This is a genomic window from Salinivibrio sp. ES.052 (assembly GCF_900141775.1).
Classification (GTDB): Bacteria; Pseudomonadota; Gammaproteobacteria; order Enterobacterales; family Vibrionaceae; genus Salinivibrio.
Window position 1 is genome coordinate 288,357 of record NZ_FSRI01000003.1, and the last position, 389,764, is coordinate 678,120.

343 protein-coding genes, 1 tRNA gene, 4 pseudogenes and 1 riboswitch (1 of these 349 running past the window's edge) are annotated in these 389,764 nt (G+C 48.5%); of the genes and pseudogenes, 189 read left to right on the plus strand and 159 right to left on the minus strand.

The window, feature by feature from the left end; all coding sequences use genetic code 11:
- From BUQ98_RS14225 to BUQ98_RS14245, 5 genes are all read left to right on the plus strand, one after another.
- Positions 1-308, plus strand: partial view of a GNAT family N-acetyltransferase gene (locus tag BUQ98_RS14225; protein WP_074214459.1) — the end only. It extends 322 nt beyond the left edge of the window; the window shows 308 of its 630 coding nt (coding positions 323-630); its start codon lies off the left edge, out of view; it ends in the stop codon at positions 306-308.
- Positions 309-662: 354 nt separating this feature from the next.
- A complete protein-coding gene (locus BUQ98_RS14230; RefSeq protein ID WP_083605308.1) occupies positions 663-1,445 on the plus strand; it encodes an HAD-IA family hydrolase in 783 nt (260 codons plus the stop codon).
- A gap of 18 nt (positions 1,446-1,463) precedes the next feature.
- Complete coding sequence (locus BUQ98_RS14235) at positions 1,464-1,727, plus strand: DUF3081 domain-containing protein (RefSeq protein WP_074214461.1); 264 nt, start codon at positions 1,464-1,466, stop codon at positions 1,725-1,727.
- 75 nt (positions 1,728-1,802) lie between these two features.
- Entirely contained in the window at positions 1,803-3,692 is a 1,890-nt protein-coding gene (locus BUQ98_RS14240; RefSeq protein WP_175566330.1) for a sensor histidine kinase, read from the plus strand.
- Positions 3,689-5,449 (plus strand): putative bifunctional diguanylate cyclase/phosphodiesterase, encoded by a 1,761-nt coding sequence (locus tag BUQ98_RS14245; protein WP_074214463.1) that lies wholly within the window; start codon positions 3,689-3,691, stop codon positions 5,447-5,449. The genes BUQ98_RS14240 and BUQ98_RS14245 overlap by 4 nt, the downstream gene beginning before the upstream one ends.
- Positions 5,450-5,467: 18 nt before the next feature.
- Here BUQ98_RS14245 and BUQ98_RS14250 read toward each other — a convergent pair whose 3' ends face one another.
- Complete coding sequence (locus BUQ98_RS14250; RefSeq protein ID WP_074214464.1) at positions 5,468-5,989, minus strand: NADPH-dependent FMN reductase; 522 nt, start codon at positions 5,987-5,989, stop codon at positions 5,468-5,470.
- Between the two features lie 175 nt (positions 5,990-6,164).
- Positions 6,165-6,265, plus strand: a riboswitch (TPP riboswitch).
- A 62-nt stretch (positions 6,266-6,327) separates the two neighbouring features.
- Here BUQ98_RS14250 and thiD point away from each other — a divergent pair.
- Positions 6,328-7,179: a bifunctional hydroxymethylpyrimidine kinase/phosphomethylpyrimidine kinase gene (thiD, locus tag BUQ98_RS14255; RefSeq protein WP_074214465.1), complete on the plus strand. Its 852-nt coding sequence runs from the start codon at positions 6,328-6,330 to the stop codon at positions 7,177-7,179.
- Between the two features lie 109 nt (positions 7,180-7,288).
- On the opposite strand, the gene BUQ98_RS14260 is transcribed toward thiD, so the two are convergent.
- A complete protein-coding gene (locus BUQ98_RS14260) occupies positions 7,289-8,314 on the minus strand; it encodes an ion channel (protein ID WP_074214466.1) in 1,026 nt (341 codons plus the stop codon).
- Positions 8,315-8,613: 299 nt separating this feature from the next.
- Between BUQ98_RS14260 and BUQ98_RS17280 the strand changes: the two are divergent.
- From BUQ98_RS17280 to BUQ98_RS14270, 3 genes and pseudogenes are all read left to right on the plus strand, one after another.
- A pseudogene (locus BUQ98_RS17280) lies at positions 8,614-9,144 on the plus strand (methyl-accepting chemotaxis protein); the annotation flags it as partial.
- A gap of 18 nt (positions 9,145-9,162) precedes the next feature.
- Positions 9,163-9,582, plus strand: a complete 420-nt coding sequence (locus tag BUQ98_RS17285) for a CZB domain-containing protein (protein ID WP_371515126.1) — start codon at positions 9,163-9,165, stop codon at positions 9,580-9,582.
- An 80-nt stretch (positions 9,583-9,662) separates the two neighbouring features.
- Positions 9,663-10,565: a homocysteine S-methyltransferase family protein gene (locus tag BUQ98_RS14270; RefSeq protein ID WP_074214468.1), complete on the plus strand. Its 903-nt coding sequence runs from the start codon at positions 9,663-9,665 to the stop codon at positions 10,563-10,565.
- A gap of 386 nt (positions 10,566-10,951) precedes the next feature.
- Here BUQ98_RS14270 and BUQ98_RS16850 read toward each other — a convergent pair whose 3' ends face one another.
- Entirely contained in the window at positions 10,952-11,398 is a 447-nt protein-coding gene (locus BUQ98_RS16850; protein ID WP_175566331.1) for an alpha/beta fold hydrolase, read from the minus strand.
- A gap of 222 nt (positions 11,399-11,620) precedes the next feature.
- Here BUQ98_RS16850 and BUQ98_RS14280 point away from each other — a divergent pair, with 222 nt between their 5' ends.
- From BUQ98_RS14280 to BUQ98_RS14310, 7 genes are all read left to right on the plus strand, one after another.
- A complete protein-coding gene (locus BUQ98_RS14280; RefSeq protein ID WP_217693648.1) occupies positions 11,621-12,982 on the plus strand; it encodes a metal-dependent hydrolase family protein in 1,362 nt (453 codons plus the stop codon).
- Positions 12,983-13,270: 288 nt separating this feature from the next.
- Positions 13,271-14,047 carry a DUF3450 domain-containing protein gene (locus BUQ98_RS14285; protein ID WP_371515123.1) on the plus strand — a complete coding sequence of 259 codons (777 nt, stop codon included), beginning with the start codon at positions 13,271-13,273 and terminating at the stop codon, positions 14,045-14,047.
- Entirely contained in the window at positions 14,044-15,393 is a 1,350-nt protein-coding gene (locus tag BUQ98_RS14290; protein WP_074214469.1) for a MotA/TolQ/ExbB proton channel family protein, read from the plus strand. The genes BUQ98_RS14285 and BUQ98_RS14290 overlap by 4 nt, the downstream gene beginning before the upstream one ends.
- Positions 15,394-15,431: 38 nt before the next feature.
- Positions 15,432-15,938 (plus strand): MotA/TolQ/ExbB proton channel family protein, encoded by a 507-nt coding sequence (locus BUQ98_RS14295; RefSeq protein ID WP_074214769.1) that lies wholly within the window; start codon positions 15,432-15,434, stop codon positions 15,936-15,938.
- Complete coding sequence (locus tag BUQ98_RS14300; RefSeq protein ID WP_074214470.1) at positions 15,938-16,342, plus strand: ExbD/TolR family protein; 405 nt, start codon at positions 15,938-15,940, stop codon at positions 16,340-16,342. Before BUQ98_RS14295 ends, BUQ98_RS14300 begins: the two co-directional genes overlap by 1 nt.
- The gene (locus BUQ98_RS14305) at positions 16,342-16,974 is read left to right on the plus strand and encodes an energy transducer TonB (protein ID WP_074214471.1); all 633 of its coding nucleotides are present in this window, start codon (positions 16,342-16,344) and stop codon (positions 16,972-16,974) included. The genes BUQ98_RS14300 and BUQ98_RS14305 overlap by 1 nt, the downstream gene beginning before the upstream one ends.
- 26 nt (positions 16,975-17,000) lie before the next feature.
- Positions 17,001-18,146 (plus strand): tetratricopeptide repeat protein, encoded by a 1,146-nt coding sequence (locus tag BUQ98_RS14310; protein WP_175566332.1) that lies wholly within the window; start codon positions 17,001-17,003, stop codon positions 18,144-18,146.
- 211 nt (positions 18,147-18,357) lie between these two features.
- Here BUQ98_RS14310 and BUQ98_RS14315 read toward each other — a convergent pair whose 3' ends face one another.
- From BUQ98_RS14315 to soxR, 4 genes are all read right to left on the minus strand, one after another.
- A complete protein-coding gene (locus BUQ98_RS14315) occupies positions 18,358-18,570 on the minus strand; it encodes a transcription antiterminator/RNA stability regulator CspE (RefSeq protein WP_021023787.1) in 213 nt (70 codons plus the stop codon).
- A gap of 337 nt (positions 18,571-18,907) precedes the next feature.
- The gene (locus tag BUQ98_RS14320) at positions 18,908-19,120 is read right to left on the minus strand and encodes a transcription antiterminator/RNA stability regulator CspE (RefSeq protein ID WP_074214473.1); all 213 of its coding nucleotides are present in this window, start codon (positions 19,118-19,120) and stop codon (positions 18,908-18,910) included.
- 249 nt (positions 19,121-19,369) lie between these two features.
- A complete protein-coding gene (locus BUQ98_RS14325; RefSeq protein ID WP_074214474.1) occupies positions 19,370-20,329 on the minus strand; it encodes a LysR family transcriptional regulator in 960 nt (319 codons plus the stop codon).
- A gap of 328 nt (positions 20,330-20,657) precedes the next feature.
- Positions 20,658-21,131, minus strand: a complete 474-nt coding sequence (gene soxR, locus BUQ98_RS14330; RefSeq protein WP_074214475.1) for a redox-sensitive transcriptional activator SoxR — start codon at positions 21,129-21,131, stop codon at positions 20,658-20,660.
- Between the two features lie 98 nt (positions 21,132-21,229).
- Here soxR and BUQ98_RS14335 point away from each other — a divergent pair, with 98 nt between their 5' ends.
- Positions 21,230-21,427 (plus strand): hypothetical protein, encoded by a 198-nt coding sequence (locus tag BUQ98_RS14335; protein WP_074214476.1) that lies wholly within the window; start codon positions 21,230-21,232, stop codon positions 21,425-21,427.
- A gap of 117 nt (positions 21,428-21,544) precedes the next feature.
- Here the strand turns inward: BUQ98_RS14335 and tkt are convergent, their stop codons facing one another.
- The 3 genes from tkt to BUQ98_RS14350 all read right to left on the minus strand — a co-directional run bounded on the left by tkt (position 21,545) and on the right by BUQ98_RS14350 (position 25,779).
- Positions 21,545-23,539, minus strand: a complete 1,995-nt coding sequence (gene tkt / locus BUQ98_RS14340) for a transketolase (protein WP_074214477.1) — start codon at positions 23,537-23,539, stop codon at positions 21,545-21,547.
- 98 nt (positions 23,540-23,637) lie between these two features.
- Complete coding sequence (tal, locus tag BUQ98_RS14345) at positions 23,638-24,588, minus strand: transaldolase (protein WP_074214478.1); 951 nt, start codon at positions 24,586-24,588, stop codon at positions 23,638-23,640.
- A 180-nt stretch (positions 24,589-24,768) separates the two neighbouring features.
- Positions 24,769-25,779: a sugar-binding transcriptional regulator gene (locus BUQ98_RS14350; RefSeq protein WP_139294770.1), complete on the minus strand. Its 1,011-nt coding sequence runs from the start codon at positions 25,777-25,779 to the stop codon at positions 24,769-24,771.
- A gap of 324 nt (positions 25,780-26,103) precedes the next feature.
- Between BUQ98_RS14350 and BUQ98_RS14355 the strand changes: the two genes are divergently transcribed.
- Together BUQ98_RS14355 and BUQ98_RS14360 are read left to right on the plus strand one after the other, a co-directional pair.
- Entirely contained in the window at positions 26,104-28,677 is a 2,574-nt protein-coding gene (locus BUQ98_RS14355) for an EAL domain-containing protein (RefSeq protein WP_074214480.1), read from the plus strand.
- Positions 28,678-28,722: 45 nt separating this feature from the next.
- Positions 28,723-29,805 carry a GGDEF domain-containing protein gene (locus BUQ98_RS14360; RefSeq protein ID WP_074214481.1) on the plus strand — a complete coding sequence of 361 codons (1,083 nt, stop codon included), beginning with the start codon at positions 28,723-28,725 and terminating at the stop codon, positions 29,803-29,805.
- Between the two features lie 13 nt (positions 29,806-29,818).
- Here the strand turns inward: BUQ98_RS14360 and murQ are convergent, their stop codons facing one another.
- Both murQ and BUQ98_RS14370 read right to left on the minus strand, forming a co-directional pair.
- Entirely contained in the window at positions 29,819-30,748 is a 930-nt protein-coding gene (gene murQ / locus BUQ98_RS14365) for an N-acetylmuramic acid 6-phosphate etherase (protein WP_074214482.1), read from the minus strand.
- A gap of 9 nt (positions 30,749-30,757) precedes the next feature.
- Positions 30,758-31,870, minus strand: coding sequence for an anhydro-N-acetylmuramic acid kinase (locus BUQ98_RS14370; RefSeq protein ID WP_074214483.1), 1,113 nt, complete (start codon positions 31,868-31,870; stop codon positions 30,758-30,760).
- Between the two features lie 196 nt (positions 31,871-32,066).
- Here BUQ98_RS14370 and nagZ point away from each other — a divergent pair, with 196 nt between their 5' ends.
- On the plus strand, positions 32,067-33,071 hold the full coding sequence (gene nagZ / locus BUQ98_RS14375) for a beta-N-acetylhexosaminidase (RefSeq protein WP_074214484.1): 1,005 nt from the start codon (positions 32,067-32,069) through the stop codon (positions 33,069-33,071).
- Between the two features lie 411 nt (positions 33,072-33,482).
- Here nagZ and hdfR read toward each other — a convergent pair whose 3' ends face one another.
- The 4 genes from hdfR to BUQ98_RS14395 form a co-directional block, all read right to left on the minus strand.
- Positions 33,483-34,328, minus strand: a complete 846-nt coding sequence (gene hdfR / locus BUQ98_RS14380) for an HTH-type transcriptional regulator HdfR (protein ID WP_074214485.1) — start codon at positions 34,326-34,328, stop codon at positions 33,483-33,485.
- A 90-nt stretch (positions 34,329-34,418) separates the two neighbouring features.
- Positions 34,419-35,885, minus strand: coding sequence for a lactate dehydrogenase (locus BUQ98_RS14385; protein ID WP_074214486.1), 1,467 nt, complete (start codon positions 35,883-35,885; stop codon positions 34,419-34,421).
- Between the two features lie 18 nt (positions 35,886-35,903).
- Positions 35,904-36,614, minus strand: coding sequence for a purine-nucleoside phosphorylase (gene deoD / locus BUQ98_RS14390; protein ID WP_074214487.1), 711 nt, complete (start codon positions 36,612-36,614; stop codon positions 35,904-35,906).
- Positions 36,615-36,636: 22 nt separating this feature from the next.
- Complete coding sequence (locus BUQ98_RS14395; RefSeq protein WP_074214488.1) at positions 36,637-36,807, minus strand: XapX domain-containing protein; 171 nt, start codon at positions 36,805-36,807, stop codon at positions 36,637-36,639.
- 522 nt (positions 36,808-37,329) lie between these two features.
- Here BUQ98_RS14395 and BUQ98_RS14400 point away from each other — a divergent pair.
- From BUQ98_RS14400 to BUQ98_RS14415, 4 genes are all read left to right on the plus strand, one after another.
- On the plus strand, positions 37,330-38,244 hold the full coding sequence (locus tag BUQ98_RS14400) for a siderophore ABC transporter substrate-binding protein (protein ID WP_083605311.1): 915 nt from the start codon (positions 37,330-37,332) through the stop codon (positions 38,242-38,244).
- Between the two features lie 75 nt (positions 38,245-38,319).
- Entirely contained in the window at positions 38,320-39,267 is a 948-nt protein-coding gene (locus BUQ98_RS14405; RefSeq protein WP_217693649.1) for an ABC transporter permease, read from the plus strand.
- Positions 39,260-40,207: an iron chelate uptake ABC transporter family permease subunit gene (locus tag BUQ98_RS14410; RefSeq protein WP_074214489.1), complete on the plus strand. Its 948-nt coding sequence runs from the start codon at positions 39,260-39,262 to the stop codon at positions 40,205-40,207. Before BUQ98_RS14405 ends, BUQ98_RS14410 begins: the two co-directional genes overlap by 8 nt.
- A gap of 5 nt (positions 40,208-40,212) precedes the next feature.
- Positions 40,213-40,998 (plus strand): iron ABC transporter ATP-binding protein, encoded by a 786-nt coding sequence (locus BUQ98_RS14415; RefSeq protein ID WP_074214490.1) that lies wholly within the window; start codon positions 40,213-40,215, stop codon positions 40,996-40,998.
- Between the two features lie 68 nt (positions 40,999-41,066).
- Here BUQ98_RS14415 and yddG read toward each other — a convergent pair whose 3' ends face one another.
- Together yddG and BUQ98_RS14425 are read right to left on the minus strand one after the other, a co-directional pair.
- The gene (gene yddG / locus BUQ98_RS14420; RefSeq protein WP_074214491.1) at positions 41,067-41,978 is read right to left on the minus strand and encodes an aromatic amino acid DMT transporter YddG; all 912 of its coding nucleotides are present in this window, start codon (positions 41,976-41,978) and stop codon (positions 41,067-41,069) included.
- A gap of 71 nt (positions 41,979-42,049) precedes the next feature.
- The gene (locus tag BUQ98_RS14425; protein ID WP_074214492.1) at positions 42,050-45,808 is read right to left on the minus strand and encodes an EAL domain-containing protein; all 3,759 of its coding nucleotides are present in this window, start codon (positions 45,806-45,808) and stop codon (positions 42,050-42,052) included.
- Between the two features lie 811 nt (positions 45,809-46,619).
- Between BUQ98_RS14425 and BUQ98_RS14430 the strand changes: the two genes are divergently transcribed.
- The 6 genes from BUQ98_RS14430 (at position 46,620) to BUQ98_RS14455 (ending at position 51,637) form a co-directional block, all read left to right on the plus strand.
- On the plus strand, positions 46,620-47,729 hold the full coding sequence (locus tag BUQ98_RS14430) for a methyl-accepting chemotaxis protein (protein WP_371515127.1): 1,110 nt from the start codon (positions 46,620-46,622) through the stop codon (positions 47,727-47,729).
- A 16-nt stretch (positions 47,730-47,745) separates the two neighbouring features.
- On the plus strand, positions 47,746-48,492 hold the full coding sequence (locus BUQ98_RS14435; RefSeq protein WP_074214494.1) for an SDR family oxidoreductase: 747 nt from the start codon (positions 47,746-47,748) through the stop codon (positions 48,490-48,492).
- Between the two features lie 70 nt (positions 48,493-48,562).
- Complete coding sequence (locus BUQ98_RS14440) at positions 48,563-49,150, plus strand: DedA family protein (RefSeq protein WP_074214495.1); 588 nt, start codon at positions 48,563-48,565, stop codon at positions 49,148-49,150.
- On the plus strand, positions 49,147-50,259 hold the full coding sequence (locus BUQ98_RS14445; RefSeq protein WP_074214496.1) for a hypothetical protein: 1,113 nt from the start codon (positions 49,147-49,149) through the stop codon (positions 50,257-50,259). Before BUQ98_RS14440 ends, BUQ98_RS14445 begins: the two co-directional genes overlap by 4 nt.
- Before the next feature lie 71 nt (positions 50,260-50,330).
- Positions 50,331-50,879 carry a hypothetical protein gene (locus BUQ98_RS14450; protein ID WP_074214497.1) on the plus strand — a complete coding sequence of 183 codons (549 nt, stop codon included), beginning with the start codon at positions 50,331-50,333 and terminating at the stop codon, positions 50,877-50,879.
- Positions 50,867-51,637: an NRDE family protein gene (locus BUQ98_RS14455; RefSeq protein ID WP_074214498.1), complete on the plus strand. Its 771-nt coding sequence runs from the start codon at positions 50,867-50,869 to the stop codon at positions 51,635-51,637. The genes BUQ98_RS14450 and BUQ98_RS14455 overlap by 13 nt, the downstream gene beginning before the upstream one ends.
- Here the strand turns inward: BUQ98_RS14455 and BUQ98_RS14460 are convergent.
- A complete protein-coding gene (locus tag BUQ98_RS14460) occupies positions 51,605-52,114 on the minus strand; it encodes an outer membrane beta-barrel protein (protein WP_074214499.1) in 510 nt (169 codons plus the stop codon). The genes BUQ98_RS14455 and BUQ98_RS14460 overlap by 33 nt on opposite strands.
- 221 nt (positions 52,115-52,335) lie before the next feature.
- Here BUQ98_RS14460 and BUQ98_RS14465 point away from each other — a divergent pair, with 221 nt between their 5' ends.
- From BUQ98_RS14465 to BUQ98_RS14485, 5 genes are all read left to right on the plus strand, one after another.
- A complete protein-coding gene (locus BUQ98_RS14465; protein WP_074214500.1) occupies positions 52,336-52,923 on the plus strand; it encodes a nucleoside triphosphate pyrophosphohydrolase family protein in 588 nt (195 codons plus the stop codon).
- Positions 52,924-53,246: 323 nt separating this feature from the next.
- Positions 53,247-54,020: an enoyl-ACP reductase FabI gene (fabI, locus tag BUQ98_RS14470; protein ID WP_074214501.1), complete on the plus strand. Its 774-nt coding sequence runs from the start codon at positions 53,247-53,249 to the stop codon at positions 54,018-54,020.
- 43 nt (positions 54,021-54,063) lie between these two features.
- Positions 54,064-55,482: a bifunctional enoyl-CoA hydratase/phosphate acetyltransferase gene (locus BUQ98_RS14475; protein WP_074214502.1), complete on the plus strand. Its 1,419-nt coding sequence runs from the start codon at positions 54,064-54,066 to the stop codon at positions 55,480-55,482.
- Between the two features lie 6 nt (positions 55,483-55,488).
- On the plus strand, positions 55,489-56,685 hold the full coding sequence (locus BUQ98_RS14480; protein ID WP_074214503.1) for an acetate/propionate family kinase: 1,197 nt from the start codon (positions 55,489-55,491) through the stop codon (positions 56,683-56,685).
- A 135-nt stretch (positions 56,686-56,820) separates the two neighbouring features.
- A complete protein-coding gene (locus BUQ98_RS14485; RefSeq protein WP_074214504.1) occupies positions 56,821-57,510 on the plus strand; it encodes a hypothetical protein in 690 nt (229 codons plus the stop codon).
- 31 nt (positions 57,511-57,541) lie between these two features.
- Here BUQ98_RS14485 and BUQ98_RS14490 read toward each other — a convergent pair whose 3' ends face one another.
- Positions 57,542-58,249 carry an SDR family oxidoreductase gene (locus BUQ98_RS14490; protein WP_074214505.1) on the minus strand — a complete coding sequence of 236 codons (708 nt, stop codon included), beginning with the start codon at positions 58,247-58,249 and terminating at the stop codon, positions 57,542-57,544.
- Between the two features lie 33 nt (positions 58,250-58,282).
- Positions 58,283-59,014, minus strand: a complete 732-nt coding sequence (gene fabG, locus BUQ98_RS14495) for a 3-oxoacyl-ACP reductase FabG (protein ID WP_074214506.1) — start codon at positions 59,012-59,014, stop codon at positions 58,283-58,285.
- Positions 59,015-59,222: 208 nt separating this feature from the next.
- Here fabG and BUQ98_RS14500 point away from each other — a divergent pair, with 208 nt between their 5' ends.
- The 7 genes from BUQ98_RS14500 (at position 59,223) to BUQ98_RS14535 (ending at position 69,025) form a co-directional block, all read left to right on the plus strand.
- The gene (locus tag BUQ98_RS14500) at positions 59,223-59,567 is read left to right on the plus strand and encodes a hypothetical protein (protein WP_074214507.1); all 345 of its coding nucleotides are present in this window, start codon (positions 59,223-59,225) and stop codon (positions 59,565-59,567) included.
- Between the two features lie 309 nt (positions 59,568-59,876).
- A complete protein-coding gene (gene hppD, locus BUQ98_RS14510; RefSeq protein WP_074214509.1) occupies positions 59,877-60,962 on the plus strand; it encodes a 4-hydroxyphenylpyruvate dioxygenase in 1,086 nt (361 codons plus the stop codon).
- A gap of 231 nt (positions 60,963-61,193) precedes the next feature.
- Positions 61,194-63,443, plus strand: a complete 2,250-nt coding sequence (locus BUQ98_RS14515) for a response regulator (RefSeq protein ID WP_254813941.1) — start codon at positions 61,194-61,196, stop codon at positions 63,441-63,443.
- Between the two features lie 147 nt (positions 63,444-63,590).
- A complete protein-coding gene (locus tag BUQ98_RS14520; RefSeq protein WP_074214510.1) occupies positions 63,591-64,598 on the plus strand; it encodes a sphingomyelin phosphodiesterase in 1,008 nt (335 codons plus the stop codon).
- Positions 64,599-64,858: 260 nt separating this feature from the next.
- On the plus strand, positions 64,859-66,001 hold the full coding sequence (locus BUQ98_RS14525) for an HDOD domain-containing protein (protein ID WP_074214511.1): 1,143 nt from the start codon (positions 64,859-64,861) through the stop codon (positions 65,999-66,001).
- Between the two features lie 76 nt (positions 66,002-66,077).
- Positions 66,078-67,343 carry a sensor histidine kinase gene (locus BUQ98_RS14530; protein ID WP_074214512.1) on the plus strand — a complete coding sequence of 422 codons (1,266 nt, stop codon included), beginning with the start codon at positions 66,078-66,080 and terminating at the stop codon, positions 67,341-67,343.
- A 62-nt stretch (positions 67,344-67,405) separates the two neighbouring features.
- Complete coding sequence (locus BUQ98_RS14535; RefSeq protein ID WP_074214513.1) at positions 67,406-69,025, plus strand: EAL domain-containing protein; 1,620 nt, start codon at positions 67,406-67,408, stop codon at positions 69,023-69,025.
- A gap of 32 nt (positions 69,026-69,057) precedes the next feature.
- Here the strand turns inward: BUQ98_RS14535 and BUQ98_RS14540 are convergent, their stop codons facing one another.
- The 6 genes from BUQ98_RS14540 to BUQ98_RS14565 all read right to left on the minus strand — a co-directional run bounded on the left by BUQ98_RS14540 (position 69,058) and on the right by BUQ98_RS14565 (position 79,256).
- Positions 69,058-70,692 (minus strand): HAMP domain-containing sensor histidine kinase, encoded by a 1,635-nt coding sequence (locus tag BUQ98_RS14540; RefSeq protein ID WP_074214514.1) that lies wholly within the window; start codon positions 70,690-70,692, stop codon positions 69,058-69,060.
- Positions 70,693-70,695: 3 nt separating this feature from the next.
- On the minus strand, positions 70,696-71,514 hold the full coding sequence (locus BUQ98_RS14545; protein WP_083605313.1) for a phosphate/phosphite/phosphonate ABC transporter substrate-binding protein: 819 nt from the start codon (positions 71,512-71,514) through the stop codon (positions 70,696-70,698).
- A gap of 244 nt (positions 71,515-71,758) precedes the next feature.
- Positions 71,759-72,964: an MFS transporter gene (locus tag BUQ98_RS14550; RefSeq protein WP_074214515.1), complete on the minus strand. Its 1,206-nt coding sequence runs from the start codon at positions 72,962-72,964 to the stop codon at positions 71,759-71,761.
- A complete protein-coding gene (locus BUQ98_RS14555; protein WP_254813942.1) occupies positions 72,964-74,277 on the minus strand; it encodes a lysine N(6)-hydroxylase/L-ornithine N(5)-oxygenase family protein in 1,314 nt (437 codons plus the stop codon). The genes BUQ98_RS14550 and BUQ98_RS14555 overlap by 1 nt, the downstream gene beginning before the upstream one ends.
- Before the next feature lie 10 nt (positions 74,278-74,287).
- Positions 74,288-76,960 (minus strand): GNAT family N-acetyltransferase, encoded by a 2,673-nt coding sequence (locus tag BUQ98_RS14560; RefSeq protein WP_074214517.1) that lies wholly within the window; start codon positions 76,958-76,960, stop codon positions 74,288-74,290.
- A 112-nt stretch (positions 76,961-77,072) separates the two neighbouring features.
- Positions 77,073-79,256, minus strand: a complete 2,184-nt coding sequence (locus BUQ98_RS14565) for a TonB-dependent receptor (RefSeq protein WP_074214518.1) — start codon at positions 79,254-79,256, stop codon at positions 77,073-77,075.
- A gap of 204 nt (positions 79,257-79,460) precedes the next feature.
- Here BUQ98_RS14565 and BUQ98_RS14570 point away from each other — a divergent pair, with 204 nt between their 5' ends.
- The gene (locus tag BUQ98_RS14570; protein WP_074214519.1) at positions 79,461-81,179 is read left to right on the plus strand and encodes an IucA/IucC family protein; all 1,719 of its coding nucleotides are present in this window, start codon (positions 79,461-79,463) and stop codon (positions 81,177-81,179) included.
- A 47-nt stretch (positions 81,180-81,226) separates the two neighbouring features.
- Here the strand turns inward: BUQ98_RS14570 and BUQ98_RS14575 are convergent, their stop codons facing one another.
- On the minus strand, positions 81,227-81,532 hold the full coding sequence (locus BUQ98_RS14575; RefSeq protein ID WP_025744875.1) for a DUF496 family protein: 306 nt from the start codon (positions 81,530-81,532) through the stop codon (positions 81,227-81,229).
- 281 nt (positions 81,533-81,813) lie between these two features.
- Positions 81,814-82,743 carry a chemotaxis protein gene (locus BUQ98_RS14580; RefSeq protein WP_074214520.1) on the minus strand — a complete coding sequence of 310 codons (930 nt, stop codon included), beginning with the start codon at positions 82,741-82,743 and terminating at the stop codon, positions 81,814-81,816.
- 411 nt (positions 82,744-83,154) lie between these two features.
- Here BUQ98_RS14580 and BUQ98_RS14585 point away from each other — a divergent pair, with 411 nt between their 5' ends.
- The 3 genes from BUQ98_RS14585 to BUQ98_RS14595 all read left to right on the plus strand — a co-directional run bounded on the left by BUQ98_RS14585 (position 83,155) and on the right by BUQ98_RS14595 (position 86,349).
- Positions 83,155-84,099, plus strand: coding sequence for a chemotaxis protein CheV (locus BUQ98_RS14585; protein ID WP_074214521.1), 945 nt, complete (start codon positions 83,155-83,157; stop codon positions 84,097-84,099).
- A gap of 73 nt (positions 84,100-84,172) precedes the next feature.
- Positions 84,173-84,664 carry a SixA phosphatase family protein gene (locus tag BUQ98_RS14590; protein ID WP_074214522.1) on the plus strand — a complete coding sequence of 164 codons (492 nt, stop codon included), beginning with the start codon at positions 84,173-84,175 and terminating at the stop codon, positions 84,662-84,664.
- Between the two features lie 326 nt (positions 84,665-84,990).
- Positions 84,991-86,349 carry a hypothetical protein gene (locus BUQ98_RS14595; protein ID WP_074214523.1) on the plus strand — a complete coding sequence of 453 codons (1,359 nt, stop codon included), beginning with the start codon at positions 84,991-84,993 and terminating at the stop codon, positions 86,347-86,349.
- Here the strand turns inward: BUQ98_RS14595 and BUQ98_RS14600 are convergent.
- Positions 86,346-88,268: a putative bifunctional diguanylate cyclase/phosphodiesterase gene (locus BUQ98_RS14600; RefSeq protein WP_083605314.1), complete on the minus strand. Its 1,923-nt coding sequence runs from the start codon at positions 88,266-88,268 to the stop codon at positions 86,346-86,348. The genes BUQ98_RS14595 and BUQ98_RS14600 overlap by 4 nt on opposite strands.
- A gap of 51 nt (positions 88,269-88,319) precedes the next feature.
- Complete coding sequence (locus tag BUQ98_RS14605; protein WP_074214524.1) at positions 88,320-88,832, minus strand: putative pterin-binding protein; 513 nt, start codon at positions 88,830-88,832, stop codon at positions 88,320-88,322.
- A gap of 226 nt (positions 88,833-89,058) precedes the next feature.
- Between BUQ98_RS14605 and BUQ98_RS14610 the strand changes: the two genes are divergently transcribed.
- Together BUQ98_RS14610 and BUQ98_RS14615 are read left to right on the plus strand one after the other, a co-directional pair.
- Positions 89,059-90,219: a trans-sulfuration enzyme family protein gene (locus BUQ98_RS14610; RefSeq protein WP_074214525.1), complete on the plus strand. Its 1,161-nt coding sequence runs from the start codon at positions 89,059-89,061 to the stop codon at positions 90,217-90,219.
- Positions 90,216-91,631 (plus strand): Na+/H+ antiporter NhaC family protein, encoded by a 1,416-nt coding sequence (locus tag BUQ98_RS14615; protein ID WP_074214526.1) that lies wholly within the window; start codon positions 90,216-90,218, stop codon positions 91,629-91,631. The genes BUQ98_RS14610 and BUQ98_RS14615 overlap by 4 nt, the downstream gene beginning before the upstream one ends.
- Positions 91,632-91,769: 138 nt before the next feature.
- Here BUQ98_RS14615 and BUQ98_RS14620 read toward each other — a convergent pair whose 3' ends face one another.
- Entirely contained in the window at positions 91,770-92,147 is a 378-nt protein-coding gene (locus tag BUQ98_RS14620) for a glutaredoxin family protein (protein ID WP_074214527.1), read from the minus strand.
- 212 nt (positions 92,148-92,359) lie between these two features.
- Between BUQ98_RS14620 and BUQ98_RS14625 the strand changes: the two genes are divergently transcribed.
- Positions 92,360-93,199, plus strand: coding sequence for a 2OG-Fe(II) oxygenase family protein (locus BUQ98_RS14625; RefSeq protein WP_074214528.1), 840 nt, complete (start codon positions 92,360-92,362; stop codon positions 93,197-93,199).
- A 66-nt stretch (positions 93,200-93,265) separates the two neighbouring features.
- On the opposite strand, the gene BUQ98_RS14630 is transcribed toward BUQ98_RS14625, so the two are convergent.
- Complete coding sequence (locus BUQ98_RS14630; RefSeq protein WP_371515124.1) at positions 93,266-94,285, minus strand: ABC transporter substrate-binding protein; 1,020 nt, start codon at positions 94,283-94,285, stop codon at positions 93,266-93,268.
- 187 nt (positions 94,286-94,472) lie between these two features.
- Here BUQ98_RS14630 and BUQ98_RS14635 point away from each other — a divergent pair, with 187 nt between their 5' ends.
- Complete coding sequence (locus BUQ98_RS14635) at positions 94,473-95,225, plus strand: PilZ domain-containing protein (protein ID WP_074214529.1); 753 nt, start codon at positions 94,473-94,475, stop codon at positions 95,223-95,225.
- Positions 95,226-95,240: 15 nt separating this feature from the next.
- On the opposite strand, the gene BUQ98_RS14640 is transcribed toward BUQ98_RS14635, so the two are convergent.
- The 3 genes from BUQ98_RS14640 to BUQ98_RS14650 form a co-directional block, all read right to left on the minus strand.
- A complete protein-coding gene (locus BUQ98_RS14640) occupies positions 95,241-96,362 on the minus strand; it encodes a PQQ-dependent sugar dehydrogenase (RefSeq protein WP_074214530.1) in 1,122 nt (373 codons plus the stop codon).
- A gap of 13 nt (positions 96,363-96,375) precedes the next feature.
- Positions 96,376-96,615, minus strand: a complete 240-nt coding sequence (locus BUQ98_RS14645) for a YdcH family protein (protein WP_074214531.1) — start codon at positions 96,613-96,615, stop codon at positions 96,376-96,378.
- Positions 96,616-96,678: 63 nt separating this feature from the next.
- Entirely contained in the window at positions 96,679-98,598 is a 1,920-nt protein-coding gene (locus tag BUQ98_RS14650) for a metallophosphoesterase family protein (RefSeq protein ID WP_074214776.1), read from the minus strand.
- Positions 98,599-98,841: 243 nt separating this feature from the next.
- Between BUQ98_RS14650 and BUQ98_RS14655 the strand changes: the two genes are divergently transcribed.
- Positions 98,842-98,917, plus strand: a tRNA-Asn gene (locus tag BUQ98_RS14655).
- 565 nt (positions 98,918-99,482) lie between these two features.
- Here the strand turns inward: BUQ98_RS14655 and BUQ98_RS14660 are convergent.
- Positions 99,483-101,090, minus strand: coding sequence for a peptide ABC transporter substrate-binding protein (locus BUQ98_RS14660; protein WP_074214532.1), 1,608 nt, complete (start codon positions 101,088-101,090; stop codon positions 99,483-99,485).
- A 324-nt stretch (positions 101,091-101,414) separates the two neighbouring features.
- On the opposite strand from BUQ98_RS14660, the gene BUQ98_RS14665 reads away from it, so the two are divergent.
- On the plus strand, positions 101,415-102,038 hold the full coding sequence (locus tag BUQ98_RS14665) for a glutathione S-transferase family protein (protein ID WP_074214533.1): 624 nt from the start codon (positions 101,415-101,417) through the stop codon (positions 102,036-102,038).
- Positions 102,039-102,059: 21 nt separating this feature from the next.
- Here BUQ98_RS14665 and BUQ98_RS14670 read toward each other — a convergent pair whose 3' ends face one another.
- Complete coding sequence (locus BUQ98_RS14670) at positions 102,060-102,722, minus strand: glutathione S-transferase (RefSeq protein WP_074214534.1); 663 nt, start codon at positions 102,720-102,722, stop codon at positions 102,060-102,062.
- An 88-nt stretch (positions 102,723-102,810) separates the two neighbouring features.
- Positions 102,811-103,341 carry a hypothetical protein gene (locus BUQ98_RS14675; protein ID WP_083605316.1) on the minus strand — a complete coding sequence of 177 codons (531 nt, stop codon included), beginning with the start codon at positions 103,339-103,341 and terminating at the stop codon, positions 102,811-102,813.
- Positions 103,342-103,535: 194 nt separating this feature from the next.
- Between BUQ98_RS14675 and BUQ98_RS14680 the strand changes: the two genes are divergently transcribed.
- Positions 103,536-105,092 carry a cryptochrome/photolyase family protein gene (locus BUQ98_RS14680; protein WP_074214536.1) on the plus strand — a complete coding sequence of 519 codons (1,557 nt, stop codon included), beginning with the start codon at positions 103,536-103,538 and terminating at the stop codon, positions 105,090-105,092.
- Between the two features lie 53 nt (positions 105,093-105,145).
- Here BUQ98_RS14680 and BUQ98_RS14685 read toward each other — a convergent pair whose 3' ends face one another.
- Positions 105,146-105,778: a YiaD family glycine zipper/OmpA-like lipoprotein gene (locus tag BUQ98_RS14685; protein WP_074214777.1), complete on the minus strand. Its 633-nt coding sequence runs from the start codon at positions 105,776-105,778 to the stop codon at positions 105,146-105,148.
- Positions 105,779-106,064: 286 nt separating this feature from the next.
- Between BUQ98_RS14685 and yiaY the strand changes: the two genes are divergently transcribed.
- A complete protein-coding gene (gene yiaY, locus BUQ98_RS14690) occupies positions 106,065-107,213 on the plus strand; it encodes an L-threonine dehydrogenase (protein WP_074214537.1) in 1,149 nt (382 codons plus the stop codon).
- Positions 107,214-107,299: 86 nt separating this feature from the next.
- On the opposite strand, the gene BUQ98_RS14695 is transcribed toward yiaY, so the two are convergent.
- Together BUQ98_RS14695 and BUQ98_RS14700 are read right to left on the minus strand one after the other, a co-directional pair.
- Positions 107,300-108,313 (minus strand): 2-hydroxyacid dehydrogenase, encoded by a 1,014-nt coding sequence (locus tag BUQ98_RS14695; RefSeq protein ID WP_074214538.1) that lies wholly within the window; start codon positions 108,311-108,313, stop codon positions 107,300-107,302.
- Between the two features lie 167 nt (positions 108,314-108,480).
- Positions 108,481-110,655 (minus strand): TonB-dependent receptor domain-containing protein, encoded by a 2,175-nt coding sequence (locus BUQ98_RS14700; RefSeq protein ID WP_074214539.1) that lies wholly within the window; start codon positions 110,653-110,655, stop codon positions 108,481-108,483.
- A 154-nt stretch (positions 110,656-110,809) separates the two neighbouring features.
- On the opposite strand from BUQ98_RS14700, the gene BUQ98_RS14705 reads away from it, so the two are divergent.
- From BUQ98_RS14705 to glpD, 4 genes are all read left to right on the plus strand, one after another.
- The gene (locus tag BUQ98_RS14705; protein WP_074214778.1) at positions 110,810-111,502 is read left to right on the plus strand and encodes a riboflavin synthase subunit alpha; all 693 of its coding nucleotides are present in this window, start codon (positions 110,810-110,812) and stop codon (positions 111,500-111,502) included.
- 290 nt (positions 111,503-111,792) lie between these two features.
- The gene (locus BUQ98_RS14710; protein ID WP_074214540.1) at positions 111,793-112,656 is read left to right on the plus strand and encodes an MIP/aquaporin family protein; all 864 of its coding nucleotides are present in this window, start codon (positions 111,793-111,795) and stop codon (positions 112,654-112,656) included.
- Between the two features lie 62 nt (positions 112,657-112,718).
- Entirely contained in the window at positions 112,719-114,242 is a 1,524-nt protein-coding gene (glpK, locus tag BUQ98_RS14715) for a glycerol kinase GlpK (RefSeq protein WP_074214541.1), read from the plus strand.
- 296 nt (positions 114,243-114,538) lie between these two features.
- Positions 114,539-116,080 (plus strand): glycerol-3-phosphate dehydrogenase, encoded by a 1,542-nt coding sequence (gene glpD, locus BUQ98_RS14720; protein ID WP_074214542.1) that lies wholly within the window; start codon positions 114,539-114,541, stop codon positions 116,078-116,080.
- 46 nt (positions 116,081-116,126) lie between these two features.
- Here the strand turns inward: glpD and BUQ98_RS14725 are convergent, their stop codons facing one another.
- The 3 genes from BUQ98_RS14725 to BUQ98_RS14735 all read right to left on the minus strand — a co-directional run bounded on the left by BUQ98_RS14725 (position 116,127) and on the right by BUQ98_RS14735 (position 118,019).
- Complete coding sequence (locus tag BUQ98_RS14725) at positions 116,127-116,990, minus strand: EamA family transporter (protein ID WP_074214543.1); 864 nt, start codon at positions 116,988-116,990, stop codon at positions 116,127-116,129.
- A gap of 136 nt (positions 116,991-117,126) precedes the next feature.
- The gene (locus tag BUQ98_RS14730; RefSeq protein WP_074214544.1) at positions 117,127-117,408 is read right to left on the minus strand and encodes a sll1863 family stress response protein; all 282 of its coding nucleotides are present in this window, start codon (positions 117,406-117,408) and stop codon (positions 117,127-117,129) included.
- Between the two features lie 32 nt (positions 117,409-117,440).
- Positions 117,441-118,019, minus strand: a complete 579-nt coding sequence (locus tag BUQ98_RS14735) for a BON domain-containing protein (RefSeq protein WP_074214545.1) — start codon at positions 118,017-118,019, stop codon at positions 117,441-117,443.
- 232 nt (positions 118,020-118,251) lie between these two features.
- On the opposite strand from BUQ98_RS14735, the gene BUQ98_RS14740 reads away from it, so the two are divergent.
- Positions 118,252-119,697, plus strand: coding sequence for a sigma-54 interaction domain-containing protein (locus BUQ98_RS14740; RefSeq protein WP_074214546.1), 1,446 nt, complete (start codon positions 118,252-118,254; stop codon positions 119,695-119,697).
- Here BUQ98_RS14740 and BUQ98_RS14745 read toward each other — a convergent pair.
- Together BUQ98_RS14745 and BUQ98_RS14750 are read right to left on the minus strand one after the other, a co-directional pair.
- A complete protein-coding gene (locus tag BUQ98_RS14745; protein ID WP_074214547.1) occupies positions 119,634-121,286 on the minus strand; it encodes a diacylglycerol kinase family protein in 1,653 nt (550 codons plus the stop codon). The genes BUQ98_RS14740 and BUQ98_RS14745 overlap by 64 nt on opposite strands.
- Positions 121,287-121,417: 131 nt before the next feature.
- Positions 121,418-122,404, minus strand: a complete 987-nt coding sequence (locus BUQ98_RS14750) for an oxygen-dependent tRNA uridine(34) hydroxylase TrhO (protein WP_074214548.1) — start codon at positions 122,402-122,404, stop codon at positions 121,418-121,420.
- Positions 122,405-122,797: 393 nt separating this feature from the next.
- Here BUQ98_RS14750 and BUQ98_RS14755 point away from each other — a divergent pair, with 393 nt between their 5' ends.
- Complete coding sequence (locus BUQ98_RS14755) at positions 122,798-124,186, plus strand: alanine/glycine:cation symporter family protein (protein WP_074214549.1); 1,389 nt, start codon at positions 122,798-122,800, stop codon at positions 124,184-124,186.
- A gap of 105 nt (positions 124,187-124,291) precedes the next feature.
- Here BUQ98_RS14755 and BUQ98_RS14760 read toward each other — a convergent pair whose 3' ends face one another.
- The 4 genes from BUQ98_RS14760 to BUQ98_RS14775 form a co-directional block, all read right to left on the minus strand.
- A complete protein-coding gene (locus BUQ98_RS14760) occupies positions 124,292-125,287 on the minus strand; it encodes a chemotaxis protein CheV (RefSeq protein WP_074214550.1) in 996 nt (331 codons plus the stop codon).
- A 266-nt stretch (positions 125,288-125,553) separates the two neighbouring features.
- Entirely contained in the window at positions 125,554-126,810 is a 1,257-nt protein-coding gene (locus BUQ98_RS14765) for an NAD(P)/FAD-dependent oxidoreductase (protein WP_074214551.1), read from the minus strand.
- Positions 126,807-128,186 carry an FAD/NAD(P)-dependent oxidoreductase gene (locus tag BUQ98_RS14770; protein WP_074214552.1) on the minus strand — a complete coding sequence of 460 codons (1,380 nt, stop codon included), beginning with the start codon at positions 128,184-128,186 and terminating at the stop codon, positions 126,807-126,809. Before BUQ98_RS14770 ends, BUQ98_RS14765 begins: the two co-directional genes overlap by 4 nt.
- A complete protein-coding gene (locus BUQ98_RS14775) occupies positions 128,179-128,565 on the minus strand; it encodes a (2Fe-2S)-binding protein (protein ID WP_074214553.1) in 387 nt (128 codons plus the stop codon). Before BUQ98_RS14775 ends, BUQ98_RS14770 begins: the two co-directional genes overlap by 8 nt.
- 328 nt (positions 128,566-128,893) lie before the next feature.
- Between BUQ98_RS14775 and BUQ98_RS14780 the strand changes: the two genes are divergently transcribed.
- From BUQ98_RS14780 to BUQ98_RS14810, 7 genes are all read left to right on the plus strand, one after another.
- Positions 128,894-130,330 (plus strand): coniferyl aldehyde dehydrogenase, encoded by a 1,437-nt coding sequence (locus tag BUQ98_RS14780; protein WP_074214554.1) that lies wholly within the window; start codon positions 128,894-128,896, stop codon positions 130,328-130,330.
- Positions 130,331-130,482: 152 nt separating this feature from the next.
- On the plus strand, positions 130,483-130,986 hold the full coding sequence (locus tag BUQ98_RS14785; protein WP_074214555.1) for a hypothetical protein: 504 nt from the start codon (positions 130,483-130,485) through the stop codon (positions 130,984-130,986).
- 373 nt (positions 130,987-131,359) lie between these two features.
- Positions 131,360-132,943, plus strand: coding sequence for a S8 family peptidase (locus BUQ98_RS14790; protein ID WP_074214556.1), 1,584 nt, complete (start codon positions 131,360-131,362; stop codon positions 132,941-132,943).
- Positions 132,944-133,460: 517 nt separating this feature from the next.
- Positions 133,461-134,708: an aromatic amino acid transport family protein gene (locus tag BUQ98_RS14795; protein ID WP_074214557.1), complete on the plus strand. Its 1,248-nt coding sequence runs from the start codon at positions 133,461-133,463 to the stop codon at positions 134,706-134,708.
- A gap of 319 nt (positions 134,709-135,027) precedes the next feature.
- Entirely contained in the window at positions 135,028-135,765 is a 738-nt protein-coding gene (locus BUQ98_RS14800; RefSeq protein WP_074214558.1) for a nucleoside recognition domain-containing protein, read from the plus strand.
- On the plus strand, positions 135,762-136,229 hold the full coding sequence (locus BUQ98_RS14805) for a YjiG family protein (protein ID WP_074214559.1): 468 nt from the start codon (positions 135,762-135,764) through the stop codon (positions 136,227-136,229). Before BUQ98_RS14800 ends, BUQ98_RS14805 begins: the two co-directional genes overlap by 4 nt.
- Positions 136,230-136,237: 8 nt before the next feature.
- A complete protein-coding gene (locus tag BUQ98_RS14810) occupies positions 136,238-137,374 on the plus strand; it encodes a M20 family metallopeptidase (RefSeq protein ID WP_074214560.1) in 1,137 nt (378 codons plus the stop codon).
- Between the two features lie 41 nt (positions 137,375-137,415).
- On the opposite strand, the gene BUQ98_RS14815 is transcribed toward BUQ98_RS14810, so the two are convergent.
- The 4 genes from BUQ98_RS14815 to BUQ98_RS14830 all read right to left on the minus strand — a co-directional run bounded on the left by BUQ98_RS14815 (position 137,416) and on the right by BUQ98_RS14830 (position 143,107).
- On the minus strand, positions 137,416-138,843 hold the full coding sequence (locus BUQ98_RS14815) for a transporter substrate-binding domain-containing diguanylate cyclase (RefSeq protein ID WP_074214561.1): 1,428 nt from the start codon (positions 138,841-138,843) through the stop codon (positions 137,416-137,418).
- A gap of 197 nt (positions 138,844-139,040) precedes the next feature.
- The gene (locus BUQ98_RS14820; protein ID WP_074214562.1) at positions 139,041-140,966 is read right to left on the minus strand and encodes a RecQ family ATP-dependent DNA helicase; all 1,926 of its coding nucleotides are present in this window, start codon (positions 140,964-140,966) and stop codon (positions 139,041-139,043) included.
- Between the two features lie 143 nt (positions 140,967-141,109).
- Entirely contained in the window at positions 141,110-141,718 is a 609-nt protein-coding gene (locus tag BUQ98_RS14825) for a bifunctional 4-hydroxy-2-oxoglutarate aldolase/2-dehydro-3-deoxy-phosphogluconate aldolase (protein ID WP_074214563.1), read from the minus strand.
- Between the two features lie 9 nt (positions 141,719-141,727).
- On the minus strand, positions 141,728-143,107 hold the full coding sequence (locus tag BUQ98_RS14830; protein WP_074214564.1) for a GntP family permease: 1,380 nt from the start codon (positions 143,105-143,107) through the stop codon (positions 141,728-141,730).
- A 152-nt stretch (positions 143,108-143,259) separates the two neighbouring features.
- Between BUQ98_RS14830 and BUQ98_RS14835 the strand changes: the two genes are divergently transcribed.
- Both BUQ98_RS14835 and edd read left to right on the plus strand, forming a co-directional pair.
- Positions 143,260-143,778: a gluconokinase gene (locus BUQ98_RS14835; protein ID WP_074214565.1), complete on the plus strand. Its 519-nt coding sequence runs from the start codon at positions 143,260-143,262 to the stop codon at positions 143,776-143,778.
- A complete protein-coding gene (gene edd / locus BUQ98_RS14840; protein WP_074214566.1) occupies positions 143,778-145,589 on the plus strand; it encodes a phosphogluconate dehydratase in 1,812 nt (603 codons plus the stop codon). The genes BUQ98_RS14835 and edd overlap by 1 nt, the downstream gene beginning before the upstream one ends.
- Positions 145,590-145,662: 73 nt before the next feature.
- Here edd and arfB read toward each other — a convergent pair whose 3' ends face one another.
- From arfB to hmpA, 5 genes are all read right to left on the minus strand, one after another.
- On the minus strand, positions 145,663-146,076 hold the full coding sequence (gene arfB / locus BUQ98_RS14845; RefSeq protein WP_074214567.1) for an alternative ribosome rescue aminoacyl-tRNA hydrolase ArfB: 414 nt from the start codon (positions 146,074-146,076) through the stop codon (positions 145,663-145,665).
- Positions 146,077-146,171: 95 nt separating this feature from the next.
- A complete protein-coding gene (locus BUQ98_RS14850; RefSeq protein ID WP_074214568.1) occupies positions 146,172-147,797 on the minus strand; it encodes a HAMP domain-containing methyl-accepting chemotaxis protein in 1,626 nt (541 codons plus the stop codon).
- 257 nt (positions 147,798-148,054) lie between these two features.
- Positions 148,055-149,923 carry an Lnb N-terminal periplasmic domain-containing protein gene (locus tag BUQ98_RS14855; RefSeq protein WP_074214779.1) on the minus strand — a complete coding sequence of 623 codons (1,869 nt, stop codon included), beginning with the start codon at positions 149,921-149,923 and terminating at the stop codon, positions 148,055-148,057.
- 104 nt (positions 149,924-150,027) lie between these two features.
- The gene (locus tag BUQ98_RS14860) at positions 150,028-150,510 is read right to left on the minus strand and encodes a DUF3015 domain-containing protein (RefSeq protein ID WP_074214569.1); all 483 of its coding nucleotides are present in this window, start codon (positions 150,508-150,510) and stop codon (positions 150,028-150,030) included.
- Between the two features lie 184 nt (positions 150,511-150,694).
- On the minus strand, positions 150,695-151,879 hold the full coding sequence (gene hmpA, locus BUQ98_RS14865; RefSeq protein WP_074214570.1) for an NO-inducible flavohemoprotein: 1,185 nt from the start codon (positions 151,877-151,879) through the stop codon (positions 150,695-150,697).
- 108 nt (positions 151,880-151,987) lie between these two features.
- Here hmpA and nsrR point away from each other — a divergent pair, with 108 nt between their 5' ends.
- On the plus strand, positions 151,988-152,413 hold the full coding sequence (gene nsrR / locus BUQ98_RS14870) for a nitric oxide-sensing transcriptional repressor NsrR (RefSeq protein WP_069360987.1): 426 nt from the start codon (positions 151,988-151,990) through the stop codon (positions 152,411-152,413).
- 29 nt (positions 152,414-152,442) lie between these two features.
- Entirely contained in the window at positions 152,443-154,254 is a 1,812-nt protein-coding gene (locus tag BUQ98_RS14875; RefSeq protein ID WP_074214571.1) for an ABC transporter transmembrane domain-containing protein, read from the plus strand.
- Here the strand turns inward: BUQ98_RS14875 and BUQ98_RS16965 are convergent.
- From BUQ98_RS16965 to BUQ98_RS14905, 7 genes are all read right to left on the minus strand, one after another.
- Positions 154,251-154,424: a DUF6435 family protein gene (locus tag BUQ98_RS16965; RefSeq protein ID WP_106406577.1), complete on the minus strand. Its 174-nt coding sequence runs from the start codon at positions 154,422-154,424 to the stop codon at positions 154,251-154,253. The two genes, BUQ98_RS14875 and BUQ98_RS16965, sit on opposite strands and share 4 nt — an antisense overlap.
- A 120-nt stretch (positions 154,425-154,544) precedes the next feature.
- On the minus strand, positions 154,545-154,952 hold the full coding sequence (locus tag BUQ98_RS14880; protein WP_074214572.1) for a hypothetical protein: 408 nt from the start codon (positions 154,950-154,952) through the stop codon (positions 154,545-154,547).
- A gap of 111 nt (positions 154,953-155,063) precedes the next feature.
- Positions 155,064-156,029 (minus strand): substrate-binding periplasmic protein, encoded by a 966-nt coding sequence (locus tag BUQ98_RS14885; RefSeq protein ID WP_083605320.1) that lies wholly within the window; start codon positions 156,027-156,029, stop codon positions 155,064-155,066.
- A gap of 24 nt (positions 156,030-156,053) precedes the next feature.
- Positions 156,054-158,918 (minus strand): aminomethyl-transferring glycine dehydrogenase, encoded by a 2,865-nt coding sequence (gcvP, locus tag BUQ98_RS14890; protein WP_074214573.1) that lies wholly within the window; start codon positions 158,916-158,918, stop codon positions 156,054-156,056.
- A gap of 15 nt (positions 158,919-158,933) precedes the next feature.
- On the minus strand, positions 158,934-159,311 hold the full coding sequence (gene gcvH, locus BUQ98_RS14895; RefSeq protein ID WP_074214574.1) for a glycine cleavage system protein GcvH: 378 nt from the start codon (positions 159,309-159,311) through the stop codon (positions 158,934-158,936).
- 160 nt (positions 159,312-159,471) lie between these two features.
- The gene (locus tag BUQ98_RS14900; RefSeq protein WP_074214575.1) at positions 159,472-160,773 is read right to left on the minus strand and encodes a serine hydroxymethyltransferase; all 1,302 of its coding nucleotides are present in this window, start codon (positions 160,771-160,773) and stop codon (positions 159,472-159,474) included.
- A gap of 26 nt (positions 160,774-160,799) precedes the next feature.
- On the minus strand, positions 160,800-162,200 hold the full coding sequence (locus tag BUQ98_RS14905; protein WP_074214576.1) for an L-serine ammonia-lyase: 1,401 nt from the start codon (positions 162,198-162,200) through the stop codon (positions 160,800-160,802).
- Between the two features lie 579 nt (positions 162,201-162,779).
- Here BUQ98_RS14905 and BUQ98_RS14910 point away from each other — a divergent pair.
- Both BUQ98_RS14910 and gcvT read left to right on the plus strand, forming a co-directional pair.
- Positions 162,780-163,382 (plus strand): helix-turn-helix domain-containing protein, encoded by a 603-nt coding sequence (locus tag BUQ98_RS14910; protein WP_074214577.1) that lies wholly within the window; start codon positions 162,780-162,782, stop codon positions 163,380-163,382.
- Between the two features lie 64 nt (positions 163,383-163,446).
- Entirely contained in the window at positions 163,447-164,562 is a 1,116-nt protein-coding gene (gcvT, locus tag BUQ98_RS14915) for a glycine cleavage system aminomethyltransferase GcvT (RefSeq protein WP_074214578.1), read from the plus strand.
- Between the two features lie 94 nt (positions 164,563-164,656).
- Here the strand turns inward: gcvT and BUQ98_RS14920 are convergent, their stop codons facing one another.
- Positions 164,657-165,004, minus strand: a complete 348-nt coding sequence (locus tag BUQ98_RS14920) for a carboxymuconolactone decarboxylase family protein (RefSeq protein WP_046075710.1) — start codon at positions 165,002-165,004, stop codon at positions 164,657-164,659.
- A 239-nt stretch (positions 165,005-165,243) separates the two neighbouring features.
- Between BUQ98_RS14920 and BUQ98_RS14925 the strand changes: the two genes are divergently transcribed.
- The gene (locus tag BUQ98_RS14925) at positions 165,244-167,199 is read left to right on the plus strand and encodes a methyl-accepting chemotaxis protein (protein WP_074214579.1); all 1,956 of its coding nucleotides are present in this window, start codon (positions 165,244-165,246) and stop codon (positions 167,197-167,199) included.
- Positions 167,200-167,278: 79 nt separating this feature from the next.
- Here BUQ98_RS14925 and BUQ98_RS14930 read toward each other — a convergent pair whose 3' ends face one another.
- A complete protein-coding gene (locus tag BUQ98_RS14930; protein ID WP_074214580.1) occupies positions 167,279-168,679 on the minus strand; it encodes a multicopper oxidase family protein in 1,401 nt (466 codons plus the stop codon).
- Positions 168,680-168,806: 127 nt separating this feature from the next.
- Positions 168,807-169,580: an EAL domain-containing protein gene (locus BUQ98_RS14935; RefSeq protein ID WP_074214581.1), complete on the minus strand. Its 774-nt coding sequence runs from the start codon at positions 169,578-169,580 to the stop codon at positions 168,807-168,809.
- A gap of 395 nt (positions 169,581-169,975) precedes the next feature.
- Here BUQ98_RS14935 and BUQ98_RS14940 point away from each other — a divergent pair, with 395 nt between their 5' ends.
- Positions 169,976-170,590, plus strand: coding sequence for a DNA-J related domain-containing protein (locus tag BUQ98_RS14940; protein WP_074214582.1), 615 nt, complete (start codon positions 169,976-169,978; stop codon positions 170,588-170,590).
- A 108-nt stretch (positions 170,591-170,698) separates the two neighbouring features.
- On the opposite strand, the gene BUQ98_RS14945 is transcribed toward BUQ98_RS14940, so the two are convergent.
- Complete coding sequence (locus BUQ98_RS14945) at positions 170,699-170,995, minus strand: DUF406 family protein (protein WP_074214583.1); 297 nt, start codon at positions 170,993-170,995, stop codon at positions 170,699-170,701.
- A gap of 275 nt (positions 170,996-171,270) precedes the next feature.
- Complete coding sequence (locus tag BUQ98_RS14950; protein ID WP_074214584.1) at positions 171,271-172,926, minus strand: AMP-binding protein; 1,656 nt, start codon at positions 172,924-172,926, stop codon at positions 171,271-171,273.
- Positions 172,927-173,234: 308 nt separating this feature from the next.
- On the opposite strand from BUQ98_RS14950, the gene BUQ98_RS14955 reads away from it, so the two are divergent.
- The 3 genes from BUQ98_RS14955 (at position 173,235) to BUQ98_RS14965 (ending at position 175,816) form a co-directional block, all read left to right on the plus strand.
- Positions 173,235-173,786 carry a TetR/AcrR family transcriptional regulator gene (locus BUQ98_RS14955; RefSeq protein WP_083605321.1) on the plus strand — a complete coding sequence of 184 codons (552 nt, stop codon included), beginning with the start codon at positions 173,235-173,237 and terminating at the stop codon, positions 173,784-173,786.
- 312 nt (positions 173,787-174,098) lie between these two features.
- Complete coding sequence (locus BUQ98_RS14960) at positions 174,099-174,482, plus strand: hypothetical protein (RefSeq protein ID WP_074214585.1); 384 nt, start codon at positions 174,099-174,101, stop codon at positions 174,480-174,482.
- 146 nt (positions 174,483-174,628) lie between these two features.
- Complete coding sequence (locus tag BUQ98_RS14965) at positions 174,629-175,816, plus strand: acetate kinase (RefSeq protein WP_069586940.1); 1,188 nt, start codon at positions 174,629-174,631, stop codon at positions 175,814-175,816.
- 174 nt (positions 175,817-175,990) lie between these two features.
- On the opposite strand, the gene BUQ98_RS14970 is transcribed toward BUQ98_RS14965, so the two are convergent.
- Entirely contained in the window at positions 175,991-176,500 is a 510-nt protein-coding gene (locus BUQ98_RS14970) for a cytochrome b/b6 domain-containing protein (protein WP_074214586.1), read from the minus strand.
- A gap of 208 nt (positions 176,501-176,708) precedes the next feature.
- Between BUQ98_RS14970 and BUQ98_RS14975 the strand changes: the two genes are divergently transcribed.
- The 8 genes and pseudogenes from BUQ98_RS14975 to BUQ98_RS15005 all read left to right on the plus strand — a co-directional run bounded on the left by BUQ98_RS14975 (position 176,709) and on the right by BUQ98_RS15005 (position 183,054).
- Positions 176,709-177,326: a thermostable hemolysin gene (locus BUQ98_RS14975; RefSeq protein WP_074214587.1), complete on the plus strand. Its 618-nt coding sequence runs from the start codon at positions 176,709-176,711 to the stop codon at positions 177,324-177,326.
- Positions 177,310-178,815: an AMP-binding protein gene (locus BUQ98_RS14980; protein ID WP_074214588.1), complete on the plus strand. Its 1,506-nt coding sequence runs from the start codon at positions 177,310-177,312 to the stop codon at positions 178,813-178,815. The genes BUQ98_RS14975 and BUQ98_RS14980 overlap by 17 nt, the downstream gene beginning before the upstream one ends.
- 8 nt (positions 178,816-178,823) lie before the next feature.
- The gene (locus BUQ98_RS14985) at positions 178,824-179,516 is read left to right on the plus strand and encodes a TenA family transcriptional regulator (RefSeq protein WP_074214589.1); all 693 of its coding nucleotides are present in this window, start codon (positions 178,824-178,826) and stop codon (positions 179,514-179,516) included.
- A 9-nt stretch (positions 179,517-179,525) separates the two neighbouring features.
- Complete coding sequence (locus BUQ98_RS14990) at positions 179,526-180,362, plus strand: SDR family oxidoreductase (protein ID WP_074214590.1); 837 nt, start codon at positions 179,526-179,528, stop codon at positions 180,360-180,362.
- Positions 180,349-180,993 carry a tetratricopeptide repeat protein gene (locus BUQ98_RS14995; protein WP_321166654.1) on the plus strand — a complete coding sequence of 215 codons (645 nt, stop codon included), beginning with the start codon at positions 180,349-180,351 and terminating at the stop codon, positions 180,991-180,993. Before BUQ98_RS14990 ends, BUQ98_RS14995 begins: the two co-directional genes overlap by 14 nt.
- Positions 180,990-181,359 (plus strand): annotated as a pseudogene (locus BUQ98_RS17290) (response regulator); the annotation flags it as partial. The gene BUQ98_RS14995 and the pseudogene BUQ98_RS17290, both read left to right, overlap by 4 nt.
- A 56-nt stretch (positions 181,360-181,415) precedes the next feature.
- Positions 181,416-181,646: a winged helix-turn-helix domain-containing protein gene (locus BUQ98_RS17295; RefSeq protein WP_371515128.1), complete on the plus strand. Its 231-nt coding sequence runs from the start codon at positions 181,416-181,418 to the stop codon at positions 181,644-181,646.
- 64 nt (positions 181,647-181,710) lie between these two features.
- Positions 181,711-183,054, plus strand: coding sequence for a sensor histidine kinase (locus tag BUQ98_RS15005; RefSeq protein WP_254813943.1), 1,344 nt, complete (start codon positions 181,711-181,713; stop codon positions 183,052-183,054).
- 20 nt (positions 183,055-183,074) lie between these two features.
- Here the strand turns inward: BUQ98_RS15005 and BUQ98_RS15010 are convergent, their stop codons facing one another.
- Positions 183,075-183,959, minus strand: a complete 885-nt coding sequence (locus BUQ98_RS15010; RefSeq protein WP_074214783.1) for a LysR family transcriptional regulator — start codon at positions 183,957-183,959, stop codon at positions 183,075-183,077.
- A gap of 118 nt (positions 183,960-184,077) precedes the next feature.
- Here BUQ98_RS15010 and BUQ98_RS15015 point away from each other — a divergent pair, with 118 nt between their 5' ends.
- Positions 184,078-185,184, plus strand: a complete 1,107-nt coding sequence (locus BUQ98_RS15015; RefSeq protein ID WP_074214593.1) for an alkene reductase — start codon at positions 184,078-184,080, stop codon at positions 185,182-185,184.
- Between the two features lie 37 nt (positions 185,185-185,221).
- The gene (locus BUQ98_RS15020; RefSeq protein WP_074214784.1) at positions 185,222-186,229 is read left to right on the plus strand and encodes a zinc-binding alcohol dehydrogenase family protein; all 1,008 of its coding nucleotides are present in this window, start codon (positions 185,222-185,224) and stop codon (positions 186,227-186,229) included.
- A 236-nt stretch (positions 186,230-186,465) separates the two neighbouring features.
- On the opposite strand, the gene BUQ98_RS15025 is transcribed toward BUQ98_RS15020, so the two are convergent.
- The 4 genes from BUQ98_RS15025 to BUQ98_RS15040 form a co-directional block, all read right to left on the minus strand.
- Positions 186,466-186,996, minus strand: a complete 531-nt coding sequence (locus BUQ98_RS15025) for an MltR family transcriptional regulator (protein WP_046075720.1) — start codon at positions 186,994-186,996, stop codon at positions 186,466-186,468.
- Positions 186,997-187,057: 61 nt separating this feature from the next.
- Positions 187,058-188,206: a mannitol-1-phosphate 5-dehydrogenase gene (locus BUQ98_RS15030; RefSeq protein WP_074214594.1), complete on the minus strand. Its 1,149-nt coding sequence runs from the start codon at positions 188,204-188,206 to the stop codon at positions 187,058-187,060.
- A gap of 67 nt (positions 188,207-188,273) precedes the next feature.
- The gene (locus BUQ98_RS15035) at positions 188,274-190,244 is read right to left on the minus strand and encodes a PTS mannitol transporter subunit IICBA (RefSeq protein ID WP_074214595.1); all 1,971 of its coding nucleotides are present in this window, start codon (positions 190,242-190,244) and stop codon (positions 188,274-188,276) included.
- Between the two features lie 507 nt (positions 190,245-190,751).
- The gene (locus BUQ98_RS15040) at positions 190,752-191,252 is read right to left on the minus strand and encodes a lactoylglutathione lyase family protein (RefSeq protein ID WP_074214596.1); all 501 of its coding nucleotides are present in this window, start codon (positions 191,250-191,252) and stop codon (positions 190,752-190,754) included.
- A gap of 102 nt (positions 191,253-191,354) precedes the next feature.
- Between BUQ98_RS15040 and BUQ98_RS15045 the strand changes: the two genes are divergently transcribed.
- Positions 191,355-192,239 carry a LysR family transcriptional regulator gene (locus tag BUQ98_RS15045; protein WP_074214597.1) on the plus strand — a complete coding sequence of 295 codons (885 nt, stop codon included), beginning with the start codon at positions 191,355-191,357 and terminating at the stop codon, positions 192,237-192,239.
- 71 nt (positions 192,240-192,310) lie between these two features.
- Here BUQ98_RS15045 and BUQ98_RS15050 read toward each other — a convergent pair whose 3' ends face one another.
- Positions 192,311-192,832, minus strand: coding sequence for an HPP family protein (locus BUQ98_RS15050; protein WP_074214598.1), 522 nt, complete (start codon positions 192,830-192,832; stop codon positions 192,311-192,313).
- A gap of 108 nt (positions 192,833-192,940) precedes the next feature.
- Between BUQ98_RS15050 and BUQ98_RS15055 the strand changes: the two genes are divergently transcribed.
- Both BUQ98_RS15055 and BUQ98_RS15060 read left to right on the plus strand, forming a co-directional pair.
- The gene (locus BUQ98_RS15055; protein WP_074214599.1) at positions 192,941-193,465 is read left to right on the plus strand and encodes a TetR/AcrR family transcriptional regulator; all 525 of its coding nucleotides are present in this window, start codon (positions 192,941-192,943) and stop codon (positions 193,463-193,465) included.
- A 97-nt stretch (positions 193,466-193,562) separates the two neighbouring features.
- Complete coding sequence (locus BUQ98_RS15060) at positions 193,563-194,249, plus strand: substrate-binding periplasmic protein (RefSeq protein WP_139294778.1); 687 nt, start codon at positions 193,563-193,565, stop codon at positions 194,247-194,249.
- Here the strand turns inward: BUQ98_RS15060 and clcA are convergent.
- Positions 194,243-195,637, minus strand: coding sequence for a H(+)/Cl(-) exchange transporter ClcA (gene clcA, locus BUQ98_RS15065; protein WP_074214601.1), 1,395 nt, complete (start codon positions 195,635-195,637; stop codon positions 194,243-194,245). The two genes, BUQ98_RS15060 and clcA, sit on opposite strands and share 7 nt — an antisense overlap.
- Before the next feature lie 415 nt (positions 195,638-196,052).
- On the minus strand, positions 196,053-197,345 hold the full coding sequence (locus BUQ98_RS15070; protein WP_074214602.1) for an alpha/beta fold hydrolase: 1,293 nt from the start codon (positions 197,343-197,345) through the stop codon (positions 196,053-196,055).
- A gap of 203 nt (positions 197,346-197,548) precedes the next feature.
- Here BUQ98_RS15070 and BUQ98_RS15075 point away from each other — a divergent pair, with 203 nt between their 5' ends.
- The 4 genes from BUQ98_RS15075 (at position 197,549) to BUQ98_RS15090 (ending at position 201,927) form a co-directional block, all read left to right on the plus strand.
- Positions 197,549-198,025 carry a MarR family winged helix-turn-helix transcriptional regulator gene (locus BUQ98_RS15075; RefSeq protein WP_046075728.1) on the plus strand — a complete coding sequence of 159 codons (477 nt, stop codon included), beginning with the start codon at positions 197,549-197,551 and terminating at the stop codon, positions 198,023-198,025.
- A 22-nt stretch (positions 198,026-198,047) separates the two neighbouring features.
- Positions 198,048-199,106, plus strand: coding sequence for an HlyD family secretion protein (locus BUQ98_RS15080; RefSeq protein WP_074214603.1), 1,059 nt, complete (start codon positions 198,048-198,050; stop codon positions 199,104-199,106).
- Positions 199,107-199,118: 12 nt separating this feature from the next.
- Entirely contained in the window at positions 199,119-200,156 is a 1,038-nt protein-coding gene (locus BUQ98_RS15085; RefSeq protein ID WP_074214604.1) for a DUF2955 domain-containing protein, read from the plus strand.
- Between the two features lie 166 nt (positions 200,157-200,322).
- A complete protein-coding gene (locus BUQ98_RS15090) occupies positions 200,323-201,927 on the plus strand; it encodes a methyl-accepting chemotaxis protein (RefSeq protein WP_074214605.1) in 1,605 nt (534 codons plus the stop codon).
- A gap of 92 nt (positions 201,928-202,019) precedes the next feature.
- Here BUQ98_RS15090 and BUQ98_RS15095 read toward each other — a convergent pair whose 3' ends face one another.
- On the minus strand, positions 202,020-202,916 hold the full coding sequence (locus tag BUQ98_RS15095) for a LysR family transcriptional regulator (protein ID WP_074214606.1): 897 nt from the start codon (positions 202,914-202,916) through the stop codon (positions 202,020-202,022).
- A gap of 142 nt (positions 202,917-203,058) precedes the next feature.
- Here BUQ98_RS15095 and BUQ98_RS15100 point away from each other — a divergent pair, with 142 nt between their 5' ends.
- From BUQ98_RS15100 to BUQ98_RS15125, 6 genes are all read left to right on the plus strand, one after another.
- A complete protein-coding gene (locus BUQ98_RS15100; RefSeq protein WP_074214607.1) occupies positions 203,059-204,207 on the plus strand; it encodes an S-(hydroxymethyl)glutathione dehydrogenase/class III alcohol dehydrogenase in 1,149 nt (382 codons plus the stop codon).
- A gap of 38 nt (positions 204,208-204,245) precedes the next feature.
- A complete protein-coding gene (gene fghA / locus BUQ98_RS15105) occupies positions 204,246-205,082 on the plus strand; it encodes an S-formylglutathione hydrolase (RefSeq protein WP_074214608.1) in 837 nt (278 codons plus the stop codon).
- A gap of 307 nt (positions 205,083-205,389) precedes the next feature.
- Positions 205,390-207,066 carry an AIPR family protein gene (locus BUQ98_RS15110; protein WP_074214609.1) on the plus strand — a complete coding sequence of 559 codons (1,677 nt, stop codon included), beginning with the start codon at positions 205,390-205,392 and terminating at the stop codon, positions 207,064-207,066.
- Positions 207,067-207,372: 306 nt separating this feature from the next.
- Positions 207,373-207,855 carry a hypothetical protein gene (locus BUQ98_RS15115; RefSeq protein ID WP_074214610.1) on the plus strand — a complete coding sequence of 161 codons (483 nt, stop codon included), beginning with the start codon at positions 207,373-207,375 and terminating at the stop codon, positions 207,853-207,855.
- A gap of 155 nt (positions 207,856-208,010) precedes the next feature.
- Positions 208,011-208,379 (plus strand): hypothetical protein, encoded by a 369-nt coding sequence (locus BUQ98_RS15120; RefSeq protein WP_074214611.1) that lies wholly within the window; start codon positions 208,011-208,013, stop codon positions 208,377-208,379.
- A gap of 86 nt (positions 208,380-208,465) precedes the next feature.
- On the plus strand, positions 208,466-208,918 hold the full coding sequence (locus tag BUQ98_RS15125) for a hypothetical protein (protein ID WP_074214612.1): 453 nt from the start codon (positions 208,466-208,468) through the stop codon (positions 208,916-208,918).
- A 98-nt stretch (positions 208,919-209,016) separates the two neighbouring features.
- On the opposite strand, the gene BUQ98_RS16970 is transcribed toward BUQ98_RS15125, so the two are convergent.
- Positions 209,017-209,208, minus strand: coding sequence for a hypothetical protein (locus BUQ98_RS16970; RefSeq protein WP_074214613.1), 192 nt, complete (start codon positions 209,206-209,208; stop codon positions 209,017-209,019).
- On the opposite strand from BUQ98_RS16970, the gene BUQ98_RS15135 reads away from it, so the two are divergent.
- Positions 209,207-211,174 (plus strand): methyl-accepting chemotaxis protein, encoded by a 1,968-nt coding sequence (locus BUQ98_RS15135; protein ID WP_074214614.1) that lies wholly within the window; start codon positions 209,207-209,209, stop codon positions 211,172-211,174. The two genes, BUQ98_RS16970 and BUQ98_RS15135, sit on opposite strands and share 2 nt — an antisense overlap.
- A gap of 97 nt (positions 211,175-211,271) precedes the next feature.
- Positions 211,272-211,487: a TIGR02450 family Trp-rich protein gene (locus BUQ98_RS15140; RefSeq protein ID WP_074214615.1), complete on the plus strand. Its 216-nt coding sequence runs from the start codon at positions 211,272-211,274 to the stop codon at positions 211,485-211,487.
- A 98-nt stretch (positions 211,488-211,585) separates the two neighbouring features.
- Here the strand turns inward: BUQ98_RS15140 and BUQ98_RS15145 are convergent, their stop codons facing one another.
- Complete coding sequence (locus tag BUQ98_RS15145) at positions 211,586-211,993, minus strand: nuclear transport factor 2 family protein (RefSeq protein ID WP_074214616.1); 408 nt, start codon at positions 211,991-211,993, stop codon at positions 211,586-211,588.
- Between the two features lie 19 nt (positions 211,994-212,012).
- A complete protein-coding gene (locus BUQ98_RS15150; protein ID WP_074214617.1) occupies positions 212,013-212,768 on the minus strand; it encodes an SDR family oxidoreductase in 756 nt (251 codons plus the stop codon).
- Positions 212,769-212,912: 144 nt separating this feature from the next.
- On the opposite strand from BUQ98_RS15150, the gene BUQ98_RS15155 reads away from it, so the two are divergent.
- The gene (locus BUQ98_RS15155) at positions 212,913-213,785 is read left to right on the plus strand and encodes a LysR family transcriptional regulator (protein WP_074214618.1); all 873 of its coding nucleotides are present in this window, start codon (positions 212,913-212,915) and stop codon (positions 213,783-213,785) included.
- Between the two features lie 147 nt (positions 213,786-213,932).
- On the opposite strand, the gene BUQ98_RS15160 is transcribed toward BUQ98_RS15155, so the two are convergent.
- On the minus strand, positions 213,933-214,667 hold the full coding sequence (locus BUQ98_RS15160; RefSeq protein WP_074214619.1) for a substrate-binding periplasmic protein: 735 nt from the start codon (positions 214,665-214,667) through the stop codon (positions 213,933-213,935).
- A 669-nt stretch (positions 214,668-215,336) separates the two neighbouring features.
- Between BUQ98_RS15160 and BUQ98_RS17060 the strand changes: the two genes are divergently transcribed.
- Entirely contained in the window at positions 215,337-215,504 is a 168-nt protein-coding gene (locus tag BUQ98_RS17060; RefSeq protein WP_175566333.1) for a hypothetical protein, read from the plus strand.
- Between the two features lie 145 nt (positions 215,505-215,649).
- A complete protein-coding gene (locus BUQ98_RS15170; protein ID WP_074214621.1) occupies positions 215,650-216,903 on the plus strand; it encodes a DEAD/DEAH box helicase in 1,254 nt (417 codons plus the stop codon).
- Between the two features lie 14 nt (positions 216,904-216,917).
- Here the strand turns inward: BUQ98_RS15170 and BUQ98_RS15175 are convergent, their stop codons facing one another.
- The 3 genes from BUQ98_RS15175 to BUQ98_RS15185 form a co-directional block, all read right to left on the minus strand.
- Positions 216,918-217,613, minus strand: coding sequence for a VC0807 family protein (locus BUQ98_RS15175; RefSeq protein ID WP_074214622.1), 696 nt, complete (start codon positions 217,611-217,613; stop codon positions 216,918-216,920).
- Between the two features lie 223 nt (positions 217,614-217,836).
- On the minus strand, positions 217,837-219,534 hold the full coding sequence (locus tag BUQ98_RS15180) for a glycoside hydrolase family 32 protein (protein ID WP_074214623.1): 1,698 nt from the start codon (positions 219,532-219,534) through the stop codon (positions 217,837-217,839).
- Positions 219,535-219,635: 101 nt separating this feature from the next.
- A complete protein-coding gene (locus BUQ98_RS15185) occupies positions 219,636-220,628 on the minus strand; it encodes a LacI family DNA-binding transcriptional regulator (protein ID WP_074214624.1) in 993 nt (330 codons plus the stop codon).
- Between the two features lie 283 nt (positions 220,629-220,911).
- Between BUQ98_RS15185 and BUQ98_RS15190 the strand changes: the two genes are divergently transcribed.
- Together BUQ98_RS15190 and BUQ98_RS15195 are read left to right on the plus strand one after the other, a co-directional pair.
- The gene (locus tag BUQ98_RS15190; RefSeq protein ID WP_074214625.1) at positions 220,912-222,345 is read left to right on the plus strand and encodes a sucrose-specific PTS transporter subunit IIBC; all 1,434 of its coding nucleotides are present in this window, start codon (positions 220,912-220,914) and stop codon (positions 222,343-222,345) included.
- Positions 222,346-222,372: 27 nt separating this feature from the next.
- A complete protein-coding gene (locus BUQ98_RS15195) occupies positions 222,373-223,323 on the plus strand; it encodes an aminoimidazole riboside kinase (RefSeq protein ID WP_074214626.1) in 951 nt (316 codons plus the stop codon).
- A 32-nt stretch (positions 223,324-223,355) separates the two neighbouring features.
- Here the strand turns inward: BUQ98_RS15195 and BUQ98_RS15200 are convergent, their stop codons facing one another.
- The 4 genes from BUQ98_RS15200 to BUQ98_RS15215 form a co-directional block, all read right to left on the minus strand.
- Positions 223,356-225,323, minus strand: a complete 1,968-nt coding sequence (locus BUQ98_RS15200; protein WP_074214627.1) for a sensor histidine kinase — start codon at positions 225,321-225,323, stop codon at positions 223,356-223,358.
- A gap of 245 nt (positions 225,324-225,568) precedes the next feature.
- Complete coding sequence (locus BUQ98_RS15205) at positions 225,569-226,591, minus strand: NADP-dependent oxidoreductase (RefSeq protein ID WP_074214628.1); 1,023 nt, start codon at positions 226,589-226,591, stop codon at positions 225,569-225,571.
- 76 nt (positions 226,592-226,667) lie between these two features.
- Positions 226,668-227,825, minus strand: a complete 1,158-nt coding sequence (locus tag BUQ98_RS15210; RefSeq protein ID WP_074214629.1) for an iron-containing alcohol dehydrogenase — start codon at positions 227,823-227,825, stop codon at positions 226,668-226,670.
- A gap of 202 nt (positions 227,826-228,027) precedes the next feature.
- Positions 228,028-228,633, minus strand: a complete 606-nt coding sequence (locus BUQ98_RS15215; protein WP_074214630.1) for a TetR/AcrR family transcriptional regulator — start codon at positions 228,631-228,633, stop codon at positions 228,028-228,030.
- Between the two features lie 627 nt (positions 228,634-229,260).
- Here BUQ98_RS15215 and BUQ98_RS15220 point away from each other — a divergent pair.
- The 3 genes from BUQ98_RS15220 (at position 229,261) to BUQ98_RS15230 (ending at position 231,888) form a co-directional block, all read left to right on the plus strand.
- Positions 229,261-229,563, plus strand: a complete 303-nt coding sequence (locus tag BUQ98_RS15220; protein WP_139294782.1) for a DUF6916 family protein — start codon at positions 229,261-229,263, stop codon at positions 229,561-229,563.
- Positions 229,564-229,725: 162 nt separating this feature from the next.
- Positions 229,726-230,157 carry a hypothetical protein gene (locus BUQ98_RS15225; RefSeq protein WP_074214632.1) on the plus strand — a complete coding sequence of 144 codons (432 nt, stop codon included), beginning with the start codon at positions 229,726-229,728 and terminating at the stop codon, positions 230,155-230,157.
- A 186-nt stretch (positions 230,158-230,343) separates the two neighbouring features.
- On the plus strand, positions 230,344-231,888 hold the full coding sequence (locus BUQ98_RS15230) for a BCCT family transporter (RefSeq protein ID WP_074214633.1): 1,545 nt from the start codon (positions 230,344-230,346) through the stop codon (positions 231,886-231,888).
- Positions 231,889-231,934: 46 nt separating this feature from the next.
- On the opposite strand, the gene BUQ98_RS16855 is transcribed toward BUQ98_RS15230, so the two are convergent.
- The 11 genes from BUQ98_RS16855 to BUQ98_RS15310 form a co-directional block, all read right to left on the minus strand.
- Positions 231,935-233,163, minus strand: a protein-coding gene (locus BUQ98_RS16855; RefSeq protein WP_139294740.1) for an IS3 family transposase whose coding sequence is annotated in 2 segments (ribosomal slippage) — positions 231,935-232,812 and positions 232,812-233,163 — 1,230 coding nt in all. Because the reading frame shifts where the segments join, the coding sequence is not laid out codon by codon here.
- A gap of 105 nt (positions 233,164-233,268) precedes the next feature.
- A complete protein-coding gene (locus tag BUQ98_RS15245; RefSeq protein WP_074214634.1) occupies positions 233,269-234,672 on the minus strand; it encodes an aspartate aminotransferase family protein in 1,404 nt (467 codons plus the stop codon).
- A gap of 32 nt (positions 234,673-234,704) precedes the next feature.
- The gene (locus BUQ98_RS15250; RefSeq protein ID WP_074214635.1) at positions 234,705-236,264 is read right to left on the minus strand and encodes an NAD-dependent succinate-semialdehyde dehydrogenase; all 1,560 of its coding nucleotides are present in this window, start codon (positions 236,262-236,264) and stop codon (positions 234,705-234,707) included.
- Between the two features lie 258 nt (positions 236,265-236,522).
- Positions 236,523-238,292 carry a PKD domain-containing protein gene (locus tag BUQ98_RS15255; protein ID WP_074214636.1) on the minus strand — a complete coding sequence of 590 codons (1,770 nt, stop codon included), beginning with the start codon at positions 238,290-238,292 and terminating at the stop codon, positions 236,523-236,525.
- Positions 238,293-238,491: 199 nt separating this feature from the next.
- Positions 238,492-238,980 carry an Lrp/AsnC family transcriptional regulator gene (locus BUQ98_RS15260; RefSeq protein ID WP_074214637.1) on the minus strand — a complete coding sequence of 163 codons (489 nt, stop codon included), beginning with the start codon at positions 238,978-238,980 and terminating at the stop codon, positions 238,492-238,494.
- A 10-nt stretch (positions 238,981-238,990) separates the two neighbouring features.
- Positions 238,991-239,986 (minus strand): N(2)-acetyl-L-2,4-diaminobutanoate deacetylase DoeB, encoded by a 996-nt coding sequence (gene doeB / locus BUQ98_RS15265; protein ID WP_074214638.1) that lies wholly within the window; start codon positions 239,984-239,986, stop codon positions 238,991-238,993.
- A gap of 157 nt (positions 239,987-240,143) precedes the next feature.
- Complete coding sequence (locus tag BUQ98_RS15270; RefSeq protein WP_074214639.1) at positions 240,144-241,331, minus strand: M24 family metallopeptidase; 1,188 nt, start codon at positions 241,329-241,331, stop codon at positions 240,144-240,146.
- Between the two features lie 411 nt (positions 241,332-241,742).
- Positions 241,743-242,069, minus strand: coding sequence for a hypothetical protein (locus BUQ98_RS15275; RefSeq protein WP_074214640.1), 327 nt, complete (start codon positions 242,067-242,069; stop codon positions 241,743-241,745).
- A 2,757-nt stretch (positions 242,070-244,826) separates the two neighbouring features.
- The gene (locus BUQ98_RS15300) at positions 244,827-245,528 is read right to left on the minus strand and encodes a DUF4225 domain-containing protein (RefSeq protein WP_254813944.1); all 702 of its coding nucleotides are present in this window, start codon (positions 245,526-245,528) and stop codon (positions 244,827-244,829) included.
- 59 nt (positions 245,529-245,587) lie between these two features.
- Positions 245,588-246,064: a type VI secretion system tube protein TssD gene (gene tssD, locus BUQ98_RS15305; protein WP_074214645.1), complete on the minus strand. Its 477-nt coding sequence runs from the start codon at positions 246,062-246,064 to the stop codon at positions 245,588-245,590.
- A gap of 282 nt (positions 246,065-246,346) precedes the next feature.
- The gene (locus tag BUQ98_RS15310; RefSeq protein ID WP_074214646.1) at positions 246,347-246,889 is read right to left on the minus strand and encodes a copper resistance protein NlpE; all 543 of its coding nucleotides are present in this window, start codon (positions 246,887-246,889) and stop codon (positions 246,347-246,349) included.
- A 275-nt stretch (positions 246,890-247,164) separates the two neighbouring features.
- On the opposite strand from BUQ98_RS15310, the gene BUQ98_RS15315 reads away from it, so the two are divergent.
- The 6 genes from BUQ98_RS15315 (at position 247,165) to BUQ98_RS15340 (ending at position 252,467) form a co-directional block, all read left to right on the plus strand.
- A complete protein-coding gene (locus BUQ98_RS15315) occupies positions 247,165-247,851 on the plus strand; it encodes a type 1 glutamine amidotransferase domain-containing protein (RefSeq protein WP_074214647.1) in 687 nt (228 codons plus the stop codon).
- 128 nt (positions 247,852-247,979) lie between these two features.
- The gene (locus tag BUQ98_RS15320; protein WP_074214648.1) at positions 247,980-248,654 is read left to right on the plus strand and encodes a response regulator transcription factor; all 675 of its coding nucleotides are present in this window, start codon (positions 247,980-247,982) and stop codon (positions 248,652-248,654) included.
- Positions 248,651-249,940, plus strand: coding sequence for a sensor histidine kinase (locus tag BUQ98_RS15325; protein ID WP_074214649.1), 1,290 nt, complete (start codon positions 248,651-248,653; stop codon positions 249,938-249,940). Before BUQ98_RS15320 ends, BUQ98_RS15325 begins: the two co-directional genes overlap by 4 nt.
- A gap of 75 nt (positions 249,941-250,015) precedes the next feature.
- Positions 250,016-250,774, plus strand: coding sequence for a MipA/OmpV family protein (locus BUQ98_RS15330; protein WP_074214650.1), 759 nt, complete (start codon positions 250,016-250,018; stop codon positions 250,772-250,774).
- A 27-nt stretch (positions 250,775-250,801) separates the two neighbouring features.
- Entirely contained in the window at positions 250,802-251,923 is a 1,122-nt protein-coding gene (locus BUQ98_RS15335; RefSeq protein ID WP_074214651.1) for an alpha/beta hydrolase family protein, read from the plus strand.
- A gap of 64 nt (positions 251,924-251,987) precedes the next feature.
- Positions 251,988-252,467, plus strand: coding sequence for a YaiI/YqxD family protein (locus BUQ98_RS15340; RefSeq protein WP_069587832.1), 480 nt, complete (start codon positions 251,988-251,990; stop codon positions 252,465-252,467).
- A 42-nt stretch (positions 252,468-252,509) separates the two neighbouring features.
- Here the strand turns inward: BUQ98_RS15340 and BUQ98_RS15345 are convergent, their stop codons facing one another.
- Complete coding sequence (locus BUQ98_RS15345) at positions 252,510-253,412, minus strand: LysR family transcriptional regulator (protein ID WP_074214652.1); 903 nt, start codon at positions 253,410-253,412, stop codon at positions 252,510-252,512.
- Between the two features lie 168 nt (positions 253,413-253,580).
- Here BUQ98_RS15345 and BUQ98_RS15350 point away from each other — a divergent pair, with 168 nt between their 5' ends.
- Positions 253,581-254,450, plus strand: a complete 870-nt coding sequence (locus BUQ98_RS15350; protein ID WP_074214653.1) for an MBL fold metallo-hydrolase — start codon at positions 253,581-253,583, stop codon at positions 254,448-254,450.
- Positions 254,444-255,070: a DsbA family protein gene (locus BUQ98_RS15355; RefSeq protein WP_074214654.1), complete on the plus strand. Its 627-nt coding sequence runs from the start codon at positions 254,444-254,446 to the stop codon at positions 255,068-255,070. Before BUQ98_RS15350 ends, BUQ98_RS15355 begins: the two co-directional genes overlap by 7 nt.
- Before the next feature lie 63 nt (positions 255,071-255,133).
- Here the strand turns inward: BUQ98_RS15355 and BUQ98_RS15360 are convergent, their stop codons facing one another.
- Positions 255,134-256,297 carry a DEAD/DEAH box helicase gene (locus BUQ98_RS15360; protein WP_074214655.1) on the minus strand — a complete coding sequence of 388 codons (1,164 nt, stop codon included), beginning with the start codon at positions 256,295-256,297 and terminating at the stop codon, positions 255,134-255,136.
- Between the two features lie 350 nt (positions 256,298-256,647).
- Between BUQ98_RS15360 and BUQ98_RS15365 the strand changes: the two genes are divergently transcribed.
- From BUQ98_RS15365 to BUQ98_RS15375, 3 genes are all read left to right on the plus strand, one after another.
- Positions 256,648-257,310 carry a Qnr family pentapeptide repeat protein gene (locus BUQ98_RS15365; RefSeq protein ID WP_074214656.1) on the plus strand — a complete coding sequence of 221 codons (663 nt, stop codon included), beginning with the start codon at positions 256,648-256,650 and terminating at the stop codon, positions 257,308-257,310.
- 205 nt (positions 257,311-257,515) lie between these two features.
- Positions 257,516-258,703, plus strand: a complete 1,188-nt coding sequence (locus tag BUQ98_RS15370; RefSeq protein WP_175566334.1) for an NnrS family protein — start codon at positions 257,516-257,518, stop codon at positions 258,701-258,703.
- Positions 258,704-259,007: 304 nt separating this feature from the next.
- Positions 259,008-260,489, plus strand: coding sequence for a putative bifunctional diguanylate cyclase/phosphodiesterase (locus BUQ98_RS15375; protein ID WP_074214657.1), 1,482 nt, complete (start codon positions 259,008-259,010; stop codon positions 260,487-260,489).
- A 56-nt stretch (positions 260,490-260,545) separates the two neighbouring features.
- On the opposite strand, the gene BUQ98_RS15380 is transcribed toward BUQ98_RS15375, so the two are convergent.
- Genes BUQ98_RS15380 through cysP form a run of 4 tightly spaced genes read right to left on the minus strand, consistent with a single transcriptional unit; the run spans position 260,546 to position 264,489 of the window.
- Positions 260,546-261,673, minus strand: a complete 1,128-nt coding sequence (locus BUQ98_RS15380) for a sulfate/molybdate ABC transporter ATP-binding protein (RefSeq protein WP_074214658.1) — start codon at positions 261,671-261,673, stop codon at positions 260,546-260,548.
- Positions 261,674-261,676: 3 nt separating this feature from the next.
- Positions 261,677-262,585, minus strand: coding sequence for a sulfate ABC transporter permease subunit CysW (gene cysW / locus BUQ98_RS15385; RefSeq protein WP_074214659.1), 909 nt, complete (start codon positions 262,583-262,585; stop codon positions 261,677-261,679).
- Positions 262,586-262,594: 9 nt separating this feature from the next.
- A complete protein-coding gene (gene cysT / locus BUQ98_RS15390) occupies positions 262,595-263,461 on the minus strand; it encodes a sulfate ABC transporter permease subunit CysT (protein ID WP_074214660.1) in 867 nt (288 codons plus the stop codon).
- 23 nt (positions 263,462-263,484) lie between these two features.
- Positions 263,485-264,489, minus strand: a complete 1,005-nt coding sequence (cysP, locus tag BUQ98_RS15395) for a thiosulfate ABC transporter substrate-binding protein CysP (protein WP_074214661.1) — start codon at positions 264,487-264,489, stop codon at positions 263,485-263,487.
- 244 nt (positions 264,490-264,733) lie between these two features.
- Here cysP and cysM point away from each other — a divergent pair, with 244 nt between their 5' ends.
- On the plus strand, positions 264,734-265,624 hold the full coding sequence (gene cysM / locus BUQ98_RS15400; protein WP_074214786.1) for a cysteine synthase CysM: 891 nt from the start codon (positions 264,734-264,736) through the stop codon (positions 265,622-265,624).
- Between the two features lie 72 nt (positions 265,625-265,696).
- On the opposite strand, the gene BUQ98_RS15405 is transcribed toward cysM, so the two are convergent.
- Both BUQ98_RS15405 and BUQ98_RS15410 read right to left on the minus strand, forming a co-directional pair.
- The gene (locus tag BUQ98_RS15405; protein WP_074214662.1) at positions 265,697-267,397 is read right to left on the minus strand and encodes an FAD-dependent oxidoreductase; all 1,701 of its coding nucleotides are present in this window, start codon (positions 267,395-267,397) and stop codon (positions 265,697-265,699) included.
- Between the two features lie 10 nt (positions 267,398-267,407).
- Positions 267,408-267,599, minus strand: a complete 192-nt coding sequence (locus BUQ98_RS15410; RefSeq protein ID WP_046075776.1) for a YgaP family membrane protein — start codon at positions 267,597-267,599, stop codon at positions 267,408-267,410.
- A gap of 242 nt (positions 267,600-267,841) precedes the next feature.
- Here BUQ98_RS15410 and BUQ98_RS15415 point away from each other — a divergent pair, with 242 nt between their 5' ends.
- The 4 genes from BUQ98_RS15415 to BUQ98_RS15430 all read left to right on the plus strand — a co-directional run bounded on the left by BUQ98_RS15415 (position 267,842) and on the right by BUQ98_RS15430 (position 273,450).
- On the plus strand, positions 267,842-268,135 hold the full coding sequence (locus BUQ98_RS15415; protein ID WP_069586674.1) for an ArsR/SmtB family transcription factor: 294 nt from the start codon (positions 267,842-267,844) through the stop codon (positions 268,133-268,135).
- Positions 268,136-268,256: 121 nt separating this feature from the next.
- Positions 268,257-271,565 (plus strand): efflux RND transporter permease subunit, encoded by a 3,309-nt coding sequence (locus BUQ98_RS15420; RefSeq protein ID WP_074214663.1) that lies wholly within the window; start codon positions 268,257-268,259, stop codon positions 271,563-271,565.
- Positions 271,562-272,605, plus strand: coding sequence for an efflux RND transporter periplasmic adaptor subunit (locus BUQ98_RS15425; RefSeq protein WP_074214664.1), 1,044 nt, complete (start codon positions 271,562-271,564; stop codon positions 272,603-272,605). Before BUQ98_RS15420 ends, BUQ98_RS15425 begins: the two co-directional genes overlap by 4 nt.
- A 77-nt stretch (positions 272,606-272,682) precedes the next feature.
- Complete coding sequence (locus BUQ98_RS15430) at positions 272,683-273,450, plus strand: substrate-binding periplasmic protein (protein WP_074214665.1); 768 nt, start codon at positions 272,683-272,685, stop codon at positions 273,448-273,450.
- 72 nt (positions 273,451-273,522) lie between these two features.
- On the opposite strand, the gene BUQ98_RS15435 is transcribed toward BUQ98_RS15430, so the two are convergent.
- The 7 genes from BUQ98_RS15435 to BUQ98_RS15465 all read right to left on the minus strand — a co-directional run bounded on the left by BUQ98_RS15435 (position 273,523) and on the right by BUQ98_RS15465 (position 283,862).
- On the minus strand, positions 273,523-274,878 hold the full coding sequence (locus BUQ98_RS15435) for a diguanylate cyclase domain-containing protein (RefSeq protein WP_074214666.1): 1,356 nt from the start codon (positions 274,876-274,878) through the stop codon (positions 273,523-273,525).
- 73 nt (positions 274,879-274,951) lie between these two features.
- Positions 274,952-275,683 carry a substrate-binding periplasmic protein gene (locus BUQ98_RS15440; protein WP_074214667.1) on the minus strand — a complete coding sequence of 244 codons (732 nt, stop codon included), beginning with the start codon at positions 275,681-275,683 and terminating at the stop codon, positions 274,952-274,954.
- A 28-nt stretch (positions 275,684-275,711) separates the two neighbouring features.
- Entirely contained in the window at positions 275,712-277,262 is a 1,551-nt protein-coding gene (locus tag BUQ98_RS15445) for a methyl-accepting chemotaxis protein (RefSeq protein ID WP_074214668.1), read from the minus strand.
- A 65-nt stretch (positions 277,263-277,327) separates the two neighbouring features.
- Positions 277,328-278,065: a substrate-binding periplasmic protein gene (locus BUQ98_RS15450; RefSeq protein ID WP_074214669.1), complete on the minus strand. Its 738-nt coding sequence runs from the start codon at positions 278,063-278,065 to the stop codon at positions 277,328-277,330.
- Between the two features lie 270 nt (positions 278,066-278,335).
- Positions 278,336-280,168, minus strand: a complete 1,833-nt coding sequence (locus BUQ98_RS15455) for a M4 family metallopeptidase (protein ID WP_074214670.1) — start codon at positions 280,166-280,168, stop codon at positions 278,336-278,338.
- 389 nt (positions 280,169-280,557) lie between these two features.
- Positions 280,558-281,667, minus strand: a complete 1,110-nt coding sequence (locus tag BUQ98_RS17255) for a M23 family metallopeptidase (RefSeq protein WP_074214671.1) — start codon at positions 281,665-281,667, stop codon at positions 280,558-280,560.
- 191 nt (positions 281,668-281,858) lie between these two features.
- The gene (locus tag BUQ98_RS15465; RefSeq protein ID WP_074214672.1) at positions 281,859-283,862 is read right to left on the minus strand and encodes a hypothetical protein; all 2,004 of its coding nucleotides are present in this window, start codon (positions 283,860-283,862) and stop codon (positions 281,859-281,861) included.
- Positions 283,863-284,052: 190 nt separating this feature from the next.
- Here BUQ98_RS15465 and aqpZ point away from each other — a divergent pair, with 190 nt between their 5' ends.
- Positions 284,053-284,745, plus strand: coding sequence for an aquaporin Z (aqpZ, locus tag BUQ98_RS15470; protein WP_074214673.1), 693 nt, complete (start codon positions 284,053-284,055; stop codon positions 284,743-284,745).
- Positions 284,746-284,844: 99 nt separating this feature from the next.
- Here aqpZ and BUQ98_RS15475 read toward each other — a convergent pair whose 3' ends face one another.
- The 3 genes from BUQ98_RS15475 to BUQ98_RS15485 all read right to left on the minus strand — a co-directional run bounded on the left by BUQ98_RS15475 (position 284,845) and on the right by BUQ98_RS15485 (position 287,668).
- Positions 284,845-286,161: an LVIVD repeat-containing protein gene (locus BUQ98_RS15475; protein ID WP_254813945.1), complete on the minus strand. Its 1,317-nt coding sequence runs from the start codon at positions 286,159-286,161 to the stop codon at positions 284,845-284,847.
- A gap of 127 nt (positions 286,162-286,288) precedes the next feature.
- Entirely contained in the window at positions 286,289-287,206 is a 918-nt protein-coding gene (locus BUQ98_RS15480) for an IS5 family transposase (RefSeq protein ID WP_074214787.1), read from the minus strand.
- Positions 287,207-287,260: 54 nt separating this feature from the next.
- Positions 287,261-287,668, minus strand: a complete 408-nt coding sequence (locus BUQ98_RS15485) for a hypothetical protein (RefSeq protein WP_074214674.1) — start codon at positions 287,666-287,668, stop codon at positions 287,261-287,263.
- Positions 287,669-287,915: 247 nt separating this feature from the next.
- Between BUQ98_RS15485 and BUQ98_RS15490 the strand changes: the two genes are divergently transcribed.
- Both BUQ98_RS15490 and BUQ98_RS15495 read left to right on the plus strand, forming a co-directional pair.
- Entirely contained in the window at positions 287,916-288,338 is a 423-nt protein-coding gene (locus tag BUQ98_RS15490; protein WP_074214675.1) for a GNAT family N-acetyltransferase, read from the plus strand.
- A 120-nt stretch (positions 288,339-288,458) separates the two neighbouring features.
- On the plus strand, positions 288,459-288,965 hold the full coding sequence (locus tag BUQ98_RS15495) for a GNAT family N-acetyltransferase (RefSeq protein ID WP_074214676.1): 507 nt from the start codon (positions 288,459-288,461) through the stop codon (positions 288,963-288,965).
- A 302-nt stretch (positions 288,966-289,267) separates the two neighbouring features.
- Here the strand turns inward: BUQ98_RS15495 and BUQ98_RS15505 are convergent, their stop codons facing one another.
- Positions 289,268-290,500 carry an ISL3 family transposase gene (locus tag BUQ98_RS15505; RefSeq protein WP_074212231.1) on the minus strand — a complete coding sequence of 411 codons (1,233 nt, stop codon included), beginning with the start codon at positions 290,498-290,500 and terminating at the stop codon, positions 289,268-289,270.
- A gap of 415 nt (positions 290,501-290,915) precedes the next feature.
- Here BUQ98_RS15505 and BUQ98_RS15510 point away from each other — a divergent pair, with 415 nt between their 5' ends.
- The 7 genes from BUQ98_RS15510 to BUQ98_RS15540 all read left to right on the plus strand — a co-directional run bounded on the left by BUQ98_RS15510 (position 290,916) and on the right by BUQ98_RS15540 (position 295,699).
- Positions 290,916-291,332 carry a VOC family protein gene (locus BUQ98_RS15510; RefSeq protein WP_017045395.1) on the plus strand — a complete coding sequence of 139 codons (417 nt, stop codon included), beginning with the start codon at positions 290,916-290,918 and terminating at the stop codon, positions 291,330-291,332.
- A gap of 145 nt (positions 291,333-291,477) precedes the next feature.
- Entirely contained in the window at positions 291,478-292,371 is an 894-nt protein-coding gene (locus BUQ98_RS15515) for a restriction endonuclease (RefSeq protein ID WP_074214678.1), read from the plus strand.
- Between the two features lie 31 nt (positions 292,372-292,402).
- Positions 292,403-293,368: a restriction endonuclease gene (locus BUQ98_RS15520; RefSeq protein WP_074214679.1), complete on the plus strand. Its 966-nt coding sequence runs from the start codon at positions 292,403-292,405 to the stop codon at positions 293,366-293,368.
- Positions 293,369-293,459: 91 nt separating this feature from the next.
- Positions 293,460-293,924 carry a hypothetical protein gene (locus tag BUQ98_RS15525; protein WP_074214680.1) on the plus strand — a complete coding sequence of 155 codons (465 nt, stop codon included), beginning with the start codon at positions 293,460-293,462 and terminating at the stop codon, positions 293,922-293,924.
- A gap of 102 nt (positions 293,925-294,026) precedes the next feature.
- The gene (locus tag BUQ98_RS15530; protein WP_074214681.1) at positions 294,027-294,443 is read left to right on the plus strand and encodes a hypothetical protein; all 417 of its coding nucleotides are present in this window, start codon (positions 294,027-294,029) and stop codon (positions 294,441-294,443) included.
- 249 nt (positions 294,444-294,692) lie between these two features.
- Positions 294,693-295,067, plus strand: a complete 375-nt coding sequence (locus BUQ98_RS15535; protein ID WP_074214682.1) for a hypothetical protein — start codon at positions 294,693-294,695, stop codon at positions 295,065-295,067.
- 98 nt (positions 295,068-295,165) lie between these two features.
- Positions 295,166-295,699, plus strand: coding sequence for a hypothetical protein (locus tag BUQ98_RS15540; protein WP_074214683.1), 534 nt, complete (start codon positions 295,166-295,168; stop codon positions 295,697-295,699).
- 228 nt (positions 295,700-295,927) lie between these two features.
- Here the strand turns inward: BUQ98_RS15540 and BUQ98_RS17300 are convergent.
- Positions 295,928-296,035 (minus strand): annotated as a pseudogene (locus tag BUQ98_RS17300) (IS110 family transposase); the annotation flags it as partial.
- A gap of 89 nt (positions 296,036-296,124) precedes the next feature.
- Between BUQ98_RS17300 and BUQ98_RS15550 the strand changes: the two are divergent.
- Positions 296,125-296,646, plus strand: coding sequence for a GrpB family protein (locus BUQ98_RS15550; protein ID WP_074214685.1), 522 nt, complete (start codon positions 296,125-296,127; stop codon positions 296,644-296,646).
- Between the two features lie 107 nt (positions 296,647-296,753).
- Here the strand turns inward: BUQ98_RS15550 and BUQ98_RS15555 are convergent, their stop codons facing one another.
- Complete coding sequence (locus BUQ98_RS15555; RefSeq protein ID WP_074214686.1) at positions 296,754-297,032, minus strand: type II toxin-antitoxin system RelE/ParE family toxin; 279 nt, start codon at positions 297,030-297,032, stop codon at positions 296,754-296,756.
- The gene (locus BUQ98_RS15560) at positions 297,032-297,313 is read right to left on the minus strand and encodes a type II toxin-antitoxin system TacA family antitoxin (RefSeq protein WP_069586513.1); all 282 of its coding nucleotides are present in this window, start codon (positions 297,311-297,313) and stop codon (positions 297,032-297,034) included. Before BUQ98_RS15560 ends, BUQ98_RS15555 begins: the two co-directional genes overlap by 1 nt.
- A gap of 521 nt (positions 297,314-297,834) precedes the next feature.
- Here BUQ98_RS15560 and BUQ98_RS15565 point away from each other — a divergent pair.
- Both BUQ98_RS15565 and BUQ98_RS15570 read left to right on the plus strand, forming a co-directional pair.
- The gene (locus BUQ98_RS15565; RefSeq protein ID WP_074214687.1) at positions 297,835-298,071 is read left to right on the plus strand and encodes a hypothetical protein; all 237 of its coding nucleotides are present in this window, start codon (positions 297,835-297,837) and stop codon (positions 298,069-298,071) included.
- Positions 298,072-298,425: 354 nt separating this feature from the next.
- Positions 298,426-298,947: a GNAT family N-acetyltransferase gene (locus BUQ98_RS15570; RefSeq protein WP_074214688.1), complete on the plus strand. Its 522-nt coding sequence runs from the start codon at positions 298,426-298,428 to the stop codon at positions 298,945-298,947.
- A 39-nt stretch (positions 298,948-298,986) separates the two neighbouring features.
- Here BUQ98_RS15570 and BUQ98_RS15575 read toward each other — a convergent pair whose 3' ends face one another.
- Positions 298,987-300,420, minus strand: coding sequence for a diguanylate cyclase (locus tag BUQ98_RS15575; protein WP_074214689.1), 1,434 nt, complete (start codon positions 300,418-300,420; stop codon positions 298,987-298,989).
- A gap of 212 nt (positions 300,421-300,632) precedes the next feature.
- Positions 300,633-302,264: a glycoside hydrolase family 13 protein gene (locus tag BUQ98_RS15580; RefSeq protein WP_074214690.1), complete on the minus strand. Its 1,632-nt coding sequence runs from the start codon at positions 302,262-302,264 to the stop codon at positions 300,633-300,635.
- A gap of 217 nt (positions 302,265-302,481) precedes the next feature.
- Between BUQ98_RS15580 and BUQ98_RS15585 the strand changes: the two genes are divergently transcribed.
- The 7 genes from BUQ98_RS15585 to BUQ98_RS15615 all read left to right on the plus strand — a co-directional run bounded on the left by BUQ98_RS15585 (position 302,482) and on the right by BUQ98_RS15615 (position 308,995).
- Entirely contained in the window at positions 302,482-303,402 is a 921-nt protein-coding gene (locus BUQ98_RS15585) for a LysR family transcriptional regulator (RefSeq protein ID WP_074214788.1), read from the plus strand.
- Positions 303,403-303,640: 238 nt separating this feature from the next.
- Positions 303,641-305,143 (plus strand): glucose-6-phosphate dehydrogenase, encoded by a 1,503-nt coding sequence (gene zwf / locus BUQ98_RS15590; protein ID WP_074214691.1) that lies wholly within the window; start codon positions 303,641-303,643, stop codon positions 305,141-305,143.
- The gene (gene pgl / locus BUQ98_RS15595) at positions 305,140-305,865 is read left to right on the plus strand and encodes a 6-phosphogluconolactonase (protein ID WP_074214692.1); all 726 of its coding nucleotides are present in this window, start codon (positions 305,140-305,142) and stop codon (positions 305,863-305,865) included. The genes zwf and pgl overlap by 4 nt, the downstream gene beginning before the upstream one ends.
- 11 nt (positions 305,866-305,876) lie before the next feature.
- Positions 305,877-307,325, plus strand: coding sequence for a decarboxylating NADP(+)-dependent phosphogluconate dehydrogenase (gnd, locus tag BUQ98_RS15600; protein WP_074214693.1), 1,449 nt, complete (start codon positions 305,877-305,879; stop codon positions 307,323-307,325).
- A 127-nt stretch (positions 307,326-307,452) separates the two neighbouring features.
- Positions 307,453-307,740, plus strand: coding sequence for a DUF134 domain-containing protein (locus tag BUQ98_RS15605; protein WP_074214694.1), 288 nt, complete (start codon positions 307,453-307,455; stop codon positions 307,738-307,740).
- Positions 307,741-308,073: 333 nt separating this feature from the next.
- Positions 308,074-308,583, plus strand: a complete 510-nt coding sequence (locus BUQ98_RS15610) for a NifB/NifX family molybdenum-iron cluster-binding protein (RefSeq protein WP_074214695.1) — start codon at positions 308,074-308,076, stop codon at positions 308,581-308,583.
- Positions 308,576-308,995, plus strand: a complete 420-nt coding sequence (locus BUQ98_RS15615) for a PaaI family thioesterase (RefSeq protein WP_074214696.1) — start codon at positions 308,576-308,578, stop codon at positions 308,993-308,995. Before BUQ98_RS15610 ends, BUQ98_RS15615 begins: the two co-directional genes overlap by 8 nt.
- On the opposite strand, the gene BUQ98_RS15620 is transcribed toward BUQ98_RS15615, so the two are convergent.
- The 3 genes from BUQ98_RS15620 to BUQ98_RS15630 are packed head-to-tail and all read right to left on the minus strand — an operon-like array spanning position 308,988 to position 313,782.
- On the minus strand, positions 308,988-309,959 hold the full coding sequence (locus BUQ98_RS15620) for an L-threonylcarbamoyladenylate synthase (protein WP_074214697.1): 972 nt from the start codon (positions 309,957-309,959) through the stop codon (positions 308,988-308,990). The two genes, BUQ98_RS15615 and BUQ98_RS15620, sit on opposite strands and share 8 nt — an antisense overlap.
- Before the next feature lie 8 nt (positions 309,960-309,967).
- Entirely contained in the window at positions 309,968-312,415 is a 2,448-nt protein-coding gene (locus tag BUQ98_RS15625; protein ID WP_083605328.1) for a DUF2309 domain-containing protein, read from the minus strand.
- Complete coding sequence (locus tag BUQ98_RS15630) at positions 312,415-313,782, minus strand: NADH-quinone oxidoreductase subunit L (RefSeq protein WP_074214698.1); 1,368 nt, start codon at positions 313,780-313,782, stop codon at positions 312,415-312,417. Before BUQ98_RS15630 ends, BUQ98_RS15625 begins: the two co-directional genes overlap by 1 nt.
- A 99-nt stretch (positions 313,783-313,881) precedes the next feature.
- On the opposite strand from BUQ98_RS15630, the gene BUQ98_RS15635 reads away from it, so the two are divergent.
- Positions 313,882-314,814, plus strand: coding sequence for a LysR family transcriptional regulator (locus BUQ98_RS15635; protein WP_074214699.1), 933 nt, complete (start codon positions 313,882-313,884; stop codon positions 314,812-314,814).
- Here BUQ98_RS15635 and BUQ98_RS15640 read toward each other — a convergent pair.
- Both BUQ98_RS15640 and BUQ98_RS15645 read right to left on the minus strand, forming a co-directional pair.
- Positions 314,750-314,911: a DUF2256 domain-containing protein gene (locus BUQ98_RS15640; RefSeq protein WP_074214700.1), complete on the minus strand. Its 162-nt coding sequence runs from the start codon at positions 314,909-314,911 to the stop codon at positions 314,750-314,752. The genes BUQ98_RS15635 and BUQ98_RS15640 overlap by 65 nt on opposite strands.
- A complete protein-coding gene (locus BUQ98_RS15645) occupies positions 314,901-316,475 on the minus strand; it encodes an FAD-binding domain-containing protein (RefSeq protein ID WP_074214701.1) in 1,575 nt (524 codons plus the stop codon). Before BUQ98_RS15645 ends, BUQ98_RS15640 begins: the two co-directional genes overlap by 11 nt.
- A 240-nt stretch (positions 316,476-316,715) precedes the next feature.
- Between BUQ98_RS15645 and BUQ98_RS15650 the strand changes: the two genes are divergently transcribed.
- The 4 genes from BUQ98_RS15650 to BUQ98_RS15665 all read left to right on the plus strand — a co-directional run bounded on the left by BUQ98_RS15650 (position 316,716) and on the right by BUQ98_RS15665 (position 321,141).
- Positions 316,716-317,495 (plus strand): ABC transporter ATP-binding protein, encoded by a 780-nt coding sequence (locus BUQ98_RS15650; RefSeq protein WP_074214702.1) that lies wholly within the window; start codon positions 316,716-316,718, stop codon positions 317,493-317,495.
- Positions 317,492-318,355 (plus strand): iron-siderophore ABC transporter substrate-binding protein, encoded by an 864-nt coding sequence (locus tag BUQ98_RS15655; protein ID WP_083605329.1) that lies wholly within the window; start codon positions 317,492-317,494, stop codon positions 318,353-318,355. The genes BUQ98_RS15650 and BUQ98_RS15655 overlap by 4 nt, the downstream gene beginning before the upstream one ends.
- Positions 318,352-320,319: a Fe(3+)-hydroxamate ABC transporter permease FhuB gene (fhuB, locus tag BUQ98_RS15660; protein ID WP_074214704.1), complete on the plus strand. Its 1,968-nt coding sequence runs from the start codon at positions 318,352-318,354 to the stop codon at positions 320,317-320,319. The genes BUQ98_RS15655 and fhuB overlap by 4 nt, the downstream gene beginning before the upstream one ends.
- A gap of 87 nt (positions 320,320-320,406) precedes the next feature.
- Positions 320,407-321,141: an SDR family NAD(P)-dependent oxidoreductase gene (locus BUQ98_RS15665; RefSeq protein ID WP_074214705.1), complete on the plus strand. Its 735-nt coding sequence runs from the start codon at positions 320,407-320,409 to the stop codon at positions 321,139-321,141.
- Between the two features lie 17 nt (positions 321,142-321,158).
- Here BUQ98_RS15665 and BUQ98_RS15670 read toward each other — a convergent pair whose 3' ends face one another.
- Positions 321,159-321,464 (minus strand): DUF6482 family protein, encoded by a 306-nt coding sequence (locus BUQ98_RS15670; protein WP_074214706.1) that lies wholly within the window; start codon positions 321,462-321,464, stop codon positions 321,159-321,161.
- Positions 321,465-321,665: 201 nt separating this feature from the next.
- Between BUQ98_RS15670 and phhA the strand changes: the two genes are divergently transcribed.
- Both phhA and BUQ98_RS15680 read left to right on the plus strand, forming a co-directional pair.
- On the plus strand, positions 321,666-322,559 hold the full coding sequence (gene phhA / locus BUQ98_RS15675) for a phenylalanine 4-monooxygenase (protein ID WP_083605330.1): 894 nt from the start codon (positions 321,666-321,668) through the stop codon (positions 322,557-322,559).
- Positions 322,552-322,893, plus strand: coding sequence for a 4a-hydroxytetrahydrobiopterin dehydratase (locus BUQ98_RS15680; protein ID WP_074214707.1), 342 nt, complete (start codon positions 322,552-322,554; stop codon positions 322,891-322,893). The genes phhA and BUQ98_RS15680 overlap by 8 nt, the downstream gene beginning before the upstream one ends.
- A 180-nt stretch (positions 322,894-323,073) precedes the next feature.
- Here BUQ98_RS15680 and BUQ98_RS15685 read toward each other — a convergent pair whose 3' ends face one another.
- Entirely contained in the window at positions 323,074-323,265 is a 192-nt protein-coding gene (locus tag BUQ98_RS15685) for a restriction endonuclease subunit S domain-containing protein (RefSeq protein WP_074214708.1), read from the minus strand.
- 182 nt (positions 323,266-323,447) lie between these two features.
- Here BUQ98_RS15685 and BUQ98_RS15690 point away from each other — a divergent pair, with 182 nt between their 5' ends.
- The 5 genes from BUQ98_RS15690 to BUQ98_RS15710 all read left to right on the plus strand — a co-directional run bounded on the left by BUQ98_RS15690 (position 323,448) and on the right by BUQ98_RS15710 (position 333,377).
- Positions 323,448-324,656, plus strand: a complete 1,209-nt coding sequence (locus BUQ98_RS15690; RefSeq protein WP_074214791.1) for an EAL and HDOD domain-containing protein — start codon at positions 323,448-323,450, stop codon at positions 324,654-324,656.
- Between the two features lie 2 nt (positions 324,657-324,658).
- On the plus strand, positions 324,659-328,060 hold the full coding sequence (locus tag BUQ98_RS15695; protein ID WP_254813947.1) for an ATP-binding protein: 3,402 nt from the start codon (positions 324,659-324,661) through the stop codon (positions 328,058-328,060).
- 123 nt (positions 328,061-328,183) lie between these two features.
- Positions 328,184-329,221, plus strand: coding sequence for an efflux RND transporter periplasmic adaptor subunit (locus BUQ98_RS15700; protein ID WP_074214709.1), 1,038 nt, complete (start codon positions 328,184-328,186; stop codon positions 329,219-329,221).
- On the plus strand, positions 329,218-330,315 hold the full coding sequence (locus tag BUQ98_RS15705; RefSeq protein WP_074214710.1) for an efflux RND transporter periplasmic adaptor subunit: 1,098 nt from the start codon (positions 329,218-329,220) through the stop codon (positions 330,313-330,315). The genes BUQ98_RS15700 and BUQ98_RS15705 overlap by 4 nt, the downstream gene beginning before the upstream one ends.
- Complete coding sequence (locus BUQ98_RS15710) at positions 330,312-333,377, plus strand: efflux RND transporter permease subunit (protein WP_074214711.1); 3,066 nt, start codon at positions 330,312-330,314, stop codon at positions 333,375-333,377. Before BUQ98_RS15705 ends, BUQ98_RS15710 begins: the two co-directional genes overlap by 4 nt.
- A gap of 327 nt (positions 333,378-333,704) precedes the next feature.
- On the opposite strand, the gene BUQ98_RS15715 is transcribed toward BUQ98_RS15710, so the two are convergent.
- Positions 333,705-334,184 carry a PaaI family thioesterase gene (locus BUQ98_RS15715; protein ID WP_074214712.1) on the minus strand — a complete coding sequence of 160 codons (480 nt, stop codon included), beginning with the start codon at positions 334,182-334,184 and terminating at the stop codon, positions 333,705-333,707.
- A 246-nt stretch (positions 334,185-334,430) separates the two neighbouring features.
- On the opposite strand from BUQ98_RS15715, the gene BUQ98_RS15720 reads away from it, so the two are divergent.
- The gene (locus BUQ98_RS15720; RefSeq protein WP_074214793.1) at positions 334,431-335,750 is read left to right on the plus strand and encodes a DEAD/DEAH box helicase; all 1,320 of its coding nucleotides are present in this window, start codon (positions 334,431-334,433) and stop codon (positions 335,748-335,750) included.
- A gap of 660 nt (positions 335,751-336,410) precedes the next feature.
- On the opposite strand, the gene BUQ98_RS15725 is transcribed toward BUQ98_RS15720, so the two are convergent.
- A complete protein-coding gene (locus tag BUQ98_RS15725) occupies positions 336,411-336,608 on the minus strand; it encodes a hypothetical protein (RefSeq protein ID WP_139294784.1) in 198 nt (65 codons plus the stop codon).
- A 163-nt stretch (positions 336,609-336,771) separates the two neighbouring features.
- Positions 336,772-337,311 carry a hypothetical protein gene (locus tag BUQ98_RS15730; RefSeq protein WP_083605331.1) on the minus strand — a complete coding sequence of 180 codons (540 nt, stop codon included), beginning with the start codon at positions 337,309-337,311 and terminating at the stop codon, positions 336,772-336,774.
- A 272-nt stretch (positions 337,312-337,583) separates the two neighbouring features.
- Here BUQ98_RS15730 and aroG point away from each other — a divergent pair, with 272 nt between their 5' ends.
- Positions 337,584-338,666: a 3-deoxy-7-phosphoheptulonate synthase AroG gene (aroG, locus tag BUQ98_RS15735; RefSeq protein ID WP_074214715.1), complete on the plus strand. Its 1,083-nt coding sequence runs from the start codon at positions 337,584-337,586 to the stop codon at positions 338,664-338,666.
- A 77-nt stretch (positions 338,667-338,743) separates the two neighbouring features.
- On the opposite strand, the gene BUQ98_RS15740 is transcribed toward aroG, so the two are convergent.
- Together BUQ98_RS15740 and BUQ98_RS15745 are read right to left on the minus strand one after the other, a co-directional pair.
- Positions 338,744-339,169 carry a DUF3069 domain-containing protein gene (locus tag BUQ98_RS15740; RefSeq protein WP_074214716.1) on the minus strand — a complete coding sequence of 142 codons (426 nt, stop codon included), beginning with the start codon at positions 339,167-339,169 and terminating at the stop codon, positions 338,744-338,746.
- Between the two features lie 13 nt (positions 339,170-339,182).
- Entirely contained in the window at positions 339,183-339,623 is a 441-nt protein-coding gene (locus BUQ98_RS15745; RefSeq protein WP_074214717.1) for a bactofilin family protein, read from the minus strand.
- A 221-nt stretch (positions 339,624-339,844) separates the two neighbouring features.
- On the opposite strand from BUQ98_RS15745, the gene BUQ98_RS15750 reads away from it, so the two are divergent.
- Positions 339,845-340,492: a YceH family protein gene (locus BUQ98_RS15750; protein ID WP_074214718.1), complete on the plus strand. Its 648-nt coding sequence runs from the start codon at positions 339,845-339,847 to the stop codon at positions 340,490-340,492.
- Positions 340,493-340,498: 6 nt separating this feature from the next.
- A complete protein-coding gene (locus BUQ98_RS15755) occupies positions 340,499-340,756 on the plus strand; it encodes a GIY-YIG nuclease family protein (protein ID WP_074214719.1) in 258 nt (85 codons plus the stop codon).
- On the opposite strand, the pseudogene BUQ98_RS15760 reads toward BUQ98_RS15755, so the two are convergent.
- A pseudogene (locus BUQ98_RS15760) lies at positions 340,746-342,994 on the minus strand (putative bifunctional diguanylate cyclase/phosphodiesterase). The gene BUQ98_RS15755 and the pseudogene BUQ98_RS15760 sit on opposite strands and share 11 nt — an antisense overlap.
- A gap of 273 nt (positions 342,995-343,267) precedes the next feature.
- Here BUQ98_RS15760 and BUQ98_RS15765 point away from each other — a divergent pair.
- The 11 genes from BUQ98_RS15765 to BUQ98_RS15815 are packed head-to-tail and all read left to right on the plus strand — an operon-like array spanning position 343,268 to position 352,484.
- The gene (locus tag BUQ98_RS15765; RefSeq protein ID WP_074214720.1) at positions 343,268-344,221 is read left to right on the plus strand and encodes a YbgA family protein; all 954 of its coding nucleotides are present in this window, start codon (positions 343,268-343,270) and stop codon (positions 344,219-344,221) included.
- Positions 344,211-345,041, plus strand: coding sequence for a MerR family transcriptional regulator (locus BUQ98_RS15770; protein ID WP_074214721.1), 831 nt, complete (start codon positions 344,211-344,213; stop codon positions 345,039-345,041). The genes BUQ98_RS15765 and BUQ98_RS15770 overlap by 11 nt, the downstream gene beginning before the upstream one ends.
- Positions 345,032-346,474, plus strand: coding sequence for a deoxyribodipyrimidine photo-lyase (gene phrB, locus BUQ98_RS15775; RefSeq protein ID WP_074214722.1), 1,443 nt, complete (start codon positions 345,032-345,034; stop codon positions 346,472-346,474). Before BUQ98_RS15770 ends, phrB begins: the two co-directional genes overlap by 10 nt.
- A complete protein-coding gene (locus tag BUQ98_RS15780) occupies positions 346,471-346,911 on the plus strand; it encodes a nuclear transport factor 2 family protein (RefSeq protein ID WP_074214723.1) in 441 nt (146 codons plus the stop codon). Before phrB ends, BUQ98_RS15780 begins: the two co-directional genes overlap by 4 nt.
- The gene (locus BUQ98_RS15785; RefSeq protein ID WP_074214724.1) at positions 346,908-347,633 is read left to right on the plus strand and encodes an SDR family NAD(P)-dependent oxidoreductase; all 726 of its coding nucleotides are present in this window, start codon (positions 346,908-346,910) and stop codon (positions 347,631-347,633) included. Before BUQ98_RS15780 ends, BUQ98_RS15785 begins: the two co-directional genes overlap by 4 nt.
- A gap of 3 nt (positions 347,634-347,636) precedes the next feature.
- Positions 347,637-348,899 carry an NAD(P)/FAD-dependent oxidoreductase gene (locus tag BUQ98_RS15790; protein ID WP_074214725.1) on the plus strand — a complete coding sequence of 421 codons (1,263 nt, stop codon included), beginning with the start codon at positions 347,637-347,639 and terminating at the stop codon, positions 348,897-348,899.
- Entirely contained in the window at positions 348,892-349,638 is a 747-nt protein-coding gene (locus BUQ98_RS15795; protein ID WP_074214726.1) for a DUF1365 domain-containing protein, read from the plus strand. Before BUQ98_RS15790 ends, BUQ98_RS15795 begins: the two co-directional genes overlap by 8 nt.
- Before the next feature lie 2 nt (positions 349,639-349,640).
- Positions 349,641-350,882, plus strand: a complete 1,242-nt coding sequence (locus tag BUQ98_RS15800) for an SAM-dependent methyltransferase (protein WP_074214727.1) — start codon at positions 349,641-349,643, stop codon at positions 350,880-350,882.
- A 2-nt stretch (positions 350,883-350,884) separates the two neighbouring features.
- A complete protein-coding gene (locus tag BUQ98_RS15805; protein ID WP_074214728.1) occupies positions 350,885-351,403 on the plus strand; it encodes a DUF2878 domain-containing protein in 519 nt (172 codons plus the stop codon).
- The gene (locus tag BUQ98_RS15810) at positions 351,400-351,939 is read left to right on the plus strand and encodes a chalcone isomerase family protein (RefSeq protein ID WP_074214729.1); all 540 of its coding nucleotides are present in this window, start codon (positions 351,400-351,402) and stop codon (positions 351,937-351,939) included. Before BUQ98_RS15805 ends, BUQ98_RS15810 begins: the two co-directional genes overlap by 4 nt.
- Positions 351,936-352,484 carry a DUF3833 domain-containing protein gene (locus BUQ98_RS15815; protein ID WP_254813948.1) on the plus strand — a complete coding sequence of 183 codons (549 nt, stop codon included), beginning with the start codon at positions 351,936-351,938 and terminating at the stop codon, positions 352,482-352,484. Before BUQ98_RS15810 ends, BUQ98_RS15815 begins: the two co-directional genes overlap by 4 nt.
- Before the next feature lie 7 nt (positions 352,485-352,491).
- On the opposite strand, the gene BUQ98_RS15820 is transcribed toward BUQ98_RS15815, so the two are convergent.
- Entirely contained in the window at positions 352,492-354,123 is a 1,632-nt protein-coding gene (locus BUQ98_RS15820; RefSeq protein WP_074214730.1) for a DUF2813 domain-containing protein, read from the minus strand.
- Positions 354,124-354,338: 215 nt separating this feature from the next.
- Between BUQ98_RS15820 and BUQ98_RS15825 the strand changes: the two genes are divergently transcribed.
- Positions 354,339-355,250 (plus strand): LysR family transcriptional regulator, encoded by a 912-nt coding sequence (locus BUQ98_RS15825; RefSeq protein WP_074214731.1) that lies wholly within the window; start codon positions 354,339-354,341, stop codon positions 355,248-355,250.
- Between the two features lie 24 nt (positions 355,251-355,274).
- On the opposite strand, the gene BUQ98_RS15830 is transcribed toward BUQ98_RS15825, so the two are convergent.
- Positions 355,275-357,956 carry a bifunctional acetate--CoA ligase family protein/GNAT family N-acetyltransferase gene (locus BUQ98_RS15830; protein ID WP_074214732.1) on the minus strand — a complete coding sequence of 894 codons (2,682 nt, stop codon included), beginning with the start codon at positions 357,954-357,956 and terminating at the stop codon, positions 355,275-355,277.
- Positions 357,957-358,242: 286 nt separating this feature from the next.
- Here BUQ98_RS15830 and BUQ98_RS15835 point away from each other — a divergent pair, with 286 nt between their 5' ends.
- Together BUQ98_RS15835 and BUQ98_RS15840 are read left to right on the plus strand one after the other, a co-directional pair.
- A complete protein-coding gene (locus BUQ98_RS15835; RefSeq protein WP_074214733.1) occupies positions 358,243-358,737 on the plus strand; it encodes an SPOR domain-containing protein in 495 nt (164 codons plus the stop codon).
- Positions 358,738-358,970: 233 nt separating this feature from the next.
- A complete protein-coding gene (locus BUQ98_RS15840) occupies positions 358,971-359,975 on the plus strand; it encodes a D-alanine--D-alanine ligase (protein ID WP_074214734.1) in 1,005 nt (334 codons plus the stop codon).
- Here the strand turns inward: BUQ98_RS15840 and BUQ98_RS15845 are convergent, their stop codons facing one another.
- Positions 359,976-360,929, minus strand: a complete 954-nt coding sequence (locus BUQ98_RS15845) for a tyrosine-type recombinase/integrase (protein WP_074214735.1) — start codon at positions 360,927-360,929, stop codon at positions 359,976-359,978.
- A gap of 207 nt (positions 360,930-361,136) precedes the next feature.
- Here BUQ98_RS15845 and BUQ98_RS15850 point away from each other — a divergent pair, with 207 nt between their 5' ends.
- Positions 361,137-361,499 carry a DUF3319 domain-containing protein gene (locus BUQ98_RS15850; protein WP_074214736.1) on the plus strand — a complete coding sequence of 121 codons (363 nt, stop codon included), beginning with the start codon at positions 361,137-361,139 and terminating at the stop codon, positions 361,497-361,499.
- Between the two features lie 84 nt (positions 361,500-361,583).
- Positions 361,584-361,907 carry a stress response translation initiation inhibitor YciH gene (gene yciH / locus BUQ98_RS15855; protein ID WP_074214737.1) on the plus strand — a complete coding sequence of 108 codons (324 nt, stop codon included), beginning with the start codon at positions 361,584-361,586 and terminating at the stop codon, positions 361,905-361,907.
- 67 nt (positions 361,908-361,974) lie between these two features.
- On the opposite strand, the gene BUQ98_RS15860 is transcribed toward yciH, so the two are convergent.
- Positions 361,975-362,865, minus strand: coding sequence for a TPR end-of-group domain-containing protein (locus BUQ98_RS15860; RefSeq protein WP_254813949.1), 891 nt, complete (start codon positions 362,863-362,865; stop codon positions 361,975-361,977).
- A 232-nt stretch (positions 362,866-363,097) separates the two neighbouring features.
- Here BUQ98_RS15860 and BUQ98_RS15865 point away from each other — a divergent pair, with 232 nt between their 5' ends.
- The 7 genes from BUQ98_RS15865 (at position 363,098) to BUQ98_RS15895 (ending at position 377,629) form a co-directional block, all read left to right on the plus strand.
- Complete coding sequence (locus BUQ98_RS15865) at positions 363,098-363,460, plus strand: hypothetical protein (RefSeq protein WP_046075841.1); 363 nt, start codon at positions 363,098-363,100, stop codon at positions 363,458-363,460.
- The gene (locus BUQ98_RS15870; protein ID WP_074214738.1) at positions 363,453-363,992 is read left to right on the plus strand and encodes an RES family NAD+ phosphorylase; all 540 of its coding nucleotides are present in this window, start codon (positions 363,453-363,455) and stop codon (positions 363,990-363,992) included. The genes BUQ98_RS15865 and BUQ98_RS15870 overlap by 8 nt, the downstream gene beginning before the upstream one ends.
- A 152-nt stretch (positions 363,993-364,144) precedes the next feature.
- Positions 364,145-365,629 (plus strand): sigma-54 interaction domain-containing protein, encoded by a 1,485-nt coding sequence (locus tag BUQ98_RS15875; protein WP_074214739.1) that lies wholly within the window; start codon positions 364,145-364,147, stop codon positions 365,627-365,629.
- Positions 365,630-365,962: 333 nt separating this feature from the next.
- Entirely contained in the window at positions 365,963-369,271 is a 3,309-nt protein-coding gene (locus tag BUQ98_RS15880; RefSeq protein WP_139294786.1) for an STY4851/ECs_5259 family protein, read from the plus strand.
- Positions 369,272-375,622: a DEAD/DEAH box helicase gene (locus tag BUQ98_RS15885; protein WP_074214741.1), complete on the plus strand. Its 6,351-nt coding sequence runs from the start codon at positions 369,272-369,274 to the stop codon at positions 375,620-375,622.
- Between the two features lie 286 nt (positions 375,623-375,908).
- Positions 375,909-377,000 (plus strand): ComEC/Rec2 family competence protein, encoded by a 1,092-nt coding sequence (locus BUQ98_RS15890; protein ID WP_074214742.1) that lies wholly within the window; start codon positions 375,909-375,911, stop codon positions 376,998-377,000.
- Entirely contained in the window at positions 377,000-377,629 is a 630-nt protein-coding gene (locus BUQ98_RS15895; protein ID WP_074214743.1) for a hypothetical protein, read from the plus strand. Before BUQ98_RS15890 ends, BUQ98_RS15895 begins: the two co-directional genes overlap by 1 nt.
- A 281-nt stretch (positions 377,630-377,910) precedes the next feature.
- On the opposite strand, the gene BUQ98_RS15900 is transcribed toward BUQ98_RS15895, so the two are convergent.
- The 4 genes from BUQ98_RS15900 to BUQ98_RS15915 all read right to left on the minus strand — a co-directional run bounded on the left by BUQ98_RS15900 (position 377,911) and on the right by BUQ98_RS15915 (position 380,455).
- Entirely contained in the window at positions 377,911-378,150 is a 240-nt protein-coding gene (locus BUQ98_RS15900) for a hypothetical protein (protein ID WP_074214237.1), read from the minus strand.
- Positions 378,151-378,323: 173 nt separating this feature from the next.
- Positions 378,324-378,980, minus strand: coding sequence for a helix-turn-helix domain-containing protein (locus BUQ98_RS15905; protein WP_074214238.1), 657 nt, complete (start codon positions 378,978-378,980; stop codon positions 378,324-378,326).
- 69 nt (positions 378,981-379,049) lie between these two features.
- Entirely contained in the window at positions 379,050-379,325 is a 276-nt protein-coding gene (locus BUQ98_RS15910; protein WP_074214235.1) for a single-stranded DNA-binding protein, read from the minus strand.
- 8 nt (positions 379,326-379,333) lie between these two features.
- A complete protein-coding gene (locus tag BUQ98_RS15915; protein ID WP_074214745.1) occupies positions 379,334-380,455 on the minus strand; it encodes a phage/plasmid replication protein, II/X family in 1,122 nt (373 codons plus the stop codon).
- Positions 380,456-380,573: 118 nt separating this feature from the next.
- On the opposite strand from BUQ98_RS15915, the gene BUQ98_RS15920 reads away from it, so the two are divergent.
- The gene (locus tag BUQ98_RS15920) at positions 380,574-381,005 is read left to right on the plus strand and encodes a helix-turn-helix transcriptional regulator (RefSeq protein ID WP_077641507.1); all 432 of its coding nucleotides are present in this window, start codon (positions 380,574-380,576) and stop codon (positions 381,003-381,005) included.
- Between the two features lie 554 nt (positions 381,006-381,559).
- On the opposite strand, the gene BUQ98_RS15925 is transcribed toward BUQ98_RS15920, so the two are convergent.
- From BUQ98_RS15925 to BUQ98_RS15940, 4 genes are all read right to left on the minus strand, one after another.
- Positions 381,560-381,799 carry a hypothetical protein gene (locus BUQ98_RS15925; protein ID WP_074214237.1) on the minus strand — a complete coding sequence of 80 codons (240 nt, stop codon included), beginning with the start codon at positions 381,797-381,799 and terminating at the stop codon, positions 381,560-381,562.
- A gap of 173 nt (positions 381,800-381,972) precedes the next feature.
- Positions 381,973-382,629 carry a helix-turn-helix domain-containing protein gene (locus tag BUQ98_RS15930; RefSeq protein WP_074214238.1) on the minus strand — a complete coding sequence of 219 codons (657 nt, stop codon included), beginning with the start codon at positions 382,627-382,629 and terminating at the stop codon, positions 381,973-381,975.
- A gap of 69 nt (positions 382,630-382,698) precedes the next feature.
- Positions 382,699-382,974, minus strand: a complete 276-nt coding sequence (locus BUQ98_RS15935) for a single-stranded DNA-binding protein (RefSeq protein WP_074214235.1) — start codon at positions 382,972-382,974, stop codon at positions 382,699-382,701.
- A gap of 8 nt (positions 382,975-382,982) precedes the next feature.
- Positions 382,983-384,104 carry a phage/plasmid replication protein, II/X family gene (locus BUQ98_RS15940; protein ID WP_074214745.1) on the minus strand — a complete coding sequence of 374 codons (1,122 nt, stop codon included), beginning with the start codon at positions 384,102-384,104 and terminating at the stop codon, positions 382,983-382,985.
- Positions 384,105-384,222: 118 nt separating this feature from the next.
- On the opposite strand from BUQ98_RS15940, the gene BUQ98_RS15945 reads away from it, so the two are divergent.
- Positions 384,223-384,654, plus strand: coding sequence for a helix-turn-helix transcriptional regulator (locus BUQ98_RS15945; protein WP_077641507.1), 432 nt, complete (start codon positions 384,223-384,225; stop codon positions 384,652-384,654).
- A 554-nt stretch (positions 384,655-385,208) separates the two neighbouring features.
- Here BUQ98_RS15945 and BUQ98_RS15950 read toward each other — a convergent pair.
- The 4 genes from BUQ98_RS15950 to BUQ98_RS15965 form a co-directional block, all read right to left on the minus strand.
- Positions 385,209-385,448, minus strand: coding sequence for a hypothetical protein (locus tag BUQ98_RS15950; protein ID WP_074214237.1), 240 nt, complete (start codon positions 385,446-385,448; stop codon positions 385,209-385,211).
- A 173-nt stretch (positions 385,449-385,621) separates the two neighbouring features.
- Entirely contained in the window at positions 385,622-386,278 is a 657-nt protein-coding gene (locus BUQ98_RS15955; RefSeq protein ID WP_074214238.1) for a helix-turn-helix domain-containing protein, read from the minus strand.
- A gap of 69 nt (positions 386,279-386,347) precedes the next feature.
- Positions 386,348-386,623 carry a single-stranded DNA-binding protein gene (locus tag BUQ98_RS15960; RefSeq protein WP_074214235.1) on the minus strand — a complete coding sequence of 92 codons (276 nt, stop codon included), beginning with the start codon at positions 386,621-386,623 and terminating at the stop codon, positions 386,348-386,350.
- 8 nt (positions 386,624-386,631) lie between these two features.
- Positions 386,632-387,753: a phage/plasmid replication protein, II/X family gene (locus tag BUQ98_RS15965; protein WP_074214745.1), complete on the minus strand. Its 1,122-nt coding sequence runs from the start codon at positions 387,751-387,753 to the stop codon at positions 386,632-386,634.
- Positions 387,754-387,871: 118 nt separating this feature from the next.
- On the opposite strand from BUQ98_RS15965, the gene BUQ98_RS15970 reads away from it, so the two are divergent.
- Positions 387,872-388,303: a helix-turn-helix transcriptional regulator gene (locus tag BUQ98_RS15970; RefSeq protein WP_077641507.1), complete on the plus strand. Its 432-nt coding sequence runs from the start codon at positions 387,872-387,874 to the stop codon at positions 388,301-388,303.
- A gap of 554 nt (positions 388,304-388,857) precedes the next feature.
- On the opposite strand, the gene BUQ98_RS15975 is transcribed toward BUQ98_RS15970, so the two are convergent.
- Both BUQ98_RS15975 and BUQ98_RS15980 read right to left on the minus strand, forming a co-directional pair.
- Entirely contained in the window at positions 388,858-389,097 is a 240-nt protein-coding gene (locus tag BUQ98_RS15975) for a hypothetical protein (RefSeq protein WP_074214237.1), read from the minus strand.
- Positions 389,098-389,383: 286 nt separating this feature from the next.
- Positions 389,384-389,671 (minus strand): hypothetical protein, encoded by a 288-nt coding sequence (locus tag BUQ98_RS15980; RefSeq protein ID WP_074214744.1) that lies wholly within the window; start codon positions 389,669-389,671, stop codon positions 389,384-389,386.
- Between the last annotated feature and the right edge of the window lie 93 nt (positions 389,672-389,764).

Consider the following 389,764-nt stretch of genomic DNA (forward strand, 5'->3'; position numbering starts at 1 on the left):
GTCGACGCGCACTGACGCAGTGGATTGACCAATTATTTATGCGCCACCAGATAAACCGAATCGGCTTGACGACCTGGTCGGGGAACGCGGGGATGATGCGCTGTGCCAAAGCGCTGGGAATGCGCGAAGAAGGCCGTTTACGCGCTGTGCGTTATTATCAAGGCGAGTACTATGACTCGCTTCGATATGGGGTGTTGCGAGATGAATGGCTGCAGCAAGCCGCACCGGTGAACCCTACAGCCGCTTTGACCTCCACGCCCATGACGGCTGTGGCCTCAACCATGCATCAAGACCATTCGTTGGTTTAAATGAGTAAACCTGTCATTTTTGTGGCTACTTGTCTGCTCACCTCGATATACCCATGGTTTTTAATGTCAAAAAAATGACAGTCTTTTTATACAGATCCAGGGTCGGTATCAACAAATATAAAGATAGAAAATGTGATTTTAATCACTCAAAGGTTAGTGGCTTGATTCAACACTGAAGTTTGTGCTTAATCGGTCGATTATGCATTTTCGCCCCGATGATTCGATATATTCTTCCTGGTATTTTCGTAGGAGAACGCTCGGTTCTCTGCTAACTTTCATTAGTCGATGGATTCGCATTTCTATCCAACGTCACCTTTCCTTTATCTATATAACGTACTGATTTTGGGGGATTAAATGAAGAAGTTGGAGAGTGTTTCTGCGATATGCTTTGACTTGGACGGCACGCTCGCAGACCCTTTTGATGACACTTATGACGCTGTCTTAGGCATGTTGAGAGGGTTGAACTTACCTGATGAAGATCCCAGTGCAATACGAGATTGGATTGGTGATGGCGCTGATTTACTGATCCACCGGGTGCTCACTCGTCATATCGATGGGCGTGTTTCAACAACGGTATTGAATCAAGCGCGCGCGCTTTTTTTGTCATCTTACTTAGGCAGAAAACCGCCAAAAACTCGACTCTATCCAGGCGTGCTTGCTTGCCTTGAGGGACTGTCGCAGCGTCAATTCCCAATGATATGTACCACGGACATGCAAACGGCCCATGCGAACAGTTTGCTAAAAGCGCTCGGGGTGGGGCACTTTTTTACCCGTATCTTGGGAACGGATGCGATCGCAGCTGGAAAGCCTGATCCCGATAGCATTTACGAAGCGGCGGCGATTCTCGCGGTTTCACCGCTTGAATTGCTAGTGATCGGTGATGCGGTTAACGATATACACGCCGCACGTGCAGCCGGGTCTCCGGTCATTTGTGTCGACTACGGCTATAATTACGGCACCGCGATCCAAAAAGCGCGTCCAGACACTACCCTTGATACATTGGCAAAATTGCCCAATATTATTGCTAAGCCAAATCGGTTCAGAGTGTCAGCACAAGGTGTCAACACGCCACCGGTATTGGTGGGCTCACTTCGTGGTCGTGCTATGCGGCCGGGAGGGGGAGCACAATTTCGATGATATCGCCAGGAGGGAAGCGTGAAAAACGAACTCAATCCGACCCACCTACTTCGCGCCTTTGAGATAGTGACTGAGTATGGTGAAGAAATTGAAGATGGGCACCGCCTAGATGGCATCGACGCTTTCTCAGATTATGACGGCTATACCATTTATTTAGCAGGCAATGGGGTACAGTTACGCGTGGGGTTTCACAATACCTATGATCTCGACTATGAGCACGAAAACCTAAAAGAGCAGTTCCTGAAAAAGGTTGATGCTTTGGTCAAAAACTACAAAAAGTAACCACGATAAAACCTCATTAGGTACGTGGTAAGACGCCCCTAAATGGGGCGTTTTTTGTTAGAGGCGGGAAAACAAATGAATGAGCAATCAACCATGGATGGTAGGTGCATACGCGGCTCGCAGGCTCATTATAAAGCACTGGTGGAGAGTGCTGCGGCAGCAATTTTAGTGATTGACGAGCAAGGGATTATTCTTGACGCCAATCCTTTCACCCACACTTTGCTTGGCTACGCGCAAAAACAATTAGTTGGTCAGGATATTGAGTGCTTAATGCCCCCTGAGCATCAAGGCAAACATGGCCAGTACCTAAGAAAGTACCTGTCCACCGGCGAACCTAATGTGATTGGTACAGGTCGGCGTGTGACAGCAAGGCACCGTGAGGGACATTTAGTGCCCGTCCATTTGGCGGTAAGTGAAGTGTGGATGGGTGAGCGACGTGAATTTATCGGCGTGATGTCGGATTTACGTGCCCTCACCCAAGCGCAGACGAGTGTACAGCATGAAAGGAACCGGCTAAAAACCATCATCGATGCCATCGGCAACCCCGTTTTTGTCCGAGAGCTGGGCGGGCACTATGCGCTAGCGAATCGGGCGTGTTTACAAGCGGTGAAGGCCGACCATGTTAGCCAACTGGCCGAGGCGTTTGGTCTGGCGCTTCCTGATGGCATGCGTGATACCCTCAACGCCCTCGAACACCAATTAACTGTCGACGGTGAGCCTGTGCATGTTGATGTGACATTGCGCGATGGCCGAACGTTTAAACTGGCAAAAACGCTGATCCACCATCTTGCCGGTGAGCCTTACGCGATTGTGACGGTGGCGTATGATGCCACACCACTCCTACAAGCCATGCAAAAGGCTGAGCACGCCAATCAAGCAAAAAGTGATTTCTTGTCGGCGATGAGCCATGAGCTGCGCACGCCTTTAAACAGTGTTTTGGGCTATGCACAATTATTGCTTAAATCACCCGCCCCAACTCTGGCAGAGAGTCAGCGCCAGTATGTTGAACAAATCCACCAGAGTGGCCGCCACTTACTTGCCCTGATTAACGACGTACTCGATTTAGCGAAAATTGAGGCGGGCAAAATCACCCTTAACCCTATTTGGTACCCAATGCATGCCGTGGTCAATGATGCGATTCAAACGCTGTCGCCGCTGGCTGAGCGACAAAAAGTTAGCTTGCAAAATTGTTTGCCCACGGAGCTAGAGGGAGAGCTTTATGTCGATCCGACGCGGTTTAAGCAAGTCTTGATTAATTTACTCAGCAATGCAGTGAAATATAACCATCCACAAGGCAGAGTCTGGATTGATGCTTATGAGCATGACGGCAATCTGACGATGTCGGTGAATGATACGGGGATTGGCATTGCAGACGACCAGCTCGACGGCCTGTTCGAGCCCTTTAACCGTTTAGTGGCAGAAGACTCGCTGATCGAAGGCGCGGGGGTAGGGTTGGCCGTCACCTATCAACTGGTGTCCCAGATGCAAGGTGAGATCAGGGTCGCGAGTCAAATGGGCAAGGGCAGTGCCTTCTCGGTGACGTTCCCCTATCGAGCTGAGCCACAGCACTTTGAGACCGCGGTTACGGAACCCTCTGACACGAGTATACGCCTAACCCAACCGCACCGCGTACTTTATATCGACCAAGACAGTCACCAGCAACGGTTGGTATCTGATTGTTTTGAGGACTGGCCTCTATTGACTTTGCACCATGCGCACGATTTTTCGTTGGCCGAGGTGATGGCATACTCGCTCGCCCCGTCACTTTTCATCATCAATGGCAATGAGTTAGTGCGAATGCCCGCACACTGGACGTGTCTGGTTGAGAATAAACCGCTGATCATACTTGAGGCTGAAGGGCGCGAGTATCACATCGTATCCACACAACTCAAGCGACTTCAGCAGCCGGTATCGTCATCCGCTCTCGCCGCGGCCATCCAATCGTTATTAGAGGACAAGGAATGATAAAGTCACCCTCACAAGCGACTATTTTGATCATTGACGATCGGTCGGAAAACATTGACTTGCTTTCCGCGATGTTAGATCAAGCTGGCTATCAGAATGTGATTGGGTTAATCGATCCCTACCTTGTGGACGATCATCTTTCACCGGTGCCCGATCTTATCTTGCTTGATATGCGTATGCCGCGGCGCTCGGGACTCATGGTGCTAGATGATTTGAACCAAGCATTAGGGGAACATTGCCCGCCGGTTATGGTGCTCACTGCGGATAATGATGTGGGGTTACGTAACCAAGCGCTATGTCGAGGGGCGATTGACTATATCAGCAAGCCTTTTGATTATGACGAAGTGCTTCAGCGTATTCACAACCTACTGCAGCTACAGCTTAAAACATTGAAAGAGCGTGACCAGGCTGCGCGTTTGCAAATGTTGGTGAATAAACAAACCGCCGCGTTGCGCGCCCTTTCTTTGACCCACCCCCTGACAGGGCTCCCTAATCGCCGGGCTTTGTTGGATGCGGCGGAACGACAATTGATGCGAGGGCCGGTGACTGTGTTGATGATTGCACTCGATGGTATGGAAGCGGTGACTCAGCATCAAGGGCATTTAATGACCGAAGCCCTGTATAAGCACATCGCTGAGTTGCTGGCAAATAGTACGGTAGCTCGTCCATATCGAATTGGAGTGTGGGACAGTTCTCGGCTAGTGATGCTGATGGAAGAGGATGGTGAGGAGGCGTCGCAAAAAGCGGCCAGAATTAACCGACTGATCAGTGGGCACCATACCCTAGAAGGGCGACTGATGTTCTTGCATTGTCACATCGGGATCAGCCGAGCCTATTCGGAAAGCGATGATGTGGCTCAGCTATTTCGCCAAGCCATTTTAGCCATCCCCACCAATGGGCAGCCTATTGGCGAGTATCAACCTGAGCTAGATAGCAAAGCCCAACGGGAACACGTGATCCGCACTGATCTTGGACCTGCGTTGCAAAGCAACCACTTATCCTTGGTCTATCAACCTAAATGGCAGCTTGATGGGGGTCAGCTGGTGGGCGCGGAAGCATTACTTCGCTGGCAACATCCGACGTTAGGGGCGATCAGTCCTGCCGAATTTATTCCTATTGCGGAACGCAGTGCCGACATGATCCAGCTTGGCGATAAAGTGTTGATGATGGCTCTTGAGGCGGTAGCGCAGTGGCGCATGCGGGGCTTGATTGATGATGGTTTTCATCTGTCAGTCAATGTCTCTGCGCAGCAGCTGCGTCACGGATTTGCGGAAACGGTGCTCGCGCGATGCCATGCGACCGCCACACCGCCTTCTACTCTCCAGTTGGAAGTGACCGAGTCGGCACTGATCCAACAGATCTCAGTCGCATTGAATGAGCTACAACAATTGCGTGATGCCGGAATGCATATTGCCTTGGACGATTTTGGCACGGGGTACAGCTCGTTAAGTTATCTTAAGCAATTGCCGGTTGACTGGGTCAAACTCGATCGCAGCTTTATCCAGGATTTGGCTACCAACGCCAGTGATAAACACCTCGTAGGTAGTGTGATTGCGTTGGCCCACGGATTTGGTCATGGCGTGGTCGCCGAAGGGGTAGAAAAAGTCAGCCAACAACATGTGCTACAGACGATTGGCTGCGACCAAGTGCAGGGGTTTTTGTATGCCAAACCACTGGTATCTGAGCGCTTCGACCAACTCCTGCAAACAGAGGGTGAGTGTCGAGCGACGGCTATCAGTCCTCCTGCCTCAGGGTAGCACCGTCGCGCAACGTCGTTAGAGTGTGGAGATAATCGCATCAAGGCGCTGATTAAAATCGGCGGCGGTCACCAAGCCCGCGTCAGGGTCAAAATGCTGATGGAAACGAGGCAGTGATAATGTACCTTTGACGTCAGCAGCAAAATACGGTGCAGAGTGCTGGGCGCTGGCGAGAACGCTTTGTGCGCCGCCAGGACCGGGTGACGTGGCGAGCATGATCATTGGCGTGTGTTGGAATACTTTTCCATCAATGCGAGAGGCCCAATCAAACAGGTTTTTATACGCCGCCGTGTAGCTGCCGTTATGCTCAGCAAACGCGACGACGATCATGTCGGCATCACCGATTGCTTGGTAAAACGCGATTGCCTGTGCCGGGACCCCCTGAACCTTCTCACGATCTTCGCTATAAATCGGCATTTCAAAATCGTTCAGATCGAGAAGCGAGATATCCGCATTCGGGATTTGCTTGGCGACGTAGTGAGCCAGTTGTTTATTGATCGAGTGACGACTGTTTGTTGCACCAAAAGCCAGTACTTTCATCTGTTATCCTTTTTGTTTGAGGTGGCGCGATGGCCACTGAGCAATCATCTGAGAAATGACACTCTAAAACCTCAATATTAGTTGAGGTCAATGCCTAGCGATTATCGACACGAATGAGTAAAGGAATGACGTGCACATGACGCTTGCGCTTTATCAGCAGGATGAATATGCTGGACGGAGTTAGTCGGGGAGCAATGTATTGCTGAGACTGCGTAAGCAGGACCCGTAGAACCTGATCCAGTTAGCACTGGCGGAGGGAACTGACATGCTCAGCATACAAAGTGGCGCGGTGCGGCCTCGCTTTGTCTCCTTCCGCCCCTGATGATTAAGGGGCCAATATGAATCTATCTCCACCTGTTATTCTCACCATCGCCGGCTCAGACAGCGGTGGCGGCGCGGGCATTCAAGCCGATATCAAAGCGATTTCTGCCACTGGCGGTTATGCCTGTTCGGTGATCACTGCATTAACCGCACAAAATACCTGCGGTGTTGAGGCCGTCTCGGCGGTTGATCCCGGTTTTGTACGTGCCCAGTTAGATGCGGTGTTGTACGATATGCCGGTGCGTGCGATTAAAATCGGGATGCTTGCTAACCAAGCGATCATCCGCGAAGTGGCCGCCGTGCTGGCGCGTTCGCCACACTTACCCGTGATTTTAGATCCTGTGATGATCGCCACCAGCGGTGATCCTTTGTTGGACGAACACGCACTGGAGGCATTGATTGAAGACCTGATCCCGCGAGCAACCGTGCTCACGCCTAACCTGCCCGAAGCGGCACGCTTAACCGGTCAGCCTGTTCCTACCTCCATTGAGCAGATGCATGCGTTAGTGCCGGCTCTGCGCCGGCTCGGTTGCCCTTACGTGATGTTCAAGGGCGGCCATTTACATCACGCTCCTGAAAGCGTGGATGTGTGGATTAGCCGAGACACCTGTCAAACCCTGAACGCACGTCGTGTTGAAACCCCCAATACGCACGGCACAGGCTGTTCATTATCTGCGGCCATTGCCTCTTATTACGCGCAAGGCATGACACCCATCGAAGCTGGGCGCGCGGCTAAGCATTATCTCACCGACGCCTTAGCGCATAGTCAGCAGTTAAAGGTGGGAAGAGGCGCGGGACCCGTGCATCATTTTTACGCCTACCCGGTCGAAGTGCGTCATCATGATACACAAGAAGCCTCGGTCGAATAGGCCGTTTTTTCGCGAATAGGGCACGTGAAGCTAGTCCGCCGCCTCCAAGGTAGCGGACTGCTCAGGAAGGGCTAACAGCAAGTGTCGCTTGTGATGAATGGTATCCGAATCACGCCGCTGACCAATGCGACAAACGTTCGGCGGCGATATAGAACACGCGATCGCCCGGTGCGACCTCAGTCTCAAGGCGGGGGTTAAGTGTTATACCTTCGCCCTTATCGATACCAATCAAGGTCGCATCGTGTTCATGCTTTAATTGATTAAACAAGTTGCCGACATCTGTCGCGCTCGCATTGATGGGGTAGCGTGCACAATATTGCGTCATCCCTTGTGCAGTGCTTAATAGCTCGTGATGCAACTGGCTTGAACCCGGGTCAACGGCGGCTTTCGCCAACATTTCCACGGAAACCGACGGTACACATTCTGCGTGTGGATAGTGCTGTTTCAAAATCTGGCTCAGCGCGTCGTCTTGAAAATATGCCAACAGGTGTGCTGACGGATTTTTATGCGCGCAGAACAGGGCGGCAGAGAGGGTAATATCGTCTTCTGGGTTATCGATAATAATACTGGCGGCACTGTCGATGCCGGCGCGAGCAATACCCTCAGCATCGGTAAAGCTTGCCACGCGGACAAACTCGACTTCACCAGGGAGTGGGTTTTCCATTTCGGGGCGTACACAAAGTACAATCGGGCGATCGCCATGGACACCGCTTTGTAATAAACGAATGAGCTGGATGGTGCGTTGACCATTCCAGCCCAACACCAGAATATGATTTTTCACTGTAAGACTCCGTTTTCCTTGTAATCCACGCCGCCAGTAATCGACCAATGCACTGGTTACATGCCCAATCACTACCGCAAATAAACCCAGCCCGCCGGGAATAATCCAAAAGGCGGTGACCCACTGCCCTACCTCGGTAATGGGCGAATAATCGCCATACCCGACGGTGGAAGCGGTGACGACTAAGTAATAGACATAGCGACTGAGTGACTGGGTCATCTCGGTTTCGCCGGCCCAATACAAAAGTAGCCAGCCAATCACACCGTACGCCAATACCACTAAGCCGAGAATACGGCCGTTCAAATGGGCGAAGTGGCTGATAATCCAACGCTTAAAAAGTAACCAGAAGGTCATAATATTTCGCTCATATGCTGCAGAGCCGCCAGTATGAAGTGATTGGTGTCAGGTTTACAGTGTAAATCAAACGATTGACGTTGAGAGGATCACAATTTAGTCGGTCCCAAGCACATATTGGCCGATAAAGCGTACAATAACCGTAAAAATAGTATGGAGGTTATTACGTGCTTGTATCCCGTCGTCAACTTGAGCTAGAACAACAAAAACGTACTGCATTGCAAGGAAAGCTTGAGCAAGTCAACGCACAGATTGACGCACTACATAGCGAAAAAACGGCGTTAGAATCCGAGTTGGCCATGGTGCAGAAAAAACGCCAAACCGGTAAAGCGATTGATGCCAACTTATGCCATTTCGGTGATTCGATTACCGCCACTCAATCCTCACTGGGGACTCTGGCTGATACCATCAATGGTGAAAAAGAGCGGGTGACCGAAGTGAGTCATCAAGCAGCGTCGTGTGCCGAGCAAGTGAATGATCTTGCTCGGCACGTGCAATCACTCTCCGCCCAATGTCAGCAATCGTCTGAAGCGATTCGTTCGCTTGATCAGCACGCCCAAGAGGTGAGTGGTATTGTGAATTTGATTCGCGATGTCGCCGATCAAACCAACCTCTTGGCCTTAAACGCGGCTATCGAAGCGGCCCGTGCCGGCGAGCAAGGTCGAGGGTTTGCGGTGGTCGCCGATGAAGTGCGTAACCTTGCTGAGCGTACTTCTACGGCCACTCAAGATATCACCCAGTTGGTGGAAAAAATTCGTGCTGGTAGCAGCCATGCCTGCACACTGACCGACAACCTTGCCGGTGAAGCGATTGAATACAGCGAGCTAGGCCAACAAGTTGCGGATGCCATGGCCACTCAAAGTGAGCAAGCGCAGCATAGCCGCACCACCATTAAAGCCTCTGCACTGCGCGCTTTTTGTGAACTGGCGAAACTCGACCATATTAGCTTTAAATTTGCGATTTACCGCGTGGTACTGGGCGAAGACAGCATGATGGCGGAAGATGTCACCGATCATACCCAGTGTCGCTTGGGACAATGGTATGACCGAGGAGAGGGGCAGCAATATTTTGCGCAGTTACAAACCTTTAAAGCCATTGCGGTGCCTCATGAGCAAGTGCATACCCACGCGAAAGCTGCTGTGGCGGCTTTTCATGCCCAGCAACCCGAGCAAATGGTGATAGCACTGAAAGAGATGGAAAACGCCAGCATGACGGTCATCGATAAGCTTGAGCATTTGGCCATTGAAGGCAGTGAAGACGTGGCGTAACAATGGGGTGTTAAATCGACGAGCACATGGTAATCTCAAGCTAAACTAAGGACAAATCGCCGAAGGAGGCTGAAGTTACCATGACATCGATTGCGTTACTCGATGGCGGCCTAGGGCAAGAAATATATCAACGTGGGCCGGATGTGAGCTCGAAGCTTTGGTCTGTCGCGGTGATGTTAAAACATGCCAACATTGTGAAAGACGTGCACAAAGATTTTATCCTTGCCGGTGCGAAAACACATACCCTAAATACCTATCCCGCGACACCCACACGTCTCGCCAAAGCGGGCTTGAGCGATAAAATAGATACCATTTATCAAAAAGCCTTCGCAGCCTTACAACAAGCGGTGGATGAGACAGGCGCAGATGTTGACATTGCCGGCTGCTTGCCACCGCTGGTGGGCAGTTATCTGGATCAGCCACAGCGCAGTTTTGACGACATGAAAGCGGAATTTGCGCACATCGCCCGCTTACAGCCTCACGTGGATGTGTTTTTAATCGAAACCATGACCAACACCTTAGAAGCGCGCGCGGCGTGTGCCGCGGCACGTGAGCAAGGTAAACCCTATGGTGTGGCGTTTCGGTTAGAGCCTAATGGCGCACTCCGCTCTGGTGAGTCGCTAGAACAAGTCATACACGCGGTCACTGAATACGCGCCGACAGCAGTGATGCTCAATTGCTGCGACCCAGAAGTACTTACCACGGCGATGCCAAAGATGGCGACCCAATCTGCCATTGTTGGCGGCTATGCGAACGCGTTTAAATCGGTAGAAGACATGGCCAAAGGCAGCAAAGCCGATGCCCTGGAAGCGCGTGAAGACCTCTCACCCTTAGTCCACACCGAACGCGTGCAACAATGGATTGCCGACGGTGCCCTCGTCGTCGGCGGCTGCTGCGAAATCACCCCCGCGCACATCCAACACCTCGTGCACACCCTTGAACACTCTCACGAGATCATCAAGTTTTCGCAGTTGGGGAGTTAAGGCATTAACTCGTTCCCACGCAGGAGCGTGGGAACGAAAAAAGAGTAACCTCCACGCATTGGTCTAATCTTGCAAAAATGTGTTCATGCGATTTGCCCACGGGTAAGGACTTTCGAGTTGCACAGCATGACCGCCCGGTATTTCATCGTACTCACTGTTAGATATTGCCGCTTGTACCTCTTGGGCTCGGTAAGGAGGAACAAGGGTGTCGCAGGTCATCGCTAAGACAAGCGTAGGGGCTTGAATCTTCGATAAATGCTGGCGGATGTCTATGTCTTTGCCGAGTGCGATTCTTCGGTAAGTATCAGTTAATCCTTTTGTAGCGCATATACGGGCTATCAGTTCTGGGTCCATTTTGGCCAGAAAGGTTGGACTTAATACATGGCTCAGTCCGAACGCAGTTGCTTGTTGAGGTGCGGTTTCCTCGAGTGTTTGCCAGGTATTAAACACCAGTTGATGGCGCGGGTCATCATTAACACTAACCGGTTAATAAAATCAGGATACTGTGCGGCAACGTAAGCGGCGACGGTTGCCCCGAGTGAATGACCAACCAGATCAACATGCTCGCACCCTCTGTCTTGGATGATGGCAATTACCTGATCGGCCAGAGCGGAAACTGTCAGCTCATGCTCGGGTAAGCTTGAATCTCCACACCCTGCATAGTCTGGAACGATGATTTCGCGATGTCCAAATGCGTCGAGAAACGCGCCATAACTGGCTAACCCATCACTATTGGTGCCATGTAACAGCATAAGAGGGCGATCAGACTGATTAGTCTGATAAATATGATAGCTGCAATGAGAATGATTGGTTGATACTAGAACTTTATTCATGGCTGTTCCGATTACATATTCAATGGGCCGTAGAGCGTGCCACAGCAATACTGACAACATTGCGATAACTCTCTAAAAATTTGGGCTTTTTGGCCTGATTAACTAACTTAATAGACAGTGCGGTTAGAACCTTTTTGTCCTGTGATTTCCCAAGTGAGCATGAAGTAGCCGCTATGGACGAGGTTTGAGTCGCTTTTTGTTAACGAATACAAGGAGTGTGGGATGGCGAGGTTGATGCGATGGATGGCGATAGTTGCGGGCGGCTTGTTGTTGGTGTCCTCTGTTAAGGCGCAGTCAGCGTCACAAGAACAGAGTGTGTTGTTTGAAAATGTGCGTATTTTCGATGGTAAATCTGCGCAGCTTTCTGCCCCCAAACATGTCTTGGTTGAGGGAAATAAGATCACACGGATCTCGACTCAGCCGATTGGCGTCGTGCCGTCATTGGCCTCCACGGTGATCCAAGGAGAGGGGCGTACCTTGATGCCGGGGCTGATTGATGCACATTGGCATGCGATATTGGCCACCGTTTCGGTCCCACAGCTGCTTACCGCTGACGTTGGCTATATTAATCTTCGAGCTGGGCAAGAAGCTGAGCGCACGTTAATGCGTGGCTTCACCAGTGTACGTGATCTTAGCGGGCCGGTATTTGGCCTGAAACAAGCCATTGATGAGGGGATTGTGGCAGGGCCGCGCATTTGGCCTTCCGGTGCGATGATTTCGCAAACGGGCGGACATGGTGATTTTAGGATGCGTTATGAAGTGCCTGCCGCGAACAATGCCGGTTTGAGCCGTGGTGAAGCGCTCAATGGTGGTGTGATAGCGGATGGCGTGGCGGAAGTAAGAAAGCGTGTCCGCGAGCAGCTGATGTTAGGTGCATCGCAAATTAAACTTGCAGCAGGGGGCGGTGTTTCCTCTACGTATGATCCCATTGATGTGGCGCAATACTCGGAAGAAGAATTTCGTGCCGCGGTGGATGCGGCGGATAATTGGGGCACCTATGTGACGGTGCATGCCTACACGCCTAAAGCGATTCAAACCGCGATCAAAGCGGGTGTGAAAGTGATTGAGCATGGACAGTTAATGGACGAGGCAACCGCGAAATTAATGGCGGAAAAAGGCGTATGGTTGAGCGGCCAAGCTTTTCTTGCTAACGAGTACTCGAACCCCACGCAAGGAGAAGCGAAAATAAAGCAACAACAGGTTGCCCAAGGCACGGACAACGCTTTTAAGCTTGCCAAGCAATATGGTCTCAAGGTGGCTTGGGGCACAGATATTTTATTTAATCCGGCGATGACCAAAAACCAAGGTGCAATCTTAACCACGATGACAAAGTGGTACACACCGGCTGACGTGCTGTCTATGGCAACGGCGGATAATGCTGAACTACTGGCTTTATCGGGAAACCGCAGCCCATATAAAGGCAAACTAGGTGTGATTGAGCAAGACGCCGTGGCCGATATCCTCCTCGTGGATGGCAACCCGATTAAGAATCTCGATCTGATTGCCAATCCAGAAGCGCATTTCGTGGTGATCATGAAAGGCGGTAAAATCTATAAAAACACCTTGGGGAAGACGGTTGAGTGATGATCGAACGGTGCGCTTTGTTGTGGTAGCAATGAGGCGCGTTGCCCCGAGAGGGCCTTATCTGCCCTCTCATGTGGTTAAGATACGATGGTGAGGCGCTATCTACCTGATGTGTTATTAGTTTTATTGTCATTCCTTCTTTACTGATAAACCGCAATATTCTCCTACCTCCTTTACTGCTAGGCTAGATCTTTACCGCCAAACTCGGTACATTACACGCAAATAGAAACTATTCTCACTTTTGTTTGGGCGTAAGCCCTATCATTAAGCATGTTTGCAGATATCACCATGATAAAATCGTCTTCTTTCCGCCTTGCTTTGGGTGTGGCCTCTTGTTTGGCTCTTACTCCGATCGCTGGTGCGGATCAGCTCGAAAAGGCGCAAGCCATCGAGGGTAAAACCACCCAAGAAGCGGCCCAGTCGCAATCCCGTATTAATCGCCGAGCGGATAATAGCCTAGCGATACGCCAAGAAATTGAGCAAATTCAGACTCAGATTAGCAACTTAGAAATCTATCGCGACCACCTGCAAAACTTGGTGGGTAGCCAACAGATAGAGGCACAAAGCCTGCGTGATCAAATTACCGAGATCAAAGATACCCGCCAAGGCATCGTGCCCTTAATGTATCGTATGTTGAGTGGGCTTGAGCAATGGCTCGCCAACGATATTCCGCTAAAAGCGGACCAGCGCCAGGCACGTTTTGAAAAGCTTAAGGCGATGATGGGCCGCGCTGATGTGGCCGACTCAGAGAAGTTTCGTCGTATTCTCGAGGCGTATCAAATTGAGCGTGACTACGGCAGTAAGCTCGATGCTTATCAAGATACCATTGCGCTGAACGGCCGCGATATTCAAGTGGATGTATTGCACCTTGGACGTGTGTCGCTGGTGGCGCGTCGTCTCGATGGTCAGCAGTATTGGGTATGGAGCGCACGTGATAGTCAGTGGGTCGAACTGGATGCCAGCGCCGGTGAAGCGGTGGATCAGGCCTTTTCGGTCGCACAAAAACAAGTGGCACCGTCGTTGTTATCTCTGCCATTAAGTGCCAATCAAGGGGTGAAATCATGAGCTGGAAAACCCTACTCGCCACGATGTGTCTTGTCGCGGTTGCCCCTTTGACACACGCCGATGATCTCGTCGGCCAAACGCAGCAAGCCCAGCAGCAGGCACGTGAACATAACCAAACGCGTGAAGCGGAATTCACAATGACTGAGCGAGAGCTACGCGCCAAGCTCAATCAGCTTCAATCGACCCGGAATGCGTTAGAAGCGGAAACGGAAAAACTGAGTGACACCTTTAGTGACAACGAGCAGCAACTGGCCTCTTTGGAAGACAAGCTTCGCTTAGAGTCCGGGAGCTTGGGTGAGTTGTTTGGGGTGGTTCGCCAAGCGAGCAAAACCATTCAAACCGATGGCGTCTCGAGTTATGTCGGGATCACCCAGCCTGGCTTTAATCAAACCGTGTCAGATATTGTCGCAGCCGATACCCTGCCATCGCTCACGCAATTCAATACCCTGTGGCAAGGCATGCTGACGCAAATGCAGACCAGCGGCGAGCTGTCTACTTTGTCTTTGCCTGTGGTCAATGATCAAGGTGTGGCATCGGAGCAAGCGGTGGTGCGCGTGGGTAACATCGGCCTAGTCAACGAGCAAGGTTACTTAAATTGGCAAACCGATCGCCAAATCGCGGTGCCGTATCGGGCGCAACCGGATAATACGTTAACCACTTCAACCCTCGAGCAAGCTGTGTCTTCAGTGGGTGAGACTGTGTTGGTCGATCCGGCACGTGGCACCTTGTTAGGCCAGCTAGAAAATGCGCCCAGTTTAAGCGATCGCTTCGCACAAGGCGGCTTTGTGGCCAAAGTGATTGCGACGTTGTTGGCGGCCGGGCTGTTAATTGCCTTATACCGTGGGGCGGTTTTACTGTCGATTCATGCCAAAATGCATCGCCAATTGAAGCACCCAGACACACCTGAAGATAACCCGCTTGGCCGTGTCCTCAAGGTCTATCATGATGCGCCGCAGCGTGATGTGGAATCTTTGGAGTTACGCTTACTCGAAGCGGTGGTCGATGAGCAGCAAGGCTGTGAAAAAGGCCTGTCGATGCTTAAACTCTTGGCAGCCCTTGCCCCGATGCTGGGCCTACTGGGCACGGTGACCGGGATGATCGAAACCTTCCAGGTGATCACTCAATTTGGTAATGGCGATCCGAAAGTGATGGCGGATGGCATCTCGATGGCCTTGGTCACTACAGTGCTGGGTTTGATTGCTGCGATCCCCTTGCTGTTGGCGCATAATATTCTCAGTGGCCAGGCGGACCATATTCGCGGCATGCTGGAGAAACAGAGCATTAGCTTGGTGGCCGAGCAAGCAGAAACCACAGACAATCAGGCGGCAACCGGACAAGCGGCATGATAGACGTCGAGTTATTCTCACAACTGAATCAGCAGGATATGGGCCATATCTTGCGCCACTTTATGGCGCAAGGTGGACCGGTATTATGGTGGCTTGGTGCGGTGGTGTTTGTGTGTTGGCTGCTGGTGATTGAACGGCTGTTGTATCTGTTCTCTCGCTTTCCCGCGCAACGTGATGCTTGGGTGTGTGCTTGGCAGGCGCGCGCCGATCAGCGCTCTTGGTATGCGCGTGCCATTCGCCAGGGAGTCTTGTTTCAAGCCCAGCACGAGTTGGGACGTTATTTAGGGTTTATCAAAGCCTTGGTGGCGATCTGCCCGATGCTCGGATTGCTTGGTACGGTGACCGGTATGATCTCTGTGTTTGATGTGATGGCCAGTCAAGGGACCAGCGATCCACGTTTGATGGCATCGGGGATCTCAATGGCAACCTTACCCACCATGGCGGGAATGGTTGCGGCCTTAGCTGGGATGTTTGCCCATGCTCGTTTAGTTAAAGCCTGTCAGCGCCGCGAAATAGCGCTAGAGCAGGCGCTTCGGAGTCAGTAATGCGATTGATTCGAGCCCAAAAACAGCGCGAAGAAGCGCAGGTTGATTTAACTTCTATGCTGGACATAGTGTTCATCATGTTGATCTTTTTTATCGTCACCAGTTCGTTTGTGCGTGAATCTGGCGTTGAAGTGAACCGCCCAGAAGCGAGTCACGCCACAAGCCAGAAAGAAGCCGGCATATTTATCGCGGTCAACGCATCGAACGAGATTTATATTGATAAACGTTTGGTGGATGTTGAGCGTGTCGAAGCGACACTAGAGCACCTGTTGCTGGATAAACCGGATGCGTCCCTGGTGATTCAGGCCGATAAACTGGCTTACAATGGTACAGTGGTGAAAGTGATGGATGCCGCGAAAGGCGCCGGAATTGGCGGTATTGCCTTGGCGACGGAGTCGCCGTAATGAAGCGATGGTTGATTTCAATGCCGGTGGCGTTAGTGTTTACTTTGGGCCTTTTTATGCTGATGGCATTAATGGTGGGACATGGCTCCCAGCGTCCGCAAGAAAAATCGACCTCGATGAGCATCGACATTTTCATGCAAGAGCCGGATACCGAGGTTCAGCGCCGCCAACGAAGTGTGCCTAAGCGGCCCAAACCGCCAGAGGTGCCAGATACGCCCACGCCAGTAACACAGACGCAATCTCAATCTACCTCATCACCGCAGCCTGATATGCCCAACTTAGATCTGCAAAGTGGGATACAAGGGGTGATGGTACAAGCGCCATCATTGGGCGATTTGGATCTCAATACCGGCCCAAATAATCAACAGGCGATGCCTTTGTTTCGGGTGGAGCCGAATTATCCGCCACGTGCCATGCGCCGAAATTTAGAAGGCTATGTAGTGGTGAGTTTTACCATTAGCCCATCGGGACGGCCGCAAGATTTAACAGTTGTCGATGCCAATCCACCACGTGTGTTTGAGCGTGAGGCATTACGTGCGCTGCGGAAGTGGAAATATGAACCCAAAGTGGTGGGCGGTGAGGCCGTCGCGCAGCCGGGACAACAAATCAAATTGGAGTTTAACTTACGCTGATGTGGAAAAGATGGATCGTTAGCTTTGTGCTATTAGTGTCAGTGCCTGCCATGGCGCAACTCTCTCCGTCAGTGGCACGCTCGATTGAGAAAGCGCAAACGCTTGAGCAAGATGCGAAACTAGGAGAAGCGATTGCACTGCTCGAGACGTTGAGCGTTAATCGTGCGTTTGATAAAGCGTTCGTGGATCGTACGCTTGGGGTGTTTTATTGGCAATACGGCAATAATGACAAAGCCATTGTGCATATTCAACGTGCTGTGGATAGTGAGCAGTTACAAGATGCGCAAGCGTGGCAAACCAAGCGGATGTTAGCCGATTTATTGCTGATCGATGGGCAATATGCGTCGGCGCTTCAGTATTACTACCCATTAGCGCGCACAATACCCAAAGAAAAAACGGATCAAAGCGAGGATGTGTGGCTGCGTATTATGCAAGCACACTACCAACGTGAGCAATGGCAGAAAGTGCTTGCAGCTTACCCAGACTATGAACGTACCATGAATAATATCGAGAGTGTGTCTGCGTTATCGCTCAAGTTAGGGGCTCAATTGCAATTAGAGCAATGGCGCGGGGCAACACCAACCCTAAAAGCGTTGATCGCGCTAGAGCCCGAGAATAAACAATGGTGGCGCCAACTGGCTGCGAATTATGTGCGTTTAGAAAAGCCTAAAGAGGCGCTCAGCACCTATTTATTAGCACAGCGAAAGGGTATTACGCTTGATCCTAGTGAGCGGCGCACTGTGGCACAGCTCTATGCCAATATGCGCGTACCAGAGCGTGCGGCGAAGTGGTTAAGGCGCTTGCCTGATAATGAGCAAGATGCGCAAACACTCGCTCAGCAGGCCAGTCTGTGGCAGCAGGCGCGGGAGTGGCCACAAGCGATTTCAGCTTGGAAGCTGGCGGCAAAAAAAGACAGCCAATATCACTGGCAACTTGCATTAATGCAAATCCAGCAAGGTGAGTATCAGCAAGCGCTTACTTCGCTTGAACATGCCGATAAGGGTGCCTCTGATAAAGATATTGCGTTGGCAAAAGTTCGAATCCACTACAAGCTTAAGCAGTATGAAAAAGCACTGAAACAAGCGCGTCTCGCCAAACAGATTGAGCCGGATGATGCGGTAGAAAGCTGGCTGACCTTTTTGAAAAAACGTCAACAAATGCAGCGGAGCTAAGCGGTGAAACGATAACGAGCGAAGCGGCAATAACACTAAATGAAAAAGCAAGGCTAACAAAAACTAACTAACAAAAAGCCCCAGCCAGGCAGTGTGCCAAATGGCTGGGGCTTTTTGGTTTTGTATCGATATACGGGTTTATTCCCGAATGATGAATGATAGACACAAAAAAAGGACGCCTAAGCGCCCTTTATCAATCAGACTCGGTTTCTTATGCTACAGAAACGTCAGACGCCTGTGGGCCTTTTTGGCCTTGCTCAACGGTGAAGTTCACACGTTGGCCTTCAGTTAGGGTTTTGAAACCGTCACCAACGATAGCACGGAAGTGTACAAACACGTCCTTTTCACCGTTGTCACGAGTAATGAAACCGAAACCTTTCTCTTCGTTAAACCACTTTACGATACCAGTTGCTTGATTAGACATAATCATTCTCTCTTAAATTACTAAAAATAGGATAGCTTTGAACGGAGTCGATGACATGTCTAGAAGCGAAAGTGGGTAACGTTAGAAACTCTATAATATTGATAATAGCGTAGCTTATGTTGACTTTTACTTGATGAATCATTGACGCTCCGTGTTCCAGAGCTGACACCACAATACAGCAATCCACCCACATGTAAAGCCTTTATGGTATTTAATTTTCAGACTCTCTATGTTTGAGGGGAAGAGATAGCGATTTTTACTTGTGGATTGGTAAAATAGCCAAATTGAGACGAAAAAAAGGACGCCTAAGCGCCCTTTATCAATCAGGTCTGGTTTCTTATGCGACAGAAACTTCAGAAGCCTGTGGGCCTTTTTGGCCTTGTTCAACGGTGAAGTTAACGTGTTGACCTTCAGTCAGGGTCTTAAAGCCTTCACCAACGATAGCGCGGAAGTGGACAAACACGTCCTTTTCGCCATTTTCGCGGGTAATAAAGCCAAAGCCTTTTTCTTCGTTAAACCATTTGACGATACCAGTTGCTTGATTAGACATAATCATTCTCTCTTAAATTACAAAAATTAGGATAGCTTTGAACGGAGTCGATGACATGTCTAGAAGCGAAAGCGGGTAACGTTAGAAACTCTATAATACAGATAATAGTGCAGCTTATGTTGCCTTTTACTTGATGAATCATTGACGCTCCGTGTTCCAGAGCTGTGTCCACCGTACAGCAATCTGCTCACATGTAAAGCTCTTATACTTTTTTTTGAAAATTTGTAAGCCCGTACTGTGTTGAGTGTATTAGTGCTTTCTTTGCGTTACGGCGTGAGTATCGTTGTACAGGGTGATCTCGCGTGGCCAAGTTGCCTTAAACTCATCCGCTTGCTGCTTTATCCAGCAACAAAATTGGTCGACTTTATCGCGTTTAAAGTAGCCAGCAGGGGCACACAAGAAGTAACCATTGGTAGGTTTTACCGCTGCTCGACCGATACGTACTAGGGTGTCGTCAGCAATATATCGCTGCACCAAACTATGACGAGCCAGCACTATCCCTTGCAACGATAATGCGCCTTCAATGGCATAATTAGAGCCGTTGTAAGTGATGGTTGAGGAGCCCCCTGCGATGCCGACGGTATTGAGCCATCGGGTCCAGTCCATATCTCGCCACATATCACTGATTAAATGACCCTTGGGTAAGTCTTCGAGGGTATAAATGCCTTCTTGCTGCTGATAGAGAGGGTGGCAAACAGGGTAGAGGATATCGCCCATCAGCCATTCACTGTGCAAGCCGTCGTAGTGGCCGCCTCCATACCGGATACATAGATCAATCGAGGATTGTTCGAAGGTATTCAACGTGGTGGTGGATTCCAGCATGATCGATAAATCTGGATAAGACGCTCTGAATTTTGCAAGCCGTGGGACCAGCCAGTTTTGGGAGAATGATGGGACGGTTGACAGTGACAACTGATGAGGGGCAGGATCATTATTGAGCAGCCACACACCGTTGAGAATACTTCTAAAGCCTTGTTGGGCATGTGAAAAAAGAATCTCGCCTTCCGGTGTTAGCGTCACTTTGCGATGCTGACGATAAAAGAGAGGGGTATCGAGCCACTCCTCGAGTAGCCTTATCTGTTGGCTGATGGCGGCCGCCGTAACAAACAACTCATTGGCAGCGGCTTTAAAGCTGCCTAGGTGAGCAGCTTGGTAAAAGTAATATAAACCTTGGAGCGGCGGCATGCGTGTGATGCTGGCGTTTGACATAAGCTCACCTTAACTGAATGTCAGTGTTTATCGTTTGAGCATAATCGTTGGTTGAACAAAAATAAACCATAAGAGTTGTTCACAAAGGCGATATACCATGATGACGATGTATGACCCAGTATTCCCGACCATGAAACAAGTTGTCACTTCAGTTAAGAAAGCATTAACTGTGTGGCGTGCAAGACGCGCAAAAGTCAAGCGAGCGGTGCATGTCTCAGCGCTTCCTCAACACCTACGTGACGACCTCGATTTAGAGGTACCTCACAGAGCGCGGCCTAACGCGAGTGACTATTTGTTTCGCCGATGATCTGACCGATTGAGGGAAGGTTTAACCCCTTCCCCAATCTTTTAACAGTTGGGTTACTCCCATTTTCGGATGATTCAACACGTTGTCGTCTTGAGTGACTTCACCAACCACATCATTGGGGTTATAGAGCGAGCAGGTTTTCATTGATAGGCAGCCACAGCCAATGCAGCCACTTAAATTGGCCTGTAACTGCTGTAAGCGTGCGATTTGCTCATTGAGGGTGGCATCCCAGCGCTGTGCCATATCACGCCATTGCTCTTTGGTGGGAGCGCGGTGAGAGGGCAGTTCACTTAATGCTTCGCCTATCTCTTCAAGTGAGAGCCCCACATGTTGTGCAGCTTTAATCACCGCAAGACGACGCAGAACAGCGCGGTCGTAACGGCGTTGATTGCCCGCATTACGCCAACTGGTGATCAAGCCTTTTTGCTCGTAAAAATGCAGGGTAGACACCTTTACCCCCGCGCGTTTTGCCACTTGCCCAACGCTCATTTCCATCGTTTTTCGCCTTTTTCTGCTATTCCTTGTTTACCTCAATATAACTTGAGGTTTTATCCTGACTAGCATATTCACAACACAATGAGAGGGGAATCACGATGAAAGAAATGAAAGCGGGCGTTACCTCAATGTTATTGGCGATTATCCAAGGTGTTCAAGGGCGAGTTGGTACGAGCCGTAAACCGAAAGCAGTGGCAATCGCATCGATGCCAGCCCACCTTCAAAATGACATAGGGGTGGATACTCTGGATACTCTGGATGCTAATGTGCGTCCCTCGGCGAGTCGCTTTCTATAAGCGCGCTGCATCTGTCGCTGTTACAGCATGGGTTGCAGGATGCGAGAAGCGAGGGTAGAAAAAAGGCCAGTCATTGCTGACTGGCCTTCGCAGAATTAACGTGCCGTAGAGATGCGATTAAGCGAGCAACTCTTCAGCGGTGTTAACCACGTTTTCAACGGTAAAGCCGAACATCTTGAACAGCTCGTCAGCGGGCGCTGATTCACCGAAGGTGGTCATTCCGATGATGCGGCCGTCTAAGCCTACGTACTTGTACCAGTAGTCAGCAATACCCGCTTCAATCGCAATGCGTGCAGTGACGTCTGATGGCAATACCGACTCGCGATAAGCGGCATCTTGCTTATCGAATAAATCAGTGCTTGGCATGGATACCACACGTACCTGTTTGCCTGCGTCGCTCAGTTTCGCCGCTGACTCCCTGGCCAGTTCGACTTCAGAGCCGGTCGCAATCAAGATCAGATCAGGCTTGCCTGCACAATCTTTGAGGATGTAACCGCCTTTGGCAATGTTCGCCAATTGGGTCTCATCACGCTCTTGCTGGGCGAGACCTTGACGCGAAAATACCAGCGCACTTGGGCCGTCTTTACGCTCAACCGCAGCTTTCCACGCGACCGCGGATTCAACTTGGTCACACGGGCGCCACATGCTCATGTTGGGTGTTTGGCGCAAGGTGGCCATTTGCTCAACCGGCTGGTGAGTCGGGCCATCTTCACCCAAGCCGATTGAATCGTGCGTGTAAACCTGAATGTTTTGCGTCTTCATCAGGGCTGCCATGCGCATCGCATTACGGGCATACTCCATGAAGATTAGGAAGGTTGCGCCGTAAGGCACAAAGCCACCGTGCAGGGCAATGCCGTTGATGATAGCCGTCATACCAAATTCACGCACACCGTAGTGCAGGTAGTTACCGCTCGCATCGTCGGCACTGATCGCTTTAGAGCCTGACCACATGGTCAAGTTAGACGGGGCTAAGTCGGCTGAACCACCCAGAAGCTCTGGCAGCAGTTTACCAAATGCTTCTAACACGTTTTGCGACGCTTTACGTGATGCAATCTTCGCTGGGTTCGCTTGTAGATCTGCGATCAATTTTTGGGTTTCGCTGTCCCAGTTGCTTGGCAGTTCACCGTTCATGCGACGGGTAAATTCTGCGGCAAGCTCTGGATACTGTGCTTGGTACGCCGCAAACTGCTTGTTCCAAGCTGCTTCTTTAGCCGCACCGGCTTCTTTAGCGTCCCACTGAGCATAAATGTCTTGTGGGATGTCGAAAGGCGCGTGCTCCCAACCTAAGAACTCACGTGCCGCTTGTACTTCGTCATCACCCAGCGGAGCACCGTGACAATCGTGGCTGCCCGATTTATTTGGCGAGCCATAACCGATGGTGGTTTTGGTGCAGATCAGCGTCGGTTTACCGGTTTCGGCTTTCGCGGCGCTCAATGCGGCTTGAATCGCATTCGCATCGTGGCCATCGACAGCCGGGATCACATGCCAGCCGTATGACTCAAAACGCTTGGCGGTATCGTCAGAGAACCAACCCTCAACGTGACCGTCGATTGAGATGCCGTTGTCATCCCAGAAGGCGATCAATTTACCTAGGCCTAGTGTCCCCGCCAGTGAGCATGATTCGTGAGAGATGCCTTCCATCAAGCAGCCGTCACCCAAGAACGCGTAGGTGTGGTGATCAACAATGTCGTGACCATCACGGTTAAATTGTGCGGCTAGAGCTTTCTCTGCCACAGCCATACCGACCGCATTGGTAATGCCTTGGCCAAGTGGGCCTGTGGTGGTTTCAATACCTGGTGCATAGCCATATTCAGGGTGCCCTGGGGTATTCGAGTGCAACTGACGGAACTGTTTGAGATCGTCGATAGACAGATCGTAGCCGGTCAGGTGTAGCAATGAATAGATCAGCATTGAGCCGTGGCCGTTTGATAGCACAAAGCGATCACGGTTGGCCCAATCTGGGTTTTGTGGGTTGTGGTTCATGTGGTCGCGCCACAGTACTTCAGCGATATCTGCCATGCCCATTGGGGCGCCTGGGTGACCAGATTTGGCTTTTTGAACGCCGTCCATCGCAAGGGCGCGGATGGCGTTGGCTAGCATTTTGCGTTCCATGTGTTTACCTACAGGTTGAACAGGTGAAATAGAGTCAAACAGTATCATAAAAGCGGCCGAAACCGCTTTTATTGTGTTAAATCACGCTTTGTGTCGGATCACAGTTGTTCGCGAATCATGTCTTCCAATTTACCTTGGTCGACTGCGAAGTTACGGATGCCTTCAGCAAGTTTCTCGATGGCCATCGGATCTTGGTTATGTTCCCACAAGAATTCCGCATGGGTCATACGTGCTGGGCGTTGTTCGGTCGCGCCTGTGTCTTTTAGTTTCACAGGAATGTCGCCTTCAGCGTCGCTCAACTCTTGCAACAGTTGAGGGCTAATGGTGAGACGATCACAGCCTGCTAATTCCATGATTTCGCCAGCATTACGGAAGCTGGCACCCATGACAACCGTGTCGTAGCCGTGGGCTTTGTAATAATTGTAAATGGTGGTGACAGATTTCACGCCTGGATCGTCCGCAGGTTCAAAGTCGCGACCTTCTTTGGCTTTGTACCAATCCATAATACGGCCAACAAACGGTGAAATCAGGTAAGCGCCGGCTTCGGCACACGCACGTGCTTGGGCAAACGAGAATAAGAGTGTCAGGTTGCAGTTGATCCCTTCTTTTTCCAGGATCTCCGCAGCGCGGATGCCTTCCCATGTTGAAGCCAGTTTGATCAGAATTCGTTCGTTGCTGATCCCCGCCTCGTTGTACATGCTGATAAGCTTACGTGCTTTGGTAACGCTTGCTTCAGTGTCATAGGATAAACGTGCGTCTACCTCGGTGGAGATGCGACCTGGGATCACATTGAGGATTTCTTTACCAATATTTACCGCTAGACGGTCACAGGTATCTGCGACTTGCTGGTCTGCGTTGCTGCTGTGAGATTTCGCATACGCAATCGCTTCATCGATCAACGGCGCATATTCTTTGATTTGCGCAGCTTTCAGGATTAGAGAAGGGTTAGTTGTCGCGTCTTGCGGTTGGTATTTTTTAATCGCTTCGATGTCGCCTGTATCAGCGACCACAGTGGTTAGGGCTCGGAGTTGGTCCAGTTTGTTGCTCATCTTCACACACCTTCTTTACGTGATAGGCCCAGACGCCGAACTTACGTGTTAACGCTTGCTCTGAATTGAACAGATGCAATGCGTCTGAGCAAATGATGTAACGATCTTTGAGTTTTTTACGTCACTTGTCAATTGTATTGCGACATAAAGAGAGTTAAGTCTCACTCTTTCGTCAGTAATTTACTCATCCTGTTGAAATATAAACTGTGTTTCATCAGGCGTGGGTTCAGACATATTAAGCAGCGCCATGGCACAGCTGGCACTGGTTGCCAACACATCAATCACGCCAGTGCGCAGAGCGCCAAGAATCGACAAGGCTTTACGACTTTCACTGGCCATGGCTATCACACTTGGTATACGCGCCAAGTCCGGCATCGCGAGCCCGACCACTCGGCCTCGCATCAAATTATCGGCTGGCTGCCCATCCAATCGAAAAAAATCAAATCCACCAATATCTCCGACAATACCATGGTTCACACGTGCTTCAACAAACTCGCGTGCGGTAAAGCAACCCAATTTGACCATATGACTATTTTCATCCATATCGCCAATGCCGACCAGCGCAAATTCAGCTTTTCTGGCCTGGTTCAAGGTTTCACTGATGTTTGGGTGGGAGACGAACACTTGTTGGATTGACTCGTTGTCCACGTAAGCAGGGGAATAGAGTGTTTCACTGCTTCCTCCAAATTTTTTCGCTAGACGTCGACAGATATGATCAGCATTAAACGCATCACCACTGCGGTGTGTGCCGCCAATTGCGCAAACAAAACGAGCTTGGCGGTGAGATACAACGCCTGGATGATCAGCGACGGCTGCAACGTTTTGGCCTTGACCAACAGCAACCACCATACCGTCATTGAGATTGCCATCAAGATAAGATGACACCAACGTGGCAACCTGAGTGCGTTGCTCCTCTGCACTGGGCTGGTCGAGAGAAATTAAGGCACGTTTGAGATTGAATCTCGCCATCAGTCGCTGTTCAAGCTGAGCACTGTGCACGGGATGAAATTTCACAGTGATCTCCACAATGCCTTCTTCCCGTGCTTTGCGCAGTAGGCGGCTCACTTTGGGGCGACTAATTTTATACTTGCGCGCGATTTCTTCCTGTGTCGCGCTTTGTTGGTAGTACAAAATGGCGATCTCGGTAAGAAGATCCGTATCTTCGTGAAAACTGTCGGGCGGCGTTGGCATGCTCATGTTCTATTGTCTCGCGGCTAAACGGTATCTCAGGTACAACATTGAGACACTGTGAATGCAATGGTTATCAGTATATCTTTGTTATTCGCAATGAACAAACGTTCTCAATAAATACGAATGTTCACTCTGAGAGGAGAGGTATTGCAGTAAAAAGCGCTAACGGGAGAGATGGCTTGGGGGAGCGAGAAAAATCATGTTTGAAAAAATAGCCATTACTATCTAGTTTTATTATGTCCCCGTTAATATGTTCTATCGGTAATTGATAACTACAAGAAGTAAGATGACGGGCCCGTCTTTGGTTTAGGGGAGTGTGTTTTTATGCACGCACTGCAATCACGACAGTCCCTTATCTGGGTTGCCATCTTGCTCGCTCTGTTTGCAATGGTGGCTATCGGGATTTGGATGATGAACTTGAATCGCAGTTCAGAACCTGCGCAACCGCTCCTTGACACCCATTATAGTTATTTTATTGATGAAACAAACGAGCTGTCGCTTGGTTATGTCATGGGTCATGCGCCTTTCACGTCCGTTACCGATTCGAGTGATATTCCTTGGAAGCTCGCCTATCAAACATATTGGATAAAGATTGATTTTGATTATGATGGGCTCAGAGAACGCTCGGTTTATGTGATCACTGACAATACGTCGATCGATTATCTGGATGCCTACCATATCCTTGATGAGGAAAAAGTGCGCTCGCAGATAAAAGCAGGTGACATGACGTTGGATCGGCTGAATCAACTTCCTCTGCCTGCAGCGGTACCTGTGACACTACTGCCTAATGAAGCCAACCAATTACTCATCAAAGTTACGTCGAGCGATATGGCGACCATGCCATTAAACGTGATCCCTTATAAAGAATACGGACATCTCGCCAAATCATTGCATCTGATTTGGGGGGGCTTTATTACATTTACTTTTCTTGTCGCATTGTATAGCGCGGGAGTCTATGTATATAGCCGTGAGCGTGTGTATTGGATATTTGTACTAGCAACCGTGATGAGCACATTGGTGGTCAGTGTGAATCATGGATTTAGTCGATATTTCTTACCGAGTACTGTCCAAATGTTTGTCAGTAATCATTTGATCGCTATAACGGTATGCTTGCTAGCCGTAGGTTTGTGGTTTACTTACTATTTTTTGGACTTTGAACGAAGCCCTGTTCATCAGCGGGCGCATTCACTGTTTTTATTCACCACCGGTGGATTGATTGGGCTCGCATTACTCAGTTTTATTACACCCACCTATATTTCTCTCTCTTTTGTTTTCATTGCTCAGCTCCCTGTTTATGGTTTGGTTTTATATTACGTGTGGCAGCAATGGCAACCGAAAAAAGCTTGGCTTCTTCTATTTTTACTCTGCTGGTTACCCGTGATGGTGGGTGGCTTTACTTTCTACGCTCTGATGCTTAACTACATTGAATACAGCCTAGTGTCACGTTATGCGTTAATGATGTCGCTTGGCCTCACCATGATTTTTTTCTCCTTAGCATTAGCCGAGCGTTTCCGTTTCCAGCGGATGCAGGCCATGCAAGCATTAACGCATGATACCTTAAGCTGTCTTCCCAACAATAATGTGTTGCATATGGTGATCAACGACATGATCAGTCGAAATTTCAGCTTTTATATTTGCTGCTTGTCAGTTGATAACTATAAGAATTTGTTACCTTATTTGGACGAAGTCGCGCGTGATGAATATATCAATGCGGTGGCGCACCGCATTAATGAGACGTTAATCGTGCAGCCAGTCCAAGAAATTAAAACCGATACGGATATGCCCAGTTATCGTTTAGGGTGTTTAAAAGAGGGTGTCTTTACCTTTTTGATTGGAGATGTGGACCAAGCTACATGCGATAATGTGCTTGATTCTGTCGTAAAAGGTTTAAATGGTGAATTGTGCGTTGGCTCTTTTGTTACCCAAGTCAATGCGCGCATTGGTGTTTGTCATTATCCGACGGATGGCGATCATCCTAGTTTATTGATTAGTCGTGCAATGAATGCGATTGATCAGCACCGATCGGTGCCTAGCAGTTATGTCCACTTTAGTTCTTATGAATTTCGTCACCGTCAATTACATGTTTCATTGGTAACCGATTTAAGAGATGCAATTGAAAACGATGGCCTCGAGCTTTATCACCAACCTCAAATTGATTTACGTACAGGCTCGGTGCATGGGTCAGAGGTTCTCGCTCGTTGGACTCACCCAGAGTATGGCCAGATATCGCCTGATGTGTTTGTACGAATGGCCGAGGACGTCGGAATCATTAATCATTTGACCCTATGGGTCATTCGCCGGGCTTTTGAGCAACAAGCTCAGCTGATCAGTCACGGGCACTGTCGTCGGCTATCGATTAATATCAGCGCGTCAGATATCTATATCCCTAACCTAGCCAGCCGGGTGGTTGAGCTAGCAAAACAATATGAGATACCCACCAACCTTGTGTCGCTTGAGCTAACCGAGTCAGTCATGGTTGAAGATTATAATTGGTTAAAAAAGCTAATTTCTGACCTATCGATGAGCGGTATTGAAGTGTCAATTGATGACTATGGAACGGGCTATTCATCATTGTACTTTCTTTCTCAGCTTCCATTCACTGAGCTTAAAATTGATCGTAGTTTTGTTCGAGATCTCGCCAAAAATGGCCGCCACCAAAGTATTGTTCGTGCCACAACTGATATGGCGCGTTCACTCGGTGTGATGGTGGTGGCTGAGGGGGTTGAAAGTGAAGATGCGGAGACGTTACTGCGACGGTATGGGGTCGATGTTTCCCAAGGGTATTACTATTCTCGTCCGATCCCCTTTAGCCAATATTTGGCCTACGTAAAACGTATCGATAGTGTGCAACCACATTCCGTTTTGCGTGACGAAAACCGGCGTTCTTCATCGGGATAAGATGCATCGGTATGGTCAGGGGCAGCCCATGCACTGAGGGTTAATATGAAAAGAATAGAGCAAACGCTTCTTGAACAGATGCAAATTACTGATTTAGAAATAGAGTATCGCAAGACGCTGTTCGATTTTTCAAGCTCAGACGCTCAGCATCTTCGATCGTGTAGATCAATGATTGAAAAGAACATTGAAGCGATTGTCTCTGAGTTTTACATGCATCAAACAAGCATTCCCGAAATTGCACTTCTGATAGGCGATGCAGATACCTTAACGCGACTTCGAGGCGCTCAACATCATTATATTCTCGACTTGTTCAGTGGTTTATATGATCGTGAATATGTGAATAATCGCCTACGTATTGGTCTTGTACACAAACGTATCGGTGTTGACCCCAAGTTATATCTCTGCGCTGTGCATACCTTGCAGACATTATTACATCGTGCCATTGAGCAAAATAGCACAAACCCAATGAATGCTAAGTTGACCATGATGGCGTTAGATAAGTTATTGATGTTTGATGTGTCACTGATTTTTGAAACGTACGTTGGCAGCCTGGTGAGTGAAATCGAAACTGCCCAAGCGAAGTCAGAGCAGTATGCGCGGAGTCTGGAAGCTAAGGTTAAAGAACGGACACGTGAGCTTGAAGAGCTGTCCCGTACGGATGCTTTGACCGGCTTATTAAATATGAGACATTTGAACGATATTCTTACCACGATGTTACGTGCTGCACAGAGGCGTCATGAGCCTGTTTCTGTGATATATATTGACATCAATGAGTTTAAACAGATAAACGATACGTATGGGCATCAATATGGTGATGAAGTCCTCTGTGTTGTCGCGGGGATCATCTCGGAGGAGACGCGAGCAGAGGACAAGTGTTTTCGCTATGGAGGCGACGAATTTTGTATTGTCATGACAAATAGCGGTGAGGCTGACGCGAACAAGTTGCTAGTCAAACGTATCAACAAACGAATTGAAGAAGTATTGGGAGACGTCACATTAAGTATTGGTGTCGCGCAAACGGGCCCCGTGGAATATGTAGACGCAACGACGATCATACAAATGGCGGACGAAAAAATGTTTGCTGCGAAGTATGAGCACCATAATATCACTCATATTTCCAATACCTAATCTCGCGCAGAGCTTAGCGCCGTTCGTCATTGACCCTCTTAAGTGCATCGCGTAAACGCCCCTGGGTTGTCTTGAGGTGTTGTTTTGCTGTTTTTGCATCCTGTGCTGCTATGATCATAAAAATAGCCACTTTGACTTCACCCTCGGCATCAGTGAGTGTGCGTGTTGCGGTTTGTTCATCACAGCCAGTGGCTTCCATCACGATAAGCCGAGAGCGTGTGACCAATTTTTCATTGGTGGCCTTCACATCGACCATTAAGTTTTGGTAGCACTTGCCAACTTTAACCATGGCCGCCGTGGTTAACGTATTCAATACCAATTTTTGTGCGGTGCCAGACTTCATCCGTGTTGAGCCGGTTAGCGCTTCGGGACCAACTTCCGGTGTAATAGCGACCTTTGCATGCTCGTTGATGGCCGCATTGGGGTTACATGATAGGGCGATAGTAACGGCTCCTTGCTGCTTTGCATGGGCAAGGGCCCCGATCACATAGGGTGTTCGGCCGCTTGCGGCGATCCCGACAACAACATCGTTCGGTGTGACATGGTGGGCTGAGAGGTCGGTCTTCCCTGCGTCGGGGTCGTCTTCTGCCCCCTCTTGAGCGACAAACATTGCTGGCTCTCCCCCCGCTATAATGCCGATCACTTGTGCCGGGTTGACGCCAAAAGTCGGTGGGCACTCAACCGCATCCAGCACGCCTAGGCGGCCACTGGTGCCGGCACCCATGTAAATGAGCCGACCTCCCGCATTAAATGCTGCTGCAATGTGCTCCACTGCCTCAGCCATAGCGGGAAGTTGCGACTTTACTGCCTGTGCGACATGCTGATCTTCCTCGTTAATCATAGAGACAATACCGAGAGTGTCTTGCTCATCGAGTCCATAGGTGTTGGGGTTTCGGGTTTCTGATAATAATTTTTTTAGCTGGTCGACGCTGGGGGCTGTCATTGACGCTCCTTAATAGGGTAAGTAGATGGCACCTAGGCAACAGGCTTGGCTGGCTCCCGTTACGGCGGGTACATTGCCAGGTTGATGATTGATCGTTTGTTTGGCAAGCCAGGCAAACGCAATGGCCTCCATATCATCGCAACTTATCCCAATTTCATCTGTTTGTGCGATAGCCCAGTTAGGCAAAGCCTGCTGAAGTGCTTGCATCAAGGTTGTGTTATGTGCCCCGCCGCCACAAACAAAGACCCGCCCGCGTTCTAACGGACGAATAGCTAACGCGATGCTTTGCGCTGTGAGTGCCAAGAGTGTTGCTTGTACTTGATCGGGTGACAGAGAAAAGGCCAGTAACTGGCGATCGAGCCAATCGAGATTAAAATATTCACGGCCAGTGCTTTTGGGGGCAGGGCGGGCAAAATAAGCATCGGAGAGCAACCGGCTCAGTAGAGGTTGATACAGTGAGCCGCTTGCTGCCCACTTTCCGTCTTTGTCATAGGCCTGGTTGTGATGTCGCTGTGTCCAGGCATCCATCAGCATATTACCTGGGCCCGTATCGTAGCCATAGAGCGGACGATCGGGGCAAATCATCGACACGTTGGCAATGCCGCCGATATTCACAATGGCGGTGGGTTGTGTACTATCGGCACAATAATCATTATGAAAAGCTGGGACGAGAGGCGCTCCTTGGCCACCGTATGCCATATCTTTGCGTCTAAAATCCGCCACTGTGGTGATGCCTGTACGAGCAGCAATGATATTGGCATCGCCGAGTTGCATCGTAAAAGGGTATTGACCACTCGGCTGGTGATAAACGGTTTGCCCGTGGCAGCCGACCGCCGCAACATGTATGGGTTGTAAGGCGGCTTGGCTAAGCAAGGTGTTAATAGCAGAGGCATAACATTCCCCTAATTGGCGGTCGAGCTCACCCAGTGTGGTTACTGATACAGGGTGGCCGCGACTTAGGCGGATCACAGTGGTTTTGATATCTTGAGGAAGCGGATCACTGTGTCGAGCGATCGACTCAATCTGACCTGCCTGTGTAAATCGTACGGCGACGACATCGATGTTATCTAAACTGGTTCCTGACATCACACCAATATAGATATCTGCTCCGGGCTGTGACATGTAGCTATTCCTTGCGTTGTGGCAACGGTACGATGGTAATAATAAGGCGCGCGATGAGTATAAACAGATTGCGATACGTGGCAAAGTGCTTGATTATCCGTCTGTGATACAGACTTATTCTCACCGTCTGGGTCTGCATCATCCAGGATAATCGCTATGTTTGTCAGTTGATTGACAGCAGGATGAAGGAGAAATCATGGGACCCGTTTGGCTCGATATGCACGCAGAGCAGATCGATAATGAAGAAAAAGAAATCCTTGCTCACCCCAGTGTCGGTGGGGTGATTTTGTTTGCCCGTAATTATCATGACTCAGCACAGCTTCGCGCGCTCACTCAGTCTATTCGTGTAGCGGCGGGGCGTGAGATATTGATTGGTGTGGATCAAGAAGGTGGACGTGTACAACGCTTTCGTGACGCGTTCACACCCATACCGGCTGCGCAATCTTACCATGCGTTGGGCGCGAGTCCGGACATTGCCCAGCAAGCAGGCTGGTTGATGGCCGCCGAATTGATATCACATGGCATTGATCTGAGCTTTGCGCCTGTACTGGATCTTGGGTTTGGATGTGCGGCGATTAAAGATCGTGCCTTTGGCGCGGAAAAAGAGGCTGTTACTCAATATGCTCGCGCTTTCTCATTGGGTATGCGTCGTGCCGGTATGGCAACCACAGGAAAGCACTTTCCAGGTCACGGTGCGGTGCAAGAGGATTCTCATTTGGTTACGCCACAGGATACGCGCGATATTTTACAGTCGTCTGACTTCGCGATTTTTAAAGCATTTATTGAGCAAGGTCTGCTTGATGCAGTGATGCCTGCACATGTGATATACCCTCAGCATGACACACTTCCAGCCAGCGGCTCTCCGTACTGGTTGACTCGTATTTTGCGACATCAGCTAGGGTTTGAAGGGATCATTTTCTCTGATGATTTAAGTATGGGAGGCGCGCATGTATTCGGCGATGCCCCGTCTCGCGCAAAAGCGGCATTGGATGCTGGGTGTGATATGGCGTTGATATGCAACGATCGTCCAAGTGCAGTCTCGGTACTTGATGCCTTGCCGATTGAATCTGTGCCGGTTGCAGACACTCTCCGGGTCCGTCAGTCCATTGACTGGCAAGCGTTAAAGCGAGATGCAGGTTGGAAAGCGGCGCACCACGCTTTAGTGGAGCATGATAAGGTGTGGCGGGACAAACAAGGCTAGTGTCACTGATAAATAGTCAGTAAAAAACAAAAGGCAACGGACTCGCGTTGCCTTTTTCATTTTGATGACGAAAGCGTCGTCCCATTAATGGTCGTCGCCGAAATAATTATCATCGTGCTGAGAACGTTGAGGGCGCTTGCTATGGTGCTTCCTCCCTCTTTTTCCGCGTGGCGTCTCATCATCAAAATCGTCGTGGTGCCGGGACTTAAACTTCTCTTTCTGTTGAGAGCCGTGTTTTAACCATTGATCCCACTGTGCCATGGTGGTGCTTTCCTAACGCTTGTTAATTTGCATAGCTATATGTAGCCGAGGAATTAGACAATCTTGGATTACCTAACCATCTTAAGATAGCCGAAAAATGCATTGTCGACTAGCGAAACACGTCGAAATTTGTGGTTTTTTTAAACAGCATTAAATTTGACCAGTTGATCTGATTAACTCATTGATTAATAAGGTTTTATCATTGCTCTTTAGCCACAAAAGATAAAGAGGATGAGTCATAACGTGCCCATGATCAACCAGGTACAATTGCGCGCTATCCACGTAAGGTTGGATCGCCAAAGAGGGGAGAAATGCGACGCCACCATGAGTCAGAAGATAATTTAAAGCTAAATGGCATGACTGGGTGTGTAAAACCGGTGGGCGCTGGAGTGGCGCAATTTGGCTATGGGCTACTGCAAAGCGTGTCCCCCAATCAAGGTATACCAGTGACAGCTGGCTGATATCGCCTAAGGTGAGATCAGGCAAATGACTCACTAACTGAAGTTGGTAATCGCCAAGATGGTGGGATTGTAAACCTTCTAGCTTGGGCTGCTCGGATGTTAGGCCTGCATCGATACGCTTTTCTATTAAGTGGCGAGCGAGTAATTCCCTGGGGGTGGACTCGGCGCGAAGTAGCCAATCAGTATGATCAGCACAGAGACGGTTCATCCATCCACTGACCCCGTCAAGCTCCCACAACATAGGGGATGCACCGAGCGTCAGTTGTTCGTTGGCCACTTGCATGGCACTGACATCTTGCTGGGCACGTTGCCAGGTCTGGATCATCGTTTCGGCATACGGAAGTAAACGCTCACCGGCATCGGTTAAGCGCACATTATTGCGTTGGCGAATAAAAAGCGCAGTGTTTAGTTGTGTTTCGAGTTGTCGAATGCGAAAGCTGACTGCAGATTGGGTCAGGTACAAGTTGTCCGCCGCATGTCCAAAATGCCGTGTTTTACTGACTTCGATGAAAGTACGCAGCAGTTGAATATCCAATGATCTCGTCCTTATGGGAAACGCTATCTTATTGAGACAAAAAGACTCGGCTATCGTCAAGTCGCCTAGGGTATGCGCCAAATCTCAAATTTAGAGCATTAAATCGGCCAACGTCAGCGGGCGCTCTGTCAGCCCCAGCCGTTGGGCAGGCGTTAGGTGTGCTTTATCTTGCCAGCATAGGTTGTGCCAAGCGCGATAGATATCAAGTAATGGTAATAAACCACCTGGGCGTAACCGGCGTCGTGGCTCATTTACCAATAACGAAAATTGCTGATGAAATTGTTGTTGATATTTTTTCAGGGCATCGCAACTGGCATGCGTTAACCAATAGGCTTCTTTACCTTTATTTTGTCCGTGATCGCAAATGGCTTTAGTGCCATCGCCACTACGGGTAAAAGCCCAACGATCACGCCACCAACTGAGTAACACAATATCGATCTTTTCCGGCTCAGCGCCGGGTTGCCAATGACTATCTTGCTCAACATAGACATGGCTCACGCGTTTGTCACGAATATCGGCTTCGAACACAGATAAACATGCAGATCGCAGTAAAGGTTCCTGGGGGGAAAACACCACGATTTGTTGCCAATGATCAATCAATGGCTTGAGGTTCAAGTAGTGCGCATACGTCGTGTATTGGGGCCGAATGAGGGTTCCACGGTTTGGATAGATAAAGTGCAGTGGATATGTATAAGGGTCTTCAACGTTTGAGCGCGCAAACACCTCACGGTATTTAGCATCAACACGACCTAGTAGTCCTTCAGGGCGAGGCGATCGATCTTCATGCTGGCCGGCATGAGTGGTTGCCATAAAGCGACAATCTTCTTGATAGGGATCGTGATGATCGCTTAAGTGACTATGAGCATAAGGATGATAGTTGACGTCTTGTAGCAGCACATAACCGCTGTGTGCTTCGCCCGTCGCAAGCCACTGTACACCATTCTCGCTCTTAGGCTGCAAAGCAGTATGAACACTGGCAAGATGGCCAGTGGAGGTGTCGGCGAGAAAGCGTGTGTCGTAAGCCGCGAGCTTTTGTCGGCAGCGTGCAGCGATTTGATTGAGGTGGTCATAAAAAGTTTTTGGGTTGAGAGAAAGGCGGCGGCAGATATCTCTTACCGTATGCCCAGTAAAGAGGAAAGCGAGCAACTTTTGCTGTAATTCGCTCTTTTTATTGATGCCAGACCAACGATCAACAAAGGTACTCTGGCATCCTTTACAACGATAGCGTTGTCGATCACCGCTATAGCCAAAGGCATGGTAACAATGGCGGTATGTGAGGACCGGTTTCCCCAAATGCTCGCAATCAGGGTTGGTGCAGGCACATAACCCATCAGCATGGAGCTGGCGCTGTGCGATAAGCTCAGCATGGACTTGATGATTGTTAAGCAGAGGAGGAAACGCCCCACATTCGCGGCAGACTAATGTCGGACGCGCCGGGTTAGTGTGCTGAACGAGGTAATCCTGCTCATCTATTGACCCAAAGTTTGGGCAGGTGAGCGTTTTACAAAAGTTCAGCTGCAGTTCGCCCGTAGCGGGTGGCAGTTTACCGCTTGACACGTTTCCTCCAACCAACGTTTACAGGTTGATCGCAGTTTCGAGCGAGACCGTCATCATTTCATTGAATGACTTTTGGCGCTCGTCTGAGCTTAACGCTTCGCCACGAATGATATGGTCAGACACGGTCAGAATGGTGAGCGCGCGCGCGCCTAATTCTGCTGCAACGCCGTAGATGCCTGCCGCTTCCATATCCACCGCGAGAATGCCGAGGTTATCCATTTTGTTGAACAAGTCGGCTTCAGGGCTATAAAACAGGTCAGCAGAGAACACATTACCAACACGTACTGATACGTTTTGCTTGCGGGCTTCGCCAACAGCGGTTTCGAGCAGGTGGTAATCAGAGATAGCAGCAAAGTCGTGGCCGGCAAAACGGGTGCGGTTTACTTTGGCATCGGTTGATGCGCCTTGCGCGACGATAATGTCCATAAGCTTCACATCATCTTTAACGGCGCCACAGCTACCCACGCGGATGATGTTTTTCACGCCGTAATCTTTGATCAGCTCGTGCACGTAAATTGAGCAAGATGGAATCCCCATACCATGGCCCATTACTGACACTTTTTTGCCTTTATAGGTACCGGTATATCCGAACATATTACGTACATCAGTTACGCGTTCGGCGTTTTCTAGGAAATTCTCGGCAATGTATTGTGCGCGAAGTGGGTCACCTGGCATGAGGACCGTTTCAGCAAACGCGCCGTCTACGGCATTAATATGTGGGGTAGCCATAATGTGCTCCAATTATCTTAAGTTAAGAGAAAAAGCGTTCGATCACAGCTTGATAAGCCATGCCGCCAATGTAAATACCAACGATGCCCATGATCCCAGAAAGCACTGGGGGAGCGGGCAAGGGTAATTTGATCGCGCTGAAGAAAAAGCCAACGATGGCACCAGCAACGACCGCGAGTAAAATTTCGTTCATTATAACCCTCAAACAACTAGTTAGATGCAGTTCAGCTCAAATCGGTACCGAATTTGCGACAGTCATAGCTGCTTTTATTATCTTTTCGGTGGTACCGCATGAGATGAGCTCAGTGTATGTAACTACCGCGCATTTACGCGCGATCTTGATCACAACTATCTCTATATTACCGCGTAAAGCTTCTAATGGTTACCATATATGTTGATAATGTCGGTGCAATCGCTTTCGTTTTATTCAAACCCCACTAAGGATTGCGATGAAAACGTATAAAATGAAGTGATTTAAACGAATAACTCTGACCTATCTGGCGCTATTTTGCGCAAGATCAAAACAGTTTTAGTAAGTGACAGGCAATGACTATGGAGTGCTTTTATTAATAGGTAGATTCGGTATCACGTCATGGTGGTTATTCCATGTGATATATCAACAAAACTATAAATATTAATAATTCTCACTTCTATTCGTGACTTAGTGATTTGACTGCGTTAGCATGCTGCCATCGATTTTTGCGAGGAAAGAGCCATGCAAGCTTTTCGTTCATTTTTTCAATTTATTCTTTTTACCGTTTCTCTTGTATTGAGTGGCCATGCCGCGGCAAAAACTATCGACCACGCGATGGGTACGATTGAGATTGAGGGTGTCCCTCAACGGGTTGTGGTTCTTGGTCAAGGTAGCTTAGATGTGCTTAACCGCCTCGGTGTTGAGCCTGTCGGAGTAGTAAAATCACTGATGCCTGATTACTTAGCAAAAACCTATCAAGATGATAAATATGTGGCGGTTGGGACGGTTAAAGAGCCTGACTACGAAGCTATTTTTACTGCGAAACCGGATTTGATTATCGCGGAGGCGCGGATGGCATCATTGATGGGTGATCTAGAAGAAATTGCTCCGACGATTATGTTCCAGGCGGATTATGAAAACTACTGGCAGAGTGTTCAGAAAAGCTGGCGTATGCTAGGTAATGTATTTAATAAACAACAAAAAGTTGAAGAAATCATTGACGAAATGAGCACCAAGATTGCTCAGACGCGTGAAAAAGCCATTACCGATAACTTTAATGCTCTGATGGTGATGAGTAACGGCAGTAAAGTGGCAATGTTCGGTGAGAAAAGTCGCTTCGGTATGGTGTTTGACGAGCTCGGTTTAAAACCGGCAAGAAGTGATAAGGTCGAAGTGGCAGGTTCTCACGGTAATTTGATTTCCTTTGAGTACATTGCTGATGCTAATCCAGATGTGTTGTTAGTGCTTGATCGCGAGCAAGCGATTGGTGAGGGCGAAGGAAAAGCGAAGGCGCGTTTCGATAACCCATTGGTGAATAAAACACCCGCGCACAAAAACCAACGTATCAGCTACTTAGATCCAACGGCTTGGTATATCACCATGGCTGGCATGACCGCGATGGATAAAATGATCGACGATGTGAATCGCGTGCTTTAATCATCATTCATGATACGGAAAGACCCGGGCTAGCTCCGGGTCTTTGTGGTTATAGACCTCACCGGTAGTTGTGTTGTGAAGTATCTCTCTATTCCTGTTTTAATCGTGCTAGCGCTGTTGTCGATATCTATCGGCGTTGCGCACGTCTCTTTGGATAGTTTATGGGCAGGCGATCCCGAAGCCTGGACCATTTTTACCACCAGTCGTATTCCGCGCCTGTTGGCGATTTGCCTTGCCGGGGCTGGGCTGAGTGTTGCTGGCCTTATCATGCAGCAGATCTGTCAAAACCGCTTTGCGTCGCCAGATACCACGGGCACCATCGATTGTGCCTTACTCGGGTATGTCATTACCTTGGTGGTGTTTAGCGGCGTAAGCCAGTGGCTTGACTTAGCGATTATTGTGGGGACGGCCATGGTTGGTACCTGGCTGTTTGTCCGTTTTCTACAACGCCTTAAATTTAAAAATACCGTATTAGTGCCGTTGATAGGGATTATGTACGGCAATGTTGTCTCCTCGCTAACCCAATTTCTCGCCTATAAATACGATTTGATTCAAACCTTGCAAGCTTGGACCGTGGCGAATTTTTCTTCGGTGTTGGCCGGGAACTACGAAATTTTGTTTGTGGCCATGCCAGTTTGTGCCATTGCCTATGCCTACGCGAGTCAGTTTAGTGCCGCCAGTATTGGAGAGAGCTTCGCCAAAAATATTGGCTTGGATTATCAAAAAGTCGTGCTGTTTGGTGTCATGGTGGTTGCCTTGTTGTCATCGGCGGTGGTGATGATTGTCGGTGTGATCCCTTTTCTTGGTCTGATTGTGCCGAATGTGGTCTCACTTTTCATGGGCGATAACATTAAGCGCAATTTACCTTGGACGGCGTTCTGGGGCGTGGTGTTGGTTCTAAGTTGCGATATTTTGGGTCGTGTGATTATTTTCCCTTACGAAGTGCCTATTGCCATGATTATTTCAGTTTTGGGTGGCGTGGTGTTTATCTACTTAGTGATGAGGGATAAAGCCAATGCGTGATGGACTCAAACTTTCCCTGGTTGCGGCCGGTGTCTTGCTGGTGGCCGGTTATTTCTTGGGGCATGGCCTAACGGCGGATAATTATGCTTACTTTCTCTCTCGGCGTACCCCGAAAGTCCTTGCGATTGCACTGGCCGCGGTCGCGATATCAGCTTCCTCGCTCGTATTTCAAACCATCACCAATAATCGCATACTCACCCCGTCGATTTTAGGGTTTGATAGCTTGTATGTCTTATTGCAAACCCTGCTACTGGTGATCTTCGGTTCAACCAGCCTGTATTTGGTCAATGCCTATTTAAACTTTGCGGTGAGTGTGGCACTGATGACGGTAACCGCGAGTGTGCTGTTCACTCTCTATTTTCGTCGACATCGTGCCAATATTTATACCTTGTTATTAATTGGTATTGTGCTCGGTAGTGTGTTTGGCAGTATCAGTCAGTTCTTCACGCTCCTCGTTGATCCTAGCGAGTTTGCGGTGCTTCAAGATGCCATGTTCGCGAGCTTTAATAATGCGAATCGCGATTTGGTGTATATCAGCGTGCCGGTACTGATATTGTGTTTGTTAGCGCTTTATCGCTATGCCAACCAGCTGGATGTCTGCTTGCTTGGCGAAGACAATGCCACCAGTTTAGGTGTCGATATGCGCGGACTCACCCTGAAGGTGATGATGATTATCGCCGTCATGATTTCGGTCTCGACGGCTTTGGTCGGGCCCGTGCTCTTCTTTGGCTTGATTGTGGTCAGCCTTGCGCGCCAGATGTTTACTCGCTACCAACATCGCTTTTTGATCCTTGCGACCAGTGTATTGGCAGTTTTTTTATTGTTAACGGGTCAGTATGTTGTCGAGCAGTGGTTCGGGTTTGAAACCACGGTCAGCGTGATTATCAACTTTGTTGGCGGAAGCTACTTCTTGTACCTGCTAACGAAAAACAAGTTTTAACCATTATGATTGAATTAATTGGATTATCAAAAGCCTACGGGCAGACTCAAGTGGTGAATCAAGCCAGTGCGTTGTTCCCGCCGGGTAAAGTGACCGCGATTATTGGTCCAAATGGCGCGGGGAAGAGCACGTTACTCTCGATGGCGAGTCGACTCACCGATAGTGATGCAGGTGAAGTCCTGATTGGTGATAAACCTCTCAGTGAATGGAGTAATGAGGCGTTAGCCAAAAGACTAGCGGTATTGCGCCAGGCGAATAACGTCAATATGCGCTTTCGGGTGCGTGAGCTCGTGGCATTTGGCCGTTTCCCCCATTCTAAAGGCCGACTCTCGGCAGATGATGATGCGGTGATTGATGAGGCGTTAGCTCAGTTAGGGTTAACGGAGTTGCAAGACCGCTTCATTGATCAATTGAGTGGGGGTCAACGGCAGATGGCATTCATTGCGATGGTGGTGGCACAGAACACCGACTATATCTTTCTCGATGAACCGCTTAATAATCTCGATATTCGTCACTCGGTGGCGATCATGAAAACGGTCAGAGACTTGGCACATCGATACAACAAGGCGGTCGTGGTCGTCATGCACGATATTAACTTTAGCGCTTGTTATGCAGACAACATGGTCGCGATGAAAGACGGCGAAGTGGTGTCCAGCGGTCGGGTTGATGAGGTGGTGACCAAGCCAGTGATGGAGCGTATTTACGAGATTGAATTTGAAGTTGAACAAATCAATGGTCAGCGTATTTGCCTTTACTACGGGGCAGCTGCTTCATCAATGGCGACGGTTTAGTCGCGCTGAACGCTCGTCTATGACAGAGAACATCTCGGATAAACAGCCGCCTCGTGCGGCTGTTTACATTAGTGAGTACTTGCTGTTTTAGGGGCTTTCTCTGGCAATGGCGTTCTGGTCAGCCACCAGCTGGCGAGCGATCCCAGCGTGACCATAACCACACCTTGCCAAAAGGCGAGGGTGAGCGGCGTTGACAGTAAAATCGCCGACAAAAAAGTAGAAAGGATGGGAATGAAATACGATAGGGTGGCCAAAAAAACCAGGTTACCTTTTAGGATCCCCATGTTCCAAAGGCCGTACCCCCCACCCATTGCCAGTCCGGCAAAGAGCACATAAGGGCTATTTGCCCAAGATAAGGTTAGCGGTGGCGCATCAGAGAAGGCATACCCAACCCAAAGCGTGGCGGCCGTTGCACAGAAAAACCATGTGATCCCGTTCTTACCTTGAGCATGCATTTTGGTGATATTGCAATAAATCGCCCAGATGATCGCGCCACTGAAAGCAAGAAAATAGCTTAACGGGTTGGTCTGTATATTCGCGACAAGGTGCGGCCAAGAAACGCCATTTTCACCTCCAACTGTCCAGACGACGCCCATAAACGCGACGGTGAGCGCAGGATAAAGCCAGAGGCTGACTTTTTGCCGCATCAGGATGACAGACAACAGGACCGTTAGGCAGGGCCATAGATAATTAATCACGCCCATCTCAATGGCTTGGGTTCGGGTATTGGCCCACGCAAGAGAGAGGGCGAGGCAGAGTTCATAAACCACAAACAGAACACCACCACCCACCAGGTAGCGGCGAGGAAAATCGCTGAGCTTGGGAGCACCCACAAACAAGATTAAAAAGACAGAGGCAAGGGTATAAATAGCTGCTGCACCGCCAAGTGGCCCCAGTTGCTCAGTGACGTGACGGATGAGCGCCACATTACTGCTCCAAAGCACAATGGCACCGCATCCAGCGAGCGTATATTGGTTCATGGTTGGCAGTCCGAGTAAAAAGGGTTAAATTGCCTGCTTTTTAAGTATTCTGCAACCTCATTATCACGCTCTTAATGCGCTGACGATTTTAGGGTGTTAGCCGCGAGTAGCGTATCAAGTGGTGTCGGGTAATCGATTAAAAATCCCTGCACGTAGTTAATCCCGATTTCTTGCACCCGAGCGAGCTTGTCTTCATCTGACACCCATTCCGCGACCGTTTTGTATCCCATGGTGTCGCAAATACTCACGATAGATTCTAGGATGACACGATCAATCTCGTTGTCGTTGTCTGTTAAGTTGGCAACAAATTGCCCGTCGACTTTTACCACGTCGACGTTAAATAATTTAAGGTAGTGGAAAGAGCACAAGCCTGCGCCAAAATCATCCAGTGCCACGTGGGCGCCATAGGCGCGTAATTCATCTACAAATGAGACGGCGGCATTTAAGTGGCTAATCAGTGCCGACTCTGTGATCTCAAAACATAAACGATCGGCGGGAAACACTGAGGTGGTCAGTAATTGCTTTAAGTGGACTTGAAACTTGGGATCACTGATTGAGTGGGCCGACAGATTCAAATTAAACCTCAGCCCAGAGTCGGCCAGCTCACGCGCGCGCGTATTGAGCACATAATTGGCCACCCATGCATCAATGTCTCGAATATAACCAAACGCCTCCGCGGCAGGAATAAATTGCCCTGGATTTATAATACTGCCATCGGTCTCCACCATACGTACTAATAGCTCATACCAGTGCTCAATAGTGGGGCCTTTAGCCGGAGCAACTTGTTGTCCATAAAGCGTAAATCGGTCTTCGGCTAACGCGCGGGTGATGTTTCCTACCATTTGTATGTCGCTATGACGACCTTGTGCCGTGCCAGAAATATCATCGTAATCGACAATTTGTCCACGCCCCGCGGATTTGGCTTCGTACATGGCGACATCCGCGCGGCTCATCAGATCAGAGAGGGTTAAGGTGTTATCATTAACATTCACGACACCAACGCTGGCACTGATAGAAAAAATGCGTTCACCATAGGAAAAAGAAAGCCCCTCGAGTCGCTTGATCAAATCGGCAATCGTGCGCTTGGCGTCTCGCATATTGCAGTGAGTGAGTAGTAGCGCAAATTCATCTCCCCCTAGCCGTGCCACGGTATCATCACTGCGAATGTTATCAGCCAGTGCTTGAGAAACCTGACACAGCACATCGTCACCGGCGTGATGGCCGACAGAGTCATTAATGATTTTGAAAAGATCCAAATCGACGAACGCGAGCACTAATGGGGTATCCTCATTGCGATACAGAGAAAGGTGCGTTTCCATGATGGTTTCAAAGGCTCGGCGGTTGGGTAATAGTGTGAGCGGATCATGATTCGCGTTGTAGTCTAATTGTGCCATCAGCGCGTGTTCTTCGGAGACATCGCGTAGAACAAAGACATAGCCGTGATGGGATCCTTGATCTTTGTTACTGGTGAGTGGCGAAACGGCAACTGAGACATACACCCGTTCGCCACTGGCGAGAACCAGCTGATAGGCATCTTGTATTTGGGTGGCAAAGAAAGTGTTTGTTTGTTGGTCGCTAAAGTGTGAAAGCAGCACGCGTTCCTGTTTATTGTAAAGATGAAAAATCGAGTCTACTGGTTGACCCAGCGGCAAGCTATCGTTGTTAGCGGTAAGCCATTGAGCGGTATTATTAAGATAAGCCAAATTGCCTTGTTCATCGACGGTAATCACAGCATCGTTGATGGAGTTCATTACCACGTCGAGCTGTTCGCGCTCTTGGGCGAGAGTTTGGTTGAGTTCGTTGATTTCCGTGTTGTCCCAGTTCGCCCCGATCATGCGTACGGTTTGGCCGTTATCATCGAGCTGGAGGCTGGCTAGTGCACGAATGTAACGAACGCGACCTTGGCTATCGATAATACGAAACTGCGTATCGAGTCGTTCATGATGGTGAAGCGCTTGATTAAAGGTGTGGTTAATCGGATCCGCGTCGTCGGGATGAAGGCGGCGTTGCCAAGTCGCTAGCGTTTCATGGCCATCCGATATGGGTATGTCGTAAAGGGTGTACATTTGTGGATCCCACTCAAGCCTATCCTCTTTGGCGTGGTACTCCCAGATACCGATATTCGCGGCTTTGGTGGCGGCTTCAAGGCGACGTCGTAAAGTATCCGTTTGGGTATTGGCCAAATATTGCTCGGTGATGTCAATCACGGTACTTAACACTGTTTCAGTCTCTTCGCCGGTTTGTCGCGCGGACGCTTGGCGGAGATAACGGTATCTACCCTGATCATTTTTAAAGCGAAAGACTTCGATCATACGATTGGTATGTTTATCCATCAGAAGACGCATGGCTTGTTCCCAGCCTGCGCGATCATCTGGATGAATACGCGTGACCCAAGCCTGATAGGTTTGAATACTTTTTGGATTAATTCCCAGTAATGGCGCAGACCAACCCGAAAACAGCAGAACCCCAGTATGAATATTCAGCTCGAAAACCGCGAGTTTGTTTATGTCTAGTGCAAAGCGCCAGCGCTCAAGCCAGCGTTTTTGCTCTCGTTGTGCGGCTTTTAGCGCGTTAATGTCTTCTATTTGACTGATTAGGTGGGTCACATGTCCCGCATGTTTATCGCGCACAGCGGTGACTGAAAGTCGCCCCCACACGTGCTCTCCATCGGCCCGTAAAAACTGTTTTTCTAGCCGTTTGTTGTCGGCATGGCCCATGATGAGATCATTAAAATAATCCTTTAGAGCGGATTGGTCTTGCTCTCGCGTAAACAGGGATACATGCGAACCCAGTAAAACATCACGGTCACAACCAAAGAAGTGAGCAAGGCTGGTATTAGCATCTTGAACGATGCCACGAGGATCGAGTATGGCCATACCAATGAGTGAGTTATGCATCGCTTGCGTCAACAGTGAATGTTGCTCAAGGTGATGTTTTTGATGACGACGATAACTGTATGCCAGTTGCGTCATTCCCACCCCGATCAGCATCGCGGTTGCGGCTGTAATCAGGCGCGATAAAGAGGCTTTCTGTTCGATATCAATATGAAATGTAAATACCCCAACAGCGGATAGCACATCAAAACTAACGACTGATAAAGCGATAGTGGCAAGTCCCACTAAGCGGCTCTGTAGTGTTGCAGCAAGGAAGAACAACCCCGTTAGCGCAAGAAAGGGGAAAGGAAAAGCGTACAAAAGTAGGCTGATGAGTAAGAAAAGTGCGATACATACTAAAACGATTTTTAAAGGAGAGGGTAATGGCTGATAAATCGTCTCTTGGAATTGAGCTTGGCGTCGCTCTTGAAAGGCCAATAAAAGAGGGAAAAGCGCGATAAACCCGATCAATTCACTGAAAAACCAGCGGATAATATAGTAGTTGTACCCGTTTTCAGTGTTGACCGACAAGATACTGGCTCCAATCAGAGCACCGATAAGCGGGCTGATGATAATCACGGGGGTCAGTCCACGTATAAAAGGCCAGATGCTCCGAAGCGGATTGCCATAGCGCCTTTTCATAAAAAGGTATAGCGAACTTCCCACGACTGCGGTCAAGGTATTTACGAGCGCAAGCTGGATGCTGAGTTCCGCGGAGAGCCCCATTTGATAATCGGCGATAAAGACACCGACGCAAAGGCCCAGTGTTGCAAATGGCCACGTACCACGAGATAAGCATGTGAGAGCGAAAGCGCCAACGGATGAGGCGTACCAAATGACTGAAAATTGTTCACTGTCAGGCAATACAGCTAGCGAAAACCACACTAACGAGAAGCTAATCGTCATCAAGATGAGAAAGGCGCTAACCGATTGGCGTGCTCGTCGACGGGTGATCATGGGTCTCTCATTAATAACAACAACCTAGAAGTAGCTTAGCGCATTTTAAGTAAGATTTAATGATGTTTGTCGTGTTTATCTTATAGAGGCGACAGTGAGTGTGAGTGAACGCTGGATGATCAGGGTTGATTGAGCGGGAATGTGTTGTCTTTTTTCTACGGCTTTAGTCTAAATTTGATGGTATTCACCGTTATTGCCCTAAAAGCATGGCATTAGTATGAAATGGTCAGGTGCTTCAGCACCAAAAGATACTGATATTTACGCTGAGTATCAGCACTATAACCACGGTAAATCGTTTCCAGGAAAGGATGAAGGGTGAAAGATGACAGGGAATGTAGCAAATAGAAAATTGTGGTTTTGGAGCGTGTTCGTGGCAACCTTGGCGTTATCAATATTGGCTCTTTGGATTATCCTCTCTACACAATTTCTCAGTGTCGTGGCAATCGTGGTTGGCCAGATGGCAACCTTGGCAGTTGCCGCTAAGGTTTGTTTATATCCATCACACTCGGCTCAGCCGGGAATCGAAAACAACGATACTCAAACCATTCCAACAGATACGATTGGACGGCTAGCAACCCGAGCCACCATGAATGCGATGACGGCTGCCGAAGTATCGCATCGTTCCGACATTTTAAAAAACCGTTTGACGGAACAGTTTTCCGCTGTGGTCGAGATTACCGAGACAGCGCAACATATTGAAAAAACGCTATCAAATGCATGTCATGCGCAGAGCGAATCGGTCACTCGAGTCACCGCTATGCGTGATATAAGCACACAAGGTGTGGAGCAACTGACGGCGTCTATTGCTGAGATGCGAGAGATTAACCAGAAAACCGCAGCAACTGTTGCGCGCATTGAAGCGCTGGATGCGAATGTAAACAAAGTCAGTGATGTGGCTCAGGTGATTGATGACATTGCAGCACAGACTAATTTGTTGGCGTTGAATGCGGCGATAGAGGCGGCAAGGGCCGGAGAGCAGGGTCGTGGCTTTGCTGTTGTTGCCGACGAAGTCCGTCAACTTGCACAACGTACGTCGCAAAGTACGAGTGAAGTTGCCTCTATCATTCAACAAATCATGGCTGAATCACGCAGTGTTATGACGCATATTCAAACATTATCGGCGGATGTGGAGTCGGGCACGTCAAATGTAGAAAATGTAGGGCGTATTTTAGCTGAGTTATCCTCTGGCGCGGATCAGGTTGAAACGGCGGTGACAGAAATGGCGGAGGGGTCGTCACAAAATAGTGCCAGCTTAGAGCAAATTGCGGCGGCGTTGACGCAAGTGCGCTCAGGCCTTGAAGACAGTGATCAACAGATTATTGTATTGAGCAAAGAAGCAGAAGGCTTGATGGATACCGCAGAAAAAACGAACGCTGTTTTTGCGGCCTTATCTGATGCGAGCCCCCATCAGCGTTTCTTCAAAGCCGCCAGTCTATGCCGAGATCGCATTGAAGCCGCATTTGAGCAAGCACTTGAGAGGGGGGATATTCGTCAGACTGATTTGTTTGATCGCCACTACCAGCCTATTGCTCATACCCACCCGAAAAAATACACCACGCGGTTTGATGAGTTCTGTGATCGGGTGTTACCTCCGATTCAAGAGCCGATCCTCGCGATCGATGATCATATTGTGTATGCCATTGCCAATGATCATAACGGCTATGTTCCCACACACAATCAACGCTTTTGCCAGCCATTAACCGGGGATTATGCGCAAGATATCACCGGAAACCGAACTAAGCGCTTATTTGATGACCGAACAGGTAGGCGTTGTGGGCAACATACTGATACCATGCTGCTGCAGACCTATAAGCGCGATACTGGTGAGGTTATGCACGATCTCTCCGTGCCCATATTTGTAGCAGGTAAACATTGGGGGGCGGTGAGAATGGGGTATTATCCTCCGGTGTCTGCGGATTAAGCGAAAAGGAGTAGCAATGAATCCAGTTGCGATTGTAACCGGGGCAAGTGGCGGCATTGGCCGTGAGACGGCAAAGTTATTGGCACAGCGAGGCTATGCCATTTGCATCAATTATCTTAGCAACAGTGAATCTGCTTTTGCGCTTGTTGATGAACTTCAAGCCATTGGTGTCAACGCTATCGCCGTGCAAGCTGATGTCTCAACAGAAGAGGGTGTAAAGCGATTGTTCAGTGAAGCGGATAACCGCTTGGGGAACATTACGGCACTGGTGAATAACGCAGGCATTATGTTACCGCAATCATCTGTAAGCGGCATGGATGCAGAGCGTATCAACGCCATGTTCCAAGCCAATGTCACCAGTGCGTTTTTGTGTTGCCGTGAGGCGGTACATCGTATGGCGCAATCACGTGGTGGTAATGGTGGGGCGATTGTGAATGTCTCATCCGCTGCGGTTAAGACCGGCTCCCCCAATGAATATGTGGACTATGCAGCAACTAAAGCGGCGCTAGACACTTTGACCATGGGTCTGGCTAAAGAAGTCGGCCGTGAGGGGATCCGCGTTAATGCGGTACGCCCAGGCCCGATTGATACCAACATGCATGCTGCAGGCGGAGAGCCGGACCGTGTCGCACGCGTTGCCGATAACATCCCTCTAGGCCGAGGCGGATCGACAATGGAAGTGGCGGAAATGATTGCATGGCTACTCTCAGATAATGCCTCCTATTCGACGGGAAGTTTGTTTGACGTTGCCGGTGGTATGTAATCGCTATTTTCATTAATTTGTAAGTAATCTGTGTTTTCTCCTGTCTATGCTTATAGAGAGGAGAAAGCCAATGATTGAAAGTGTGATACCCAGTTTGGCGGCCCTACCGTCTCTGGGGCTGTTTTTTGTAATTATTTTAACCTCTTATATCTTCGAGGATGGGGCGATTGCCCTTGCGGCGTTTGTTGCCGTTCAATCTCTATTGGCATGGCCTATGGCTTTGTTTGCTATTTTTGTCGGTATCGCAAGCGGCGACACGATTCTCTACCTACTTGGACATTATGCGCGGCGTTATCGTGGCTTACGAGCCAGGCTTTTGACCGTGAAAGGTGTGCGAGATGCGCGCCATTTGTTACGTCGGCATCCCTTTCTTAATCTTTTCTTAATTCGCTTCATTCCTGGCCTCAGAACAGTAACCTATAGCCTGAGTGGTTTTCTTTCCATCCCTATCGGGACATTTCTATTGTCGGTTGGTATTGCGACTGCAACTTGGACAGGATTGATCTTTTGGGGCGCGTTTGAAATTGATCGGAGCACGTGGTTAGCGGAACAGCAGCTCACAGGATGGGCGTTTATGATCGCGGTGGTGGTATTGGTGATTATCAACCGTTTATTACGTCGTCGTGCACGACCTAAACTAACAAAAGAGTCCGTATGACAAAATCCACTGCAATGCTTATCGGCCAAACAGGCATGCCGGATTATCCGATCAGACGCCAATTGGGGTGGTTCGAATTCTTACCCACATGGTGTTTCTACGCGCCGGTTGTACTTCAGTCAGTGGGGCTGGGGGTTTACTACCGGAGTTTAACGTTACCTTTGCTGGCGAACCCAGGGATTACCCTTTCGGGGATGGTGGGCGAGGCCAAATCAGATATTTTTGCTCAAGCCGGTGAGCATGCCCAGCAATACATTGCACCCTACTGGCGTTGGCACAAACCCAAAAAGATGACAAGCGCTATACAAAACAATTTATTGGCAGAACTAAGGGCGGCAGGCCTATCAATACCATTGGTTGCTAAGCCCGATAAAGGATGCCGTGGTGCGGGGGTGCAGTACATTGATAGTGAGCAGAAGGTACTCGATTATGTGGCGGCCTTTCCAGAGGAAAGGGATATAGTGTTTCAAGCGCTTGCTCCGTATGAGGCGGAAGCAGGCTTGTTTTACATCCGCTACCCGGGAGAGGGTCAAGGGCAAATTTTTTCGTTAGGGTTAAAATATTTGCCTGCGGTGGTCGGTGATGGTGTTAGTACACTAGAGGCATTAATACGGTGTAATGAGACCGTGGCCGATCGCGCCCATTTGTATCATCAGCGACATCGCGATCGCTTACAGAATGTGGTACCGGCTGGAGAGCGTGTCCCGCTGGCTTTTTCCGGTAGCCATTGTCGTGGGGCAATCTTTAAAGACGGTGCGTCCTGGATAACGCCTGAACTGACCGCGCGTATTGATGCGATCGCCAAAGATATTGAAGGTTTTTACTTTGGTCGTTTTGATATCAAGTTTCGAGATATTCCGTCGCTAATAAAAGGAAAGGAGCTGTGTATCGTGGAAGTCAACGGGGCAAGCAGCGAGCCTGCACACATCTGGGACAGTGATGGCGGGTATTGTCAGGCTGTTCGTGCCCTACTGTGCCAGTATCGACACCTCTATCATATTGGTGAATGCATACGGCGTCGAGGGCATAAACCGCCGTCATTACGGGCATTGCTTCGTGTTTGGTTCCAAGAAAGACATTGGATGACACAGTACCCCGATACCGATTAAAGCGGCATGACTTCTGCTTAAACATTAAGCACATCGGCACGGCTTGCCGCAAACTGTACTAAGGTGAAGGTATGCATTCTAGTTTAACAAACGCAGATAGCGCGATTATTGGCGGGAACCTGGATGTGATGTATCAGGCGCAACTGTTATTGGCTGAGGTGACCGATACCGCTTACAGCCGAAAACGTGCGGATGGGTTTACCAGCACGATTGGTCAACATATGCGGCATGCACTCGATATGTTCTGGGCGTTGAAGCAGGGCGAAACTCGCGGCTTAATAGATGCAGATCAACGGCGTCGTGGACACCGAGTGGAGCTGGACAGACACGCTGCGCTTAATGAATGGCAATCCTTGGCCGATTGGCTCCATAGCCTGTCGAGTCAACGGCTTCATCGGCCTATAAACGTTTCCACTCAAGTCACCTTATATGCCACCAACACGGTCGAAACGCCGTCAACCATGATGCGAGAGTTGATTGCCGTCTCAAGTCATGCCACCCATCATTTTGCGATGATCCGCTGCGCGGCGTATCAACTGGGAGAAGTTTTGGACGAGCATATAGGCGTGGCAGCGGCAACTGCAAGTTATGAGCGAGAGCATCATTCATGTGCACGCTAACCTGGCTAACGACGGAGCGGGGGTTTGAGTTGTGTTTTAATCGCGATGAAGCTCGAGGAAGGAGTCGCGCTTTCCCTCCGAAAATATATCACGTCGATGGGACGCGCGTATTAATGCCGATTGACCCTGACGGGATGGGAACGTGGATCGCGGCGAATGAGCATGGTCTTGTGGTGTGTTTATTGAACGACTATCAGCACGGCCACCGCGTTGTGCCGACGCGGAGTCGAGGTCAACTGGTTAAATCGGTGTCGGTCGCTCAACGTTTGTCGCATGTGGCTAACATCATGATGGCGCAAGACATGCGTGATTTCTCTCCATTCATGTTAGTGGCGTTTGCACCTGACTCGGCGAGTGGCTCTCCAGTCTTTCCACTGGCATGGCGCTGGAACGGAAGGGTTTTAAAGGAAGTTAATTGCTTGCCTCCCGTGGTGTCTTCCGCGGTTGATATTGAAGCCGTCGCGCAGGCCCGATCAGACTATTTAGCGCTGCAGTTACGTGACGCCTCTCCCGTCGGCACTCTCCTTGATTATCATCGCAGTCACGTCCCCAACCAAGGTCACTTATCGGTTTGTATGCACCGTGACGATGCCAGTACAGTGAGCCTAACGCACATATGCGTCGACACGGAGAGTGTGGATATGCATTATTACGACGGTTCGCCTTGTCGAGTCAGTACGCCGCAAGCTGCCCAATTACCGCTTACGGCAGATGTGGCGTCGTATTTAAAAACCAATACTAGTACCGACACTCACTGAGCTGGTTTCAGCATCCCCTCTATCCGCATAGGTGAGTTCAAATGCCATTTTGGGTCCGACCGTAGGTTGCAATTCAAATCCCACTGTACCCGTGGCGCCCCAGCCAATGTCCTTTTCAGAGCCGAACTCGGTTTGGTAATAGTTGCCACCCCCGCGTAAATAGACACTCCCCATGGTCATGGGAAAGTTCACTTGCACGCCGACAGGGATATAGCTTGAGGTTAATGTGGTCTTCGTACCATTGGTGTTATCAAAATCGGCACTGGTTTCGCCGTAACCACTATAAAGACTGGTGTAATCTGTGACTCGTAAAGTACCGTTAACTTCCCACGTGTACCCGGTTTCAGTTTGAGAAGCATACTTTACATCGGTAACACTTGCGCTGGCACCGATGCTTAGCGGAGAGGTTTGAGCGTGTGCGGTGGTGGCCAGTAACATGCCCGCAAAGAGCGTAGCAAACGATAAGCTTTTCGTCATAATAACCATCCTTTTGGCCGAGAGTGTGTCTGACGCATCTATTCAGTATAAAAGGATAGCGGCGAGCGTCCACCAAGCTTGAGTGATATTTGCGCTTTAACACAATATCGTTATAAAGAATCTTCCCAATCGATTTTAACTGTTAGCAAGCAGTGCTATTGTATTGCCCCTTGTGTACCAGCATGACCCCATGCGTGTTTGTCTCTCAAAGGGCTTTAAAAATGAAATTTGCTGTTCTCGATCAAGCGACCTACGACCATCTTTACCGTGATATTGAAGCCTTTCGAATCACGTTTGATCTGCCTTGTAATGATCCAAGTTCATTAGATGATAAGGCCGATGATCTCCATACGGCACTCGCGGTTGAGGAAATGACCGAATTGGCAGAGGCTGATTCGCTGGTTGAACAAGTCGATGCCATTGTTGATAGTGTGTATGTACTCATGGGACGCGCGGTACAGATGGGTGCGCGTGGGTATCGTGATCAACTTGAAGTCAGTTACATGATCGATATTTTGCTTCAAATAGCGAATCGACTTGGAATCGATTTCACCACATGCTGGGATGAAGTCCATCGCAGCAACATGAGTAAAGTCTGCCGTAACGAGAATGAGTTCATTGAGACTCAGGCGTTCTATACGAAAAAAGGCATTGAGGTAGTGGCGAGCCCGAAAGAAGAAGGGATTATCGCGAAATGTGCTGCTGACGTGACGGTGGACGGTAAGCTTATTCGTGAAGGCAAGGTCATGAAGTCGGTCTATTATCGTCCTGCCGATCTTGCCAAATGTGTGATGGATGAACTGACTTAATCGCACGTTACCGTCGGATAGATATAAAGCGCCACTTCATCAAAAGAGTGGCGTTTTTTCGTTGTCAGTGGGTTCTTGATTTGACTAGAGTAAAAGCTCTTCCTTCCCTCCAACTTGCGCCTTTGTCATGAAAGTGTTGCGAAATTGTCTTCTTTTATTACAAATAGTGCGCCTTATCTTCCTCTATACTTTTGCACTTAGCGCTGATTTAGGTCTAAGTTAAAGGTTTGCAGTTGCTTTAGAGTAACGACACTTTTTTTAGTGTAATCGCTCAACATCTTGAGCGGCTCACGCTTTCGCAACGCATTATAAGGGAGAGCACCGTGGAACATCCTTTCTCACTTGAAGGTAAAGTCGGCATCATTGCCGGGTTAGCGAATGAAAACAGTATTGCATTTGGCTGTGCTCAAGCACTGAGCCAAGCAGGCGCAGACATACTGGTGACCTATGGTAGTCCCAAGGCAGAGCGCTTTGTCACCCCTTTGAAGGCATCAATGGGTGATCCTGAGTTGATGCTTTGTGATGTCCAAGATGACCAACAGCTTGATGCACTATTTGCACGCGCCAAAGAAAAATGGGGACGGGTTGATTTTGTGGTGCATTCCATTGCGTTTGCACCATTGGATGATTTGCATGGCCGCGTGGTTGATTGCTCGCGTGAGGGATTTTCGCTCGCGATGGATATTTCTTGCCACTCATTTATTCGCATGGCCAAACGCGCCGAGCCGCTGATGTCGTCCGGTGGGACACTCTTTAACATGTCTTACTACGGTGCCGAGAAAGCGGTGGATAATTATAACTTGATGGGGCCGGTTAAAGCTGCGCTGGAATCGACAACTCGCTACCTTGCGGCGGAGTTAGGGCCACAAGGTATTCGTGTTCATGCCATTTCGCCTGGCCCTATTCGTACGCGTGCAGCCTCTGGATTAAAAGAGTTTGAAGCCCTGGCGGTAGATGGCGAAACGCGCTCACCGCTGCGTCGACTCGCGACGGTTCAAGATGTCGGTAACGCCGTGGTCTACCTGTCTGCCGATGCAGGATGTGTATTGACAGGATTAACGCACTATGTCGATGCCGGTCATCATCTTCGATTTTAAATTCATATAGTTACCGACTTAATCGATTATTGAGGAGCCCACTATGACAGGGACACATAACGAGGAAGTCATCGAGAATAAGACGTACGATGAAATTTCAATAGGTGATGAGGCATTTTTAGAGAAACGCCTGACTATGGAGGATATAAAGCTCTTTGCGATTATGTCCGGAGACGTGAATCCTGCTCACGTGGATGATGACTTTGCGAAAAGCAGTCGCTTTCAAGAGATCATTGCCCATGGCATGTGGGGCGGAGCGCTGATATCAACCGTGTTAGGGACTAAGTTGCCTGGGCCTGGCACCGTGTATTTGGGTCAGACGCTCTCCTTTAAGGCACCCGTGATGCTTGGGGATGTGTTACGGGTCGTGGTACGCGTCGGCCAAATGGATGATAAAAGACATCATATTGTGTTTGCTTGCCGCTGTGAAAACCAACGCGGTGATACCGTGATAGAAGGCGAAGCGCGTGTGCTAGCGCCTACGAAAAAAGTGAGACGCCAACGCACTGTGATGCCTGAAGTCCGCTTGTCAGAGAGAGGACAGCTACACGCCATTCTTACCGCCGCAGATCATCCCGATCCTATGCATACGGCTGTTGTCCATCCGGTTGATGACAGCTCTATTCGTGGCGCAGTGGCGTCGGCCAAACAACAACTGATCATTCCGACCCTTGTGGGGCCCAAAGATAAAATTCTCGCGGCGGCGGATAAAGCTGAGTTGGAGATTAAAGATTTTGAGATTGTTGATGTGCCACACAGTCATGCCGCTGCCGAGCGGGCCGTTGAAATGGCACGTGCGGGGCAAATTGAAGCCTTGATGAAAGGGGCCCTACACACTGATGAATTGCTGCATGAGGTGGTTAAACGTGAAGGCGGCTTGCGCACAGAGCGATGTTTGAGCCATGTGATGGCGTTTGATGTGCCGACGTATCCACGACCGCTATTGATTACCGATGCGGCGATTAATATCTCCCCAGGGCTGGCGCAAAAGCGCGATATTATCCAAAATGCGATCGAGCTCGCTCATGCGATTGGGAATACCAATCCGCGCGTTGCCATATTGTCTGCTGTTGAAACCATTAACCCTAAACTCAATGCAACCATTGATGCTGCAGCACTGTGTAAGATGGCCGAGCGTGGCCAGATTACCGGGGGAATTCTTGATGGGCCACTGGCCTTTGATAGCGCTGTGTCTGAAGATTCACGCGCGACAAAAGGCATTGAATCGCCCGTGGCAGGGTGCGCTGATATATTGATGGCACCGGATCTTGAGGCTGCCAATATGCTCATGAAGCAACTGACGTACCTCGCTGATGCAACGGGAGCGGGCGTTGTCGTCGGGGCTCGAGTCCCCATTATGTTGACCAGTCGTGCCGATGATGCATTGACACGTATCGCCTCAAGTGCACTTGCTTTGCTATTGGCAGACTATCAACGAAAAGCGCTCGATATGCGCACATAGGTTGCTATGGCTAATATTCTCGTGATTAATAGTGGTTCATCGAGCCTGAAGTTTGCGCTATTCGATGCTGATATTCAGTGCGACCACGATGAGATGGACGCCGTCTCCTACGTGTTTCGCGGTCAGTTTTCAGGATTGGGGACGGAGCGATACGAAGTGACGGTAGAGACAGCAGGAGTGACTGCGACCTCGTCACCCGCAGAGGCGAACGACCACCAGACGGCGATCCTATCGTTATTAAACTGGTTAGAACACCAGGGGGCACTCACGGATCTGGTGGCGGTGGGGCACCGTGTCGTACACGGGGGGATGCATTTTGATCAAGCAACCTGTTTAGATGAACACAAGATAGCACTTCTTGAGGCGTTAACGTCGTTGGCACCGCTTCATCAACCATACAGCTTGGCGCCGATAAGGGCATTGCAAATGCGTTTGCCAGACATGCCTCAGATTGCCTGTTTCGACACGGCTTTCCATACCCAGCAACCACGTCAAGCTCGTCAATTTGCATTACCCTATCCGATGTATGATCGTGGCTTCCAACGGTATGGATTTCATGGCCTTTCCTATGATTATATTTGCCGCTGTTTACCGGTAGTGATCCCCCATTACGATCCTCAATCACGGGTGATTGTTGCCCATTTAGGTAATGGTGCCAGTTTATGTGCGATCAAAGCGGGGCAAAGTGTTGCCTCGACCATGGGATTCACTGCGCTTGAAGGATTGCCCATGGGGACTCGAAGTGGGGCGATTGATGCGGGGTTGGTCTTACATTTGATTGCTGAAGAGGGGATGACCGTTGAAGAGGTGACGGCGCTCCTCTACAAAGAGTCCGGCCTATTAGGCTTGTCGGGGATTAGCAGTGACATGAAAACCCTGTTGCGCAGTGATAAACCAAGAGCACAGCAGGCGATTACGCATTATTGTTACCGTATTGCGCGCGAAATAGGCAGTTTGAGTGCCGCCCTGGGTGGCGTAGATCATCTAGTGTTTACAGCCGGGGTGGGCGAGCATGCCGTGCCGGTGCGAGACAATGTGGTGCGCCAATGTGGCTGGCTCGGCATGATGATAGATGACGTGGCGAACCAAAGCCATCAAACCTGTATATCCTCACCAAAAAGCGAAGTGGACGTGTGGATCATCCCGACCGATGAGGAGCGCGTGATCGCGATGGATTGTGCGGCATTCATTGCGCCACGATAGAGACCGTTCTGGATGGATGCATCATAAATATGCACCTAAAAGTGTGATATTCCATACAATATTTTTTCTTTCAGTGCACGGTCGGGCGCGAAATGCGTATCCTTAGCGCGGACAAAGGGAAGTAAGGATAACATTATGATGCGCTGGTTTTGGGTGAGTGTATTGATGCTCAGCCTGACGGGGTGTGCGCAAAAGCTAGGCCGACCATTTGATATAAAAAACCTGGCCAAGTCAGACATGGATTTGATTACCGATATTCATATCGCTGAAATTCGTCAGATCACCGAGCGGTTATTGATTAAGCTCTATAAACGTAACCCTAGAGAGCTTAACAAGGTGCCCGGTATGACTATCGACCAACGTGTTAACCAGCTGATGGGTGAGCAACGCCCCCAGAATGGATTCCGTGAATTGGGTGGAATGGATGGGATTGCATTACTGCCGTTGGCATTTTCGACCGAATTTGAGGGTGATCGTGTGTTTGCTCTCATGGCCGGGGTGACTGGCATGATCAGTGCCAGCTATAACCACCAAACCGAATTCTTTTTACTCGATGACATCGACCAGCAAAAACTTTACAACTGCGCGCGTAATCTCGAGAAAATTGCGTGGCTGTTAAATAACCGTCGTGATCCTCAAGGCAATTTACTGCTGCTCAGCAACGGCATTAATCAAAACGGTGTACCCAATTACAGTTATGAGCGTTTACTTAGCCAGATGATATTGATCCAAGATATGATGGCACTGATGGTGGCGGACAGCACCAATCGCAATATTAACCAAGTGGTACATAGCATGGCGTCCATGACATTTTTTCCCATCTAGTGTAACAGGCGGGGTCTAGCCGCCTGCATCATCACCAGCCGATCTCTTTGCCTTGATAATCAATGAAACTGCCGCTTTGGCTGTCGGTTAGGGTATCAAGTACTTGCTTTAAGCCATGTGCCGATGTTGGGGCGGTGATCAGCGCATTGGGGCCGCCCATTTGAGTTTGTACCCAACCAGGGTGAAGCGCAACCGTGCGAATACCTTTTGGGCGCAAATCAATCGATAAGCTTTTTACCACGGCGTTTAGCGCCGCTTTTGAGCTTCGATAAATATACCCGCCGCCGGACTGGTTATCACTCATGCTACCTACTTTTGATGACACAAAAGCAAGAATAGGCGTATGGCCATCCTGAGCAGCCAGAATCAGATGTGGAAGAAAAGACTCTGCTATCACGAGTGGGGCGATAGTATTCACTGACAGGACTTCTTGCCATGCCGCGGTGTCCGTTTCCCCTAACGTGTAACCTTTGGGGCCATACAGGCCGGCATTATTGATCAACAAGTGGATGGGAGTATTGGCAAGTGTTTCACTGAGTTGCGCCACGGCCGCCTGATTACTTACATCAAGCGCATGGGTGGATAACGAGGCATAACGCTTTTTCAGGGTCATTAAATGTGGCGCTGAACCCGGGAATCGGCAGCAAGCGATGACGCGCCAGCCATGCTCTAGGTACTGCTCGGTGAGAGCTAATCCGATCCCGCGATTCGCGCCGGTGATAAGGAGTGTGGGGGTCATAAGTGACTCATGGTGGCTACTGTTGTCCCCTTATTATATGACTAATCCACCATCCACTTTAAGTGTTTGACCTGTGATAAAGCTCGCGTTATCGCTGGCGAGAAAACTGATTGCATTGGCAATGTCTTGCGCTGTTCCCATTCGCCCTAACGGTGTTTTACCTTTCATCATCTCAATCACTTTATCGGGTAAATTTTCCGTCATGGGCGTTTCGATAAAGCCAGGTGCGACACAATTGGCACGTATTTGGGCTCCGTGACGTGCGAGCTCTTTCGACCACGTTTTGGTCATTGCGATCACGCCCCCTTTTGACGCAGCATAATTGGTTTGGCCGATGTTTCCGTCCGTACCTACAACGGAGGATAAACTGACAATCGCACCTTGCTCTTGTGCGATCATCAGTGGCGCAATTGCTTGTGTCACGGTAAATACCCCTTTAAGGTTGACGTCTATCACCGCATCCCAATCACTTTCGCTCATTTTAGTGAGTAGGTTGTCTCGCGTTATCCCTGCGTTATTCACGAGCACATCGACCATTGCGTTTTGTTGGTGCAAGGCTTGCACCCAACTAGCAACAGCATCTCTGTCACAGACATCCAGTGCAACAGGCTTAATGACGGTATGGCCTTGCCAATCTTGCATATTGTCAATATTTCGATCGAGGGCGTAAACGGTTTTGGCTCCTTGCTCGACAAACGTATTGACGATCGCACGGCCGATACCTTGAGCAGCACCTGTAATCACACAGTGTTTACCGGTTAGCATGGTCTTTCTCCTTGTTGTATTAAAAAACGATTTTCTTGGGCGGTTGGTCACCTAAGCGCTTGCTTACATTTACGTATCTACGTAACAACTGAATAAACGTGCAACAACTGGGCCATAGGTGACCCCCTCTATAGTAAATTGTGATATCAATTTTTGGGTGAATAGGCTAAAATTTAATCAAGATGTCACCTTGTTTGAGAGAGGAACTATGCCGACGTCAATCAACTCGCAACCCTTAGCGCAGCAATATATGCAGCGCCAGCGCGATCGTCAGGACGATCAGGTCAATGGCGGTCTCAATAACTCGATGAGTGTTCAAGAACGTGCTGAGCTGATCCGTAAAGAGCGAGAAGAGCAGAAAGAGACGGCTGCATCCGGTGAACAGCGTGAAGATAAACGAGATTATCAGGCACTGATTGACCGAGTTGCCGATCAAGAAGCCCAGAAAACCAAAGCGGATGCGTACAATCAGCAGCAACAGGCGTTGATGGATCAAGTACAAAAAACGATCACACCAAATGCACAACAGACGAGCTACAGCTTGAAGGTATAAGCGGATAGGCACGCAGTTATGTGCTCCTTGATTGCCGTCCTATGTGGGGCGGCTTTTTGCTTTTTGACGATATGGTTTTTATTTTGAGTTGCAAAAATGTAAAAAATAAGTGATTTTGCGCGTTTATCTTTACACTTTCTTCTATTGGCTCCCCCTTTTAAACCCTGTTTATTCAGCGTTCTCCTCTTTCTGTTCATCAATAATGACACTATTGGTTAACATTTAAGAAACATGGTGTCGTCCATAGAGCTCTAGTGCTTGCGCCAATCTGATGCTATCTCTAATGGCATAACCAAGGAGGAAGCGACTATGACGTCAACTATGCAAGCGCCTGTCAAAACCATTAACCCACTAGGCACTGATGGGTTCGAGTTTGTGGAATACACAGCGCCCGATCAAGCGGGTATTGATGCGCTGAAACATCTATTTTCGTTGATGGGTTTTGCCGAGATTGCGAAGCATAAGCACAAGCAAGTTTGGCTGTATCGTCAAGGAGACACCAACTTCATTGTTAACGGTGAATCTAACTCTCAGGCACAAGGCTTTGCTAATCATCATGGCGCGAGTGTGAATGCCATGGCATTTCGTGTTCAAGATGCAGTACATGCTATCGCTTATGCGGCGAAACAGGGCGCGAAGGTGGTTGAGCCAAATATTGGCCCGATGGAACTGAGCATCCCAGCGGTATACGGTATTGGTGATTCACTGCTTTACTTTGTGGACCGTTATGGTGAGCAAAGCATTTATGAGGTGGATTTCGACTTCTATCCAGATTGGCAAGCGCGTCTTCAAGAAGCGGATGCGGGACTGCGAGTCATTGATCACCTAACGCATAATGTCGATATTGGCAATATGGATGTATGGGCAGACTTTTACGATCGCATTGCCAACTTTAAAGAGATACGTTTCTTCGATATTGAAGGAAAGAAAACCGGGTTGAAATCGCGCGCATTGACAGCACCATGTGGAAAAATTCGTATTCCTATTAACGAGTCAAGCGATGATAAATCTCAAATCGCGGAATACCTGAAAGAGTATAATGGTGAAGGGATTCAGCACATTGCGATGACAACAGAGAACATCTACGAAACCGTACGTACGCTGCGTAAACGTGGTATGGCATTTATGGATACGCCAGAAACCTATTATGAACAAGTGAATGATCGCGTTAATGGCCATGAAGAGAGTATTGATGAGTTGCGTGATACCCGTGTACTCATTGATGGCGATGCCGAAAGCGGTATCCTGCTTCAGATTTTTACGAATACAGTCATTGGCCCTGTGTTCTTTGAGATTATTCAGCGCAAAGGAAATCAAGGCTTTGGAGAAGGTAATTTTAAAGCCTTATTTGAGTCTATCGAGCTCGATCAAATGCGCCGCGGGGTGCTAGATTAATGAATCAATGCAATGTGATGCATATTTGTAGTGTGTTCAGGTAGGCGTGTTTACTCGCGTTATGTAACCAAAAATAGACACTTAAAAAGACGGCGCTTCAGGTGGAGCGCCTTTTTTGTCTGTTTTTTTCGGCGATTAGCCGGAACATTTTTCGCTCAAAGCAAGAATAGACTCTATGCTTACCAGATACGCTTTTTCATTAAAAAGGTGATTATGAAGGTAGGCAAACCTATGAGGCGCCCTTCTCCCTCGGTGTCTTTAATGACCAAAGTGGCCTTATATTGGTCGATACTGACAGCCTTGTTAGCATCGCTCTTACTGTTAGCGGATTATCATACTCATAAAGCACAAGTAGGACGTGCGCTCCAAGACGTAGGCTATCGTGATTTGACCACCGTGACTGATCATTTATGGCGAGTAGAAACACAAGCTTTTGAACAAAAAGTAGAGCAGCTGATCGCGCAGCCAGAGATAGACTTTATCCGCGTTTATGACGCAGACGGTACGCTAATCGAACGAGGGGTGGAGCCTGCAGATCAGGCACTTCGTATGAGCTGGCCATTAATTGCTCGAGATGAAGGCAATGAGTACGTGCTTGGGCAGCTCGAAGTTGCCTCTAATTACACGGTCTTAAAAGCTTACTTAGGCAACAGTGTTCAGTGGATATTCTTAGTCTGGCTTGGCATTACAGCCTTAGGGATTATGGGCTCAATCATCATTATTCGACGCAACCTTGCGACGCCATTATCTGTGCTTCATCAACAGGTTAATCAGTGGGATGATGGTTTACCTATGACGATCAGTGTCCCGCCGCAGTTTCGTCATTGGCGAGGGTTTGAAAAGCGTTATAACCTGATGATCACGCGATTCAGGCAACAGCTGTCCCAGCTTAAAGATGACAAGCATAAGGCTGACCAGGCGAGTCAGAAAAAAAGCGAGTTCCTCGCCAACATGAGTCACGAGATCCGGACGCCAATGAATGGCATTATTGGCATGGCATCATTGTTAAAAAGTACACGCTTGAACGATGAACAACAAGAGTTCGTTGAGATGCTAGAAACCTCTTCAATGTCGTTGCTGGATATTATTAATGACATCCTGGATTTTTCGAAAATAGAGGCAGGAAAGTTAGAGTTAGAACCATTAGAGCTCAATGTATTTGAGCTGGGCAAAGATCTTGAAAACCTGTTTACGCTTCGCGCCAAGGAAAAGCATTTAATGTTTGGCTGTAGTATTGATGCGAATATCTCACCGTTACTGATTGGTGATGCGCCTCGATTACGGCAAGTGATGATCAATTTGGTTGCCAACGCCATTAAATTTACAGAGCAAGGGGAAGTGGCTATCGCGGTAACGCAAATCCATGATGAAGAAACGGCTTGTGTGCTCCGTTTTGAAGTCAGAGATACTGGACCAGGCATTCCCCTTGAGGAACAAAGCCGCATTTTTGGTAAATTTGAGCAGGGTGATTCGTTAGTAGCAACCGCTCGGGGTACCGGACTCGGACTGGCTATTTCACAGCAAATTGTCAACTTGATGGGGGGACGAATACTCCTAGAGAGTGAGGTTGGCATAGGAAGTCTTTTTTCATTTACCGCGCGGTTTGAATGTGCGGATGTACCGCTAGCGACGCCGGTAGAAGCCTATTTATTTGCTGGGGCGCCGATGCTTTTGGTTGACGATAGCCGGTTGAATATGCGTATTACTACGGCACAATTGAGTAATCTTGGGTGTCAGATTACTTGCTGTATGCACCCTGATGATGTTTTGCCTCTTATTGAAGAACGGCTGGCTAGTCAGTCGCCTTTCAAAGTCATATTGCTCGATAAAGTGATGCCGAAAATGGATGGATTTTCATTAGCGGAACAGATTGCCGACACATTTGGTGACAAAAGCCCTGCGATCATGATGTTAACGGCTGCACCTGATACTTTAGACAAGCCACGCATTGAACGATCAGGCATAGAGGGGTATCTAGGTCGCCCCTACAAATTCAATGATTTGAAAGCCCACTTGGTGCGGATCTTACAACAGCGTCAGCCAACACTAGGGGTCGTACGTTCCACCGGAAAAGGCACATCACTGGCTGGGTTACATGTTTTGGTGGTAGAAGATTCTAAGGTCAACCAGCGTGTGACTGAGGCCATGTTGAGCCAACTGGGGATATATGTCCGCTCTGCCGCCGATGGCGAGCAAGCGGTGGCGCTGTGGAGAAACCAGCCCTTTGACGTAATTTTCATGGATTGCCAAATGCCTGTGATGGACGGGTATCAGGCGGCTAGTCTTATTAGAAGCAAAGAATCACGCTTTAACCGCACGCCCATTATAGCCTTAACTGCTAATGCAACGCTGGAAGATAAGGAGGCCTGTTTAGCCGCCGGCATGGATGACTATATTGCCAAGCCAGTACGGCAACATGAGCTGGCGACCATGCTGAGAAAGCATACCTTTACATCGCAAACTCACTTAGTGACTCATTAACGGTGTCATACAAGCAACGTGATCTTAGTTACAAAAAACATCAAAAAAGTAAACAAACTCTGGGTCGATTAAGCCTGATTTCGTTAGGCTCCTAATCTTTTGGTGGGCTAAGCACCGATAATTAGAAAGCAAAGCGAAAGAGGAAACATGAAAATTAGAAAAATGCTCTTAACGGCAGCGTCCTTACTGCTAAGCCTCAGTGCGCAAGCAGGTCAGCTAAATGTCATGGCGTATAACATTATGCAGCTGAGTAACCTTCAGGATTGGGATCAGGCAGAGCGAGCGGCCCGTTTGCCGCAAGCCATCGCTGATATGGATACTCAACCGGATGTGATTCTGATCAGTGAAGCCTTCAATGCTGAGGCCGAGCAAGCAATGAATCAGCTGGCTAACTGGTACCCGTATCAAACGCCCAATGTAGGGCAAGATTGTAGTGGTGAAGGCTGGGATGCGCTGACAGGAAATTGCTCCAACTCGTTGTTTGTTGTGCGTGGCGGCGTGACGATCCTTTCTAAATACCCTATTTTGACGCAAAAAGCGCATATTTATAACCAGAGCTTGAAAGGCAGCTGGGATTATCAAGCCAACAAAGGCTTTGCTTACGCCAAGATCGATAAAAATGGTGAGGTGTTTCATCTGATTGGCACTCATTTACAAGCAACGCACGACGGCATGTCTGATGAAGAGCATCAAGTTCGTCTCGGCCAGCTTAGTGAAATTAAACACTTCATCGACAATGCGGCGATTTCTGCTGACGAGCCGGTAATCATTGGCGGTGACATGAATGTGGAGTGGAGTCGCCAAGATGAAATCAAAGACATGAAAGCGGCATTAAATGGTGCACTGCGCTTCACCGAGCCAGAGGTGACGTCTTTTTCGGCCCCGCATAATTGGTTCACGAAGGCGAACGCTTATCACTTTGACTATGATCTTAACTACAACACCACGTTAGATTACATTTTGTGGAGTCGTGACCACGCTGCGCCAACCAATCAACCTGAGATGAAGGTGATACAATTAACCGCCAATGACCGCTGGTATTGGGATTACCTGGAAGGTGAGTGGCCGCAAGAAGCTGGGCAAACTTACCATGATGGTTATTACAATGAACTGTCTGACCACTATCCGGTCATGGTGCAGTTTGAATTTAAGTAAAATCGGCTAGCAACAACGTGCATCAATCCAGGGCTCAACCGTGTTGAGCCCTCGTTCTCATCATTATCTCCTCGTCTCAGCCATACCACTTATTTCTGTTCGTATGCCAAGAAAATTTGACGTTTTGGGCTACGCTTATTGAAAGGAAAGATAGGCATCTGCACGTTGGGATAGCGTTCAGATGGGACAGACGCGGCGTTTAGTTATTGCCTGACGGTTACGCAGGCAGTTTAAGACACCTATGAGGATACGAGGGAAGAATGGATAGGCCACGTTTCCACATCATCTATATCGATGATGACGAGCTCACATTAAAGGCCATTGGTCGGGTCATTCGTCGTTTGAAACCTAGTTGGGCTATCAGTTTGATAAAAAATCCCACTCAGTGGGAGAAAGGCTTGTTAGATGAGCTGTCTCCCTCTCTCGTGATCAGTGACCTACTGATGCCCAAATTAAAAGGTGATGCACTGCTAGAGCAGGTCCGGGCGCGATTTCCCGGCACGATCCGTGCGTTGATAACGGGAGATACGCGACAAAAGATTACGAAGCTGGCGACGCCCAGTGTGCACTTCGTTTTGCCTAAACCTTTCTCTGAAGATGATTTTGCTAATGTACTCAACAGTGTTGAGCGTCTCTATAAGCTGCCTATTGATACAGAAACACGCAACCGGTTAGTCGGTATTGAAGATTTTCCTGTTTTACCTGATTGTGTGCGCCGCTTACGTGCCACTATTAACGATCCGAATTCGGACATGGAACAAATCGCGCGCGTCGTTAGTGAAGAGCCGCCGCTGGTTGCTCGCCTTTTACAGCTTGCCAATTCCGCCTATCTGGGTTTTCGACATCGGGCTTGGTCAATAGAAGCGGCGATTAATCGGTTAGGGATTCAATCGGTCGAGTCAATCGCCGCCACCATGGTGGGACACAATGCGTTTCAGTACCTGTCTTCCAAAGAACACTATGCGGTGGTGGATGAACATATTGAACTCGCTAATGTCAGTAAATCGCTGGGCTTATTCTTAGGCTATGACAAAGCGCATGCCGAGCGTTTGTATCTCGCGTCAGTACTGTCATCGTTAGGAGAATTAATGGCGAGAGAGCTTGGTTGTCGTGAAAGTGGCAACAATCCCATTTGCGATTTACCTTCCCGTTTTGATACAGCGCTCGTCGTTTCGAGCTATATCATCATTTTGTGGGGCTATGACTTTGAGCTTGCAGAGACAGTGCTTGCAAGTGGTGCCATCTCACCAACACCTGAAAGTGAACGAACTAAGGATGGTGCATTATTGCATTATTGCCGTCAGTGGATTAATGCAAACGATATAGAGAAAGCGAAGCTTTTACAGTCTTGGTCGGCCAACATCGGTGCTTTTTTTACTCAGTCGTATAAGGAGACGATCTGAGTGTGCCGGCAGTTAATCGTGGTCATTTATGACGCCGCGGTCTCTTGTTCATGCAACATGAGCATGGAGGGGTCACGTGCAGGATAATGACCTATCACCCGCGATTCTGAATCAACTGTCGATAGCGATATGCATCGTCGATCATGAGTACAAAATCGTTAATGCGAACACTTGCTTCTTTATCAGCCTAAATTTAACAAGCGACATACTGATTGGGGACGCACTGTTAGCACGTTTCCCAACTCATTATCAATTTTTGCAACAAAACATCGCGACAGTTTTCTTGACGAAAGCGCCATTACAGTCTTCTGGCGCTGTTATCGTTGATATATCTAGGGATGTGGGGAGCGACGCCGCACACATTTGGCAAGACATCGAGTTTCTGCCCATCCCCTCTGCGTGTGGTGTGGTAACACAAGTTGCTATTTGTTTTTACCGACCCACAGCGTTGGCGGCACCCAAGCAAGACTTAGTACCCACTATTTCTGATAGTCAGCGATTCAAACGAAGCTCGGATGCGTATCAATGTGTCGTGTCAGAGCTGAAGCAGTTACAAAGCCAACTGCTCCAGTCTGAAAAAATGGCGTCAATTGGGCAAATATCAGCGGGTATTGCTCATGAAATAAATAATCCTATTGCGTTTATTTCCTCCAATATTTGCACTTTGTATGATTATCTCGAGAAGTTTACCGCTTATGTTCACCGATTGGATGAAACGATTGATAGCACCCAAAATAAGGCCTTACTGGCCGATAGGCAGGCGCTAAAAGACGATATCCAATTGAGTTATTTACTCGAAGATGCCAGCGATCTGATTGAAGAGTCGTTAGAAGGTATTACGAGGGTGATGACGATCGTAAAAGATCTCAAAGAGTTCTCACACGTCGATAGTGGAGAGTGGGTCTTAACCGATATTCGCTGCGGTATCGATTCGACGTTGAAAATCATCCATAACGAAATCAAATACAACATTGAGATAGAAAGAGTCTACTCGCCACAGACACCTGAGATCATGTGTCAGCCTATGCAGTTGAATCAAGTTTTTCTCAATTTGCTCATTAATGCAGCGCAAGCTATTGAGGGAGAAGGAAAAATAAAGATTTCTGTTGCTCCTCTCGATGAAAAGCATCTCGTGATTAAAATTACAGATAATGGCCAGGGGATGCCTGAAAAGGCGCTGACGACGATCTTTGAGCCGTTTTATACCACCAAACCGGTTGGACAAGGGACCGGGCTTGGCTTATCCGTTTCGCGCGATATTATCGCCGCGCACGGCGGCCAGATTACGGTAATCAGTGAGCAGGGCAAAGGGACCACATTTACCATTGTTTTACCTTGTTAATAAAATGGTGGTGAGTGTATGACACTGCCCGTTAATCAGGCGATGAGAGGAGGCCATAGTCGATGATGGCGTACACGGAAATTCTACTGGTTGATGATGAGCCACATATACTTCGTGCGCTAAAGCGAGAGCTACGTCGTTTTGTGGCGCATATTCATACCGCAGAGTCGGGCCAGCAAGCGCTCGATATTTTAACGCAACATCAAATTGGCCTCGTGATTTCCGATTACCGCATGCCAAATATGAACGGCGCAGAGTTACTGATCAACATCCACCAACGTTATCCCGGTATCGCTACGATCATGCTGTCTGGACAAGCGGATTTGCACGGTGTCTCTAAAGCCATCAATGCGGGAGCACTGAGCCAGTACGTCAGTAAGCCATGGGATCGCGATGTGTTGTGCGACACGGTCAAAACAATCTTGACCAATAAACAAGCCTCTTTGCCGAACGACACATTGACGGCGTGTTTATCGATGCAAGCACTTAATCAGCGGATTCAAAATATGGCGATTGAAGAAAAGACGCCGTGGCTGGTGGCGATGATTGATACTCAAGGGACAAACTCGATTAATGAAACTCAAACGGTAATGGCAGGTAACCAGCGTTTGCAACGGGTGAGTGAACACCTTTATCAGCTAGAGATTTTTAATTGGTACCGCGTCGCGGATAAGTTTGTTGGGTTATTGGAGTATTCATCAGAAGGGCATTGTTTGTTAAACGAACTGATTGAAAGTTTGCATTGCGCAAGAGAGGAGAAAGGACTGCCGACGCAATTAATGGTCAGTGCGCTCCGCTCTTGGCAGGAGGTATCGTTCGAAAACATTCAGGCGCGTAAAGCGGGAAAAATACCACTTTATGATGCGCTCTACTGGCTTCCGTGCCCTGAGGAACATCAAGACGACGCGATGTTGCGCACCTTGATTCGTGATATTGAAGCCAAACACTTCGAGGCATTTTATCAACCACAATTGAATATTGTGACGGGAGAAATCGATGGCTTTGAAGCTCTTGTGAGACGTCGACTCGAGTCGGGAGGCTACCAAAGCCCTGCCGACTTTCTACCTTTACTTAGTCAATATCAACTTGACGACGTATTAACCACCTCGATGTTCGAGCAAGCGCTGGAGACGATTCGACTATTACGCCGTGAGGGTAACGGCAAGACGGTCAGTGTCAATGTCACGGCAAGGCAGTTAGAAAGTGGGTTCGTTGGGGACGTTATTCAGCACCTTTCGCCGCACTACCCCGATGAAATTGCACACCTTGAAGTCGAGCTGGTAGAAACTGACAGAATTCATGATTTTACTCAGACGCATCAGCAAATGGGTCGTTTGAAATCCCTCGGTATCTCCTGTGCGTTAGATGACTTTGGTACTGGTTTTGCTGGATTTGAATCCATGTGCGATCTCCCCTTTGACGTGATAAAAATTGATGGTCGCTTCGTTCGTAATATCGGCCAGAGTGAAATGGACGAAGTGATCCTGACATCGATTAGCCAAAGTGCGAAATTAATGAACGTAGAGGTTGTCGCTGAGTGGGTGGAGAACCAAAATCAAATCGATTTCTTAAGAGAAAAAGGATGTACGCGTGTGCAAGGTTATGGCATCGGTGCGCCGCTGAGTCAAGATAAGCTATTCGAGTTCCTGAATACCTTTAAGCAATCAGAAAATCCCTCTTAAGTTCGTCGTTATTTTAAGTGCGTTGGTAGGGGTTAGGCATTATTTGTTGCGGTATTATTAATCTGGCGAACGAGAGTGATGGTGGCAGTGGTGCCTTCGGTTGAGGATGTCAGCTGTATGTCTCCTTGATGATGACGGACGATATCATAGGCATAGGTTAACCCGAGTCCCATGCCTTGCCCAACCGGTAAGGTGGTAAAGAAGGGGTCGTAAATACGATGACTCTGATCGTGGGGAAGTCCCTGTCCTGAATCTTTCACCGTGATGGTGCACAGTTCGCCCTTCTCTTCCCCGTCGACTTTAATGTGATGCGTCATATCTGAGCGACCGCGCTCACAGGCTTGCAGGGCATTTTTGAGTACTTCTTTAAACAACATGACCAGCTCGTCATCGCGTCCCATGACGGGGGGCAATTGATACACGGTGGCGGCAATCGATATCTTGAGGTTAGCTGGTGGAGAGAGGGCATTCAGGGCCTCATCAATTACCGCAAAGATCTCAACGCCTTGAAAGTGTTGGCGTGTTTGTTGGTTGTAGCTGGAGTACTGTTGTAAGGCGGAAACAATATTGATTACGCGTTGCACACAGTCGTTGGCATCGGCAAGGCTATCACTGAAGTCATCGTAGAGCTCATCAACGTACTGTTGTTTTTTCCAGCGAGTGAGGGCCTCTTGCGGCTCTGTTTGTTGGATGACTTGCTCGGTGATTTGTGTCCACTTTTGGTAAGTGTCGAGATATTCTTGACACATTTGCAGGTTACTTTTCACCGCGCCGATGGGGTTATTGATCTCATGGGCAACCCCTGCCGCCATGGTCCCTATGGATGCCATTTTCTCGCTTTCGAGCAGCTTTTCTTGCGTTTGCTTGAGCTGATGGTTTATCTCGCGCAATTGATCATTCGATTGCACTAAATCAGCCGTACGTCGTGCCACCTTACTTTCCAACGACTGGTTGGCTTCTTCTAGCCTGTTTTGATAAATCGCGGTTTTGTTTTCGGACTGGCGTAATGCCTGAATCATATTACTAAAGGCGGTGGCGACACTGGCTAGTTCATCGTTCCCGTGAGTAGAAAGGCGTACATCTCTTTTGCCACTGGCGATGGTATCGGCGGCGTTTTTGAGTTCTGATAACCGCTGGGTGAGATAGCTCCCCAATAGGTAAGAGAATAAGGCCACTAATAACATCTCACCCAACACAATCAGCATGCTCCAATTTTTCGCGTCTTTAATTTGGCTAAGCAGGCCGGTCAAGTCAAAGCCAATCCAGACCGAGCCAAATTCAATGCCAGACTCGGAAATGGTCGCGCGCACATCATAAAGTCCATCGGTCACTGACTGGGCATTTGTCTCAAGAATGTCTGAGGTGAAGGCAGGGGGGAGGTTACCAGCCGATGATAAGACTCTCCCATTATCGCCTAAAACGGCGACATACATAATATCGCTGTTATGGAGCAGCTCTTGAGTAAAAGAATCGACGGTGGCGAGATCAAATGACAACACCGCATTCTTTACCGTGGAGGCGAACAACTGAGTTGTGGAACTGGCGCGTTGGTTGAGCCCTTGGTAGTTGGTAGTTTCTAAATAATTAAGGGTCAATGTCAGCAGAATCGCCAACAGGATCGCCTCAATCAGTGCGACACCTAAGATGGTCTTTAATCGCAAGGACATGGGTTATTCACTCAACAAGTGTTGTAACAGCGTAATGTTTAACGCTCTCACATCGTCCCAATCCTCGTCCTGCGCCGACTCTATCCCTTTGAAGCTAATATTATCTAGCAGCGCTCGGCCTTTTTCACTGTCATTGAGGGAGATAAATGCCGCTTTGATGGCGGCGGCCGTCTTAGCGTCTAAGTCCGGATGAAAGGCGAATGCATGTGGGGTATAACCTGGCGTTTTCCATAATACGCGCAGCTGCTCGCTTACTTCAGCATCGGTATTATTAAACGTGCGCTCAATGCCGCCGCCGGCAATAAAGAACTCTCGTGCAACGTTCAAATACACCGAGTCATGAGACGAGACATATTGCGGTGTAATGCTTATACCTTGATTTTTCAGTGCGGCGCGAGGCACCACGCTGGCTGCGAATGCGGCCGGTGAGGGAAACGCTAAGCGCTTGCCATCGAGTGCCTCAAGTGAGGAAATGGACGTCGCTTTCTTGACGACTAAAATACCGTGAATACGTTTATCTTTTTGTTTCACAAACGCTTTATACCCAGGCTTTTGGTGGAAAACCGTGTAGTGATAAGGATTCATGTAAGCAATGTCGTACTCGCCGGTGAGCACGCGGCCTTCGAATTCAGGGATGTCTTTGGCGGTACGAAAGACAATATTGTGACCAGATTGTTGAGACACATATTCTAAAATTGGGCCCCAATTGTTGGCTAATGTAATGGCAGATTGTTGCGGCACGATACCAAAGGTAATGTCTCTGGCCTGAGCATGGGGAACGAGGGTGATGCTGAATAAAAGAGACAGCAAGATTCCTTTCATTTAATCATTTCTCGTAATGTGATTGACGAACTATTAGACAGTGTAGTTACCGACAGCCCCCCTTGCCATGTGATCATGCGTGATTAAGTCAATGAAATCACATTGTAACCAGAATACGACTGTCTCCTGTCTTAACGAAGACTGTTCGGGTATTGCTTGCCCTCGATGACGCCGTTGATGTCCATGTGTGAGGGCGAGCGTATTGGTGAGAAGTCTTTGAAGTAGAATTGTCTAGAGACGCGAATTAGCGAGACGACAAGGGGCGTTTGGCAATCAGTATCCCAATGACGATGGTGCAGGAAAGCAGAATGCAGGTTAACGTGGGCAGTGGCGGATAGCGCAAGGTGAGCGTTGCTAACAGTGATGCTAATCCATAGCCTAGGGTATGGGCCATAGCGATATAACCACTCACTTTGCCCGGCGCATTGTCGATCTGTTGCATCGCTTGGCTGGTATAGGCGGGGATAAGTAACGCACAGGCGCCAGATATCACCAGCATTGCAATCACTAACGCGGTGACGCTAGGCAGCAATAGCAGTGCGTAGCCTGCAACCAAACTGATTGCGCCGACGCCTAGCATGTGTTCGGTACTCAGGCGCTGCTTTTTTACCACCAACACCTGGACCACTAAGGTGGCTATGCCGCTTAACGTCAGCAAATAACCAATAGCTTGGCTGACGTTATTGGCAGACCATTCGGTGAGGGTATTGAGCATGGGGGTGAGGTTATATTGCAACAGGGCAATCGCTGCACACACGGCGAGGCCGTAACCCATATAGGGCCAAATAGCTTTAGGCGCTAGCCATTGACCAGCGGGTGAGTGAGGTTCGTCCTTTTTGTCCTCGCAGTGAGGCATCATGCTGACAACCAATGCCGCCAATACGGGTAGCAGTAGCATCAACGTCAGTGAAGCGTAGGGGCTGATCACTAGTACGGCCGACGCAATCAACGGGCCAGCTAATCGACCGAGGCTTAAGCCAATGCTAATGGAGGTAATGGCTTGCATACGGCGCGCCTCACCGGCGAGCAACACGGCCCAATGCTGATTAGCAGGTACCATCCCTGCGACCGTCAATCCGTAGATCACCCGCGCCAGCACCGCGAGCGCTAGCCAAGGCCATTGGTTAGCGCTGCTTTGCGCGCCCAATGTGGCAGCGAGCAATAACGCGAAGCTCACGGCCATACCGGTTAATGCTTGTAGCACCACAAATTTGGGGCCGTGATGATCGCTGAACCGACCCCAAAATGGCGCGGCGGGCAGGAAGAGCACGCTCCCTACGGCAATAATCACTGCCCATGTCGACAGTGAAAATCCTCCTTGCGCCACCAATAGAGGCAGCGAGACCAAGAGCCCATTCTGACCAATGCCCATTAAAGCGGCAATCAACGTCAAGGTGACCGATTGCCACTTTGTGGTTTGTATGGCTGATTGTGTTTGCGCGTGCGCCATTACCAGCCGGCCACTTTTTGCACCTCAGGGGTGGTGGATGCCGCCAGCGTCCAGTCCAGCAGGCCGTGGTGATGAGCAATATCGTACACCGGCGTACCGCTAATCGCATTAATGATGGTGGCGGCTCGCCATGCTGCGAGACTCAGTTGTGGCTCAATAATACCGTGACAATGGGTGCCGACATTCATCATATACAATGCCTGTGAGCAGCCTTCACGCATTTTTACTCGGTAGTGAGTATTCACATTTGGCCGCCCTTGGTCATCAAGGACGAGATGATCGCTTAGGGTATTGAGGCATTGAGGGAGTGCCCGAGAAAAACCAGTGCACAAGATCACCACGTCCGCATCGATTGTCGCGGTGTCACCGGTCAAGGTTGCTGTTGTGGTTAACTGGTAACCTGCTTGGTGTGATTGCATGCCAGTAAGCATTTGTCCCGGAAGCAGTCGCCACCACAGTGGGGACCGGCGTACGTATTTGTCGTGATACAGGCGTTGATAGAGTCCTTGTAAGCAGTCGTCGGTGATCCCATCACTGGCAAGCTTTTGTTGCGTAAGTTGAGTGTGTTTGACCTTGGGGTCGAGGCTATGAAACTGCTCTGCATAATCAGGCATAAAATACTGATCGGTAAACGGGTTCTCATCCAGTCCTTGTAGATTAGGGCGGCGAGAAACCCAATCAACATGCGCCACTTTGCCAAATTCACCATCAAAGACATGCTGGAAGACATCCGCGCCGGTTTGGCCACCACCGATAATGGCCACTTTTTTACCTATTAAGTCAGGTTGTCGGAGCGCGAGTTCGCTGGCGTGAAACACCTGTTCACCCACAAACGACGTGGCGCAGTCAGGCATAAACGGTTGGGTACCAGTCCCCACGATTAAATGATCGCAGGTCAATTGTCCGTGTGGGGTATTCACCGCGAAGCCTGAGTCATAAGGCGTGATGTTCAGCACTGGCGTATCGAATTGGGTATTGGGAAGCTGGTGCGCGACCCAAGCCATATAATCAGAAAACTCCAACCGCGATATCGTCTGTTCGCCCCGCGCGGTAAAGGGATAAAACTTTTTGGTTTTAACCAGATAATTAATGAAGGTGTAAGGGCTGGTCGGATCAACCGCTGTTACCATGTCTTTTAGGTACGAGGTTTGCATTTTCGCATCGTCCAGCAGCAAGCCGGGGTGCCACGCAAAGCGTGGTTTTTGCTCGACAAACAAACTCGACATGGACTGACTGTGGGGAGCCAGCAGCGCCGCCGCACTGAGATTAAAGGGGCCAAGCCCTACACCTAAAACAGAATAATGCCTTGTCATCTCTGCATCCTTATTGCGCATAATGTGCGAAAAAATCGTTACGCTCACATTGCATCAGTGCGGCGCGTTTATGGGGAAAGTCAAATTCTTTTTGTTTTTTCATTCCCACGCCGCGGGCGATCCTGACCACACGCCAATTTTCCGCATTGGGCTCACCCATCACATTTGGCGTGCGAGACTCGGCCAAAAAGCAGTAATGGATGACCGATTGCGCCCAGGTGTTAAAGTATTGGCGGCCTAAAAAGTCGGGATTGCCGACCAGCATATGCATACCGCGATCGAATGCATCGACATCGTAGTAAGGCCCTAGTCTGTCTTCCGCAACCCAGTAAATTTCAAAGTAGCCAAAAGGCTGGCCATCAAACTCGCCAATCACCGGGAGCAAGTGCGCGTCATGGTGCGCCTTTTGCAGATAGTGTCGGTGAAAGTCGAGCGAGCCTTCTAACTCCCAAATCGGGGCAATATCCGGATGGTTGTGCCATGCGTGGAAGCAAGCGAGATCGCGTTCTGTCTCTGCCGAACGTAGCGTCAGTGTGCGCCCTAGGTGATAAAAGTAGCGACGATAAAACACGCCTTGCGGCTTTTCAGGCCGCGTTGGGTAGGTTAAGCCGTTCTCTGCCGTTTGGGATGCCTCACTCGTTGGAGGCTGAGCTTGGTGCCAAATTGGGCAGTGCTGTTTAAACTGCGAACGTGTCAGTGGTGTGCCTGGCGCGACCACCGCTTGCAGTGCGTGAGGATAATCACTGGCATGCAGTGTTTGGCATTGATGTTGATAAAAGACGTGCTCAACGGCCGACCACCAGAGGGATTCGTCGCGACAATAGCGCGTCGTTAGCGTCGACGTCGCGGTGCTATCGTCCGGTGTGTTCAGCACGAAGGTCGCTTTGGCCTGACCATGCTCCATCACATCGATTAAGTGATAAGACGCGTTGAGCGAGTGACTGCGAAGCCCCACGGTGCGATGAAGATTAACCGGTTTAAATACCCACGAACAGAGAGCTTTGTCACCATAAAATGGGTTATCGATATCAGTATAAATTTGGCTTGGGTCGGCCAGTGTCGCTTCATTGTGATCGGCGAGGAAAGTGTGAAAGTTCCGTTTCCAGTGCAGTGTCGGCGAGTCGAGAAGATAGTCATACAGACGGCTATCCACCGGGTGGCCCGTCTGCCATGTCGCGAAGGCTTGACGGCAGATCTGCCACAAACGCTGTTCGCTGGCACCGGTGGCTTCGCTGATCGCGGAAAGGGTATTGATCAGCGTATTACCAATCAGATAGTAGCTCAGATACGGATCGACCTTATCAGCCGGCACATAACAACTCGGTAATCCCTCACTGAATGCGTCAGGGAACAGCGTCGGGGCAGGATCGGTGATCCAGATGCCCTGACAGTCTCGGTACATCATGGCACAAGGCAAACCGTGCGCGGTACGCAGCAAGATATTTTGCTGGTGGGCAAGCAATAGGATGCCGTAATCACTGCGCGCCAAACACAGGGGATACAGAACATGAGTTAAGAAGGCGGCTAGCCAATGGTGTGCAGCGTCGGGTTGTGACCATTGATAGTACTGTGCGGCTTGCGCGATCAAGGCGCCAATTTGGCTGCCTTGCGCATGCGGCTGATTGATACTGGCGAGTAGGTGGACATCTTGATCGGCTTGGCGGGCAAATATATTGTCGCGCAAGCTCACCAAAGGCAGTGATAAAGGCTCGCCTTGCGCGGACAAAATGGTGCACCAGACTGGCTCTTCGATAAAGGTCGTGGTGGGAGTTCGCTGCTGCAGCGTTTGTCCGGGGGCTGCGTTTAGCATTTTACTCAGTAACGTACCACGCTTGGCTTCAGTGGCGGTTAATAGCCGTACCGAGTTAGTGAGTTTGACGGGCAGCGAGACTTTTAGCATCCAGTGATGGTCGGGATGATAAATGGCGCGCGACGATGAGGTGGCCAGCCAGCCGCTACTGGTCAAGGCTAAATCAATCACGCTGTCTTTGAGTGTGTTTGCGTCATCACTGTCACGCCATGCCTGCGCTTGTAACGGATGCATGGGCAGGGGGAGCCAGCCTTGTGGTAAATTGGCCGCATGGGTCAAGCCCACGCTATCCACAAATAACGCCTGTAAGGTGTCGAGCACATCATGATTCACCCCTTCGCCTGTCCATTGCCCCGGCGCTACGGCAAACCATTCAATCGCAAATGACTGCGCAAATTCGGGTAAGTACGCCGCTTGTTGTTCAGGCGTAAGCGGCTCATTGCTTTTGGGCGCTGGATGCATGCTATGACCACCGGTCAGAGACTGTTCCGATTCGATAAAACGCTGGGGCCAGCGCTCGGAAAACGTGTGTTGCCAATGCGTTTCTGCCCGCTGAATATAGGCATCCGACTGGCTAACGCGCGATGCAAAGCGATCGAGGCGCTCGCCACTGACCTCAGGCACCGATACCGCGATACGGCAAACCGCATCGGCAAAGGTGGTAGGGGTGGTGTCACCTTCGTCAGAGCGCCACAGTATGGCCCCTTGATAGCGATGACGGCCGGCTGCTGAGGTGTAGGTGAGCGGTAATAATAATTCGCCCTGCTGGCATGGGAAACAGGCGTGGTCAGGCTGACCTTTTATCACACGCGTGTGCGGGTGCTCGACAAACAACGCATTGAAAAACGCATTCAAACTCAGGGGATGTGTCATGACAACTCCTTACAGACACGGGCTTACTGGGGCAATGTTGTTGTGCAAATATGGGCTAAAAAAATTGGGAGAAAAGGCGCCCAGCGAGGGCTGGGCGCGACAAGGAATACAATTAAAACGTGGCGCTGTAGCTCAAGCTAAAGGTGCGCCCTACGCCGGCGTAATTGAACAGGTTGCTAAGCCCATAAGCACTGTATACTTTTTGTGCCTTTTGACTCCAAATCGTTTGATAGTCTTTATCAAACAGATTTTGGATGCCGAAATTAATTTGGCCGACTGGCAAAGTGTAGTACCCATTAAGACCGACTAGCTCGTAGCCTTTGATACGATCATTATCTTGGTCAGATAAATCACCGACATGCTGTAAGTTAAGCTCTGTTCCCCAATCGAAGTTATCGTAACCCACTGCCGCCATCGCGGTAGAAGGGCTCGCATTGTAGATACTTAGCTCATCCCAATGGCCATTATTCTTGATTTCGCTCTGCACTAAGTGGCCTTGTGCGCGGCTATACCACGTGTCAGTGAGGTAGTATTTGATTTGCCCTTCGAGGCCATAAATACGCTGTTTGTCACTATCTAAGGTGACATCGAGATCGCTGTTGTACTTGTACGACTTGTCCGAAATTGAGTAGTACGCGGCGACTTGCGCGTTGTAGTCTTGTTGCTGGGTTCGCCAGCCTAGCTCAAAGGAGTTGGTTTTTACGCCGTCCAATTCTGTGTTTTGAACACTCACGCTATTGGTGAGGGCGCCGCCTGCATATGTGCCTTTGCCGTAGAATTTTCCTGGGTCCGGCATATTAAAGCCTTGACTAAAGTTGGCCCAAACTTGTTGGTTATCGGTTAGGTCGTACTTGAGCCCCGCATTTGCGAGCCAAATATCTTTATCCGTCGTACCACCGGGGATGGTATCCGCGCTGTTTAATTTTCCAACGAGTATTTTGGCTTGCTCTGCAAAACCGATAAAGTTATCGCCTTCATACTGAGTGTACTGATAGCGCAATCCGGCAAAGGCATTCAGTTTGTCGTTAATGGCCCAATCCAGCTGAGAAAATACGCCTACGTTTTGAGTCGTAAAATCTGGATAGCGGCCTACGTCACCGAGGTGCTTAAACTTAAGCCCATTGCTGGTTAGACTTGTGCCTTGATCATAGAGGCGCTGGAATGCATCGAACTTCTCTTGGCTGAAATCGATTCCATAATTCACCGTTATGTTATCAATACTTTTCTCAAGTAACACTTTTGCACCGATCACTTGGTTGCTTTGCTCTGAAGCCCCAAGATATTGCATTTTTAGTGCACGGACGGGAAACGGAAAGAACCCAAATGTTTCTTTGCGATAATAAGCTTGGGCCAGTAAGGAATGGCTAAAGACGTTAGCATTACTGTATTGAGCGTTGAGCATCATGCGTTCAGTAAAGGGTTGCTCATCCAATTCCAGTCCATCGGAGCGTTTAATCAGCGAATCATCTTTAAGACCCGCAAACATAGGCCCATAATCAATCCCATAATCCGTATCTTGCTGACTGTCATAGTATTGAGCAGTGAGGGAAAGGTGCTGTTCGTCATCAGGGCGGTAATCGAGGCTACCCATCACATCGATGCTGTCATTGAATTGGGTATCGGTTTGGGTCACATCGGGCAGGATAGGATCGCCATTGCCGTCGTAGGCCGCGCCTTTGCCTTCATACGCTACGGATAAGCGCCCTTGCAAGGTATCACTGCCGCCGGATACCGCGACCGCAGCGTTTTTGGTCAGGTCGTCGCTGTTGTTAAACCCAGTGGTGACACCGGTATGTAGCTCTAACTGCGCATCGCCAGCCTCACCACGTTTGGTGATGATATTGATAATACCGCCGGTTGCGCCGGCACCATAAATCGAGGTTGCGCCCGATAGTACCTCAACACGTGCGACATTAAAGGGGTCGATACTATCCAGTTGGCGGCTGATGGTGCGTGCAGCATTCAATGCGACGCCATCAATCATGATTTGCGCGCTGCGGCCACGTAAATTCTGTGAGGCATTGGTACGTGCGTTGGTGCTGCCAAAGTCAAAGCTTGGGATCAGCTTTCCTAGCGCGCCTTTTAATGATTCACCGCCTTGAATTTCACGGGTTAATTCTTCATTGGTGATCACCCAGTTGGTGCTGGCGGAATCGGCGATGGTGGTCTGAATTTTACTGCCAGTCACGATGATGGTTTCGGTATTGGCCGCAGAAGGGGCGGCTTGGGCAAGGTGTGCGCCAATCACTAACGCCAGTGGTGTCAGTGAGAGGCCAACTGCTTTTTTAGTGTTCATAATTATCCTTATTCGTCACAACGCTGCAGGGGTGATGAGGCTGCGTCCCTGCAGTACTACTGAATCACTACCTTTGCTTCAATATCAAATGATAATGGATATCATTATGATTATTGATCTTTACTCGTGATGTCAATACATTGATAACCGAATTGCCACATTTCACCTAAATTGGTGAAAATTAACGCATAAAGGACGTAACAAATGCAGGGGAATTATTGGCAAGCTGCCAATCAGAAGTTGATCGCAAAAGCGATCAGTGAGCTTCACTTTGAAAATGCGATTACCGTTTCGCACTTGGAAGGGCGACAGTTTAGGTTGAGGCTACCTGATGCCGAGTGGCTATTCTCTGGCACCATGAGTCTTTGGGGCATGGTGATGGTAGAGAGTGGTAGTGTGTCACGTGGGGACAATCGTCAGCCCGAGCTTATTTCGCTGGTGATGGATTTACAAGCCGTTATTGAGATGGTGCCGCTTCACCTCGGTGGCTTTATCGAAGAGTTGCAAGAAACGCTCGCCGAGGAACAGCAGCACCTGGCGATGCTAAATGCAATGCCAGCAGAACAACTGGTGGTGCTATCAGAAATCGACCGTCAGCCCTATTTGGATGCTCATCCTAAGTTTCTTGCCAATAAGGGCCGGTTAGGCTGGGGGCAGCAAGAGCGCCAGCAGTATGCGCCTGAATACGGTAACGCTTTTGCCTTGCATTACATCGCAGTACATCGAGAATGTGCGCAACATGGCTTTCGTCACGGGCTGGAGCAGGTGGCGTTGCTTACAGATACACTATCGCTGGCCTCTTACGATGCGCTCATGACACGGTTACCGGCGGATAAGCATGATGATTATCTCATTATGGCGGTGCATCCATGGCAGATGCAGCGCTATATTTACAGCCAATATGCATCATTACTCGCCTCAGGTGACATGATTGACCTTGGCACGAGTACGGAACAGTGGCGTCCACAGCAGTCCATTCGTACGTTGAGTCGGGCTGATGGACAAGGCAAATACGACGTCAAAACCGCCCTGACCATTCTCAATACCTCCTGCTATCGCGGTGTACCGGGGAGTTTTATTGCGCATGGCCCAGTGCTCTCAAACTGGCTGTCAGCCTGTGTGAGCCAGGATGCATTATTGTCGCGTCTTGGTATGCATGTGCAGCAGGAAGTGGCGGGAGTGTACTGCCCGCAGCCTTATCAGGCGCAAATAGACAGCTGTTACAAATATCACGAAATGTTGGGATGCGTCTGGCGTGAACGTGCGGAAAGCCTGTTGCCGTCTCATCAGCGACCCATGAGTATGGCGACCTTGATGCAAGCGGGTGGCGATGGGGTCAGCTGTGTCGAAGCGCTGATTACACGCACCGCGTTAACGCCTAACGAATGGTTACAGCGGTTGTTTGATCATGTCGTTGTCCCCCTCTATCACTTACTATGCCAATACGGGATTGGGTTGGTTGCGCATGGGCAAAACATTACCGTGGTGCTTGAAGACGATATCCCAGTGGGCTGCATGATCAAAGATTTTCATGGTGACTTACGCTTTGTCGATCAACCGTTTCCAGAGTTGGATAGTTTGGATAAAAGCGTGCGAGCGGCGATCAAACACTTACCGCCACACTATCTGGTTCATGATTTATATACGGGACACTTTGTGACGACACTGCGTTTTATTTCGCCATGGTTTGTGTCACTTGGGGTGGGTGAGGTTGAATTCTATCGTCAGTTAGGTGATACCCTTCACGCATATCAACAGGCACATACACAGTTGAGTGAACGGTTTAGTTTGTTTGATGTGTTGAGTGAGACGAAAGAGAAGATTTGTATCAATCGGGTCAGATTTAACATTGGCTACGATGATAGTAATGAACGACCGTTGCCTATGTTTGGTGAGCCTATCGCTAACCCTCTCGGCATGTAAAAAACCCGCCGTTTGGCGGGTTTCATTGAGCCAGTAAAGCAAAGGGGTTATTTTCCGCTCTTGCTTTGCTTGGTCAACTCTTTAATGGTTCGGCTAATTTCACGGCGCTGTTTTGAAATTTCCGCGTTTTTGATGATGTGATCATCAACACGATCTTCGTAATCGCCTTTCATATTCTTGATGATTTCAACGATTTCTTCGTAAGACATCTCAGGCTGGATGTAGTCGAGCAAGTTTTCTAACAGAACCACCCGCTTTTGGTTATCGCGGATTTTCTTGTCATTGTCCTGGATTTCTCGTTTTAGCTTGTTCTTTTGTCGTGAGTGCTTAACGATCTCATATACGCTGGTCATAGTAGTCGCCTTCTATTTTTTGAAGTATGAAAAAATTAAACCACAAGCGCCGCGGCAAACCCAGTCTTTTTGCGCTTGTAGTGGGGAGTTTTTGGTCAATTGAGTTATCGAGGAAGTAATAGGATAATCAGTATGAATGTTAGTGTTGAGACACCAAGAGACGTGTGTCTTTTCTACCATTCCACACCTCATTGATACTACTGTTTGATGGAAGTAAAGATATCAGGCTGGTATTGACAATGTTATGACACATGTCAATACCAGCTACAGCCAGACTCACCTTAATAATCGGTTGGGCTGCCTTCTAACTTCACGGATGAGCCAGAGGTTTTCATCATCGCACCGCGCAGCATCGCCTGCACGAGTTCCGTTGCATCGAACTTCGTTAGCGCTTCGTGTGCACCGACTTGTTTCGCTCTATCGACGCTGATGTCACTGGATAAAGAGGTATGCAAGATCAGATACGCTTCTGCGAGTTTATCGTCACCACGAATTTCAAATGCAAGCTCATAGCCATCAATACCTGGCATTTCAATATCGCTGACCACAATATCAAACGGCTTACCCGTAGACGCAGCATTTTTCATCATCTTCAATGCTTCCAGTCCGTTGTTGGTTACAAAGTAGGGAATATTGATACTGTCTAGGGCTTCTGATAGCTGTCTTCTGGCTGTCAAAGAATCATCCACCAGAAGGATATTCATCGGCTTCAGCTTCTCTCGGTCTACGTCTGCCAAGATAGGATGGAGCTTATCGGGGTCTGATGGGAAAATGTGTTCCATAATGTATTCTACATCGAGCAGCTGTACCAGCTTATCATCAATGTGCATTACCCCCGTTAAAAACGCACGCGTTCCTAAGGTCTCAGGTGGTTCAGAAATAGAGCGCCAATCACATTCACTAATTTTATCAATGCCACGCACTAAAAAACCCATTACGCGGCGTTGGCAGTCAGTGACGATGATATAGCAAGACTCCCATTCGGACTTTGCTATCGGCTTATAGCCAATCGCTTTTGCCATATCAATGACAGGAGTGGCGATGCCACGGAAGCTAGTGGTCCCGATCACCGTTGGGTGAGATCCCGGCAAATCCGTGAGCGGCTGAAAAGGGATGATCTCCCGCACTTTTAATGTCCCAATGGCAAAAGATTGGGTGGCAGTGAGGCGGAACATCAACATGCCTTGTGCTTGATTAGCTTTGCTCTTCATGGCATCACTCTGCGTGTTATCGTCAATCGTTTAGTAATGGTAACAGCCTTATCTTTGATCACCTATCCTTACACTAGGATAGGGGCTGATTAGCAAAAAGATAAATCTTTTCTGCGCAATTGTCTCATATTTGATACTTATTGACAGTCTCATTTAAACGAGGGATGCGCCACGCTTTGGGTGATGCTCTTTTGGTAATATTGATGAGTGAATAGGTCAGATTGGCCAAGCATTTAGACGCCAACCTTGGTAAAGAGGTTGCCTGTGGCTGTATCTTACCTAAAATAGAGAGAGGCTTTTTTGTCACCGTGCCCTTAGCGCAACAGAAAAGTAGTGAATAGAGGCACGTGAGTAAGCCAATACGTGTCCGGGTAAATGCGAACGAGCAGTAACACGACGGTTGAGTGAGCTATGACCAATATTTTAGATTCGGTAGATTCGCGGACACGGCTGGTGGGGGAAAATCGCCTCGAGCTTTTAATGTTTTACCTTGGTTCTACCCAGCCTTTTGCTATTAATGTATTCAAAGTCCGTGAAGTGATCAAAGTGCCCAAGCTTAATCAAATGCCGGGCTCGCATCCCAATATTCGCGGTGTCGCAATGATCCGCGGTAAATCAATCCCTGTGATCGATCTGAGGCAGTCTATTGGCATGGGGACGATTGGGATGTCCGATGAATGTAACGTTATCGTTACGGAGTACAATCGCACTATTCAAGCCTTCCTCGTCGGGCAAGTGATTAATATCAAGAATATGGGATGGGATGAAATCATGGAGCCGCCATCGAGTTCGGGGCGAAATAATTATTTGACGGCCATTACCCGCCAAGACTTTGATGGACAAACTCGTTTGGTTGAAATTGTCGATGTGGAAAAAGTGCTGGCCGAGATCGTTGCGTATGAAGTTGGCGTCTCTGAAGAGGTACTCGATCCGCAACTGACCCCTTATATGACGGGTCAACGAGTCTTGGTTGTCGATGACTCATCGACGGCGCGTGCTCAGGTCAGCGAAACCTTGTCGCAGTTTGGTGTCGAGTGCATTATCAAGAAAAATGGTGCGGAAGCATTGAATTTGTTGAAGGGGTGGTGTGATGAAGGCAAAAATGTCAGTGACGAAATTTTGCTGATGATCACCGATGCAGAAATGCCGGAAATGGACGGCTATAAACTGACACACGAAGTGCGCTCTGATAGTCGGATGAGTGATTTGTATATTGCACTGAACACGTCGTTGAGTGGTAGCTTCAATGAAGCCATGGTTAAAAAGGTAGGATGTGACCAGTTTATTTCTAAGTTTCAACCGGATCTTTTAGTGAGTGTGGTGCAAGAGCGCCTACGTCAAGTCGTTGCAACTTAATAGATAAAGTCTTCGTGTATTGAAAGAGAGCGAGCCTGGGCTCGCTTTTTTATTGAACAATGAGGAGAGCACCATGAAAACGGTATTTCTCATGCGCCACGCAAAATCAAGTTGGGACGATCCGAGCCTTGATGATCATGAACGTCCGCTCAATCCAAGAGGGTTTCGGCAAGCGCCGCAAATGGCTGAGCGTTTGAATGCATGGCTGTGTCAACCGCAGGCTATCGTATCCAGCACTGCCCAACGAGCGAAAGATACCGCTGTTCTGGTGGCACAAACGCTGGCGGATAAGCCCCCTATCGTTCTAGACCGCAAGCTTTACAGTGAGCAAAGGGCCATGATAGCGCATGCTATTCAAGCATTAGATGCTGACCATGACACAGTGATGATTATTGGACACAACCCCGCACTAAACGATTACCTGCACGATTTAGGGATGACTAAAGATAATTTACCCACATCAGGGGTTGCGGTCATTCATTATCCGGTCAAGCATTGGATCGAGACAAGTGAGTGCGATGCACAACTTTGTTTTTTAGATTGGCCCAAACGGCTACAGATTTAGCTATGATAGCGGCGTTAACGATGATCCACATGCATACTAGATATTGTTTTCACTGAACTATATTTAGTTCTTTGGTCGTAAAGTTATCTACTGTATCTGTGGATAACTCCGTTGACTTCTTTGTAACCGTAATGAACAGTCCACGCCAATACCGGAAGGCAACCCCACAATGACGAACTGGTTACAAAATGACCATCCAAGGTGGGGCAATGCGGTTGTTAAACAGTGTCACTGCAAATATGCGATACTCGCAGCATGGGAGTGAGTCACTCAATTCCCGATGATAGTGGTGGGACAAACTTGATTGCGTTCACAGGAGAGCAGTAGTGATCACGGTAGACAAACATGAGGGATTGTCGGTTAGAGTTGCGGTCCTGAATGAGGAAGTCAGTGCCCAAGAGGTCGAGTTTTACCTCTTTGTCCCGGGCGAGCTTAAGTTTGGTAAGCATGTGCTCTCCGAGGACGATTTTTATTATCGGGTACTCGCTAATAGCCGCACTTATTTTACGTCGCGTTATCATTTGCCTCTCGTACACGCACGGTTAGCGAGTCGTGACAAGCTACCAACAGAACAATATCGCGTTAGCTTGAGCCTGTATGCTTATCAATATGCGTTATCGTTGGAGAAGGCAACCCATGACTTTTTTGAGTCTGTGGCGGACCTAGACGATGCTGAAGCCTTGGAACAGTTGGAAGACACGATCGAAATGGCGGTTGAAATCTTGCGTCGTTTACGCCGTTATAAGCCGCAGAACGTGAAGCTTCTCAAGTATTACCATAATATTGACAACTACTTATCCTGGTTAACAGAGCAACGATTTCTCTCATTACTCGCCCATATGCCACGCGGTAATGTGTATAAAACGGCGCGCCAACAGCTGATTGAGCTATGCCAAGCAGAAGAAGCGCATCGACTGGTCAATCGTTATAATTCTGACAAAGCTGTACGAGATCCAACCCGCATGGTCAATAAAATGCGCCTTGCACGTCGGTTGATTGAGTTTCCCGTTACTATTCGGCAAGTGCCACAAGCGTTAGGGAAAAACCTGAATAAACTGGCAAAGGCGTCAGCAACCGCATTTGTGATGCTATTTGTGACAACAGTCATTGTCCGTGCGCGTCAATATTTGGGGGAGATTACACTGTCGTTTGTCTTAGCGATGGCGGGTATTTACGCCTTAAGGGAGATCTTTAAAGATGATCTGCGTGAGGCCTTGTGGCGATGGATTCGTAAGGGGCGACCGAAATGGCGCAAACGCTTTATTGATCCAACATCAAACCGGCAAATAGGGCGGCAACTAGAATGGCTCGATTACATTGATTTTAGTGTCTTACCTGACGATGTTAAGAAACTACGCCGGGGGAAGCTTCGTCAACGTGAAGAGGCGGTGGTACGGCTAAAAGTGAAAACACAGCTTGAGATGACTCGCTTTTTATCAGGGTATGATACGACGCGGGATGTATGGAAATTTGATTTCCGCTCTTTCTCTCGGTTAATGGATCGTGGTAGCCAGCGCTTGTACCGGCTTAATGAGGGGCAAGTACTCAAAGATTCGGTTGAAAAACGGCATCAATTTAACTTGATCAGTTGCCAGCGCATAAAGGGGCGGCCGACCGTTTATCAGCGCTGGAAAATCACCGTCAATCGTTCCAAAGTGGTCGACATTGAAGAAGTCTTTGATTAGTTTTTGATAAGCAATGTGTTTTTTTGATTGAGGTAATCAATACAAAAAGCATAAAAATCGATTGCGGTGAGCGGCTTGGCAAAGAAGTAGCCTTGAAACTCATCAACCCCTATTTGCTGTAGACTTATCAACTGCTCTTGTGTTTCTACGCCTTCGGCAACAACATGAATGCCAAGTTGATGTGCCATGTGGCAAATGGTATCGACCAGAACTTGCTGTTTTCGAGTATCGATAATCTCTTTAATAAAAGAGCGGTCAATTTTGACTTTGTCGAAGTTTAGATAATTTAGGATAGCTATTGATGACCACCCTGTACCAAAGTCATCAAGGGAGATGCGGATCCCGACATCTCGAAGTTGATTCATGAGTAGACTAAATCGGCCAATGTCATCCATTGTCATGGTTTCAGTTACCTCAAAGATAAGCTGTTTTCGTTGCTCAGGGTGTTTGGCAAAAATAGTAATGACACTGGAGATCAGTGAGTCGTTAAAAAAAGAATCGGAGAGATTGACCGATATATCGATGTGTTGATTAATGCTTTGCCACTCGGTGTTCAATGCATTATTGACTTGCCCTAATATCCACGCACCCAGTGATTGAGCCATACCTGATTCTTCTGCAATCTCGATCACGAGTTGAGGGTCGATTGATCCAAACTGTGGATGATGCCAGCGAATGAGCGCTTCGCATCCCAATCGATGTGGGTTAGCGGATACGATGGGTTGGAACATCACATATAGCTCTTCTTGATACTCATCCTGCAGTCTTTTTTTGAGCTCTTCACGCAGAACTCGACGCTGCTGGGCTTCTTGATCATATTCTGTTTTAAACACATCAATGCTGTCACGAATAACGGGCGATTGCTTCGCTTTCATTAAGGCGAGATCGGCATTATTCAGTAATTGGTTTGCAAATAACCACGGCGCTTTCACCTCATGGGTATTAATATCTAAGCTTTTGGCTATACCAATGGCTATTGATAAACGGTGATTTGGATAAATACTATCAATCACATCACGAAGCGCATGACACAATGGTTGGGTAAAGAAGCTTAAATGGTGGCTATCTATGTAAGTGAGTACAGCAAACTCGTTACTATTGAGGCGAGCGCAAGGATATCCATAAGGTAGGCAAATTGTTCTCAGTTCGTTAGCCAGTTTAACCAACATCGCATCACCTTGATCATAGCCCATTAAATCATTGATATCTTTGAAGCGACGGATATCAATGAGTAATAGCGTATGGATACGTTTTTCTGCGGCGGCTTGCTGTAAGCAGTCCAGCAAATAGTTACGGTTAGGCAATCCTGTTAGCCGGTCTTGCCAGGCAATTTTCTGTTGTTTGTGGTTAAAGCGATATAGTCTAAATGCAAAAAATATGAGGAGAAGCACGAGTCCACTAAATGCGGCATAGATGACCGAGAGTTGCCTATCAAACAATTGGCGCTGTTCTATCGCGGCGGAACCAGTGAAGTTATTCACCATTAGGTCGCGCACTTGAGGCAAGATAATATCTATCTCGTTTAATAGCGCCTGAAGAGATGAACGATTGCCATTAAGGACGGCCTGCTCGTGGCGTCGGATTAACCTGAAGGCTTTTTTCACCACAGGGACAGCATCAAATGCTTGACGCATCGCTGCGGTCTCATGGCTACTTAAAAACGTATCGTAACGACTCCATAAAATGTCATAAGTGAGGATAAGTGATTGTGTATCGCTTTCTTCTGCCGCTAAGTAAAGTGCGAGTTCATTACGAAAATCAATGGTTTCTAGCTCCATTTGTGCCAATGCCCATGCGGATAGCTGGGTATGTAGCGCTTGACGCGTATAGGCTTGATGGAACTGGTAAAGCGTTGTCGCTGCCAAGACAAGTGCCGCGAATACGAAAACAATAAACGCGATAAGGGGGCGCCTCACCATTATTTTTCCAACCTCTTTTTGGTGGCGTGAAGCACACGCTCTGTGTTTTGATTAATAACCCAGTACTTCAACATGGTTTGCCTGCCATATCATGCGACTATGTAACACCTCGTTGTCTAACTGATCAAACTCGGTCAACGGGTAGATAACCCAAATGGGTCCTTTATCACGCACTCGCATCCAATCTCCGTTTTTTTTGATAGCGAAAACCGGATTGTATTTATCGATATCGTTGGTGGGAATTTCAGCCCAATAGTCGTTTAAGGCATAGACTTTTAAGCTGTTTTTGGGCCTGTTGAGTGTTTCTAACAGCTTCTGTGTCGAAACGCCAAGAAAAACTTGTACCCCTTCCGTCCAAGGTGTCCGTGTTGTGATGGTTCGGTCAGCGATTTGCATCAATTGTTCGCGGGTGAATGATTGCTTTGCAACGTCACCGGATACTGTCAACAAGGGTTTTGCTTCAACACGACTCCCGAGTAACAGCAGGAGCAATGTTGAGATCAACAAAAACGACACCACGCGTGAAGAGTAGTACTTGATGCTTGCGGCTCTATAGTTCGTCATTTCTCAATCCCTTCTTAACCTCGTTTCTTAAACCTAGCTGCTTACTCAATAAAATGCGCATAAAAGCGGCAAGACACACTGAGTCATTAGATAGAACTAATTAGAATATAATTCTAGTAATAAAGTAAATGATTTGCGTAATATCATATGCAATCTCTTTTATTGTCGTAATAATGACTCATTTTTCCAGTTGTTACGATTTATTATCCTGATGTTGAGTCCAATCATGAAAAAACCGCACTTTTCGACGCTCGCCGTTCACGGTGGTAACCACACTGACACTGGCCATAATGCTGTTTTCCCGCCTATTTATACGGCGAGTAGCTTTATTCAAACTGGCTTGAGCCACCCATCCGACTTCGGCTATTCGCGGGTTGCTAATCCAACTCGGTATGCCTATGAGAGTGCGTTAGCCGCTCTTGAGCAGGGAACGTATGCCACTGCAACTGCGTCCGGCATGGCAGCGACCGCATTGGCATTGGAGCTATTACCTGCGGGATCTCATATTGTTGCAATGCGGGGTGTTTATGGCGGTACGCATCGTTTATTCGAGAAATTGCGTGCGCAAAATAATGGGCTAACGGTTGATTATGTCGATCTCAACGATCTTGAGGCGGTGACAGCCGTGTTGACATCGAATACTGCCATGATCTGGATTGAGACACCAACTAATCCGCTATTGGAGTTGGTGGATATCCAGGCGATCAGTCAGTTTGCCAAGCAGCACCAATTATTGACTTGTGTGGATAATACATTTGCGACGGCATGGAACCAAACACCACTGACGTTAGGGGCCGATATAGTTATGCTTTCAACCAGTAAATACATCGGTGGGCATTCCGATATGATTGGCGGTGCGTTGATCACTGCGGATGAGGCGTTAGCGAAAAAAATCGATTTTGCTAAAACGACAGTTGGCGCAATTGCCTCGCCGTTCGATGCTTATCTGGCATTGCGTGGATTGAAAACGCTGGATCTACGTATGCATCGTCAATGTGATAATGCGCAGCAAGTAGCCCAAGCATTAGAGGGACACCCAGCGATTGAAGCGGTTTTCTATCCGGGCCTATCGTCACATCCGCAACATGCGCTTTGTCAGAGGCAAATGCGCTCAGGCGGCGCGGTGGTCACCATTCAGCTAAAAGGCACACGTGTCGAAAGTGAACGATTTTTGGGCCGTTTGCATTACTTCATTTTGGCCGAGTCGCTCGGCGGGGTGGAGAGCATGATAAATCATTCTGCTTCCATGTCTCACGGCTCCATGCGTGCAGATGCGCGTGAGGCGATGGGCGTCTTTGATACCACCTTCCGCCTATCGGTGGGCATTGAGGACAGTCGCGATCTGATTGACGATCTCCTGCAGGCGCTCGATCAGGAGGCGTCATGACGGATTATGGCGTCTGGACGGTGGTAACGCCCCTTGTCACCATTGTACTTGCTGTGGTCACACGCCAGGTCATTCTGTCGCTACTGGCAGGGGCGATGGTGGGTTATACCGTTATCGCCAATTTCAATCCATTCGCCGGCGTGGCGAAGGCACTGGACAGCTATATTGGTGTATTTGCCAGCGCGGGGAATACGCGCACCATTTTGTTTTGCTTTATGGTGGGTGGATTAATTCGCCTAATCCAAGTCACAGGCGGCACTCGGGCAGTGATTCATGCGCTCACTGAGCGTGCTCAATTAGTGAAAAATCCGATTGCGGTACAGTTGCTTGCGATGGTGACCACTATGCTGATTTTTATTGAAAGCTCTATTTCAATTATGTCAGCGGGCACGGTGAGTCGTGATTTAGCCGATCACTACCGCGTCTCTCGTGAAAAATTAGCCTATGTGATCCAGTCATCCTGCGTCGCGACCTGCTCCAGTGTGATGATCAATGGCTGGGGTGCCGCGATGATGGCGATTATTGGCGTCCAAGTGAGCAAGGGGTATATCGAGGGTGAGCCCTTCACCATTCTATTGCATGCCATTCCTTACAACCTAATGGCGTGGCTCTCCTTACTGGCGGTACTGTGTTATGTGCTTACTGGCGCGAGCTGGGGACCGATGGCGAAAGCGGACAAACGTGCGGCAGCTGGACAGGTATTACGTGAAGGTGCTTTCCCCATTGCGGGCGATCATCAGCGAAATGATGAGCCGCTAGGCAAAGTCAGTTATTTCGTTCTGCCTCTACTGACCACCATTTTAATGGTGCCGGTGGGACTGTTTATTACGGGTAATGGTGATATTGCCTCTGGATCGGGCTCAACGGCTGTCTTTTGGGCGGTGATGACAGGTACTGCGGTCGCGATGGCTTTCTTTATCGGTGCTCGTGTCTTGTCGTTAGATGCTTTTTTCCGCCATCTGTTAGCCGGATACGCGAATATGATGCCACTTGGGGCAATTATGTCACTGGCTTTCTTGATGGGGGATTTATCGGCCGACTTACATACGGGGCACTATATCACTCAGGTGATTGATGGCATTCTCCCTGCTGGGTTATCAGCCGCTTTTGTCTTTGTGATTGCCGCGATTATGTCGCTTGCGACCGGGACCTCGTGGGGCACGTTTGCAATCATGATCCCGATTGGTATCCAGATTGGCGCCGCGACAGGGGTTGATCCGCACTTGATGATTGGTGCATCGATATCTGGAGCCATTTTTGGCGATATGACGTCACCAATTAGTGACACGGGGATCGTTGCGTCAATGGCCACGGGCAATGATCATGTCGATCATATCCGCACTCAGTTTCCTTATGTCATGGTGGTGGGAGTGGCGAGTACGATTGCCTTTGCGGTTCTAGGGAGTATGTAGAAAAAAAAACTGCCCGAGCGCCATGCAAGGGCAGTTTAGCAAGGCCCGATGAATCAGAGATAAACGTATCGGGCAACAAGGGGCAAGCGAAGGAGTCTTGTCACTAAAAAGATAGACACCCTTACATGCCCTGTCTAATTATTTTTTCATTATTGGGGCCGCTTGCTGATTTAAGTAGGCAATAATATCGTCCGATTCATACAGCCAATGGGCGTCTCCACCTGTATTTTCTATGCGCAAGCAGGGTACCTTGATACGGCCACCACCTTGTTCAAGTGCTTGTCTCGCTGTCATGTCGCGTTTGGCGTCTTTCACCGCCAGAGGCAGCCCTAATTTGCGACTTGCTTGGCGGACTTTGACACAAAATGGGCAGGCAGCAAATTGATATAGCGTGACTTGTTGTGACAACCGGTTGAGGGCTTGCTCTTGCTCAGCAGTTAGCTGCGGAGACTTAGGTTTGGTCAACGTTTCGATGACGAGAATAATTTTTCCAAGGATCCAGCGAATAACGCCCATATAACCTCCATGCGTTAAAAGGAGATAGAGTGTAACACGTGATGTGCGTTTGCCTATTGTTGGACGACTTTCGCCTTAAGAAACCGATTCTCGCCTTGTCAGAAACAAAGTGTTTCTCGATGGAAACAGAATCGCGTTGTGCCCGCTTATCTGGCTGTTAAACTATTATTACAACAACCTCACGATAAAAAGCAAACGATTACGAGTACGTTATGAGACTACAAGCTATTGACTTTAAAGCGCCTGATGCCGAACAGGCGTTTGTTGAATCTTTACGTGAAACCGGCTTTGGTGTGCTAAAAAACCATCCACTTCCACAGCCGTTAGTTGCTGATATTTATCAGCAATGGGAGGGGTTTTTTAACACGGCAGCCAAACAGGATTTTACCTATAAACCTGAAACACAAGATGGTTTTTTCCCATCGAAAGTCGCTGAAACAGCGAAGGGGCATACTAAGCGTGATCTGAAAGAGTTCTTTCACTATTACCCATGGGGGCAATGTCCGGATGTGTTAAGAGATAACCTGCAATCTTATTATGAACAGGCTACTGGACTCGCGGAAACCCTTCTCTCATGGGTGGAGCGCCAGTCACCAGGCGATATTAGTCAGCATTATTCGCAGCCGTTATCGAGTATGATTAATGGCAGCCAACAAACATTATTGCGTGTATTACATTACCCGCCGTTAAACGGTGATGAAGAGCTAGGAGCGATCCGTGCGGCTGCGCATGAAGACATTAACTTGCTCACCATTTTACCGGCAGCCAATGAACCTGGTTTGCAGGTAAAAGCAAAAGACGGGAGTTGGTTGGATGTACCATGTGATTTTGGCAACTTAATTGTGAATATTGGCGATATGCTGCAAGAAGCCTCACAGGGTTATTTTCCTTCTACCACGCACCGCGTGATCAATCCCGACGAGGCGGATAAAACCAAGGCACGTATTTCGTTGCCGCTGTTTTTACATCCCAAACCCGATGTTGTCCTTTCTTCTCGCCATACCGCCAAGAGCTATTTAATGGAACGTTTGCGCGAACTGGGCGTGATTTAACCGAACGTTTCTGACGTCTGCCGAGGCATTAATACTGCCTCGGCAGCGTCTTTCTTCTGTATCGGGTTATTTAAGAGCGCTTTCAACGCGCTGGACTGTTTCATCATCGACCCACTGATGCCACAGTGAACGATAACGACGTAGAAATTCGTCCGCAGCGATTTCCCCGTCGGCTTGATAGGTATCCATCCAAGCCAACATGTCACTCATCACTTGGTTATCGTATTCTCGGTGCGCAATGTAGTTAAAGGCTGCCGGTGCTTCTTGAGCAAAGGAGGCGGTGGTGAGTGAATGCACTGGTGAAGTCGGAAAGGCGGTGACTCGGGGTGTGCGACAATCCGCTTGGGTGATGCATTGCTTATAGTGTTCAAGATCCACTTCAGCGCCCAAATCGACTTCGACCATGTCATATTTTCCCATCACAGGTGTCGGTGCCCAATAATAACCAAACCAAGGATTTTCGCGATCATTTGCACGTGCAATCGTACCGGCTAGGCCAGCGGCTGAACCGGGATCAACCATTTCAAATCCTGCCTGGTCGAGTTTGAGAGCGTCGAAGATGTGTTTGGCCGAAATCTGGCATGTCCATCCGGCAGGGCAGCCCATGAATGCCGCTTTATCGGGATCTTCTGGGTGCGGGAACAGCTCAGGATGGGCTTTGATACCGTCAATAGTCGCTAGCTCAGGGTGGGCGTCTACCATATATTTAGGTATCCAAAACCCTTCATTGCCACCTTGTGAAAAAGCATCCCCTGCATAGCGGAGCCTTCCCTCTTTTACGCCTTTATCCAACATGGCTTTATGTGAATTGGTCCAAAACTCTGGAGCGATATCAGGTTCGCCTTTTTCAGTCATCGATACCCCGGTAGGCATGGTATCGCCAGGAACTAATGAGGTATCGCAACCATATCCATGTTCAAGAATGAACTGATCGACATGGGCCATCAATGTCGCAGAATTCCAGTTCATATCAGCAATGGTGACATCACCGCATGTGTTAGGTTCATCGGCACTGACGAACTGAGCATAGATCATCAGTGGGCACATGATGAGGGTATAAATAACGGGTTTGATAATGGTGTTCATGACGGATCCTTGGCGATTGAACCTGATTATTAGGGAAAACGTAACATGCTGCTTATATGCGATCTACTCTATAATTAGACGGCTTGAGGATTATTTTTACGCACGGTGTGACCTTAAAAAAAGCAAGCCACGTACTCTTTAAAGTAGAAAAGAAATGAATGTCAGATAATAGCAATAGGGAAATAGCATGGCGCGCCAAAACCAACTTAAATCTATTGAAAAAAATCAAGAAGTTGTCACTCTTAGTGCATCGAAGGCTGCGTTGAAACTGGGATGTGCGGCGCTGGTTCGGGTTCACATCCAAACGCCAACAAAAGGCTTATTTAGGTTCAATGCGGTATTGATTGGTACTGATGGACTACGTTTTTGTTATTTGCAACTTCCCGCATTATCAGTACAACAAAAAGGACAATATTTTTATTCTGGTTATCAGGTCCGTATCCATGGTGTTGCCCCTGACGGGTCGCTTGTCCGTTTTAGCGGAAAAATACAGGGAATGATTGAGGCGCATCATACGCTTTTGGGGATCGAATTGAGCCGAGAAGAGGCCAGTGCGACTCCCCTACGACAAGATAAGCGCTTTAGTGTTGAGCTGTCTGCGTCCTTGACCGTTGATGGAAAGGCAAGCGTACCGGTAACGATACATGATATTTCTGTCGGAGGATGTTTATTGTCGTACCGAGCCGTGGGTTTGCAAATGCACTCAGAAGATATCGCGGTATTGAGCTTGACGGGCATCGCTGCTAATCAAGATCTCGCCATGAGTGGGCAGGTACTGAGTCATCGACGACAAGGTGAACGTTATGTTAGCGGGCTTCGATTCGACGATCGCGCTAAGTCACGCAGTGCGTGGTTAATCACCAATTTAAACTATGATGGAGAACGTTACGGTTTATCGATACCACATAATGATGGTGAATTGACGGCAAGTATTTCTTAACTGCTCTCATAATTATTATTGCGAGGGCGTCAGTTTTAGCAAGCGACCATTTTTTCTATCAGTCAAAAGAAGAATACTGCCGTCATTGGCTTGAATAACATCACGAATGCGGCCAAATTGACCATTTAGCATACGCTCTTCGTGTGTCACCTCACCTTGTTTTATCTCCAGCCGTACTAATAACCCAAACTTTAACGAGCCAAGCAGTAGGTCGCCATGCCACATGGGAAACTGTTTACTGTCAACCATTGTCATGCCTGAAGGCGCGATCGATGGGTCCCAGTAGTACACCGGTTGCTGCATACCGGCTTTTTGTGTCCCTTCTCCGATTTGCGTACCGAGCCCGTAGTTCACGCCATAGGTGATAATGGGCCACCCATAGTTTTTGCCGGACTCGATAATATTTAACTCATCGCCACCTTGTGGGCCGTGTTCATGCGTCCAAATGCGATCGCCATTATTATCGAGCGCGATCCCTTGAATATTACGGTGACCGTAGCTAAATACATGGGGTTGTTTGGTTGGATCATTGTGGAAAGGGTTCGTTTTGGGTACGGTCCCATCATGATTCAGACGGACTAGCGCACCGATATGATCCTCAGGAAACTGTGCGCGATCACGGTGCCCTCGGTCGCCGAGGGTGATGTAAAGGTGTTGTTCGGTGACCAGTAAGCGGCTACCAAAGTGACGGCTCCCATTTCGTTTGGGTAAGGCTCTAAATATCACTTTGCCGTCAATCAGTACATCTTTTGACAGCGTTGCCAGCATGACTTCAGTGCCGGCTTGTTCCTGCTCATTCTCGGCAGCGTAGGACAGATAAATACGATGGGTTGTTGCAAAGTCCGGGGCGAGCGCGATATCGAGTAACCCCCCTTGTCCTTCTTGAAATACGTTTTTTGGGGTGCCTAAAATGGGGACGACTAAACCGTTGGGGGTTAAACGCTTGAGTTGTCCGTCCCGTTCGGTAATCAATATGTCGCCGCCTGGTAACTCGACCATCCCCCAAGGGTGTACAAACCCAGATTTTACGGTTTCAATATGGAGGCGAGTAGCCTCCGTTTCCCGTATTTCAGCCAGTGCCGTGCCCGTGACACTCAACGTGAACAAAAGCAGGCATAACTGAGACGAAATGCGCATAAATACTCTCCACTCAATGAGTAAGCAACTTGTGATACAAGCGGTCTTTGAGGTAAGCGCGTTGTTTCTTCATCGCGGTAAACACATCATCACTGGTTGGAATTTGATTCATCTCTAGGCCACGAATGTGGTGATCTAATTGGTGATAGCGTTGCGCATCAAGTTGAAAGTCGGGGTCATGTTGCTTCAGTTGGTGGATGCGATCCCGGTGTTCAGGAAAGTCAAAGACAAGTGCGTGATTTTCTCCGTGCATAGTGCCTCCTATTACTGGCCTAACCCTTCTAAGGTTAGGCCCACTTTGGCTATCTATCCACGTTTATAGTGAGTCAAATGATGAAGGATGTGACACCGTCGAATGCGACGAGGATTTATCAGGAAAGCACACACGATCACCATTGGCTTTTAACAAAGTGACCGCATTGGGGGAGCCATCATCGTGCAGACGCACAAGACCAACGGCACTGGCATTGACTAAGCGTTTGGGGCCAGGTGTATCCGGATCGCGACGAGCAATGTGCATTCGCTTGCGCTTTGTCAGCCAATTTAAAGGGGAGTAAGGGTGAAATAGCAGTCGATCGCACCACTCACAAACAGCCAACAATGGCTCGGGGAAACGATTTTTGAACCCACTTGCGGTAATTTGCCATAAGTGCGGGCTATTGGCGCGAAAGCGAGTGCGAATATCGTAGGCAAAGGAGTAATGGACGTCCCCTGATAAAATGACATAGTTTGTTGGCGTACGTTGATGCCGAAATATACTTAACAACGTATTTGCGCTGCCTGGATGGGCCATCCAGTTCTCGGCGTCGACGACGGTGGGGATCCCTAACCAAATCGCAATGCGTTGTAATACTTCAATAAACTTGACCCCAAACATGGGGGCGGCAGAGACAATAATGGCACTGTCATGCCTAAGAAGGTCATGCTGGAAGTCCATTAGCGCTTCCCAATCCATCAGGCCTGAAGGCTTATTCATACGTGATTCGGAACGCCAGCGTCGTGTCCGCGTATCAAGCACCACCACATGGGGCGTCGTGGGAACGGTATAATGCCAATGCTCAAAGCGCAGACATAGCTCAACCATCGCCTGGTGTGCCGTTGTTTGTGCGTCGATCTGCCCATCATCAACATGGATGGGTTTATAGGCGCTCTGCTTGGCCACGGTAAGAAAGGCCTTATCAAAATTATCAGGGGCGTTTCCCCAACCTTGGCATAACCAGTAAGCCATGAGACCGTTTCCGATAATACGGCGCGCAAAAGGGTTGAAATAGGCTGCTTGCTCCCACCCAACAGTGATATTCCAATCATCGGTGATGTCGTGGTCGTCAAAGATCATATATGTCGGTAAGTGAGCAAACAGACGTTGTACCTGTACTAATCCGGCCCTAAATTCGGCTAACGTATGCGTCTGTTGCTGATACACGGTGTGTTGATCTTGGGTTAACCCTGCGGGAGGGCGGGACGTTGCGGTATCGGTTAACGTCCAAGGTGTCGGTGACCACACCATCAAGTACATGGCGATATGTTCAGCAAAACTGATTAGATGATTACTGACTGTTTTTGAAGTAAAAATAGGCAATGGCTGGCCGGATAGACGCTCCCACCAGCGACCTTTTTCAGCACTCTGTTTCGGGAGCAATTGATCCCGCCCCATATAACTATCGGGATGGGTGTCCAGTGCACGGCAGTTGGTGATCGGTGCGGCTTCAAAATGTTCGTTTTTCAGTCCGAGAATATGTATCAAGGCACGGATACGTTGCAGCATGGGCGTGGCGACATCGTCTGCATAAATTTGGTCACCGCTCATAATCAGCATATTAGGCCATTGGTCCACGGTGGTATCGGCTAACTGTTGGTCCAGCGTAACCAAGGCATCGTCACAGCGATGATGCGGATGACGGCAAGATCCATGGGCAATATAGTGAGCGTTGGAAGGGATAGTAAAGTGTGGGGCGTGCTCGTTCGCGTACAGTATGTCTGGCATCGTTTCGGCCAGTCCACGATGATCTATCTGTATATCGTAGGTGAGAGGAGTATCCATGGGATATCCCTGTACTGCACGTAGATGATGAAGCACTATCCAAGCGTGCTCGCCAATGCGATACCAATGCCCAGCAGACAACGGCATGGATGCCAGTACGCGATGGTCCTGATACACAGAAACCGTGGCATTAGCCGGTTTGTGTGTCATTACCGACCATAAGGTGACTTCATGTCTTGTGGTGCGGCGTAGCATGGGGCCAGCAATAAATAAGGGGAGAGGTATTTCGTTGCTATCCAATGTGTCACCTTCAGTGAAAGCTAAACTGCGCCAAATGATCTTTGCACTTTTTCATACGAGAGTGCAACGGGAAGCGTTTAATTGTATGATTTGTTGCCTTTTTAGCCATTCAGTCGCGCAGCGGCGGGATTTTTAGAAAAAAGGGTTGCAGCGAGATAATGGATTGCCTATTATCACGCTCGTTGTCGCAAAGACGATTCCCCCATAGTTCAGTTGGTAGAACGGCGGACTGTTAATCCGTATGTCACTGGTTCGAGTCCAGTTGGGGGAGCCAAATTTAGAAAAAGCGCTAGCCGAAAGGCTAGCGTTTTTTTGTTTATACAGAGTGCAGGCCTCACCAAGCCAATTATGCGGTTCATCCATGACTAGTTCCGCTGCGCGGAATATGTCACTGGGCTGGGCGCCCCCGTTGAGTCCAGTTGGGAGAGCCAAATTTAGAAAAAGCGCTAGCCGAAAGGCTGGCGTTTTTTTGTTTATACAGAGTGCAGGCCTCACTAAGCCAATTATGCGGTTCATCCATGACTAGTTCCGCTGCGCGGAATATGTCACTGGGCTGGGCGCCCCCGTTGAGTCCAGTTGGGGGAGCCAAATTTAAAAAAAGCGCTAGCCGAAAGGTTAGCGTTTTTTTGTTTATATCAAGGATACGCCCAGAGAAGCCAAGTGCGCTTCGACATACTGACGGTTCCGCTGCGCGGAATATGTCACTGGGCTAGGCGCCCCCGTTGAGTCCAGTTGGGGGAGCCAAATTTAGAAAAAGCGCTAGCCGAAAGGCTGGCGTTTTTTTGTGGGTCGAATAAAAAACGCCACGCTGTATAGCGTGGCGTTTGCACGTTGAGCAATCAGTTTTTTGTAATGTATAGGTTGCGGGTATAGCGCAGTTTATTAGGGTTCTCAATATTATACCCGCCCACTTTCGGACTTTTAATCACGCTACGGGTATAGAAATACAATGGGATTGCCGGCATATCACGGGCAAAAATACGCTCTGCCTCTTGGTAATAGTCTTTGCGCTTTTCAGGGTCAACAACTGTCAGGGCCTGATCAAGCGCTTTGTCATAATCCTTATTACCCCAACTTGTTTTGTTCATTCCATCACTGCTGAAGTAGCTGAGGAAGGTAGATGCTTCGTTGTAGTCTCCGATCCAACCGTCGCGGGCGACATCAAAGTCTTTTTGTAGGACTTTTTGTAGAAAGGTTTTCCACTCTTGGTTAGCCAAACTTACGTTGACGGGGAGGTGGCGTTTCCACATGGATGTCACCGCCAGCGCCAGTTTTTTGTGGGATTCCATGGTGTTGTAGACCAGCTCAAACTCCAGTGGATTGTCTTGGGTAAAACCGGCTTCTGCCAGCAAGGCTGTGGCTTTCTGGTAACGCTCATCCTGGTTCATTTCCGCCCATGCAAGTTTAGGGGGCTCGAAGTGATTAATGGCTGGCGGTGTGGCGCTATATGCCGGAAGCTGGCCTTGACCAAGAATAATATCGGTAATGATGTTTCTATCGATCGCATAAGATAAAGCCTTACGCACTCGCACATCGTCAAAAGGCGCTTTCTCTGTATTAAACAAATAATAATAAGTGGCCAGAGAAGGCATGGTGATCAGCTCATCAGGGCGCTCTTTTTTTATCTGATCAAAGGCCTCAAGTGGAAAGCTTGAGGTAATGTCAATTTCACCCGTGCGATAACGGTTATATTCTGCATTGATATTATTGGAAGCCACATACGAAGTATTGTTGATCACCGTTTCTTTGTCGTTCCAATAAAGCGGGTTACGCACGAGGTCAATACGCTCATTAATGACCCAGTTGGTGAGATTATAGGCGCCAGAGTTGACCATATTGTCCGGGCGCGTCCAGCTATCACCAAAGGCCTCTAGCGCATGCTGTGGCACCGGATAAGTAGACGAGTGAGTGAGCATATTCGGGAAGTAGGGCGTGCGGCGCTCAAGGGTAAATTCTACCGTGTGATCGTCGATAGCTTTGACGCCAAGCTGCTCAGCGGGTTTTTCACCGTCGGTGATCGCTTTGGCATTTTGGATATTGGCAGTCCCTAGGTACCAGGCATAAGGCGCGCCAGTAACCGGGTCAACCACACGCTGTAGCGTATACACTACATCGTCTGCGGTAATGGGCTCACCGTCAGACCATTTGGCTTTGCGAAGGTGGAAAGTGTAAGTGAGTCCATCTTCACTTATCTCCCAATCTTTCGCTAAGCCAGGTACCACATCCCCATTTGGATTGCGTACCATCAATCCTTCAAACAAATCCGAGATGATTTTATTGCTGGCGGTATCACTGGACTTGGTGGGGTCTAACGTGGGTACTTCCCCCGCGACACCCCAGATCAGGGTTTGATTTTCGGCGAGGGTGACGTCATCAGGAACTTGAGCGGCATAGGCGGAACCACATAAGGCCAGCGCCATCACACTGGCGAGTGCTTTAATTTTCATAATCCTTCCTTGGTTGAGTGTTTTGTTAATAAGTCTTAACAATCAATAGATTAACGTTAATTAAAGGGTAAATAAAATTCTGATGAAAGAAATATGACTCACGTAGGTGATAGCGATGAAAAAGAGCTGGTTTTCATGACAGGACTAAACATTGAGAGAAAAGAAAAAAGCAGTGTAATATTTTGATCTATTGCTCACTTAAGGTGAAGTATTGATGTTTTTGTTGTCTATACCCGATGACTTGCTAAGCACTCAGGATTATGCGAGCCTCAAAGGCGCACCAAAGCAAGGATAATGCTGCAAAGCGTGACAAGGAGAGTGAAAATGAAAGTATATGGGCACCCGCTATCCATCAATGTTCAGAAAGTGATGTGGCTGATTGATGAACTAGATTTAAGCATTAAGCTAGAAGAAGTCGATATCCGCCATAACCATCGTGACGCTCAAGCCATGGCGGAACGCTGTCCGATGCATCAAGTACCCGTGCTCGAAGATGGTCCCAACAGCGTATGGGAGTCGCATACGATATTGCGCTATCTTGTTGCCTGTTACGGCAACAAAATGTGGTATCCAGATTGTGCGTTTCAACGCTCCTCTTATGAACGCTGGATGGATTGGTGTTTATCGTCGTTTCAGCCTGTCATCAAACTCGCACTTTTCTCGCCGACGCTGGCCGAGGATCCAAGCGCTATCTCATCTCGAGAAAAAGCCTTGGATCAGTGTCGCTATGATCTGGAACGTCTTGATGATGTGTTGAGCAATCAAAAATACTTGGCATCTGATCGCATGACGCTCGCGGATGTCGCAGTGGGTAGCTTGATCCATAGCCTCCATGACCATGCCGTTGTGACCTTGCCCGCTCATGTCTCTCGCTGGTATCAACAACTGACTGGGCTGCCAGGTTATCAGCGTTGGGTGATGCAAGCAGACTCTACCCTGCCTGCATAACCAGTACGATTGTTCAGCAGTCTAAAGCGTTTTCAATGGGCCGACCACACATAGGGCGTTTTGGTAGCCGGGCTGCTGTTCTACCTGTTCGAGGTAGCGAAGAATATGGGCATGATGTTGGGCGTCAAGTTGCTTGCGCGCTGCTAACAAAGGAAAGCTCATTTGGATATCGGCAGCGGTCATGTTATCACCGCACAACCATGTGTGTTCGGCCAAATGGTGATTGATCATGGCAAAATGGTCACGCAATTGTGGAGCCAGAAACTGATCGCTGACACCTTTCATTAACTTGCGTGCTAACGGGCGGATAAAGAAGGGCATAGGCGATTCTGGGATTTTACTAAATATCAAAGACATCACTAATGGTGGCATGAGTGAGCCTTCGGCATAGTGCATCCAGTAGCGATATAGGCCCTTTTCTCTTGCTGTCTCTGGCATTAGGGTACCGTCTCCGTAGCTATCCAAAAGATATTCAATGATGGCGCCAGATTCTGCAATCACCATATCCCCGTCTTCAATAATGGGGGCCTTCCCTAAACGGTGTACTTGTTTTAAAGCTTGTGGGGCGAGTTTGGTTTTAGGATCACGTTGATGGCGTACCAGTTGATAAGGAATTGCCAGTGACTCCAATAACCAAACAATGCGCTGAGACCGCGATTGTTCTAGATGATGTAAAGTAATCATATCGGACCATTTTAGACTGTAAGGTAAAAATTAGGCTCGAGAATAACGTACGGATTGAGTAGAGATTCGATCAATAATGGTTGTCAGATCATTGACTAAGTGAGGGAAGTATTTGCCCTTCGATACGAAGGTCAGGGCTAATTTCGCGGATATTTGTCCCTCGAATATATAGGTTGCCACCGACATAGATGTCGTCGGGAATGCTCTCTATGGGTGAATTAGTCAGGTACAGATTTCCTTCAACAAATAAACGGCGTGGTAATTGTGTGAGTGGCGTGTTGACGAGGCTTAAATCACCTCGCACGACCAAGTTAGGAGGGAGGCGGTTAATCGCGGTATTGGTGAGGTTGATATAACCGCCAACTTTCATTCTCGGGAGTTGTCTAATCGCCGTGTTCGCCGCATTAAAATAGCCACCGACATCCAGCCCACGCGGGAGGCGAACGATATCACTGGCTTCAATGTCCAAGTAACCTTTGGTTTTAAACCCAGCGGGGAGGGCGGTAATCGGGGCAAAGCGAAGTTTCACATTACCATAGTTGTCGATATAACCATGAAAACGAAGATCTTGGACAAATTGACTTGCCGGCTCATTCATGGCGCGTGCTGGATCAGCCACTACCATTGCTATTGGGAGTAGAAAAAGCCCGACAAAAAATGCTCTCATCGCATAGCAACCGCATGTGATTATCAATATAGGTTCTAATGTAGAGGGTTTAATCTAAGATTCAAGCAGCCACCAGGGTTAATCATCGAAAATGTGGTTTGCTGCGTAACGCTTTGTAGTATTTTTAGGATGACAACGAGGTGCCAGTGGCAAACAGACACTATTCAACCTTGCGTTTGGTGTTAGGGGATCAGCTCAATGCCAGCCATTCATGGTTTAAACAAACAGACGATAACGTGCTGTATCTGATTGCGGAACTCCGGCAGGAAGCAACGTATGTCAAGCATCATATCCAGAAAGTAAGCGCGTTTTTTGCCGCGATGGCGGCATTTTCCAGCGCGTTGAAACAGGCGGGTCATCATGTTTGTTATATGACCTTGGATGAAACTCAGGACTACCCGGATTTACCGTCGCTCATTGTTGCGCTGTGTGAGCAGCACCAGATCTCGGCGTTTGAGTATCAACGGCCGGATGAATATCGACTTTGGCAACAGCTGTCTGAACTGTCTATCCCAAGTCAGGTGACGGTTGGGTGTGTGGATACGGAACATTTTTTATTGCCTTATGAGCAAATTTCTTCACAGTTCACCCCGAACAAGCACCGTAAGATGGAATATTTCTATCGTGACATGCGGCGCCAGTTTGGTGTACTGATGGACGGAGACTCGCCAGAGGGAGGACGTTGGAATTACGATCAAGACAATCGCAACAAGCTAAAAAAAAGCGACGTAGACACCATCCCGGCACCTCTTATCTTCACCAACGATGTGAGGGATATCTTAACGCGTATTGAACGCCATCAGCTTGCCACGATCGGTGAGCCTATGCCGGATCTACTCTGGCCGATAACGCGCTCGCAAGCCAAAGCCTTGTTGGAGCATTTTTGTCGTCACTGCCTTCCCTTATTTGGTCAATTTCAAGACGCAATGACCGGACGTAGCGAGCACCAGTGGAGCCTCTATCATAGCCGTTTATCATTTGCGTTGAATGCAAAGCTGCTGCATCCCATGCAGGTTATCACGGCGGCGATTGAGCACTTCCGCGAGAGCGAAACTGTCAACTTGGCCCAGATAGAGGGGTTTGTGCGTCAAATATTAGGCTGGCGGGAATACATACGCGGCGTGTATTGGACAAATATGCCCGCTTATGCGCAGACAAATGCTTTGGCCGCAGATCGGCAACTCCCCGGTTACTTTTGGGACGGTGACACCAAGATGCGGTGTATGTCTCAAGCGATCACCCAATCGTTGCAAACAGCGTATGCGCATCATATTCAACGGTTGATGGTGACCGGTAATTTTTGTTTGCTCGCTGGTATTGAACCGGATGCAGTCGATGACTGGTACTTGGCGATTTATATCGATGCGATCGAATGGGTTGAGATGCCCAACACGCGAGGAATGACCCAGTTTGCTGATAATGGCCTCGTAGGAACTAAACCTTACGCCGCCAGTGGTGCGTATATCAATCGTATGAGTGATTATTGCAGCGATTGCCATTATTCGGTGAAAGAAAAAGTGGGGGAACAAGCTTGCCCGTTAAATGCCCTCTATTGGCACTTTATGCAGCGTCATCGAGACACCTTTGGCCGCAACCCTAGAATGGCAATGCCATATCGGAACTGGGATAAAATGGAAGACACCCAGCGCCAAGCGATCATCGCTCACGCCGATGGCTTACTTGACGATCTTGATAGCCTGTAAAGCCGATGTGAATAGATCGGTGCGCGTGATGTCACGCGCACCGATTCATCTTGTTATTGTGTATTGGGGACCACTTGGATTTCGACACGGCGATTCAATGCACGGTTTGAGGCACTATTATTGGCCACCAGTGGGCGCGTCTCGCCAAATCCAGAGGTATAGAGGCGTGCACTATCAATAGACTGGCTAGCCAGATACCGCTTAACACTCATCGCTCGTCGCTCAGACAGGCCTTGGTTATATGAGGCCGCACCGGTGTTATCGGTATGGCCCTCAATACTTAAAAAGGTTTTGTCGTATTTGCGCATCACTTTGGAAACGGCATTGAGGGTGGGGTAAAAGTCTGAGGCAATGGCGTCTTGGTCAAGTCCAAATGTGATGTTCGATGGCATGATCAAACGAATGTTGTCACCTTCACGCACAACCTGAATGCCGGAGCCTGCCAACTCTTGGCGAAAAGCTTGCTCCTGTTGATCCATATAGTTGCCGACTGCAGCCCCCCCAATGGCACCAATAGCCGCACCGATAAAGGCACGTTTACTCTTATGATTTGACGTGGATTTACCTGCAATAGCCCCTGTTATGGCTCCAATCGTCGCCCCTTTTTGGGCATTGGACATCGATTCACATCCCGTCAACGCCAGTGAGGCTGTTAAAACCGCCACGGCGGTAAGTTTACATTTCATTCCCATTGTTTTCTCTCTATCACGAGTGAGTGACCACGATAATCTATCGCACTTTAGACAGTGTTCTTCAAGAAAGTGTCAAAAAATGATTGATGGCTGATGTTTTAAACATAACTCACTTGGTCGCAGACGTAACTCTCAGTTTTGTCTTTTTTCTTGTCATCCTGGCAAGCTCATTGCGCTGGATCAAAATGTGACGAGCAAAGCACGTGTTACAAAAAGGCATCAAAGGGGAGCGTCTCTAATGCGTAAGCCTCTATTATCCCTACAAAAGGAGCTAATGATCATGTCGAGCACTTTCTTTATCCCTGCCGTCAACCTTATGGGCGCAGGTTGCCTTTCAGAAGCCGCAGACGCGATTCAGTCTCATGGATTCAAAAAAGCGTTAATCGTGACTGATAAAGTCCTCAATCAAATTGGTGTAGTAAAACAAATTGCTGCGTTGCTTGATAGCCGACAGGTTGACTCTGTGGTCTATGATGGAACGCAGCCAAACCCCACCACAGAAAATGTGGCTCGAGGTTTAGCGCATTTACAAGAGAACCAGTGCGATTGTGTCATTTCTTTGGGCGGTGGTTCGCCACATGATTGTGCCAAAGGGATTGCTTTGGTGGCGGCGAATGGTGGCTACATTGGTGACTATGAAGGTGTTGATCAATCCGCTAAACCGCAACTGCCATTAATTGCGATCAACACAACCGCAGGTACTGCGTCTGAAATGACCCGTTTTTGCATCATTACAGATGAAGCGCGTCATATCAAAATGGCGATCGTGGACAAACATACTACGCCAATTATCTCGGTCAACGATCCGGAGTTAATGCTTGCTAAGCCTGCGGCATTGACGGCAGCCACTGGCATGGATGCGTTAACCCACGCGATTGAGGCCTACGTATCGACCGCGGCGACCCCTATCACCGACGCGGTTGCGTTAAAAGCGATGACGCTCATTCAAGATCATCTCCGTACGGCGGTTGCCGATGGGCAAAACATTGAAGCGCGTGAGCAAATGGCCTACGCCCAATTTATGGCGGGCATGGCGTTTAACAACGCCTCGTTGGGCTATGTGCATGCCATGGCTCATCAGCTCGGAGGCTTTTATGATTTACCTCACGGTGTGTGTAACGCAATATTGCTACCGCATGTCCAGCGCTACAACGCGCAGGTATGCGCAAGTCGTCTTCGTGATGTAGCCACTGCAATGGGCGTTGATACAGAAAGTATGACGGATGAAGAGGGTGCGAAAGCCGCTATCCAAGCCATTCAGTCGCTCTCAACGGACGTGGGTATTCCCGCGGGCTTGAATGAATTAGGCGCCAAGCAAGAAGATATTGACGTATTGACAGAAAATGCCTTAAAAGATGCGTGTGGTTTCACTAACCCTAAACAAGCAACACACGACGAAATTGCCAAGATTTTCATGGAAGCAATGTAACACTGATACAAAGTGCGTCATTCACTAATGAAACAGGCCTGAGTCATCAGGCCTGTTTTCTTTAGAAGACCGCGACACTGTCTTTATCAATCACTACGATCTTCGACTTCTGTGATTTGGTTCTGGCAGGCCTGACCACGCAATACGGTTTGAATGTTCTCTAATGTCGTTTGGGTGATATTGTTGAGTGCTTCTTTAGTCAGGAATGCTTGATGCCCAGTAAAAAGCACGTTATGACACGCGGATAATCGACGGAAGACATCGTCTTTAATGACATCATTCGATTTATCCTGGAAGAAGAGATCACGCTCATTATCATAGACATCCAAACCTAATGCGCCAATACGTCCTTGCTTGAGTGCCTCAATGGCGGCAACGGAGTCGAGTAACTCGCCACGGCTAGTGTTGATCACCATTACACCGTCTTTCATTTGCTCGAAGGCATGTTTGCTGAGTAAATGATAGTTCTCTTTCGACATCGGGCAATGCAGCGAAATCACATCACTGTGTGCATAAAGTGTTTCTTTTGACACGTACTCGGCACCCAGTTCAAGAGCTTGTGGATTCTGATAGGGATCGTGGCAGAGCAAACGCATACCAAGGCCGTTGAGAATGCGCATGGTGGCGACCCCAATCTTTCCTGTCCCAATAATTCCCGCCGTTTTGCCATGAAAGTTGAACCCGACCAAGCCATCTAGCTCAAAATTCGCCTCACGGGTACGTTGATAGGCTTTATGAAAGCGACGATTTAGACACATCATCATGCCGACAGTGTGCTCAGCAACCGATTCGGGCGAGTAGGCTGGGACGCGCACGACGGTTATACCGAGCGACTTAGCCGCCTCAAGATCGACACGATCGTAACCGGCACACCGCAAAGCGACCAGATAAATCCCGGCGTCGGCCAGAATTTCTAGCACGGGGCGAGAGAGATCGTCGTTAACAAAAGCACAAATCGCGGCTGCGCCTTGTGCCATCTTGGCGGTCTTTTCGGTTAATTGGAAATCGTGAAACTCAAAGACGTAATCAAACGCAGTGTTCACATAAGAGAAGGCGGCCTTGTCATAAGATTGGGCGCTAAATACGGCAATGGTCGTCATTAAATAGCCTCCGAGTCAGTCGGGGAGGTGAATGAGTGATATCAATAACGTGATTTCGAACCAAAATAAACCATGAAGTTTATCGGGGTAATGGTACTGGTTGCCACACAAAATGATAAAGCCGAACGTTTATCCGGCTTGAATCATGCAATATCGCGGGGCATTCGTTAGAAATGGACGGTAGCGTTAATGCGCACATCTCGGCCAGCAGCGGGTACACCCGCAGACAGGTAGGGCGTGTAATATTGATCAGTGAGGTTGACGATAGTGGCACGTAACGCAAAATTATCGCTAGGTTTCCATTCACCATAGAGGTTTTGAAAGAAGTAGGATTGGCTAGCTACATTGGCGGTATGTAACGACGGCTCTTCTGGGACGCGATCTTGCTCATCCCAGTATTGACCTTGCCAAGCGACTTGAATCGTATCAGTCAGTTGACGACCCACCCCTACGATTGCACTTAATGGCGGGTTTTCATACCAATATTCGTCGTCGCCAGTACTATCGCGTAACGAACCTTTATGTTTACCACGCACCATAGAGACAGACGCATCGGAAAACCAATCGTTGAGGCGATATTGTACCTGTGCATCAAAGCCGTAGGTATAAAGACCGTCTAAGTTGGTGTAGTAGCCCTGTTTTTGTTTTGTCGCGTTTACCCCACGGCGCTGGGCAACGTCATCGATGACATCGTTCCAAAATAGCGTCACCTCTGTGGCGAGGTGATCGCCGTCTGTTAACACATGCTGGCGCTTATCAGACAGCCCCAATAAATAGGCATGAATGCGAGTAATGGAAAGATCACGACTGGATGAAGCCCGCTTGGAAGCTCTTGCATACTGAACGGTATAGAGTTCATCGATCGTTGGCGCTTTTAAGCCATAGGCGTAAGCCGCTTTAATTTGCGTTGACGGAGTCACATCGTAGGTCAGTGCGATACGCGGCTCCCAACCTTGATGAGTCACCGCACTGTAATCGTGACCAACCGACGGATCGTTATAATCGGGTGCTGTGTTGGGCACACCTTGTGAACGAATATGGTTATAGCGCAGTGAGGCGGTGAGCTCGAGATCTGGGGTCATAAAGTATGTATCTTGGACAAACACACTGCTTGTCCGCTGTTCGCCAGATGGCTCAAAGTACGGTGTAAAGTAGCCGTAGTTTTTCTCGGGTTTTTCCCGATATGTGTGGTTGTAAACGTGTGAATCTCGGTTTTGGTCTTGATATTGTGCGCCGATCATTATCTCATGATCACCAACGTGGCTAGTGTTGGTGATCTCGGCAAACCAACGCTCATAAGATAACCACACTTGATGACCATATTGGCCCGATGTGATGTAAGACTGATAAGTACTGTCCGGACGCTCCCAATAGCGATGATTCTGTGAGTGCGCAATGACCATACTGGTATCGATATAGTCATTAAACGGTTGGTAGTGATAATTCAGGGTGCTGGTATATTCGCGATAATGATTATCGACCGACGCAGCAAAGAGTGCGGCCTCGTAGCTGCCGTATTTCTTGATTTTATAATCTGACACTGAGGGCATGGCACCGCGGCGGTTTGCCCATGGTTTTCGCCCCTGATCATCATAGCGAGTATGGCTGAGCATCATATTGTGCGCGCCAGATTGGTAACGAATTTTACCTAGTAAACTGTGTTGGCGATAGCCAGAAAAATCAAAATTATCCCCGTTACCCAGCTCAATATCTTCGGCGTCACGTCGTGAGCCGTGTAACAACACTGACCACCCAGAGTCAGACGCACCATAGGTGGTGACACTGCGTTTCCATTGTTGGTTCACACTGTTGAACCCTGCTTGAGCCATGGCCCCAATTGACGCATCCGCATCAAGAAAGTCAGCGGCTTCTTTTGTTTCCATGACAAAACTACCGGCAAAGGCACCCACACTGGCCCGAACGTTATGATCGCCTTTTATCACACGCACTGAACGTAGCAATTGAGGATCGAGAAAAAAGCTACCATAGCGATATTGTTGAAACCCGACGGGCGCACCATCAACACGGATCGAGAGCGCGGAAGGGTGTGAGAATCCCCAGACATTAATGCGTTCGCTACCCGGACGCGCGCCACCATCAAGCGATACGCCCGGCATTTTCATCACCAGTTCACCGATGTTGTGGGCTTGTTCGCGTTGAATATCATCCAGCTCTAACGTGGACTTTCCCGGAGAAATTAGGGTGATAGGGCGCTTTAACTGTTCGCCTTGTACTTTAACCGTTTCAATGTCGCTGGGCGAGGAACTTGCATTAGCACTGACGGTATGGGCACTAACGGAAAGCGCCGCCAAAATGATAAAGCGTAAAAAAGAGGATTGCATGCTCATAATACTTTACTGACGCATAAAAGCGCGCACTATACGCCGAAATCCCCATCTCCGCAATGCTAATGATATTGATTATCAATTAATGGTTAAGGTGGTGAATATGCGAGCTTCGCAGTATGATGAGTCAAAATTGATAACAGGAACGGCTATGTTTACCGGAATTATTCAGGCGGTAGCAACCATTGAAGACTGCCGCGATCATGGTGGATTGAGAACCTTTGATATCCGCTTTCCCGACGGATTTTGTGAAGGCCTCGAGGTGGGTGCTAGCGTCGCGATTGATGGCGTGTGCTTAACCGTCACCAAGCGACTTGAAGAGACGCTAGTACGTTTTGATGTGATGTTGCAAAGCTTAGCGATCACCACATTAAACATGGTTGAACGCGGTAATACTGTGAATGCGGAGCGCGCTGCCAAAGATGGTGCGGAAATCGGCGGGCATCCGCTATCGGGTCATGTTGATTGCCGAGTCACAGTGGCAGATATATTGATTCAAGAGGAAAACTGCCGTTTGCGCTTTTCCGTGTCTCCTGAATGGATGCGTTATATTTTCTCGAAAGGGTATATTGCCATCAATGGTGCCAGTTTGACGATCGCTGAGGTCGACAAACGACAGGGCTGGTTTGATGTTTGGTTAATCCCGGAAACTCGCCGCATGACGACTTTTTCCGAGAAGCAGGTGGATGATGAAGTTAACATTGAAATCGAGCGCCAAACGCAAGTGATGGTGGATACCGTCCGTGATACCTTGAATGAAAAACTTGGACCATTATTGCCCGTACTCGAAGCGCTGGCGGAAGAAAAAGGCATCGATCTCGATGCATTAGTCGTTCGGCGATAGAGGAAAAGAATCAATCAGTGAGAAGGAGAGCCAATGCTCTCCTTTTCTTTTGATGAGATGTTGACCGTTTTTACGTGGCGTTAACGTTACACACTCCTCCGATCTGCTCAAATTGTGCGCGAACTTGCTCAAATGATGATGTGCTTAACAAAATTGTCAGCAACAATTCACTGTTATATGCTCGAACGCTCATTTTTGTTGTGAGTTTGTTTTCGAGATGCTGTGATTATGCAAAATGGTAGTGTGGTTTTGAACGTGTAACCCTACTAACAGTGACAAGGATAATCATCATGAACAAAAAAGCGTCGACCTTATTAGGAGAGTGCGTCGCCGAGTTTATCGGGACGGGCTTGCTCATCTTCTTTGGTGTGGGCTGTGTCGCCGCCCTGGTACTGACAGGCGCCGACTTCGGCCAATGGGAAATCAGTATTATCTGGGGTTTGGGTGTGGCCATTGCCATTTATTGTACGGCTGGCGTATCGGGTGCGCACATTAACCCTGCCGTCACCATCGCACTGGCTGCCTTTCATGGCTTTGAAAAAAGCAAAGTTGTTCCTTATATCGTTTCACAAATGCTCGGTGCATTTGCCTCAGCGGCACTTGTCTACAGCCTTTATAGCAACCTATTCGTCGAGTATGAACTGGCCAATAACATCGTGCGCAGCAGCCCTGAAGCGTTAGCGACTGCGGGTATTTTCTCTACGTATGCGCATTCAGCGCTTTCTTTCATGGGAGCGATGGCGGTCGAATTCGTCATTACCGCAGTACTGATGTTCGGTATTTTGGCGTTGGGTGATGAGAACAATGGCGCCGAACGTGGCCCGATGAACCCACTACTTATTGGTATTTTGATTGCGGTCATCGGTGGTTCTTTAGGCCCTCTGACTGGGTTTGCGATGAACCCAGCGCGTGATTTTGGCCCTAAATTGTTTGCTTTCTTTGCCGGCTGGGATTACGCACTGACTGGCGCGCGTGATATTCCTTACTTCATCGTTCCGATTGTTGCCCCTATTTTGGGTGCATGCTTTGGTGGATGGTTGTATCCGAAAGCCATTGCTCCTTATCTGCCACAGGCTGGCCACGGTTGTACCATCCCTAACCAGTGCGACGATGATGAGCTGGCTGAAACAGAGACACGTGAAGTTAACGCATAAGTAAGATTGGCGCGCAATAACGCCACAACGACTAAAATAAAAGAGATAGAAGGAACCCTATTATGTCTGTGCATAAATACATCGTTGCTTTGGATCAAGGTACCACCAGTTCACGCGCCGTCGTCATGGATCATGACGCCAATATTGTGGGTGTCTCTCAGCGAGAATTCACTCAGATTTACCCGCAAGCCGGTTGGGTCGAGCACGATCCAATGGAAATCTATGCAACACAAAGCTCAACATTGGTCGAAGTTCTGGGTAAAACCGGTATTCGTAGCGATGAAATTGCAGGGATCGGCATCACCAATCAGCGTGAAACAACGGTGGTTTGGAACAAAGAAACAGGAAAGCCCGTTTATAATGCCATCGTTTGGCAATGTCGTCGTACCGCTGATATTTGTGATGATTTACGTGAACGTGGGTTGACGTCATATGTTCGCGATAATACGGGGCTGGTTCTTGATCCTTACTTCTCAGGGACAAAAGTAAAGTGGATTTTGGACAACGTAGAAGGGGCACGTGAAGACGCAGAGGCTGGCAAGCTGCTGTTCGGTACCGTCGATACTTGGCTAGTGTGGAAGATGACGCAAGGCCGTGTTCACGTCACTGATTATACCAATGCCTCACGGACGATGTTGTTTAATATCAACGATATGTGCTGGGACCAGAAAATGCTTGATGAGCTCGGCATTCCTGCTTCTATGCTCCCTGAAGTACGCCGCTCCTCTGAAGTCTATGGCCAAACTAACATTGGCGGTAAAGGTGGGACACGTATTCCAATTGCTGGGATTGCGGGCGACCAACAGGCAGCATTATTTGGCCAAATGTGTGTTGAAGCCGGACAAGCGAAAAACACTTATGGCACTGGGTGCTTCTTGCTCATGAATACGGGTCAAGAAAAAGTCACCTCTAGTCATGGTTTGCTGACAACGATCGGTTGTGGACCACAGGGCGAACCTTCTTACGCGCTGGAGGGGGCAGTCTTTATGGGTGGCGCCTCTATCCAGTGGCTACGAGATGAGCTCAAAGTGCTCGAAGACGCGCATGATTCTGAGTATTTTGCGACCAAAGTGGATACGTCCAATGGCGTGTATGTAGTACCAGCCTTTACCGGATTAGGTGCACCTTATTGGGATGCGTATGCCCGTGGAACCATTGTTGGGTTAACACGTGGCGTTAACTCAAACCACATTATTCGAGCAACCTTAGAAGGCATTGCGTATCAAACCCGTGACGTGTTGGATGCTATGCAAGCGGACTCTGGCATTAAATTGGCAGCGCTGCGTGTTGACGGGGGAGCTGTGGCCAATGATTTCTTGATGCAGTTCCAGGCGGATGTCCTCGATACGAAAGTACACCGTCCAGAGGTCACCGAAGTCACCGCGCTCGGAGCGGGTTACTTGGCTGGGATGGCTGTTGGATTCTGGGACGGGCTGGATGAACTCAAAGACAAAGCTAAACTTAATCGTAGCTTTGAACCTCACCAAGATGAAGAAAAACGTAACCGCCGTTATCGTGGCTGGAAGCGTGCGGTGAAATGTGCTCAAGCATGGGCACAGCTTCATGATGAGGAAGAAGAACTTTAAAGTTTCTTGGTGACATTCCACTCTCTAAAGGCGCGTTTTCGCGCCTTTTTTTATGCCTTCTCGCGTGGCGACTGATTGTGCTCTTTGGAGCACGATTCAACCCTGGATGACCCTCGATTACGTTTATACCGGCTGAACAGTTCACAACGTACGCATTTTAATAACACTTATTCTACACTTGTCACACTCGATAATAAATTTTCGAACATTAATAGTGACCGAAAACGAAAGTTGATATACAGTTATCCTCATCAATAAATGTTCGTTCGCTCATATTTGAACAAGGTCGGCTAATAATGACTACGCATAATACTCATCAAGACGCACTCCTCGACATCTTAGTGGTTGGGGGCGGCATCAACGGTGCAGGCATCGCTGCAGATGCGGCGGGGCGTGGACTGAATGTTGGATTGTACGATGCTAAAGATTTCGCATCGGCAACCTCGTCAGCGAGCTCTAAGCTCATTCATGGTGGACTACGCTATCTTGAGCATTATGAGTTTCGTCTTGTCTCGGAGGCGCTGGCTGAGCGCGAAGTGTTAATTAACAAAGCGCCACACATTGCTTTCCCCATGCGATTCCGGTTGCCGCATCGATCTTATCTGCGCCCCGCATGGATGATCCGCTGTGGCTTATTCTTATATGATCACTTGGGTAAACGCTCTACCTTGCCGAGCAGCCATAAAGTTGATCTCCGTAAAACCGGCTACATGAAAAAAGAAATGAAGATCGGTTTTGAGTACTCTGATGCGTGGGTGGATGATGCGCGTCTAACACTGCTTAACGCTCAGTTCACTAAAGAGAAAGGCGGTGAAGTCCGTAACTATTGCAAAGTCGTCACGGCGGAGCGTGAAAATACTATCTGGCGTGTAACCTTGGAAGACGCACACACGGGTGAGCGCTTTGAGCGTAAAACGAAGGCTTTGGTCAATGCAACCGGGCCTTGGGTGAAACAATTTTACGATGATAGCCTTCACGAAAAATCACCGCGCGGTATTCGTATGATCAAAGGCTCACATATTGTTGTGCCACGCATTCACCAAGATCCGCAAGCGTATATTTTACAGAATAACGATGGACGCATCGTGTTTGTGATCCCGTATCTTGACAAGTTTTCGCTGATTGGGACCACAGATGTTGAGCACAAAGCGGATCCGCGTGCGGCCAAAATTGATGATGCCGAAATTGATTACTTGGTGGATGTCGTGAATCAGCACTTTACCCATCAAATCCAATCGTCCGACGTGGTATGGAGCTACAGTGGTGTTCGCCCATTATGTGATGATGAGTCCGATTCGCCACAAGCGATGACCCGCGACTATACGATCGAACTGGAGCAACAGGGAAATCAGGCACCACTTGTCTCTATTTTCGGAGGTAAACTCACTACGTACCGGAAACTCGCAGAGTCAGCGATGCGTAAACTGGAACCATTCTTTTCCAATATGGGTCAACCTTGGACCGCGAATGGTACTTTGCCGGGTGGTGACTTTAGCTGTACCCGTGACGATTTAGCGGCTTCAATAAAACAACGTTATCCGTGGCTGGGTAACGACACGGCACAACGGTTTGTTGATACCTATGGCACGCGCACGCACTTATTAATGAAAGGGTGTGCCAATGAAGCTGGCATGGGACACCAGTTTGCTGATGGGGTGTATCAAATCGAGATTAACCATTTGATCCAGAATGAGTTTGTTCAGCATGTCGAGGATGCGTTATGGCGTCGTACCAAGCTCGGTCTATATTTGACAAAGGAGCAATCCGACGCGATCGGGCACTATATTGAACAACAACGTGTGCGTGTACACGCATTACCGCTTAGCGAAGCGAGCTAAACAGAGAAAGAGCGCCGATTGGCGCTCTTTTTGTGACGTGTGGCGCTTATTTTTTAGGTGAGTGGCGTTTTGCAGACAAGGTACTGCCTAAGGATGCTGTGATCACCATACCAATCGCCAGCCATTGGCGAAGTGCAAGTTGCTCATCCAGAACCAATAGCCCTGCCATTGCGGCGACAGCAGGTTCTAAACTCATCATGACACTGAAGGTTTGCTTAGGCATGTTTCGTAGTGCAATCATTTCTAACGAATAGGGGATAGCGCTAGAAATGAGTGCAACAGCGATACCCAATGGCAGCAGTTGCCACTGGAATATGGCGCCCTCGGTAGCAATGTAGCCGGCTGGCACGAGGTAGAGGGCGGCGATACTCATTCCTAGTGCTACTGTTCCGCCGCCAGGGGCTAAGTTTCCTGCCTTTTGGCCAAATAGAATATAGCCAGCCCAACACCCACCGGCAGCTAATGCATAGGCAACCCCAGTAGGATCGAGCGCATCAACTCCTGACAAATCAGGCAGAAGAGTGATTACACCGCCAACTGCGAGGACAACCCACAGGCTATCTCTTGCGCGACGAATAGAAAGCAACGCGACCAGTAGGGGCCCCGTAAATTCGAGTGCGACAGCGATGCCAAGTGGAATAGTCTCGATAGATAGATACAGCAGCATCATCATGCCACCCAGGCAGCTTCCATAAATGGTAATAGCTCGCCAATGTCGCCCTCGTGGCCACTGACGCCATGGCCGGAAGACCAGCCATAATATTAATGCGGAAAACCCGACGCGTAAGGCCGTAGTGCCGATAGGGCCGACGAGAGGAAATAACTGCTTGGCAAATGAGGCACCGAATTGAATCGCGCACATCGCGCCGAAAACACTCAATATGGCCATAAAAAGCGCGCGAGCTTGCATGATCCCTCTCCTTGGCTGATCGAAAGCCTTACCTTAACATAGAGACAAAAAAAAGCCGCTCCGATGAGAGCGGCGATTAATTGGGTATGTATTGTCACTATATGTGCTTTAATTCTCTATCAGAACGTAATGAATATTAGAATTTATGTTTGGCCGAATCATACGCTTCTTTCAGCGATGAGAGTGCTTGCTCGGCACCTTGCTTGATATCATCCCACGCGTCATCGCTGGCATTTTGCAACTCATCAATACGCGTTTTCGCTTGTTCTTTTCGCGCTCGCATATGCTCGATAGAGTCACGATAATCGGCTTTTGCATTCGCTGATGCCACACTGGCTTTAGCTTCCAGCTTATCGATTTCTTGGTTCCAATCATGTAAGCGGTGATGCAATTTGTCTATCATTTCTTGGCGTTGCATATTATCTCCTTGTCAAATCGTCGTCTATTACGCTAGGCATTTTCTTTGACTTCAAGATCATCAATGACACGCTCAACATCTTGTGCGTTTTCCGCCATTAGGATCGCCAGATCACGAGCGGCATCACTTTTGACCTGTCCGGATAAGGTGGCGACGCCTTCTTCTACCGATACATCAATATTGGTTCCGCTAATGTCGGGGTTAAGTATCAAGCTTGTTTTTAATGCTGCGCCTACTTTTGTGTCGACGACGGCTTGTCCTAAGTCTGCCGCTTGACTGGCGGAGCGAGAGACCGTGAGGTCGTTTTTCACTTTACTCACGCCTTCAATTTGGCGCACAAGGCCACTGGCCAAACTCTTATCTAACTCAGTGTCTACTTTCCCCGTTAAAATAACGACGCCTTGCTCTACATCTGTGTTGATATCAAAGTTGTTTAGGTTAGTGTTGATCATTAGCATGGATTCAGCTTTGCCATCAATCCACGCGTCTTTTGCTTGATCTTGCCACTGATTATCACCGCTGTTTGCGTGTGCGGTTGAGGCACTCAGTGCAAGTGCTAACCCCAATGATACAAATAAAGGATGAAATCGACCTTGTTGAGTCGTCTTCATTAAACCCTCCTTATTCGATGAATGTGAGCAACGTTGTGGCGCTGCTGTGCGAGATACTTGCGAAACCTGTGCCAACTTTTAAAAATATTTAATTTCAATAGCTTACTTAATATTTGGTGATTTTTTACTTGTGCTTTTGTGTAATTATTTCCTACCATTCGGTAATTATTGCTTAATTATACGTTTCATATATGGCAGTGTGAGGCAATAGAGATTATTTAAAAGGTATCCTATGCATACGCCGCACCTGTTCGTTTATCTCCCCCAGCCGTCAGAGGCATCGTTGCTTGACGTACTCACGTCGACTTCTAAAACGTTATCTGAAACAAGACTGACGTGGTTTGAGACACCCGCATCGCTATTAACGGCTTGCGAGACTGATTCACCTGATTGGGTAGTGTTAGATGTTGACGACAAGGGCTTATGTACCAACGACTTGCTCGTGATGATGGAGACGCTAACTCACACGCAATGGGTTTTATTGACTGACGGTATCCCTTTGCCAGCGTGGAATCATCGTGCTCAAGACATGGCGGCGACTGTCTTTCGGCGCCCTATCGATAAGCAGGCATTCCACAGTCTATTCATTGAGCGGATACACAGAGATAGCGGGCGGCCATCAAAGGGTAAGCCCGTTGTCACTAGCCAGGCGGATCAGTACGGCTATTTATTAGGCGCTTCAAGCCCGATGCTGGCGCTGTACCGTCAGCTTCAACGGCTTGGCCCAACCAATGCGAATGTGTTTATCGTCGGAGAGAGTGGGGTAGGCAAAGAGCACGTAGCGAAAACGCTACATAGCTTAGGTCGCTCCTATAGCGCGGGTGAGCCGGATACATTAAGCCAAAAAATCGACTCTCCTTTTATGGCAGTCAATTGTGGGGCACTGAGCCCAGAATTGATCGAAAGTGAGTTGTTTGGCCATGTCAAAGGGGCATTCACCGGCGCTCACCAAGATCACCAAGGGATTTTTTATCAGGCTGAAGGTGGGACGGTGTTTCTTGATGAGATCACCGAGATGCCGCAGTCATTGCAGGTAAAGCTACTTAGGGTGCTGGAGTCAGGTGAGTATCGTCCTGTGGGTTCGACCCACAATCAAAAAGCCAACGTACGTCTTTTGGCTGCTACTAACCGAGATGCCCTGCAAGCCATCCGAGAAGGCAAACTGCGCGAGGATATCTACTATCGTTTGGCTCAATTTGTGGTCACTGTCCCGGTGTTAAGAGAGCGAGGAGATGATATTGGTGCCCTAACTACGCACTTTTTAGCTGAACTTAATCACAGTCACCAAACGCAAGTCAGTATTAGCACTCAAGCGCTAGATACAATTAAGCACTACCATTGGCCGGGAAATGTTCGCGAGCTCAAACACGCTATTGAGCATGGTTTTTTATTAAGCCACGGATGTATTGAAGCGTCTGATTTACCCGCCAACGTGCTTGCGGGTCATCAGCCGACAGCCGTTGAGGCGTTGGTGCTGCCTGAAAGCATAACACTCGCGGAGTTAGAAAAAGTCGCAATTTTACAAGCGCTTGTGCGCTATAAGGGTAACCGTCAACGCACGGCCACGGTGCTTGGGATCAGCCCTAAAACGCTCTACAACAAACTCCAGCAATATCAAGACTTGTCATCCGATTCGTCATCGTCTGCCCATGGTGGGGAGAGAATAGAGAGTGATTGAGGCTGAGCACGGATATCTAATTTACGATCATGATAAAGCTCGCCATCAATGACATAGTCGATAGGCCTTGAGGCATGCAAGCTGACATGAGTGGCTTGTTGATAATGGGTAAATCGCCCTAAACGTGTTTCAAAAAGACTTGCCAATGCTAACTCGGCCAACGAGAGGGCGGTATCCGCTTTGCTCATGCTCGGTGTTAACCATGTGACATCCAAATGACCATCAATATAATTAGGCTGGCCTCGTCCTTGAGCTAATAATGTCGTCATCGGTGCGGCGTTAGCAATCACCATGCTAGTGGTGCGAATAGGCTGAGGGGCTTGATCCTCAAAGCTGACGCGTAGGTCGATGGTTTGATTACGGCTGACTGCGCCTAATAGACCTTGTAAATAGGCCCATTGGCCAAATTGATTTTTTTGCGCTCTGGCCGCGTGTCGGATCATTTGTTGTTCGAATCCAATGCCTACGACCAATAAAACTGTTTTACCATTACAGCGAGCGGTATCAATAATTCGAGGGCTACCATCTAGGATCACATCACAGGCCGCGTCAATATTTAAGAGCTTCGTTTTTATTCCCCATAGAGCATGACACAAGGCATTTGCGGTTCCGAGGGGAAGTATACCTAAAGGTGTGGCGGTGTTTATTAACGCCCGAGCGACGGCATTAATGGTCCCATCGCCGCCTGCCGCGATAACAATATCCGCGTGCTGAGAAATCGCTCGGCAGGCGAGCTGATAACTGCGACGGTTATGGCGTGTTTGATGGACCACCAAGCGATAGCCTTCACTGAGGTACGTCTGGATGTAGTCACTATACTTTCGCCATTTTTTTCCGCCTGCTGCAGGGTTGGCGATTATCCAGGCGATGGGGCGCTCTAGCCGTAAGGTGCCCTCTTGCTGGAAGCGCAGGAGAGCGCGTCGTTGACGTCGGTTAAGATGAGCTTTAGGACGGATGGCTTTAATGTCATTGAGCACGTCATCCAGTTGCTTGCTGGGTGAAAGCGCCCAGAGATAAGCCGCTGTCACCATGACTGATCGACCTCGCCCTAATGCACAATGGATAACAACGTCACGGTGATGCTGTCGTTGATGATGGAGCCATTGTAATGCGCGCATCAGCTGGCTGCGGGAAGGGTATGCGTGATCAAGTACGGGTACGGATAAATAGGAGATCGTGTGTGACTGGGTAAAGCGGTTTAAGCTTTCAAATTCGGCTGTCACATCTAAAATTCCCTTAATTCCTCGTGCATGAAGGTCGGGAATATCTCGGTCGGTCAGCCGTGCGCCCACGTATAATCCTGCAGCGACCTGTTGTACTGGAGGCATGGTGTCACGCTGTCTCGCCCAGCGATTGTATAGGTGGGAGCAGGCAAAGAAAGGGGCAAAAAAATACTGGATAAGGCGAGGTAATTGCCCTGTTTGCCGTTTCCTAAACAGGCGAGGCTGATTGCGCCAGTAAGCAACACTCACGGCCAAAAAGGCGGCGGCACTCCACGTTAATAGCAGCGTAAGGAAGACATTGGAGGCGAGCCATCCTGCAATGGTTAAGCATATTGCGACGACACTGTATAAGGGACCAATCAGCAAGTTCACTCCTTTGAACGTTACACCCCCGTCGTTGACCGATTAGGCTGCAATAATAAGGGAGATACTACTATAGCGTAGCCGTGACAGATATCAGAATGAAAACGACACGCGATTGCGTGCCGTTATTGCGATTAAACTTTCTTTTTTTGGCTCTGTTGGCGTTGCCGCTGTTTCTTTAACTCTCGACGTTGTTCGATGATTTTTTTTGCTTCTCCACCCACGTGCTGTTCACCGCGTTCTCGTGCAAGACGGACTTGGTACTCTCGCTCTCGAAACGCCGCCTTTTGCGCGTCGGTGTGTTTGTCGATGCATTTAGGGCAAGAGACACCTTGCTCATAGTGTTCGCTTTCCATGTCCGCTTGCGTGATGGGCAAGCGACAGGCATTACACATTGCGTAAGATCCTCGCTCTAAATCGTGATTAACGGCAACACGGCTGTCAAAGACATAACACTCACCGTTCCACAAGCTCTCACTCTCAGGCACTTCTTCGAGGTACTTAAGGATCCCGCCTTCTAGGTGATACACCTCATCAAAGCCTTTTTCTTTCAAAAAAGCGGTCGATTTTTCACAGCGGATCCCGCCAGTACAAAACATGGCAACTTTTTTGTGCGTGCTAGGGTCAAGCTGCTGTTCGACATAGTCAGGGAATTCACGGAAGCTATCGGTATGTGGGTTAACGGCCCGCTCAAAGGTGCCAATCTCGATTTCGTAGTCGTTCCGCGTGTCAATGACAAGCACCTCAGGATCGCTGATCAGATCGTTCCATTCTGTCGGTTTCACGTAGGTGCCTACACTTTGGCGTGGGTCAATGCCTTCAACGCCCATGGTCACAATTTCTTTTTTTAGTTTTACCTTGGTGCGACTAAATGGTTGGCTGTCTTCATACGATTCTTTGTAGTCGATATTGGCGAGGCGAGCGTCTTTTTTAAACCAAGCAAACAGTGCATCCATGCCTTCTCGTGATGCTGCGACGGTACCGTTAATCCCCTCATTGGCAAGGAGCAATGTGCCGCGAACCTGATGGCTTTCCATCACATCGAGGAGTGGTGCTTGAAGAGACTGATAATCCTCAAGTGTCACAAATTTGTATAGGGCGCAAATAACATACGTGGACATGTTTTTTCCTCTTGCTGGCTGGAGCGTAAATCCAGTGCATGGGTGGTGGGATAAAAAATACGCGCGGAGTATAGCGAATGGCGCGCTAACTAAACACCGACTGACAGTAGGGTTAAATCAGCCGTTCACTCATTTCTTTTATTTGTTCGTGTTCAAATCAAATTGTTTTGATAATTATTCATGTGTGTCCATTTTTTATGAGATCAATATCACGTATGTACAGGGTTTTTATCGCCTGGCATTCTTTTTGGACTTAGTTTGAATGGGTTTTTAGTCACGTCAGTGAGCTTTTATTGCTTTATGATCTAATTATTTTGCTGGTTGGCGTGCATCGACTAGGCCATGGCTTAGAGAGCAAAGTAATTAGCCAAGCATCAGGAAAGGATTCAAAACATGATTGAAGAATGGATTAATGCGTTTGTCGGTTTTATCTGGGGTAAACCGATGCTGATCTTATTGGTCGGCGGTGGGGTTTTCTTTACTCTTTATGGCAAGCTTACGCCATTTCGTTATATGGCACACAGTATCAAGTTACTGACTGGTAAAGTGGATGACGGCAGTGGTCATGGTGACTTGTCTCATCGCAAGGCGCTAGCGGCGGCACTCTCCGGGACGCTGGGTCTTGGTAATATTGCCGGTGTAGCGCTGGCGCTTAGTGCGGGTGGGCCTGGCGCGGTCTTTTGGATGTGGTTAACGGCATTATTAGGGGTGTCGACCAAGTTTTATACCTGCACACTTGGGGTCATGTATCGCCACAAAGATGCGAATGGCAATGTTCACGGCGGCCCAATGTACACGGTGCGGCATGGTTTGGGGCCTAAATTCAAATGGCTGGCGGTGATGTTTGCCATTGCAGGCTTGATGGGGTTTGTGCCGTCATTCCAAATTAACCAGCTTGGTGCTGTGGTGCAAACACAGTTGTTTCCGGGTGTCGCTTGGCTGGAGAGCAGTGCGTTTTCTTGGGCGTTAGGCATTGTTCTCGCGATTTTTGTCGGTATGGTTATTTGGGGTGGCTTGAAGCGTGTTGCTGATGTTGCCGGTGCCCTGGTGCCTCTGATGGCGGGTAGTTATATGGTGATGGCGATCGCAGCCTTAGCGATCAATGCTGAGCGTGTCCCTGCCGTTTTCCAATCAATTTTTACGAGTGCTTTTTCGCCAGACGCCATGTTCGGCGGCTTAATCAGTGTGGTTATTGTCGGCGTGAGCCGTGGTGCTTTTTCTAATGAGGCAGGGATTGGGACTGAAGTGATGGCCCACAGTGCAGCCAAAACCAATGAACCGGTGCGTGAGGGCTTAGTTGCCAGCCTTGGTCCTATCATTGATACCTTGATTGTATGTAGCTGTACTGCATTGGTAATTTTGGTCACGGGCGTGCTCGATCAAGCGGACGGAATGCAAGGTGTGAGCCTGACTATGGCTGCGTTTAAAGCCGCATTTGGTGCACCGGGCGCGTGGCTTCTAGCGGCACAAGTCCTGGTCTTATCATTTACGACCGTGTTTACATTTTGGTACTACGGCTATAAATGTTTTGTGTATTTATTCGGCGAGAAAGCGGGCCAATATTATAAATACCTGTATCTATCGCTCGTAGTATTGGGCGCGGTGTTATCGCTGGATGTGGTGTTCTTATTTCTTATCGGGGCTTATGGGCTGATGGCTGTTCCTACTATGGTCTCTGGTCTGTTATTGGCCCCGAAAGTGAACCAGGCTGCTAAGGCTTATTTTTCAGGTCACGCTTACCAAAGGACGCGTCAGACAGAGTCGCGCGCAACGCATCATTGATCTCTAATCGGTGATCGTGTGAGTAAAATGGCGTGAATGAAATAAAAAGGCTGCCCGTTGCGGCAGCCTTTTTTCTCGGCGTATTGCGCTGTGTTCAATGAGGCGTTAATCGTCGAGGGGGGCACCAAACACGTACTTGTCCACTAGACTCACCATACGGCCAATCTCGGGCTTGGTAATGGTATCGTTAGCACCTAGTTGTAAGGCTTTTGTCCGGTTATCCTCACTCATAATCGATGAGAACATAATAATGGGCATCGTCTTGTAGGTATCTGTTTCTCTAAGACGTTTGATGAGGTGCATACCGTCCATACGTGGCATTTCTACATCTGACACAATCGCATCAACGAACTCATTAACCGATACGCCTTCGTCTTTGGAAATACGCGCAAACTCTGTCAGTTTTTCAAAGGCCTCACCCCCATCTTTGGCAGAGATAATGTTAAAGCCGGCTGAACGCAGTGTGTTTTCAATTAAGCTGCGGATGAATGCGGAATCGTCCACCACCAAGACGGTTTTTGCCTCGCGTTTTTTCGCGCTGGACTCGGAAATATTGACGTTTCTGTCCTGAGTGACATCGTATTTTTCCATACTTAATTCAGGGTTGATGTCGGCAATGATCTTTTCGAAATCCAAGATCATGATCAGGTTTTTGTCTTTACGTACGACAGCCACCACGCAATCTTGTTCGCCCGCCTCTAAAAATTGACTGGGGGATTCAACCGCTTCCCAGGAGATACGGTGGATCCGGCTAATGCTATCGATCAGAAAGCCGTTGGTCATGTTATTAAAGTCGGTGACAATCACGAACTTGTTATCTTTCTCTGGCCGTGTCGGTACACCTAACCAGCCTGCAAGGTCAATCAGTGGAGTGAGTTTGTCGCGTGATGAAAAAACACCAATCATTTGTGATTGCGCGTTGGGGTAATCGGTTGTCTCAGGGACTTGGATCACTTCGCGAACCTTGGCGACGTTGATACCGTAATAACAGGTTTTAGTACTGCCGTCAGGAAGTTGCTTCATGAGGTGAAACTCGATGATTTCGAGCTCATTCGTACCACTTTCCGTTAGTATTTCGTTTTTTGTTGGCTCGTCATTCATGCCTACCACATTTCCTTTCGATAACAGCGAACAAAGCTGGTGTTAACCTAAGTTTGTTTCAGTATAAGCCTGTGATTAGCAAAGCGACAATATTTGTGCATCAATCGAGCAATGTTCTGTGGGCTATCGCGCTAATTTTCGAGGAAAACCAGTGTCTAAATCACAGGCTTGTAACAAAAGATCGGCGCTTTATATCGCCCCAACAGTCAGAAACCGACAGTGAGAAACCGACTATCAGGGCGTTTAGAGGAGACAGCGTTGCTCGATCAGGGAAGGGCAACGTCTAAATGGTAATTACCTATCATACGTCCTTCAGTGTTTAAAAAACGTTGATAAGAAAAAGGTGCGAGATCGATGGAGGTTGGGACACCACGAATCAGTTCATTCATCACTTGGCCAGTAATCGCGGAGGTTAGCATACCTGTACGAAAGTGACCGCAAGCATTTAGGTAACCTTCAATGCCTGGCACCGCACCGAGGATTGGCAATTCATCTGGCGAACCTGGGCGCAAGCCTGCCCAGCAGCGTTTGATGTTCATTTTTTTCAGCTCGGGAATAGACTTCATTGCCCCTTGTGCAAGTTGTTTGATGTACTTCATGTCAGTGGTGGTATCAAAGCCACGCTCTTCGGTGGTTGAGCCAATCAGGACTTCGCCGTTATCTTTTTGGGCGATGTAACAATCACTGGTCGTCAAACAACCGTTTAAGAGCTTAGGTAGCTTCTCGGAGACGATCACTTGCCCTTTGACCGGGAAGACAGGCATTGGCATATCGGTTGCCCACAAGCTGAGTTTTTCCGCCCATGCGCCACCGGCATTGATCATGGTGCCACAGCCAAGCTTACCGCTTTCTGTTTCGACCGCGACCACGCGGTTACCTTGTCGGACGACACCGGTCACTTTGGTATTGAGGTACAGTTCAACCCCATTTTGGCGTGCTGCTTCTAAATAGGCTTCGTTTAAGCGATACGGGTTAATTTGGTGATCCCCTTCAAACTCCATCGCACCAATGGCATCGCGTGAAACGTTGGGCTCCTGCGCGTGAAGTTCGTCTTGAGACACCCAACGGACATGGGCTTGGCGATCAGGAATCGCTTCCGCGATGTGCTCAGCATAGAGTTTGTCGTATTTATCAAACATGACAAACTTCAGACCGGTCCGCTCGAACTTAAAATCTACGCCGTGATGGGTCATCAGATCATCATACAGCGCGGGATAAAGCTGATTAGACTGCATCGCCATATCAAAAAATGGCTTAGGCATAATATGAGGCTTTATTTCTGGTGACCGATCTTCGCCGCTTTCTTGCATCTGCTTAGAGAGGGTTTTAAACAGGATGACGCCGCAGCCGAGGCCGGTTGACTCGCCCATTGCCCACAGGCCACCGGCTGAGGCACGAGAGGCGTTTCCCGGATATTTATAATCCACAACGGCGATAGATAAGTCGCGCTCACGGCTTAAATGATAAGCTACCGAGGCGCCAATGACGCCCCCGCCACAAATTACGATGTCGTACTGTTTCATGCGTCATCCTCCAACGCTGCAAAAGGAATAGGGTCGAGCGGGAATCGAGGGCGAATCAAAGGCTGAGGCGACGTCGTGCTCTCATTGAGCCGGTCGTAGCAATAGTGCGCACAGGTTTTACCTTGGCAGTCACCCATGGTAACGCGAGTCCGCATTTTAAGTGTGATCACATCCTTCACGCCTTGGTTGATAGCGTTATCAATGTCCGCTTTATTCACTTGTTCGCAGCGACAGATCACCGTGTCTTTTTCCGGCAAACTGAGTAGGCCCGGGCGACGGTAGCCTGCCGTATCAAAGCCTTTGCGGAAACGGTAGCTCTTTTCGAGCTGGTGACGCAGAGCCTTGAATTCATTGTCAAGATTAGGCATTGAAATACAGCGTGCTTTCAGTGCGGCGTATGCCGCAATCTTTCCTTCCAACATAGCGGCTTCTGCACCTGCAAATTTCACGGTATCACCGGCGCAGTAAACATTGTCGAGACTGGCACGTTGCCAGTCGTCCACGAGCGGAATCGCCCCACTCATATGATCGTACTGCATTTCAAGTCCGATTAATTGCGCGAGCTGAGAGCGTGCCGTAAACCCGTAACCAACACCGAGCACATCGGCATTGATGGTTTCTGCACGGCTAACATCTGGGTGCCAGTCTTTACTATACGGTGCGACAGTGACTTGCTCGACTTGCGAATCCCCAGAGGCTTTGACCACGCCCCAACCGTAATGCATTGGGATATGATGGCGTTTGAGATACATCATCATGGAGAGACCATCCAACGCGAGTTGTGGACGATTGAGCAGCGCAAGCGTTTCACGTGCTAACTCTTTGAATGGCGCCGCTTCGTAAATACCCGCGATATCACAACCGGCTTTGTGAAGCTGACAAGCAACCAAGACAAGCAAAGGCCCTGTGCCGGTGATTACACAACGGTGACCGGGACGAACCAAACCACTTTTGATTTGTAGCTGGATCCCCCCCAGCAGCATTACCCCGGGCATATCCCAGCCTGGAAACGGAATGCTGCGCTCTTGGCAACCGGTGGCGATGATCAACTGCTCATACTCAATGGTCGATAGCGTCTCTTCATGCGCGGTGAGTAGGTGTTGGTCAGCCATTGGTCCTAGCACTCGCGTCAAGCTGCGCAGGTCAATCACATCCTGATGTTGTCGATATTGCTCGCGCAGCGATTGTGACGTGGCCTTCCATTTGTCATCCAAGTGAGGTAGAGCGTCGCTATCACGCCATGGACCACGATAGACAACACCGCCGGGCTTTGGCGCTTCATCTACAATAATGCTAGCGACTTTATGCTTGGCAAGCGTGACTGCAGCAGAGAGGCCAGCAGGTCCGGCACCGACAATGACAACAGGCTTAGACATGGGGTTCTCCTTGCTCGACGGTGTTGCTGTCGAGATCCGTATTTTCAACTTCTTTGTTTTGAAGTGCTTGGTTTTGAAGTGCTTGGCTTTCAACCACTATGTTAGCTTCAGTGCGGACAGCCATATCCGGTTGAACGGCGACTTGGCAGGCACGTTGCTTATGGCGGCCGTTGATTTCCAGTGTGCAGCAATGGCATACGCCCATGCCGCAATAGGCACTGGCTAATCGGCCATAGTCATTTTTAGATAGCGCGCGGATATTGCTTGCGAGCAAGGTGCTCAGCACGCTTTCGCCGGCGATGGCTGGAACCGTCTCGCCATTAACACGGATCGAGAACGTTTGACCAACTGCATCGGTAATGTCTTGGGATCGTTTCATCGTTTTAATTTGCTCATTCGTCTATTGTTGGGACAGTGATGACGTCCACTCAGCTTGTTTAAGTGAACGGACCTTATTGTCTTATTTGTTAGGCGAGGCGTATGTTATAGCTGGTTCGTGAAATACGTGTTACTTTTTGTTGCGTTTTCGTTATTCCTCACAAAGATTGAGGAAAAATAAAAACTATTGTGATCATTATCATGATATCGATCTGTTTTAATTCAGTGAGCAATGCGGTTTAACGACACCATGCGCTATTGCGCGAAATGATTGGCTGTGTCATCAATGGATGATTAGAGCGAACAACGATGATAATCAGGAGGCGCGAATGACAGAATCTGGATCACAGTGGTTGGAAGACGTAAGAGCGATGCGTGAGGTATTTGATCAGCAAAAAGCGAGCGTACTTCAATGGCCATTTCCTGATTATGCGCATCGCGTTGAGGCATTAATGGCTTTACGTCAGGCACTTAAAGAGAAAGTGTCCGCATTGCAACAAGCACTTAGCGACGATTACGGTTACCGTGCATCTGTTGATACTGAAATTGCCGATATTCTTCCTCTGCTTCACCAGATTGATTACACGCGCCGTCGATTGAAGCGATGGATGAAGCCGCAAAAACGGCGTCCGGGGGTTACCTTGCTAGGTACTAAGCTGATGGTGCACCAGCAGCCGAAAGGGGTGGTTGGGATCATCGTACCTTGGAACTTCCCGATTATGCTGGCAATAAGTCCACTTATTTGTGCGTTGGCGGCAGGCAATCGGGTGATGCTTAAGCTGTCGGAATTTACGCCCAAGACGAATCGAGTGTTACGTGAGTTAATCGCTGATGTGTTCAGCCGTCACGAAGTGGCGGTGATTGAAGGGGAAGTGGAAGTGTCACGCCGCTTTACCGAATTAGAATTCGACCACCTCTTTTTTACTGGTTCGACCCAAGTTGGACGGCAGGTGATGCTTTCCGCGGCCGATAACCTGATACCGGTTACCCTCGAACTTGGGGGGAAATCACCGGTGATTATCGATGATCAGATTGATATGGACGTCGCCGTCTCGCGGCTCATTTACGGAAAGTGTTTAAACGCCGGGCAGATATGTGTTGCCCCCGACTATGTGCTTTGCCCTGAACATCGTCAAGAAGCCTTTATCCACGCCTATCAACGCGCATTTCGTGCTATGTATCCTGACTTTGAGGTCAATCAAGATTACAGCCAGATCATTAATCAACCCCAAGCGACGCGGCTAGAAGAAACACTCCAAGATGCGCGCGATAAGGGTGCGCGTCGCTGGTGTGCACTCGACCAGCAAGCCGTGCCGACCGCGGAAAAACGACGCTGGCCAACTCAGCTACTGACTCAAGTCACCGATGATATGCGGGTGATGCAAGAAGAGATTTTTGGCCCGCTCCTACCTGTGGTTACCTATCAAGATTTCTCTGAGGCACTGCGTTATATTCAGGCGCGTCCACGACCGCTCGCTTTGTATTTGATGAGTAATGACACGGAGAAACGTACACAGGTCACCACACAGCTTCACGCCGGCGGTATGGGGATTAATGAAACCTTGTTCCATGTCGCTGCCGAAGATGCGCCTTTTGGCGGCATTGGCGACTCCGGCATGGGGCACTACCACGGGATTGAAGGGTTTTATACCTTTAGCCACAGTAAAACCGTCCTCACCCGCGATAAATGGGACACCAGCTTTTTAGTCAAACCCCCGTACAACCGCTGGTACAAACGCTTAATGCGCTGGTGGCTGATGCGCTAGGCAACATAGTTTCATTGTGAGGAAGCGCAATATGAATACATACGCATTCGAGTGATTGGACGCATCACTAAACTTTTCCGAGAAATTGATCTATATCTTTGGTTGTTACATAACTGTTAAAAGTGGTGCGAAGCAACCAAAGGAGCGACACAATGGCGTTTTCAGTACAACCCGATTCCATGTTGCCAGACATTGGCGATCATGAGCGCGCAATGATTGAGCAAGAGGTAAAACTGGCGGTCACCGATGCAAACGGACAATCACTAGGGTATTTGGCAATGGTGCCAGATGCGCAGCGTTTTCTTACCCTTACTCAAGATAGCTCCGAGGCGCTGAGCTTTATCAAAACGCCTTGCAGTGTTAATGCAGGCTATTACCAGTGGTCCTTTTTTTACGATGACGTGGAGTACGGTATTGATTGCTTGATTGAGCCGGATCGAAATAAATGTCGACTGTATGCCAATGACCATGCTGCTGCCGCGCCATCATGGAAGTTGGGTTACGACAAAGAGCTTGGCCCCTTGATGATGGCAGCCCCTATTTCTGCAATTGGGCCCGGTACGCGTATTGCTGTCACGACAGAAGAGGCGAGTATACCCAATGTACTCGTGGGAGCGCTTGAAGGGGGAGTACTGATCCACGAGCAGTCAACCTAGCGGATATCAAACAATGTGATCCCCCTAGCCAGTGCACTGTCGCTGGCTTTTTTTGTTCTAATAAATATCACCCTCCTATTGAACATGTATCTGTCCTTTCATCTTAGTTGTGAAGAATGTCAAAGAACCGCTAACCAACCATGTCTGGTAAAAAAGTGCTAAGTGTTTATGACCTGTGCGAACAAACAGTTTGTAAACATAAAGTTAAATTAAATGTTAATGATGCAATGGTTAATAATACTGATAGGTAGCATAAATAAAGCGGTTTCCACTACGGAAAAAATCGGTATGAGTGCATAGCTTTATAAGCGTGCTTGTTGTTATTTGTAGGCAATTTATTTTTGATACGTTTAACCATTGTAAGGAATACAATATGTTAAAGCATGTTCTTAGCTGCTGTATCGCATCTGCACTCGTCGCTGCATCGCCTGCAGCGCTCGCAAAACAGGAAGAAGGTAAACAAGCGATCTCTCAGCAGCAAACGCTAGCGCCACTCGTTGTTGCGTCAGACAATCAGGGGATTGAGGACCAATACATTGTGGTATTCAAACAACCGATGACGCTCAGCGACGACCCACAAGCGCGACAAACCTTCACGCAGCAAACGGTTTCAAGCATGGTCAACCAACACGCGGTTAAAGTTGAGAAAGTGTTTGATCGCTCGCTGAGTGGCTTTGTGGCCAAATTGACGCCAGAGCAACTGCGCGCGCTACGTATGGACGCGCAAGTTGATTTTATCGAGCAAGACAAGACGATTTCCTTGGACCCGGTGATCACCCCAAACGCCAACCAGAGCAACCCAGTGTGGGGGCTGGATCGCATTGACCAACGCAACCTGCCTTTGGATAACAATTACAACACCAATTTTGACGGCACAGGGGTCACGGCGTATGTCATTGACACTGGCGTGACAACGTCACATGTTGAGTTTGGCGGTCGTGCTCGATCTGGCTATGATTTTGTTGATAACGATAATGACGCGTCAGACTGTAATGGTCACGGCACCCATGTGGCCGGCACCATCGGCGGTAGTCAATACGGCGTCGCTAAAAATGTCGACATTGTTGGGGTGAGAGTACTGAGTTGTAGTGGGTCAGGTTCAACGTCCGGTGTGATTGGCGGGGTTGATTGGGTGGCTGCTAATGCCAGTGGACCATCGGTGGCAAACATGAGCTTGGGTGGCGGTGTATCAACCGCACTGGATCGTGCAGTTGCCAGTGCAGTGCAGTCGGGTGTGAGCTTTATGTTGGCGGCCGGCAATTCCAATGCCGATGCGTGTAACAGCTCGCCAGCCCGTGAGCCAAGTGGCGTCACCGTGGGGTCTACCACGAGCAGCGATAGCCGCTCAAGTTTCTCCAACTGGGGCAGCTGTCTTGATGTTTTTGCACCAGGCTCGCAAATCAAATCTGCTTGGTATGACGGTGGTTATCGCACCATCAGTGGCACGTCAATGGCGACACCTCATGTTGCCGGTGTTGCGGCCTTGTATTTACAAGAAAACAGCAGCTTATCGCCAGCACAAGTTGAGAGCTTAATTAGCAACCGTGCTAGCGTTGGTAAAATCAATGATCCTCGCGGTTCGGTTAACAAACTCCTCTACAGCCAAGCGGATAGCAGCTGTGAGCCTGATTGTGACCCGACGCCAGGGCCAAAAAATGAGCTCAAAAATGGCCAGCCAGTCACGGGTATTGCTGGGGCACAAGGTACGCAGCGCTTCTTTTACGTTGATGTTGACGCGGGGCAACGTCTAACGGTCAATATCAGCGGTGGCTCAGGCGATGCAGATTTGTACCTACGCTATGGGGCGAAACCAACTTTAAATAGCTGGAACTGCCGTCCATACAACTACGGCAATAGTGAAGTGTGTACGGTACAAAGCACACAAAACGGTCGCTATCACGTGATGCTTAATGGTTACACTGCTTTTAACGGTGTCAGTGTGACAGCGCGATATTAAGGCGCTGTAGCTAAGGCGGTCGCGTTATGACCGAAACCGTTTTATGACCTGACGATAAAGCGCGGCACAAAGCCGCGCTTTTTAGTGGTATTGGCGTAAGCAATCGCGGAGTTGGAGAACACGTTGGTCAGCACAGGATAAACGCCTTGCCACTTACAGCGTGTGATCGCCCTTGCTAATTACTCACGCGAGCGAGATGTAACAGATGAATAATTTATCATCAAAACTTGAGAGATGAGTTGTTACACATTGTCAACATGTCGCGAACGAAAATGTGGTTGTTGCATTATTTTGCAAACAATTCAATCAATCTAACTTCGGTTGATAATTTAGTGTTTAATGCTTTGTTTTTCGCTAAAAATAAGCATTAAAAACTGGGTTTGAGAATTACAACTAGTCTATATGACAAGTTTTTAACAAAACAATTGGGACATATATCTATTACATTTATGTGATACTTTAAGCCGAACTCGATAGTATGCAACCGCACAAAATATTATAACTAAGAGAGTTTGACGTGAACCAGACTATAGATATCTCCTCAAAAAGTGTATCGCACCGTTGGACCCAACATGATACCCATTGGGCTCTCAGCTTGTTCGGTACAGCGGTCGGGGCCGGGATCCTATTCCTCCCGATTAATCTTGGTATGGGAGGCTTTTGGCCGCTCATGATTATGGCCGTTCTGGCGTTTCCGATGACGTTTATGGCTCATCGAGGCCTAGCACGTTTTGTGTTGTCGTCGCGCCACAAAGATGCCGATTTCACCGATGTGGTTGCCGAGCACTTCGGCAGCCATGCAGGCCGTTTAATCTCCGTGCTGTATTTCCTTTCTATTTTCCCCATTTTGTTGATATATGGCGTTGGGCTGACCAATACAGTTGATAGCTTTTTGGTTAATCAACTTGGGTGGGCGTCGCCAAACCGTGTGATGCTTTCTGGTGTGTTAGTGGCTGGCATGATCGCAATTATGCTTGGCGGTGAACGACTGATGCTGCGCGCCTTCGCGGCGATGGTTTACCCTCTGGTTGCTATCTTGGCGTTTTTATCTTTCTATTTGGTACCGTCATGGCAGGCACCTAACTTGGCTATGCCTGCGATGGGCGAGCTGGGGATGAATCTGTGGTTAGCCGTGCCTGTGGTGATTTTTTCGTTCAGCCATGCGGCGGCGATTTCTAGCTTTGCTAACATTCAGCGCCGCCATTATGGTGACGATGCGCGTGTAAAATCAGAACAGATACTGAAGCGTGCTGGGGTGATGCTCGTTGCTTTTGTCTTGCTCTTTGTTTTTTCGTGCATACTGACGCTCACACCAGCACAAATGGCGGAAGCAAAAGCGCAAAATGTGTCGGTGCTTTCATACCTTGCTAATGTCACCAAAAATCCATTTATCGGCACATTAGGGCCACTGGTTGCTTTTATTGCGATTACGTCATCCTTTTTAGGCCACTTCTTGGGCGCTCGTGAAAGCTTGAACGGCTTGGTCACCAAACACAGCAAGCTGACCTATAAAAAGGCTGACAAGCTTGGCGTGGTCGTGATGTTCTTTGCCATTTGGTGGTGTGCGGTGATCAACCCCAGCATCCTCGATATGATGGGAGCGCTTTCTGGACCCGTGATTGCGATGATCCTGTTTATCATGCCCACTGTTGCTGCCTATAAAGTCAAAGCACTGGCGCAGTATCGTGGCAAAGCGGGTACTTACTTTATCTTTGTGACGGGTATGCTGGCGATTTCTGCATTGCTTTATAATTTGGTGGGTTAACCAACCCGTATGCCTTTCACTAAAAAAGCGCCCATTGGGCGCTTTTTTTATTAGTTAAACTAATCTTTATATCAGGTTTTTATTATCGTTATAGATGCGAGTTTTCTTTTCATTAGTGACAGATAAAACGAGTTATTTCAGTCTATCAGCTCACAGTGATAGCAAATATGTTGAGATAAAAATGTCAGAGGTTGAATGAGCACATATTATGTGAAAAATTCATTTTCACATATGACATAACTTGATAATTATCAATCTTTTCTCGCGTCTGCACGCCGATCATTATGTCAATGTTGATTGAGTGTGAGGGCTAACAACGATGACGCATCCTACTGATACAGGCCGCCATGTGACTTGGGGCTGTTACCTTGCCTTGATATTTGCCGTGGTGTTTTTCTCCGGCTTATTACAATCCAACCAATGGTATGGCGTATTTGATTTCACGACTTTAAACGGTTCGTTTGGACAGGTGGCTTACCAAGTCACGACCACCGCCGATGGGTCGGTTGAGGCTGTGACCACATCACTTCGTGGTAAAGGAGGCAGTGGCGCCCGCGATGGTTTTATCTTTGCGCTGACTTTAATTCCAACGGTGATGTTTGCATTAGGCATGATTAGTGTACTTGAACACTACGGTGCGCTTGATGCGGCGCGCAAACTCTTAACCCCGCTACTGAAGCCGGTATTAGGTATTCCCGGCAACTCAGGGTTGGCATTAATTGCCTCCATGCAAAGCACCGATGCGGGGGCGGCGATGACCCGCCAACTGAAAGATGAGGGCTACTTGACGAAGCGTGAAACCGATGTGTTCACCATGTTTCAGTTCACCGCAGGCGCGACCATTGTCAATTTCTTCTCGTCGGGGGCGGTGCTTTTTACTTTGACCATGACTGATGGCTCGCTGGCGGTGACATCATCGATCGGTCTCGCGATTGGGGTGATCTTCTTGTTTAAGTTCATCGGTGCCAATGTGTTTCGTGTCTACCTCAATATCACCGAGGGTAAAGGGCCACAGCGAGACAAATCTCAATCCTATCAAGAGGAGCATGCATCATGACCCAGTCTTCTAGCAGTAAGCCCATGATCACTGACATTTTTGTCGAAGGGGCGAAAAAAGGTTGGCAGATTGCGACGACCTCGACTGTCCCCAATGTGGTCATGGCGTTTGTGATTATCAAGGCACTCCAAATTACCGGGTTATTGGGGTTGATGGGCGAGGTGTTCTCGCCAGTGATGGCGGTGTTTGGGTTGCCCGGAGAAGCGGCTGCCGTGCTCATGGGCGCCTGGATGTCAATGGGCGGCGCTGTCGGTGTGGTGATCACCTTATTTGATCAGGGCATTCTCACCGGGACCCACATCGCGATTCTCGTCCCCGCTATCTATTTAATGGGCTCACAAGTGCAATACATCGGCCGTGTCATGGGCCCGATTGGTACAGAAGGCCGTTATATCCCCATTATGGTCGGCATTTCTATTCTTAATGCCTTTGGAGCCATGTGGGTGATGAATCTTTTACTTTAGGAGGCATGATGACATTTTCTTTGCAACGCTACCTAGATGAGTTAGCTCCCTTGGTCAATGTCGACTGTGGCACGTTTCAACGCGAAGGCATTGAGGTGATCGCGGCTCTGATGGCTGACAAGTATGAGCAAATGACAGGCTGGCATATCAAGCGGGTGGAGTGTGGTGAGGCAGGGATCGGATTGGAGATCCGCAACCAGCCAACTAATCGACATATTGATGTGCTGTTGATTGGTCATATGGACACGGTGTTCCCTAAAGGCACGGCGGCTGAGCGTCCCATGCATGTGGAAGAGGGCTTTGCTCACGGCCCTGGAGTGTCTGATATGAAATCAGGGTTGCTCAATATCGTCTATGCCTTGCGGGCGTTACCCATGGATGATCGTGATAAGTTGAGCATTTGTGTGTGTATGAATCCAGATGAAGAAGTCGGATCCATCCATTCCAGCGCGTGGCTCGAAACGGTGGCACGCCAAGCGCGATATGTATTGGTTGCTGAAGCTGCCCGGGCCGATGGGGGGTTAGTGAAAGCACGCAAAGGCATGGCGCGCTATAAAATTGCCATATCAGGTCGAGCGGCGCACGCGGGGAATGAGCCGGAAAAAGGGCGCAGTGCTGTGACCGAGCTGGCTCATTGGCTGGTAACGCTCGATAGTATGAAGGATATAGAAGCAGGAACGAGCATTAACGCTGGTGTCATTGAGGGTGGCACAGGAGCGAATATCGTTGCGGAAAGCGCGTCAGCCCTGATTGATGTCAGGTTCTGGGATAACAATGCTTATCATGCCATTGATCAAGCCATTCGTGGTCGCGCCTTACACCCCTATACGCCAGATGTCACCGTTAAATTGGCTCGCGAAGCCTACAAACCAGCGATGGTTCCCTCGATTGAAACGGAACACTTGATGAATTTGGTTGAAACGGCAGCTTTTGATGAAAAAGTGCCCATTCATTGGAAAGCGGTAGGGGGTGGCTCAGACGCTAACAATACTGCTGCATTAGGGATCCCAAGCTTGGATGGCTTTGGCCCCGTTGGTGCAAACTTTCATAGTGATGAGGAGTACTTGCAGCTTGATTCGATTGAACCTCGCATCCGTTTGCTAACACGTGTCTTCTCTTTATTAGCTAACCAAAAAACTGTTTAGTTGTCTCTATTTTGCGGCTACTCATGGGGTAGCCGCCACCTCTACTTGATGATATTCAGCACAGCGCTGTTCTTGCCTTGATTTTTTGCCTCGTACATCGCTTTGTCAGCATCAACGATCTCACTGTGGGGCATGCCGTTGGGGTAATAAGCCACGCCCAGACTGATGGTGACTGGCCTGGATGAGTGATCGAAAAGTGCTAAACTTTGCCGTGCAATCTCATCACACAAAAGTGTTGCCTGTGCTAGGGCACGATCAGCGGTTGAAAAGTACTGAAGCACCGCAAACTCCTCTCCGCCGATACGCGCGATGACGGCATCATTTGGTAGCAGATTTTTAGCTGTCTGGGCCACAAAACAGATCACTTCGTCACCATGTGCATGGCCAAACCCGTCGTTAAAGGCTTTAAAGTCATCAATGTCAAAGACCATCAGCGAAGTGCCACGCTTACCTTTTTCCATGCCATAAAGATATTGATAAAAGTACCGACGATTATTGAGCTGGGTTAGTGAATCTGTGATTGCTTGCTCTTGAAGTAAATCGTTAGCGGCTTGTAACGCCCGAGTTTTCTGTTTAACCGTTCTTTTGAGCAAGAAAATATAGCTCATTGCGATCAGGATACCGATCGCGACTAAAGACGGAAATAAGTATGTGGGGTAGACGGTCTCTACATCGTAATAAACCCATCGGTTTAACAATTGGCGCTTTGTATCGTCGTCAAGCCAGGTGAATTTATTGTCTATTTGATTGATTAAGGAAGATTTTCCTTTCGCAAACCCGGCATACAGCATTTCTGTATACAGGTGTCTGACGGGGATAAATAGATTTTGGTTAGTCGTGGTGTAAAGGTGATAATTAGCCACTTGCAGATCGGCGACAAATGCTTGAATGTCGCCAATTAACGCCGCATTGAGCATTGCTTGGTTATTAGGAAATCGCCGTAAGGTCACCGAGGGAAAAGACGCTTCCATAAACTCTTGTTCATAACCACCTTGTACAACGCCAATCTCATGATCGGTATCACCAGAAAGGACAAAATCGGCCGATGTCCCCATCATGGATTGACTAAAAAACACTTGTGTATCGATCGCGAAAAGCGGGGTACCGAAATCCATAAACTCACGTCGTTCAGGTGATTGAAGTAGACCTGCATGGACATCGGCTTGGCCTGTGCGTACTAAATCAATCGAGCGTTGCCAGTCGGTTAATAGAAATTCTATTTGATAACCGTTGCGCTCTCCAAATTCCTGCCAAAAATCAACCAATATCCCCTTGGGGCGTTGATTTTTATCAAGATAGGAAAATGGACGCCAAGCATGGGAGTTAGCCACTTTTAAGACGGGTTTCTGGCGTTCTTCTTCAGCACCGTGAGTGGGTGACGCGTCAGAGCTGATGAATAACAGCAGGCCCACACTGAGAGTGATAAAAATTTGGCGGGTCCAAACAAACAACGCCCCCGAATGCCGCATAAACAACCCTCTACATAGCAAGAGATTCCGAGAATACAAAAGGAAGCGCTCACGAGCTTCCCTTATCAGTATATGAATAAAACATCATCTCTTGGTAAAACCTGTCGATGTTTTATACCCACAGCGCTGGCCTAGAGGGCAGATAGGCAAAAGTTAGCCTTTTTGATGGATTGACACCTGATTGATTTGGGCAACTGTCACGCATCGATCTCTGTCTCCGTCATCACGGATTGTTTGACGGTTTGATAAGGGTAAGCGGCCAAGGTTGCAAATCCGGGGATGGATTTTGCTTTAATTTTATTGTGTAGCGGTGAGGACAAACCGAGTAAAAAGCGAGTAATAGCGGCGGCTGAGGGCGTACTGTCGCAGGCAGCGATAAAATGACTGCACCATGTTGATAGTGATTGAGGGTCAATATGAGGCAGCGCAGGGCGAGGGGGCAGGTGTGCGATCTGCCCTTGGCAAACCGAACAATGGCCACATTGTTGTGGGGCGGCATGGTCACCAAAGTAGGTTGCAAGGCGCTGGCTAATACAGGTTGGCGATTCTAAAAGAGTGATCAGCTGATTGATTCGGACGAGTTCGCTTTTTTCTTTTTGTGCAAAGAGGTGGTAAAGCTGTTCGGCCTGCGTACTCATATCTATTCCGGAGGCGTTAACTCGAAACACTTGCGTTACTTGTTGGGTGGATAATGCTATCCAGCCTTGCTCATGAAAGTATTCCAGTGCGGTCAAAGCACGCTTTCTTTCCGCGCCAAAACGTTGCCATAATTGCTGGAAATCCATTTTGTACCACGTTTTCGCTTTCACCGCGCAGGCAAATAGCTGGGCCACAAATGCTTGTCGTTCGCCATGGAATTTATCGGTGATTGCTTGAGGCGATTCAATACATTGAAATTTCACCTCTGCAAAATAGCTGTATTGGCTGGTGATGACTCCTGCCATTTCTAAATACACAAGCAACGTTTTAAGCGGTAATATCCGGATATTATAGGCGCGCGAGAGAGTATTAAGCATCACCTCCCACTGTTCGTCCGCTTGCTGTATGTCGCCAAGCAACGAGTGGATCGCTGCTTGGTCAGGGGTGTCGCCATAAATGAAATTTTCTAGCACATTCAAGCTTGATTGATTAGCCAGTACGGTGCAGGTAGCGCGGAGGCCATCTCGTCCAGCTCGTCCAATTTCTTGGCTGTAGTTTTCAATCGATTTAGGGAGATCAAAATGGATCACTCGACGGATATCGGCTTTATCGATGCCCATACCAAACGCAATGGTCGCGACAATACAGGGCGTTTGTCCAGACATGAAAGCGTCTTGAATCGATACTCTCGTCTCATGATCCATTCCTGCATGGTAAGCGGTGGCACGTATGTGCTGGGTTTGTAACCACTGAGCAACCTCTTCAGCGGTTTGCTGCTGGGTGACATAAATAACCGTCGGCAAGTGCGTCTCGGGCTGCAATTGCTCAACCAGCGCTTGCCGTTTTTGCGCCTCTTCCACAGCGACCACATTCAGATGAAGGTTAGGACGATAAAACCCGGTTAATGTGGTATTACTTGCTGGGATCGCAAATTTATTCTGCATGTCTTCGACCACAGCCGGTGTCGCGGTGGCGGTGAGAAGCAACACTTGTGGAATATGTAATTGCTGCCGGTAAGCGGGGAGTTTGAGGTAGTCGGGACGAAAATTGTGCCCCCACTCAGAAATACAATGTGCTTCATCCACCACCAATAATGAGAGTGGGATGGGCGTAATAAATTGGCGAAAACGTTCGTTATTCAAACGCTCCACTGAAATCATTAACACCTTAATGTGGCCGCGACGGACTTGATCCATCACCTGTTGGGTTTGCTCTGGTGTCTGCGTGGAGTCGATGGTGGCCGCGGCAATCCCTTTTTGGGTCATAAAGGCGATTTGGTCATGCATTAACGCCAGCAGGGGAGAAATCACCAAGGTTAAATGAGGTAATTGTGTCGCAGGTAATTGATAGCATAATGACTTGCCCGCACCGGTAGGGAAAATTGCACAGGCAGACTCACCTTGCATCACGCGTGATATCACCGGCTCTTGCCCAGCACGAAAGGATGAAAAGCCAAAATACTGTTCAAGTGTCTGCGTTAACATACCGTTTCTCTTCGCTATCAATGGATAAGTCGGTGACGATATAGGACATGCTGCCGACGCACAATCGATTGTCGTCTGATTGCGAGCAATAGCATCCCTCTATACCAGCCTGATTGCGATTTTCTCAACCGATGCGGTAATTATCACAGTGCTTTAATCAGTGCAGCGATGTCTTCCCACTTTTGTTGGTCTATCAGTTTAGCGGGCACCATCCAGGTTCCCCCACAAGCAATTACAGAGGGTAGGGCGAGGTAATCTTCCACATTCTTGTCACTCACACCACCGGTCGGCATAAAACTGACGGGATATACGGCAGACAGGGCTTTTAGCATGGCAATGCCGCCCGAGGCTTCTGCAGGGAAGAACTTGAGTGTATCTAGGCCCAACTCCATCGCTTGCTCTACCAAGCTAGGGTTGTTAATGCCCGGAACGATGGCAATACCACGCTGTTGGCAGTGTTTGACGGTGGTGGGATTAAGGCCTGGACTGACGATAAAGTCAGCGCCCGCATCAATGGCCGCATCTACTTGCTCGGGGGTCAGTACCGTCCCCGCGCCAATCAACATGTCCGGGTAGGCGTCGCGCATCTGTTTAATGGCGCTTGCGGCTTCGTCCGTGCGAAACGTAATTTCCGCACACGGCAGGCCATTGTCGACCAGTGTTTTGGCCAGTGGTACGGCATCATTGGCGTTGTTTATTGCAATGACGGGTACGATACGAATGGCCTTTAGGCGTTGGTTTAGTTCAGTCATGATAATTCCTTATAATAAAATGCTTAATAGCGCTACGATAACAAACGCGATAGTCCCGAGCAGGGTTTCCATCACAGTCCACGTTTTTAGCGTGGTTTTTTCATCCATCTCTAATAGGCGAGAAACGAGCCAAAAGCCGGAGTCATTAAAGTGAGACAGGACGGTGGCACCACCGGCAATAGATATGACGATAAAGCACAAATCAAGCGGTGATAAGCCGACAGTATGTGACACCGTGGGAGCAATTAAGGCTGCGGTGGTGGTAAGTGCCACCGTGGCTGAGCCTTGAGCAACGCGTAAACAGGTTGCGATGACAAAGGCGGCTAAGATCACCGGCATGCCAGTGTCTGCCAATAGGGTGGCGAGAGCGTGACCAATGCCGCTGGCACGTAATACACCACCAAACATCCCACCGGCACCTGTAACCAAAATGACGGCACAAATAGGGGCCAGAGAATCCGTGCAAAGCTTTTCCATTTTGCTTTTGCCTAGCTTCTGGCCAAAGACCATCAAACAAGTCAGTAACGTGATCAGTAGCGCTACCGGTGTTTTACCTAGCATGCGCAAAAAACTGACCAAAGTACTATCGCCGTTTACGATGCCAGCGACACTCAGCGCGTTAAGGCCCGTATCGAGAAAAATTAACCCGACCGGTAGCAGCAGAATCAGTAACACAGTGGAAAAAGCAGGGCAGTCTTTTTTGTTATTAAACATGACCTCGGTATTTAGAAAGGCCTTTGCGAGTGGGATTTGGAATTTTTTACCGGCATAGACACCATATAGATAAGCACCTAAATACCAAGTAGGTAACGAGACCAGTAACCCCACGACTAACAATAATCCCATATCTGCCCCTAATAGGTCGGAAGCGGCAACAGGACCAGGATGAGGTGGAACGAAGGTATGCATGACTGCGAATGCGCCAGCAACAGGTAGCGCGTATTTGATCGGAGAGCCGCCCAAGCGCTTTGCGACGCTGAACATGATTGGCATCATGACAATAAGGCCGGCATCAAAGAAGATAGGAAAGCCGAAAAGTAGGGAGGCAACCCCCAATGCAAAGGGGGCACGTGCCTCACCAAAGCGAGCAATGAGGGTATCAGCCAGTACATTTGCCCCACCGGTAACTTCTAGTATTTTACCAATCATGGCCCCCAGCCCGACGAGCAAGGCGACAGACGCCAGTGTACCACCGAAGCCTTTCATCATCGTGGGGACGACAGCATCAATGGGGATCCCTGTGGCAAGTGCTGTGCCTAAACTCACGAGGGTAAGTGAAGCAAACGCATGCACTTTTAATTTCATTATAAGCAGTAATAACAATGTGATAGCGCCGAGAGCAACAATCAATAATGTTGATGGCTCAGGATTGTGTGCGAGTATTTCCATATGTCACCTCTTACGACCAGGATGTTTGTGTCTAGCTTCACAAATCTTAAAGTTACCGGTAACATGTTACCGGTAACCACACTAAGATAAAGACAATTATTCAATCCTCTATCAAAAATGAGATCTGGTTAAAATCTCGCTAAGGAGTCGGTATGACAATTGGCAGTGTAATCGTGATGGGAGTGAGTGGCTCAGGGAAAAGTACGTTGGGCGCTATGTTAGCCAGCCATTTAGGCGCAAAGTTCATTGATGGTGATGATCTGCACCCTCGCTCAAATATAGAAAAAATGTCGAGAGGGGAGCCGCTTGATGACCAAGACCGAGCGCCTTGGCTTGAACGGATCAGAGATGTCGCGTTCAGCTTAGAGAAAAAAAATGAATTCGGCATTATTGTGTGCTCAGCGCTTCGGCGCGCGTATAGAGATACACTACGTGACGGCAACCAAAAGGTTACCTTCCTGTTTTTGGATGGTGAGTATGGGTTGATTTTATCTCGTCTAATCGCCCGTCAAGGCCATTTTATGAAAACAGCAATGCTCGACAGCCAATTTGCAACTTTAGAGCGGCCTAGCCATGATGAAGTCGATGTGATTTCAATCAGTATTGATACGGATATTGAGGCGTTAGTGCAACATGCGGCAAATGCACTGAATGGTAAGGAGGTTGCCTAATGATCCATCCTACTCTTACCGCCGTGACGGAATCACTGCGTACGCGTAGCCAGGCGACACGTGCCGCGTTTCTTCATCATACGCAAGCCCAGGCTGATGTGGGTAAGTCTCGTGCATCGTTATCCTGTGGCAATATGGCGCATGCGGTTGCGGCGTCCTGCCAGCAAGACAAACACCACTTGTTGGATATGACCACGGCTAACTTAGCCATTATCAGCGCATATAACGACATGCTCAGTGCTCACGCGCCATACGTTGATTATCCCATGAAAATTAAAACTGCCTTAGCCCCTTTCGGCCACAGCGCCCAAGTCGCGGGATGTGTGCCTGCGATGTGTGATGGGGTGACACAAGGCCAGCCGGGGATGGAAATGTCGCTTTTTTCGCGTGACTTAATTGCACAGGCTACAGCCGTTTCGCTCAGTCATAATGTTTATGACGGCACTTTGCTGCTGGGTGTGTGCGATAAAATCGTCCCTGGGCAATTGATGGGCGCGCTGGCTTACGCACATTTGCCCACTTTATTCATTCCATCCGGTCCTATGGCAACGGGCACCAGTAATGATCAAAAAGTGGCAGTACGTCAAGCCTATGCCGCAGGCAAAGTAGGAAAAGACGCATTATTGGAGATGGAGTGTCAAGCTTATCACAGCCCCGGCACCTGTACCTTTTATGGCACAGCGAACACTAATCAACTCGTGCTTGAAGCCATGGGGCTGATGTTGCCAGGGGCGGCGTTTGTTCCGCCTGATTCGGCACTGCGCCAAGCCCTAACATGCCATGCTGCGACAACACTGACATCACACACCGCTGGGAGTGCAGGGTACCGGCCGCTTTCTGATGTGGTGACCGAAAAAAGCATCATTAATGGTGTGGTGGCGCTACTTGCCTCTGGTGGGAGTACAAATCATACGATACACCTTGTCGCGATGGCGCGTGCGGCAGGGGTGCTACTGACATGGCAAGATATTGATGCACTGTCCCATGTGGTGCCCTTACTCGCGTGTGTTTATCCCAACGGGCCAGCTGATATTAATGCATTTGAAGCCGCAGGTGGCGTGCCGACATTATTGTGTCATTTACATGAAAGTGGTTTATTACACTCGGATACGACACCGGCGGTGGGACTGTTCAGTGACCAATTAACACGGCCAAGGCTTGAAGACGGCGAATTGATATGGGAGCCTGCCCAGCCCTCGACGGATCCTGACGTGATTGCGGCACCAACCACACACTTTAGCTCGACCAGTGGGCTGCGTATGCTGAGCGGTAACCTTGGTAATGCGGTGATCAAAGTGTCAGCTGTCGATCCATCGCATCGCGTGATCTGTGCACCTGCACGGGTGTTTGATTGTCAACATGAGGTCGAGCGTGCGTATCAACGCGGCGAGTTGAATCAAGATGTGGTTGTAGTGGTGCGTTTTAATGGCCCAGCTGCCAATGGGATGCCAGAATTGCACAAGCTTATGCCTATTCTGGGTAATGTACAAAAAATGGGGTATCAAATCGCGTTGGTGACCGATGGGCGTTTGTCGGGCGCGTCAGGCAAAGTGCCAGCTGCGTTGCATGTGTGCCCTGAAGCCATGCATGGTGGCGCGCTAGCAACCATTCAAGATGGCGATTGTATCACCCTGGATGCCAACCATGGAACACTGAACTGCCATGCCGACTTAACGGTGCGCTCCGCGGTTGATACGCCGCCGCCAGCCCAAACATGGGGGCGAGATCTATTTGCAGCCGCCCGTCAGCAAGTCTCACGGGCAGACGAAGGCGCGAGCTACTTATACGCGATATGCTCGACAAAAGAGTGAACGCCGATGGCGAAAGAACAGCGTGGTGGTGCGCCATTTATTGCTGGATGGACATGGCGTTTTATTTCGAGTGCTATGGTGCCACCTTGCCACGCAACGCTTTAGTGTGGCTTTTGCGTTTTTTCGATTCCACGCGACGGCGTTGTGAGGCTTTCGTCGGCCTGGTGGGTTTACGTTTTTTCTGCTCGACCATCGCACCTTTAATTAGTGCCGCGAGGCGTTCTAGCGCATCTTCTCGGTTAAGCTCTTGGGTGCGATAGTTTTGTGCTTTGATGACAATGACGCCATCTTTGGAGATGCGAGAATCTGACAGTGTCATCAAGCGTGTTTTGTATGCATCGGGCAGTGATGAGGCAGCGATATCAAAGCGTAAATGGATCGCACTCGATACTTTATTGACATTTTGGCCGCCTTTTCCTGCAGCACGGATAGCGGTTAATTCGATTTCTGACTCGGGGATCGCCACCTTGTTGGAAAGGGTAAGCATAAAGCCTCAAACATAATGGATGAGGGCGCAGTGTACATAGAACCCAGCCTGTGGCGCAAACCGGCCTAATCATGAGACACCACCAAGCTGATCAATTAAAGCTTGAATGTTTCCATCCGCGCTTTTAAGTTGTGGACAAGATTACTGATCTGGTCGCAGGCAATGGCCGTTTGTGAGGCCCCTTCTGCCATCTCCGTTGAGGCACTATTGATGTTCTCAACGCTGTGGTTGAGTTCGTTAGAGACAGAGCTTTGCTCACTGCAGGCGGTGGCTATTTGTGTGCTCCGTTGCGCAATATCGTCGACAGAGACTGCGATCTCTTTCATTTGCTCGCCGGTATCATTGACCGTATCAACACACTGATTGATCCCTGTTTGGCATTCATGGCTAGAGTCGCGCACCTTGGCTGTATTTTCTTGTAAGGTCTCGATTGTTTGAATAATTTGTTCGGTTGACTCTTGGGTACGTTGAGCCAGAGAGCGGACTTCATCGGCAACCACGGCAAACCCTCGACCTTGCTCCCCAGCACGGGCTGCTTCTATCGCCGCATTCAGAGCAAGTAAATTGGTCTGCTCAGCAATACCACGGATCACATCAACGACTACATTGATATCTTCTGAGCTGGATTTTAATTGCTCTGTCAGGGTTTCGGACGCCGCCATTAACCCGGAAACACGCTGAATGATTGCAATCGCTTGCTCTAACGAACCACTCCCTTTTTTCGCAATCTCTGCTGCCGAATGCGCTGAGGTTGCACCTTCTTCGGTGTTTTGTGCTACTTCACTGACAGCCGCTTGCATTTCTGTCATGGCAGACGCCACCGATCCAAGCTCTTGCTGTTGATTTTGCATACCGGAGGCATTTTGAGATGAAATGGCACTGACTTCTTCAACGGCGGCCGTTAATTGGATAGTAGAATCGTTTATTTCTGATACTAGTTCGTGCAGGTTACTCTGCATGGTTACTAGCTCTTTGAGTAAAGTGCCGAGTTCATCTTTGGATAAATCTTTCTCGTCTATTTTGTTATTGAGCTGACCTTTAGCAATACTCGAAGCAAAGGCGAGCGCTTTATCGACAGGGCGAGAGATGGCACGAGAGAGAAGAATAGAGGCGGCCATAATGACTAAAACGATCACAAGTGTCCCAATGGCCGCGTTGACCTGAGCGGATGTTGCTTCACTCTGCGCTTCTTCGCCTATTTGCTGTACTAAGTCGTCGTTAAGATCGAGTGTGTTATCCAAGCTTTTGAGCGCTTTAGAGTAGGTTCCAAAGCTTGATAGCACCACCTCATTGGCTTTGTCGGGATCGCCATTCCTTAACAGCGAGTTATAAGATTGGGTTTCCTTAATATATTGATTCCAAGTATTTTTAAACACATTGAATGACTGTTTTTCTTGCTGGGTCAGATCCAGTGCTTGATAAGCTTTTATACCGGCTTGGACATCTGCACGCCATTGATCAAGATCGTCTAACCATTGCGATATTTTGGGGTTACCGCTGTTCGGCAGCAGTGAAAACTCATCTTTGCGGACTTTGGTGATATCGACCTGAATGCCTTTTAAAATTGATACTGAAGGTAGGCTTTTGTTTGATAGTTGATTGATATCTTTACTGAGCGTGGATAGGCCAACCATAAACATGGTTGCAACCGAAGCAAAAACGATAAAAACGGCAATAAAGCTGAGCCATATCTTTTTGACAACACTGAGATCTTTCATCATCTACTTTCCTGTTGATCGCGTGTGTGAACCAGCGCAAAGGTATTTTTACAATGATATTAAGCTAAGCGTAGACGATTTAAATGATAAAAATATTATTAATGCTGCGGGGGATGAACGTTTTGATGGAAAACCGGAAAATCACTTATTTATAAGAGCGGGTCATTAATATTAATGTGGTTAGGCTAGACCCGCTTTTTTCGCGTATGCGCGTGTTGTTTTGCTGTCAGTTCTAGGCGAAGGCGTACGATTTCACGTGTTTAAAAGTAAAAATAGCTCATTATTTGGCCACTCATCTCTTCGCCCTCCCAGTGCTGATAGCGTGCTTTACTGCGGATAGACCAATCCGACGTGATGCGCCAGTTCCATGTCATATCCACTTGTGATTGCGACAGCGAATCACGATTAAGCAGAGGGAGATATTGGGCTTGTAAACCGAGGCGGTGGTCATCAGCGAGTTGCCAAAGCAAGCCAGATTCGATCCCTGTTGCAATATTTAGCTGGTCATCACTGGCATCGCCATGTGAGAGTGCCGTGGACCACAGAGCGTAAGCATGGAGACCATCGGCCTCTCCCCAAGACTGACCGATGCCTCCTTGTGCAAACCAACGGCTGGACTGCTCGTGCGCAGTGGGTAGACGATCAAACCCCGCGCGGATATTCCACGACAGGCTAGAAAAAACCCGTTTTTTTGGCGCAATGGTCATCGCATCGATCAGGTAGAGCTTATCCAATTGTGTCTTGCCGTCTTCATCATGACTCATTGCCACATCGACAAAACTGATTTGTGCGCCGGGCACAAAGCCATCTTGGGGATCCAGTAAATCATGGTAGGCCGCGCGCCATTCGAGGCTTAACGCATCTGGACGATACTTCGATGTGCTTGCGCCAATCCCAACGCGTGTAGAGCCGTGCCCCTTGTCCGGTGCGACACTAGTATTAGCAACTGGCTCAAAGGGAGAAGCCGCACTCACTTGGCTGCGCAACGCCAGCAGCTGGGTGAGGCGCTGTGCATAAGGGTCTCGAGGAAGCCCCTGATCATAGAAATCGAAATTAAGCCATTCGTACGTAAATTCATAAATAGCTGCCAGCTGCTCCGCACTATATTGTTTGTGGTCAGGAAAATCGCCATTTTTTGTTTTTTGCGCTGCCTCAAATACGATTGGAGACGTTTGCTCCGACATATTTAACAATCGGGTGCCAAATGATGCGCGGAAGTTAGGCGTTTCAATCAAATTATTATTGGCGAGTGTTTTAACCGTATCTGAAGGAATGGCTTGAAAAGGGAAGTCATTGACTAATTGTAAATCTTCTCGGGCAAGTTGTAGCAAGGCGAGCAGTTGGTAGGAGCAGTTTTCATCGAGAAAGTAGTAATCGAAGGTTGCGTTTTGCATTTCCCATAAGTGCAGGAGTACCCGGTTAACTTCTTGCTCGGAGAGGTTGAGGGCATATTCCCAAATATCGCGGGACTCAATGTCATTGTATTCTCGTACCTTACGATAATAAGGCATGACGGTAAACTGTCCCGGGTACGCGCCAAACAGGCCTTTTGCGGCATACAAAGCAGCGTTATCGTTTTCGTTTGGCTCGGCAGCAAAGTTGACGGCGAAGGCGACTAATTCTTTGTTTCTGGTCTGATCCTTAGCATCAATGCGTAGCAGGGTATGACCGAACATGGATGACGGGTTATTCATAAATGCTGTCGGGAACACCAGCGTCATGGCTTCAGGGTCAAGCACCTTTTTCCAGCGTTCAAGCTCGGGACAATCGAGTGTGGCAGTACGCCCTGCTTGAGATTCGAGCCACGTATATCGTGCTGGATAACGGCACTGTGTAGCCTGTGCAACAGCAGTGTCGGCATGATAAAGCGCGTCAATGGTCGCCGTGAGCTCTTGTTTTGGCTCCGTCTTTCCGTGAGGAGAAAGGAAGAAGGTTTGAGAATCGATCGTACTGTCATAACCAGAAAATGTTTGAGGTAAATAGTGGCCAAGTTTAAGCCAATACGCGTGCTTAGCTAAAGTAGGAATATCGAAGTCACTTTTCTCGGCAAACGTAGGTGCGCTAAACAAACAGAGAATAATGAGACTAATAGAGGAAAATAGAGAGGCGAAAGCGTTGAGAAGTCTCATATCAGTACAACGAGTTATATATGAAAACATGAAAGTGCCCGAGTAGGGCACTTTCGTACTCTATCCTAACCAAGTTGGAGAGGATAATATCAGCGTTTTATCACTTAGATTTTATACGCTGCAAGCTGATCGTTTTGAGCCACAACCGTGTTTAGGTTGGTCAGTACTTCCTGTGAAGTTACTTGCTCTGAGGTCACGATTGACGCAAAGTTTTGCTTTGCAACATCGTTGAACGCTGCTTTGTCTGCATCTTTGATGCCCCAAACTTCAGAAAGCGTTGCCAAGGTTTCACCTTCACCACGTGCGATATCACGCGCTAGGTTGTCCATATTTCCGTCGATGAACATAGCCAGTTTCTGCTGTGAATCAATGGTGCCTGTACCGTCACAGCCCAGCGTACCAAAAGTGATACCAAAGGTTTGGTTACCTGATGTACCGTTCGTGGTAGCGCCGAGAACTTTGTAAACTTTCCCTTGTTGACCATCAAATACCATTGTACCCAGACCACAGCCGATATCTGAATCTGCCAATGCCGCGCCAGAGAGAGGAAGGGTAGCAAGTGCAGCAATAGCGATAAATTTTTTCATGGTAATCCTTTTAGTAAACGTGTTGGCAATTGGAGTCTAACCCGAATTTGCTTCTCAAATGTGAGATATTTAGACAGGAAAACTCTAAAAACTAGGTGTGCCGATTCTATTGACTATCTTGTATGGTTTCAAGTACACCCTTTATGAATTGGGGTGATGTGCCAAAAAATAGATAAAATCAAGCCTACAACGCTTTATGTGGCCCAAAGCACTCATAGTGGAACTGTTCGTCAGGCACGCCAAGCTCGCGAAGCTGCGCTTGGATATGGCGCATAAAGCCAACTGGGCCGCAGAGATACACTTGCACTGTGTCTGAACGAAAGGCATCGCTCACCGCAGTCAAATCCATCCATCCGATATGATCAAAGTCTTGTCCAAGCGTATCTGCGGGTTGAGGTTGGTTATACCAAATGTGCGTCTGAATATGCGCGTGCTGACGCGCGAGGGTGCGGACAGAATGATTGAAAGCATGCAGTTTGCCGTTCTCGGTAGCATGCAGCCAAGTGACGGGCGCGTCATGTTCGGTCAGGCTTTCCAGCATCGCCAACATTGGCGTTATGCCCACCCCGCCAGAAATTAATACCACGGGTGCATCCTGATCCACGTTCAGTTTGAGATCGCCCGCTGGTGGGGTGAGCATCACAGTGCCACCAACGGCTAACTCGTCATGTAAGTAATTGGAGACCTGACCTTGTGGCTCCCGTTTCACTGAGATCTGATAATGCTGGCTGTTCGGCGCGTGTGACAAACTGTATTGGCGAATTGCTTGATGTTCAAAGCCAGTATGATTGACCACCATGCCAATGTATTGCCCGGCCGTAAAAGGCGCGACGGGCTGACTGTCTTGAGGGGCAAATACAAAACTGGTGACCTGTTCACTTTCAGGACGTTTTTCAATCAACGTGAAGGCTCGCTGCCCTTGCCAGCCACCGATTTGGGCGTGGTTATCTTCATAAAGCTGCCGCTCTTTGGCGATAAAAACATCCGCGAGCACTTGATAGGCCTCAGCCCACGCATCAAGCACGGCTTGTCCCGGCGAAAGTAGTTCATCAATGGTGGCCAATAAATGCTGACCGACAATCGGATAGTGCTCGGCTTTGACCAGCAAACTCGTGTGTTTGTGGGCAATTTTCTCTACCGCGCCTAGTAAAGCAGGTAGGTTGTCGATGTTCTGTGCATAAGCACAAATTGCGTTAAACAGTGCTTCACGCTGATCGCCATTTTGCTGGTGGCGCAGATTAAAAATATTCTTTAACTCGGGGTGATGGTGGAATAGCCTTTGGTAAAAGTGGGTTGTCAGCTTCGGGCCAGTTTCGGCGAGCACAGGGGCGGTTGATTTCACAATATCAATGGTTTGTTGGCTTAACATCAGCGTTTCTCTAAACATGTATATTTAATGCATGTTTTAAGTTGTATCTCAAATATATCTTTTGATCAATAGAAGACTTACAATTTGGCGGGGCAGCAAGAGGCGCACATGCAACTAACCAGCTTTACAGATTACGGACTTCGCACCTTGATTTTTCTGGCCTCCTTGCCAGAGGGTGAGCTCACCAACATTACCGAGGTGACACGCTTGTTTGGTGTGTCGCGCAATCATATGGTGAAAGTCATCAACCGTTTAGGGCAGTTAGGATATATTCAAACGGTGCGCGGGAAGAACGGGGGAATTCGTCTACTGCAAGCGCCGACCGCGATTACGGTGGGGCAAGTGGTGCGCGATCTTGAACCGTTGGAGCTCGTCAATTGCTCGGTTGAGTTTTGTCATATCACCCCAGCGTGCCGTTTAAAAGAGCGTTTAGCGAAAGCCAAGCAAGCCTTTTTAGAGGAGTTAGATGCATGCACCATCGATGCGCTTATCAACGACAATCGCGAGTTAATGATCTTGCTCACCCGCCCCTAAATGTGCACGGGCAGCACTAAGTAGAGCTTATGGCCAATTCCGCTTCAACGCGCGCCGTCTCGACGCCATCTGCTTCAAGTCGCAACAGTAAAAATCTAACGGTTCTGTGGGAGCTGATTGCGTTTGTTCGTCCTTATCGCTGGCAGGTGATCGCGGCATTGCTGGCCTTAGTGTTTACCGCGTCATTGACGCTCTCGGTCGGACACGGCGTTCGCCTTTTGATCGACCAAGGCTTTGCACAGCAATCACTGGTTGAGCTGGGGAATGCGGTACAGTTTATTTTGCTGATCACGGTATTGATCGCGATCGGTACCTTTTTCCGGTTCTATCTGGTGTCATCGGTGGGTGAACGGGTCAGTGCCGATATTCGCCAAGCGGTCTTTGATCATGTGATTGGTCTACATCCGAGCTATTTTGAAACCCACGGCAGTGGCGAAATCATGTCGCGTATCACCACAGATACTAGCTTGCTGCAAAATATCATCGGCTCGTCCTTTTCCATGGCGATGCGCAGTGCGCTGATGTGCGTGGGCGCCATCATCATGCTGCTTGCCACCAATATTAAACTGACCTTGATTGTGCTGGCCTCCGTGCCTTTTATTTTGGTGCCAATACTTATCTATGGCCGTCGTGTGCGGGCGTTGTCGCGGCAAAGCCAAGATTCGATGGCGGATGTAGGTAGCTATGCTGGTGAAGCCATCACCAATATTAAAACCGTGCAAAGCTTCGCAGTAGAAGATCACGCCAAAGCCGCATTTGGTCAAGAGGTGGAGCGCGCCTATCAGATCGGACGCGAGCGCGTCAAACAACGAGCCATTCTTATTTCCGGCGTGATCGTGATTGTGTTCAGCGCCATTACTGGCATGTTGTGGGTTGGCGGTCGCGATGTGATTCAAGGTACTATGTCAGCAGGGGATCTGGGTGCCTTTGTGTTTTTCGCCATCATGGTTGCCTCTTCGATGGCTACCTTGTCGGAAGTGATGGGGGAGTTGCAGCGCGCGGCAGGCGCGACGGAGCGCTTGGTGGAACTGTTGCACGTGCAAAGCCATATTCGAACTCCCGCCACCTCGCCGAGTGCCGATGCCCAATCATTAAGCAATGATATTCGCTTTGAAGCGGTACATTTTCATTATCCCACGCGTCCTCATCAAGCAGCGATTGATGCGTTGAACCTTGTGATTCGGCCCGGTGAAGTCGTCGCCTTAGTCGGACCGTCGGGAGCGGGGAAAACTACCGTATTTGAATTACTGCAACGCTTTTATGATCCGCAGTCAGGTGCGATTAGGCTGGGCGGGCAAGATATTCGTCGCTTATCCCCGCAAGCTTTGCGCCAACAAATGGCACTAGTGCCACAACAACCCGCTCTGTTTAGTGATGATGTAATAGGCAATATTCGCTACGGCAGGCCAGGCGCCAGTGAGCAAGCCGTGAAAGAGGCAGCGATTCAAGCGCATGCCGATGGGTTTATTCAGCAATTACCGGACGGCTACAACAGCTTTTTAGGTGAGCGAGGCGTGCGGCTTTCGGGCGGCCAACGACAGCGAATTGCGATTGCCCGCGCGATTCTCAAGGATCCACGAATTTTATTGCTCGATGAAGCCACCAGTGCGCTGGACAGTGAAAGTGAACATGCGGTACAGCAAGGCTTGGCGGCTTTAATGCGCGACCGAACCACCTTGATTATCGCGCACCGCTTATCGACCATTCAGCATGCTGACCGCATTGTCGTGATGGATCAAGGCAAGCTTGTTGATGTAGGCAGCCATACCGACCTGCTGGCACGCTGCCCTCTGTACCAACGCTTAGTAAAACGGCAGTTTAGCCATGTCTCAAATGGCTAAGCGTTGTTTTCCAATTCTTTAATTTGTTGGTCAATCTTTTCTGCTTCTTCGGTGAGCAGTGAATAACCACGGATGTCGCCGTTGCGCTGCGCCTGAAAGGCTTGTTGCTGCTTAGCTTCGTACTGTTTTTTAAGCTTTTTAACCGGATTTGGTTTTAAAAATGAGAGCATGTCGCGTCCTTTATTTTAAACTAACATGCTCCATTACGATGCGAAGCGGGGCTTGGATGATCCGTCGCCCCATTTATTGATAGGCGGACAGTGAGTGCCTGCGTTAGTGTGTACCAAAGTCTAAAACGAGTAGGTCACGCCCAGTGCGCCGCCAAGTTGTAGCTCTGGGCCACCATGGAAATTAAGCTCGGGATGAATTTGACCATAAGCACTGATCTGCTTATTGATTACCCAATCGAGTCCAATCGGCAAACGCACGCCATAATCGTCATCCCATTCGGCCCAGCCACCGGCGCCCACATACCAATCAACAGGAATATCAGGGTTATCAAAAGTGCCATGTTGAAAAAGGTAATCAAACGCGGTGCCGTCATTGCCGAGGGTAAAACGGTATTGATCGTCGACTTCTAGTACAGCGCTTAGTTGTTGATCGACGGCGAGACCCGCCGCGATGTTGGTTTTCTCTTTTGCCACCGCGTGGGTGGTTAGCCCGAGTGTTATTAGGATGGCAAGCGCGATAGGTTTCATGGTGTGCCTTTTACTGCTTTTTCAGATGGCACAGAATGTAGCGGTGTCAGTGAAACAATCTGTCAAGCGTTTGTCAGCCGCTTCTAAAATCTTGTGCGGGAATGTCAGCGGTTAATCATCAAAAAAATCATCAATGATCGTTTGATACTCGCCGTTGGCTTTCATCTCCGCGAATGCTTGATCAAACTGGTCACGTAAAGCAGACAGTTCTCGGCGCTTAGAAAATGCGATATAACTGGGCGTTTCCTGGATTGGGTGAGGGTGGATTTCAACAATATCCGCGAGGTTCATTTGTTTAATTAATATCCGTGCGCCAAAATAATTACTGAGCCACAGGCGAGCACGGCCGCTTTCTAACATCCGCAAGCATTGCGGCGCACGCGTAAGGCGGAAGGTTTGATCGAAGTGATTTTGCGTCAGCGCAGCGTCCATCTGGCTCCCATAGCTGACGAGGTTGACGACACATACTGAATAGCCTTGAAAGTCGAGAGAATCGATCACTTGGTTCGATACATTCACATCTGCCCGGTGAATCAAACGGATACCTTGGTGGAACAAGATCTGCTTTGAATAATCAAGAAACGCTTCGCGTTCTGGGTTCTTAAAAATAGTAAAAATCCCGTCCGCCAGACCACTTCTCACCTGGTACAACGCTCGCGCCCATGGCAGCACCTCAATCTCGACATCATAACCCAGCTTGGCAAAGGTTTGGCTGACAACACGCACCGCCACCCCATCAAGGTCGCCATCCGATCTTTGAATGTAAGGAGGATATTCGAGCGTGACTAAGCGTATGGTTGACGTAGCGGCATGGACCACTCCGGTCATTCCCAACAGCAGTACTACTAACAGCACGCGTAAAACAGGGCGTCGACATAAACTCAGCAAGGATTGATGACTCTCAGTAAAATGGTGCATTGCTTTAAGTCTAGCCAGCAAGCGGTAAAGCGGGGGAAATTTTCCCTGAGGCGTGGGCGAAGAGCAGTATTGACCAAGGCTGTCACTATAGGGTGTTGAATCGCAATAGTGGATAGCACGGGCAATAAAAAGGCGAACCGACTGGCTCGCCTTTAACATCACTCTTTCCGCGAGCGGATTGGATTACTCATCCATATAGTTTTCAATGCTAGGGCAAGAACAAATCAAGTTACGGTCGCCGTAGACGTTATCGACACGGTTGACCGATGGCCAGTACTTGCTTGCCTTGTTATGGGCAGATGGGAAGCAAGCCAGCTCACGTGAATAGGCGTGAGACCACTCGTCAGCCATCAGATCCGCTTGGGTGTGAGGCGCATTGACTAATGGGTTGTCTTCCAGCGTCCACTCACCGTCTTGCACCTTGGCAATTTCCTCGCGAATGGCAATCATCGCATCACAGAAGCGATCCAACTCTTCTTGGCTTTCACTTTCGGTCGGCTCAACCATCAGAGTGCCCGCGACCGGGAACGACATGGTGGGTGCGTGGAAGCCATAATCCATCAAACGTTTGGCGATGTCTTCTTCGCTAATGCCAGATGCCTCTTTGAGCGGACGAATGTCGATAATGCATTCGTGCGCAATGCGTCCGTTTTTACCGCGATAAAGCACGGGGTAGTAGGGACGCAAACGCTCCATCACATAGTTGGCACTGAGAATCGCTAACTCGGTCGCGCGCGTTAGGCCTTGTTCACCCATCATAGCGATGTACGCCCATGAAATAGGAAGAATCGAGGCGCTACCCATTGGTGCGGCCGACACGGCAAATTCATCACCTTGCTCCACATGACCGGGGAGGAAAGGCGCAAGGTGCGATTTCACGCCAATTGGCCCCATGCCCGGTCCGCCACCACCGTGGGGAATACAGAAGGTTTTGTGCAGGTTGAGGTGCGAAACGTCTGAGCCAATGTAGCCCGGTGTGGTCAGCCCCACTTGCGCATTCATGTTGGCGCCATCCAAGTAAACTTGGCCGCCAGCATCGTGTACTAGCGCGCACACTTGTTGCACGGTTTCTTCGTATACACCATGTGTCGACGGATAGGTGATCATAATGCACGAGAGCGCATCGCGGTGTTTATCGATCTTGGCTTTCAGATCGTCAATATCGATGTTGCCATCGTCATCGCAGCCAACTACTACCACTTTCATTGAGACCATCGCCGCGGAAGCAGGGTTGGTACCGTGGGCAGAGCTTGGGATCAAGCACACGTTGCGGTGACTGTCACCACGGCTTTCATGGTAGCGCTGAATCGCGATTAAGCCCGCATACTCCCCTTGTGCACCTGAGTTCGGCTGCATGGAGATCTCATCGTAGCCGGTGATTTCACACAGCATGTCACGCAGTGATTTACCCAGTGTTTGATAACCTTTGGCTTGCTCCAATGGCACAAACGGGTGCAGGGCACCAAATTCTGGCCAGGTGACGGGGATCATCTCGGCCGCGGCATTCAGCTTCATGGTACAGCTGCCCAGTGGGATCATACCGTGAGTGAGGGAGAAGTCTTTGTTTTCCAACGCCTTCATATACCGCATCAACTTGGTTTCACTGTGATAGCGGTTAAAGACGGGGTGCGTCAGGTATGCACTGGTGCGGCGGCATGCGGCAGGGATCGCGGCAAATTCATCGGCTTCAATATCGCTAGCCACGCTTTCTGCATTGCCTTGACCGGTGAGCGCGGTAAGCAATTGATTGACCTCTGCCAGCGTGCTCGCTTCATCGAAACTCACGCCGAGTTGGCCATTTAATTTACGCAAGTTAAAGCCGGCATCCTGTGCTTTTTGATACAAGGCGTCGGTTTGCTCGCCTGTGTTAAGCGTGACGGTATCAAAGAAGCTGTCGTGGGAAAGGCTCAAGCCCGCCGCTTGTGCCGATTTGGCGAACAGTGCGGTGAGATGATGCACTCGGCGGGCAATTTTCTTCAAGCCTTCAGGGCCGTGATACACAGCATAAAAAGCGGCCATGTTAGCCAGCAGTGCTTGGGCGGTACAAATATTGGAGGTCGCTTTTTCACGGCGAATATGTTGCTCACGCGTTTGCATCGCCATGCGCAGAGCTTGATTGCCTTTGCTATCGACCGATACGCCAATCACGCGGCCGGGCATGGTGCGCTTGAGCTTGTCGCGTGTCGCCATGAAGGCGGCATGTGGGCCACCGTAACCCATGGGCACACCAAAGCGTTGTGCCGACCCAATCACCACATCCGCGCCCATTTCACCCGGCGCTTTGAGCACAGTGAGTGAAAGCAGATCGGTGGCGACCGCAACCAGCGTCTTCTTGCTTTGTGCGTCTGCAATCAGCGTGCTGAGATCGCGCACTTCACCGGTGGTGCCCGGATATTGGAGCAGGGCACCGAATACGTCGTGCTGATTCAGCTGGTCCGCCTGATCAACAATGATGTCATAGCCGAGGAAATTGGCGCGCGTTTTAATCACGTCCAGCGTTTGTGGGTGCACATCATTGGCAACAAAAAACGCGTTGCCTTTGTGCTTGCCGCCACGCTTACACAGGGTCATGGCTTCCGCCGCGGCAGTGGCTTCGTCGAGCAGCGACGCGTTGGCCAAATCCATCCCTGTTAAGTCCATCACCATTTGCTGGAAGTTCAGCAACGATTCGAGTCGGCCTTGCGAGATCTCGGGCTGATAAGGCGTATAAGCGGTATACCAGCCAGGATTTTCCAGCACATTGCGTAAAATAGGCGGTGGGGTATGCGTGTGGTAGTAGCCTTGGCCGATCAGGCTGCGCTTAATGGTATTTTGCGCGGCAATGTCGCTCAGTTCCGCCAACATCTGGGTTTCGCTTTTGGGGGCGCTGAGGTTTAGCGGCTGTGGCAAGCGGATATCGGCAGGGACAGTTTCTTCAATCACATGCTCGAGGCTGGTGGCATTGATCGCCGCCAGCATCGCGCTTTGTTGCTGAGTATCTGGGCCGTTGTGGCGAGCGATAAAGTCATTATCGGCCACTAGGCTATCGAGTAAACGAGTATGCGTCATGATAGTCGTCCTGAATTAGTCGTCGATGGCGGCGGTGTATGCGTCCGCGTCCATTAGATGATCCAAATTGGTGTCGTCAGCCAGCTTAATTTTGGCAATCCAGCCTCCTTCAAAGGGCGCCTCGTTAACTAGCTCTGGGCTATCTTCAAGATCCTCATTGACGGCAATGACTTCGCCATCGACCGGGGCATAGATATCAGACGCTGCCTTCACCGACTCCACCAATGAGAAGCCTTCACCTTTTTCAGTACTGTCGCCAACCTCGGGCAGATCGACAAACACGACATCGCCCAGCAGGCCTTGGGCATGATCGGTGATCCCCATGGTCACCGTGCCATCGCCGTTGTCTTTGACCCACTCATGGCTTTCAGAAAACTTTAGTGTCGCGTCCATTTGTTACTCTCCTGCTAAAAATACGAGTTGCTCATTCGTTGAGCGATTTACAATGTAAACTGAGACGGTGTTTGGGTGACGACACCGCCTTCTATGTCTCTATAATGTTCGTATCAGTCGTGATTGGCTATGTTGTTATCCCACTGGTTGGTTCATGCCGTTATGACTGGCGATAAAGCGGGAAGCGGGCACACAGTTGCTGCACTTCTTTGCGAACACGTGCTTCAATCTCGGCGTTGCCCTCTGGTGCCTCGACCAGAGCATCTAACACATCGCCTATCCATTCGCCGATTTGGCGAAACTCCGCAGTGCCGAAGCCACGGCTAGTGCCGGCAGGGGTGCCGAGGCGAATGCCGGAGGTGATCATTGGCTTCTCGGTATCGAATGGGATACCGTTTTTGTTACAGGTGATGCCAGCGCGTTCTAACGCTTGCTCCGCTTGGTTGCCTTTTAGGCCTTTTGGACGTAGGTCAACGAGCATCAGATGGGTATCGGTGCCGCCCGTCACAATGTCGCAGCCACGTGTTTGTAGGACCTCGGCCAGGACTTTGGCGTTAGCAACCACTTGATCAATATACAGTTTGAATTCAGGCTCCAGCGCTTCACCGAATGTCACGGCTTTGGCGGCAATCACGTGCATCAACGGACCGCCTTGCAGACCAGGGAATACCGCAGAATTGATCTTTTTGTTGATATCTTCGTGGTTGGTGAGGATCATCCCGCCCCGTGGACCACGTAAGGTTTTGTGGGTGGTGGTAGTGACAATATGTGCATGGGGCAGTGGCGATGGGTGTGCGCCGGTGGCCACTAGGCCAGCAATGTGTGCCATATCGACCATCAAATAGGCCCCCACTTCATCAGCAATCGCGCGGAAACGGGCAAAATCAATTTGGCGCGGGATCGCACTGCCACCGGCGATGATCATCTTAGGTTTATGCTCACGTGCTAGCACCGCGACTTCATCGTAATCAATCTCTAGGTTGTCTTTGTTCACCCCGTACTGCACCGCATTAAACCATTTGCCTGATAGCGCAGGTCGCGCGCCGTGGGTGAGGTGGCCGCCAGCATCGAGTGACATGCCTAAAATGGTGTCACCGGGTTGCAGTAGCGCCAGCATGACGGCGCCGTTGGCTTGTGCGCCCGAATGCGGCTGTACGTTGACATACTCACAGCTAAACAGCTGTTTGGCGCGGGCTTGGGCGATGGCTTCGACTTCATCAACGTGCTCGCAGCCGCCATAGTAGCGGCGTCCCGGATAGCCTTCGGCGTATTTATTGGTTAAGCAGGTGCCTTGCGCTTGCATCACGGCTTGCGAGACGATGTTCTCCGAGGCGATTAGTTCAATTTGCTGATGCTGACGTTTGTGTTCGGCCTGCACTGCCGACATCACAGCACCATCGGATTCCGATAAGTTAGTGGAGAAAAACTGCTCCAATTCTACATTCGGGTAGCTCGGTTTCATTGCGCTTTCCTTGTTGGCGATGGTGGCTAACAGGCCACGACGTTAATCGGGATCACATTGGTGGCGAGGCCACCCTGTGAGGTTTCTTTATACTTACTCATCATGTCGAGCCCGGTCTCATGCATGGTTTTGATCACGCTATCAAGCGAGACGTGGTGCTCGCCGTCGCCACCCATGGCTAATCGGGTCGCGTTAATGGCTTTGACGGCGCCCATGGTATTGCGTTCTATACAGGGAACTTGCACGAGGCCATCAATCGGGTCACACGTAAGGCCTAGGTTATGTTCCATACCAATCTCTGCGGCGTTCTCAATTTGTTGATTACTCGCTCCCATCGCCGCGGCTAAGCCGCCAGCTGCCATGGAGCACGCGACGCCAATTTCTCCCTGACAACCGACCTCTGCGGCCGAAATGGAGGCATTGGTCTTGTACAAAGAGCCGATAGCCGCGGAGGTGGCCATAAAGGTACGGATCCCGTCTGGGTTATTGGGCGACACAAATTTGTCGTAATACGCCAGCACGGCAGGGATCACGCCCGCTGCGCCATTGGTTGGGGCGGTGACCACTCGGCCACCGGCGGCATTCTCTTCATTGACCGCCATCGCAAAGAGGTTGACCCAGTCATTGGTATCAGTCGGTAACCCATGCGCTTGTTTGTCGTGAATCGCATCGTACATCCCTTTAGCGCGCCGCTTAATGTTTAAACCCCCCGGCAACACGCCACCTTGTTTAATACCTCTATCGATGCACTCACGCATCACTTGCCAGATATGATCCAGTCCCTGGTTAACCGTGTCACGTGTGGCGCCACTATCGTGATATCGCGCGCGTGCCACTTCGTTAGTAAACATCAGCTCACTGATGGACATGCCCGTTTTTGCACATTGGTCAAGCAACTCCGCCGCACTATTAAACGGGTGAGGAGGGACAAAATCTGTTGCCAATGCATCGGTTTCGCCTTCTTCTACCACAAAGCCGCCGCCGACAGAAAAATAGGTCTTGCTGGCCAAACAGTTACCGGCTTTATCGTATGCACTGACTGTCATCCCGTTGGGGTGCTCGGGCAGTACTTGCTCATAGTGAAAGGCAATATCTGCCTGCCAATTGAATGGGATGTAGTGGCGTCCAGCAAAGGGGAGTTCGCCGCCGTTTTTGACCAGCTTGGTCATGGTATCGATTTCATCTGACTCTATGGTCGCGGGCATTTCGCCCATCAATCCCATCACACAGGCGACGTCGGTGGCATGACCTTTCCCGGTGAGCGCTAGTGATCCGTATAAGTCCACTTTGACACGCTCGATGTCGGTCACTGAGAGCGTTTGTGCCGCGTATTGCGTAAAGCGTGCACAGGCCACCATCGGGCCTACGGTGTGGGAGCTTGAAGGCCCAACACCAACTTTGAACAGGTCAAACATGCTGTGACTCATGGCCTGTCTCCTCAATCAGTAAGGTACGTTTTTGTCATTATTCATGCTGTCCTACATCGAAGATGTCGACATTGCTTCACGTTGCACTCAACAGTCGCGATCGATGAATACGCGCACTGTTGATTTAAACATTTTGTTAACGTACCTAAGCGTTCACTTTTCCGCAAAATAAATTTCCAATAAGAAACCTATGTTGTGATCCTAGAGACAAAACCTTCCCTTTTGATACTATTGCACAGTCACGCAAACGATTGCCTTTTTATCTTAAGCGAGGGTAAATTGCAAATCAATGTCGGTGAATGCTCGGAGGGGACTCGTCGTTCATTGAATAATGGGTAAATAAAAAAGTGTGTAATACTTTGTTTTTACGATAAATAGAGTGAGAGGGCTCAGTTTGGGGTGAGCGTGATAGGTTGCCTGCTTTCACCAATTCGCTGGTTACGTCACGTTTATGGTACCGGTATTTTCCGATAGGAAACTTTTTTGTTAAAAGTGTTAAAGCGTCAAACATAGCGGGACAACCGATAGAGGCGAAAGCAGGTGACAACAGACCAATCAACACAGGATGTGTATCCGTCGATGCAGGTTGAACGATCGCAACGTGAGGGTGAAACGCGCGAGCCCATTGCGCCATTGCGGCTGGGCCCGCGCTTAAAAGCAGTCAGGGTAAGACTTGGGCTTACGCTTGAAGAGGCAAGCCAACGGACTGGGTTGGCTCGCTCGACATTGTCCAAAATTGAAAATGAGCAGATATCCCCAACCTTCCAAGCGATGCAGAAGCTCGCGCACGGCTTGGATATCGATATTCCGCAACTGTTTGCGCCGCCAAAAAAACGGCAAGCAACAGGCCGGCGAGACGTGACGCTAGCAGGTCAGGGAAAAGCGCATCCTACCGGTACCTACGAACATGAGCTGTTGGCGACGCAGCTTAGCAACAAAAAAATGATGCCGTTTAAATCGCGGGTCAGAGCGCGCGCTTTTGAAGACTATAGCGACTGGATCCGCCATGACGGCGAAGAATTTTTATTGGTGCTGGAAGGTAGCATCCAATTTTTTTCCGAATTTTACGAAGCGATCATCCTCAATGAGGGCGACAGTGTGTATTACGACGCTACCATGGGGCACATGTTGGCCTCTGTCAGTGATGCCGATGCACTGATCTTATGGGTAACCGCTTCCTAACCAACGACACAAATACATCGCTTAACGTGGGCAAGAGGCCCGCCGGCGCAATATGGAGTGAACAATGGCAGAGTTACTGACGACCCCGTTACACGGCTTGCATCTTGATATGGGCGCAAAAATGGTTCCATTCGCTGGTTATGATATGCCAGTGCAATATACGTTGGGCGTGCGCAAAGAGCACCTCCATTGTCGTGAGCATGCGGGCTTGTTTGATGTGTCCCACATGGGACAAATTCGTCTTCATGGCACGGATGCAGCGAAAGCATTAGAGGGATTAGTCCCGGTTGATGTACTGGATTTACCAGAAGGAAAGCAGCGCTATGCACTGTTCACTAACGAGCAAGGTGGCATTTTAGATGATCTGATGATTGCCAACTTAGGCGATCACCTTTTCTTAGTCGTGAATGCCGCCTGCAAAGCGCAGGATATTCAGCACCTGCGCAATAATTTGACAGGAGATGTATCGGTCGAGGTCCTAGAAGATCGTGCTTTGCTGGCTCTACAAGGTCCCAAAGCGGCGCAAGTACTGGCGACATTCAACCCAACCGTAAACGATATGGTGTTTATGGACATTCAACCGGTTGAGATTAATGGCATTCACTGCGTGGTGAGTCGCTCAGGTTACACCGGCGAAGATGGATTCGAAATTTCTGTCCCGGCTGAACATGCAGAAGCTCTCGCCAAAGCACTGTTAGCTTACGACGAGGTAGAATGGATTGGCTTGGGTGCGCGTGATTCGCTGCGTCTTGAATGCGGACTGTGCTTATATGGGCACGATCTGGATACCACCACTACGCCGGTTGAAGCAACCTTGATCTGGGCAATCAGTAAAGTGCGTCGCGCCGATGGTGAGCGTGCGGGTGGCTTCCCCGGTGAAGCGAAAATCCTTGAACAAATCGCTACCAAAGCGGTGAGCCGCAAGCGCATTGGGTTGGTGGGCCAAAGCAAAGCCCCTGTCCGTGAAGGCAGCAAACTGTTTGATGCAGACGATAATGAAATCGGCGTGGTGACCAGCGGCACCTTTGGCCCCACCAAAGGGATGCCCGTGGCGATGGGTTACCTCCCGCCTGAGTTTATTGCCCCCGGCACCGAGGTTTACGCCGAAGTGCGTGGTAAAAAACTGCCCATGACCGTTGAGAAAATGCCGTTTGTGCCGCAGCGGTATTACCGCGGTTAAGCCCTCCCTGAACGCATACGACGACGCGAAAAACGCAGCCAGAGATGGCTGCGTTTTATTTTGTTAGCTATCTGCTTTTAGGTATCGACTACGGTTACGCCTCACTCAGTTGCTCGACCGCCTCCAGTGCTTGAGAGCCGTAAATCAATGACGGGCCGCCACCCATCACGATTGCGACGTTAATGGTCTCTACGCACTCTTGTTTGGTTGCGCCATGTTTGAGAGCGGCGGCCACGTGTGCACCAATACAGCCATCGCAGCGTGCGGCAATACCAATCCCTAGTGCAATTAACTCTTTGGTTTTTACGTCAAGATCGCCCTCAGCCATTGCCGCCCGGTGCAGCTGTCCGAATGCGGATAGGGTGTCACTGCTGTGTGCTTTGAATTGTTTATTAAGCGCCAATTGTTGCTGATTGATTTCCTGATAGTTTTTCTTAGTCATGGAACCTCCTTGATAATTTAGATTTATCTAATATATTGATTTTTGCCCCATCATGCAATCGATGTCTGCCGAGGAGTTACTTTTGTCTAAAAATACGAGCATGTTGATGTGTTCACTCAGTAAAATTAGGGTAAATGCGTTATTTATTAGGTTGTCATTAATGGTTGTTCTAGTTTAAAACAACACAACTCCTCTTTTTACCAACATGCTCCTATGTGCTGTCACTGACGGAGGTCAGTATGAGTATTAAAAAACGATTACTCGTTGTTGTCCTGACAGGCGTTATCCTGCCTACCCTCATTATCGCTATTGTGTCACTCTATCAGTTTCGAACGAGTACATTGCAAAGCTATGAGCAGAGCTCATACAAAGAAATGCAGCACATAGGCAATGCGTTTAAATTCTACTTAGAAGGGCTGGCGGCAAACGCCAAAATGCTGGGTAATAGCGACGCGCTTAAACGCTTGGATAGCTCAGTCACCAAATATATGGGCCCGACGAAAACCATGACCTCTGAGCAAAACAGCCCAGTCGAGGCACGGGCGTATGGTTTGTTGGAATCCATGGGGGACTCACGAGAGGATTTCGCCTATGTGTTTCTTGGGCTGAGCGATGGTGGGTACATTCAATGGCCACAAGGAGAGTTGGGGGATTATGACCCACGCCAGCGCCCTTGGTACCAAACGGGTCAGGGAAGTGGCAACAACCCAGTGCGTGTACCGGCGTATCAAGATGTGAACACTGGCGCACCTCTGCTCGATTATGTGATGGAGTTTCAGGCGCAAGACGGTTTGCGTGGTGTGATTGGTGTTGATGTTACGCTAGAAGCGCTGACAAATATGTTAGGCGACGTCACCCTCGGTGAGTCGGGCTATATTGTGTTGGTGGAAGACACGGGCACCGTGCTTGCTGATCCGAACAACCCAGACAATAACTTTGAGCCTGCCCGGAGTGTCGAAAGTGTCTACAGCGGTGGGAATTTTAGTGAATCACTTACCGCCGTCTCCTTTGCTGGCAAAGACTACTTTGTCAACCAGTACAAAGCACCGGAGAGTGGTTGGCGACTGATTGGTATTGTGCCGCAGCAAGAGGTACTCGGCCAAGTAACGCAATTGCAAACGGTGATCCTGTCCATCAGTCTGATCCTCGTGCTTGCATTCGGTGTGCTTGGCTACTTTATGATCCACCGTATATCGGCATCCATCATTGCGGTCAGCGACGGGCTGAGCGATGCCGCGAGTGGCGATGGCGATCTGACCAAACGTTTACCGGTGCGTGGCGAGGATGAGCTGGGCAAAACGGCGGGCGCGTTTAATCAGTTTGTGGATGTGATTCAAGAGCTGATCATCGGTATAAAGGACAGATCGACCAAGCTGTCGTCTCATGCCGATCAAACCACCCAATTTGCCGAGCAGCTGGATGGTGCTAGTCATCAGCAGCGCTCAGGGCTAGAGCAAATTGCCACCGCGTTCCATCAAATGGTGGCCACGGCCAACGAGGTATCGCAAAACTGTAATCAAACGGCGGACTCCGCCCAGCAGTGCCAGTCAGAAGTGGACCGAGGCATGGCATTGATGAATAACACGCGTGCAGCGGTGCAAGAAATGGCCACCACGCTCAACGAAGCAGATAGCGCGATGGCGGAGCTCACCAAAGAGAACGACAATATTACCGCCATGCTGGATACCATTCGAGGCATTGCCGAGCAAACCAATTTGCTTGCGCTTAATGCGGCGATTGAGTCAGCGCGCGCCGGGGAACATGGACGAGGCTTTGCGGTGGTCGCAGACGAGGTGCGGGTGCTATCGCAAAAAACCACCAAATCAACCGAAGAGATCGATGAACTGTTGCAGGCCTTAACCCAACGCACCAACCAGCTCTCTGAAAAGCTGCAAGGCAGTGTTGAGCATTCACAAACCACCACTGAAGCGACGGAAGAGGCCTTGAGTGTTTTTGACACCATCCAAAATTTGGTAGGACAAATTCACGATATGGCGGCACAAATTGCCACGGCGACAGAAGAGCAACACTCGGTATCGGAAGATATTAATCAGAATGTGACCAGTGTTTTGGAAGGTGCCAACAGTGCAGCATCAACGGCAGAGCAAACCAATGCAACAGCCGCCGAGCTGCGTGTGGTGGCCTCAGAACTATCAGAGTTAGTTAATCGCTTTAAAACGGAAAAGGACAGTTAATTGCAGCGGGTGAAAACCGAGTGACGACATAAAGTGGCGAGCCAAGTGCTCGCCGTTTTTTATAGGTGTGATTTGGCCGCTATGCGACCTCGACAAACCCCATCAGGCCGGTTTTCATGTGCTCAATAACATGGCAATGGTACATCCATCGGCCCGGATTATCGGCCACAAACGCTGCCTTGGCGTGGCCATTTTTACCCAACAGCACGGTGTCAGTGTGGAATGGCGTGACCGGTTTGCCATCCATTTCGAGGACGGTAAAGGTATGACCGTGCAGGTGAATAGGGTGATGGTATTGCGTGACGTTTTTTAAATCGAAGATATAGGTCTTCCCGCGTTCCAGTTTGGCGATCGGCTCAGGAATATTACCTTTACTCATTCCCTCCCAAGCGCGTTTATTCATCAGCCAAAATTCGTGTTTCCCTTTGCCTTGTTTATCGGCCGGTGTGATCGCCCCTGCCCACTCAAACACAAAGTGGCGGGTTTCGGCGTTGGCTAAATCAATCGGCGTGACGGGGTTGAGCGGCAAAGCGGGCAATGGCTTGTCTTCCAAATGAGAAGGCGTCGAGGTAAAGCTTGCCAGCAAGAAAGGAAAGTCACCTTTCATATGCATCACCTCGATTTTTTCGCCAGCGTTTGGTGCAATCAGGCCAATATCTAGCCGCATCCCTGGGGCTATCTTGTGCTCCTCTAGTCGGCGTGGTGTGGCAATCGGGTTACCATCGATGGCGATTATCCAGGCTTCTGCGCCGCGCACTTGAATCGGATAGGTGAGCGTATTGTCCACATTGGCTAAGCGCAGCCGTGTGGTCGCTTTTTCTTGCAGTGTGTATTCAGGGTGATGAATACCATTCACGGTGCCCCACTCACCGGGTGTCCCCATGCGCGCGCTGTAGCGTGGAATGGCGAGATCTTTCCAATGGCCTTGCCGGTCGAGATGCCAGTGCTTAAGTGTCAGTGTGTGCTCCTCATCGAACACGACAGGCGTGACTTCCTCGACCACAATCGCACCGACCAGCCCTTTACCCAACTGCACGACAGAGTTCATATGCGGGTGGTACCAAAAGGTGCCGGCATCCGGTGGGGTAAAACGATAGGTAAAGGTTTCACCGGGCTGAATAGGCGCTTGGGATAAGAAAGGAACACCGTCCATTTCAATGGGGATACGTAACCCATGCCAGTGAATGGTGGTGGGTTCGTTGAGGTTATTGGTAAAGTGAATCGTCACTGGCTCGCCTTGGCGGCAGCGGAGCGTGGGCGCTGGTATGTCGCCATTAAAGGCGAGGACCTCGGTCTGATGACCGGGAACCAACTCGGCCTGACTGGGCTCGGCGCTGAGATGGTATTCCCATTGCTCGTTTTGTCGAGACGCAGAGACTAATGAGCAAGCGGGTAGGGTGGAAAGGGCTGCCACCGCTGCGGTTGTTTGTAAGAATTGACGCCGGGAGAGGCCACGTGCGTTCAGCGATTCACCATTCATTCTTTACACCTGTTCAACGCGGTAATGGCGCAACAGTATACCTTGAAAGTTGATAGTGAGAAAGATTATCAATTGTGATTGTGAGGGAGTTAAAACAGCGAGCGCTAAGACTCGCTGAGCCGTCATCTTATTGACGGTGGAAGGTTTCTAATCCAGGTGCTTGATTGATAGGCGGTAAACACTCGAACCCGGGTTTGGCAATGTAATAACCTTGAAAGAAGTCGACGCCTAAGCTAACGAGACACTGAAGCTCGGCTTCTGTTTCAACACCCTCGGCAATAATTTGACGGCTTAGCTCGTGGCACATGGCGACACTGTGGCGCACAATGGTTTGCTTGGTAACGTCAGTGTCAATATTCCGTATCAGTGCCATATCCAGCTTAATCATATGCGTGTTAATGCTGGCCAGCGCGGTAAGACCGGAATAACCGGCACCGAAATCATCGATTGCGGTTAAAAAACCTTGTGAACGGTAATAGCGAATAATGCGCTGAATATGGCTGTAATCAAGGACTTCTTCCCCTTCGGTGAACTCAAATAAAATCCGGTTGAGCGGAAAGTTATAGTCATTCGCCGCTTTCAGCGTGGTGCGGATACAGCGCTCTGGCTCGTACACCGCATTAGGCATAAAGTTAATGCTGAGGTAACAAGGGATAGATAGTTCGGCCGCGAGTTTGACCGCCTTGATGCGGCAGGTTTGGTCAAATTGATACTGATTCTCTTTGTTGACATGCTGAAACACACTGCCCGCACCGCTACCGTCTTTGCCACGGGCAAGTGCCTCGTAGGCATAAATGGAATGCGTAGAGAGCTGAATAATGGGCTGGAATGCCATGGTAAAATCGAATGCGAGTGGCTGCGCATCCCTGCAGGCCTCACATTGTGTTGAAGATGCTGTCATAGAAAAGCGGTTGTTTAGTATGTCCTTGTAAAAAGGTTAATGGAGTTCTGGGCATAATGCGAATTAGATGACAAAAATTATGGGGTTTGCACGGTTTAAGGTGAATGCCTTGTGATGTCGACTCGACATAAACAGACAAGACTTGGTTTTAATATGCCAAAACGGTCTCTTTTTCATCATAAGTTGGCACTGGATATGCTTAATAATTAAGCGGCAACATCGGGCGTGTCATTATGATGGCGAAGCACGCAGTTAAAAATAGTTCCTCAAAATGGATTTCCCGATAATTGCTACAAAATAGCCAGAATTGGTTTATACCTTAATAAGGTGGCTTTACAACCAACCCTAAGAGATGCCGGTTCAAGGTAGCTGGCCAGTGACAGAGGATGAACGTCATGCTTGCTGAAAAACGGGATGAAATAGACAACCCCCTGATTTGGCCAATACTCAGTATTCTAGAATCAACGCGACAAAGCTGGAAAGTGCATCACCTGTTAGGTGAGCTGCAAAAAGACACCATGATGGCCCAGCTCGATGCTGATCCCCACCTTGATTTATTCAAACGCAATTTCCTGATCATGAATGCCTTGTATCAACTACAAGAAATGTTGTTGCCGCAGCAGTGGTTGCAGGTGGAGTCGATGGACATTCAATTGCAGTGGCGTGTGGGTAATAACGGATTTGTCGCGAGAGAAATTGATTACCAGGATCCATTGCGTGATTACTACATGGATTGGAACAACTATGACGCCAGCCAAGATGACGTGAAAGAGCTACTGTCTTCATTTTGGAAGCACTACCAGCGTCATATCGGTAATGAAGCGCCGGGCGAGGCGATGTTGGAGCGCAACAAGGCGTTAAAAGTGTTGGGTTTGGATGGAAGTGCCAGTGAGCATGAAATTCGTCGTCAGTGGCGCAAAATGGCACTGAAGTGGCACCCTGATCGGCCCGAGGGAGATGCGACAACGTTTCGTGAAATGTGTGAAGCGTGGCAAAGCTTGCGTCTGTAATGCTTGATTGAGTATCAGTGCTTAACTGAGTGACGAGAGCCAAGGTGATGAATAAGCAGGGAAGGGAGAATACCGCCCTGCTTATTCATCTCTGATTGCGATAAGGGTTTAAGCGTTATTCAAACTACGACTGCGTAGTTCAAAGATCAGCTTCTCAGCACTGCACTCAAATCGCATTTTGAAAGTGTATTGACCGCTTTGAAGGGTCTGACTGTCAAAGTCGTGCTTCACCGCTGGATTAATGCTTTGTGCGAGTTCAAGGTATTGGTCAAAACGTGCCTTCATCGCCTCCGCACTGTCTGCTTGGATAGTAACCTCGGCAACATCGTCTCCCTCAGAAATAATATAGCCAATCTCTGCACTGACACCACACGCGTCGCATGCGTCGGTTTGATTCTCTTTCATGGTGTTCCCCTACATCTACGCAGCTAATAACGTAACGTTTAAAACGAATGCTGCAAACTAATTACGTGATCTTTAGCAAACACTTGCTTGTGGCACATTGAGATAGGTCAGGTTTTTGCATTAATTGTGTGTTGATGACGCAGAATGCGTCTGGAAAGGCAAATAAAGCGCAGATTACGTGTAGAAATCTGCGCTAGGTATATAAACAGAAGAGCGATCAAGCGCGCTGCCCCATCATCGCAAGAGAATAGGGCAGAATGATGATGTGTCGAAGGCTATAGCCAGTCTTCTTCCCATTGCACAAGCGTGCCTTTTGGCCAATTTGCCCCAATGTCGTGGTATTCCTGCTCCAATTTATGGCGACGGATTTTCAAGGTTGGTGTCAGCTTGCCATTTTCGATACTCCAAGGCTCTTTGATCATCAACACCCCTTTTATTTTTTGATGGGATTCAAGCTCGCCATTGATAGTGTCGACAACTTTCTTGACTCGTCGCTCGTAACGGGCTCGGTCAAAGTGAGGAAAGTGATGAGGTAAGGCGAGTAAGATCGGCGCTGGCATACCAGAGCCAACGACACAAAGCATCTCAGCGTTAGATAGCTCAAATAAACGCTTCTCGATAGGCACCGGGGCGACAAATTTCCCCTTGGCCGTCTTAAAGGTATCGTTTTTGCGTCCAGAAATACTCAAGTAGCCTTCACTATCGAGCTCACCTAAATCGCCGGTATGTAACCAGCCATTGACCAATGTCTCGTTCGTGGCTTCCTCATTCTTGTAATAGCCACTAAACAGTCCTTGGCTTTTCACTAAGATCTCTTGGTCGTCTGCAATTTTTATTTCGACACCTGGACCCGCATTGCCCACCGTCCCAATTTTATCGGCACGGAAAGGGTAATTAATAGTGCTGTATGCGTAACTTTCAGTCATCCCCCAGGCTTCAGTGACATTGAGCCCGAGTTTTCGATACCATTCGAGCAGTGCGGGTGCAACGGGTGCGGAACCACAACCCAGCACACGTGCTTGGTCCAACCCTAGATTCTTGGCGACTTTACTTTTTACCAGTGTATTGACGAAGGGAATGCTGAGTAGCACGTTTAGTTTGCCATCTGGCAGCTTCTCCTGAATACGTTGCTGGAACAGTGTCCAAAGACGCGGTACTGAAATGAATAAGGTGGGGCGATGCATTTTGACATCTTCGATAAAGGTATCGAGTGATTCAGGGAACGCCGTTGGGATCCCACCCATAATCGCTGAGCCCATGATGTAAACCCGTTCGGTAATGTGCGCTAGTGGCAGATACGAGAACAAGCGATCATCGGGCTCTATTCCAATATGGTCTATCAGGCGTTGAGCCGACCAGCAGTAGCCGCCATAACTTAAAATCGCCCCCTTAGGTAAGCCAGACGTTCCCGACGTATAGACCAGCGACATCACGTCATTATCGAGGTGTACTGGGCGCTCTTCTGATGGTTCATGGTTGGCAATTAAGTCATGCCACTCGTAGTGGCAGCTAATGGTAGGGTAAGGAAAGGCAATCGTCTTTAAGCCTGACATGTTCTCAAGTGAAGCACTCAAGGCTTTACTGTCGTCGAGTTTGCCTACAAACATGGCTTTAGATTCACTGTGGGTCACTACATGGTCAATGGTGTCTGTCCCGGCCGTTGGAAAAATGGGCACACTGATATAACTGCCCATCATCATCGCTAAGTCTGCAATAAACCACTCGGCGCAGTTTTTAGAGATCAATGCGATTTTGTCGCCAGGCTTTAGCCCCATATCACGTAGCGCTGTGACCATTCGCAAGGCCTGATCGGCGACATCGGCAAAAGTATAATCATGGAAACGGCGTTCGTGAATCTGTCTTAGAAAAACATGGTTTGGACGCTCATCGGCCCAACGTAAGATCTGGTCGTGCGGTTTGATATGTGACATTGGACTTCCTCATTGTCGCAACGTAGATAAGTACGTTTAAACGTTATAATAATGTTAACTTACTGATCACGGGCAAGGGTAGGCAAGATAATCATTCAAACACATGTTCAAATTATGACTGATGACACTATTTGCGGTGCTGTAAGGTGGGTTTTTCGGTTTTTTTATACCATTCGCAATAAAGTGTTTAGAAGTTTGATCCGCTTCCGCGTTCAAGTAAGCCGTTTAGTGTCAGGCTTTATCGGTGACTCTGTACTATTTTTAGAGAGGGCTAGGCTTTATCACGAGTCAGCCTCACCGCGAGCCAGATGGCCCGCGTTGGAGCACTGCGCCATCAGTGGCGATTGACGGGGGAGAATAGGTTACGCATGCCAAAACGGAGTAAAGCCCAAACGCAACAGACCATCGAGACCATACTGGCGGAAGCCAAACGGCAGTTGTTAGCCCTTGGCTATGAGGGGATGTCCTACACCACACTTAGCGAAGCCACCGGCGTCTCGCGTACAGGGATTAGTCATCATTTTCCGCGAAAACAGGATTTTATGGTCGCACTGGAGCCCTTTATCGTGGAAAGTCTACGAACACCGCTCGACACAAGCGGTACCATCAATACGCTTATGAAAAGTTGGATGCAGGCGATGCACGCTGATGGGGAGTTTAAAGCCACTCTGAAATTATGCTTTTATTTGTTGATTAGCGGGAAGGCCGACAATGGCGCCGCTTTCAGGAGCTTAAAAACCCTCCAGAATGAATGTGAGCAGCGGATGCAAACAGATTTAACGGTGGCGTTCTCACAGCTTCTAGGTGCAAGTTTATTATTGTGTCGTCAGAGAAATGAGGGAGGTCAAAAGTCCGTGTGACACACCATGCTTGTCGCGTATAAAAAATTAACCGTCAACTCACTGACATGATCACTTTTTTTTGTTATTTTTATCATGCTTTTAGAGCAATTAATGTATCTGGAGACAACTATGAACAATACCGACCATCCTCCGAGTCTAAACGGAGAAAAATAGCGACTGTTGGTATTGCTCGCGTTAATTTTACCAGCCGTCGTCGATAGCTGGTTCCATCTGCTCTATTTTTCTCCTCTCGCTGTAACGCATAATGCCACCCTTAGGGGCCTATACGTTGTTGATGGTCGTTACCTGTTGCCAATCGGGAGATTCGCCATGACGGTAATGAACAACACCTTTAATTATACCGCGACGTTTTCAACCACAGAGATCGTGGCGGCGCGTAATGCCTTTTTACAATATGATTTCGACAAACAAGTTGCATTGCTCACTGTGATGCCAATCGATGAGTCAATGGGTGTTATGCATCATTGCTCGGTCGTACACGTTCAGCATCTGCTCGAAGCATTGAGAGAACAAGGGCATCAGCGACAAGCTGACGACTATGCACATCGGCTTGGGCTGGTATCACCAGAGGAGAGCTTTGCGTCACGTCTGCTTGACACATATAGCCAGCATCGTAAAACGGTGATCGCGGTCTCGCTATTTTTTTTAGTGTCAGGCGTTATGAGCTACCTATCGGTTTTTGTTTTTGCCTAGTCCGTGCGCACTTAGCTTGATCTTACGCAGTAAATTGTTGCGCAATTATGCTATCACTATAACGATAGTTGAATTGTTCAAAAATATTTTAATAATGGGGTTGCGGCTGTGAGCCGTGACCCTAATTCTGCCAATAAGGTAACCTTATGAGTGATGCACTGGTACTCGTTATTAATTCAGGTAGCTCGTCGTTAAAATTTGCCCTGATGGATGCGCAAACTGGCGACGCTGTGATTTCCGGCGCTGGAGAATGCTTTGGGCGCGATGACGCGCGGATGAGCTGGAAAGTCGACGGTGAAAAAACCGAGAAAACCTTAAGTGCAGGAAGCAACCACCACCAAGAGGCCATGGACATCATTGTGGGCCTTATCGAAAGCAACCAATTAAGTGACAAACTCCAGGCCGTTGGCCATCGTGTGGTACATGGCGGTGAAACCTTCAGCCAAGCTACCCTGATTGACGATGCCGTACTGGCGCAAATCGATGCGCTAAAAGCCCTGGCGCCACTGCATAACCCAGCACATGTGGTGGGCATTAAAGCGGCGCGCAAAGCCTTCCCAAGCTTGCCGCAAGTGGCGGTTTTCGATACGGCATTCCATCAAACCATGCCAGAAAAAGCTTACCATTACGCGATCTCGCGTCAGCTCTACAACGATTACGGTATTCGCCGCTACGGCTTCCACGGCACCAGCCATTATTACGTAAGCCGTGAAGCGGCAAAATGGCTTAACCAAGCGCCTGAACAAACCAACGTAATCACCGTACACCTTGGTAATGGTGCCTCTTTGTGTGCGGTCAAAGACGGTCAAAGTGTCGATACCAGCATGGGCTTTACGCCTTTAGCCGGTTTGATGATGGGCACACGCTGTGGTGATATTGACCCATCTATTCTAGAGTTTTTGTCGAAAAAAGGGCTCAGCATGGATCAAATCCACCATGAGCTGATCGATAAAGCTGGTTTACTCGGTGTTTCGGAATTAACGAACGATTGCCGAGGCTTGGTCGAGGCGGCAGAGCAGGGCCACAAAGGCGCACAATTGGCGCTAGAAATGTTCGCTTATCGCGTTGCAAAATTCATCGCAAGTTACATGGTGCCTTTATCTCGCCTGGATGCGATTGTTTTCACAGGCGGAATTGGCGAGAACTCACTGCCAGTGCGTGAGATGATCCTCAAAGAGCTGGCCATTTTCGGCTATCAAGCGGATGCCGATGCCAACGCCGCCGCGCGTTTTGGTGCCGCAGGGCAAATCACCACCCAAGCGTCACCGCTAGCATTGGTGATCCCAACCAACGAAGAGCTGGTGATCGCACAACAAGCCATGGCAATGGCCTAACTGTCGCACCTCCTCGGATATCAAGCGAGCCTCAAGGCTCGCTTTTTTGTGGCCACTCGCCATGGTCTTGCCAGACAAGCAAGCCGAGTCTCGATAGGCTAAGCAGGACGAGCGCAAGAGAAAAGAAAACGAGAATAGGTCTGAAATTGCGAAGGCTTGTCATCTTTGCACCACTTAACGCAGCATAGATTTTATGTAGTTACGCTTACCAAATCGACTCATCAAAATGGCGGCGCTAACATGGATAGTGACGAGGATCAGGGTTGCGTTGGCAGCAAACTCATGGACTTCTTCTAACCATTCGAGCTCTTCACCTGACTGCGTCATTGTCCAGCCAGTCAAAATGGTGACGAGGAGCAATCCCCAAAGACTCCAAATCATAAGTGCCGCGGCAGGGTTATGACCTGAGCTTGTATGATCACGCCCTCGTATAAGGTTGCTGAAGTGAGCTCGAGCGGCAGAAAGCGAGGGAATAAAACGGGTTAGTCGTGCTTCTGAATGCGTGAGCATTCCCCAAATCAGACGTAAGACAATGGCCCCAAGGATCACGTACCCAAACCAGCGATGAATGTCACTGCCTTCTTCCGTGACGCTCATGTTGGCAAAGAATAATGCAGCAATCAGCCAATGGCTCAACCGGACAACTCTGTCCCATTTAAATGGTCGTGGGGTGTTAGCGGTCATGGTAATTTCCTCTCATGTGGTTATGTCTTCACTCTATGAGAGGAAACTTAAGAATCACTTAAGAGGGACAAAAAATAAAAAAGTTATATTTTACAATTAGATAAATTTTTTAGGTGCATTTTTTATCGGCAGGAGGAGATTCTTAAGCTTTTCTTAAGTATCGCGCCGTAAGCTCAGTGACAATCAGCCAATAAAGGATGTCACCGCTATGGTCAATTCAGCGAGTCGATTTGAAATTGTTACACCAGACTCAGCGAATCGCGCTGAAATAGAGGCGTATATTGCTGAACGCTATCAACAAGCCTTCAACGCGACAATTACCACCTTCATGCCTTATTTGTCCTGCCTGAGAGGACAAGACGATCGCTTATTGTCGGTGTGCGGTTATCGCCCTGCTGCGTATCAGCCGCTTTTTCTCGAACAATACCTTACCGATGATGTTGCCGACGCACTTAGCGCTCACTATCAGCAAGTGATTACGCGTACCTCAGTGATTGAGTTTGGGCAACTGGCCTCATTCTCTTCGGGAACATCACTACCACATTTCCACGCTTTAGCGAATGGGCTGCTATCCCACGGATACATGTGGTGTGTGTTTACCGCGACAGGGCCGCTATATGCACTCATGCGTCGATTTGGCCTTGCTCCCCATCTTCTGACCAATGCGGATGCGAGTCGCCTACAACCCGCCACTGAACAATGGGGCAACTACTACACGCGGATGCCTCGTGTCTGTGCCGGTAACCTTGCTCAAGGTGCTGAGCAGTTGGAGCGGATGGTGTCTAAACACCGCCATACGGAGAATGCCAATGCGCGTCTTATTTGAACGTTTGGCTGAATATGCCTACGCCCAACCTGATCAGGTTGCCATTCAAGGGTCGGATGCATCTGGCGACTGCCTGATATTGACCTATCAAGCGCTTTGGGGGCGGATCAGGGCGTTGAGTGAAACGCTATTGGCGCTCGATACACAGATGATTGGGCTTGCTGGTGACAACAGTGTTAGTTGGGTACTGATCGATCTTGCCGCCGCGTATGCAGGTATTTCAATTGTGCCGATCCCGCCCTTTTTTACGGCTGAACAACAACAGCATGTCTTGGATACGGCAGGGGTAGATTGGGTGATCGGCACGCCACATCCTGATGTCGCATTAAGCCACGCATCTGTGACTACATTGGCAGGATTACCATGCCATGCACGAGACGTAGACGCACCGCCAGCTTTGCCTCCGGCCGTAAAAATCACGTTTACTTCAGGCTCGACCGGTTCTCCCAAGGGCGTGGTATTGAGCGCAGCTACGCTGGAGAGCGTTAGTGTATCGCTTGCCAATACCGTCTCCACCACAGCGGTACCTTCCTGTCATTTAGTCGTCCTTCCCCTGTCCACACTACTGGAGAATATTACGGGTGTTTACGTGCCCCTGTTGCTTGGGGTGACGACAGTGATCCCATCCAGCTATGACTTGGGGCTGATCGGCTCAAGCCAGTTAAACCTGAATCAATTGATGAGCGGACTGATTCGTTATCGCCCGCAAAGCTTGGTGCTTACCCCTGCGTTATTGCGAGCCGTCATCTATCTTGGTGAACAGCATCCTGGTGCGGTTGCCGATCTTAAGCACGTTGCTGTCGGAGGCGCAAAGGTGGCACCGGGCTTATTGCGCGCAGCAAGTCGGCTTGGCTTATCGGTTTTTGAGGGTTATGGCTTATCGGAGTGCGGATCAGTGGTGAGTTTGAATACCTCCGAGCACCATTGTGTTGGCAGTGTGGGTAAACCGTTACCTCACCATCGTGTCTTTCTCGCACCAGACGGTGAAATCATGGTAGCAGGCGCGACATTCTCAGGTTATCTGGATCGCGACTTTCACCCTCACCAAGGCGCCGTCGCGACGGGAGATATCGGTGAATTTGATGATGACGGCTTTTTGTATGTAAAAGGTCGCAAAAAAAATCAACTCATTACGGCTTTTGGCCGCAACATCCACCCAGAGTGGATTGAGGCGGAAGCCATGGCCTATTCGGCGCTTAGCAACATGGTGGTATTGGGAGAAGGGAAGGACTACCTGACTGCCATTATTGGTAACGACTCTCCTGATCAAGCAAAGCAGCAGCTGATGCAGCTTAACCACCAACTGCCCGACTATGCGCAACTCCGAGCGGTGATATTTACCGCTCCTTTTCATCAGCAACCCCATTTAACTACGGCAAATGGCCGCCCTAAACGCGATGTCTTTTGCCAACAATTTGAGCCGCAACTTAACACGTCGGCCCAACCATTACTGACTGACGAAACCCTGCCACTCACGGCACATTCCTAGGAGGATTTATGGATAATCAAGGTTTTTTCCATGTACTAGAGAAAGAAACCGCTCAGGCGAGAGCCTCAATGCTGAGTGTGCCTGTGATTGAGGCTTGCGACTATAAGGCGATCACGCTGCAAACCTACACGGCCTTTCTTGTTCAGGCTTATCACCATGTGAAGCATACCGTTCCATTACTGATGGCCTGTGGTTCTCGGTTGCCTGAGCACTATGAATGGTTACGCCAAGCGCTCGGCGCATATATTGAGGAAGAGAAAGGTCACCATGAATGGATCTTGGATGACTTGCGCGCATGTGGTTTTGATGCCGAACTAGCGAGGGCTAACTGCGGTGAGGGCCAAGTCGGGTTAGGGATTGAGATGATGGTGGCGTATTTATATTACCAAATTGATCGCAAAAATCCAATGGCTCTATTTGGCATGGTTTGGGTGCTGGAAGGTACGAGCGTCTCAATCGGCGGCTCGATGGCCGCACTGATCCAGCAAACGCTTTCTCTACCCGATACAGCGATGCGGTATTTAACGTCACACAGCACCTTGGACGTAGAGCATATTGGCTATTTTGCTGATTTGATGAACAAGGTAACGGATCCCGCGGACCAACAAGCCATCATTGATAGTGCGAACCGTGTTTATGCGCTGTATGAATCAATGCTGCGAGCGCTTCCTATGGCCACGACACAGACCCAAGTGGCGTAGGAGGCGGTAATGAAAAACACAATTATATTGCTAACAGGTGCGACAGGAGGCATTGGCCGAGCACTGGCTGATGTACTGGCAAAAAAAGGCGCAATACTTGTGCTCGTCGGCCGCCATCCCACTGCGTTGCATGATCTCAAAAACCAGCTTATGAATGGCGAGCATCATCAGATCATCGAAGCAGACATTGGTACAGCAGAAGGCAGAGACAAGGTGAATCAGCATGCACGATGGCTGGGTCAGCAAGGTACGCCAATAGAAATACTGATCAATAATGCGGGGGTAAATTGTTTCAATTATCTATCCATGCGCGCAGATGACAGTATTGAACATGAAATTGCCATCAATCTAACTGCCCCCATTTTGCTTTGCAAACATGCACTCACGTGGCTCGCACCGACAGGTCTCATTGCCAACATTGGCTCAACCTTTGCTGGTATCGGTTTTCCCGGATATGCCAATTACGGTGCGACTAAATCAGGCCTGTATCGCTTTACCGAAGCGTTAAATCGGGAGTTATATGACAGTCAGCAGTGTGCCATTTATATCGCGCCTCGAGCCACCAAAACGGCGTTAAATGATGCACGTGCAACGGCGATGAATAAGCAATTGCGAAATCATGTGGACTCACCTGAGTGGGTAGCGAATCACATTGTTCGCGCCATCGAAAAGCGTTGCTTTGCGGTGTGGCTCGGGTGGCCCGAAAAACTGTTTGTTCGTCTGAACCAACTTTTTCCATCGTTAGTGGGTCATGGAATCGCAAAACAAAAAGACATCATTGATTTTCACGCTAATACGCCGCAAGGCTTGCCAGTTGTAGAGGAGTCACACCATGACTATTCGTAAATCATTTTATATTACCGTATGGGCACTCAGTTGTTCTTTGATTAGTGCGACAGTGCTGGCCGACCCTATCTTGGCTAAGATCCAGACGCGCTGGGCTCAATGTAACTACACTATCGAAAGCAGTGACGACAAAGTGGCGTGTTTCGACCGTTTAATCGATGATACGCAAATTTCACTTCTTGCCCAACCAGCGCGTCATGATCTGAAAATATGGCTTGCTATCAATAAGAGCTCGTTAGCCGGGGTTGATGGTGGCATGGGAGCATTAGGCTTGGTCAAGGATGCAAAAATTCTACTCGAAGATGTGATAACACAGGCGCCGGAAACGCTGGACGGTTCGGCCCTAACGAGCCTCGCGACGTTGTACCACAAAGTGCCGGGCTGGCCACTCGCATTTGGTGATGACGATAAGGCTGCTGAGCTGTTTAAAAAAGCACTCGCGATCAACCCAGACGGCATCGATTCGAACTATTTTTATGGCGAATTTCTAGCGGATACCGGAAAAACAAATCTCGCTGTGGCATTCTTGAAGCATGCACAGCAAGCCCCTTCGCGGCCAGACCGCCCTCTCGCTGACCAAGGACGCCAACAAGAAATTATCCAAAAACTGAAGGAGCTTAATCAGCAATGAGGCTGTTACTCGTCGAAGATGATTGCATGCTAGGGGAGTCCATGGTGGCGTCGCTGCAGCGTCACGGCTATACCGTTGATTGGTTGCAGCGAGGAGGTGGTGTGGATGCGTTGTTAAATACCGAAAGTTTTACCGCTATCATTCTAGACTTAACCTTGCCAGACACTGATGGGCTTCATGTGTTGCGTAAAATTCGCCGCAAACATAGCGATATCCCTGTGATGATTTTGACAGCACGCGATGACATTGATGACCGTGTGAAAGGGTTAGATGGTGGAGCCGATGACTACATGATCAAACCTTTTGCGCTCGAAGAGCTATTGGCGCGTCTGCGCGTCATGATTCGGCGTATTTCCGGTTATGCCGATACCACGATGTCATGCCATGGCGTGACCTTGTCGATGGCAACGGGTGAAGTGGAGATGAAGGGTGCACCTATTCGGTTAACTCCTAACGAGTTCAAACTGTTATCCACACTGATGGCATATGCTGGCCGAGTAATGAGCAAAGATCAACTTCAACAAGCGCTTCATGGTATGGATGAGGGAATTAGTCCGAATGCCATTGAAGTCCATATTCACAATTTACGCAAAAAAACGGGTGGAACCTTGATTCAAAACATTCGTGGGGTTGGGTATATCATTGAGAAATAAACAGCGCCCACATTCAATAAAACGCCATCTTACATTCAGCACTGTGTGTGTGGTGGGGGTATTAATGTTTGTCTCTTGGCTGCTGGTGTATAGCGAAGCCCGTCATGAAATTAATGAAGTCTATGACGCGCGATTGGGGCAATCGGCAAAAACGTTGGCGCTGTCGGTAATGAGCTGGGGAGATCAGCCGCCAGATAACTTTACACAAAGCTATACCCATTGGCTAAACGCGATCACTGCCAACGCAAAAGATGACGATACGACCACACCATTTGGGCACCCCTATGAAGATAATTTGTTTTTTCAGTACCGTGTTAACGATGCATTAGTTGCCAAAAGTCCGAACGCACCGGCGCAATGGATAGGGACATCGGACAACCCCGGATTTGATATGGTCACCGCAGCAGGTGAACAGTGGCGCACCTTCCTATTAGTATTCACACTGCCGGATAAACGGCAAGCGAGTCTGCTGGTGGCGGAAAAAGAGGCGATTCGCCAAGAGTTGATGACAGAAGTCTCGTTGACCATTGGCTTACCCCAGCTCCTATTGATCCCACTTTTAGCAGTTATTGTTGTGGTGTTGGTTAGCCGTGCATTTAGGCCGCTAGGCGAATTAAAAGAGACGATCGCTGCGCGCAGTGTTGATAATCTCGATCATATTCATGTATCACAACCCACCGTTGAGCTCTCACCTCTCGTCAAGCAGATCAATTATTTGTTTTCTCAATTGAATAATGCTTGGGTGCGTGAAAAGCGTTTGGTTAGCACTGCGGCACACGAGTTAAAAACTCCCCTTGCAGTACTGCGCCTCAATGCAGAAAACGCCTTGTCTGCGACCACAGACGCGGAGCGTGATAATGACTTGACCAATATTCTGACTGGCATTGATCGAACTGATCGCGTTATCCAACAATTGCTCATGCTTTCGCGGGTGGAGCAGCAAAAAAATACCGAAGTCACGCAGGTAGATATTGTTCCATTATTGCGAGAGCAAATTGCTGCGCTCGCACCGATGGCATTGACGCAACGTCAGTCAATAGAGCTTGAAGGGCGAGAGAGCCTGTGGGTCAAAGGTCACCCTGTAATGTTGTCAGTGTTATTTACTAACCTGATTGATAATGCCATTCGCTATGCAGGAAAAGGTGCATCTATCAGCGTGATCACCAGCCACTCAGCCAATACCGTCGTGGTGGAAGTGATTGATTCTGGCGACGCGATATCGGACGAAATTAAGAGCCGTATTTTTGATAAATTTTTCCGCGGTCATACCGAGAAAGGTGATGGGGCGGGGTTGGGAATGTCGATTGTCAAAGACATTGTGGAACAGCATCACGCGAGTATTATGATTCAAAGCCCGTACTTTTCTGACTATGGCAATGGTTTTACGGTGACTTTTCCAATGGTCTAGGCATGTGAGCATTCATAACCTTACGCCAACTGGTCGCGCAAGAACCGGTGTAACGCCTTGACTGCGGGGGTGAGTTGTTGGCGCGACGGACATAATAGGTGGAGTGGAGCCAGCTCGCCTTGCCAATCGGTGCACAAGGGCACTAACCGTCCTGCATTCAGATCCGCTTTGACATCGAGCGCCGATTTATAAGCGATCCCTTTTCCTGATAATGCCCATTGCCTTACCACGCCGCCATCATTGCTGGCGCGCCGCCCTGTCACACTGACTGCAATGTCTTCCTCTTGGCGATGAAACTGCCAACGGTTATAGCGCACTTCATTTAGCTCGTAGAACAGGCATTCATGGTGTTTCAAATCCAAAGGATGCGCGGGCGTTTTATGCTGGGCTAAATACTCGGGGGAGGCCACGAGCACCCGACGATTATCTTTAACCAAAGGCATTGCGATCATACTGGAATCGTTCAATACGCCATAACGAATTGCGATATCAATAGGCTGGGAAAATAACTTGGCTTGCTCGTCGGATAACGACAGGCGGGTACTGATGTGGGGGTAAATCGACATAAACGCATCAAGCAGCGGAAGGATCACGTCACGGCCCAAATCAGACGGCGCGGAAATAAGCAGCGAACCTTGGATCTTATCGGCGTTTTGCAGTTGTTGTTGACCTTGTTGTAGCAAGTCTAACGCTTGTTCGCTGTAGCGCAGAAACTGTTCGCCTTGTTGAGTGAGTCGCAAACTGCGTGTTGAGCGCACAAACAGAGGGCTGCCTAACTCAGTTTCTAACCGTTTTATGGCGGCACTGGCAACGGCGGGAGACACATCTAATTGTCTGGCCGCGCCAGTTAAGCTGCCGTGTTTGGCCGCTTCGACGAAGATAGCCAGATCTTGAAGTGCTTTCATTATCAAAAAAATGTTGAAAGAGATGTCTCTGTAGCATGGTTTTTCTTTGTGGTGATTGTCAATAGGCTGATAGCCACGTACTAACACTATCACGCTCGACCACCACAAGGAGATCAGCATGTCTTTGTTTGATGATTACCAACAGTCTGAGCTGTCGCTCGCTAACCGCATTGTCATGGCACCAATGACGCGCGCTCGCACCGACCAGCCAGGCAATATTCCTAATGCGATGATGGCTGACTATTATCGCCAACGCGCTAGCGCAGGGCTTATCGTGACCGAAGCGACGCAAATTTCTCCACAAGGGCAGGGATATAGCTTTACGCCAGGCATTCATAGCGACGCCCAGATCGCGGGCTGGCGTCATGTCACGGATGCCGTACATTCTGAGGGAGGTAAAATCTTTTTGCAGCTGTGGCATGTGGGTCGTATGTCGCATCCCATTTTTCACGAAGACGGTTTGCCTGTCGCACCGTCGGCGTTATCTCCTGAAGCGAGTGTATGGATAGCTGACGAAAATGGCGGAAGCATGCGTCCGTGTCCTATCCCGCGTGCATTAGAAACCGACGAAATCCCACGCATTGTCGATGATTACCGGCAAGCCGCCTTGAATGCCGTAGAAGCAGGCTTTGATGGTGTCGAAATTCACGCCGCCAATGGCTACCTCATCGACCAGTTTCTACGCTCGACCTCCAATCATCGCGATGATCAATACGGCGGCAGTCGTGAAAACCGGATGCGCTTTTTGGTGGCGATCATGGCAGCGATTAGTGAGGCGATTGGTGCGTCACGCACTGGGATCCGTCTGGCTCCTTTTATCACTGCGCGTGGAATGAACTGCCCTGACATTATTCCCACCATTCTTGAGGTAGCGAGCCATGCCAATCATTTAGGCCTTGCCTATTTACATCTTGCCGAGGCGGACTGGGATGATGCGCCGCAAGTTGATGATGATTTCCGCCATCAGCTACGCGCGCGGTTCAACAACGCGATCATTGTGGCCGGAAAATACGACCAACCCAAAGCAGAGAGCCTGATTGCTCGCGAGTTGGTGGATTTAGTGGCATTTGGTCGTCCTTTTATTGCCAACCCAGATTATGTCGCCCGTCTCCAACATGGCTGGCCACTGGCTGAATTTAACCCTCAGACCCTGTTTGGCGGCAACGAAGCAGGCTATGTCGACTATCCCAACTACTCCATCTCCCCCAACTATCGCACAAAGTGAGGACATCATCATGACAATACAAACGTTACCGACAGAGATGCATGCGGTTGGTTATCGCTTTGCGCACCCGATAGAAAAGGCCACATTGGCTGACATCATTTTACCCACGCCGACTCCTGACGATGATGACTTGCTGGTGGAAGTGAAGGCGGTTTCTGTTAATCCTGTGGATGTCAAAATCCGCGGCCATGTCGATGCATCTGAGGGACAGCATAAAGTGCTGGGGTGGGATGCGGCGGGCATTGTACGCCAAGTTGGTCGGCATGTGACGGGGTTTCAGCCCGGCGATAGGGTGTGGTATGCCGGCGCGCTTGACCGGCCCGGATCGAATGGTCAATTCCAATGTGTGAATGCAAAAATAGCGAGTGCCATGCCTAAAACGCTGTCCTTTGCCGATGCGGCCGCCATGCCATTAACTGCACTCACGGCGTGGGAGCTACTGTTTGATCGCTTAAAAGCCGGGCTTGAGCCAGAGTCGAGCACTTTACTGATTGTGGGTGCAGCAGGCGGGGTGGGATCGGTGTTAACTCAGCTTGCGAAGCAACTGTCGTCGTTGACGGTGATCGGTACTGCGTCGCGACCAGAGAGCCAAGCGTGGGTGAAAGAAATGGGTGCCGATCATGTCATTGACCATGGTCAGCTCTTACAGCCGCAACTTGATGCGTTGGGAGTAGAAGCGGTAACCCATGTCGCGAGTCTTAATCATACCGAGGCGCATTTGGATCAACTAGTAGATTGTCTGATCCCTCAAGGTAAACTGGCGCTGATTGACGACCCAGAACAGCTCGATATTCGAAAGTTAAAGAGCAAGTCGATTTCTTTGCACTGGGAGTTCATGTTCACCCGCAGTTTGTTCTCGACCGCTGATATGTACCAACAACATGTGATCTTGGCGAATGTGGCTAAATTGGTTGACCAAGGCGTGCTAAAGTCCACGGCCTCTCATCAACTAACCGGGCTTAATGCAGCCAATTTAATCCTTGCACATCAAGCCGTAGAAAGTGGCCGAACAATCGGCAAGTACGTCATCGCGGACAAGGTCTAGAGTCCGACTAACCAAGTTTGTTTGTCCATATGTAAGCTGTCTTTTTATATAGACAGCTTGTGTTCAGTTTTATGTTGTTAATCTAGCCGCAAAAAAGGTTGGTTAGGTATGAAACTGTATAACGTGATTAAGGCTTACTTAGTGGAAGCCATGATTCTCGGTGGTGCATTCGCGCTAGGGGTGTGGCTAACCCTTTCAGGCTATTTGCTTCATTAGTGATGGCGAACGTTGGCACATTAAAAAGGGCTTTCTTTGCTTAATTCATTGCAGATTTCCACGATGGCGAGTGACAACCCTGAGCGAATCACCTGCTGTTGGCGCTGCAGTTGTAGCTGATAGAATTCGATATCTACGTCATCTTCCGGCGGGCCAATATCGAGCGAAAGCATGCCCATCGTATTCGCTTTGCGTAGCTTTTTGACGGCATCGAGCACCTTAGGATCGGTAAATTGGTAATCGTCGGCATCGTTACTCAGTTGGTTTTTAAGTTTAATGATTTGTTCAATATCGTGATAAGCGTCATCTGATAACACGCCTAGACCAAACAAGAGTTTCAATCGCACAGAAAGATCCCCCAGCGGCCCAGTGTCGTGCAGTAAAGGCCCCACCACTGATTCCACCGCAAAGTTATCTTTGCGAAAAACCCGCTTGATTAAGCCATCAATAGCTGTCTCAAACGTATCCACCGCGGCAACAAAAAAGCCACGCACGGTTGGCGCTTGGTTTAATCGTTCAATGATGTCTGTTTCGTCGAAATTTTCTGCCATAGACTCAATACTGCTTATTGTTATAACGGGGGAGCTAAACTCCCCCTGTAAAATGCGCGGTTTACAATTGCTGGTACAGGGTGTTAATTGCCTCAACTTCAGGGCTTTCCTCTGCCAAGCCGGTGTATGTCGCCAGCGTCTTTCTTACGCCCACCTCAGCCAATGAAGCTTGAAGCTCTTCAGCTTGTGGATCGGTGTGATTGGTGTATTTCAATGCTGCGGCAATCCCTTTTAATAGGGCTCGGTTATCTGTGCCGTACTCTATTGTACCCAGTAATGGCTTGATAAGCCTATCGTTCTGACTTAGTTTTCGGATAGGCTGACGACCAACACGATCGACCTCATCAACCAAATAGGGGTTTGAGAAACGCCCCAAAATTTTCTCGATGTACGCTTGGTGAGCGGCGCGGTCAAACCCGTAGCGTTGGATAAGCACTTCGCCGCTTTCTTGCATCGCTGTTTTCACCAAATCACGGATTTTCGGATCGGTAATGGCTTCACGAATGGTGCGGTGGCCGCTCAAGCAACCCAAATACGCCGTGATGCAATGGCCCGTGTTTAAGGTGAAAAGCTTACGCTCGACGAAGGCCATGAGGTTTTGTGTCTTCTCCATCCCTGCAATATCTGGGATTTCGCCTTTGAACTGCTGTTCATCCACAATCCACTCGCTGAAGCTTTCTACTGTGACCTCTAAGGGATCATCGTTCGCCGCTTCCGCCGGCGGCACAATGCGATCAACTGCGGAGTCGACGAAACCAATCAGTGCGTCTGCTTTCTCATGTAATGCGGGGTCAAGGTGCTTATAGACTTCGCCTTTGAGATGCGACGTACCACGGATCATGTTTTCGCAGGCAATAATGTTTAGTGGGGTCTCATTGCCGGATGCGAAACGTTTTTCAATGCCGGTGGCGATGGTCTTGGCAATAATATCAAGCACATTAGGGCCAACAGCCGTGGTCACTAAATCCGTTTTTACGATTTTATCGATAACATCATCACTTGCCGAATTGACTGCCGTGATATGAGAAACCGTGTCGATATGGCAGTCGTTACCTACCACTTTGACGTTGTAGCTTTGTTTGTGACTGAGTTGGTCAATGAGGGGCGCATCGACATCGGCAAAGGTGACCTCGACATTGGCATCCGCGAGCAATTTTCCGATAAAGCCGCGGCCGATATTGCCGGCACCAAAATGAACAGCATTTTTCATAGTATTTACCTCAAACTAATAACGGTAGTGATGAGAGGCCACCGAGGTGGCCTGCTTATTGGGTTGATTAATGGGATGACGTCATAAAGCTGACGCTTTCATCACTCAATAGATTGAGGATCTCGTCAATACTGTCAGTACTGGTGAGAATATCTATTGCATCAGGCTCATCTAACGCATTAGTAATGGCGGTAATTACTTGAATATGTTCATCGTTTTTGGCGGCAATGCCAATCACCAACTTAGCGATATCCTCTTTGTCGTCGGTGAACTGCACACCCGATGGATACTGACATACCACAATGCCGGTTTGCTTGACCCCATCTTTTGCTTTAACGGTGCCATGAGGAACGGCGATCGACTCCCCGAGGTAAGTGGGGGTTAATGCCTCACGCTCAAACATCGCGTCGACATAGCTAGGCGCTACGTAGCCAAGTTTGACAAGTTGCTCACCGGCAAATCGAATCGCTTCATCCTTGTTTGTGGCCGTTAAGCCAAGATGAATGTTTTTACGCTGAAGTTGAAAAGCAGGTGCCGGGGTTGGCTCGAAACTGTCGTCATTTGCCGCCGTCGTCGGAACTTGAAGCACTTGCGGATCGTTGGCGGCGGGATACTGTGCGGCGAGAATTTGGGTAACCAACTGGCCGTAAACATCGCCGTCTAAAAAGTTATTGAGTGAAATATGGTGTGCGGTTGGCGCGTGAGTGCGCGCACGCTCGGTCAGATCTTTATGCGTGATCACAATCTGCGCATCCTCAGGCAGGCTATTGACCGCAATATTCGTGACACCAATATCTAAGCCTGCATTTTGCACTTTTTTGCGCAGCAAGCTGGCACCCATGGCACTAGAGCCCATGCCAGCATCACAGGCAACTAAAATATGCTTTACGTCAGCAAAGTTAACTGTGGCTTTAGGCGCAGAAGAGGGGGCGGAGGTGCTTGCTTTAGCGCCTGATTTCATGTCTTTCATTTTGGCGGTCGCCTCATCAAGTGAGGCTTCGTCACCTTCACCCTCTGTGCTTTTCTGTGTTTTCATCAGTAAAGCGGCGACCACAAATGACACGCTGGCTGCGGCAATAATTGAAGCCAAGACGCCGACAATTGAGCCTTTTTGCGTCATTAACAGCACAGCAAAAATAGAGCCTGGCGAAGCGGGCGACACAATACCTGCATCAAACATAGTGAGAACGAACACACCTGTCATACCACCCGCAATCGCGGCAAGAATAAGTCGTGGATTCATCAGAATGTAAGGGAAGTAGATTTCGTGAATACCACCGAAGAAGTGAATAATGGATGCACCGCCCGCGGTTTGACGTGCGGTGCCTTTGCCAAACACCATGTAGGCAAGCAAGATGCCTAGACCAGGACCTGGGTTTGCCTCAATGAGGAAGAAAATAGACTGGCCAGCCTCTGAGGCTTGCTGGATCCCAAGTGGTGAGAAAATACCGTGGTTGATCGCATTGTTGAGGAAAAGAATCTTAGCGGGCTCAACAAAGATTGAGGTCAGTGGTAACAGGTGTGCTGAGACCAAAAACTCCACACCTGCCGCGAGGCCACTGGATAAGAGTTTTACGAACGGGCCGATAAGGAAGAATGCGATAATCGCGCAAAGCATACCGATAATGCCGGCGGAGAAGTTATTTACTAACATCTCAAACCCGCTTCTCACTTTGCCATCGACATAAGCATCGAATTTTTTGATCGCCCAGCCGCCGAATGGACCAACCATCATCGCGCCCATAAACATGGGAATGTCAGTCCCGACAATCACCCCCATGGTGGTAATTGCACCGACAACCGCACCGCGTTCGCCGCCAACAAGTTTACCGCCGGTATAGCCGATCAGCAGTGGTAGTAGGTAGGTAATCATGGGGCCGACCATGGCCGCCAATGTCTCATTAGGGACCCAACCGGTCGGAATGAATAGTGCAGTAATAATCCCCCACGCGATGAATGCGCCGATATTGGGCATCACCATATTCGAGAGGAAGCGACCAAAATTCTGTATCTTGATCTTGGTGTCAGATGATATCATAACAATACCCCGTTTGATGTTCTCATTGAACGTGTGTGGTAGAACGGTTCGCCAAAACCGTCTGGCTAGTAAGTACCCAGTCAATTTACCACATATTTTTTCGAGAGAACTGATAACGGGGATTTATTGACTCAACTCTCACTATTCACTTCGCAACTATATGTTAGTCCAACATCTGTCACAGAAATAACATGTAAATTTAGCACAAAACGCAATGATCAAAATTGTCAATAAAATATATAGCGATGTATGTCACATTTGTAATTTTTGATTTATAAAATATATGGTGATATAGATCACTTTTTATTTTTTTAGAATAGTGAAATAAAAAACTATAGTGATAAATATCACACTATCAGCCTGGTCAATAATGATTCATCAAGTGATAAAGATCACACTTGTATTTTTATTACGAATAGGGTCGGTGTCGTGTGAGGTAGAAACCAAGCTCAATCGCGTTGAGCCTGGTGAGTTAAAATGCCAAGGTAGCCATTACAGACAAGAGAGTTAATACGCTCCTGCGCTGTAGATAAGCTCGTAACTGTGGCTGTAGATCTCCAAGATATTGCCAAATGGGTCTTCCATATAGATCATGCGATAGGGCTTCTCTCCAGGATAGTAATAGCGTGGTTTCTCCATGCGTTTCTTACCACCCGCCTCAACAATACGTTCAGCCAGTGCTTCAACGTTAGGATCTTGCACGCAGAAGTGAAAGACGCCCGTTTTCCAGTACTCGAAATTGTTGTCAGGGTTTTGCTGATCTTTGAATTCAAATAGCTCGACACCCACTCGGTCACCGGTTGATAAATGGGCAATACGAAAGCGCTCCCAACCTTGACCAAACACATCGGTACACATCGCTCCAATTGCACTATTGTCTTCGACAATCTCGGTAGGTGTCATAATGAGATACCAGCCAAGCACTTGCGTGTAAAATTGAACGGCTTTGTCCAAATCAGGTACCGAAATACCAATGTGTGAAAATGTACGCGGATAAGGGGTTGGCATGCGTTGCTCCTTCTAAGATGACGTTGTCAGTGGTTGCAAGCATGAGGTATCACAAACATAATGTTAAATTATGGTTTGCAATAGTTATGATGACAATTTGTTATGGTTAACCCTGTTTGGCTGAAAACCTTTTGCACCCTGGTAGATGTTGGCAGTTTTACCAAAGCCGCTGATAAGTGTTTTATGACCCAATCAGGCGTCAGTCAGCACGTGCGAAAGCTCGAAGATGCTTTATCGACCACCTTACTGATTCGGAGTAAAAAGGGTATTGTCACGACGGAGGCTGGAGAGCAACTCTATCGTCAAGGCAAAGATGTACTACAAACACTCGATAACCTAGCCGTTAATATCAGCCAGGATCCCGGTTATGAAGGGGAGGTGCGTCTTATGTCGCCGGGAAGTGTTGGTCTCTATTTATATCCTCGTTTGCTCGATCTCCAGGTGACGTATCCTACACTTATGATTAACTATCGCTTTGCGCCAAATGGCGATATTCACAATGCCATCTTGAACAACACCATTGATATTGGCCTGACAACCGCATGTCCCGTTAATCCAAATATTCAGTCTGAACCCATCGGGGAAGAGCCGTTGTTGCTGGTGACACCGCGCCATGTTAAATCCCCGACTTGGGAAACACTCTGCCAGCTAGGATTCATTGATCATCCAGATGCGAGGCATCACGCCGAGTTATTACTTGGGGCGAACTTCGAGCAATACCAAACGGCGCAGTTGCGCCCGATTAGGCAATCAGGCTTCTCTAATCAAATTGGTCTTATCTTACTACCCGTTGCACGCGGACTCGGCTTTACCGTGTTACCCGCCAATGCTGTCGCCGCTTTTGCTCAACAAGCGGCCATCAAATCTCACCATTTACCGATACCGGTCAGTGAAACCTTATATCTTTCCTCTCTTGCCAGACGCGTGCTGCCCCAGCGCGCTATCAATGTTACTAATGTTATTAAAGAGCAGGTTGGTCAGTCGTGATTACCGCTGATAGCCTCCGAATGGTTTCTAAGTTTGGTTATTCCCCAAACTTAGAAACCAGGCTCCGTTGATTAGCTACGCTTGATCCCATGCCAATACACAGGCCAATGGTGCGGTTCACCAAGGTTGTTGATCACTGCTGCAATGGTTACCAGTGCGACACTGCCTGCGAGCACGGGCGTAAACAAATAATCGATGCCTACCACTTGAGTCCCCGCTAGCATGACCACCAGTGGATTTGCTCCAGCCGGTGGATGGACGGCACGGCAGGCTTGCATCAGCATAATCGCAAGGCCAACTGCTAGTGCGATCATCCAGCTTTCATTTCCCACTCCATACAGCATCGCCAACCCAACACTGGCGGTCAGTAAGTGACCCACAATCACATTTCTCGGTTGCGCGAGCGGCGACTGAGGCGCTGCAAATAAAATCACACAGGTTGCGCCAAACGGTGCCATCAGCCAGGGTACGCCGGTGGTTTGATTAAGCACTAGCAAGGTGAGAATGCCCAAAAATCCACCCAGCAAGCCTTTCGTTAGTTGAATCCACGTCGGTTTAGGCGGTAACGCACCGCCACCTTTTAATCGTTTCATACTCGTTCCTTTTTTAATTACATTCATCAAAAGTGTACCGATCTGTACACATTGCTATAAAGAGTACAGATCGGTACACTTCATAGCAAGCATTTTTTGGAGAGCATGATGAGCAAGCGCGATCACATCTTGGCGGTGGCCGAGTCGTTATTTAACCAGTTTGGTTACACGGCAGTAGGCGTCGACAAAATCCGCGATGAAGCCGCGGTCTCGAAGACCTCGATGTATCGCCACTTTGGTGCTAAGTCGGCTTTGATTGAGGCGGTGCTTCAAGCGCGTCATACAAGGTTCGAGCAAGGGCTACAGCAGGCTATTGATGCTCATCAGGATAAAGAAGCCCAATTGACGGCTTTACTGGATTGGCATCTGGCGTGGTTCAAACAAGACGACTTTAAGGGTTGTATGTTTATGCATGCGATTGGCGAATTTAAGAGTGCCACAGACGGTCAAATTACAGAGATTGCCAAAGCGCATAAGCAAAAGATTCGCAATGTGATTGAAGGGATTGTCGGATCTGACGCTGTTGACAACGTGATGACGCTATTAGAAGGACTGATCGTGCGCGCCGAATTTGGTGAGGTGCCCAGTAGAGCGTCATGTCTGACGATATTAAAGCGTATCTCGAGTACATAGTTATCGATATTTCGTGACAGTGTCACGTATTGCGTATGGACGATGCTTTCCCTGTCTTCTAATCTCTAAGAGTACAAAGACAATCTGAGGTGGCAATGTGACGAGATGGTGGACGCTAATAGTTTACTGGTTGCCGTTGAGTGCACTGGCAAACACACTCACGGTTGCGTACCGCGATCATACGGATGCGATGTCATCCGCGACTAAAGCGATCCTAGAGCGGGTTTTTTACGCTGTTGACTCAAACATCGAACTATCTTGGATAGAAATGCCGCTAGCGCGAGCGGAGAATGCACTCGCTAAAGGGATCATTGATATTGACTTTGGTCGCACGCGATTGGTCTACCAAGACACGCCTCAGGTGCTTTATCCCACAGAATCACTGTTCTCCGTTGACTATTATTTGTTTGGGCACACGTATGTGCTTAATCCTGAAGATTATCAACGTGTGGTGGGGGTGATTGGTGATCAATTGGCGCTGATGATTGCGGATAGATATCAGTGGGATATGGTGCCCGTAAGAACTGAACGGGCTGCGTTAAACATGGTGAATAGTAATCGTGCACAGGCGATGGTGGGCTATGTGGGAATCGCAAGTATGCTAGAAAAAGAGCGACTGACGACCGTACGCATGGCAGACAGTCCTGTCGAATCCATTCCCATTTATTTGGCGATTCATCAGCGGCATCAAGCTCTTATTGAGCCACTGAACGCTAGTATACGCAAAATGAAAAAGAGCGGAGAAATAACCGCTCTACTCGAAAAACACGGCATCCCTCATTGAGATGCATTTTCTATCCGAAGTTTCTGCTCGCGTACTTTACGACGCAATAGCTCCGTATAAATTGGTTGTCCACCAAGCAACTGTGCGACCAAGGTGGCACCGAGGGTGGTGATGATTAACGGCAAAATCAGATAATAGTTGTTGGTCATTTCAATCACCAACAAAATACCGGTAATCGGCGCACGCACGGTCGCGGCGAACAGAGCGCCCATGCCCGCAATAGCAAACATACCTGGCTCTATCCCCATCTCTGGGTACATATTGGCAACGACTAACCCATACACTGTGCCTAACAAGGTCCCTAGCGCCAGCATGGGCGCAAAAATGCCCCCAGGCGCACCCGAGCTAAAGCAAATCACTGTCAGTAATGTGCGCGCCATAAAGATAAACATTAGGGCACTGATTGAATAATTGAGGGTGACGAAATCTGGCACGAGATTGATGCCACCATGGGTAAGCTCTGGCGCGTAGATTAGTAATAAACCAAAGAAACCGCCTAATGTGGCACCCACTAACCAGATCCGTTTTTGGCTTTTCTGATAAAAGCGTTGGAAAAAATCCTGAAAGCGCATAATCAGAAAATTAAACAGTACGCCAAATACCCCAAAACAGCAGCCCAGAACGAGAAAGAACCACAGCGAAATAAGTGGCGGCGTTTCGTATTGGGGCAGCACGATCACCGCCTCTTGGCCATTAATATAGCGAAAGACGATATCGGCCATAATCGCAGCAATGATCACTGCTTTTATCGAGATCAAGGTGTAACGAAACTGAGGCCGCATTTCCTCAACCACAAACATGATCGCGGCGAGGGGAGCATTAAACGCCGCGGCAAGGCCGGCAGCAGCACCGGAGGCAAGCAGCGTTTGGTTACTGTTTCTGTCTTTGATACGGAACGTATCGGTCACCATTCGGCCAATATTGGCACCGATTTGAACGCTTGGCCCTTCGCGGCCCAGAATCATACCTGAGCCCAGCGCACCTAAACCGCCGAAAAATTTCACTGGGATGACCCGCCACCACCGCGTAGGACGGATGCCTTCCATCGCGCCTTCCACCTCAGGGATCCCTGAGCCTGCGGCCTCGGGAGCAAAGCGATGCACAAGCCAATAACCCATTAAGGCCAGGCCAGCACTGATCATAAAAGCGAGCAATCCCAATGGAATCATTGAGCTAATGTTACTGTCTAGCCAGTCAGTTCTTGACTGAGAGAGGGTATGGATCGCGAGTTCGAAAAGGGTGACAACGACACCGCCTAAAAAGCCGATGATAACCGCGAGTAAAAGAATAGAAACGGGTGTTTTATCGCGTGACCATAATTTATCAAAGAAAACACTAGATTTGTAAAAGATGGCTCTTTTTTTGCCTGATTTACTTACAAATTTCATTTGTGTGAACGCAAAGTTTGAAAAGAAAAGTCACGGTGTACAGTGGTACCTATTTAACCGCCGACACCGTGGTGGGAACGTCCTGTTCCTCGAGAGAACGCATTTATACTACGTCAATTAACATAACATGCAAGCGCTTGACCGGTGTCTAACTATCTGGATTGACCAAGACAAAAACGATGGAGTGAGCGGTACACTGGCTAGACGATCGTAAGCGAACATTTTTATACGTTTCACTGATGTGCCACGTATTGTCAGCCAGCGTACCACCTTTGTCAGCACCAATAATTGATTTGAATTAGATCACAGTTTGTTGCGCTGAAAATGTCCGCAGCCGCTATATCGGATTGGTAACCGCGGTGTGGCCATGCCAAAGCAGCAAAGGCATGGCCATCGTTATTGGTTTAGCGAGGCGTCATTGGCCTTGAATAGCGGCAAGGCTATCGCCGATCTCTATCAGGCGATCCAAAATATGCTCACCATCGACACCGATGCCATTGTGTTCGTACTCGTTGGTCATCCACGCTTGGCTGTTGGCAATCTTCGCCAAGGTTTGGCGGGAGTAATCAAACTCAACAAACATGTCATCCACATAGGTGGCACAGGCCAGCGGCACCGTGTTGTGCTTGAGCACCTCGAGATCATAAAGCGCCGGCCAATCGGTTTTTTCCGCCAACAACATCGCGGCCTCTCTGAGTGGTTTGAGCGTGGCAAGTTGATCAAACATCCACGGATAGACCATTTCTCCGGTAAACCGAAACGGCTGATCGGGCTGATAGTGGAACTGCGGGAACTGATCACGCACCCGATGGGCTGCCCACTGCGAGGCCTGCTGCTGGCAGTAAATCGATTCATGCAAAATAGCGTAGAAAGGGTTGGTTAAATACCCTTGTTCTGCTTGCATCGCATCAAGGAATGGATAGCTCAGCACACGCTCGCCATTCACCTCAATAAAGGCTCGTTCCAATAAATAATAAAGCGGCAGCCCCGCATGACCGCGGCCGAGATTTAGGCCAATGGTTTGGAACTGCTCCGCCGTAAATGGCTGACCGTTTGGCAGCATCACCGCATTGTTTTGCAAATACTGGGCAATCTCGTGGCAGCGGGCTTGCGCATCGGGGAACTGAGCGAAAAACTGCTGGTTTTTATCTTCCACGCGCTGATAGGTTTTTTGGTACACCCTATCGGCATGTCCTTCAATCGGTGGAATGCCGCCGGTGACAAACGCGCGCGATAGCGATTGCGGAAAGAAAGATAAATAGGTGAGCGCACAGAACCCACCAAAGCTTTGACCGAGGATCGCCCATTGCTTAATACCTAACGCCTCACGCAAACACTCGGCGTCTTTCACGATGCTATCGGCACGAAAATGGCTCAGATAGTCCGCTTGCTCCGCAGGTGTGAGATGGGCAAGCGTTTGGTGATTCACCGGCGAGCTCAATCCTGTGCCGCGCTGGTCGAGCAACAACACGCGGTAATCGTTTAATGCCCGTTTTAACCAACCGCTCGCGCCATTAGGGCGAGGTGACTCCATGCCAGGTCCACCTTGAAAATACACCAGCCAGGGTAACGCTTGCTCATTTTTACGCGTATCGACGATTTCGCGGGCGAAAATCGAGAGCGAGGGGCTGTTAGCGTCATGATGATCCAGCGGCACATCAACATGATGACTGCGATAACGGAGATGGCGATCCCACAGATCTTGCATGGTAATTCCTTTACAAACAAAAAGATGACGCGAGATAGATTACCAGAGATGGTGATAAGCAGCGAGCGCGTTTCATCCAATCAACCCGCTATATTTTTGTGATGCTCGTCACCTTTCTATTTACTTAGCCTGCTAACTATTTTATAGTGTCTGTCTGTTATTACTTAGCCTGCTAAGTATTCTTACGGTTGAAGGAAGACACGATGACATCGCCCAATCCCGAACACATGTCGATTGCTGAACATTTAGGGCGCACGGCGCGATTATGGCGCCGTGTGGCGAATTCAGAGCTTGAACCTCTGGGGCTGAGCTATCCACGTTGGAGTGCGCTTTGGATGTTGCGCCGATTGGGGGATGGCATCAGCCAAAGTGAATTGGCACAGGCGCTGGAAATTGAACTGGGCTCGCTAATGCGCACATTGAAGCATTTAGAAGCGCAGGGGCTGATCACACGGCGCTGCTCGCCAGAAGATAAGCGCACCCGTACGGTGCATGTCACCGACAGTGGTAGTGACTTAATGTCACGCATCGAAGCGCGGGTGTTGCGGGTGCGCAAGCATTTGCTCTCTGGTATTGCGGCTGAAGATTTTGACGCCTTGGAGCGGGTGTTGGTCACCATTAATCAAAATGCAATGGACTATACCGCCACCACCGAAGACGACTGCGGCACAGAAGAATAGGTAATAGAGGTAAGAAGTACGAATGACACCGGATGAAAAATTTGCACGTTGGGTAAAAGTGGCCGCCCTCAGTTTTGTTTTGATTTTTGGCTACTTTTTGGTCGCCGATAACTTGATGCCGCTGACGCCTCACGCGATGGTCACGCGCACGGTGACTAAAGTGGCCCCGCAAGTCAGTGGGCCGGTCAGTGCGCTGGCGGTAGAAAACAACCAACGGGTTCACCAAGGCGATATTCTGTTTCGGATTGAAAGTGCGCCTTATCGCATTGCGGTCGACCAAGCCAAACTCGCCCTTGCCCAGGCAAGACAAACTAATGCTCAGTTAGATGCCTCACTAATGGCCGCGCGGCAAGATGTCTCAGCATTGGCGTCGGTCTTGGCACAAAAAGCGCGTGAAGCAAAACGCTTAAAAGCTTTGTTCGCCAAAAATGGTGTCTCGCAGCAGCAACGTGATGATGCGATCAGTGCGGCCAATACTGCTCGGGCTAAATGGGAAGCCGCGAAAGCGCGCGTCAGTGCCCTTCAGATCCAACGGGGTGGTGACGGTGCCAGCAATATCGCCGAACAAGTGGCGCTGAGTAAACTAAAAAAAGCCCAGCTTAACCAATCCTACACCACTGTTAGAGCCAGCCATGATGGGGTGGTAACCAACTTGCAGTTGGATGTGGGGGCTTATGCCAGTGCGGGTAAACCGCTGATGGCCTTGGTGTCTGAACGCGCCGATGTGATTGCCGATTTTCGTGAAAAAAGTGTCCGCGATGTGCACACCGGCACGCCAGTGAATGTCACTTTTGATAGCGAGCCGGGCAAACTTTACGCGGGACACGTGAGCAGTGTCGATGCCGGGGTCAGTGCCGGGCAAATCGATGCCAATGGTCAACTGGCCTCACCGTCTAACTCCAATCGTTGGGTGCGTGATGCGCAGCGAATGCGCCTGCACATTGAACTCGACGAATGGCCTGATCACTCCTTGCCAACAGGGGCTCGCGCCACGGTACAGCTAATGCCTGAAAGCGCAGTGACGCAGTGGCTGGCCCGTGCGCAAGTCGGTTTTTTGAGTATGCTGCACTACATCTACTAAGGGGAGTTGACGATGAGGTTATGGCATCACCCCTTAAGCGATAACGATGTGCGCCAGTGCGCGCGCATTGCCACCGGTGCGACGCTCGGTTTTGCGGTGTGTAAGTTTTTCGGTTTTAGCTTCGGGGTGTTTTTTACCGTCACCCCGATGTTGTTGCTTGGGCTTGTGCCCGTGATTAACGGTCGTGCTGCACGACAATTGCTCGCCTCTGCGGTGATCAGTGGGATAGAAGTTGGGCTGCTCGGCGGATTGTTTGGCGCGCATCCTGGGTTAATGACGCCACTGGTGTTTTTGCTTTTCACCTATAAGTTTGCCTGTATGTCCAAAGGGCGCTTCTTTCTTTTTGGCGCCAACAGTGTGTTAAGCCTGAGCATTATGCTGCACTTTGCCAGCTATCCCGATTTACCGATTAACACCTTAATCTTCGGTAACCTCGGCGCGAATGTGTTATCAGTCGCGGTGGCGTATTTAGTGACCTGGTTAATTCCCGATGTCACGCCACGTCAGCCGCCCGCCGCACCTGCAGGAGGAAAACAATCGCACCGGATGCGACACGAGGCACTAATGGGAGCATCGTTAGCGACCATTTCCTTTGTGGTCTTTCAGCTGTTTGATTTGCGCGACTCCATTTCGGCGCAGGCCACGACTGTGTTATTGCTGTTTCCCATGCACTGGAATGGTACCTTAAGTTATGCGCGAAAACGCACGCTGGGTACGGTGCTCGGTGTGGCATATGCAATGGCATGCCAAGTAATTTTGTACGATTGGTTTGGTGTATTGATCTTGGTCGTGCCGCTTTTGTGGATAGGGACGCTACTATTCGCCAAAGCCCACGTGAAAGAAGCCAGTGGGTCAGGGGTTGGATTTGGCGCCATGGCCACCTTGGGGATCCTATTCGGACAATCCTTAAGTCCCAGCCAAGACTTTATGTATGACGCGCTTTACCGTGTGAGCAGTAGTGCTGTCGCAATTGTGATCACCTTAATGCTGTGTTTTGCGCTCCACAAACTGCTTAACTGCTTTTCCGCGACTCGGTTTGGTGCCGCGTAAGCGTTTGAACCACCAAAGTTATTCCTCGCCTTAGTCAATCGATAATGGTTATTTTTGCGGTAAACATCCCATCCTAATTTGACTTTTGCGAGGTATCGCTTGTTTCTCCTCCGACCTGTCGCTATGCTCCTTGGCAGTTATGATGCACAGATAGGAAGTCAGCGAAGTGAAAAAACTCATCCTGATCGTGGTATGCGCCATGTTTGCCGTTGCGGCGATTGCCAGTATCACCGCAACCACCTTTATCTCGCATGACGAGATAGACAACATTATTCTCAAGCGTTCGCAAGCACAGGCTGAGCTCCTGGCCGATCGTGCTGAATACATTTTAGAAAACTCTTCTACTCCCACCGCCGATTTACAAGACATGGTGTCGGATCTCAAAGGTCGCGACGACATCAGCTATGCGGTAATGATTGATAAAAACATCAAAGCTATTGCCCACAGCGACACCCAAAAGCTGGGCAAGGTGTATAGCGATAACTATACCGTCGCGGGTGCCGGCCAAGGCCAACCGCAGCATTCTCGCTGGTATGCCGATGTGCAAGATGTGTGGGTATACGACATTATGATGCCGGTTTATGTCGATGGCCGCCTGTGGGGCGCGTTTGATGTTGGCATCCCGATTACGGAGGTCGATGCCGCTGCTAATGGTATCGTCATTGCCCAGCTCACCGCGATTGGCTTGATTTTTGTCGGTTGTACCCTGGTGTTGGTGTGGCTGTTGGGCCGTTTATTCGCGCCACTAAAAGGCCTCGAACATGCGCTGACCGATATCTCCAAAGGCGATGGTGATTTAACGGTGCGTTTGCCGGTGACGGGCAACAACGAAATTACCCGGATTTCGGTCGCGTTTAATACCTTTGTGGAAAAAATCGACCAAATCATCGCCAATGTAGCAGAAACCGGCGAAGAGCTGGGGCGTTCGGCTGAATCTCTACGTGATAAGGCGGCGCACTCACTGAAACGTGGCGAGTCGCAAAGCGAACAAGCCTTGCTGGTGGTCACCTCGATGAATGAGATGATTGCTACCATTAACGAGATCTCACAAAGCGCCTCGAATGCGGCAGACTCTGCCTCGTCGGCCAACAGTGAAACCGAAGCCGGTAAACAAACCCTGACCGAAGCAACCGCGACGATTAACCAGCTCGACACCGAGATGGACAATATGTCGACGGTGATCACTTCGCTGGCTGAACGCACGCAATCCATTGTGTCGATTCTGGATGTGATCCGGGGTATCTCCGAGCAAACAAACTTGCTTGCCTTGAACGCAGCCATTGAGGCAGCACGCGCGGGCGAAGCGGGACGTGGCTTTGCGGTGGTGGCTGACGAAGTACGCAGTTTGGCGACTAAAACCTCGCAATCGACCGAAGAAATTCAATCAACCATCGATCAGCTTCAGCAAGAGGCAAAAAACGCGGTTGATGCCATGGATACCAGCAAAGCGCTGACCACCGAGGGCAACCGTGCCACCGAGCAAGCACTGACCGCACTCGAAAGCATTGCTACGCAAGTCAGCACCATCTTGGATATGAACACCCATGTGGCGACGGCGACGGAGGAGCAATCGAGCGTGGCGAATGAAATCAACGTCAACATGGATACGGTCAACCAAGCGGCGCAAGCAGGGCTGGATGATAGCCACAGCCTTGAGGCGAGCAGCCAAGACTTGGCCGGTTTGGCGCGTACCTTAGACCACCATGTCGGCGCATTTAAAATCTCGGCAATTAAACCTGCCGAGAGCGCATTGCGGGCGGCGCGCGACTAATTCAGCGTTTACCCCAAGTAACCTCTATCGCCAGCCTTGTGCTGGCGATTTTTTTGCCAGCTAGCGCATCACACTGAGCCCGAGCCAGGCAGTTAAATGCCTGTTCGTAGCTGCTGGGCGGGTAAGTGCTCGGCCAGAAATGCCAACCAAGCTGAGACCTTGGGCTGTAACTGCCGCCCGCTCGGATACAGCGCCCAAATGCCCTCATCTTCTACCCGATAATCGGTTAACACTTCCTCCAACTCGCCGCTTGCCAACGCGGATTGCACGTAATAATGCGGCAGTTGAGCCAGCCCTAATCCGTGCTTGGCGGCATTGAGCAATGCCACGCCTGAATTGCAGCGCAACCGGCCTGACACGGTTAACGTGCGCACTTTGCCGCCGCTTTGGTAGTGCCAATGCTCGTTCGATCCTACTAAGCAGCTGTGATGACTGAGCGCACTGGGCGACTCGGGGCGGCCATTTAAGGCCAAATAGTCCGGGCTGGCGCAGATGGTTAATTGCCGCGACCCAAGTCGCTTGGCTTTCAGGCTTGAATCGGGCAAGTGGCCAATGCGGATCGCCACATCGGTACCGGTATCGGTCATATCCACCCGCCGATTGGTCAGATGTAAATCCACCGCCACTTGCGGATAGGTCACCATAAATGGCGCGAGCAGCGGGGCGATATATTGCTCACCAAAATTAACCGGCGCGGTGACGCGAATAGGCCCGGCAGGTAACGACTGAGCTTGAGTAATGGTTTGTTCGGCATCCATCAACGCGGCCATCAGCGGTCGGCAGCGCTGATAGTAGAGTTCGCCCTCATCGGTTAACGACACCTTCCGCGTAGTACGATGAAACAGCTTCACCCCCAAATACGCCTCGAGCGCAGCCACCCGACGACTCACTGACACCACCGTCGTGTCGAGTTTATTGGCCGCTTGCGTGAAGCTGCCATGCTCGGCGACCGATAAAAATTCGTTAAGTCCTTCCCAGTGGGGCGCCATTGCTGTCTATCCTGTTTCTATACACACATATACATTATTTCGTGAGTGAAATAATAATTTTCAAATTTGCGGGATTATAACTAAATCTAACTTGGTTAGCATAGTCAGGTATGCAATTAACAAGAACAGAAAGGAACCTCCAATGGCACTAACCATCCAGCCAGGACAAACACATATCAAATCCAAAGCCGCGGTTGCCTGGGGACCCGGTCAACCACTGAAAATGGAAGAGGTCGATGTTGAACTGCCCAAGCCAGGTGAGGTGTTGGTCAGAATCGTCGCTACCGGCGTGTGCCATACCGATGCGTTCACCTTATCGGGCGACGATCCTGAAGGCGTCTTCCCCTCGATTCTCGGCCACGAAGGCGGCGGGATCGTCGAAATGGTCGGCGAGGGCGTCACCAGCGTGGACGTGGGCGACCATGTGATCCCGCTTTACACCGCCGAATGTGGTGAGTGTAAATTCTGCCGCTCGGGCAAAACCAACCTGTGTGGCGCGGTACGTGAAACCCAAGGCAAAGGCTTGATGCCTGACGGCACGTCGCGCTTTTCTATCAACGGCGAGACCATTTTCCATTACATGGGCTGCTCGACCTTCTCGGAATACACCGTATTGCCAGAGATCTCATTAGCGAAAGTGAGCAAAGCCGCACCGCTAGAAGAAGTTTGCTTGCTCGGTTGTGGCGTGACCACCGGCATGGGCGCGGTGATGAATACCGCCAAAGTAGAAAAAGGCGACACGGTGGCGATTTTTGGTTTGGGTGGCATTGGCCTGTCAGCCATCATCGGCGCACGTATGGCCGGCGCTAGCCGCATCATCGGTATTGATATTAATGAGAGCAAATTCACCCTAGCCAAGCAACTGGGTGCCACCGATGTGATTAACCCGAAAGACTACGATCAGCCAATCCAGCAAGTGATTGTGGAGATGACTGACGGCGGCGTCGATTACTCGTTCGAATGTATCGGTAATGTCGATGTGATGCGCCAAGCGCTCGAGTGCTGCCACAAAGGCTGGGGCGAGTCAGTGATCATTGGGGTTGCCGGCGCAGGCCAAGAGATCTCGACCCGTCCGTTCCAGTTGGTGACAGGGCGCGTCTGGAAAGGCTCGGCATTTGGTGGCGTTAAAGGCCGCTCCGAGCTGCCCGGTATTGTCGAGCGCTACCTCGATGGTGAGTTTGGCCTGCAAGAATTTATCAGCTACACCATGGGCCTTGATGACGTGAACCGCGCCTTTGAACTGATGCACGAAGGCAAAAGCATTCGCAGCGTGATCCACATGGACCAATAACAGGACGGCCGCCGTGGCAACGCGGCGGTAAAATAACCATGCAACTAGAAAAAATAAGCGAAAACAAAGTCGCAGGCGGTTGGCACCAACGTTGGCAGCATGACTCAAGCACCACCAACGGCAAAATGACCTTTGCTATCTTTCTGCCAGAGAAAGCGAAAGAACAACCTGTGCCGGTGCTTTATTGGCTCTCGGGCCTGACCTGCACCGACGAGAACTTTATGCAAAAGGCGGGGGCATTTAAACAAGCTGCTACCTTGGGTATGGCGATTGTGGCACCGGACACCAGCCCACGCGGCGAGGGCGTGGCCGATGCCAATCAGTACGATCTTGGCCAAGGGGCGGGGTTTTATGTTAATGCCACCCAAGCGCCGTGGCAGTCGCACTACCAGATGTACGACTACGTCGCTCACGAACTGCCGGAACTGATTGAATCGCACTTTGCGGTCAACAACCAGCGCGCGATTGCCGGACACAGCATGGGCGGCCACGGCGCGTTAGTGATTGGTTTGCGTAACCCATCACGCTACAGCAGCATTTCGGCGTTCAGCCCCATTTGTCATCCCACTGAGTGCCCGTGGGGCAAACAGGCTTTTAGCGCCTATTTAGGCGATGACGAACAAACATGGCAAGCCTACGACGCCACCGTGTTACTTGCCCAAGGCCCCACCGCCATGCCGATGCTGGTGGACCAAGGCGACAAAGACGGCTTTTTGGCCGAGCAGCTTAACCCGCAAGCCCTAAAACAAGCGGCAGAGAAACACAACTCCCCGCTCACCTTGCGCATGCAACCCGGCTACGACCACAGCTACTTTTTCATCAGTACGTTTATTGATGAACACCTCGCCTTCCACGCCACTCGCTTTGCGCGGTAAGGCACAGAAAAAACGTCGAGACCCAAGCGGCCACCTAGGCCGCTTTTTTTGTACCCATTTCACAAAAGATGGTTTGGCTAACACTTTGGACAATAGCGCACGAAAAGCAAAACAGCGCTTGATACACTAATCCGCAAAATAGCCAATAAATGGCGTGTTAGGTGCCGACAACTGATCGGCGGTAGCGTGGTGAAACACTCGATGGTTAAGCAGCCTAAAGGCCAGATATACCGAAGACAGTGCGTGCCACAGTTTCTGTAAGTCAATATGATCTCCGATACAACTCTAAAAAAGAGAAGTTTAGATTATGAGTATAATTCACCTTAGACAAATAAATGCTTATCTCGAAGAAAATTATCGAGATCTAATTGATCTCGATGACGTTAAAGACAAAAGTAATAATGAAAAAGAACAGATCTTTAGAACTCGTTCTCTTGCTGCATATGCTTTAAAGACCCAAGCAGAAATTGAATTCGAAGTTTCTGCTAGATATGTGACAGATGGGTTTAAGGATAACGGGCTAGATGCTGTTTACTATAGTAGAGTTGATCGAGTTTTATATCTCGTTCAATCGAAATGGAATCAGGATGGTGGAGGTAGCGTTAGTGTAGGAGATACACAGAAATTTCTGCAGGGTTTTAAGGATCTTATAAATGCAAGATTTGAACGCTTTAACGATAAAATAAACAACAAAAAGCCGGAAATAGATCAAGCTTTAAATGATGCACAAACTCGTATAGTTATGGTCTTATGTTATACAGGTACTCAGCCATTGAGCTCGGAAGTTGAAACAATTATCCATGATGTTACAACCGAAATTAATGATACAACTGAAATTTTGACCTTCAAGACGCTGAGACAAAGTAATATATATAGTGCAGTTGCTAGAGGAGCAGAAGCTCAGCCTATTGATTTAGAGCTTGCGCTGCACTCGTGGGGACAAGTTAGAGAACCCTATATGGCTTTTTACGGTCAAGTTTCTGCAAGTGAAGTAGCTATATGGTGGCATGATCATTTTCCTCAAATATTCTCACCAAATATCCGTATTTATCTTGGAAATACTGAGATAAACGAAGGTATTACCGAAACTGTATTAACATCGCCTGAAAACCTTTGGTATTTTAACAATGGGATAACAGCTCTTTGCGCTAATGTGGGTAGGAAGCCTATTGGAGGAAGTGGAAGAGATATGGGTGTTTTCGAGTGTAGCGATTTTAAAATTGTGAACGGGGCTCAAACAGTTGGCTCTATAGCTGCAGCATTCGATAAGCAGCCAGATGCAGTACAAAATGCAAAAGTTCCTATAAGAATAATTTCATTGTCTGATACGCCGGAAGATTTTGGTAAAGAAATAACCAGAAATAATAATACGCAAAATCGTATAGATCGCAGGGATTTCGTTGCCCTTGATACAAACCAAGAGCGGATAAGAAATGAGCTACTGTTGGAGAATGTTGGATACGTTTATAAGTCTGGAGATTCTTTGCCAATCGGGATAGATGGATTTGATTTAGTTCAAGCAACTATATCCCTGGCATGTTCTCATAACGACTATACTTATGCTGTTCAGGCAAAACGTGAAATTGGTCGTCTATGGGATGACATATCCAAGGCTCCTTACAGAGCATTGTTTAATGACAGCGTTAATGGTCCGAATCTATGGCGTAAAGTTCTAATATCTAGAGTGATAGATAGTAGGGTTGAGGAGCTCCATCAGAATTCAGAAGGGCGAGCTAGACTTTGCGCTATTCATGGGAATAGGTTGATCATGTTTCTTGTTTTCCAAAACGTAAATTCCTCTATTTTTAGTGGTATTGGAGAGTTATCTACTAGCGAAGAGGATCATATAAGAAATTTAACAAATGAAATCTATCATAAAACGTTCTCTGTTATCGAAGAGGATTATCCAGATGCATACCCTGCAAGTCTATTTAAAAACCAGAAAAAATGTCGCCATGTGGTAGAACGTGTTCTAGCGAGTTAGTTGTAATAATTTGTCTCGTTCCCACGCTCCCGCGTGGGAATGCATATCTAGCTTTTATTCAAATACAAACAGCACCATCACGAGTGTAACATTACGCTGCCTAGAGCATTGAATCAGCTTGTTCGCTAAAGGTATTGTCGCTGTCCACGAATGTTAGAACAGAGATCAAGTGCCGTTCGGTGATTTTGTTGCGGATTGTGCCCATGATTCAAAATCCATATGCATTACCATGCATGGGCGTGGGAGCGAGTTAAAAAATAAGAGACGAGACATGTTATTTTTCATCAAATATAATTGGAGTTTTTTGTGCCTGAGTTAAAACCTCTAGATGGAATTAGTTCGAAAAGCAATCTGATATATTGGGGTAGGGTTTTAAGTAATATTGAGAATGAAATTGAAACGAGCAAAGAGTACGAAATGAATCTGGATGAAGCTCTATGCTATCCTCTATGGTTATTAGCTGCCTCCGAGTATGTTTTTTCTTTGATTCGTAGAAAGATAGGAATAATTTTTGACAAAGGTCAATCATTAGATTATCCATATGGAAAATTAGTTAAGGAATCCCAATGCCTTCTTAGCACGGTTGCTCACGAGTATGTGAAAGAATTCGAGATTATACGAAATACGATCATTCATAAAGGCTTTCCAAATGCGTTTTCTACTACAATGAAAAAAATAAAAGACAATGAGGAAGAAAGCTATGAAGAAATCCAGCATTCAATGAAAACGCCAAGTTTTTATTTGAGAGCAAGAAAAATGATAGAGGCTATCAAGTATGAGATTGGTTGATGGTGATAATAATGGGAATTTTTGTTAGTGTTTTTACTCATATAGTATATCAGACCGTAAGCGCATATTTTGTCAGTTTTTTCACATTGCATTAATGATGTGATATTTTGGTTGGATCCATTCTGTTTATGTTGTTTTATAAAATGGAGAAAATAATGAAGGGAGTTTTAGTGCCATTGTTGGCTTTATTTTTGACAGGCTGTGCCGGATTTGGTCAGGTCGAGCGTGTTGATGATTTATCTTTGACGCAGATAAAAGCGATGAATGAAATCGAAATCATCCAAAACCCTAGTTCTTTAAATTATGTCTCTAAAGGAAAAATAAAAGGTATTTCTTGCAAAGGATCAGCATTTAGTGGAGATACTTCAGAACAAGCAGCGATGACTCAATTGAAGATAAAGGCTGTTCAGCTAGGAGCCAATGCTGTATTGTATCCTACTTGCTCTCAGGATGCGTCAGTAGATTGGGGTAATAACTGTTGGGAGTCTTGGGTCTGTATCGGTGAAGCTGCGTTTCTTGAATAGCTTATACATAAATATAATTTTCCTCATGTTTCCAGTGCTGGGTGTCATGAAAGTTAGTCTGCACTATATTTTAAGGATATGAATCAATGAAGCATTTTTTGATTTTTGGCTTTGTTTTTATTTTGTTCGGGTGTTCATCTCCTGGTCCGATGCAAACACCTCAGGGTCCAATAAGCACACCGGCTTTTGAACCAATAGTACTTGATATGATTAAAGACGGTTCAGAGAAAGTTTTGTTTAAAGAATATACAACACTATATGAAGATAAAGATCTAAAGTCATGGGGAGTATTCTTCATTACCGAACATGGTGCATACATGGCAAATTGGAATTCATCGGAATACAAATATTACTTATCCTATAAATTGCCTATTGAAAAGCTATCTGATATCTCTGAACAGACTGTAGAACGTGATATGTGGATAGATTCTGATTTGCTAATTTTAAAAGATGTTACTGGAAAAGAAGTAGGATTTTCTTTGTATGGTAAAAATGCAGCAAGAGCAGTGTTACAAGAGATTTCTAGTCAATTAATGTAGAAAGTTTTCTCGTTCCCACGCTCCCTCGTGGGAACGAGTTACACCAACCCCAACCACTGAACCAAACCGAATCTCGTTCGTACTAGGTATCGCTATGTTTAACCGATGCAGTATATAACGGGGTTCGTGTGAACCCCATCAATCCAACCAAGTGATGCAATAGCAAGTGGACGGCGGTCAAACCCCTCCATCGCGATCAGCACGTTTTGCGCGAGAAAACACACCTTCATGGTAATTAGACGACTCGCTGCTACGCTTATAGCAAATAGCAGTGCAGAGGATTTTGCCATGACAATCAGCCGTAAGATTAAAGCCATGGCGCTTGCCCTTTTGCTGGGGTCATTTCTTACCATTTATCTGGTTATGGAGTGGGTAGCGAAGCCCGTTTTGCAAGAGCAGGCAGAGGCTGGCGCTCGGCAAACCGTCACAAACATTGAAGGGCGTATTGCCACGGCATTGAATGAAGGGGCAGTGTTGACCGATACACTCGCGGCGCTATCGGAAACATTGCCGTTAGATCGCGGGCAGTTTATTGAACGTCTTGAGCCCGTGGTCGATCACTATGGTAACGCCGCGATTGCGGGCGGTGGTGTTTGGCCTGAACCTGGTAAGTTAACACCGGGAAAAACACGTGACTCCTTATTTTGGGCTCGTAATGCACAAGGCTCGCTGGATCTATTAGATGATTACAATGATCCCGCTGGCAGTGGTTATCACAACGAAAGCTGGTATCAAGCAGGGCGAGGCTTACCGGCGGGGCAATGCGCGTGGTCTGCTGCTTATGAGGATGCGATTTCTGGCACACCCATGGTCACCTGTACGGTCACAATTCGCCGAGATGGCCAGTTTTGGGGCGTTGCGACAATCGATTTGATGCTCTCCGGTCTGTCAAACTTATTAACTGACCAAAATGAGGCAACCGGAGGCTATGCCTTTGTGCTCGATCAAACCGATCGCATTCTGTCGTTTCCCGATGTGCGTTCTTCAAGCCTTAGTATGCAAAGCCTGAGCGACGCAAGTAGACAGTATCCTCGTTTATCCCCGCTTGTCTCGGCCTTGGACGCTGAGGAGCCGGTTTATCTGCCGGAAGGTGTGGTAGGCGATAGCCGGTCGCTCCTCGTGCAGGTTCCTCTGTCGGAACAGGGTTGGACAGTGGGCATGTTGTTGCCTGAGGCAACGGCCTTGGCGGCGCTGAATCGAGTAAGTTCTGGCCTGTATATAACACTGTTACCGCTGGTGATTGTCTTCGCGTTAGTTGTGGTATGGCTCGGCCAGAGGCTCATTCGCAGTATCAAAGAAACGACTCAGCAGGTTAGCAGTCTATCGAAAGGTGAGAAAGGCGGTAAGTTAGAGATTGTTCGTGCTGATGAGATGGGCGAGCTACGGCGCGCTGTCAACGATTATGGCGCCCATCTTGAAAAAATTCTCGAAGACGTAGCGAGAGAAGCGATTGGCGTTAAAAGCAGTGCAAACGACTTACAGGCACTGAGCCAAGATTTGAGCGACCGAACGTCGGCGCAGACGAATGAGAATATCACGCTCGCCTCATCGATAAACCAAATGTCCGCAAGTGCCACCGAGGTGTCGAGCAATACTGCTACTGCCGCAGATACTGCCGAGGATGCGTCGCACGTGGTGGCAAAAGGACAGCAAGCCGTCGATGAGAACAGTGACGCGATTGCCAAGCTTGCTACCACACTGAAAGAAGCCTCCTCTGTGATTGATAAACTGGCCTCAGATTCACAGCAGGTGGGAACGGTCCTTGAGGTCATCAAAAAGATTTCCGAGCAAACCAATCTACTAGCACTGAATGCGGCTATCGAGGCGGCGCGTGCGGGAGAGCAAGGACGTGGGTTTGCAGTGGTTGCCGATGAGGTGCGCTCATTGGCCGCCAAAACGCAGGAATCAGCGGAAGAAATTGATGGCATGATTCAGCAGCTTCATTCGGCGGCTAGCCAGGGCGTGGACGTGATTGAATCGAGTTATCAGTTGTCTCAATCTTCGGTTGAGCGAGCGAGTGTGGTGCGTGAGCACTTTGAAGAGATTGTCACAGCATTTGATAACATCAAAGAGCGCACCGTAAGCATTGCCACGGCATCGGAGCAGCAAGCGCATGTAACAGAAGAGATCAGTCAACTGGCGGATCGAATCAGGACGTTGTCGGAGCAGAACGCTGAAGGGGCATCTGAACTCAAAGCAATGAGTGCTGATTCACTCGAACGGGCTGACCGTCTAACCCAAATTAGTCAATGGTAGCGTTCGTTTACCTTGTATTGCTATTCTTGAAAGGGCTGATAAGTCGAAACGAATGCATTCCTTGTCAGCCTCATCCGGTGTTTGTTAAGGGGCAGTCGTGAACCAAATCAATCCAGCCAAGTTACGCAATAGCAAGTGGACGGCGGTAAAACCCATTGAACGCGAGAAGCACTTTGTAGTCTCTGACGTTGAGTATGATGAAGACGGTGTGGTGGTGTTATGCGTGCTTGAGTCGGTGCTGTCGAAAAAAGAGTATCCAATTGACTGGCGTGAGCTCAAAAGTGACGAGAAGTGGCGTCAAGGGTGGAAGTGATATTAAAGGGAGGAGGCTATCCTCCCTTTTTTGATCTGTTCTGAACGCCGCGCGTGGCGCTTGCTATTGCGCGTGTAACATAACACTAACTCGGGTCGTTAGTCGTATCGCATCGTCCAACTGACGATCTTGCCTTCCTCGACAATGAACAGAAAATCCGCTGGACTTCGGTAATTGTCATTGTTGACGTAAGTGCCGGTGACGATGACTTGTTTGCCATCGACCATGAGTGTCGGGTTCGCTACTCGTCCATGCACATCGATAATATCGGATTCGAGCCATGCCCTGAACTTGTCGCCGGTTTTCTTGCGCGCGTACCAACGCTCGTACTCCTGGGTCGCGTTCTGTGCAAACAATGACCGGATGTGCTTTGCATCGTTGGCTTCCATCGCGCTGACCAATTCGGAGATAACCTGCTCGGGCGTTCGGTTTTCGCTAGCATATGCGGAAGACGTTCCCAGTAGCGCAACGCTCATCAGCATTAAGACAACAAAAAATCGGTTCATGGCATGGCTCCTTATTTTATTAACGGGTCGTGTATCCGCCGTTGGCGAAAATCGTTTGTCCAGATAGCCACCAGCCATCGGTTGCAAGGAATTTTACGATTGGTACGATATCCTCGATCTTGGTGAGATCGTTACCCAGTGCCTGTGACTTATGAAACGCCACTCGCTCAGGCGTTTCTTGACCGTAGAAAAACGGCGTATCCATTGGACCCGGGCCGATATTGTTCACCGAAATGCCGCGTGACGAAAACTCCTTGGCTGCTGCGCGGGTGAAATGTTCCACCGGAGCCTTACCGCCAGCATAGGTTGAATAACCGTCGGTAAACGCGGCGAGCAATGACGTCACAATAGTGATCAGCTTACCGTTATCATTGAGATGTAAGCCTGCTTCTTTCATGAATAGAAAGGCCGACTTGGCGTTAATCGCCATCATGTCGTCGAGCTCTTCTTCCGTCGTTTCAATGATGGGCTTGCGCAGTACCTTACCCACCGTATTGATGGCTACATCGATACCACCAAAGTGATCCTTCGCCTGTTCGAACAGGGCGGTCACGTTAGCGCCTTTAGTCAGATCTCCCTGAATCGAGATGGCTTCACCCCCCGCCTCTTTGATGGCCTTTACTGTTGCGTCTGCGTCGCTTTCCGTCGCGGCACTGTGATAGTGGACCACGATCTTCGATCCCATCGCAGCGAACTCGCGGCTGATAAGACCACCAAGGTTCTTGGCGCCACCGGCGACCAATGTGACTTTACCGTTCATATCAATCTTAGACATAACCTATCTCCCGAGTGAGTGAGTAATGTCAGCCAGCCAGTTGGTTAGCGTGACATCTACAGGCTATCTAGTTGACGGTAGCGCTGGAAGGGTGTAAATAAACAATCATTAATTGCGAAATTAACAATAAATGGCGATGTAGCGATGGATAATGTAGAGCGTCTGTTTCTCAGGGTGGTGGAGACCGGTAGTTTCAAACGCGCCGCTGAACAACTCAACCAAGAGCCGTCTTCAATCAGTCGCAAGGTCGCGGCGCTCGAAGATCGCCTCAAGGTTAAGTTGCTCAGGCGCTCAACCCAACGCACGACGCCAACCGAGCTGGGTCAACGTTACTATGAGCGCATGCGTCATATCGTCGATGAACAAACTGAGTTAGAGGAAGAAATACGGAGTGGCGTCAATCGATTAAGTGGCACCCTGCGGATCGCTGCTCCGGTGGATTTTGGGACGCGATTTGTGGTGCCGGTGGCAAGGCAGATGCAACAGCAGAGCGACGATCTCAATATTGAACTCTTACTCGGCAGTCAGTTCGACAATCTGCAAGAGAAGAGCATCGACGTGGCTGTGCGTATCGGTAATCTGCCTGATTCAAGTCTAGTGGCAAGAAAGTTGGGTGATGTACCCAGGGTACTGGTTGCAAGCCCCGATTACCTCAAGACACATGGTGAGCCTCAGACGATTGACGATCTGGAACAGCACAATTTCGTGCAGTATTCTCCTGAGGCACGTCGCAGTGACATCAAGTTTGCAGATGGTCAGTACTTCCCACATACAAAAATACATAGCAATATCACTGTCAACAGCGTAGAAGCGATTCGTGAATTAGTGCTGGCCAATGTTGGTATTCATCTTGGGCCTGAGTGGATATTTAAGAACGACCTGAGTCGCGGACGTGTCGTCAGGCTTTTGCCTGATTACCGCTTAAGCAGTTTTCCTGTTCATGCTGTTTACTTGGCGCGATCCTACTTACCGTTCAAAACCAGAGAGTTTACTCGTCTGCTAGCGGATTCACTGTGAATAGGCGTGGATTGTTCAACCATTAGTCGACGGATGTCGGACGCGTGACATCAAGCTTATCTCTATCTAGCTACCTTAAGATGGCTTTTGTGGGATCAGAGCATAAGCTTGATAAGCGGTTCACCGATTTATTCAACAACCCCGCGTTTACTTAAAGTGTTTTTCTATTAGACTCTCGAACTCTTTTTTATTAACCATCTCTTCGAGCGAAGGCATGAGCGCGTCTATTTGGTCTTTTCTTTTCGACTTATCAGATACTTGTAACCAAATCTCTTTCTCACCTAGGACGAAAGGCTTGCCTAGTTGATTGACGTTAAATCCTAGTCTGCCTAGTTCAGAATAAATGACAGTCTCGTTTCCTGCTATCGCATCGACCCTATTAGATTGGAACATTTTAGAGACTCTCGCATAGTCTTTTGCCGAACGTTTACGCAGTGTCTCATCTTGGTCGAATTGATTATTGAGAAGTATGTTTAATCCTATTCCAATGTTTAATCCGTCCAGCGAGGAATAACTATTTAAATCTCCTCTCGCTACTACGATATTATTTTGTGAGTTGATGAATTTCAAAGGTGTGATGCCATTTAAAGACTCTGTCTTATAAAAAATGGCAAAGTCTGCATCGCCATTTTTTAACATGCTTATCATTCTTCCATAGGGCACTAATCTTAAGTCTATGTCTACTTTTGATTTTTCCTCGAGCGCTTTAATATACTCAGGAATGATCCCAGAGGGAGAGCTATTGACGCGTTCGCCCCAAGGGCGAAGCTCAAAGGCAACCGCCGTCAACGTGCTAGCTTGAGCAGCTAAGGGATTAATGTAGAGCGCTACAAGTAGCACAATTAACCCTAAGTTTTTCTTTGAAAAATAGTGTGTTATCATTTTAAATCTCCAATACTCTCACATGTCAAAGCTTTGAGTTTTTATTGATTTTATAATGGCAGTTTTCTTTATCAAAAGTCTCATAGAAACTTCTTTGAAGTGTTGAAAACCACTTTCCAGTGAGTATAGAACAACAATACTGCCGTCTATAAGAAATGTAATAAATAAATGCATGTTATTGAAATATTTATGATAATTAATGCGGTCTGGAAGGTTGCAGTTTTTAACGAACATAATTTACATTGTCGGCCAAGTTTTTCAACGATGTCTTTTGTTCATGGTGCGAGTTACTAAGATGCTGAATAAAAATTAGCCAGTAGATATCGGACCTGTATTTTTCACTAATTTTATCGCCAGTATTCTCATAAATTCAATTGGTTAGATTGTGCTTCATAGTTCGTTTTACAAAAGGTTCAATGGAGTGCTTGACATGTTGATATTTATCACAATATGTTACTCTCGATAGATTAATCAGTTGGAAAAAAGAATGTCAAAAAAGTGTAAATCAAAAGGACAATAAAGAATCTCGTTTACTGAAGAAGAAGCAGCAGTAATCAATACTGTCCTTGATAGAATGCAGTATGTGAGAGGTAAGGTAACAACTCCAAATAGGTTCATTAAAGGCTCTACACTTGATAAAGCTGATGCCATTAATCAAGGAATATATAAATGAAAAAGAAAAAATTTCGAGTACAACCCGGTAAAATCTATAAAGTAGGTTTTGGTGTTAATCAAATGTGCAAGGTTAGTGACGCTGCAAATAGTATCGGAGAAACAACGCAGGAATTTCTGAAAAAAGCAGCGATAGAGAGAGCAAAATTATTAATTGGGGATTAATCCCATGTCGTCAAGGTTGGAAATAAAAACGCGTAGTGCAAGCACCTAAAATAGGCGGGGGTTATCGAGCAGAGTGTGGTACAGTCCGCGCCCTGTTTTCCTGCATCTTTGCGATGTTGGCTGCCGCTAAATAAAGGTCTCGTTCATGCCGTTTTCTGCTCTCTCATTGTGTTCTGAATTGCTTCACGCGCTGCCTAACGCGTTTAAACAACCAACGGCCATTCAAGCGTTGGCGATCCCAGAGCTGTTAGCGGGTAACGATGTCTTGGCATTGGCAAATACGGGCAGCGGAAAAACGCTTGCGTACGGTTTGCCGTTGTTGGAAATGTTAAACGTAAATCCACAGCACCACGCGCTGATTTTAGTGCCGACGCGTGAGCTGGCGATGCAAGTTAGTGACGCGATCAACCAAGTGGGTAGCGCGTTAGATCTCAGTGCGATTTGCTTATGCGGTGGCGTTGATAAAGCGGCGCAACAACAAGCACTGGCGGAAAATCCCAACATTCTTGTGGCGACGACAGGGCGGTTGATAGATCTAGCCAACAACGGCTTAGACTTGAGTACGGTGCATTACTTGATTTTGGATGAAGCGGACCGTTTGCTCGATATGGGCTTTTGGCCGGATGTGCAAAATATTGCGATGCAAAATATTGCGATGCAAACCGCAAGCAAACGCCAAACCGCAATGTTCTCAGCCACGTTCTCCGATGACCTCAAGCAAAAAGCCAACCAGTTAATGGTCGCGCCAAAACAGGTGGCAGTACCCCAAGAAAACAACACCCACCAAGGCATTGTGGAAACGCTTTATTTGGTTAACAAAGGCAGTAAAACCAAGGCGTTGATTGAATGTATCAAGCAACACGCGTGGTCACAGGTGTTGGTGTTTGTGGGGGCGAAAGAAAATGCCGATGGCTTGGCGAAAAAGCTCAACAAAGCGGGCATCTCGACCTGCGCACTTCATGGCAATAAAGCTCAAGCCGAGCGAGAGCAAGCCCTGGCACAATTTAAATCTGGCCAAATCAATGTATTGATAGCGACTGATTTGTTAGCGCGTGGTATTCACATCGAACAGCTGCCGGTGGTGATTAATGTTGAATTGCCCATGCATGCAGAGACCTATATTCACCGTGTGGGACGAACCGCTCGTGCTGGTGAGCAAGGTGTGGCGATGTCTCTGGTGTGTCATGGTGAAATGAACGCACTCAACGGCATTCGTCACCTGACGAAAAGGGCGTTGCTGGTGCAAGAGCTGGATGGTTTCCCGGTGACAGATAAACCATCGACTGGCGAAAGCAAACGCGCCCCTCGCGATAAGAAAGCCAACCGACGCACGAATGCGAAAAAGAGCATTAAGCAGTTTCAAACAAAGCCGAAACGCTCAGCGTCGGGGGCAAAATAAGGCGTGTTAGGGGGCTATTTCAGGTGGAAGATTTGCTCTGTTTCTAGCGATGTCATCGCGCGGATCTGGCGCCAAATGTAGTAAAAAATACCAAACATCATCAACATGCTAGGGATAGCAATCATCGGGTAGCTGTATAGCGTCATTTTGCCTAGCTCTTCATTAAACGCGGACGTGCCGGCAGGGCTGGTGACAATCCAGGTGGCAAGGAAATAGTTCATCGCCGATGAGAACACAAAGGTGCTGGCGAACAGGTAGTTTGACCACATCAAGCAGCGCTCAAAGGCGGCTGATTGCCCTTTCTCTTTTAAGCGCTGATTGATCAATGAGAGGTTGAGCACGGTGTCATTCAGTATTAACTTCTGCATCAGTGGGTAGCGAGTAAAGGTTGACCCTAACACCGCCAAGCCAATAAGGCCGGGGATCAGTGCCTCTTTTAAGGCTAACCAACGGGTATCGAGCTCGAGTAGGCCAATCCCGCCTGTCAGTAACACGCTGATAAAGCCCAGTGCTGCGATAAAATTGAATTTCTGGTTACGGACCAGATCCATCCCGCCGTAAGCGAGAGGAAAGGCCAAAGCGACGACCAGTGCCATGGCGGTACCTAGGTATTCATCGCCGCTCAACTTCATCAGGATGATCGAAGGGATGAAAACGTTGAACAGGATTTCAAACAAGGGACTCGGCTTTTTCGCGGTGGTATTGCTCATAATGTGTGACTAACTCTACGTGATATCGGCTGTCATTATACTCTGCCAAGCAGTGTTCATCGACCCGCGATCGATGTAAAGCGCAAAAGCGCACCGTTGTGTAACTATGTGTGAAATCAACTAAAGCAAAGCCAGTGGGTGATTATAGGTCACTACTTATGTGGTGCCACTGGGCGATGCTTCTTCGTAACAGTCCTGCTTTTATCCTCGAATCCCTATTTACTCACCTAACACTGGCGTTTTTCAACGCATACCAATCCATCTCTTTTGGCAAAGGCGTGTCGTGGCGATCGCGTGTCAGCACTAAAAAGGTTGCATCAATAGCGCTGAAGTAACGGCTGGTCATCGTCCATTGACCGCCGGCGATAAAGAACTCCAGTGAGCTGGTATCGGCGAGGACTTGTAGTGGCAAATCTTCTAGTGGCTCGGGCAAGTGAATACAGCGGCGGGTATCGCCTTCTGTGGCGAGGCTTGCGCTTCTATCCAGTGTTAGGGTGCGGCTGTCACCGTCAATGGTGAGTGCACAACCGGATGGTTTGCCGGAGGAGGCTGGCGTCATCATGCCGCTGCGGCTGTGAAAGTATAGCGTGTAGTGGCCGCTGGCCGGGATGGGCAGCGTGGTGTTGAGCTCAAACTGCTTGGTGCCTAAATCCACGGTGGTTGAGTGGCACTCAGGGTTAATCACCAAAAGTTGCTGAGGGCCTCTTAAGCTTTGCAGCGCGGCGGCCGGGCGCTGATAAATTTGCCCATTTTCCCAGCGTAACTCACGTGGACAGGTTAACTGATGCAACCAGCCCGCACTTTGACTGGGTTGTTCAACTTCGTCTGGCAGGCCCATCCAAGCAATGAGCATGCGCTTATTGTCAGGGGTCTGCGCCGTCTGCGGGGCGTAAAAATCAAACCCATGATCCAGCACTTGCCAGTTATTAAGCGTGATGCCGTCCGCTTCTAGCGTGGCTTTGGCGTAACCATTGTGGTGAGGAACTTGATGATCGGGCGTTGGTGATGGGCTGCCTTGTGGGCAGAGAATACAGAGCCATTGATCGCTTAATTGGAACAGATCTGGGCATTCCCACATATAACCATGCTCGCCTAGGTTATCGCCACTTAATCCGTCGTAGTGCCAATGCAGGCCATCAGCAGACGAATACTGCGCCAGGCGGCCTATTTTATCTTCACGTTGCGCGCCCAACAGCATCCGATAGTGTTGGCCGTCATGGATGACTTTGGGATCGCGAATATGCTCGGTCACGCCTGCTGGTGGGGCATCAATCACCGGGCCGAGCTTTTCAAAATGAATGCCATCGCTTGACCGCGCCACACATTGGGTTGTTTGGCGCAAACGCTCGGGGCCAATGCGGGTATTGCCGGTGTAATACAGCCAAAGGGCGTCGTTCATCACCATGGCGTGGCCTGAAAATACCCCATGGCTGTCATACCAATCACTGGGGGTGAGGCCGAGCGGCGCGGTATGCCATTGCACCCCATCAGGGCTGATTAAATGCACCCAGAATTTATCTTTGTGCTCACAGGCAAAGGGATACCACTGATAAAAAAGGTGATAGTGACCTTGAAAGTAAATAAAACCATTGGGGTCATTCAGCAGCCCTTGGGGAGGGCTGATATGCCATCCGGGGCGATGGAAATCTGTCTTTTGGCTGGGTGAATAGAAGGGCGCGGCTTGTTCTCGCAGGTTGTGGTCGATCACGCGTCCCAGTGCCGTTAGCGCTCCCTGACTGACGGGTTGATCGAGGGTGATCTGGCGTAGTGAATGGCTAATCGTACTGATTGGCAGCACGTCTTGGTTCACGCGTTCAAGCTCGATGAGCTCAATGATCACCTTGTCTTGATGGCGCAATGCTCGTCGCACGTTATCAGCGCCACCACATGCGTCAACCAAGCCTGTTGGGGTTATTTCCATCTATCCGTACCAATTTTATTTTCGGGAACGTTCCAAAAATAGCGAATAAGACGGCGGTGGCGCAAGTAAAATTTCTCTGTATTGGGTTAACGATCGCTGTGTTAAGGGCAAGTGGCGCGGCTGATATAGTTAAAGCCCATCACCAATTTGGACACATGACTTTGCCCAGTTTCCAGTAATTCGAGCAGCATTTTGGCACCACTTTCTCCTGCTGCATCAAAGGCATAGTTAAACGTCGATAAGCTTGGCGATACCACTTGGGCAAGTTCATCATCGCCCACTCCCATCAGCTTCACGGTGTGCCCAGGGGGGACCCCTTGTGCTTGTAAGGCTTGGATAGCGCCAATCGCGATGCGGTCGGTGGCACAGAATACGCCGTCAAGATCGGGATATTGCTCTAGCATCGCGGTCATGGCGACATAGCCCGATTGAATCGAGAATTGGCCTTGGTAATGGAACAAGGGTACCGTTTGGGTCAACGTGGTCAATGCGCTCTCAAAGCCTTGATAACGTTGCTGATCAACGGCAATATCTTCCGCTTGTACCCCCAGAAAGCCCATCTGTCGGCAGCCAGCATTAATAAGCTGCTCGCCAGCACAAAAGCCCACCCGATAATCATCATGGATCACGCTGGGAATGTTATAGGGTGAGCCGTCTTGACCAATTACCACCACCGGCGCACTCGAGCGCTTAATGGCGTGCACCAAGTCGGGGTTGAGCGTGGAGGCAAACAGCAGTATCCCTTCTACGCGTTTTTGGTTGAACAAATCGAGGTAGTAACAAATACGTTGATCGTCTTGGCGCGTGTTGGCCAATAGCACATGTTTTCCTTTTTTATCAAAGACATGGCTAAGCCCATCAACGCTGGCGGACATCGCATTTGATGACACTCGCGGTACAATCACCCCGATGAGGTTGGTTTTGTTGGATTTCAAATCCTTAGCGATTTGATTGACCACATAGCCGCATTGTTCGATGGCGCGGTTAACTTTGTCAATGGTGGCGGGTTTTACGCCATATTCCTGGTTAATCACGCGTGAAACGGTTGATTTAGAAACACCCGCTAAACGGGCGACATCATTCAAGCTAGCCATGGGTTCTCCTTTGCTGGGAGTGCTATGATCGGCTTTTTTACCGATCGTTTGCAAACAAACCCGCCTAAACGCACCTTTATTAGTGATATTAATCACATTAATGGCGAAGTATATGGTGTGGTTTTCTGATCGATCTCACAGGCATAATCCCTGACACTTGATGCTTTATAGGATTCAGCACATCATTTTCGGGATCGTTCCCGAAAATGCGGAGCGTGTGACGGCCACACGATAATAAAAGTGACGGTGGCAAAGACGGTGAGAGCGTGCAGGGGAAGTAGCTATGAACTACCAAAAAATAGCACAACAACTACTTGATAAACTGGGTGGAAAAGAAAACATCTCGGCGGCGGCACACTGTGCCACGCGGCTAAGACTCGCACTCCATGATGATAACTTGGCGGATTTAAGCGCGATTGAATCGATTGAAGGTGTGAAAGGCCAATTCCAAGTCAGCGGTCAATTACAGATCATTTTTGGCTCGGGCATTGTCAACAATGTTTATGCCGAATTCAGCAAATTAACGGGCCAGTCAGACATGTCGTCGAAAGACGTAGCAGCGGCTGGCGCTGAAAAGCAAAATTGGCTACAACGCGCGGTGAAAGGGCTGTCAGATATTTTTGTTCCCATTATTCCAGCCATCGTCGCCGGTGGTTTGCTGATGGGGATTTTTAATATCCTGACTGCGCCGGGTTTGATTATTGATAGCAAATCTTTGATTGAGGCCTACCCACAAATGGGCGACTTGGCCAGCATGATCAATACCTTCGCTAATGCGCCGTTTGTGTTCTTGCCGGTACTGCTGGCGTTTTCTGCCAGTAAAAAGTTTGGTGCTAACCCCTTTTTGGGCGCGGCACTGGGAATGTTAATGGTCCACCCTGACCTGCTCAATGGCTGGGGCTTTGGCGGTGCGGCGGTGTCCGGCGATATTCCAGTATGGGAAATCTTTGGTTTTGAGATTGAAAAAGTCGGGTATCAAGGCTCGGTACTGCCTGTGCTGGTTGCCACTTATATTCTCGCCCAAGTCGAGCAAGGGCTACGTCGTATTATTCCCTCGGTGCTGGATAACTTGCTGACACCGTTGCTGGCGATTTTTATCACCGGGCTGATCACCTTTACCCTGGTGGGTCCATTTACCCGTGATCTCGGCTTCTTGCTCGGCGATGGTCTTAACTGGGTGTATGAATCAGCAGGGATGATTGGCGGTGCCCTGTTTGGTTTTGTGTATGCGCCGTTTGTGATCACCGGGATGCACCACAGCTTTATCGCGATTGAAACCCAACTGTTGGCAGACATTGCGGTCACTGGCGGTACCTTTATTTTCCCTATCGCGGCGATGTCGAATGTGGCGCAAGGTGCAGCCTGTTTAGCGTTTGGGCTAAAAACCGCGGATGTCAAAGCGAAAGGGATTGCGATGCCTGCAGGGGTGACAGCACTGCTCGGGATCACTGAGCCGGCGATGTTTGGTATTAACCTTAAATACCGTTATCCGTTTATCGGGGCGCTGGTAGGCGCAGCCTGTGCAGGCGCGTTCATCACCTTCTTTAAAGTGAAAGCGCAAGCGCTGGGTGCCGCGGGGCTACCAGGGATCATTTCGATTCGCCCTGACGGAGTGGTGCCGTATATCATCGGAATGGCTATTGCTTTTGTCATGGCGTTTGCGGTGACCTATGTACTGGGTACCCGTAAAAAATATGCGCAAACAGCGGCGGCGTAATCGAGCATTGAACGAGGAGCAAGCGTGATGAGTAAGGTATGGGTCACTGGCGATGCGGTAGTGGATTTGATCCCTGACGGTGAACGCCACTACCTAAAATGTCCGGGCGGTGCGCCCGCTAATGTGGCCGTGGCGATTAGCCGGTTGGGGGAGAAAACGGGCTTTATTGGTCGAGTGGGCGACGATCCATTGGGACGTTTTATGCAAACCACGTTGGCCGATGAAGGCGTAGACATTGCGTTTATGCATCGCGATAACGCGCAACGCACCTCAACCGTGTTGGTCGATCTGGACGACGAAGGTGAGCGTAGCTTTACGTTTATGGTGAAACCCAGTGCCGATCAGTTTGTGCAGCCGGATGACTTCCCTGTGTTTGAAAAGGGGCAGTGGTTACATGCTTGCTCCATTGCGTTAGCTAACGAACCCTCGCGATCGGCCACGCTCGGCGCCATGCAAGCGTGTCGTGACCAGGGTGGGTTTGTCAGCTTTGACCCTAACTTGCGTGATGATTTGTGGCAAAGCGAGGCGCAGATGCTAGAGACCGTGAGGCAAGCCTTGCCGCTGGCAGATGTGGTCAAAGTGTCTGATGATGAACTTGCTTTACTGACCGCGCCGTTAGTGACAGGCTCCGAGCCCGGCGAGAACCTGTCCATCGAATCACAACTTGAAGTGCTTGTCTCGCAGGTACCTAATGTTGCTTTGTGGGTGGTCACGCAAGGCAGTGACGGTGCACAAGTGGCGTTCAACCGAGCGCTTTGGCAGGTGGCGACGACACCCGCCAAGGTTGTGGATACCACTGGCGCTGGTGATGCGTTTATGGGCGGCTTGTTGGCTGCCCTTACCAAGTTGCCCGACTGGCAGTCGCCAGAGGCGGTGACTGAGGCCGTGCGTCAAGGCAACCGCTGTGGCGCGCTGGCCACTACCGCAAAAGGCGCAATGACTGCCTTACCCACCGCGGTTCAGCTCAACGTTGAATAGCACGCTATCCGTTCAATTCCACACGACGCGCCCTAACTGTTGGGTAGGGCGCGTTCGGGGGCGATAAGCGGAATAGTAATGGTAAAACAGCTACCGTGATTGGGTTCGCTTTGCACCTCAATACGGCCACCGAGTATGCCGGTAACGAGGTTGAAGGTGATATGTAAGCCAAGACCTGAGCCGCCTTGACCGAGTCGGGTGGTATAAAAGGGGTCAAAAATGCGTTTTTGTACCTCGGGCGTCATCCCTGTGCCATTATCGCAGACGGTAATATGTGCTAAGCCTTCTGTGTCCTTAGTGGCCTGGATGTGGATATGACCTTGATCTTTTTGGGTAAATGCATGCACTAGCGCATTATTGATTAAATTGATCAGCGTTTGGGTGAGAGCGCCAGGGTAACTGTTCAGCTGAATCGCCTCAGGGATATCTACGTCAAGGTGGTGAGACGTGCGCTGAAGTGTCGGACGTAAAGAGAGATGGACTTCGTTGATAAGGTGGTGAAGATCGAACTCTCGTCTCATATCGCTGGTTTGATCGACGGCAAGCTGCTTAAAAGCACGGATCAATTGGGACGCGCGTGACATGTTACGCTCAACAATGCGCGCTCCTTCATCGACGTGAGTGAGAAATAGGTCCAAATCGTCACGCGTAATCGGTTGTTCGAGTTTGTGAACAAATTCTTGTTTGGTATCGAGTATTGAAGTTGAAGACATCCGCGCGTTGCCAATGGGTGTATTAAGCTCATGAGCAATGCCTGCGACTAGAGAGCCAAGTGAGGACAGTTTTTCACTTTGAACCAGTTCATCTTGGATCGCTTCTAGGCGTCTGAGCAGTGACTTAAGCTTCTCACCGTAAGCGTTAACAGCTTGGCGTAATTCGCCGACTTCGTTTATGTTCCCTATTGTTAGCTCTTCGGTGGTTTCACCTTCAATGAGCTCCCATATCTGCTGGGCTGTCTGTTGAATTTTGTCCAATAGCTTGCGGGCGGTGATGGTAGCTATCATTCCGACAACGAGCAGTAGGCCGCCAATTGCTATCATTAAAAACAGTCCCATATTATCGGCGGCGGCGGTCATTTTGCTCTTAGGGACGGCCAGCCCAATGACCCAACCTGTTTGAGGGTACTTAATGAGATGCACATAGGCGGCTTCGCTGAAAATACCGTCGTTCTTTATGGTTATCATTTTGCTTTCTGTGAGCTCTTGGCTTGTCTTAAAAGCTTGTTGCAGCCAGGGTAGTTGCTGCTTCAGTTCATCCATCGTTCGCAATGTGTGTCTGTAAGGCTGGAATTTTATCGCAGACTTGGGAAAGCTGATCGTCTTGTTGTTTGCGTCAAGGGCGAAAACATAGCCGCCGTTTTCTTTACCGTATCGTGAAAGTATGTCCGCAATACCTGCTAGCCTCATATCTACGGTCGCGACACCCACAAAGCGCTCATCGTCTTTCATCGGCACGGTACAGGTGATCATCGGCGCTTTGGTAAAAGGATCTATGTAGGCGTTTGACCAGTGGCATCTGTCTATAGGCGCACCGTGTCCGGCTTTGTACCAGCTCTCATTGTGATAACCCTTGCCCTCTGGGTGATTGTAATCGTCATAGTAAACCATGCTTTCTCCCGCGCGACCCCAGAAAAAGCTACGCCGCTCCACCCCTTGTTTAAACATGTTGGGCTCGGGCCAGATGCCTCCGCCGGCAATTGCAGGATCGCCATGATTATTGAGGATCTCAGGAAAGGTGGTGCGGAACAGGGCTTCATCTTTGGGGAGCGTGGTGCCCGCTAACGCCATCGTACTGGTCAATAGTTCGATTTGGCCGAGTTTGGCATCAAGTAAATCGAGCAGGGCGTGCTGGTTGATGTTGATCCGCTCTTGTCGCTGCGCAATCAGATCCGGTTTTACTTTCCATTCCACCACCGCAAAAATCGTCAGTAATGCCATAATCAGAACAAACGCAAAACCGAGGTTGATCTGATGACGAATCATGGGTGCGACTTTGGCCATTTTGAATACATCCTCTTTCTTAGCTGAAACAGGTGTGGGGCGGTTGTGTCCTGCGGTCAGCCTTGCCAAATTTCGATGAAGCTAGTCAATCATCCCCATTAGTGTAGTTGGCACTGAGTGTTTCTTCTGCATCAAGAAGGGGAGTGGAACGGAAAAGCGAACGTCACTCATAAAAAACCCCCTTAGCGATCCATCGCTAAGGGGGAGGCAGGGTTTTCGGTATTACGAGATAAAGCGCGGATACTTTATTTAATATTGACCACCATCTTGCCGAAGTTTCGGCCTTCGAGTACATCAATCAGTGCTTGAGGCGCTTGCTCAAAGCCATCCACCGCGTGTTCACGGTAATGGATTTGGCCTTCACCGACCCATTTGGCCATGTCGTGAGCGAACTCGGGATAACGGTGCGCGTAGTCATCAAAAATGATGAAACCTTTTACGGTTAGGCGCTTAACCAAGATGGTCCCCATCAACTGCGAAAGGCGGTCTGGGCCTTCTGGCAGGGCGGTGTTGTTGTATTGAGATACCAAGCCACACACGGGAACACGTGCCCCTGTGTTAAGTAATGGCATCACCGCATCAAATACCTTGCCGCCGACGTTTTCAAAGTACACATCAATGCCTTGCGGGCAGGCTTCGGCAAGCTGCTCGGCAAAGTTATCGGCTTTGTGATCGATACAGGCGTCAACACTGAGGTGTTCACGAGCGTATTGGCATTTATCTTCACCACCGGCAACCGCTACCACGCGGCAGCCTTTCAGCTTACCAATTTGTGCGACGGTCGCACCAACGGGGCCGGTTGCGGCCGCGACGACAAGAGTATCGCCTTCTTTGGGTTGGCCGATATCTAATAAGCCCATGTAGGCGGTGAAGCCGGGCATTCCCAAGATCCCAAGTGCGTATGAAACCGGCGCGAGATCAGGGTTAAGTTTAAGCAGGGTATCGCCATCGACGACAGAATGGGTTTCCCAGCCTTTATAAGCCAGTACCCAATCGCCGGCTTGGTAATCGGCATGGTTCGATTCCAGTACTTGACCCACGGTGGCGCCGACCATCAGGCCATCAATCGCTACCGGTTCAGCGTACGATTTAGCATCGCTCATCCGGCCGCGCATGTATGGGTCAATCGATAGGTGATGGTTTTCAATCAGGACGTCGTTGTTGCCAAGTGCGGGAATGGCGACTTCTTCTAAGCGAAAGTTCTCGGCAGTGGGTGCGCCAACTGGGCGTGATGCGAGAACAAAACGTTGATTTGTTAATGCTGACATTAGTTCCTCCCTTGATGTTGGGAAAAGAGGCGGCTGATTCAGCGCGCCTCACAATAGCAATGAAATAAACCGGTGATTAGAGCGCGGCTTGCAGCACGCGGCGACACACGTCCGGGGTAACATCGCCATGTTCGCCGAGCTGGGTCATACCGTGTTGGGTTAGACTTTCAATCAACGGCTCAATCGCGGTTTCATCCAGATCGTAATCCCGCATGCGTGTTTTCACGTTCATGCGCTCGAAGAAATCGCGCGTTTTCTCGATCGCTAATTTGGCTTTCTCGGCGTCGCTACCTTGCTCAATATGCCAAACACGTTCAGCAAATTGTGCGAGTTTGGCCTGTTTTTGCTCAAACTTCTCGTTGAGCATCGCAGGCAGTACCACGGCAAGGGTTTGGGCGTGGTCTAAGCCATGCTGAGCAGTGAGCTCATGGCCGAGCATGTGGGTTGACCAGTCTTGCGGGACACCGACACCAATTAAGCCGTTCAATGCCAGAGTGGCTGTCCACATCAGGCTGGCACGCACGTTGTAATCTTCTGGGGTTTCCAGAGCCTGTGGGCCCAGCTCAACCAAGGTTTGTAGCAGGCCTTCGGCAAAGCGGTCTTGCACCGGCGCATTGGCAGGATAGGTGAGGTATTGCTCAACCACGTGAACAAACGCATCGACCGCACCGTTCCCCACTTGGCGGATAGGTAGGGTGTAGGTTTTCACCGGATCCAACACTGAGAACTGCGGGAACACCAGCTCGCTCATAAACGGCAGTTTCGCTTGCATCGACTCACGGGTCACCACTGAGCCTTTGTTCATCTCAGAGCCGGTAGCAGGCAAAGTGAGCACGGAGCCAAATGGCAGCGCCGCTTCTACTTTGCCACCCATGCTGGTGAGAATGTCCCATGCGTCGCCGTCATATTTCGCGGCCGCAGCAACGAATTTGGTGCCATCAATCACCGAGCCACCGCCAACGGCGAGGAGGTAGTTATAGCCTTCAGCGCCGACTTTCTCGACCGCTTTCATTAGGGTGTCATAACGTGGGTTGGGCTCAATGCCGCCAAATAGGCCAAATTGACGCTGACCTAATGCTTGTTCGACTTCATCCAAGGTGCCGTTTTTGCGCGCACTTTGGCCGCCGAACAGTATCAGAACTTTTGAATCGGCCGGGATGAGCCGATCCAGCTCGGCAATCTTACCTTCGCCAAAAACGATACGTGTGGGATTGTAGAACTCAAAGTTGTTCATTGCTCATCCTTCCTTTTATTGTGCTTGATGGTATCAAGCGTTTATTTAAATTAGACCGGTCGTCTAGTTAGTGCCGGTTAAAAACCCGCTTCAGCGGGTTTTGTGTTGATGGTGGCTGCGCGAGACAAATAATAAAGTCGCGGGTGTCACGCATCGGGTGTTTACTTATTGTTTGCACCGTGCTTTGTATGGCACGGCTTGATTAATCGATCAGCCCGAGCTTTTCTTCGGTGATGGTCATCGCTTGCGCGAGATGACTGTCGTTGCGATGCAGCTTGGTTAACAAACTGGCACCCAGCCACAATTGATACAAGGTCGTGGCAGTGGTCAGTGCGGTTTTATCATCAAACACATCATTGGCTTGAGCGAGCGTATCAGCTAAGCAGCCAATTAACTTATCGGTACCATCGCGCAGTGCCAGCCGCATTGGCTCGGATAAATCCGCCACCTCTGCACTTAACTTCACCACTAAGCAAGTTTGCACTGGATCTAGGCTGCAGTACTGTGCTTGCCAGCGCGTAAAATAGCCATGGACTCGAATAATTGGTCGCATGCTTGTCTCTGTCATAAGACGATTAACGTCTGCTAAGTAACGCGAGAAATAATGCTCTAACACGGCCTGACCAAATTGCTCTTTTGACGCAAAATAGTGATAAAACGACCCCTTGGGGACGCCAGCCTGTTTGAGTATTGCGCTGAGCCCGACACCACTGAAGCCAAATTGCGCCATGACGCTTACGCCCGTATCCAGCAAATGCTGGTGAGTGGTGTTATGGCTGGTGTGTTCTGCTGTGCTGCTTGATTTCATGAAAGGTAGCATAATCAAGATTAGACCGGTCGTCTAGTGATGTGAGAAATTTTTTATTTTGGCATCGGTTAGTGGCATAAATTGGGCCGGTATGCTGTGCGAAATCCGAGTTTGTGTCGGATTTATTACCCTGTTCACAATTTAAACGGCACGTGGTAGCGCTGTGGTGAGAGTGTGCTTTACTAAAGATGTCAGCCAAGCTGACACACAATTTGGTAGATGATTAGCGCGCAGTAGCGCGCCACAATGAGCTAAGTCCCCGATAATGTCAGGCGCCCATGACGACACCTTGTTAGCCGCCAACCAGGCAATCAACACAAGACCATGCGGTGAGGACGCTCAACGTAGTGAGCACTCGGGGCAATGTAAACGACATTTTCATTGACCAACAACCAACAAGGAATCGCGTTACGAAGCCGCTCTTATGGAGCGGCTTTTTATTATGCGTCACTGATCCCTTCACTGACGGGTGTATTACCGACTGCGACAAACTTGAACAAGGTGATTGCTTGTTGTTGCGTTAACTCACTGAAAAAATCACTAAGCTATTGTGCATTGTCGAATTTCTCATCTAATCTTAAAACTAAAGCTATAAAAACTCACAACCCTGTGAGGATCGCGGGAGGGATGATGAATGTACTATCTTGCCAGCATGTTAGCGAGTTGATTGATGAAACAATCACGCTCATTGATGGAACCGATACCGAATATGCAATGACGCTTGTACGTGTGGATACCCATCCCGGCCATGGCGATGACGTTAATGGACACAGTGTGGAGAACTTCAGCCTGATCTTGCAAGGGCCTGAAGATACGCGCTTCCCGCAAGGGAACTACCTACTCTCGCACCCAGCACTGGGAGAGCAGGTCTTGCATATGCTACCTCTGGATGATGCCACCTATACCATCATCATTAATACCCGAGCCTGATTCCCTCCTATCTATCTACGCCTTTACACCCATGGCATTGTCCATGGGATAAGGAATATCTGATTAAATAACCGCCACTCAATTACTTAGTTCTCCCTTTTAATAGATTAGTCTCGTAAATTAAGTAGAATAAAGTGACTAAAGCTTGCAGTAGGGGGGGATATGTTTGCCTGGCTGAGTGGCTTATTTGAAAAAGAACAGCTGCAATCGTTTGTCTGGGTGAAAGGCATCATGGCGAGTAATCCTAAGGGAAGCTACGCCAAGTACAAAGCCTATTACGATCGTCACGTTAACCGAATTATTAAGGGTTACCATAGCGACTTTCTTCGCTTTGAGAAATTTGCAGAGCGTAACTATAAATACAGCGATCAATCTGTATTTATGGCAATCAAAGTAGCAAGCTATGCCTACCAGCTTGGACAGCTTAAAGTCGCGGCTTGTATCACTGCTTCGGTGATTTCGACGTGTAATCGCGCCAAAAAAAGTGAGACGCAGGTTCACCCGAAACTATATCGTGCGACGATAGTGTTGCATAAGAAGATCCTGGAAATGGGAAAAACAACGAGAAAACAAAAAAGCGCAGACCCAGCTTGATAACGTACGAGCTGGTGGCGTTTTGTGCATTTAATAAAAGTGTCATAAATCTTTTAAACCCCCGCCAAATCTGAATAAGTGATGTCTGTCACGGTTTCTTCTCTATCCCTGTGAGTCAATTTGTTCTGGTCATTCATTCGCCACGCTGATAGAGTCCCATCCCTCACACACCTTGTGAGCGAACTAATGCTTAAATCTACACAAAATAATGACCGACTTGTTGCCGTATTTACCATCGGCTTTGTCGCTGTCTTCCTTGCCTTTGCCCTGTTTGACCTAAAACATTTTTCCTCTGTGATCCAGTCTCTATTCTCTGAGTCTGCCAACCTTTTTGGTTACTGGTGGCAGTGGCTAATGGTGATCAATTTCGTGCTGGCGCTTGCTATCGGCGGCAGCAAATACGGTAAATTGAAACTTGGCGCCACGGATACCGTCTCGATGAGTCGTTTCCGTTGGGTTGCGATGATCATGTGTACCCTGCTTGCCGGCGGTGGTGTCTTTTGGTCAGCCGCGGAACCTATCTATCACTTCATGACGCCACCCCCAGCACTGGGTGAGATGGAAGCGGGGGTGATGGAAACTGTTGCCCCTGCGTTAAGCCAAAGCTTTTTCCACTGGGGCTTCTTAGCCTGGGCGGTATTAGGCACCTTGGCGACCATCGTCCTTATGTATGCACATCACCAAGCCGGTGTTCGTCTGCGTCCTCGCGCGCTGCTATACCCATTGCTCGGTGATAAACTGGAAAACCACTGGTTGGGGTCGGTGATCGACGCCTGTTCCATCATTGCCGTGGCAGCCGGAACCATTGGCCCAATTGGCTTCCTAGCAACCCAGCTGGGTTATAGCTTGGAAAGCTTTGTGGGTATCGAGAACACCATGCCGATGCAGATGCTGATCTTAGCTGCTGTCGTCGCCATTTATTCCATCTCTGCGTTTACCGGTATGGATAAAGGCCTACAATGGCTCAGCCGTATGAATGTGATTGGTGCGGCGGTGTTGTTGGGCGTGGTGATCGTACTCGGTCCTACTGGCTTTATCTTTGAGCAATTTGGCTCAGGCTTTAGCTACTACCTCAGTAACATGCACACCCTCGCACTGAACACCGATAATGGTGGTTGGAATGCCTGGTGGACCTGGTTTTTCTGGGGTTGGTTTATCGGCTTTGCGCCCATGATGGCGATCTTTATCGCACGTATCTCGAAAGGCCGTTCGATTCGTGAACTGATTTTCGCGGTCGCGATTTGTGCGCCGATTGCGACTAACTTCTGGTTCTCTGTGCTAGGCGGTACGGGTATCTTTTATGAGTTGCAATCGCCTGGCAGCATTTCTGGCCCGATGGCGGATGCGGGATTGCCTGCGATTTTGATTGCGTCACTGTCACAGCTGCCTTATAGCGTGATTTTGATCCCGGCCTTTATGTTGCTTACCACAACGTTTGTGGCGACAACTGGTGATTCAATGGCGTACTCGATTGCGATGGCTGTGTCAGGTGACAATCAGCCAACCCGACGTCATCGTCTTTTCTGGGCGATTATAATGGGTGTGGTTGCGGGTGTGCTTCTGCTTGCCGGTGACGGTGGCTTGAATGCGCTCCAGTCGTTCATTGTGATCACCGCTGTGCCTGTGTCTTTCTTGATTGCTTTCACCTTTATTACCGGTCCAATTGCGGTGATGCGGATGCAAAAAGAAAAAGAAGCGAACTTAGCGCTGCAGCCTGCAACAGCAAGCTAATAGCGTCGCAAGCTATTTGTCCCGTCCTAATATAGGTTGACAGTTTTTAGGCCAGCTCCAGTAGCTGGCCTTTTTTATTATGCACCTGATTGGGGGTTGCCATACTTAAACTTAGGTGCGGTCTCATTTCGTTGTATATCGCTATCGATTCTTTTACCAGTATTTTAAGCTCTGTCAGTGTCTTACACCGGTACAGTAAAAACTCATGCTTCAGTATGCCATTGACTCTTTCCGCTAACGCGTTTTGGTAGCAATCATAACCATCCGTCATCGACGGCTGGATTTGACTCTCCTGTAGCGCACTCTGATAAACGGCTGAGCAGTATTGCGAACCTCGGTCTGAGTGATGTACCGCATTGCCGATATAGCGCTTATCTTTGACGGCCATTTTCAGCGCTTTCACTACATTGTCGACTTTCATATCTTCGCTAACGTGATGACCCACTATCTTGCGTGAGTTGGCATCGGTCACCAGTGACAGATAGTGCACACCTTGGTCTGATTCAACATAAGTGATGTCGCTGACCAGTACATGCGCAGCATCATGCAGTCCGTCTTCTTTTAGCAGGTTAGGATGCTTCTTCATCCAGTGCTTACTACACGTAGTTTTTGTGTAGCTTTTCTTGGGTTTAACCAGTAAGCCTTCGCTTCTCAGATAGCTAAAAAACCCGTCTCGCCCTAGCTTAATTTCGTGTTCAGCTAGCTTGGGCTTTACCAACGCGTAGAGCTTACGCGCCCCTAACCTCGGCATATACTTACGCCAGTATTGGACCCAGTCTCTGATGATTGATAGTTCAGCTCTTCGGCTTTCCATTCGAGCAACGGCTTGATAGACACCTTGCCGAGAAATGCCTGTGGCACGACATGCCGCCGCTAACTTTATTTTACTTTTGGCTTTGGCTTGCCAGATGTACCGGATAAGTACTTTTTTCTGAGGCCGGCTCCGTACTCATTGTCCATGATATCGACCATACCATTGAGGATTTGGTTACGCAGTTTCTCTTCGGCTAACTCACGCTCAAGGCGCTTGATAGTTTCGGATGGGGTTTCTTTTGAATGTGGCATAAGGGGATGCTGAAATGGCTTCGACCAATCGAGTCTACCATGTTTTCTGAGCCAGACGAGTACCGTTGAGCGGCCCTGAATGCCAAAACGGGCTTGAGCTTGTTTGTACGTCATTTCGCCTTTTTCAACACGCTCTACAACGCCTAATTTAAAGGCTAAGGTGTAATCACGTTGCGTGCGCTTACGGCTTGAATTACTTGATGTTGTCATAAAGAAGTCCTCTTTATGTCAACGTATTTCAGGACGGGACAATTCCATAATAAAAAGCGCCGTTAATTCGGCGCTTTTTTTATTTGCGGTTTCAGCCAATCAACTTTATTTAGGTTGCCATTTCCCACTGGAAACCAGCGTATCCATTACCTTATCGACGGCGATTTGCGCGCGGGCAACGATGTCGTCTACTTCATTGGGGGTGACCACCAGTGGTGGTGCAAAACCCAGAATGTCGCCGTGTGGCATGGCTCGTGCAATCAATCCTTGCTCCATACAGGCTGCTGCCACGAGTGGCCCCACTTTCAAGCTGGGATCAAAGTGACTACGGTTAGCACGATCAGACGAGAATTCCAGTGCATGCAGCAAGCCGACGCCACGGCTATCACCAATCAACGGGTGATCCGCAAACGCCGCTTTCATCTTCATTTGCAGATATTCACCCGTGGTTGCCGCGTTCTGGGTGAGGTTTTCTCGCTCAATGATATCGAGGTTACACAATGCTGCCGCGGCCCCTAGAGGGTGACCGGAGTAGGTGTAGCCATGACCAATCGCGCCCCAGGTGTCGGTGCCGTCTTCCAGTACATCCCATACCTTGTGACCGATCATCACCCCAGACAGTGGCTGATAGGCAGATGTTAACCCTTTGGCAACGGTAATCAGATCAGGCTTCATGTCGTAGTAAATCGAGCCAAAGTCGCTACCAATGCGGCCAAAACCACACACCACCTCATCGGCAATCAGCAATACATCATACTTGTCGAGCACTTTACGAATGGCGGCCCAATACCCTTCTGGCGGTGGCACAATCCCACCGGTGCCAAGCACGGGTTCGGCAATCATCGCTGCGACCGTATCGGGTCCTTCCGCAAGGATCATTTTCTCCAGTTCATCCGCGCAATGCTGTGCGAACTCAGGCTCTGTCATGCCGCTGTCTTCACGGCGATAATAGTAGGGAGCCATGGTATGTTTGATGCGCTCGATCGGTAAATCGAAGTGGGCATGGAACAAGGGCAAGCCTGTGAGTGATCCTGATGCCACGCTCGAGCCATGATAACCACGATCACGCGAGATGATTTTCTTTTTCTCAGGCTTGCCACGCGCATTGTTGTAATACCAAACGATCTTAAGTTGTGTTTCGTTGGCATCACTGCCCGACATCCCGTAATACACCTTGCTCATGCCGGGCGCCATGTTGATCAGGCGGTCTGATAAGGTCACGAGCGCTTCGTTGGTGTGGCCTACATAGGTGTGATAGTACGCGAGCTTTTTCGCTTGCTCATAAATGGCGTCGGCCATTTCTTCACGGCCATAACCGATATTGACGCAGTAGAGCCCAGCGAAGCCATCAATCAGCTCAATCCCTTCGGAGTCGGTGATGCGAATACCTTTGCCTGTCTCAATCACTCGGCCTGGCATCTCGCCGTGCGCATACTGCTTCAAGTGGGTTGAAGCATGGAATACGGTGTTTCTGTCTTTTTCCAACAAGGCTTTTGTTTCTGGACGCATGATCAGTCTCCTTATCCGTCAGCAAACCTGAATTAGCTGCCGCTCACCGTGGGCAAGCCACCTAAACAGTAGTATTTGATTTCACTAAATTCGTCGATGCCATAACGGCTTCCTTCACGGCCTAAGCCCGACTGCTTGACGCCACCAAATGGAATCGGGTGGCCGGTCATTTTCACCGAATTAACACTGACCATTCCGACTTCTAAGCCGCGCAGGCAGCGCCAAATATCACGAATATCATTGCCATACACATACGCAGAGAGTCCGTACTCGGTATCGTTGCCCATCGCAATCGCCTCATCCAAGTTATCGTAGGCAATCACGCCCGCCACGGGGCAAAAGTTTTCTTCTTGATACACCAACATATCGGGTGTCACCTTGGTGATGAGTGTGGGGGCAAAGAAGTTTTCGCCTAGGTTGGGGTTGAGTTTTCCGCCCATCACGGTCGCCCCTTTGGCTATGGCGTCATCGACAATGGCTTGTGCTTTATCCACGGCACGAGATGAAATCAATGGGCCAATATCGGTACTGGGCAGCAAACCATTACCCACTTCAAGTTCATCCATTAACGCGGAGAAGGCATCGACAAACGCTTGATGTTTGTCACGCGGCACTAAAATTTTGTTGGCGGCCAAGCAATCTTGTCCTGATGTTTGGAATTTGGCATCGATGGCCGCGCGCGCCGCTTGTTGAATATCCATGTCAGGCAAGACAATAAAGGGCGCATTGCCGCCAAGCTCCATGGCGCACTTTTTCACAGTTTGGGCGCTTTGCTCGAGTAATAACCGGCCCACACGCGTTGAGCCGGTAAAGCTCAGCGCTTTGACTTTGTCACTTTGACAGAGCTGGGTAGACACCATGGGCGCGTCGCCCATAATCACGTTAAACACCCCGGCTGGGATCCCCGCACGTTCCGCGAGCTCGGCCAATGCCAGCGCAGAAAAGGGCGTTTCTTCTGCGGGCTTGACGATCACACTACAGCCAATGGCGAGGGCTGCCGCCGCCTTACGGGTGATCATCGCGTTAGGGAAATTCCATGGGGTGATTAAGGCGGCCACTCCAATAGGCTCACGTAGTGTGGCCAAGTGTGCATTGGGAATGTGGCTAGGCATGGTGTCGCCATACACGCGTTTGGCTTCTTCGGCAAACCAGTGAATGAAGGAGGCACCATATTCCACTTCGCCCTCGGCGTCGCGCAGTGTTTTGCCTTGTTCCAGTACCATCAGATGAGCAAGATCGTGTTGGTTTTCCATGATTAAGTCGTGCCATTTCATCAATAGCTTGGCGCGTGTTTCGGCGGACTCGGCACGCCACAGATGGAAGGCGGTCTCGGCGTCATCGATGGTTTGATTGATTTGCGTGGCGTTGAGCGATGCGGTGTAACCAAGCACTTCGCCCGTCGCGGGGTTGAGCACGGGTGTATCTGAATCGCCATTGACCCATTTACCGTTGCAATAGGCAAGTTGGCGAAAAAGACGCTGATCGTCCAGGTACGCGAGAACGTCTGAACTGGCTTTGCCGGCTACATCATGACGCAATGCATTGGCTGCGCTGCCAGTGTAGTTAAGATCGCGTGATTGGAATACGGTCATACTCCCTCCTGGTTCAAAATCGCCACGCTGCCTATCAGCGTTTGCATACTGTTACTGTATGCAATGGGCGAAAAAGAGGTTTTTTGTTCAAACGCCGAATTGACGAAATTTTTTCTTAAACCACGCAATGACAGAAGAAAATTTTCTGGTAGCGATAAAAGTGCTGAATTGTACGTGATAAAGCTATGGATAGACGCGGAGGCTAGGATAAAATCAGGTGCACCAATAAATCAGTGCACCTGAGGCTTGCGCGATTGTTTATGGGTTCACATCCAATGTGACACCAGTGAAAGTACGATAGCCACGAATACCAATAAACACCTCATCGCCAGCGTTGACATCCACCTGACAGCGTTCATTGTTGCCACTGGTGTACGGGCGACATTGGTACTGGTTTTGGTCTGGCTTGGTGCCTTTTTGTACATACAAGTCGGCATCGCCCGTGCCACCATACATGCGCACGGTGGCGCTGCCTGCTTGTGGCGCGGTATAAGCGAAGTATTGCCAGCTGCTGCGTTGACCGCTTAGCTCGGTGCGTGGAAAGTCGTTAACATTGTCCACGGTAAAGGCTTTACGCACCGAATCCGTCAGCCCTTGGTCATCGGTGACGGTCAGTGCCACGGAATAAGTGCCAGCGGTGCCGTACTTATGTGACGCTGTCACACCATTCGCTTGATAGCCATCACCAAAGTCCCATTGATAGCTGACGATGCTGCCATCGCTGTCATTGGCACCATTGGCGTCAAACTCACAGCTTAGTGCTGTGCATTGTCCCGTAAAGATAGCATTTGGCACGCCTCCCGACTGGTGATCGCCTTTAGGAGGGACATTATCAAACTCACCGGCCACTTGTGGCCAAATTTTGTCAATACGCACCCCTTGGTTTTCACAGCCGCCAAAGTGATGCAGGGCTATCACATTGTGGCTGTCTTTTGCGAGCACGGGTGAGCCCGATGAGCCGCCAGTGGTGTCACAAAAATAGCCGGTGTCTGTACCCGTTCCGCGACCATTGGTGATGGCGACGTCAATCTGGCATATTCCACCACTGTTTTGGTCGCTTTCAATCGAGAGCTCTTTCGGGTTACCTGCGCCGTGTTGCGGAATAAAAATGGTTTCGCCACGTTGAGGTTGGCGCACATCAAGTCCCATATAACCGAACTGCGCCACTTTGGCGAAGTTGTTCACGCTAAATAGGGTGTAATCGAGGGTGTAATCAGTGTTGAGTAGTTGCGCACCAGTGACTTTCACCACATCAGTAATTTGACCACTGCCACAGGTGGGGCGCTGATAATTAAACCACACTTCGGTGTTGGCAAGCTCGGTCTGGCTTTCGACACAGTGGTTGTTGGTGAACATGTGATTGTCTGGCCCTACACGCCAGCCGGTGCATAAGCCACTGCCATTCATTAATAAACGGGCCACTGGGCGACTGCGCTCATATTCTTCTGGTTGGCTGTCCTGCCAGCAAGCGACGTCTTTGCGCTCGTTAATACCACAGGTGGACAGCTGACCGATGTCTTGCTCAGCAATAATTTCATCGCTGGGATCGCCCGCTTTATAGGTATCGATAAGCAGGGCATGTTTTGATTGCCATTGTGTGCCTGCGGGGAGGGTGAGCGTGACCTTCGCGGTGTCGCCATGCACTGACATGGCCGCAAACTGATTCACACCGTCTTCGCCGTTTTTTGCGTTGAAGGTGCGCTGGCCATTGACTTGCATGGTGTAACGATAGTGCTCTTGACCATCTTCACTGCTCACTGTGACATAGGCCCCCTCCGGTAGAGAGAATTGCGAAAAATGTACCTTAATAAAGGCGGCGTTAACTTGGTGTACTTTGATGGTTTTTTGATAAGGGGTAGTGAGTGAAAATGCCTGGAAATTTGGTGGTGGTGTGAGGTTGGCATCCAGCGAGTATTGGCTTGCGATTTGGATTGGACTGAGCGCTTTGTCACCGATGTTAGCTACTGCCGATGATGAACAAAGTGTCATTACTGCTAGTGTCGTACAGAATAATAACGGTCTTTTCATGGTTCCCTCTATCTTCCGTGAGTATTGTGAAAGTCACAGTGATAAAGGCTAGTGAAGCTTTTATTGATAGGTGAACTTAATTGTCTTTAATGTTGGACATGTCATGCGGTGATGTAACAGGTAAATAGATGTTGCTAAAAAGTTAACGACTTATGCGGGTACGTGATTGCGTACTAGCAAGCAAGGATTAAGCCTTTTTTTAACCATTGGCAGCAATATCCGGTGTTTCAAGCGGTAAGGTGAGGGTCGGTCGCTTCACCTGTTTGGTGACGATATAGGTGTAGTACTGTTTGATGCCAAGGTCGTCAGTTAGCCAGCTATCAATCAGGCGCTGATAGTAGTCAATGTCGGTGACACCAAGACGAACAATATAATCAATCCCACCGCCCGTCGCCCAACACTCTTTGACATCGTCGCAGTGCTGCATGGCACGTTCGAAACGTTGAAAACTGTCAACATCATGCTGGCCAAGGGTGATCTCGACCAGCACAGTGTTAAGTTTAACCATCGCATCTGGGTTGATACGTGCGCCATAGCCCTCGATGACACCGGCTTGCTCGAGCCGTTTTACCCGCTCCCAACAGGGGCTCACAGACAGGTTGATGGCCTGCGCGAGATTGGATTTGGTCATGCGGCCATCTTGCTGCAAGATTTGCAAAATTTTGATATCGAACTTATCCAGCTTCATGGCCCCTCCGCTAAACAGGCTCGGCAATTACCGCAAAGGTATCGCCGATAAAGATCCGTCCAAGGTGACGTTTGGCCAATAAAATGCCATCACGTTCGGCATAGTAGGGGACAGGCTCGGTGCCCGTACGTTCAATATTATGCACTTTGCCTATCAAATCACCTTGCTTGATGGTATCGCCTAAGTGCACAGAGAACTCAATAATGCCCGCGTGTTCACTTTGCACATAGCAGTGTTTATCTGGTAGCTCGAGCTTGGTGGGCGCGGTGGGTGGGTGGCGATAGTCGTCTTGTAGAATGCCCGAAAATACTAAAAAGTTATGAATACCACGTTGGGTAATCGCGATGGAGTCTGGTGTGCTGGTGCCGCCGCCACCAAGTTCTGTGGTCACAAATACTTTGCCTTGTTGCTCGACGGCGGTGTCGTACATGCTGGTGGCATCCATTTCAGTGGTTTGCACCTGATACGGTGCACCAAACAGACGCGCCCCTTCGGCACAGGCGTCGGCTTGTTGCAGGTTTTCTAATCGGTGTGACGCCGCATAGGGAATAAGATCCAAGGTTTTACCACCAGAATGAATATCGAGTGCGGTATCACACTGAGGGATCAAATAGCGGGTGAAGTAATCGGCAATTTGCTCGGTCACACTGCCGGTTGGTGAACCAGGAAAAGCGCGGTTCATGTTGCCTTGATCCCAAGGGGAAGTGCGTGTGCCTGCGGTCACGGCGGGCGCGTTCATCAACGGAAGGATAATCACACGGCCTTTGATGTCACCTGGCATCAGTTGATGACAGGTATTGAGCAAGGCAGTAATGCCTTCGTATTCATCCCCGTGGTTACCTCCGGTAAGCAGGGCTGTCTTGCCTTCGCCGTTTTTGATCACGGTGATCGGGATGGTGACACAACCCCATGCGGATTGGTCGTGAGAGTGAGGCAGTTTAAGAAAGCCATGCTGCACGCCATCGGCATGAAAGTCGACGGTAGCTTCAATCGCGGTGGGTTCCATAACCTCTCCTTGTCATCTGTCGTGGTGATCAATCCAGCGAAAATAGATAAAGTTTGATTTTAAATCATCACGTTATGAGTGTAGCTAAAAATACTCACTTAGCTGAATAGAAAAGGGCACAATTTTTGTGCCCTCGTTCAGTCAGCGCTATATTTGCCTAGTGTTTGACGAATAATTGGCGCGGTAGATCGCACAAGGTTTGAGCCCCATCGCGGGTGATCACGATGCTTTCTGTGGTTTCTATCCCCCAGTCTTTCATCCAAAGCCCGGGCATAAAATGAAAGGTCATTCCTTCGCGCAAAATCGTTAGATCACTGGGACGCAAACTCATGGTGCGCTCGCCCCAATCGGGTGGGTAGCTTAACCCTATCGGATAGCCACAACGCGCCCCTTCACGATCGAATCCATAACGCAATAGTGCATCATTGAGTGCATTAGCAATATCACCACAGGTATTCCCCGGTTTGGCGACGGTAAGGCCTGCATCAAGACCTACTTGCAGCGCTTCGTCGGCACGTAAAAATTCAATGCCAGGATCACCCAAGAATATGGTGCGTGAGAGGGGGCAATGATAACGACGATGGACCCCCGCAATTTCAAAAAACGTCCCTTCCCCACGTTTGAATGGACGATCGTCCCAAGTTAAGTGGGGCGCAGCGGCATCACCTCCCGAGGGCAACATTGGAACAATGGCGGCATAATCGCCAAAATGACCGTCGTGGCCGACGACTGCATGTTTGTTGATTTCGGCAACCAGCAGGTGCTTAGGTAAGCCCGGTTCAATCATCTCAAAGGCGACACGGTGCATATTCTCCACGATACGTGCCGCGGTGTGCATGTAAGTGAGCTCTTGATCGGATTTGACTGCGCGGCACCAGTTGACCAGCCCGGTCGTATCGACCAAGGTTGCCATGGGTAGGTTGTCTTTCAGTGATTCAAAGGCGGTGGCGCTGAAATAGTAGTTATCTTTCTCAACACCGATGCGTCCGCGATCCCAGTAGCGTTCAGCCAGCACATAATTAGAGAGGTACTCCATTGGATGGAGTGGAGGGTTCATCACATAATGATCAGGATAGTAACTAATGCACTCGGCATTCATATACACAGTACGCAGGGCGCCATTGGCGTCTTGGATACGACCAAACCATAGCGGATCACCGGTCGAGCCAATGACAACACACTGAGGCACATAAAAAGACCAGCCATCATACCCAGTCAGCCACGCCATATTTGACGGATCGTGTACCAACAAGGTGTCGATTTCGTGTTCTTCCATGGCATAGCGAACCTTGGCTAAACGGGCGCTGTATTCTTCGTAAGAGAACTTCAATACAACGTCGCTCATACGCGTGACTCCTGTTCAATACCACGACTGTGGTGCTTATAAACGTACTACTGACCGGTAATCAAACTTGGATCAAGTATGATTACCGGTACAGAAAGGTGCCGTTTTTCGGTCTTGTTATCGAACAAACGGAGGAAGCGCTGGTGTTGCGCGGTCCTATCTAGGCGACTCTACTGTCTACTGTGGCTCATCGCTCGTACGGCCATGTGGCTCGCTCACCGGATAAGATTTTGTTTCGCCTCTAGTTAAGTGTTAAACCATGGAGTGAAAACCCGTCAAGTTTTATTAGCAACAAATTTGTCACTAAACTGCCAATCTGTGCAGACAGGAAAGTGTTGGCGTGAAGCGGGAAAGCGTGGGAAGGGGATACGAAATACGATAAGACAGATCATGAATAGTCTATGTAACACGTTATCCCGCATCCGACGTGCCTTTCTTGTGGTTCGGGTGACAAAATACACAGAGGTAAAGAGCAACTGCTAAGGCAAAAAATTGTATATATCCAGGAAGCTGGAGAGTGTCTACTATCGTATCGTTGAAAAAGAGTATGTCTCCGGCATCGTAACCTCCTTTTACCTTACCACCGTAAAAAAATATCGACATGTATTGACCCGCGCTAATGAGCATCAGTGCATACTTGGAAAAGAAAACGATTTTTTCCGACGGCGATGCATTAAACTTCTTTAATAAATAAACAAAAACAATGGAAGTTAGCACGAAAATATATTTTTCAATCACTTAAATACCTGTCTATATCGAGTGCGAGTGAGTGCGAATTTTTTTCGAAAATAAACGATTATGATTAAAGTGTTTGTTTACTGCCTTTTGGGGGTTAATAGTCCTAAAAATAAACATATAATGATACTAAGCCACCTAATCATTTCATTTTTTTTAAATGATAGATTTGGGAATATATCCATCAATAAAGCTCCATTTATGAAAATAGAGTAGTCATTTCCACCGATAAAACCAATAACTAGAACGACGTAGATGAAAAGGCATGCTGATCTTTTAAAGGGTATACGAGACACCTTTCGTAAAATAGCTAATAACAAAACTGTAATTAAGAAAAATAAAAATTCGCTCAACTTTACGAGTCCTTTATAGCTTTGATGTTGTAGTGATCTGCTGGTGCTTCCACTCCTAGTGCATACTTTCTCATTACTTGATAACCTCTCAAGTAAGTCTCGGATCTATGGATGAATAGCTTAAATATTTTTGGGTTTTTGCTATAAGTCCAAATGCGATATTCTCCTTTTATAATACTTATCGTCATCCATAACATACTATATTTTACTCTCATAAACGCTTTTATTCCCATTTTTCACTGAAAAATTTTATTTACTTAGTGAGGAATATTTAAAACTTATCATTCCTTGGAAAGTTTTTGGGATGTTTAGGTGCGCAAAATATATACATAGTACACAAAGATAAAAAGCTAGCCATTTGAATGATTGTGTTGGGGAGGAAGTGAGTAAACAAAGAGTTAAAAAAATCAGGCTCTACATCAACCCCGTTAAGCTCTACTCCGTATAATGCAATTGAGAAAAACTGCACACCCAATAAGAAAAAAATAATGCAGTATGGATAATATACAATTTTCGATAACCGAAGCTTTGATAATTTTCTTGTTATTAATATTATTATTAGTGATGTAAGAGCAAAAGATAATTCAGCGATCATTGTTTATCTCCTTATATATTTTCTTCCAGTGTAATAATCACTTGTGCCTTCTACTCCTAAAGAGAACTTACTCGTCGCCTTCAAGATAAGTCACTGTACTATAGGTCAATATTTTAAGTGCTTTATTATCTAAGATAAAGATTAAATGTTTTTATGTAAAAACACACATATGTGAAGTTTTTATTGTTCTCGTTTGGGATGGCAAAAAAATGCTAGGTAAATAACGAAAGCCAAAGCAAAGAATTGAACACTGTTGGGCAAGTCTAGGCTTTCTACCAAAAAATCTTCAAAGAACAAAATCCTGCCATCTACCCCCCCTTTTACTGGCATGCTGTATGAAAAAATTGAGTAGTATTGTACGCCAACAACAAGTAAAACGATATGTTTAAAAATGTATAAACATCTTTTTGATCTTTTCTTGACCCATTTCCTAAAGTGATAGGCTATTAATACAGTTATTATTATAAATGATATATAATTAATGGTTTTCTCTCTTTTCAATCTTCTTTTTAAATGTTAAAAGACGTGTATGTTGCCATCAAAACGGTTATATGTAAATGAGATGTGCCATTGCTTACATTTTCTATTTGATAACTCGCTTTGGTAGGCAAAAAACCAGTGTTAAGATGAAAAAAAACAGAGATGCCCACTGGATTGTAGGGTTTGGTAAGTTCATTGTACAAACAATAAATGCCTCAAAAAAAGGGATCCTAGCTGCCACGCCAGCCGTCTGTGTGCCATGTTGGAATATTGCCCAGAACTGAGTGCCTAAGAATAAAAAAAATATAAATTTTAAAAAAAGGAGAGTGCTATTCGACGGTATGCGATTTAGGCGCCAAAGGGAATAGATTAAGGCAAAAGAGATAACAAAAAACAATATAAGAGCGATCATTTTCGTACCTCTTTATACAGTGAATATGTTGTAAAACTATCACTTACGGACTCTGCGCCTAGAGATAGTCGGCTTGAGGCTTGATAACCTCTTAGGTAATCCTCGAGCTATATCGAAATAGCTTAAATCTTTTAGCATTTTTGCCCTTAGTCCAAGAGTTAGACGTTAGGGTGATCGCATGATTTTCAGTAAAAATAGTAATTTTTAATTTATTTATCAGTCGGTTACTTTGGCTTTTTGGGAAAGCAAAAAATAACAATGAGCATACAAAAAATAAATGATAGCCACTGAACGGCAGGGTTCGGTAGATGTAAGTAATGAACTATAATATCCTCAAAGAATGTAACTCTCACAGGCACGCCAGCAGTCTTGTTTCCATATTGAAAAATAGAAAAAAATTGTATTGCAAAGGGAAAAGGTACAATAACCCTTAGGAAAAAAACTTTCCTTTGCATGGCTTGGTATTTATTCGCCATAATAAATAGAAAAGAAAAATAGATGTAACAGAAAAACCTATTATACTGGTCATTTTTTCATCTCATTGTATAAGGAGTCAGCAGTCATCCCATCGCCAACGGCTCCTGTAATAAGCTATACCCACAGTGGAGCGTGACCTTTTCGAAAAGAAATGAACGTGATGAAAGTATTTATTTACTGCCTTTTGGGAGTTAGTAGCCCTAAAAATAAACATATAATGATGCTAAGCCACCTAATTACTTCATTTTCTTCAAATGATAGGTTTGGGAATATATCCATCAATAAAGTTCCATTTATGAAAATAGAGTAGTAATTCCCACCGATAAAACCAATAACTAGAACAACGTAGATGAAAAGGCATGCTGAACTTTTAAAGGATATGCGAGAGATCCCTCTCAACGCAGATAGTAGTAAAGCTGTAATTAAAAAAAATAATAACTCGCTCACTTGTATGAGTCCTTTATAGCGTCAATATTATAGTAATCTGCTGCCACTTCCACTCCCAGGGCGGACTTGCTCATTGCTTGATAACCTCTCAAGTAATCTTCAGAGCTATATCTGAAGAGCTTAAATCTTTTCGCATTTCTGCTCTTAGTCCAAGTCTGAGATGTACTCTTTGATAGTATTTGATAAGCCTTGTCGGCGTCTTTTACTGTGGTTGTTTTTGCTACCATTCCATAGCCGGACAAGGCCAAATCGACACCGTAGTAGGCCATGTTTCCATAGCTTTTAGGATATCCTGCAAATTCGGCGGCACCTTGATAAGCTTCACGAACCAAGCCAGTCGCATCTTCGTCGCCATCTACAAAGTATTTACCGTTTTCATACATGTTGTTAAGCCCATGAGTCACCAACAATGCGCCGATCGAGCATAATGATGCGGCAGAGTAAATGCATATTGCTCCACCCGCGGCAACTTGCATGGCGCCGGCAATAGTACCGATTCCTTTTGAGGCAATTAACGAAGACTGCTCCATTAAGCTGGATTGCTCTCTTTTCATTTCGGTAAGAGCTTGCGCTTTGGTTTTCTTACCCCGCTCAACGTCATTAACCAAGCACTGTTCAAACCGATCAATCTCTCTGACGAATTGATTCTTCAAAACCCCGCTTCGAATATGACGATTAGCGAGGCTTGTAGCTTGCATTGTTAGGCCTTTTCCTGCTTTTCTTACAACGGCAATGTCGTAAGGTGAGGGCTTAGATCTTACTCCCATCGTTCGTAGCCTTGGGTACCAGTAATATTATGCTTCCATACGATATCTTTATACCGAAGAGCAATGTCCTCGGACATATCTTCATCGCCGGAAATAAGGACGTGAGGCTGGTTAAACGACAGGTGTGCGATAACGGCATCAACTAACTCAATGGTGTAGTGGTTTTCGTTGTGGCCTTTATCATTGGTTCTGTAAAACCTTATCTCACACTGAATCTTCTCTTGTTTTGAAAAAGCAAGTCCAAGAAGAGGGGATGCCTTGTCGATCGGCTTTGTGATGGTTAAAGCACTGAGAGTTTTTCTGACTTGGTCCGCTTCTTTTTCTAACGAGTAGTTGCAAGCTAAAACGGTTGCTTCGTCAGTGTGTGAAATCTGCGCTTTTCGCCCGATAGAGTCATCGGTATTGCAACCTTGGGTGATACAGCCTTGCGTTTCTCCAATCATCTTTATGTATGCGGTATGGGCCACGTTTTACTCCTAGCTTGGCTATTTATCGGCCGAATATATCAACTTTGATTGGCCAGAAATAAAGGCAAAGGGTTTTCTGGAATCAACCTCTCATCTGAATCCAAATGTAAAGGTATCGTAAAATCAAAGTATTAAGTTAGATCATATTGAACTGTCTGATCGTGGTGGGTATTTCGGTGACAATATTCACTTAACAAATGGAGAAGAGATGAAGCCTGTTAAAGATTATGAAGAAAAGGGCCTGTAACCTGCCAAAACAGCGGATCACAGGCCCTCGATAGATTACTGCTTTTTCAGGTGATACATCTCAGCAAGATCGCCTTCGATGGTTTCGCCATTCATGTCTTGCATGATCACCTGGTTTTCCGCCACAAAGAAGTGGTTAGGGCTGTCAGTCAGGCCTTCAAGGATGACGACACTGCCTGTTTCATCCCAAGTGAACGTACCTTCTTCTTTCAGTGCTTCACCCTCTTTTCCTAAATATGCTTTGGTTAGTGAATAGGTTTTGTCTTGGTTGAGTGTGAGTGTGGTATCGATGCCTTCACAATCAGCACAGGGAACAACACCTTGATACGTGCCATTCCAATCGAGTGACAGTTTTGCGTTATGATGATCAACCATCTCAGAGACGGTGTTTTCTGCGCTGTCGATAGCACTTTCTGCACTATCCATCGCTTGCTCTGCACCTTCTTTCGCCGTTTCTTGTGCGTTTTCTAGGGTACTTTCTACTTGTGTATCCGTCGTGGCTTGTTCATTGGCTTGTTGTTCACAGCCTACCAAAACGGCAACGAGAGCAAGGGGTGCCAGTAAATACGTTTTTTTCATGTTGACCTCATCCTATCTATTTTTACAGTCTAAAGCAGTTGCTGGCTGTTGCCTGCAATCAATGTGTCCATTTTAGATCGTGAGCAGGCTGGGGTGTCATTGTTGCGCTAGCATTAAGTCAGGGTTAGTCGATGAAAGTAAAGAAACCGTCAATTGATTGAATTGATCTAAGCCGCGATCCATTACGTTTACACCTCTGACCTGTTAGTCTAGTTAATGACAACATAGTAAACGAATGAATTATCACCCAAACGCGTGACAAATAAGGAGCGATGATGCAACAACACAAAATTTTGATGGTGCTGACATCTCACGATGCCATGGGCGATACGGGACACAAGACAGGCTTTTGGTTAGAAGAGTTCACCACCCCTTATTACGCGTTTAAAGATGCGGGCGCAACGGTTGTCGTTGCCAGCCCGGAAGGTGGCGCGGCACCGATCGATCCAAACAGTGAAGCGGAAGATGCGCAATCGGAGTCTACTCGCCGGTTTGATGGCGATGCTGAGCTGCAAGATATGATTAATAACACGGTCACACTGAGCGATGTGAATGCGTACGAGTACGACGCGATTTTCTATCCGGGCGGCCACGGTCCATTGTGGGACTTAGCGGAAGACTCGACCTCACGTCAGTTGATTGAGACCTTCTACTATCAGGGTAAACCGGTTGGTGCGGTATGCCACGGCCCGGCCGTGTTCCGCCATACGCGTTCAGATCGCGACGAGCCACTGGTGAAAGGTAAGCGGGTTACCGGTTTTACCAATGGTGAAGAAGCTGCGGTCGGCTTGACTGAGGTGGTCCCGTTTTTGGTCGAAGACATGCTCAAAGAAAACGGCGGTCTTTATGAGAAAGCGGATGACTTTACCTCGTATGTGGTCACCGATGGCAACTTAGTGACAGGGCAAAACCCAGTGTCATCTGAAGCCTGCGTCAATGCGGTATTGGCGTTGTTAAAGTAAGTCATGTGATAGCCTCTCGATGAAAGCGCCTGTGGGCGCTTTTTTTGTATCGGGAGAGATTAGAGGGGTGTTTTTTATCCAATGGATTCGTGTAGATTAAAAACGACACGGATAGAAGAGCACGCCGCATGAAAATACTCATCATTGAAGATGACCACGATCTCAGCTTAGCGATGTCAGAATATTTAGATCTGCATAATATCGACTGTGATTTTGCTTACAACGGCGAAACGGGGATCCAGCTTGCCAGCCAGCAGACGTTTGATTGTGTGATACTCGACAATATGCTGCCCAAAACACAGGGTATGGCGGTTTGTCGTGAGCTGCGTGAGCAGGGTATCGATACCCCGGTGTTAATGCTGACCGCGTGCGGCGCGGACACCGACCAGCTTGAGGGCTTTCGCGCCGGTGTGGATGATTATGTGGTCAAACCTTGCACCATGCCGTTGTTGCTCGCACGTTTACAGGCCTTGCATCGACGTCATCAACCGGTACGAGAGTGTATTACCATTGCTGATCTGACTATTTACCCCAAAGAGCATATCGCGTCGCGCGGTGATACGCCGCTTAAGTTGACCCCTATCGGTTGGAACATTCTGTTGCTACTCGCTCGCCGCTCACCCACTGTGGTGTCCAAAAGCGATATTGAGGAGGCGATTTGGGCCAGCGATGATGTGCGCCAAGGAACCATTAACGTGCACCTTCACCATTTGCGTAAAGTGGTTGATAAACCCTTTGCTAAAACGCTGATCCACACCCATGTCGGTATTGGTTTGTCCCTTTCTGAGGCCGCGCCGGTATGAGCCAAAGCCCTGTTCGAAGCCTCGCGGCACAATCGCGTCGCCAGCTTGTGTTCATGGCGGTGGCGATCTTTATCGGGTTGTTGGCACTTGTCACCGTGTTTAGCTTTTATCAAATCAGTCAGGCAGGCAAAAACTACATGCGGCTCGATGCTATCAAGCTAGAGCAGAAGCTGGCCGCCGATCCTAACTATCCATTACCCCAAAGTGACACTATCAGTGCGTATCGAGATTGGCAGGCTATCCCGACATCGGTGCGTGATTTGTTTTCCTCAGAGCCGATACAGCCCGATGATCCAATTGAAATTCAGCGCATCAATGACAGTGGAACGCGTGAGTATGGCTACTTGTTGTACTCCGATCAGCACCTATCCCAAGGCCTGTACTTGGTCGAGTTTGAAGCGGCAGAAAAAATCGAAGCATTAGCTGCCATGATTGTCGAGCGTTCTTTGGTCGATGCCAGCGTGTTAATTGCCGCTTTTATGCTGGTGCTTGTCACCGTGATTGGGCTGTTGTTTAACAATGCATTGAAGCCACTCAAAGAGTTGGTGGCATGGTCAGCGCGGGTAAAAACACACCCTGATCAAGCCATCGATGTGCGCTTTTCGGTACGTGAGGTTAACCAAATCGCCGACCACTTGATGGCCTCGCTGCAACAGGTGCGTGAACATAACCAACGGGAGCAGCAGTTCTTAAAGCATGCCAGCCATGAACTGCGTACGCCGTTGGCGATTATGCAGGCATCCTTGGATACTTTGTCACTGCGTATCGATGACAAGGATGCCAGCTATCCGGCCTTGCAGCGCGCCTCGCGTGCCAACGCCAATATGATGGCACTGTCTGAATCACTGCTTTGGCTGGCACGGCAACATCCAGATAAGGTTCGCCAATCAAAGGTCGACCTTGGCTCGCTCTGCGCAACCCTGGTGGATGAGCTGGCGTATCTTGCTGCGCATAAGCCAGTGACTGTCCATATTGATAATCACAGTGATCCTATTTCTATTGAGAGGGAATTGTTTCGTATTGCGAGTACCAACCTGATTCGCAATGCGTTCACCTACAGTGCGCCCGGCGCGATTGAGATTAAGATCACCAACGGGCAGTTTTCGATTGCCAACCCTATTGATTCAGACGTGGACGAGAATCAGATCGGATTTGGTCTGGGCCTACAGCTTGTTGAGCGCATTGCCGGACAGCTCAACTGGCATTTTGAATTTCAGTGCGACGCTCAGATGGCGAGGGCGGTTATCAATTGGGAAGCCGCGCACAAAATGACGGGAGAGTCTTAAGGTTTTCTTAATACCGGTTGTTTCAAGATAAGGGCGAACTCTCAGTTACTATTTCGCCATTATGGAGAATCGCCGGTGAATCCATTTGTCACACTTATCTGTTTCGTTTTGACCTTGGTGCCCTTGGCCGGGCATGCGCAAACCGACAGTATGTCCGCGGATAATTATCTGACCGTCGGCCTGGTCGGCTATACGGAGCCGTCGATATATCTCGGTGGTGAAGATGACCAAGACATTGAGCTGGTGGTTGAGGCGCAATGGGAGGGGATTTTTTATCGCAACGATACCCTAGGTGTGTATCTCGCCGAGGGCGACAGCTGGTATGTGTCGGCGGGCGTGGGCGACGATGTGTTTGGCGATCACGCCCGCGGTGACAGCAAAACCCTCAAAGATATGAAAAGTCTCGATAAGGTGTATACCGCTAATCTAACCACTGGCTGGATAACGTCGGTGGGCTATTTTGAGCTCGGCTACCATCATGATATCTCGGATAATCATAACAGTGGCGCGGTGGTGGGCCGCTATGGCGCGCCGATGGAACAAGGCCCGTGGGTGCTTGACCCTCAAGTGTCACTGACTTGTGTGGGTCGCGCGGTGAGTCGTTATTATGTCGGTGTGTCAGCCCAAGACGCCAAAGCTGGCCGACCCACTTATCAACCTGATCAAACCTGCAAATTCCAATCCGACCTCAACCTCTATTACAGGCTTGGCCGCGCGCATCATCTGTTGTTGGGGGTGAGCTATCGCCACTATGGCGATGAAGTATCAGACAGCCCGATTGTTGATAGAGACGATTTGTGGTCGTTCAATACCGGCTATTTATACACCTTTTAGCGGTAATGGGGTGGAAGGAGAAAGGGGATGAAGTGGCTAAAGCGAGGTTTGATAGCGCTGGTGCTGATAGGCACGTTTTTGGTCATAGTCATGGATGACCCAAACGCGGGGCTAAAGCGTCAAGCCATTCACTTTAACACAGGCGATAATCAGCTCACGGGTGAGTTAATTTTACCTTTAGGTTCTGAGAGCCCGAATCAGTGTGTGGTGTTTGTGCATGGCTCTGGTGACGTGCCGACCGATGCGTTTGGTTGTTACCTCCCACTTTGGCGAGTGTTAGCGGCGAATGGGTGGTGTGCGTTGTCTTGGAATAAGCCGGGAGTGGGAGAGTCGAGCGGGGATTGGCGGTCGCAATCGATGCAAGATCGGGCCGATGAAGTCGCGGCGGCGATTCGCTATTTGCGCCAAACCTTGGGGCTAAAGGATGGCAAGCTGGGGTTGATGGGCTTTAGCCAAGCTGGTTGGGTGATCCCTAAGGTGGCGCACCAAGTCGAAAACATCGATTTTCTGATCAGTGTCGGTGGAGCAGTCAACTGGATGGCGCAATCCGAGTATTCTGGACGTCAACGGCGATTAGCCGCCGGATACAGTGAATCCGCTATTGCGGAAGAGCAAGCTGCCGAGGCGACAGTGGATGCCTTGATCCAATCCGGCGCGTCGTATCAGCAGTACCTAAACCACGTAAAACAAGATGACAACGCCCCCATGAGCGAGGCCTTTTGGCAATTTGTACAACGTAATTGGGCCTCGGATGTGACTGCTGATTTAATCGATCTCGACGTGCCCACGTTAGCGTTGTTTGGTGCGCGGGATGCTTATGTCGACTCAGATAAAACCGCTTCTACGTATCACCAGCTGCTCGCTAATGCACCGCTGTCTTTTTATCACGTGCGTGTGTTTGAACAGGCCGACCACAGCCTACTGCGCACCGACAACATCGCCAATGCACACAGTGAGCGTCACCGCTGGTTAACACTGGCACGGATTTGGTGGCAGGGAGAGGCGGCGTTCGCGGATGGTGTGATGCCATGCTTAACGTCTTGGCTAGCGCAGTTTGAGAGCGGGCGGCCAACACAGACTGATATCTGCGCGTCTGAGCAGCTAAGCGATGTAAAGCCAGTACTAAACGCGGATACGACGCAGGGGTAACGTTTCAATTTGCGGTGAATTGGGGTTTAATGCAGGCATTGACGCTAACGCTAAGAGAACCAGCATGCAAATATGGGTAGATGCGGACGCTTGTCCGGTCGCGATGCGCGAGATGATAGTACGCGCGGCACACCGAACGCACATTCAAGCCACCTTTATTGCCAACCAGTTTATCCGTTTACCGCCGTCGCCTTACGCCAGTTCACGTCAGGTAGAAAAGGGCTTTGATGTGGCGGACAACCAAATTGTTGCCGAGGCAGAGGCGGGCGATTTGGTGATCACCCAAGACATTCCGCTCGCGGATGAAGTGATTGAAAAGGGCGTAACGGTGATTAACACCCGCGGCGAATTGCTGACCAAAGAAAACATCCGCGCCCGGCTTAATATCCGTGATTTTATGGAAACCATGCGCAGTAGCGGTGTGCACACAGGCGGGCCCGCACCGCTTGGTCCGCAGCAAAAACAAGCCTTTGCCAATCAGCTTGATAAATGGCTGGTTAAAGCCCAGCGTTATCATGCTGCGCGAGCAAAATCGTCTGATTAAGCTCGCGCGCTTATCCTCTCATCACTCAATCTTTTCTGCTGACTAAATAGCAACCGGTGCCCACTGGCTATCCGCGAAGTGGGCAATCAGCGCATCCAGCAACGCACGTACCGCTGGTGGCTGGTTGCGGCGTGACGGGTACAAGGCGTAGATATCCATCGCTTTGGGTTGCCAATCAGGCAGCACGACCGACAGTTGACCCCGCGCAATGGCACTGTGAGCCAGATACACTGGCTGCATGCTCACACCCATGCCCTGAATGGCAGCACTGAGTAAAGTAGTCGCCTCGTTAGCTGAGAGCTTACCTTGTACCTCAACCGCAGCGTGCGCCTCGCCTTTGTCTAAATGCCAAATCGGCCGATCAAATTGCTTGTAACTGAGACAACTATGCGCGGTGAGATCTTCCGGTGAGCGGATCGGTGCATGGGCGGCCAAATAATCCGGTGCCGCGACTAAGACGGAATCACACGCAGCGATCGGGCGACCAATTAAGGAAGGATCCGGGTTGGACGCAATGCGGATGGCAATATCAATCCGTTCCGCAATCAAATCGACCGCCTTATCTTGCACCTCAATATCTACATCGACCCCGGGGTGAGCGGCCATAAACGGCTTCACCGCGGGGATCAGTTGCGCGAAACCAAACGACATACTGGTCGCCACTCGCACTTTGCCGGTCAAGCCTGCATCTTGTTGCCATTGTTGTGTCAATGCATTGGCTTGCTCAACCCATTGTTCCAGTTGCGGCAAGCTTTGCTCGCCGGCGGAGGTTAACGATACTTTGCGCGTGGTGCGTTGTAATAAGCGCACGCCTAACCAGTCTTCCAGCGCTTCGACATGGCGAGTCACCATCGGGCGCGACATCTCGAGCCGCTCGGCAGTCGCGGTAAAACTTTGCGTCAGTGCCACGTCAATCAATACACGTGCGGCAGTCAGTGTGTCCATATCAATCTCATCTATGCTTAAGAGCCAGCCGTTCGTAACACGGTACGGCCCGTTTATATGCTCGAATTATGAAATAATGATGTAAATTATTAGCTATATATCTGAACAAGTCGAGCCCGTAAACTGCACAGCATCTCAACACCGAATGCAAAACAACGGAGCACGACGATGAAATTGATAAAAACCCTAGCCGCCTCTTTATTACTGACCGGCAGCGCAATGGCAGCAAATAATGCTGAACCCTTGAACTTGGACGTATATAACGCGGATGGTAATAGCTTCCACGTAAACTCAACTTTGGTGTATGGCGAAACCGAAGCCATGGTGGTTGATACGGGCTTTACTAAAGCAGACGCGCTACGTATTGCCGCCAAAGTACTGGACTCCGGTAAAGAGCTGACCACCATCTTTATTAGCCAAGCCGATCCAGATTACTACTTTGGTGCGGAAGTGCTGCACGGTATGTTCCCTGACGCAAAAGTGATCACCACACCGGCAGTACGCGCCACCATTGCAGAAAAACTGGATGGAAAAATGGCATTTTGGGCACCAAAAATGGGTGATAATGCCCCGCAAAACCCCGTGGTGCCTGCTGCTTATACCCGTTCATCACTGACACTGGACGGTCGTAAAATTGAAATTCGCGGCGCGAAAGGCGAGTTGGCGCATCGTCCGTATCTTTGGATCCCAGCCAACAAGGCGATCCTGGGTAACGTCGCTGTATATGGCAATGTTCACCTTTGGATGGCAGACGCACAATCTGACCAAGCGCGTGAAGGTTGGGCTGCACAACTAGAAGAAATGGCAGCATTGAAGCCTAAAGTCGTGATCCCAGGACACATGACCGCGGGTACGGCACTGAACGCTGACACCATTACCTTTGCCCAGCAGTATTTGCAAGACTTTGCCGAGGCGAAAGCAAACAGCAAAGACAGCGCTGAGCTGATGAAAACCATGCAAGCGAAATACCCGAAAGCCGGTCTGCCGATGGCTTTGGAAATTGGTGCCAAAGTACATATGGGAGAGATGGAATGGTAAACGTCCACTACATTTTTGACCCAATGTGTGGCTGGTGCTTCGGCGCCGCCACCTTGATTGAAAGCTTGAGCAACACCCCTGAGATTAACTTGCAGCTTCATCCAGGTGGTATGCGAGAGCGTGCGCCGATTGAAGACAGCTTTCGTCAACACATCTTGGCGGCAGATCAGACCATTGCCGATCAAACCGGACAGACATTTGGTCAAGCCTATCTAGACCGCGTAGCAAGCGACCAGCCGGTAATTTTGGACTCCTTTATTACCGCGCAAGCCATCCTCGCTGCTCAGCAGCTTGATGGTCAGGGCGCGGAGATGCTGAAACGCATCCAGTGTGGCCATTATCAGCAAGGTCGCTCCGTCTATGACGCTGACACGCTCGCAGAGCTTGCCAGTGAGATGGGGATAGAGGCAGAGGCTTGGCAACAGGCGATGAATCGCACCGAAAATGACGTGATGCCCGCGGTGAATCAAACCCGTCAATTGATGGCAGCGCATGGCTTACGCGGTTTTCCATCCATGCTGGTGGAGCAAAACGGTCAATGGCAAGCCATCACAGTGAGCCAATACTATCGCCGCCCAGACGCATGGCAGGCGCTGTGGCAAACACTGACTCAGGCATAAAGCAAACAAAAACGGCGAGCACGAGGCTCGCCGTTTTTTGTCACGATCATTGTTTGTACATTATCACTTGGGTGCAGTCAGCGGTACCGGCTTTTTAGGCTCAAAGCCTTCGATGATGCGACGTTCAAGTGGGTGCCCGAGACGTGCTTCAATCATGCGCAAGTTTTTGGTGTTGTCTTTTGAGACCAGTGAAATGGCTTCGCCTTGGGCACTGGCGCGACCGGTACGACCAATTCTGTGGACGTACTCGTCGGCGGGGAAGGGCAGATCGTAATTGACCACCCGCTCAAGCGACTCAATATCAATGCCGCGTGCGGCGACGCCGGTGGCAATCAAAAATTGGATGTCACCGTTTTTAAAGTCTTCCAGCAGTTGGGTCCGCACGGCTTGGCTGCGTCCACTGTGAAACGCTTCGGCGGCAATGCCACGTTTTTCCAACTGGGTGGCGAGTTTGGCGGCGCCGTGCTTGGTTTCGATAAAAATCAGTGCCTGCGTCCAACCATTCTCTTTAATCAAATGGCTAAGCAGCGCGGACTTTTTATCTTTATCGACCGGAATGCACCACTGGGCAATATTGTCTTTAGAGGCATCATGTGCGGCAATGCTGATTTCTTTGCCTTCATCACCAATGGTCGCTTTGGCCAGATCACGTACTTTATTCGATAAAGTGGCAGAAAAAAGCAGGCATTGCGTGCTTGCCGGTAATCGGTCGAGAATGTTTTGAATCGCATCAATAAAGCCCATATCGAGCATGCGGTCGGCTTCGTCGAGAACCAGCACTTCCACTTCATCCAAATAGACGGCACGTTGGCTGAGTAAATCACGCAGACGCCCAGGTGTAGCGACGAGAATATCAACCCCGTCCACCAAGGCTTGTTTTTGTGCTTGTTCGTCCATGCCGCCAACCATTGCTAAGGTTTTAAGCGCGGTAAACTGCGTGTCTTGGCGCGCGCTTTCGGCCACTTGCAAAGCCAACTCTCGTGTGGGGGCAATAACCAATGCGCGAGCGCGCTTTTTGCGCCCAGCTTCACCGGCAGATAATTTATCGATGATAGGCCAGATAAAACTCGAGGTTTTTCCGGTGCCCGTTTGTGCCGCGGCAATCAGATCATGCCCTTGTTGGATGATTGGAATCGCTTTGGCTTGAATGGACGTTGGCGTGGTAAAGCCGCGTTGGGCAATGGCTTGGCAAAGTGGGTCGCTTAAACCCAGTTTTTTAAATGGCATAACAGACTCAACAAACAAGAAGCGTGTGTCCGCGTTCCCGCCCAGACACACTGAATGGCGTGGAGTCTAGCACGAACCTTACAGTAGCACGACGCAAAATCTGCTGGTGAGTAGTTTCTTGGTGGGTTTGTTGAGCAGGTGTTATCTTCGTCATCCGGTTTATAAGGCGAAAAACTTTTTTTATCGTCGCCGTGTTCTAACTATATCTCTTACGCTTTCCCTGAGGCTAGTTTACCCCTTTAAATCGGCAAAATAAGGGGGTTATAAGATCCTGATTGTGAAAGGTTTTATTTTCGTGATTTCAAAAGGTTATGTTGTTAGCCTAGCGGCGCATTAATTAAGGAAATGATATGAAGACACATAACCAGACATTTCACCAAGAGAACTTTTCTCACCAAGATTTCAGTGAGCTTGAATTTAAAGACTGTACCTTTATCCGTTGTGACTTTACCCGCGCTAACCTTCGCGATGTGACGTTCAAGCGTTGCAAATTTATCGAGCAGGGCGATATCGAAGGGTGCCACTTTACCGCGGCTGATCTTCGTGATTCCAGTTTTCAGCAATGCCTATTGGCGATGGCCAATTTTAGTTTTGCCAATTGTTACGGTATTGAGATGAGAGAATGCGATCTGAAAGGCGCGAACTTTTCCCGCGCAAATTTTGCCAATCAAGTCAGCCATCGGGTGTTCTTTTGCTCAGCGTTTATCACCGGTTGTAACTTGTCTTATGCCAATCTTGCGCAAGCGTGCTTAGAAAAATGCGAACTGTTTGAAAACCGTTGGATTGAAACCCATCTTCTCGGTGCATCATTGAAAGAAGCCGATCTGAGTGGCGGTGTGTTCTCGTCCGATGTATGGGGGCAGTTTAGCGTACAAGGCGCTAATTTATGCCACGCCGAGATTGATGGCCTAGACCCACGCAAAGTGGATTTGTCTGGCGTAAAAATAGCCGACTGGCAACAATCTCAGCTACTTGAAAGTTTAGGTCTGATTGTTTTCCCGGATGCGCGCTAATCGGGATGCAACGCACTCTTGCTCTCTGTTTACAGGGCAAGCTAAAAAGGAAAGTGCTAGGTTAATGCACTAACAGGGATATTTGTCCGAATAACCACATATTTTGTAGCACATTAAAGTGGTTTGGATTTGTTTAATATCAAAAGCAGTGTTTTCGTGTGTGGTAGGGTGACATCATCGAAATTCTTCTATGGAGCGCTTTGCCATGCTGTTAAACGTCACAGACAAACAAAAAGAAGATAAGATCCCACCGCTGTTCCGACTAGGCTTTCGGCCCTTCTTCCTCTTTGGTGCTCTGTACTCCTGTCTGGTCATTATTATATGGAGTGGGCTTTACACCCATCCCGGGGTGTTCTCACTAACGGTTCCCTCGCTTTGGTGGCATGCTCACGAGATGCTGTTTGGGTTTTCGATGGCCATTGTTGGTGGGTTCTTAATCACAGCGGTGCAAAACTGGACGGGTGTGCCAGGTACTCGTGGGCTGAAGCTTTTCGGCATTTTTTCACTATGGTTGTTGGCACGGTTGAGCTTCTGGGTGGATGTCCCGACTTGGTCGAGCCTTGTACTTGATACCCTGTTTATGGCCTGCGTGGCATGGTCATTGGGTTATCGCGTGGTAGTGACTAAGCGTCAGCGCAATTACCTGTTTATTCCTATTTTAGCGGTGGCGGCTTTGCTTAACGCATTGTCTTACGGCGTACTGCTAGGGGAAGTCTCACTACCTATTAATCAAGTTTGGCACAGTACCTTGTTGTGGTTCATGCTGCTTATTAGCGTAATGGGTGGCCGTGTGATCCCGTTTTTCACGGAAAAGAAGTTGGGTATACAGGTGTCCAGCTCTCCTGTGTGGTTAGAGCGAGCGCTTATCGCTGTGTTTGTGCTACTCATTGGCGTTACTTTGGTGTCCGGCACTGACAACCTGGTTGCGAGAGGGCTGCTGATCATCGCGGGTATTGCTCAATGTGTGCGGCTGTATCGCTGGCAAGGTTGGAAAGCGTATCAGGTACCAATGCTGTTCTCGCTACACGTGTTCTACCTCTTCTTACCGCTGGGGTTGATATTAAAAGCGGTAGTGATTAATCCCTGGGCATCAAACCTTATCTGGCACTTATTCGCGATAGGTGCGCTCGGTGGGGTGATCTTGGCCATGATTGCACGAGTCGCGCTTGGCCATACCGGGCGCAATGTCTATCAGGGCCCCGCTGTTTCTTGGTTGTTTTATGCTTTGCTCATTTCAGCACTCGTCCGTGTATTTGGCATGTGGTTTTGGCCCGTTTATACCCTAGAGCTGGTTGCCGCGTCTGCACTGCTTTGGACGATCAGCTATGGCTGGTTTGCGGTACGATTTGGCCCCATGTTGAGTCAAGCACGGGCAGATGGTGCGTCGGGGTAATGTATGACGCTTTACCGGATTGTGTTGGATTGATGCGAGACGGTTTAACGCCTAATCATTGATGCGATGGCTGATATACATGGAAGGCGTCTATCAATTAGTAGGTTGTTTATTGTCGTTTTTTCTGGCGGGCAACTAACATTAGACCTAATATGCATTTAAACATTTGGAAAGCCCTGTCTCATATTTACTCATGATCTGAAAGAGACTGGCTCTATTGTCGCTGCTTTCCCTTTCCGTCACAGTGGGCGCGGGATAGGGTGTCGTAAGAAGGCTGAATGAACGTCATCGCACGGGAACCACAATGAAAAAAACGAACTACTACGCACTGAAGCTGGCGTTTATCTATTTCTTTTTTGCGACTTTGTGGATCTTGTTCTCCGATCGCGTGGTGACTGCCTTAACAACAAACTTGGAGCTGTACGAGCTGGCACAAGCATTCAAAGGGCATCTCTTTGTAGTGGTGACCTCCATCATGCTCTGGCGTTTGGCGAGAAAGAATAACCTTGATCTGGAGCGAGCGAGTGACATTGACAGTGTGACCGGCTTGCACAGTCCCTCCGTGTTCATGCGTCATGTGGATACCTTGCTAGCACGGGCGGCTCAAAAAACCTCCCATGTTTTGGTGATTGTCGACATTGATGGGTTTACATCACTCACCAACAAACTTGGGTTTGAACGTACCAATCACCTGCTGTCTGACATGGCTCATGCCATTGAGGTATCAACGCTATTAGACAAGCTCACGTCGCGCATTCATGCAGACCGCTTTGCCTGCCTTGCTGAGTTAGACGGTGCCAGCGATATGGCGCTCTATATCGAAAGGCTACACCGTGAATGTAGTCGATATTTGCAACGATACGATCAACAAGCCACATGCTCGATAGGGGTGGCGTTGTTTGGGCCAGATGGCGACGATGCGGCGACCTTGATGACGGCGGCGACACGCGCCCTTAATGATGCTAAAAAGCGCAAAGGGGCGGTAACGTATCATGATATTCACTTAACCGAGCAAGCTCAAAAGCGTAGACAGCTCATTACCGCGCTTAGGCAAGCCATAAAGAACAAAGAGATTGAGGTGGTCTTTCAACCGCAATATCGCTTGGCGTCAGGCGAGCTGACCGGTTTAGAGGTACTGGCGAGATGGACCCATGAAACCTATGGTGCGGTTCCACCTAGTATGTTTATCCCGCTCGCCGAAGAACAGGGTTTTTGCGAAGACCTAACGGCGCTAGTACTAGAAAAATCCGCCAAGCAGTTACACGATAGTGATCTGTTGGGAACTGTCATTCAGCGTGTGTCGGTTAATATTTCTGCGGTTGAGTTTAATAGCGAAAGTGCAATCCGGCGTATTGATGATTACTTGCAATTGAACCCAGAATTCGCGCGTTACCTGTGTCTAGAAATAACCGAAACCGCGGCACTTGATGATATTCTTGAGTGTGCGCGAGTGGTCGATACCCTTAAACGCCATGGTGTGACTTTTTCCATTGATGATTTTGGTGTGGGTTACACCTCTTTAGGGCTTTTTAACCAGATCAACGTGGATGAAATCAAGATTGACCGCAGCTTCATTCAAGCGATGGAAAGCGATAGTCGCGCGAAAGCGATCACGGCCGGTATTATCGATATTGCCAAACGTTTGGAAATCAACGTGGTGGCTGAGGGTGTAGAAACGGTCACTCAGCTAGCATTGTTGAAAAGTTTTGATTGCGAATATGTACAAGGTTATTATCTAGGTTATCCTGCTTCGCTATCCGAATTGAAAGTGGCGATGTCTGTCTGAAGGTAAACGCTAAATAGATAACTGATAAAGCACCGCCAAGATTTACCCGCCAACCATTAAATATCATACACTAAGCTATCTTTCGCCAAGAATGGCCAATCGAGGTGATGTGGCGCAGTGTCTGTGTCATTGAAAAAGTACCCGCGTTGTGGCATCGCATATACGGTATCGCCCTTTTGATACGCTGCGGCTTGCCACGCATGATGGGTTAAGGTGGCCTCCCACAGTTGTTCACTTTCCCAGCCTTGTGGGGCGAGTGATACCCGCACCTCAGCACCGACCGGATTGATAGAGACCACACGCATGGGCAGCGATAGTTGGCTATTGGGTTTATCGGCAAGGGTTAACTCATGGCTACGCACATACAAATTGCCTGATTGTTGGGTGTGCGTGCTTAGTGTGGGTTGGATAAAGGCATTGCCATTTTGCCAGACGCCTTGTTGATAGTGGCCGGAAAAGACATTCACGTTTCCTAAAAAATCAAACACAAAGCGACTTTTTGGTGCGGCATACAGATCGACCGGGCTGTCGACTTGTTCAATTTGTCCGTTACTCATTACCACCACGCGATCTGATAGCTCGAGCGCTTCGTCTTGGTCGTGGGTAACAAACACACTGGTAAAAGCCATTTCATCGTGCAGTCGGCGTAACCATTGGCGCAACTCTTTACGTACTTGTGCATCTAACGCTCCAAACGGCTCGTCGAGCAATAAAATCTCCGGCTGTGTCGCCAGCGCCCTCGCCAGTGCGATACGTTGCTTTTGCCCGCCCGATAATTGTTCGGGATACCGTTGGCTCAGATGGCCTAACTGCACGACCTCAAGCAGTTGATTAACCCGTTGTGTCATCGTGGCCGGTGAAGGACGCGCGCGCCGCGGCATCACTTGCAAGCCAAAGGCGATGTTCTCTGCCACCGTCATGTGTTTGAACAAGGCGTAGTTTTGAAAAACAAACCCGACACGGCGATCACGCACATGAACGCGGGTGACATCGCGGTCTTCAAACAGGATCTGACCGCTGTTACTACTTTCTAATCCGGCAATAATGCGTAGTAAGGTGGTTTTCCCGGAGCCCGAGGGGCCAAGCAGTCCCATCATCTCACCTTGTTCTATGGTGAGTGATAACGGTGACAACGCTTGGAACTGGCCAAAGTGTTTGGTGATATCGTTCAGTTGAATGCGCATGGCTTACGGCTCACTCTGGTTCGTTTGTAAGGTTAAGTGGGCAGGCGTTGATGCACTGCTTTCATCAATCGGCGCGGTACTGGCGTGCACACGATGCTGACGCCATTCCACCAAAGCTTTTAGCGCCAAGGTGGCGAGAGCCATAAAGGCAAGTAATGACGCACAGGCGAACGCCGCTTGGGTTTGGTAGTCCTCATAGAGCAGCTGTACCTGCAAAGGCAGGGTATTGGTTTGACCGCGAATGCTGCCTGACACCACAGCGACCGCACCAAACTCGCCGATGGCGCGCGCATTAGTCAAAATGACCCCGTAGATGAGGGCCCACTTAATATTGGGCAAGGTGACGCGGCGAAAAAGCTGCCACCATGATGCGCCTAACACCACCGCCGCTTCTTCCTCTGCTTGCCCTTGCTGTTGCATGAGCGGGATCAGCTCGCGGGCGACAAAAGGGCAGGTAACAAAAATAGTGACCAACACAATGCCGGGTAGGGCAAACATTACTTGAAGATCATGCTCAAATAGCCACGCGCCTAGCCAGCCGTTACTGCCATAAAGCAGCAAATAGAGTAAGCCTGCGACCACGGGCGACACGGCAAACGGGATATCAATCAAGGTGGTGATCAGTTTTCGCCCCGGAAATTGGAAGCGGGTGACGGCCCATGCCAACATCACGCCAAATACGAGGTTGATGGGCACCGTGAGAACGGCCACCAACAATGTAAGGCCAATCGCGTGGCGGGTATCCGGTGCGAGTAAATGCTGAAAATAACTGGTGATGCCATCGGCGAAGGCAATGGAAAAGATGCTCACCAGCGGCACAACCAACACCAGCGCCACGAGCAGCAGCATAAGCGCGATTAAACTGCGCCTGATCCATGGGGTATCACCGATTCTCACCGTGTTTGTACTCATAAGGTGTCCTTATCGCCCGTGAATGCGCTTTAAGTAGCGACCTTGCCAAAGGTTAATGGCAAACAACAATGAAAGGGATGCCATCAAGATCACCGAGGCAATGGCACTCGCCGCTGGGAAATCAAACTCTTGCAAGCGAACAAAGATCATCAGCGACGTGATCTCGCTGACGTAGGGCATATTGCCAGCAATAAAAATCACCGCACCGAATTCACCCAGACTGCGGGTAAATGATAAGGCCACACCCACTAACAACGCCGGCTTGATGGTCGGCAGAATAATCCGCCAAAACACCGCACCGTCACTTGCCCCGAGCACAGTGCCCGCTTCTTCTTCCTCTTGGGAAATTTCCTCCAACACGGGTTGGACGGTACGCACCACAAACGGCAAGCTGGTGAACATCATGGCAATCACGATCCCAAGCGGCGTGTAGGCAACTTGGATACCGACGTTAGCAAGCACACTGCCTATCCAGCCGTTATCGGCGTACAGGGTGGCGAGCGTGACACCGGCAACGGCGGTGGGCAGGGCAAACGGCAAATCAACCAGCGCATCGACCAAGCGTTTGCCCGCAAAATCGTATCTCACCAGCACCCACGCAAAGAGCAAGCCAATCACACCATTTAGTAGTGAGGCAATCAGCGCCGCACCGGCTGTGACTTTATAACTGGCGACAATGCGTGGGTCAGTGATGGCAAACCAGTATTCTTGCCAACTCATTTGGCTGGTTTGCATGATAAGGCCGCTGGCCGGTAACAGCAGGATTAAGCTGATGAACAGCAAAGACACGCCCAAACTGATGCCAAACCCGGGCAGCACGTGCTGCTGACGTGCTGCCCAAGGTGTGGATTGGCGTTGATACGATAGCGATGGCATAGCGTCTCAATACCTAGAAAACATTAACGGCGTTGTAGTTGGTCGAGTTTTCCGCCACTGGCAAAGTGCGTTTTCATGGCCTGATCCCAACTCCCTGCGATGGCTTCCACGGTCAGCAGTTCGACTTCAGGGAAACGATCGGCATTGTCTTTGACCACGTCAGGATGATGGACGCGGTAGTTAAAATCGGCCAGTAAGCGTTGTGCTTTTTCGCTGTAAAGGTAAGACAAATACTCGGTCGCCAGCTCAGTGGTGCCGTTGCGTTTGGCGTTGCGCTCGACCACGGCGACGGGGAACTCGGCCAAAATCGAGGTTTTAGGCACCACAATATCGTACTTGTCGCTACCATATTGCTGGCGGATATTATTGACCTCTGATTCAAAGGTGACCAGCACATCGCCAATTCCGCGTTCAACAAACGAGGTGGTTGCGCCGCGGCCGCCGGTATCAAACACCGCCACATTGGCGAGAAGCTGTTTCAAAAATTGGTCTTGCTGCTCGGTGTTATCTTTGCCGAATGCCTTTTGTGCATAACCGAGTGCGGCAAGGTAGGTATATCGGGCGTTACCAGAGGTTTTTGGGTTGGGGAAGACAGAGGCAACGTCGTCTTTGGCTAAATCATCCCAATTTTCAATGCTCTTTGGGTTGCCCTTGCGGACCAAAAACGCGGTGGTGGAGTAGTACGGCGAGCTACTGTTGGGGAAATTCTCTTTCCAGCTTTTATCGATCAACTTGCCGCGATCGTACAACACCTGCACATCCGTGACTTGGTTGAAGGTGACAACATCCGCTTGCAGCCCTTGCATGATGGCGCGCGCCTGCGCCGAGGATCCACCGTGCGACTGCTTAATGGTCACCGATTCTCCGGTTTTTTCTTGCCAGTGCGCTGCAAACAGCGGATTGTAATCAGCAAAAAGCTCACGTGCGATATCGTAAGATGAATTCAAGAGGGTTTGCTCGGCGGCAGATACCGGCGCCGCGCTGGTGGCAAGCAAGGCCGAAAGAGCCAGAGTTTTGAATACCTTCATTGTTAAATCCTTGATGGCCGTTTGTTGCTGTTATCAGCAAAGAAAGTTGGGATAGGTCACAGAATAAAAGCAATTGAAGGGAATAAAAAACAGTTTAAATATAACCATTTTGTATATGTTAGTGAAAAAATGTCTGCGTGTCGTGTCAAGCCTCCTTGTAGGATGTGGCGGTAGACAGTCTCTTACGCGGTGTTGAGAGCATCCATCAGGCAGGCAATTCATGAAACATGAAGAGGTAAACAACGTGGCTGATTTCCCCACGCTTGAAGACTATGTGGGTCAGACCCCTTTGGTGCGCTTGCAGCGGTTAGCCGCAGAGACAGGCAGCACTGTTTTAGTCAAACTCGAGGGCAATAATCCGGCCGGTTCGGTGAAAGACAGACCCGCACTCAATATGATTGTGCAGGCAGAAGCGCGGGGTGATATCCAACCCGGCGATACCTTGATTGAAGCGACCAGTGGCAACACCGGGATCGCGCTGGCGATGGCGGCGGCGATTAAAGGTTATCGACTGATTTTAATCATGCCTGAAAACGCCACACAGGAGCGCAAAGATGCCATGCGAGCCTATGGCAGTGAGTTGATCCTCGTCTCTCAAGCGGCGGGGATGGAGGGCGCTCGCGATTTAGCTTTATCCATGCAAGCACAGGGCAAGGGCAAAGTGTTGGATCAGTTCAATAACCCGGATAACTGGCGGGCGCATTTAACGGGTACGGGGCCAGAAATTTGGCAACAGAGCCAGCAACAAATCACCCACTTTATTGCCAGCATGGGCACCACAGGTACCATTGTGGGAACCTCAAAGTATCTAAAAACGCAAAATTCTGCGATTAAAACCATTGGTTTACAACCGACAGAGGGGAGCGCGATTCCTGGTATTCGCCGCTGGCCGGCTGAATATCTCCCCGGCATTTATACCGACGAGCACATTGATGCAGTGATAGACATTTCTGAGCAAGATGCGAAAGAGACCGCGCGCGCTCTCGCCAGAGAAGAGGGTATTTGTGCGGGGGTTAGCTCGGGTGGCGCCGTGTTTGCTGCCCTGCAAGTCGCCAAAGCCGAACCCGGCTCTGTGGTGGTGGCCATTATTTGCGATCGCGGCGATCGTTATTTGTCGTCTGGGTTGTTTTCGTAACCGTTCACTGGCGAGCATAAAAAAGGTGACCCAAGTCGGGTCACCCAGTTGAATTTGAACACAGTGATCGCATTACGCCTTGGCAAACTTGTAAGTGCGATAGCCACCAATCAAGTTGCGGGCTTTAAAGCCATTGTTGACTAACTGGCGATAGGCGACGTTGCCACGTAGACCGACTTGGCAGTACACCACAATTTCTTTGTCTTTCGGCAGCTCATTAATGCGTCCGCGCAGTTCGTCGACCGGAATATGCACATCACCTTCAATAAGCTGACCGTTTTCGCGCTCTGGCGCATTGCGCACATCGAGTAGCACTTGATCGTCGGTGAGATTATCTAACTCATCAAAGTGAATAGGGTTCGCGTCACCTTTGAGGATATTGGTGGCCACAAACGCCGCTTGGTTAATCACATCTTTAGCACTGCCATACGGCGGCGCGTAGGTGAGTTCTAGATGTTGTAGCTGCTCAACGGTCATGCCAGCACGTTGTGCCACGGCCATGACATCAATGCGCTTATCAATGCCGTCTTTACCCACCGCTTGTGCGCCTAAAATCGCGCCGGTATCCGGGGCAAACAGCAGCTTAAATGAGACGATTTCCGCACCGGGATAATAACCGGCATGACTGGCGGCGTGGACATAGACCTTTTGATAATCGATATCAGCGTGCTTGAGTTGTTTCTCGTTTTGGCCCACCGAGGCGACGGCGAGATCGAACACTTTACAGATGGCGGTGCCTTGGGTGCCAAGATAATGTTCAGTGCTGCCTAGCATGTTGTCAGCGGCCATGCGTCCTTGACGGTTCGCCGGACCCGCCAGTGGCACTAACGTTGGCTTATGGGTCACAAAGTCGATTTCTTCGACTGCATCGCCGACCGCGTAAATATCGGGATCTTGGGTCTGCAGAGTGCTGTTAACCACAATCCCGCCTTTTTCACCAATGGCAAGCCCCGCTTGTTGTGCCAGCGTGACTTCAGGCTTAACGCCAACCGCCATAATCAAAAGCTCGGTATCCAGTTTGTCGCCATTGTTAAGTGTCAGGCGTAAAGCGCCTTCTAAGTGTTGCGGCTCACTCGGCTCGCCGGCATCATCACTGGCGACATGCGTGGTGGGAATAAACTTGGCGGACTCCAGCGCTGTGCCTAGGCGTAAATCCACTCCTTGATCGCGAATGGTTTGATGAACAAACCCCGCCATTTCGCGGTCAACCGGCGTCATGACCTGATCGGCCATTTCCAGCAGGGTGGTTTTAATTCCGCGTTGATGCAGCGCTTCCATCATCTCAAGGCCAATAAAGCCCCCGCCAACGACAGTCGCATGGCTGGGGTTATTCATATCAATGGTATGCAAAATCGCATCCATGTCTGGAATATTGCGGAGCGAGTGGGTCAGCGGGTTATCTAAGCCAGAGATGGGTGGCATGATAGGAGCCGCACCTGGGCTTAACAGTAATTTGTCGTAACTTTCTTGATAATCGCTGCCATCGGCACGGGTGACGGTAACGGTTTTGTCCTCGCGGTTGATCGCAGTGACTGTGCTGTTGATGCGCACATCCACATTAAAACGGGCGCGAAAACTGTCTGGGGTTTGCAGCAAGAGTTTACTGCGATCGGTAATATCTCCGCCGATATGATAAGGCAAACCACAATTAGCGAACGAGACGTACGGGCCACGTTCGAACATAATGATGTCGGCTTCTTCACTCAAACGACGGGCGCGAGCGGCGGCAGAGGCGCCACCAGCGACGCCGCCAATAATTACGATTTTGGTCATTATGACTCCATCAAGCGTTGCTTAGTCCAAGTTTTTTCAGGAAAAAGGCAGCCGGACAAATCCCTGTAAACGCACTTTGGATCAGGTTTACGCCAACGAAGACGGTTAGCCAAACAAATTGGCTGTGAACTGTGAGGGTAAGCACGACAGAAAGTAGCACCATCATGCCAGCGATTACGCGTACGCCATTATCAATTGTCATAGCAGACTCCTTTGCATCCTCTATACGATTACCCGACAGACCGAACCGCTTTGGCTCGAACGCCTTCAGTGTTTGTCGGCACTGGGATCACTCTAGAAGTTATATTTAGAAAAGTCTAATTATATTTAAACTAAATTAGAATTGACTAATCAATATGGCGCGCTAAGCTATGAGTATTAGCGAGAGAGGAGTAGGCGATGGCAGAGTCAAGCGTGCCGTTTGAGGCAGAAAGCATACCTGACATGGACATTGTTGCCATGCGTGAGCAAGCGTCTTTGGTGGCGACCATGTTGAAAGTGATGGCCCATCCTGAGCGATTAATTGTGCTGTGCCAGCTCTTGGCCGGAGAGCGCTCCGTGGGGCAATTGCTGCAAGGGTCGTCGCTCAGTCAGTCGGCGTTTTCCCAGCACCTTAGCGTGTTAAAGCGGCATCAACTGGTTAAGGTGCGCAAGTCATCCCAGCAGGTATTTTATCAGCTCAATGACCCCCATGTCGCAGCGATTATCGCTACCTTACAGCGGCTGTATTGTGCCTGATGTGTCTGAATCTGAGAGATCAGCACACATTCATTGCCCGTCGATGCGCTAAGTTAATTAACATTCAGCCATTTTACCTCTCGTTTTCTTGTCGTTACTGTCATCAGCCAAAGGATCGAATATGCAAGATGCTCAGCCACAAGGTCAGCTGATCACCCGAGTAATGAATAGCTTCTTCCCGCCAACCCTCATCGTGCTCGCACTACTGGTCGGGGCGGCGGCGCTGTGGCTTACACCCAAAGAAGAAGATCCGCAAATCGTCGTACCAATGGCAGATGTGGTGGTGCAAGCGCCCGGTTTGAGTGCCCCACAGGTGGCAAAGCAGGTGACGCAGCCTCTGGAGAAAAAAGTCAGCCAAATTGACGGGGTGGAGTATGTGTATTCCACTACTCAAGCAGGATCTGCGTTAGTCACGGTCCGTTTTTACGTGGGTGAAGATCGCGAGTCGGCCTTGGTGAAGCTATATAACAAGCTTTATGCCAATCAAGATGCGATCCCAGCCGCGGTGAGCGAGTGGGCGATAAAGCCGGTAGAAATTGATGATGTACCGATTGTGATTGCGGCACTGCGTAGCGACAAACCGGACCAGCTCGACCATTATGCACTGCGACGTATTGCCGAGCAGGCCACCTTGGATCTCAAAGCCCTTCCCGAAACCAATGCGGTGAAAGTGGTGGGCGGGGTGCCGCGTCAGGTGTTGGTCACGCTCGACCCTGCCGCCATGGCTAGCTATCAGATCAGCGTGTCTGATCTGACTAATGCCTTTTCGCTAAGCCATCAAAAGCGTGATGTCGGGGATATTCAGTATCAGGGTGAGCGCTATGTATTAAAAACCGGCCAGTGGTATCAAAGCCTTGAGGAGATACGCCATTTAGTGGTGGCGGTGGTGAATGGTAAACCTGTGTACCTGCAGGATGTGGCCGAATTATCCGACGGTGCGCAAGAGTCCACCACAGATACCTGGATCCAATCGACCGATGATAGCCAGCCGCATCCAGCGGTGTTTCTCTCGGTGGCGAAGCAAAAAGGTTCGAACGCGGTGAGCGTGGCCGAGGATATCACCGCCACGCTCAATCATCTGGTCGCCACACAATTTCCCGAGGGCGTGAGCGTTGAGATTATTCGCAATTACGGTCAAACCGCCGATGCCAAAGTAAAAAACTTGGTGTCCAGCCTCGGTATTGCGGTGCTCACCGTGGTGGTCTTTGTTGGCTTGTTCTTAAACTGGCGCAGTGCTTTAGTGGTGGCGATTGCCATTCCCATCAGTTATGGCGCGGCATTAGGGCTGGATTTAGCCTTTGGCTATTCGATTAACCGCGTCACCCTGTTTGCGTTAATTTTGGCGCTGGGACTGATTGTTGATGATCCGATTGCCAGTATCGACAACATTGAACGGCACCTGACTCATGATAATAAACCCCGTGGACGCACGATTGTGCTGGCGATGCTAGAAATCAAGCGCGCATTGATCATGTCGACCGTGGCGATTGTGATTGTGTTCACCCCGATGTTTTTTATCACCGGCATGATGGGGCCATATATGGCACCGCTGGCATTCAATGTGCCGGTCAGCGTGGTGATCAGTACCTTGGTGGCGTTTTTAGTCACCCCTTGGCTCGCCAAAAAAATTGTTCGCGCTTCCAATAAAGGCGATGACTATCGCATTGAGACCACGCCGCTGTACCGTGGCTATCGGCGCGTGTTGTTGCCATTGCTCGAGAGTAATCGTCGCGCCAAAGCGTTTTTATGGCTAGTGGGCGTGTTGTTCGTCATCGCCGCCTTGCTGCCTGCTTTGCGCCTCGTGCCACTCAAATTGTTGCCGTATGACAATAAAAACGAGTTTCAGGTGGTACTGGATTTGCCGGAAACTGCCAATCATGTTGGTACCTCCAACGCGCTGCGAGAGATGAACCGTTATCTACAAACGCAAGCCGAGGTGGTGTCGGTCTCCGGGTTTGCCGGGCTCGCCTCGCCAATGGATTTTAATGGCATGGTGCGACATTACTTTACTCGCCATGCGCCTTACCAGGGTGAACTGCGGGTGGTGCTGGTGGATAAGCACCGGCGCACGTTGCAATCGCATGGCTTGGTCACGCGCATGCGTGATGAATTAGAAGCCATCGCAGCAAAATATGATGCCGAGGTGCAATTAGTGGAAATGCCGCCGGGGCCGCCTGTGCTGGCAACCATTGTCGCGGAAGTGTATGGCTCACCAAGCACGCCTTATTCAACCCTGCAAGCGCAAGCGACGCAGGTGGCCGAGCGATTAAAGCGTGAAGTCTTGGTGTCAGAAGTGAGCACCAGTGTTCAAGGGCCTCTATCGAGCTGGCAGTTTGTGGTGGACCAAGAAAAAGCCGCCTTGTCTGGTATTGCGGTGGCCGATATCAACCAAGCGCTCAGGGCCGCGAACCAAGGGGTCACGCTGGCCCATTTAGCGGATGCCGATGAAATGGATCCCTTGCCAGTGAGGCTGCAACTTGCGCCAGATGCGCGCGATCAACTTGATGCGCTGCTTGCACTGCATGTGCGTGGTCGGGCTGGGGTGGCTAAACAATCGGTACGAGGTGCCTTGGTGGATGCGCCGCAACCGCTGGTCGCCTTGAGTGAGCTCGGTCATTTTACGCGGCAACCGGTTGATCAGCCTATCTATCATAAGAATTTACGCCCCGTCGTGTATGTGTACGCCGAACCCACTGGACGGGTGCCGGGCGAAGTAGTCGCCGATGTGATGGCCGATTTTAATCAACCTGAATCGGACAGCGTTCGCCCGCTATCAGCGCGTAGTTATCTGGATAATGGCGCGGGTGATGGCTGGCAAGTTGATGAGGATATCGAGGTGGTATGGAGTGGTGAAGGAGAGTGGAAGATCACCATTGATGTCTTCCGCGATCTGGGGATTGCCTATGGCGCGGCACTGCTGGGTGTCTTTATTGTGATGCTGATACAAACTGGGCTACCGGCGGTATCGGGCATTATTATGCTCGCGATCCCGCTGACCGTGATTGGCATCATGCCGGGTTTTTGGTTGCTCAATGGCTTAAGCGGTGAGATCAACGGCTACCCAAATCCGGCGCTATTCACCGCCACCGCGATGATTGGCATGATTGCATTGGCAGGGATTGTGGTGCGCAACTCACTGGTGTTGATTGAATTTATTCAACAGTCACTCGCACAAGGCATGGCGCTGAGTGAAGCCCTAGTACAAGCGGGTACGGTGCGAATGCGGCCTATCCTGCTCACCGCCGGCACCACCTTATTGGGGAATGTGATTATCACCCTCGACCCTATTTTCAATGGCTTAGCGTGGGCTATTATTTTCGGCATTGCCGCGTCTACCGTGTTTACCTTGCTGGTTGTGCCTGTGGTGTACAACCTTGCGTATCAAAATCACCCGACCCATGGCTTATCAGTAGAAGGAGAGGATGCATGAAGGCAAAAAAAGGCTTACTCGCACTGGTGCTAGGTACTGGGTTATTGGTGTTATTTTTGGCGATGGCTGGCGCCTTTACCGAGAAAGTGGCGTCAGAATCGACCCCCAACCGTGTCGCAAGCGATGTGAAAACACTCACACTGGAAGCGGTCGAGCAGCCGCAAACGCGTACCTTCTCGGGTAAGCTAGTGGCACGACAAAACGCCACGCTGGCAGCGCGGATGACGGCCACCGTCGCGGAAGTGTTGGTTGATGTCGGTGACCGCGTTGATCAAGGCGATGTATTACTGCGTTTAGATAATGCCGACCTCAGTGCCAAAGTTCGCCAAGTGCAACAAGCCTTGGCCTCGGCGCAATCGCAATTGAATACCGCGCGCAGTGACTACCGCCGAATGGAGACCTTATTGGCGAAAAAGCTGGTGCCTCAATCTCAGTTCGATGAGGCGGAAAATCGCTTAAAAACCGCGCAATCTGACTATCGTCGTGCCCTTGCCGCGGTGGATGAGGCTGAAACCCAATTTGGCTTTAGTCTGGTGCGAGCGCCTTTTTCAGGCGTGATCACGGAAAAGATTATCAACCAAGGTGATACGGCAACACCGGGTGCGGCGATGTTATCGCTATATAACCCCGCCAGCATTGAAGCGGCGGTGAATATGGCTGAGTCTGTTTTGCCTTTTGTAGCGATTGGCCAATCGTTAACGGTTGAATTGCCCACCTATAATAAAACGCTGACAGGTATGGTGCGCACGATGACGCCCGCCGCCGATACGAGCTCACGCAGTTATCGTGTTGTGGTGACACTGCCGAATTCGGATCCTAACGATAGCTTGCTGCCAGGCATGTTTGCAAAAGTGACCTTGTCACAAAAAGCCGAGCCTGTACTTTACTTACCGAGCAATGCGCATTATCAAATTGGACAACTTAACTATGTGAAGGTACTCGATGCGGGTGAGGTGAGCACACGGCTGGTATCGCTCACAAAACAAGGACGCGTACGTAAGGGGTTAAAGGCTGGCGAGATAGTTATATTGAATCCGTAAAAAAATGCAGTGATTAAGGTCGCGTTATGGAGAATATCGTCAATACTTAAGGTGAGTTTTCCTAAAAGGAGTTCACTATGAAAATAGCGATACTTTCTGCAACAGCCCTTGCTGGTACGCTGTTATCGGCACCAGCTCTCGCTTTAGATACATCATCACTTAAAGCCTGTGGGGATGGTGCTGGTTGGCCACCTTATACGTTTGAAAAAGGCGGACAAGTCCAAGGCTATGATGTCGATGTACTGAATGCGATATTCTCTGATAAGGGCGTTGGTGTCTCTGTAGCAATGCCCCCTTGGAAACGTTGCGTTCTGCAAACGAAGGCTGGTAACTATGATATCGCTCTCAGTGCTTCTTTCAGTGAAGAGCGGGATAAAGACTTTATCCTTACCGACTATTACTACACGCTTCAGCCCAGTTATATTTATTCGACAAACCAACACCCCAATAGCTTAAATATTAGCTCGGTGGATGATTTGAATGACCTGAGAATGTGTGGTCTGCTTGGCTATAACTACACAGGTTTTGGTGTGGACGACAGTAAAGTGAGAAAGTCAGCGAAAAGCTTCGAGCAATTAGTGCAAAAAACCGAAGCTGGACGCTGTGATGTTTTCTTGGCGCGATATGAAATACTGGCTGGGTTTAAGGTTGCCAAAGGCACTGATTATCTCGCCGGTGGTATGCAAGCTGAGCCTATCCCTGGCAATAGTGGTGATAAGTTCCATATGATGATTTCTCGAGAGCACCCTGAATCTATGGAGATTAAAGCGGCGATTGATGAGGGGGTTAAATCAATGCGCGAATCCGGAAAGTTACAATCTATCCTCGACGGTTATATTAAATAACCGCAACGTTAGGTTTATCGCCAAAAAAAGAGGTGTTGAGACACCTCTTTTTTGGTTGTGAGTTGCGTGAATTTAACTAATCGCATTGATAGATGGTTTTTGCTTTTGATTGCTGGATTTGGCTCGGTACATATCTTGATCCGCGGCCGCCATCAATTCATCGAGATCACGAGGAGATTGATGATTAAACAATGCACAGCCAATGCTGAGCGACGGATAGATATGGTAGCGCTGCCATCGACATGCGGAGGCCTCGACTGTTTTTTGCAAGCTATTGACTACCTTGCCAACATCGTTAGGGTGCACATCTCGCAGTGCAACAATAAATTCGTCACCACCCATTCTTGCGACCAAGTCTGACGAACGGGTACTTTTATTTAGCGCTGATGCTACATGGCTAAGCAATGTATCGCCCGCTTCATGGCCGTATGCGTCGTTAACCTTTTTAAAATCATTTAAGTCGATATTAAGCAGCGCAAAGGACTCTTTTTTCTCTTGTGTGAGTGAATCAAGTTTCTCGATCGCGAACCGCCGGTTCGGAAGTTGAGTTAACTCGTCGACGAGTGCTTGTTTTTTCGCGATGAGAAAACTGCGATAGAAAAGTAATATCAGGCCATAAATAACGATAAAAATGCCTGCGCTGATCGCGTAAATCATAATACCTAGACGCACGATTTCTGGCGACTGTTTGAGGGTGTATTCGACAGAAAGTGACCATTCGCCATTGGGTAGAGAAATGGGGACCATAAAGTCGGCATCGGCGATAGTGGACTGGGAGCCATAAAAATAATCCAAGGTTTGACTGTTTTTTATCGCGACATTGGCATCAACGAGATCATAAAGCCCAACTTCGGCAAACATTTTTATGTGATCAATGACGATACTGACTCCACCCCAATAATCTGTCGACTCTGTGGGGGAGGAGAAGATAGGGAAACGAGCAATAATCGCTTGACCACCTTGAACGAGGTTAATGGGCCCTGCGATATAAACGTCGCCAAGATTTCGAGCTTTTAATACCGTACGGTATTGGTCTGGACGAGTGCGAAAGTCTAATCCGATTGCAGCTTGGTTCCCTTCGAGAGGGTAAACATGGCTGATAATATTATCGGGCGCTAGACCCACATTGCGGACATAATCTGCCTTGTCTAGGAGTTTTTGCGCCACACTGTCCCAATTGACCATGGCAAACTCTGGATCAATCGTCACTACGGTCGCTAAGCTATCAGCGACATAGGTATCGTGATATATCGCTGCCTCAATCCGGGAACGTATCAAGGAGGCTTTACGATTAATGTCCTCTTGCTCTTCTTGGATGACTCGGTTGACGATAGTGTCGCCAATGAGAGCCGTCGCGCTTACCGCAGCAACCACATACACGAGCGTAAAAAGGATAAACCAAGTTTTAATGCGGCGAGGTAAAACCATATTGCTCCAAGCTAAAAAAGGGGAAAAGAACCATTCTTTTCCCCTTAAGCATACTCAATATTTTTATATGCGATCAGTTTATGCCATATTTTTTCAGGATTTTTTCAAACGTACCATTCGCTTTTATTTCATCAAGGCCTTTGTTGTATGCATTGATAAACATCTGGCTGTCTGGGTTGGCCTTTCCACTGGTGACATGCAAGGGGTTGGTTGAGAGCGCTTGGTCAGTAAAGGAAAACTGGTTGCTATCAAGCCCTTCTTCTTGCATCACCGATTGGGCCACGATTTTATCTTCCAAAGTCAAGTCGACTCGGCTAGCGAGTAATTTTTTCAAATTGGTTGCTAGGTTATTTGCTGCAGGTTTATCAAAGTGGCCAGCCTCTAAAAAGGCATCACCGTAGCCATAGTCGCGGACAATGCCAACGACCTTTCCTTGCAAGTCATCCAAACTCGAGAACTGAAAGTCGTCATCAGCGCGTTTGATAAAGGTTAGCTGATTGCTCATATAGGGCTTGCTGTAACGCAGAAATTCAGTCCGGGCCTCGGTGTGCCACGTCGCAGGAAGCAAGTCGATAGTGCCTTTGCTGACTGCATCAAGCGCGCGAGCCCATGGCATATTTTTAAAATCGACCTCGTAGCCTTGGGTGGCCATCGCCGCTGTTACCAACTCAACAGAAATCCCCGGACTATTAGGATCCGTAGTCACAAAAGGCGGCCAAGGGTCTTGTGCCGCTGTTAGTGTCCTTGCCATTGCACTGGGCGCGAGTAACAGTAATGCTAAGCCAACGGTAAACAGCTTTTTCATATTCTCTCCTTGTTGTTATTCCTTTTGATTACGTCTTAAATTTTCCCATTTGTCCTTTGATGTCTTCACTCAGGGTAAGCACTTTGTCGGTACGTTCAGCGTTTTCTTGTGCACCTTCCGTGACGTAATTCGTTGCCTCTGAGGCTTCGTTAATGGCTTGGCTCACTTCATCAATCGCCTGACGTTGCTCATCAGTGGCTTGCGAGATTTGTCCGCTACGTTCGGAAATATCCGTGATGGTTTCGCGCACTTGGCTCACGGATTCTTGTGATTCAGACACGCGTCCTGCGGTGCTCTCGAGAATGCTGCCGATACGATTGATTTCTTTTTCCACCGACTCGGTTGCATCACTGAGTGATTTAATATTGGACTGTATTTGTTCGGTAGATTGGCTGGTTTTTACCGAGAGGCTACGTACTTCATCAGCCACTACCGCAAAGCCGCGGCCCTGTTCCCCTGCGCGTGCTGCCTCGATCGCCGCATTCAGTGCCAATAAGTTGGTTTGTTCGGAGATATCATTGATAACGTTCACGACGTCCGAAATTTTCTCGCCTTCTTCCAGCAGCTTGTGCATTTCTGCGTTGACGTTTTCCATCTCAGAACGCATGTTGATGATCTCAGAGGCTGAGCGCTCAATGGTCCCGTATACTTGATTAACGAGTTCGGTTGCTCCAGCTGAGCGTTCAGCTGCATCATTCGCAGTATCTGCAACAGTCGCAATCGACTGGTTCATCTGAGTTGCCGCGGCAGCAACCGTAGAGAGGCTTTGCTTCTGCTGCTCCAAACGCTCCGCATTTGTCCGTGCCATTTGCCCGCTTTCGGCAGAGACTTCAGCGAGATTAATGGATGCCTGAGTGACTTCATTGACTATTTCACGCAACGAAGAGGTGAAGTGGTTAATATGCTCAGTGATCTGGGCGAATTCTTTGTATTTCGGTGCTGGGATAACGGTAGAGAGATCGCCATCACCACTGGCGAGTTCTCGGACGCGCCCAGTTAAATCGTTGAGCGGTTTAACGACGGTGGCGGTTAATGCCAAAATCAGGAACACAATCATCACAACGTCGAGCACGAGCAGCTCAATGAGGCTTCGGGTGAGGGTCTCGGATAATTCCGCCTCTAGCCTATCTGTGTTGTAAAATACCTGAAGTGTCCCCACTTTGTTGGTTTCACCATACTCAGTAAATGAAAGCTCACTTTCTTCGTTGGGCATGGATTCGTACATCGACTTTTCACCGTCGCCAATGTCTTTCGGTTGGCGTTGTCCCTCGTCATTGGGTGGTCCGAGGCGTAGAAAAACGATGGCAGATCCTTGATTATCCAGTATTCGAACCGCTTTGATATCAGGTGCTTTTAACTCAGCGGAAATCGATAGCTTGGCCGCTTCAAGATCAAAATCCCAAATTGCCTTGGGTAAGCTCAGATTCATTCGGTTAGTGGCGTTTTCCACCGTGGTTTCAAGCGCGCTATTCAGCTCCTGCTTGGTATTTTGGTAATCAATGTAACTGGATATACCCAATACGACAGAAACAGCAATAACCACTTGAGTAACAAATATTGCTTTTAGACTCTTAAACATAGCGCTACTCTTCCGTTTACATTGCCATGCGGCCAACTGCGGCCACTGTTCTCCTAACGCGAAAACTATTCACCTAGGTGTTCTTTCATTATCTGTTCAATATTAATTTTTTTGAGCCCCTCGTTAACAATTTTACGCCATTTTTGGCCCGCTTCATTATCGGCAAATGCGATATGAAGTTGCTTGTCAACAAGTAGCTGTTTGTTCATTTGCAGAGCGTCTTTAACTTTGCGTAGCGAAGGTTCATTCTCTTTAAGGTAATCGAGTACGTTAGCGTCAACGACCGCTAAAGGTATCCGCTCACGGCCCACTTTTTGCAAATTCTGGGTATCGCTAGTCACGTCAGATGACTTAAGGGTGCCGTTAGCGATGAGTGCGTCTAATTCAGGGGTATTAACGTAACCTCGCACGACGCCAATAGTGTAAGAGGTCAAATCATCGAGTGTTGACCATTCGATCGGCTGATTTGTGTTTTCGACAAACCCCAGAGGGCCAGTGCCGATTGGATCGGAAAAAATTAAGTCATCGGTGTCGTAATGGTATTCGGGAAAGTAGCCAGCATATTGGGCGTCATTCTTAACCAGGTACACGGTGCGTGACCATGGATAAAATTCGACGCTGAGTTCATGCCCCATGGCTTCGACAGCCGCACGAACGACAGCAACGGATGCACCTTGCTCGGGTAAGTTTTTCCCAGAGTAGGGAGGCCAGTCGAGCGTTGGCATGGTAAGAACATCGGCACGCACGGGGGTTGTGGTGATTAGCAAGGCTGAGAAAGCGAGTATGAACAGGCGTTTGAGCATAGAGCCTCCGAATGATCTGCAATTCTTTTAAGCGTAGACGAGATAAAAAAACATGAGTGCAGTGATCGTTTCTTAGCCGTATAAGGGCGGGGTTTTATCGTGATAATGTGATGAAAGTTAACAATTTAGCTAAGTTTTTGGCGTTGCAGGTGAATCCAAATAAATCCTACAGAGTCAGAGTTGGTATGTTGTTGTCTTTTTTATTAGTCAATACAGTGTGCTAGCCAGACAAAAGCGCCGCTGTGGCGACAGCGGCGCTTGATCCGAATGTTAATCGCGTACGAGACTGACATTCGAGTAGTTTTGATAACCGCGCACCATTACATGGTACTCAGTGCCTTTTTGTGCGCTGATACGGCAGGTTTCATCATTGCGATAATTGTAAGGGCGACAATCCCAATTGTTCGTAGTGGGTTTGCTGCCCGCTTTCACGTATAGGTCAGCGTCACCGCTACCTCCACTCATGGTGACATTAACGTCGCGGCTGTTATCTACCGTGAAGGTAAAAAAGGTTTCACTACCGCTACCACCACTTAAACCTGTGACCGGTTGGTTGGGCTGGAGCACCGTATCATCACCGTCATCACCACAGCTGGCATTGACACCAACAGTATTAAAAGCGTCAATCACATCTTGTTCGTTGTAAGCGAGGTCTTTGGCTGCTTTTACGACCCCACATGCGCCTTGGTCAAAGGTGCTGCTTGCAGTCCAATACAATTGGTTCGCGGTAGTAAATACGTTAAACCCTTTACGTACATCCCAATCAGCTTTGTTTGCTAAGAGGTAGAAAGCACGGTTATATACGCCGCTTGAATAGTGCACATTCATGCCGTCACGGTACTGGCTGGCGTCATCAATGGATTTGCCATCGCGTGAAGGTTGGTCAAAATAGCGCAGACCACCAGTGCCTTTAAAGATGTCGGCACCGACCACCCAATCGACTTCATCATGCATGTAGTATTCTGCAGCTTCACCGGCAATATCAGAAAACGCCTCATTGATCCCGCCCGACATGTCTGCATAGATGAGACCAGAGTTTTGCTCAGTAAAGCCGTGGCTGACCTCGTGGGCACTCACGTTGATATCGACCAGTGGGTAGAACGTCGATTTGCCATCACCGAATGTCATTGAGCTGCCATTCCAGAATGCGTTTTCATAGTCGTTGCCGTAATGGACGCGCATAGTGAGCTGGAAAGTCAGAGGTGCGGTGTTCATCCAATCTTGGTACATATCAAAAACAACGTTACCGAAATAGTGCGCATCGTTCAGTGCAGAGTAAGCGCCGTTAACATATCTCTCGTCGTTGTAGTTACTGCTATCTGTACACGGGTAGGTGAAGGCAGTGCTGCCTGTGGTACCGTTCTCTAAATCGACCGTTTTCACCTTGTCGTTTTCTAACGTACACGTGGTCCCGGTTTTGTCGATAGGGAGGCCATAATAGTCCGTGCCATAAATATATTGGCCCGTTTTTTCGTTCCCACCAGGACCTGTTCCAACGGCTGTGGCATGGTTAATGCCGTCCCACTGCTCGATGATTTCGCCTGTCTCAGCATCAATCATGTAAAAAGGGCGAGTTGGCTCATCGGCAGCGACAAAGAAATCGACAATGTAAACCAAGCGTGCGTTTTGCGCTTCATCAAGCTTTACCACGAGGCGAGAATTTTCATTTTCAATCGGTGCAGCGGTGAGCGTTTGGTCACTTTGTTTGAAATTAGCTTTAGCTGCTTGCAGTGCTGACTGACTGTCTAGGGCTGGAGAGACCGTCATGATATCTGCCGCGAGGCCTTGGGCCATGGTGCCATATACCTCACTACGTTGGCCTTTTTTCTCGGTGGCAACGACTGCAGTATCAATGATCGGAACGCCTTGGTACGTTTGCTGGTAGCGAACTTTTACTTTGCCGTTTGGCAGAGTCACACGTTTTACTTCTTTAAACCCCAAAGGGTTGGCTGATGAACCTGCAGGTGCATAAACCCCTGTCGGTTGGTCGAGAACTTGGCTGAGCATTGTGTCATCGGTGACGTTAATGAACTCTGCGCTGAGTGCTGGCGTGCTCGCCATAACACTTGAAGCGATAATCAATGCCAATTTAGAAAGTTTCATTTTATTGCCCTAATTGTTGTTGAAAGATTCCTTTCTTCCCAACTGCACAATAGGAAGGCGAACTTGATAGTTCACATACTTAACGTGGCCTATCAATAAACCTATTTACAAGCTCGTCACAACCCATTATGTAAATTAAATGTTACGGAGTGGCTGATAATGAAACAAAAAAATAGGATAGGAATGACATTAACTCGTATTTCTGGTGGGTTTTCGTTCTATAAATAGATAGATGACCACTTTTCTTTACAGAATAAATGACTGTTTATTTATGGGATATTGAGCGCAAATTTTGTGAATGGGTTTGTTGAGTTAAATAAAGACAAAGGTCACTAAATAAGTGACCTTTGTGTTAATTATAGAGGTGGAATATGCATTCTTCCCTCTGATTAAGGATTAGTGATCCGTCGCCACAAGCAGATTTTGCTGCTGGTTTGTGTGTTGGTTAGCCATGTGTAACGACAGTCGTCATCATAACTGTATCGGCCTGTTTGGACGCGATAGCTGCCGAGATTGGTACCTTGGAGTGATGTAAAGCGGCCATTTTTTAGCAAAGAAAAGTGCAAGTGTGGCCCGGTCGAAGACCCTCCTTGGCACAAAGCGACAGACCGCTGGCTGGCGTAGTTGCCAAGCTTGGTATTCTTATCTACCCACTGATTATTACTGACCTGGATCCCATCCATATGGTAGTAGTTGGTCGCCCATCCATTGTCATTGGTCACCCGGACTTGGCAACGCGACATGACAGTGACGTATCCGTCGTGGGCTGCGGTTACGCTGTAGGTCGCTCCTCCCCAACGTGGCCAGTCGTAAGATACGTCTATGGATGATAACGGAAACCCTGAACCGGAATGTGCATGAGGGCCATTAGGGACCCAGGCGTATCCTTGGCGCCAAGGCCATTGCATAAAGTCACTGGGTGGAGCCAACTGCTCAAAAGCTTGTGTTGGAGCAGGCTGGTTCAGGGGTTTCTGTTGCGCGAACCAACGGGTGTAATGTGCCATCCAGCGGCTCCAATCTGTTGGGGCATTGAATGCGCTAATCAGTGTTTGAGTCGCATGATCGGATGACGACTGGGTGTCTGCATGAGGTTGATAAAGCCACGCCGAGAGGGACGAGGCGACTTGCTCGATATTCTGGAGCAATTTGACTTCACTGATCCGATCAAGAGAGTGGGTCGGCGTTATCAAAGAAGGATCATTGGTGATCAGCGTCGTAATGATAATGCGTGGATCGATACCCGATGCGCCGCTCCAATGCATGATAGCCTCGCTGACCGGTGCCCAATGTGGCATTTCCCTCTGAATAAACGCATCGATATCAAAAGGCGTGTGGCGAGGCTGAAAGACTAAATCGCTCTCCGTGACCCATTGGGAAGGGACCCCCGCTTCTTTGAGCACCTTGGCGGGTTGCATTTGAGAGTGGCTGCTGATCAATGTATGGGCGTTGGCCGTACCTGCTACGACACAGAGTAAGGCGAGGTGAGATAGACGTATCATAATTTACGCTCCCTTTGTGATTGCAAAAGAGGTCATCTGCAAAAGAAAGCTTGGCACTGAATGTATAAAAAGCTGTACTTAATGGCCTAATTGAGAGAGTGATGGAGGTGTCGGTGTAATCGTCACGCAAGGTCGTCACAAAGGTGTGAAGCAGGCCAATGGGTGACCTGCCAAATTGTCCCTTTCTTTATTTATGGCGTTCGACGCTGATTCGGTGAATGTGTCTTAGCGGGCGGCGTTGCCTCACTCGGCCAGAATAGAGAAGTAGGTCGTTGTTTTATCTGAGTGAGTACTGCGGTGCGTACCGATTTAATATCCAGTTCACAGTTACGTGAGCGTAGTGCCACAAATAGCGCCAGGCCAAAGCTAACCCAAAGGTTAATAAAACCGATCATCAACACAAAGAACAGACTCGATAAGACCGCTACCCACGAATGGTAATCGCTAATGTGCGCATAGGCTGCATGCGCAGACGAGAAAGCGACATGACGAATATCTAGTGGTATATCAATAAGGTAGCCAAGATAACTGGTCATGCCCAACAGAACACCAAAAATAAAATTGCCGCCTAGTGCACCATAGTTCTCGTGAATATAAAAAGCGATTTTCTCGCGACGTTTAACGGGAATAGTACGAAACATCGGGTGTGCAATTAATCGGTCTTTGAGTTCGATATAGTCCGCTCGGTTATCTAAAATGCCAGTAATAATACCGGACAAAAACAACCACACACCAGCGATGGCCGCATACAACCAAGCGAGGCCACTGAATGGATGAATCGCTGCTTTTTGGTATATCGCTTGGTGGCTGCTGAGTAACGGGCTGTGATAAAAATGGCTAAACAGCAGGCTGACTAATACGCTCACCGTGATCGCGGCGGTAATATTTCCCCACACCGCAAACCATTGCGAACGGTTTACATTGATCAGTAACCGCGCGAGTTTTTTACTGCGGGTACGTCCTTGTTTGTTTTTTTCAACGTGAGCAGCGAAGTTAGCGGCCGTCATCGCAGGTTGCTTGGTGGCAATCGTAAAGTGCAATATATGCACGAGCATAAAGCCAACGCCATAATTTAAACTGACTAATAACGCATTATGTAATGGCGTTAATTGTAGGGTTTCGATATACATTTTGACCCAAGCCAGTAGCGCAATAATCACTCCCGCACCGCAAGCACCTCGCAGGATTTTAAAGTAATCTTTATTTGTCTTGGCGATGTAATGCTCGCCATGATTGCTTTTATTTTGCGTGACACTTTGTGCAAACGTGCGTGTACTTTTACGATAGATAGCGCGAACACTATTGCGCTCGGTCACTGAGGTGAGTAATTGACGCCACAAATTTAACACACAGCGTGCTTTTTGGTGAGGGTGACGGAAATCCAAAATTTGGATCAGTAAGACCATGCGATTTAACGTTTGATCGAGGCGCTCCAACATGTGAGAGGCATGAGCGGAGAAGCCGAGCTGGCTAATGCCGCGTGCACGGATCCGTTTTACCTGCTGCTGGCACTGCTCAATCATCACCCAAAAGTGTGCGGTGTCTTGTCTTGCCATATCACCGGCTTTGATACCCGCGACGAGGTGACTTGTTTCACGCTGCAAGGCAATAAAAGGAGAGTCCACTTCACTAAGTCGGCGATCAATTCGGAGTAATTCAGGGTCGAGCTCTTCTGCCGCAATCCAGATCGACAGCATTTCTAATGAATAGCAGAGCTCACTTTTAATATAAGCACCTGTCGTACGGATCGCATCTTGAGGTGCGGTTTGTACTAATAAGCGATAAAGCTTAAACCAGCACTTGTGTGAAATGGTTTTGACCCAAGCTTTGTCCTCACCGCCGACAAAATAACTCAATAGATCATTGATGTCGTTACAGCGTTTAGGAGGGGGGTTTACCTTATTATAAAGGCGACGAAAAATTTCGCTAACAAGGCCGTTTTTAGAAAAGATCCCCAGCTGCACAAACGCCGGTGAAAGCTTTATTTTTTTCGCTTCATTACACACGCTACTGGCAAATAACGCCGCTTGAGAGGGAGAGTTGGTTAAGGCTAAAACAAGTTGCTCAAGACGCAGCTCTGCGCGTTCAGGCTCACCTTCACGAAGATAAGTAAAAAATACATCAAGGCGCTCTGTGTCATTGGCACAGAGCGAGAAACCGTCTATCACTTTAAAGGCCGGTGTAATCGCAGGCATAGATCAATTTTCTTATCAGTAGATAGTCAACGCTCGCGTAGTCTACAAGAGGGAGTGAATAGGGGGAAGCAAAAGCGCACCTGGATGCACTGTGATAGAGGAATACAGCGTTCATTGCTCTCCAATATCGTCAATCTGCACCTATACTCATCACATTGTTAGTCATGCGAGTCAAAAAAAGGAGACACGGATGAATAAGTATGGTGCAGAGTTTTTTGGAACGTTTTGGTTAGTACTAGGCGGTTGTGGGAGTGCAGTGCTAGCGGCAGCGTTTCCAGAGGTGGGGATTGGGTTGCTCGGCGTATCGCTCGCCTTTGGTCTTACTGTATTAACCATGGCGTTCGCTATTGGCCATATTTCTGGCTGCCACCTTAATCCAGCAGTGTCTATTGGCCTATGGGCGGGAGGACGTTTTCCCGCTAATCAACTGCTCCCTTACATTATTGCCCAAGTCTTAGGTGGTTTAGCGGCTGGTGGCGTGTTGTACCTGATTGCGAGTGGACAAGCCGGATTTGATGTCTCGAATGGGTTTGCGGCGAATGGTTATGGTGCGCATTCACCGGGCCAGTACAGCTTAACGTCTGCGCTGACCTCGGAAGTGGTGATGACTATGATGTTTGTGGTGGTGATCCTCGGTGCCACCGATCAACGCGCCCCTCAAGGTTTTGCACCGATTGCCATCGGGCTGTGTTTGACACTGATCCACCTTATTAGTATTCCAGTGACCAACACCTCGGTGAATCCGGCTCGTAGTACAGGTGTCGCGCTTTACGTGGGCGATTGGGCCACCGCACAATTGTGGCTATTCTGGGTTGCCCCCATCGCTGGCGCAATATTAGGTGCGTTGGTGTATCGGTTTATCGGTAGCGAGAAAGAGTCATGAGTTTGGACCGACGCTCGACGGCGAGCAACACTAAGCGTAGTGACTGAAAAGGTGTCGCCAGCCAGCCGGCGACACCTAAGCCATTTATATGAAAAGCATTTATTGAGAGTCACGCGCACCGGCAGAGCGGGGTGGCCAGGGTTGCTCTGGTGGTGCAAAGGAAGGCTTGCCTAACACCGGCGAAGAGAGCACGTAGATCCCGTGATTAGTAAATAGCCAAAACAAGTTGCGGTCATATTCCACATAGGCACTGTGTGATAAGTTGCCCATCGCATAACTGGCAACTTCATCTTCCTTGAACGGCGGCACGAAGTACGCCGCAATTGCAGGTTGTTGTGGGTCACGAACATCGAACACCTGCAGGCCAGCGTTATAAAAATTATAAGGAAGAATACCTTGGCGACCGATGCCGGGCTGGGTGTAAGCACCGGTACGTTTCGGCCCGAAGCTACCGCGACGTTGACAAAAATCCGTAAAAGCAGCCTCTTTCGGTGGGATTGGACGTGGTAACACGCCGACCTTTTTCGGCTGCGCGGGATCCGACACATCAATAATATGCACGTCTTTATAGGGTTCAAAACACTCTTCATTAAGCGGATAACCGCTAAAGTAGACGAGGCCTGTTTGTTCGACTTGGGATACATCAATAAAGTCGCCCTCCGTCCCCGCTACGCTGGGCTCAAACTCAAGGTGACTGACCACTTGCATCTGCGCTGGATTGGAAATATCGACCACATAGAAACCGAGCCCGCCCATCGCGGCATAGCCATATTTCCCGCCTTCTTCGATCGGTGTCGGAATAAACAGCGACATACGTGCGCCCATCCAAGAGGTACGATTCCCTGCGCGAGGGTTGTTGAGATAGGCCTTTTGATGCGCGGGTTCGTTAAGAATTTGCCCCGGCACTGCCAATTGATCCATCAATACTGGACTGGCCGGATCAGACATATCCCACGATTGATAACCCGCGGAATATAAATCATTGCCATATTCGGTTAATGCATAACTGGCATCGGGTGCGGCCGCAACAATCATGGTCTTCCCCCCAAACCAAGTGGGAATATCGCGCACGCCCGACCCTTGTTGCTCACCGATTTCCGCCTCTGGGTTATTGATATCGGTGGTTCGCTCTGCAATTAAGGTCCAGTCTTTAGGTAATGGCCCATTCATGTCATACACTTTAAAGCCTTTAAGGTGATCCGGATGGCGAATTTGCGCCACTTTATCGGGTTGTGTGAACTTATCTTCCAGCAAACCAAACCGGCGGATCTCATAGGCTTGAACCATCACGTAATTCTGCCGAGCCTCGCTCCACTGTATGCTGGCTGCACCAAACATCTCGCCCTTGGGGTAGGGGTTCACTTCTTCCCCTTGAGGCCCATTCGGCCCCCATTGCTTACCGCGGGTATATAACAATGTCAGTTCTTTTGGGTTGGTAATATCAAAGATCTTTAAATCGCGCCGAACATACTGATACAGATAACGCCGGCGTTGTTGATCAAATCATTCCCCTAACGCACTGATCCCAATAGGATTGCTCCCATCAATCAACTCGATAGCTAACAGGCATACCGAGTCTTATGACTTTGTTCATCACTTTCACGTTGGCTAATGCTTCGCCAACTTGTGCATTGTAATTACGCAGAGTCAGCTTAGGGCTAAGTAACGTTTTGTATCGGGACATGCCTGTTTCTGACAGAGAGCGTTGGTGATAACCCTCTTCTTGTTTCCAGTCTTCCAAGTTACCCGATTTCAAGGCGCTGACGGCTGCATTGCGAGGGTGGCCGTCCTCCCAGTAACCCGCATTGCTGCGCGGTAGAATGGTTGGTTTGATGCCTTTTCTCCTGAGCACTTGATGGCAGGCTTTTGTATCATAGGCGCCATCAGCACTGACTTGGGCGATGTTTCGGCGTAACGGATTGAGCAGCGTCGGTAGGGCTTCATTGTCGCCGACAGATGCCAAGCTAACAACGGCAGAGATCACTTCATGTGTACTGTCGTCAATCGCGAGATGCAGCTTGCGCCAAACACGGCGTTTTTCCTTGCCATGTTTGCGCATTTTCCACTCTCCCTCGCCGAACACTTTTAAACCGGTGGCATCAATGACGACGTGAGCAACGGGCCCACGACTGGGTAGTCGGTAGTGAACCTCAACCGTCTTCGCTCGTTTACTGATACAGCTGTATGACGGCGATTTTAGCGGTACGTCCATCAGACCAAATATCGAGTCGAGAAAGCCTTGCAGGGCGCGAAGAGGGAGCTTGAAAATACCTTTAACCATCAGCGCGGTTTCAATGGCACCATCGGTATACGTAAAGCCTCTGCCTCGTTTGCCATGATGCTCTTTGCAGTGCCAAGTCTGGATAGCGGTGTCATCAACCCAAAAGGTAATTGAACCACGGTTAATCAATGCTTGATTGTATTGCTTCCAATTGCTGATTTTGTACTTGGCTTTGCTCATCATCTAAGACCTGTTTGAGGCGTTGACGATCTGATCGCGGCTTGGATGATAAGTTCAATGATTTAGGAAACAACGCCGATAACGCCTACCATCAAAATCGACGATATTTTGCCAAGTGTGGAAGGGTTCAACCGTAATAGGGTAATACGCCTCAACTGTCATGTTTTTGTTGTAGGATTGATCATCCCAAGCATCAAGCATTCCCTCGAATGGCTTTGCCTCATAGGCATGATAGGTCTCTTTAGGGTGAACAAACTGGCCCGTTTTAGGGTTCATACCATAGCTGGCGGGATCGGGGTCTTGCGGTTTTTTATTTCCGGTTAAGGCGACAACGTGTTGGATCCACGGGTCTTCAATGCGGTCGCGCTTGCCATCGGCTCCCATGGCAGGTGCCGCTGTGGTCAGCGAAGAGGCAACCAATAGGGCGGATAACCCCCACGGTGTTATATGATTATTCGGCATTTAAACGGTCCTTGTTATGGTTATTTGATTTTTAACCTTATGTGATACTCGCTGCATGGTAAATTGGTTTTATAATCGTAATGATATAATCCCCTGATATCTCACACATTGGTGCTATGGTAAGACTTGGCTGCGTCAATACCCGCATGGCAACCTTGAACAAGGCCAAGCTCCATCGCGCACGTTTCGTTATGGACCTCGCTAAGCTCGGACAGTGTTAGCGGCGTTAGGCTCCAAAAGGGAATATATGGAAATCAAAGAGTACAGTCGTGAATTTTCGGTCGCCTTAAGTGAGCTCTATTTAAGTACGAGGATTTCTACCTTTTCTTGGCTAGACCGCAGTGACTATCGTCTCTCGGACTTTGAACGAGATACTGATGGTGAACGAGTTTTAGTGGCTTTTTTCGGGGAACAGATCGTCGGTTTTATCGCTATCTGGGAGCCAGATAATTTCATCCATCACTTATATGTTTCGAGTGAATACCAAAACAAAAATATTGGAACTCAGCTGCTTGCTGTCGCCAAGTCGCTATGTGGCCGTTTGAGCCTTAAGTGCATGGTGAAAAATGAAAAAGCAGTGGGTTTCTACGAATCGCACGGCTTTCTCAGGATCAATAGAGGCACTGATAGCCTAGGCGACTACTATCTCATGGCCTTGGCACAAACCTAACCATTTAGGTTGGCGCTCTGGGGTTGCAATGAGTTTTAGTGTATACGGTAGAATGATGTAAATTTGAGTGGTGGGTTACTCACTACTTGGTTGGGCGCTAATTCGTGTAAGAGGTTGAATTTGAACATTGAAATAAGGAATGAAGCATTCGGCGACGAGGCGAAAATACATCAGGTTACAGAGCAGGCGTTTTTAAACACACAGCATGCTGATCATACCGAGCAGTTCATTGTGGATGCCCTTCGCCGCGCGGGCGCGTTAACGATCTCACTGGTGGCGCAAGTGGATGGAGACATTGTGGGACATGTTGCGATTTCACCGGTCACGCTCTCAGATAGTACAAGCGGCTGGTTTGGGCTTGGACCAATATCGATTATCCCTGAATTTCAAGGACGAGGCATTGGATCTCAGCTAATGCAAAGATCACTTGCTGTCCTTGAGACAATGGGAGCGTCTGGCTGCACGGTGCTCGGTGATCCTGCTTTTTATGGCCGTTTCGGGTTCACGGTGGTCGATGGGCTGGTTTTTCCTGGTGTGCCCGATGAGTATTTCCAGGCACTCTCATTCTCCGATGAGTTTCCCCAAGGGGAAGTATCGTACCATGAGGCATTTTCTGCCGAGGGTTAACAGAGGCAAGCATAACGACTCCTTGTTGTGGCAGCATCTACATCAAGGGGTCCACCGCCGCAGTACCGTGCCGCCTTCATCACGTATAGCTGCTTTACAGCTCATTGCCCTAATTGTCGCAATCCTCTGATAATGCCAATAAAAGTCTAAAAAATAGCCTCTGCTAACATTTTGGGCAATAAAGTACAGGAAAGCCCTCATTGCTTTGATAAACTGGGCACCAAAATGGAAGGAGAAAAGGTCTGTTAGGTGCCGAAAACTGATCGGCGGTAGCGTGGTAAATACTGGATGGATAAGGCTCTTCATCGTTCATGGTGGAAAGTCATATCAAGCCCCCCAAAATAGAACAGTATCGCTGTCTTGAACCGTTGTTTGTTTCTAAAGCCTTTAGCTCTAAGCTTCATGTATTGGATTTTGGCATTTATAGCTTCCGCCAGGCCATTCGATGCCTTCAGCCGCATTGCATTAAGGATTGCTGGTAAGTGCTTTTTCACTGTCGCCGCTGCTGTCATCAATGGTTTAATTCCACTTGCCTTAACTAAAGCAAGCCACTCTAGCCATTGATTCCTTGCGCTTCTGATCGAACCTCCGTACCAGATTAGTCTTGCTTGCTCTTTGAGCAACCAGCTAAGGCTTGTATCTATCATGAGCTTGGCCAATTTGTTTATACGCTCCCTCAAGCGACCAGTGAGGTTTCTATTTCTTTTGAGCCAGCCATAACGCGTTCTGTAGCACTCTCGTTTAAGGTATGGCGGTAGACGGTTAACCTCTTGCTTGCGAACATCGTCAACAGCTTTGGTGAGCACTTTTGCCACGTGGAAATGATCAACTGCAATCAGGCGTTTAGAGCGTGAGCCAAAGAAGGACTCGGTTGCATTCATAAAAGCTTGGCTCATATCCATCGAGACTGAGCGGACCTGTTGTTTAGCGATGTTAGGCAGCACTCGATAGCAGTTTGCTAAGCTTTGTTCACTTTTACCGTCGGCAACAGCGAGAACTTGGCCCGTTCGGCTCGACATCACCGTGACATAATCATGCCCTCGGCAAAAGGCAGTTTCGTCTACCAACAGATCTTCTACCTTATTTAAATTTCTCCGGGCGAGCCCTCGTGAAACAGCCCTTTTCATTACCCGATCAATGGCTCCCCAACTCAGTCGAAAGGCTTTAGATACAGAGAGAAGAGAAGTGAACTGAAGTGTTTCAATAATCTTTGTCTCAAAGAGTTCGGTATAGCGACTTCCAGGAGATGCCCAAGGAACAGAAACGGTCTGAACCCCATGCTTTGGACAGTCAGCACGTGGAACTTGGGCCTCAAGATATGTTTCGTATTGGCATGTATCCAAATGACGCCATATCCGCTTTCGAGAGTCATGCTTTCTTACCGCTTTCGAGCATGTTGGACAAGCAACGCTTGAATGACTTTCGTACATGATAGTCACGGTAATACGTTGGCTCGTTTTATCCACCTGGACAGAGTCGACAGTCCATGGCGGAATCAGTCCAAGGATCGCTTGATAGAGTGCTGTATCTTTCATCTGATTCAGGGCTCAAGTGCAGAGTGTTTCCTCATTTTCCAATTAATCGGAAAACTTGAAAAGAAACACTTTCCACCACATCCGGTGAAGAGCCATGGATAACCAGCTTATCGGTGGAAGCACGCCAATTGAGTGCACGCTTTGTCGGCGCTCATTCACACTATCCCAGAACGCGAAAGTGGAAAACCAATATAATCAACAGATTAGGAAAGTAGGTGTGGTGATAATGTGAACGTGTCACCGGAGATAGGCGGCGTGCACACTTTCGCGGAAAAAACACAAACCCTAAAAGCGATAAATATTATTTATAACAGTGAGTTAGGGAAGAAAAATTGCGTATAACGGTTTTGGCAAATCGAGCATGCGCACTAATACAATGTTATGCTACCAGTCGAAATCTTCAATAAGGAATACTATGAAACAGAACATTGTCCATATTGCTTTAGTTGTAAAAGATTATGATGAAGCCATTGATTTTTATGTAAACAAACTCAAATTTGAACTTATTGAAGATACTCATCAACCTGAACAAGACAAACGTTGGGTGGTTGTGGCTCCACCAAATTCTCATGGTGTTACGTTGTTACTTGCCAGAGCTTCGAAGCCAGAGCAGCATGATTTCATTGGGAATCAAGCAGGTGGTCGAGTATTCCTGTTCCTAAATACTGATGATTTCTGGCGTGACTTTAAGCGTATGAAATCGATTGGTATTAACTTCGTCCGCGAGCCAACAGAAGAAGACTATGGAACGGTAGCAGTGTTTGAAGACTTGTATGGAAACTTGTGGGATCTTCTTCAATTGAATCCAAGCCATCCAATGGCAAAAAGGTAGCATAACAAACGCTTCAAGAGGGACAGCCAACGCGTGGTGCTCTCAGTTCAAATTAACATTTGTGATTACGGCTGTTAATTTAAGTTCAGTGCTTTGCGTTGTCAGCCCCTTAAGCGGGCGTTAGCATTCCAACATAGAGAGAATCATGAACTGGAAAGAGTACGAAAAGGAAATCTATGATTATTTCAAGGAACAGTATCCGGATGCTGAAATAACTTTGGATGCGAAGAAAGAAGGGTTGTTTTCAAAGGTCAAGCGGCAAATTGACATTCTTATAGAGCAATATGTTGCAGGAAACAGAATAGTTATCGCCATTGACGGCAAGTATTTTAATAAAAAGGTCGATGTAAAAGCTGTTGAAAGCTACATAAGTATGCTGGAAGACATCGGTGCTCATAAAGGTTTGCTAATCTCTAAAGAAGGATTTACCGAGGCAGCATATAATCGTGCGCACTTCGGTTCTACTGAAATTGAATTGGAAGTGCTCAATTTCAAAAATCTATATGCTTTTCAATCTCATGGTGCCATTCCCTATTCCGGAACTAACGGCGCATTAATCCCGTCACCCTTTGGCTGGGTTGTTGATGGACAAACTACACCAGCTTGGTTGGCGACTCTTTATCAACAAGGAAGAACATTAGACGAAGCAATGAAGGTTCGTGAGTTTATGTATGTTCAATTCTGGGATAGGCGTAAAGATGATGATTCATTAGAAGATTTATTAAAGTTCCAGGAAGAGCGGTTTCGAGAGGTTGATTCAGAGTGCAATATTGAGTTTTTGCCAACAATAAGTCGCAAAGATGTACAAACAAAGCTACGGGTTGCCAGGATTAAAAATTACCCAACGCCTGAGTATACTGGGTTTGTGGAGTTTGATGAATTCATTTTCTTCTGCGTTATGTTTTCTCCTGAAAATCGCTCAAAAAGCAATATTCGTAAACTAGAAAACATCATGAAGGCAGTTTTGCCAATAAAAGTTACTCATGAAAATACTAACAAGTCAAAGCACTCGGACGCTGTAAACGGCGCCGGTGTTTGAGGCGTTAACCAGGAGAGGCAAAGAAAAAAACATGCAGCTAAGAAGTTGGCAACAGAATTTTGTCGATCAGTATCTGTCGTCTGACGCTCAGAAATCTCTGCTAATTGCTGTGACAGGTACCGGAAAAACGATTACTGCCTTAAGTGCTGCTAAGGGGAAGATTGAGAAGGGTGATGTTTCTAGGGTGGTTGTCGTATCCGACAGAAAAATGCTGCAGTATCAATGGGCGCATGTTGCACGTGAAATAGGTATGGAGATTGACACCACCTTCGGGCAGCGCAGTGCCTCTTTAACCTACCAGTCAATAATCAGAAGTAAGAAAGAGTTCGAAGAAGTTGTAACCGGGCAGGATTCCATCTTCATATTTGATGAAGCAGCTAAGCTTAGTAAAAGAACGGAAGACCTAGGCGAAGAAGTATTGCGTCAAAATCCAAATAGTAAGCTTCTGTACTTGAGTTCGATACCGGTTAGGGGGCATACATTCGATTGGACCCACGAGATCGGGCGCGAGTTCATCTATCAGCCTGAAATCATAAGGCTCCCAGAAACACAGATAGAGATTGCCAGATATTCACCAAGCATTCTGCTTCTTGAGCAACTAAGAGCCCCTGGTTTTTCGCTAGAAAGCTTGTCTTGGCGTCAGTTTGAGATTCTCATTTCCAGATTGCTTGAGGCCGATGGTTATGAAATTGAATTAATGAACGGCACAAAGGATGGTGGCGTTGATATCGTTGCTGTTAAAGATATGAAGGAAGCTGGGCTGTATAAAGCTTTGTGGCAGGCAAAAAAATACAAGACATCAAGCAAAGTGGGGATTTCAGCTATTCGAGAGCTAGCTGATGTTCGGAATGAGTTCGGCGCGAGCAAAGGGATACTTGTTACAACCAGTTTTCTAACCCGTGGTGCTCTCGACCGTGTATACCGTGATAAATATATACTTGGAAAAGTTGACAGAAACGATCTTGGCAACTGGATAAATAGGCAGCTCTTCGAGTGAAGGTTAACAAGGCGCTGCTGTCGGACAAATTTTACGCTGCGCTTCAAATTTGCCGCAGAGCGCGGCGTTATGTGTGTATGGGGAGGTAAATGTGGATCACAATAGAGAACGGTTGGCTGCTCATATCCTTCCCCTTTCAGTGGCAACCGATTTTGATACCGCGAGAACTGAATGGGCGCTCATTGGGGTGGAGGTCAGTGAAGAATTTGATAGCTGCCCCTGCGGCCAAGACATCAAAGAACACTGCTACATCCGCAATCAGATCAATGGAAACACAACCTACGTCGGCAATGTCTGTATTAATCGTTTCATCGGCATTGAGACCGGAAATCTTTTCGCTGGGCTCCGCCGAATAGCGTCAGATGACACTGCTAATGCAAACGAAGACTTGATCTACCATGCTTTCAAGCTTGGCTACATCTTTGATCAAGAATACAAGTTCTTGATGGATACCCGCCGAAAACGGAAATTGTCACCCAAGCAAGTAGCCTGGAAGCAGAAGATCAATCGACGCATCATCAATAAAACCGTGGTGCAGCGCCGTAGCAGCACATAACCAGTGCAGGCACGGCGACGCCCATTACATTGCGCCTTCGGCTCCATTCCATGGGCGCGCATGCTGCAAACGTTATGAGTTACCAATGGAGAAATACTCACTATGAGAAATAAAATGTTGATAGCTATATGTCTTCTTCTTTCTGGAGTAGTACAAGCTGGGGAGGTTGTTATTGATGTCCCTGCATTAGTAGGGAAAAGCAAGGCTGATGTGGCTAAAATCATCGGGGAGCCAACATCTTGTAGCTCATCAAAATATGGCGAGAAGTGCCAATTTAAAAAAGCAGAAGCTGAAATTGTATTTATCAAAGGAAAAGCGGATTGGATAACGGTTGAAGGTATTGATGACAAGCCATTTTCTGATGAAACAATACAATTACTAGGTTTCAAGAAACAAAGTCCATCTTTCAGTAATTCATTTACAAAACGCTGGGAGCCATTGCAAGGGCTAATATCAGTTTCTCTATTTAAAGGCAGCAGCAACTCTGACTATGCTTACATTAAAGCGTACACAAAGTAGAGTAGCCTCACTCATAAAAAACGGCTGCACGGGACAAATTTCTGGCGACGAATTGCACTCCGGAAGTGATGAGTGGTTGCAACGTGGTTATGTCGAGAACGTCAGAAAATATCTATTTAATGCAGCAAACTAAATTCGAGGCATATGGCGCAACGCGGCCTAACAAGTGCATGTTATCGGACGTGTACTATGTTGCGATCTGTACCCGACGCAACTACAAGCGTCATGTATCAAATAAGAATTAAACCTATGGAATTACCAATCGAATATCGTTGGCTAAAAGCTCATCGATTTGAAGGCTTTCTTCCGTGGTGGTTCATCGAAAATCCCGGTCAAGAAGGCTTGAGAGCGGAATATCAAAAAGAAACTGGAGAGGATTTTTACCCTTTCGCTAGGCGACAAGACTTCGACGATGTTGCCGGATTCAAGGTTGTGAATGGGGAAATACAAAGAGAGGTGGTATCCGTCCATTTAACTTGGGCAGGTAAAAGAGAAGTAGAGGGCTTCCCTGTCAAGGCTGTATACAAAGATATTTTTGAATGGTTGTCCCAAGAGGTTTTGCCCGAAACTGCAGATTGGGTTACTGAAGAAGACTTGGCCGATCTTGAGGAAGAAAATGCATAACTAGGTGGTCAACGGGACCGCTTTTCCGCGCCGCCTTCGGCTCTGCTCCAAAGCGGCCCGTTACCTTGGCGTTATGTGAATAGAGGAAATAGTCAGCAGTGAAATATCGTTTTAGTAGTGCGATAGCGGGGTTATTAGTGGCTATCTTATGCCTAGTTTCTTTTGGCTGGTTAATGGGAAAACATGCAAATTCAACTTCGTTCATAACAATCGCATTCCAATGGCTGGTCGATATTGGGACAATATTGGCAGGTTTTGGTACGTTGTGTGCTGCTTACGTTGGTTATCTTGCGTTAAGTGCGTGGAAGGTACAATCAAAAGGGCAATCAAGCATCACTCGGCTAATAGAATGCCAAGAAGCTATAGCTGTCTTGTGTGTAGAGGTTTTGCCTGCGACTGTTTCACTGCCTCAGGAAAAGAGAAATGAACTGTATCGTCTGTTTGAGCGACTGTTGGTCAACTTAGCCGTTTTATCAAGAACTTCATCACATAAAAATGAACTGCAACGCATTCGGCAAAGCTTATTAGTTCCAAGTTATCGGTTTCGTGACTTTGGAGTAATCTGGCCTGATGACAAAGAAAAGCTTAAGGCTGCCGAAGAGCAATTAATCAATGTCATCGAACGCTGGTAGAATTCACATAACACATATGAGCCCTTCTCCGGTCAATAGGCAATAGCATTTTTTGGCTGCGCCAGCAGCCAATGCTCTCGAACAACAAAGTCGGCTACTTCGCTCTGTCATTTCCGCCATTAAGTCATTGCTTACGGCAAACACATATAGAAGGTCTGTTACTGCGACTCACCGCTGCCTGCCAATCATGTGACAGGGCCATTAGACATTACTTCCCGTTCCCACGCAGGAGCGTGGGAACGAGTTATGGAGAATGACTCTTCCGTGGTCGTCCACCGCGTGAAGAGAAAAGTGGTGCTTGGCGAGATCAACGCCACAAAAGAATTGAGTAGACATGGTTACCTCCGGTATTAAAGGCCGCACCTCAGTGTGGTAGATCTTTAAGAGGGGGGAATACATGTCATTCGTTATTTAAATAGGAAGTTATGAGTCAAAGAATTATTGAAGTCATTGATTATCAGCCGCAATGGTTAGACGAATTTGCCAGAGAAAAAGAGCTAATCAGTTCTGTTTTAGCAACAGCTAATATTTGTTCGATACATCATATAGGTAGTACATCGGTTAAAGGATTATGTGCCAAACCAATCATCGATATGCTTTTGGAAGTAAAAAGTCTTGATAAATTAGATGACGAATCAGAAAAGATGGCTTCTCTGGGTTATTTGGTGAAGGGAGAGTTTGGTATCAAAGATCGCCGTTATTTCCAAAAAGGTGGAATACAACGAACTCATCAGGTTCATGCGTTTTTAGTAGATTCTCCAGAAGTTAAAAGGCATCTGGCATTTCGTGATTATCTAAGAGCTTTTCCAGATGTTGCGTTTAAATATGGAGAAATAAAAAGGGCGGGAGCAGCAATTTGTAACAATGACATAGATGTTTACATTGATTACAAAAATAGCTTTATAAAAGAATATGAAGCAAAGGCAGTTGGGTGGAAATTTACCTAAAAAATCGAAGCAATTGACAAAAATACTTGTCACGAATTGTGCTCCCCAAAATGTAGCGCTCTGTATTTTTACAACTGTACTCAGCGTTAGTTCTCCAGAGGAAGCAATCAATCCGTAGGGAATTTTTGTTTCTGGTGGAGTACACGCATAACTTGGATGATATCGCCCTCGACCCAGTAAGAGACAATCATCGAAATCTCAGGAATAATGAGTAATCGTCCGCGGATGCCATCTCGTTGTACGCCCATTAAAGGTTGTTCAAGCAAGTTTTCTACTTTTGCTTCAATGAGGCTGTCAGTTTTGTCTGCCACCTCAGGGTTGAAGTCATAGAGAAACTCAAAGATCTTTTCACGATCGTTAAGTGACGCTTCTTCCCATAAAATCATTACTTGCCTCGATTACGGATTCTGGCTTTACGCTCTTCCATTCGAGATTGAGCAGCTTGGTGCTCAACGAAAACGGATTTTCCTGAGTCAAACTTCTCAAATGCTAGGTTTACTTGTTCAGTTAACCACGCATCGTGAGATAATGTTTTTCTTTGTTGTTCAGCGAGTTGCTCAGTAAGTTCACGGCAAGCATCACTCAGTGTGCGCCCTTGGCTCTCAGCCATTTGTTGTGCTAGGCGTTTTGTTTCTTCATCAACACGAAATTGAATTCTGGTGTCCATGATGTATTCCTTTATTGTTGTGTGTACAAATGTTAGCACTCGGACTTGAGATGGGCAACTAACACATATGAGCCCTTCTCCGGTCAATAGGCAATAGCATTTTTTGGCTGCGCCAGCAGCCAATGCTCTCGAACAACAAAGTCGTCTACTTCGCTCTGTCATTTCCGCCATTAAGTCATTGCTTACAGCAAACACATATAGAAGGTCTGTTACTGCGACTCACCGCTGCCTGCCAATCATGTGACAGGGCCATTAGACATTACTTCCCGTTCCCACGCAGGAGCGTGGGAACGAGTTAAATAACCTAGCAAAATCCCTATAACAAACGCCTCAATAAGGGGCTTGGACTTGATCCGTTTTACTGGACACGCATCGACGCCCTGAGGAGGTCAGCATGCCAGCCTATAAAACGGGTAAAAAGACAGCGCAATATCCACCAGACTTCAAAGTGAAAGTGGTTAAATGGAGCGATTAGATGCATCGAATAATGAATGCGGTTTTAAAAGCCCTAAGGAATTAGAATGAATAGTATATTTTGTGAGAATTGTGGGAAAGAAACTGAGCATAAAGAAACCATAAAGCAAAAACCTTCGAAGTATGGGAAAAGTAAAAAAGAACAGTTTAAGGCTTTTCTAGACGGTTTCTTTGGTGGTGTTGCCAGTCCTGTTGGTGCATCGTTGGACTTAATCGATCGATATGAAGTTTGTACAAGATGCGGGCATAAAACCTTAAAAAATCAGGGTGACGAATTTCAATAGTCATTAAAAAATAGGGCATATAATGGATAAACACCTTGTCGCATTAGGCGGTGGTGGTTGGATGATGGGAGAACAGCAAAGCGAATTAGATCAATATCAGTGATTATTCAGCACTACATTTCGTTAATGGTCGGCACCATAAGACGATTACCAGTCAAACAGAGGCAAAGGTAACCATTAAGAATGTTGATTAGGTTACGTTTTTTTTCTGGTTCCTACGTAGAAGCCGCCATTTTTATTGTGTGAGCTAAAACACATTTTCCGTGATCTATGAGCCAACATGATATGGAACCATATTAATATGGCGAGCTAGTTAATAATTGAATAAATGGATTTATTATCAATAGTTTAAACATGAAAATCTGCCCAGAAATCGAAGTATCGAACGCGCAGCATGAGGCTATTCAAGCGCTTAGAAACAAGGCATTTCCTGACCATCAAGTTGCCCGTTCTTACCATAAGCAGCTTCTCCACATGCGGGCTTTGCAGTACCACGACAATCAACTGATTGGTTATATGGGGCTGGATTACAGAGCAGTGAATGTCGGTGGTGAGGTATACAAAGTGTTAGGCGTGAGTGATTTTTGCATCGACAGCGCTTGGCAAAGAAAGGGGGTTGGCTCGGGTATGCTGGCGCAACTGACTGACTATGCGCGAGATAAAGATGTTGATTTCATTATTCTTATTTCTGAGCTGCACGATTTTTATGTGGCCAATGGCTTTCAGCTCGTCGAGTCACATGCCTCTTGGCTGCGCATCCATGAACATACCAACTATGGCGTTGCGGTCGAGTATGTCGATGAATTGTACGTTAAACCGATGAAAGATAAATCATGGCCTGCAGGACATATGGATTGGCTTGGGTATATGTATTAATGCCATAGGTATAAGTAGCTTATGGCGCGTAAGAGGGGGTTAATCGTCTTTCGTATGGCGCGCTGGGCGTTGCTCAAATCCCACTTGATCACGTCCATTGTTCTTCGCCCAATATAGGCGTTTATCCGCCAAGTGGATAAGATAGTCAGGCGAGATGTCTGGCGTACACTCAATGGTTGCAACCCCCAAACTAGCGGTAACATGACGAGCGGCGTTGGATCTGCTGTGGGGAATACCGAGTGCTGCAATCGACGCTTTAATGGTCATCGCAATCGATACGGCGTCTGCATGCTGGGTTTCCGGTAAAATACAACAAAATTCCTCGCCACCATATCTCGCGGCCAAATCTTGTGGGCGCTTGAGGCTGTGTCGAATCACCTCGCCAACGGCCTTTAGACATCTGTCGCCCGCCAAATGACCATAGGTGTCATTGAAGTTTTTAAAGTAATCTAAATCGATCATAATCAGCGATATAGATGCGTTGATTCGCCTCAGGCGGTGATATTCGGCACTTAAAACGTCGTCAAAACGACGTCGGTTAGCCAAACCGGTGAGCGAGTCTGTAATACTGAGATCTTCTAGCTTGTCACGCGCTATTTTGAGCTCGGAAAGGTAGTTTAACTGATCCCAATAGGTGCGAAGTGTAAATAGGGCGAGTAACCACAATACAATCAGCGCTCCCACAGCGACTCTCACCTGATGACGCCAATCTGCCTGCCAATGCTGGTCTGCCTCCCCGACCACGGCATAAAAAGGGAGCCCCTCGACTTTACGAATACTGAATAAACGTGGAACGCCATCTATCGGTGAGGTGGCGCGAAAGCTCTTGTCGGTTTGCCCGGATGTGATAAAAGCCTCAACGATAGGATCATCAATCAGTTGACCCAAGGTTTCCGGCTTAGCGGGCTTTCTTGCCAATAATCGAAGGTTTTTGTCAGTGATAGCGACCACATCCAGGGGATCTATGGAAATATGCTCGACCCATTTAGAGAAAAAGGTGAGATCAACGCCCAAGGCTGCAAAACCGTGAAAGCCGGGTTGGTCCGGCAAAAACTTTCGCGATTGGGTGACATTCAGTGGGCCCGTTGTGCTTTTAAACGCATTGGAGACGAATGTATTTCGGTCGGGAGAGTCTCGCAGTGCCTTACAGTAGTCTCGATGGCTGCCATCCCAGCCGACTTCATCGCTGTTGGCATGAGTGATAATACAGTTTTGATCAAAAAAGCCGGCGAGAATGACATGAGGAACCGTATTCATTTTGGAGACAATCAGCGCTGTTAAACGTTGATTCGTGTGTGGATCCGGATGGGGGTATACAAGGTCTTCGGGTTGGACATGCCCTAGAATATCCCTCAAGACATAGTCGGTAATTTGAAATGAGCCTTCAATCCATTCGGCGATCAAAAAACTCACGCCTTCGACGCGCCCACGGGCTTTATCTTCTTCCTGCTGCAACGAGCGTACCAAGCCCATTGTTGCTACTGCACCGAGAAGCAAGCAAAAAAGCACACAAAAAATCAGACTGCTCTTTCGGTTGGACACCAATCACACTGCTCCATCGTTCACAAATTTAACTATAGGTGCAGGTTTTTATGTTGTCGACACAGCCTGAGCAGACGCGCGCCCGTAGATATCTGCAGGCGCGATCACACCGTCTTGATGATATTGGGGTACCGAGTATCCCTTTATTGCATCACTGCAAATGACTCATAAGGGGCCAGTGTGTAGGTAGAGCTTAACTGTTTAACCGGATCCATGTTGTAGCTTAAACAACTTAAGGCCTTATCGTGCCAGTGCGCGGGGAGGTTGATGGTTTGTTTTTGCTCACTAAAGTTGCTGATCACCAAAATACGGTGGGTGTCGTCGAAGCGCTCATAAGCGATGACATCCGAATGCTCTTCCGCCACAGGCGCAAACTGGCCGTTTACGATCACTGGGTATTGCTTGCGCAGCTTAATCAGTTCACGGTAGTGATAAAGTACCGAGCCGCTATTTTCAGTCGCCCGTGCCACATTGATGGTGGTGTAGTTAGGATTAACTGGTAACCACGGCGTCCCTTGGGTAAAGCCTGCCTGCGGGGCGTTGTCCCATTGCATCGGGGTGCGCGCGTTATCGCGACTGTTTTGGTATACCGCCTCCATCATGGTGTCTGGGTCAACGCCTTCCGCGACGCGCAAGTCGTAAAAATTGCGGGTTTCGATGTCTTGATAATCGTCGATAGACGGGAAGGCGACATTGGTCATCGCAATTTCTTCCCCTTGATAGATATAGGGAGTGCCCTTCATCAGATGCAAGGTCGTGGCGAGCATTTTTGCCGAGCGGGTCCGATATTGACCGTCGTGACCGAACTTGGACACCGCGCGAGGCAAATCGTGGTTGTTCCAAAATAGTGAGTTCCAACCGCTATCGGCCAGCGCTTGTTGCCATTTGAACAGTACGTGTTTAAGGGCGGCGACATCCAACAGCACGGGCTGCCATTTATCGCCGTCTTTCCAGGTAGCGGTAATGTGTTCAAATTGGAACACCATGGAGAGTTCATTGCGTTCCGGTGCGCTATAAAGCTTGGCGATCTCCGGCGTTGCGCCCCATGTTTCGCCGACGGTGAGCAAGTCTTTGCCGCCAAATGTGGCCCGGTTCATAGCCTGTAGCAGTGGGTGAAGGCGCGGACCATTGCCAGTGATGCCTTTATCGATTTCTTTACCAATTAAATCAATCACATCAAGGCGGAATCCGCCAATGCCTTTGTCAATCCACCAGTTCATCATTTTATACACGGCGTCATGGACGGCGGGGTTTTCCCAGTTCAGATCGGGCTGGCGTTTGGAGAACAAGTGAAAGTAATACTGCTCGGTGTTTGGCTCCCATTGCCATGCGCTGCCACCAAATATGGAGCCTTGATCATCGGGTGCACTGCCATCGGGTTTGGCATCGCGCCAAATGTAAAAGTCGCGATAAGGACTGTTTTTGTCGTGAAGCGCGGCTTGGAACCAAGGGTGTTCGTCGGAGGTGTGGTTGACCACCAAATCCATCACGATTTTGATGCCAAGCGCGCCGGCTTTATCAATTAAGCGCGTCATGTCTTCCATGGTGCCAAATTCAGGCGCGATCGCGCAGTAATCGGAAATGTCATAGCCATTGTCATCCATCGGCGATTGGTACACCGGCGATAGCCATAACACATTGACGCCGAGCCAATGTAAGTAATCGAGCTTCTCGAGAATTCCGTTAAGATCACCAATGCCATCACCATTGGTGTCGTAAAAACTGCGTGGGTAGATTTGATAAACAACGGCATCATGCCACCAAGCGTTCTGCATACCGATTACCTCTTTATCTCTGGATAAATTTGAACAGCGGTTCAATGATGGGAGTGAATGTACCTGTCCATGACCAAGATGAAAAATAGATGAACGACCCTCATTTATAGTCATTTGGCTATATCCATGAGTATATAAAACGATATTACGGGCTATGCTGACTCTGGTAAGTGTTTTAAGCTATAGCGGTTAAAGTGAAAATGTGAGCGGTGATACGATGGACGTAGAAAAGGCGGCAAGCTATTTTTTAGCCGTGGCTGATAGTGGCAGCATAAAAGCGGCGGCGTTACAGCTGGGGATCAGCCAACCTTCGTTGACCGCACAAATACAAAAGTTAGAACGGCGTTTATCAAGCCAACTATTGGCGCGTCATCCGCGCGGTGTCAGTATGACCCCTGCGGGCAAGCTTTATTATCAGCATGCGACGGCCCAACACGCTTCGCGCCAGCGATTGCAAGCACAGTTGCATGCACTTCAGGCCCGAGAAGCGGGGCAGGTTAAGCTGGGTACGGGAGAAGCTTGGTGGCCCTTGTTTGTGGAATCGGCGGTGGTGGCGTATCAAGCTGAGCACCAGTGCTCGGTACACATTGAGTTTGGTAATCGATTAGCGTTAATGTCATCGCTTTTGAATGGCGATATTGATGTCTTTATTGGTCATGAAATCAGTGAGCTAATCGCCACCAGTCAGGTTCGTTTTATCCCACTATTTCAAGATACCGAAGCTTGGTTTGCCTATCACGCGCATCCTTTATTCAAACCGCATAAAGGCGATGTGACTATCGATGAATGCCTAAGCGACTGGCCTTTATTACGAGTGACACCCGATCACCCTCGCCATGCGCATCTGCTCTCTCGTCCTTTGCCGCCCTTGTTAAACCTTCATCCTCATGCTTTTGATCTCGATTCACTTTCTGCCAGTGTTTCATTGCTACAAAGCACGCAGACCGTCATGCCTTATACCGATAAAGCCGCGTCATTTCTCAGCGAAAAGGGGATTAACGTGCTTTGGGTTAACCAAGCTAAACGGGGCAACGTAGGTATCTATACCGCTTCTGAGGCGACAAGCGAGAAAGTGTCACGTTTCGTCGCGTGCCTGTTGACCAGTGGGAGCGACTGGATGGAGCCTAATGCGGGTTGACCACCTCCTACCAGTGCGGGGCAGCTTATTGAGTAAGAAAGTGCTAGACTAGGTCGCCTTTGTCGCACACTGCCTGTGTCGTGCTGGCTGCGAATGTAGGGATTAGCTAGCCGATTCAGCGTATTCCAGTGGTGACATCGATGAAATCAATAGGTAGCGCCAATTACCAATTTGGCCTTAGCGCTGCTAATTTGTGGCGCAAATCACATGCAGTACCTTTATTATCAAAGGAAAGATGATGGTAATTCCAGAAAACAGCAGTATTGTTATTTTTGGTGCATCTGGCGATCTCACCTTCCGCAAGCTGATCCCAGCCCTGTACCACTTGTATGCGAACAAACAGCTGCCTGCGTCTTTCGCGATTCTTGGCGCAAGCCGCACCTTCTACAGTGACGAGTCGTTTCGCGATAAATTACGTCGCTCGATGCAAGAGCTTGAAGAAACCGATCCTGCCACGCTCGACGCCTTTATGGCGCACGTGCACTATCAATCGTTCAATATCTCAGACACCAACGAATATGGTGCGTTGACGAACCGCTTGGATGCGCTTTCTGACCAATATGGCTTTACTCAGCGCAATACGCTTTTCTACCTTGCGACCCCGCCGAAGCTGTATAACTTTATTCCTGCCTGCCTGGCAGCGCATGGCCTCAATGATGAGAGTAGCGGCTGGAAACGCTTGGTGGTTGAAAAGCCATTTGGTTACGACCTTGCCTCAGCGCGCCAACTCGACAAAGACATTCATGCGTATTTCGACGAGCACCAAATTTACCGTATTGACCATTACTTAGGTAAAGAAACGGTGCAAAACCTGCTGGTTTTCCGTTTTTCTAATGCGATGTTTGAACCGCTTTGGAACCGTAACTTCATTGACTATGTAGAAATTACGGGGGCTGAAAACCTTGGGGTAGAAGGCCGCGGTGGTTACTACGATCAGTCTGGTGCGGTGCGCGACATGTTCCAAAATCACTTGTTGCAAGTGTTATCGCTCGTGGCGATGGAGCCTCCGGCGCAAATCAATGCTGACGCCATGCGTGATGAAGTATTCAAAGCGTTGCAGTCACTCGAGCCGCTCTCTGACGACGACTTACACAATAACCTAGTGCTAGGTCAGTACACCGAATCTCACGTGGGTGGTAAGCCACTGCCTAGTTACCGTGATGAGCCAGGTGTGGCGGAAGACTCGCGTACTGAGACCTATGTTGGCCTGAAGATGTTTATCAACAACTGGCGTTGGAATGGGGTGCCGTTTTATGTGCGCACCGGTAAACGCTTGCCAACTCGCGTGACCGAAGTGGTGATCCACTTTAAACAGACTCCGCACCCTGTATTCGGCAAAAATGCGCCCGAGAACCGTTTGGTGATCCGCATTCAGCCCGACGAAGGCATTCAAATGAGCTTTGGCCTTAAAGAGCCGGGCGCAGGTTTTAACGCCAAAGCGGTCAATATGGATTTCCATTATACGTCGCTGGAAGAAACCCAGATGCTGACGGCCTACGAGCGTTTGTTGCTGGATGCCCTGAAAGGCGATGCCACCTTGTTTGCACGTAGTGATGCGGTCGAAGCTTGCTGGCAGTTTGTTGAGCCTATTCTGCAATACAAGGATAATGGCAAAGCCCTATTTGGTTATGCTTGCGGCACGTGGGGGCCGAAAGAAGCGGATCAGTTGCTGGAGCGTGATGGCCATGCTTGGCGCTTTCCCTGCAAAAATCTGACTGACACGGAATACTGCGAATTATGATAAATGCTCGAATTTTTGATGATGCCGACGCGGTGGTCAATCATTTAGCGGACACGATGCAAGCGCTCAGCGAGCAAGATCGTGCCGTACACATTTCGCTTTCTGGCGGCAGCACGCCTAAAATGCTGTTTAAGCGTTTAGCCAGTGACGATTATGCCAATGCGATTCAGTGGCAAAACCTGCATTTTTGGTGGGGCGATGAGCGCTGTGTGGCACCAGATGATGCCGAGAGTAACTTTGGCGAAGCCGACAAGCTGCTGTTTAGCCACATTCGTATCCCGGAAGAGAACATTCACCGCATTCGTGGTGAAGACGATCCGGACGTGGAAGCGGCGCGCTTTAGTGCGGAAATGCAAGCGCTGATCCCAAGCGAAAACGGCACGCCCGTGCTTGATTGGATTTTGCTGGGCGTCGGTGGCGATGGGCATACGGCCTCGCTGTTCCCGCACGATCCTCAGTACGATAATACCGCCTTGGCGCTGGTGGCCTCGCACCCAGAGTCAGGTCAAAAGCGGGTATCAAAAACCGCCCGTGTTCTGCGCGCGGCGAAGAAAATCAGTTATCTGGTATTGGGAGAGGGCAAGCAAGCGATCGTGCATGAGATCGCCACACACGAGCCTACCCAACTGCCATACCCTGCCGCCAACGTCCGTAGCGCGAAAGGCACCACGGAATGGGTACTCGATGCCGCGGCAGCAAAAAAATTACCAGAACAGAATTAATGGAGAGCACGATGAAAGGTGATATCGGCGTAATTGGTTTGGCGGTCATGGGCCAAAACCTGATCCTCAACATGAACGACAATGGCTTTAAAGTCGTGGCGCATAACCGTACCGCGGCCAAAGTCGATGAATTTCTGGAAGGCCCAGCCAAGGGCACTAATATCGTTGGCGCTTATTCGCTGGAAGAGTTGGTTGAGAAGCTAGAAACGCCACGTAAAGTGATGCTGATGGTTCGCGCCGGTGATGTGGTCGATACCTTTATCGACAAGCTTACTCCTCTGCTTGAGAAAGGCGACATCATCATTGATGGCGGCAACACCAACTACCCAGACACTAACCGTCGTGTGGCGGCGCTGCGTGAAAAAGGTATTCACTTTATTGGTGCCGGTGTGTCTGGCGGTGAAGAGGGCGCACGTTTCGGGCCGTCGATTATGCCGGGTGGCTCAGAAGAAGCGTGGCCAGCGGTCAAGCCTATCTTCCAAGGTATCGCAGCAAAAACCGATACTGGCGAACCATGTTGTGACTGGGTCGGCCGTGATGGCGCGGGCCACTTTGTGAAAATGGTGCATAACGGTATCGAGTATGGCGACATGCAGCTGATCACCGAAGCGTACCAGTTCATGAAAGATGGCCTTGGTATGAGCCATGACGAGATGCAGCAAGTCTTTACCGACTGGAACAAAACCGAGCTGGATAGCTATCTGGTCGAGATCACTTCAGACATCTTGGGGTATAAAGACCAAGACGGTGAGCCTTTGGTTGAGAAAATCCTCGACACCGCGGGTCAAAAAGGCACCGGTAAATGGACCGGCATTAACGCGCTGGATCTTGGCATTCCGCTGACCCTGATCTCTGAATCGGTATTCTCGCGTTGCCTGTCAGCATTGAAAGATCAGCGTGTGGCAGCAGAAAAACTGTTTGAAAAACACATTCAACCGGTTGAAGGCGATAAAGCCGAGTGGGTTGATGCACTGCGTCAAGCGCTGCTGGCGTCAAAAATTATCTCTTACGCGCAAGGCTTTATGCTGATGCGTGAGGCATCAAACGAGAACGGCTGGGATCTGAACTACGGTAACGTCGCGCTGATGTGGCGCGGTGGTTGTATTATCCGCTCTGCGTTCTTGGGTAACATCCGCGATGCGTATGACAAGGATCCTAACTTGGCCTTCTTGGGCTCAGATGCGTACTTTAAAGGGATCTTGGATAACTGCTTGGCGGCATGGCGTAAAGTGGCGGCGAAATCGATGGAAACCGGTATCCCAATGCCATGTACTACATCGGCGCTGACCTTCTTGGATGGCTACACCACGGCACGTCTGCCCGCGAACTTGCTGCAAGCACAGCGTGACTATTTTGGTGCACACACCTATGAGCGTCTTGATCAGCCACGCGGTGAGTTCTTCCACACCAACTGGACAGGCACTGGTGGTAACACCGCCTCGACCACGTACGATGTGTAACGTACGGCGTGCCACGTAACACGCTAGGACATTCACGAAAGTGATAAACGAAAAAGGGGTGCTTCGGCATCCCTTTTTGTTGGCATAAGCAATAAACTCGCTTAGCATAGGCGAAAAAGGAGAACCGATGCCACGTCCTAAAATGCCCCGCCGTATCTGCGGGAAACCCCATACCAACTGTTTTAAACCCAACGCCATTCCACTCAGTGAACTAGAGACGGTGACCATTGGTTTGGATGAGTTCGAAGCCATGCGTCTTGTTGATCACCAGGGTATGCAGCAACTGCAAGCGGCGGAAGTCATGGGCGTATCTCGTCAAACGTTAGCCAACCTAGTTAAACGCGCCCGCGCCAAAACCACCGCCTGCCTCGTAGAAGGCAAAGCCTTGGTGTTTGAGTCAGAAGAGTCGTGTTAGGTTAGCCATCTACAAAAACAAGATCTGTGCTGCGTGTGACTCACCAAGGTGCTTTTATGGTTTACTAAACTGTAATTTCACGTCAATGATTGCCGTGAAAATAGGTATTTTTAAACCAATACTTCCATTTAGTTATTGTCATTCATCATGCGGCTTAGCAAGGATGCGCGCGTGTTCGAAAAAGCATTCTGTCGCGCGGCGTTGCAGCTTGATGCGAATACTCTCGATGTCTTGACGCAACTTTCCTCATTTTTCTCTCACAGAATAGTTTGCATATGCCACAAATCAAGCGTATTTTTGGCATATGCTATTTATATGAAGAGAGAACGGAAGATGACAATTGCTATTGCGATGAACCAAGACCGCCCTGCGGGACATTTTATGAAGGCCGAGCACTTTGCGCTGTTTGACGACGATGGCCAAGCACTCGTTCAGTTCGCCAACCCACGTGTAACAGAAGGTTGCGGTGCCAAAAACGCCTTGATAGCGATGCTGAAAGCTAACCAAGTAACACGTGTGGTGACTCGTCATATTGGCGAGCATGCGTTAGCGGGATTACTTGATGCTGGCTTACATGTTTATCAGTTAACCAATGGTCGCCTAAATCCAACCCAGTGGTTGTCGCCTGCGTACTGGCAACCGCTTACGGATGCGAGTCAAGGACGGCCGGCGTTGCAGCGAATGAAGCAGCAATCCCAACCACGGAAAAGGGCTTGTTGCACTGATCGAATGTGCGGGTGTGGTTCTAAAAGCAGTGGGTTAGGTTCTGAGCATCGCGGATGTGGCAAGCGGCAAGGTAAAGGCGGTCACGCCAGTGGACAGGGTTGCGGTTGCCATGACTGAATTACGTGTGATGCCGCCACGGTCGCATCATCAGTGTGTGGCTTGCAGTGACAATGGGCTGTTTAATCTTAGATTTTACCAAGACGATGAAACTGTAGTGAGCGCAAAAGTATGGTTAGAAAGCACTTGGCAGGGGTATCAAGATCAGCTACACGGTGGGGTGATTGCCACACTTTTAGATGCAGCTTTCACCCATTGTACCTTTTTGTTTGCCCCGCAAAGTGTGACAGCGTCACTTAATATTCGCTATCACCATCCAGTGCCCATTGCGGTTGAGGCGGAGGTACGAGCATGGTGTGTAAAAGCGAAACATGGAATGAGTCAGTTGGAGGCAACGCTTACCGTTGCGGGCACTGTGTGTGCCAGTGCAACGGCAAGCTTTATGCGAATGCGTGCGTCAAAAACTAGCTAACGGCGCGGCGTAGGCGATCATGCACGGCAAGCCATGCTTCGCCATGAGGAGGCTGGGCGAGCCAGATCTCATCGACGCCCAGTTGGTCGGCTTGGGCAAGTTGGTGATATAACGCTTGCCCGTAGCGTACAGCGTCATCTGGCATGGCAATACAGACCAGATCATCCCGTGTTGGGGCGTCGCCAAAGTGAAGCAAGGCCGCGCGTTTTTCCGGATGGGGCGCAGGGAGATCAGACAAGTCTGCCGCCACCATCTGCAACCGCGTATTGGGTTGGTAATGGCTTCCCACATTGCCGGGCACCACGGTGTCGTGCTGCTCAGGGGCGTCGACCGTTTCACCCAGCACGGCGCTCAACTCGCTGGCAGTGATGGGACCGGCGCGAAGTACCTGGAATGGACGCTTGGTAAGATCGACAATGGTCGACTCCAGTCCATGCTGGCAAGGACCGCCATCAATCACCGCAGCGATCTTTCCGCCCAAACCATGCATCACTTGCTCTGCCGTGGTGGGGCTGAGCTTTTTATACGGGTTCGCTGACGGGGCGGCAACGGCAAGCTGATGGGTGGCGAGCAGGTCTAACAACACAGGTTGCGCGGGTACGCGAAGCCCAATGGTATCTAATCCACCCGTGACTACCGGTGAAACATGCTCGGCACGTGGCAGCAGCAGCGTCATCGGGCCTGGCCAGAAGGCATTCGCTAGCTTATACGCTTCATCCGGGATCAGCGTTGCCCACTCGGTGATCGATGCGACGTCACCGAGATGCACAATCAAAGGATGATTGGCGGGTCGCCCTTTAGCGGTAAAAATGCCCGCGACGGCGTCTGGATTGCTGGCATCCGCTGCCAAACCGTACACGGTTTCTGTGGGCACCGCGACTTGTTCGCCGGCTTTTAGCAGCTCGGCGGCTTGTGTTAGATCCGTTGAACACTGCGCTGAGAGAAGTTGCGTTTTCAACGACATGCTCCGTTTTATTTTGCTACGTTCTGGTGATACCACTGACCCGAGCGATCGCGTTGCCATACTGCACCCTGCGCATCAATTTGCATCAAGTACAGCCAGCCGTGATTCGCCAGCGCGGCTATATCGTCATGGCGTGCAAGTATACTATCAATTGCCTCCCGAGGGGCAGCGATAAATACGCTTAATCGCACTGGCTGGTGGCGATATCGACGGCCATCGTGCACGGATTGATGCGATAAGCCAATGCGTAAGTCGCCACCATTCCCTTCAAACACCCCAATGTGACCACCCACGATGTTGTGGAGCAGCTTGTTTCCGCTGCCGAATTTTTCCGGTGCGGTGACAGAAGCAAAATACTGCAGATTGATCCAATTGGTCACCACCATGGGCGCAGTGAGTATGGTTTCAAGCAAGCTAAAGTCACGGTCTTTATGCATGTCGTAGTCGTGTAAAAAGCTGCGACCTTGCAAATTAATCTGTCGAGACAGAGCGCGCGGGCCCACGATTAGCGCGGCGTTGTCGCACAGTCCCCACTCAGGACGCATTTGCGCCCAGTCTTTGGCCCGTGTACCAAAGAAGCGTTTGAGTTTGGATGGCTGGGTAGGCGCCTGATCAAACTGACTGGCGCGGGTCGCACGTGCTTGCTCGCTTGCGTTGACCAGCCAAGTTTGCCATTGGGCATGCTCGGGAGCGTGAAAGACATCCAGTGCGTCGGTGGTAGTGTTGTGCATGGCGGCATAAAAACGGGTGCTGGCGGGAATCGTCACGCCTTGCTGTGCCATGGCATCACGCACGTCGGCATCGTTCAGAAGCTGTGCAAGTACACGAACATTCACCTCGCCGGTTTGTCCGCCGCAGGCACCACAGTCAAGCCCTGCAGCATGAGGGTTGTTACAGGTTTCACTGCCATGACCCACCAACAGGACCGCATCGGCCAGTTGATCAGCAATGCCCATCGCGCGCAAGATACCAGCGCCTAGCTCGGCCTTTTCTGCTGCGGTTAACGGCGTATTGTCACGGGTGAGTGCCCAATCACTGTCAGTATGGCTGAGTCGATTTAACGGGTTCTCGGTGCCAGAAATGCGCAATGCGCGTTTTAATAAGCTCACTAGCTTTAACATGCCACCGGCTTCGACCATGCCTAAATTGGCGGCGGGCGCATCAAGACTGCGTTGCCAGCCGAGCTTGGTCATTCGCAACCAGCGTTCGGGGGTAGCATGAGTTTGTGAGGCGGTGACCGCTGGCGCCAGTAAGCCGGGCAGTTGTGGCCGATGAATATGGCTATCGGTGGGCTGATAGGCAATCGGCAAGCCAAAAAAGCCAGCAAAGCCAAGGGTTTGAATTCGTTCGGATTGCGCTTCTAACGCGCGACGCATTGGCTCAGAGCGCACATCGATACAAAATACAGCCTGAAGCGTGGGGGAGGTGTCGAGTGTGTCGACACTGGCCTGCGCAGATAGGGCGTGTGCCCAAGGGCGCTGCTGACTGATTTCCAGCGCTTGTTGCCAAATCCACAGGGGCGCGAGCTGTTGTTGTGCTTGGTGATACCAATGGCGGACATTCACCGCTTGATGGTGCATGGACTGACGAATGCTTGCCCACGCTGCGTCACGATGTTTAGCAAGCCAGCGTGCCAGCACTGTATCCCACGCGAGTAAAATCGCGAATAGGCCCATGCCATGTTCTTGCTGTTCACTGTCACTGAGCTGTTGCTGCCAATCTAACCAGGCTTGCCAGCTTGCCCAACCCGATAAACCATGCATAAGCGCGTGGCAATAGGCCAAGTTACCGTCTTGGTCGTGAAGAGTCGGTTGCCAAAAGTCGGCCGCTTCAGCGATCAGTGCATTGATTTGGGTGGGTAGTGCGGCGAAATCGGCGAGTAAATCCACGCCAGTGAGGGTTTTAATGCCTTTATCTTGGCTCACCACATCCAACCAGCATTGATAAAGGTGCTCACCGCCTTGGCCTTGAGCATCAAAACGCTGTGGGTACTGGTGATAGAGCGCGAGAAACTGGCTCACTTGCTGCTGGATTTCTTGCTGCCACGATAAGCCTTCTTGCGCTTCTCGAGTGCGGTCACACAACTCAGCTAATGGCTTCCAACGCGGGAGATCACTACTATGACTACGCAGCGCACGCAGGCAATCACTTACCGTCAATGCGCTGCCAGAGGTTGAAATGGCCTCGGCAAGGTGTGCCTCACCAATCGGCGATTGCCAATGTGACAGATAGTACGCCGACGACATTAACGGACAATGGCCGCTTAACACCGCTTGTTCGGCAAAAACTTGCTCAATGGGGGTAAAGCGTTGCGGCCACCATGGGTTCACCGCAATCATTTGATCCAACGGCCAGCTTGGCGCAATCGCGGCGACTGCTTGCTGTGTGGCATCGCGAAAATCGCTCACATCGAGGGACTCAGGGTATGCAGATACATTGGGCGTTTTCGCAATCATTAACGCGTCTCCTTATGCGGTTGCCATTGGGTCGTTTGTAGTTGGATTAAAGAAGCACTTGGCCACCATTTGAGTGTTAGGCGCGTCGCCCATTCATCAAGGTAAGCGCCGGCGTTCAGCCAAATAAATAGGCGATTCACCCACGCTTTGTGAGGCCAGTACTGGACCGCCAGTGACAGAGCAAACAGCGCGATAAACAGCACCAGCGCAAAGGCATCGGCAAATAAGTAGGTGGCATTACCGCCCGCGACAAACACAATCAAGCTATGTTTAATTGCGGCGTAGAGTCCGAGCAGGCCAAGTGCAAACACGCTACTGAGCAGCACGCGTGTCGGGCGGGCAGCGCCTGGGCGCGTAAAGGCTGGTAATAGCAGCATGGTCATCGCCATCCACAACAACCAGCCGGCGGCCAAGCTATTTAAAATACCGACACTCAGATGCACGGCGACAATCAAACCGGCTGCGGTGGCTATCGCGGCAAGCCAATGGCTACGACGCGGGACTGAGGCATCAGCCAGTTGGGTTGCGAGCCAATGATTCACGCCATTGCCGCTGTTGAGGAAAGAGAACGCCTTGTAGAAAGAGTGCGCCAGTAAGTGCAGCAGTGCCAACTCGTAAAGACCTAGGGCGATTTCGACCAACATCAGACCCATTTGGGCGACGGTCGACCACGCCAGTTTTACCTTAATGCTCACACGTGTCAGGCTCACCAGCCCAGCTACCAGCGTACTGACGCCCGCGATAACCAGCAGTGCTAGGCTGGCACTGGGGCTCGCCGCGAGCACTGGCGCGAACAGCATCAATAAGATCCCGCCAAGGTTCACAATGCCAGCATGCAACAAGGCAGAGACAGGTGTTGGCGCTTCCACCACTTGAATGAGCCAGCCGTGCAAGGGTAGTTGAGCGCACTTGATAATCGCCACGCCCACCAACATAAAGGCGGCAATGCTTACAGTCAGCGTATGAGGTTGCTGGCTGACTTGAAACATCAATTGGTCAATCTGCGCGGTTTGGTAGTGGAAAAACAACAGTAAAAATGCGCCACCGAGTAGCAATTCGCTAAAGCGGGCGAGCAGCATTTTTTTGTGTGCCGCGAGTTGGGCGCGAGGCCGATGTGGATAGAAAAGAATTAAGCGACCCAATGAGAGGCTAACCGCCACCCAGGCGAGCCAAAACAGCAACAGGTGATTGCTGACTAAAACCAACAAGACTGCCGATAAGGTGAGCAGTAAAGAGGAAAGAAAACGGTGTTTGTCGGCTTCACCTGCAAACGCAGTGGCACTGTATCGCCAGATAACACCGCCAAGAAGAGCAACCAGTGCGAGCAGCACCAGTTTGAGCGGGGTGACGAGAAATAGGGATAACATGACTTACCTCACAGCAATAGTTATAAGATACATTGTGAAAACTTACTACAGTTAAGTAAAATACATAATAAATCATTTTTCATTCTGTTTTAGAGAACGATGAGCCGACTCAACTACCATCATTTATATTATTTCTGGCAGGTGGCGCGTCACGGGAACCTGACCCAGACCGCCCGTCAGCTGCATATTTCGCAGTCGGCGCTGTCGTCGCAAATCAAGCAGCTTGAACAGGCGATGCAGGTGCAATTGTTTGAGCGCCAAGGTCGTACATTGACGTTGACTGAAAGTGGCTATCAAGCGATGAACTATGCCGAAGAAATATTTCGCCAAGGGGAAGAGCTTGAGCAATTGCTATCCAGCGGCGGGGCGCTGTCCAGTGCCACGATTCGCATTGGCACCTTATCCACCATGTCGCGGAATTTTATCGAGCAGTTTATTCAGCCATTGGTGAATCAACGAGAGTGCCGCTATGTGTTGCAGTCGATGGATCAAACCGGCTTGCTTCATGCGCTGTCAGATCACCAGTTGGATCTGGCGCTAACTAATATCGCGGTGCGGGGCACCAGTAAACAGATTTGGCAGTATCAGCAATTGGCACGCCAGCCGGTAGCCGTGATTGGTTGGCCGGGTAAAGCCTTATCGCCCACCTTAGACGCCAGCTACCAGCACCAAGCGTGGGTGTTACCTTATGGCGATAACCCCATTCGCTCGGGGTTTGATGCCATCTCTGCGCAGTATCAACTCAAGCCTTACATCATGGCAGAAGCCAATGATATGGCGATGCTACGCCTGTTAACCCGAGACAATGACGCGTTGGCGGTAATGCCCGAAGTGGTGGTTCGCGATGAGCTAGATAGTGGCATGCTCACCCGCTATGCTTTACTGCCGAGTGTGTATGAGCCGTTTTATGCGGTATCGATCAAACGTCAGTGGGTGCATCCGCAACTTAGCTCGCTGCTAGAAGCGTTTAGATCTTCGCCGCTCGCGCATGGCGACGGCCTTCGCGACGGCAACGGTCAGAGCAATACCTAACCTCGTCCCAACAGCGCGCCCACTTTTTACGCCACGTAAACGGCCGTTCGCACGTCAAACATACCTTGCTGGGAAGATGTGGCTTTTTATGCGCCATCTTGGTTGCCTCCAGTAGACTGAGTGGCAGGTGAACGTGATTGTTGAGTGCGCTTGTCCGCGTTCTCAGGGCTATTTGTTGGCTCAGGGCTATTTGTTGGCTCAGGGCTGCTTGGACGCACATGGGTGGCGAGGATCCGTGCTTTCTCGATACGAACGGCGTCTTGTTGACGAAACGACCATAAAATATCTCGCGCTCGCTTGCCGGTTTGTTCGATATCGACAATGGGTTTCGGGTAGTCTTCGCCAGGCACCACACCGTACATCATCGCTTCCATGTCGGTCATTTGCCATGGGGTGTGGATCAAACTGTCGGGCAAGGGAGAAAGCTCGGGTAACCATTCACGAATAAATGCCCCCTCGGGATCTTGCTCCTGCGATTGTTTCACTGGGTTATAAATACGCAAGGTATTGGCGCCTGTCACGCCCGCTTGCATTTGAAATTGGGGATAATGAATACCGGGCTCAAAATCGAGAAATAACTGCGCGAGGTGATGCACACCGCGCCGCCAATCAATCAACAAATGGTGGGTTAAAAAGCTGACCAGCATCGCCCGCATCCGAAAGTTGATATAGCCAGTGGCGTGTAGGCAACGCATACAAGCATCGACAAGCGGATAACCGGTATTACCTTGTTGCCATGCGAGCAGGTGCGCATCGCTCTGCGGACCGTTTGCGTACTCAAAATGTAAGTAGCCTCGATTGACGGGCCGATGCTCCATGTGGTGCTCGCTTTCAAATTTCTGCATAAAATGACAGTGCCAATGCAAACGCGACACCATGGCCACCAGCGCCCGTCGCCAGCCCTTTTTCTGCCAATGGAGGAGGGTGATTTGATACATCTCGCGCAAGCTGATATTACCCCAAGCAAGATAGGGTGACAGTCGCGTACAGCTTTTGCGGCTGGCGAGTGGTTTAGAGATGTGGCGCTGATAGCGTTGCCCACGCTCGCGGAAAAAAGACTGCAAGGTTTTATACGCCCAACTCGGCCCGCCGGGTTGAAAGCGTGGCGCGGGCGAATCCCAGTTATGGTGACCGAGCGAAGGTAGCGTGAGTGATGCGTTTAGCCAGCGCGCTTGTTGCCAATCAGGATCGGCAAGGGGAGCGCGCATCACTTTTTGCCATTCAGCGTCCCAATCAACTCGATTTTTAGCGCCGCGGATCACCGCCCCAGTGGGGGATTCATGCCACGGGATCTGATGGCTCTCTAGCCATTTCGCCACCGCTTTATCACGAGAAAACGTCGCGTCGACGCCAATTTCTTGATGGCTGTAAACCGCGCCAATGGCCTGTTGCTGGTGGATGGCGTCGAAAACGGCGAGTGCCTCTCCTTGGCAAATGGTGACGTGACCGCCTAGTGGTGCGAGCTGTTGATTGAGATCGCCCAGCGATTGCCAGACAAATCGCCAATGGCGCTTACTATGGTGCGGATCGTTAAGCAGCAGCGGCTCAAACAGGTACAGGATCACCAAGGGGCGCCCCGCTGCAATGGCGGCTTGTAATGGGGCATGATCCCGCAGGCGTAAATCGCGTTTTAGCCACACAAGGCTGATGGGCGTGGACATGTCTCTCTCTGTTATCGCTGCTTCAATTTCTTGTTTACCTTTAGCGATACGAGCCCGAACGACACTTAGATCCCTGGTTTTGACTTGGTTAATGTCTAATTTCTCTCATTAACAAGCGCTAAGCGCACAAAGCGAAATCAAAATGGTTTGCATTTGCCTTTTAAGCATCGGAAAATTACTGTTCGCAGAAATAACTGACAGGCGCATCCCGCGCTTGTACATAAGCAGTAGGATCGGGATATGTTAGAGGCAAAGGACGTTGCGTTTGCCGTCAACGGAAACGTGTTACTCGATAAGGTGAGCTTGTCGTTTACGCCCGGAAAGATCTGTGCGTTAGTTGGGCACAACGGCTCGGGCAAGTCGACCTTGATAAAACTGTTGGCGCAACAACAAGCAACCAGCAGCGGACAGATTGCATTAGACCAAAAGCCCTTGTCGAAATGGTCAGAAAAAGCCTTTGCGCGCGAGGTGGCGTATTTGCCACAGCATTTACCGGCAACAGACAACTTGACCGGGTATGAGTTGGTCAGTTTTGGTCGCTATCCTTGGCATGGTTTGCTGGGGCGGTTGACCAAAGCCGATCACCAAGCGATCAACGAGGCAATGACGCTGACTGGCACCCAAGATTATGCCGAGCGCTTGGTCGATACGTTGTCAGGGGGCGAGCGCCAACGGTTGTGGATTGCGATGCTGCTGGCACAGCAAACGCGGTACTTACTGCTCGATGAGCCGCTATCTGCACTGGATGTGGCCCACCAAGTGGAAGTGATGACCTTGGTGCGCAAACTCAGTCGAGAGCTGGATAAGTCCATTATTATCGTGGTGCACGACATTAATATGGCGGCACGTTTTTGTGATGAGATTGTCGCGCTGCACAGCGGACAAGTCCTGACTCAAGGCGCGGTCAGCGATGTGTTTCAAGAGTCGGCCCTTAAATCGATTTATGGTATTGAGATGCCGATTGCCGATCATGCCGCCGGCTATGCGGTTGCTATGCCGGGGGAGTTATCGCCGGTATGATCAAGTCTTCGTTCTTGACGCTTATAGCCTGGCTGACCGCGGCCATGATGTCAGCGAGCGCCATCGCGTCGCCTCGTATTCTCTCGCTGGATTGGACCCAAACTGAAACCTTGCTGGCGCTAGGCATTACTCCAATCGCGGTCGCGCAAAAGGCAGATTACAATTCGTGGGTGAAAGCCCCGCCCATTCCAGAAAACACCGTCGATATTGGCCTTCGCACCCAGCCGAATATGGAGCGTTTGGCTGAGCTTCACCCCGATAAAATTCTGATTTCACCCATTTTTAAGGCGATGAAGCCCAAGCTAAGCACCATTGCGCCGGTGAGCTCGATTCCTTTATATGAAAGTGGCTTAAGCTGGGCATCGTTAAAAACCGTGACGCGGCAAATTGCGCGCGAGGCTAACCGTCCAGAGGCCGGTGAAACTCTGATTGCTAATGCGAAACAGCAATTGGCGAGCCTGCGCGATACGATCCCCGGTGAACAACCACCGCTTCTGATGATTCAATTTCTCGACGCCAACCATGTGCGGGTGTTTGGGACGAACAGCTTGTATCACGCCGCCATCAGTGAATTGGGGCTGAACAATGCGTGGCAGAACACCACCAACAGTTGGGGATTTAGCATGGTCTCCACCCGCGAGCTGCTTGACCTTGATGCGCAGCTGGTGATTGTGCGCCCGCTCCCCGCGGGCGTCGAGCAAACCCTTCAGACTAATATGTTTTGGCAATATTTGGTTAAACGTACGGGGCATACGCCATTGATGATTGATCCGGTATGGAGCTTTGGCGCGATTCCGTCGGCGTTACGTTTTGCCCGCCTTGTGACCGCAGCATTGACCGAGCAAGGAGGGCAGTCATGAAACTGAACCTATTATGGGTGCCCTTGGCATTACTGGCAGCATTGTTGAGCCTCGCCTCCACTCTGTTGGGGCAGTGGAACGTAAGTTCGTCGATGCTCTGGCATTCCTTGTGGTCGCTGGATGACAGTGCGTCGATTGGGGTGGTGATGCATTTAACCTGGTGGCCGCGCTTGGTCACTGCATTACTGGCCGGGGCGTGTTTGGGGCTGGCCGGTACTTTAATGCAACAGGTGTTGCGTAACCCACTGGCCTCACCGTCGACGCTGGGGGTGGCGAATGGCGCTAGCTTGGCGCTGATGCTTGCGACGCTTTATGCCCCTTGGCTACTGACTTGGTCGAGCGCGATGGTGGCGATGTCTGGCGGAGTGTTGACCATGCTGGTGGTGTTTGCGCTAGCATGGCGACGCGGCCTATCGCCCACCGTGGTGGTGATCGCGGGGTTGATTTTAAACCTCTACTGCGGCGCGCTAAGCACCGTGCTGCTGTTGATGAATCAAGAAGCGCTACACGGCATGATGGTGTGGGGCGCGGGCTCGATGGTGCAAACCGACTGGCACAGTGTGCAAGCCTTATTGCCACGTGTTGGATTGGCGGTCGTGTTGATCCTTGCCTTATTAAAGCCGCTCAACGTCTTGAGTCTTTCGGATGAAGGGGCGAAAAGCTTGGGCGTATCACTGGCGAAAATCCGTGTGATTGCTCTAGGGCTATCGGTTCTTCTGACCGCGTGGGTAGTTAGCTTGATTGGCGTGATTGGCTTTGTCGGTCTCGCCGCGCCCGCGATTGCGCGTTTATGTGGCGCACGTAAGCTTATCACCCGTTTGAGCTTGGCTATGATTTTAGGTGCCTTGATGTTGGCAGCCACCGATTTGGCTGTCCAACTGTTACCCGGCCGCCGGGCAATGATGGTGCCTACGGGCGCCGCTACGGCAGCGTTAGGTGCGCCGCTATTATTGTGGCTGTTGCCACGGGTGTCACTGGGGAATCGTCAACGCCAACAAATGCATGCCGGTACGTCCGCACCACGCCAGGATTGGCCACTAGGCCGAACGCTGATGTTACTGGTGTTGGGTGTGGTGATTTTTGCCACCGTATCGCGTCAAAGTGAGGGCTGGCAGTGGCTGGCGCTCAGCGGCGATTGGTCCTTGTTGGAATGGCGCTTGCCACGCTTGCTGGCCGCGGCATTGGCGGGTGGTGTGCTTGCTGTTGCGGGTGCCGTGCTTCAGCGTTTGAGTGCCAACCCGATGGCGAGCCCTGAAGTGATGGGGATCAGTGCCGGTACGGCGCTGGGACTGATTGTCACTATTTTTGCTGGCATGGGCGCATCTATGCTGAGCTTATATGTCGGCGGCTTAATCGGTGCGGGGGCAACCTTGGCGTTGATTGTGCTGCTTAATCGCAAAACCGGCTTTCAGCCAGAAAAGGTATTGCTTACAGGCGTCGCCATAGCCGCACTGATGCAAGCGGTACAAAGCTTCTTGATGGCAGGTGGCGATCCTCGCGCCTATCAAGTGCTCGCGTGGATTTCAGGCTCAACCTACTATGTGACTGACAGTACGGTGACCACATTGGCCCTGGTCGCCGCGGTGCTGGTGGCACTGGGGTTAATGTGTCAGCGTTGGCTCGATATTTTGCCGCTCGGTGGCGAAACTGCTCAATCACTGGGGGTTAAGGTAGGGCGTGCCCGCATGCTGTTGCTGGCTCTCGTCGCGGTCATGACCGTCAGTGCTACCTTGGTGGTGGGGCCGCTCAGCTTTGTCGGCTTGATGGCGCCACATATTGCGCGCAGTTGGGGAGCGAAAAATGCTCGGGCGCATATGATCACCGCCGGATTGATTGGCATGGGATTGATGCTGTTTGCAGATTGGCTCGGACGACAATGGTTATATCCGCAAGAAATGCCAGCAGGGATCATTGCCTCCTTGATTGGCGGGCTCTACCTAATGGTTGTGCTACGTAAGCTATAGTTTTAACACACGGTGATCGACAGGATCGCCTCATCCCTAACTAAAGAGATGCAGTTTGCATCTCTTTTTGTTTGAGGAGCCAAGAGAATGAACAGTGATTCTGTGCAGCGTGTGGCGGTTGTCGGCGTAGGCGGCGCGATTGGCGAAGCCTTTTGCCGCGCATTGCTCGACAAGCCATCCATTCAGCAAGTCTTTGCCCTAGGGCGTCACCCCGCGCCACTTGCCGAAATAAGTGAAAAGGTCACACCGGTGGCGGTGAACATTCGCGATGAGGCATCGATACAAGCGGCGGCCGAGCAGATCGACGATAACCGTTTAGATGCGGTGATCATTGCCTCGGGAATGCTGCATGATGATGCGGTCAGCCCAGAAAAGCGGCTCGGTGCTTGCAGCAGTGAGGCGATGCACCAGCTCTTTGACGTCAACGCCGTCGCGCCGCTGCTATTGAGCAAGCACCTCACGCCCAAATTGAAACGCAACGCCGAGGCTAAGCTCGCCATCTTGTCGGCGCGCGTAGGCAGTATCAGTGATAACCGTGCGGGCGGTTGGTACGCCTATCGTGCAAGTAAAGCGGCGGTGAACATGCTGATCAAATGCATGAGCATTGAGCTTGGCCGCCAAGACAAATCATTGACCGTGGTTGGCCTGCATCCGGGGACGGTAGACAGTCGTTTATCCGCGCCATTCCAAGCCAATGTTAAGCCCGGCAAGTTATTCAGCCCAGCTCAATCGGCTGGCTACTTGCTGTCGGTGTTGGATGGCCTCGACAGTCGCCACACGGGTCGCTTGTTTGCGTGGGACGGGGAAGAAATTGCCCCTTAGGGTAGGGCAGAGTCGAATTATTTCCAGTGGAGTGGCTGCTCAAGTGTCGATAGCGGCTTTTCACTGCCAAGTCCTATCATTTCGTCATACGCCGTGTCGGTAACTAACACGTACTGCGCGGCGTTAATCCATTCGAAATCATCTTTCACCGCCAGCAAGCTGCGGGATAAATAGGGCTTATCGCCGTGATAAATCAGCTTCTGCTCCACCGTATCGCCGTGACGCAAAAAGGCGATGGCTTGATATAGCATGCCATCAATGCCACGGATCTGAATCTTGTCAATGTTGTCGTAATTTATCAGTTCGCTCAGTTGTAAATTCATCACTCGTCCTTGCTGTTATGCCTTTTCCTACCACTACGAGCCATGGGCGCGAGCGGATCCCTCGAGGGTGATGCATTACCAATGGCGGCAGCCTTTTGGATATGTGATGTAAAATAAATGTTACGCAAAGGTAAAATTAAAACCAGGGTGAGAAGATGATTTTATCGGTCAAGTCGACGTAACCTGTGAGTAACGGAGACAATGCGTAAGGCTGACTGCCGCTGTTTACGCGCGATTTTTTACGCCAGACAACGACACAAGGCGGTGAACGTGAAACAGAGTAAATACGAATCCAAACCACTCGATGAGCTGGGTCGTGTAGCCTGGTCGGCACAAGAAAACGATGTATGGCGCCAGCTAGTTACGCGGCAGCTTGCATGTATCAAGGACAAAGCATGTCAGGAATATCTCGACGGGTTGCGAATGCTGGATTTGCCGCATGATACGGTGCCACAGATCCCAGATGTGAATGCTGTGTTAATGCGAGAAACGGGCTGGCAAGTGGCCCCGGTGCCTGCATTGATTGATTTTGACCATTTCTTCGCCTTGCTGGCAGATAAGAAATTCCCTGCGGCGACGTTTTTGCGCACCAAAGACGATTTCGATTACTTGCAAGAGCCGGATTATTTCCATGAGATATTCGGTCACTGTGCGATGCTGACCCACCCAGCGTTCGCTGAGTTTACCCATATGTATGGCCAACTGGGTAAGCAGGCCACGCCCAAAGAGCGCGTCTATCTTGCACGCTTGTATTGGTTTACGGTCGAGTTTGGTTTACTCAGTGACTCGCAAGGCAATCGCAGTATTTATGGCGGCGGGATCTTGTCTTCGCCGGCGGAGACCGAGTACGCCTTTAATAGCGACAAAGCGGTGCGTAAGCCTTTAGAAGTGATAGATGTCATGCGTACGCCATATCGGATTGACATCATGCAACCCATTTACTTTACCATTGAGTCGATTGACGATTTATTTGCCATCAGCCAACGTGACTTGATCGCTGATGTGCATCAAGCGATGGAGCTGGGCCTTCATGCGCCTTTGTTCCCGCCCAAACCAAAAAAGACAGAACAGCAAAAGGAAACGCAACATGTCTGAACTAACTGAGTTGAAATGTGAAGCTTGTAATATTGATGCCCCTTTGGTCAGTGCTGAGGAAATGCCAGCGCTGCTTAAAGACATCCCACAGTGGAACAAAGTGACACGAGATGGAATTGATCAGCTCGAGCGTGAGTTTACTTTCCGCAACTTTAAGTTGGCGTGGGCATTTGCCAATCAGGTGGCTGAGCTGGCCGAGCAAGAAGGCCACCATCCAGCGATCTTACTTGAGTGGGGTAAAGTGACGGTCACTTGGTGGTCGCATAAGATTAAAGGTTTACACAAAAACGACTTCATTTGTGCAGCGAAAACCGACGGTATTGCACCAGAGTAATCCATTAAAAACGCCCCGAGTGTGATCTCGGGGCGTGTCTTTTTTCGATAACTGTACATCTATCCCAGCCACGCAAGTATCCTGTTGCGGCGCTTACGCATCTCATTGGCATCTCTCGGTAACCTACAGCGTAAAATAGGATGCATTTCAAAAGTGACGCGGTCACCTTTCGTGTTGTTCTTACTCTTCTTCACCGTCGCTTGTGTCTTTTTGCTTGATGGCAAAATACTGCGCCAGGATTTCATCGGTGAGCTCACCTTTCTCCTCAAGCGCTTTGAGTTTTGCCACAATCGCTTTTTGTTCGTCGAGTGATGGCAAGGTCTCCGGCTCATGCTCGGGTGCGTCGTCGGCAAGCTGGTCTAAAATATCCATGGTTTTACCTCTTAAATTTGTATGAGGCGAAGCGTAGCAAACTTCGTGATTTAGCCCAAGTAAAAGGAAACTGATTGTCACTTAAATGCACTTAACACACTCACTTTAATAAAAAAAAGGATCAGAAATGATACCTTTGGTCTACGTTTGTAGTAAGGGATTGTATGGGGGAGAGTGACGCCGTGAGTGAAATTTTTTTTTCGTGCCAGCCGATCTTTGACGAGAAGCAAAACCAATGGGGTAGTGAGCTTTTGTTTCGGGAAGGTTTGAAAAATAAGTTCCCGTCAATCGACGAAGACACAGCGACATCACGAATTCTAAGCGCTAATTTTTTATCTGGCAAAGAGCTTGATGATAGTTTGAGATATGTGGTGAGCTTTTCTGAAACGGCTTTGCTTGGGGAAATTCCTTTTTCTATTCCGGTCACTCGATTAGTCATTTGTGTGGTTGAGAAAAGCAAAGCAACGCCGATGCTGGTGAAGCAATTAGAAGCTTACCGCAAGGCGGGCTTCATGGTACTGGGTGATAGTAAGGTATTCTCTAATCGCTGGCAGCGGCACTTGCATCTATTTGATGTTATCTCTGTGAATATGACACAAGAAAGCCTTGCAGATTGGGCTGGAGCTATTTCAGATTATCCAGATATTCAATTTTTAGCACGAAAAGTTGAGACAAAAGAGGAGTTTACTCTTGCCCAGCAACAGGGGTTTCGTTTATTCCAGGGATATTTCTTTGAGCAGCCATTAATACAAAGCCATAGTGATGTGGCACCTTCAGTGATTAGTTTGCTCGACGCCTGTATTGTGATCAATCGCAGCCCTTACGACATTGATGAAATTACCGAAGTGATTTCAAAAGATGTCTCTCTATTGTACAAGGTAGTCACCAGTGCCAATGTCCTGGCTAAATCAAAGAAGAAAACGATTACCAACCCAAAACAAGCGGTTGTTTATCTTGGGTTGGAATCATTACGTCGATTGATCTCCTTGCTTATTATGTCAAACATGAATCATCAAGACTGTTTACATCTACAGAATGCGGCGATCTTGCGTGCTATTTTTATGCAACAGTCCGCAGCTATGTTTAAAGATATGGATGCAGATGAGGCTTTTCTGGTCGGGGCCTTCTCTCTCCTTGACGCAATGTTAGGAGCACCAATGGAGGATTTGATTGGGCAGTTAGACATTCATAAAGATGCAAAAAAAGCACTCTTATCTCGATCAGGCCGTTACGGTGATTTGTTGGATTTATGCAAACATATTGAGCATGCTAATTGGGAATGGGTTAGCACGGTTTGTGAAAAAATGGCGTTGAAAGAGCGTGTTGTACTTAAAGTATTCGATAACGCGCGATATCAAACCCAGACTTTAGCTGCGACGATGCAGGTGTAACGATGATGAATAGAGTAGGTATGCGGTTAGCGGTAGTATTGATTGTGCTGGCTACTTTACTGCTTGGGGTGTTTGGTTATTACAATTATCACGTAGCTAGAGAGCGCCTTGAGTCAGACATGAATCAAGACATTAATTCTATCACTCAGCGTTTAAAGCAGCGCCTGCCTACTTTGATGTGGAATTATGATTTCATCAATGTACAAAATGACTTAGACAGTGAAATGGGATCTCGTTATGTTCATCGTCTTGAACTCACCGATACCAATGATCAGTTTCGCTATGTGACTGACTCAAAAGGCATGCGGTCAAGCGATGAGCTGAAAGAGATAAAAGTTCCTTTAGTGTATGAGCAAGGAAAGCAATCTATTCAGGTCGGAAGGCTGAGCATTTACCAAGATAGTCGGTATATAGATAAAGAGCTTAGTACTGAAATACTTCGTACTGCGACGCAAATCATTCTTTTGAACCTATTGGTTGTCTTTTTTATTTGGAAGTATGCAAAACAAATTGATCGTGCAGAACGTAGTCGTTCTTATCTCGATACAGTGATCCACAGTTATACAGATGCTTTGCTGGTGCTTGGCGACAAACACAGCATTATTACTATCAATGATGCGGCCAAAAAATTATTTGAACTGGAATCGGTACCCGACGAAGCGATCAGTTTATCGACAATTATTTCTCGTGTTTCCCCGAACTCACGAGGGTATTTTTCACAGGCGCTCTATGGCTTGGGTGGACATGTCAATCGCTCTTATGAAATAGATATGGAGGAGGGTGTCCGAGTCGTTCAAGTTAAATCGACACCGATTAAGGATGAAGATCCTCGAGCCCTCAATGTAGCGATTATCCGGGACATTACTGAACAGCATTTGGATAAGCAAAAAGTATCTAAAGGGGCAGAGCTGTTCTCTGCAATGAAAAGCCTGCAAGATAAGTTCTTGATTCGAGAGGACTTTCGTAAAAGCTTTCAAGATGTTTTAGAGATATTACTGCGTATTGGCGAAAGTAATCATGGCATTATTGTTGAAATGGGAAGCAGTGAGAGTGATAGCGAAGACAATTATCTCCCTTACCGTGTTCTGGCACAAACCAGGCTTATTAAAAATGACTTTATTAGTGATGAATTCGTTCGAGGGTTGATAGAGGAAATTATAGAAACCAAGCAGAGTAAGCGAAGTCTGCAAATGGCAGGCGTTGCGGGAAATAATCAAAAAATGATTATTAATGTGCTGGGCACTCCGTTATATATGTCCAATCAAATGGTTGGTGTCGTTTGTTTGTTTGATGAATCAACCTCCTATGATGATGAGTTGCAGGGTTGGGTTGAACCCATATTGTCAAGTTTGAGCTCTATGGTGCATTTTGTTCAGCAGAAAGCATTGAATGATATGATATCTCGGGAAATGGCAAGAGCCAAAGAGCAAGCGGAACAAGCAAACGAGTCAAAAACGAACTTCTTGGCGATGATGAGTCACGAAATCCGTACCCCAATGAATGGGATTGTGGGTATGTCTAACCTATTAATGGAAACTTCACTGACTCAACAGCAACGTTATTTCGTTGATACATTACAGCACTCCTCGACAGCATTATTGAACATTATTAACGATGTACTGGACTTAACCAAAATCGAAGCTGGAAAAATGACGCTTAGCAAGCAGTCGCTCGATTTAGCTGAACTGTTGCACGAGTCATTGAGTATCTTTACCGCTAAAGCTGCAGAGAAACAGTTACGATTACATTGTTATATTGATCCTGATATGTCTTGCCACATTGAGCTTGATGCTATGCGCTATAAGCAGGTGATTATCAACTTAGTTGGCAATGCGGTTAAATTTACCAAGCGAGGCCATATATTGGTTCGTTTGTTCCAAACGCAAGACGATGATCAGACGCATCTGGTTATGGAAGTCGAGGATACAGGCATCGGGATCCCCAAAGATCGCCACGAGGCCATTTTCGAAAACTTCACTCAGGTTGATAATTCCTATTCACGTTCTTATCAAGGTACTGGGCTCGGCTTGCCTGTCTGCCGGAAATTACTGCGCTTGATGGACGGGGATATTTATATCCGAAGCGAAGAAGGCAAAGGAACCACGTTTGTTTCAAGCGTACCGATTACGGTGCCAGACCCTGATTGTACACTTTTGACTCAGTACGACTTAAGTGAATCTCTCGCTGGCTATCAAGTGGGGCTGATATCAGACGATGAGATCCTAGTTGATACATTAACGGCGTATTTGAGCCGATTAAACGTTACCTTAACCCATAGCTCAGATGGTCAAGCGCTTGAGTTGGATGATTTATCACATACAGTGCTGATGATTGATCAAGATAAAATGCAAAATTGCCAAAAATTGGTTGGTCAAGTTCACCGATGTGTGGCGATCAGCCACGATGGGCACCACGATACAGGGATGGCGACGCTCACATGCCCGATTTATCATGCGGAGCTTTGTCGTGTTCTGAGCGAAGATGAGAGTGAGCTAGGAGAGCATAACGTCGTTGTGGGTCAGTACGATGATATCCAATTCGATTTGAATGTCTTGGTAGCAGAAGACCATCTTGTCAATCAAGAACTGATCGATATTATATTGGCAAAGCTGGGTTGCCATCGCGTCTTAGCCGTCAATGGGAAAGAAGCATTAGATCTCCATAAGGAAAGCCCTTTCGACATTATTTTGATGGATTGCCAAATGCCCGAAATGGATGGTTTTGAGGCAACGCGAGAGATCCGTAAATTTGACCAAACCACTCCAATTCTAGCCGTCACTGCTAATGCATTATCAGGCGATGCTGAGCGGTGTGTCGATGCGGGCATGAATGGACACCTCGCTAAGCCATTTAGTAAAGACCAACTTATTGAGCTTCTATTGCTGTACGCCAACCCAGACGCGGTCAGTTATGGCGATAAAAATAAGGATGAGGAAGAAACAACGTTAGATGACCTCGCCAGTGAACACTTTACAGATGTATCTTTAAATTCAAACTCTCAACCAGAACCAGAACCAGAACCAGAACCAAGTCCGGCTAATGGAGATCCCACAATGAATGAAACGTTGCCTCCTATTGATATTCAGCATGTCAAAGATCAGGTTGGGGATAGCATGGATATGGTGAAAATGTTGGTCAATAAATATGTAAAAAATCAGACTCAAGATTTGGAAGCGTTAAAAAGTGCGTTCGAGGAGAAAGAAATAGGTAAAATCAAAAAGCTTGCCCATAAGATGAAAGGGGCAGCCGCTATGATGGGGGCAAATGAGCTGTCTAAAACGTGCCTAGAGCTGGAAAAATCACCGCATGATGATTTGGATGCGTTGCAGCCGTATATTCAGCCGATTGAGCATCAGACAGCATTAATTGTTCAGCAGGCTGACAGTTTGGCTGAAACTTCTTGATACATCCTTCGGCGCTGGTTAGCATAGAAATCAGCGTCGATTGGTATAAAAATAACGACTCATCAAAGACCTAGGGTCTGACAATTGCTGTTGGACCCTAGGTTTTATTGTAAGGATAAGCTGATGATAAAGCGTTCTATGTTCGTCTGTTGCGCCGCTCTCATCCTTTTTGGGTGTGGCGAACCTGCAACCTCTTCTCCCACCAAGGTGTCACCACGCCCTGCCAAATTACTGACAGTGGTGACTGATGAAGGTGGTTTAACCCGCCAGTTCCCCGCACAAGTCGAAGCCGATGATAAAGCCTTGTTATCTTTTAGGGTATCAGGTGTCATTGAGTCTATGCCCATAAAAGCAGGGATGGATGTGGAGAAAAAACAGGTATTGGCGGCACTTGATAGCCAGCAATATCAACTTCAGCTTGATAAAGCACGTGCGCAATATCAGCTAGCACAGGTTCAATTTAACCGTGCTGAGCGTTTACACAATGATAAAGTCATTTCTGAACAGCGGTTTGATGAGGCGCGTTCAGCATTAAGTGAAGCGGCGGCAGGGCTTGAGCAAGCTCAAACAAATTTAAATTATACCGAGTTAAAGGCACCGTATGCTGGCACTGTGTCGTTAAGAATGAAAGAGCGCAACGAGTTTGTACAAGCGCAATCCCCAGTCCTACATATTCAGTCCAAAGATATTATTAACGTCAGTTTTCAACTCCCCGAGCGTTACTTTCACTACTTTGCTCAGCGTGTCGACACGCTAATGCCGAGTGTGTCGTTTGATACGTATGAGCAGCGCCAATTTCCTGCTCAATTTAAGGAAATAGATACGGAAGCAGACCCGAAAACCGCGTCTTACCATGTCACTGTGAGTTTAAGCCGACCAGAAGCAGTCAATGTGTTACCCGGCATGGCAGCCAAGGTGCATGTTACGATCCCAACTCAGTCGCAAACCCACGTTCCAGATACAGCGGTGATTCAAACCAAATCAGGTGCTGCAGTGTGGCGTGTTGGTGAAAAAGGTGAGGTGAGCTTAGCACCTGTGACCTTGAAGCAAGGACAGGTGACCTCTGGATTAAAGAATGGAGATGTGATCGTGGCAACCGGCGCGAGTGCACTTGAGGAAGGCGATCGAGTGAGAGCTTGGGTGAAGGAGCGAGGATTATGAGAACAAAGAGCCGATTGATTAGTGTGCTTTTCAGCGTCAGTACGCTGCTTGGCTGTCAACCTGAACCGGTACCTCAACCTGCACCGTTACCCGTGATATCCACATTTACCGTGGCGAAGCAGCAGTTGGATGAGCGAATATCTTTCCCTGCCGTTGCTGCCGCGGCAGATAAAGCGACGCTGGCCTTTCGGGTACCAGGCGAAATTCAAGCCATCAATGTAAAAGCGGGTGATCGCATCGCGCAGGGGCAAGTCCTTGCGCGTCTTGAACCGACCGATTATCGCTTAGCCGTTGAAAATGCAAGCGCACGATTTGATGTAGCCAACTCACAATATCGCCGTTCGGCTCCTTTAGTTGAGAAAGGGATGTTAGCCCAGTCGCAATTTGATGAGTTAAAAGCGCAACGGGAAATTGCACAGGCCGAATTGGCCTTGGCTAAATTACGCCTATCATATGTTGAGCTAAAAGCGCCGGCGGATGGAGTGATATCTAAAGTTAATGTTGAGCCATTTGAGACAATCGCACCAGGCCAAGGTGTTATGAATATCCATGATGCATCACGCGCTGATATCCGTGTACAAGTGCCGGATGTGCTCTTTAGCCAAAATGCGGGAGTGAGTTCAGCGTCAGTGCAAACCCGCCTGAGACCCGAAGTAGTCACGCAACAAGGGCACACATACCAGACCAGGATTGATGAATACACCGCAGAACCCGACCCGAGTAGCGGGGCCTTTGTCGTTACATTAACGATGCCAATGCCTGATGACCAGTTTATTTTAGATGGCATGCCAGTGCAGGTAAGTATAGCCCGTGAGGGACTACAAATGACGCGAACTGGCCTGTCTGTACCTATCGAGGCGATTTTCAATCAAGATGGAGATCCCCTTGATCGCGACCACAGTTATGTCTGGGTGTACAACCCCGATACACAAACGGTAGACAAACGGAACGTGGTGATGGGGCGCATTCATGGGCAGCGCATTGAAGTTATTAGCGGTGTCTCCAAGGGGGAGCGCATCGTCGTCGGCGGTGCGAATCACTTGTCTGAGGGACAAAAAGTAGAATTGGCGTCAACAGAGGAAAAAGCATCATGAAGCAAGGTGTGGCAGGCTACTTTATTCAAAATAAGGTGATCAGCTGGATGATCACTCTGATTTTTCTGATCGGCGGCACCATTGCGTTTTTGGGGTTAGGACGCCTCGAAGATCCTGCTTTTACCATTAAAGATGCCATGGTTGTCACCAGTTATCCCGGCGCGACCCCGCAACAAGTGGAAGAAGAAGTGACTTATCCACTAGAGAAAGCGGTGCAGCAGCTGACTTATGTCGACGAAGTTCGCTCGATTTCTAGCCGGGGTCTGTCGCAAATTACAGTTAAAATGAAACCTAAATACCGAGCCGATGACTTACCCCAAATTTGGGATGAGTTACGGCGTAAGGTTCATGACGCGAGAGGAGAGTTACCCCCAGGAGTAAGCCCGCCGCAGGTTAAAGATGACTTTGGGGATGTGTTTGGCATTTTACTGGCGGTCACCGGTGATGGTTACAGCTACAGTGAATTGAAAGACTATGTCGATTTTTTACGTCGAGAGCTAGAGCTTGTAGACGGTGTCGGTAAAGTCCAAGTGAGTGGTGCACAGCAAGAACAGGTGTTTATTGAAGTTTCCATTCAGCGTCTTAGTAGCTTGGGGATTTCACCAGATACGCTCTTTAACTTATTAGCCACACAAAACCTGGTCAGTAATGCGGGGGCGTTGCGTGTGGGTGATGAATATATCCGTATTCATCCTACGGGAGAGTTTTCATCTGTCGATGAACTCGGGAGCTTGATCCTCACAGAAGCTGGCTCGCAAGGGTTAATCTATCTACGTGACGTGGCGGAAGTGAAACGCGGCTATCAAGAAGTCCCTCGTCATATTATGGCCTACAACGGCAAGCAAGCACTCCAAATGGGGATTTCGTTTGCCGATGGGGTTAATGTGGTTGAGGTGGGAGAAAATGTCGAAAAACGCTTGGCGGCTCTAAACAGTGACCAACCTGTTGGCGTGCAGGTCCACCATGTCTATAACCAACCTGACGAAGTTGATCACTCGGTCAGTGGTTTTGTCTCTAGCCTAGGGCAAGCTGTCGCTATCGTTATTATTGTCCTCCTCTTTTTTATGGGGTTGCGCTCAGGGTTGTTAATCGGTTTGGTGCTTCTGCTCACCGTACTTGGCACCTTTGTTTTCATGTATTACTTCGAGATAAATCTCCAACGGGTCTCTCTTGGCGCGCTAGTGATTGCACTGGGGATGTTGGTGGATAATGCCATTGTCGTCGTAGAAGGGATCTTAGTTGGCTTGAAACGGGGACGAACTCGATTACAAGCTGCTCACGATATTGTGACGCAAACAAAGTGGCCATTATTGGGAGCAACAGTCATTGCGGTGACTGCATTTGCGCCCATTGGCCTGTCCGAGGATGCGACAGGTGAATACTGTGGCACTTTGTTTACGGTGTTGCTCATCTCTTTGCTGTTGAGTTGGTTTACCGCGATAACTCTGACACCGTTCTTTGCCAGTATGTTTTTCAAAGATACGCCTCTCGACGGTGATGATGAAGGCAGCGATCCTTACAATGGCATCCTCTTTGTCGTGTATAAGCGTTTTTTAACCGCATGCATGCACCATGCCTATCTCACCTTACTGATAATGGTATTAGCACTCGGTGCCAGTCTGTATGGCTTTGGACACCTTAAGCAGTCGTTTTTCCCTGACTCTACCACACCGATGTTTATGGTGGACGTATGGCTTCCTGAGGGCACCGATATTCGCGCCACTCAAGATACACTCGACGAGGTGTCAAGCTGGCTCAGTGAGCAACAAGGCGTGAACTATGTATCTACTAGTGCAGGGCAAGGCTCTCAACGTTTTATGCTGACGTATTCACCAGAGAAAACGTATGCCGCCTATGGTGAATTGATTGTTCGGGTCGATCAATACGAGCATGTGAAGCCGACCATGGGGTTGGTGCGCAAACATGTGCGCAGCCAGTATCCGGATGCACAATTGAAGCTGAAACCGATTTCTTTGGGGCCGGCGAGTGGATCGAAAATTGAAGCGCGGATCATAGGTTCGGATCCGACACAGCTACGTGCGATTGCCAAAAAGGTAGAGGCGCGGCTGCATGATGATCCCGATGCTGTCAATATTCGCCATGACTGGCGCAACCGTACCAAAGTGTTAGAGCCGGAATTTAATGAGAGCCAAGCACGTCGTTATGGCATCACTAAAAAAGACGTCGATGATCTACTTGCCATGACATTCAGTGGAAAACGGATTGGTGTGTATCGTGATGGTACGAATTTAATGCCAATCGTTGCGCGTCTTCCGGATGAAGAACGTGTGAATATCAATACCTTAGAAGGGATGAAAATATGGAGCCCGGTATTGAAAGATTATATTCCTCTACAACAAGTCATTCTTGATTACGATATGCGGTGGGAAGACCCGATCATCATGCGTAAAAATCGTAAACGGATGCTCACTGTCTTAGCCGATCCTGATCCGTTACGAGAGACGACAGCAGCCACCTTGCTGTCGCGTGTACGCGTCGACATCGAGTCGATTCCGATGCCAGAGGGGTACAGTATCGAGTGGGGGGGCGAGTATGAATCCTCTAAAGAGGCAAAAGAGGGACTGTTTAGTATCATGCCGCTAGGTTATTTGTTTATGTTCCTCGTTACTATCTTGTTGTTTAATTCGGTGAAAGAGTCACTGATCATTTGGCTTACGGTTCCGCTTGCGGTCGTGGGTGTAACGACTGGTTTATTGTTACTCGACACGCCGTTTGGGTTTATGGCGCTATTGGGCTTTTTAAGCTTAAGTGGGATGCTGCTTAAAAACGGTATTGTACTTATCGATCAGATAAATATTGAAGTGGCAAGCGGTAAGCAACGTTATCAAGCAGTGGTTGATGCTGCGGTAAGTAGGGTTAGACCTGTTTGTATGACAGCGATTACCACCATTTTAGGGATGCTTCCGTTGTTACCTGATGTCTTCTTCCGTCCTATGGCGGTGACCATCATGTTCGGGTTGGGCTTTGCAACGGTGCTGACGTTGATTGTCGTGCCAGTGTTATATCGCATTTTCTACCGAATTCGCTATCAACCTGAATAACGCAAAAGCACCGCGACAAGCGGTGCTTTTTGTTTCAACAATCAACGGCTGACTTGTGCGTAACTTTAAATTTATCCACAGAAACAGTTGATAACTCGGTGAATTATCTCAGCAGACACCGGTTTTATCGCGTTAACATAAAGTCAATGTTTTTATAAGATAATTTGGAGTAGTATCACGATGAGGGCGTGTATGTTATTGCCCCTGAAACCATGAATAAAAAAGCCAGCTTATCCGTGGGTTATACTGGCTTTTTGCATGTATAAGAATGGTTTTTATTTCAATAGGGTAGAGTTGTTTTGCGTTGGTTATTGCTATTCGAGAGGCTTAACCAACTTGCTTGACCGATAATGTTAGTTCAAAAGTGGCCATTGCCTCATCACCATGTAAGCTCGGGCACGTTGCTACAATGGTGACGGGTTGATTGATACGCTCACCGGTTTCAATGGCGTCACTAATCATGGCACTGATTTTTTCACCATCATAGCAAGTAAAGATAACATCACCTTCTGGACGCTTGTGGAAATCAGCATGTACCGATTTAAACGCTAAGCTAATCTTAACACCTCGTTGGTCGGCCATTGCCATGGCGAGAAATCCCCCCGCAACATCGGCACCGACAGCTAATGCGCCAAAATACATACTGTTTAAATGGTTTTTTGTCCGTCGGCCAAGAGGGATTCGCATGGTGACATGCTTATCATCAATGGTCAGGATTTTTGGCCGACACCAGCCGATCATGGGCACTTTTAAGAAGCCGAATAGCGATAAATGTTGGTTGGCGCGCGCTAACGGAGACGAGAACATAGACACTCCTTGTTATCTGGTCATACCTGTTAACGCTACCCTGATGGTCATTTGTTCGTCAACATCCTGTTAACAAACTTGCGGGGTCATGCATTCTTTTTGCCAGTCATTCATTGCTGTGGTGGCCCTCTAGGGCGATCTGCTTTTATATTGAGTGCAGTGTTTTTGCGTAAAGTATGATAGCATTCGCCGCCTTAAATGGCGTGAGTGCGCCTTTTGCTTTTGATTTACCTTTGGAGTGATACCTTGCAATTTGACGATCTGGGACTCGATAGACGCTTACTGTCGCTCATTGCCCACCGTGGATTTGAACAGCCTACTGAGATTCAATGCCAAGCGATTCCCGTTGTGATGGCAGGAAAAGATTTATTGGCATCATCAAAAACAGGCTCAGGGAAGACGCTGGCGTTTTTGCTGCCCGCGATGCAGCGTGTTTTGCGTTCTAAACCCTTAAGTCGTCGAGATCCGCGAGTCTTAGTCCTTGCTCCTACCCGTGAATTGGCGAAACAGGTTTTCGGTCAGCTGCGTATGCTGACTAGCGGTACAGCACATAAACCTGCATTGGTCTTGGGGGGAGAAAACTTTAACGAGCAAGCGAAGGTTTTCCGTCAGTCTCCGACTTTTGTCGTGGCTACACCTGGCCGGCTTGCTGATCATTTAAAGCAACGACACTTGTCTTTAGCTGGGTTAGAAATGCTTATCTTAGATGAAGCTGATCGCATGCTTGATCTTGGTTTTAAAGAGCAACTAGACAGTGTGAATGAACATGCTGACCATCGTTTGAGACAAACACTCATGTTTTCAGCGACGCTGGATCATCAGCAAGTAACAGAAATTGCGGCCGGTATGCTTAAATCACCCAAACGCGTCGCGGTCGGTGAGTCAGAGACATTGCACAGTGATATTGAACAACATTTTGTGTTGTGCGATCACCTGGATCACAAACATGCGTTACTTGAACATTTGATGCAAGTGAACCCACATAAACAGGTGATGATTTTTACTGCAACTCGAGCCGATACCGAGCGATTGGCAGAGCGCTTCACTCAAGCTGGGTATAAAGCAATCGCTTTAAGTGGCGAGTTAAATCAAGCTACCCGCAGCCGCATCATGAATGAGTTTGAGCGAGGCCTTCATGAAGTGTTAGTGACCACGGATGTTGCATCACGCGGACTGGATCTGCTTAATGTATCTTTGGTCATTAATTTTGATATGCCAAAACATACCGAGGAGTATGTTCATCGAGTGGGACGGACAGGTCGAGCGGGCCATCAGGGATTGGCTTATTCGTTAGTAGGGCCTAAAGACTGGCGCAGCTTTAAAAATATTGAAGGATATTTACAGCAAACACTCGAATTTACGACAATAGAAGGCTTGAAGGGTAAATTTAAAGGCCTCAAAGAGAAGAAGGCGCCTAAGACACAAGCCTCAGGGCCAGTGAAACGTAAAAAAGCGCCAGCAAAAGCGAAGTCTAAAGCCCCTAAAAAACGCGATAAGAGCTTTTATACCAATGTACCTGTTGGTGATGCGCCGTTGGCAAAAAAGAAACCGAAGCCTGAATCTTAAAACACTGCGTGTACTGTGCGTTGAATACAGTGTGCGCATCTCCCGCTGCGTCAATAGGCGCGGCGGGGCTGTATCTCTTGACCTGATCACGACTATTCTCCTTTCTCTTTCTCTTTCTCTTTCTCTTTCTCTTTCCCAACGTCCCCTTCCTAAATTGATGAGATCGTTGATGACAACTCTCACTCACACTGAGCGACTCAGTATGAGGGCTCCTTTAATGAAAAATAAAAGGTATGCTAGTTAAAATGGCGTGTTGTCACATGAAACAATGTGCTTTGATGAAACTTTATGCGTTTAAGTGTCTAGCTGGCCAAAAAAATCGCTTTTCTTTGCGTTAGATCGATTCTGTGGCTGATTTTAAAGTAATTTGTCCGTAAACTACGCTCATCTGTTGAGAAAGCGCTCATGCTTTGAGCAGCTGACAACGTGAATCATTGTTTATCATTTTTTATTGGGAAATTGCTGTGGAAACTGCACTGGTCGTTGCTTTTATCACTGCTGCAGCCTGGATCGTTCGCCGTGAACGTGCTGCACAATAAATAATTTGTCGATAAGATCCTTTTAGATATTCGTTTTATTCGACAAAGATGAAAAAGCCTTCTCGAAAAGAGAAGGCTTTTTATTATGCCGAATGGCCATGCGATGATGAATATTCATAGATTAGCTATCATCGTAATCACCATCAGAAACATCATGAAAGTCTTCTACTTGGCTTACGGCCTGTAAATCAGCTGCGGGTTTTAACTGACGTCGCTGCAGCATCGCAACCTGCTCTTCCAAGCGGTGGGCTGTCTCAATATTACCTTCTTGATAGGCTTCTTGTATTTTTCGCTCAAATTCACCAATACGTTGACTCATCACCATCGTTATACCCTCCGACAGTTTCTACGCACTTAAGACGCCCCTTTTTCAGTCGTAGTGACGTCTTCTACTTTAAATCTAGTTTAGATTAACAATATAACCAGTGAGAGAGGCGACAGAGTACGGTAACGCTAGGGGAGGTAAGGGTACCCATTTTGTCTTAGTACAGGTACCTTACCGAAAAGATCAAGCGGTTTTGCTCTAGACCATTTGCACGCCATGTGGCACCAAGCGATAAGGTCTCGGTAGAATGAAAACGGCCACCAATTTCAACGAGACTGGTCGTGTCGTCTTGATCGAAGATAATGGATCCAACATAGAGATTAGCTTCAATCGGAGGAGCGACCCACGCGCGCATGCCAGCTCCAATCACAGTGGCAAATTCACCTGTATCATTCTGTATTTCTTTTGGACGCTTTAACCAAGCACCTTCAAGTTCGCCATATAAATCAACTAAATCAGTAATCGGAGTATGGAAACCCACTCCTCCAGAGGTATACCAATCTCCTTCAAATTGGGTTCGGCCTTTTGCAACAAAATGGGCTCCTTCGGTAAAGGAAAAACGCGCAATACCTCCCAGCCCACTCGGATTGGCTAGAGTATTGACTTGGATGTGGTTATAGTCAAAGTTAGTTGCTTGAGCTGTTGGTACCCAGAGGCATGTTGTGAATAGTGCGCTAGTGGCTAAGCGTGTGATCACATTATTTACTCCTTTTATTTTTAACATCAGTGTAATAGCTTCAATGGAATGAGCGCAATATTAAGGTAGGGGTGATATTGTTAATTTATGCGATCACGCATGTCTTGTTCATTGCCGACCCTTATCATTATGTCAATTTTATAACTGTTTTTACATTGGTTGAATCCGTAAAAAAATGTTTGCACAAGGCGCTTCATCAAGTTAGCGTAAAGGCGTAGAGTGAGAAACCTAGCCAGCGAGCTAGAAATAAAAAGCAAACACAGGATTAGCCCATGAGTGTACACCCAACCGATGACGTTAGAATTGACCAAATAAAAGAACTCCTTCCACCTATCGCTGTACTGGAAAAGTTTCCAGCGACCGACGCGGCGGAACACACCGTATTTAATGCACGTCAGGCGATCCATAAGATCTTAAACGACCAAGACGATCGTTTGGTTGTCGTTGTAGGGCCTTGCTCTATTCATGACCCTAATGCTGCGCGCGATTACGCCAAAAAACTTAAACAGCTGCGTGAGACATTAAGTGCTGATTTGGAAGTGGTGATGCGTGTCTACTTTGAAAAGCCGCGCACTACCGTTGGATGGAAAGGGCTGATTAATGACCCTTATTTAGACAACAGTTTTAAAATTAATGATGGTTTACGTTTAGGACGTCAACTGCTTCTCGATATTGCAGACTCAGGGCTCCCTGCTGCCGGAGAATTTTTAGATATGATCACCCCGCAATATATGGCGGATTTGATCAGCTGGGGGGCCATCGGGGCGCGAACAACAGAGTCTCAGGTTCACCGAGAACTCGCCTCTGGGCTATCATGTCCTGTTGGGTTTAAAAATGGCACAGATGGGAATATCAAAATTGCCACGGATGCCATTCGCTCAGCGAGTTCACCGCACCAGTTTTTATCAGTGACCAAGTATGGACACTCTGCGATCGTCGCAACCGCAGGTAATGAGGATTGTCATCTGATTTTACGTGGAGGCAAAACGCCTAATTATTACGCGGGTGATGTCGATCAGATCTGTGGGGCGCTGGCTGATGCTGGTTTACGGCAAAAATTGATGATTGATCTAAGCCATGCCAATAGCAGCAAACAATATCAAAAGCAGAAAGAAGTTAGCGAAGATGTGGCGGGGCAAATTGCAGCAGGCAACAAAGCCATCTTTGGTGTGATGATCGAGAGTCATCTCGTCGAAGGTCGCCAAGATTTAACGGACGGTCAGTCGCTTACCTATGGTCAAAGCATTACGGACGGTTGTATTGGTTGGGAAGATACTGAGAGAGTACTCCATCAATTGGCGGCTTCTGTGCGTGCACGTCGTGAAAAGACGCCGCCGCTCAGTGAATCCGCTTAATTGCGTCTGTTGGGTAACAAGAAGCCCCCAACCGGTGGGGGCGAATCACAGGGGTCAGTGCATGGCACTGACCTTTCTTATTTTTGGAAAATCGCTTGAAACTCACGTTTGAGACCACCTTTCAAGCGTGCTTGCTTAAGCTGCTTAGCAAGGTCTTTTATACACGTATTTAAGACGTCATCAAGGACTTGTGCTTTATAGTGCTCACGCTCTTCATGGGACATATCATCAAGGTTGACTTTTTCGAGCTCGCTTAATGTATCTAAGCCTGCGTAACTTTGACTAATTGCAACCAATGCATGAAATTGATCGTAGTTGTCGAGGACATTTTGCGCACTGGTGGGCAATTTCTCCCAAGCTTCTCGAACACTTGGCCCAGAGGCATCATGAACAGAAGCAATCATGGTGTACATCACTTCAGGCGCTTTTTCGTAGCGAATAACACATTGTAGTTCGGGAGAGAAACTATCAAAACTCACCGGTGTTAGGTTGATATCGGACATTCACCGATTCTCCTTACGATTGTTTAGATGAAGGTGGGGTTGGTTTCTTATCTTTGTTTTGTTTCGCTTCTACTCGAGTCTGATCGGCCAGCGGTACGACGGTATCCGTGGATAAGGTTGCCCGGTTTTCGCCCGCGAGGAGCCCACCTTTTTCAATGGTCAGTTGCTCGGTATTCAGCACGCCTTTCATCTTTCCTTGTGAGAGTATATCAATAGCGTCTGCATCACATTGACCCTCTACCAAGCCGTTAACAGTGATGTGTTTGGCATGGATGGTACCTCGAAAGTGGCCGGATGCAGAGATAACAACGGCATTAGCTTGAGTAATATTACCTTCCCCAAACCCGTCAATTTGAATATCCCCCTCAAGCTCGATATCACCGACAACCTTACAGTTTCTCGCGATGATCGATAAGCTATGATTTGGGTGCGATTTTGAATTAAACAGCCCCATGTCGCGCACTCCACAAACTTCATTTATCCTAAGTATATCATTAGCGATGCACGGATGGAGTCTCATTAGCGTCGAACTCCTTGTTTAAGGTGTGATCCTGCTACCAGTATTCAGGTCTGATAAGAGATGCTGCTTTATTATGCGTTTACCACTATTGAGATTGCTTGGCGCGCAGTCAGTTGATATAAATCGATTAATCGGAGCAACTTAAGGGACAGCATATGTCCATGGAACTCTCACCGTACCAGCAGCGTGTTATCGGTTGTTTATTGGAGAAAGAAGTCACTACCCCCGATCATTATCCGTTAACACTGAATGCGTTGACGACGGCGGTGAATCAGAAAAGCAATCGTGATCCAGTGTATGAATTAACGGAATCAGATGTATTAGACGTTGTGAATCAGTTAGTTGATGCACGGTTAGTGAGCCCGCAAGAGGGCAGTGGCAGTCGTGTGACAAAGTATCAACATCGGTTTTGCAACACGCCGTTTGGTGACTTAACCCTCTCTGACCAGCAAAAGGCGGCGCTTTGTGTTCTATTGCTACGCGGTGCTCAGACACCGGGAGAATTACGCACACGGACTCAGCGCCTTTGCTCCTTTAGCGATGTGGCAGAAGTCGAGGCGACGCTCACTAGCATGGCGAATCACAACTGGGTAGAGAAATTGCCCAGAGAAGCGGGGAAACGTGAAGCACGTTATAAACACCAATTTGCTGATGCTGCCACTTCTACGACTGTCGCGATGCTGGGTGAGGAAACAGTGCCAAGTACCGCCGCCGAACACTTGTCATTGACGCAGCGTGTCACGGCACTCGAACAAGAGGTGGCAGATTTGCGGCAAATGCTCCAAACCGCCCTGGGTCAATAATCCAATATGGAAACGCTTTGGTTTGTATATTTGATTCGAACCCGCCAAGGCCACTTGTATTGTGGCGTGACCACCGATGTATCACGCCGGTTAGCTCAGCATACCAAAGGTAAAGGGGCACGTGCTTTGCGCGGTAAAGGCCCGCTATCGCTGGCATGGTATTCTGAGCCCATGGAAAAACGTGCGGCGATGCAACGTGAGTGGGAAATTAAACAGTGGCCGAAAAAGCGCAAAGAGATGTTATGTGCCTGCTTTAGGAGTTGAATCGTCGTGCCGTTGAGTGTGATTTTTTTAGCGTGGCCATCAGTTGATTCAGGTTCATTGAAGGGTAATACAAATGTCCCTGAGCGTACCGGCAACCCATGCCGTATAAAAAATTCTGTTGCTCTTCTCGTTCCACCCCTTCAGCGACAACTTTAAGTTTGAGTAGTTGTGCCATATTGATGACGGCTTGACAGATCACGCTATCGTCTTTGCTCCGTGGCAGATCAGCAACGAAACTACGATCGATTTTGACGGTGTCGACGGGAAAGTGCTTGAGATAAGCCAGTGATGAGTACCCGGTACCAAAATCATCAATTGCTAGAGAGACACCAGCCGCCGCCAGGGTATGTAAGGTTTGTTGATTTTGCGTCAGGTTCTCGATGAAGACTTGTTCGGTTAACTCAATTTGAACGCGTTCGGGGGAATATGGTGGCGTTTAATTGCCTGTAGAATAGTATCGGCAAGAATTTTGTCTTGAAATTCGTGCCCAGAGATATTGATGGCGATGGCAGGAGGGGCGCATTCTTCGACAAGCAGGGTGGCATAGCTTTCAAGCGCTTTATCGACGACCCAAGCACCCAGTTGTCTGATTAACCCCGTGTCTTCAGCCGTGCGTATGATCGTGTCAGGAGAAATCACAGCGCCGGCTGTGTCTTGCCAACGTACAAGTGCCTCGATGCCAGCAATGTTATGTGTTTCTAAATCGATTTGCGGTTGAAAATGAAGGCTTAACTCATGGCCCTGGATCGCTTTTCGAATGGCGTATTCGGTATCTTTTTTCTGATGGAGATGATCTCGCATTGCCATTTGAAAGACAACGACTCGATGGTGGTTTAATTGACGGGCACGATGTGCCGCAGTGTCAGCATGGCGTAATAACTCTTGAGCAGGCATAGAGGCGTCATAGCGATAGCTAATGCCAATTGCGCAAGTGGCAATGATTTCTTTCCCCTCCTGGATAAACGGTTGCTCAAGTGCGTGACGGATATGTTTAGCGTACACCTCTGCTTTTAACGGAGGGAGGTCGGTACCTACGATGGCAAATTGATCGTCACTGATTTTGGCTAAGTAATTGTCGCTATACCTTAGTCGCTGCAAACGGTGAGTCAATTCCACCATCAGAGCATCATGCACAGAATGCCCATACAAGTCATTGATTTCTTTTATATTATCAACATCTATACAAATAAGAGCAAGGTCGAGCCGATGGGAGATAGATTCATACAGTCGGTTTTGAATATGATCGGTTAACGCATGACGATTAGGTAAATAGGTGAGTGGATCATGGTTAGCAACAAAGTGAAGTTGATGCTCCACATCTTTGCGTTGCTCCATCTCATTTTTTAAGTAATCAATGGTTGTTTGTGCGGCTCGGCGCGACATCAAATTCACTTCGGCCAGATACAAGGCGATACCCAGAAGAAAGGCCACGATCATGCCTGCGATATAAATCAATATGGGTAAAGAAATAAACTGATTGGCACCGGGCTCTTGCCAGAGTGTCAGTGTCATCGATGGTTGAACGCCAATTAATGCTAATTGAATCTTGCTACTAGCCGCAAAGCGATTGATATTATTACCGAATAGCACTCGGTCGCCATCAAGAGTCGTGATAGTAAGGTGCTGGTATTCATCCAGGTACTTATTTTCTACTTTTCGGATTAATGCTTCGAGGTTGATTGTCGCGCCAAGAAAGTGACTAGGTGCAGTCCGATTGTGGGTATAAATGGGGTAGGCAATATGCCACTGGCTCATGCGTTCAGGTGGGGTTGCATTGAGTTGGGGATCTTGTTCACCAATAATATTGAATGAAAATGTTGGTTTGGCACTATCGCGTTGTTGCGTTGTCTGCCAACTGATTTTCTGTTGGTGATCAGCCCAGAATAAAGAGGTGAAATAGCTATTTTCCCCAAGCGCTTGTTGGGCTAAAGCATGCCAAGTAGAGAAGGTAGAGGGGACATTTTTTTCTATGTCGCTGGCTAAACGGCTTAAGCGGTTAAGATGCTCGTTCACCTCCAGTGAGATAGCCCCCGAAAATGACTGAACTTCCACATCTAGCAGCTGATCGATGCGTTGGGTTTGCTGCGTTTGTGCCGTTTTGTATAACAAAAAAGTGGCAATTAAAACACCAAAGCAAATCATCGCAATCGCGATTATCGACCGGCCACGCGGCTGTGAAGACCGTCTAGCAATGGTCAGAGGGTCGTCTATATGAGCATTCAATATAGATAAAGGCATGAGATTTGCGATTCCACCGTCATAGTCTGATTGTAGCGCTAAGATGCTTCAATTGCGCGTTTCAATGGTAAGACAGAACTGGCATGTCATCTCTTACCTTTAAGATAAATGAGACAAGAAACCAAAGGGCAATCGTCACTGATCGTCGTCATTAAATTGTACAACTAAAAAAATTTGTACAATTTTGATCTATCTTCTACCTTGAGTTGTACAAGATAATATGAATGTACAAGTGTGTAGCATGAGCTGCATAGTCAGTGATAGAGGTGAGGCATGTCGTTTCCTGTTGGTGTAAGCGCCTGTGTAATCGGTGAGAAAGTCCGCTTTGACAGTGGACATAAGCGTAGCTCATTTGTAAGTAAAGAGTTGTCACCTTACGTTGATTTTGTCCCTGTTTGTCCTGAAGTCGGTATCGGATTACCCGTACCAAGGCCAGCTATCAGATTGGTCGATAACGGGGATCTGTCGGTGAGGTTGGTAGAAACACGGGATCAAGAAAAAGACTATACGGACAAAATGGAGGCGTTTAGTGAGCGTAAAGCTGATGATCTTGCGCACAAAGAATTACGCGGGTACATCGTGTGTGCTAAATCACCGACCTGTGGGATGGAGCGGGTTAAAGTTTATCGTGAAAACGGTTATGCCTCAGACATTTCTGGCGTTGGCCTCTACACCCAAGCACTCATGAAACGGATGCCTTGGTTGCCTATCGAAGAAGATGGACGGCTTAATGATCCCATCCTAAGGGAAAATTTTGTATTTCGTCTATTTGCGTTAGATGATCTTTACAAACGTGTTGAGAAGGGAGTAACAAAAAAAGCCTTGGTCGACTTTCACTCGCGCTACAAGCTGGTGCTCATGGCGCACTCCCCCGAGCGGTATCGAGAGCTGGGCCGATTTATGGCAAACATTGGTCATTATGATATTGATGCCTTTTTTGAACAGTATCGGACAGCGTTCATGCAGGCGATAACCATTCGTGCGACGCGTAAAAAGCACACCAATGTGCTGATGCATCTGCAAGGTTACTTTAAAAACAATCTTGATAAGGGGCAGAAAGCAGAGCTTGCCAATCTAATCCACGCCTATCGTCAGGGCACCATGCCGCTGCTCGCACCACTGACGTTGATTTCACATCACCTGCACAACAATCCAGATGAGTACCTGGCGAGCCAAGTTTATCTAAAGCCGTATCCTGATGCGCTAAGGTTGCGTTATGGCTTGTGAAGCCTCGCATACGTTGACAATCAGTCAGGTTGCCGAACAAACCGGCGTAAACCCAGTTACTTTGCGTGCATGGCAGCGTCGTTATGGTCTTCTATCGCCAGCGAGAACGGCAAAGGGCCACCGACTATATAGTCAAGATGACGTTAGCACCATTACGCATATTTTACAGTGGTTAGATAAAGGCGTTCCGATCAGTAAGGTCAAGCCGCTGTTGATACAAACAGCGGCGCCTGTGGATGTGGAAGACGATAGTGTCGTACGCGATCTGATCGACTGTATTCATACTTTTTCGGTTCAACGCTTGGGGAAGTCACTTGATGTACTCCTCAAGGAGTATCCTTTTTACTGGCTAACTGAACATGTTTTAACACCGATTGATCAATGGCTCAGTCGCAACGATGGGGACGTTAGCGTGCTACAGCGCGATATGTGGGAGATCACGGTAATCGATAAGTGTCGATCGGCCATGGCAGCTAATGCTAAGCGAAATACCAAAGCCCGGTGTTGGTTGGTGTCACTTAATGCAACCAGTGAGTACCAACGTGTGCTAATGGCAATGTCACTCAATGAAAAAGGTTACAACGTCACTACGTTAGCCCAGCCACACAGTCAACTAAGCCTAATACTGGAGGTCATGCGTGAACAGCAGGTAAAGACGCTTGCTGTGATGGCAGACCACCGGCTAGATCGTACACAGCTTAACCAATTGCGGCTTTGTTTATCTCAGAATGAGATCCAAGTAGTGAGCCAGGCATTTATTTGTTCCGTACACGGTGACGAACTCGACGATCTTAGGGAGAACAAAACGTTATGCATTTAATCTGGTTTCGGCGTGATTTACGTGTATTAGATAACCGTGCCTTAAGCGCCGCCGGTGAGTCTTCCGATCCGGTTGTCGGGATTTTTATTGAAACACCGGTTCAGTGGGCGTCACACCATCTTGCACCCAAGCAAGCTGGATTGATTAAAGCCCGGCTTGAAGCCTTACGCGCCGAACTTCGATCTTTAAACATCCCATTGGTCCTTGAGTGTGCCGATGATTTTTCTGAGGCTGCAGAGAAAGTGGTCGCGTATGCCACGCAAATCGATGCACAAGCGGTATTTGTGAATCATGAGTACGAGCTTAATGAAGCTCAACGCGATGAAAAAGCGAAGGCTGAATTAGAAAGTAAAGGGATCGCTTGGCACGCTTTTGATGATCGCAATTTGTTTGCACCGGGCACCATAAAATCGGGAAAAGGTGAACCGTATAAGGTGTTTACTCCCTTTAAAAAGGCCTGCTTACGTGCTTTAGACGGCATGGATGCCTCACCGCGCCAAAAGCCAACCAAACGCGAGACAAATTCGGCCGTCGACGCGATCTTTTTACAGCTTAAACCGATTCACTTTGATTATCCGACGGAGGATGTCGCGGACTGGGCGTCCGATGAGAAAGGGATCCTCGCGCACATGCGTCGTTACTGCCGCGAGCAAGTGGCTGATTATAAACGACAGCGTGACTTTCCCGCTGTTGATGCCACCAGTCAACTTTCTCCTTATTTGGCCATTGGCGCGTTATCCCCACGTCAATGCTTGGCACGTTTACAACAAGAGCATGCCGATTGGCGCGAGCCCGATACAGGGGCAGCCACCTGGCTTTCGGAACTTATTTGGCGTGATTTCTATCAGGAAGTGAGTGCACAAAATCCGGCAATCAGCAAAAAGTATAGCTTTTTAGCTTGGGGCGAGTCAGTGGTATGGGATAACGACCTTACATTGTTTGAGGCGTGGAAGGCGGGCAAAACGGGCTTTCCCATTGTTGATGCGGCCATGCACCAGCTTAATCAAACGGGCTGGATGCATAACCGGTTGAGAATGATTGTGGCCAGCTTTTTGACCAAAGATCTGCTTATCGATTGGCGCTGGGGAGAAGACTACTTCATGTCCAAGCTGATTGATGGCGATTTTGCTTCTAACAACGGGGGCTGGCAATGGTCTGCGTCGGTAGGGACCGATGCTCAACCTTACTTTCGGATCTTTAATCCGACCACACAGGGAGAGCGGTTTGATAGTGATGGGCGCTTTATTCGTCGCTGGCTACCGGCGCTTAAACAGGTGCCGGGCAAGCATATTCACCAGCCTTGGCAATGGGCAGATCAATACGCCCAGACGCTAGATTATCCGCGTCCGGTGGTGGATCACGCCACTCAGCGCAAAAAGGCGCTGGCGATTTTTGAAGCGGCGAAAAATCAGCCTCAGGAGCAAACACCATGACTCGCTCGCCAACCCATGTCGGTGTGTCGCAATTTGTGACGACCTATCAAGCGCTCAATAAAGATAACTTGTCATCATTGGCGACGATTTATCATCCCAAGATTGTGTTTGTCGACCCGGCGCATGAGATAACCGGCTTAGAAGCGTTTATCCAGTATTTTTCGCTGCTGTACGAAAACGTGACCGATTGTCAATTTCATATACACACGACCGCGGTAGACGGAGACGATGCCTTTGTGACCTGGACCATGATGTTATCGCATCCCAAGTTGGATGGGGGGAAAACGCGACAAGTTCAGGGCTGCTCTCACTTACGTTTTTATGACGGCAAAATCATTCGCCATCGTGATTACTTCGACTTAGGTGAAATGCTGTACGAAGCGCTGCCTGTGATAGGTCGCCTGCTCAAACATATCAAAACGAGGCTAGGACAATGAAACACGTATTGATCACCGGCGCCACGTCGGGAATTGGTGAGCAATTGGCAAGAGACTATGCACGTCAAGGTTGGCAGGTGACGGCCTGTGGGCGAAACCAGGACAAGCTCAACACCATGGCTCGAGATCACGCATCATTAGACGCATTGGCGTTTGATGCAACGGACGGCGAACAAACGCATCAAGCGCTGAGTAGCCTAAGCGTCTTTCCCGATTTAATTATTCTCAATGCTGGGACGTGTGAATACATCGACCATGGCAAAGTCGATGTGGCGCTGTTTAAACGCGTTTTTGAGATCAATGTCTTCGGCGTCCTCCACTGTATTGAAGCGCTACAGGCTCGGTTCACCAACAGTACGCACCTTGCCATTGTCGGCTCCTCGGCCAGCTACATGCCGCTGCCACGTGCGGAGGCATACGGCGGATCGAAGGCGGCGATTAGCTATATTGCCAACACATTGTCTGCTGATTTAGCTCGACAGGGAGTGACTGTGTCACTTATTTCTCCGGGCTTCGTTGAAACACCGCTAACGGATAAGAATGATTTTGCCATGCCGATGCGTGTCACGGTAGAGCAAGCGTCGGCAGCGATTCAAGCTGGGTTAGCGAAGGGCAAAACCGAAGTGCATTTCCCGCGAAAATTTACTTTTATCCTTAAATTCTTAGCGCTACTGCCCATGTCATGGCAGATAGCCCTTGCTCGACGTATGACAAGGAACTAAATCATGAAAATTGCCATCATAGGATCGGGGATTGCCGGACTAACTTGCGCCCATTATCTCAATAAAAAGCACGATATTACGCTGTTTGAAGCGAACGATTATCTAGGTGGCCACACGGCGACGGTAGATGTCGAGGTTGAGAGCGGACAGTACGCAATCGATACAGGCTTTATTGTATTCAATGATCGGACTTACCCAAATTATGAGCGTTTACTCGAGGAAATAGGGGTGACGCGGCAGCCTTCTCAAATGAGCTTTAGTGTGCGCAATGATGCTAACGGCTTAGAGTATAACGGGCATAGCTTATCATCCTTGTTTGCACAAAAACGAAATGTACTGAATGTGCGCTTTTATCGTTTTCTCGCTGAGATCATGCGTTTTAACCGTTTGGCACGAGAGGCGTATGTAGCGAGTCACGAAGCGTCCAAAGCCTCAATGGATACGCTGGGTGACTTCCTTAACCAACATAAGTTTAGCGATTACTTCTGCCAGAACTATATTCTGCCAATGGGGGCGGCGATTTGGTCGTCAACCTTGTCGGATATGCGTGGCTTCCCGTTGGCGTTCTTTTTACGTTTCTTCCAGAACCATGGCTTATTGGATGTCACCAACCGGCCACAGTGGTTTGTGATCCCAGGCGGTTCGCGCGAATATGTGAAAAAGCTTATCCCCGCCTTCGAAAACCGCATCCACCTGAGTACGCCAGTCAAAAGCGTCCGTCGCGATCCGGATTCTGTGTCTGTTGTAACCGAAAACGGTGAACACATTTTCGATCACGTCATTTTTGCTTGTCATAGTGACCAAGCACTTGCGATGTTGCAGACGCCTAGTGACGCAGAACGCCAGATATTGGGAGCCATCCCTTATCAAGACAATGACGTGGTACTACACACAGACACATCTTTGTTACCCAAGCGACAAGGCGCATGGGCGAGTTGGAATTACCATCTTCCTCTGTCAGACAAAATAGACACAGATCCGGCAGCGTTGACCTACAATATGAATATATTGCAGTCAATTCAGGCGCCTGAGACATTCTGTGTGACGCTCAACCAAACTCACAGAATCGATCCAAGTAAAATTTTACGTCGGTTCGTCTATGCCCATCCGGTATTTAATACCGAGAGTGTCGCGGCACAACAAAAGCGGCATCAGATTAATGGTCAGCATCGGAGTTGGTTCTGTGGGGCGTACTGGTATAACGGTTTCCACGAAGACGGTGTACGCAGCGCACTTGACGTGGTCGAGGGATTATTACGTGAGTGAGTCGGTTGAGACACTGAATAGCGGGTTATATGTGGGGCAGGTTCGGCACCGTCGCTTTTCGCCGATAAAACATATGTTTAGCTATCCGGTTTTTATGCCATTGATTGATTTGGATGAGCTTGATTTATTATCGTCGCGAGTGACGGGCTTTCGCCAGGGGAAATGGGGCTTTGCAGCGTTCCATTATCTAGATTATTTAGATGGAAGAAAAGATACCAAAGCCGCGTGTTTAGACACACTCTATGAACTCACGGGAGAGCGTATAGAAGGCAAAGTTTATGCGTTGTGTCAGTTGCGCTATCTCGGCGTGTATTTCAGCCCAGCGAATTTTTATTACGTTTATGATCACGAAAATAACTGGCGCTATGTGCTTGCCGAAGTCAGTAATACCCCATGGGGAGAGCATCATTATTATGCGGTTCCGGCCGGTACGCGTTGGGAAAATGATAAAGCGTTTCACGTATCTCCATTTAATCCCATTAAACAACGTTATCACTGGCGCTTGCGACCATTGGGGAAACGGATTCATTTGCACCTCGAAGCACACCAAGAAGAAAAAGAATTTGATGCCACACTTGGGCTTCAACGACGTCCCTTTACATCAAAAACATTGAATAAGCTATTGATCCGGACACCGATAGAGACAGTAAAAGTTCTCATCGGTATTTATTGGCAAGCGCTCAAGCTCTGGATAAAGGGCGCACCGTTTTATCCGCACCCGGGTGCGAAGAAGGAGTAATCATGTCTGCAACGGACGTACCTCAAAGCCAACGTACATTGTCCCGTAAAGAGCACTACGCTAAACAGCTGGTCTATACGTTAATGGCACACGTTAAAGATGCCTGTATTTCTCTCGTTGATGAGCAGGGCCAGACCCTGCAGTGTGGTGATCCTCAGGCACCACTACATGCGTCGGTACTGGTACATGATCCTCGGTTTTATACGCGTATTTTAACTGGGGGCAGTATTGCTGCAGCCGAAGCTTATATCGATGGCTGGTGGGAATCACCAAATTTAACCGAGGTGATCCGTGTGTTTGCTCGGAATTTACCTGCGATTGATCGAATAGAAAAGCATACGGGCTGGCTGGTGAGCCTCGGTCATAAGCTAGCACATTGGCGTAATCGAAACGAGAAAGACACAGCGCGGCGAAATATCGCCGCACATTATGATCTGGGTAACGATCTTTATCGTCACTTCCTTGACGACCAGATGCTCTATTCTAGCGGTATTTACCTTGAAAAGGACGCATCGTTAGAAGCGGCTCAGATCGAAAAAATGGATCGTCTCTGCCGACAACTGTCGCTCACGCCCAAGGACCATCTCATTGAAATTGGTACAGGTTGGGGAGGCATGGCGATTTATGCGGCCAAGCACTATGGCTGTCGCGTCACCACGACGACTATATCGGAAGAGCAACATGCGTGGGCCCAAGCGTGCATTGAACGTGAAGGGCTAGAGGATAAAATCACCTTGCTCAAAGAAGATTATCGGGATTTGACTGGCGAATACGACAAGTTGGTATCGATAGAGATGATTGAAGCGGTGGGCAAAGAGTATTTAGATACCTTTGTTCGAAAGTGTCAGTCATTACTCAAACCGAACGGCTTGATGGCGATTCAGGCGATCACGATTGCCGATCAGCGTTACGATCATTACAGCCGTAATGTCGATTTTATTCAAAAACACATCTTTCCTGGTGGTTTTTTACCCTCTGTGAATGTGTTGCTCGATCACTTCACGGCGCAAACGGATTTTGTGATGCGGGACCTAAAAGACATTGGGTTAGATTACGCCCAGACCTTAGCTGATTGGCATACACGTTTTAATCAGCAAACAAATACCCTACGCGAGTTTGGCTATGATGACCGTTTTGCTCGCTTATGGCGCTATTATTTTTGCTATTGCGAAGGTGGGTTCAGGGAACGAACCATCAGTGCAGTGCAACTATTGCTCAGTCGTCCGGCTTGGCGAGAGGCCTAAATATGCGCTTTGTGTTGATCTCTTTATTGTTCAACGTTTACTGGTTCTCGGCGGCTATCGGGCCGCCGAGTTTACAATGGTTGATGGTTGCGATGTTATTGGCTGCCATCGTCTATGATCGTAGCGTGATCAGAGGGGTCTTGGTGCTGGCACCGCTAGGCTTGATCGGTGACAGTGCATTGCTGTACTGGCAGTGGCTAGAAGTCGGCACCGGGTCACTGATTATGCCTTCTTGGCTTGTTTTGTTGTGGTTGGGTTTCTGTGCATTTGCATGGTTAATGCGTGAATTAGTATTAGCCCGTCCAACCTGGATGATCACAATAATTGGCAGCTTAGGGGGGGCAAGCAGTTATCTCGCAGGAGAGCGACTCGGCGCATTATCATTTCCGCAACCGTTTTGGATAACAGGCGTGGTACTACTTGGGGCGTGGGCCATATACAGCGTGCTATTCGTTACCTTAATGCGCGGGTTACAACACAAAATAGAGGCGCGAATGGCGGCAACAAGGGGACAACAATGACAGGATGGAAAACGCTGATTGTCTGTATCACCTTCATGGTGGCGACCTCTGTGCAGGCCGAGAAGCAATCTGCCGCTCCCTCGATGGCTTGGCAAGACTGGCCAGAAGTAGGGGAAGCGACCTTAACGTGGGGCTGGTGGACGATTTATCAGTCGTCTTTACGTGCGCCGTCAGCACGCTATCAAGCACAATCACCCCATGCACTGGTGATCACGTATGCCCGTGATATCAGTGACGATCGTTTGATGAAAGCGACAAACGATCAGTGGGCGCACTTGGGCTTTTCGGATGCGCAACGTGCACGCTGGCAAACCGATCTCAAGGAGGCGTGGGGCGATATCGCGGAAGGCGATCGCCTTGCGTTTGTGCGGCACAACGATAAGGGTGTGTTCCATTATCAACCCGAAGGGCAAGATTGGCGCACCACATTGGTGGTCGATGAAACAGAGTTGGCCGATGCTTTTTTGGCTATCTGGCTATCAGAAAATACGGATTACCCCGACCATAGACGTGCATTATTAGGAGACAAATCATGATGGAATGGACGCGTGGCTTGAGAAGAGTATTGACGGTGCTTGTAAGCGCTATCGTACTGGTAGCGTGCTCAACGGATATTGAAGAATATCAAGGTCGTGAACCGGCGTTCAATCTGTTTGAGTACTTTGAGGGGCACACTAAAGCGTGGGGCATGGTACAAGATTTTACCGGAGACCAGACACGGCGTTTTGAAGTAGACATAAAAGGCACCGTCGCGGGGAATACGCTCACACTGGATGAGTCGTTTGTTTATGCGGACGGAGAAACACAAACTCGAGTATGGACGATCACGCGTCATGAAGATGGCACTTATCGTGGTACAGCAGGAGACATTGTGGGGACAGCGACGGGGATAGTGGCGGGGAACGCGCTCAATTGGCGTTACGATCTCGTCGTACCGGTTGGAGAAAACGAATATCAACTGCATTTTGACGATTGGATGTTCCGTCAGGACGACGATCGACTATTCAACGTAACCTCGATGCGTAAATGGGGCATCGAAGTTGGTAAAGTGACGCTCTTTTTTGAGCGGGTCGATAAATAACGGCATACTATCCAATGCCTCTTGCTAGCCCGATGGCACGTTGAACAATCCAGCGCAGCAATTTAGGAATAGGGGCATTCAACTCATTTTCTGTATAAGCAATGATAGCCAATGCAGCATCCGGCTTAGCATAACGCTTTAATGCTTTAGCAATGATGCGCTTATCATTCGTATGGGGCTGCTGACTAATGACGCCAGCCATTTCACGAAACAGCGGCTCATACCCATGGTGATATAAATAGTGCTCGATATCTCTATCCGGCAAAACAGTTAGCTTTGCTCCTTCGGGTTGTTGATCGATTTGGCCACGTGCCGTGGCCGCGTATTTTTTCCCTGCCATATCACCGTCAGCGACGAGGTGCCACTCTATTCCCAGCGCTTTTGCTGTTTTAATTAAGGGGCGAAGTCCACTTTGTGCAAACTCAATTAAGTGCACGCCTTCTGCAGCAAAATCGTATCCTTGCAATCGAGCGAGTTCGTTAAACAGCCAGATTTCCGTTTCTCCTTCAACCAATAGCCAACAGCGAGCAAACAACGCACTAGGTCGATGAAAGCGCACATGGAAAGTCACGCGCCGGCGCTCATCTTGAGTGAGAAGATAAGACGGAACTTGATAACTACGGGTTTCGGTTGGGTGGCGGACTAATCGGCGAATGTGATCCAGTTGAACCCCTGCGAGCAAATCCCCACTGTTAGTCGTCAATAACTTCTGCATGGGCATTAACTGAATAAGCCGCCAAGCTTGATTTAAAAGAGTGGGATGTAATCGGCCCTCTGGATCCTCAAAAAGCATAATAGGCCGTGCATTGCGTTTTAGTTGCTTGGGACCACGAGCCCGTACAAATGCGCTGAGTAACCCCATTAACACTAAACGGCTCTGATTAGAGGTGTTCGCCGCGACGGCTTCTAAGGGGTGCATTTGGTTGTGGGTAATCGCCAGCGCACCAGGTGCATGAATCGGGTAGGGAGCGCGACTGTGCTCGTGGGCAGCAAAATAGTGATCAAGCAATTGACGCATGGCGTGTAAACCGCTTTTTATCTCTCCTTTATTGACGTGGCCTGGCATCATCAACAAGCGGCGGTATGTATTGTCTAGGCGTTGCTCTAACCGGGTATTGTCTTTGGTAACTGTTTGTCCGGGAACACGCATACGTCTTGCATCACGGACTCGAATGACAGGGTGGATCTGCATTAGGTGGCTGGCGAGCGCGTCATTATCAACCTCTTCAATAATATCACCATGACATGACAAAAACGCTCGATGTACGGAGACTTTGCTTTCTTGCATGGTCGCGCTAAGGCAATAATCTAAAGTACGGCAACCCGCGTTTTCGCCATTCCAGACCGAGTTAAAGCGACGATAGCGGCGTGCTTTGTGCTCACCAGGGAAGCTCTCTTGCCAACGAAGGATAATTTGAAATTGCTGCTCTGGCGCGATCCCGAGCGCGTGATCGACGTGAAAGTCGGAGCGTTTAAATTGAGGCCTATCCCCACTGGGATGCAGAGCAATTTCAAGTGCGTCTAACAGGGAGGATTTCCCCCACGCATTTTCACCGATTAAAACGGTTAACTCATCTATTTGCAGTGACAGGCGTTTAATACCGCGAAAGCCTGCAATTTCAATTCGGTCTAGTCTCATCGCCACCTCTGCTTTACAGTATGGCACCTTCGTCAAAAATGAAACGAAATCAGTGGCTTTTTTGTGCCATATGCCTGATTTATTGTGAATAACAGTCTTGTCACTTCATGAGGCTATTCGACCTTATTTGCATAGGGTGCCAAGATAAACCCTGATATAGTGTTGTGACGTAGTAACCTGCCTATTTAGGGTAATAACCAAGAGAAAGCAAAACCATGCTGTCGTTTGAAGCCTTACAAGTTCTTGATGCGATTGAGCGAAAAGGGAGTTTTGCCGCTGCCGCTGAATCACTGAACCGTGCTCCTTCATCATTAAGCTATCAAGTACAAAAGCTTGAAGACGAACTCGGGCTTGTCATTTTTGATCGCTCTGGACACCGAGCCACATTTACGGATGCTGGACTCCTGTTGGTAGAACGAGGACGTATGCTATTAAAAGCGGCGGATGAAATGGTGGCCGATGCGGCTTCAGTCGCGCATGGTTGGGAGCTAGAAATCTGTCTTGCGTATGATGGGCTGTTTAAAAGTCATTTCTTTTTTCCTTTGATTGAGCGGTTAGCTAAAAAGAGTAACACTCGACTTAAGTTGTCAGAGCAAATTCTGGCAGGGTGTTGGGAAGCGCTCTCACAGGGGCGAGCTGACGTGCTGATTGCACCGATCCCCGAGACGGTCCCTCAAGGGATAAAAGTACAGCCATTAGGTGAAATGAGTGCGTATTGGGTGGCTATTCCCGATCACCCTATTCACCAAGAATCGCGTCCCGTTGAGCCGGATGTGCGTTCCAAGTATCGAGGGGTGGCAGTTGCAGATACTGCACGAGGGATGCAGCCAAAAACGTATAACGTACTTGAAGACCAACCACGCCTGACCGTCAGCTCAATGAACGATAAGTATACGGCGATTTTGAATGGGCAGGGGATTGGAACCTTGCCTTGGTTTTGGGTGCAAGACGATCTCAATGCTGGTCGTTTAAAACGCCTAAAAGGAGGAGAGCCGTTTCAGTTGCAATTTGGTCTGGCGTGGAAGCGAAATCGAATGGGTAATGCCAAATCTTGGTTGATCAGGCAGTTGCCTAAATTACTTGAACCTTATATGCAAGCGGGTGATATTCCTCTTGATCGGACATAATCGCGACTCATGGGGCTGATCTCGTTACAGAGAGAGTTGCATGTCGACAACACCATCAGCCATTTGTACATCAATGCTAAAGCCACATTTTTGTGCAAGTCCGATCATGCCGCGGTTCGTTGGCATTGTCATGCCGGTAATGCGTGATAACCCAGCTTGCCGGCCGTATCGTATAATGGTTTCCATCAATATGCTGCCCAACCCAACCCCTTTCAAATCAGAGCGGACCAAGACGGCAAATTCCGCTTCTGTATTTTGTGGGTCGGCCAATAAACGTACGACCCCCCATATTTCTTCCCTCCCAGAAGGGAGTTGATAAGTGGCGACTAATGCCATTTCGCGGTCATAATCTATTTGGGTCAAATTGGCTAGAGCCTCGTGATTTAGCTCTCCCACATCAGAAAAAAAACGGCGGTATAAATCTTCTTCAGAGACTTTTTCTACAAATGCCTTATGGGTAGGCTCATCTTCAGGCAGGATGGGACGAAGTTGTATCGTTTGTCCGTTTTTAAGCGTAATGGATTGTTCCAACTCTTTTGGGTAGGGTCGGATAGCTAAGCGCTGTTGCTGACTGCCGGCATAATCTCTTAGCCGTAGTGAAGCATCCAGAATGGTGAGTTCGTTGCCAGAAACCAGTAAAGGATGGATATCGAGCTCGTTGACTTCAGGACAATCAATGATCATTTGTGACAATGTCACTAAAAAGCGGCATAGGCTGGGAATATCAATAGAGACAGGAAACCCACGTTGTTTGATCTTACCGCTTTTAATCGCCCCGATCACGAGATACCGGGCTAAGGCCATGTTTAAAGGGGGAATGGCCACTGCAGCGTCTTTCGTGACATCCCAATCCGAACCGCCTTCACCGAGTAAAATAATGGTACCAAATACCGGATCGTTACTGATGGTCACCCGCAGCTCCTGCGCGCCCGCTCGTGGCGCCATTGACTGAATTAATAGCCCTTGGATGTGCGCATCGGGAAAAGTGACAGACACGCGATCAAGAATAGCTTGTGCCGCATTCGCGACTTCAGCGCCGGTGCGTAAGTTCAACATCACGCCTTGTACATCTGATTTATGGCGGATATCAGGTGAGCGTAGTTTGACGGCAACAGGGTAACCGACCTGCTCGGCAATTTGAGCGGCTTCAACAGCATCGGTTGCCAACCAAGTGGACATCACCTGCATGCCATAGGCCTCTAATAATGGGCGCACTTCATGGGTAGTCAAGGTGAGGTGCTCGATATCCTCGGCCTGGTCGATGAATGCGCGTGCAGCGGGTAAATCATAGTCCAGGAGTCCCGTAGAGGTTGGGGTCTCCATGAGTTGTTTTTGGTTACGTCGATACTCCACAAGGTGCATGTATGCTATCACGGCGCTTTCAGGAGTACGGTAGGTTGGGAAACCTGCATGGGTGAATGCAAGTCGAGCAACGGTGGCATCGTCTCCTTCACCTTGCCAATTCGTCAAAATATTAAAACGACGCGCACGGGGACTTTCTTTTAGTGAGTGGATAATTGCTTTTGCGGTGGCGAGCCCTGGTGCTGTGACAGAGGGGGAATGCATGATAAGAACCGCATCGGCATCATCACTGTTTAAAATAATATCAATAACTGATTGATAACGCACAGTGTCAGCATCACCGACAATGTCGATCGGATTGGTCTGCGACCAGCTCGCTGGTAACACTTGATTTAATGCGTTGAGCGTCGATTCGCTCAGCGTGGCTAATTTACCGCCGGCATCCATGAGCGTATCAACGGCCATCACTGCAGGTCCTCCGCCGTTAGTAATGATGGCGAGGCGCTCTCCCCGTAAAGGAACCGAGTGTGAAAGCGTCTCGACTGCAGCAAATAGCTCGTGCGTATTGTTGACGCGCAGCATCCCTGAACGACGGATTGCCGCATCATACGCCGCATCTAATCCTGTACTGGTATGGCTAAGCTGTTCAAGCGCCACAGACCCACCCCGAGTACGACCACTTTTTAACACCAGAATGCGGCGATTACGCGCGGCAGCACGGGCAGCGGAGATAAAACGACGCGCATCTCTGATTGAATCGATATAAAGCAAAATCGCATCGGTTTTACTATCTCGGCACAAAAAGTCGAGTAACTCAGGAAAATCGATGTCACAGGCTTCACCTAATGAAATAAAGGTAGAAAATCCAATGCGCTTGTTGCGCGCCCAATCCAGAATTGTGGTGCAGACGGCTGCCGACTGAGAAACAAAAGCAATATTTCCCTTATTGGCAGGGACAGGAGCAAATGACGCGTTAAGGTTTATCCACGGTAGAATCATGCCCAAACTATTGGGGCCGAGTACACGCATGGTGTATTGTTCAGCAATACGTTGCATGAGGGCATAATGGCTTTCCCCGTCAGGGGTGACTTGACCTCGCATTCCTGCCGCTAAGACGATGACCAGCTTGACGCCTCTTTCCCCGAGCTGTTTGATAAGCTCAGGATTAATATCTCCCCGGGTACACAGAATGGCTAAATCGGGGACAAGTGGAAGATCGGCAATGGTTTGATAGGCCAAGATGCCAGCCACTGCCTGATACTTTGGTGTAACGGGCATGATCGGCCCTTGAAATCCACCAGATTGTAAATTGCGTGTGACGACGTATCCGGCACGACCACTCCGATCTGAGGCGCCAATCACAGCGATAGATTTAGGCTTTAGGAGTTGATCGATACCGGCCATAGCTTTCTCCATTAGGACAATCGCCCAAAATCATGCATATGGGCGAACAAATTGATAAAACGCTACAGCCAGTCTATCGGTTCATGCCTGAATTCAACGGTTTTTTTTAACGCAATGTGATCTGGACAGAGCAGAAATTTGAGGCTGAGATACACTGAAAAACGTCGTCTTGCGCAACTATCTGTGAGCTGTAGCCGGAAACCTCGCGTAAGAGACTAACTTTTGGTTGAATGGCTTAGGGGTCGGGGGCACAATGAAGCAAACTTGGATAACTGACAGAATCACAATGAAAAAATTGGGCTTACTGGCCATCGCTATGCTACTAACAGGGTGCAGCGGCGGTGGCGTTACCACCGAAATCTATAGTCAGACCATTGAGTCAACGGATACGCGTAACACCGCGCAAACCGCTGACCCTCAGCCAATGGCAACAGCCAAATCGGTGCCTCAAACCAAACCGAAACCGGCCCCGAAAAAGCAAACCGTCAAACCGTCTAGCCAAGGTCCAGGTTATACGATCCAAGTCGTGGCTCTCAGTCATGACCGAGGTTTCAGCGATTACGCTAAGCGCCTTCCAAGTAACCAACCGCTTTGGAGTAACAAGAAAATGGTAGATGGTTTACCTTGGTACACTTTGTTGTATGGTGAATACGCATCACGCGATGCTGCGAAACGTGCAATAAAGGCGCTGCCACAAACGATTCGTCAGTATGGTCCTTTTGTGCGCGATATTGCGGATATCAAACGCTCATCAACACCTGAGATGGTTCGCGTTAACTAGTAACGCCGTGCCATTACAGTGAGAGAAGCTGGCTCATGCCAGCTTTTTTGTTGATAATCGGTTGTACTCGATGGGAAATGTGCGAGCATCCACACGGATGATCTGTACAAACACACAGCAAACAGATATCAAAACACGAACAAATGGGCGTGAGTGGGTGAAAGGTGATGCACATTTGTCTACTATGGCGACAGTGTCCTGGCAACGTGCTCGTGCACGTGATGAGAGAGTAAATGACAAAACTAAACCTACTTTTGCTATGCGGTGGCGGTGGTGCGGAGCACGATATCTCCCTCGTCTCTGCTCAATATATCGAGTCACAACTGGCGAAATTACCACGTGTTAAGGTTCATAAAGTTGAAATAACGCCAAATGGCTGGCATCTCGATGATGGGATGCGTTGTCATCTTGATACCGACGGTATGCTGTGCAGCAAGGTTGAGCATACGCCGATCCATTATGTTGTCCCTTGTTTCCATGGCTTTCCGGGGGAAACAGGCGATATTCAGTCGTTACTTGAAGTTACGGGGTTGCCTTACTTAGGCTGTGGACCGGAAGGTAGCCAGATATGCTTTAATAAAATCACCTCAAAACTGTGGTTTGATGCGCTAGGTATACCTAACACTCCTTATGTGTTTATGACTGACCAAGGTCAACAGAACCAAGCGAAAGCAGCCGTGTTTTTTGCCGAGCATCAGGCCGTATTTGTGAAAGCGGCCAGTCAAGGCTCTAGCGTTGGGTGTTACCGCGTCACTGATTCGGAGCAGCTTCACGCTCGGATAGCGGATGCATTCACGTTTTCGGACCAGGTCTTGATTGAAAAGGCCATTAAACCGCGTGAATTGGAAGTGGCTGCATTTCAGATAAGCGATGAAATCATTGTGACACGACCCGGTGAAATAAGCTGCCCTGAAGGCTCTTTTTATACGTTTGAAGAGAAGTACAGCGATGACAGTCATAGCAATACACACATTGAAGCGCTCGATCTTTCTGAAGAACAAGTGACAACAATTCGTGCCTACGCCCATCAGGCGTTTAAGCAACTTCGGTTAAAAGATATGGCTCGGATTGATTTCTTTCTAACCCAAGACAACGAGATCCTGGTTAATGAAATCAATACCTTCCCGGGAATGACCCCCATTTCTATGTTTCCTAAACTCGTCGAGCATCATGGTTTAGCCTTCCACGAATATCTAGCATCGTGTATTACGCACGCGACGGGACGACGCGTAAACTGATTACTCGGCTAGTTTTTTATGTCGGTAGCGCGCTTTTGCTTGCTCACTCGCAACGGTGTTACCGACATATTGTGCTGGCATGGCAGGGCTCTTCCACCGACCTAAGTGTTGGATTTGTTTAATCGTCATGCCTTTATTTGCTAGCGCTCGAGTTGCGCCTACTCGGGGTGATTGCCCCGAAAAAGTGACTGATTCTCCAAGCATTGAACTCGCTCGTCGGAAAATCCGATAAATCGATGAAGGGTCAAGCGGCGCTTCACCCAAGTGGTTATGCTTGTTGATTCGACGAAGTAGGGGACCTTGATGGATCCCCGTTTTGTCTAACCAGTCCATCAACAGCCTAGCGACGGATTCAGACAAAGGTACGCGTTGATCGCCCACCAGAATAAATGCTTGTTCCTTGTTGGTGATCAAGTCATCCACCGATAGTGCGGCGAGCTCACTTCGTTTTAATAATCCTTCGTACGAGAGAGACCAAACTAAACGGTCGCGAATATCTTTTAAACGCTTAGAGGGAGCAAGCTGCTGATTTAACGCCGCTAAGTGATGAGATTGAAAGGGCGTGGCCTCTCGACTTTCTGGCAACTTCGCTTGTAGTAGGCGCGCCATCGCGTATTTCACTTCCCGATGTTTACTGGGGTCTTTGAATCGATGAAGTTTGTGGACCAAACCAACGGTAATAATCATCCTACGTACGGCTGAAATTTTACGTCGATTAGCCGTTATTTCAGCAAAACGGCGTAGTGTGGTGACAGCACAAGGCAGTGACGTAACATTTTGTTCCTGGCAAAAGGCCACAAACACATGCCAGTCATTACGGTAGCTAAGTAACGTATTCTGACTATACATTCCTTGGGTGATAAAAGCCCACTGTTCAATACTCAGGTGTCCAGTATTAAACGTGGACTGGCTGGTCTGAATATATTCCTGTTCAAGGGGTAATACCTTCTTCATAACGCACTATAACTTTTTAAATATAAAGATAGTGTAACAGCAAATACGAGTAAATATTTGAAATATGTCTCAGTTTATCTATCCGCTAGTCCTCCAATACATAGGAACGGTGCAATCACTCGAAATAAGCGTGATAATAGTCTAAAAATGAATAAAGCTCGTATCCACTGGAGTACGACGCATTGAGCGATTAGCCGGAGGAAGATCATGATCCGACGCCTGTTTCATCGTGGGTACACGATCGAAAAGTCCGAGGGTGGCGGCGAAACCACTGAGGTTTATCGTGCTAGGCTCGGGGGAAAAGTAATTTGCGGCACGTTGCACGGTGTAAAAAAGTCGATTGAATGGTGGGCTGATACTAGCATACTGGTCGATCCTGCTGACTTTGATGATGATGAAGCATCTACCACGCGCCAAGTCGAGGAATATAAAGGTTTTCATCTCATGAACGATGACCCCGACAAAGACGATAAAGGATGGTATATGATCGTCCGAGGCAACTTAATGAAAGGAACGCTCTCAGGGTTAAAGCGCTTCATTGATAAGAATGCCGAACAGCTACGAGCATAACGTACCTAATGACACAACACTCCGACTGCCAACAAGCAATCGCTTTTGGTATAATCAGCATAAATTCCTCAATCAAACAAAACCATGTCTGACGAAAATCGTTTAGTTTACTCGACAGAGACTGGCAGAATTAAAGAAAAGTCTGAAAATCCTAGCCGCCCTAAAGGCGATGGTATCGTTCGCATCCAACGCCAAACAAAAGGGCGTAAAGGTAAAGGAGTTAGCCTCGTTACCGGTCTAGATCTCGATGATGCGGGGTTGAAACTCATCGCTGCTGAACTCAAAAAAGTGTGTGGCTGCGGTGGCGCGGTAAAAGATGGGGTTATTGAGATCCAAGGGGATAAACGCGAGACCCTCAAAGCGCATCTAGAAAAGAAAGGCCATACGGTGAAACTGGCGGGCGGCTAAGTTTTAAAACATCAGAATATAAGAAAAAAGGCAGCGTGGGCTGCCTTTTTTGTGTTCAGTGCAGTTTTTAGACATGGCTTTCTGCGTCAATCAAGGCATCAAAACGCTCATGACCGTGCAAGGATTCAAAGTCTGCTTCTTCACGGGCGGCTTCGCGCAACGAGGCGCTTTCTGCAACCGCCAGCTCTAAGTCAGACACCGCCTGATCTTCAGCTCCTAATCTTGCATACGCGCACGCGCGTTGGAAGAGGGCATTGGCATTACGTTCATCCACTTCTAATACACGGTTACTGATGCTAAGCGCCCAGTGGTATTCGCCCATTTCCATCGCAGCATCCGCCTTATGGGTGAGTGCTTCAAGATCACCAGGACGGATTTTCAGGATCTCATTGTAAATTTCCATCCGCTGCTCAGGCGTCTGTGAGTGCTGAGCGCGCAGCCATAAGTTATGGATCTCGTTAATCCGCTCAATCTCTTTATTGTTTTCTGCAATAATGCGCGTTTTACGCTTCAAGTCCCGCTCTAAGGCTTGGAACTTGCGTTCATATTGCTCTGCAATCTCTGACAGTTGTTGATCGGCCAACTCTTTGGTATTGGTTTTTATATCGCGCAAAGACTGCCAACCAACCAATGCAATCAATGAGGCCGCCCCGGCTATCAAATAAAAGAAGTAGGTCACCGTCACGTTGGCATAGTTCAATGACTTATCCGCCACTTCTAACTCACGATCAGTGATTTCAGTAACCATTCGCTTTTCTAGCGCCTGGAAGTCGGTTCTTAAGTTTCGGATTTCATCCAAAACGTACCTTTCCATCAACGGCTTATCGTAAATGCTTTGCTCAGCATACGACGTCAGCTCTTTCGCCGCTTTGGTATGCTTAACATCGTTTTCATCTTCAGCAATAGCACTGAAGCTTGCCAACGCCACGAGCAAACAAGCCCAAATGTGCGCTTTCATGGTTATCCTTATGTAACGAATGAGTTTAAAACTAGCGAGACTGTAGCAAACCTTCTGCATACTAAAAAGGTTAACGAATGGAATTCGCGCATAAGATGACACTTCACAATCCGTCGCCCTACACGTGCCATGATTGATACGCTAAGCAAAGCGCATACTCGCCTTGACAATAACCATACTGACAATCATATTGGATGTATATAAGTCAAATATTGCTGACATGGTGAGCGAAATGAACCAATCCATTTTAGATGCAGTCATGAACGCAGAGGGTATCGTCGAACCAAGCAAAATGGCCGCGTTCTTCCATACCAATTTGAAAGAAATCGCGTCTTTGTCTGGATTACCTTATTCCACGTTAAGCCGCACAGAGCGATACTCAACGATCAAGGCACAGCAACAACTGCGTAACTGCACAGAAGTGATCAACCGAATCCTTCCGTGGACGGGAAATGAATTTCATGCCTACGCATGGTATCGGAGCGAAGGGCTACCAGAGTTTGGCGGATTAACCGCAGAGCAACTGGTTAAACACGATCGAATGGACGCGCTGAGAGCCTACCTTAACCATACGAGCGAAGGCGGTTATGCGTAAAGAAAAGCTACAGGAATACCTATTTCGCTTTGAAGGTGCGGTATTTCGTGGCCATAACCCTCGCTGGTCATACGCGCCTCACTGTGGGGAAGGAGCAAGACGCAATGGTGGGCGCTTTAACCCCAAAGGCGTTGCCGCTCTGTACACCTCATTGTCTCAATCGGGTGCATGGGTAGAGGCTCAGCAGGGGTTTCGTTTTAAAGCTCAGCCTTTGACAATATGTCAGTATGATGTCGACTGTGACAATGTACTAGACCTGACCGATGAGACAGTGCTGCTAAACTGTGGCATCAAGCCCTCGACGCTAAGCTGTGCTTGGTTAGATCAAGTGACCCAGAGCCAAACTCCCGATAGTTGGCACTTATCGAAACAGCTTATCAGTGCAAAGGTCAACGCCATTATTGTGCCCAGTTTTGCGCGTAGCGCCACCCGAAGGATGAAAAACATCGTATTTTGGCGATGGAGTGATACGCCACCTAACATGGTTAAAGTGATCGATGAGTTTGAACGGCTACCGCCATCACCTTACTAGCGCCGCCCGGCGAGACATCCCACAAGCCTAGAGCACTGATACGGAAGTACGATGTGTGACAGATGACTACCTATCTGGTCAAGGTAATATCAACTCCAAGCCACTTACTGTAAACTTTCTCTCAAAAGGTAAAAATAGTTACGGAAGTTAAAATGGCAACGTTGCTCAGCTGGCTGGGTAGAACAGATCTGGATCATATGAAAGCGGACAGGTCCGCTTCTATCGCCTCGATTGCGCTCAAGAGTAAAGTGCTCGACCGTATCATTATCCTTGCCAGTACATGGGAGGATGAGTGGCATGACTACAAAGATTGGTTGCAGAAAAAGCTCGCTTGCGCGGGTCGATCTAGAACCTCGGTGACGATTCAACGTGTTCGTATAACGTCCCCAATTGACTATTCATCGATAACAAAGGTGATGCAGAAACAGCTTCACGCAGTTTCTGCTGATTCAGACCATATCTATCTCAACCTCACTTCCGGATCACCCACCATGGCCGTCATTTCTGTATTGCTTGGTAAAAGTATTGGAAAATGTCAGTTAATCCAAACCTCTCCCAAGGGCGACTTAATTGAAGTTGAGATCCCAGTCGATTTTGCCACTGAATACACCAAAGCTTCCACCGACGCCTTGCAGGAACTTACTTCCGATAATCCTAAATTAGATCCGGCATTTGGCTCAATTACTGCTAAGTCAACCACCATGCGACATTTGGTTAAAAAAGCTCAACGCCTTGCGTTATCGGATTTACCAGCCCTTGTTCTAGGCGAGAGCGGGTCAGGTAAAGAAGTGATGGCGACAGCCATTCACAATGCCAGCTCTCGAGCCGACAAGGCATTTAGAGCGGTTAATTGTGGCGCATTACCAGAAAGCTTGGTTGACTCTGTTTTGTTTGGCCACGTAAAAGGAGCCTTTACTGGGGCAGGTAGCGATCACGCAGGGCTTTTTGAACAAGCGGATGGCGGCACCTTGTTTCTTGATGAAGTTGGAGAACTTCCACTGAACGTTCAAGTTAAATTGCTCCGAGCGCTACAACAAAAAGAAATCACTCGGGTAGGTGACGTTAAAACGAAGACGATCAACGTGCGCATTATTGCGGCAACACATCAAGACCTTTTTCAGATGATATCAGAGGGGACATTTCGCGAAGATCTGTTTTATCGACTCGCAGTAGGTGTTATTGAAATGCCCCCACTGAGATCGAGAGTTGAAGACATTCCTTCACTCATCGATGTCCTGATGACCGAAATCAATCAACAAGCTGAAAAGCATCCACTGTTTGATAGTAAAAAAATTTCCGATGATGCAATAAAGTTTGCACAGTCTTACCAATGGCCTGGCAATATCAGGGAGCTTTGGAATACCTTAAACAGAGCTGTTTTGTGGTCAGAGTCTAACTCTATTTCAGCTCAAGATCTCCAATCTTCGGTATTGAGTGCGTGTAAGAGCCGGGCTGGCTCGAGCGCATTTACCGTTCCGGGAGACATTCAGCAACATATTGATAGTATAAGAAAAAATGCAGTTCATTCGGCTTTGGAGTATAGTCGTGGCAATAAATCTAAAGCGGCGGAAGCTCTAGGACTGAAGAGTCACCAGACGTTAAGCGGCTGGATGATGAAGCTAGGCATCGAAGAATAGGCGAGCAAATGACACCCGAGTGGCATGCCAATTGCTGATTGAGGTCAGGAGTACAATAAGAGTGAAAACGTCAGTGAACTTTGAACATCTCAGAAAAGACTGGCCCGAGTTGGCTGAATTAGGCGCATTTTCTGAAAACTATGCGGTAACTGATCCTCAAAGTGCTTTTGTAATCTTGATTACTATTTTTAAAGTGTGATTACCAACTTGTTCCTTGATAAACCGGCTTGTTACAGGTTGGAATGTTTGTTGCAGTTCATTGGCTCATAGAAAGATGGATAAGAGCGAAGTATTTAGCAAGCTTACAGTGAAGTAAATAAGGTTAGGTTATAAATGGATACAACTTCCCGCAGCATGCTTGAATCGACAGGCACAATACTAAGCTCTACTTCGGTTAATGGTTGCCTACGAACGATTTTGACGAAACGAGAATTATCTCAACCCACAGGTCAACCGCTATTTACCTATCAATTATCCGAATCAGAATATCATCATTTACAGTGCTGTTTAAAAAACCAAAGTCTATCAACCAGGCTGCACCATGATAGCAGGTGGTGCGCAGCTTTTTGCCTATTCAGTGCTGAATGGTATCGACGACAGTACCAAGGCGGATGGAGCTGGAGGGGTATATCAGGTAGTTTAGGGTTTGAGTTAGATGCTAACCTGCGTAGTAAGGTAGTAAAAGCTGGTTTTAAATACTGGCAGCGTACCGTTAGCCAATATAACGATGATAGACATAGCTTTCTTGGGTCAGTGTTTAGAGAGGGAGGGCTACCTTATGGCTTATTAGCGAGCGAAGGTGGCCGATTCCAAGCAATCTTTAAGCGTATTCTTAGGGTTTTTGATGACGCACAGGCATACGGTCAGTCGCCCTTTCAGTTGGTGTCGGAGGGTCTTGAACATTTACCTGAAGCATTTAGACAAGAAACGACGGTTGATCTTATCACTAATATGGCGGAGCTATTGCTGCGTTTAACTGATGAATACAATCTGCAGCAACAAGAGCAACCTGCCAACCATTTAGATAACCAATTGCCCAATTGGAGAGATCTATTTCCAATTCCACTTGATACAGATACTGGCAGCGAATTTCTCACAGGCTTGCTTACTTCTGCGTCCGTTCAGCGACAAAGCAAATCACAACAAACAAAACGAATTATTTGCTGGCAAAGGCTTTCAAACAATGAAGACTTGGGTTTTGTTACTCAAATTAAATTGATGAAGACGGTACCTATGCCTTTTAAACGCGAAACATTGATTAACAGTCGAGTTGAGTTATTTATACAAGAAGGCAATCGAGTCATTGCTGAGTTGGGTGTTGGGCATGCAACCTTTGAAGGAGAGGCAACCAAGGTTATTTTACGAACTCCTGCTTGTGAGTTTCGTCGCCAAGCCATAGAGCAGGATCTGTATTTGGTGGTATTACAAGCCGGTGTTGAGCTTCATCGAGAAGAAATTCCTAACTCTGACCTCGCTATTAATGAGATGCCGATTGTACTTAGGTCAGACGGTGAGCATGATTGGGTCGTAGGGCAAGGAAGCGTGAGTACCAAAGCTGACCAACTCAAAGCCATCTTACTAAAAGATGCGACTTACACCGCCGAGTTTCCAGAATTGTGCTCGACGGTAACAACTGATCACCATCAGCTTGTTGAGTTTAGTGGAGAAATTAAGGTTGATTATAGTACTGAAGAAGATGAACACGATACCTATGTAATATCGACGCGTCAGTCGGCAGTATTAGCCGATCAAGTCAGTGTTCGAGGGACTAAATTACAGTATTACTCTAGCACTGGACAACCTATCTATTTGGGCTTACCGACTATTACTAGTCAAGAACCAAATACAGAATTGTGGTTAGGTAATAAACGGCTAGGAGACGCCCATCAAGCGGGCTTGTTTGGTATTCAATCGGTACGTTTAAAGGCGAGTGGTAATCGCACAATGCTTCGTAAACGACTCGCTATTCTTCCGCAGTCATTCCACCTTGAGCTAAAGCCGTCTAAGCAGGCTAATAGTGGTTTTGTCGATCTTCATTGTGAAAGGAACTTATTTGTATCCATAGAAGGCGAACAGGTCTCCTATAAACAAACCAATATAGACGGTGGCAAAAGAATCACCGTGACAGCCGAAGGGGCACCGCCAGCGGATATTATTCTCTCTATTAGCGCTAACTTGATGGCTGACCCGATAAAAGTACGGGTACCTTTTCCTGCCTCAGGAGCGTTAACCTTTGACAAACATGGTAACGGTTTAGCTAAGAGAATCACTATCGATGATTTACTAGGTGCGCGTATTCAGTTTTTCCCGCGTGTAGATGTAGCGGCGAGTTATTATATTGAATTGAAAGGGCCGATGAGGTCTCGTGATGCGTCTTATTATTGGGAGTACAAGGTTACAGATAAGGTCCTAGAGGTCAGTCTATATGAGTTTCGTCATCGAATTCGAGAACTACTGGCGGCATCTGGTGAGCTGGATGATGAAGTTCGAATGGTCATTGGAGGAGCGGGTTGTAAAGAGCAGCAAACGATCATTGGACGATATGCCACAGAAGCTCAACAGTTCAATGAGACAGTAAGTTTTAATATAAAACTGGAAAATGACCTAGTTATTAAGCCAGAATTAATTAATTTGGCTGACCCTGAAGAAAAACCGCATGCCCTTCAACAAAGATATTCAAATGGCGTTGCGACAGGTGTATTCGAGCTAAATACAAAGTTATCTCAGCCAGCGTTAATCGTTCCGTCAAACAATACTCAGCTTGCTTTTCGTGCGAAGTTTATTCCGAGTAGTGAACCTATTGAACGCTCTAATGATGTAAAAACCTTAAATAAGGCTGTGGCGCTATTTCATCCAGTAACTAACCCAAACGCGATAGCCGATGTTCTTCCAATGTTAACTAATGATTTTAACCACAGTAGTTGGCGATTTATTAACGACTTGTTTGCTAATTACTCACACTTGCCAATGGCGACCTTTGAAGTGTGGAAAGCATTAGTGAAACATACTGCTTGCTTATCTGCACTCGCGTTTAAAGCAGATAACCCCATTCAATTAATGGAGCGCTTGAAAGTTGAATTCAATGTTATTTGGGAGCTTATACCGCTGAGTATTTGGCGGTCACATATTGTTAAGTTTCGCCAGATGTTACTAGATATAGGGCTACCTGAAAAAGTGGTAGATAACAAAGTTAAGAGCAAGCTAGAAACTCTTTCTGAGTTTTCGCCACTGTTTGAAAAGCAGTGCTGTTCACTAATTGACGATCAATTTATACAACAAGAAGCGAGTTTGTCAGCTGTCTTTCAATATTGTCTGCCTGAATGGAGCCAAGATTTGGTGAGAGTTCATTTGTCTGACCGTGAGTGGCCGACAGCATTTAGTTTTGAGTTAGAAACATGGTGCAAAAAACACTGTGAATCGCTGATTCATTTCGAAGTCATTCGTGGGTTCCACAAGAGCGTCCTTTATTTTCCTATCTTTGCAGCGGCAGTGGCGTGTGGGAAAGTTCAATTGGAAGAACTGTCATCGTCGCTTTACTCCATAGATTATTTCCATTTACGACAGATTGTTGAGTTTGACCGCCATTGGTTTAACCCGGTATTTCAAAGTGCATTATGCGTATTTGCTCAAGAGGAAGCTTAAATGAAGCAATATTTTGCCACCCTAAAACAACAAGCTAATAGCCGAGCAAAAGAGTCGACTTTAAGTATTTTGGGTATTAAGAATCCGGCTCTTAGAAACCATTTAAGTGAGCGAATGGAAACGGATGAAAAGTTTGTTCACGGTCCTGTGTTTGAGCAAATGTTCGCTTGGGAAGCAGACGAAATAACGATAGAAGACCTCTCTACCTCCGCTCATAACAACTTACTCAGCCCTGAGCTACTAAATGCACTAGATGTTTCACCACATAAAGAGGGGTGTAAAAAAGACAGTAGCTGCAAGTGTAAATATGTATTGAATAGAGAAATAAAACCCTACAAACATCAATTGGAAGCATGGAGAGGGTTACTTGATCCTCGCCCTCAATCTCAAATTATCACCAGTGGTACTGGCTCAGGCAAAACTGAATGTTTCATGGTACCTATACTCGAAGATTTGTACCGAGAGACACAGCAGACAAGCAGTTCGTTAACAGGGGTGAGAGCGTTATTTCTATATCCTTTGAATGCGTTAATAAACTCGCAGAAAGAACGATTGAATGCTTGGACGATGCACTTTAATGGTGATATTCGATTTTGTCTATATAACGGAAATACTCCTAATGACCTTAAAGCCCAAGATAGGCAAAGGCAAAGAAAGCAGCCTCAGGAAGTACTTTCTAGAAAGTTGATGCGAGAAAACCCAGCTCCTATTTTGGTAACCAATGGAACCATGTTGGAGTATATGTTGGTGAGGCAAGCCGACGCACCCATCATCCAAAAGTCACAGGGGAAGTTGCGTTGGATCGTACTAGATGAAGCACATACGTATATTGGTTCGCAAGCCGCTGAACTTGCTTTGCAGCTAAGACGTGTTATGCAAGCTTTTGATGTTAAGCCTGAGGATATTCGATTTATTGCGACATCGGCAACAATTGCGGGTGCTGAAGCTGAAACACAACTTAAAGAATACCTCGCTAGGCTAGCTAATGTAGGCGTAGAGCAGGTAGCTGTCATTGGGGGAAGACGTGTAGTTCCTGGCTTACCCCAAGTTACACCAGCAGATTTAACTATCAGTGAAATAGAAGCGATAGAGCCAGAGGGTGAACAACCCAAAGATAAGAAGCGGAGTCAAAATTCGGAAGTATCAGAGCGTCGCTACTCTGCTTTAGCGAGTTCTGCACTAGCCGTTAAAATACGAGAGTTGTTAGCTGGCGACAATAGCGGCCCGGTACATTACGCTGAATTACTCGATAAATTAAAACCTTATGATTTAAATGAAGCAGAGTTATTCCGATGGCTGGATATCTGTACCGGAACCAAACATTCTCATAGCAGTGAGGCGTTTTTAAAACTCAGAGCCCATTATTTTCAGCGAACATTGCATGGTTTGTGGTGCTGTATTGCCCCAAACTGCCCGAATAAACAGCAGTCTAAATTGAATGGCGCGTGGCCATTTGGGTTTGTTTATAGTGAGCATCGTCAGAAATGTCATTGTGGGGCAGTAGTACTTGAATTAGCGTTTTGCAATGATTGTAACGAACCACATTTATTGGCAACTGATCACAATGGTCACTTGCAGCAATGGACCGGAAAAATTAATGATGAGTTTTCATTGCTTGATGAAGAAGAAAAAGAGGTAGACGAGGAGCGCTTAGATCAGTTTTCTAAAAACAGAACCGCAAGTGATACTCAAGTTGTTATTGGAGCAAAACAGAGCGATGAATATAAATACCAATTAAAAGGATTTGATACTGCTGGGCGCGAAGAATCTTTGGAAAACAGTTCAATTCACTTAGCTGAGTTGATGAGTGAATCGCAACAGTGCTGCGAATGTGGTTACTCAGGTAGAGGTCAGTACAGTAAAGCGTTACGAAGAGGGTTACTGGGGGCGCCATTCTATACAGCGATTGCTGTACCAACAGTATCGGAATACTGCCCAGATATTGAGGTGGATAAAGAATCCAAGATAGGCCCTAACTCTGTTCCTGGTCGAGGACGTCGGTTAATTACCTTTACTGATAGTCGACAAGGAACGGCAAAAATGTCAATTCGTATGCAGCAAGAAGCCGAACGGTCGCGATTGCGAGGTTTGGTATTTAAGGAGCTTCGTAGGCATGTGGAAGAGAAAGTCGTTATAGATGAGGCATTACTCGACAGCGTAAAAGACTACTTGAGTATGCCTATCGAAAAATTACGAGTTATGCTGCCATCCATCGAAAAATCCATGCCTGAAGATGCTAAGGCACTAAAAGAATATATTGATATTGCCAGTAGTTCGGTTGCTATACCTTTGCCTCAAACAATCACTTGGCCTGATCTTGCAGCTGTTATTAAACAAGATAATGATTTAAAAGAGTCGATGTTAAAAGAGAACAAGCGTTTATCGCCAGAAATTTTCGATGATTCGACAGGACCTCTACGACTGACTCAAATGCTACTGACGAGAGAGTTTGCAAGACGACCAAAAAATAGAAACAATCTAGAGACTCAGGGGTTAGTTAAAATAGTCTACCCGGCATTGGACAAAATCGAGGCTGTCCCGGAGCTTTGGGGGAATTATGGTCTAACGGTAAAAGATTGGCGTGATTACCTTAAAGTTTGTTTGGATTTTTTTGTGCGTGAAAACTCTTATATAACCATTGATCGTGAATGGATTCGTTGGATCGGCATGCACTTTTCACCTAAAACTTTGTTAGGGCCTGACGCGAGTGATGTCGATGAAAACAGAGCTAAGAGTTGGCCGTTAGTACGAAAAGGCAGTAAACGTCAACAACGTATAATTACTTTGCTCACTGTCGCCACTGGCATTGATATTACGAGTAAGGCAGGGGAGGACACGGTTAATGGCTGGTTGGTTTCTGCTTGGAATGCGTTAACCGGTTCGAAAATCTTGCAAGATTCAACAGCAGATAAACAATATAGTTTGAACCTGACTAATGTCAGTTTTTCATTGATGAATTCGGCTTATATATGTCCGATTACGAACAAACTGCTAGACACTACGTTTAAAGGAATTACTCCTTATATTCCGTTTAAAGGCCAGTTAGATGGCAACCTATGTGAAAAAGTGAAACTTCCCGCCGTATGGGCTTTCGAAGGAAGTGATGACTTCTTACTTTCACTTATCTTAACGCGCAAAGATATTGCGAATTCACCGGAAGTAAGATCACTTAGAGAGCAGAATTTGTGGACGGATATTAATGATCGAACGGTAGAGGGTGGTTTTTACTATGCTTCAGCAGAACACTCTGCACAACAATCCGCTGAGCGACTTAAAATCTATGAGGATGAGTTTAAAGTTGGTAGGAAAAATGTCCTCAACTGCTCTACAACAATGGAAATGGGCGTTGATATTGGTGGTATTACTGCGGTAGTGATGAATAATGTACCACCACACCCAGCGAACTATCTTCAGCGAGCAGGCCGAGCTGGTCGATCTAAAGAATCTAGAGCGATAAGTTACACACTATGTAAAAGTAATCCCCATGATATGTTGGTTTTTAATAACCCGAAATGGCCATTTACTACTGTTATATCAGCCCCTCATGTTGAATTTTCGTCTGAGAAATTGGTGCAAAGACATGTAAATTCATTTTTGATGGGACGCTTTTTAATCGAAGAAGTTGGTTTAACAAGTAAAGAGAAATTTAACTTAGATCTCGAGTGGTTTAACTCAAAGGTTATTGACGAAAAATCTATCGCGGAACGTTATATCAATTGGGTAAAAACGTGTGATAAGAGGTTTCAATCAGCCTTAGCTACTTTAGTTAAAGGAACAGCGTTGAGACATGTCCCTTTAACACAAATCTGTAAGCACTCGGCAAAGAAAATCGAGGAAATCACCACTCGGTGGGTAAATGAATATCAATACATAGAAAATGAATTGGTTGGCGTTGATCCTGATGGCCCTTATGCTTATAAGCTTAATTGTGAGAAGTCTCGTTTATGTCGAGAGTACTTACTACGGGATTTAGCAACAAGAGCGTTCCTTCCAGGATATGGATTCCCTACTGATGTCGTAAACTTGGATACCGATAATATCGTTGATTTTAGAAGGCGGCTTCAATTTAGGAACGTTAGCAAACTCGATCGAGAGGATAATGTTTCTATCAATCGAGGATTGCCAAGTCGAAACCTAGCTGTAGCAATTCGAGAGTATGCTCCCGGTTCAGAAATAGTACTCGATGGCAGAGTACATAGAGCGGCAGGTATCTCGCTGAATTGGCAGAAAATTCACGTTGATGGTGCGAAAGATTCTCAGAAATTTGACTTAGCTTGGCGTTGCCCAAGTTGTGGTCAGACAGGATATAAAACAGATCTGGCAACACAATCTGATTCGAGTAACTTGATGTGCACTAATATAGCTTGTGGCCAAGCTATTCCAAAAAATGATGAAAAAGATCCAAGCAAAAAAGATTATCGAAAAAAGGTGATTCAACCTACAGGCTTTGTTACCGATTATTATCGAGAACCAACCAATAATATTTCTAATAATAATTATGTTCCCGTTCAACCTTCTTGGGTTATTGCATCAGGTACAGCAACGCCATTACCAATACCTGCACTTGGTTATATGGTGTCGGATGCCAATGGCAAGGTCTTCCATCATAGTTCTGGATTGTCGGGTAAAGGGTATGCGTTATGCATGGCTTGTGGCCGCGCAGAGTCAATGACAGCGAAAGGTGAGTTGCCAAAAGCACTTAACTTGGAAAAAGCGCATAAACCACCGCGTCCTAGTAAATTCGATAAAGATGAAGTAGGTCGACACGCTGATTGTGACGGGTCTGCCAAGATAATATCTTCGATTCATTTAGGTATTAACTCCCGAACCGATGTATTTGAACTGGTGATTAAGAACCCTAAAACAGGTGAATACATACCTGATAATGAGCAGGGTCGAAAAATAGCGACCACATTAGCTGTGGCACTACGAAAGTGCTTAGTAGAGCAGCTCGGTGTCTCTACAAACGAAATCCAATATAGCGTTAGGCCAACAGTTATTGGTGATAATCAACACGCATTAGTGCTTCAGTTGTTCGACAGCGTGGGCGGTGGTGCCGGATTTTCGACATCCGCGCCATTTCATATTTCCGAGATATTGAATGGATTAGTTGGAAAACTTGATTGTAGGAAGCAATGTGACGCGTTTTGTCCTGAATGCCTTTTAGAGTCGGATTCGAAACACGATACCGATAAACTCGATCGCATGTTAGCGATAGAATGGTTAGGGGATAATTTTAAACATTACGTATCACTCTCGACTAAGCACCAAAACCTTATCAAGGATGGAAAATACTGCCCTCAAACTATCGAGGCGCAGTTGACCGATTTACTCAATGAAAAGGTATCGGAATGTTTATTTGTTCTTTCTTCTGAAGTCGAAGGGTGGGATACCTCTCTTGTCTTGATGAAATCGAAATTGCATGAACTATTAGCGAAGAATATCGCTGTTTCAATAGTCGTCCCTAAGGTTGAATTTAATGAAGAAATTCTGACTTTCTTAAGAGAAATACAAAAAATCGGGGTTCAGCTTAGGTATGGAAAAGAGTGTGGGGCGATTGTTTTCCAAGCCTTAACAAGTAGTGGTTGGTCAACGTTAGCCAATCTTGACGTTAAAGCAACTACCCCTGGGGAGCATTGGCTTACAGCAGAAGACATTTCTATTACTTCTTATAGTGAACCAGAAATAGTAACAACGCCTTTTGAATTAGACTCCATAGAGCCAACTCACTTGTTGGGAGCTGTTCATATTGATATCGCAACTGAATTAAACGGACCTCTTTCAAAATTCGGTCGATCTTTTGTAAACTTACTAAAAAGTAAAGATGAGCGGTTAGCAAAGCTGCTTAGAGAAGAAGATCTTAACTTAATTTCGTATTCAGATAGGTATTTACAAAGTCCAGTTTCTTTATTGTTATTAGCGGAAGTGCTCAAGGATCTAGGAGCAAAATCGGATTGCCAAATAAAAGTCAAAAGCTGTTTTGATGAACAAAACCGAAACCCATTTGCCGTTAATCATGATTGGAAAAATCGCGATGATTACGACGCAATACTAAATGCTTGGTTGACTCATATGGCGGGGAAAGATGTAGATACAAACATAATAGAGAACAAACGCGAAGTGCCTCACCGAAGAGCAATAAATCTACAGTTTTCCACTGGCGATATAGTTGAAGTTACTCTAGACCAAGGTTTTGGGTATTGGAGATTAGATCTTACTGGTGGGATGCATCGATTTGATTTCATGAGAGATACTCACGATCAGATAAAAAGACTAATTGAGGTTTATAAATTAGCTAAGGTGGCCAATAGTGCTAATTGGTCTACTTGGATTGCAGTTAATTTATTGTAATAATTTAAATGATTCAAAGAGATAATGACGAAGGCTGTCACTCAGTTGGCAGCTATACTCATTAACTGAAGATGAAGATTTAAGGATCTGGATATTATCATTTGTAGGAGATATCAATAAGCTAGTCATCTTTGGCGAAGTTTTTGGTAATTTTTATTACCACTAGTGAAAATAATTACATATCGCACAGCTTAACATTCACTTAAAAGGCTTAAAAACAACCATTTAATATTTGGCATGCTAGTTGATTAGTAACTCTTAACTTTTATAGAAAGAGGAAAAAGTGATGGGTTACGAAATTGATTTTTTAGGTGTTGGGGAAGAGTCGAAGAGTGGTGACGCGATTGTACTTCGCTACGGGAATCTATACGGGCACCGTGACGAACAAACGGTAGTAGTGATTGACGGTGGCTTTCAAAGCACAGGTTCAAAGATTATTGATCACATCACAACTTGTTTCGGGACGTCCAAAGTGGATTTGGTTATTAATACTCATGCTGACCAAGACCACATCAACGGGTTAGAAGCCGTACTCAATGAACTCGAAGTAAAAGAACTTTGGATTCATCAGCCGTGGCTGCATAACCAAGGGCTTGCTAGCAAATTCATAGACGGGCGCGTAACGGACAAAAGCTTAGGGGAGCGCCTTAAGAAAAATCTCGAAAAAGCTTGGTCATTGGTTGAGCTGGCTGAGTCGAAAGGGATTAGCGTGCGTGAACCTTTTACGGGCGTAACGGATACAGGCGGCGGGATTAAGGTGCTCGGTCCTTCCGTCGAATACTACGAATCTCTCATTCCTAATTTCGATGGTATGCCAGAGAAAGCGAGTGCAACAAGTGCATTAGAAAGTTTTTTTGACAAAGCAGCGGCATCTATTCGTCGTTTCTTCGCTACTTGGGGCGAAGATCAGATTGATGATGAAGGGATCACATCAGCGAAGAACAACTCCAGTGTGATCACCCAATTGATAGTCGAGGGAAGACGCTCGGTTTTTACAGGTGATGCGGGCATCCAGGCGCTGGAACACGCGGCAGATATAATCGAGCAGTGTACCAGTGGAGCAGACCTTCGATTTATGCAGATCCCGCATCATGGGAGTAAACGTAATATCGGAACGACAGTGCTAAATCGTTTGGTTGGTGAGCCGGTTAGCCAAGGCTCTTCTCGAAATATCACGGCAATCGCCTCCACAGCTAAATACAGCGAGCCTAAGCACCCACGAAAAGCCGTGATGAATGCTTTCACACACCGAGGAGTCAAAGCTCTAGCGACGAGAGGTACCGCTATTTGCCACAATTTCAATGCGCCTAGCCGAGATGGGTGGAGTAGTATGGATCCTGAGCCATATCACTTCGACTATGAAGAAGAGGTCGCATAATGGCAGGAATCTCTATAAAAGCTAATAACATTGTCCCGCTTTCAGTACTGATGGTTCTTCAATTCGCCGTAATATCACTGGTTAATCAAAATGTTTTTGATATCAGCTATGTCGATATACTAAGAGACACGAGTGGTTCGATGTTAGCAATAGGTGCGGTTTCGGGGTGGCTTAGCCACCTCATACCTGCTGACCTGAAAAGTGTCTTAGTATTTTGGCGATGGCACGATGTATTACCAGGGCATCGTTTTATACCGTTGGCAGAGAAAGACCAGCGTATTGATACCGAGTCCCTGAAAGCCCACGTGGCCGAGTTTGATTCTTTAAAGCAAAATAGTAGTGAGCAGAACAGTTATTGGTACAAGACATTTTATCGTCCATCCAATAAGCAGGATGAAGTGATTTCAACTCACAGAGCTTATTTGCTGTATCGGGATGCAGCGGCAGTGTCTTTTGTCACTGCTTTTGCCTTGCTCGTCGCGAAGCAATACTTCGGTGAGTTTCTTACAGAAGTAAGCTATCAATCTTTGTGGGTATTTGCTTTGACAATCACAGGTTTTTCTATCGCCGCGAGAAATGCGGGGAATAGGCTGGTCACGACAGCAATTGCCGTGACTTTGACGAGCTGACGCTTCAATGCGGTAAAAGTATAAGATAACGCAGATCTGTTTGGCTTATCACCGCGCGCTTGAAGCAGCTTAGGTCAAGCGGGACACTTGAGCTGAGTTGATTAAAGAAAGTGGTGATTAGCTATTTTATGGTAAATGGATACTTATGTTGAATCGTCGCGTCAGAATACTCAAGAGGGAGAAAAATGGAGGTGAGGAGTCAAGGCGCTTGTCTTATCAATGCCAATATTCACCTGTTAAATACTTTATTTAACATAACATACATAATGCGCACTTGGATGTCAGAGGTTTGATGACAAATCAAATGATGCTACCAAAGACTCCCATTGGCTCTTGGTCAATTCTTCTGATGGCTCCATCATGTCATCCTTGTAGCGCGCATCAACAACAGTGACAAGATATGATTCATTATCCAGTTCTAAACGTTCTTCAACGTACAATGAAATGTCACAATCTTCTTGTTGTGATGTCCACGTGGTGCCAACTACGGGCTCACACGATACCTGATTGGTTTGTCTCATAAATTCTCCCATCACTATAAGTCGTTGGATAGACTTTCAAGCCTAAGCAACTTGGGCATTGTTCTTCGTGCAAATATACACGTCCTCGGTACATGTATTCGCAATAATTTATGCCTACCTTACCGCAAACCGGACATATGTCCGGCCGCGTATATCGATAGGCGCTATGACCATTACACATGATCGTGGCGAAACTTCTTCGCTAGCAGTGTTAATGTGAGCGCTTGTGCATCAACCTTAAAATGGCGTGCAACTTGTTCCAGCAATTCATCTAAATGCATGGCCATCATCGGTGCACTTGGTCCAAGCTTGTCATAAAAAATGATAACGCAATCTTCCACCGCATCTTTGGAAAGCGGCGAGTCTCTATCAAGCAAAGAAACACGCTTGACCATATCGTAACAAGTTAATGCCCTGGGCAGTGGCGGATTATATTTATCGACAGGTTTATATTTAACGCCATTTTCTCTCGCTATGTACTGCACTCGGCGGAAAGGTATGTTTAACTTTTTAGCAAGCGCACTCCCGCCAAAAAGAGGATAATTATCAATGATATAATTAGCTATCTTCTGACATGTACTCCCCATTGAAACCACACCCAGCTTACGCGCCATACTCAAAACTGACTGATGTGTACGCCCTAGCTCTTTAGCAATCTCTTTGCGTGTTTTACCCTGAGCAGCCAAACGGCAAAGCTCAACCTTCTCAGATAAAGACCAATAATGAGGCGGCTTATCTTCTGAATGGTGAACTTTATTGGGCCTTAATAAGTCTGCAAAGGAATGGCTTATTGACTGAGTTGTTGGTTGTGATAACTTCATGTCTTCCATAGTGATGCTCTCAATGTAATCATGATGGTAAGCGCAGTGGGTATCCCACTACCCGCTGCGCACTCTTTGTTAAGCAACAATCGGCTCTATAAGCATGCCAAAACGTTTTAACTCCAAACCACCAAACTTATTAACAATAAAGCTAGAGTTGTGAACGGTATAAAGTCCTGCTGCATAATGTGGCTGCCCTTCTTCAATCTGTAACTTCATCTCTACCGGAAACTTGCCGCCCAAGTGCGCGTAAGCAATCTGCTCTCGTATCTCTCTGACTGGACGATCGTCTTTAGCTGGAATATTGCGCGTTAGAATGCGTTCATCTTCTTCAAAGATCTCAATTTTTAACATGGTGTTCCTCATGATGCGTATGCATGGAATGGTAAAACGTTGGTAGTCGCCACTCTGGGCAGCTGGTACCAACTGGGAATAGAAAGGGGTTTTACTTCAATAACTTCTGAGCGCTTCAATGTTGGGCACATGCGGCTAACATCAAATTGTTGTCCAATGTCGATACCTATGGCTTTCAACCTAGATTTATGCTCATAAAACTGAGAGCGCTTAAGCGTAGAGCGAAGATCTACGCCTTGTTGCCATAAAACTGCATATGACTGCGTAGCGTTAGCTGCTTGGCGGCTCTTAACCACACCCGATGATATGAGTTGGTCAGCAATAGATAAGTGAGTATCGTGCGTGGCATGTAGTGTCTTCATAGCGTTCTCGATATCTTGTAAGTGTTCGTGAAAGTCTGCTTCTGTAACTAACCCGTAGAACTGCAAGTTGTGGCGCTTTAAAAGTTTTTGTCTAAGGCTGTGCTCTTCTCGTACGACGCCCTGCTCTGCACAGTAATCAATTAGCTGGTCTATATAATTCAGTTGAGTCTCTGTAACACCGTATTTTTTACGCTTATCTCGACGCAAATGTTCTTTTAGTTCAAAGCTCTTACAGTAAAGCTTGGTCATCATCCACTCTGACGCCTCTCCCCAATTACACGTCATGCCATTAGGGTAAAGCTTGGGCTCTCGACCTCTACCAATCTGAATAGACGACATGCCCCGAATGAAGGAAGCCTCTTTCCTTGCACCCACCATGTGATTACGTGTCCAATCAATGAGCGTAATCTCAGCGCCATTACCGATAAGGCCTGAACGCTTGCCATCCTGTGACTGACGATGCTTAAGCTTGGTGTTCTTGGTAAATGGTGGTAGCCCATACTGCGCCAATACATGGTTATAAATGGCGACACAATCATCTAGTTGAGTAAGTCCAAATAGATTATCCATGCGTTGCCAACGTGACGGGTTCCCCTCCACACGGACTCGGTTGCCGTTACAACGAATCGTTAGCTTAGTGCTGTAAGAGCCTTCTAAAACCTTCTGATTAACACTGGGAGGTAAATGCTCGCCCGTCTCCATATCAACACGTTCAATCACATGCGTACCGACAAGAGGCAAGCCCCCCTCTGGGTAATCTTGTTGCATGAACAGTTGATCAATAAAAAAACCAAGCAAACCTAAAAACCTGTCAAGTACATTTTTATGTAGGCTAATATAAACTAGTATGTATATCAATGACTGAGTGCATAAAAGTAGGGTTAGAATGAAAGAAATATATACTTATGGAAGATATGACATGCTCAAAGATGTACTTAAGGAGGCCCGTAGCCGTGCAGGGCTAAAACAAAGCGAAATAGCAAAAAAAATGGGGATTACCCCGCAAACCTACCTAAAGTGGGAAAATGGAAAAACCGAGCCCAAAGCAAGCCAAGTGCACGAGTTAGCTAAGATATTGAATATAAGTGAAAGAGAAATCTGTAGCGGAAAGGCCATTAAACGAAGCAAAACGCCTATGGAGTTCTTATACAAAGCAAGTCATGCCATGAATAAAGTAAACGACACAATACTCATGATAACGCTGTGGGACTATATAGATGATGAGGAAGAGTTCATCAATAAACTCTGGGAGGCCGTTGATACTAAGAGACATTATCTCGGGGAAGCAGAGGGTCAGAGTCCGGATGTCCGGACTTAGTTCGGGTGTAACAGGAACCCGAACCTATAGCACAGCTCCCGCGGGCGGCGCTTCGCTTCCTCCGCCCCCGTGATCTGCTTTGCCCATCTCTAATGAAAGGTAGTGGTCAGGTAGGAGTAAAAGCCCTAACGCCGGCACTAGCTGAAAGCTCGCTATGGACTCGCATAGGGTGAGAGCGCACAAAACTCAACGTCAGAGTAAATTGAACGTACGCTATGGCCTCGCAGGATGGTGAGGGCACGTGCGTTTTTTAGTGTATGTGTTGGTCTCGGGCGGTTAGCTGTTGTACCGCTGCTAACCGCCGTTGTGCGCCCTTATATCACTTGCAAGCAAGTGATGGGGGGACGGGGAGATGGGGAGATGGGGAGATAGGAATTATCGGGGTATGTCACCAAATGCGCATTATGAGGTTTATATTACGGGCTAGTCTCTTGTCAGACGATTCTCGTAAACTCGCCCACGTCTTCCGGCGTTCCTAGTCGTCCAGTGCTTCGCAATGGTACTGACCGAAAACCCTCAACATAATCCTAACTTACATAATGCGCACTTGGATGTCAGAGGTTTGATGACAAATCAAATGATGCTACCAAAGACTCCCATTGGCTCTTGGTCAATTCTTCTGATGGCTCCATCATGTCATCCTTGTAGCGCGCATCAACAACAGTGACAAGATATGATTCATTATCCAGTTCTAAACGTTCTTCAACGTACAATGAAATGTCACAATCTTCTTGTTGTGATGTCCACGTGGTGCCAACTACGGGCTCACACGATACCTGATTGGTTTGTCTCATAAATTCTCCCATCACTATAAGTCGTTGGATAGACTTTCAAGCCTAAGCAACTTGGGCATTGTTCTTCGTGCAAATATACACGTCCTCGGTACATGTATTCGCAATAATTTATGCCTACCTTACCGCAAACCGGACATATGTCCGGCCGCGTATATCGATAGGCGCTATGACCATTACACATGATCGTGGCGAAACTTCTTCGCTAGCAGTGTTAATGTGAGCGCTTGTGCATCAACCTTAAAATGGCGTGCAACTTGTTCCAGCAATTCATCTAAATGCATGGCCATCATCGGTGCACTTGGTCCAAGCTTGTCATAAAAAATGATAACGCAATCTTCCACCGCATCTTTGGAAAGCGGCGAGTCTCTATCAAGCAAAGAAACACGCTTGACCATATCGTAACAAGTTAATGCCCTGGGCAGTGGCGGATTATATTTATCGACAGGTTTATATTTAACGCCATTTTCTCTCGCTATGTACTGCACTCGGCGGAAAGGTATGTTTAACTTTTTAGCAAGCGCACTCCCGCCAAAAAGAGGATAATTATCAATGATATAATTAGCTATCTTCTGACATGTACTCCCCATTGAAACCACACCCAGCTTACGCGCCATACTCAAAACTGACTGATGTGTACGCCCTAGCTCTTTAGCAATCTCTTTGCGTGTTTTACCCTGAGCAGCCAAACGGCAAAGCTCAACCTTCTCAGATAAAGACCAATAATGAGGCGGCTTATCTTCTGAATGGTGAACTTTATTGGGCCTTAATAAGTCTGCAAAGGAATGGCTTATTGACTGAGTTGTTGGTTGTGATAACTTCATGTCTTCCATAGTGATGCTCTCAATGTAATCATGATGGTAAGCGCAGTGGGTATCCCACTACCCGCTGCGCACTCTTTGTTAAGCAACAATCGGCTCTATAAGCATGCCAAAACGTTTTAACTCCAAACCACCAAACTTATTAACAATAAAGCTAGAGTTGTGAACGGTATAAAGTCCTGCTGCATAATGTGGCTGCCCTTCTTCAATCTGTAACTTCATCTCTACCGGAAACTTGCCGCCCAAGTGCGCGTAAGCAATCTGCTCTCGTATCTCTCTGACTGGACGATCGTCTTTAGCTGGAATATTGCGCGTTAGAATGCGTTCATCTTCTTCAAAGATCTCAATTTTTAACATGGTGTTCCTCATGATGCGTATGCATGGAATGGTAAAACGTTGGTAGTCGCCACTCTGGGCAGCTGGTACCAACTGGGAATAGAAAGGGGTTTTACTTCAATAACTTCTGAGCGCTTCAATGTTGGGCACATGCGGCTAACATCAAATTGTTGTCCAATGTCGATACCTATGGCTTTCAACCTAGATTTATGCTCATAAAACTGAGAGCGCTTAAGCGTAGAGCGAAGATCTACGCCTTGTTGCCATAAAACTGCATATGACTGCGTAGCGTTAGCTGCTTGGCGGCTCTTAACCACACCCGATGATATGAGTTGGTCAGCAATAGATAAGTGAGTATCGTGCGTGGCATGTAGTGTCTTCATAGCGTTCTCGATATCTTGTAAGTGTTCGTGAAAGTCTGCTTCTGTAACTAACCCGTAGAACTGCAAGTTGTGGCGCTTTAAAAGTTTTTGTCTAAGGCTGTGCTCTTCTCGTACGACGCCCTGCTCTGCACAGTAATCAATTAGCTGGTCTATATAATTCAGTTGAGTCTCTGTAACACCGTATTTTTTACGCTTATCTCGACGCAAATGTTCTTTTAGTTCAAAGCTCTTACAGTAAAGCTTGGTCATCATCCACTCTGACGCCTCTCCCCAATTACACGTCATGCCATTAGGGTAAAGCTTGGGCTCTCGACCTCTACCAATCTGAATAGACGACATGCCCCGAATGAAGGAAGCCTCTTTCCTTGCACCCACCATGTGATTACGTGTCCAATCAATGAGCGTAATCTCAGCGCCATTACCGATAAGGCCTGAACGCTTGCCATCCTGTGACTGACGATGCTTAAGCTTGGTGTTCTTGGTAAATGGTGGTAGCCCATACTGCGCCAATACATGGTTATAAATGGCGACACAATCATCTAGTTGAGTAAGTCCAAATAGATTATCCATGCGTTGCCAACGTGACGGGTTCCCCTCCACACGGACTCGGTTGCCGTTACAACGAATCGTTAGCTTAGTGCTGTAAGAGCCTTCTAAAACCTTCTGATTAACACTGGGAGGTAAATGCTCGCCCGTCTCCATATCAACACGTTCAATCACATGCGTACCGACAAGAGGCAAGCCCCCCTCTGGGTAATCTTGTTGCATGAACAGTTGATCAATAAAAAAACCAAGCAAACCTAAAAACCTGTCAAGTACATTTTTATGTAGGCTAATATAAACTAGTATGTATATCAATGACTGAGTGCATAAAAGTAGGGTTAGAATGAAAGAAATATATACTTATGGAAGATATGACATGCTCAAAGATGTACTTAAGGAGGCCCGTAGCCGTGCAGGGCTAAAACAAAGCGAAATAGCAAAAAAAATGGGGATTACCCCGCAAACCTACCTAAAGTGGGAAAATGGAAAAACCGAGCCCAAAGCAAGCCAAGTGCACGAGTTAGCTAAGATATTGAATATAAGTGAAAGAGAAATCTGTAGCGGAAAGGCCATTAAACGAAGCAAAACGCCTATGGAGTTCTTATACAAAGCAAGTCATGCCATGAATAAAGTAAACGACACAATACTCATGATAACGCTGTGGGACTATATAGATGATGAGGAAGAGTTCATCAATAAACTCTGGGAGGCCGTTGATACTAAGAGACATTATCTCGGGGAAGCAGAGGGTCAGAGTCCGGATGTCCGGACTTAGTTCGGGTGTAACAGGAACCCGAACCTATAGCACAGCTCCCGCGGGCGGCGCTTCGCTTCCTCCGCCCCCGTGATCTGCTTTGCCCATCTCTAATGAAAGGTAGTGGTCAGGTAGGAGTAAAAGCCCTAACGCCGGCACTAGCTGAAAGCTCGCTATGGACTCGCATAGGGTGAGAGCGCACAAAACTCAACGTCAGAGTAAATTGAACGTACGCTATGGCCTCGCAGGATGGTGAGGGCACGTGCGTTTTTTAGTGTATGTGTTGGTCTCGGGCGGTTAGCTGTTGTACCGCTGCTAACCGCCGTTGTGCGCCCTTATATCACTTGCAAGCAAGTGATGGGGGGACGGGGAGATGGGGAGATGGGGAGATAGGAATTATCGGGGTATGTCACCAAATGCGCATTATGAGGTTTATATTACGGGCTAGTCTCTTGTCAGACGATTCTCGTAAACTCGCCCACGTCTTCCGGCGTTCCTAGTCGTCCAGTGCTTCGCAATGGTACTGACCGAAAACCCTCAACATAATCCTAACTTACATAATGCGCACTTGGATGTCAGAGGTTTGATGACAAATCAAATGATGCTACCAAAGACTCCCATTGGCTCTTGGTCAATTCTTCTGATGGCTCCATCATGTCATCCTTGTAGCGCGCATCAACAACAGTGACAAGATATGATTCATTATCCAGTTCTAAACGTTCTTCAACGTACAATGAAATGTCACAATCTTCTTGTTGTGATGTCCACGTGGTGCCAACTACGGGCTCACACGATACCTGATTGGTTTGTCTCATAAATTCTCCCATCACTATAAGTCGTTGGATAGACTTTCAAGCCTAAGCAACTTGGGCATTGTTCTTCGTGCAAATATACACGTCCTCGGTACATGTATTCGCAATAATTTATGCCTACCTTACCGCAAACCGGACATATGTCCGGCCGCGTATATCGATAGGCGCTATGACCATTACACATGATCGTGGCGAAACTTCTTCGCTAGCAGTGTTAATGTGAGCGCTTGTGCATCAACCTTAAAATGGCGTGCAACTTGTTCCAGCAATTCATCTAAATGCATGGCCATCATCGGTGCACTTGGTCCAAGCTTGTCATAAAAAATGATAACGCAATCTTCCACCGCATCTTTGGAAAGCGGCGAGTCTCTATCAAGCAAAGAAACACGCTTGACCATATCGTAACAAGTTAATGCCCTGGGCAGTGGCGGATTATATTTATCGACAGGTTTATATTTAACGCCATTTTCTCTCGCTATGTACTGCACTCGGCGGAAAGGTATGTTTAACTTTTTAGCAAGCGCACTCCCGCCAAAAAGAGGATAATTATCAATGATATAATTAGCTATCTTCTGACATGTACTCCCCATTGAAACCACACCCAGCTTACGCGCCATACTCAAAACTGACTGATGTGTACGCCCTAGCTCTTTAGCAATCTCTTTGCGTGTTTTACCCTGAGCAGCCAAACGGCAAAGCTCAACCTTCTCAGATAAAGACCAATAATGAGGCGGCTTATCTTCTGAATGGTGAACTTTATTGGGCCTTAATAAGTCTGCAAAGGAATGGCTTATTGACTGAGTTGTTGGTTGTGATAACTTCATGTCTTCCATAGTGATGCTCTCAATGTAATCATGATGGTAAGCGCAGTGGGTATCCCACTACCCGCTGCGCACTCTTTGTTAAGCAACAATCGGCTCTATAAGCATGCCAAAACGTTTTAACTCCAAACCACCAAACTTATTAACAATAAAGCTAGAGTTGTGAACGGTATAAAGTCCTGCTGCATAATGTGGCTGCCCTTCTTCAATCTGTAACTTCATCTCTACCGGAAACTTGCCGCCCAAGTGCGCGTAAGCAATCTGCTCTCGTATCTCTCTGACTGGACGATCGTCTTTAGCTGGAATATTGCGCGTTAGAATGCGTTCATCTTCTTCAAAGATCTCAATTTTTAACATGGTGTTCCTCATGATGCGTATGCATGGAATGGTAAAACGTTGGTAGTCGCCACTCTGGGCAGCTGGTACCAACTGGGAATAGAAAGGGGTTTTACTTCAATAACTTCTGAGCGCTTCAATGTTGGGCACATGCGGCTAACATCAAATTGTTGTCCAATGTCGATACCTATGGCTTTCAACCTAGATTTATGCTCATAAAACTGAGAGCGCTTAAGCGTAGAGCGAAGATCTACGCCTTGTTGCCATAAAACTGCATATGACTGCGTAGCGTTAGCTGCTTGGCGGCTCTTAACCACACCCGATGATATGAGTTGGTCAGCAATAGATAAGTGAGTATCGTGCGTGGCATGTAGTGTCTTCATAGCGTTCTCGATATCTTGTAAGTGTTCGTGAAAGTCTGCTTCTGTAACTAACCCGTAGAACTGCAAGTTGTGGCGCTTTAAAAGTTTTTGTCTAAGGCTGTGCTCTTCTCGTACGACGCCCTGCTCTGCACAGTAATCAATTAGCTGGTCTATATAATTCAGTTGAGTCTCTGTAACACCGTATTTTTTACGCTTATCTCGACGCAAATGTTCTTTTAGTTCAAAGCTCTTACAGTAAAGCTTGGTCATCATCCACTCTGACGCCTCTCCCCAATTACACGTCATGCCATTAGGGTAAAGCTTGGGCTCTCGACCTCTACCAATCTGAATAGACGACATGCCCCGAATGAAGGAAGCCTCTTTCCTTGCACCCACCATGTGATTACGTGTCCAATCAATGAGCGTAATCTCAGCGCCATTACCGATAAGGCCTGAACGCTTGCCATCCTGTGACTGACGATGCTTAAGCTTGGTGTTCTTGGTAAATGGTGGTAGCCCATACTGCGCCAATACATGGTTATAAATGGCGACACAATCATCTAGTTGAGTAAGTCCAAATAGATTATCCATGCGTTGCCAACGTGACGGGTTCCCCTCCACACGGACTCGGTTGCCGTTACAACGAATCGTTAGCTTAGTGCTGTAAGAGCCTTCTAAAACCTTCTGATTAACACTGGGAGGTAAATGCTCGCCCGTCTCCATATCAACACGTTCAATCACATGCGTACCGACAAGAGGCAAGCCCCCCTCTGGGTAATCTTGTTGCATGAACAGTTGATCAATAAAAAAACCAAGCAAACCTAAAAACCTGTCAAGTACATTTTTATGTAGGCTAATATAAACTAGTATGTATATCAATGACTGAGTGCATAAAAGTAGGGTTAGAATGAAAGAAATATATACTTATGGAAGATATGACATGCTCAAAGATGTACTTAAGGAGGCCCGTAGCCGTGCAGGGCTAAAACAAAGCGAAATAGCAAAAAAAATGGGGATTACCCCGCAAACCTACCTAAAGTGGGAAAATGGAAAAACCGAGCCCAAAGCAAGCCAAGTGCACGAGTTAGCTAAGATATTGAATATAAGTGAAAGAGAAATCTGTAGCGGAAAGGCCATTAAACGAAGCAAAACGCCTATGGAGTTCTTATACAAAGCAAGTCATGCCATGAATAAAGTAAACGACACAATACTCATGATAACGCTGTGGGACTATATAGATGATGAGGAAGAGTTCATCAATAAACTCTGGGAGGCCGTTGATACTAAGAGACATTATCTCGGGGAAGCAGAGGGTCAGAGTCCGGATGTCCGGACTTAGTTCGGGTGTAACAGGAACCCGAACCTATAGCACAGCTCCCGCGGGCGGCGCTTCGCTTCCTCCGCCCCCGTGATCTGCTTTGCCCATCTCTAATGAAAGGTAGTGGTCAGGTAGGAGTAAAAGCCCTAACGCCGGCACTAGCTGAAAGCTCGCTATGGACTCGCATAGGGTGAGAGCGCACAAAACTCAACGTCAGAGTAAATTGAACGTACGCTATGGCCTCGCAGGATGGTGAGGGCACGTGCGTTTTTTAGTGTATGTGTTGGTCTCGGGCGGTTAGCTGTTGTACCGCTGCTAACCGCCGTTGTGCGCCCTTATATCACTTGCAAGCAAGTGATGGGGGGACGGGGAGATGGGGAGATGGGGAGATAGGAATTATCGGGGTATGTCACCAAATGCGCATTATGAGGTTTATATTACGGGCTAGTCTCTTGTCAGACGATTCTCGTAAACTCGCCCACGTCTTCCGGCGTTCCTAGTCGTCCAGTGCTTCGCAATGGTACTGACCGAAAACCCTCAACATAATCCTAACTTACATAATGCGCACTTGGATGTCAGAGGTTTGATGACAAATCAAATGATGCTACCAAAGACTCCCATTGGCTCTTGGTCAATTCTTCTGATGGCTCCATCATGTCATCCTTGTAGCGCGCATCAACAACAGTGACAAGATATGATTCATTATCCAGTTCTAAACGTTCTTCAACGTACAATGAAATGTCACAATCTTCTTGTTGTGATGTCCACGTGGTGCCAACTACGGGCTCACACGATACCTGATTGGTTTGTCTCATAAATTCTCCCATCACTATAAGTCGTTGGATAGACTTTCAAGCCTAAGCAACTTGGGCATTGTTCTTCGTGCAAATATACACGTCCTCGGTACATGTATTCGCAATAATTTATGCCTACCTTACCGCAAACCGGACATATGTCCGGCCGCGTATATCGATAGGCGCTATGACCATTACACATGATCGTGGCGAAACTTCTTCGCTAGCAGTGTTAATGTGAGCGCTTGTGCATCAACCTTAAAATGGCGTGCAACTTGTTCCAGCAATTCATCTAAATGCATGGCCATCATCGGTGCACTTGGTCCAAGCTGTCATAAAAAATGATAACGCAATCTTCCACCGCATCTTTGGAAAGCGGCGAGTCTCTATCAAGCAAAGAAACACGCTTGACCATATCGTAACAAGTTAATGCCCTGGGCAGTGGCGGATTATATTTATCGACAGGTTTATATTTAACGCCATTTTCTCTCGCTATGTACTGCACTCGGCGGAAAGGTATGTTTAACTTTTTAGCAAGCGCACTCCCGCCAAAAAGAGGATAATTATCAATGATATAATAGCTATCTTCTGACATGTACTCCCCATTGAAACCACACCCAGCTTACGCGCCATACTCAAACTGACTGATGTGTACGCCCTAGCTCTTTAGCAATCTCTTTGCGTGTTT

Excerpts from the sequence above, each read along its gene's own strand:
- BUQ98_RS14230 (WP_083605308.1), top strand. The coding sequence starts at position 663 with ATGAAGAAGTTGGAGAGTGTTTCTGCGATATGCTTTGACTTGGACGGC.
- BUQ98_RS14240 (WP_175566330.1), top strand. The coding sequence starts at position 1,803 with ATGAATGAGCAATCAACCATGGATGGTAGGTGCATACGCGGCTCGCAG.
- BUQ98_RS14245 (WP_074214463.1), top strand. The coding sequence starts at position 3,689 with ATGATAAAGTCACCCTCACAAGCGACTATTTTGATCATTGACGATCGG.
- BUQ98_RS14250 (WP_074214464.1), bottom strand. The coding sequence starts at position 5,989 with ATGAAAGTACTGGCTTTTGGTGCAACAAACAGTCGTCACTCGATCAAT.
- thiD (WP_074214465.1), top strand. The coding sequence starts at position 6,328 with ATGAATCTATCTCCACCTGTTATTCTCACCATCGCCGGCTCAGACAGC.
- BUQ98_RS14260 (WP_074214466.1), bottom strand. The coding sequence starts at position 8,314 with ATGACCTTCTGGTTACTTTTTAAGCGTTGGATTATCAGCCACTTCGCC.
- BUQ98_RS17285 (WP_371515126.1), top strand. The coding sequence starts at position 9,163 with ATGGCCACTCAAAGTGAGCAAGCGCAGCATAGCCGCACCACCATTAAA.
- BUQ98_RS14270 (WP_074214468.1), top strand. The coding sequence starts at position 9,663 with ATGACATCGATTGCGTTACTCGATGGCGGCCTAGGGCAAGAAATATAT.
- BUQ98_RS16850 (WP_175566331.1), bottom strand. The coding sequence starts at position 11,398 with ATGAATAAAGTTCTAGTATCAACCAATCATTCTCATTGCAGCTATCAT.
- BUQ98_RS14280 (WP_217693648.1), top strand. The coding sequence starts at position 11,621 with ATGGCGAGGTTGATGCGATGGATGGCGATAGTTGCGGGCGGCTTGTTG.
- BUQ98_RS14285 (WP_371515123.1), top strand. The coding sequence starts at position 13,271 with ATGATAAAATCGTCTTCTTTCCGCCTTGCTTTGGGTGTGGCCTCTTGT.
- BUQ98_RS14290 (WP_074214469.1), top strand. The coding sequence starts at position 14,044 with ATGAGCTGGAAAACCCTACTCGCCACGATGTGTCTTGTCGCGGTTGCC.
- BUQ98_RS14295 (WP_074214769.1), top strand. The coding sequence starts at position 15,432 with ATGGGCCATATCTTGCGCCACTTTATGGCGCAAGGTGGACCGGTATTA.
- BUQ98_RS14300 (WP_074214470.1), top strand. The coding sequence starts at position 15,938 with ATGCGATTGATTCGAGCCCAAAAACAGCGCGAAGAAGCGCAGGTTGAT.
- BUQ98_RS14305 (WP_074214471.1), top strand. The coding sequence starts at position 16,342 with ATGAAGCGATGGTTGATTTCAATGCCGGTGGCGTTAGTGTTTACTTTG.
- BUQ98_RS14315 (WP_021023787.1), bottom strand. The coding sequence starts at position 18,570 with ATGTCTAATCAAGCAACTGGTATCGTAAAGTGGTTTAACGAAGAGAAA.
- BUQ98_RS14320 (WP_074214473.1), bottom strand. The coding sequence starts at position 19,120 with ATGTCTAATCAAGCAACTGGTATCGTCAAATGGTTTAACGAAGAAAAA.
- BUQ98_RS14325 (WP_074214474.1), bottom strand. The coding sequence starts at position 20,329 with ATGTCAAACGCCAGCATCACACGCATGCCGCCGCTCCAAGGTTTATAT.
- soxR (WP_074214475.1), bottom strand. The coding sequence starts at position 21,131 with ATGGAAATGAGCGTTGGGCAAGTGGCAAAACGCGCGGGGGTAAAGGTG.
- BUQ98_RS14335 (WP_074214476.1), top strand. The coding sequence starts at position 21,230 with ATGAAAGAAATGAAAGCGGGCGTTACCTCAATGTTATTGGCGATTATC.
- tkt (WP_074214477.1), bottom strand. The coding sequence starts at position 23,539 with ATGGAACGCAAAATGCTAGCCAACGCCATCCGCGCCCTTGCGATGGAC.
- tal (WP_074214478.1), bottom strand. The coding sequence starts at position 24,588 with ATGAGCAACAAACTGGACCAACTCCGAGCCCTAACCACTGTGGTCGCT.
- BUQ98_RS14350 (WP_139294770.1), bottom strand. The coding sequence starts at position 25,779 with ATGCCAACGCCGCCCGACAGTTTTCACGAAGATACGGATCTTCTTACC.
- BUQ98_RS14355 (WP_074214480.1), top strand. The coding sequence starts at position 26,104 with ATGCACGCACTGCAATCACGACAGTCCCTTATCTGGGTTGCCATCTTG.
- BUQ98_RS14360 (WP_074214481.1), top strand. The coding sequence starts at position 28,723 with ATGAAAAGAATAGAGCAAACGCTTCTTGAACAGATGCAAATTACTGAT.
- murQ (WP_074214482.1), bottom strand. The coding sequence starts at position 30,748 with ATGACAGCCCCCAGCGTCGACCAGCTAAAAAAATTATTATCAGAAACC.
- BUQ98_RS14370 (WP_074214483.1), bottom strand. The coding sequence starts at position 31,870 with ATGTCACAGCCCGGAGCAGATATCTATATTGGTGTGATGTCAGGAACC.
- nagZ (WP_074214484.1), top strand. The coding sequence starts at position 32,067 with ATGGGACCCGTTTGGCTCGATATGCACGCAGAGCAGATCGATAATGAA.
- deoD (WP_074214487.1), bottom strand. The coding sequence starts at position 36,614 with ATGGCTACCCCACATATTAATGCCGTAGACGGCGCGTTTGCTGAAACG.
- BUQ98_RS14395 (WP_074214488.1), bottom strand. The coding sequence starts at position 36,807 with ATGAACGAAATTTTACTCGCGGTCGTTGCTGGTGCCATCGTTGGCTTT.
- BUQ98_RS14400 (WP_083605311.1), top strand. The coding sequence starts at position 37,330 with ATGCAAGCTTTTCGTTCATTTTTTCAATTTATTCTTTTTACCGTTTCT.
- BUQ98_RS14410 (WP_074214489.1), top strand. The coding sequence starts at position 39,260 with ATGCGTGATGGACTCAAACTTTCCCTGGTTGCGGCCGGTGTCTTGCTG.
- BUQ98_RS14415 (WP_074214490.1), top strand. The coding sequence starts at position 40,213 with ATGATTGAATTAATTGGATTATCAAAAGCCTACGGGCAGACTCAAGTG.
- yddG (WP_074214491.1), bottom strand. The coding sequence starts at position 41,978 with ATGAACCAATATACGCTCGCTGGATGCGGTGCCATTGTGCTTTGGAGC.
- BUQ98_RS14425 (WP_074214492.1), bottom strand. The coding sequence starts at position 45,808 with ATGATCACCCGTCGACGAGCACGCCAATCGGTTAGCGCCTTTCTCATC.
- BUQ98_RS14430 (WP_371515127.1), top strand. The coding sequence starts at position 46,620 with ATGCGAGAGATTAACCAGAAAACCGCAGCAACTGTTGCGCGCATTGAA.
- BUQ98_RS14435 (WP_074214494.1), top strand. The coding sequence starts at position 47,746 with ATGAATCCAGTTGCGATTGTAACCGGGGCAAGTGGCGGCATTGGCCGT.
- BUQ98_RS14440 (WP_074214495.1), top strand. The coding sequence starts at position 48,563 with ATGATTGAAAGTGTGATACCCAGTTTGGCGGCCCTACCGTCTCTGGGG.
- BUQ98_RS14445 (WP_074214496.1), top strand. The coding sequence starts at position 49,147 with ATGACAAAATCCACTGCAATGCTTATCGGCCAAACAGGCATGCCGGAT.
- BUQ98_RS14450 (WP_074214497.1), top strand. The coding sequence starts at position 50,331 with ATGCATTCTAGTTTAACAAACGCAGATAGCGCGATTATTGGCGGGAAC.
- BUQ98_RS14455 (WP_074214498.1), top strand. The coding sequence starts at position 50,867 with ATGTGCACGCTAACCTGGCTAACGACGGAGCGGGGGTTTGAGTTGTGT.
- BUQ98_RS14460 (WP_074214499.1), bottom strand. The coding sequence starts at position 52,114 with ATGACGAAAAGCTTATCGTTTGCTACGCTCTTTGCGGGCATGTTACTG.
- BUQ98_RS14465 (WP_074214500.1), top strand. The coding sequence starts at position 52,336 with ATGAAATTTGCTGTTCTCGATCAAGCGACCTACGACCATCTTTACCGT.
- BUQ98_RS14475 (WP_074214502.1), top strand. The coding sequence starts at position 54,064 with ATGACAGGGACACATAACGAGGAAGTCATCGAGAATAAGACGTACGAT.
- BUQ98_RS14480 (WP_074214503.1), top strand. The coding sequence starts at position 55,489 with ATGGCTAATATTCTCGTGATTAATAGTGGTTCATCGAGCCTGAAGTTT.
- BUQ98_RS14485 (WP_074214504.1), top strand. The coding sequence starts at position 56,821 with ATGATGCGCTGGTTTTGGGTGAGTGTATTGATGCTCAGCCTGACGGGG.
- BUQ98_RS14490 (WP_074214505.1), bottom strand. The coding sequence starts at position 58,249 with ATGACCCCCACACTCCTTATCACCGGCGCGAATCGCGGGATCGGATTA.
- fabG (WP_074214506.1), bottom strand. The coding sequence starts at position 59,014 with ATGCTAACCGGTAAACACTGTGTGATTACAGGTGCTGCTCAAGGTATC.
- BUQ98_RS14500 (WP_074214507.1), top strand. The coding sequence starts at position 59,223 with ATGCCGACGTCAATCAACTCGCAACCCTTAGCGCAGCAATATATGCAG.
- hppD (WP_074214509.1), top strand. The coding sequence starts at position 59,877 with ATGACGTCAACTATGCAAGCGCCTGTCAAAACCATTAACCCACTAGGC.
- BUQ98_RS14515 (WP_254813941.1), top strand. The coding sequence starts at position 61,194 with ATGAGGCGCCCTTCTCCCTCGGTGTCTTTAATGACCAAAGTGGCCTTA.
- BUQ98_RS14520 (WP_074214510.1), top strand. The coding sequence starts at position 63,591 with ATGAAAATTAGAAAAATGCTCTTAACGGCAGCGTCCTTACTGCTAAGC.
- BUQ98_RS14525 (WP_074214511.1), top strand. The coding sequence starts at position 64,859 with ATGGATAGGCCACGTTTCCACATCATCTATATCGATGATGACGAGCTC.
- BUQ98_RS14535 (WP_074214513.1), top strand. The coding sequence starts at position 67,406 with ATGATGGCGTACACGGAAATTCTACTGGTTGATGATGAGCCACATATA.
- BUQ98_RS14540 (WP_074214514.1), bottom strand. The coding sequence starts at position 70,692 with ATGTCCTTGCGATTAAAGACCATCTTAGGTGTCGCACTGATTGAGGCG.
- BUQ98_RS14545 (WP_083605313.1), bottom strand. The coding sequence starts at position 71,514 with ATGAAAGGAATCTTGCTGTCTCTTTTATTCAGCATCACCCTCGTTCCC.
- BUQ98_RS14550 (WP_074214515.1), bottom strand. The coding sequence starts at position 72,964 with ATGGCGCACGCGCAAACACAATCAGCCATACAAACCACAAAGTGGCAA.
- BUQ98_RS14555 (WP_254813942.1), bottom strand. The coding sequence starts at position 74,277 with ATGACAAGGCATTATTCTGTTTTAGGTGTAGGGCTTGGCCCCTTTAAT.
- BUQ98_RS14560 (WP_074214517.1), bottom strand. The coding sequence starts at position 76,960 with ATGACACATCCCCTGAGTTTGAATGCGTTTTTCAATGCGTTGTTTGTC.
- BUQ98_RS14565 (WP_074214518.1), bottom strand. The coding sequence starts at position 79,256 with ATGAACACTAAAAAAGCAGTTGGCCTCTCACTGACACCACTGGCGTTA.
- BUQ98_RS14570 (WP_074214519.1), top strand. The coding sequence starts at position 79,461 with ATGCAGGGGAATTATTGGCAAGCTGCCAATCAGAAGTTGATCGCAAAA.
- BUQ98_RS14575 (WP_025744875.1), bottom strand. The coding sequence starts at position 81,532 with ATGACCAGCGTATATGAGATCGTTAAGCACTCACGACAAAAGAACAAG.
- BUQ98_RS14580 (WP_074214520.1), bottom strand. The coding sequence starts at position 82,743 with ATGAAGAGCAAAGCTAATCAAGCACAAGGCATGTTGATGTTCCGCCTC.
- BUQ98_RS14585 (WP_074214521.1), top strand. The coding sequence starts at position 83,155 with ATGACCAATATTTTAGATTCGGTAGATTCGCGGACACGGCTGGTGGGG.
- BUQ98_RS14590 (WP_074214522.1), top strand. The coding sequence starts at position 84,173 with ATGAAAACGGTATTTCTCATGCGCCACGCAAAATCAAGTTGGGACGAT.
- BUQ98_RS14600 (WP_083605314.1), bottom strand. The coding sequence starts at position 88,268 with ATGGTGAGGCGCCCCCTTATCGCGTTTATTGTTTTCGTATTCGCGGCA.
- BUQ98_RS14605 (WP_074214524.1), bottom strand. The coding sequence starts at position 88,832 with ATGACGAACTATAGAGCCGCAAGCATCAAGTACTACTCTTCACGCGTG.
- BUQ98_RS14610 (WP_074214525.1), top strand. The coding sequence starts at position 89,059 with ATGAAAAAACCGCACTTTTCGACGCTCGCCGTTCACGGTGGTAACCAC.
- BUQ98_RS14615 (WP_074214526.1), top strand. The coding sequence starts at position 90,216 with ATGACGGATTATGGCGTCTGGACGGTGGTAACGCCCCTTGTCACCATT.
- BUQ98_RS14620 (WP_074214527.1), bottom strand. The coding sequence starts at position 92,147 with ATGGGCGTTATTCGCTGGATCCTTGGAAAAATTATTCTCGTCATCGAA.
- BUQ98_RS14625 (WP_074214528.1), top strand. The coding sequence starts at position 92,360 with ATGAGACTACAAGCTATTGACTTTAAAGCGCCTGATGCCGAACAGGCG.
- BUQ98_RS14630 (WP_371515124.1), bottom strand. The coding sequence starts at position 94,285 with ATGAACACCATTATCAAACCCGTTATTTATACCCTCATCATGTGCCCA.
- BUQ98_RS14635 (WP_074214529.1), top strand. The coding sequence starts at position 94,473 with ATGGCGCGCCAAAACCAACTTAAATCTATTGAAAAAAATCAAGAAGTT.
- BUQ98_RS14640 (WP_074214530.1), bottom strand. The coding sequence starts at position 96,362 with ATGCGCATTTCGTCTCAGTTATGCCTGCTTTTGTTCACGTTGAGTGTC.
- BUQ98_RS14645 (WP_074214531.1), bottom strand. The coding sequence starts at position 96,615 with ATGCACGGAGAAAATCACGCACTTGTCTTTGACTTTCCTGAACACCGG.
- BUQ98_RS14650 (WP_074214776.1), bottom strand. The coding sequence starts at position 98,598 with ATGCTACGCCGCACCACAAGACATGAAGTCACCTTATGGTCGGTAATG.
- BUQ98_RS14660 (WP_074214532.1), bottom strand. The coding sequence starts at position 101,090 with ATGAAAATTAAAGCACTCGCCAGTGTGATGGCGCTGGCCTTATGTGGT.
- BUQ98_RS14665 (WP_074214533.1), top strand. The coding sequence starts at position 101,415 with ATGAAAGTATATGGGCACCCGCTATCCATCAATGTTCAGAAAGTGATG.
- BUQ98_RS14670 (WP_074214534.1), bottom strand. The coding sequence starts at position 102,722 with ATGATTACTTTACATCATCTAGAACAATCGCGGTCTCAGCGCATTGTT.
- BUQ98_RS14685 (WP_074214777.1), bottom strand. The coding sequence starts at position 105,778 with ATGAAATGTAAACTTACCGCCGTGGCGGTTTTAACAGCCTCACTGGCG.
- yiaY (WP_074214537.1), top strand. The coding sequence starts at position 106,065 with ATGTCGAGCACTTTCTTTATCCCTGCCGTCAACCTTATGGGCGCAGGT.
- BUQ98_RS14695 (WP_074214538.1), bottom strand. The coding sequence starts at position 108,313 with ATGACGACCATTGCCGTATTTAGCGCCCAATCTTATGACAAGGCCGCC.
- BUQ98_RS14700 (WP_074214539.1), bottom strand. The coding sequence starts at position 110,655 with ATGCAATCCTCTTTTTTACGCTTTATCATTTTGGCGGCGCTTTCCGTT.
- BUQ98_RS14705 (WP_074214778.1), top strand. The coding sequence starts at position 110,810 with ATGTTTACCGGAATTATTCAGGCGGTAGCAACCATTGAAGACTGCCGC.
- BUQ98_RS14710 (WP_074214540.1), top strand. The coding sequence starts at position 111,793 with ATGAACAAAAAAGCGTCGACCTTATTAGGAGAGTGCGTCGCCGAGTTT.
- glpK (WP_074214541.1), top strand. The coding sequence starts at position 112,719 with ATGTCTGTGCATAAATACATCGTTGCTTTGGATCAAGGTACCACCAGT.
- glpD (WP_074214542.1), top strand. The coding sequence starts at position 114,539 with ATGACTACGCATAATACTCATCAAGACGCACTCCTCGACATCTTAGTG.
- BUQ98_RS14725 (WP_074214543.1), bottom strand. The coding sequence starts at position 116,990 with ATGCAAGCTCGCGCGCTTTTTATGGCCATATTGAGTGTTTTCGGCGCG.
- BUQ98_RS14730 (WP_074214544.1), bottom strand. The coding sequence starts at position 117,408 with ATGCAACGCCAAGAAATGATAGACAAATTGCATCACCGCTTACATGAT.
- BUQ98_RS14735 (WP_074214545.1), bottom strand. The coding sequence starts at position 118,019 with ATGAAGACGACTCAACAAGGTCGATTTCATCCTTTATTTGTATCATTG.
- BUQ98_RS14740 (WP_074214546.1), top strand. The coding sequence starts at position 118,252 with ATGCATACGCCGCACCTGTTCGTTTATCTCCCCCAGCCGTCAGAGGCA.
- BUQ98_RS14750 (WP_074214548.1), bottom strand. The coding sequence starts at position 122,404 with ATGTCCACGTATGTTATTTGCGCCCTATACAAATTTGTGACACTTGAG.
- BUQ98_RS14755 (WP_074214549.1), top strand. The coding sequence starts at position 122,798 with ATGATTGAAGAATGGATTAATGCGTTTGTCGGTTTTATCTGGGGTAAA.
- BUQ98_RS14760 (WP_074214550.1), bottom strand. The coding sequence starts at position 125,287 with ATGAATGACGAGCCAACAAAAAACGAAATACTAACGGAAAGTGGTACG.
- BUQ98_RS14765 (WP_074214551.1), bottom strand. The coding sequence starts at position 126,810 with ATGAAACAGTACGACATCGTAATTTGTGGCGGGGGCGTCATTGGCGCC.
- BUQ98_RS14770 (WP_074214552.1), bottom strand. The coding sequence starts at position 128,186 with ATGTCTAAGCCTGTTGTCATTGTCGGTGCCGGACCTGCTGGCCTCTCT.
- BUQ98_RS14775 (WP_074214553.1), bottom strand. The coding sequence starts at position 128,565 with ATGAAACGATCCCAAGACATTACCGATGCAGTTGGTCAAACGTTCTCG.
- BUQ98_RS14780 (WP_074214554.1), top strand. The coding sequence starts at position 128,894 with ATGACAGAATCTGGATCACAGTGGTTGGAAGACGTAAGAGCGATGCGT.
- BUQ98_RS14785 (WP_074214555.1), top strand. The coding sequence starts at position 130,483 with ATGGCGTTTTCAGTACAACCCGATTCCATGTTGCCAGACATTGGCGAT.
- BUQ98_RS14790 (WP_074214556.1), top strand. The coding sequence starts at position 131,360 with ATGTTAAAGCATGTTCTTAGCTGCTGTATCGCATCTGCACTCGTCGCT.
- BUQ98_RS14800 (WP_074214558.1), top strand. The coding sequence starts at position 135,028 with ATGACGCATCCTACTGATACAGGCCGCCATGTGACTTGGGGCTGTTAC.
- BUQ98_RS14805 (WP_074214559.1), top strand. The coding sequence starts at position 135,762 with ATGACCCAGTCTTCTAGCAGTAAGCCCATGATCACTGACATTTTTGTC.
- BUQ98_RS14810 (WP_074214560.1), top strand. The coding sequence starts at position 136,238 with ATGACATTTTCTTTGCAACGCTACCTAGATGAGTTAGCTCCCTTGGTC.
- BUQ98_RS14815 (WP_074214561.1), bottom strand. The coding sequence starts at position 138,843 with ATGCGGCATTCGGGGGCGTTGTTTGTTTGGACCCGCCAAATTTTTATC.
- BUQ98_RS14820 (WP_074214562.1), bottom strand. The coding sequence starts at position 140,966 with ATGTTAACGCAGACACTTGAACAGTATTTTGGCTTTTCATCCTTTCGT.
- BUQ98_RS14825 (WP_074214563.1), bottom strand. The coding sequence starts at position 141,718 with ATGACTGAACTAAACCAACGCCTAAAGGCCATTCGTATCGTACCCGTC.
- BUQ98_RS14830 (WP_074214564.1), bottom strand. The coding sequence starts at position 143,107 with ATGGAAATACTCGCACACAATCCTGAGCCATCAACATTATTGATTGTT.
- BUQ98_RS14835 (WP_074214565.1), top strand. The coding sequence starts at position 143,260 with ATGACAATTGGCAGTGTAATCGTGATGGGAGTGAGTGGCTCAGGGAAA.
- edd (WP_074214566.1), top strand. The coding sequence starts at position 143,778 with ATGATCCATCCTACTCTTACCGCCGTGACGGAATCACTGCGTACGCGT.
- arfB (WP_074214567.1), bottom strand. The coding sequence starts at position 146,076 with ATGCTTACCCTTTCCAACAAGGTGGCGATCCCCGAGTCAGAAATCGAA.
- BUQ98_RS14850 (WP_074214568.1), bottom strand. The coding sequence starts at position 147,797 with ATGATGAAAGATCTCAGTGTTGTCAAAAAGATATGGCTCAGCTTTATT.
- BUQ98_RS14855 (WP_074214779.1), bottom strand. The coding sequence starts at position 149,923 with ATGAGACTTCTCAACGCTTTCGCCTCTCTATTTTCCTCTATTAGTCTC.
- BUQ98_RS14860 (WP_074214569.1), bottom strand. The coding sequence starts at position 150,510 with ATGAAAAAATTTATCGCTATTGCTGCACTTGCTACCCTTCCTCTCTCT.
- hmpA (WP_074214570.1), bottom strand. The coding sequence starts at position 151,879 with ATGTTAAGCCAACAAACCATTGATATTGTGAAATCAACCGCCCCTGTG.
- nsrR (WP_069360987.1), top strand. The coding sequence starts at position 151,988 with ATGCAACTAACCAGCTTTACAGATTACGGACTTCGCACCTTGATTTTT.
- BUQ98_RS14875 (WP_074214571.1), top strand. The coding sequence starts at position 152,443 with ATGGCCAATTCCGCTTCAACGCGCGCCGTCTCGACGCCATCTGCTTCA.
- BUQ98_RS16965 (WP_106406577.1), bottom strand. The coding sequence starts at position 154,424 with ATGCTCTCATTTTTAAAACCAAATCCGGTTAAAAAGCTTAAAAAACAG.
- BUQ98_RS14880 (WP_074214572.1), bottom strand. The coding sequence starts at position 154,952 with ATGAAACCTATCGCGCTTGCCATCCTAATAACACTCGGGCTAACCACC.
- BUQ98_RS14885 (WP_083605320.1), bottom strand. The coding sequence starts at position 156,029 with ATGTTAAAGGCGAGCCAGTCGGTTCGCCTTTTTATTGCCCGTGCTATC.
- gcvP (WP_074214573.1), bottom strand. The coding sequence starts at position 158,918 with ATGACGCATACTCGTTTACTCGATAGCCTAGTGGCCGATAATGACTTT.
- gcvH (WP_074214574.1), bottom strand. The coding sequence starts at position 159,311 with ATGGACGCGACACTAAAGTTTTCTGAAAGCCATGAGTGGGTCAAAGAC.
- BUQ98_RS14900 (WP_074214575.1), bottom strand. The coding sequence starts at position 160,773 with ATGAAACCGAGCTACCCGAATGTAGAATTGGAGCAGTTTTTCTCCACT.
- BUQ98_RS14905 (WP_074214576.1), bottom strand. The coding sequence starts at position 162,200 with ATGAGTCACAGCATGTTTGACCTGTTCAAAGTTGGTGTTGGGCCTTCA.
- BUQ98_RS14910 (WP_074214577.1), top strand. The coding sequence starts at position 162,780 with ATGCAGGTTGAACGATCGCAACGTGAGGGTGAAACGCGCGAGCCCATT.
- gcvT (WP_074214578.1), top strand. The coding sequence starts at position 163,447 with ATGGCAGAGTTACTGACGACCCCGTTACACGGCTTGCATCTTGATATG.
- BUQ98_RS14920 (WP_046075710.1), bottom strand. The coding sequence starts at position 165,004 with ATGACTAAGAAAAACTATCAGGAAATCAATCAGCAACAATTGGCGCTT.
- BUQ98_RS14925 (WP_074214579.1), top strand. The coding sequence starts at position 165,244 with ATGAGTATTAAAAAACGATTACTCGTTGTTGTCCTGACAGGCGTTATC.
- BUQ98_RS14930 (WP_074214580.1), bottom strand. The coding sequence starts at position 168,679 with ATGAATGGTGAATCGCTGAACGCACGTGGCCTCTCCCGGCGTCAATTC.
- BUQ98_RS14935 (WP_074214581.1), bottom strand. The coding sequence starts at position 169,580 with ATGACAGCATCTTCAACACAATGTGAGGCCTGCAGGGATGCGCAGCCA.
- BUQ98_RS14940 (WP_074214582.1), top strand. The coding sequence starts at position 169,976 with ATGCTTGCTGAAAAACGGGATGAAATAGACAACCCCCTGATTTGGCCA.
- BUQ98_RS14945 (WP_074214583.1), bottom strand. The coding sequence starts at position 170,995 with ATGAAAGAGAATCAAACCGACGCATGCGACGCGTGTGGTGTCAGTGCA.
- BUQ98_RS14950 (WP_074214584.1), bottom strand. The coding sequence starts at position 172,926 with ATGTCACATATCAAACCGCACGACCAGATCTTACGTTGGGCCGATGAG.
- BUQ98_RS14955 (WP_083605321.1), top strand. The coding sequence starts at position 173,235 with ATGGCCCGCGTTGGAGCACTGCGCCATCAGTGGCGATTGACGGGGGAG.
- BUQ98_RS14960 (WP_074214585.1), top strand. The coding sequence starts at position 174,099 with ATGACGGTAATGAACAACACCTTTAATTATACCGCGACGTTTTCAACC.
- BUQ98_RS14965 (WP_069586940.1), top strand. The coding sequence starts at position 174,629 with ATGAGTGATGCACTGGTACTCGTTATTAATTCAGGTAGCTCGTCGTTA.
- BUQ98_RS14970 (WP_074214586.1), bottom strand. The coding sequence starts at position 176,500 with ATGACCGCTAACACCCCACGACCATTTAAATGGGACAGAGTTGTCCGG.
- BUQ98_RS14975 (WP_074214587.1), top strand. The coding sequence starts at position 176,709 with ATGGTCAATTCAGCGAGTCGATTTGAAATTGTTACACCAGACTCAGCG.
- BUQ98_RS14980 (WP_074214588.1), top strand. The coding sequence starts at position 177,310 with ATGCGCGTCTTATTTGAACGTTTGGCTGAATATGCCTACGCCCAACCT.
- BUQ98_RS14985 (WP_074214589.1), top strand. The coding sequence starts at position 178,824 with ATGGATAATCAAGGTTTTTTCCATGTACTAGAGAAAGAAACCGCTCAG.
- BUQ98_RS14990 (WP_074214590.1), top strand. The coding sequence starts at position 179,526 with ATGAAAAACACAATTATATTGCTAACAGGTGCGACAGGAGGCATTGGC.
- BUQ98_RS14995 (WP_321166654.1), top strand. The coding sequence starts at position 180,349 with ATGACTATTCGTAAATCATTTTATATTACCGTATGGGCACTCAGTTGT.
- BUQ98_RS17295 (WP_371515128.1), top strand. The coding sequence starts at position 181,416 with ATGAAGGGTGCACCTATTCGGTTAACTCCTAACGAGTTCAAACTGTTA.
- BUQ98_RS15005 (WP_254813943.1), top strand. The coding sequence starts at position 181,711 with ATGTTTGTCTCTTGGCTGCTGGTGTATAGCGAAGCCCGTCATGAAATT.
- BUQ98_RS15010 (WP_074214783.1), bottom strand. The coding sequence starts at position 183,959 with ATGAAAGCACTTCAAGATCTGGCTATCTTCGTCGAAGCGGCCAAACAC.
- BUQ98_RS15015 (WP_074214593.1), top strand. The coding sequence starts at position 184,078 with ATGTCTTTGTTTGATGATTACCAACAGTCTGAGCTGTCGCTCGCTAAC.
- BUQ98_RS15020 (WP_074214784.1), top strand. The coding sequence starts at position 185,222 with ATGCATGCGGTTGGTTATCGCTTTGCGCACCCGATAGAAAAGGCCACA.
- BUQ98_RS15025 (WP_046075720.1), bottom strand. The coding sequence starts at position 186,996 with ATGGCAGAAAATTTCGACGAAACAGACATCATTGAACGATTAAACCAA.
- BUQ98_RS15030 (WP_074214594.1), bottom strand. The coding sequence starts at position 188,206 with ATGAAAAATGCTGTTCATTTTGGTGCCGGCAATATCGGCCGCGGCTTT.
- BUQ98_RS15035 (WP_074214595.1), bottom strand. The coding sequence starts at position 190,244 with ATGATATCATCTGACACCAAGATCAAGATACAGAATTTTGGTCGCTTC.
- BUQ98_RS15040 (WP_074214596.1), bottom strand. The coding sequence starts at position 191,252 with ATGCCAACCCCTTATCCGCGTACATTTTCACACATTGGTATTTCGGTA.
- BUQ98_RS15045 (WP_074214597.1), top strand. The coding sequence starts at position 191,355 with ATGGTTAACCCTGTTTGGCTGAAAACCTTTTGCACCCTGGTAGATGTT.
- BUQ98_RS15050 (WP_074214598.1), bottom strand. The coding sequence starts at position 192,832 with ATGAAACGATTAAAAGGTGGCGGTGCGTTACCGCCTAAACCGACGTGG.
- BUQ98_RS15055 (WP_074214599.1), top strand. The coding sequence starts at position 192,941 with ATGAGCAAGCGCGATCACATCTTGGCGGTGGCCGAGTCGTTATTTAAC.
- clcA (WP_074214601.1), bottom strand. The coding sequence starts at position 195,637 with ATGAAATTTGTAAGTAAATCAGGCAAAAAAAGAGCCATCTTTTACAAA.
- BUQ98_RS15070 (WP_074214602.1), bottom strand. The coding sequence starts at position 197,345 with ATGCAAGATCTGTGGGATCGCCATCTCCGTTATCGCAGTCATCATGTT.
- BUQ98_RS15075 (WP_046075728.1), top strand. The coding sequence starts at position 197,549 with ATGACATCGCCCAATCCCGAACACATGTCGATTGCTGAACATTTAGGG.
- BUQ98_RS15080 (WP_074214603.1), top strand. The coding sequence starts at position 198,048 with ATGACACCGGATGAAAAATTTGCACGTTGGGTAAAAGTGGCCGCCCTC.
- BUQ98_RS15085 (WP_074214604.1), top strand. The coding sequence starts at position 199,119 with ATGAGGTTATGGCATCACCCCTTAAGCGATAACGATGTGCGCCAGTGC.
- BUQ98_RS15095 (WP_074214606.1), bottom strand. The coding sequence starts at position 202,916 with ATGGCGCCCCACTGGGAAGGACTTAACGAATTTTTATCGGTCGCCGAG.
- BUQ98_RS15100 (WP_074214607.1), top strand. The coding sequence starts at position 203,059 with ATGGCACTAACCATCCAGCCAGGACAAACACATATCAAATCCAAAGCC.
- fghA (WP_074214608.1), top strand. The coding sequence starts at position 204,246 with ATGCAACTAGAAAAAATAAGCGAAAACAAAGTCGCAGGCGGTTGGCAC.
- BUQ98_RS15110 (WP_074214609.1), top strand. The coding sequence starts at position 205,390 with ATGAGTATAATTCACCTTAGACAAATAAATGCTTATCTCGAAGAAAAT.
- BUQ98_RS15120 (WP_074214611.1), top strand. The coding sequence starts at position 208,011 with ATGAAGGGAGTTTTAGTGCCATTGTTGGCTTTATTTTTGACAGGCTGT.
- BUQ98_RS15125 (WP_074214612.1), top strand. The coding sequence starts at position 208,466 with ATGAAGCATTTTTTGATTTTTGGCTTTGTTTTTATTTTGTTCGGGTGT.
- BUQ98_RS15135 (WP_074214614.1), top strand. The coding sequence starts at position 209,207 with ATGACAATCAGCCGTAAGATTAAAGCCATGGCGCTTGCCCTTTTGCTG.
- BUQ98_RS16970 (WP_074214613.1), bottom strand. The coding sequence starts at position 209,208 with ATGGCAAAATCCTCTGCACTGCTATTTGCTATAAGCGTAGCAGCGAGT.
- BUQ98_RS15145 (WP_074214616.1), bottom strand. The coding sequence starts at position 211,993 with ATGAACCGATTTTTTGTTGTCTTAATGCTGATGAGCGTTGCGCTACTG.
- BUQ98_RS15150 (WP_074214617.1), bottom strand. The coding sequence starts at position 212,768 with ATGTCTAAGATTGATATGAACGGTAAAGTCACATTGGTCGCCGGTGGC.
- BUQ98_RS15155 (WP_074214618.1), top strand. The coding sequence starts at position 212,913 with ATGGATAATGTAGAGCGTCTGTTTCTCAGGGTGGTGGAGACCGGTAGT.
- BUQ98_RS15160 (WP_074214619.1), bottom strand. The coding sequence starts at position 214,667 with ATGATAACACACTATTTTTCAAAGAAAAACTTAGGGTTAATTGTGCTA.
- BUQ98_RS17060 (WP_175566333.1), top strand. The coding sequence starts at position 215,337 with ATGAAAAAGAAAAAATTTCGAGTACAACCCGGTAAAATCTATAAAGTA.
- BUQ98_RS15170 (WP_074214621.1), top strand. The coding sequence starts at position 215,650 with ATGCCGTTTTCTGCTCTCTCATTGTGTTCTGAATTGCTTCACGCGCTG.
- BUQ98_RS15175 (WP_074214622.1), bottom strand. The coding sequence starts at position 217,613 with ATGAGCAATACCACCGCGAAAAAGCCGAGTCCCTTGTTTGAAATCCTG.
- BUQ98_RS15180 (WP_074214623.1), bottom strand. The coding sequence starts at position 219,534 with ATGGAAATAACCCCAACAGGCTTGGTTGACGCATGTGGTGGCGCTGAT.
- BUQ98_RS15185 (WP_074214624.1), bottom strand. The coding sequence starts at position 220,628 with ATGGCTAGCTTGAATGATGTCGCCCGTTTAGCGGGTGTTTCTAAATCA.
- BUQ98_RS15190 (WP_074214625.1), top strand. The coding sequence starts at position 220,912 with ATGAACTACCAAAAAATAGCACAACAACTACTTGATAAACTGGGTGGA.
- BUQ98_RS15195 (WP_074214626.1), top strand. The coding sequence starts at position 222,373 with ATGAGTAAGGTATGGGTCACTGGCGATGCGGTAGTGGATTTGATCCCT.
- BUQ98_RS15200 (WP_074214627.1), bottom strand. The coding sequence starts at position 225,323 with ATGGCCAAAGTCGCACCCATGATTCGTCATCAGATCAACCTCGGTTTT.
- BUQ98_RS15205 (WP_074214628.1), bottom strand. The coding sequence starts at position 226,591 with ATGTCAGCATTAACAAATCAACGTTTTGTTCTCGCATCACGCCCAGTT.
- BUQ98_RS15210 (WP_074214629.1), bottom strand. The coding sequence starts at position 227,825 with ATGAACAACTTTGAGTTCTACAATCCCACACGTATCGTTTTTGGCGAA.
- BUQ98_RS15215 (WP_074214630.1), bottom strand. The coding sequence starts at position 228,633 with ATGAAATCAAGCAGCACAGCAGAACACACCAGCCATAACACCACTCAC.
- BUQ98_RS15220 (WP_139294782.1), top strand. The coding sequence starts at position 229,261 with ATGATGAATGTACTATCTTGCCAGCATGTTAGCGAGTTGATTGATGAA.
- BUQ98_RS15225 (WP_074214632.1), top strand. The coding sequence starts at position 229,726 with ATGTTTGCCTGGCTGAGTGGCTTATTTGAAAAAGAACAGCTGCAATCG.
- BUQ98_RS15230 (WP_074214633.1), top strand. The coding sequence starts at position 230,344 with ATGCTTAAATCTACACAAAATAATGACCGACTTGTTGCCGTATTTACC.
- BUQ98_RS15245 (WP_074214634.1), bottom strand. The coding sequence starts at position 234,672 with ATGCGTCCAGAAACAAAAGCCTTGTTGGAAAAAGACAGAAACACCGTA.
- BUQ98_RS15250 (WP_074214635.1), bottom strand. The coding sequence starts at position 236,264 with ATGACCGTATTCCAATCACGCGATCTTAACTACACTGGCAGCGCAGCC.
- BUQ98_RS15255 (WP_074214636.1), bottom strand. The coding sequence starts at position 238,292 with ATGAAAAGACCGTTATTATTCTGTACGACACTAGCAGTAATGACACTT.
- BUQ98_RS15260 (WP_074214637.1), bottom strand. The coding sequence starts at position 238,980 with ATGAAGCTGGATAAGTTCGATATCAAAATTTTGCAAATCTTGCAGCAA.
- doeB (WP_074214638.1), bottom strand. The coding sequence starts at position 239,986 with ATGGAACCCACCGCGATTGAAGCTACCGTCGACTTTCATGCCGATGGC.
- BUQ98_RS15270 (WP_074214639.1), bottom strand. The coding sequence starts at position 241,331 with ATGAGCGACGTTGTATTGAAGTTCTCTTACGAAGAATACAGCGCCCGT.
- BUQ98_RS15300 (WP_254813944.1), bottom strand. The coding sequence starts at position 245,528 with ATGCAAGCTACAAGCCTCGCTAATCGTCATATTCGAAGCGGGGTTTTG.
- BUQ98_RS15310 (WP_074214646.1), bottom strand. The coding sequence starts at position 246,889 with ATGAAAAAAACGTATTTACTGGCACCCCTTGCTCTCGTTGCCGTTTTG.
- BUQ98_RS15315 (WP_074214647.1), top strand. The coding sequence starts at position 247,165 with ATGCAACAACACAAAATTTTGATGGTGCTGACATCTCACGATGCCATG.
- BUQ98_RS15320 (WP_074214648.1), top strand. The coding sequence starts at position 247,980 with ATGAAAATACTCATCATTGAAGATGACCACGATCTCAGCTTAGCGATG.
- BUQ98_RS15325 (WP_074214649.1), top strand. The coding sequence starts at position 248,651 with ATGAGCCAAAGCCCTGTTCGAAGCCTCGCGGCACAATCGCGTCGCCAG.
- BUQ98_RS15335 (WP_074214651.1), top strand. The coding sequence starts at position 250,802 with ATGAAGTGGCTAAAGCGAGGTTTGATAGCGCTGGTGCTGATAGGCACG.
- BUQ98_RS15340 (WP_069587832.1), top strand. The coding sequence starts at position 251,988 with ATGCAAATATGGGTAGATGCGGACGCTTGTCCGGTCGCGATGCGCGAG.
- BUQ98_RS15345 (WP_074214652.1), bottom strand. The coding sequence starts at position 253,412 with ATGGACACACTGACTGCCGCACGTGTATTGATTGACGTGGCACTGACG.
- BUQ98_RS15350 (WP_074214653.1), top strand. The coding sequence starts at position 253,581 with ATGAAATTGATAAAAACCCTAGCCGCCTCTTTATTACTGACCGGCAGC.
- BUQ98_RS15355 (WP_074214654.1), top strand. The coding sequence starts at position 254,444 with ATGGTAAACGTCCACTACATTTTTGACCCAATGTGTGGCTGGTGCTTC.
- BUQ98_RS15360 (WP_074214655.1), bottom strand. The coding sequence starts at position 256,297 with ATGCCATTTAAAAAACTGGGTTTAAGCGACCCACTTTGCCAAGCCATT.
- BUQ98_RS15365 (WP_074214656.1), top strand. The coding sequence starts at position 256,648 with ATGAAGACACATAACCAGACATTTCACCAAGAGAACTTTTCTCACCAA.
- BUQ98_RS15370 (WP_175566334.1), top strand. The coding sequence starts at position 257,516 with ATGCTGTTAAACGTCACAGACAAACAAAAAGAAGATAAGATCCCACCG.
- BUQ98_RS15375 (WP_074214657.1), top strand. The coding sequence starts at position 259,008 with ATGAAAAAAACGAACTACTACGCACTGAAGCTGGCGTTTATCTATTTC.
- BUQ98_RS15380 (WP_074214658.1), bottom strand. The coding sequence starts at position 261,673 with ATGCGCATTCAACTGAACGATATCACCAAACACTTTGGCCAGTTCCAA.
- cysW (WP_074214659.1), bottom strand. The coding sequence starts at position 262,585 with ATGAGTACAAACACGGTGAGAATCGGTGATACCCCATGGATCAGGCGC.
- cysT (WP_074214660.1), bottom strand. The coding sequence starts at position 263,461 with ATGCCATCGCTATCGTATCAACGCCAATCCACACCTTGGGCAGCACGT.
- cysP (WP_074214661.1), bottom strand. The coding sequence starts at position 264,489 with ATGAAGGTATTCAAAACTCTGGCTCTTTCGGCCTTGCTTGCCACCAGC.
- BUQ98_RS15405 (WP_074214662.1), bottom strand. The coding sequence starts at position 267,397 with ATGACCAAAATCGTAATTATTGGCGGCGTCGCTGGTGGCGCCTCTGCC.
- BUQ98_RS15410 (WP_046075776.1), bottom strand. The coding sequence starts at position 267,599 with ATGACAATTGATAATGGCGTACGCGTAATCGCTGGCATGATGGTGCTA.
- BUQ98_RS15415 (WP_069586674.1), top strand. The coding sequence starts at position 267,842 with ATGGACATTGTTGCCATGCGTGAGCAAGCGTCTTTGGTGGCGACCATG.
- BUQ98_RS15420 (WP_074214663.1), top strand. The coding sequence starts at position 268,257 with ATGCAAGATGCTCAGCCACAAGGTCAGCTGATCACCCGAGTAATGAAT.
- BUQ98_RS15425 (WP_074214664.1), top strand. The coding sequence starts at position 271,562 with ATGAAGGCAAAAAAAGGCTTACTCGCACTGGTGCTAGGTACTGGGTTA.
- BUQ98_RS15430 (WP_074214665.1), top strand. The coding sequence starts at position 272,683 with ATGAAAATAGCGATACTTTCTGCAACAGCCCTTGCTGGTACGCTGTTA.
- BUQ98_RS15435 (WP_074214666.1), bottom strand. The coding sequence starts at position 274,878 with ATGGTTTTACCTCGCCGCATTAAAACTTGGTTTATCCTTTTTACGCTC.
- BUQ98_RS15440 (WP_074214667.1), bottom strand. The coding sequence starts at position 275,683 with ATGAAAAAGCTGTTTACCGTTGGCTTAGCATTACTGTTACTCGCGCCC.
- BUQ98_RS15445 (WP_074214668.1), bottom strand. The coding sequence starts at position 277,262 with ATGTTTAAGAGTCTAAAAGCAATATTTGTTACTCAAGTGGTTATTGCT.
- BUQ98_RS15450 (WP_074214669.1), bottom strand. The coding sequence starts at position 278,065 with ATGCTCAAACGCCTGTTCATACTCGCTTTCTCAGCCTTGCTAATCACC.
- BUQ98_RS15455 (WP_074214670.1), bottom strand. The coding sequence starts at position 280,168 with ATGAAACTTTCTAAATTGGCATTGATTATCGCTTCAAGTGTTATGGCG.
- BUQ98_RS17255 (WP_074214671.1), bottom strand. The coding sequence starts at position 281,667 with ATGATACGTCTATCTCACCTCGCCTTACTCTGTGTCGTAGCAGGTACG.
- BUQ98_RS15465 (WP_074214672.1), bottom strand. The coding sequence starts at position 283,862 with ATGCCTGCGATTACACCGGCCTTTAAAGTGATAGACGGTTTCTCGCTC.
- aqpZ (WP_074214673.1), top strand. The coding sequence starts at position 284,053 with ATGAATAAGTATGGTGCAGAGTTTTTTGGAACGTTTTGGTTAGTACTA.
- BUQ98_RS15480 (WP_074214787.1), bottom strand. The coding sequence starts at position 287,206 with ATGAGCAAAGCCAAGTACAAAATCAGCAATTGGAAGCAATACAATCAA.
- BUQ98_RS15485 (WP_074214674.1), bottom strand. The coding sequence starts at position 287,668 with ATGCCGAATAATCATATAACACCGTGGGGGTTATCCGCCCTATTGGTT.
- BUQ98_RS15490 (WP_074214675.1), top strand. The coding sequence starts at position 287,916 with ATGGAAATCAAAGAGTACAGTCGTGAATTTTCGGTCGCCTTAAGTGAG.
- BUQ98_RS15505 (WP_074212231.1), bottom strand. The coding sequence starts at position 290,500 with ATGAAAGATACAGCACTCTATCAAGCGATCCTTGGACTGATTCCGCCA.
- BUQ98_RS15510 (WP_017045395.1), top strand. The coding sequence starts at position 290,916 with ATGAAACAGAACATTGTCCATATTGCTTTAGTTGTAAAAGATTATGAT.
- BUQ98_RS15515 (WP_074214678.1), top strand. The coding sequence starts at position 291,478 with ATGAACTGGAAAGAGTACGAAAAGGAAATCTATGATTATTTCAAGGAA.
- BUQ98_RS15520 (WP_074214679.1), top strand. The coding sequence starts at position 292,403 with ATGCAGCTAAGAAGTTGGCAACAGAATTTTGTCGATCAGTATCTGTCG.
- BUQ98_RS15530 (WP_074214681.1), top strand. The coding sequence starts at position 294,027 with ATGAGAAATAAAATGTTGATAGCTATATGTCTTCTTCTTTCTGGAGTA.
- BUQ98_RS15535 (WP_074214682.1), top strand. The coding sequence starts at position 294,693 with ATGGAATTACCAATCGAATATCGTTGGCTAAAAGCTCATCGATTTGAA.
- BUQ98_RS15550 (WP_074214685.1), top strand. The coding sequence starts at position 296,125 with ATGAGTCAAAGAATTATTGAAGTCATTGATTATCAGCCGCAATGGTTA.
- BUQ98_RS15555 (WP_074214686.1), bottom strand. The coding sequence starts at position 297,032 with ATGATTTTATGGGAAGAAGCGTCACTTAACGATCGTGAAAAGATCTTT.
- BUQ98_RS15560 (WP_069586513.1), bottom strand. The coding sequence starts at position 297,313 with ATGGACACCAGAATTCAATTTCGTGTTGATGAAGAAACAAAACGCCTA.
- BUQ98_RS15565 (WP_074214687.1), top strand. The coding sequence starts at position 297,835 with ATGAATAGTATATTTTGTGAGAATTGTGGGAAAGAAACTGAGCATAAA.
- BUQ98_RS15570 (WP_074214688.1), top strand. The coding sequence starts at position 298,426 with ATGAAAATCTGCCCAGAAATCGAAGTATCGAACGCGCAGCATGAGGCT.
- BUQ98_RS15575 (WP_074214689.1), bottom strand. The coding sequence starts at position 300,420 with ATGGGCTTGGTACGCTCGTTGCAGCAGGAAGAAGATAAAGCCCGTGGG.
- BUQ98_RS15580 (WP_074214690.1), bottom strand. The coding sequence starts at position 302,264 with ATGCAGAACGCTTGGTGGCATGATGCCGTTGTTTATCAAATCTACCCA.
- BUQ98_RS15585 (WP_074214788.1), top strand. The coding sequence starts at position 302,482 with ATGGACGTAGAAAAGGCGGCAAGCTATTTTTTAGCCGTGGCTGATAGT.
- zwf (WP_074214691.1), top strand. The coding sequence starts at position 303,641 with ATGGTAATTCCAGAAAACAGCAGTATTGTTATTTTTGGTGCATCTGGC.
- pgl (WP_074214692.1), top strand. The coding sequence starts at position 305,140 with ATGATAAATGCTCGAATTTTTGATGATGCCGACGCGGTGGTCAATCAT.
- gnd (WP_074214693.1), top strand. The coding sequence starts at position 305,877 with ATGAAAGGTGATATCGGCGTAATTGGTTTGGCGGTCATGGGCCAAAAC.
- BUQ98_RS15605 (WP_074214694.1), top strand. The coding sequence starts at position 307,453 with ATGCCACGTCCTAAAATGCCCCGCCGTATCTGCGGGAAACCCCATACC.
- BUQ98_RS15610 (WP_074214695.1), top strand. The coding sequence starts at position 308,074 with ATGACAATTGCTATTGCGATGAACCAAGACCGCCCTGCGGGACATTTT.
- BUQ98_RS15615 (WP_074214696.1), top strand. The coding sequence starts at position 308,576 with ATGACTGAATTACGTGTGATGCCGCCACGGTCGCATCATCAGTGTGTG.
- BUQ98_RS15620 (WP_074214697.1), bottom strand. The coding sequence starts at position 309,959 with ATGTCGTTGAAAACGCAACTTCTCTCAGCGCAGTGTTCAACGGATCTA.
- BUQ98_RS15625 (WP_083605328.1), bottom strand. The coding sequence starts at position 312,415 with ATGATTGCGAAAACGCCCAATGTATCTGCATACCCTGAGTCCCTCGAT.
- BUQ98_RS15630 (WP_074214698.1), bottom strand. The coding sequence starts at position 313,782 with ATGTTATCCCTATTTCTCGTCACCCCGCTCAAACTGGTGCTGCTCGCA.
- BUQ98_RS15635 (WP_074214699.1), top strand. The coding sequence starts at position 313,882 with ATGAGCCGACTCAACTACCATCATTTATATTATTTCTGGCAGGTGGCG.
- BUQ98_RS15640 (WP_074214700.1), bottom strand. The coding sequence starts at position 314,911 with ATGGCGCATAAAAAGCCACATCTTCCCAGCAAGGTATGTTTGACGTGC.
- BUQ98_RS15645 (WP_074214701.1), bottom strand. The coding sequence starts at position 316,475 with ATGTCCACGCCCATCAGCCTTGTGTGGCTAAAACGCGATTTACGCCTG.
- BUQ98_RS15650 (WP_074214702.1), top strand. The coding sequence starts at position 316,716 with ATGTTAGAGGCAAAGGACGTTGCGTTTGCCGTCAACGGAAACGTGTTA.
- BUQ98_RS15655 (WP_083605329.1), top strand. The coding sequence starts at position 317,492 with ATGATCAAGTCTTCGTTCTTGACGCTTATAGCCTGGCTGACCGCGGCC.
- fhuB (WP_074214704.1), top strand. The coding sequence starts at position 318,352 with ATGAAACTGAACCTATTATGGGTGCCCTTGGCATTACTGGCAGCATTG.
- BUQ98_RS15665 (WP_074214705.1), top strand. The coding sequence starts at position 320,407 with ATGAACAGTGATTCTGTGCAGCGTGTGGCGGTTGTCGGCGTAGGCGGC.
- BUQ98_RS15670 (WP_074214706.1), bottom strand. The coding sequence starts at position 321,464 with ATGAATTTACAACTGAGCGAACTGATAAATTACGACAACATTGACAAG.
- phhA (WP_083605330.1), top strand. The coding sequence starts at position 321,666 with ATGCGTAAGGCTGACTGCCGCTGTTTACGCGCGATTTTTTACGCCAGA.
- BUQ98_RS15680 (WP_074214707.1), top strand. The coding sequence starts at position 322,552 with ATGTCTGAACTAACTGAGTTGAAATGTGAAGCTTGTAATATTGATGCC.
- BUQ98_RS15685 (WP_074214708.1), bottom strand. The coding sequence starts at position 323,265 with ATGGATATTTTAGACCAGCTTGCCGACGACGCACCCGAGCATGAGCCG.
- BUQ98_RS15695 (WP_254813947.1), top strand. The coding sequence starts at position 324,659 with ATGATGAATAGAGTAGGTATGCGGTTAGCGGTAGTATTGATTGTGCTG.
- BUQ98_RS15700 (WP_074214709.1), top strand. The coding sequence starts at position 328,184 with ATGATAAAGCGTTCTATGTTCGTCTGTTGCGCCGCTCTCATCCTTTTT.
- BUQ98_RS15705 (WP_074214710.1), top strand. The coding sequence starts at position 329,218 with ATGAGAACAAAGAGCCGATTGATTAGTGTGCTTTTCAGCGTCAGTACG.
- BUQ98_RS15710 (WP_074214711.1), top strand. The coding sequence starts at position 330,312 with ATGAAGCAAGGTGTGGCAGGCTACTTTATTCAAAATAAGGTGATCAGC.
- BUQ98_RS15715 (WP_074214712.1), bottom strand. The coding sequence starts at position 334,184 with ATGTTCTCGTCTCCGTTAGCGCGCGCCAACCAACATTTATCGCTATTC.
- BUQ98_RS15725 (WP_139294784.1), bottom strand. The coding sequence starts at position 336,608 with ATGAGTCAACGTATTGGTGAATTTGAGCGAAAAATACAAGAAGCCTAT.
- aroG (WP_074214715.1), top strand. The coding sequence starts at position 337,584 with ATGAGTGTACACCCAACCGATGACGTTAGAATTGACCAAATAAAAGAA.
- BUQ98_RS15740 (WP_074214716.1), bottom strand. The coding sequence starts at position 339,169 with ATGTCCGATATCAACCTAACACCGGTGAGTTTTGATAGTTTCTCTCCC.
- BUQ98_RS15745 (WP_074214717.1), bottom strand. The coding sequence starts at position 339,623 with ATGGGGCTGTTTAATTCAAAATCGCACCCAAATCATAGCTTATCGATC.
- BUQ98_RS15750 (WP_074214718.1), top strand. The coding sequence starts at position 339,845 with ATGTCCATGGAACTCTCACCGTACCAGCAGCGTGTTATCGGTTGTTTA.
- BUQ98_RS15755 (WP_074214719.1), top strand. The coding sequence starts at position 340,499 with ATGGAAACGCTTTGGTTTGTATATTTGATTCGAACCCGCCAAGGCCAC.
- BUQ98_RS15765 (WP_074214720.1), top strand. The coding sequence starts at position 343,268 with ATGTCGTTTCCTGTTGGTGTAAGCGCCTGTGTAATCGGTGAGAAAGTC.
- BUQ98_RS15770 (WP_074214721.1), top strand. The coding sequence starts at position 344,211 with ATGGCTTGTGAAGCCTCGCATACGTTGACAATCAGTCAGGTTGCCGAA.
- phrB (WP_074214722.1), top strand. The coding sequence starts at position 345,032 with ATGCATTTAATCTGGTTTCGGCGTGATTTACGTGTATTAGATAACCGT.
- BUQ98_RS15780 (WP_074214723.1), top strand. The coding sequence starts at position 346,471 with ATGACTCGCTCGCCAACCCATGTCGGTGTGTCGCAATTTGTGACGACC.
- BUQ98_RS15785 (WP_074214724.1), top strand. The coding sequence starts at position 346,908 with ATGAAACACGTATTGATCACCGGCGCCACGTCGGGAATTGGTGAGCAA.
- BUQ98_RS15790 (WP_074214725.1), top strand. The coding sequence starts at position 347,637 with ATGAAAATTGCCATCATAGGATCGGGGATTGCCGGACTAACTTGCGCC.
- BUQ98_RS15800 (WP_074214727.1), top strand. The coding sequence starts at position 349,641 with ATGTCTGCAACGGACGTACCTCAAAGCCAACGTACATTGTCCCGTAAA.
- BUQ98_RS15805 (WP_074214728.1), top strand. The coding sequence starts at position 350,885 with ATGCGCTTTGTGTTGATCTCTTTATTGTTCAACGTTTACTGGTTCTCG.
- BUQ98_RS15810 (WP_074214729.1), top strand. The coding sequence starts at position 351,400 with ATGACAGGATGGAAAACGCTGATTGTCTGTATCACCTTCATGGTGGCG.
- BUQ98_RS15815 (WP_254813948.1), top strand. The coding sequence starts at position 351,936 with ATGATGGAATGGACGCGTGGCTTGAGAAGAGTATTGACGGTGCTTGTA.
- BUQ98_RS15820 (WP_074214730.1), bottom strand. The coding sequence starts at position 354,123 with ATGAGACTAGACCGAATTGAAATTGCAGGCTTTCGCGGTATTAAACGC.
- BUQ98_RS15825 (WP_074214731.1), top strand. The coding sequence starts at position 354,339 with ATGCTGTCGTTTGAAGCCTTACAAGTTCTTGATGCGATTGAGCGAAAA.
- BUQ98_RS15830 (WP_074214732.1), bottom strand. The coding sequence starts at position 357,956 with ATGGCCGGTATCGATCAACTCCTAAAGCCTAAATCTATCGCTGTGATT.
- BUQ98_RS15835 (WP_074214733.1), top strand. The coding sequence starts at position 358,243 with ATGAAAAAATTGGGCTTACTGGCCATCGCTATGCTACTAACAGGGTGC.
- BUQ98_RS15840 (WP_074214734.1), top strand. The coding sequence starts at position 358,971 with ATGACAAAACTAAACCTACTTTTGCTATGCGGTGGCGGTGGTGCGGAG.
- BUQ98_RS15845 (WP_074214735.1), bottom strand. The coding sequence starts at position 360,929 with ATGAAGAAGGTATTACCCCTTGAACAGGAATATATTCAGACCAGCCAG.
- BUQ98_RS15850 (WP_074214736.1), top strand. The coding sequence starts at position 361,137 with ATGATCCGACGCCTGTTTCATCGTGGGTACACGATCGAAAAGTCCGAG.
- yciH (WP_074214737.1), top strand. The coding sequence starts at position 361,584 with ATGTCTGACGAAAATCGTTTAGTTTACTCGACAGAGACTGGCAGAATT.
- BUQ98_RS15860 (WP_254813949.1), bottom strand. The coding sequence starts at position 362,865 with ATGAAAGCGCACATTTGGGCTTGTTTGCTCGTGGCGTTGGCAAGCTTC.
- BUQ98_RS15865 (WP_046075841.1), top strand. The coding sequence starts at position 363,098 with ATGAACCAATCCATTTTAGATGCAGTCATGAACGCAGAGGGTATCGTC.
- BUQ98_RS15870 (WP_074214738.1), top strand. The coding sequence starts at position 363,453 with ATGCGTAAAGAAAAGCTACAGGAATACCTATTTCGCTTTGAAGGTGCG.
- BUQ98_RS15875 (WP_074214739.1), top strand. The coding sequence starts at position 364,145 with ATGGCAACGTTGCTCAGCTGGCTGGGTAGAACAGATCTGGATCATATG.
- BUQ98_RS15880 (WP_139294786.1), top strand. The coding sequence starts at position 365,963 with ATGGATACAACTTCCCGCAGCATGCTTGAATCGACAGGCACAATACTA.
- BUQ98_RS15885 (WP_074214741.1), top strand. The coding sequence starts at position 369,272 with ATGAAGCAATATTTTGCCACCCTAAAACAACAAGCTAATAGCCGAGCA.
- BUQ98_RS15890 (WP_074214742.1), top strand. The coding sequence starts at position 375,909 with ATGGGTTACGAAATTGATTTTTTAGGTGTTGGGGAAGAGTCGAAGAGT.
- BUQ98_RS15895 (WP_074214743.1), top strand. The coding sequence starts at position 377,000 with ATGGCAGGAATCTCTATAAAAGCTAATAACATTGTCCCGCTTTCAGTA.
- BUQ98_RS15900 (WP_074214237.1), bottom strand. The coding sequence starts at position 378,150 with ATGAGACAAACCAATCAGGTATCGTGTGAGCCCGTAGTTGGCACCACG.
- BUQ98_RS15905 (WP_074214238.1), bottom strand. The coding sequence starts at position 378,980 with ATGGAAGACATGAAGTTATCACAACCAACAACTCAGTCAATAAGCCAT.
- BUQ98_RS15910 (WP_074214235.1), bottom strand. The coding sequence starts at position 379,325 with ATGTTAAAAATTGAGATCTTTGAAGAAGATGAACGCATTCTAACGCGC.
- BUQ98_RS15915 (WP_074214745.1), bottom strand. The coding sequence starts at position 380,455 with ATGCAACAAGATTACCCAGAGGGGGGCTTGCCTCTTGTCGGTACGCAT.
- BUQ98_RS15920 (WP_077641507.1), top strand. The coding sequence starts at position 380,574 with ATGAAAGAAATATATACTTATGGAAGATATGACATGCTCAAAGATGTA.
- BUQ98_RS15925 (WP_074214237.1), bottom strand. The coding sequence starts at position 381,799 with ATGAGACAAACCAATCAGGTATCGTGTGAGCCCGTAGTTGGCACCACG.
- BUQ98_RS15930 (WP_074214238.1), bottom strand. The coding sequence starts at position 382,629 with ATGGAAGACATGAAGTTATCACAACCAACAACTCAGTCAATAAGCCAT.
- BUQ98_RS15935 (WP_074214235.1), bottom strand. The coding sequence starts at position 382,974 with ATGTTAAAAATTGAGATCTTTGAAGAAGATGAACGCATTCTAACGCGC.
- BUQ98_RS15940 (WP_074214745.1), bottom strand. The coding sequence starts at position 384,104 with ATGCAACAAGATTACCCAGAGGGGGGCTTGCCTCTTGTCGGTACGCAT.
- BUQ98_RS15945 (WP_077641507.1), top strand. The coding sequence starts at position 384,223 with ATGAAAGAAATATATACTTATGGAAGATATGACATGCTCAAAGATGTA.
- BUQ98_RS15950 (WP_074214237.1), bottom strand. The coding sequence starts at position 385,448 with ATGAGACAAACCAATCAGGTATCGTGTGAGCCCGTAGTTGGCACCACG.
- BUQ98_RS15955 (WP_074214238.1), bottom strand. The coding sequence starts at position 386,278 with ATGGAAGACATGAAGTTATCACAACCAACAACTCAGTCAATAAGCCAT.
- BUQ98_RS15960 (WP_074214235.1), bottom strand. The coding sequence starts at position 386,623 with ATGTTAAAAATTGAGATCTTTGAAGAAGATGAACGCATTCTAACGCGC.
- BUQ98_RS15965 (WP_074214745.1), bottom strand. The coding sequence starts at position 387,753 with ATGCAACAAGATTACCCAGAGGGGGGCTTGCCTCTTGTCGGTACGCAT.
- BUQ98_RS15970 (WP_077641507.1), top strand. The coding sequence starts at position 387,872 with ATGAAAGAAATATATACTTATGGAAGATATGACATGCTCAAAGATGTA.
- BUQ98_RS15975 (WP_074214237.1), bottom strand. The coding sequence starts at position 389,097 with ATGAGACAAACCAATCAGGTATCGTGTGAGCCCGTAGTTGGCACCACG.
- BUQ98_RS15980 (WP_074214744.1), bottom strand. The coding sequence starts at position 389,671 with ATGTCAGAAGATAGCTATTATATCATTGATAATTATCCTCTTTTTGGC.